At 42.5% G+C, this 399,727-nt stretch carries 308 protein-coding genes, 1 tRNA gene, 3 pseudogenes and 1 riboswitch; of the genes and pseudogenes, 155 read left to right on the top strand and 157 right to left on the bottom strand.

Annotation, left to right across the window (positions count from 1 at the left end; translation table 11 throughout):
• The 4 genes from ACI2JM_RS05385 to ACI2JM_RS05400 form a co-directional block, all read left to right on the top strand.
• Positions 1 to 5,006 (top strand): BapA/Bap/LapF family large adhesin (locus tag ACI2JM_RS05385; protein ID WP_404642661.1); only part of this gene is annotated, 5,006 nt, incomplete at its 5' end.
• 234 nt (positions 5,007 to 5,240) lie between these two features.
• Entirely contained in the window at positions 5,241 to 6,689 is a 1,449-nt protein-coding gene (locus ACI2JM_RS05390; RefSeq protein ID WP_404642663.1) for a TolC family protein, read from the top strand.
• A gap of 46 nt (positions 6,690 to 6,735) precedes the next feature.
• On the top strand, positions 6,736 to 8,979 hold the full coding sequence (locus tag ACI2JM_RS05395) for a type I secretion system permease/ATPase (RefSeq protein ID WP_404642665.1): 2,244 nt from the start codon (positions 6,736 to 6,738) through the stop codon (positions 8,977 to 8,979).
• A gap of 2 nt (positions 8,980 to 8,981) precedes the next feature.
• Positions 8,982 to 10,151 carry an HlyD family efflux transporter periplasmic adaptor subunit gene (locus ACI2JM_RS05400; RefSeq protein ID WP_404642667.1) on the top strand — a complete coding sequence of 390 codons (1,170 nt, stop codon included), beginning with the start codon at positions 8,982 to 8,984 and terminating at the stop codon, positions 10,149 to 10,151.
• 25 nt (positions 10,152 to 10,176) lie between these two features.
• On the opposite strand, the gene ACI2JM_RS05405 is transcribed toward ACI2JM_RS05400, so the two are convergent.
• The 3 genes from ACI2JM_RS05405 to ACI2JM_RS05415 all read right to left on the bottom strand — a co-directional run bounded on the left by ACI2JM_RS05405 (position 10,177) and on the right by ACI2JM_RS05415 (position 14,171).
• Positions 10,177 to 10,866: a hypothetical protein gene (locus tag ACI2JM_RS05405; protein WP_404642669.1), complete on the bottom strand. Its 690-nt coding sequence runs from the start codon at positions 10,864 to 10,866 to the stop codon at positions 10,177 to 10,179.
• 222 nt (positions 10,867 to 11,088) lie between these two features.
• On the bottom strand, positions 11,089 to 11,844 hold the full coding sequence (locus ACI2JM_RS05410) for a siderophore-interacting protein (protein ID WP_404642671.1): 756 nt from the start codon (positions 11,842 to 11,844) through the stop codon (positions 11,089 to 11,091).
• A 98-nt stretch (positions 11,845 to 11,942) separates the two neighbouring features.
• Positions 11,943 to 14,171 carry a TonB-dependent siderophore receptor gene (locus ACI2JM_RS05415; RefSeq protein WP_404642673.1) on the bottom strand — a complete coding sequence of 743 codons (2,229 nt, stop codon included), beginning with the start codon at positions 14,169 to 14,171 and terminating at the stop codon, positions 11,943 to 11,945.
• Between the two features lie 353 nt (positions 14,172 to 14,524).
• On the opposite strand from ACI2JM_RS05415, the gene ACI2JM_RS05420 reads away from it, so the two are divergent.
• Positions 14,525 to 16,027 (top strand): PepSY-associated TM helix domain-containing protein, encoded by a 1,503-nt coding sequence (locus ACI2JM_RS05420; protein WP_404642675.1) that lies wholly within the window; start codon positions 14,525 to 14,527, stop codon positions 16,025 to 16,027.
• 116 nt (positions 16,028 to 16,143) lie between these two features.
• Here the strand turns inward: ACI2JM_RS05420 and ACI2JM_RS05425 are convergent, their stop codons facing one another.
• The 5 genes from ACI2JM_RS05425 to ACI2JM_RS05445 all read right to left on the bottom strand — a co-directional run bounded on the left by ACI2JM_RS05425 (position 16,144) and on the right by ACI2JM_RS05445 (position 25,598).
• Positions 16,144 to 17,856 carry a multidrug ABC transporter permease/ATP-binding protein gene (locus ACI2JM_RS05425; RefSeq protein WP_296240430.1) on the bottom strand — a complete coding sequence of 571 codons (1,713 nt, stop codon included), beginning with the start codon at positions 17,854 to 17,856 and terminating at the stop codon, positions 16,144 to 16,146.
• A gap of 112 nt (positions 17,857 to 17,968) precedes the next feature.
• Complete coding sequence (locus ACI2JM_RS05430) at positions 17,969 to 20,257, bottom strand: TonB-dependent receptor (protein WP_404642677.1); 2,289 nt, start codon at positions 20,255 to 20,257, stop codon at positions 17,969 to 17,971.
• Between the two features lie 306 nt (positions 20,258 to 20,563).
• A complete protein-coding gene (locus ACI2JM_RS05435) occupies positions 20,564 to 21,691 on the bottom strand; it encodes a siderophore-interacting protein (protein ID WP_404642679.1) in 1,128 nt (375 codons plus the stop codon).
• 349 nt (positions 21,692 to 22,040) lie between these two features.
• Positions 22,041 to 23,315, bottom strand: a complete 1,275-nt coding sequence (locus tag ACI2JM_RS05440; protein WP_404642681.1) for an HmuY family protein — start codon at positions 23,313 to 23,315, stop codon at positions 22,041 to 22,043.
• Positions 23,316 to 23,417: 102 nt separating this feature from the next.
• Positions 23,418 to 25,598, bottom strand: a complete 2,181-nt coding sequence (locus ACI2JM_RS05445) for a TonB-dependent receptor plug domain-containing protein (RefSeq protein ID WP_404642683.1) — start codon at positions 25,596 to 25,598, stop codon at positions 23,418 to 23,420.
• 480 nt (positions 25,599 to 26,078) lie between these two features.
• Here ACI2JM_RS05445 and ACI2JM_RS05450 point away from each other — a divergent pair, with 480 nt between their 5' ends.
• The 8 genes from ACI2JM_RS05450 to ACI2JM_RS05485 all read left to right on the top strand — a co-directional run bounded on the left by ACI2JM_RS05450 (position 26,079) and on the right by ACI2JM_RS05485 (position 35,780).
• A complete protein-coding gene (locus ACI2JM_RS05450; RefSeq protein WP_404642685.1) occupies positions 26,079 to 27,212 on the top strand; it encodes a ChuX/HutX family heme-like substrate-binding protein in 1,134 nt (377 codons plus the stop codon).
• 148 nt (positions 27,213 to 27,360) lie between these two features.
• Positions 27,361 to 28,218, top strand: coding sequence for a hemin ABC transporter substrate-binding protein (locus tag ACI2JM_RS05455; protein WP_404642687.1), 858 nt, complete (start codon positions 27,361 to 27,363; stop codon positions 28,216 to 28,218).
• Positions 28,219 to 28,265: 47 nt separating this feature from the next.
• Positions 28,266 to 29,252 carry a FecCD family ABC transporter permease gene (locus tag ACI2JM_RS05460; protein WP_404642689.1) on the top strand — a complete coding sequence of 329 codons (987 nt, stop codon included), beginning with the start codon at positions 28,266 to 28,268 and terminating at the stop codon, positions 29,250 to 29,252.
• 15 nt (positions 29,253 to 29,267) lie between these two features.
• Complete coding sequence (locus tag ACI2JM_RS05465) at positions 29,268 to 30,125, top strand: ABC transporter ATP-binding protein (protein WP_404642691.1); 858 nt, start codon at positions 29,268 to 29,270, stop codon at positions 30,123 to 30,125.
• A gap of 317 nt (positions 30,126 to 30,442) precedes the next feature.
• On the top strand, positions 30,443 to 31,684 hold the full coding sequence (locus ACI2JM_RS05470; RefSeq protein ID WP_404642693.1) for an efflux RND transporter periplasmic adaptor subunit: 1,242 nt from the start codon (positions 30,443 to 30,445) through the stop codon (positions 31,682 to 31,684).
• Entirely contained in the window at positions 31,681 to 32,952 is a 1,272-nt protein-coding gene (locus ACI2JM_RS05475) for an ABC transporter permease (protein ID WP_404642695.1), read from the top strand. Before ACI2JM_RS05470 ends, ACI2JM_RS05475 begins: the two co-directional genes overlap by 4 nt.
• Positions 32,953 to 33,028: 76 nt before the next feature.
• Positions 33,029 to 33,748, top strand: a complete 720-nt coding sequence (locus ACI2JM_RS05480; RefSeq protein ID WP_404642697.1) for an ABC transporter ATP-binding protein — start codon at positions 33,029 to 33,031, stop codon at positions 33,746 to 33,748.
• A 349-nt stretch (positions 33,749 to 34,097) separates the two neighbouring features.
• The gene (locus tag ACI2JM_RS05485) at positions 34,098 to 35,780 is read left to right on the top strand and encodes an NAD-dependent malic enzyme (protein ID WP_045446305.1); all 1,683 of its coding nucleotides are present in this window, start codon (positions 34,098 to 34,100) and stop codon (positions 35,778 to 35,780) included.
• Between the two features lie 1,105 nt (positions 35,781 to 36,885).
• Here ACI2JM_RS05485 and ACI2JM_RS05490 read toward each other — a convergent pair.
• Together ACI2JM_RS05490 and ACI2JM_RS05495 are read right to left on the bottom strand one after the other, a co-directional pair.
• Positions 36,886 to 37,494, bottom strand: a complete 609-nt coding sequence (locus tag ACI2JM_RS05490; protein WP_404642699.1) for a hypothetical protein — start codon at positions 37,492 to 37,494, stop codon at positions 36,886 to 36,888.
• The gene (locus tag ACI2JM_RS05495; RefSeq protein WP_404642701.1) at positions 37,491 to 37,979 is read right to left on the bottom strand and encodes a TIR domain-containing protein; all 489 of its coding nucleotides are present in this window, start codon (positions 37,977 to 37,979) and stop codon (positions 37,491 to 37,493) included. The genes ACI2JM_RS05490 and ACI2JM_RS05495 overlap by 4 nt, the downstream gene beginning before the upstream one ends.
• A gap of 176 nt (positions 37,980 to 38,155) precedes the next feature.
• On the opposite strand from ACI2JM_RS05495, the gene ACI2JM_RS05500 reads away from it, so the two are divergent.
• Positions 38,156 to 38,782 (top strand): dCTP deaminase domain-containing protein, encoded by a 627-nt coding sequence (locus tag ACI2JM_RS05500; protein WP_404642703.1) that lies wholly within the window; start codon positions 38,156 to 38,158, stop codon positions 38,780 to 38,782.
• On the opposite strand, the gene ACI2JM_RS05505 is transcribed toward ACI2JM_RS05500, so the two are convergent.
• Both ACI2JM_RS05505 and ACI2JM_RS05510 read right to left on the bottom strand, forming a co-directional pair.
• Positions 38,779 to 39,783, bottom strand: coding sequence for a nucleotide kinase domain-containing protein (locus tag ACI2JM_RS05505; protein WP_404642705.1), 1,005 nt, complete (start codon positions 39,781 to 39,783; stop codon positions 38,779 to 38,781). The genes ACI2JM_RS05500 and ACI2JM_RS05505 overlap by 4 nt on opposite strands.
• A gap of 52 nt (positions 39,784 to 39,835) precedes the next feature.
• Positions 39,836 to 40,972, bottom strand: a complete 1,137-nt coding sequence (locus ACI2JM_RS05510; protein ID WP_404642707.1) for a hypothetical protein — start codon at positions 40,970 to 40,972, stop codon at positions 39,836 to 39,838.
• 144 nt (positions 40,973 to 41,116) lie between these two features.
• Between ACI2JM_RS05510 and ACI2JM_RS05515 the strand changes: the two genes are divergently transcribed.
• Both ACI2JM_RS05515 and ACI2JM_RS05520 read left to right on the top strand, forming a co-directional pair.
• Positions 41,117 to 41,713: a TIR domain-containing protein gene (locus ACI2JM_RS05515; protein ID WP_404642709.1), complete on the top strand. Its 597-nt coding sequence runs from the start codon at positions 41,117 to 41,119 to the stop codon at positions 41,711 to 41,713.
• A 34-nt stretch (positions 41,714 to 41,747) separates the two neighbouring features.
• Positions 41,748 to 43,802, top strand: a complete 2,055-nt coding sequence (locus ACI2JM_RS05520; protein WP_404642711.1) for a TIR domain-containing protein — start codon at positions 41,748 to 41,750, stop codon at positions 43,800 to 43,802.
• A gap of 191 nt (positions 43,803 to 43,993) precedes the next feature.
• Here the strand turns inward: ACI2JM_RS05520 and ACI2JM_RS05525 are convergent, their stop codons facing one another.
• Positions 43,994 to 44,281: a hypothetical protein gene (locus tag ACI2JM_RS05525; RefSeq protein WP_404642713.1), complete on the bottom strand. Its 288-nt coding sequence runs from the start codon at positions 44,279 to 44,281 to the stop codon at positions 43,994 to 43,996.
• A 744-nt stretch (positions 44,282 to 45,025) separates the two neighbouring features.
• A complete protein-coding gene (locus ACI2JM_RS05530) occupies positions 45,026 to 45,901 on the bottom strand; it encodes a LysR family transcriptional regulator (protein ID WP_404642715.1) in 876 nt (291 codons plus the stop codon).
• Between the two features lie 252 nt (positions 45,902 to 46,153).
• Between ACI2JM_RS05530 and ACI2JM_RS05535 the strand changes: the two genes are divergently transcribed.
• From ACI2JM_RS05535 to ACI2JM_RS05560, 6 genes are all read left to right on the top strand, one after another.
• Complete coding sequence (locus ACI2JM_RS05535; RefSeq protein ID WP_404642717.1) at positions 46,154 to 47,032, top strand: ABC transporter ATP-binding protein; 879 nt, start codon at positions 46,154 to 46,156, stop codon at positions 47,030 to 47,032.
• 56 nt (positions 47,033 to 47,088) lie between these two features.
• Entirely contained in the window at positions 47,089 to 48,771 is a 1,683-nt protein-coding gene (locus ACI2JM_RS05540; protein ID WP_404642719.1) for an iron ABC transporter permease, read from the top strand.
• Positions 48,772 to 48,848: 77 nt separating this feature from the next.
• Positions 48,849 to 49,835 carry an ABC transporter substrate-binding protein gene (locus tag ACI2JM_RS05545; protein WP_404642721.1) on the top strand — a complete coding sequence of 329 codons (987 nt, stop codon included), beginning with the start codon at positions 48,849 to 48,851 and terminating at the stop codon, positions 49,833 to 49,835.
• Between the two features lie 102 nt (positions 49,836 to 49,937).
• Positions 49,938 to 51,080: a TIGR03364 family FAD-dependent oxidoreductase gene (locus ACI2JM_RS05550; RefSeq protein ID WP_404642723.1), complete on the top strand. Its 1,143-nt coding sequence runs from the start codon at positions 49,938 to 49,940 to the stop codon at positions 51,078 to 51,080.
• Complete coding sequence (locus tag ACI2JM_RS05555; RefSeq protein ID WP_404642725.1) at positions 51,080 to 51,853, top strand: phosphonatase-like hydrolase; 774 nt, start codon at positions 51,080 to 51,082, stop codon at positions 51,851 to 51,853. Before ACI2JM_RS05550 ends, ACI2JM_RS05555 begins: the two co-directional genes overlap by 1 nt.
• A 344-nt stretch (positions 51,854 to 52,197) precedes the next feature.
• A complete protein-coding gene (locus tag ACI2JM_RS05560; protein WP_197101098.1) occupies positions 52,198 to 52,509 on the top strand; it encodes a mobilization protein MobS in 312 nt (103 codons plus the stop codon).
• A 459-nt stretch (positions 52,510 to 52,968) separates the two neighbouring features.
• On the opposite strand, the gene ACI2JM_RS05565 is transcribed toward ACI2JM_RS05560, so the two are convergent.
• A complete protein-coding gene (locus tag ACI2JM_RS05565; protein WP_404642727.1) occupies positions 52,969 to 53,505 on the bottom strand; it encodes a gamma carbonic anhydrase family protein in 537 nt (178 codons plus the stop codon).
• Positions 53,506 to 53,699: 194 nt separating this feature from the next.
• Positions 53,700 to 54,293, bottom strand: a complete 594-nt coding sequence (locus ACI2JM_RS05570) for a TetR/AcrR family transcriptional regulator (protein WP_404642729.1) — start codon at positions 54,291 to 54,293, stop codon at positions 53,700 to 53,702.
• Between the two features lie 440 nt (positions 54,294 to 54,733).
• Here ACI2JM_RS05570 and ACI2JM_RS05575 point away from each other — a divergent pair, with 440 nt between their 5' ends.
• Positions 54,734 to 56,317 carry an ATP-binding cassette domain-containing protein gene (locus tag ACI2JM_RS05575; RefSeq protein ID WP_404642731.1) on the top strand — a complete coding sequence of 528 codons (1,584 nt, stop codon included), beginning with the start codon at positions 54,734 to 54,736 and terminating at the stop codon, positions 56,315 to 56,317.
• Positions 56,318 to 56,476: 159 nt separating this feature from the next.
• Here ACI2JM_RS05575 and ACI2JM_RS05580 read toward each other — a convergent pair whose 3' ends face one another.
• From ACI2JM_RS05580 to lipB, 3 genes are all read right to left on the bottom strand, one after another.
• Entirely contained in the window at positions 56,477 to 56,944 is a 468-nt protein-coding gene (locus ACI2JM_RS05580) for a hypothetical protein (RefSeq protein WP_404642733.1), read from the bottom strand.
• 161 nt (positions 56,945 to 57,105) lie between these two features.
• Positions 57,106 to 57,636, bottom strand: a complete 531-nt coding sequence (locus ACI2JM_RS05585; protein ID WP_404642735.1) for an inorganic diphosphatase — start codon at positions 57,634 to 57,636, stop codon at positions 57,106 to 57,108.
• Positions 57,637 to 57,844: 208 nt separating this feature from the next.
• Complete coding sequence (gene lipB / locus ACI2JM_RS05590) at positions 57,845 to 58,627, bottom strand: lipoyl(octanoyl) transferase LipB (RefSeq protein ID WP_404642737.1); 783 nt, start codon at positions 58,625 to 58,627, stop codon at positions 57,845 to 57,847.
• Positions 58,628 to 59,229: 602 nt separating this feature from the next.
• Between lipB and ACI2JM_RS05595 the strand changes: the two genes are divergently transcribed.
• From ACI2JM_RS05595 to pncB, 5 genes are all read left to right on the top strand, one after another.
• Positions 59,230 to 60,714: a coniferyl aldehyde dehydrogenase gene (locus ACI2JM_RS05595; protein ID WP_404642739.1), complete on the top strand. Its 1,485-nt coding sequence runs from the start codon at positions 59,230 to 59,232 to the stop codon at positions 60,712 to 60,714.
• Positions 60,715 to 61,063: 349 nt separating this feature from the next.
• Positions 61,064 to 62,995 (top strand): glycine betaine ABC transporter substrate-binding protein, encoded by a 1,932-nt coding sequence (locus tag ACI2JM_RS05600; RefSeq protein ID WP_404642741.1) that lies wholly within the window; start codon positions 61,064 to 61,066, stop codon positions 62,993 to 62,995.
• A 75-nt stretch (positions 62,996 to 63,070) separates the two neighbouring features.
• Positions 63,071 to 63,979, top strand: a complete 909-nt coding sequence (locus tag ACI2JM_RS05605; protein WP_404642743.1) for an ATP-binding cassette domain-containing protein — start codon at positions 63,071 to 63,073, stop codon at positions 63,977 to 63,979.
• 290 nt (positions 63,980 to 64,269) lie between these two features.
• A complete protein-coding gene (msrAB, locus tag ACI2JM_RS05610) occupies positions 64,270 to 66,084 on the top strand; it encodes a bifunctional peptide-methionine (S)-S-oxide reductase MsrA/peptide-methionine (R)-S-oxide reductase MsrB (RefSeq protein ID WP_404642745.1) in 1,815 nt (604 codons plus the stop codon).
• 282 nt (positions 66,085 to 66,366) lie between these two features.
• Entirely contained in the window at positions 66,367 to 67,608 is a 1,242-nt protein-coding gene (gene pncB / locus ACI2JM_RS05615) for a nicotinate phosphoribosyltransferase (protein WP_404642747.1), read from the top strand.
• A gap of 12 nt (positions 67,609 to 67,620) precedes the next feature.
• Here pncB and xseB read toward each other — a convergent pair whose 3' ends face one another.
• From xseB to ACI2JM_RS05630, 3 genes are all read right to left on the bottom strand, one after another.
• Positions 67,621 to 67,866 (bottom strand): exodeoxyribonuclease VII small subunit, encoded by a 246-nt coding sequence (gene xseB, locus ACI2JM_RS05620; protein WP_404642749.1) that lies wholly within the window; start codon positions 67,864 to 67,866, stop codon positions 67,621 to 67,623.
• Positions 67,867 to 67,928: 62 nt separating this feature from the next.
• Positions 67,929 to 69,443, bottom strand: coding sequence for an exodeoxyribonuclease VII large subunit (gene xseA, locus ACI2JM_RS05625; RefSeq protein ID WP_404642751.1), 1,515 nt, complete (start codon positions 69,441 to 69,443; stop codon positions 67,929 to 67,931).
• Positions 69,444 to 69,676: 233 nt separating this feature from the next.
• On the bottom strand, positions 69,677 to 70,045 hold the full coding sequence (locus ACI2JM_RS05630) for a hypothetical protein (RefSeq protein ID WP_055124199.1): 369 nt from the start codon (positions 70,043 to 70,045) through the stop codon (positions 69,677 to 69,679).
• 314 nt (positions 70,046 to 70,359) lie between these two features.
• Between ACI2JM_RS05630 and ACI2JM_RS05635 the strand changes: the two genes are divergently transcribed.
• From ACI2JM_RS05635 to purF, 12 genes are all read left to right on the top strand, one after another.
• Positions 70,360 to 71,019, top strand: coding sequence for an alpha/beta hydrolase (locus tag ACI2JM_RS05635; RefSeq protein ID WP_198330959.1), 660 nt, complete (start codon positions 70,360 to 70,362; stop codon positions 71,017 to 71,019).
• Positions 71,020 to 71,319: 300 nt separating this feature from the next.
• Positions 71,320 to 72,420, top strand: a complete 1,101-nt coding sequence (zapE, locus tag ACI2JM_RS05640; protein WP_404642754.1) for a cell division protein ZapE — start codon at positions 71,320 to 71,322, stop codon at positions 72,418 to 72,420.
• 249 nt (positions 72,421 to 72,669) lie between these two features.
• Entirely contained in the window at positions 72,670 to 73,254 is a 585-nt protein-coding gene (locus tag ACI2JM_RS05645) for a nitroreductase (protein WP_404643138.1), read from the top strand.
• Positions 73,255 to 73,466: 212 nt separating this feature from the next.
• Complete coding sequence (locus tag ACI2JM_RS05650; protein ID WP_404642756.1) at positions 73,467 to 74,762, top strand: NAD(P)H-dependent glycerol-3-phosphate dehydrogenase; 1,296 nt, start codon at positions 73,467 to 73,469, stop codon at positions 74,760 to 74,762.
• An 84-nt stretch (positions 74,763 to 74,846) separates the two neighbouring features.
• The gene (locus ACI2JM_RS05655) at positions 74,847 to 75,305 is read left to right on the top strand and encodes a SixA phosphatase family protein (RefSeq protein WP_404642757.1); all 459 of its coding nucleotides are present in this window, start codon (positions 74,847 to 74,849) and stop codon (positions 75,303 to 75,305) included.
• A complete protein-coding gene (locus ACI2JM_RS05660; RefSeq protein WP_404642759.1) occupies positions 75,302 to 75,460 on the top strand; it encodes a hypothetical protein in 159 nt (52 codons plus the stop codon). The genes ACI2JM_RS05655 and ACI2JM_RS05660 overlap by 4 nt, the downstream gene beginning before the upstream one ends.
• 140 nt (positions 75,461 to 75,600) lie before the next feature.
• Complete coding sequence (gene gspL / locus ACI2JM_RS05665; protein ID WP_404642761.1) at positions 75,601 to 76,857, top strand: type II secretion system protein GspL; 1,257 nt, start codon at positions 75,601 to 75,603, stop codon at positions 76,855 to 76,857.
• Between the two features lie 48 nt (positions 76,858 to 76,905).
• Entirely contained in the window at positions 76,906 to 77,481 is a 576-nt protein-coding gene (gspM, locus tag ACI2JM_RS05670; RefSeq protein WP_404642763.1) for a type II secretion system protein GspM, read from the top strand.
• A gap of 165 nt (positions 77,482 to 77,646) precedes the next feature.
• Complete coding sequence (locus ACI2JM_RS05675) at positions 77,647 to 78,192, top strand: hypothetical protein (protein ID WP_227676244.1); 546 nt, start codon at positions 77,647 to 77,649, stop codon at positions 78,190 to 78,192.
• A gap of 182 nt (positions 78,193 to 78,374) precedes the next feature.
• Positions 78,375 to 79,409 carry a quinone-dependent dihydroorotate dehydrogenase gene (locus tag ACI2JM_RS05680; RefSeq protein ID WP_198330953.1) on the top strand — a complete coding sequence of 345 codons (1,035 nt, stop codon included), beginning with the start codon at positions 78,375 to 78,377 and terminating at the stop codon, positions 79,407 to 79,409.
• Between the two features lie 136 nt (positions 79,410 to 79,545).
• Positions 79,546 to 80,043 (top strand): CvpA family protein, encoded by a 498-nt coding sequence (locus ACI2JM_RS05685; protein WP_045446136.1) that lies wholly within the window; start codon positions 79,546 to 79,548, stop codon positions 80,041 to 80,043.
• Between the two features lie 317 nt (positions 80,044 to 80,360).
• Positions 80,361 to 81,896 (top strand): amidophosphoribosyltransferase, encoded by a 1,536-nt coding sequence (purF, locus tag ACI2JM_RS05690; protein WP_055124190.1) that lies wholly within the window; start codon positions 80,361 to 80,363, stop codon positions 81,894 to 81,896.
• A 168-nt stretch (positions 81,897 to 82,064) separates the two neighbouring features.
• On the opposite strand, the gene ACI2JM_RS05695 is transcribed toward purF, so the two are convergent.
• From ACI2JM_RS05695 to yajC, 6 genes are all read right to left on the bottom strand, one after another.
• On the bottom strand, positions 82,065 to 82,430 hold the full coding sequence (locus ACI2JM_RS05695; protein ID WP_193011024.1) for an AzlD domain-containing protein: 366 nt from the start codon (positions 82,428 to 82,430) through the stop codon (positions 82,065 to 82,067).
• Entirely contained in the window at positions 82,420 to 83,151 is a 732-nt protein-coding gene (locus ACI2JM_RS05700) for an AzlC family ABC transporter permease (RefSeq protein ID WP_404642767.1), read from the bottom strand. Before ACI2JM_RS05700 ends, ACI2JM_RS05695 begins: the two co-directional genes overlap by 11 nt.
• Positions 83,152 to 83,292: 141 nt before the next feature.
• Entirely contained in the window at positions 83,293 to 84,714 is a 1,422-nt protein-coding gene (locus ACI2JM_RS05705) for an MATE family efflux transporter (RefSeq protein WP_404642769.1), read from the bottom strand.
• 313 nt (positions 84,715 to 85,027) lie between these two features.
• The gene (gene secF, locus ACI2JM_RS05710; RefSeq protein ID WP_404642771.1) at positions 85,028 to 86,299 is read right to left on the bottom strand and encodes a protein translocase subunit SecF; all 1,272 of its coding nucleotides are present in this window, start codon (positions 86,297 to 86,299) and stop codon (positions 85,028 to 85,030) included.
• 9 nt (positions 86,300 to 86,308) lie between these two features.
• Positions 86,309 to 88,186, bottom strand: coding sequence for a protein translocase subunit SecD (gene secD, locus ACI2JM_RS05715; RefSeq protein WP_060490898.1), 1,878 nt, complete (start codon positions 88,184 to 88,186; stop codon positions 86,309 to 86,311).
• Positions 88,187 to 88,770: 584 nt separating this feature from the next.
• Positions 88,771 to 89,100 carry a preprotein translocase subunit YajC gene (yajC, locus tag ACI2JM_RS05720; RefSeq protein WP_045446152.1) on the bottom strand — a complete coding sequence of 110 codons (330 nt, stop codon included), beginning with the start codon at positions 89,098 to 89,100 and terminating at the stop codon, positions 88,771 to 88,773.
• A 552-nt stretch (positions 89,101 to 89,652) separates the two neighbouring features.
• Here yajC and ACI2JM_RS05725 point away from each other — a divergent pair.
• The 3 genes from ACI2JM_RS05725 (at position 89,653) to ACI2JM_RS05735 (ending at position 95,230) form a co-directional block, all read left to right on the top strand.
• Complete coding sequence (locus tag ACI2JM_RS05725; RefSeq protein WP_083475681.1) at positions 89,653 to 90,936, top strand: CNNM domain-containing protein; 1,284 nt, start codon at positions 89,653 to 89,655, stop codon at positions 90,934 to 90,936.
• 445 nt (positions 90,937 to 91,381) lie between these two features.
• A complete protein-coding gene (locus tag ACI2JM_RS05730) occupies positions 91,382 to 91,876 on the top strand; it encodes a nuclear transport factor 2 family protein (RefSeq protein ID WP_060490899.1) in 495 nt (164 codons plus the stop codon).
• A gap of 354 nt (positions 91,877 to 92,230) precedes the next feature.
• On the top strand, positions 92,231 to 95,230 hold the full coding sequence (locus tag ACI2JM_RS05735) for a LysM peptidoglycan-binding domain-containing protein (RefSeq protein WP_404642774.1): 3,000 nt from the start codon (positions 92,231 to 92,233) through the stop codon (positions 95,228 to 95,230).
• 138 nt (positions 95,231 to 95,368) lie between these two features.
• On the opposite strand, the gene ACI2JM_RS05740 is transcribed toward ACI2JM_RS05735, so the two are convergent.
• Both ACI2JM_RS05740 and ACI2JM_RS05745 read right to left on the bottom strand, forming a co-directional pair.
• Entirely contained in the window at positions 95,369 to 96,577 is a 1,209-nt protein-coding gene (locus tag ACI2JM_RS05740) for a transglycosylase SLT domain-containing protein (RefSeq protein ID WP_404642776.1), read from the bottom strand.
• 1,048 nt (positions 96,578 to 97,625) lie between these two features.
• The gene (locus ACI2JM_RS05745; RefSeq protein WP_404642778.1) at positions 97,626 to 98,459 is read right to left on the bottom strand and encodes a Nif3-like dinuclear metal center hexameric protein; all 834 of its coding nucleotides are present in this window, start codon (positions 98,457 to 98,459) and stop codon (positions 97,626 to 97,628) included.
• Between the two features lie 315 nt (positions 98,460 to 98,774).
• Here ACI2JM_RS05745 and ACI2JM_RS05750 point away from each other — a divergent pair, with 315 nt between their 5' ends.
• On the top strand, positions 98,775 to 100,103 hold the full coding sequence (locus ACI2JM_RS05750) for a S1C family serine protease (protein WP_087815625.1): 1,329 nt from the start codon (positions 98,775 to 98,777) through the stop codon (positions 100,101 to 100,103).
• Between the two features lie 141 nt (positions 100,104 to 100,244).
• Here the strand turns inward: ACI2JM_RS05750 and yfaE are convergent, their stop codons facing one another.
• From yfaE to ACI2JM_RS05820, 14 genes are all read right to left on the bottom strand, one after another.
• Positions 100,245 to 100,511, bottom strand: coding sequence for a class I ribonucleotide reductase maintenance protein YfaE (yfaE, locus tag ACI2JM_RS05755; protein WP_404642781.1), 267 nt, complete (start codon positions 100,509 to 100,511; stop codon positions 100,245 to 100,247).
• A 120-nt stretch (positions 100,512 to 100,631) separates the two neighbouring features.
• On the bottom strand, positions 100,632 to 101,765 hold the full coding sequence (nrdB, locus tag ACI2JM_RS05760; protein WP_404642783.1) for a class Ia ribonucleoside-diphosphate reductase subunit beta: 1,134 nt from the start codon (positions 101,763 to 101,765) through the stop codon (positions 100,632 to 100,634).
• Between the two features lie 97 nt (positions 101,766 to 101,862).
• The gene (locus ACI2JM_RS05765) at positions 101,863 to 102,234 is read right to left on the bottom strand and encodes a hypothetical protein (RefSeq protein WP_404642785.1); all 372 of its coding nucleotides are present in this window, start codon (positions 102,232 to 102,234) and stop codon (positions 101,863 to 101,865) included.
• Positions 102,235 to 102,565: 331 nt separating this feature from the next.
• Positions 102,566 to 103,561: a hypothetical protein gene (locus ACI2JM_RS05770; protein WP_404642787.1), complete on the bottom strand. Its 996-nt coding sequence runs from the start codon at positions 103,559 to 103,561 to the stop codon at positions 102,566 to 102,568.
• Positions 103,562 to 103,708: 147 nt separating this feature from the next.
• Positions 103,709 to 105,985, bottom strand: a complete 2,277-nt coding sequence (gene nrdA / locus ACI2JM_RS05775) for a class 1a ribonucleoside-diphosphate reductase subunit alpha (RefSeq protein ID WP_404642789.1) — start codon at positions 105,983 to 105,985, stop codon at positions 103,709 to 103,711.
• Positions 105,986 to 106,496: 511 nt separating this feature from the next.
• Positions 106,497 to 106,817, bottom strand: a complete 321-nt coding sequence (locus ACI2JM_RS05780; protein WP_045446256.1) for a YbeD family protein — start codon at positions 106,815 to 106,817, stop codon at positions 106,497 to 106,499.
• A gap of 256 nt (positions 106,818 to 107,073) precedes the next feature.
• Positions 107,074 to 107,772: a class I SAM-dependent DNA methyltransferase gene (locus ACI2JM_RS05785; protein WP_404642791.1), complete on the bottom strand. Its 699-nt coding sequence runs from the start codon at positions 107,770 to 107,772 to the stop codon at positions 107,074 to 107,076.
• Positions 107,773 to 107,885: 113 nt separating this feature from the next.
• Complete coding sequence (gene tenA, locus ACI2JM_RS05790) at positions 107,886 to 108,533, bottom strand: thiaminase II (protein WP_198330986.1); 648 nt, start codon at positions 108,531 to 108,533, stop codon at positions 107,886 to 107,888.
• 138 nt (positions 108,534 to 108,671) lie between these two features.
• A riboswitch (TPP riboswitch) is annotated at positions 108,672 to 108,790 on the bottom strand.
• A gap of 363 nt (positions 108,791 to 109,153) precedes the next feature.
• Positions 109,154 to 110,080: a bestrophin family protein gene (locus ACI2JM_RS05795; protein WP_087815182.1), complete on the bottom strand. Its 927-nt coding sequence runs from the start codon at positions 110,078 to 110,080 to the stop codon at positions 109,154 to 109,156.
• 186 nt (positions 110,081 to 110,266) lie between these two features.
• Positions 110,267 to 111,040, bottom strand: coding sequence for a type I methionyl aminopeptidase (gene map, locus ACI2JM_RS05800; RefSeq protein WP_404642794.1), 774 nt, complete (start codon positions 111,038 to 111,040; stop codon positions 110,267 to 110,269).
• Complete coding sequence (locus ACI2JM_RS05805) at positions 111,033 to 111,239, bottom strand: ParD-like family protein (RefSeq protein WP_060490914.1); 207 nt, start codon at positions 111,237 to 111,239, stop codon at positions 111,033 to 111,035. The genes map and ACI2JM_RS05805 overlap by 8 nt, the downstream gene beginning before the upstream one ends.
• A gap of 178 nt (positions 111,240 to 111,417) precedes the next feature.
• The gene (gene rpoD / locus ACI2JM_RS05810) at positions 111,418 to 113,334 is read right to left on the bottom strand and encodes an RNA polymerase sigma factor RpoD (protein ID WP_045452235.1); all 1,917 of its coding nucleotides are present in this window, start codon (positions 113,332 to 113,334) and stop codon (positions 111,418 to 111,420) included.
• Between the two features lie 532 nt (positions 113,335 to 113,866).
• Positions 113,867 to 116,029 (bottom strand): DNA primase, encoded by a 2,163-nt coding sequence (locus ACI2JM_RS05815; protein ID WP_404642796.1) that lies wholly within the window; start codon positions 116,027 to 116,029, stop codon positions 113,867 to 113,869.
• Positions 116,030 to 116,237: 208 nt separating this feature from the next.
• On the bottom strand, positions 116,238 to 117,440 hold the full coding sequence (locus ACI2JM_RS05820) for an outer membrane protein assembly factor BamD (protein ID WP_404642798.1): 1,203 nt from the start codon (positions 117,438 to 117,440) through the stop codon (positions 116,238 to 116,240).
• Between the two features lie 781 nt (positions 117,441 to 118,221).
• Here ACI2JM_RS05820 and ACI2JM_RS05825 point away from each other — a divergent pair.
• The 3 genes from ACI2JM_RS05825 (at position 118,222) to ACI2JM_RS05835 (ending at position 121,236) form a co-directional block, all read left to right on the top strand.
• Positions 118,222 to 119,475: an RluA family pseudouridine synthase gene (locus ACI2JM_RS05825; protein ID WP_404642800.1), complete on the top strand. Its 1,254-nt coding sequence runs from the start codon at positions 118,222 to 118,224 to the stop codon at positions 119,473 to 119,475.
• 106 nt (positions 119,476 to 119,581) lie between these two features.
• The gene (locus ACI2JM_RS05830) at positions 119,582 to 120,547 is read left to right on the top strand and encodes a polyphenol oxidase family protein (RefSeq protein WP_404642802.1); all 966 of its coding nucleotides are present in this window, start codon (positions 119,582 to 119,584) and stop codon (positions 120,545 to 120,547) included.
• 86 nt (positions 120,548 to 120,633) lie between these two features.
• Positions 120,634 to 121,236, top strand: a complete 603-nt coding sequence (locus ACI2JM_RS05835) for a flavodoxin family protein (RefSeq protein WP_404642804.1) — start codon at positions 120,634 to 120,636, stop codon at positions 121,234 to 121,236.
• A 110-nt stretch (positions 121,237 to 121,346) separates the two neighbouring features.
• On the opposite strand, the gene ACI2JM_RS05840 is transcribed toward ACI2JM_RS05835, so the two are convergent.
• Complete coding sequence (locus ACI2JM_RS05840; protein ID WP_109591355.1) at positions 121,347 to 121,532, bottom strand: hypothetical protein; 186 nt, start codon at positions 121,530 to 121,532, stop codon at positions 121,347 to 121,349.
• Positions 121,533 to 122,185: 653 nt separating this feature from the next.
• On the opposite strand from ACI2JM_RS05840, the gene ACI2JM_RS05845 reads away from it, so the two are divergent.
• From ACI2JM_RS05845 to ACI2JM_RS05855, 3 genes are all read left to right on the top strand, one after another.
• On the top strand, positions 122,186 to 123,655 hold the full coding sequence (locus tag ACI2JM_RS05845; RefSeq protein WP_404642806.1) for a c-type cytochrome: 1,470 nt from the start codon (positions 122,186 to 122,188) through the stop codon (positions 123,653 to 123,655).
• 165 nt (positions 123,656 to 123,820) lie between these two features.
• Positions 123,821 to 125,422, top strand: coding sequence for a flavin monoamine oxidase family protein (locus ACI2JM_RS05850; RefSeq protein ID WP_045452247.1), 1,602 nt, complete (start codon positions 123,821 to 123,823; stop codon positions 125,420 to 125,422).
• 104 nt (positions 125,423 to 125,526) lie between these two features.
• Positions 125,527 to 126,159, top strand: a complete 633-nt coding sequence (locus tag ACI2JM_RS05855; protein WP_404642808.1) for a c-type cytochrome — start codon at positions 125,527 to 125,529, stop codon at positions 126,157 to 126,159.
• A gap of 143 nt (positions 126,160 to 126,302) precedes the next feature.
• On the opposite strand, the gene ACI2JM_RS05860 is transcribed toward ACI2JM_RS05855, so the two are convergent.
• From ACI2JM_RS05860 to tolQ, 5 genes are all read right to left on the bottom strand, one after another.
• Positions 126,303 to 127,604: a PD40 domain-containing protein gene (locus ACI2JM_RS05860; protein ID WP_109591351.1), complete on the bottom strand. Its 1,302-nt coding sequence runs from the start codon at positions 127,602 to 127,604 to the stop codon at positions 126,303 to 126,305.
• A gap of 91 nt (positions 127,605 to 127,695) precedes the next feature.
• Complete coding sequence (locus tag ACI2JM_RS05865; protein ID WP_404642811.1) at positions 127,696 to 128,139, bottom strand: cell envelope integrity protein TolA; 444 nt, start codon at positions 128,137 to 128,139, stop codon at positions 127,696 to 127,698.
• Positions 128,140 to 128,200: 61 nt separating this feature from the next.
• The gene (locus tag ACI2JM_RS05870; protein WP_404642813.1) at positions 128,201 to 129,163 is read right to left on the bottom strand and encodes a cell envelope integrity protein TolA; all 963 of its coding nucleotides are present in this window, start codon (positions 129,161 to 129,163) and stop codon (positions 128,201 to 128,203) included.
• A 75-nt stretch (positions 129,164 to 129,238) separates the two neighbouring features.
• Positions 129,239 to 129,697 (bottom strand): protein TolR, encoded by a 459-nt coding sequence (gene tolR / locus ACI2JM_RS05875; protein WP_045446195.1) that lies wholly within the window; start codon positions 129,695 to 129,697, stop codon positions 129,239 to 129,241.
• Positions 129,698 to 129,701: 4 nt separating this feature from the next.
• A complete protein-coding gene (gene tolQ / locus ACI2JM_RS05880) occupies positions 129,702 to 130,454 on the bottom strand; it encodes a protein TolQ (protein ID WP_404642815.1) in 753 nt (250 codons plus the stop codon).
• A gap of 445 nt (positions 130,455 to 130,899) precedes the next feature.
• Between tolQ and ACI2JM_RS05885 the strand changes: the two genes are divergently transcribed.
• From ACI2JM_RS05885 to ACI2JM_RS05895, 3 genes are all read left to right on the top strand, one after another.
• Positions 130,900 to 132,195: an NCS2 family permease gene (locus tag ACI2JM_RS05885; protein WP_055124161.1), complete on the top strand. Its 1,296-nt coding sequence runs from the start codon at positions 130,900 to 130,902 to the stop codon at positions 132,193 to 132,195.
• A 744-nt stretch (positions 132,196 to 132,939) separates the two neighbouring features.
• Positions 132,940 to 136,194 (top strand): bifunctional proline dehydrogenase/L-glutamate gamma-semialdehyde dehydrogenase PutA, encoded by a 3,255-nt coding sequence (putA, locus tag ACI2JM_RS05890; protein ID WP_404642817.1) that lies wholly within the window; start codon positions 132,940 to 132,942, stop codon positions 136,192 to 136,194.
• An 11-nt stretch (positions 136,195 to 136,205) separates the two neighbouring features.
• Positions 136,206 to 136,898, top strand: coding sequence for a 1-pyrroline-5-carboxylate dehydrogenase (locus ACI2JM_RS05895; RefSeq protein WP_404642819.1), 693 nt, complete (start codon positions 136,206 to 136,208; stop codon positions 136,896 to 136,898).
• A gap of 173 nt (positions 136,899 to 137,071) precedes the next feature.
• Here ACI2JM_RS05895 and ACI2JM_RS05900 read toward each other — a convergent pair whose 3' ends face one another.
• On the bottom strand, positions 137,072 to 138,244 hold the full coding sequence (locus tag ACI2JM_RS05900) for a JmjC domain-containing protein (RefSeq protein ID WP_404642821.1): 1,173 nt from the start codon (positions 138,242 to 138,244) through the stop codon (positions 137,072 to 137,074).
• A 156-nt stretch (positions 138,245 to 138,400) separates the two neighbouring features.
• Here ACI2JM_RS05900 and ACI2JM_RS05905 point away from each other — a divergent pair, with 156 nt between their 5' ends.
• On the top strand, positions 138,401 to 138,595 hold the full coding sequence (locus ACI2JM_RS05905; protein WP_270894177.1) for an NF038104 family lipoprotein: 195 nt from the start codon (positions 138,401 to 138,403) through the stop codon (positions 138,593 to 138,595).
• Between the two features lie 124 nt (positions 138,596 to 138,719).
• Here the strand turns inward: ACI2JM_RS05905 and purB are convergent, their stop codons facing one another.
• From purB to mnmA, 3 genes are all read right to left on the bottom strand, one after another.
• Positions 138,720 to 140,111, bottom strand: coding sequence for an adenylosuccinate lyase (purB, locus tag ACI2JM_RS05910; RefSeq protein WP_404642824.1), 1,392 nt, complete (start codon positions 140,109 to 140,111; stop codon positions 138,720 to 138,722).
• Between the two features lie 149 nt (positions 140,112 to 140,260).
• Complete coding sequence (locus tag ACI2JM_RS05915; RefSeq protein ID WP_404642826.1) at positions 140,261 to 142,063, bottom strand: hypothetical protein; 1,803 nt, start codon at positions 142,061 to 142,063, stop codon at positions 140,261 to 140,263.
• A 53-nt stretch (positions 142,064 to 142,116) separates the two neighbouring features.
• On the bottom strand, positions 142,117 to 143,343 hold the full coding sequence (gene mnmA / locus ACI2JM_RS05920) for a tRNA 2-thiouridine(34) synthase MnmA (protein ID WP_404642828.1): 1,227 nt from the start codon (positions 143,341 to 143,343) through the stop codon (positions 142,117 to 142,119).
• Between the two features lie 260 nt (positions 143,344 to 143,603).
• Between mnmA and ispF the strand changes: the two genes are divergently transcribed.
• The 6 genes from ispF (at position 143,604) to ACI2JM_RS05950 (ending at position 149,874) form a co-directional block, all read left to right on the top strand.
• Positions 143,604 to 144,107 (top strand): 2-C-methyl-D-erythritol 2,4-cyclodiphosphate synthase, encoded by a 504-nt coding sequence (ispF, locus tag ACI2JM_RS05925; RefSeq protein ID WP_045446213.1) that lies wholly within the window; start codon positions 143,604 to 143,606, stop codon positions 144,105 to 144,107.
• A 201-nt stretch (positions 144,108 to 144,308) separates the two neighbouring features.
• Positions 144,309 to 144,659, top strand: a complete 351-nt coding sequence (gene grxD, locus ACI2JM_RS05930; protein WP_045446215.1) for a Grx4 family monothiol glutaredoxin — start codon at positions 144,309 to 144,311, stop codon at positions 144,657 to 144,659.
• Positions 144,660 to 144,876: 217 nt separating this feature from the next.
• Complete coding sequence (locus tag ACI2JM_RS05935; RefSeq protein ID WP_404642831.1) at positions 144,877 to 145,407, top strand: hypothetical protein; 531 nt, start codon at positions 144,877 to 144,879, stop codon at positions 145,405 to 145,407.
• A gap of 249 nt (positions 145,408 to 145,656) precedes the next feature.
• Complete coding sequence (gene mnmG / locus ACI2JM_RS05940; RefSeq protein ID WP_404642833.1) at positions 145,657 to 147,552, top strand: tRNA uridine-5-carboxymethylaminomethyl(34) synthesis enzyme MnmG; 1,896 nt, start codon at positions 145,657 to 145,659, stop codon at positions 147,550 to 147,552.
• 270 nt (positions 147,553 to 147,822) lie between these two features.
• A complete protein-coding gene (locus tag ACI2JM_RS05945) occupies positions 147,823 to 148,782 on the top strand; it encodes an AEC family transporter (RefSeq protein ID WP_404642835.1) in 960 nt (319 codons plus the stop codon).
• Positions 148,783 to 148,842: 60 nt separating this feature from the next.
• A complete protein-coding gene (locus ACI2JM_RS05950; protein WP_404642837.1) occupies positions 148,843 to 149,874 on the top strand; it encodes an ornithine cyclodeaminase family protein in 1,032 nt (343 codons plus the stop codon).
• 150 nt (positions 149,875 to 150,024) lie between these two features.
• Here ACI2JM_RS05950 and ACI2JM_RS05955 read toward each other — a convergent pair whose 3' ends face one another.
• From ACI2JM_RS05955 to katG, 4 genes and pseudogenes are all read right to left on the bottom strand, one after another.
• Positions 150,025 to 150,195, bottom strand: a complete 171-nt coding sequence (locus ACI2JM_RS05955) for a hypothetical protein (protein WP_404642839.1) — start codon at positions 150,193 to 150,195, stop codon at positions 150,025 to 150,027.
• 48 nt (positions 150,196 to 150,243) lie between these two features.
• Positions 150,244 to 151,245: an LLM class flavin-dependent oxidoreductase gene (locus ACI2JM_RS05960; RefSeq protein WP_404642841.1), complete on the bottom strand. Its 1,002-nt coding sequence runs from the start codon at positions 151,243 to 151,245 to the stop codon at positions 150,244 to 150,246.
• 346 nt (positions 151,246 to 151,591) lie between these two features.
• The gene (locus ACI2JM_RS05965) at positions 151,592 to 152,521 is read right to left on the bottom strand and encodes a LysR substrate-binding domain-containing protein (RefSeq protein WP_045446223.1); all 930 of its coding nucleotides are present in this window, start codon (positions 152,519 to 152,521) and stop codon (positions 151,592 to 151,594) included.
• 249 nt (positions 152,522 to 152,770) lie between these two features.
• A pseudogene (katG, locus tag ACI2JM_RS05970) lies at positions 152,771 to 154,948 on the bottom strand (catalase/peroxidase HPI).
• Positions 154,949 to 155,744: 796 nt separating this feature from the next.
• On the opposite strand from katG, the gene ACI2JM_RS05975 reads away from it, so the two are divergent.
• The 5 genes from ACI2JM_RS05975 (at position 155,745) to ACI2JM_RS05995 (ending at position 162,236) form a co-directional block, all read left to right on the top strand.
• A complete protein-coding gene (locus ACI2JM_RS05975) occupies positions 155,745 to 157,646 on the top strand; it encodes an AmpG family muropeptide MFS transporter (protein ID WP_404642843.1) in 1,902 nt (633 codons plus the stop codon).
• 58 nt (positions 157,647 to 157,704) lie between these two features.
• Positions 157,705 to 158,616, top strand: a complete 912-nt coding sequence (gene prmC, locus ACI2JM_RS05980) for a peptide chain release factor N(5)-glutamine methyltransferase (protein ID WP_404642845.1) — start codon at positions 157,705 to 157,707, stop codon at positions 158,614 to 158,616.
• Positions 158,617 to 158,651: 35 nt separating this feature from the next.
• Complete coding sequence (locus ACI2JM_RS05985; protein ID WP_404642847.1) at positions 158,652 to 159,446, top strand: HesA/MoeB/ThiF family protein; 795 nt, start codon at positions 158,652 to 158,654, stop codon at positions 159,444 to 159,446.
• 86 nt (positions 159,447 to 159,532) lie between these two features.
• A complete protein-coding gene (locus tag ACI2JM_RS05990) occupies positions 159,533 to 160,885 on the top strand; it encodes an ABC1 kinase family protein (RefSeq protein ID WP_404642849.1) in 1,353 nt (450 codons plus the stop codon).
• 94 nt (positions 160,886 to 160,979) lie between these two features.
• Positions 160,980 to 162,236: a YbfB/YjiJ family MFS transporter gene (locus ACI2JM_RS05995; protein WP_404642851.1), complete on the top strand. Its 1,257-nt coding sequence runs from the start codon at positions 160,980 to 160,982 to the stop codon at positions 162,234 to 162,236.
• On the opposite strand, the gene ACI2JM_RS06000 is transcribed toward ACI2JM_RS05995, so the two are convergent.
• Positions 162,233 to 162,721: an Lrp/AsnC family transcriptional regulator gene (locus tag ACI2JM_RS06000; RefSeq protein WP_404642853.1), complete on the bottom strand. Its 489-nt coding sequence runs from the start codon at positions 162,719 to 162,721 to the stop codon at positions 162,233 to 162,235. The two genes, ACI2JM_RS05995 and ACI2JM_RS06000, sit on opposite strands and share 4 nt — an antisense overlap.
• 218 nt (positions 162,722 to 162,939) lie before the next feature.
• Between ACI2JM_RS06000 and leuA the strand changes: the two genes are divergently transcribed.
• Both leuA and ACI2JM_RS06010 read left to right on the top strand, forming a co-directional pair.
• The gene (gene leuA / locus ACI2JM_RS06005) at positions 162,940 to 164,724 is read left to right on the top strand and encodes a 2-isopropylmalate synthase (protein WP_404642855.1); all 1,785 of its coding nucleotides are present in this window, start codon (positions 162,940 to 162,942) and stop codon (positions 164,722 to 164,724) included.
• Between the two features lie 256 nt (positions 164,725 to 164,980).
• A complete protein-coding gene (locus ACI2JM_RS06010; RefSeq protein WP_404642857.1) occupies positions 164,981 to 165,601 on the top strand; it encodes a hypothetical protein in 621 nt (206 codons plus the stop codon).
• Between the two features lie 111 nt (positions 165,602 to 165,712).
• Here the strand turns inward: ACI2JM_RS06010 and accC are convergent, their stop codons facing one another.
• The 5 genes from accC to ACI2JM_RS06035 all read right to left on the bottom strand — a co-directional run bounded on the left by accC (position 165,713) and on the right by ACI2JM_RS06035 (position 171,420).
• A complete protein-coding gene (gene accC, locus ACI2JM_RS06015) occupies positions 165,713 to 167,074 on the bottom strand; it encodes an acetyl-CoA carboxylase biotin carboxylase subunit (protein WP_404642859.1) in 1,362 nt (453 codons plus the stop codon).
• A 154-nt stretch (positions 167,075 to 167,228) separates the two neighbouring features.
• Positions 167,229 to 167,657 carry an acetyl-CoA carboxylase biotin carboxyl carrier protein gene (gene accB / locus ACI2JM_RS06020; protein WP_404642861.1) on the bottom strand — a complete coding sequence of 143 codons (429 nt, stop codon included), beginning with the start codon at positions 167,655 to 167,657 and terminating at the stop codon, positions 167,229 to 167,231.
• Between the two features lie 250 nt (positions 167,658 to 167,907).
• Positions 167,908 to 169,275 carry an MATE family efflux transporter gene (locus tag ACI2JM_RS06025; protein WP_055124142.1) on the bottom strand — a complete coding sequence of 456 codons (1,368 nt, stop codon included), beginning with the start codon at positions 169,273 to 169,275 and terminating at the stop codon, positions 167,908 to 167,910.
• Between the two features lie 461 nt (positions 169,276 to 169,736).
• Positions 169,737 to 170,777, bottom strand: coding sequence for a hypothetical protein (locus tag ACI2JM_RS06030; RefSeq protein WP_404642863.1), 1,041 nt, complete (start codon positions 170,775 to 170,777; stop codon positions 169,737 to 169,739).
• Positions 170,778 to 170,940: 163 nt separating this feature from the next.
• Complete coding sequence (locus tag ACI2JM_RS06035) at positions 170,941 to 171,420, bottom strand: EVE domain-containing protein (protein WP_404642865.1); 480 nt, start codon at positions 171,418 to 171,420, stop codon at positions 170,941 to 170,943.
• Between the two features lie 276 nt (positions 171,421 to 171,696).
• Here ACI2JM_RS06035 and hemW point away from each other — a divergent pair, with 276 nt between their 5' ends.
• A complete protein-coding gene (gene hemW / locus ACI2JM_RS06040; RefSeq protein WP_404642867.1) occupies positions 171,697 to 172,995 on the top strand; it encodes a radical SAM family heme chaperone HemW in 1,299 nt (432 codons plus the stop codon).
• A 113-nt stretch (positions 172,996 to 173,108) separates the two neighbouring features.
• Here the strand turns inward: hemW and ACI2JM_RS06045 are convergent, their stop codons facing one another.
• A complete protein-coding gene (locus ACI2JM_RS06045) occupies positions 173,109 to 173,249 on the bottom strand; it encodes an entericidin A/B family lipoprotein (protein ID WP_045447789.1) in 141 nt (46 codons plus the stop codon).
• Between the two features lie 302 nt (positions 173,250 to 173,551).
• Between ACI2JM_RS06045 and ACI2JM_RS06050 the strand changes: the two genes are divergently transcribed.
• Positions 173,552 to 174,124 carry a tRNA (cytidine(34)-2'-O)-methyltransferase gene (locus ACI2JM_RS06050; protein ID WP_193009162.1) on the top strand — a complete coding sequence of 191 codons (573 nt, stop codon included), beginning with the start codon at positions 173,552 to 173,554 and terminating at the stop codon, positions 174,122 to 174,124.
• A 92-nt stretch (positions 174,125 to 174,216) separates the two neighbouring features.
• Here the strand turns inward: ACI2JM_RS06050 and ACI2JM_RS06055 are convergent, their stop codons facing one another.
• The 4 genes from ACI2JM_RS06055 to tusD form a co-directional block, all read right to left on the bottom strand.
• Positions 174,217 to 174,588: a TusE/DsrC/DsvC family sulfur relay protein gene (locus ACI2JM_RS06055; RefSeq protein WP_404642870.1), complete on the bottom strand. Its 372-nt coding sequence runs from the start codon at positions 174,586 to 174,588 to the stop codon at positions 174,217 to 174,219.
• Complete coding sequence (locus ACI2JM_RS06060; protein WP_404642872.1) at positions 174,585 to 174,944, bottom strand: hypothetical protein; 360 nt, start codon at positions 174,942 to 174,944, stop codon at positions 174,585 to 174,587. The genes ACI2JM_RS06055 and ACI2JM_RS06060 overlap by 4 nt, the downstream gene beginning before the upstream one ends.
• Positions 174,945 to 175,058: 114 nt before the next feature.
• Positions 175,059 to 175,382 carry a hypothetical protein gene (locus ACI2JM_RS06065; RefSeq protein WP_404642874.1) on the bottom strand — a complete coding sequence of 108 codons (324 nt, stop codon included), beginning with the start codon at positions 175,380 to 175,382 and terminating at the stop codon, positions 175,059 to 175,061.
• 71 nt (positions 175,383 to 175,453) lie between these two features.
• The gene (gene tusD, locus ACI2JM_RS06070; RefSeq protein WP_404642876.1) at positions 175,454 to 175,885 is read right to left on the bottom strand and encodes a sulfurtransferase complex subunit TusD; all 432 of its coding nucleotides are present in this window, start codon (positions 175,883 to 175,885) and stop codon (positions 175,454 to 175,456) included.
• Positions 175,886 to 176,101: 216 nt separating this feature from the next.
• Between tusD and glnE the strand changes: the two genes are divergently transcribed.
• Together glnE and ACI2JM_RS06080 are read left to right on the top strand one after the other, a co-directional pair.
• Positions 176,102 to 178,981 (top strand): bifunctional [glutamate--ammonia ligase]-adenylyl-L-tyrosine phosphorylase/[glutamate--ammonia-ligase] adenylyltransferase, encoded by a 2,880-nt coding sequence (gene glnE, locus ACI2JM_RS06075; protein ID WP_404642878.1) that lies wholly within the window; start codon positions 176,102 to 176,104, stop codon positions 178,979 to 178,981.
• 283 nt (positions 178,982 to 179,264) lie between these two features.
• Positions 179,265 to 180,194 (top strand): branched-chain amino acid transaminase, encoded by a 930-nt coding sequence (locus tag ACI2JM_RS06080; protein WP_201501366.1) that lies wholly within the window; start codon positions 179,265 to 179,267, stop codon positions 180,192 to 180,194.
• Between the two features lie 130 nt (positions 180,195 to 180,324).
• Here ACI2JM_RS06080 and ACI2JM_RS06085 read toward each other — a convergent pair whose 3' ends face one another.
• From ACI2JM_RS06085 to aspS, 11 genes are all read right to left on the bottom strand, one after another.
• Positions 180,325 to 180,957 (bottom strand): YrbL family protein, encoded by a 633-nt coding sequence (locus tag ACI2JM_RS06085; RefSeq protein WP_404642880.1) that lies wholly within the window; start codon positions 180,955 to 180,957, stop codon positions 180,325 to 180,327.
• A gap of 104 nt (positions 180,958 to 181,061) precedes the next feature.
• Entirely contained in the window at positions 181,062 to 182,123 is a 1,062-nt protein-coding gene (locus ACI2JM_RS06090; protein ID WP_404642882.1) for a capsular polysaccharide synthesis protein, read from the bottom strand.
• Positions 182,023 to 182,877 carry a glycosyltransferase gene (locus tag ACI2JM_RS06095; RefSeq protein WP_404642884.1) on the bottom strand — a complete coding sequence of 285 codons (855 nt, stop codon included), beginning with the start codon at positions 182,875 to 182,877 and terminating at the stop codon, positions 182,023 to 182,025. Before ACI2JM_RS06095 ends, ACI2JM_RS06090 begins: the two co-directional genes overlap by 101 nt.
• Positions 182,878 to 182,931: 54 nt before the next feature.
• The gene (locus ACI2JM_RS06100) at positions 182,932 to 183,699 is read right to left on the bottom strand and encodes a glycosyltransferase family 25 protein (protein ID WP_404642886.1); all 768 of its coding nucleotides are present in this window, start codon (positions 183,697 to 183,699) and stop codon (positions 182,932 to 182,934) included.
• A 10-nt stretch (positions 183,700 to 183,709) separates the two neighbouring features.
• Positions 183,710 to 184,474, bottom strand: coding sequence for a glycosyltransferase family 25 protein (locus ACI2JM_RS06105; protein ID WP_404642888.1), 765 nt, complete (start codon positions 184,472 to 184,474; stop codon positions 183,710 to 183,712).
• 45 nt (positions 184,475 to 184,519) lie between these two features.
• Positions 184,520 to 185,542: an NAD-dependent epimerase gene (locus tag ACI2JM_RS06110; RefSeq protein ID WP_404642890.1), complete on the bottom strand. Its 1,023-nt coding sequence runs from the start codon at positions 185,540 to 185,542 to the stop codon at positions 184,520 to 184,522.
• Positions 185,542 to 186,708 (bottom strand): nucleotide sugar dehydrogenase, encoded by a 1,167-nt coding sequence (locus ACI2JM_RS06115; protein WP_404642892.1) that lies wholly within the window; start codon positions 186,706 to 186,708, stop codon positions 185,542 to 185,544. The genes ACI2JM_RS06110 and ACI2JM_RS06115 overlap by 1 nt, the downstream gene beginning before the upstream one ends.
• A gap of 41 nt (positions 186,709 to 186,749) precedes the next feature.
• Entirely contained in the window at positions 186,750 to 187,751 is a 1,002-nt protein-coding gene (locus ACI2JM_RS06120; protein WP_404642894.1) for a capsular polysaccharide biosynthesis protein, read from the bottom strand.
• A 16-nt stretch (positions 187,752 to 187,767) separates the two neighbouring features.
• Entirely contained in the window at positions 187,768 to 188,484 is a 717-nt protein-coding gene (locus tag ACI2JM_RS06125; RefSeq protein WP_372860760.1) for a glycosyltransferase, read from the bottom strand.
• Positions 188,485 to 188,868: 384 nt separating this feature from the next.
• Positions 188,869 to 189,828, bottom strand: coding sequence for a lysophospholipid acyltransferase family protein (locus tag ACI2JM_RS06130; RefSeq protein WP_404642896.1), 960 nt, complete (start codon positions 189,826 to 189,828; stop codon positions 188,869 to 188,871).
• 67 nt (positions 189,829 to 189,895) lie between these two features.
• Positions 189,896 to 191,722: an aspartate--tRNA ligase gene (aspS, locus tag ACI2JM_RS06135; protein WP_404643141.1), complete on the bottom strand. Its 1,827-nt coding sequence runs from the start codon at positions 191,720 to 191,722 to the stop codon at positions 189,896 to 189,898.
• Positions 191,723 to 192,090: 368 nt separating this feature from the next.
• Here aspS and sohB point away from each other — a divergent pair, with 368 nt between their 5' ends.
• The 5 genes from sohB (at position 192,091) to ACI2JM_RS06160 (ending at position 197,942) form a co-directional block, all read left to right on the top strand.
• On the top strand, positions 192,091 to 193,089 hold the full coding sequence (sohB, locus tag ACI2JM_RS06140; protein WP_404642898.1) for a protease SohB: 999 nt from the start codon (positions 192,091 to 192,093) through the stop codon (positions 193,087 to 193,089).
• A 245-nt stretch (positions 193,090 to 193,334) separates the two neighbouring features.
• Complete coding sequence (locus ACI2JM_RS06145; RefSeq protein WP_404643143.1) at positions 193,335 to 194,585, top strand: acyl-CoA dehydrogenase family protein; 1,251 nt, start codon at positions 193,335 to 193,337, stop codon at positions 194,583 to 194,585.
• A 152-nt stretch (positions 194,586 to 194,737) separates the two neighbouring features.
• Positions 194,738 to 196,015: a phosphotransferase family protein gene (locus ACI2JM_RS06150; RefSeq protein ID WP_404642900.1), complete on the top strand. Its 1,278-nt coding sequence runs from the start codon at positions 194,738 to 194,740 to the stop codon at positions 196,013 to 196,015.
• Between the two features lie 68 nt (positions 196,016 to 196,083).
• Complete coding sequence (locus ACI2JM_RS06155; protein ID WP_404642902.1) at positions 196,084 to 196,836, top strand: histidine phosphatase family protein; 753 nt, start codon at positions 196,084 to 196,086, stop codon at positions 196,834 to 196,836.
• A gap of 236 nt (positions 196,837 to 197,072) precedes the next feature.
• Positions 197,073 to 197,942, top strand: a complete 870-nt coding sequence (locus tag ACI2JM_RS06160) for an SDR family oxidoreductase (protein ID WP_404642904.1) — start codon at positions 197,073 to 197,075, stop codon at positions 197,940 to 197,942.
• A gap of 126 nt (positions 197,943 to 198,068) precedes the next feature.
• Here ACI2JM_RS06160 and ACI2JM_RS06165 read toward each other — a convergent pair whose 3' ends face one another.
• The 5 genes from ACI2JM_RS06165 to ACI2JM_RS06185 all read right to left on the bottom strand — a co-directional run bounded on the left by ACI2JM_RS06165 (position 198,069) and on the right by ACI2JM_RS06185 (position 205,089).
• Positions 198,069 to 199,769, bottom strand: coding sequence for an AMP-binding protein (locus ACI2JM_RS06165; RefSeq protein WP_060490965.1), 1,701 nt, complete (start codon positions 199,767 to 199,769; stop codon positions 198,069 to 198,071).
• A 637-nt stretch (positions 199,770 to 200,406) separates the two neighbouring features.
• Positions 200,407 to 202,104, bottom strand: coding sequence for an AMP-binding protein (locus ACI2JM_RS06170; RefSeq protein ID WP_404642906.1), 1,698 nt, complete (start codon positions 202,102 to 202,104; stop codon positions 200,407 to 200,409).
• A gap of 548 nt (positions 202,105 to 202,652) precedes the next feature.
• Positions 202,653 to 203,447 (bottom strand): ABC transporter permease, encoded by a 795-nt coding sequence (locus ACI2JM_RS06175; protein WP_404642908.1) that lies wholly within the window; start codon positions 203,445 to 203,447, stop codon positions 202,653 to 202,655.
• A 100-nt stretch (positions 203,448 to 203,547) separates the two neighbouring features.
• Positions 203,548 to 204,426: an ATP-binding cassette domain-containing protein gene (locus tag ACI2JM_RS06180; RefSeq protein ID WP_404642910.1), complete on the bottom strand. Its 879-nt coding sequence runs from the start codon at positions 204,424 to 204,426 to the stop codon at positions 203,548 to 203,550.
• A 72-nt stretch (positions 204,427 to 204,498) separates the two neighbouring features.
• Complete coding sequence (locus ACI2JM_RS06185) at positions 204,499 to 205,089, bottom strand: thioesterase (protein ID WP_404642912.1); 591 nt, start codon at positions 205,087 to 205,089, stop codon at positions 204,499 to 204,501.
• Between the two features lie 221 nt (positions 205,090 to 205,310).
• On the opposite strand from ACI2JM_RS06185, the gene xthA reads away from it, so the two are divergent.
• The 3 genes from xthA to ACI2JM_RS06200 all read left to right on the top strand — a co-directional run bounded on the left by xthA (position 205,311) and on the right by ACI2JM_RS06200 (position 208,366).
• Complete coding sequence (xthA, locus tag ACI2JM_RS06190; RefSeq protein ID WP_045447834.1) at positions 205,311 to 206,135, top strand: exodeoxyribonuclease III; 825 nt, start codon at positions 205,311 to 205,313, stop codon at positions 206,133 to 206,135.
• Positions 206,136 to 206,262: 127 nt separating this feature from the next.
• Positions 206,263 to 207,486 carry a bifunctional glutamate N-acetyltransferase/amino-acid acetyltransferase ArgJ gene (gene argJ, locus ACI2JM_RS06195; RefSeq protein WP_404642914.1) on the top strand — a complete coding sequence of 408 codons (1,224 nt, stop codon included), beginning with the start codon at positions 206,263 to 206,265 and terminating at the stop codon, positions 207,484 to 207,486.
• A gap of 481 nt (positions 207,487 to 207,967) precedes the next feature.
• Positions 207,968 to 208,366, top strand: coding sequence for a DUF4377 domain-containing protein (locus ACI2JM_RS06200; protein WP_087815288.1), 399 nt, complete (start codon positions 207,968 to 207,970; stop codon positions 208,364 to 208,366).
• A 142-nt stretch (positions 208,367 to 208,508) separates the two neighbouring features.
• Here the strand turns inward: ACI2JM_RS06200 and ACI2JM_RS06205 are convergent, their stop codons facing one another.
• A complete protein-coding gene (locus tag ACI2JM_RS06205; RefSeq protein ID WP_404642916.1) occupies positions 208,509 to 209,942 on the bottom strand; it encodes an L-serine ammonia-lyase in 1,434 nt (477 codons plus the stop codon).
• Between the two features lie 540 nt (positions 209,943 to 210,482).
• On the opposite strand from ACI2JM_RS06205, the gene ACI2JM_RS06210 reads away from it, so the two are divergent.
• Positions 210,483 to 211,916 carry a solute carrier family 23 protein gene (locus ACI2JM_RS06210; protein WP_404642918.1) on the top strand — a complete coding sequence of 478 codons (1,434 nt, stop codon included), beginning with the start codon at positions 210,483 to 210,485 and terminating at the stop codon, positions 211,914 to 211,916.
• 133 nt (positions 211,917 to 212,049) lie between these two features.
• On the opposite strand, the gene ACI2JM_RS06215 is transcribed toward ACI2JM_RS06210, so the two are convergent.
• On the bottom strand, positions 212,050 to 212,982 hold the full coding sequence (locus ACI2JM_RS06215) for a DMT family transporter (RefSeq protein WP_404642920.1): 933 nt from the start codon (positions 212,980 to 212,982) through the stop codon (positions 212,050 to 212,052).
• Positions 212,983 to 213,386: 404 nt separating this feature from the next.
• Between ACI2JM_RS06215 and ACI2JM_RS06220 the strand changes: the two genes are divergently transcribed.
• Positions 213,387 to 214,388, top strand: a complete 1,002-nt coding sequence (locus ACI2JM_RS06220) for a WG repeat-containing protein (protein ID WP_404642922.1) — start codon at positions 213,387 to 213,389, stop codon at positions 214,386 to 214,388.
• 125 nt (positions 214,389 to 214,513) lie between these two features.
• Here the strand turns inward: ACI2JM_RS06220 and ACI2JM_RS06225 are convergent, their stop codons facing one another.
• Entirely contained in the window at positions 214,514 to 215,542 is a 1,029-nt protein-coding gene (locus ACI2JM_RS06225) for an alpha/beta fold hydrolase (RefSeq protein ID WP_404642924.1), read from the bottom strand.
• 27 nt (positions 215,543 to 215,569) lie between these two features.
• The gene (locus ACI2JM_RS06230; RefSeq protein WP_011280463.1) at positions 215,570 to 215,734 is read right to left on the bottom strand and encodes a rubredoxin; all 165 of its coding nucleotides are present in this window, start codon (positions 215,732 to 215,734) and stop codon (positions 215,570 to 215,572) included.
• A gap of 355 nt (positions 215,735 to 216,089) precedes the next feature.
• Between ACI2JM_RS06230 and ACI2JM_RS06235 the strand changes: the two genes are divergently transcribed.
• Positions 216,090 to 216,659 (top strand): adenine phosphoribosyltransferase, encoded by a 570-nt coding sequence (locus ACI2JM_RS06235; RefSeq protein ID WP_055124107.1) that lies wholly within the window; start codon positions 216,090 to 216,092, stop codon positions 216,657 to 216,659.
• Between the two features lie 98 nt (positions 216,660 to 216,757).
• Here ACI2JM_RS06235 and ACI2JM_RS06240 read toward each other — a convergent pair whose 3' ends face one another.
• Positions 216,758 to 217,234 carry a hypothetical protein gene (locus tag ACI2JM_RS06240; protein WP_055124106.1) on the bottom strand — a complete coding sequence of 159 codons (477 nt, stop codon included), beginning with the start codon at positions 217,232 to 217,234 and terminating at the stop codon, positions 216,758 to 216,760.
• A 142-nt stretch (positions 217,235 to 217,376) separates the two neighbouring features.
• On the bottom strand, positions 217,377 to 218,318 hold the full coding sequence (locus ACI2JM_RS06245) for a transaldolase (protein ID WP_055124105.1): 942 nt from the start codon (positions 218,316 to 218,318) through the stop codon (positions 217,377 to 217,379).
• A gap of 517 nt (positions 218,319 to 218,835) precedes the next feature.
• Between ACI2JM_RS06245 and pheA the strand changes: the two genes are divergently transcribed.
• The 6 genes from pheA (at position 218,836) to ACI2JM_RS06275 (ending at position 226,103) form a co-directional block, all read left to right on the top strand.
• The gene (pheA, locus tag ACI2JM_RS06250; protein WP_045455471.1) at positions 218,836 to 220,017 is read left to right on the top strand and encodes a prephenate dehydratase; all 1,182 of its coding nucleotides are present in this window, start codon (positions 218,836 to 218,838) and stop codon (positions 220,015 to 220,017) included.
• 163 nt (positions 220,018 to 220,180) lie between these two features.
• Positions 220,181 to 221,323, top strand: a complete 1,143-nt coding sequence (hisC, locus tag ACI2JM_RS06255) for a histidinol-phosphate transaminase (protein WP_404642928.1) — start codon at positions 220,181 to 220,183, stop codon at positions 221,321 to 221,323.
• Positions 221,324 to 221,494: 171 nt separating this feature from the next.
• Entirely contained in the window at positions 221,495 to 223,816 is a 2,322-nt protein-coding gene (locus ACI2JM_RS06260; RefSeq protein WP_404643145.1) for a bifunctional prephenate dehydrogenase/3-phosphoshikimate 1-carboxyvinyltransferase, read from the top strand.
• A gap of 307 nt (positions 223,817 to 224,123) precedes the next feature.
• Positions 224,124 to 225,086 carry an EamA family transporter RarD gene (rarD, locus tag ACI2JM_RS06265; RefSeq protein ID WP_055124102.1) on the top strand — a complete coding sequence of 321 codons (963 nt, stop codon included), beginning with the start codon at positions 224,124 to 224,126 and terminating at the stop codon, positions 225,084 to 225,086.
• A 50-nt stretch (positions 225,087 to 225,136) separates the two neighbouring features.
• Entirely contained in the window at positions 225,137 to 225,547 is a 411-nt protein-coding gene (gene folB, locus ACI2JM_RS06270) for a dihydroneopterin aldolase (protein ID WP_045455477.1), read from the top strand.
• Positions 225,537 to 226,103: a 2-amino-4-hydroxy-6-hydroxymethyldihydropteridine diphosphokinase gene (locus ACI2JM_RS06275; RefSeq protein WP_404642930.1), complete on the top strand. Its 567-nt coding sequence runs from the start codon at positions 225,537 to 225,539 to the stop codon at positions 226,101 to 226,103. Before folB ends, ACI2JM_RS06275 begins: the two co-directional genes overlap by 11 nt.
• Positions 226,104 to 226,241: 138 nt before the next feature.
• On the opposite strand, the gene ACI2JM_RS06280 is transcribed toward ACI2JM_RS06275, so the two are convergent.
• Entirely contained in the window at positions 226,242 to 226,976 is a 735-nt protein-coding gene (locus tag ACI2JM_RS06280; protein ID WP_404642932.1) for a glucose 1-dehydrogenase, read from the bottom strand.
• A gap of 173 nt (positions 226,977 to 227,149) precedes the next feature.
• Between ACI2JM_RS06280 and ACI2JM_RS06285 the strand changes: the two genes are divergently transcribed.
• The gene (locus tag ACI2JM_RS06285; RefSeq protein ID WP_404643147.1) at positions 227,150 to 227,695 is read left to right on the top strand and encodes a DUF924 family protein; all 546 of its coding nucleotides are present in this window, start codon (positions 227,150 to 227,152) and stop codon (positions 227,693 to 227,695) included.
• A 110-nt stretch (positions 227,696 to 227,805) separates the two neighbouring features.
• Here ACI2JM_RS06285 and cysE read toward each other — a convergent pair whose 3' ends face one another.
• From cysE to dnaE, 5 genes are all read right to left on the bottom strand, one after another.
• Complete coding sequence (cysE, locus tag ACI2JM_RS06290; protein ID WP_404643149.1) at positions 227,806 to 228,708, bottom strand: serine O-acetyltransferase; 903 nt, start codon at positions 228,706 to 228,708, stop codon at positions 227,806 to 227,808.
• 188 nt (positions 228,709 to 228,896) lie between these two features.
• A complete protein-coding gene (locus ACI2JM_RS06295) occupies positions 228,897 to 229,340 on the bottom strand; it encodes a YtoQ family protein (RefSeq protein WP_109592688.1) in 444 nt (147 codons plus the stop codon).
• A gap of 115 nt (positions 229,341 to 229,455) precedes the next feature.
• The gene (locus ACI2JM_RS06300) at positions 229,456 to 230,349 is read right to left on the bottom strand and encodes an RNA methyltransferase (protein WP_404642934.1); all 894 of its coding nucleotides are present in this window, start codon (positions 230,347 to 230,349) and stop codon (positions 229,456 to 229,458) included.
• A complete protein-coding gene (locus tag ACI2JM_RS06305; protein WP_045455494.1) occupies positions 230,349 to 230,726 on the bottom strand; it encodes an Hpt domain-containing protein in 378 nt (125 codons plus the stop codon). The genes ACI2JM_RS06300 and ACI2JM_RS06305 overlap by 1 nt, the downstream gene beginning before the upstream one ends.
• Positions 230,727 to 230,969: 243 nt before the next feature.
• Positions 230,970 to 234,680 (bottom strand): DNA polymerase III subunit alpha, encoded by a 3,711-nt coding sequence (gene dnaE, locus ACI2JM_RS06310; protein WP_404642936.1) that lies wholly within the window; start codon positions 234,678 to 234,680, stop codon positions 230,970 to 230,972.
• 353 nt (positions 234,681 to 235,033) lie between these two features.
• Here dnaE and ACI2JM_RS06315 point away from each other — a divergent pair, with 353 nt between their 5' ends.
• On the top strand, positions 235,034 to 236,164 hold the full coding sequence (locus ACI2JM_RS06315) for a restriction endonuclease (RefSeq protein WP_404642938.1): 1,131 nt from the start codon (positions 235,034 to 235,036) through the stop codon (positions 236,162 to 236,164).
• A gap of 131 nt (positions 236,165 to 236,295) precedes the next feature.
• Here the strand turns inward: ACI2JM_RS06315 and ACI2JM_RS06320 are convergent, their stop codons facing one another.
• The 5 genes from ACI2JM_RS06320 to ACI2JM_RS06340 all read right to left on the bottom strand — a co-directional run bounded on the left by ACI2JM_RS06320 (position 236,296) and on the right by ACI2JM_RS06340 (position 242,776).
• Positions 236,296 to 237,744, bottom strand: coding sequence for an alanine/glycine:cation symporter family protein (locus tag ACI2JM_RS06320; RefSeq protein WP_404642940.1), 1,449 nt, complete (start codon positions 237,742 to 237,744; stop codon positions 236,296 to 236,298).
• Positions 237,745 to 237,848: 104 nt separating this feature from the next.
• Positions 237,849 to 239,360 carry an aldehyde dehydrogenase gene (locus ACI2JM_RS06325; RefSeq protein WP_404642942.1) on the bottom strand — a complete coding sequence of 504 codons (1,512 nt, stop codon included), beginning with the start codon at positions 239,358 to 239,360 and terminating at the stop codon, positions 237,849 to 237,851.
• 105 nt (positions 239,361 to 239,465) lie between these two features.
• Entirely contained in the window at positions 239,466 to 240,332 is an 867-nt protein-coding gene (gene dapA, locus ACI2JM_RS06330; RefSeq protein WP_404642944.1) for a 4-hydroxy-tetrahydrodipicolinate synthase, read from the bottom strand.
• Positions 240,333 to 240,432: 100 nt separating this feature from the next.
• The gene (locus tag ACI2JM_RS06335) at positions 240,433 to 241,680 is read right to left on the bottom strand and encodes an NAD(P)/FAD-dependent oxidoreductase (protein ID WP_404642946.1); all 1,248 of its coding nucleotides are present in this window, start codon (positions 241,678 to 241,680) and stop codon (positions 240,433 to 240,435) included.
• A 97-nt stretch (positions 241,681 to 241,777) separates the two neighbouring features.
• Entirely contained in the window at positions 241,778 to 242,776 is a 999-nt protein-coding gene (locus ACI2JM_RS06340; RefSeq protein WP_404642948.1) for a proline racemase family protein, read from the bottom strand.
• 331 nt (positions 242,777 to 243,107) lie between these two features.
• Between ACI2JM_RS06340 and ACI2JM_RS06345 the strand changes: the two genes are divergently transcribed.
• A complete protein-coding gene (locus ACI2JM_RS06345) occupies positions 243,108 to 243,908 on the top strand; it encodes a helix-turn-helix domain-containing protein (protein WP_404642950.1) in 801 nt (266 codons plus the stop codon).
• 10 nt (positions 243,909 to 243,918) lie between these two features.
• Here ACI2JM_RS06345 and ggt read toward each other — a convergent pair whose 3' ends face one another.
• Positions 243,919 to 245,865, bottom strand: coding sequence for a gamma-glutamyltransferase (gene ggt, locus ACI2JM_RS06350; RefSeq protein WP_404642952.1), 1,947 nt, complete (start codon positions 245,863 to 245,865; stop codon positions 243,919 to 243,921).
• Positions 245,866 to 246,045: 180 nt separating this feature from the next.
• Here ggt and ACI2JM_RS06355 point away from each other — a divergent pair, with 180 nt between their 5' ends.
• Genes ACI2JM_RS06355 through ACI2JM_RS06365 form a run of 3 tightly spaced genes read left to right on the top strand, consistent with a single transcriptional unit; the run spans position 246,046 to position 250,738 of the window.
• Positions 246,046 to 248,127 carry a hypothetical protein gene (locus ACI2JM_RS06355; RefSeq protein WP_404642954.1) on the top strand — a complete coding sequence of 694 codons (2,082 nt, stop codon included), beginning with the start codon at positions 246,046 to 246,048 and terminating at the stop codon, positions 248,125 to 248,127.
• Between the two features lie 44 nt (positions 248,128 to 248,171).
• A complete protein-coding gene (locus ACI2JM_RS06360; RefSeq protein WP_404642956.1) occupies positions 248,172 to 249,809 on the top strand; it encodes a hypothetical protein in 1,638 nt (545 codons plus the stop codon).
• Between the two features lie 44 nt (positions 249,810 to 249,853).
• Positions 249,854 to 250,738 (top strand): exonuclease domain-containing protein, encoded by an 885-nt coding sequence (locus ACI2JM_RS06365; protein WP_404642958.1) that lies wholly within the window; start codon positions 249,854 to 249,856, stop codon positions 250,736 to 250,738.
• 119 nt (positions 250,739 to 250,857) lie between these two features.
• Here ACI2JM_RS06365 and ACI2JM_RS06370 read toward each other — a convergent pair whose 3' ends face one another.
• Positions 250,858 to 251,394 (bottom strand): Spy/CpxP family protein refolding chaperone, encoded by a 537-nt coding sequence (locus ACI2JM_RS06370; RefSeq protein ID WP_404642960.1) that lies wholly within the window; start codon positions 251,392 to 251,394, stop codon positions 250,858 to 250,860.
• Between the two features lie 267 nt (positions 251,395 to 251,661).
• Here ACI2JM_RS06370 and ACI2JM_RS06375 point away from each other — a divergent pair, with 267 nt between their 5' ends.
• From ACI2JM_RS06375 to ACI2JM_RS06385, 3 genes are all read left to right on the top strand, one after another.
• Positions 251,662 to 252,360: a response regulator transcription factor gene (locus tag ACI2JM_RS06375; protein ID WP_404642962.1), complete on the top strand. Its 699-nt coding sequence runs from the start codon at positions 251,662 to 251,664 to the stop codon at positions 252,358 to 252,360.
• Between the two features lie 14 nt (positions 252,361 to 252,374).
• The gene (locus tag ACI2JM_RS06380) at positions 252,375 to 254,024 is read left to right on the top strand and encodes a sensor histidine kinase (RefSeq protein ID WP_404642964.1); all 1,650 of its coding nucleotides are present in this window, start codon (positions 252,375 to 252,377) and stop codon (positions 254,022 to 254,024) included.
• 418 nt (positions 254,025 to 254,442) lie between these two features.
• Positions 254,443 to 259,680, top strand: coding sequence for a YadA-like family protein (locus ACI2JM_RS06385; protein ID WP_404642966.1), 5,238 nt, complete (start codon positions 254,443 to 254,445; stop codon positions 259,678 to 259,680).
• A 291-nt stretch (positions 259,681 to 259,971) separates the two neighbouring features.
• Here the strand turns inward: ACI2JM_RS06385 and ACI2JM_RS06390 are convergent, their stop codons facing one another.
• Both ACI2JM_RS06390 and maiA read right to left on the bottom strand, forming a co-directional pair.
• Positions 259,972 to 261,153 (bottom strand): acyl-CoA dehydrogenase family protein, encoded by a 1,182-nt coding sequence (locus ACI2JM_RS06390; protein ID WP_404642968.1) that lies wholly within the window; start codon positions 261,151 to 261,153, stop codon positions 259,972 to 259,974.
• 368 nt (positions 261,154 to 261,521) lie between these two features.
• Positions 261,522 to 262,169, bottom strand: coding sequence for a maleylacetoacetate isomerase (gene maiA / locus ACI2JM_RS06395; protein ID WP_404643151.1), 648 nt, complete (start codon positions 262,167 to 262,169; stop codon positions 261,522 to 261,524).
• 141 nt (positions 262,170 to 262,310) lie between these two features.
• Between maiA and ACI2JM_RS06400 the strand changes: the two genes are divergently transcribed.
• On the top strand, positions 262,311 to 263,198 hold the full coding sequence (locus ACI2JM_RS06400) for an IclR family transcriptional regulator (RefSeq protein WP_404642970.1): 888 nt from the start codon (positions 262,311 to 262,313) through the stop codon (positions 263,196 to 263,198).
• Between the two features lie 95 nt (positions 263,199 to 263,293).
• Here ACI2JM_RS06400 and ACI2JM_RS06405 read toward each other — a convergent pair whose 3' ends face one another.
• The 5 genes from ACI2JM_RS06405 to ACI2JM_RS06425 all read right to left on the bottom strand — a co-directional run bounded on the left by ACI2JM_RS06405 (position 263,294) and on the right by ACI2JM_RS06425 (position 269,028).
• Positions 263,294 to 264,346 carry a TRAP transporter substrate-binding protein gene (locus ACI2JM_RS06405; protein ID WP_404642972.1) on the bottom strand — a complete coding sequence of 351 codons (1,053 nt, stop codon included), beginning with the start codon at positions 264,344 to 264,346 and terminating at the stop codon, positions 263,294 to 263,296.
• A gap of 146 nt (positions 264,347 to 264,492) precedes the next feature.
• Entirely contained in the window at positions 264,493 to 265,068 is a 576-nt protein-coding gene (locus tag ACI2JM_RS06410) for a VOC family protein (protein WP_055124084.1), read from the bottom strand.
• Positions 265,069 to 265,181: 113 nt separating this feature from the next.
• Complete coding sequence (fahA, locus tag ACI2JM_RS06415) at positions 265,182 to 266,483, bottom strand: fumarylacetoacetase (RefSeq protein WP_404642974.1); 1,302 nt, start codon at positions 266,481 to 266,483, stop codon at positions 265,182 to 265,184.
• 253 nt (positions 266,484 to 266,736) lie between these two features.
• Positions 266,737 to 267,933 (bottom strand): amino acid aminotransferase, encoded by a 1,197-nt coding sequence (locus ACI2JM_RS06420; protein ID WP_055124082.1) that lies wholly within the window; start codon positions 267,931 to 267,933, stop codon positions 266,737 to 266,739.
• Between the two features lie 165 nt (positions 267,934 to 268,098).
• Positions 268,099 to 269,028 (bottom strand): LysR family transcriptional regulator, encoded by a 930-nt coding sequence (locus tag ACI2JM_RS06425; protein ID WP_404642976.1) that lies wholly within the window; start codon positions 269,026 to 269,028, stop codon positions 268,099 to 268,101.
• Positions 269,029 to 269,173: 145 nt separating this feature from the next.
• Here ACI2JM_RS06425 and hppD point away from each other — a divergent pair, with 145 nt between their 5' ends.
• The 7 genes from hppD to fhuB all read left to right on the top strand — a co-directional run bounded on the left by hppD (position 269,174) and on the right by fhuB (position 278,093).
• Positions 269,174 to 270,274, top strand: a complete 1,101-nt coding sequence (gene hppD, locus ACI2JM_RS06430; RefSeq protein ID WP_404642978.1) for a 4-hydroxyphenylpyruvate dioxygenase — start codon at positions 269,174 to 269,176, stop codon at positions 270,272 to 270,274.
• Between the two features lie 188 nt (positions 270,275 to 270,462).
• Positions 270,463 to 271,419 (top strand): phenylalanine 4-monooxygenase, encoded by a 957-nt coding sequence (gene phhA, locus ACI2JM_RS06435; protein ID WP_404642980.1) that lies wholly within the window; start codon positions 270,463 to 270,465, stop codon positions 271,417 to 271,419.
• A gap of 125 nt (positions 271,420 to 271,544) precedes the next feature.
• Positions 271,545 to 271,886, top strand: a complete 342-nt coding sequence (locus ACI2JM_RS06440; protein ID WP_404642982.1) for a 4a-hydroxytetrahydrobiopterin dehydratase — start codon at positions 271,545 to 271,547, stop codon at positions 271,884 to 271,886.
• Positions 271,887 to 271,978: 92 nt separating this feature from the next.
• A complete protein-coding gene (nhaC, locus tag ACI2JM_RS06445; protein ID WP_404642984.1) occupies positions 271,979 to 273,367 on the top strand; it encodes a Na+/H+ antiporter NhaC in 1,389 nt (462 codons plus the stop codon).
• 625 nt (positions 273,368 to 273,992) lie between these two features.
• The gene (locus ACI2JM_RS06450) at positions 273,993 to 274,757 is read left to right on the top strand and encodes an ABC transporter ATP-binding protein (protein WP_404642986.1); all 765 of its coding nucleotides are present in this window, start codon (positions 273,993 to 273,995) and stop codon (positions 274,755 to 274,757) included.
• 259 nt (positions 274,758 to 275,016) lie between these two features.
• Positions 275,017 to 275,928, top strand: coding sequence for an ABC transporter substrate-binding protein (locus tag ACI2JM_RS06455; RefSeq protein ID WP_404642988.1), 912 nt, complete (start codon positions 275,017 to 275,019; stop codon positions 275,926 to 275,928).
• Positions 275,925 to 278,093, top strand: coding sequence for a Fe(3+)-hydroxamate ABC transporter permease FhuB (fhuB, locus tag ACI2JM_RS06460; protein WP_404642990.1), 2,169 nt, complete (start codon positions 275,925 to 275,927; stop codon positions 278,091 to 278,093). The genes ACI2JM_RS06455 and fhuB overlap by 4 nt, the downstream gene beginning before the upstream one ends.
• Before the next feature lie 154 nt (positions 278,094 to 278,247).
• Here the strand turns inward: fhuB and ACI2JM_RS06465 are convergent, their stop codons facing one another.
• A complete protein-coding gene (locus tag ACI2JM_RS06465) occupies positions 278,248 to 278,598 on the bottom strand; it encodes a DUF3817 domain-containing protein (RefSeq protein ID WP_060491008.1) in 351 nt (116 codons plus the stop codon).
• Positions 278,599 to 278,784: 186 nt separating this feature from the next.
• Between ACI2JM_RS06465 and ACI2JM_RS06470 the strand changes: the two genes are divergently transcribed.
• The 5 genes from ACI2JM_RS06470 to ACI2JM_RS06490 all read left to right on the top strand — a co-directional run bounded on the left by ACI2JM_RS06470 (position 278,785) and on the right by ACI2JM_RS06490 (position 286,670).
• The gene (locus tag ACI2JM_RS06470) at positions 278,785 to 279,435 is read left to right on the top strand and encodes a glutathione S-transferase (protein ID WP_404642992.1); all 651 of its coding nucleotides are present in this window, start codon (positions 278,785 to 278,787) and stop codon (positions 279,433 to 279,435) included.
• A gap of 467 nt (positions 279,436 to 279,902) precedes the next feature.
• Complete coding sequence (locus tag ACI2JM_RS06475) at positions 279,903 to 280,328, top strand: hypothetical protein (protein WP_404642994.1); 426 nt, start codon at positions 279,903 to 279,905, stop codon at positions 280,326 to 280,328.
• Positions 280,329 to 280,895: 567 nt separating this feature from the next.
• On the top strand, positions 280,896 to 282,431 hold the full coding sequence (locus ACI2JM_RS06480; protein WP_404642996.1) for a phospholipase D family protein: 1,536 nt from the start codon (positions 280,896 to 280,898) through the stop codon (positions 282,429 to 282,431).
• A 321-nt stretch (positions 282,432 to 282,752) separates the two neighbouring features.
• Positions 282,753 to 283,895 carry a M14-type cytosolic carboxypeptidase gene (locus ACI2JM_RS06485; protein WP_404642998.1) on the top strand — a complete coding sequence of 381 codons (1,143 nt, stop codon included), beginning with the start codon at positions 282,753 to 282,755 and terminating at the stop codon, positions 283,893 to 283,895.
• Between the two features lie 456 nt (positions 283,896 to 284,351).
• A complete protein-coding gene (locus ACI2JM_RS06490) occupies positions 284,352 to 286,670 on the top strand; it encodes an ESPR-type extended signal peptide-containing protein (protein WP_404643000.1) in 2,319 nt (772 codons plus the stop codon).
• Between the two features lie 292 nt (positions 286,671 to 286,962).
• Here the strand turns inward: ACI2JM_RS06490 and ACI2JM_RS06495 are convergent, their stop codons facing one another.
• The 12 genes from ACI2JM_RS06495 to urtA form a co-directional block, all read right to left on the bottom strand.
• Positions 286,963 to 287,640: a HupE/UreJ family protein gene (locus ACI2JM_RS06495; protein ID WP_404643002.1), complete on the bottom strand. Its 678-nt coding sequence runs from the start codon at positions 287,638 to 287,640 to the stop codon at positions 286,963 to 286,965.
• A gap of 105 nt (positions 287,641 to 287,745) precedes the next feature.
• On the bottom strand, positions 287,746 to 288,399 hold the full coding sequence (gene ureG / locus ACI2JM_RS06500) for an urease accessory protein UreG (protein WP_045454649.1): 654 nt from the start codon (positions 288,397 to 288,399) through the stop codon (positions 287,746 to 287,748).
• Positions 288,400 to 288,437: 38 nt separating this feature from the next.
• The gene (locus ACI2JM_RS06505; RefSeq protein WP_404643004.1) at positions 288,438 to 289,253 is read right to left on the bottom strand and encodes an urease accessory protein UreF; all 816 of its coding nucleotides are present in this window, start codon (positions 289,251 to 289,253) and stop codon (positions 288,438 to 288,440) included.
• Entirely contained in the window at positions 289,246 to 289,839 is a 594-nt protein-coding gene (gene ureE / locus ACI2JM_RS06510) for an urease accessory protein UreE (protein ID WP_404643006.1), read from the bottom strand. Before ureE ends, ACI2JM_RS06505 begins: the two co-directional genes overlap by 8 nt.
• 74 nt (positions 289,840 to 289,913) lie before the next feature.
• Positions 289,914 to 292,040, bottom strand: a complete 2,127-nt coding sequence (ureC, locus tag ACI2JM_RS06515; protein WP_404643008.1) for an urease subunit alpha — start codon at positions 292,038 to 292,040, stop codon at positions 289,914 to 289,916.
• 74 nt (positions 292,041 to 292,114) lie between these two features.
• Positions 292,115 to 292,417 carry an urease subunit gamma gene (gene ureA, locus ACI2JM_RS06520; protein WP_010200554.1) on the bottom strand — a complete coding sequence of 101 codons (303 nt, stop codon included), beginning with the start codon at positions 292,415 to 292,417 and terminating at the stop codon, positions 292,115 to 292,117.
• A gap of 150 nt (positions 292,418 to 292,567) precedes the next feature.
• On the bottom strand, positions 292,568 to 293,557 hold the full coding sequence (locus ACI2JM_RS06525; RefSeq protein ID WP_404643010.1) for an urease accessory protein UreD: 990 nt from the start codon (positions 293,555 to 293,557) through the stop codon (positions 292,568 to 292,570).
• Positions 293,558 to 293,601: 44 nt separating this feature from the next.
• Entirely contained in the window at positions 293,602 to 294,300 is a 699-nt protein-coding gene (gene urtE / locus ACI2JM_RS06530) for an urea ABC transporter ATP-binding subunit UrtE (RefSeq protein ID WP_404643012.1), read from the bottom strand.
• 46 nt (positions 294,301 to 294,346) lie between these two features.
• A complete protein-coding gene (gene urtD / locus ACI2JM_RS06535) occupies positions 294,347 to 295,312 on the bottom strand; it encodes an urea ABC transporter ATP-binding protein UrtD (protein ID WP_404643014.1) in 966 nt (321 codons plus the stop codon).
• Positions 295,312 to 296,382: an urea ABC transporter permease subunit UrtC gene (urtC, locus tag ACI2JM_RS06540; protein ID WP_055124061.1), complete on the bottom strand. Its 1,071-nt coding sequence runs from the start codon at positions 296,380 to 296,382 to the stop codon at positions 295,312 to 295,314. The genes urtD and urtC overlap by 1 nt, the downstream gene beginning before the upstream one ends.
• Before the next feature lie 10 nt (positions 296,383 to 296,392).
• Positions 296,393 to 298,021, bottom strand: coding sequence for an urea ABC transporter permease subunit UrtB (urtB, locus tag ACI2JM_RS06545; protein WP_404643153.1), 1,629 nt, complete (start codon positions 298,019 to 298,021; stop codon positions 296,393 to 296,395).
• Between the two features lie 309 nt (positions 298,022 to 298,330).
• Positions 298,331 to 299,632 carry an urea ABC transporter substrate-binding protein gene (urtA, locus tag ACI2JM_RS06550; RefSeq protein WP_404643155.1) on the bottom strand — a complete coding sequence of 434 codons (1,302 nt, stop codon included), beginning with the start codon at positions 299,630 to 299,632 and terminating at the stop codon, positions 298,331 to 298,333.
• Between the two features lie 582 nt (positions 299,633 to 300,214).
• On the opposite strand from urtA, the gene ACI2JM_RS06555 reads away from it, so the two are divergent.
• From ACI2JM_RS06555 to ACI2JM_RS06615, 13 genes and pseudogenes are all read left to right on the top strand, one after another.
• Positions 300,215 to 301,831, top strand: coding sequence for an NAD(P)/FAD-dependent oxidoreductase (locus ACI2JM_RS06555; RefSeq protein ID WP_404643017.1), 1,617 nt, complete (start codon positions 300,215 to 300,217; stop codon positions 301,829 to 301,831).
• A gap of 217 nt (positions 301,832 to 302,048) precedes the next feature.
• Complete coding sequence (locus ACI2JM_RS06560) at positions 302,049 to 303,566, top strand: hypothetical protein (RefSeq protein WP_404643019.1); 1,518 nt, start codon at positions 302,049 to 302,051, stop codon at positions 303,564 to 303,566.
• A gap of 20 nt (positions 303,567 to 303,586) precedes the next feature.
• Positions 303,587 to 304,180 (top strand): hypothetical protein, encoded by a 594-nt coding sequence (locus ACI2JM_RS06565; RefSeq protein WP_404643021.1) that lies wholly within the window; start codon positions 303,587 to 303,589, stop codon positions 304,178 to 304,180.
• A gap of 3 nt (positions 304,181 to 304,183) precedes the next feature.
• Positions 304,184 to 304,417, top strand: coding sequence for a hypothetical protein (locus ACI2JM_RS06570; RefSeq protein WP_404643023.1), 234 nt, complete (start codon positions 304,184 to 304,186; stop codon positions 304,415 to 304,417).
• A gap of 63 nt (positions 304,418 to 304,480) precedes the next feature.
• Entirely contained in the window at positions 304,481 to 304,762 is a 282-nt protein-coding gene (locus tag ACI2JM_RS06575) for a hypothetical protein (protein ID WP_404643025.1), read from the top strand.
• Positions 304,763 to 304,920: 158 nt separating this feature from the next.
• The gene (locus ACI2JM_RS06580) at positions 304,921 to 305,343 is read left to right on the top strand and encodes a hypothetical protein (RefSeq protein WP_404643027.1); all 423 of its coding nucleotides are present in this window, start codon (positions 304,921 to 304,923) and stop codon (positions 305,341 to 305,343) included.
• A gap of 2 nt (positions 305,344 to 305,345) precedes the next feature.
• The gene (locus ACI2JM_RS06585; RefSeq protein WP_318260515.1) at positions 305,346 to 305,480 is read left to right on the top strand and encodes a hypothetical protein; all 135 of its coding nucleotides are present in this window, start codon (positions 305,346 to 305,348) and stop codon (positions 305,478 to 305,480) included.
• A 54-nt stretch (positions 305,481 to 305,534) separates the two neighbouring features.
• Positions 305,535 to 306,110: a hypothetical protein gene (locus tag ACI2JM_RS06590; RefSeq protein WP_404643028.1), complete on the top strand. Its 576-nt coding sequence runs from the start codon at positions 305,535 to 305,537 to the stop codon at positions 306,108 to 306,110.
• A 12-nt stretch (positions 306,111 to 306,122) separates the two neighbouring features.
• Positions 306,123 to 306,359: an LITAF-like zinc ribbon domain-containing protein gene (locus ACI2JM_RS06595; protein WP_404643029.1), complete on the top strand. Its 237-nt coding sequence runs from the start codon at positions 306,123 to 306,125 to the stop codon at positions 306,357 to 306,359.
• Between the two features lie 19 nt (positions 306,360 to 306,378).
• Positions 306,379 to 306,696, top strand: a complete 318-nt coding sequence (locus ACI2JM_RS06600; RefSeq protein WP_404643031.1) for a hypothetical protein — start codon at positions 306,379 to 306,381, stop codon at positions 306,694 to 306,696.
• Between the two features lie 71 nt (positions 306,697 to 306,767).
• On the top strand, positions 306,768 to 312,278 hold the full coding sequence (locus ACI2JM_RS06605; RefSeq protein WP_404643033.1) for a tape measure protein: 5,511 nt from the start codon (positions 306,768 to 306,770) through the stop codon (positions 312,276 to 312,278).
• Between the two features lie 50 nt (positions 312,279 to 312,328).
• Complete coding sequence (locus tag ACI2JM_RS06610; protein ID WP_404643035.1) at positions 312,329 to 312,721, top strand: hypothetical protein; 393 nt, start codon at positions 312,329 to 312,331, stop codon at positions 312,719 to 312,721.
• A gap of 251 nt (positions 312,722 to 312,972) precedes the next feature.
• Positions 312,973 to 313,410: pseudogene (locus ACI2JM_RS06615) on the top strand (lysozyme).
• Between the two features lie 144 nt (positions 313,411 to 313,554).
• Here ACI2JM_RS06615 and ACI2JM_RS06620 read toward each other — a convergent pair.
• From ACI2JM_RS06620 to ACI2JM_RS06640, 5 genes are all read right to left on the bottom strand, one after another.
• The gene (locus ACI2JM_RS06620; RefSeq protein ID WP_404643037.1) at positions 313,555 to 314,052 is read right to left on the bottom strand and encodes a tyrosine-type recombinase/integrase; all 498 of its coding nucleotides are present in this window, start codon (positions 314,050 to 314,052) and stop codon (positions 313,555 to 313,557) included.
• On the bottom strand, positions 313,959 to 314,759 hold the full coding sequence (locus tag ACI2JM_RS06625) for a tyrosine-type recombinase/integrase (protein ID WP_404643039.1): 801 nt from the start codon (positions 314,757 to 314,759) through the stop codon (positions 313,959 to 313,961). Before ACI2JM_RS06625 ends, ACI2JM_RS06620 begins: the two co-directional genes overlap by 94 nt.
• 162 nt (positions 314,760 to 314,921) lie before the next feature.
• A tRNA-Arg gene (locus ACI2JM_RS06630) sits at positions 314,922 to 314,997 on the bottom strand.
• A gap of 67 nt (positions 314,998 to 315,064) precedes the next feature.
• Positions 315,065 to 315,850: a hypothetical protein gene (locus tag ACI2JM_RS06635; protein WP_404643041.1), complete on the bottom strand. Its 786-nt coding sequence runs from the start codon at positions 315,848 to 315,850 to the stop codon at positions 315,065 to 315,067.
• 69 nt (positions 315,851 to 315,919) lie between these two features.
• Entirely contained in the window at positions 315,920 to 316,441 is a 522-nt protein-coding gene (locus tag ACI2JM_RS06640) for a hypothetical protein (RefSeq protein ID WP_404643043.1), read from the bottom strand.
• A 457-nt stretch (positions 316,442 to 316,898) separates the two neighbouring features.
• On the opposite strand from ACI2JM_RS06640, the gene ACI2JM_RS06645 reads away from it, so the two are divergent.
• From ACI2JM_RS06645 to ACI2JM_RS06660, 4 genes are all read left to right on the top strand, one after another.
• Positions 316,899 to 321,416 carry an exodeoxyribonuclease V subunit gamma gene (locus ACI2JM_RS06645; protein WP_404643045.1) on the top strand — a complete coding sequence of 1,506 codons (4,518 nt, stop codon included), beginning with the start codon at positions 316,899 to 316,901 and terminating at the stop codon, positions 321,414 to 321,416.
• Between the two features lie 69 nt (positions 321,417 to 321,485).
• Complete coding sequence (locus ACI2JM_RS06650; protein ID WP_404643047.1) at positions 321,486 to 326,015, top strand: UvrD-helicase domain-containing protein; 4,530 nt, start codon at positions 321,486 to 321,488, stop codon at positions 326,013 to 326,015.
• Between the two features lie 74 nt (positions 326,016 to 326,089).
• Positions 326,090 to 328,303 carry an exodeoxyribonuclease V subunit alpha gene (gene recD / locus ACI2JM_RS06655; protein ID WP_404643049.1) on the top strand — a complete coding sequence of 738 codons (2,214 nt, stop codon included), beginning with the start codon at positions 326,090 to 326,092 and terminating at the stop codon, positions 328,301 to 328,303.
• A 37-nt stretch (positions 328,304 to 328,340) separates the two neighbouring features.
• Entirely contained in the window at positions 328,341 to 328,859 is a 519-nt protein-coding gene (locus ACI2JM_RS06660) for a MepB family protein (RefSeq protein WP_201560948.1), read from the top strand.
• Positions 328,860 to 328,939: 80 nt separating this feature from the next.
• Here ACI2JM_RS06660 and ACI2JM_RS06665 read toward each other — a convergent pair whose 3' ends face one another.
• On the bottom strand, positions 328,940 to 329,503 hold the full coding sequence (locus tag ACI2JM_RS06665; RefSeq protein WP_045447249.1) for a hypoxanthine-guanine phosphoribosyltransferase: 564 nt from the start codon (positions 329,501 to 329,503) through the stop codon (positions 328,940 to 328,942).
• Positions 329,504 to 329,605: 102 nt separating this feature from the next.
• Positions 329,606 to 330,274, bottom strand: coding sequence for a hypothetical protein (locus ACI2JM_RS06670; protein ID WP_404643051.1), 669 nt, complete (start codon positions 330,272 to 330,274; stop codon positions 329,606 to 329,608).
• A gap of 296 nt (positions 330,275 to 330,570) precedes the next feature.
• Here ACI2JM_RS06670 and ACI2JM_RS06675 point away from each other — a divergent pair, with 296 nt between their 5' ends.
• The 3 genes from ACI2JM_RS06675 to ACI2JM_RS06685 all read left to right on the top strand — a co-directional run bounded on the left by ACI2JM_RS06675 (position 330,571) and on the right by ACI2JM_RS06685 (position 333,717).
• The gene (locus tag ACI2JM_RS06675) at positions 330,571 to 332,250 is read left to right on the top strand and encodes a carbon starvation protein A (RefSeq protein WP_404643053.1); all 1,680 of its coding nucleotides are present in this window, start codon (positions 330,571 to 330,573) and stop codon (positions 332,248 to 332,250) included.
• A gap of 123 nt (positions 332,251 to 332,373) precedes the next feature.
• Positions 332,374 to 332,667 (top strand): cory-CC-star protein, encoded by a 294-nt coding sequence (locus ACI2JM_RS06680; protein ID WP_201581316.1) that lies wholly within the window; start codon positions 332,374 to 332,376, stop codon positions 332,665 to 332,667.
• Between the two features lie 33 nt (positions 332,668 to 332,700).
• Complete coding sequence (locus ACI2JM_RS06685; RefSeq protein ID WP_404643055.1) at positions 332,701 to 333,717, top strand: ArsA family ATPase; 1,017 nt, start codon at positions 332,701 to 332,703, stop codon at positions 333,715 to 333,717.
• A 38-nt stretch (positions 333,718 to 333,755) separates the two neighbouring features.
• Here ACI2JM_RS06685 and ACI2JM_RS06690 read toward each other — a convergent pair whose 3' ends face one another.
• Positions 333,756 to 335,396, bottom strand: coding sequence for a DUF3482 domain-containing protein (locus tag ACI2JM_RS06690; RefSeq protein WP_404643057.1), 1,641 nt, complete (start codon positions 335,394 to 335,396; stop codon positions 333,756 to 333,758).
• 129 nt (positions 335,397 to 335,525) lie between these two features.
• On the bottom strand, positions 335,526 to 336,893 hold the full coding sequence (locus tag ACI2JM_RS06695) for a DUF2868 domain-containing protein (RefSeq protein WP_404643059.1): 1,368 nt from the start codon (positions 336,891 to 336,893) through the stop codon (positions 335,526 to 335,528).
• A 224-nt stretch (positions 336,894 to 337,117) separates the two neighbouring features.
• Between ACI2JM_RS06695 and ACI2JM_RS06700 the strand changes: the two genes are divergently transcribed.
• Complete coding sequence (locus ACI2JM_RS06700) at positions 337,118 to 337,909, top strand: SDR family oxidoreductase (protein ID WP_404643061.1); 792 nt, start codon at positions 337,118 to 337,120, stop codon at positions 337,907 to 337,909.
• 123 nt (positions 337,910 to 338,032) lie between these two features.
• Here the strand turns inward: ACI2JM_RS06700 and ACI2JM_RS06705 are convergent, their stop codons facing one another.
• The 12 genes from ACI2JM_RS06705 to ACI2JM_RS06760 form a co-directional block, all read right to left on the bottom strand.
• Entirely contained in the window at positions 338,033 to 339,577 is a 1,545-nt protein-coding gene (locus tag ACI2JM_RS06705) for a bifunctional 2-methylcitrate dehydratase/aconitate hydratase (protein WP_404643063.1), read from the bottom strand.
• Between the two features lie 144 nt (positions 339,578 to 339,721).
• Positions 339,722 to 340,348 (bottom strand): GNAT family N-acetyltransferase, encoded by a 627-nt coding sequence (locus tag ACI2JM_RS06710; protein WP_087815402.1) that lies wholly within the window; start codon positions 340,346 to 340,348, stop codon positions 339,722 to 339,724.
• Between the two features lie 71 nt (positions 340,349 to 340,419).
• Positions 340,420 to 342,273 (bottom strand): ABC transporter ATP-binding protein, encoded by a 1,854-nt coding sequence (locus tag ACI2JM_RS06715; protein WP_404643065.1) that lies wholly within the window; start codon positions 342,271 to 342,273, stop codon positions 340,420 to 340,422.
• Positions 342,274 to 342,317: 44 nt separating this feature from the next.
• Positions 342,318 to 343,082: a DUF4145 domain-containing protein gene (locus ACI2JM_RS06720; RefSeq protein ID WP_404643067.1), complete on the bottom strand. Its 765-nt coding sequence runs from the start codon at positions 343,080 to 343,082 to the stop codon at positions 342,318 to 342,320.
• 22 nt (positions 343,083 to 343,104) lie between these two features.
• Positions 343,105 to 344,346 carry a 2-methylaconitate cis-trans isomerase PrpF gene (gene prpF, locus ACI2JM_RS06725; protein ID WP_404643069.1) on the bottom strand — a complete coding sequence of 414 codons (1,242 nt, stop codon included), beginning with the start codon at positions 344,344 to 344,346 and terminating at the stop codon, positions 343,105 to 343,107.
• A gap of 13 nt (positions 344,347 to 344,359) precedes the next feature.
• Complete coding sequence (locus tag ACI2JM_RS06730) at positions 344,360 to 345,037, bottom strand: tetratricopeptide repeat protein (protein ID WP_404643071.1); 678 nt, start codon at positions 345,035 to 345,037, stop codon at positions 344,360 to 344,362.
• 238 nt (positions 345,038 to 345,275) lie between these two features.
• A complete protein-coding gene (gene acnD, locus ACI2JM_RS06735) occupies positions 345,276 to 347,909 on the bottom strand; it encodes a Fe/S-dependent 2-methylisocitrate dehydratase AcnD (protein WP_404643157.1) in 2,634 nt (877 codons plus the stop codon).
• Between the two features lie 203 nt (positions 347,910 to 348,112).
• Entirely contained in the window at positions 348,113 to 349,252 is a 1,140-nt protein-coding gene (gene prpC, locus ACI2JM_RS06740) for a 2-methylcitrate synthase (RefSeq protein WP_404643073.1), read from the bottom strand.
• A gap of 104 nt (positions 349,253 to 349,356) precedes the next feature.
• The gene (locus ACI2JM_RS06745) at positions 349,357 to 350,010 is read right to left on the bottom strand and encodes a DUF2059 domain-containing protein (protein WP_404643075.1); all 654 of its coding nucleotides are present in this window, start codon (positions 350,008 to 350,010) and stop codon (positions 349,357 to 349,359) included.
• A 93-nt stretch (positions 350,011 to 350,103) separates the two neighbouring features.
• On the bottom strand, positions 350,104 to 350,994 hold the full coding sequence (gene prpB, locus ACI2JM_RS06750; RefSeq protein WP_404643077.1) for a methylisocitrate lyase: 891 nt from the start codon (positions 350,992 to 350,994) through the stop codon (positions 350,104 to 350,106).
• A gap of 354 nt (positions 350,995 to 351,348) precedes the next feature.
• Complete coding sequence (locus ACI2JM_RS06755) at positions 351,349 to 352,647, bottom strand: NRAMP family divalent metal transporter (RefSeq protein WP_404643079.1); 1,299 nt, start codon at positions 352,645 to 352,647, stop codon at positions 351,349 to 351,351.
• A gap of 286 nt (positions 352,648 to 352,933) precedes the next feature.
• Positions 352,934 to 353,947: a LysR family transcriptional regulator gene (locus tag ACI2JM_RS06760; RefSeq protein ID WP_404643081.1), complete on the bottom strand. Its 1,014-nt coding sequence runs from the start codon at positions 353,945 to 353,947 to the stop codon at positions 352,934 to 352,936.
• 238 nt (positions 353,948 to 354,185) lie between these two features.
• On the opposite strand from ACI2JM_RS06760, the gene ACI2JM_RS06765 reads away from it, so the two are divergent.
• Both ACI2JM_RS06765 and ACI2JM_RS06770 read left to right on the top strand, forming a co-directional pair.
• Entirely contained in the window at positions 354,186 to 355,142 is a 957-nt protein-coding gene (locus ACI2JM_RS06765; protein ID WP_404643083.1) for a hypothetical protein, read from the top strand.
• A gap of 310 nt (positions 355,143 to 355,452) precedes the next feature.
• Positions 355,453 to 355,968, top strand: coding sequence for a hypothetical protein (locus tag ACI2JM_RS06770; RefSeq protein ID WP_404643085.1), 516 nt, complete (start codon positions 355,453 to 355,455; stop codon positions 355,966 to 355,968).
• A gap of 542 nt (positions 355,969 to 356,510) precedes the next feature.
• Here the strand turns inward: ACI2JM_RS06770 and ACI2JM_RS06775 are convergent.
• The gene (locus ACI2JM_RS06775) at positions 356,511 to 356,816 is read right to left on the bottom strand and encodes a cupin domain-containing protein (protein WP_404643087.1); all 306 of its coding nucleotides are present in this window, start codon (positions 356,814 to 356,816) and stop codon (positions 356,511 to 356,513) included.
• 209 nt (positions 356,817 to 357,025) lie between these two features.
• Between ACI2JM_RS06775 and ACI2JM_RS06780 the strand changes: the two genes are divergently transcribed.
• The 6 genes from ACI2JM_RS06780 to ACI2JM_RS06805 all read left to right on the top strand — a co-directional run bounded on the left by ACI2JM_RS06780 (position 357,026) and on the right by ACI2JM_RS06805 (position 364,433).
• On the top strand, positions 357,026 to 357,982 hold the full coding sequence (locus ACI2JM_RS06780) for a helix-turn-helix domain-containing protein (protein ID WP_404643089.1): 957 nt from the start codon (positions 357,026 to 357,028) through the stop codon (positions 357,980 to 357,982).
• Positions 357,983 to 358,319: 337 nt separating this feature from the next.
• Positions 358,320 to 359,258: an ABC transporter permease gene (locus tag ACI2JM_RS06785; protein ID WP_404643091.1), complete on the top strand. Its 939-nt coding sequence runs from the start codon at positions 358,320 to 358,322 to the stop codon at positions 359,256 to 359,258.
• Complete coding sequence (locus ACI2JM_RS06790) at positions 359,255 to 360,205, top strand: iron chelate uptake ABC transporter family permease subunit (protein ID WP_404643093.1); 951 nt, start codon at positions 359,255 to 359,257, stop codon at positions 360,203 to 360,205. Before ACI2JM_RS06785 ends, ACI2JM_RS06790 begins: the two co-directional genes overlap by 4 nt.
• Complete coding sequence (locus ACI2JM_RS06795) at positions 360,202 to 360,978, top strand: ABC transporter ATP-binding protein (protein ID WP_060491126.1); 777 nt, start codon at positions 360,202 to 360,204, stop codon at positions 360,976 to 360,978. Before ACI2JM_RS06790 ends, ACI2JM_RS06795 begins: the two co-directional genes overlap by 4 nt.
• Positions 360,975 to 361,961 (top strand): siderophore ABC transporter substrate-binding protein, encoded by a 987-nt coding sequence (locus ACI2JM_RS06800; protein WP_404643095.1) that lies wholly within the window; start codon positions 360,975 to 360,977, stop codon positions 361,959 to 361,961. Before ACI2JM_RS06795 ends, ACI2JM_RS06800 begins: the two co-directional genes overlap by 4 nt.
• A 174-nt stretch (positions 361,962 to 362,135) precedes the next feature.
• Positions 362,136 to 364,433: a TonB-dependent receptor gene (locus ACI2JM_RS06805; protein WP_404643097.1), complete on the top strand. Its 2,298-nt coding sequence runs from the start codon at positions 362,136 to 362,138 to the stop codon at positions 364,431 to 364,433.
• Between the two features lie 334 nt (positions 364,434 to 364,767).
• On the opposite strand, the gene ACI2JM_RS06810 is transcribed toward ACI2JM_RS06805, so the two are convergent.
• Positions 364,768 to 364,956 carry a DMT family transporter gene (locus ACI2JM_RS06810; protein WP_157292374.1) on the bottom strand — a complete coding sequence of 63 codons (189 nt, stop codon included), beginning with the start codon at positions 364,954 to 364,956 and terminating at the stop codon, positions 364,768 to 364,770.
• Positions 364,957 to 365,462: 506 nt separating this feature from the next.
• Between ACI2JM_RS06810 and ACI2JM_RS06815 the strand changes: the two genes are divergently transcribed.
• The 5 genes from ACI2JM_RS06815 to ACI2JM_RS06835 all read left to right on the top strand — a co-directional run bounded on the left by ACI2JM_RS06815 (position 365,463) and on the right by ACI2JM_RS06835 (position 374,209).
• Entirely contained in the window at positions 365,463 to 367,853 is a 2,391-nt protein-coding gene (locus ACI2JM_RS06815; RefSeq protein WP_404643099.1) for a TonB-dependent receptor, read from the top strand.
• A gap of 469 nt (positions 367,854 to 368,322) precedes the next feature.
• Positions 368,323 to 369,135 (top strand): hypothetical protein, encoded by an 813-nt coding sequence (locus ACI2JM_RS06820; protein ID WP_060491122.1) that lies wholly within the window; start codon positions 368,323 to 368,325, stop codon positions 369,133 to 369,135.
• Positions 369,125 to 372,184, top strand: a complete 3,060-nt coding sequence (locus ACI2JM_RS06825; protein WP_404643101.1) for a hypothetical protein — start codon at positions 369,125 to 369,127, stop codon at positions 372,182 to 372,184. The genes ACI2JM_RS06820 and ACI2JM_RS06825 overlap by 11 nt, the downstream gene beginning before the upstream one ends.
• The gene (locus ACI2JM_RS06830; RefSeq protein ID WP_404643103.1) at positions 372,174 to 373,541 is read left to right on the top strand and encodes a hypothetical protein; all 1,368 of its coding nucleotides are present in this window, start codon (positions 372,174 to 372,176) and stop codon (positions 373,539 to 373,541) included. Before ACI2JM_RS06825 ends, ACI2JM_RS06830 begins: the two co-directional genes overlap by 11 nt.
• Positions 373,542 to 373,582: 41 nt before the next feature.
• On the top strand, positions 373,583 to 374,209 hold the full coding sequence (locus ACI2JM_RS06835; protein WP_157292372.1) for a condensin complex protein MksE: 627 nt from the start codon (positions 373,583 to 373,585) through the stop codon (positions 374,207 to 374,209).
• Between the two features lie 272 nt (positions 374,210 to 374,481).
• On the opposite strand, the gene ACI2JM_RS06840 is transcribed toward ACI2JM_RS06835, so the two are convergent.
• The gene (locus ACI2JM_RS06840; RefSeq protein ID WP_205628039.1) at positions 374,482 to 375,387 is read right to left on the bottom strand and encodes a LysR family transcriptional regulator; all 906 of its coding nucleotides are present in this window, start codon (positions 375,385 to 375,387) and stop codon (positions 374,482 to 374,484) included.
• Positions 375,388 to 375,681: 294 nt separating this feature from the next.
• On the opposite strand from ACI2JM_RS06840, the gene ACI2JM_RS06845 reads away from it, so the two are divergent.
• The 3 genes from ACI2JM_RS06845 to lldD all read left to right on the top strand — a co-directional run bounded on the left by ACI2JM_RS06845 (position 375,682) and on the right by lldD (position 380,427).
• A complete protein-coding gene (locus tag ACI2JM_RS06845; protein WP_060491118.1) occupies positions 375,682 to 377,385 on the top strand; it encodes an L-lactate permease in 1,704 nt (567 codons plus the stop codon).
• A 65-nt stretch (positions 377,386 to 377,450) separates the two neighbouring features.
• Positions 377,451 to 379,157 (top strand): D-lactate dehydrogenase, encoded by a 1,707-nt coding sequence (gene dld, locus ACI2JM_RS06850; protein WP_404643159.1) that lies wholly within the window; start codon positions 377,451 to 377,453, stop codon positions 379,155 to 379,157.
• Between the two features lie 127 nt (positions 379,158 to 379,284).
• The gene (gene lldD / locus ACI2JM_RS06855; RefSeq protein ID WP_404643106.1) at positions 379,285 to 380,427 is read left to right on the top strand and encodes an FMN-dependent L-lactate dehydrogenase LldD; all 1,143 of its coding nucleotides are present in this window, start codon (positions 379,285 to 379,287) and stop codon (positions 380,425 to 380,427) included.
• A gap of 262 nt (positions 380,428 to 380,689) precedes the next feature.
• Here lldD and ACI2JM_RS06860 read toward each other — a convergent pair whose 3' ends face one another.
• A complete protein-coding gene (locus tag ACI2JM_RS06860; RefSeq protein ID WP_404643107.1) occupies positions 380,690 to 381,958 on the bottom strand; it encodes a tyrosine-type recombinase/integrase in 1,269 nt (422 codons plus the stop codon).
• A 1,391-nt stretch (positions 381,959 to 383,349) separates the two neighbouring features.
• Here ACI2JM_RS06860 and ACI2JM_RS06865 point away from each other — a divergent pair.
• Both ACI2JM_RS06865 and ACI2JM_RS06870 read left to right on the top strand, forming a co-directional pair.
• Positions 383,350 to 388,200 (top strand): NACHT domain-containing protein, encoded by a 4,851-nt coding sequence (locus tag ACI2JM_RS06865; RefSeq protein WP_404643109.1) that lies wholly within the window; start codon positions 383,350 to 383,352, stop codon positions 388,198 to 388,200.
• Between the two features lie 142 nt (positions 388,201 to 388,342).
• Positions 388,343 to 388,548 (top strand): annotated as a pseudogene (locus ACI2JM_RS06870) (hypothetical protein).
• Positions 388,549 to 388,602: 54 nt separating this feature from the next.
• Here ACI2JM_RS06870 and ACI2JM_RS06875 read toward each other — a convergent pair.
• The 3 genes from ACI2JM_RS06875 to ACI2JM_RS06885 form a co-directional block, all read right to left on the bottom strand.
• On the bottom strand, positions 388,603 to 388,851 hold the full coding sequence (locus tag ACI2JM_RS06875; protein WP_404643111.1) for an antitoxin VbhA family protein: 249 nt from the start codon (positions 388,849 to 388,851) through the stop codon (positions 388,603 to 388,605).
• 171 nt (positions 388,852 to 389,022) lie between these two features.
• Positions 389,023 to 389,613, bottom strand: coding sequence for a recombinase family protein (locus ACI2JM_RS06880; protein WP_404643113.1), 591 nt, complete (start codon positions 389,611 to 389,613; stop codon positions 389,023 to 389,025).
• 314 nt (positions 389,614 to 389,927) lie between these two features.
• Entirely contained in the window at positions 389,928 to 390,446 is a 519-nt protein-coding gene (locus tag ACI2JM_RS06885) for an HPP family protein (protein WP_404643115.1), read from the bottom strand.
• A 138-nt stretch (positions 390,447 to 390,584) separates the two neighbouring features.
• Between ACI2JM_RS06885 and ACI2JM_RS06890 the strand changes: the two genes are divergently transcribed.
• Together ACI2JM_RS06890 and ACI2JM_RS06895 are read left to right on the top strand one after the other, a co-directional pair.
• On the top strand, positions 390,585 to 391,121 hold the full coding sequence (locus ACI2JM_RS06890) for a TetR/AcrR family transcriptional regulator (protein WP_404643117.1): 537 nt from the start codon (positions 390,585 to 390,587) through the stop codon (positions 391,119 to 391,121).
• A complete protein-coding gene (locus tag ACI2JM_RS06895; protein WP_404643119.1) occupies positions 391,122 to 392,132 on the top strand; it encodes an AbrB family transcriptional regulator in 1,011 nt (336 codons plus the stop codon).
• 98 nt (positions 392,133 to 392,230) lie between these two features.
• Here the strand turns inward: ACI2JM_RS06895 and ACI2JM_RS06900 are convergent, their stop codons facing one another.
• A complete protein-coding gene (locus ACI2JM_RS06900; protein ID WP_404643121.1) occupies positions 392,231 to 392,728 on the bottom strand; it encodes a GNAT family N-acetyltransferase in 498 nt (165 codons plus the stop codon).
• A gap of 20 nt (positions 392,729 to 392,748) precedes the next feature.
• Positions 392,749 to 392,988, bottom strand: coding sequence for a hypothetical protein (locus tag ACI2JM_RS06905; protein ID WP_404643123.1), 240 nt, complete (start codon positions 392,986 to 392,988; stop codon positions 392,749 to 392,751).
• 239 nt (positions 392,989 to 393,227) lie between these two features.
• Here ACI2JM_RS06905 and ACI2JM_RS06910 point away from each other — a divergent pair, with 239 nt between their 5' ends.
• Complete coding sequence (locus ACI2JM_RS06910; RefSeq protein WP_404643125.1) at positions 393,228 to 394,136, top strand: hypothetical protein; 909 nt, start codon at positions 393,228 to 393,230, stop codon at positions 394,134 to 394,136.
• 1,033 nt (positions 394,137 to 395,169) lie between these two features.
• Here the strand turns inward: ACI2JM_RS06910 and ACI2JM_RS06915 are convergent.
• From ACI2JM_RS06915 to ACI2JM_RS06925, 3 genes are all read right to left on the bottom strand, one after another.
• Positions 395,170 to 395,370, bottom strand: a complete 201-nt coding sequence (locus tag ACI2JM_RS06915; protein ID WP_404643126.1) for a hypothetical protein — start codon at positions 395,368 to 395,370, stop codon at positions 395,170 to 395,172.
• 295 nt (positions 395,371 to 395,665) lie between these two features.
• The gene (locus ACI2JM_RS06920; protein ID WP_404643128.1) at positions 395,666 to 396,643 is read right to left on the bottom strand and encodes an EamA family transporter; all 978 of its coding nucleotides are present in this window, start codon (positions 396,641 to 396,643) and stop codon (positions 395,666 to 395,668) included.
• 155 nt (positions 396,644 to 396,798) lie between these two features.
• Positions 396,799 to 397,335: a GNAT family N-acetyltransferase gene (locus ACI2JM_RS06925; protein ID WP_404643130.1), complete on the bottom strand. Its 537-nt coding sequence runs from the start codon at positions 397,333 to 397,335 to the stop codon at positions 396,799 to 396,801.
• Between the two features lie 197 nt (positions 397,336 to 397,532).
• Between ACI2JM_RS06925 and ACI2JM_RS06930 the strand changes: the two genes are divergently transcribed.
• The 3 genes from ACI2JM_RS06930 (at position 397,533) to ACI2JM_RS06940 (ending at position 399,341) form a co-directional block, all read left to right on the top strand.
• Positions 397,533 to 398,117, top strand: coding sequence for an O-methyltransferase (locus ACI2JM_RS06930; protein WP_404643132.1), 585 nt, complete (start codon positions 397,533 to 397,535; stop codon positions 398,115 to 398,117).
• A 58-nt stretch (positions 398,118 to 398,175) separates the two neighbouring features.
• On the top strand, positions 398,176 to 398,679 hold the full coding sequence (locus ACI2JM_RS06935; protein WP_404643134.1) for a GNAT family N-acetyltransferase: 504 nt from the start codon (positions 398,176 to 398,178) through the stop codon (positions 398,677 to 398,679).
• Positions 398,680 to 398,831: 152 nt separating this feature from the next.
• Positions 398,832 to 399,341 carry a hypothetical protein gene (locus ACI2JM_RS06940; RefSeq protein WP_404643136.1) on the top strand — a complete coding sequence of 170 codons (510 nt, stop codon included), beginning with the start codon at positions 398,832 to 398,834 and terminating at the stop codon, positions 399,339 to 399,341.
• The last annotated feature ends 386 nt before the right edge of the window (positions 399,342 to 399,727 follow it).

Below are 399,727 nucleotides of genomic sequence, written 5' to 3' on the forward strand. Positions count from 1 at the left end.
TGACCGAAACCATCGGTGTGGTAGACACCGCCGCGCCTGATAACACCAGCACCACAATCACCATCGACAGCCTAACCGATGACAACATCATCAACGGCCAAGAAGCCGCCGCTCAGGTCACGATTACAGGTCAAGTGGCAGGGGACTTCACCATAGGCGATGCCGTTACAGTAACCGTTAATGGCATCAAGAGCATCGGTACAGTTGGTGCTAATGGCCTATTCAGTGTTGAGGTTGCTGGTAGCGACCTTGCTGCTGATACCAACGTGCGCGTGAGCATTGAAGCCACGGACGCAGCAGGGAACACAGGGACAGTGACTCAGGATAAAGCCTATACTGTAGACACCGCCGCGCCCGATGCGCCAATAGCATCCTTTATTGTTACTGATAACGTTGCCAATGATGGCAGTGGAGATATCTTAGATATTCCAGAAATCATCCAAGCAGGTGAGGTTACCAATGACAACACCCCAAGTATCACCATTCCTGCTGGCACCTTAGGCGTTGATGAAATTGCTCAACTAGTTGTTGATGGTAAAGTGGTTGAGGCAACCATCGTAGAAAATGCTGATGGTACCATCACCTTGACTCCAAATACTGCCTTAGCAGAAGGTACGCATGATATTAGCTACAACCTTAAAGACAGTGCTGGAAACGAAAGTGGCAATGGCCCGGTAGTGAATATCACCGTCGACACTACTGCACCTGGCGGTCAAGACGGCGCCACCCAGGTTGCCCCAGTCATAGCCATACCAGAAGCTGAGGAGGGCATCAACGCTGACGAGATTGCCGATGGCATTCAAACTCAAATTACCCTGCCGACAGGTACTCTAGCAGGTGATAGCATCACTCTAACCGTGACGCCAACGGGTGGTGGTACTCCAATAGAAGTAACGCACACTGTCACAGCTACTGAAGCCACATCTGGCATCTCAGATGTCATCATACCTAGTGACCCTAACGGTATTATCGAAGATGGCGATTATAGTATTGTTGCCACGGTAACAGACAAAGCGGGTAACAGCAGTGCGCCAAGCACAGCACTAGATATCACCATTGATACGGTTGCAGTATTAACTGTTGACAAACCTATTGCAGGCGATAACGTCGTTAATGCTGACGAAGTCCTCGATGGTTTTAATGTGACGGGTACTGGTACGGCAGGCGATACGATTACGTTAACTTATGGGATAAATGGTGAGATTGGTACAGCCGTTGTAGGAGCTAATGGCAAATGGTCTATTACTGTCACTGAGCAAAACATTGCCAACATGAATCAAGGGCTAGAAAACCTGACGATCACTGCTAACGATCCAGCAGGTAACGTTAGTTCTGAGACTGCTGATATTACTATTGTTCCAGCTACGGCCTTGACTATTACCTCTCCAATTGCTGGTGACAATATTGTCAATGCTGATGAAGCCGTTAATGGCTTTAATGTGACAGGTACTGGTGCGGAAGGCGATACCATCACTTTAACCAACCAAGCAGGCGATATTATTGGCACTGCAGTTGTGGGAGTCAATAACAAATGGAGCATTGCTATTGACTCGGCACAAGTTGCTGCCATGGGAGAAGGCGCTGAGATTCTGACAGCGACATCTACAGTTGGCTCTGATGTTACTAAAGCGACGATTAATATCGATACCATTGCTCCTAATGATACTACTACTGAGATTATCATTGATGATGTGACTGGCGATAACGTTATCAATGCAATAGAGGCAGAAGGTAATATCGCTGTTACTGGCACCGTTTCTGGTGATTATCGTGAAGGCGACGCTTTGACGATGACGGTTAATGGCGTGATCTATTCAGGTGTGGTAGACCTTGCTGGTAATTTTAGTATTGAAGTGCTAGGTGCAGCTCTGGTGGCCGATGCTGATAAGCGTATTGAAGTGAGTATTACCGCAACCGATAAAGCAGGTAATACAAGTATTGTAAATACCACCAAAGACTATGTAGTTAATACTACTGAAGTCATCGCCGCCGCTGATAATTTTGTGGATTTACAATTAGTTGCTAACCCGCTAGAAATACCGAATGAGAAACCATCAGATTTGAATAAGACAGGCTTTACCGTGGTTGGTGCCAGTTTAGGGCCGGTACTAGGAGCAGGCGTTGTCGCTGATGTCATCAAAAACTCAGTGGTACTTGAGGTAGGTGAAAATCAAGTGCGCGAAGTGACTGTCAAAGGTAATGCTGGCGGTGTACAGGTTGTTGGCACTATGGACTTGAGCTTATATAAATTGAACGAGTCTACAAATGAATGGGAGCTACAGGAAGTAAAAGAAAACTGGGTGGTGTCCTATTTATTAGGTGGGGTGTCCAAAGATACTGATTTTAGCTTAGATGAAGGTCAATGGCTCTTTGTGATGTCTGGTGGTGAAGGTGTCTCGGCACTGACAGGTTATACTTTACAGTTTGAAAAAGATGTGGTTTTAGACTATTCCCAAGCAACTGAAGTCAGTGGCTCAGTTACAGGAAATATTTTAGATGATGAAGACTCCAGCTTTAGTTATGACGAATTGCCAAGTGGTACCACAGTTATTTCAATAACTTCTGTGAATGGTGTAGAAGAACTTGAAACAGGTAGTAACACCATTCAAGGACAATATGGAACACTGACAATATCGCCTGATGGTACTTATGATTATAAGGTTAATGAAGACTTCCGTGGACCTTATGGCAGTGAGGAGAGTTTCACTTATACGATTGCATCACCAGACGGTAATACCGCGTCTGCAGATCTCACTATTCAGTTGAATATAATCCCTGCTGACAAACAAGTTAAGATAGATGAAAGCTTAGTGGTCGATATTGAACCCACCGTAACCTTAGATACAGCGGATTCTGACATTAAAGATGCTGTTGGTTTTGGGGTTCTTGACTTAAGTCTTGGATCGTCGTCAGTGTTGGATCTTGAGCTATTAGGAGGCAAGCCGCCACTTGAGTTTACGGTCGGTGATAACCAAGTGCGTGAGCTCACCTTACATGGTAGCGGTGGTGGAGTAGATATTGCAAAAACTTACAGCATGGCCGTTTATAAGCTAGATGAAAGTACGGGGCAATATGTACAAGTGCACTTTGAGAAAAACTGGTTCAATGTTCCATTGCTTGGTGGAAGATCAGATCCATTGACTCTAAAGTTTGGCGAAGGTGACTATAAAGCCGTTTTATTAACCGCAGGCGGTGTCGGAGTACTTAGTGGCAATGGCTTATATGTAGATTACGATAAAATCTATGACTACAACTCACCATCTAGTTTTATGGGTCAGATAGCAGGGGATGCAACCCCAGATGCTAGTACCGTGATACTCAAAGTTGGCGAAACGTTGGTCACTTCAGGCTCGCCTATGACTTATCAAGGTAAGTACGGACAGCTCACCATCGATGCAAATGGCGAGTACACCTATAGCGTAAATAATAATGCTAGTGATCCTAATTGGCAGCCGCCGTATGGTGAGGTTGACTCATTCAGGTTAGTGACTAAAGACGCCAATGGTAAAGCTACGGTTGAAACTCTAAATATCAAGATCAGCACTCATACTGCGGTTGATGATTTTAATAAAGTGGTAGTACAAACACAAAATAAGGTAACCAATATCAGTATTAATGAACCAGACAAAATAGGTGATTATGGCAAATCTTATTCAAAAGAATTTGAGATCGCTGAACATGATGCCGCTGCCCCAATTGTTATAGGAGCTACCGCTAGTTCTCTTAATATTCTTGGTGGTTCTAATATAACTATTACCTATACATTATTAAATACCACAACTGGTGAGAGCTTTACTGGATCAGTGGAAGGGACAAAAGCCAGTGCATCATTGAGCGCTTCATTACCTGATTTACCTGCAGGTAATTATGAGCTGACGATTACTACTAACAAAGGCAACTTACAGAGTATATCTTTTGATACCACAGTCATCCATTCAGCAGATTATACAGCCGATGATGTGATTGCTGTTACTGGCTCCTTGATTGCTGGTAATGATAATGATCAAGGGCTGAGTAATATCACTGAAATCAAAGTTGGGAGTAAGTCTGTCTTTATCAGTGACCCAAATCAAGGCGCAAAATCGATTGATATCGAAGGCTTGTATGGCACTTTGACTGTTTCTAAAGATGGTAGCTATAGCTATCTACCAAATGGTGAGAGCTTTGGGATTGAAAGTTTTACTTATCAAACCACTTCTGTGACAGGTGTCAAAGAAACTGCTTCATTAGAAATAAATGTTGGCAAAAACATAACAGCTTCTATTTATGATGATATCGCAGTTGGCTCTGCTGCCGATGATAGTTTCACTATGGGGGCAGGTGCTGACACCTTAATCTTTAATAATTTAAATGGCACAGAAGGTGGTAATGGCAATAACGGTGTTGATATCTGGACCGATTTTAGCGAAGCGCAAGGTGATAAGATCGACCTTACTGGATTACTTGATGGTAACCAAACGTCAGGTAATATCGGCGACTACCTTGCTTATGAAAATGGCGTTCTTATGGTAGATCGTAATGGTAATACCGAATATGAAGCGTTGTTGCAAGTGACAGCGACGGATCTCAACGAGTTATTAGGCAGTATTGATTGGCAAGTCGGTGTCACAGGCAGAGCAATTGGTGAGGACGGTATCGAAACTGCCAATAACAATGCTGACGTATCATTTATGAGCTTGAATGAAGACACTGATGTTTTCAATTTGACGGGATCTGAGCAGACCATCAGTTTCTCAGATATCTTTGAAACCGAAATGATTGATATCAGTGGAACTGGTGCCAATACTTTAAATATTCGAGAGGAAGATATCGTCAACGCCAAAGTGTCAAATCCTATCTATGTTAAAGGTGACAGTGACGATACTGTTGACTTGCAAGGTAGCGATTGGGCAAATACAGGTCAAACAGTGACTGATAATGCAGGACAGACATATAACGTATGGCAGGTAGAAAACAACCTTTCTTCTCAAGTTTATATTGATACTGAAATTGCCAACGTCATCTAATTTAATTGCGATTTTAAAAGCGCTTCCAGTAAGGAAGCGTTTTTTACACTTGTCTTTTGCTACTAGCATTAGGAAGTGTTTAGTTTATCAAAATCACATAATCACACAGAAAAATATTTATAGAATCACTCACTGAATCCTAATATGAAAAACCTGTTCAGCCCGAAAAAATTATCTCCTGTGCGAATGTTATGCCGTCATGTTGCGCTTTTGGCAGTTGGTATATGTTTTGCCATGAGCACACATGCAGCCGTAAACGATTTACGAGTCGACAGTTTAATTACTCAAGCCATTCAGACGCATCCTTTAGTCTGGTCAGCCAGAGCGAACCAGCAATCGACGATAGAAGGTATTAATGCTGCCAAATTAAGTCTGTTGCCGACGCCAAGTGTAAGCTCAGGCTACGATAGAGACAATGATTTTGTCTCACAGGTAACTGTCCGCCAGCCGTTATGGACAGGTGGTAAGCTGACAGCTGATGTCAATCAAGCGATATTCGATGACAAGGCCGCGGTAGAATATATTTATGAGCAACAAAACCTAGTGGCCAAAACGACGATCGATGCTTGGCAGAGTTATATTCAGGCCATCGCACAACAAGAGATTCATGCTAATGGCTTAAAGGCGCTTAACGATTTTGAAGCCATGATGCAGCGCCGTGTCAGTCAGGGTGTGTCTGCTCGGATTGAGCTTGATTTAGTGACTAACCGTATATTGCAGGAGCAAACTGCCTATCAAGCGGCCGTTGAACAGCAACGTATCGCCGCCGCCAGACTTGAGCAGATTATTGGTCAGCCACTGTCTAACGCCAGTGCAATGAGTCTACCGAATATCAAGGTGTTGGTGGATCAAGCCAAACAGCAGTCAGCGGATTTTGAAAAGATGGCTTTTGATCAAATCAGTTTTTATAACCCCATCATCGTAAAAGAGCACTTTCAAATTGAATCCGCCAAGCAAGGCGTTGAGGCACAGCAGGCAGCACGATATCCTACTATTTATGCACAATACGAACATGCTTACTATCATGAAGACAGTGAAAATGATGGAAAATTCTCATTAGGCATGAGTTATACACCAGGGGCTGGCTTTTCTAACCTTTCGTTAGCACGAGCATCACAAGCACAAGTTGATAGCCTAGTGCAAACCCAAGAAGCATCGCGCCGTGGCGTAATAGAGAATATTCAGGTGCAATATCAGCAGTTTGTGAGTGCCAAAGACAGAGAGACCTCATTAGTCGCTGCCGTGGCAGGTGCACAAATTGTGGTGAGCTCTTATCGTAGGCAATTTATTGCTGGCCGTAAATCGTGGCTTGAAGTGTTAAATGCCGTGCGTGAACACAATGATTATCAAGTACAGCTGGCGCAAACACGTGCAGATATACTGGGTGCTTTCCATAGATTACAAGTAGATTTTGGCATTATGCAATGGCAGAAATTTGGACACAACCGTAAGCCTGTGACACTGTTTAGACCGACAGATCCCGTAAAAGAATGGCTCAACAAGCAAGATAAAAAAAATTCGAGTCCTACCATGGGTTATCGACCAGAGATGAATGAAGAGTATATAGAAATCAGGTTGCCTGCTGCTATGGAAGAGAGTCTTAATAAAGGCGACCTTATTATGCTGAATGAAGATTACAGCATTACACCTATAGTTGACCAAAATGATGTCAGAAATAATTAAGGCTTCTACGCATGTGTCTGCCCCAAATATTAAATAAGCGATGAATATGAGTCCAAATTTGCAACCGACAGAGGCTGTCTCTATCCATCATGACGATCAGCCGTCCAATCTCGATCAAACTTCGACTTTAATAGAAGCGATTAGACATCTACTCAGTCAACAAGGCTATCCGGTAGATAATATACGTCTAAACGATATTGTAAAACAGCATAGTGAGTTGCCTGAAAATAAAGGCCAAACCATTCACCAACTAAGCGGTATCATTGCGATTTTGCAAGGTATCGGCATAAAAGATATGCCGGAGATATTAGAGCAGCCAGATGCTGCCTTTTTGCCTCTATTGGCATATCGAGCAGATATAGGGTGGGGCATTATCGACAGTCAAACCCCGCAAAAGAGCTGGAATTTCAGGCAAGAACACAACCACGTGCATACACCTGCCAATCAGTTGTCATTGATTCTAAGAATTCGTTTGAAAGACGACCCTATTAAGCAGCGCAAAGTTTCTTTTTCTGAATTATTGAAATCTGATTTAGGCAATTACAAAGGTATTTTATTCGAAGCTATTATCGCCACTTTTTTAATCAATATGCTGGCATTAGCTGTGTCGTTATTCTCAATGCAAGTATATGACCGAGTTATCCCAACACGTAGTGAATATACGCTTATTATCTTAGCAAGTGGTGTGTTTATAGTCATTATTTTTGAAGCATTCATGAAGTTTTCACGGTCAAGAATCATGGACAAGGTAGTCGTGGGACTCGATCAATACTTGTCCCGCGAAGTTTTTCAGCGACTGCTCAAAGTTCGTATTGATCAGATGCCAGGATCGGTCGGTTCTATGGCAGCACAGCTGCGTGGTTATGAGCAAGTACGCAGTTTTTTCACAGCCAGCACTTTGTTTGGCTTGGTCGACTTACCAATGACCATTATTTTTATCAGTTTAGTGGCTTTTATAGGATCGCCACTTGTTGCTGTTGTTCCTGTTATTGCTGCAGTGATAGCTATTTTGATGGGATTATCGGCACGCAAGCGTATTGATGCGATTGCTGCTGAAGGGGCCACTGCTTCTTATTATAAAACAGGCTTGTTAGTTGAGGCTGTGGAAGGCGTTGAGACGATCAAAGCAGGCGCTGGAAACTGGAAATTTTTGTCTCGCTGGCTCGATGTGATGAATACCACCATCAAAAACGACTTAGACATGAAGCACGCGAATGATAATTTAACGTACTTTACTCAACTGCTACAACAGGTCAGCTATGTCGGTATCGTGATTGTAGGCTCATTTGTGGTGATGCAAGGTGGTATGACCATGGGTGGACTGATTGCCTGCTCGATATTAGGCGGAAGGGTGTTGGCGCCTGTTATGATGCTGCCCAATTTACTGGTTCAATACTCACATGCCAAAGCCGCTAAGCTCAACATTGAAACTTTGTTTGAGTTAGAGCAGGACAACCATGGCGTCGCTTATCCTTTGTCGCCCAGTCGTATTAATGGTTTTTATCAATGTGATCATTTGGTATTTAACTATAAAGACAACGATAGACCCGCGATCAATATCAATAAACTAACGATTCGTCCTGGTGAACGCATAGCCATACTTGGGCCTATAGGATCAGGGAAGTCTACCTTGCTCAAAGTGCTGGCAGGTCTGTATGCACCTACTAAAGGACAAGTTTTGTTAGATGGTTTAGACATACATCAAATAAGTCGTGAAACCTTAAGTGAACGTTTGGGGTACTTGCAACAAGACCATCGATTGTTTCAAGGTACCTTAAGAGAGAACTTGCTCATAGGTATGGCGGCACCTGATGATGATGTGCTCCAAGAAGCATTGATAAAAACAGGACTGATAAACTTGGTTGCCAGTCATTCAAGCGGTCTTGATTTGCCCATTAGTGAAGGCGGGCGTGGACTATCAGGTGGACAAAAGCAGCTTGTGGCTTTTACCCGCTTATTATTGACGAAACCCAATGTATTCCTACTCGATGAGCCTACCGCTTCTATGGATAATCGTCAGGAACAGCGCTGCTTGCAAGTGCTCAAGCAAGCATTAATAGACGGGCAAACCTTTATTGTGTCCACTCATAAAACAGCGTTATTAGAATTGGCAGATCGGCTTATTATTATGGACAATCAACGCATCATTATAGATGGTCCAAAACAAGCTGTGCTTGATGAATTAAGAAAAAATGAGCAAATGAAAAGTCAGACAAGCCAATCGGATAATAAGCCAATGAAGATTAAGTCTATGACGACCAAAACTTCAATAAATGCTCAAGGTAAGTAGATATGGCAGACTACAAATATACACCCACTAAGCTTAAAGTTGGTCGTTCGAGACTGAGTATCTGGATTGCGTTAGTTGGTGTAACTGTTTTAATTATATGGGCTTCTTTTGCCAAAATCGATCAAGTGACTCGTGCCAAAGCAACAGTGATTGCCAGTGCCCGAACTCAAGAAATTCAGGCATCAGAAGGTGGTGTATTAACAGAGCTTGCAGTTGTGGAAGGTCAAGAAGTTAAAGCAGGGCAGTTACTTGTGGTGTTAGAAGAGGAGCGAGCCAAAGCGGCAGTAGATAACTCTGCCTCTAAAACAGCTGCATTGAAAGCCAAATTAGCACGACTAAATGCGGAGATTTTTGAAAAACCTTTGGTTTTTACGCAGGATGTTAAAGATTACCCAGAGTACGTACAAAACCAAACGGCACTTTATAATCGGCGTCGCCAAGCCATCAATGAAGATGTCTCGTCTTTGGAAAAAATGTTGGTCTTGGCTAAGAGAGAGCTTAGCATGAATGAGCCGCTACTGACGTATGGTGATGTCAGTCAAGCAGATGTGATAAAACTGCGTCGCCAAGTCGCAGATATTGAGGCGCAGATTAATAATAAGCGCAATAAGTATTTTGAAGAAGCTCAAGCAGAGATGACCAAAGCCCAAGAAGAGTTAGATACGGAGCTTGAGCAGTTAAGAGACCGTCTGCAAGTCTTAGATGAAAAACGTCTATTGTCACCCACAGAAGGTAAGATTAACAATATCAATGTGACAACTATTGGCGGTGTAGTCAAGCCAGGCGAGGTCATTATGCAGATTTTACCAACCAGCAGTGACCTTATTATAGATGCAAAAGTTAGCCCTGCAGACATTGCTTATATAAAAGAAGGGCAAGATGCAACCGTCAAGCTTGATGCCTATGATTATTCAATATTTGGAGCAATGACTGGTACTGTAAATTATATCAGCCCAGATACTTTAATGGAGAAAACACCCAAAGGAGAAGAGCCATACTATCGAGTATTAATCGTTATCACGGGTGCTGAATTTAAAGGTCGAGAAGATAAAATAGTCATCAAACCAGGCATGACAGCTTCTGTCGATATAAAGGCGATGGAGCGCACAGTATTGTCTTACCTAACAAAGCCTATTACCAAAACGTTATCGGAAGGTTTGGGTGAAAGGTAGTAATGTATAATAAAATCGCAATTAATCACTGAGTAATGGCTTGATGGTCCTTATTGTCAAAGTCATTTTTTAGTTGCTCCATCTCATCAATTTTTTGCTGATTACGCTTTTTCACTTCATTGATGGCTGAGCTTAATTGATGGTTAATTTCTTCTGCTTCAGACTTTACCGAAAGATAGTTTTTATCTGTATTAATCGCATTTTTCTCTGTTGGAATGTCTATATTTAATAAACCTGCCCTGTTTCTCATATCCTCGATAGACTCGATATTATTTGCCGCTAGAGACACAGTTGTTTCGTTTGCTTGATATTTTAGCGTGTCACTTTTTTGAATTCTCTCTTTCGGTAGGATTGCAGGAGTTTTAGAAGGAGTAGGACTGTTTTTTTTAGAATCTAAAGAAGAGATTGTTTTTGCTTCATTGGATGGTGCCATTGTGTTTTTGTGGGTTATTGGCTTCGTGTCTTTAGGGTCATTATCAAGGTTGTTAGGAGTTGTAGTCTCACTGAGGGTAGGCAGATGGGCTTTGTTGGTTATGGGTGGAGAGTCATTGTTTAGCGCTTTAGCCGCTGATGGTTTAACGGTATGTGCACTGCTACTGGTCAGCTGCGTCGATGTCTCTTTATTTATATTGAGATAAAAAAAGTAGAAAACTCCTATGTGCACCAATATTGCAAGACATAATGCCCATAGCCATTTCTCACGGAGTTTTAGCATGATTTGGCTTTACCTCTTCGATAGTAGAGCATGTGGCAGATATATCGAGATTATCAAATAATGAGGCTCATTACTATTGATAGGAATAATAATCAATGTTGAGTTTGGTCATGATTTGAGGCATGTTGCACGTAAAGAAAGATTTTTAGTTTGAGAAAAGCGATAAATTTAAATGGTTCATCGCTTTCAAAACAGTTCAAAAATACAAAACGTCATTGCTTATCATTCTATGCTTTGGGCATCCTCTCGTTTGACAATTTTATGCTGGTCTTCTGTGCTATCGACTTTCCAATAGCTAGATATGTACAAATGCGTTTTGGGTATTGGGCGATCTACCTTAAAATAATGGCGTAGGGCGCGCATACTATGGAACTCGCAAGCTGCCCAAACAGCAGGTTGTCCTGCTAGCCACGTAAGCGTTTTAACGCGATCAAGTAATGGGCTGCTTTGTTCATTTGGATGTTCATTTGGATGCGCGTTTATCACCCAATGAATGTCAAGGTTGTCTGGCTTCTTGAGTAGTTGCTTATCTGCTTCAGTGGTAATCTCAAGGACTGCATAGCCGTGTGCGTCAGCAGGTAGCTGGGCAAGATTGACGGTAATCGCCGGCAGCGCTGTCATATCACCGATCAATAAAAACCAATCTGCCTCATTATTAATCAGCTTCTTTGGTCCAGGGCCGCCTACTAATATTTGCTCACCCACTTGAGCGTTACGCGCCCATGTTGAAGCAGGGCCTTCTGTCTCATGCAACGCAAAATCGACATCTATTTCGTCATCTCGTTGAACGCTGACGGTATAGGTGCGCATCACTGGTCGAGCCTCATCGCCTTGAGGGAATATCAGCTTAATGTACGCGCTTTCTTGATCTGCCGGAAAATCAGTCAATCCAGCCCCGCCAAGCGTGACGCGGCACATATGTGGCGTGAGGTATTTACTGCCAATTACATCTAGCATTCTTGGGGTAGGTTTTGCCATATTAATACTTTCCTTCATTTAACTGTTTCATATTTTTAGCTCATTTATTAGATTTGGTTCAGATTGATATTCTCTGGTAATGGTAAGTTCTACATTGCCTAAAAATTGGCTTTTAGGCTGACGGACATTTGGCGCTCAGGTCCCATCCAGCAATTGTTAATATCGTAACAAGCACCAACATAGGTCTTATCGAACAGGTTGTTGATACTGGCACCGACAGTGAGCATAGGATTAATTTGATAATTACCGCCAATGTCTACCAAAGTCACGCTTGGTAATTCGTCTGAGTTTTGCTTATCAAGTTGCATACCGCCTTCATAGCGTATGCCAGCATTGAGACTGAGCTTGTCAGTAGCATAATAATCTGTCCACAATGTTGCCTTGTGCTTAGCCGTTTGCGCAGGGGTATTGCCAACCACATCAAGGTTGAATTCATCTTCTGTAATTTCAGCATCGGTATAGCTATAACTGGCGGCAATATCTACCCAGTCGTTAAGCATGTGGCTGCCTGAGACTTCAAAGCCTTTGGAGGTAATTTCACCCGTTTGTGTTTGACTTCTATAGTTAATTTCGTCAGCCACCACGACGTTTTTTTGAGTGATATCAAATACTGCTAATGTTCCTTGTGTGGCGCGATTGGCAGAGAGATATTTGACACCAGCCTCTAGCTGATCGGCAGTCGTTGGCTTAAATGGCGCATTGGTAATAAGGTTACTACCGACCACTGGCTGAAACGACTGCGAGTAGCTTGCATAAGGCGATATTCCATTATCAAAGTCGTAAATGGCTGCGAGACGACCACTGGTTTCTGACGCATCGTTATCAATGGTTCTATCACTATAAATGGTACCTTTAGAAGCCTTGGTTTGCTTAGTGATACTGTCAAAATTGTCGTGACGTAAGCCTGCTACTACTATCAAATCTTGCCATTTCATCTCATCTTGTATATAAAAACCAAGCTGGCTTTGTTTAATATCCTCTTCTTGACGATAAGCCTCTAAAGGCAACGTATCGGCATTTATTTGTGAGTAATCTGGGTTGGATAAGTCAAGATTTGGCGTGCCATTTGCGCCAGCATCATAATAAGTGGCGCTACTGTCTGTCTCTTGATACTCAATACCAAATAATAAATTGTGCGAGGTATTGGTAGTATCTAACTGATAAGCAAGCTGATTGTCCGTGGTCCAGTTGCTCATGCTCTCATCGGTGGTGTAGGCCACCCGATTTAGTATCTTATCACTACCGCTTACAAACCCACTGTTGTACATATTACGCTGCTGCGCCTCGGCGTCGGTATAGCGCAGTATGTGTTTAAAGGTGAGCGTATCATTGATGTCCCAGTTCACCGTGACACTCGGCATGAGTACTTCTTTGCTGAAGTGATTCCACTCATCGCCGGCATAGGCGTCACTGCCCAGTTTGCCATAGCTGGCATGGTAGACAGTGCCAACGGCAGGCAGTGGGGTGGAAGGCACCATTTCTGGATCATCCTGATAAAACAGATTGGCAAGAACGGACACATCTTTTGTCGGTCGCCATTGCAGTGACGGATTGATCAGTGTGCGCTCTTCTTCTGTGGTCTGCATCTGCCCATCTTTTTGTCGTTTTAACGCCACCAAACGATAATTGAGCGTATCTGTGATAGGTCCTGTCGTATCGACCGCCACTTCTTTTAGGTTTTGATTACCCACTCGCAACTGTACCTCAGATGCTTGAGTGCTTTTTGGGGTTTTGGCGACTTGATTGACCATGCCACCTGGAGATGCATAGCCATAGAGTGAGGATGCTGGCCCTTTGACCACTTCGACTGCTTCTGTTGCGTAGATATCGACTTGCGGCATCAGATTCCAAGCCCCATCGTAGGGCAGTCTTAATCCATCGTAAAAATTGGAGTAAGTTTTAAAACCGCGAATATTGTATTCATCAAAGATGGATACCGTACCGCGACTCTCAGTACTCACCCCTGGCTCATAACGTAACGCTGCATTGACACTGTCTGCTTGACGTTTTTGCAATAGCGCTTGATCGATTCTCGTATAGCTCATGGGCGCATCATTAGGATCTAACGCTGTTTTGGTGCCCGTACTACGGTAGTTGTCGGCATAGACAGTAATGGTATCCAAGGTGGTCGATGGTGTCACGGTCTCATCATTATTAACATCATTACCAACATCATTATCAACGTCGTTCTCAACACTGTTTTCGATGTTATTCGGCATTGTCTCAGCATAAGCTGCATGGCTCAAACCCATTACCAATCCCAGTTGCACCGCGAGAGTTAAACGTTTTTGACGAATGGATGTAGACGTTGAGATAAAACGCATCATTATTTCCTTGTAAGTTATCAAATGCCGAAAGCGAAAGAAAAGGAATAATAACATTAATGATTATCGTTATCATTAAAAATTTACAAACAAAGCGTTCTTAGTAAGATGTCGAGTGAAGTAGCCTCATTTTTAGCCATTAAGATGACTATGATGCAAACATGAAAATTGAAGAAACGCCCTAATATGACGATAATTTTTGGCTATAAACGATGGTGTTTAAATCGGTTTCCTCGTATGATGCAGCCGTCTATTTGGAATCAACTTTTAGATCAACCAGCAGACAGGATTTATTACTACTATTAATAGGTCTAGGTCGTTCATTGAGCAACCAAAGATTGTTAAAGGTCATATTTATGAACAGACATACAAGTCAATCAACCAATACTCAACGCTATTTTACGGTATGGCGTTGGCATTTTTATGCGGGAATGTTTATAGCACCTTTTTTAATTATCCTAGCTTGCAGCGCACTTGGCATGCTGTTGATGTCTAACATAGCAGGTCGTGATGATGATCGCCTCACCATTACCACCCCAGATTCAGCGGTGACGGCCCCTATTTCTACGCAAGCTAAAAACGCGTTGAACACTTTACCTAACAGCACGCTGGTGAAATATATCGCGCCTCGTGATACGGGCACCGTTGCCTTGTTTCAAGTTAAGTCAGCCAGTCATGAGAATATGGTGGCGGTGAATCCTTATACGGCTGATATCGTTAAAAGCACGCCGACTAATAGTGGTCTGTACTATACCTTTAATGATATTCATGCTGATTTACTATTGGGCAAAGTCGGTGATTATATACAAGAAACCACTGCTTCATTAACCATCTTAATGATTCTAACGGGTTGGTATTTGTGGTGGCAAAAACGCAAATCACTCAAAGCCATGCTTATCCCCAATGATGCTGTAAATAATAAGAAAAAACGCTCATTCATACGTACCATCCATGCGACATTGGGCAGTTGGATATCTGTGTTGCTACTGTTTTTCTGTATTTCAGGAATGGCATGGGCAGGCATCTGGGGCGAGCGTATGGTACAGGCATGGAGTCAGTTTCCTGCGGGCAAATGGGGCGTTGCGCCAATGCCGCTTTCTATTGATCACAGTCAACATCATGCTGGTATGGATATGAATAACGCTGAAGCCACGCCGCATGTTCATGGAGCAACACCAGCCACAGCACCCACGCATGGTGATGCACTAAATACGGGTAGTACCAAAGATGTGCCTTGGGTGCTTGAATTGACACCAATGCCAGCATCTGGCACTGTCGCTGGCAAGGATGGTATCGCGTCCAATATACCCATTATGATCGATACCGTAGATCGATTTGCCCGTGAGATTGGTTTTGTCGGACGTTACCAATTAAATCTGCCACAGGGTAGTACGGGCGTCTGGACGATTAGCCAAGACTCAATGAGCTATGATATGAAAAATCCAATGGCTGATCGTACGGTACATATCGATCGTTATTCGGGCAATATTTTGGCAGATATCCGATTTGATGATTACAATGCTTTTGGTAAATTTATGGCGGCAGGCATTGCTATTCATATGGGGACGCTTGGATGGTGGAGCGTACTGGTCAATGTCCTATTTTGCTTATCGGTTATTGCTATTTGTGTGAGCGGTTACATCATGTGGTGGCAACGCCGTCCACGTCATACCAGTGAAAAGCTTGGACTGAATCCACCAGCGCGTGGTCTCAGTTTTTCTATATGGTGGCCGTTTGCCATTCCTTTGTTAGTAGTGGCAATCATATTCCCGACCGCCATCATCGCGATTGTCGCTATCGGATTACTAGATTTCTTAGTCATTTCACGGGTTGGGTTTTTACAGAAACTATTATTTTAAAATTAAATAAAAGAGCCATTCAAAAAGTTATTCTTATCTAAATAAAATCGGGGCAGCTTTCTAAAAGATGCCCCGATTTTTTATTGTTCGCCATTAACTTTTTACTAAGCCAGTATTTACGCCAACATAGCAATGGCATCGGCACTAGCACGTTGCCGTTCTTCAGCATTTAACTCAATGAGTCTGCCTTCTTTCATCAGTAATAATCGATCTGCATGTTCAAAATAGCCGTCATCATGACTGATGATAAACAGCGTTTTACCCAAGGCTTTGAGTTCAGGTATCAGTGTTTGATAAAACACGCGGCGAAAGGCAGGATCTTGGTCAGCCGCCCATTCATCGAGTAGCAGTATGTCTTTTTGTTCAGCCACGGCAATGAGCATGGCCAAGCGCTTGCGTTGTCCTTGTGATAGCTTGTCTGTCGATAATTGGTTGTCAGTCACGCTGACTTTATCTTGCAAATTGAGCTTGTGTAGCCATGTATTTACGAGCGCTTCATCGGGTTGCTGTCCCTCTCTACCAATCAGCTGTTTAAAAAGATGCTGATCGCTAAAAATAGCAGAAAAAAGCTGTCGATAATCAGCATTATTCTGTGAATCAACGAGCTGACTGTCTATTTTTACAGCACCGATGCTAGGGGTGAAAATGCCTGTAATAATCTTGGCAAGCGTAGACTTGCCGCTACCATTTGCCCCGATTAAAAACACCACATCGCCACGTTTCAAAGTCAGATTAACCGATTTTAGGATATCGCTAGCATGCTCGTTTTCTTTAACTGCCAGCTCATTTGCATCGGTATCAACACTTGCATAACGATAGCCAATATCATTGAATGATATGGACTGCCAGTTGTTGACCACAATATCCGTCGTAAAGGTTGATTGGTACTCCGCCAATTCCAACGATTGTATTTTATCCAGTGCCACTTGTGCGGTTTGTAAGGTTGGGTACGCGCCGACGGCATGGAGGATGGGTGATTGCATGAATAGAATGGTTAAAGAGAAAGTGGTGGCAATACCCATCGGTATAGCAAGATAATTTGACACGGCAAACACCACACCAATGGCTGCGAACATCATAATATTCGACCAATTCACGGCGGATAAATGATATGTATCCGATTTAATCACTCGATTTTGATAAGATTTGGCATGATTTAAGAAATCATTTTTATAGAGTTTTTCAGCGCGGTGTTGATTAAGCGCCAGCTCTTTGCGACCATCTATAATGGATTGATAGTCCTCATATAAAAGGTCATTAATCTCTCTAAGCTCTCTTAAATGAGTATAGACATGCTTCACTAAAATGGTGCTTATCCAAATCGTCATCACAATCCAAAACATGACAATCAATAATAATGGCAGCGACAACCAGCCTAAATAAAGGGCGACACCAACCGATAAAATAACGCCTTGCACCAGCTCTGGCATACGCACAAAGGCGACGGTAATTGATTGAATATCTGAGGATAAGCTGGCGAGTAACCGTGCGCTACCCAAATGGTCTATTTGTGGAACTTTGGTGTCGATGATTTGTTTGACCAGCTTGGTTCTGAGCTCATAGACAAACTTGTGACCGAGACGGGTTAAGGCATATTGTGATAAAAAAGTAGTGACCAATAGCAGGACAACCAAGGCTGAAAATTGACCCAAACTTGCCCACGATAAGGTATTAAAAACAGGCTGACTGATAAAGGTGTGATTGATATAGGCAATGATGCCCACACTGACCGCCGCATTCACCAAATTAAGGAAAATAACTTTAACAAAGGGCAGGCGATAGTGTGTCCAAATCATCTGATATAAAGAAACGGTGGCGTGAGAGGACATAATGGCTCAATAATAGAATGGTTTTTTGCGTATTTTTGATGGCATAAAAGGGAGTAGGTTGTGCCTAATCCCTTTTATCTAAGTCTTATAAACGTGGTTTAATCTGCATGTCTTAAAAGTCGAAAGTCGCTGATACTTTTAGGGCAGTAGGCTCACCGGCATTTAAGTATCCAGCACCCACATAACCACCCACTGATTGCCAATAGTCTTCACCAGTAATATTAGTAACTACTCCTTTTAGCGTCACGTCTTGGCCAGCGAGCATGGTTTTATAGCGAGCACCTAGATCTAGCGTGGTATAACCGTCAACTTTTAAGCTGTTGGCAGCATCGGCATAACGTGCGCCTGTGTGAATGATATCACCGGTCACCGTCAATCCTTCAACTGCTGCTAAATCATATTCTAGGTTGACGTTACTTTGTAGCGTGGGCAGTCCGATGACTCGGTTGCCGTCGAACGTCACATCGCCCGTGTTTTTTTGCTTAGCATTTAAGTAAGTAACACCAGCATTGAAGCGCATGTTTTCGCTCGGGCTACCAAATACAGTCAATTCCACCCCTTGATGTCGATTTTCGCCTGCAGCCACAAAGGTGTTGGCGTCATTGATATAAGCGCGCGGCTCATTAGTGCGGAATATCGCCAAACTACTGCCAATCAAACCATTGTCATACTTAACACCAACCTCAGTTTGCTCACTCACATAAGGGTCTAAATTTTGACCACCATTGGCGACAGCACCACTATTATTAGTCAGAGGTGCCCTTGCGCCTGGCGCTAGGCTTTCGATATAGTTACCATAAACAGACCAGTCCATGCTTGGTTGATAGACAATTCCAACGCTTGGTGTCCATTCACTTTTATCGTAATCAGCCGTTTTAGCCTGAGTGTTAGGATCATAGCTGGTGGTTTTTAAATTCTGATGACGCACGCCTAAAGTGGTTTTTAGTTTGTCATCGAACAATGATATGGTATCGGCTAGCGCAAAGCTTTGGAATTGCTTCTCGTTGGTTAGTTTTGGATCATCTAAGTTACCACCGAAGATTGCTGTGCTTGTAAAAGGTACCTCAGCGTAGTCAATAGGGCGATATAAATTGGTTGCGGGTTGATTACCAAAATCATAGGCGAACGCCCCTTTTTCTTCTTGGTCATAGAGATCCGCTGCTAGTACCCAATTATGAGCCACTTCACCTGTTTGCCATTTACCACGCAGACCGAGCTCAGCACTTTGTACCAAATCTTTTCTAGAGTTATCAAAGCGATAAAACGTACCTGCACCATCAACATTGTTGACGGTTAGATTGGCCAGTGAGTTTTCCTCCTCACCACTTCGCACACCGTAAGCGCCGTAAGCTGTGACGTTATCATTAAAATCGTACTCGCCTCTAATCGTACCGAATACATCTTCTTCATCTGAATACGTCCAAGGCTGCGCCCAATTCTTTGAGCCGTCTGGTGCTTTTGGTACTCTAGAAACACCAGCAAGTGTGACACTAGGACGGGTCTCTTTGAGTTTGTTGTCTTGCCAGCCCAAATCAGCTGATAGTCGATACTGATCGCCTCTATAATCTAATCCTAACGCTGCCAGACCCAGTGTTGAAGATTCATCATCAATCGCGCTGTCGCCATCTTGATAAGCGGCATTAAAGCGAACGCCAAACGCATCATCAGTACCAAAGCGATCACTAACATCTACGGCAACTTTGCCTTGATCGCCCTGACCATAACCGAGTGTCACCTTACGTAGCGGGTCATTGCCAGCTCGTTTGGGTAGCAGGTTAATCGTACCACCGGCGTTACCACCACTGGGTGCTGCGCCATTGAGCATCGCGGATGCCCCGCGCTGAACCTCAACACGCTCGAACAATTCCGTTGCGATATACTGCCTTGGCAATATGCCGTATAGACCGTTATACATGGTGTCATCAGAGGTTGTGACAAAGCCGCGCATAAAGTACGCTTCTTGAAAGTTGCCAAAGCCTCTAGCGACACGAACAGTCGGGTCTTTTTTGAGCAGGTCGCCCACACTTTGGGCTTGTTGATTGCCGATATACTCATTGGTATATGAGGTAGTGGAGAACGGTGTGTCCATGATGTCTTGATTGCCCAAGATTCCGACACGGCTTCCTGTCGCTACTTGACCACCTTCATAGGCATCTGGCAACCCATCGGCTGATGCATCAGCACTACTGGTCACGACAATCTCATCGAGTACCACGCTTGGGGTATCAGATTGAGCGTCAGCATTTAAATCTGTTTGTGCCCACGCGGCTTGGCTTGCACCCAGTAGTATTACCGATGTAGACAGACAAGATGAGCACAGTGATTTTAATGACAAGGGATGGCGAGACATATTCAATAGAGTAGGGCGAAATAAAGCAGAGTATAAACGAGACAGTTGCATGAATATTTCCAGCACATAGATTAAATGCTTATTATAATGATAATCATTTTCATTACAATATATTACTGGATTAAATCTCAATATATTTTTATCGTATTAAGTGTACGTTTTCGTTAGGCAAAGTAGTAAGTCGTCTAAAGTTGATCAGTCGCGTTATACCAGCAGCAACGATTGTTATTAGCTCAATTTAGCAGTCAGCACAAGTGGTTGGTAAGTGTCTAAATGCTTTCTGTTTATGACTAAATGTTTGCTACTTATTGAATGTTTGCTGTTTACAAAAAATGCCACTTATGAAAAACATAATGATTATTGCGCACGCCAGTAGACTTTAATGACCATATCCTGACGTGATAATCCAAGATTTGCCTTTAGTTGCTGTCGCAATGATTTGATATCTGCTGCTTCCAGCGCGCCCCATACTTTGTCAATATTGACAGGCAGTCGCGCAAATTGTGTATTTAATAATGCCATTATTTGTTCAGTAATATCAGTTGTTGGGGTATTAACCAGCTGGCACACATTATCTTGCAAAAAATGCGCATTATGGCGTAGTTGATTACTGAGCGTTAGGGTATGTAGATAACGGATATCGTCTGGATCATTAGTGATGGCAATGACGAGGGGCGGCAATGGATTCTGCCAGTTTTCCAATAGATTGGCCACCGTAGGTAAGGAGGTTTCATCACAGATGAGTAAGCACTGACCAGTGCTGAGATGTTCTATTTTCTCTGGATATTCACGTACTGTTTTGATTTGACTGCCACAGTTAAGCGCGCGCGCCCAATTGCCTCCTGCCGTATCGCCATGAGTATAAACGTCTATCCACGCTTGGACAGACGAGCTGCTCGAATCTCGCCATGCTTTTCGCAAGGTATAGTAGCGCTGCAAAGGTTTGTCGCTATCTTTGGGCTGATGTTTTGTAGCAGATAGACCGTCCGCATCTAGCTCAAACAAATACGCGTAGCCCGGATGAGAGAGTGGCGTACTATCGGGTGCGGTTACTAGCAGTCGATACATATTGGGGCTGGCATAATAGCCATTAATGACCGTAAAACGCTGTTCTTGAAGCTTGATCGTGCGCTTGCCAAGCTTATTGGCAGAGGTTTGCAATAGCGTTATATATTGCTCCTGTAGCGTCATAGAGTCACTAATAGGAACTATAAAATCGATAAAATATTGACGGCTGAGCTTGCTGCTGTTTGTCAAGGTATCGTTGTCATGATGGGCGGTTGTGACATCCATTAATATCCCATCAGTATACAGCTCTGCTATCGAGGCGATCTCGTGCTCACTCACTGCCGTGTTAGTAAAGGCATTGATAAACATCGCGAGTTCATCTTGATGCTCTTCATTGACATGACTCATAAACTGGGCTTTGTCAGCCATGTCGAGCGGTGTTTTATCGAAATCGTACTGAGTAAGTGGTTGAGCCATAAAATGTCGTCCAAGCCAAAATTCAAATAATTATTCAGCAAAATTTTTATTAATAAATGATTGGCTGCTGATTAAGGGCAAGATGGAAATATAATAGTTAATAAGCATAAAACATTCAAATGTTAATGATTATTAATGTCATCTAGATTTTTATTACGATAATATACCATAGGTTAATTTATTTACAATCATAAAAGGACTGGTATCAGCGAATGACTAATAGCTTTCTTGTAATGCTTGGCAGTGGTGACTCTTAAAATGTGTATAAACGTGATCGCCCAACCCGTTTTTGCAAGGTTTTATAGCTTACAAAAACGGGTTGGGCGAGCTAAAGTCGAACAGTAGAGTGTTAAGGAGCAGGCTGAATGTCTATTTTAAATTCCCATGAGGTTGCAGTCGTCGCTGAGCTATCAGGGTAATTGATTTTATCCAAACGCACACGGGCATAGCTATTACCTTCAGCGGATCTAATGAGCGCGCCTTGAGCGCTGTCAACCGCTTTGGCATTTAGTTGATGGGTCATGCCATTGTAGGTATACCAGCCAAAGTCTAGGTTCGGGAAATTACCCGTATAAGCAGGATTGAGATCCGAGCCTTTACTATCAATGACCCAGCTTCTGGCACTCATCGGTTTATCGTACACAGCGGTGTTGGTAAGGTCGGTTAAAGTCGCCGCACTACCATCGGTTATAAACTTGCTGACAATGGGCTCACCTTTATCATCATAATACCCTATTGGTGTTTTTGATAAGAAGCCACCAACTTTGCCTTTATTAGTGCCAATCGCAGAATCGCCACCATTTAAAATGACGCTATTACGCTTAAAGCCAATCTGCCAAGTACTGTTTTTATCGGTGCTACTTTGTCCTGTGGTTAGATCAAAATAGACCCAGTTATCATTGTTTGAGGCATCGATGGTTTTCGTCTGTACCTTGTTCGGTAGCGCCGTATCAATCCAGCGCAGAGTAGGGTAGCCGGAGGTTCCAGCATTATTATAGTAGTTGGTAATCTGCATGGCATAAATAGGCTGCTGGACGCTGCTGTCTGTCATGGCACTGCTATTATCTGTGGTGACAAGGTAGACACGATTGTTCGGGTAGAGCTGATGGTTGTCTTTTAAATTGTATTCAAACCAAGGCTGTGCATCAAAAATACCACCACTACGGTCTTCATTGTAGTGCATGGTAATATCACGACTGGTATCAGGATCTTGAGTTGCATTGCTATAACGGCTCAAATCTGACCAATCGATTAAACCAAAAACGCCGCCTTTACCTGCGCCAGAATCACCGCTATTTGACCAAAGCTTGACCGAACGCGCTTGGTTATCAAACTTGATATCCCACTTATCCTCAGCACACGAGCTTTCAGCTTTGGCATCAAAGTCATAACAGGTTGCAGTATCAGGCGCTAGATTGGTGACTTGCCAAGTAGCCGTTTCGCTAAAGCTGGCAGTGCTAACAGGCGGCGTGTTACCACCATTATCGCCATTTCCGGTATTGCCACTACTCGAGCCATCACTGCCGCCTCCGCAACCGGTCATGCTGAGTGCTAAAATACTGCCACTAAACAGTAATGCCAATTTGGTCGGCTTGGTGTGAACTGCTGGGAGAATGAGGGTCATATCAGCTTCCTTGATGGTTGTGGTTTCAGATAGAGGGTACAAAATAAGGGTAAAAATAGCGCTACAAATACACTTGCTTTAGAATGATTGTGAAGTAAAAGCTTACCAATGGTAGCTGGCGCCAAGTAACCACTCGCGATTATCAATGGGACGGTAGTCACTGGTATCGGTAACATCACGCTGCACATCAAAGATATTATTAATCGCTGCATACAAGCTCAAGTTTGCAGTTGCGTCATAATTGAGCTTGCTATCGAGTGTCCACCAAGAGGGTGAATACGCTTGCTCGCTGGTACTAATCAGCTGTTTGGATTCATAATTGAGGCGCGGGATCAGCTGTAATTTGTCATTGATTTGATAATCTAGTGCCAGCATCGCTTTGTGATTGGGCTTATAGGTCAGCTCGGTATCGGTGACATTGTTATGCGTCTTGAGGTAAGCGTAGCTGGCTTGTAGTTTGGCGCGCTCGTCCACTTGCCAGTCAAGGCCAATATCGCCGCCATAGGTTTTGGCACTATCGACGTTCATATATTTATAAATGGCGATATTTCCCTCAAAGCTCGCATTGTCTTCATCGGTCTGAATCAGGTCATCTATCTCGTTATAAAAACCATTGACCGTCAAATTCATGGTGTCGCTCAGCTGACCTTGATAGCCGATCTGGTAACTGGTTGAAGTCTCAGGCTGCAAGTCAGGATTGCCCATGACTTTATAACCCAAATTGCTATGGTCAAAGACGTAGTATCGTTCTTTTAGATTGGGCACGCGATAACCACCGCCAATACTGCTACGAAAAACATGGTCGCGCCCGCTTGCATCCAAATGGTTGTATTTGAGTGATACTTTCGGCGCCGTATGACCACCAAAGTCTTCATCGTTTTGATAGCGAATACCGCTCAACACTTCCCAGTTATCGCCAATCAGCCAGTCATCCTGTAGATATAGCTCACCGACATCACGGCTGACGTCATAGCTGATAAGCTCGCTGACTTGGTTTTTCGTTTGGCTTAACTTGTCTTGCTGAACCTGACCGCCGACTTGGATAAGATGAAGGTGCTTATCGGACAGCAATAGCTCAGGTAAGTCGAGCTGAGCTTGCGCCAACGTCGTACTAATCTCTGTATCACGGGCACTAGTGATGGCTTGCTGTGTTTTAGTATTGGATTCGCTTTGATATTCCTCATGCAGCGCTTGAGCGGACAATCGATAAGTCTTGCTGCGATCATCGACATGCGGCGCGATATCAGCGCGTGCACCGACACTAAAGCGCTGCTTGCTGATGTGCTCATCTCTTTGCTGTGCTAAATAGCGCGGCGCGACATAATAATTAAAGCGACTGATATCGTCTTCTTTATAGTGGCTGGCTTCTAGCCAGTATTGAGAATTTTTGACCAGTCGGCTATCGTTGCGGTCATTGTTATTACCTGATGTGTCGTTACCGTCAGGGCGGTAGCTGAGGCGGGCGCTGACTTGTGATTGCTCGCTGGCATCTTTTAATCTGGGCCACGCTTCATGATCTAAGCTTAAGCCATCATTGTCCAGATACGAGCCTGATAGACGCGCGTGAAAGCGTTGGTTTTTATCCAATGCCCCTTCGACGCTGGCTTCTAAATAGCGCTTATTGGCATCTAACTTTTTACCAGATGGATTTTGCTGCCCATTGCTGGCAATCTCGGTGGTGATATGTCCTGTTGCCGCGCCAATGGGTTTGGTGATGATATTAATGACGCCGCCCATCGCCGCGCTACCAAACTGCGCTGATGCCGCTCCTTGCACCACTTCTATTTGCTCAATATCCATATTCATATACTGATTCAAGTTTACTGTCGAGCCAGTGCTTGCCGTAATCGGCAAACCGTCAATCAACACCAATACTTGATCACCTGTGAAGCCTTGCATGCTGACTTCGTAACCTGTCTTGCCGTGGACTTCACGTAAGTAGACATTGGGCAACAAGGCCAGCGCTTCTTTTAAAGTATGAGCATGGTTGTCATCGAGCTGCTGGCGGCTAAGTACTTGCAGGGCAACTGGCGAATCACTTAAAGCGCGCTCAGAGCGAGTCGCCGTTACCACGATAGGGTCTAAACGTGTGCTCGGCATGGCTGCATCGTCGGTCATATCACCATTCGTCTCTGCGAAAATAGGCGCTGCTTGGGCTAAAACTGACGTGAATGCAAACAATGCTAATGCCACACTTATGGCTAATGGGCTACGACGCAGCAGTGAGGGATGGGTGTCTAGTCCCGTATGAGTCAACGATAAATCAAACGCTAAAATTGACATAAGTAAAACAGCCATCGTAAAAAGAGAAAGTAAGAAAGTCGCGCTGCTTAAAGACCTTTTGCTACAAAAAGAGCGATCTAAAGCGACCGTTTCATAGTATTAATTATTAAAGGTTTGGTTACTTGATTCACTAGATTAAGTAACAAAGCCCAGACATAGTATTTCAAACGATAATAATTATCAAGATGTAAATGATAATTATTATTATTTACAAAGTGAAAAAATGTTGCCATAATGATTTCGTCCGAAGCCTAGAGACAAAATTATAAATGATGAATTGGAAGTGATAATTGATAAAAGTCTGCTTGATAAATACACCCTTGCTGCATCATTGCGAGCACTGTAGTACAGCAGGCATTGGTTTTATCAAATATCAATCATAGTCATCGTCTCTGCTATTTTCTGAAGATATTCATATCTCAATACTATATAGCCAAGATCATTGGCTTTTTTACTGCTATTCATTTTATGGAGCGCACTATGAGTCACCCGTTATCGTTAAGCAAAAAAAATACTGAGCTGTGGCAACAGTACCAAGCATTAAAAGCAAAAACGCCGATGCTATTTCCCACAGAAGGCGCGGCTGCATTAGGTATCAGCGAGTTTGAGCTGATGTTGGCATCACCCTATAGTCAGTATATTGGTGATCAGTGCAAAACTGTATTAAAGCAATTTGAGAACTTTGGTGACATGGAAAGCATTGTCAGAAACGAGCTAGCCGTGCATGAAAAAACCGCGCCATATCATAATCTTAAGCTTGGCGAAAAGATGGGATTGGCACTCAATGTTGGTGGTCTAGATTTGCGATTCTTTATGTGGCAATGGCGGCATATGCTGGCGGTAACGGATACCAGCCGCGCCGATAAGCCCTCTTATAGTATTCAGTTTTATAACGCCCAAGGTGCTGCTATCGATAAAGTATATCTACGAGAGTTAAGTGCTGAAACTATCGCGCGTTGGCAAGCGATGATACAGGAGCAGCAGCAAACGGTGAATAATGTGACGCTGACGTTAGAGGCACAAGAACCGCTGAATGACTGGCGTTACAAGGCATTAAGTGAAGAGGAGCGTACGCAGTTACAACAAGGCTGGCAGGCGATGACAGATGTGCATCAGTTTCATTCATTATTAAAAAATCTCGATATCGATCGTGCTAGTAGCTACCGTCAAGCACCAGAGCAGATGACGCAGCAGCTTGATATTAGCGCGGTCGAAGCGGTATTTGAGCAAGCGCGTGATGCGAAATGTCCGATTATGATTTTTGTCGGCAATAGCGGCATGGTACAAATCCAAACTGGCACCGTAAAAACTCTCAAGCGTATGGGTGATTGGTTCAATATTTTAGATAAAGACCATAATGACTTTACGCTGCATTTAAAAGACAAAGCATTGGCGCAAGTGTGGAGTGTCAAGCGCCCAACCAAAGACGGCATCGTGACTTGTATAGAAGGTTTTGATGGTCACGGCGTCAGTATCTTTAGTGTATTTGGTCAGCGAATTGAAGGCACGCCTGAGCTTGAAGCCTGGCAGCAAATTGTATCAAAGGTCATCGAAGCGCATCCATATGCAGAAGCCTTAGCGCCAGTGGTTATGACTGAAGAAGAGAGCGTGTAAACCCGTCATAAAAATCAGCAAATTTGCGATATTGACACTCACATAACGGATAAATCATAGCTGTTGTGTGAGTTATTTGGGATGCTTAATACACGTTAATGGTTCTGTTAATAGTGTCATTTTTTACGTTAGCAAATTAGGAATGCTTATGTCTTCTGCATTATCAAAAACAGTAATCACTCATGCGGTTATAAATAAAAAATTGATGAATCGTGCTATCAGCACTGCTGCCATTATTGGCGCATTTGTCGTGCCCTCACTTTCTGCCCAAGCTTATGAGCGTATTGTCGCGATGAGCCCCGACGTTGCAGACGTCGTGGTGGCACTAGGAGCGACCGATAAATTGGTTGGTAAAGATGCAACCAATCATAATCCAGCGTTAAAGAATGTACCAGCCGTGGGTATGCATCGTAATATCACTGCCGAGTCAGTGTTGGCGGTCAAGCCTGATTTGGTGCTCGGTAGTTATATGGTGCAGCCTGCGAGTATTTATCAGCGCTTAAATGGTCTAAAAGTTAAAGCCGTCAATGTCGCGCCCAAAGAAGAGGTAAGCACCTTTGCCAACAGTATTAAATCTATCGGCAGTTATGTTGATAAAAAATCCGAAGGATCGCAGCTTGCGAAGCGTTGGAATGCAGGGATGAGTCCAATGGCAAAGACGGGTAAGCGTTATTTATTAAGTTACGATGGTCGTATCGTTGCAGGTAAGGGTACGGTAGGGGATGAGTTGATTCGCCGAGCTGGTGGGATTAACGCTGCAAACGTATCAGGGCTAAAACCTATGTCACGTGAAGGCTGGCTGGCCGCCAAGCCCGATGTAATAATTATTGCCGATCATAATCAGGCAGTGGTTGGCGGGGTCAGTAAATTTAGCAAACGTCCAGAGATTGCAGCAAGTGTTGCAGGCAAGAAGGGCGGCGTACACTTTTGGCCAGCAGATGACTTTCTGCGTTACGGCTTGCATTCGCCTGACGTCTTAAAAAAGCTGAACGCTGTAGCAAAATAGCCTAAGCAAAAATATTTTATCTCATATTCAACAAAATGACATCTCACATGGCAAATACGATTTCTGCTTCTATCTCTACACAAACTGGAAAACATAAACATAGCCTCTACTATATTGCTGCCGCTGTCGTATCTTTACTGCTAATTTGGTTGGCGCTTGGTATTGGCTTTGGCGAATGGTCAAGCCCTAGCCATCTTGACGATACTATTTGGCAGCTGCGTTATCCGCGTGTGGTGACGGCATTACTGGTTGGTATGGCGTTGTCAGTGAGTGGCGCAGCATTACAGGCTTTATTTGAAAATCCTTTAGCGGACCCAAGTTTAATCGGTACATCAGGTGGCGCGGCGCTTGGTGTTGTTTTGGTTCTGGCGTTGGGGTTTGGTGGCATTGGGATACCGCTTGCGGCGTTTACTGGAAGCGTATTGGTGTGCTTGTTTATTCTCGCTTGTCATCGGTTTTTGGGTGGTGGGCAGATGGGCTTGCTGATATTGGGATTTGTCATTAGTGCTTTTTGTGCGGCAGTGGTCAGCCTGATTTTATTCATGTCTGATGACATGGTGCTGCGTTCCGCGACCAATTGGCTGTCAGGCAGTATGGCGGAAGCGGGCTTTGTACCGCTGCGTTATTCGATTGTCTCTATGTTATTGGGGTTAGCAATTTTATTGCCATTAGGTCGTCAGTTGGATGGACTGATGCTTGGTGAAGCCGCTGCTAAATCTTTGGGTATCAAAGTGGGTGTGGTTCGTTGTTTGGTCGTGATTGCCTCGGCATTACTGACAGGGGCAGCGGTGTCTTTAGCAGGCGTCATTGGTTTTATTGGCATGATGGTACCAAACCTGCTGGCTATTTTGTTTGGTGGTGGACGTATGCGTCTCATGATTTGGTCTGGCTGGCTTGGGGCGATATTATTACTCGTCATTGATGGCGCGGCGCGGCATGTTGCTTATCCAGTGGATGTGCCTGTTGGCATCGTTTTAGCGTTGCTTGGCGGTCCATTCTTTATTTGGCTGTTTGTGCGTAGTAGCCGCCGTTAATTGGAGAGAGTGTTTATGTTTCATTCGTATTTTACGGCTACATCAAAGACATCATTAGCGAGTCGAGACAGTCGTATAAATAGTAGTGATATCAAGAGTAGTGATGCAGGCGAGTTGTTGTCGATGCAAGATATTCATATCTCGCATGGTCATAAAACATTGTTAAAGATAGACAAGCTAACCGTGCCAAGCCAAAAGCTGGTCGCCTTTATCGGACCAAATGGCGCGGGTAAAAGCACGTTGCTGCATACGGTTTTAGGTCAGCATACGGGAGCCGCGCTTAAAACAGATGGTCACATTACGATTTACGGTCAGCCGATCAACGAGGTCATGAATGATGGTCATATCGCTTGGGTTGGACAACATGAGCGTTTTGAGCTGCCGTTAACGGTATTGGATTATGCGCTGTTAGGAGTCTCGCCAAATCTTGCATGGTATCAGCGCCCAAATAGCCATCATGTTGAGCGCGCGCAACGTTTACTACAGGATTTTGAGTTATCAAGTTTGGTCAGTGCCCGCGTGCAAACCTTATCAGGCGGTGAAAAGCAGCGCTTGGCTATCGTGCGTGCACTGATGCAAGACACTAAAATCATGATATTTGATGAACCGACCAATCATCTTGATATTCGCCATCAGCGTTTTTTACTTCATTATTTGCATAATTTGGTGCGACATCAACGCAAAAGTATCTTGGTTGTGTTGCATGATTTGACCCATGCGCATCGCTATACTGATGAAGTGGTGCTATTAAACGGTGGACAAATTGTTGCGCAAGGAACGCCTAGTGAAGTGATGACACGCTCGCAATTAAGCGATGTTTATGATGTCGATATTAAGGTGCATCAGACTGAAGATGGCTTGGTGTTTGTATGATTCTGAGCACTTGAGCCATTATTTTGACTTTACGATAGGCATTTGATGATCAACTTGGCTTTTTAATCTGTATATATCGCACTGATTTATTCGGCAGTAAAAAACCCTTCATGCTATATAAATAATAGCATGAAGGGTTTTTTTACATCTTAACTATTGTAGTGAATCAAATATGCTTAATATAACCATACCAACAGGATGATTTTCAGTTAATAAATAATTTTAAACCTAAAAAATTTTGCAGTAAACTCGCATAACGATCGGATTTAGTAGAAACTGTGAAGTACTAGGTATTTGTTCTGAACGGGAGAAACTCATTGCGCGCTATTCCTTATAAACTGATTGTTAGCGCACTACTGCTCATCATTGTTGCGGGCTTTTTTGCCTTTCGCTGGTGGCAAGGACCACTATTACCAAGCTATAGAATATCTTCGATGCCTTTGGTGCAGACGGTCGTAGCGACTGGACGGGTCGTTGCCGTATCAAATACTGACATTGGTAGCGAGATATCAGGTGTCGTATTAGAGCGACGGGTAGCAGAAGGCGAACAAGTCGCTGCAGGAGATTTATTATTAGTACTAAGCTCCGATGACGTTGCAGCCCAAGTGCGGCAAGCAGAAGCCGAGTTGGCGGAATTGATTAGTAGCACTCGTCCACAAGCAGTGGTGGACTTGACCAATGCCGAAGTAGCGTTGGCGCAAGCTGACCGTAATGTCGAGCGCAGGCGCGAATTGGCTGCTATCTCGGCCATCTCTGATGAGGAAATGGAGCAAGCGATTCAAGCCCAAGCCCAAGCACGCAATGACCTTGAAAATGCACGCCTGAGAGCGAATGCACTCTCCTCTGGTGGTGTTGAAGAAGATTTATTACGTGCTCGTATCGCCGCATTGCAGGCTCAGCTCAATAAAGCGCAAGTACGTAGCAAAGTATCAGGCACTATTCTGACTCGTAATGTCGAGGTAGGCGATTTGGTACAGCCAGGTCAGAGCTTGTTTACTATTGCCCTCGATGGTAAGACTGAAATAAGAGTACCGCTTGATGAACGTAATTTATCTCGATTGGCTTTGCAGCAACCATCAGTCGCTATTGCCGATGCCTATCCAGATAAACCGTTCCCCGTACGTATTAGTTTCATTGCACCAAGTATAGATCCGCAACGCGGTACAGTAGAGGTGAGATTGTCCGTCGATCCTGTACCTGATTTTTTGCGTCAAGATATGACGGTATCAGTGAATATCGAAACGGATCAACGCGCAAAAGCCTTAGTCATTCCTAATGATGCACTAGCCAATGTTAAAGAAGACAGCGCCGAAGTATTATTATTGCGTGATGGTAAAACACAACGTCGAGTAGTGAAATTAGGGTTACGCGGGCTATCAGCATCAGAGGTGCTCTCAGGACTGAGCGCAGGTGATGAGATATTGGTTGATGCCACAGTCTCACTGGCTGATGGAAAAAGAGTAAGAACCGCGCTTCAAGCAGCACCTTTTACCGCTCCTAATGCTGATAAGATGAGGGCGGTAAAGGATAAGAGCCAAGCAGCGGAGACAGTCAATTGACGGCTTTTTTCGGTAGACTATGGATTGATGTCACTATTGCCATCAGTTTTTTACGCGAGGGACGAGTACAGTCGTTGATGATTACTCTGGGAGTGGCGATAGGTGTTGCCGTTATTATATTTATCACCGCACTCATCCAAGGATTACAGACCAACCTTATTGACAGCACCCTTGGCAGTCAGGCACATATTCGCTTAGTAGCGCCAGACGAAGTAAACCTAATAGCGCCGTCTGCTGATACGCTGCAACTGATACAAGAGGACAAGCGTCCACAGCGGCTACGTTCTATTAATAATTGGCAGCAAATCACTGACACGCTAGATCAACTGCCCTTGTTAACTGCCGTATCGCCAAACGTGTCTGGGCCTGGGTTTGTCCGGCGTGGCGAAGCATTAGAGTCGGTGATACTAGTAGGTACTGATTTAGAGCGCTATCAGAATATAATCCCACTTGATGAGTACTTAATCAGTGGTGAGCTGCGAGTGGGCGCAGATAATGTATTGATTGGTAGTGAACTGGCTAAAGATTTGGGTGTAGAGGTCGGCAGCAAATTACGTTTGGATACGGGTCAAGACAGCAGTAGCAGCAATAATCTGAGTAACAGCCTTGGTAGCAACCTTAGTAACAACAGCGCTGTAGTCAATATCGCTGGTATATTTGAGCTCGGCGTACGAGAGCTTGATGCGCGCTACGTGTATCTAGACCTAAAACAAGCGCAGTCATTACTCAACCTACCGGGCGGTATCACAGTCATTGATTTGACGGTTGAAGATATCTTTGAGGCGGAGGAAATCGCTGCACAAGTGGGTCGTTTGTCCTCATTGCAAGCAGAAAGCTGGATTGAAACCAACGCCCAACTGCTGAGTGGTCTCACGGCTCAAAGTTTATCTAGCAATATGATTGTCGTTTTTGTGGCGATCTCGGTGGCTTTTGGTATTGCCAGTGTGCTGTCGGTCAGTGTGGTTCAGCGTACGCGCGAGATTGGTATCTTACGAGCCATGGGTGCAACTCGTCAGCAGATTTTACGCATATTCTTAATTCAAGGGGCTATATTTGGCTTGTTAGGCTCTATTGTCGGTAGTGGTGTCAGCTATGTATTGGTCTGGTCTTTTAATACTTTTGGGCCCGACATATTTACAATTCCCATATCGATAAACCTGATCTTAGTGACTATGTCGTTAGCCACGCTAACTGGTGTGATAGCAGCCGCTATTCCAGCGCGGCGCGCAGCAGCACTTGATCCAGTGGTGGCTATTCGTTATGTCTAATCATGATTCTAGCGACACTTTTAATAATGACTTTAACAATGTTTCTGTCAATCCTTTTAATAAGACGTCAACTCCTATGTCCAGTCAATCTCACGAAGTTCTGCGTTTAGAGGCACTAAAAAAGTCTTATAACATCGGTAAACCTAATGAGATTGAGGTGCTGCACGGTATTGACTTAACCATCAGCACTAACGACTTTGCCGCCCTGATTGGTCCTTCTGGTTCAGGTAAAAGCACTTTGCTAAATGTACTAGGGTTACTAGATCAGCCAACCAGCGGTGAGCTATATCTGTTGGGTCAAGCAACCAGCGCTATGAATGATGCTGGTCGCACCGCTTTACGTGGCAGTAGTATTGGCTTTGTCTTTCAATTTCATCATCTGATTCAAGCGTTTAGTGCATTAGACAATATCTTAATGCCGCTAACATTGACAAGGGGTCGTCCAAATAAGCTTGCTATCCAAAAAGCGCGCGAGCTACTGGCAGCGGTTGGGTTAGAGCGCTTCGCTGACAGTAAACCTAACGAGCTATCAGGTGGCCAGCAACAGCGTGTTGCCATTGCACGCGCCTTGATAACCGAACCAGCATTGCTATTGGCTGATGAACCTACAGGTAATCTGGATACCGTGACGGCTGGAGAAGTGTTTGAGCTGTTCCGCAAAGTGAATCAGGAACGTGATTGCGCGGTATTGCTGGTCACCCATGATCCACGCTTGTCAGCATCTTGCGATCGAACGATTAATTTGGTTGATGGTCGTATTGATAGTGATAGTTTAAACAATCAAAAAATATCGTAGTGATAATAAAAGTCATATTGATGGATTACTTATCTGCTTAACAAGGATTCCTATAAATACCACCGTCAATACTGACATCAATAAAGATAGCAGCTTCTATTGTATGAAATCTCATAGAAAACAACCGATAATAAAACACCCTTTTTTATAAAAATTTAAGGTAAAAGCTAAATATATCTATATTTCTAGGTCAATGTATCCGTGTCATCACCTTTAGAGCCATGCTCATTCAAAATGATTTTGTTATCTATTGTTAAATACCAGTCGATGCTATGTATAATGCAGCACTAGCATAGCTTTCACTCAGTATGGCTTTCACTCATATGCCTTTAAATAAGAAGATTACATTATGTCAAACAAGCGTCCTTTATATATTCCCGTTGCAGGCCCCGCTCTTTTAGAGACTCCTTTACTAAATAAAGGCAGTGCTTTTTCATCAGAAGAACGTGATAGCTTTAATTTAACTGGGCTATTACCGCATAACATTGAGACGATTGAAGAGCAGTCATTACGCGCTTATCACCAACTGCGCTCATTCACTAATGATATGGATAAGCATATTTACTTGCGTAACATCCAAGATACCAATGAAACCTTATTTCACCATCTAATTGAACAGCATATTGAAGAGGTCATGCCGCTCATATATACCCCAACCGTGGGTCAAGCATGTGAAAAATTCTCGCAAATTTATCGCCGTAAACGCGGTTTATTTATCTCATATCCTGAGCGCCATAAAATCGATGACATGCTGCAAAATGCCACCAAGCAAAACGTGAAGGTAATCGTTGTCACTGACGGCGAACGTATATTAGGATTAGGGGATCAAGGCATTGGTGGTATGGGTATTCCTATTGGTAAATTGGCTTTGTATACCGCTTGTGGTGGTATTAGCCCTGCTTATTGCTTACCAATTTTGTTGGATGTTGGTACCAATAATCAACAGCTACTTGACGATCCTATGTACATGGGCTGGAGAAACCCACGCATTTCTGGTGACGAGTACAATGAGTTTGTCGACTTATTCATTCAAGCCGTTAAACGTCGTTGGCCAGAGGCATTATTACAATTTGAAGATTTTGCCCAAGAGAATGCGACACCATTATTGAATAAATATCGTGACCAATTATGCTGCTTCAATGATGACATTCAGGGTACTGCTGCGGTTTCAGTCGGTACCTTGATTGCCGCGTGCTTAAATAAAGGTCAGAAGCTTAGTCAACAAAAAATAGCATTTTTAGGCGCAGGGTCTGCTGGTTGTGGTATTGCTGAGCATATTATTCGCCAAATGCAGCGTGAAGGGTTAACGGAGGCGCAGGCTCGCAGCCAAGTATTTATGGTTGACCGCTATGGCCTGCTTACTGATAACATGACGGAGCTACAAAAATTCCAAGAACCGTTAGTACAAAAAGAATCCGCTATTGAAAGCTGGGATAAAAGTAAGAAACTCGGTTTAGCGCAAGTGGTTAAACAAGCAAAAATAACCGTATTATTCGGCGTCAGTGGACAAAAAGGTCTGTTCACCCAAGAGGTGATCGAATCCTTGTGTGTTAATACTGAGCATCCTATTGTATTACCACTTTCAAACCCCACGTCTCGTGTGGAAGCAACACCGCAAGAAGTGACTAATTGGAGCAAGGGTAAGGCAATTGTTGCAACAGGTAGCCCTTTCCCTCATACCACTTTTGAAGGTCAGTCTTTCGAGGTTTCTCAGTGTAATAACAGCTATATTTTCCCCGGTATTGGTCTGGGTGTTTTAGCAGCACGGGCGACGGGTATCAGCGATAATATGCTCATGGCGGCAAGCCAAGCCCTTGCAGATATATCAATGGAATACGAAAAAGCACCTGGTGCCATCCTACCGCCGATTAAAGTTATCAGAGAGATCAGTGAAAAAATAGCGTATGCGGTGGCATTGCAAGCGGCTCAAGATAAGCTAGCACTACCTATCACAGCGGAGAATTTACAACGTCGATTAAAAGCGAATTTTTGGTTACCTGAATATCGTAATTATCGCCGTACTTCTTTCTAATGTTAGAAATTAGATATAACAAATTCTAATATTAGGCACATTATCTAAGTAAAATATTAAATGAAAAAAGGTTGCTAACGCTATATTACATATAGTGTTGGCAACCTTTTTTACTGCTATCCAATCTATTAGTTTAGCAAGTTTACTTTTACCGGTTTTTCAGCATAGTTCAATGATTGTTTTTTATTAAATTCTAGACAACAAAAAACCCTTACAAGCAAATGCCTGTAAGGGTTTGAATTTGGTGGGCCCAGTATCAACCATACTTTACTTTTAAGTAATTGATATTAAAATTTATTATGTAAAAATAAATCCCTTATACCAACCAATATACCAACAATATACTTGAGTAATCACCTAATGGAATAACCATATTTATAGATCAATAATCTGTAAAAAATATTGTTACTTATTGTACGATCAGTGTTTTTTGTACTTGTTAAGCAGTTTAATGAAATACATTATAATGATATACCAATATTAAAGCATGATTAAAAACAGAGGAATAGTCACATGAAGTGGAGTGAATTACTTGATAGTTGGAGTCTCAGCTCATTAAGCCTTACATCAGGCTTTCTAAGTATGGAGTGGCAACCCAATTAAAAGGATAAACAGTGTGCTTGGGAATTATATTTAGAATTACTAACAAGTATTGCTACCCAGTCATTAGAAAAAAATCATGGAGACGAATTAACTGATCTGAAGAATATCTACTCTTTATTTCAAACGACACGAGACATTCTAAAAACTGATGGAAGGCAATGTAAAGAATTCACTAAAATCTCTATAGTAGTACTGAACCAAGTTGTACGACCATTCACTGCGAAATGGCACAAGTACACTATTTCTTGTGAACTGTCTTCAGAGCTTCGCCAAGAGTTCCGAGTGGACTTGGTTGAACTGCAAAAAATATTAATCAATTATACGAGTTTATTAGCTGCTATGGCTGGCGTGAAAAACTCAACTAGAATGGAAGAAAACTAATTTACAATGTCCTAGTCATACTACTTTAGCTTGATATGTGCGTATTAATGATAATTTTTAGAGTCATAACTTGATGAAATTTTATCATTCAACGCACACACCTATATTGTTGAACTATACATTAAGAGTGATCTTTCCAGTTAATGGGGTCTCCATGTACACCCATCTCGAAACTATCTTCTAACCATTTTATAAATGCTTCCTCTACATCAGATGATCTATTTAAATACTCCATGTTTCGATTTTTGGAACAAATTTCTCTGAGATTTTCTGGTATCTCAGGAGCACTATCACCAAAATAATAAAAATTTTGAGATATAAGAACGAAATCTCCACCTGTATCAACTTCTAAGTGATCTTGATTTATTTGTGCATCAATTAAAGAGTGAGCTGAGTCTTCCTGTAACCATTCTTCTGTTACAGAATCTTTGTGATAAATATTGTCTCCATAAATCATTTTAAGACTACCTTTGAGTAAAGGTTTTTTATTTTGGAACTTAGGATCTTTCCAATAATCATCAAAAGTTAACTTATCTGTGACCTTCATTGCATAAATTAGAAGATTAATATCACCTATACTTTTACTGCCTGTACCTATAACCCAATCACCTTTAGCTAGATTTTTATTACTCCTAATATCTGGTTTGCATACAGCAAGAGTACAATAATTATGGAATGGGTTTGGTGCTAAACCGTAGTCATGTGTGATTTTATAAGAAAATATATTCATCTTTTACATATTATCCTTTTGACTGTAAATAAAGATTCATTTTGAGTTCCATCAGGTTTCTCCAGAGGTGTTGTTTTGCCTGATATGACATCACTTAACTTATCTAAGGAGTTAGAACCTAGTGTTGAACCACCATACCTTTTGAAATTATCAGGTAACTCTACGCTATTTGTACAACCATGCTTATATATACCAATAATCTGTTTACCTTTTAAATGAGCTTGTTTGATTTCATAGTCCACCCAGGGTCGAGTATGTGTCTTCTCACCAATGAGGCAAATAAAAGTCCCCGCCCAATGAATTCTTGCTCTTAATAATCTTTCTACTACAGCGTCACTAGGTCGCTCTTGATTATGATGCTTTGTGCTATCGATAGAGCTATTTCGAATGTCATGCCCAGCTTTTTTTAAACGTTGTCTTAAACTTTGTAAGCTACTATCATCTTCACCATAGTGGCTTATAAATACATTACTTTGACTTCCCATATTAGTTCCTTAAAACGCAATATCTATGACTTACTATAATAGTATTATCTTTTCGACTCAACATTAAACGAATAAAAGTTCGTTATTACTGTATGATATTGATTTTTCTAATCTAAAATTATTACAATTCAATTAAAGATAGGAAATTATAAAATTTTCAAAAAGTAGGAGAAAATATGAGCTTTTTAGGTGAAAAAGAACTGAAAGAGCAAATAAAATCAATTATTCCTCAGTATACGCCCAAGTTTATAGACAGTAATAAATACGAGCTATGCTTAGGCGCTTCTTACTGTGCTTCTGATAGCAAGTTTCGAGTCCTACAAGCTGAAAATAAACAAATAGTAGTTAATCCTGGTGAGTTTTATTTTTTAGAAACCTATGAAACAGTCGAAATGCCCGATGATATTATGGGTTTTATTTCTATAAAGGCCAGTATAAAATTTAAAGGTCTAGTAAATATATCAGGGTTTCACGTAGACCCTCACTTCAAGGGAAAAATTGTATTTTCCGTACTCAATGCTGGTCCTAGTCCAATAAACCTGACGATAGAGGAGCCATTATTTCAGATATGGTTTGCCAAATTGACTAGTGCTTCTGAAAGTTATAACGGTAAGCATCAAGGTCAAACTGGTGTTACTGGAAAGCTACTTAATGATCATATGAGTGGAAGTGACAATGCCTCTCTTGGCGACTTGCAAAGACAAATTAAAGATCTTGATAATAAATATGAGATTATAAAAGCATTAGCAACTTTAATAGTAGCTGCTATAGTTGCCATAATGTTCAAAGTTTATTTTAATTAGAATAATGTTAATTCTCTTGTTGTAGCTGCTAAACAAGGCTTATCTATTTTCTGATTGATATTCCATTTAGGAGGGAAGAAAAGTTCTAATGGTTTAGGCATCTCTTTGTATTTTTGCTTGATACGCTTATTTTGCACTTGTAACTCAGGCATCTTTACTCTCAAAATCTTATCTGTTTCGCAAAAGCAGTTTTGTATATCTATGAGGGTAGGCGCTCTCCCAAAAAGAGGCTTGAATTCATTGAAATCAAACTTTGTCTGATAATATTCGAAGTTTTCTTGCGTGAATTTAATAATGTCTTCATTACTATAACTCGCTGACGAAGCATTACCAAAGCACTTTTTAATACCTCTTATAGCACCAATACCTGCCTTTACAAATGAATCCTCACTAAAGTTAATTACATTTGAATAATTCATATCAATAGCATATTGGTACGCTAAAAAATCACCGATAAAAGAGCAGCCTCTGAGGTGGTCAAAAGTATCTGATAAAGAAGTAGCATCGATAATTTTATCGATGACAGACTGCTCAATTAACTCATCTTTAACCATTTGGAGCCACTTTTCATGCTTATAATTAAGATGGTTATATAAAGAATGTGTGCCTGTCATCATATAAGCATTATTGAATATAGGATTACTTACTTTACGCGCTAGTAAAGCGTTATTGATGTGCTTCAAATTAAAGTTTTCTAAAGAAATTTCACCAATTTCACTCTCAAGATACTCCCATGTTTCAGGCTTATTGAATATTTTGAATACGATAATTCGAAATAAAACATCTTTATCAGAAAATTTTTCGTCTGAATAAATAACGTTTTTAATTAGGTATTGACTGACTCTATCCATTGCTCTATAAACATTCGTAAATTTATAAGACTGTAGGGTAGGGTCTCGGGTTAGAGGATAGTTTTCTTCATACTTGTTCCAAAATATATTCATTCTTTCTTGGATAAAGTAAAAATAATACTTAAAAACTTCTTCATTCGGTTGAATCATAATTATTACAACTATTTATTTGGTTTAGATATTGTAGATTGGCTACTTCTTATTATGTATCAAGCTTTCTAAATTTAAGGGTTCTTTCTCTACGATTTCCTATTATGATACCACCTTTGTTTTCGACAACCTGATTGAATACCGTATATCCTTGGATAATAGCTTTTACCCATAACTGTAACGGACATTTTTCAACCTCATATCCTCTGATGAAAATTTGAATAGTCTTTAATAGATCATATGAAATACTACTTTCCTTAGTAAAATCAATACCCCTTTGCTTTGATATGGAAAACAACCAGGCACTCAAGCCCTCTTCAATCACAATCGGTCTGCCACTATCCTGTGTTTCATCAAGAGAAGGGTCACTTTTTCTCTTATGTTTAATTAAGGCTCTAAAAGTAGGTGACCAGTGTAGTATGGCTGCAAATGCCAAATGAAATACATCATGATATTTGTAATTATCATTCTCTTGATGATTATCATTTAGAGCACTCCCGATAAATACATCGTTCCATTTCAGATAAGCCCTACCATTCGGTTTTTCAACAATATGGACCTCGAATTCTATTGGCAACTGTTCATCTTTACTAAAAGTGCTATCAAACGATAATAAAGGTAAATGAAGTTCTTCAATTGGTATAAATCTATTTCTAATTTTAAAAGTATTATTTTCAACAATGCTTAACAAATCAAGATTTAAAAATTCCATCATTTTCAAGTAAGTATTTAAAAATCTTTCAATTTTTTCTGAAGTGGTATCTTTACTGATAGATGTTGTATGAATTATCAGATCATTGAATAGTAACTGAGTGTCACTAACACTTTCTTTAGACTTAACTGTAATAAACGGTCGGGTTTTAATTCCTGTTATGAAAATTGCACTTTCATGTTTATCATAGAGGTCGATATCGTTATCGTTAATTAATTCATATAGATCAATACTCTCAACAATGGTGATAAGCGTAAAATACCAGAAGATGTCTCCCATCTCTTCGATGACTAACTCGTTCGAATGATCGTTTGAATCGTTGTTGAGCAGCTTCTTTTTTAGTAAAGACACCAAACTACCTACTTCACTAAATAAGCCCATTTGAGCACCGAAAAGAGCTTTATCAGAAGTAAACTTATTAGTCTCTTTAACAAGTTTAATATAGCTAGTCAAAGAAATGCTATTAGCTTTAGTCATTTTAATACTACCTTGTTTAGAGAATATCTAGTATCCCGATTTTCAATAAATGTATGCTATCCTAATTATCATATTCGTACTTAAAGGTACGTTTTACATGATAACTTATAGAGCAATCATATCACGAAGGAAATTAAGAACCATATGCTAAGTAATATACCAAAGCACAAAGTATTTATCAGCTTCCATCATGCTGATGACGATGATCGGAAAAAGTTCGAAAATACTTTCTCAAGTGATGTTGAAACTTTTGTTTCTCGATCAGTTCAAGATGGTGATATTGACCCTAATAATAAAACTGAAACCACTCGTCAGGCGATTAGAGACAGATTCATATCTCAAAGTTCAGTTACTATTGTATTGATTGGTCAAAATACTTGGAAAAGAAAACATGTTGATTGGGAGATAGGATATAGCATCAAAAAAACCAGTCAGAATACACGTTCAGGACTTATTGGCATATTATTACCAAGCTATCAATCGTGTACGCTAGGGTCTTGCTCTTATTCAATATCTGAAAATGGAACTGTATACACGCCGTGTAATATTCCACCTAGGCTTTATGACAACGTACAAGCTGGCTATGCGAAAATTTATTCCTATCCTACGAGCCATCATGAGTTGATGACATGGATTCATGAGGCTTTCCAGAAGAGAAATAGCATTCTTTCTTTACCTAGTAATACCCGTCTTTATTTTGGGGAAAATCGCAGAGAATATCAAAATCACTGGCAAGATTAGAAATATAATTAAAGTTATCTAGGGATTTTATACAATGACTACTTCCACTCAGAACTTACCACCACTCGCTGTTCATTTTGTTTGGCACCCTTCGGATAACGAAGATATTTTTGACGTGATTAGTGAGTTTCGTAGGTACATTACTCGCGATACAGATAGACCATTTTCCCGTGAAATTAATATACCTACCTTTCTCTACAGCTCTAGAACACTAACAGATACGCCTGATAAGCTCCCGCTAAAGCTAGCACAAAGAGACATTGTTTTTGTCTTTACTAGTAAGCATACTTTAACAATTGATTCTTGGTCCAATTATGTTGATAAAATCACAAGTTGCGAGGGATATAGCATTGTACCCGTTGCTATAGATAAAGCTGGAACCAGTCACAGTCAAGATAATGGTTTAAAAGACCTGAACTTTATACGCGCTTATGATTGGCCGCAGAGTACACGTATAGATAGCGGTATTCTAGCACTATCTCATGAACTATACCGCTATGGCTTTAATGATATTAACCCTAAAGAACAGAGTAGTTTATCATCAATTAAACTCTTTTTAAGTCACGCGAAAATGGGCAGTACGGGCGTGAACCATGCTTTAGCTATTAAAAACTTCATTGACAATAGTAATATGCGTCAATTCTTCGATGCAACAGAGATTTCTCCTGGTTTTAAGTTTAACCAGGATATTGAAGTAAACTTAAAAGATTCAACAATGATTGCTATTGTGAGTGATGCCTATTCTTCACGCTATTGGTGTCAACGTGAAGTGCTAATGGCAAAGCAAAATAGAATACCTATCATTGTTGTTAATAGTCTGGAAGAATATGAGGATAGAATTTTTCCATCTGCGGGCAATGTACCCTGTGTTCATGTTACTGCCAAACCGCTTAAAACAAAAAAGATACTACGCATTTTAATTGCATCTTTATTAGAAACAATACGTTTTAAGTATGCAACTGCTCTACTTGAGTATTATCAAAATCAAGGTTGGATAAGTAAAAAAGCAGAAATATTGGCACGACCGCCTGAAGCAGAGCAAGTCATATTTATTAAAAAGGAAAAAGGACTTAAATGTGATGATAGCTTAATAGTTTGTTATCCAGAACCACCTGTTTATGAAGAAGAAACTGCTTGGGCTGGCGCTCTCAATATCACCTTATCCACACCTCTACTGTCAAGTGATGCTACGGCTACTAAAAAATATAAAGTTGGATTATCTATTTCAGACTATATGGACAAGGGTTTTGAGGTGCATCATCAGCACACAGATGAGTTAAAGCGGTTATCGCAAGACTTGGCTCGGCATCTATTATATCGTCAGCATACGCTAATATATGGCGGTGATTTGCGAGCTGACGGATTTACTCAATTTATATTAGATGAAGCCAATATTCTGAGTGCACGTATTGGCGAGCAAAAAATACATGTGGAAAACCACTTGGCATGGCCATTATATCTAACAACTGATCACATAGATTTTAAAGCGAAATATAGTCAAGTTCTTAAAACTGAATGTTATAAACCACCTAGTGATGTCAAAGCGCTACTTAATAATACGACTGATGTTTTCCTTCCACCAAATAATCCTGAAAATATCTATATTTGGTCGCGTAGCTTAACTAATATGCGAGATATATCAATTGCACAGTCGGATGTCCGGGTGTTAGCAGGTGGTAAATTTGAAGGATATAAAGGTAAGATGCCTGGAGTACTAGAAGAGTTTTTGATAGCTATTGACCTAAATAAACCAATATATTTGGCTGGAGGTCTCGGCGGACTTTGCCAAAAACTATGTGACAGTATTTTAAATAATGAAATATGCGAAGAATTTACTGAAGGGTGGCAGATAAGCCATAATGCGGGGTATATAGAAATTCAACAGATTGCAAAAGCTAATTCCTTTGAAGCTAATTACGAACAGGTAGAAACATCATTGTTAAATTTATCGGTTGAAAAATTGTCTTCAGAGTCTGGTCTGAGTAAAGATGATTATATTCGATTAATGAAAACACATTTCGTTGATGAAATTGTCCATTTGATACTTAAAGGTTTGAAGCAGCGAGAAAGAAACCTTGGTGAATCCTGATATTACTCATATCATTTAAGAAAAGGAGGTTTCTATAAGTTCGCTGAAAATTATCTAAGATTTATATATTAGTAAATAAATCTTAGATGGTTAAGTTCTCAAAAATGTTAAAATATAGGTTTTTGACACTTTCAGAAATACCTATCCAATAAACTAACCTAGCATTTAACTTGAGATGACCATTCAAGAATTTAATAATACTCTTTAATATAAGCATAGGCCCGATCGAATAGCTCTTGGTCTTTGTGTAGTTTATATTTCAAAAGTGCTTTGCGTAATGATTTTTGTACTTCACGCTCGCCAGCGCTGGTGGTTTGCCATCCAGGAAAGCGAACGATTCTCACAATGGCATCGATATCACCAACAATGCGCTCGACCACCGCCGGTGTTTGATCAGTCTTTAGCTCTAAAAACAGCTCAGACAATGCCGCTGTCGGTAATTTTTCTTGAACATCAAGCCCCAATATTAAGCACATCATCTAAGCAAAATACCAATTAAAGAAAAGTTGCTAACACTATGCACAATATAGTTTTGGCAACCTTTCTTACTTCTATAAAAATCAGTCATATCGTATATGAATTTATGATATTGATATTCTTATAACCGCACTAATGAGGTGGTTGGCATCTGACAAATCTCAAGCCAGCCTATGAAGTGATTTTTATATAGCGTTAAACTTAGTGAAAGAAAGTACGAATTTTGAATAGTACTAAAGAGCCATAAATATTTTCATTCATATACGGACATCACTTATCTAGCTTAAAAGTAGCGAATCTATATATCTGATCAGACAATAAGATACTACTCTCGCTGTTGCCAGCCATTTTGACCTACAGGCAACCGATCAAGTAAGTCACATCTTGATCTCCAGTCAGATATGTGTATCTAATAAAGCTTTAAACCTATCGTTGTGCTATCGTTCTTTAAAGTGTAATAACTCATGCACGATAATATACTCTAAACAAGGAAGGGTTTTTTAGCCAATTCAAGATTAAGCAATATTCGTCATTCCTCGATATCGCAGATACCCTATTTAGTTTTCACCTTTTGTACTTGCCAGCCACAGACAGTCCCATCGATCTGACCAGACCATCTACTGATTAAAATCTCTCAATTTAATGTCTACGGATTTGATAGCAAGGGTCACTAACTGATAATTAGAGTTATCAATAACATATAATGCGTATACAACGAAAGCATTAGGATACTCTTTTGACACGGTCTAACCAGAAGCATCTAAAGAGTTCATCAAAGCAGTCACTACTAAGTTGTTTACATTTTTGAGTGAAAAAACCACCTCATCATAGTCTGAAGGCAACTCCGCAATAGGCACCTTCACGAAACCACCTTTTCTTATTGCGCTTTCGCTCCATGCAAATCCGACACCTAAGTTTTGCTGTACCGCATCGTAAACACTTTCTTGAGTGTTGACGATATAGGTAGGGGTTATCTCTAAATTAATTTTTGCTAATGCCTCATTTATAAGTTTTTGAGTGGTAGAGCCGTGCGTGCGGAATATGACGGTTTCCGACGCCAGCTCAGTTAAGCTTATAGACTCTCTTGATGCAAAAGGATGGTTCGGTGAGCATAAGGCAACAAGCCTTTGTGTAGCACATTTCTTAAACTGTAACCTGTCATCCTTTGGCACATTTGCAAGAATGCCAACATCTACTTGACCGTTAACTACTCTACTGAACGTTTCATAGAAATTACCAAAATAGATCTCAGTCTGTAGCTTGGGATAGCGCTTACTAAACTGCCTGATAATTTCAGTACCGGGCATTGAGCTGCATAGAGCTACCTTTAATATAGCCGATTCAAAGATTTTACTTCTTTGTATCAGCTGCTCTAGATCATCTTCAACTGCTTGTATTTTACTCGTCAACGATCCAAGCTCTAAGCAGTAATCTGTTGGCACAAGATGCCTGCCACGTTGCATAAACAGCTTAAACCCAAGATTGTTTTCAAGCGTAGATATTGCTTGGCTAATGGCAGATTGAGACACGCCTAAACGTTTAGCTGCCTGTGTGTAATTACCTTCCTCAAGCACAAAATTTAATATGTTTAGCTGATTATAAGTATAGGGCTTTTTTGTCATATGACCGCCGTCTTTCGTATCGGTTTCAGAGATTGTCAGGCATATCTCTGGGAAGTACGGGAAGTTATACACGATGAATAAGACTGAATGATTAAATATATAAGCTAACCTTATATATGACACCAAACTGTCATACTCATCTCTTATATTAGGCACATGTAAACGATTAAAGCGTTGAGCAATTTACCTAAGTGTATTTGCTTGAGCTATCACTCACTGCCAATACCAGAATATAAGTTTGGGCTTAAAATTATGTTAGAACTAAGCAATGTGACTAAGAAGTATGATGGCAAAGTTATTTTTGAGGATATCTCCCTAAAGGTAAATAAGGGTGAGATTGTTTCAATATTAGGCCCATCTGGCTGTGGGAAAACCACGTTGCTGCATATTATTTTAGGTCTAACCGATATTAGTTCTGGTCGGCTTGCTTATGATAATGAAGACATCACACGTGTGCCTATGAAGCACAGAGGTTTCAATATTGTATTCCAAGACTATGCTTTGTTTCCTAACTTGAATGTAAAGCAGAATATTGAATATGGGCTGCGCAATAGACCTAACGTCAGCACACAAGCGGAGGTTGATGAGCTGGTTGACCTTTTGGAGATTAAGGCTCATTTGAACAAGCGAATCAGCCAGCTCTCTGGTGGGCAAAAGCAGCGTGTTGCATTAGCGCGTACTTTAGTGATGAAGCCTAAGATTTTATTATTAGATGAGCCTTTATCTGCCTTAGACGGGGTTGTTAAAGAGACCATTAAGGCACGTATTCGTGAGATTGCAGAGCGTTATGAGCTAACCACTTTGATTGTGACACATGATCCTGAAGAAGCGATGACACTCTCTGATCGCATTTTGTTGTTATCAGACGGCAAAGTAGCTCAATATGCCAAACCATCAGAAATCATCAAAAACCCTGCCAATGATTTTGTTAAGAGCTTTATCTTAGATCAGCTCAATATCAAACGTCGTAATATCTTGAGCCTATTTGAAACGGACGATGCGCCAGCTGATCCATTAGAAAAATACACTCAAATGAGACCTGTGCTAGATGGCAGTTCAGTCACTGAAGATATCAATTCCATAATCCAGCGCACAGCTGCTAAATCCATTAAAGATACCTCCAAAGGTTAATCGCACTAGGCCAACGCTGGTCTTTCAAAACTTACTTATTTTGCGCGTAGGTCATTATGAAACTTAATAACTCACCGCTAATGAAAGCTTCGTGGCTTTTCATTGGTGCGCTATTTCTCGTCTTTATGTTTGTGCCTTTGGGTAAAATGTTGGTGCTGTCATTTAATGTGGCTGATGGATTAGGTATAAGCCACTACGTCGATATCATCAGCAGTAATGACTTCAGACAAGTGATGTTAAATAGTTTTTTTGTCGCCATTGTTAGTGCGATGAGTGCCACCTTTTTGGCATTTATTCTTGCCTATACGGTGCACTGGACTAACTTACCAAAGGGCTTTAAACAAACCATTAAGCTTGCATCACTCTTTCCCATGCTATTGCCAACAGTGACTTATGGATTTGCCATTATTTACACCTTTGGTAAGCAAGGTCTGCTTACCAAGATAATTGGCTTTCAGTTTTTTGAAGACATATATGGTTTCTATGGTATGTGGCTTGGCTACACCATCTATACCTTACCAATAGCCTTTTTACTGCTTAACAATACCTTTCAATATTTGGATAAGAAGTTCGTGATCGTATCAGAACTGATGGGCGATTCACGCTTACGCCAGATAGATATGACGGTCATTCGTCCCTTAATTGGTACTTTTGCAGCCGCTATCATTCAATGCTTCTTTTTGGCCTTTACTGACTTTGGTGTTCCAGCCTCTATTGGTGGTCAGTACAAGGTTATCGCCACTGAGCTTTATACCCAAATACTGGGTGCATCTCCCTCGTTTGAAAAGGGCTCTGTGGTTGCTTTGTTTATGCTAATCCCCTCTGTTTTGAGCATTCTACTGCTTTGGTATGTGGCTCGATTTAATGTCAGATATGACTCAGTAGAGCATTTTGACTTGCCTACCTCTAAAGTCAAAGACAGGATTCTGGGTATGTTATCCAGTGGCATTTTGATTTCGCTGTTATTCGTATTTGCTGTGATATTCATCATTCCATGGATTAAGACATGGCCTTACGAGATGGCGTTTAGTACAGACACATTTACTAAGGTGATTGAGTCCTCGAATCTAATGCGAGTGTATAAAAACTCACTTATTGTCGCGACCTTAACGGCTGTTTTTGGCACTATTATTACCTATGTTGCCGCGTTGATATACGAGCGTTCAGGGCTATTCAAGATAGGTAAGTTGACGATCGAAAGCTCAGCTTTAGTGACCAATACAGTGCCAGGTATGGTTATTGGTATTGCCTATCTAATGGTTTTCTCAGGCTCATCGATATCTAACACCATCTTCATTATTGTGATTAGTAATATCATTCATTACTTCTCCACACCTTATCTCATGAGCAAAAACGCACTATCAAAAATGAACTTAGGCTGGGAGACCACAGCTTCTTTGCTTGGAGACTCATGGCTACAGTCTTTACGCCGAATTGTTGTACCCAACTCAATATTTACACTGATCGAAGTAGCCTCGTACTTCTTTATCAGTGCGATGGTTAGCATCAGTGCAGTGATATTCATTTCAGGTGCAAAGACGATGGTGCTAACTACAAAGATTGTTGAACTACAGCACTTCGCCCGCTTTGATGAAATCTTTATCTTGTCACTGATGGTGCTACTCACAAATATCACAGCATTAATATTCTTCGCAGCGGTGCGATACCTTTATACCAGAAGCATATATGGAACAAAAAAAATAAAAGTGATAAAGACGACAGTGACGACAGTCGCTTAGATATTTCAACACAGTTTAGGCCTTAATGTGACGAAAACCAATTGAACCGTTAACCACTCACATAATTAGGAACAACAATGAACTTATTCAAAACGATAGTAATGGGATTAACTTGTGGAGTTTTAGTAGCAGGTTGTGGGTCGCAAAGCTCGGACGATACAGCTGGCGAGGAGGTGATTATTTATAGTAATGCTGATGAAGAGGCAGTTGAGGTTATTCAAGAGGTGCTTGATGAGGCAGGCTTTGAAGGTCAATACATATTTCAATCATTCGGAACAGGTGAGCTTGGGGGGCGACTATTAGCAGAAGGAAAAAATATTGAAGCTGATATGGTGACAATGAGCTCGTTTTATATCGAAAGTGCTCAAGCAAAGAACCCAATGTTTAAAGCGTTAGCATTTACAGCAAACCCACAGATTGCGACGCCTAATTACTATGCACCGATTCTCAGCTTTACGGGTGCTATCTTACTCAATACCAAAGAGATGGAAGCTAATAATCTTCCAGTACCTACTAGTGCCAAAGACTTAGCGAATCCTATTTATAAAAATCAAATTTCTATGGTTGATCCAAATGGTTCATCAACTGGTTGGTTGTTTGTACAAGACATTGCTGCTGAATATGGCACCGATACTGAAGGTCAACAAATCATGAATGCTATTCGTGAAAATGCAGGACCTAATTTAGAGCTATCTGGCTCTGGTCCTCTTAAAAAGGTAATGGCAGGTGAGGTGCCTATCGGTTTCGGTCTACGTCATCAGGCAGTCGCTAATAAGGCAAAAGGTTTACCAATTGATTTTGTTGATCCTAATGAAGGTAATTACACATTGACTGAATCGGTTGCTGTTATTGATAAAGGAGAGAAAACCAATCCTAAAGCAATGAAAATGGCTGAGCTAATTGTCACTAAAGCTCGCCCAGGTTTATTAGAGATTTATCCAAATATTGTGTATGACGGCGAGACAGTAGCTGCTGAGAATCAGATTGATAACTCTAAGACCTATTCAGAGCCATTAACTGCCGAGCTGTTAGATAAGCACCGTGCTTTTTTCCATGGTGAGTAATTTTAGTTCAATCAAAATAATGCCTATTCATGCTTAGCTATATTAGTTCATAGGTTAAGCAAGTAGAGGGCTAATCAATAAAGATGTATGGGAAGAGCAGATATGACAATGAGAAAAATACTTTCTGATAAAACATACGATGTCATCGTCGTAGGTGGGGGCATCGTTGGGCTGGCAAGCGCCTACGCCGCCGTTAAAAAGGGGCTGAGAGTTGCAGTTGTAGAACGCCAGTCTCAGAACAAAGATGCTTCTGTTCGTAATTTTGGATTTGTGACTGTTAGTGGTCAGCGTCGAGGTGAGCATTGGCAACGCGCCATGCACTCGCGTAATGTTTGGGCCGAGATTGCGCCAAAAGCAGGTATTCAGATAGAGCATATCGGTCTGCATATGTTAATGCAGAGACCTGAAGCGGTAGAAGCGGCACGAGCCTTTTTAAAGACGGAAATGGGTGAGGGGTGCCGACTACTAACACAGTCTGAAATTAATGAAGCCGCGCCTTATCTGAAAAAGGGTGAAGGGGTGTTATATAGTCCACATGAGCTCAGAGTAGAATCTAATACTGCAATCGCTAAGCTGGCTCATTGGTTACAAGAGACGCAGAGTGTGGATTTTTACAACCATACTACGGTGACTTCAGTGGAATTACCAAAAGTGCATACCAGCCGTGGTGTCCTTAACGCTGAGCACTGTGTGGTCTGTCCAGGAGCTGACTTTACTGGCTTATATCCAGAAGTACTCGCTAAGACCAAAGCCAAAATGTGCACACTAAATATGATGCGAGTCATGCCTAAACAAGCATTTAGATTAAATGCCGCTGTCATGTCAGATTTGAGCTTTGCCCGTTATGATGGATTTGCTCAGTTACCTGAAGCTACGGTACTAAAAACCTTACTTGACGATATTCAAAGTGTAGAACGTCAAGCAGGTGTCCACCTAATTGTGGTTCAGTCTGAAGATGGATCACTAATCATTGGCGATAGTCATGATTATAGTGATAGAGAACTACCGTTTAGAGACACTCAAATTGATGATCTAATCATTAATGAATTTAAGCAGGTGATGGATATTGGTGAGATAGATATTACTCAGCACTGGTTGGGTGTATATCCAAGTGCAGATGACGTGGTATTTAAGGCATCACCTGAAAAAGGCGTAGTGGTCGGTGCAGTCACCAGTGGTACAGGGGCATCAACAGGTTTCGCATTTGGCGAAGAGTTAATTGAATTGGTATTGGAATCAAAGTAATGAATACAGCAAATAATAATATAATAAGCAGCAGCTCACATGGTGATAGTTTAAACAGTATTAAAAACAAATTTTTTGATATTAGGCTCTGTGTGTTTGATATGGCTGGCACAACAGTAAATGAAGGTAACCTGGTCTATAAGACCGTATGTAATGCTATCAATGAAGCATTGAAGAGCGCTGGCAAGTCAGATAAACAAGTGAGTCTTGAGTTATGTTTAGAATATGGTGCAGGGAAAGAAAAACGCAACGCCATCCGCGATATTTTGAACAGGTTAGATTTATCTGATGCTTGTATTAAATCATTAACGGATACGGCATTTGCAGCCTTTAAAGTCAATCTTGCAACTGCTTATAACAAGGACACCTTATCTGAGTTTGAAGGCATGTCAGAGTTGTTCGAGCAGTTAAAGGCAAGCGGTCGTAAAGTGGTATTAAATACAGGATATGATGCTAAGACTGCTAATAAAATTTTGACTATCTTAGAGTGGTCTGTGGGGGATCAAGTAGATGCACTAGTAACAGCCGATGACGTAGAAAATGGCCGCCCAGGCCCGGATATGATTACTCTTGCGATGAAGCAGTTTAATATCGAGAATTCACAGCAAGTATTAAAAGCAGGGGATAGTGGTATCGATATTGAGGAAGGTAATAATGCAGGGTGTGGGCTGGTTTTAGGTGTGTTATCTGGCGCACAAAATGAGCAGCAGCTAGTGAAATATTCACCTGATACGATTTTAGACAAGCTGACTGACTTAAAAGAGCTTATTTAGCTTAAAGCTTCAATATATAAAAAATAGTAAAGCCATAAGAGCAATGACTTTTATGGCTTTTTTAATTTGAAGGGTCTATCCTAGATTCTGTGTAACTGCCGTTTAGATTAAAGGCTTACTGATATAGGAATCAAACATAAAGCGCTCTAAAACAGACGTTCAGTCACGGATCGACGCTTGCTAGGCTGCTAAGTACACAACCTTAAATACAGCCTGTTCAAACGGGGGCAGCTTAGGTTGAATTGCCCCGACTATATCGGAGGGTGATTTACTTCTTTTATCCAAGTTATTTGTCATAAAATTCGTTATAAGAATAAATAGATTTGCTAATTTAAGGAAAAAATATGACCTTACTTGATAGTAATGATTTAAAAAAGGAACAGAAGATTAATGAGCTGGAGCTTAAAATAAACAGAGAGAAACAGAAGTTAGATAAGAAGCTGATACGGCAAAAAATACTACTGGGTGCTTTTCTTGTGGACGCTTTAGAGAAGGATATGGTAGATGGTTTGAAAGAATACACAGCTGATAATCTATTGGATTTTTTGAGCAGACAGACGGATAAAGAATTGATGGCAGACTTAGTAAGGGAGCTTGGTAGTACGGTCAAGAATAAAGCAGATTCTGATAGCAGTCAGGGCAATCAATCGGGGTAAGGACATAACAGCGAGTAAGACAATCACAATCACCTTACCTAGAAATAAAGTAAGAGGCAAATAGAGGAAGGATTGAAGTGAAAAACACTAGAAAGCAAAGGATTATAAAAGACAAAGTTAATATTTGAGTTAAATTCATATAAAGTTAAACCTCATGGATTACATAGAGTGTTGGAAGCAGGTCTTAATGTGAAACCGCTTTTATTGGTTCGGTACCCTAGTGAGGACTTGAATCTTCATTTGTGTGCTATATAAGTGGAGTAAGTTACTGAAATAATGACGATGTGCTCGCCATGTACATGTAGTAAACCGCCCTAAGTAAATCTGCCTCCGATATACTTAGTGAGGTTCAAAGAGCTACCTCCCTACAGCCTGCTAGTTTAATAGTTATCGTGTGAAATCATTTAAACTATCAGTAATTTTTAGCTATATATATTTAATATACCTTTAACTCCTATATTATTCAGGTGTGACTACTTCTTGTAAACCTTTTTTGAACGTCTGACAAAGTGCAGCGTATTCTATAGCAGATCCTTTTAACATGGCTGCTTGTTCATCATTTAAAGTTTTAACTACTTTACCAGGAGCACCCATCACAAGTGAATTATCTGGAATTTCTTTACCCTCAGTAATTAGTGTCTTAGCACCAATAATACAATTCTTACCGATTTTGACATTATTGAGTATGACAGCACCGATCCCAATTAAACTATTATCGCCAATCTCGCAACCATGCAACATAGCCAAATGACCAATAGTCACATGATTGCCAATTTTCACTCCAATACCTTTATCAGTATGAATCACACTATTTTCTTGAACATTACTATAATTGCCAATATGGATGTGCTCAATGTCTCCACGAACTACTGCACCGAACCAAACACTAGCTTGATGACCTAAATAAACATCACCAATGACACTTGCAGAATTGGCTACCCAACCGTTAAAAGGGTTAGCAAATTTAGGGCTTTTATCTAAATATTTATAAATCATATTCTATCCTTAGTTTTTTGATAAATGGTTGTTAATACTTAATAAATGAGGAACCCTATTCTGATAATCAAAGAATTACTAATAGCTCAAAGTAAGTGTTAGATGAGCAATACACATTAGAGTTCTAGTTAGTTCTCCGATTTTTAAAACGTTAGCTGAATCAAACATTTATTTTAGGTAAATCTTTATAAGAATTAGATAGCTTTTAGCCCTAGCAGCATATCTTTAATCATACTGTCTAAATCTTTCGTGGTTTGCTTGACGTTTGGTTGCGTGCTTAGTGTCATAACCGCTCCTACTAATAAGCCATAAATCAAACTAACTGCAACGTTAGTAGAATAAGGCTTCATCTGACCACTGTTTTGTAGTTGTGAGACGATATTTTCAATGTGTCTGATGGTATGGCTACTATCGATTTTTTGCCATTGCTCCCATCCTAATACCGTAATAACCTCTTGTAGAGGAATCGTATTTGATCCATGAGCAAGAATAAAATTTAAAAAAGCATGACACTGATTGAATGCGGTCTGCCAGTCATTATCACCATTAGGAGCTGTTGCGATTGTTTCAGAAACCTGACGCGCCTGTCGCTCGAAGCAAGCTTCAAACACCGCTCGCTTATCTTTAAAATGATGATAAATCGCTCCTTTTGTCACTTGTGCTTGTGCTGCTATAGTATCGATTGACGTTCCAGCAAAGCTATCACGGCAAAATAACGCCTGTGCTGAATTGAGAATAGCTTCACGAGTGTCTTCTGCATAAAGTTGTCGTCTAGAAACACCTTTCATAGTAAATCCAATAGATTATTAATTTTGCTATTACACTAACATACTAATAGTATGTTAGATACTATTAGTATTCATTACTTGATATACGAGGTTGAAAGTTAGAATTTAAACAATTAAGGATGAGGTTCCCTAGTGAGGACTCGAATACTAGGCTGTAGGCTAATGATGATAAATATTTAGATAACTGAAATCTACTTCGGTGTGTACATGCAGTGGGTATTTCAAGTTACTTTTGATTTATCATAACGTCTGTTAAGCGAGGCTTATTTGTTTGTCAGATCACTGTATCCCATCAATAGCTTGTAGTGCTCAGCTGTTAGGATTTAACGCTAATGTGGTGCGCTTGGACAGTAGTTAATTGTTAAAAAGCATGTTAGGCGTTGATTATGATAGGTATATTGTCAGTCACAAATCCTATAATTCTAAAAAATAGAGTAAAAATGCAAAATTTGATCGAAGCAAAACAGTTAAGCTTAAATTTCTCTGATTCGCCTTTGCCATTGTTTTCAAGAATTGATCTATTCTTGACTGATGAACTACAAGCACTTATTGGCAGAAATGGAGTAGGAAAATCTTATTTAGCAGCAATACTAGCGGATAAATTAAAACCTAGTGAAGGAAGCGTACATCGCTTTTGCAATATAGGTTATATGGCTCAAGGCGAGACAGTATTAACAGGAACAGCAGGTGATGTTTTAGGTACAAGTCAGATACAGCAAATCAGCAACCGAGTCCTAGATGGTGAAGGCACACCAGAAGACTTTAGCTTTATGGATGATAAATGGAATTGGGAAATTGAAACAGAAGCGCTTTTAGCAGAAGGAGAGCTAACACTAGATATACTTGCTCGTCCGTTTAAGACGCTAAGCGGTGGCGAACAAACACGTCTAAAACTACTGGCACTCAAAAAGCAAGGTTGTGATTTTTTAATACTTGATGAGCCCAGCAATCATTTAGATCGTGATGGACGTATGTGGCTTGCACAATGGCTAAAAAACTTTAGCGGTGGGGTTTTACTAGTAACGCATGACACTATCTTGCTAGAGCAAGTACAGATTGTTTATGAGCTAACTTCTACAGGGCTATCAGTTAGTCATGGTGGTTGGCATGATTGGTTACAAAGTCAGGAGCAATTGCTTTTGGGCGCTCAAAGAGAGGCAGCTCAAACAAAGAAAGAATTACAGCAAGCTAAACGTGATCAGCAAATTACTCAAGAAAAGACAGAACAGCGTCAAAGTCGTGGCAAAAATCAGCGCAAAGATAGCAATCAAAGTAAAATTATTTTAGACCGTGAGTTAGGACGATCTGAAGCTACACAATCACGCAAAGCTAAGCTTCATGATGATCGAACAAAAAATGCAGCTGATCAAGCAGCCAGTGCAAAGGCTCAGCTAGAGATCGTAGATCCGCTAGCAATCGTCACCGCGCCACCTGAAGCTACTAGCAATCCTCTTTTGCATTTATCTAACATCGTTCTACCGTTTGGTGCGACAGCGCCTATTAGCTTAATTGTGAATAAAGGTGAACGTATTGCTATCACTGGTAAAAATGGCAGCGGAAAATCTACACTACTAAAAGTAATATCAGGTCAGCTTGAGGCAGAGCAAGGTGAAATAGCAGTGACTGAGTCCTATCGTTTAATGGATCAGCATTTCTCTTTTCTTGATAAGGAGTTATCAGCACTAGATAATTTTCGTCAGCAATCATCTGGCTGGACAGAAGACTTATATCGAACCCGATTAGCACAGCTTAGAATCAAAGGTGACGCTGCAATAAAACCAGTTTATACACTAAGCGGTGGTGAGCAACTCAAAGTCGCTTTGGCGTGCTTATTTTGCGGCGCTACTGCGCCAGCATTATTACTATTAGATGAGCCAGACAATCACTTAGACATAGAATCAAAAAATTTGCTCCAGCAAGCATTACACGATTACACAGGTGCTCTCATTTTAGTTTCTCACGACGAAAAATTTATAGAAGCTATTAGTAATATGGATTATATAAGATTAGAGAATACAGTTTAGAATGGCATACCCCAAGGGAACCAGTTATTTCACCATTTAAATCCATTAATAGACCACTTAAAACAGACTCCTATAATGGAACCACTTAAAACAGACTCCTATAATGGAACCACTTATAACAGACTATAAAAAAATTAACACGACAACATCCTGTCCTATTTAACCAAATACCCGCCATAATATCCAAAATAATCCAGCCATAATGATGGCAATCACCAATAGCCGTTTCAGCCAATAGGGCATCAGCGGTTTTTTATAGCCTAAATCATTAAGCTGGCTGTCCACACCATTTTGTAGACTCTTGAATCCTCGACTTTGCTTAGTCGTTTTGACGCGATTTTTTGTCAGCTGTCCAGCTTCATCCTCAGCACCTTGCTCTCTATCAAAGCTAATAGCATAGTTAGGAATGCCTTGCTTGCTGGCGATAGTGTTGAGTTTTTGCTGCTGCTTTACCTTTAGTTGTGTCTCATAGGCATCAATCCTATTCTTGGCATCATCCATACTAATGTCTTCATCTGCCGCCAAAGTTTTGATCGCCATCACTAAATTGTTTTTTTCGATCATCATGATGACGTCTCTTGGCAGCTTTGGATTGACTGGTTTTGAGCTAGGGTCGGGGTTAAACATGACTGTCCTTATGGCGATATGAAAAATAGGCATCGATAGTGTTGATTATTATAACCATTTTACAGCAGTAATATTCAATCAAAAAAATACCGCAATCACGATAATGACTGCGGCATTTTAAGAGTTATCATTTATTAGCATTTCTACCAATTTTTGATGGCCTATAGGTCTTTCCAGCGTTGGATAGACTCTTTGATGACTTCTTTTGCTTCTGCAACGTCGCCCCAAGATTCAACGACCGTAGTGCCTGGTTTTTTCAGATCTTTATAGTGGCTGAAATGGAACTCTAACTGGTTGATTAGCTGCTTTGGTAGATCCGCTAGGCTGTTATGAGCATTGCCTGTATCACGGTCGTCAGCAGGTACGACGACGATCTTGTCATCGACTTCGCCATCATCAACGAACTTCATCACACCAATGACTTTGGCTTTTAGGAAAATACCAGTTGGTAGCGGCTGCTCAGTCAGCAATAATACATCAAGCTCATCACCATCTTCGTCAAGCGTTTGCGGGATAAAACCATAGTTACAAGGCTTGGCAAAAATCTGTGGATCAATACGATCAAGCTCAAATACCGCCAGTTCGCGATTCCACTCAATTTTATGGCTGCTACCAGCTGGGATTTCTACTACTACGTTGATAATGCCGCCGTCTACATCGCCTGCGTCCAAAATTTTGTTAAAATCTGCCATAAAGTACTCCAATTTGCTTTTGTTTTAAGTGCTTGAATAATAAGTGATGATAAAAGAATAACGTCGCGGCACTGCGATATTATCACTGTGCCCAATATGTGCCGCCTGCGATTATAACAAGTTTGACTCAAATTTTCTCACAATGCTTAAGTCTAAGCGTGCACGATATTATGCAAAAAAAGATTATGCAAAAACGGACCTAAAGACCTCACTTGGGTGCGAGTGCGCGTAGCTCAATGAGTCCAGCATGACGCTTAGCAATGTTATCAATAAGTTTTTGGGTCACTTGCTCATAGCTTAAGGCTTCACCAGTTTGTTCATCTGACTCTTTTTGCATAGCCACAAAGTCGGATAACCGTAACATTTGCATCCCCGCATAGCCGCACGGATTAATCGCATTAAATGCGGACAAGTCACAATTTAAATTAAGCGCGATACCGTGATAGCTAAATCCATGTTTAATTTTGAAGCCTAACGATGCCATTTTTCCAAGCATAATTTTATCATCCGCTACAGATGTATCAGCATATAGATAAACACCGGGTGCGTCACGGCGCGCATGGGCGCTGATGGCTGTTGTGTCTGATGAAGCAGGATTTTGCAAACAGTCATTGATGACGTCTTCGATTGCTTGCTCGGCATGCGAGACTAAGTTGCGCACACTCCAGCCCAAGCTATTCAAATCGAACAACCAATAAATAACCAGCTGGCCGTGACCATGCCATGTCACTTGACCGCCGCGATCCGTTTTTATAATAGGCGTATTGGTACGTTGCAAGATGTGCTCTTCTTTACCTGCTTGCCCTAAAGTATAGACATCATTGTGATCGACAATCCATAATTCGTCAGGTGTGCACAGTCCTTGCTGTTTTTTTAAGTCAATACGTGCAAGCGTACGTGCTAGCATCGCATCGAGAGTGGTGACGTAATCGGCTGTTGTTAGAGATTTGCTGATCAGTGTGTCATTAAGCTGTTGCGTGGTGTTTTGCATGAGAGTCGCAGTCTTATTGTGGTCTGGTTCAAAGAGGTGTATCACTGATATTCAGTCGTGATATCGATAGTGAGTGTAGCAGTTTTTGCGATTGGCACCCAAGATTATCTCTTGTCACGCTGTAAAACTCAACAATCAAAACACTGATAAATGCCCTAACGGAGTAGCCATAATAAGCAAAAGTTCTCAGTGCTTAATATGAAATTTCTAGCATTGTGATGCGTGTTTCTAGACAGTTATTTCATACAGACGCAGTAGTCAACTTAATGTGCTGTTCATTGATTCGTTGATGCGCTACATTAAAGTGCAATGAATGGAATCGCATTACTTATGTTCAGGGGTTGCCATCAATGTAACCCGCTGATTAGGGCGTGTCCTCAATTCAATCGATTGCTTTCTAAATGGGCTAAAAATGGCTAAATTTTGCCAAACATCGTCAAATAGCTTCTTAATATCTCGATATTATTTGCGCTACTTTCCTTGTTTGACGGCAATTTATCTCATGTTTATCACCATTTTTAAAATGAGGACAAGCCCTAGAAATACAGAGTCTCTAACCCAATAGAGTATATTGACTCCAACGCAGATGACAAGGAAGATAAATGACAGATAATAATCAAAACATGAATGAGCAGACCTCAATCGACACGGATATGTTGCAGCAACCAGTGCCAAAATCGCCTAGTATTGCTAATACGGTTGATGAGATGCGAGCGCAATTTTCACGCTTACAAACACTCAGTCGCACGCAGCCAATCAATGACTGGGCCACTCGTGAAACCCAACTAGACAGTCTGGAAGTCATGCTTAGCGATAACCAAGCCAGTTTCGCCAAAGCGATCAGTGCCGACTTTGGTTATCGTAGCGAATCAGAGACCCAGTTCGCTGAATTGTTTCCTAGCTTTACTGGTATCAGTCATGCCAAAAAGCACGGTAAAAAATGGATGAAAGTTCAGCGGGCTTCTATTTCAGCGCTGTATATGCCAGCTCATAATGAAATCCAGCCTCAGCCATTGGGCGTGGTTGGTATCATGGTGCCTTGGAACTATCCGTTATTTTTAGCAGTAGGACCGATGATTGATGCGCTCACTGCTGGCAACAGAGTTATGATCAAGATGAGTGAAGCGGCACCGCAGTTCGCCCAAGCATTTGCCAGTGCGATTGCTCGTTATTTTTCACCAGACATGATTTGTGTCGTACTGGGTGAGGTAGACATTGCGGTTGCTTTTAGTGAGCTGCCTTTTGATCATCTGCTTTATACGGGCTCTACGGCTGTGGGCAAAAAAGTCATGGCGGCGGCAGCTCCTAACTTAACACCCGTCACGCTCGAGCTGGGCGGTAAATCACCGGTTGTCGTGTTAGAGGGCGCAAACTTAGAAAACGCCGTCAATCGTGTGATGATGGGCAAAACCCTAAATGCGGGTCAGACCTGTATTGCCCCTGATTATGTACTGATTCAGCGCCAATATCATGAAGAGTTTATCCGTTTAGCAAAAGAGTGGATGGAAAAGCACTATCCAAATATTGAGAGCAATCCAGATTACTCACGTATTATCAATGGCGAGCAATTTAAGCGTGTCAAAGGCTATCTAGATGCATTATCGAGCGATGGGATCCATAAGCTCACTGATGCTGAGTCTAATATCGAAACGCGTCTAATGCCGCCTGTCATCGTGAGTGAGCCTGCCCCTGATAGTGATGTGATGCAGGACGAGATTTTTGCGCCGATTTTGCCATTGATGCATTACGATACGCTTGATGATGCCATTCATTTTGTCAACGAGCGACCACGCCCACTGGCGTTATACGTTTTTGGTGATAACTACAACGCTCTAGAGAAAGTACGTAACAATACGGTCTCTGGTGGCCTATGTATTAATGAAGTGCTGATACATGTTGCCCAGCATGACTTACCGTTTGGTGGGGTTGGCGACTCAGGAACGGGTGCTTACCATGGTAAAGCGGGATTCGAGCGTCTTAGCCATATGAAACCAGTATTTGTACAATCCAAGTTGAATGGGTTAAATTTGTTGTTGCCACCTTATGGCGGGTTGTTTAAAAAAGCCATGGCAATGTTTTTAAAATAACAAATGCTAAAGCGAGCAAAGTTGACATAGCTTTCTTTCAAGCAAACAAAAATACTTAATCATTGTGAGCAATCATATAAGCAACGTCAAAAAATAGCATCTACTGAGGTAGGTGCTATTTTTTTGTATAAAAGTAAACGATAAAAAATTAATGAGCATTTGTCATCTTGTCTATAAATCGCTACACTTTGTAGTGAGTCTAAACGATTGCAATATTAGTTTTAGATGAAGACGTTGCCTAGTCTTCAACGACTGAATGAGTCATAAGCAGTACACGCTTGGCGTAAAGCAATAATATTATTGACTTGGGCGTTAATTTCCATAATAAAAATTATAAATAGGACACCTTATGCGCCAATGGATTGCGTTAAGTTTACTATGCATAAGCGTATTGTTACTGCCAGTATCGGCATCAGCAGCTTGTGATGCACCAATCAAATTTGGCGCACTGACATGGGAGAGTGGTCAATTTATCTCTGGGGTGCTCAAGTATATCGCTGAAGATGGCTACGATTGTGCGATCGAAGAGGTGCCGGGTGCTGGTCCTGCTCTCGAAACGGCATTGTCACAAAACGATATTCAAGTGATTGGGGAGCAGTGGGTTGGACGCTCGCCAATTATGGAACAAGCTATCGAACAGAATAAAGTAGCAGTCATCGGTGATACGCTCAAAGGCGGTGCAACTCAAGGCTGGTACGTACCCAAATATGTATTAGAAGAAAACCCAGGTCTACGCCGCTATCAAGATTTGCCTAAATATGCTGAGCTGTTTAAAGATCCCGAAGACCCTAGCAAATCACGCTTTATGAATTGTCCGTCTGGTTGGACGTGTGAGATTTTCAATACTCGCTTGCTGAAAAATACTGGTTTAGATAGTATATTTAACAATGCCCATCCCGGTACTGGGGCGGCGCTCGACGCCGAGATTGCCTCTGCTTTTGAGCAACATAAGCCACTACTATTTTATTACTGGCAGCCTACGGGCTTGATGGCAAAATATGACTTTGCGCCATTAGAGTTCCCTGCTCATAAAGATGCCTGTTGGCAAGACTTGTTACGAGCGGATGGCACCGCCGATTGTGTGTCTGGCTTCCCTGTCTCACCTTTAGGTATCGCAGTATCTACCCCCTTTATTGAATCCAATCCAGAGCTTGCTGATGTTTTTAAAAAAGTTCAGTTTAGCTCCGATGAGCTCAATGGCGCTATCTTGGAGATGAGTGAAAATAAACGCAGTGGCGATGAGCAAGCACTAGCATTTTTGCGTAAATATCCGAGCGTCTGGCAAGCATGGTTGTCTGATGAAGCAGCCAGTAACCTTGCGGCTAAGCTAGGCATCAGCTTAACGGGCGAGGCTATCACTGCGGATGCAACCGCCTCTAGCACTAATCGAGCGACCTCATTATCGAGCTTTCCTTCATGGTCGCTTGAAACCCCGCTTAATAACACATTGGCAAGCGTTGTCCAAAATTATGGCGATGTGTTTCGTACCGTCAGTACCATGGCGTTAACCTATCTATTGCTACCGATTGAGCGTCTATTAACCACTATGCCGCCTTGGCTTATCATTGCGCTTGTGAGCGTATTGGCATGGTTTGGTGTCCGTAAAATCTGGTTTGCACTGGCATGCGCCGTAGGACTGTTTCTCATTGGTGCATTTGGACTATGGGGCGCATTGATTGATACCTTGGCACTGCTCATCGTATCAGTGTTGGTGACCGTCGTGATTGGTATTCCTATTGGCATTGCTATGTCGGGCAGTAAAATTCTTCGCAAGGTTGTGACGCCGATATTGGATGTGATGCAGACCATGCCAAGTTTTGTCTATTTGATACCCGTATTGATGCTATTTGGGATTGGCAAAGTGCCTGCGCTATTTGCCACTATTATTTATGCCTTGCCGCCACTGATTCGGCTGACGACATTGGGGATTACCCAAGTCAATCACGAGATGGTCGAAGCAGGGCGCTCGTTCGGTAGCACACACTTGCAGCTGCTCATTTGGATTAAATTGCCGCAAGCATTACCCAGTATTATGGCGGGCGTGAATCAAGCGGTGATGATGTCGCTCTCTATGGTGGTGCTCGCGTCTATGATTGGCGCACCGGGGCTTGGCGAAGATGTGTTGCAATCGATTCAAACGCTTAATATCGGTCAGGGCTTGCAAGCAGGCACGGCGATTGTCATCGTTGCCATTATCATTGACCGTATCACCCAAGCGTTCGGTCAAGGTAAGCGTGCTCGGCAAAAAACCATCGATGCTGGCAGGCATCCCATTGGTTAATTATCAGTGCCATGGTCGAATGTTCAACACGCCCTAATCATAATGATAACTAGAAAAATAAAAATGAGAGCCATCATGAATCATATTCAATTGGAAAATATCAGCAAGATTTATAATGCCAATAGCTCGCAAGCAAAGTCTGCATTGGCATTATTAGCAGAAGGTATGGATAGTATTCAGGTAAAGGAACAAACAGGCTATTCGGTCGGGCTTTATGACATCAATTTAAGCGTTAAAGCAGGTGAGCTGCATTGTATCATGGGCTTGTCAGGTTCAGGAAAATCAACCTTGATACGCCATATCAATCGTTTGATTGACCCAACCAGCGGTAAAATATGGGTTGATACTTCTATTAATACTAAGCCGTCTACTAGTACTAAGCCCTCCACTAATGCTAAATCCTCTGCTGATTTATTAGAAAATGGAAGATCATCGTCTGCTATTAATATTTTAGAGCTAAATGATAAAGTGCTACAGCATTATCGCCAGCAGACAATCAGTATGGTTTTTCAGCATTTTGGTTTGGTGCCACATATGACGGTGTTGCAAAACGTCGCTTACGGTTTGCGAGTGCGAAAAATGAGTATCAAAGAACGCCACGAGGTTGCTCGGCACTGGCTAAATGAAGTTGGGCTATCAAATTTGGAGAAAAGTTACCCTGATGAGCTGTCAGGAGGGATGCAGCAGCGTGTCGGGCTGGCGCGTGCCTTAGCAACCGATAATCCGATATTGCTGATGGACGAGGCTTTCTCTGCCCTTGACCCCCTCATTCGTGCCCAATTACAAGACCAACTACTTGAGCTACAAGCACGGCTAAACAAAACCATCGTCTTTATCACTCATGATATCGATGAAGCGATTAAGGTCGGTCAGCGGATTAGTATTTTAAATGGCGGGCGTTTGGTACAAACGGATACACCCAGTGAATTGCGCCATAACCCAGCTGATGAGTATGTGGCTCAGTTTATGGGTGCTAAAATTTAATTTAAAAATAACACGACGTTTTTTTTAAATGCTGTTTTATAAGTTACACCTGCAAAATGATAGATTTCCGTCTATATCATTATTCTTACACTGTTGTTAAAAAAGTGTAGCAACCCCTTAGTTACTATTAAAGTAAACTCCATCATCGATGTATACTATTAAGATACTCTAATAGCATATTAGCTTTGCTAAAATCTTGATTTATCCACTCTCATTGATCACGTAAGAAGACCATGAGCGAGCATAAAAACTCAGTTTATGATCGTAAGACTTCGTAAAAAGGACCTCGCATGCCGCATAAGAAAATTCGCCATAATGATCGTAGTCATACTAATAAGTTAGCGACAGACTCACCACGTGATTCATCACGTTGGCTAAAGAATGTCAGTGCCGTTGGTGTCACGACAGTACTGAGTGCTGGCATATTGGTCGCTTGTGGACAAATGAGTAGTGCGGAGAGCAATGCAAGTAGCACGACTAAATCAGCCAAGCAAAACAGTGGAGTGACTAGCTCACGTGATATGTTGCCCTCCGATATGCTTGGGCAAATGCAAGCACTGCCGCAATTGACAAAAGGCTTAGGTGACACGGGCACAGCAGTCATTGATCCTAATAAACCAACCTTGATTAAATTTTGGGCAAGCTGGTGCCCATTATGCTTGGGCAAGTTGGCAGAAACCGAAGAATGGCGTACCGATCCCAAGTTCGCTGATTTAAATGTCGTGACTGTTGTCAGTCCTGGTCATCTAAACGAAAAAGCCGATGGCGACTTTAGCACTTGGTATGCAGGCGTCCAAGCAGACTATCCAAAGCTACCAGTATTGTCTGACGCTTCAGGCGAGCTGATTAATAAACTTGGTGTGCAAGTTTATCCAAGCTGGGCGATACTCGATAAAAGCGGCAACTTGGTACATTTGGTGAAAGGCAATATATCGGCAGAGCAAGCCTATGCCCTTGCTGAAAATGCCAATAATGATTTTGCTGAGCTTAAAGCAGGGAGTGCTAAACCAGCAAACGCGCAAACCTTAGATAACAACAGCAAGATTGAAACCATCAAACAAAAAGAGGGCGTTTATTATAACGATAAAGGCAAAGCGATTAATACGCGCTCAATCTACTTGGCAGGTGGCTGTTTTTGGGGCGTAGAAGCTTATATGGAGCGCGTCGAAGGCGTCGTCGATGCTGTATCAGGTTATGCCAATGGCGAGACGGCTAATCCAAGCTACGAGCAAGTGATTCGTGGCTCAGGTCATGCCGAAGCCGTCAAAGTCACTTACGATGCGGATAAAACAGACCTTGATACTATCTTAAAATACTACTTTCGCGTAATTGATCCAACCAGCCTCAACAAACAAGGCAATGATCGCGGTGTGCAGTACCGCTCAGGCGTTTATTACACCGATAAAGAAGATAAAGCAGTGATTGATGCTACCCTCAAACGTGTGCAAAGCCAGTATAAACAAAAAATTGTAGTAGAAAATGAGCCGCTAGACAATTTCTACTTAGCTGAAATGTACCATCAGGATTATCTGGCAAAAAATCCAAACGGCTATTGTCATGTTGATTTAAGCCTTGCCGATGATAAACTAGAAGGCACTGCGCGTACCAAGCTTGCACCTGTAAGTACCGTTGCTGAGACTTTAGACCCTAAGCGTTATGCAGGATTTGATAAAGGCGCATTGAAAAATACGTTGACCAAAGCACAATACAATATCACGCAAGATGCCGGTACTGAGCGCGCCTTTAGCCATGAATATGATGACTTGTTTGCGCCGGGTATCTATGTCGATGTGGTGAGCGGTGAGCCTTTATTTTTATCAACCGATAAGTACCAGTCTGGCTGTGGTTGGCCAAGCTTTACCAAGCCGATTGATATGCAAGTCATTACTCAGCATGAAGACACCGCTTTTAATATGGTACGCACTGAAGTTCGCTCGCGAGTAGCAGACTCACATCTGGGTCATGTATTCCCTGATGGGCCAAAAGATCGTGGCGGGCTGCGCTATTGTATCAATGGCGGGGCGCTACAGTTTATTCCAGTCGATGTGATGCCGCAGTCAGGCTATGCGCCATTAGTGAAGTTGGTTAAGCCTGCAAAACCTTAATTATTAATACTGATAATCGACTTTATAAAAAGACGTTAAGATAATTTTTAGCGTCTTTTTTATGATTGATACCTTGAGCATAATTACTATCACAGCATAATGGTTCGTTTTATTATCGTTGTATTTTTGCTGTTATAGCCGTTGAATTATGAAAAACCAATCAAACTTCGTTATACTCAAAAGCTGAGCGTTTTCTATTATTAATACTTTTATAATTATGTATACCTATTTCGTCGCTGGATTTGTTTGGCGGCTTTTCATTTTTGTATTTAAGGCTGTAACATGACCGTTACTCATACCTCTAAACCTTTTGAACCTATTATTACCTCTTTACTCGATAATGATTTATATAAATTTACGATGCTGCAAGCCATGCTGCATCAGTTTCCACAGACACATGGTGTTTATCGCTTTCGCTGCCGTAATAACAAAGACACGCTGTATCCATTGGCTGATATTAAAGATGATCTAGAGCAGCAGTTAGACAATTTATGTGAATTACGATTTTTAGAGGATGAACTAGAGTATTTACGTGGTTTGCGCTTTATGCGCTCAGACTTTGTTGACTATCTAGAATTGTTTAAGTTGAAACGTCGTTTTATTACTGTCAGTACGGATGATAAAGGTCGCTTATTTATCGATATCGAAGGGCCGATGATTCAAGCGATGTTCTTTGAAGTATTTGTACTCGCCATCGTTAATGAGCTGTATTTTGATGCGCTATCGAATGCCAGTGTGATTGAAGAAGGTCAGCGCAGATTGGATGAAAAAGTCACATTGTTGCATCAATATGCGAGAGAGCAGGAAAAATGTGATGCTAATACGCCGCCATTAATCATCGCTGATTTTGGTACTCGCAGACGTTTTAGCAAAGCTTGGCAAGCCCATGTGGTTGAGACTTTGCATAAAGCGGAACCAAAAATAGTGAGCGGTACTTCCAACGTGTATTTAGCAAAAAAGCTGGGAATGACGCCAATCGGTACGATGGCACATGAGTTTATGCAGGCATTTCAGGCTTTGGATGTGCGTTTACGTGATTCACAAAAAGCGGCGCTTGAAGCATGGGTACATGAGTATCGCGGCGATTTGGGTATTGCGCTGACCGATGTCGTTGGCATGGATGCGTTTTTACGCGATTTTGATTTGTATTTCGCTAAGCTGTTTGATGGTTTACGTCACGATAGCGGCGACCCGTATATCTGGGGTGATAAGGCGATTGCTCATTATAAAAACCTTAAAATAGACCCAAGAACCAAGATTTTAACCTTTAGTGATGGCTTAGATTTGGATAAAGCTTGGGATTTACATCAGTATTTTAAAGGTCAAATAAAGACCAGCTTTGGTATTGGTACCAACCTCACCAATGATATGGGTATCACCCCGATAAATATCGTCTTAAAATTGGTGGAATGCAATGGGCAGCCAGTCGCTAAACTGTCAGACAGTCCAGGCAAGACCATGATTAATAACGACACGTATCTTGCCTATTTGCGCCAAGTATTTGAAGTCGACGAGCCTGAATAGAATTGACTTAACTTAACTGTCGCTATTCTCTGTTTTATCTTCTTCAGCAAAAGCGGCATCTAGTGCTTGCTGTACGGCATTGATACGGGTTTCGCAAACGCGATAAGCAGCAATTGACTCTTCCACTGTGGTCATCAGATTATCAATATCTGGCTCATCTTGTTGCTGTAATTCAGCGGCATTGGTTTTTAGAATATCATAAGCCGCTTTAAAGGTTTTTGGGGCGGCTTTTTTGCGTCGGCGAGTAGGGGTTGTCATAAGGTTTCCTAATTTTAAAATAAAGTCTTTGATTAAGTTGAATCAACGGTAGGTGGTATTTCTTATTTATTAATATTTACGTCAATAATCTGTGCTTTTGCTTTACCGTCCTTTAAGAGGATGTACACCGTTTGTTCTGGATGGAGCTGCGTACCGCTGGTCAGTATCTGCTGGTCTTTTTCATCAGTAAGCATGGTATAACCTTGCTTGAGCACCCGAGAAGGGCGATGCAGGAGCACAATATCACGCAGATGTTCGCTATCACGCTGTGCTTGTATTAACTGTTGCTGTGCCGAATGCATAATCGTTTTTTGGTTATTTTGACTGGCACTAGCAGCCACTGTTAACTGCTGATAGGCCGCTGCTTGAGTCTGTGTGCGTAGCTCGCTGGTGAGTCTGGCGGCTTGCTTGACTTGGCGCTGAGCGCTTTGCTGAATACTACGCCACGCATAATCACTGTCTTTTTGCAGAGCGGTTAATTGACCAATCGTCTGTGATTGTATCTGGCTCAACTGGCGTGTCGTTTGTTGTTCAGCGATGTTTAATTGACGCTGAGCAGCTTGTTTGATTTGCGCTTGGTATTGCAGTGTGTGAGTGACGAGCTGGGCTAAATGCGTCATGATAGCGGCAATCACCTTTGATGGGGTATCAAAACTAGTATGCGCCACTTCATCTAAGATAACTTTATCACGCTCGTGACCAATGCCAACCCAGACTGGGATGGGCTGCTCGGCAACCAATGCTGCCAATTCATAATCATTTAGATAGGCTAAATCACCGACCGCACCGCCGCCACGAATAATGACTAATAAGTCTGGCAGGTGCTCATAAGTATCAAAAAACTGCTGTTGGGCGTTAACGATGGCTTGGCGGATTTCGCTTGGCGCATGATTACCCTGAAAGGTCGCGTTATGATAATGGAAATGACAGGCACCTGTGCGCGCTAAGCGATCAGCGTCGGCTTGAAAATCGCCTAATCCGGCAGCTTTTTCAGGGGCAATGACCAGCACATGCTCAATATCAAACGGAACAGGCAGCTGTTGATTCAGGTTTAATAAGCCTTCTCCCGTCAAGCGATCGACCATCTCCGCATATTGCCGTGCCAAGTCGCCTAACGTGTAGCTTGGGTCGATATCTTCAATAGTGAGAGAGAAGCCATATTGCGCATGGAAGCCTGCGGATACTTTGAGCAATACTGTCAAATCACGATCAAGGGGCATGCCAGTTGCGCGTTCAAATTTTGCTAAGACGCGTGCTGCTTTAAAGCGCCAAAGATTGCCGCGGCAGCTAGCAATGACCTTACCGTCGTCATCTTTTTCTGCCAGCTCAAAGTAATAATGCCCGCCTTTGCTAGATAGATTGCGAATCTCTGCTTTCACCCATACACGGTGGTTAAAGGTCTGTTTGATAACCATATCAACAGCTGATAAATAGTCACTTAACCGCAGAACGGTATCTTCTAAATTGACTTCAATATTGTTTTCTTGCTCAGCTAACTCGGCCTCCAAGGTCGCTAAGTCTTTAGCAGGCGCTAATACCTTAGCTGGTTTCATATTTGACAGGTTGGGTTTGCGCATAATAATAGACCAAAAGTGAGGGAGCTTAAAAATGGGCTGTTTATAGAGTAAGAGTCATAAAAAATCAGAAAGGGTAGTTTACCCCAAAAGCGAGCACACAAAAAGAGAAGCCAACCCGTCAGCGACTAATATATTCTTATCGCTGATTGGTTGGCTACATACTTTATTAAATAACAAGATACTTTATTAAATAACGAGCCGCTAAATAAGTGCTTTATGAAATAATAATTATTTTATTGGCAACGAAAGTTGATTTTATACTCGTAATCGTCGTCACGTGATAAGTTCGGCGAGCCCGTACCAAGGATCGTACCGAGGACGGCACTGGCTTGCCCAATCATCCGACCTGTATTTTCATCTAAAATACCGTTATAAGTGACTTTGTCATCGACGATAATAACTTGCTTACCTCTGCAAGTCTTTTGTGCGCTGTCTATCGCATTTTGCTGTGCTTTTACTTTGCTATCGGCGATGCCAGTCGTCTCATAAATAGAGTTGGCACGCTGGATAACTGGTGATGAAGGCGTAGTTTGGCAAGCACTTAGGGCGAGTGCTGTCGCCAAAGTAGCAGTCAGTGCAGCGGTTTTATTAATAGTATTCATAAACGATTCCTAATGTCTGTCAGTCATACATAAAGTTGAATATCACAGCAAAGTTGAGGATGCGCCATGCACGCATCAGTCCATAGGTGGCTCAACAACTATGATGAATCTACCCTATTCAGCTCTGGGGTGTCTAGTCGGTTATTGTGTGCGGTATTGCAGAGACCGCACATATTCATCATATATTCATAGGCGACGTTTACTTATGATGAGCGAAAATGAAAATAAGCGGTACTATGACACAGCAAATCACTTGAAATATAAACCATATCTAGGATAATTGACCTATTCATTCTTAATCAATAAGTAATTTTATGCCATTAATTCCTGCTCCTGCTGGCGTGCTCGAAGTCGACGCGCTTTGGCAACAAGACAATCCTAACAATCCAAATACCGATACAGTGGCGTTACTGTGTCATCCCAATCCGTTATTCGACGGCACGATGAATAATAAAGTGGTGACGACGATGTATCGCTTTGCTCGTGATAATGGTATGCACGTGGTACGCTTTAACTTTCGCGGTGTCGGGCAGTCGACTGGCGAGCACGATTATGCGGATGGTGAAGTTGTAGATGCAATGACCGTGCTACAATGGATTGCAGAGCAAACCAATGCGCGCAAGTTATGGTTGGGTGGCTTCTCTTTTGGCGGTTATGTGACAGCACGGGTGGCTGAGCAGGTGCTTGAAGCCCCTCATATTTGGGGGCTAGGCGATTTCGAGATTACTAAAATCGCCCTTATTGCTCCATCCGTTGAAAAAAATGACAGCAGTGATATAAGCTTGCCAGCCGATAAAACGTTTGAGATTTATGGCAATGCTGATGAAGTGATTGACCCTGATAATATGCAAGCATTTGCGGAGCGATTAGGAATTGCTGTTAGCGTTGTAGATGGCGCAGGGCACTTTTTTCATGGGCGTCTGTCAGAATTGAAAGGCTTATTAGAAAAGCATACCTTTGGTAGCGACTCTTAGTTATTACCTAGGGCGTGTCATCAATTAGCACATGAATACATTTAGTGGTCTTAAAATGGCTAAATTTTGCTAAACATCGTCAGAAATTTTGTCAATATGTTCATATTAACGGCAATTTCTTCCTTGTTTATCTACAATTTTTCTCATTTTAAGCCTCACAATCTAATTGATGACACACCCTAGTAATATTAGAATAGAGAACCGCTATCAAGTCATGAGCTCTGATCGCTTCACTCTGACGAGTTCATGCAGAATCAACCATTACCCTACTATTTATTTTGTCTAATGATGAGTCGTATTATGAGTTTATCTCCATTGCAACGTTACGAGCAAGCCGTCAGTACGGACGAATTTACTCGAGATGAGCAGCAATTTAAGGCCATGAGCTATCTTGATGAGATACATCATCAGCTCATCAATAGTGCGCCACAGAAGAAAGGCTTTTTTAGCTTTTTAAGGTCCAAGCCGACAGCACCAACGGGTTTGTATATGTGGGGCGGGGTAGGTCGTGGTAAAACATGGATGATGGACATGTTTTATGATTCATTGACCATTGATCGCAAGATGCGTCTGCATTTTCATCATTTCATGCAGCGTGTTCATCAAGAGCTAAATAAGCTGCAAGGTGAGAGTGACCCATTAGAAAAAGTCGCCGACATCATTTATGCAGAAGCGGTTATTATCTGTTTCGATGAGTTCTTTGTTTCTAACGTTTCTGATGCCATGATTTTGGGTGATTTATTTACCATGCTATTCAATCGTGGTATTACATTGGTCGCCACCTCAAATATTGAGCCATCAGGATTGTATAAAGACGGCTTACATCGTGACCGTTTTATGCCCGCTATCGCTGAAGTGGAGCGTCATACTACGGTGATGAATATCGATTCTGGTATCGACTATCGTTTGCGCGTATTGCAGCAGGCAGAGCTATATGAATCGCCTATGACGAAAGCGAATCATCATTGGTTAGCCAACCGTTTTGCCAGTTTATCCAATAACCAAAAAATCAGTAATGAGCCGATTACGATTAATGGTCGCGAAATTAGAATTAATGCTCGCACTGAGGATATTTTATTTTGTGATTTCCGTCATTTATGTATGGAGCCACGATCAGCATCTGATTTCATCGAAATTGCCAAGCAGTTCAGCACAGTATTGGTCAATGCCGTGCCTGCCTTAGACGATGACTTACGTGATCCGACCCGTCGGTTTATTTATCTGGTTGATGAGTTTTATGATCGCCGTGTTAAGTTGCTGGTTAGAGCGCAGCAGTCGATTTTGGACCTATATCAAGGAGAGAAGTTGGCGTTTGAGATTGAACGGACACGCTCGCGCTTGCTTGAGATGCAGTCAGAGGATTATCTGCGCATGGAGCATCGGGTCGATGATGCGGCATAATTAAATACTCTTCATATCTGATGATAATCTACAAGTTGTCGATTAAAGCACTCATGGTTTTTCATTCAAGTCACTCACACTCAATATTGATATATATTCGTTTGATATAACGTGTTTTTTGACAGTATTTAGAGCAAACCAAAGCATTGGTTTTTTGCATAAAAAGATAATAATAAATAAGGAGCGGTAATGACTATATCCGACGAAAATGATAAAAAACTGTCGACCAAAGACATCACCACAGACAGTATGCCGATTAGCAGTGAAGAAATGATTGGTTGGATCAACTCAAGGCGCAGTATGGGTAATTTGGATTTGCCCGCACCGACACATGCCCAAATCGAAACAGCGATTGAGTGTGCGGCGACAGCGCCAGATCATAAAAAACTGCGTCCATGGCGTTTTATAGTGACACAGGGGGACGCCCGTCATGAATTGGGCAATGCCTTGGTCGCAGCGGCTCAAGCTAAAGCGGTGCAAGAGGGCGAAACGCTGTCCGAAAAGGACATCGTAAAAACTCAGGCCATGCCATTAAGAGCGCCCGTCATCATCACCGTTGTCACAAAAATACAAGCGCACAAAAAAGTTCCCCCTTTTGAACAAATGCTAAGTGCGGGAGCGGCTGTACAAAGCCTGATTTTGGCGCTAAAAGCCCAAGGTTTTAGTACAGTATGGCGTACGGGACTACTATGTAATGAAGCTGCTGTTAAAACATATTTTGACGTTGGTCCAGATGATTATGTGACGGCTTTTGTTTATACTGGCACCAGCCCCAAAAATGAACCCGCCCGTAAACCGATTGATATCGAGTCTTTAGTGCGATTTGAGTCATAATATATCTAAGCGCTGTTTAGTGGCGCTTTTCTCTTGACGAATACCACTCTCTAAAAAGACAGTCGGTCGTGTAGCAAAAAGATAGATAGCCTCAATACTCAATACTCAATACTCAATACTCAATACTCAATACTCTAAAGCGTCATAAGTCATGATAAATAAATTATGATAAATTCTATTAATAATAAATCAGCCAATACGGATAACAGCAAATGACCAGCCCTAATGATAGCAATAAAGACATCAGTAGCGATAATACTGAGGTGAATACGAATGCCCCTGAAAAGCAAAACAGTCTGCTGGCAGGTATCATCGAACGTGCTACCAAATCGGGTATTGGTCGTAAAAAACTCAATCCTAGCGCGGTAGAATCAGCAGTGGCAAAAAACATGGCGGATATTCACAGCAATCCTACCAAGCTACGTTTGGCGTTTTTAGGCGGTGGTAGTTTTGGTACAGCAATGGCAAACTTGGCTGCACGCAATGGCTGTGATACCACGCTGTGGGTACGTAACAAGCGTACGGTAAAGGCGATGGTAAAAACGCAGACCAATAAAAAATATTTACCAGGTTATAAGCTTGATGACAGCCTTAAATACAGCCATGACTTGGCAGCAGCCGTCAAAGACAAAGATATCGTTTTTATTGCGGTGCCTGGTTTGGCTTTTCGTGAGACCCTAAAGAATATTGCGCCATTTATCAGTGGTCAGTCTATTGTGTCATTGACCAAAGGTATGGAGAAAGATACTTTTGCCATGATGAGCGATATTATTAAAGATGAGCTACCTGAAGTGAATTTTGGTGTCATGTCAGGGCCAAACCTTGCGATAGAGATCATGAAAAACATGCCATCGGCGACCGTTATCGCCAGTGAGTCTGAGCCATTGCGCCATGCCGTACAAGCCGCGCTACATAGTGCGTTTTTTCGAGTGTTTGCCAGTGATGATGTCAAAGGTGTGGGGCTTGGCGGCGCGCTAAAGAATATCTATGCGATTGCAATGGGAATGGCGGCGGCCTATGATGTTGGCGAAAATACCAAAGCGATGATATTGACTCGTGCTTTGGCAGAGATGAGCCGCTTTGGGGTTGAGGCGGGTGCGAATCCGCTTACCTTCTTAGGATTGTCTGGTGTGGGTGATTTATACGCCACTTGTAGCTCAGAGCTCAGTCGTAACTATCGTATCGGCAACATGCTCGGTCGCGGTATGAGTATTGAGGCCGCGGTGAAAAAACTCGGTCAAACGGCTGAAGGGGTTAATACTATTCAGCAAGTGCATGAGAAAGCCACCAAAGAAGGCATCTACATGCCTATTACCCATGCATTGTATGCGGTCATTTATGAAGATAAAGCAGCACTAGGTGTGGCGTTACATCTCATGGAAGCGGGCTTCCGTAGTGATGTTGAATTTGTAATGGCACATGATCATAGTAATGCGGCGCTAACTGCGCAGATGAAGACGTCAAGCGATAGCACTGATGATGAAAGCGGCGATACTGACAGTAAGTAAAAACCCCAATGTTAAATGATGACGTTGTTCTAAGAATGATTATTCTGCAAACAACGTCATCATGACAATGCATAAAGGAAGGTTATGAAAATTATACTAGTACGTCATGGTCAAGCAGAAGATGAGTCGCGCCCAGACAGCGCGCGCCAGTTAACTGACTTTGGTCAACAGCAAGCAATGCAGACGGCAGAGTATGTGATGACTCACTATCATCCTGATTATTTTGTCGTCAGTCCCTATGATAGAGCGCAGCAGACGCTAGCAGCATTTCAAACGCGCGCGCCCAAGGTTCCAGCAATCGTACAGGAAAATATCACGCCTTCTGATGATGTGCGTCAAGCTTTAATAGATATTGCGAATATTGACGCTGAGTGTCTGGTAGTGGTGTGTCATATGTCTATCGTTGCTTATATCGCTGGTCTATTAACCGGTGATTATCCTGAATCATTTTCTCTTGCAGAAGCAAGGGTGTTTGAGATGGACTTTGTAATGGCAGGTATGGCAAAAGAGATTGATCGTTTTGTGCCTGAGCAGCCGTATTGAGATTAGGTCGAATCGTCAGTTATATCGCTGGTCTATTAACTGGCGATTATCCTGAATCATTTTCTCTTGCAGAAGCAAGGGTGTTTGAGATGGACTTTGTAATGGCAGGTATGGCAAAAGAGATTGATCGTTTTGTGCCCGAGCAGCCGTATTGAGATTAGGTCGAATCGTCAGTGATACTGTTGGCACTTAGTCTATTGATGCTTAGTGGTGTTAAACTGGTTAAAGAATGAAATTGTCTGAATCCTACCTTATCCTATCTTTAAAACAGCTTTAATAATTAAGGACACGCTTAGTGTTACATGTTTGGTTACGAGCGCAGCATAGCCCGCTAGCTGTCTGGCATGAAGATATTCAGCAATGGCAAACGGTTGATGGTTGGCAACAGCTGCAAACAATCTATGGCAATTATAAAACCAATGCGCAGAAGGCTTTGTGTGTATATTTTCCATCAAGCCATATATTGCAGGTAGATACTGAGCTGAATGCGACTCAGCTTAAACAGCTGGGCAATAGCGGCAAGCAATACTTGTTTGAAGAGACATCCTTGACCCCTGTCGAGCAATTGGCGATTCGGCAAATCAGTGAAGCCGATAATCACCAACTGTATGCACTGGCGCAAAGCGATATCGAGTCATGGCAGCAGAGTGCTAAGCTTGCTGGCATGAGCATAACGGCGTTACTGCCTGATTTTTTATTGCTGCCAACGCCATATGAAGGGGCAGGTCAGCAAGTAACACTGTATCAAGATGAGCAAACCATGCTACTGCGTCAGTCATTGCGACAAGGTATGGCTGTCAGTTATTTACCCTTAATTTTTGAACGTTTTCCGCATTTAAGTGAAGTGAATATATTGCCGCCCATAACGGCTTTAGATGATTTTTCAAAGCCAACAAATTCGGCAATGCCCACAAGCTTTATGGCACAAACGGCCGCGCTTGTTGCAGATCATCAGTTATTATTAACCACCTTGACCACGACGCCCAAGCCTGTTGACAGCCCTGATCGTCACGCGCTTAACTTCTTTATTAAATCAACGGACTCAAAGCTCTCACCGTATCTGCGTGTGGCAGCGATGGTCGCGTTATCGGCACTGGTATTACAGATGGCGACCGATGGCCTGCAGTGGTATCAGTATAATAAGGCGGCGGTAGCGACCAAAGCTGAGATTGCAGCGCAGTATCAAGCTTGGTTTCCAAATGAGCCATTAAGTTCGCGTACCAAACTGCAAGTACAATTGCAACCAAAGCTGCGCAGTGACAGCCAAGCACCAGCCTCTCATATGGCAGCATTGACTCGCATATCCCCGTTAATCAAGCAGTCTTCACTGCGGGCGCAAGCGTTAGTGATGCAGCCATCATCACTCAGCTTTACCTTGATTGCCCCTGATCGTAATAGTCTTGATAAGTTTACAAGCACACTTGTTGCGCAGGGTTTAAATGCCAAGCTTGCACAGGTAAACAGTAATGAGCAAGGGCAGTTTAGTGGTCAAGTTACGGTGAATGTCGTAGAAAATAATGACGCGACACAAACCAATGTAGCGGCATCATAATTTATTTGCCAACTAGGCAGTGGTAATGAAAGTCAAAAAGGTTGGAAAATGAAACGATTGCAGCGCCGCACCAAACGTAACAACATCACGCCAGAGACCAGTAACAGTATTGGAACCAATGTGCTGTCAACGCGTGTAAATAATTTTCAACAGATGCTATCGTTACGCTGGCAGGTACTTTCGCCGCGTGATCAGTTGGCATTGGCCGTATTGTCTATGTTCTTATTATTGTTCATTGGGGGCTATGGTGGTTATAGTATTCATCAAGCAGCAAACGATAGTAAGCGCGACTATCAAGAGCAAGTGGCTGATTACTTTTGGTTGCGTGCCCAAGCTGGCAATATCGATAGTAATGCGATCAATGCGGCAAACACGGCGGATGATGAAGCCACTATGCCACCTGCCAATAGTATCAGTGCATTGTTAAACAACTCAGGTATTGCCAACGCCCAAGTCGTTGCGACGGGTGATGCCGTGCAACTGAGCTTCAATCATGCCAGTCAAGCGGTGGTCAGCACCGCACTTGGAAAGCTGGAACAGCAAGGTTGGCAGTTCAGTCAGCTATCGATACAGCAAGACGTGGTTACTAAGGCCATTCAAGTACAAGCGACTGTCACCTCATAAATCGATATGCTGTGGAAACTGGAGGTATTTTACTCCTTATCTACTATTGCCCCAAATTAACTGATCATCAGTTTCTAAAATAACCATTTGTCATTAGTGTCATTGAAAAATTGCACGTTTGACACAATTAATTAACTATCACACAGCCAGAGATGGATATTTAAGATGAATCAATCTTCTGATCGCAAACCTGACACGCATAGCCATCAGCAGACCAGAACTGCTGAACACCAGAGTAATGCGTCAGTTGAAGCTGCATTTGATCATGAAATGACTCAGCAGAGGCAGAGCTATGGGGCGAGTGACAATATGAGCACTGGTAAGCGCCGTTCTTTAATCACTTATAATCACATTACTTATTTTTTATACGTAATCAGCTATTTTACCGCTGGATTACTGTGGGTTGTACCAATTGTGATGAACTATGCGAAGCGCCATGATGCAGAGGGTTCGTGGTTGTCCACGCATTTTGATTGGCAGATTAAGACCTTTTGGTATAGCATCGTATTTTTCTTCTTAGGCATTATTATCATTACCTTTGCATTAGGGGGTTTTGGCATTAGTATGCTGGCTGATAGCAATAATATTGCCATTGGTTCGGTATTATTAGCGGTATTTGGCCTGCTAATCATGATTTTTACCTTCATATGGCATCTTTATCGTATCGTCCGTGGTTGGATAGCCCTGACGGATGGTCGTCCTGTACCTTAGGGACTGTAGAATACATCTGTCAGTTCCTTAGCCAATATGTAGGTATAGCTATTAGCACTCTAATACAGAAATTTAGCGCATGAAACTTTGCTCTTATTTCTGTTAAGCTGATATAATCGCAGCGCTTGATTTTATTCGCACTATTCACTCACTATTTCTTTCGAGCAGGGTCTGCCATTACTATGTCTTATGCCTTACTTCGCCCTTTTTTGTTTAAGATGGATCCAGAGCACGCCCACGAGATGACCTTATCTTTATTAGATAAAGCTCATAAAGCACGTGTTTTAGGTTTGGTATACGGTCAGTCAATGCAGCCAACAGACTGTATGGGCTTACAATTCGCCAATCCGGTCGGCCTAGCGGCAGGACTGGATAAAAATGGTGATTATATCGATGCGTTGGCTGAGCTGGGCTTTGGTTTTATAGAAGTGGGCACGGTCACGCCAAGACCGCAAATAGGCAATGATAAGCCAAGGTTGTTTAGAATCAAGCAAGCGGATGCTATCATCAATCGAATGGGTTTCAATAACCAAGGTATCGATTATCTGATTGAAAACGTCAAGCGTTGTCAATACAAAGGCAATATTGGGATTAATATTGGTAAAAACGCCGATACGCCAGTAGAGCAAGCCGCCGATGATTATGTCTATTGTTTAGAGCGTGCTTATCCGCATGCCTCCTATATCACCGTTAATATCTCCTCACCAAATACGAAGAATCTGCGTGATTTACAAAGTGGCGAGGCCTTGACTCAGCTTTTGGATACGATTAAAAATCGTCACAGCCAATTAGCCACTGAATATGGTTTTTATGTGCCACTGGTATTGAAAGTTGCGCCTGATCTAGAGCCGCTACAAGTGGATTATATCTCGCAGCAATTGCTCGATTTTGAGATAGATGGGTTGATTGCGACCAATACAACGTTGAGCCGTGTTGGTGTTGAAGACCTACCTGATGGTGAGCAAGCAGGTGGTCTATCCGGTCGCCCAGTCAGCCACATTAGTACCCAAATTTTACAACAGTTCTCCGATCAGCTAGATGGTAAAGTCGCTTTAATAGGCGTCGGCGGTATTGACAGTGGTGCAAAAGCCGTCAAAAAAATTGAAGCGGGTGCAGATATGGTGCAGCTCTATACGGGGCTCATTTATCGTGGTCCTGGGTTGGTACAGTCTTGTATTCAAGCAATCGGTGGCTATTACGACGCGATGGAGCTATAGCGGATTAATGTCCCTAGCTCATTACCTATCAGATGCACAAGATGACTGTATTTTGAGCTGAGTCATCAAAGATTAATGTGTCACAAAAACGAAAGTAAACATCCGATAAAAATCAATAAGGTATGAGGCGTAGAACATGAGTGGTCTGGATATCGTGATTGCTATTGTTGTTTTGATCGGCTTATGGCGCGGCTTTCAAGTCGGATTGATTAAAACAGCCGTTGGTTTAGTCGGTTGGTTTATTGCCCTGATCGCTGCCACGCGTTTGGCAGGAGTGGTTTCGCCGCAACTATCAGGCATGGTACAAAACCCTGTTTTACAAATGGCAATGGCATTTTTATTGGTGGTGATAATCATATTGGCCATCATGCACTTAGTGGCATTTGTATTCTCAGGCGTACTTAAAACCTTACGCTTGGGTGTCGTTGACAAAATGGCAGGTGGTGTACTGGGTGCTGCTAAAAATGTACTGATGGTCTTAGTTGTGCTTAGCGTCAGTGCGCCGTTACTGGTACAAATGCCACAATGGCAAACGTCAGTGCTCGCGCCTGAGCTATTGCCTTATGCCCCGATGGGTAAAGCGTTGGTCTCAGATGTATTAGGTATGGCTTGGGATCAAGTCAATCAATCGTAAGTATTTTTACGGTTAACCTTTAATGTCTCAATGCTTCGATGCTGATAGCTTGGGTTTGTGGTGCTAGAGGTTATCGCTTCTATCATATCCTCTTTGTAAGTTATCCTTGATAAAAAATTACTTAATCGCATTTAGAGACCACAAATGCCAATAAATAGTGCATTTTGTTAATAGTCAAAAGATAAATATTCGTTAAATTCTGAACAACAATCATCAGGTCGTCGGTGAGTAACAGTACGCATTTTTGATAATCTACTGTTAGCAGTCTTGCCACTATTGTAGTACTAATTAATGAGTCAAAATAGGATATAGCTATTATGTGTGGAGTCATTGGAGTTGCAGCTCACGAACCAGTCAATCAGATTCTTTATGACGGTTTGACGATGCTACAGCATCGTGGGCAAGATGCAGCGGGTATTGTCACTTTGCAAGATGGACGACTCTATCTACGTAAAGAAAATGGCATGGTACGTGACGTATTTATGAATCGTCATATGATGAAATTGGTTGGTAAGTTTGGTATTGGTCATGTGCGTTATCCAACAGCAGGCACGTCAAGCAGTGCCGAAGCTCAACCATTTTATGTCAACTCACCTTATGGTATTACCCTTGCACACAATGGTAACTTGACCAATGCTGAGAGTTTAGCCAAGTCTTTATACATCGAAGATCGCCGACATCTTAATACCGATTCAGATTCAGAAGTATTGCTAAACGTACTTGCCCATGAAATGCAAAACTTGGGTAAAACCAAAGCAACGCCTGCTGATATTTTTGAAGCAGTCACGGCTGTATATGGTCGCGTCGAAGGCGCTTATGGTGTGGTCGCTTTGATTACTGGTCATGGTTTGCTCGCATTTCGTGATCCAAACGGTATTCGTCCGCTTATTTTTGGTAAGCGCATGGCACCGAATGGCGGCACCGAGTATATGGTTGCCTCAGAGTCAGTTGCACTGACAGGATCAGGATTTAGTATTATCCGTGATGTAAAACCTGGCGAAGCCATATTCATTGATTTAGATCATAAATTACACACTCATCAGTGTGTTGAGCAGCAAGAATACACGCCTTGTATCTTTGAATATGTGTATTTTGCTCGTCCAGATTCTATCATGGATAACATCTCAGTTTACAAAGCACGCTTACGTATGGGTGAAAAGCTGGCTGATAAAATCCTTGCTGAATGGGGTGAAGATCACGATATCGATGTGGTGATTCCTATTCCAGATACCTCGCGTACGTCAGCGATGGAGCTGGCACTAAAAATGAATATTAAGTACCGTGAAGGGTTTATGAAAAACCGCTACATCGGTCGTACCTTTATCATGCCAGGTCAACAACAACGTAAAAAATCAGTTCGTCAAAAACTCAGCGCCGTACCACTTGAGTTCAAAGGTAAAAACGTCCTGTTGGTTGATGATTCTATCGTTCGTGGTACCACTTGCCATGAAATCATCCAAATGGCACGCGATGCTGGTGCGAATAAAGTATTTTTTGCTAGCGCCGCGCCACCGGTTAAATATCCAAACGTCTATGGTATCGATATGCCAGTACGCAGTGAGCTTATTGCCTCAGGTCATACGGTAGAAGAAGTACGTGATATCATCGGTGCTGATAGATTGATTTTCCAAGATTTGGATGACTTGATTGATGCGGTAAAAGATACCAAGTACAGCAAAGTTGAAGGTTTTGATTGTGCCGTATTTAATGGTTGCTACATCACTGGGCAGATCAATGAAGCGTATCTTGAGCATTTACAAGAGCAGCGCAATGACACTGCCAAAACAGGTAAAAAAGGCGTACAGATAGTGGCTGATACCCCAGTTGATATGATGGGCGTCGAAGAGCTTTAAGCTATCAATTTCTTCAAAGTGCCTGTTTTTTGCAGCACTGTTAGAAAGTAAAAGGCTGGATTCTCATAAGAATTCAGCCTTTTCTATTTTAAATATAGTTCAATTACAGGGTTTAAAATTATTCATATGAACTATAAGCTGTTATCCATTCACGTATTTATCAATTTTCTAGTATCCACTTAAAAAATTAGTAAATACCCATAGTAAGCCATTAATGGCGGCGATGCCAACGACCATACTGACCAATAACTGACGGCTGATATGATAAACGAACAACACCAAAATAAGGGCACCAATTTGTGCCATCAATAAATGTAGTTCAGCACTATTTAGCCCAGTCGTTGCCGATAAATTTTGATAAGAAAGGCTGGTTAAAATAAGCAATACCATGACTGATAGCGGCAAGCTCTCATTGAGCCGATGCAGCCAAGGTGTGTCTAACAACTTTCTGGGTATTAAGGCGGGTAGCGCACGGGTAATAAAGGTCACGGCGGCCATCGCAAAGGTTGCGAAAATAAGGTAACTACTGGTCATTGTTGGCTCCTGTCATATTACGCTGCGTCCAAAACCCACGAGCTAAAATCAATAGCATACAGATGGTGATTGCCACCAATAACAACCAATTACTAGTAAATAAAGATGCCACCGCTAAAGAAATGACAGCAATAGCAATGGGGAAATAACGTTTGATACTTTGGAACTGCTCATAAGCTAAGATTGCAAACAGACAGACTAAGGCAAAATCCAAATGTGGTACCAAATCACTCAGAGTACTGCCGATCATGACACCAACCGTGCTCGCTAGCACCCACCAGCTTTGATTAAATAAGCTCAATGGTAGTATCAACGCTTGTCTTGACTCATTAGGTAAACTGGTCATAACAGAGAAAGTTTCATCAGTCAGGGCAAATAGGCAATAGGTTTTGGCAAGCTTATGTTCTGGTAGGTATTGCAATAATGGCATACCATAAAATACATGACGTAAATTAATAGCGGCAATATTGGTTGCGATGCTACCAATCGGTAAACCAGCGCTCAGCATTGGCAAACAAGCATATTGAGCGGCGCCCGCATACAGTACAACACTCAACATAATCGTTGCCCACACAGGGATGCCTGCAACTTGTGCCAGCACACCAAAGGCGATACCCGCAGGTAAATAGCCCATCGCCACAGGTAGGCTTTTTTTAAACCCCGCCACCCAGTCGTAGCTGGTCTCATGGTGTTGATGTAATTCTTTTGAATGAGTAGTCACATGACATCCTAATTTTTGCTGTTTTTTGGTTATTATTAATATTTTACTGAAAAATTAATGTTAGAAAACTGGTTTTAAAATGAAGACAAGCCCGAGCAATGGCAAAAACACCCCAGAAAAAATGCACTTAATCGAAGAACATTACACAGTTGGTTGGAGTTTTTCATAGCTGGCTGTTTGATGAGCTCGGTACAAGAAGCCACCCAAAATAACCAGCCGAAGTAATAATAAACACCACACGCTTAGCCAAATACCAGTCATATCCCACTGTTGGTAGAGCACCCAGCTAAGTGGAAAAAAGATAGCGGCGAGTATCAAAGCTGCGTTACGAATCACATTGCCGGCAGTTAAGCCAAAAAATATACCATCTAGCCAATATGCACCAACGCCAACGAGAGGTAGTAATACCGCATAAAGGTGGTAATCATATGCCAACGTAAAAACGGACTCGATATTGGTCATAAATTGCAAATATGTTGGCATTGCAAGCCACCATATCGCACTTAACATGATGGCTAGACCATAACTGACGATACCAGTGCGCTTGACGATAGTACGAAAACGTGGCCAATCCCGTCGTCCTGCTGCTTGACCGCTTAATGTCTCAGCCGATACCGCCACGCCATCAAGAGCAAAGGCTGAGATACTTAATACTTGAAGCAAAATAGCGTTGGCGGCTAGGATGACGTCACCACTTTGAGCCGACAAGCGGGTAATCCAAGCGAAACTCAACGTCAAGATTAGAGTACGGATAAAAATATCTTTATTTAATGAAAATAGCCTAAGCATTTTTTCTTTAGAAAAATGTTGCTTGTCGGCAGTGAATAAGGCTTGCCAAGATATTTGCAAATGCTGACGGCTGAGCCACAATGCTAGTATCACGCCTAGCCAAAAGGCAATAGTGGTTCCTAACGCCACCCCAACCAATCCCATCTGCATACCGTAGACAAAAAACAAGGTCAGAACGATATTCAGCATGGCGATAAAGCCTTGCTGGTAAAGCATGTAGCGAGTCTTACCTTGACCAGCAAACCAACCAATAAAGGCAAAGTTCATTAGCTCAGCGATGACGCCCCAAAAGCGTACATCTAAATAAATCTTTGCCGCTTGCCCACTTTCGGGGTTGGCCGATAGGGCTTGCAAGCCAAAATCTATCAACCAAGGCTTTGCCAATAACAGAATGCTACCGATAGCAAGCGCTAATAACAAGGCACGTTGCAAGATTGATAGTAGGGGTGATGGGGTTGGGCTTGATGATTTTGTGATATGAGTAGAATTATCAACATGATTGACCGATTGTCCTAGCGCTTGAGCCGATAGCCCAGATGAGGCATATTGCAAAAAGTTAAAACTCACGAGTAATAAAGACAGTAACTGTATCGCCAAGCCCATCCCGGCAAGTTTAGCCGTGTCATTCATGTTACCCACGATCGCGGTATCGATAACGCTTTGTAGTGGCATGGCTAGGTTGGCCAATAACACGGGCAACGCAATAGCAATGATACGTGTATAGCGAGTATCAATCGGTGGCATAGCACTAGGTGACGAGGTGGTCATTGGCATTTTTGGCTCGTTTATCGCTGAAAAACAAGAAGGGCAGAGTTAATGTCATTAACGCTATGACATTACCGTATAGTCAATTCATTATAAAGGCGTTACGGCGTTAACCTTACTTGAAGTATGACTTATATATTTGTACTGTGTTGCCTTGACTCTGTTTTAAATGGAGTTAGCTCTAGTAGGTGTGATATTCAAGGCAAAAATAGCTACAAAGACAAAAGCACCTAGACTCATTACTCACGAGTCAGGTGCTTTTTTTGATGCTTGCTTAAATACTATCTTAGCTAGCGATTAGCTTGAGAAAGTATAAAATTTATTAAACATTGTCTTGTTCAAACATTTTTGGATCATTGAAAGTGACAATTTCTTCTTCAAACTCAGGCTTTACTTTCACAATAAAGTCATCGCGTGATAGACCCATACGTAATGGAATCGAGCTTGCAATATACGTTGATGAGTAAGTACCAGCAAGCAGACCAATGAAGAGCGCTACTGAGAACCAATATAGTCCATCACCGCCTAAGAATAGCATGGCAAGTACGACCAGTAAAACAGTGGAAATGGTCATAATGGTACGGCGCAGCGTCTCTGTTAAAGACAAATCGATTGTCTGGCGAGGTGTGATACCACGAACGCGGCGGAAGTTTTCACGGATACGGTCATAAACAACAATCGTATCGTTCAATGAGTAACCAATCAATGCCAAAATAGCAGCCAATACGGTTAAGTCAAACGGAAAACCAAATAATGCAAAGACCCCGATGGTGACAATCGCGTCATGGAACAGCGATAGTACCGCGCCCAGTGCCAGCTTAAATTGGAAACGTAAAGCGACATAACCAAGCATACAGAGCAATGCTAATACCAGCGACATGACTGAGTTTAAGTAGACTTCGTTACCAACTTGGCTACCAATAATATTAACGTTACTGATTTCAACATTATTATTAGGCAGGGTTAATGCTTTAGTGAGGCTACTGTTAAGGCCATCTACGTTATCAGACTGTGGTGGCAGGCGTACGAGGAGTTCTTCTCGTGTACCAAGATACTGTACCACGGCATCATCAAAGCCATTGTCGGCCAATGCTTGTACAACTTCAACTTGCTCGACAGGCTGCTCGTAACGCACATCTGCGGACACACCACCCGTAAAATCAAGTCCTAAGTTTAGACCGTTTACTGCAATCGCAATGATACTACCAATAACCATTAATAGAGATAAAAGTGCCATTGGCTTTTCTATCTTCATAAACGGAATAATACGCTGGTTGCCAACGGCTTTGATACCGCCTTCAGCGATTGCAGCCGCATCATCAGCGGCATCACCTGATTCTACATCAGGATTGGCTGCTTGGGTGGCCAGTGCTTGACTGTCTTTACCCGCATCTTTACCACTGCTCAGAGCTTTGTCTTTTTTTGATTTAGCGGTAGTTGGGTTGTTGGCTTTGGTATTACTACCTTTACCATCACGGCGTGGTTTTTTACGGCGGCGTGTGCTGTCGTTATTTACCTCACTGTTTGAGCCACCTGAACCATTTCGATCTGGATTGTTCTGCTGTTCTAAAGGGTTATTCTTATCGATCGCCATAATGTTCTCCTAACCGATGCTCAAACGTTTGATAGATTTACGCTTACCATAAGCAATTTGTACCAACGCACGTGTGACCAAAATCGCGGTAAACAGTGAGCTGACAATACCAATAGCGAGCGTAATCGCAAAGCCTTTAATCGGACCAGTACCAATCGCAAATAGGATAAATGCGACCAATAAGGTTGTAATGTTGGCATCGAAAATACTACTAAAGGCGCGATCAAAACCTGCCACGATGGCGGATTTTGGCCGTACCCCGTTTGCTAGCTCCTCACGTATTCGCTCAAAGATTAGTACGTTGGCATCGACGGCCATACCGATAGTCAAAACGATACCGGCAATACCAGGCAAGGTAAGTGAAGAGCCTAAGATTGACATAATAGCGATGATGATAATAACGTTCACGGCCAGCGCCACGTTGGCGATCACACCAAACAGACGATAGAAGATAATCATAAACGCAAAGACTAATAGATAACCGACCTGCGTAGAGAATAGACCTTTATCAATATTTTCTTGACCTAATGATGGGCCAATAGTGCGTTCTTCTACAAAGTACATCGGTGCGGCAAGTGCGCCTGAGCGTAGCAGTAGTGCAAGCTCGGCAGCTTCCGCGCTACTATCTAGCCCAGTAATACGGAAAGAGGAGCCAAGGACCGCTTGAATATTGGCACGGTTAATGACTTTAGTCTCAGCATAAGGTGTTCTAACTTCGACAGTTTCGCCAGTCTCTGGATCTTCTTCGTAAGTGATTCTTTGCTTGTTTTCGATGAACAATACTGCCATCTGTTTGCCAACGGCGGTACGAGTGGCATTTTGCATGAGCTTACCACCAGCACTATCTAAAGTAATGCTTACTTCAGGAGAGCCGCTTTCATCCACACCAGTTTGAGCATTAGTGACTTTATCACCCGTGACAATCGCTTGACGTTCAAGCAGTACCGGCGGACCATCAAGTGTCTCAAACGGGAAAGCTTCGGTACCCGCTGGAGGGATGCCGCCCGTATAGTTTTCGCTGTCTTCAGCAACCATACGGAACTCAAGGTTTGCGGTGCGCCCTAAGACACGTTTTGCCTCAGCAGTATCTTGTACGCCAGGAAGCTCGACGACGATACGGCTAGCACCTTGAGACTGTACTAAAGCTTCAGTCACACCAAGCTCAGCAATACGATTGCGAAGGGTGGTCAAGTTCTGATTGACCGCGTAGCTATTGATTTCATCAAGCGTTGCATCATTGTACGCTAAAATCAGTGCAGGACCTTGCTCATCAATAGAGGATTGCAAGCTAAAGGTATTGCCCATTGAGCCTTGCAAAACATTCTGTGCACGGTTACGAGTATCTGTATCAGCGAAATGTAATACCACACTTCGATCTTCGGTCTTAATGCCTTTGATCGCAATTCGCTCAGCACGTAGTTCGCGACGCATGTCACGACTGGCACTGGTCAAACGCTGTTCGAGCGCCTTATCCATATCGACTTCTAGTACAAAACGCACACCGCCACGTAAATCAAGGCCGAGCTTCATCGGTTTTGCACCGATATCACGTAGCCACTGCGGCGTCGTTTGCGCCAAGTTAAGCGCGACGACATAGTCTTCGCCCAAGTTTTGACGCAGTACTTCCTGAGCTTTGAGCTGATCGACTGGATTGTCAAGACGTACCAGTGCACTGTTGCCCTCAAAGGTTCCATCGTGGTTATTGATGCCAGCCTCTTCAAGCAAGCTTTGAGACTCAGTCAAGATACCTTCAGACAGCTGTGTACCTGCAGCGGCGCTTGTAATCTGCACGGCAGGTTCATCAGGATAGAGGTTAGGAGCAGCATATAGACCGGCAATGATTAGCACGACGGCAATAAGTAAGTATTTCCAAGCGGGATATTGCATAATCACTTCTTTAGGTTGATAAACGACTGGCGACGTAGGCCACAAGTTAGCAGATGGGAAGTTAGCGATAGCAATGGTTGAGTGCTGTATCTAGCAGTCGTCATCATGCACCATTGCGATCATCCGCGATGATAGTAAAACAGTAGAGCAAATAATACAGACGTATCTTTATATAGTCATCAAAAATATATAGTCAGCAAAATATCACTGATAAAATCAATAAAGACAGCATGGTCAAAAGCATAAACATAAATTGTCTATACTCTATGAGACTGTTTTTACATCATTGCTCTATAGCGAAAAATGACCGTAAATAAGGTACGGTCATTCTTAGGCACTGTATTAATCACTATATTTATTAATGACAGATGAGGGCGTGTCCTCAATTCAATTGATTATCCTCTAAATGGGCTAAAAATGGCTAAATTTTGCCAAACATCGTCAAATAGTTTATTAATATCTCGATATTATTTACGCTACTTTCCTTGTTTAACAGCAATTTATTTCATTTTTACCACCATTTTTAAAATGAGGACATGCCCTAGTAATCATCAATAAAACGCGACTAATATTTCAATCAATCATTAAACGCTTTCGATTGTGCCAGCAGGTAACACTGAAATAACAGAAGCACGTTGTACTTTGACATCAGTATTATTGTTCAGGCTGACCACCGCATAGTCACCTTCAATGGCTTTGATACGGCCCATCAAACCACCAGCAAAAATGATTTCGCTACCGACAGTCAATGCATTGACCATGGCACGATGTTCTTTGGTACGCTTAGACTGTGGACGAATCACTAAGAAGTAAAAAATCGCAAAAAAAGCAACAGGCAATAGTATTTGACTAAATAGTGACATCGCACCAGCAGCTTCTGGTGCAGCATGGGCAGCTTGGATAAATAACAACATAATTTCTCTCAGTAAGTCATAGATAATAATAAAATTAAACGCATAGTAACAAAAAATCCCAGACTTGGTAACTGTTAATCATAGGCTGAGTATGTTTTTCTTAAGGTAATGGCATGCTAGCGGTCATTACTTTTTGCGGCAATATTTTTGCCACCTCATATAAGTGACGCCAAAGCGCTGAGAGTATAACAAAATTCAAGCAGCGAATGGATGCTAGGGAGCAGTAGTGTAGCAAAAGGTATGGTCAAGGATACCAAAAAACAAAGACTTAACAATAGCGTCTTATTGTGAAATGGCATCATCAATGCTACTATCAAATGGCAATAATTCCCTGCATTTAGCACACGGTTTGTTAGTATATAATAGATCCTATTATCTGCTGCTAAATCAGTTTTGAGCAGCGAGTTACCATCGTTTTAGCAGATAACTAATAGCTAATTAATCATGTCTGTTTTGTTGTTTGCCTTTAACGATTTAGTATCGTTTGCTCATTATATTATTATCCCTTTTACTTTTTTTCTGTTTAGGTTACCTAACTTGTTTACCACTTTTATGTTTGTACCTCGTCTATGTCGTCCGCGCGCTTGTAAAGAAGCGTCTGCTAAACCTCCTCCGACATCACGCTATTCAAAGCGTCTTAGTCGTACCAATTCAATTGCTGGGTTATCAGCGCTGACGGCGATGCTGCTATTGCCATATCCAGCTTTTGCCGCTGATGCTTTAGCAGAGCCGACCGCGATCAGTGTGCTATTACTCATACTTTTTGTGGTTGTCGCCATCGGTATCTCGTTTGTCTGTTCATTGGCTGAGTCTGCATTACTGAGCATGACGCCGTCTTATATCGCTGATGTTCAAGAGACTAACCCCAAAAAAGCCAACATGCTAAGACGCTTAAAGGTTGATAACATCGATCAGTCATTAGCAGCTATTTTGACTTTGAATACAGTGGCTCATACATTAGGTTCTATCGGTGCTGGTGCCCAAGCCACGATTGTGTTCGGTAGTGCATGGTTTGGACTGTTTTCTGCCATTATGACCTTGGCGATTTTATTTTTATCTGAGATTATTCCAAAAACGTTGGGCACGGTATATTGGCGTCAGTTAAGTGGCATGGTCGCGTATTTTGTGCGGGGTATTATTTTACTACTATACCCATTAATCTGGATATCAGAAAAACTGACCAAATTATTGGTACGAGGCAAAGAGCCTGTAGCCTTTAGTCGCAGAGAGTTTGCGGCACTTGCCAGCATCGGTGAAGAGTCAGGACAGATTGACCCATTAGAATCGCGCATTATTCGCAATTTGCTGGCATTTGGTGCGATTAAAGTCGAAGATATCATGACCCCACGTTCGGTGATGCTGGCGTTTGAAGAAAACAAAACAGTCGCTGAATTATTGGTTGATCGCCCAAAATTGACGTTTTCACGACTGCCAATTTATGATGGTGACTTAGATAACATCACAGGTTTTGTATTAAAAACAGACATGTTATTAGCCAAAGTAAATCATGCGATGCACAAGCCATTGACTCAGTTTAAACGTGACATTACTTTTGTTTTTTCAAAAATGAAACTGTTTGATTTGTTAGAGCTGATGCTAAAAAACCGTATTCATATTGCGATTACAGTCGGTGAGTATGGCGAAGTCAAAGGTTTGGTTACTTTAGAAGATGTGTTTGAGACGCTATTGGGACTTGAGATTGTGGATGAAATAGACCGCGTCGAAGATATGCAAGCATTGGCTCGACAAATGATGGACAGACGAGTAGAGCGATTGGGCATGAAGCTTAGTGATGATGAACAACAATACGAAGATAATAGTACGGACGCTAAGTAAGCTTCAGTTTGGCTTATTAAATTGAGATTGGATTGACAGAAAGCGAATCAAAACTGGAGCAAAAACTGAGTCGTGTACTGCGTAAGCGGCTCAGTTAATATATCTTGTATTTATTACAGCGATGGGCAGTGACTCATATTTTCAGAAATAATTGTGCCATATGGTTGGTATTTTAGTATTCGCAATAATTACACAGGGTGTCACATAGCTGTGAGAATTGAATGATAGTCTCACTCTATGGTAAAAGTACGCTGTCATCATTAATAAGTAGGTGATGATTAAACAGATATTTTTTACAAGTAAAATGAAGAGGGCACATGCTAACCAGTGCTCGCTTCATTTATTATGATGTTAATGAGTAATAAGCGACTACTATATTTAATCAATAAAAAACGTTAGTCATCAAAAGATGGCAACAACGATAACAGCATTGCTAAGGATTATGATGAAACGATTATGGGGAAAAGGGCTTTTGGCATTATTGCTAAAAAGTGCCAGCGTGGCGGCGGTAGTGACCGTTGTAAGTACTGTGAGTATCAGTGCGCAAGCGGCAGCCATGACCGAAGCTTTGGTGCAGAACTATATAGCAGCAATGAAGTCATCAGCGAATAGCCAAAATGTCAATCAGGTCGCCCGTCTTGTCTCTGACGATGCACTGATTTCATTATCTAGAAAAGGTAAGTCTACCAGTTTAGATAAAGATGCTTATTTGAAGTTGTTGCAAAATAGTTGGAATAACACCTCTAATTACCGTTATGATATTTCTGTGGATAATATCGTTATTACGGGCGATCAGGCCAAAGCCAATGTAACGACCAATGAGAGCTGGGTGAAAGATGGTAAAAATGTCTCATTTGTCACCACTTCAAGAGTGACGCTGACGTTATCGACTGGTAATGCGGTGCTGCTACGTGCCGTATCACAAGTAACGATTAATTAATTCATCGTTACTCGACCAATAACTCAGTACTAGCTAGTCAGCAATTAGGCATTATCAACAATTAGGTATTAATTGATAAGCATTGATTAAGAAACGTCTTGATCAGTGGATAATCAAAAAACATAGTGCATTAATTAGGCTCTTCGAAAGCAAAGCATTCCATCATTAATAACTATGCAGATTCACAATGTTGAATAACTAAATGATTGATTGCATTTCGTGAATGGTCTGAAAATTGACTCAACTTATGATGATTATCTTTTTATATTAGACTGGTCTTTGCTTCACATTGCATACTATACTAGCAAGCAACTTTATCTTATCACTTTCTGTCGTTAGGAAACTTCCAATATCATGTCTACTGTGCTATCAAAATCTCGCTCATTTATTGCGTTGCCATTGACGCTTGCGGTATCAACTCTACTTATCAGTGCTTGTAGCAATACCTCAGCGGTAAAAAAGGGTGCGACCAATAGCTCATCTGTTATTACTAAACGCCCAGCTACTAAAGCGCCTGCAGCAAGCAGCAGTACGGACTATTCAACGGCATATTTAGATGCAGATAGCTTGGATGAGTTAGCCGATTTACTCGAAGCCACTGACATGACTATGGTGGAAGGCAATAAACTTGCTATTCAGCAGTATGGTGATTTATGGAGTCGATTACGTGCTGGCTATCGTATGAATGGCGGTCAGCCGACTTATAATCAGCGTATTGAAGGGCAAAAAAGCTGGTTTACCAGTCGACAAGACTATTTAAACCGTTTAACTGCACGTGCCAGTCGCTATATCTATCACACTGTACGAGAAGCTGAGCGTCGTAATATCCCGACAGAGCTGGCTTTGTTACCTGTCATTGAGAGCTCTTACGATCCAAGCGGTACCAGTAGTGCGGCAGCAGCAGGCTTATGGCAGTTCATTCCAAGTACGGGTCGTATTTATGGTTTGAATCAAAGCAGTACCTATGATGGTCGCCGTGATGTCATCGAATCAACTCGCGCCGCTTATGACTTCTTGACCGCACTACATAACCAGTTTGGCAGTTGGGAGTTAGCATTGGCCGCTTATAATGCGGGTCCTGGTCGCGTGCAAAAGGCCATTGATGCTAATAGAGCTCAGGGTTTACCGACAGATTATTGGTCTCTGAGATTGCCTACTGAAACGATGAACTACGTGCCGCGTTTCTTGGCGGTAGCGGAAATTGTTGCTAAGCCTGAGCAGTATGGTGTCTACTTGCCTGCTATTGCCAACCGTCAGCATTTCCGTAGTGTGCCAGTGAATTATGGCGTGAGCTTAGCTGAAGTCGCACAAATGACAGGCGTTAGTTACGACGAATTAGAAAGGTTAAATACGGCCTTAACGTCAGGGCGTGTAGATTCTTCTGGTCCCCAGCGTATTATTATTCCTAATGATGTGAGTCTTAATACCGATGCTAAATTGAGCTCATTGAGAGGCAATGGTACGGGCAATATACTGGCATCGAGTAATACAAGCACACCAAGTAGCACGACCACGACGCCAAGCTATAACAACAAACCCTATACTGGCTCCTCATTACCATCGACAGGTAGCGCCTTGGCTGATTATGCTGCAAGTGCTAGTGTGCCGCAGCAAACGACCAGTTATATATCACCGTCAGCCACGCCTACTAGCAGCTCTGTCTACAGTAATAACGCCTCGGTGCGTACTGAGCCACCATTGAGCACGGCAGAAACCAACAAGATCAATGCTGAGCTAAAAAGCAGCAACAGTCTACCGACCACCTCTGCTCAGATTACACAGAATAATACGATTGTCCAAGAACCACCACTGAGCAAAGAAGAGCGTGATTTTATTGCCAATCAAATTCGCAGTAACACGCCTGAAACCAATGTAATCAATGCTGATGGTAATATTAATTTATCCGCAGTACAGACACAGCAGTCTATTCTAGAAGCCAGTGGCGAAGAGAAAAAGCTTAGCTTTGCAAAAACATCAGTAAGCAAGCCAAAACCGCAAGGTACACGTACCACTTATACCGTCAAGCGTGGTGATACCTTGTCTAATATCGCCAGCCGTGCGGGTGTCAGTTGGCGCGATATCGCTGAATGGAATCAAATAGATGCCAGCTCTAAGCTGCTATCAGGCAGTACCTTATACTTATATAATGCAAAAACCATCGAACCGTTGAGCACAGCTAACAATACCGCGGCAAGCCAACCAGAGAGCTATGTAGTACAAAGTGGCGATACGCTGATTGGTACTGCTAACCGCTTTGGTCTATCGGTGACTCAGTTGGCAACATACAATAATTTGAGTAGTAGAGCGGATTTACTACGCGGTCAAAAGCTATGGCTGATACCAGGTAAGGTGACTGCGCCAGTGACCACACCTGCCGCTCCCTCGACCAAGCCAAGTAAATCAAGCACCGCTACTAAGAACTATAAAGTAAAAGCGGGCGATGGATTGATTGCTCTCGCACGTCAGTTTAGTGTTTCAACTGATGCACTTGCCAGCCTCAATAATATGAGCACTACAAGCTCACTATATGTTGGTCAAACGCTAAAAGTACCTGCAAGTGTCGATTTCGATGCAGCAAACACCTCAAGCGCTAGTAGCCGTAACAGTAGCTCAAGTTCGGTGGCAACCACCAATTACAAAGTAAAATCTGGCGATACTTTGATCGGCATTGCCAATAGCGTGGGTATCAGTCCAGCTGAGCTTGCGGCGGTGAATAGCAACTTTGATGCAAAAGCACGCTTACAACGTGGTCAAACCATCAAAGTACCCGTGTCTAAAGGATTGGTTGATCGTCAGCTAAATGATAAAACTGTCAGTTATAAAGTAAAATCAGGCGATACGTTAACAGGCGTGGCTCAACGTTATAATATCGGTCTTAGTGACTTGGCAACAGCGAACAACCTGAAAACCAACTCTAATTTGATACTCGGTCGTACGATTACGATTCCTGCCAGTGGCAGCGTTGTAGCGACCTCTAGTAGCAATAACCAAAGCAGTAGTTCGGCTAGTAGCACTGCCGCGACTAGCACAGCGAGCAGTGGCAAAAAATTGGGCAACACCGAGAGCTATAAAGTTAAATCTGGTGATGGTTTGATTGCTTTGGCACGTCAATTTGGTGTTTCGATAGACGACTTGGCTGCGACCAACGATCTCGCGACCAATGCCCAGTTGCAGCGTGGACAAACGCTTAAAGTACCAAAGCTCACAGTGAGCTACACTGTTGGGTCAGGAGACAGTTTGATTGGCTTAGCACGTAAATATGGAGTCTCTACGCAAGAGTTGGCTGAGATGAATAATATCGCGGCGGATACGATGCTACAGCGCGGTCAGCGCCTGACCGTACCTAATCGTTAAGAGTAAGTGGCTTAGTAGAATAATAGCTAAGTAAATACGATTAAGACAGATCATTCTGCACAAAAAAGCTGCTCTTTATAAGAGCAGCTTTTTTATTCATAAAATTCAATTCTCAAAATATCTAATAGCACTTATTAACTAGACGGTTTGAGTTTTGATAGTCTCAAGATAACTTCTAATATTGCTAACATAATGCATTGCTTGGCCATAACGACTATTGGCAGCTTTATTGTCAGCTAAGTACGCATAAACGTTCGCCCAGCTTTTATCATCAATACCTTGATCTCGCAGTTTACGCTGAATACTCTTTACTGCATTTGGTCCCATGTTGTAGCCGGCAAGCGCAAACCAAATACGATCTGTCTTTGGCACATCAGCAAAGTCATCTTTCATTTGCTCTAAATAACGCGCGCCGCCGCCGATACTTTGGTAGGGATCGACGCGATCTGAGACGCCCATTGCTTTGGCTGTATTATTGGTCAACATCATAAGCCCACGCACGCCCGTTGGCGATACGGCATTGGCATCAAGGTGTGATTCTTGGTAACCCATGGCCACCAATAATTCCCAATCATGATTATAATTGCGTGCTTGCTCTTCAAAAGACGATTGATAATCAGGCAGTTTTTCGGTCAACGTTTTTTGGAAATGATCTTGGCTATAGGCGTCTTTTAGCAAGTTTTGATTGTAAAAGGCAGCAAGTTTTTGTGTGTTTTTCAGCTTAATGCTGTCACATAAAAAGTAACTGGCTTTTTGTGATAACGGGTCATTGGATGAATTGAACGTCCAGCTGACTTTTGGATGTAAACCATTCTTTGTTAAGCTGGCGTCATAGCCGCAACTGATGTTGATAGACGATAAGTTAAACTTGCTCTTTAACTGTGTACTGGCCGTTGTTAATGCCATATCTACCTCGCCCGATCTCAGCGCCTTTAGAGCAGTTTCTTCATTGGCATACGCTTTTAGATCGATATCAACGCCAAGCTTGTCAGCATAAGTACGTACCAAATCAAAACCAAAGCCATGTTGAAAACCGTCAGTCGCAAAATAAGTGCTGTCACCGGGGACGGCAGCGATGGTTAACGTGCTTTCTAGCATGACGTTATCATAGGCTGGCACTGGCGCACGCATCGTCGTCAGACTCTCAGCAGGTAAAGAGAGAAGGGCGATACTAGAAACTTGCGCAAGCTTTTTGGTTCTAGAAAAACGACTCGATGTCGTCGGGGTAACGGATGAAACGATGTTACTTTTAGTGTTCGGTAGGCGTTTAGATGGACGCAGTAAATAAGAAATACGGCGTCTAGCCCCTTGCGCAGATACTTTCACACGATAAGTAATACGCTGCATGGATGTCTCCTGATTTTAGCCATCCTACTTACCGTAAAATGCTTGTGAATGTATGCTTATAAAATAGTCATACATCGGTATTACATTTTAGATAACAGCGCACTTCCTCATAGGATAAGTGCGTCGTCACCCTGCTCAATAATAGTGCCGCTAATGAATGTTTTATCAAATGTAGCCGTGCAGTTTTTTAATTAGCTATTTATCTATTGGCGTATCACGTATGAGGACTAACAGATCTCTCAAAATATCGATATAAAGTATCAATATAAAAATTATGAACGCACAACACCGCGAAGGATATAAATCGGATGATTCCTTCATCGATGCATAGATAGGGCTAAGAATAAAACAACTATATATTAAACATAGGTAAGGTCATGAACTAAGTTATTGAGACAAAAACGTAGAGTGAACGGGGCGCTCATGCACTCAGTTTTTCCACGCTCATATTAATGACCAGTGACGCTTTAAATTATTGGTAATAGAGTCAATAGTGATTAATATTTTTGTCCAGCAATAAAGGCAAGCAAGTCGCTATTTTCATTATTAATAAAAAAACTAATAGAAAATTTACGCTAATATTCTATTAGTTAGCGGTTACTCATCAAGTATCGCGATACTCAAATTAAGACATACCGTGCTGCTGAAAATATATCATGCACAGTGTATCTACTGGTAAACCACCTAAAGCCTCACTATCTATACAACGTCGATAGCTATATAACATAGTGAAATTTTAAAGGGTTATACTCATTTAAGTACCATAACCGGAAGCTGTAATAAATGGGAAGCCTCATGACAAGACATTCTTTCTTCGGGTAGTAATATGCGGATATTCCTTGGATTATTCAAGTGTGGTTAAGAAATTAGCGATAAAACTTAACAATTGGGCTATAGACGGTTAAAAATAGCTTTGTTACTGATAGACCGATGAAAATTAAAACAGCAAAAAACATCGATTTTGGGTAATAAGGCTGATTGTTATTAGCCTTATTTTCTGACATTCATTCACAAGTTAGATAGTGGTCATCAGAGTTGAGGGTATTGTTTAAGCAGGGTTATCAATATCTACGAAAGTTACTGGTATGCCAAATGTTTGAGAGACTATGTTGCCGAGTGCTTGAATACCGCCACGTTCTGTCGCGTGATGTCCGCAAGCGAAATAGTCAATGCCCAGCTCACGAGCAATATGTGTGGTACGTTCTGATATTTCGCCAGAGATAAAGGCGTCACAGCCCATCAATGCGGCTTGTTCAATCATATCTTGTGCGCCACCTGTACAAATGCCCACGTGTTCGATAAGTCTGTTATTATCGATATTAGCGTTTGTACTATTCGGTGCGCTATAATTGGCAGAAATATGTAATGGTAATCGTCCTAGTGCCTGAGTAATATGAGTGATAAGGCTTTGAGCACTCTGCGGGGTACAAGTGGCGATATTACCAACGGGATGCGATTCACTAGGATATAAAGCGCCGATAATGGTCATATTTAATGCGTCAGCCAGTTTGGCATTGTTACCAATGATAGGATGGGCATCGAGTGGCAGGTGATAGCCAATCAAAGAGATACCATGCTGCATAAGTTTACGGATACGTTGACCTTTCATACCAGTGATGGGGGCAGGTTCGCCTTTCCAAAAATAACCATGATGCACCATAATGGCGTCTGCATTGTCAGCAATCGCCGCATCAATCAACGCCTCGCAAGCCGTTACACCAGTGATGATGCGCTTGATAGGTCGACCCCCATCTACTTGTAAACCATTAGGGGCATAATCTTTAAAAGCATCTGCTGATAAATAGTCATCACAGAATGTGGTCAGCGCTTGAATGGTAATGGCGGTGTTTGAGGGCTCGGTTGAGATATTGTGTGTGGTCATGGTATTCCCTTATAATTGATTCAGTGGCGCAAGCATTTATAGCTAAGATGTGGCTTTTGATAATGAGTATTTTAACATGTGGCTACAGTAGGATAGACAATCCTACTCACTGAAATGGTACACGATACGTTACAACTGGGTAGTATTGGCGGTTATAATTTATACATGTAAGCTTGCCGTATAGATAGTGCAAAAAAATAACCATCTAGTGGGCTGTGAACGTTTGATAACTGCCGCTCAATGCATCCTAATATATACCATGCTTCTCACCTTATTTATCTTCGTCTGTTTGTATCAAATTTATAGAGGTTTTATATGTCGTCATCTCGGAACACCAGCAGCAAGGCGTCTGTATTAAAATGGTTACCTTGGGTTTTATTGCTAGTCGTGATTGCCGCATTTATTTGGTTGTTTGCGAGTATGAAGACCGCATCAGAGCAGGCATGGGAGCCGCCCAGAACCACACCTGCTGAGCAGCAAGCGTCAGCACCTGTTTCTGATACACCTGCAGCGATTTCTTCTTATCATAATGCGGTTGCTCGCGCCTCACAATCAGTCGTGAATATCTACACCACGCAAACGATGGCAGAGCATCCTTATATGAATGATCCTGTGTTGCGCCGCTTTTTTGAGTTCCATGGTGCACCGTCAGAAGAGCAGGGCAATACCAATTTAGGCTCTGGGGTGATTGTCTCAGAAGATGGCTATATCGTGACCAATGCCCATGTGATCGAAAAAGCCGATGAAATTACGGTCGCCTTTAATGATGGTCGTAAGAGCCGCGCTAGAATCGTTGGCACAGATCCAGACAGTGATTTGGCAGTGATTAAAGTAGATATGACCGGTTTGGCACCACTTGGTTTCCGTAAAGAACCTATCCGAGTTGGCGATGTCGCATTAGCGATTGGTAATCCGTTCGGTGTCGGTCAAACGGTAACGCAAGGGATTATCTCAGCGACAGGACGTACTGGGCTTGGGGTCAACAAGTTTGAAGACTTTATCCAGACCGATGCAGCGATTAACCCAGGTAATTCGGGCGGCGCACTCGTTGATGCTTTTGGTGAATTAATTGGTATTAATACGGCTATTTATTCACGCTCTGGCGGCTCTATGGGTATCGGTTTTGCTATTCCTACCGCCATCGTTGAGCAAGTGATGAATGCCATTATCAAAGATGGTAAGGTGAGCCGTGGTTGGTTGGGGATTGAGATACAGTCACAGTTACGTGACCCAACGCAGCTTGAAACCTCGACTGGGGTAGAAGTGCTTAATGTCGTTCCTAAGAGTCCTGCTGCTAAGAGTGGTCTGCGTATCGGCGACATTATTTTGACGATTGACGGTGTCGAGATGACGGATGCCAATACCTTGATTCAGTATGTCGCTCGTAAAGCACCGAATACCACGCTGAATGCGCAAATATTACGCCGTGGCAAAAATGCGCAAGTCAAAATACTGTTAGAAGAGCGTCCAGCGCAAGAGCCGATGGAACGTCCAGTCGTGATTCTTGATGAAAATGTTGGTGGTATAGAAGATCCAAACTTACAAGGTGAGAGACAAGACGTGCCGATGATGTCAGAAGCCGAGCGTGACCGTATGCGTGAAGAGCTGTTGCAGCTGTTTGAAAGAGATGGTGCACCCTTATAAGGTCATTCTTCATCACCTAAAACTTAAGCAAAATAAGCTTAATCAAAATAGCTTGAACGATTTATAGATATTAAAAAAGCGCGTTATCTTCAAGATAACGCGCTTTTTGTTTCGAATTTTTTAGAATTATCTTTGTTAATATTACTCTATAGTAGGCTCGTGATTGATATAAATCACACCCTGTACACGACAACAGCACGGCAGGATTTCATCCTCTTCAATCATCGCAAGCGGATCAAATGGATAATCGACCGTATGCGAGCTGGCAATACGCTTGACTCGGCAGCTGCCACAGTAACCCTCGCGGCATTGATAATTGACCTCATGTCCAGTGCGCAGCAGACCATCAAGCAGACTTTCATCATCATGCAAGTAGAACTGCTGCTTACTGGTCATTACCCACGTCATAACTCATCCTATTTGGATTTGACTATCCTACCGCCATTGAAACGTAAAACACTATTAACGCGTAAAGTACTATTAAAGCCTAAAACTATTACAACTCAAAGTCTTTATAGCTCAAAGCTCTTACAACTCAAAGTCGTCAAAATCACTGTCTGATAAATCAGAGTCAATCTGACCAACCAAGTACGAGCTAATCTCAGTCTCTTGCGGTGCTACTTGCACATTGTCAGACGACAACCACGTATTGATCCACGGGATTGGGTTTGATTTTGATTTAGGGAACGCGGCTGGCAAGCCGACGGCTTCCATACGCAAGTTGGTGATGTATTCGATATATTGGCAAAGGATGTCTTTGTTCAGACCAATCATCGAGCCATCTTTGAACAGATAGCCTGCCCATTCTTTTTCTTGCTCAGCAGCCTTACGGAAGATTTCAATACTTTCTTCATAGCACTCTTTGGCAATGTCGACCATCTCTGGATCATCACGACCGTTGCGCATGAGGTTCAGCATGTGCTGCGTACCAGTCAAATGCAGCGCTTCATCACGAGCGATCAGCTTGATAATTTTGGCATTACCTTCCATTAATTTGCGCTCAGCAAAGGCAAACGAGCAAGCAAACGACACATAAAAACGAATGGCTTCTAAGACGTTGACCGCCATAATGCACAGATACATCTGCTTTTTCAGTGATCTTAAATCAACAGTCACTTGCTCGCCATTGATGTTGTGCATACCTGGACCATACAAGCTATATAGCTGTGAGTTGCGATACAGTTCATCATAGTACTGGGCGATATCAGAGGCACGGCCTAAGATGTGCTCGTTTTGCATAATGTCATCAAAGATAATGTTTGGGTCATTGACGATATTGCGAATGATATGCGTATAGCTGCGCGAATGAATGGTCTCAGAGAACGACCATGTCTCAATCCACGTCTCAAGCTCAGGGATAGACACCAGCGGCAGTAGTACCACGTTTGGACTACGACCTTGGATCGAGTCGAGTAGGGTCTGGTACTTGAGGTTGCTCAAAAATATGTGCTGCTCATGTGAGGATAGATTGCTAAAGTCGATACGATCGCGTGATACATCGACTTCTTCTGGACGCCAAAAGAATGACAGCTGCTTTTCAATCAATTGCTCAAAGATAGGGTGCTTTTGTTGGTCATAGCGCGCCACGTTGACGGGCTGACCAAAGAACATCGGCTCTTTTAGCGCATTGTTTGGCGTTTGAGAAAAAATCGAGTAAGTCATGGGACTGCCTTTATAATTGATACGGTTATTAATTTATATGGGTCTGACTGGTTTTGATTTGATGTTATGACACGTTTTTGGATTATAGCGTTTTAGCTTAGAGGTTCTCTAGTGATATCTGCGACGACTCTTGCCCATCGTTCATATAGGCTTTGAATATTTCGCTCAGCTCACTATCATCGAGTGCTTCTAATTCATCAAGCGCGCTTTTGCGTAGGGTACTCACATCAGACTCTTCTGCTGCTATTTTTAAGTCTTTTTTAGCCGCTCTCAATGCTGGTTTTTTGACTGCTTTTGCCACGCTTTTTTTGGCGACAGTTGTCTTTGGTGCTTCATCCACACCTAACTGCTGACGCACCTCTGCAATATCAACCTCGACTTGTACGATATGCGAGCCACCATCGTTTAGGTCTGAAAATACGTTTGGGATAAACAAACCACCGTCTTTGATGATTGCGGTATATTGCACATGACCTCCGTCGTTTTAGTTCTATCTGTATGTTTTAATTATAACAGTAGCCAATCCCGCCTACCGCTTGTATCTGCCTTGCCGCTGGCGTGCAGTCTATTGTGTCTGACCGCATTCCTGTTGTCTCGATACTACGTTCAGCCAGAGACCGCATCGCCATCGTCGTCAGCAGGATACCGCTATAGTCGGGGCTAAAAAGCCTAATTTGGGCGTCTTTCTTTGTCCTTAACGACTCTTTCGTTTGGGCATAATTTGTAGGTTGCGCCTCGCGCACCTTTAAACACAGTTTCTATATCATCGGTGCGCTAGGCGCACCCTACGACTAAATTTGTTAGAAAAGTAGAGATAATCTAGAACTAATTATACCTAATACAACAGTTAACAAAAGCTGGAATATTATTTTCATATAGGTGGTTTTTTTTCTAGAAGAGAAATCCTGAATTAGTTTCTTATCTCCATTATTTAAATTTAAGTATGAATCTTGCCGAAAACTATCTATATATAGTTCAATTTTCTCTCCAACTATATGAGCTATTTTCATTAAAATAAAAAATGATACCAATGAATATAAAAAGAATCTCCCCCAATCATGATTAAAGCTCTCTGATAAAGTGGAAATATAAATATTATAATAATATAGACAAGACGTAATTATAATTAACTGAATCACTCTTGGCATATAGTGTGAAACTGTTTGCAACCATGAAGTTAACTTACTCTCAGGTTGACAAGGACAACCTTTTATCCATTCGTCAAATGTCTGAAAATAATGTTTGGTAACTAAAAAATCTACATATTCAATACTAATTTCCGCAGTATTAGATACAAGCATATTTACTAATTGTGGAGGAAATAATCTATTTTTCTTTTCTTCAAAAGCATGAATGGCAGCAAATCTTGAGACTAATTTTATTGTTACGACATATTCTTGAGGCGTTGCGGTTTCTGGTAATAAAAGAGAAAAATTATATTTTAATTGCAAACTTTTTGTAGGCTTTACATTACTAGAATTGTACTTTTCAAATCTTTCGAAAGATGTAAAAACTTCTTTTCTTTCACCTGAAAAAAATAGTGAAATAGTTTCATTTTGAGCTAATACTTTATGGATATCCTTAATTTGTAATATTTTCACATGAAGTTGTTTTAATTCATCAAATCCAACCAGAATGTTATCATCATAAGTCTGAGAGGTTTTCTCAGTTCTACCAGTAATTTGATTGTATATAGATTGATAAACTTTTGGTGATATTAAATTTCCTCTGCCACCAATTTCAAGTGTTGGCTGGTTATCTGCACTGTTATCTATACGCTCAACATTACCACTCATAAAAAATCCTTTTTCTAATTCTTATAAAGCTCTGTCAATATTTATTAAAGTTTTTAAAAGTGTACTCTAGTTTAAACAGCGAGCTTAACCAAAAAGCCAAACCCGCCATCCATCAGAAATTCTATTTAAAGAGCTTCTCTTACAGTCCTAAATCTTACACGCACCGCCAGCACAATCATCTTCCATATCCGCTTGGGCATCGTTCGCACCATCACGAGTGTTATGGTAGTACAACGTCTTCACACCCATCTTATAAGCGTTTAGCAAATCTTTTAGCAATATCTTCATCGGTACACGGCCACCTGCATAACGGACTGGATCGTAGTTGGTATTGGCAGAGATACTTTGATCGACGAACTTCTGCATGACAGCGACCAGCTTTAGGTAACCGTCATTGTTTGGCATTTGCCATAGTAGCTCGTACTGATCTTTTAGCTTATCAATCTCAGGCACGACTTGCTTTAAGATGCCATCTTTTGACGCTTTGATAGAGACCAGACCACGTGGTGGCTCGATACCATTGGTCGCGTTGGCGATCTGACTAGAGGTCTCAGACGGCATCAAGGCGGTTAGGGTAGAGTTGCGTAGACCGTGCTCAGTGATCTCGCCACGTAGCGTTTCCCAATCTAGATGTAGCGGCTCTTGGCAGATTTTGTCCAAGTCGGCTTTATACGTATCAATCGGCAAGATGCCTTGTGAGTACGTAGTCTCATTGAACGCAGGGCAAGCGCCTTGCTCTTTTGCCAATTTGTTTGAGGCTTTCAAGAGATAGAATTGCAACGCTTCAAACGTTTGATGCGTGAGACCCAATGCTGAGTCATCTGAATAGCGTACGCCATTCTTAGCAAGGTAATAAGCATAGTTAATCACGCCCACACCGAGCGTACGGCGACGCATGCTGCCATTTTGAGCCGCTTTGACTGGATAGTCTTGATAATCGAGCAGGGCATCAAGCGCACGGACGATTAGCTCGGCTGGCTCTTCGATGTCGCTGACGTTTTCGACTTTACCCAAGTTGACCGCTGATAGCGTACAAAGGGCGATTTCGCCCTCTTCGTCATTGATGTTATCAAGTGGCTTGGTCGGTAGGGCGATTTCCATACATAGGTTTGACTGGCGAATCGGTGCAACCGTCGCGTCAAATGGGCTATGCGTGTTGCAATGATCGACGTTTTGGATATAGATACGACCAGTACTGGCGCGCTCTTGCATCATTAGGCTGAACAAGTCTGCTGCTGGGATTTGACGGCTACGAATAGCAGGGTCATTTTCGTACTTGGTGTATAGCTCTTCGAACTTGTCTTGATCTTCAAAGAATGCATCATACAAGCCAGGAGTATCGCCTGGTGAGAATAGCGAGATGTCTTGACCTTTGATTAGGCGCGTGTACATTGTTTTGTTCAACTGTACACCGTAATCCATATGACGGACACGGTTGTCTTCGACACCGCGGTTGTTTTTGAGTACCAGTAATGACTCAACTTCTAAATGCCATAGTGGGTAAAATAGGGTCGCAGCACCGCCACGTACGCCGCCTTGTGAGCAGCATTTCACCGCAGTTTGGAACAGTTTGTAGAATGGGATACAACCAGTGTGCTGTGCTTCGCCGCCACGGATAGGGCTACCAAGGGCACGGATACGACCTGCATTGATGCCGATACCAGCACGCTGTGATACGTAGCGTACGATGGCGCTAGTGGTCGCGTTAATAGAGTCTAGGCTATCACCACACTCGATCAGTACACACGAGCTAAACTGACGCGATGGCGTACGCACACCAGACATGATTGGCGTCGGTAGTGAGATTTTGAATTGTGAAGTCGCATCATAGAAGCGTTTGACGAAATCAAGGCGATCTGACTTGTCATATTGGCTAAATAAGCACATACCGACCAACATGTACAAGAACTGCGGGCTCTCATAGACAGTCTTGCTCACGCGATCTTGGACAAGGTATTTGCCCGCCATTTGCTCAACAGCCGCATAAGCCAAGTTCATATCGCGCCAGTGATCAAGATATTCTTCTAGCTCATCAAATTCAGCACGGCTATAGTCCGCTAGGATATGCTGATCGTATTTTCCAGCATCAGTAAGGGTTTTGACATGGTCATATAGGTGCGGCGGGGTGAATCTGTTGTAAGCAATCTTACGCAGATGGAAGATGGCCAAACGCGCGGCTAGATATTGATAGTCAGGCGTGGTCTCAGAGATAAGGTCGGCAGCAGATTTGATGATGGTTTCGTGAATATCACGAGTCTTGATACCTTCATAAAACTGGATGTGCGACTTTAGCTCTACTTGCGACACAGACACGTTGTCCAAGCCGTGAGCGGCCCATTCGATTACCTTATGGATTTTATCTAAATCAATAAGTTCTAAACGTCCATCACGTTTGGTTACTTGGATTTTGTCGATATGTGTCATGCTGGCCTCTATTTTGATTGCTTATTGTGATGCTGCGCGCTGAATCAGCGGTAGACATTCTTTATAACGCTATGATGATGGGTTGTACTAGCTGTTTTTTAGGCAAAAAGCTACCACTACTCGTAGTGATGGTTAAAATCACTGAGTACTACATATAGCGTGTTTGTTAATTGGTAGGCACAATATAGCGGGAAAATTTTGAAAATACTATATTGATTTTAGAATAAAACTATGTTGCTGTGAGGTTGTGCTGTGTCCGAATTTTAGCAAAGGACGATGGGGTAAGGGTTAGACGCGATTGACTCAAATAATAAGTTTTTTGTAAAAATCGTACGATCATTTGCTTTTCATTCGCGAGTAAATGACCCACCAATAAGGGGACATAGAACAATAATAATGAGGGCGCAGATTGTACAGCAAACCACAAAAAATCGCCACCCGTATGTGATTAATAGCGAGTGACGATTTCGACGGAAAAGCGGCTGGCTTTTTTTAAACGACAATTATCTGTTTATACGACCAAACGAACTGTTTTGGCAGCGTCGAGTGAGGCATACAGCACATTGACCTGATCGGCTGCTGTAAGATATAGATTAACCCGTGCTGAATGGAAGCGACCCGTTTTAGACGGTTTCACTTCTATCGAGGCCAAATCAAAATCAGGGAACTGACTGCCCAAGATAAGCTTCACTTCGTTGAGTAAGTTCTCACGCTCGCCTTCATGACCAATGATGCTAAGTGGATAGTTCATTGGAAAGTCCCAAAGCTCAGGATTTTGAATATCCGTTCTTTTGCCTGTGATCACACCTTGATTGGGCGTTAGGTTGGTCATTTTTACTGATTTTTCATTTGCTGGTGCTTGGTTGTTGTTTTGATTGGTGCTGTCTTTTGGATCGTCAGTCATGATGTGTGCCTCGCTTTATTAAATGTTAGCTATTAGCATAAGAGCTTTATTCACCATTTATAGTGGCACTAAACTTATAATTCAAGTGCTAAAATGGCAATGACAGTATGCTATGGATCACTGTGATCTGTCATAAATTTTGCTCAGTCATCCATGATAATCAAATGTTAATGCACATATCAGCTCATTTTTTATAAGCACAAACAGCAACATAATCCCCACGGTCATAGCCTTCGATGACTTCTTGCACTTTGTCATTGGCATACATAGGATGGGTCAGTAAGGTTTGTGCATACTCAAAATCGACAAAACCATTGGCTTGCATCAGTGCGATTTTTTCATCAGAGGTGCGCCAATTTGCTGATTTAACCAGCTCAATAGGATAGGGATCAGCAGGAGAGATATGCGCAAGTAGCGGATGCTCCCAAGTATTTAATGAGCTGGCCAAATTATATAAGCTGGCAAAACCGCTTTCTTTTGGCACATCGATAACAATCAATTTGCCGCCCGTTTTTAAGGCATCAAATGCCTTTTTAATACAGGCATCCAAATCGTTGATGTAGCTGACACTACCGTTAAACATGATGATATCAAACTTATTTGGCTCAATATCGCAAGTCTCGGCAGCACTAATATCCACTTGTAAGCCGCGCTTTTTAGCGATTTCAGCCATGTCTTTAGAAGGCTCGATACCATATTTGATATGGATATCATAATCTTTTGCCAATAGTGACTCAAACAGTCCGCTACCGCAGCCGATAGACAATATCTCACTGTCCTTATCTAAGAAATGAGCGACCAGTTTTAGCTCACTGGTCAGTAAGTTTTGGTTGTCAAAAAACCAGCTGTCATACGCGCTTGCATGTTCATCGAATGCTGCCATGGTGTCTCTCCTTAAGTGTGTCCATTATTATGTTTAGGGTTAAGTTAAATTTTATTTATAATAAATATGGTATATAAAAGTATTTGCCATAAAGCTAGCACTTTGCATAGGGGCTAGGACAGATCAAGCGCTTGCTGCCAAAAATTCACTTCCATACGTGAAGCAGTATTAAATAACTGTTGGAATTTGTCTGCCTGAGTAGGATTAGCCTGTGCTAGTAGCGTATTAATCTGCGCTTCATTCTGCGCGGTAATCGCTTGAAATTCGTCACTGGCAAAGACATCAATCCATGGCTGGTAAGGATTGTCCGCGACAAAACCTTGTTCTTTAATGCGTTTGCCAATTTCGCCATAGCCCATCAAACAAGGAGCAATTGCCGCATAAAGCTCAGCCAATGAGCCTGACATCGCAGCGTCCAATAGGTAGCGGCTATAGGCGATGGTCACGGCAGATTCAGGGGCGCTTTCTACTTCTTTAAGTGGGATGTCCCACTCATGACATAAATCGAGATACATGCCAATTTCCATATCGAGCATGGCATTGATGCCTGCTTGACCGACACGCATTTGTGCCAGCGTATCACTCTTATACACGCTCAACGCCATCACACGGGTATAGTGAATAAGATATAAATAGTCTTGCACAAGATAGTGACGAAAGCTGTCAGGGGCGAGCGTACCTGCCGTTAGCTGTTTGACAAAATCATGCTGAATGTAGTCATCCCATGTTGGGCAATGGTGGCGTAACGTTTGGTAGTTCATAGTATTCACTTACTGTTATAAAATGCGAGTAAGCAAAGAGTAGGAGGTGATCAGTGAGCAGACACAAAAAAACCTTACCAGATTATGTGAATAAACTGGCAAGGCTTGCTTAGCAATAGATGCTTAAGAGGTGTGCTATAAAATGTCACGCTTGTTTCCTACGTCAGTGCTAACTGCATCAGGTTCGCGGGTAACTCTCAGCCATGATTTTGAATTGTAGTTAAAGCATCAAAATCAAAGCACCCCGACAAGGTTTATTTTTCAGAAATAAATATAAAGTTTAAACTGCTCGTACTTAAGCAATCGGCTCTATGGTAGACGAATTCAGTTATCATTAGCAAGTGATGTGCAAAAAACCATGAATAAAGGTTGTCTTACAAGCGTAAATAGGCAAGTTTTTACCTTTTATTAAGCTAGTCAAGTACCACGAGAATGGTGAAAGAAATCACTATTTTCAAATGTATTTTTTATTCATAAAAGCTCTACTATTGCCTATATTATTTAGCTACCCAACGGTAGGATATATAAAAAATATCTGATAAATTAAGGCAATGCTTTCATGGGACACACTCTCATTTAGCATTGATTGCTTTATGATTTATAGGTGTTCAGCTAAGAGGCTATGGTAAATAGCCATTGATAGGAGTGATCTCAGGCGGAATATCTGCCTCTTCTAGTGCTTCTCGCAGATTAATCTCGATAGTACGCGATAATGCAGTCAGGGGTAGTTTGTTGGCGGCTAAGCCGAAAGGCTCTTCTAGCTCTTCACTGAGGGCATCCAAACCAAAAAAGGTATAAGCGATCACGGCACAAATCAGTGGGGTCACCCAACCGAGCGAGGCCACCAAGCCAAAAGGCAACATGATGCAATACAGATAGGTCGTGCGATGGACCAGCAGCATATAAGCAAACGGCAGCGGTGTATTATGAATGCGTTCGCAGGCCGCCAATACAATGGTCATAGACGTCAGGCGCTCGTCCATGTTCTGTATGACTTGCTCTGATACCAGTCCTTGACGCCGAATGTCGCCGAGCTGCTTACCCATGAGGCGCATGATGTAATCAGGTAGGTTGCGCGCTTGGCGCATACTATCATGGTGTTTCGATGCGACAAAAGGCTCGACATCATGCCAAGGTGACGAGCCGCGCAGGCGATGGCGCACAGCATGCGCAAAAGCAATGGTCAGGTAAACCATCGTTCGCCCAGTCTCGTGCCCATTCTCGGTATCAGTATCTATAAAAGAAAGCACTTGACGGGTTAAGCTACGCGCATCATATACCAACTGACCCCAAAGCCCTCGAGCTTCCCACCAGCGTTGATAACTGGCATTGTTGCGAAATCCAAGAAATAGCGACAACGCGATTCCTAGCAAGGTAAAAGGAGCCATACCATAATAAGGAAAAGAGTCAGGAAGCCAGTGCTGAATAATTGTTATAAGTGTGCTGAGAAGCGCGATCAGCAAAATTTGCGGATAAATTTTTGGAATGACAGAGCCGTGCAGGGTAAAAAGTATCTTGAGGGCGTTTGGGGTTTGCCGGACAATCATGTCGGTTTCCTATCGATGGCATGTATAAAAAAGCGATGACAGAGGTATCAATCAGCGTATACTCAAATCATCGCGACCTATCATATCAGTAGTTACCAATATGGCAATAATAAGATGATACTTAAATACTTAAATACTTAAATCACTCTTGTATTACGCAGCAGCAAGGAAAACTGTAAGCACGCTCTAAAGGGTCTCTTCTTCACGTAGCGTCAGCACTTCATAACCATCGGCAGTCACCGCGATGGTATGCTCCCATTGGGCAGAAAGCTTTTTGTCTGCAGTCACCACCGTCCAGCCGTCTTTTTTCATTTTTACTTTGGCTTTGCCTTGATTAATCATTGGCTCAATAGTAAAGGTCATGCCTTGTTCTAAAATTAAGCCTGCACCTGCGCGACCATAATGTAAAACTTCAGGCTGTTCGTGCATTTCGCGACCGATACCATGCCCGCAGTATTCTCTAACGACAGAGTAACCGTGCTGTTCAGCATGGCTTTGAATGGCATGCCCGACATCACCGAGCGTTGCGCCCGGTTTGACCACACAGATACCTGCCCACATGGCCTCATAAGTGTCATCGACGAGGCGTTTTGTTAAGGGCATCACATCGCCAATCGTATACATTTTGCTAGAGTCGGCAATAAAGCCGCCTTTTTCTAAAGTAATGTCCACATTGATGATGTCGCCTGATTTTAGGACTTGGTTGCTTGAGGGTACACCATGACAAACCACTTGATTGACAGAAGTATTGAGCACGTATTGGTAGCCGTATTGACCTTTGCTGGCAGGTCGTGAGTGTAAAACATCCACAATATAGCGCTCAACTAAATCATTGACAGTCATTGTGGAGATGCCAGCGACCATGTGCGTATCTAGGTAAGCAAAAACCGATGCCAATAAGCGTCCAGACTCACGCATGATGGCCAATTCTTCAGGTGTTTTTAGCGCGATTTTAGCCATCGATAAGATTTCCTATATTAACATCTGCTCGTTTTAACTGCTCGCTGATGATATCGGTATAAGATGCGTGAGGATTGGCCTCGGCCAACATACCTATCTTTATCCAATACTCTGCCTGCGCGTTAATCGAACGTACCATTACCGCACTGGCTTTACGAAGCTCTTCGTGTAGTGTGTCATCAATTTTAACAATACCCATTGTTTTACCTAGTATATGAAATGTATACTAATCATATATACCATATAGTGCCATTGCAAGCTCGTTCTTGTATTCCTTGATGCAGATATGTAGTTATAGCACTCGAGCCATCAAATCGATGACACAAAAAAGCCGAGATAAACTCGGTTTTTTTATTGGTGCTTAGTTTGCTTTATGATTAATCATTCTCTAAGAACGAACGCAGATGCTCAGAGCGTGACGGATGACGCAGTTTACGCAGTGCTTTTGCCTCAATCTGGCGAATACGCTCACGTGTTACGTCAAACTGCTTGCCGACTTCTTCCAAGGTATGATCCGTTGGCATGTCGATACCAAAGCGCATTTTTAGCACGCGTGCTTCACGCTCAGTCAGATTGCCCAATACATCACGAGTCGCTTCACGCAGACCAGCTGCGGTCGCATCATCAACAGGGCTTGAGATGGTACCATCTTCGATGAAATCACCGAGATGCGAGTCTTCATCATCACCGATAGGGGTTTCCATCGAAATAGGCTCTTTGGCGATTTTCAGTACTTTACGGACTTTAACTTCGTCCATCTCTAAGCGTTCACCTAATTCCTCAGGTGTTGGCTCGCGTCCCATTTCTTGTAGCAATTGACGTGAGACACGGTTTATTTTATTAATCGTCTCGATCATATGTACAGGAATACGAATGGTACGCGCTTGGTCAGCGATAGAGCGGGTAATCGCCTGACGAATCCACCAAGTGGCATAGGTCGAGAACTTATAACCACGGCGATATTCAAATTTATCTACGGCTTTCATCAGACCGATGTTACCTTCTTGGATTAAATCCAAGAATTGTAGACCACGGTTGGTATATTTCTTCGCGATAGAAATAACCAGACGCAGGTTAGCTTCGACCATTTCTTTTTTGGCGCGGCGAGCTTTTGCTTCACCGACTGCCATACGGCGCGCCACGTCTTTCATATCGTGGATTTTCATGTCGAGCTGTTGCTCGTAGTCACGAATGCGACGTTGCAATAAAATAACGTCATCAGTGACTTTTTCTAGCGTACCAGCAAATGCAGGTTTGCCTTTGATGCGCTCAATCAGCCAATCGACGTTGGTTTCGTTGCTAGGGAAAGTCTTACGGAACTCTTCACGCGGCATACGACCACGGCGAATGACCAAACGCATGATTTGACGCTCTTGCTTACGCACGTCGTCATAGACATCATGCATGATAGCCATGACTTGATCTGACAAGCGATTGTTCAACTTTAGCATCATAAAGCGTTCGGCAAGTAGGGCATAAGCAGTATCTGCTTCTGTGCTACCACGGCCATAATCTAGCAAGGCTTGCTTGGCTTTAATAAATAAGTGTTCGATTTCTTCTAGACGCAGGCGCACTTCTTCAGGATCGATACCGCTGGTTTCTTCTTCAGCTTCCTCTTCAACGTCGTCTTCATCCTCGTCCTCATCATCAAGCGCCGCTGCTTTGGCTTTTGCTTTGATCACAGGTGGATTTTCTTTTTCTTCTTTGATGCGTTCACGTTCTTCTTTTGCTGCCTCTTTTGCTTCTTGGGCAGCGATTTTGTCTGCTTCGGTCTCAGGATCTAAAAAGCCAGTAATGACGTCAGAAAGCTTTTTTTCGCCATCTTGTACTTTTTGATACTCATCAAGGACGAACTGTACGGTGCCCGGCCAGTAAGACATGGCATGCTGTACGTCACGAATGCCTTCTTCGATACGCTTGGCAATAGCAATCTCACCTTCACGGGTTAATAGATCAACCGTACCCATTTCACGCATATACATACGTACAGGGTCAGTGGTGCGACCCGGCTCAGTCTCAACAGAGGCCAATACCGCCGCTGCCTCATCCGCTGCCATGTCATCATCGCTTGAATCGTCGTTCATCAAGATGTCATCGGCATCAGGCGCAGATTCAAAGATTTTGATACCAACGTCGGTCAGCATTTGCACAATATCTTCGATCTGATCGCTTTCGGTAATAGAGTCGGGCAGTTGGTCATTCACCTCAGCATAGGTGAGATAGCCTTGCTCTTTACCCATTTGGATTAAGGTGGCCAGTTGAGATGTGGACTTAGAAACTGACTTATCGTTCATAAATACTCGCTTACTTGCATCGGACATTTTTATATTGTGACGCGCTATCGCTCGTTCAGTGCGTTGATGTAATCAATCGATTCATCAAAATATGGCGTAGAGGTTGTCAATAATATCAAAAATGAGTTGATATGAATAAAGGCTCAAAATACTACAATTACAATGCTAAAAAACTGCTAGAAATTGGTCGCGCTAAAAAGTCTTCAAGATAACATTATCTAAAAAATAATATATAAAGATAACGGTACCTAAAAACGGATACTTCAAAATAATATCTAAAATTTGTGCTTAATGAGGCGGATTTATCGCCATCTATTAAATCGGGCTATAAATAGTTAGCGACACAGTTTAACACACACCAGCGTAATCAAGCACGAGGTAGTGATATCTACCGACCGTTTTTTGCTGATTATTTTATATCAGCCAAATGATTAAATGGCAATACATGCTATTGGGCATAATCATTAGTAGTGGGGGCAGCCGCTATACTTTTAAAGGGTTAGAGATTTTTTAGCAAAAATAATGGCAAACGTTAAGATTTCACCGTCGCCATCTGCGCTGACTGCTCAGCTTGCTGCGCGCGTAACCAGTCATTTAATAACTGCGACTGCTTACGGACAATCGCCAGCTTGATATGATCAGGATTTTTGATGAGCTCTTGCATCTTTTTTTGCAGATGTAACTTGAGCAACTGCATCACCAAGTTTTCGATCAACTCATCCAAGCTCAAAATATTTCTGCCAATTAATGTCTTATAAAATCCGCCCCAGCTACGGCTAAGTGTCTCTTGGGTGATTGGTTTGACATTAGACAATATAAAGTGTGCGGCAGCGTTGGCATCTTTGGGTAAATGATTCAGGCAGCGTTTGATGGTGCTAACGATATCCAGCAAGGCGATATCTTGCAAATCTTCCCAAGCAAGCGGACGCAAGATGTCAGGCGCGGCTTTTTGCTTGATATGTGCTGGCAGCTGTAAATCATTAATACCTGCCTGCTGCCAAATCGCTTCAATAGGGTCTTCAATTAAGGCACGTGGCTGAAATAAAAAACAAAGTTGCAATTGCTGACTGATGGTCATGTCACCATCAAAATCTAGCAGCGCATCTTTGGCTTCGATATTTTGACTACGTTTACCACCCAGTTTTTGATAGACGTCATTGTTCAGCAAATAGCGAAAGCTACTGCCTTTAGGTAATGCAGTGGTCAAGGCACGTACTTGTGACATGAGCTTGGCTTTGCCTTCTGCCAAGGTTAAATCGTAACGCTCGCTTAAATAGGCAAAAATATACTGTGACAATGGCATGGCATTCGCGATTTGCTCACGCATGGCATCGCCGCCCTGACTCTTAATAAACGTATCAGGATCATGATTATTTGGTAGGGTCAAAAACCGCAACTCTTTGTCATCGGCAAGTACTGGCAAAGCCACTTCAAGGGTACGCCAAGCTGCTTTTTGTCCCGCGTTATCGCCATCAAAGCTCAAGGTTAGGGTAGGGTTCAGCGTTAGTAATCGTGATATTTGACTCTCGTTGATCGCCGTGCCCATAGAGGCAACTGCACCATAGATACCCGCTTGGTAAAGGGCAATGACATCCATATAGCCTTCGACCACTAGCCAGTCGTTGGCACGTTGCTGGCGAGACTCATAGTAGCCGTATAGTACATGCTGCTTATGAAAAACAGGCGAGTCGGACGAGTTGATGTATTTAGGCTTTACTTCGTCGTCTAGTGCACGACCACCGAAGCCAATCGTACGGCCTTGATTGTCTCGAATCGGGAATATTACACGATCGCGCAGTAGATCATAATCACGTCCAGACTCGGACTGGCGCACTAAGCCTAACGCTTTGAGCCCTTCAATATCCTGCGGAAACTGATGCTCAAGATGCTGCCAACCAAATGGCGCATAGCCCAACCCAAACGTTTCAAAGATATCTTCAGTGATACCGCGTGATAAAAAGTAATGTTTGGCATGTGGATGAAGGGTGAGATTGTGCTGATAAAACTGCTGGATTTGCTCTAACAGCTCATACAGATTACCGTCTTTATCGGAAACGCTATGATCATCGTACAATGCCGCAGCGTCAGTATCGCCACCTGTCAACCATGCTGGTGGATAGCTATTATCATCTTGGTAGTCTGTGCCATAAGAATCTTCTGGATAAGACGCTGAGTCGTAAGCATCTAGCGGTGGATACTCATCGTAGCCGTTGCTACTATCGTGATAAACGGGTTGATCGGTATCGCCGTACTGGTTTTGTTGCTGAATAGCCGAAGTAGCGTTAATAGAAGGTACATCAATTGTTTGAGCAGGACTTTTAGCGTCGATAGTCGGACTAGGTATTGACGGTGGTGCAATCGGTTTTGGTGCACGGCGCTGGTAGCTGACGTTTTGTTGCTCTTCTTTTGGGACTTCGATGCCCGTCTGCTTTGATAGCTCATTGACCGCTTCAATGAACGTTAAATTTTCATAATCGCGTAAAAAACTGATGGCATTACCGCCGACGCTACAGCCAAAGCAGTGATAGATGTTTTTTTGTGGATTGACATAAAAAGAGGGCGATTTTTCGCCATGAAATGGACAGCAGCCTTTAAACTCACTACCAGCACGTTTAAGCGTCGTATGACGCCCAATGATGCTGATTAAGTCAGCTTGGCTATTTAATTGGTCGAGAATGTGATTTGGAATACTCATGCAAAAAACAGTTTACCATAGGTGTATTATCTTAAGCATAGGCAATATCGGGCACAAACAATATTGGGCATAGATAATGAAACAGAAACAGAAAAAATAAGGCCAACTCTGTCGTTGACCTTATTTTTTTCATGATGTGCGTTGATGTACTAAAAACAAGAGACGTTCTCTTAATTAAAGAAGAGACATTACCTCAAATCTAGCGCATTTATTCATCATTCATATCGACATCTGCTGGCATGATATCAATCCCTTGAACAGGCAATGTCGTACGGCGTACAGGATTGGTGTTTTGCGGATCGACATTGGCTTCTCTTGCCGTAGAGCCAGTGCTCGATTGGCTAGTAATGCGCTCAGCGGAAGCTTCAGGCAGACCTAAGCCGACATTGATGCCAGTATTGGCGCGCACAGGTGAAGTACCTTGCGCTGCACTGGCTGCTGTTGCATTATCGCTTGGCAGCCTCAATTGACTGGCGTTACGAATAACCTGAGTTTTGGTCGCGCCGTTATAGTCGCCTGTCGCAACTGATGAAGTATCTTTGTTAAAACGACTTAACTGTCCAAAAGTCAATTTGTTGATGAAAGAACGCTCACGTTTGGTGTCGAGTTTAACGCGTCCATCAGCACTTAACATATTGGGATAATTAATCTGTAATAGAGTTTTGTATTCTGCTGCCAAATCAGACATACCCAATTTATCATAGCTATAAGCTAAGACCGCGATTGCGTCAGGGATGGATTCACTAAGTGGATAGTATTGAAACACCCATTTGGCACGGTTAACAGCAGCGACATAAGCTTCGCGCTCGATATACCAGTTGGCGGCACTCATCTCACTTTCAGCAAACTGATTGTAAATGAAAGTCATACGCTGAGCGGCATCTGGCGCGTAAGGGCTGTTAGGGTACTTATTAATAAGCTCTTGAAAGTTAGCGAAGGCAATACGTAAATAGGCGGTATCACGCTCAGCTTGATTGAGCTTAAACAGTTTTAGACCTTCTGATGAGCCTTGCATATTGGCGACGCCGCGTACGTAGTAAGCATAGCTGACTTGCGGATTAGAAGGATATAGGTTAATAAATTGCTCAGCGCTGGCAGCTGCCATTTCATACTTACCACTGGCATATTGTGCGTACATCATGTCGAGTAATGCTTGCTCAGCGTACTGTCCAGTAGGATAAAAAGTGCGCAGATTGGTCAAATCTTCGATGGCTTGTGTATAGCGGCCTTTATCAATCTGGGTAATGGCGTCGTTATAATAGTTCTGCTCTGATTTTTCGGCAGTTTCTACCGCATCGACGTCTTTACCGCCAGTCAGATTTTTGAAAGTCTGACAGCCCACTAAATTTACGCTTAGCGCAAGTAGGGTTATTGAGGACAGTTTGATAAACGTATTGCCAACAGCTTGCATACTTTTTCTCCGACACAAGACGTATAATAGCAGCGACGCTATCATACTAGATATTAGGTTAATGATAAAAAACGATGCGTAGGCATCAATAGTGGTCTGTCATCTACTATGTCAATCATCGGACATACCAGTTATCGTTATTAAAAAACGCTTGATGGCATAGGGTTTATATCAAACCAAATGCTTTTAATAAAAATTCGATAAGCATACAGTGGCATAGCATACAGCAAAATATGGCTATACTTTATAGAATAACGTTTGCTTCGTCTATTTTTTCGCCATCTATATTGTACTTAATCCAATCGTGCTCATCGAATTTGAGTCAGTATCGTACAGTTATTAGTCTACTGCAACGCATATACGATATGCTGCTGCTCGCAATGAGCTGTACACCAGCGCATGTCAGTTTGGCATTTTAACATGAGCTGCTGTCACGAGCGATATCGAATGTCGCTGACACTGACAAATATACAGTAAATTACAGCAATGTCATATTTTAGAGAGTTAAGTACGGCGCTAACGCTCGCTGCAGGATAATCAAAAAATGACAGATAACACACAGCTTCTATAGGGCTTAGGCGCTTGGCGTGATACACTAGCACGGTATTGCCTCCGCTTTTTTCGACGACGATCGTTTTTATGATAAGTGATTGATAGCGAATGGCCTTTTGTTTTTTATAGCGTTACGCTTAACACTTTATTAAAAATTTTCTCAAAAGCTACCTTTCAAAACCATGTCAGGCGCTTTGCTATATATAAATCTGCTATGAATAATAATGCTATGACTACCCATTTACCACCGAATCAATCAAGACAGACTGATTCATCAGCACAAGAGTCACCGATGCCAAATGACGTTTTAAATAATAGTGAATTACCTGACGATAATCAGTCGATGCTTGATGAGCAAAGCCATGGCGATCATGTTTTAGAAGACGCTGTGTCAGAAGAAGCTATGCTAAAAGACAGTGATGAGCTTGACGACGATATAATAGATAGCAGCGATGAAGATGTTGACGACATTGATGATAGCGACGATGATGAAGCGTCAGCCGCCGGTCAAGTGGTGCCAGTAATTATTAATATGACGCATACGGTTATAGAAGACGAAGCTGGTTTACGTATTGATAAATTGGCTTCAAAAATATTTACCGATTTTTCACGTGTTCAATTACAAGGTTGGATCAGTGATGGCAGCCTGCTGTATAACGGTGGTGTGCAAAAACCGAAAATTCGTGTCAGAGCGGGTGATGTGCTGCAGTTAACGACCACATTAGAGCAGCATAGTGAAGATCAACCAGAAAATATAGACATCGATGTGGTCTATGAAGATGATGACGTATTGGTCATCAATAAACCTGTTGGCATGGTAGTGCATCCTGGCGCAGGCAATCAAACCGGCACCTTGGTCAATGCACTGCTGTATCATTATCCGCAGCAGCACCATCTGCCGCGTGCAGGTCTGGTGCACCGTATTGATAAAGATACCTCAGGGCTATTGTTGATTGGTAAAACCAAGCCAGCACAGCTTGCGCTAATGGAGCAACTAAAGGACAAGTCGGTCTATCGTCATTATCAATGTGTGGTAGCAGGGGATGCAGCGAGTCTATCGCGCCATCGCCGTATTGACGCGCCAATCGGTCGTCACCGTAATCAGCGTACTAAAATGACGGTAATGACGGCAGGACGCGAAGCTGTGACTCATTTACTGAATGTGACCGCGCTTAATGGCAATTATTGCCTGTTGGATGTAGGTCTTGAAACGGGACGCACTCACCAAATTCGTGTGCATTTAAGTCATGTTACTTATCCGATAGTGGGTGATCGTGTCTATGGTGGTCGTCGTCAATTGCGGGCAGGACTGACAGAAGCACAACGTCAAGCGATTAATAATTTTCCACGTCAAGCCTTGCATGCCTATACACTGGGTTTCGTGCATCCAACGACTGGTGAAGATATTGAAGTCACCACACCACTACCTGAAGATATGCAGCAGTTAATGGCTGTGCTAAGTGATGGCTATGATGACGAGTAGACCGCTCCTTGTAGGCGAGAGCGTAAAGTCGCTTGTAAAAAACAGAGCATAGTAGTAAATAGCGATCCGTGACATAAAAATGACTCATTAAGACGGTAAATCAGCCATGACTCATCAGTTTCCTATGACATTGCTTGCACAGATTGATGATGTGGCTGTTTTTCAAACGGCTGCCTTTTCAAGCGATGATGTTGACTCACAAGACCAGCCCACAGAACAGCTGGTACGACAGCAACGTCAAGTGAATTACGGTGAGCTAAATTTAGGTTTGCATGTCAATGACGATGCTGCAAAAGTACTGAGCAATCGCATGCGTTTATTATCTGCCATCAATGAGCAGCTTGCACCCTTATCGTTGACTGCCTGCCAACAGGTACCCATCAAACGCTTACACTGGGTTAACCAAGTTCACGGTAAGCAAATTCATGATATTGATGGCACAGCGCTAGGTATGACGCCAATGTCTGCTGACGCGATGGTCAGTCGGCAACAAGGGCTTGGGCTTGCGATAATGACGGCTGACTGCGTGCCGATAGTTTTATATCAGCCAGCTAGTGGTCAAATAGCAGCGATTCACGCGGGTTGGCAAGGTCTGGCTTGCGGGGTTATTCAAGCGACTGTGCAATGTTTTACGCAATCGGGACAAATCAAAGCTTGGATTGGTGTTTGTATCAGTCAAGACAGCTATGAAGTTGGCGCTCAGGTTCGCAATCAATTATTGAAAGGTTGCACAGAAAATAAGTTATTGAACACAGCCAGTATTGAACATTTTGATTCGTTATATGTCATAGATTCTGTGGTTACTATTGAAGGCGATAGCAATACTCAACATGTACAGGATACGGTTGATAAGCTGTCAAGCTGTAACACAGTTGACACGAGAAAAATCAAGCTAAACTTACCAAAGTTGGCAGCGGATCAGCTTAGTGCGGCCGGCGTTATAGTAGATGACACATTATCTAGCAGCTGTAGTTATACTGATGACCACTATTATTCTTATCGGCGTCAAACGCATCTGCAGCAGCCTGCTACAGGTCGAATGGCGCTGGTCATTGTACGTGGCGCTGCGTAGGATTACGCTATTTGCTGTTGCGTGCGATTAACTGTTGAACTTATATTGTTTTTATTTAACCATTTATAGCCATTATTAGAGTTTGTATGAATACACCTGACAAATCGTCCACTACTGATAGCATACCGACTGTATCTATTGCCGTTATTTATCATAGCAACTACGGTCATACCAAGCGCGTCGCTGAAGCGATCGTCGAAGGGGCGCGCCAGCAATTGCCAGCAGCACAGGCAAAAACTGTTGATGTCCACAAGGTTGACTGGGATTATTTGGATCAGGCGGATTTGCTGGTTTTCGGTAGTGCCGTATATATGGGTAGTGTCACTGCTGAATTTAAGACTTTTATGGATGAAACCTCAAAGCGCTGGTATCATCGTAAATGGGAAGGTAAGTGGGCAGCCGCTTTTGCCAACTCTGGTGGGCTGAGCGGTGATAAGCTGGCGGTATTGCAGCAGATTTCTTTATATGCGATGCAGCATGGCATGAACTGGATTGGATTACCGCTGATGCCGACAGGTCATGAGGCTCATGATTTAAACCGTTTATCTAGCTTTTTGGGCTTGATGACCCAGTCGCTTGATGGTCCCCCTGAGGAAACGCCAGGACAGGGAGATATTGATACGGCTATTTGGTTTGGCGATCATTTGGCCAAGACAATTATCAAGCATCAGCCAGCGGCGCGCCCTTGAAATGAATGGCTATTGAGTCATTCAAGGTAATTTATAATTTATTAAACATTAAAGGCAGATATCAAACCGATATCTGCCTTTTTTTTTCTTATTTTATGAGTGTGATGGCACTATTTTTGATTTTTTGTACTGGTATTATTTTGAACCTGCACAGTAGTGGCAGGCGTATTTTTGACCAAGATACTATTGGTAGGGGTGGTATTCACAGGGATAGGGCTGTCGACAAATTGAAATGATTGGCAGCCTGTCAGTAGCAGGGCTGATGTCAGTATATAAGCAAGAATCGGTAACTTCATAGTGGTGTCTCAGGCGGCGATCGGCAACGTGGAAATAGCGCCTATCATAAACAAAATATGGTGCGGTGCAATAGCTTGTTTCGTAGCATTATAAAAATATGACTGGTAAAAAAAGCGAGTGCTAACTTAAGTCTATGTATCTATTATGTACAACTAAAATCGATGATGACAAAAAATGAAGTAAATTTGTGACAATTATCTACAATGATAGGTTTTTCATAGAAGATATGCACCCAAAAAATAGGGCTTTAGTTGCTGATTTTAATGATATTATTCAAATATCTTATTATTATAATATAAAAAAATATATTACTTTATCAAAAACTGATAATGATAACGCGGTTCTTTACGTTTTGTAAAAATTTGAGACCAATACGTTACTCACTAAGTAATAGTAGCGAAATAGTCTTACATTAGTAGAGCGAGTAGACATCATTTAGTAACTATGCTTAGTAACTACGCTTATGAAATTACTTTTGTCACGCTATTTTATTAAGCATTTACTGGATGATTTGCTACTTCATTTAATGGACTATCAATTGAGTATAACAAGTCGTCACTCATTAAGGCTTGCTCAATACTAAATGTTTCATCTCAATCATTCATCCTAATAATAATTACAACACCCTAGGTGCCAGCTATATGAGGATATTATGAAGCCACTTTCTGTGATGTTATCGATGCTCGTCATTGGTATGACCTCCAGCGCTGCGATGGCTAAAGGCGCAAGCGTCGTCAATACCAGCCTAGCGAATGCTAGCCTGCCTAATGCCAGTTTACCTAATATTAGTCCAGCCAACAGCGAGTTTGTCAATCGCGGTGCTTACATTGCCCGTGCAGCCGATTGCATGGCATGTCATGGCGAAGATTATACTGGCGGTACAGCGATCGAAACGCCGATGGGAGACATCTATTCAACCAATATCACCCCATCTAAACGTTATGGTATCGGCGATTATACCGAAACGGACCTAAAGAACGCGTTGCAAAAAGGTCGTACGCCAAGCCATATGCTTTACCCTGCCATGCCATATCCTTCTTATAGTGGCATGAAAGAAGAAGATATCAGTGCGTTGTTTGCTTATCTGCAAACCGTACCTGCTATCGATGAAGCACCGAAATATAAAACTGACCTGCCATTTCCCTTTAACATTCGCAGCTTAATGATTGGCTGGAATTTTCTTAATGTCCCGTCTACTGAAAACCGTGATGGTCTCACCGAGACGCAGCAACGTGGTGAATATATTGTCAATAACTTAGAGCACTGCGGCACTTGCCATACCCCGCGTAATAGCACCATGGGTTTCGATAAAAAAATGTATCTATCAGGTGCTCAGCTTGGTCATTGGCATGCACCAAATATCACGCCTGACGAGTCGAGCGGTATCGGTAGTTGGAGTGAACAAGATATCGTCACTTATCTGCGTACTGGTGAGCTTGACCAGCGTGCCTATGCAGGTGGTCCTATGGGTGAGGCGGTTGCACATAGTACGCGCTACTTAAAAAATGAAGATTTGAATGCCATTGCTGCTTATCTAAAAGCGGTGCCTGCTATCCAAACAGATGATAAGGTCGCAGCCGTTGATGTCTCGCGTTTACCAACACCCATTAGCGAATCTATCACTCACGATTTACTGGCGCAAAAAGATTATTTAGCCCAAGCCAAAGCACAGGTGAGTAATGGCAGCAATTCACCAGAATCGCTATATTTGGCAGCCTGTGGTAGCTGTCACGGCGTTGACGGTTATGGTCAGCCTGATGCGCGTTACGCTCCTATCGTTGGACTCAGCAGTATTCGCCGTGAGAAACCTGATGCGCTGGTCAATATGATCCTTCATGGGGTAGAAGGCGCGACTAACACATCACCTATCATGCCAGGGTTCTCAGATGAGCTAAATAGCGAGCAAATCGCTGGTATTACCAATTATGTGCGTGTGAATTTTGGTGGTCTCAACAGTAGTGAGGTGAGTGCTAGTGATGTTGACCGTATCGCAACGACAGGTACTGACAAGCCCTTCTTAATCAAATATGCGCGCTTACTGGCAGTAATCGGTATCATCGTGGCTATTATTATCATTGTGTTTATTATACGAGCCATCTTGCGGTCTAGGCGCCGTCGTTAATTCATTGATTCTATAAAGACGATTTACATATTTATTATAGGACAAGATCTACAGGCAACATGGTAAGGCACAACAGCTCGAAAAACAGACGTAGAACTAAGTCGAGCTGATTAATAATATATATGCCTACCGTCTTGCAGGAACGTCTACTTTAAGGACATTATTATGAAAGACATGCTTCAATCACCAACGCGGCGCCAACTGCTCTCGATGATTGGTAAAACCGCAGGCGCAACAGCGATGTATCAGGCGATGACGACATTAGGATTTGCGTCAGAGTCGAGTTTTAAAGAGACCATGGATCTTAAAGGTGCACCTCCGGGCGCTAGTATCGTCATTCTTGGTGCGGGTCTTGGCGGGCTGACCGCGGCTTATGAGTTACGTAAAGCAGGCTACGATGTCAAAGTACTTGAATATCAAAATCGTGGCGGCGGTCGTAGCTGGACATTGAACAGTGGGGACAAATATACCGAGCTTGGCGGCGAAGAAGTCACTTGTGATTTTGAAGAGGGCAATTACTTTAATGGTGGACCGTGGCGTCTGCCAAGCCATCATTATGCCGTCTTCCATTATTGCAAACAGTTTGGCGTTGAAATGCAGCCCTTTATTCAAACCAATGATCGTGCTTATTTGCATCGCAGTACTCATTTCGACGGCGTGCCGCAGCGTTTGGGTGATGTAAAAAACGACATCCAAGGTCATGTCGCCGAGCTGCTATCGAAATCAGTTAACGTCGGTGGTCTTGATCGCTCGGTCAATACTGAGGACAAAGAAAAGCTATTAGAAGGCTTAAAAGGCTGGGGGGTGCTGGATAAAGATTATCGTTATCGCGCCAGTAATGAAACCAGTAAACATCGCGGCTTTAGTGTGTTTCCGGGTGGTGGCTTGATGCCTGATGCGACGCCATCAAAACCTTTGCCGATCAGTGAGATACTAGATTCAGGTATGTGGGCAGATATTTATGGCAACCATATGACTTATGGTCATCAACCGACTATGTTTCAGCCCGTAGGTGGTATGGGGAAAATTGGTGATGCTTTCACCCGTGAATGCCGCGATATGATTGAGTTTAATGCAAAGGTCACTAAAATTCATCAAGATGACAGTGGCGTCACTGTCGATTATGTCGACAGCAACAGCCCAGATGGTGCCACCAAGACCATTCGTGCAGATTGGTGTGTGTGCAATATTCCATTAACTGTATTGACGCAGATGGATATCAATGTCTCAAAACCAATGAAGCAGGCGATGGCCGCCGTGCCTTATGAAACCTCTTATAAAGTCGGCTTAGAGTTCAACCGCCGCTTTTGGGAAGAGGATGAATGGATATTTGGTGGTCTGACTTATACCGACATGCCCATTGCGCAAATTGCTTATCCTTCACAAAATATGTTTAAAGATGGTACGGGCGTGCTACTCGGTGCGTATGGTTATGGTCCGACGTCTTATAAGTTTAATACCTTAACGCCGCAAGAACGTATTAATGTTGCCCTTGCTTATGGTAAATATATCCATCCTCAGTATCCAAAAGAATTCCGCGCAGGGACATCAGTTGTCTGGCACCGCATCCCATGGACGCTCGGCTGTTACGGTATTTGGAATGAGTCGACCCGTCGTCAGCATTACGATACCTTGTGCAGTATTGATAATCGTATTGTGCTGGCGGGCGAGCATTGCTCACACATTCCGGCATGGCAAGAAGGCGCTATTTTATCTGGTATGGATGCCGCAAAGCGCCTACATAAAAAAGCAAAAATGCTGGTTTAATAACGCTTGGGTTATATAAATAACAATAAGATTCAGAGGCTATCATGGACAATGCAATTGTGAAGAAGGCAATCGTGGAGAAAGCAATCTTGAAGAAAAAAGTCATGAAAAACATGACACTCAAACTGCTGACGGTGGTGCTTCTGAGTGGGATCAGCAGTACAGCACTGTTGGGCTGTAGTCAACAGTCAGATGATGAAGTGACGGTTTCCAGTGTACAAGATCAGGATTCCTTAACAACCAATGACTATCAAGCAAGCCGAAATACGGGTGCATGGGGCGGCGTTTATATGAGCCGTGAAGAGCTTACTGCACCTGCTATCAATATTGTCGATGACAGCTCATTGCCCAATATGGAAGACGACCCAAGTATTACTGAATGGGACGCAAAGTTTGAAGGCACAAATGGCTTTGTGACGACAGATGGCAAAAAGCTGTATCACGACTCTTGTGCGGCTTGTCACATGCACAAAGGCGAGGGTGCTTACGGTGCAGGCTATTATCCGCCACTGGCGAATAACAGTAAGATGCAATCAAAGTATTACATCATCGATATCTTGATTAATGGCTTTCGTGGCATGCCCTCATTCCATAACATGATGAACGATGCGCAGATGGCGGCGGTTACTCAATATGTGGTCAGTGACCTAAATGGTTTTACCGATACCGTGACTGCTGAAGATGTGGCAAAACTGCGGCATCCCAATCCATCAGAGGGTGATCCGAGTGATGATTAATGGTGTTTGCTCTTTTGATCGATAATTGTCCAATACATGCTAGTCGCAAAATGATTTAACCGTGCTTCGCAATATAAAAAAGCGCCTAATTATTTATTAGGCGCTTTTTTATGAGCAAGACTTTATGAATTAAGAAAGAGGATTTATTTAGGACTAGATGACCAGACTGGTGAGCGAATAGTGCCTTGACCAGACTTACCAAACGACTCACCACCATTCAATGATTTGATGGTTAATACGCCTTTGCCACCTTGCTTTGAGGCGTAAACGACACGCTTACCATTAGGCGAAAAGCTTGGCGCTTCATCGATACCCGTATTGCCCAAGTTAGTAGTGACAGCGCCGCCGCTATTCATGATCGCTGCTGAGCGACCACTTAAAAAGGCAATTTGTGAGCCATCGTTACTAAATTGCGGGCTAGTGGCATAACCGCTACTTGATACCTTAGTCGTACGTCCTGAACCAAACTCATAACGATAAATCTGTGGTTTGTTAAATCCAGTTTTGTCTGATACAAAAACAAAGGATTTGCCATCAGGCGCATAACTTGGTTGCACTTCGCTACTTGGCCAATTGATAAGTCTTCTAGGTTGACCACCACTGGCACTCATCTCATAAATATCGGCACTGCCTTCAAAGCTGCTAGAGAATAATATCTTGCTGCCATCAGGAGAGAATGATGGACTGAGATTGCTGCCAGGGAAGGGGGTTAACGGAGTTGCACCGCCACCGCTCACACTTTGTACATAAATAACGGGATAAGATTTATCACGTTGTACGGAATAAGCAATGCGATTGCCATCTGGCGACCATGTTGGTGAAAAGATAGAACCGGTTACTTCAGTAATGGTTTTGGCATTTTCGCCATCGGCATCCATTACTTTTAAACGTGAGACTTTTTCTTTACCAGTACCAGTCTCTTCAATATAAGCAATACGCCCTGAAAAGTCACCTGGCGTACCAGTAATTAGCTCATATACTTTATCAGCGATGACGTGACCAGCATAGCGCATGCTTTCTTTATTATTGTCAGCCGTTAAGCTTTGTTTGCCTTCGATTACTCTACCAGATTTAACGTCAATTACTTCGTAATCGGTTACTATTTTACCGCGATTGCTGCGGGTGCTGCCGACCACTAGATAAGGAATCCCCATGCTTTGCCATACTGGCAATGTGCCTGCCAGCTCGCTGCTACTGCGCGGCTGCTGTGGTAGATCTTTGCTAGTCACTTTTAGCTCTGTTTTGCTTAAATCATTTAGAATAATCGGCGATAATACAGAATCACCAGCAAAGGGTACAAACGCGACTTGGTTTTGTTGTCTTGGCGCGGTAACAGTCATATCAAGCACCATTGATTCAGCAGCATAAGCAGGCACTGATAACAAGGGAGTGATTAACAACAGGCTTGAAGTGGCACGAAGGATAGAATGTGTAGATAGCTTCATGAAGTAATATCCTAAAATAGAAATAATTGGTTCATCATACAGGCTTAATTATTATTTATAGTGAGATTAACTGTACAACGTTAGGTATTTTTTATTGAACGTTAATTTTAATTATCAAGTCTTTAAAGTTTTCAGGTTTATTTAAGCCAATGGGTAATGGACTAGCAGATAGAGCAGCTTTTTCCACTGCCTGATTTACAGCAGGATTTGCACCTTGAGCCTTAACAGATAACACATTACCTTTTTCATCCAACTTAAAGTATAAAGTAGTTGTTGATTCTGGGGTAGCAGTGGGTAGAGTAATATTACGTTTAATTTTTTCTAATATAGCTGTTGTTACATGACTCTCATTACTTAAATCATTTTTTCTAGTAGTAATAGCGGCAAACAAGGCTTTTTGATCCATAAACTCATTTTTGACATTATGGCTTTCTGGTAATGTGCCAGCGACAGAGTAGCTAGATAGTAGAGAGAAAGATAGCAATAGCAGCAAAGTTGAGGTATTACGTAATATATGACACTTGCTTAAACTCATAAACCAGAACCTTAAGATAGTAGAAAATCATTAACGATATAGAATTAGAGGCTATGCAAAATCAATTAATAGTAACGTTGATTGTCAAATTTGTAAAACTTTCAGGATTGTCTAAATCAATTGGCAATGGGCTAGCAGCGCGTGCAGCTTGTTCAACTGCTTGGTTGACGACAGCATTTGGACCACTAGCCTTTGCAGATTTCACGTTGCCTCTGGTATCTAATTTGAGCGACAATGACGTGGTTAGACCCTGTGTTTCGATTGGGGTATCAAGTTTGCTTTGTATTTTACTTAATATAGCACTTTTGAACTCACCAGTAGAACGAGAGGTACTGCTACTACCACCATTAGATGTTGTTGAGTTGCCGTCTGCTTCTAGATCGTATCTCTGACCTGCGCTACCAGAATCACCTGTATTAATCTTTAAATTTTTATCAGTCGCAGTCGGGCGTGTAATCTTTGGCGGGTTATTTTGTTTATTACGGAAATCGCCCAGCTGTTTTTGTTCTTCTATTAGCTGCTCTTTTTTGTTTTGCTCCACCTGACCATGCTCTTCTGTCACCGACTCATCTAATTGTGCTGCCCACTCTGCCATTCGACGTTCGTAGTCTTGGTTTTGCTCAAGTAAGCGTTGATGCTGCTCTTCACTCATCAGCATTGGTTGACTGGCAGAATCGTTAGAGCGCGTAAAGACAGGCACACGCTGCGAGTTTGGCTGACTGGCGCTATCGCTAAAACTTTCTGATGATGAGGTGCTCGATGCACTGCTTGTGCTAGTTTCAGCTTGCATCGCGCTAGCTGCCGCTGCACGATTGGCAAGGATTTGACCTTGCATTTCAGCCAATTGCTCAGGGGAGACCATGACCGTCTCAATACTTTCCACAGTGTCGGTTTTAGTATGTTGATAAGTATAAACGAGTATCCCAATCACGAGACCATGTGCCAGCACGCTAAGTAGCGTAGGCAATGTTAGCCCATTGCCTTCAGGTTGGGTCGGTACATAAACGACAGGAGTATTATGCATGGTAAAGATACTCAAGGACGAGGTTCATCAAATTATCTACTTTATTATAGCAAGCTGAGCGAGGAATAGGATTTATTACAATGATGGTGTGGGCAAGGGTGCGCCTGTTAATAATCCCACCTTTTGAATGCCTGCTTGTTGTAAGGTGGCCATGAGTGTCATGATAGCGCCATATTGATTGTTTTGATCGGCATTAATCATCACTTGTACGGGCTGAGCGCCTACATTGCTGCTTTGGCTTTGCAGATTGGCGAGCGTATCAATCAATTCTGGCTCACTGATAGGCAAGTCAACATTGTCTTCATAACTGATAAAAATATCGCCACTATCGGTCAAGGACACAATGACGGGTAGTTGGCTTTGGCTCATGGTATTGGTTTGCTCTTTTGGCAAGTCAACATCGACGCCCGTAATCAGCATGGGCGCTGTGACCATAAATATGACGAGCAGCACCAACATCACGTCGATATAAGGAACGACATTCATCTCCGCATTTAGCGCTTTTTTTTCACGGCGATAGGGACTCTGTTTCATGATTTCATAGTCCTTGTGCCTGATTGGCCGTAGTTGTCGTTTCTCTCGTAGCGACATTGTCTCTACCAACGTCTCTACCAACAGTGCTTTCTGCACTGGTCTCGCGCTGGAGCATGCCCGTCATTTCATCGCAAAATAAAGCACGTGAGTCATAAAGGCGGCTTGATTTGGCGGTAAAGTGGTTATACGCCAGTACGGCAGGAATCGCTGCAAACAAGCCCATAGCGGTTGCGATTAGTGCTTCAGCAATACCAGGTGCAACAGAGGCGAGGGTCGCTTGTTCCGTTTGTGACAACCCTAAAAAGGCGTTCATGATGCCCCAAACTGTACCGAACAATCCAACATAAGGCGCGACTGAGCCAATGCTCGCTAGCGTGGTCAGTCCTGATTCTAATAGTTGCTGTTGACGTCCTAAACCGACTCGTAGCTTGCGCTCAACACCATCGATGATGTCATCTTTGGGTTGGCGCTTTTTATGCATTCTTAAGTATTCAGAAAATCCCACATAAAATATTTGCTCAAGTCCTTGGCGTTCAGGAGAACCTTGTACGCCTTGGTAAAGCTTGGCTAAGTCTTCACCTGACCAAAACCAAGTTTCAAACTGTTGATCGAAATTTTTGGCCGTACCAAGCCGCGCGCTCATACGAAAGATAATTACCCAGCTGAGTAAAGACGCCAATAACAATAATGCCATCACAATCTGCACCAAGAGACTGGCTTGGGTAATAAGGTCGATAATATTTAATGATTCAGGCATGTATGGGACTCATGGGTAATTAATAATAGCTGGCATGGCGCGACACGCAGACCAGATAGGATCTTTAATAACGAAAATATAATATGACAGTCATGATGCATATTGCTATCAGCCGCCTAGTGTACTGCTAAATGTTGAAAAGGTCATTTGTTAAAGTGTTAAATACCAAATAATTAACAGCTGTTTGTACAATTCATAGTATAAGGTTAATTTATATGCGGATGTCTGAAATATTGTCTGGCTGTTATGTCTCAATTGACTGAAAAGGTGGGTTTGTACCCATAAGGCACTGGTAATGATTGAATTTGTACCGCAACTTCTCTAAAATGTTGCACCTTGTTACCGCTGTCTTTTGATAATGACGTCGCCATCCATTGGCTGACGTCATATTTATTTTAGGCATCAATAAATTTGTTCTTTCACTAGCAAGCTGGGCGCGACACTTATGAATGCAATTGAACGCTATTTTGGGATTAATGGTGAAAACACCACAGTCAAAACGGAAATCCTTGCCGGTATAACCACCTTTTTGACCATGGCTTATATCATCTTTGTCAACCCCAACGTATTGGCGGAAGCTGGTATGGATAAAGGGGCGGTATTTGTTGCCACCTGTTTAGCAGCGGCAATAGGCTGCTTTATTATGGGTATCTATGCCAGACTGCCGGTGGCACTCGCACCAGGTATGGGTTTGAACGCCTTTTTTACCTACGGCGTTGTATTGGGTATGGGCTACGCTTGGCAAACTGCGCTAGGTGCTGTTTTCTTATCGGGTTGCTTGTTTATCATTTTGAGTTTGTTTAAGATTCGCGAATGGGTTATCAATGCCATTCCAAACAGCCTTAAGCAGGGTATTGTGGCAGGTATTGGTGCTTTCTTAGCATTTATTGCGCTACAGAGCTCAGGTATCATTGTCGGTCGTGATGCGACATTGGTGATGCTTGGTGACATGACCTCATTTGCGCCTATGATGGCTGCCTTGGGTTTCTTTATTATTATTGGTTTGGTCTATAAAAAAGTCCCAGGTGCCGTGACGATTGGTATCTTGGTTATCACCGTGATTAGCTTGTTGACAGGCCATACACAGTTTGCTGGCATCATGTCTGCGCCGCCATCTATCACACCAACATTGATGGAGCTTGATATTGCGGGTGCGTTTGACGTTGGTATGATCAGCGTTATTTTTGCCTTCTTATTCGTCGATTTATTTGATACGACAGGTAGTTTGGTTGGTATTGCCAATAAAGCGGGTTTGATTGATAAAGACGGCAATATTCCTAATATGGACAAAGCGTTACTGGCGGATTCTACTGCTACGGTCGCTGGTGCAATGTTGGGTACGTCATCGACCACCAGTTATATTGAGAGTGCTTCTGGAGTGGCATCAGGTGGTCGTACAGGTCTGATGGCAGTGACGGTTGGCGTATTGTTTGTGCTGAGTATTTTCTTTGCACCATTGGCTGGTATGATTCCTGCTTACGCCACAGCTGGCGCGATTTTCTATGTGTCGGTACTGATGTTATTTACCCTAAAAGAAATCAATTGGGAAGATTTGACAGAAGCGGCTCCTGTAGCGGTTGTTCTGTTATTGACCCCGCTGACGTACTCTATCGCTGATGGTATTGCGCTTGGTTTTATCACCTTTACCGCGGTAAAACTGATGACCGGTAAATTCTCTGAAATCACGATCCCAGTTTGGGTATTGACCGTTATTTTGCTGACCAAGTTGGTGGTTTTATAAGTTTTACTAGGATGCGGTGAGCGTTCGATACTACTTTACTGCTTTCGATATTATTTTACTGCTTTTGAGTTTTGTTACGTTAAATTCCTCTTTATTCGGAAACGATAAAGGGGTTTTTTTTGATTTAAAATGGCTCAAATTTCCCTAAATTTATTCAAGTGTTTGATTTAATAAAACAATTAATCACCAATAGTAAATAGAAAAGTATAACCAGTGCGTCATAAGGGATAAAGTGCTGTTAACTGATTGTTTTTTAGAAATATATTAATTTGTGAAAATAAGCAATATCGTTAGTTTGAAAATTTTTTTCATGATATTATAGCCGAGTTAAGCGCATCACCTCAATCAACGCCGTAGAGGTTTTTCTTACAGTGAATTAGCAGCACCCAAGATGGCAGATTTTTTTGCTAAAGCGATTTTTTCGTTTTAATGTAGCGATATCTGATCATCACACTCCTTTCACTACAAACAAGAAGAAGGCACTAATGCCGCTTAGCTGTTCGTTGTTGCCTTTGTATTGTTAACGTAGCCCGTTTAACAGTCGAACGACCTACTTAACCGCTTCCAGCCTACGCTGGATTTTCTCGTTTTGTGATGGCGCCGTTTGGACTTTTGATTATTGTTATAAGTATCTATCGATAGCCATCATCTAAATGAATGATGGTGATGGCTAGTTATACCAGACGATCAGACTTCCTAAAGCACTATTTATGATGGTTTTTAAACGATAGTTATGGAGTTGTTATGAACCCAGTAGACCAGTTTACCCCGCAAGAGCCGATTTTGTTTAATCCTGTCGATTTACTATCGCCAGATTATATTGCCCAGTCGGCAGAAACGCTGCACGCCCGTATTTCGCCGTTGTATAGCGTTGATGAAGAGCGCTGGTTGTCCAAATTATTGCCACTTGCTAAACCTAGTACAGAAGAACGTGACGCCGCTGCTGAGCAAACGCGCCAGCTGGTTGAGCATGTACGTAATGATGGCAAAGCGGTCAAGATGGTCGACTCGTTACTGCTTGAGTATAGTCTTGATACCCAAGAAGGTATCTTGCTGATGAGCTTGGCAGAAGCCTTGATTCGAGTGCCAGACAATTATACTGCTGATGCCTTGATTCATGACAAAATGAGTGTGGCTGATTGGAAAAAGCACATCAAAAATGACAACGGTTTTATGGTCAATGCCTCGACATGGGGCATGATGATGACAGGTCGTGTCGTCAGTATTGATAGTAGTACCACAGCATCAGGCTTTTTGGATCGCATGACCAAAAAGATGGGTGAGCCTGTTATTCGTAGTGCCATGCAAAAAGCCATGCGTATCATGGGTCATCAGTTTGTATTGGGCGAGACCATCGAGGACGCCAATAAAAACAGCCAACCTTATCGTAATAAAGGCTATACCTATTCGTTTGATATGCTCGGTGAAGCGGCTATTGCGCATAAAGATGCTGAAAAATACTTCAATGACTACCTGCATGCGATCAGAGCCACTGCCAGTATCAAAGTCAAAGAAGGCATGCCTAAGCCATCAGTATCTATTAAGCTGTCAGCATTGCACCCTCGCTATGAAGCCACGCAAGAAGCCCAAGTCATGGGTTTATTGCGTCAACGCTGCTTACTGCTCATCGAAGCGGCACGTGAAGTCAATGTGGATCTTAGTATCGATGCCGAAGAAGCCGACCGCCTTGAAATTTCTTTAAAACTGTTTGAGTCTTTGTACCGTGACAATTTGACGGCTGACTGGGATGGTCTTGGCTTGGTCGTGCAAGGTTACTCTAAGCGCGCCATCGCTATTTTGGTGTGGCTGGCTCGTCTATCGACTGAGGTGGGAGATCGTATTCCAGTACGTCTGGTAAAGGGTGCCTACTGGGATACCGAGATCAAGCTTGCCCAGCAAAAAGGTCTGTCAGGCTATCCTGTTTGGACACGCAAAGAAGGCACGGATACTGCTTACCTTGCCTGTGCGCGTTTCTTATTATCAGATCATCTGCGCGGCTTGATTTGGCCACAGTTTGCGACACACAATGCGCACACCCTAGCGTCAATTATGACCATGAGTAAGCATAGAGACTTTGAGTTTCAGCGTTTGCACGGTATGGGCGATGCGCTTTATGATCATATCTTACAAGCGTATCAAATTCCGGTACGTATCTATGCCCCAGTTGGCGCGCATAAAGATTTGCTGCCGTACTTGGTACGTCGCTTGCTCGAAAACGGTGCCAACAGCTCGTTTGTCCATCAGCTGCTAGACAAGTCTTATCCGATTGAGAAGCTAACAGTACATCCTTATGACAAGCTGCTGGCCAATGCGACGTTGCACAATCCAGAGATTCCGTTGCCGTTAGAGATTTATGGTGCGCGCCGTGCCAGTTTTGGCCCTAATATATTCGTAGAGTCACAATGGCTGCCCTTTAAATCTGCTATCGATAGCCATTTGCATAAAACTTGGTCAGCGACGTCCATCGTCAATGGCAAAGCAGTTGATGTATATGAAATAGAGGGCGTAACGCATAAGCTTGAGACTCAAACCGTACATGCACCTTGGAACCACGAAGTAAGTGCTGGTGAAGTCACTTATGCCAATGCTGAAATAGCTGGTCAAGCAATCGATGTTGCAGTGGCAGGGCAAAGTGTCTGGCAAGCAGTATCAGCTGCTAAGCGTGCTGAAATATTGCGTAAGATAGCGGATCTCTATGAAGAAAACTACGCTGAGCTAATGACGCTATGCCAAATCGAAGCGGGAAAAACCCTTCAAGACGGTATTGATGAAATCAAAGAAGCGGTTGATTTCTGCCGTTTTTATGCCGATGAAGCAGAGCGTTTAGACGATGTCGTGCATGAATTTACCGATTTGGCTGGCAAGCAATCTCGTCAAGTTTATAAAGCACGTGGCACCTTTGTCTGTATTAGCCCATGGAACTTCCCATTGGCTATCTATACTGGTCAAATCGTAGCGGCGCTAGCAGCAGGCAATACGGTTGTGGCGAAACCTGCCGAACAAACTAGCTTGATTGCCCATTTTGGTGCTCAGCTAATGTACCAAGCAGGCGTACCAACACAAGCCTTACAGTTAGTGATCGGTGCTGGCGATGTTGGTGGTGCATTGACAGCGGCTGACAATATAGCAGGTGTGATATTTACGGGTTCAACCCAAACGGCTCAACGTATTAACCAAAGCCTAAATGATCATGCCCAAGCCAGTGGTGAGCTACCTGTCTTTATCGCCGAAACTGGTGGTCAGAATGCTATGATTGTTGATTCAACGGCATTGCCAGAACAAGTGGTTAGAGACGCTGTTTTATCTGCATTTGGTTCAGCAGGTCAGCGTTGCTCAGCTTGTCGTATATTATGCGTGCAAGAAGAAATGGCTGATAATTTAATTGAGCTATTACAAGGTAATATGGCTGAGCTATCGGTCGGCAATCCTTTATATGCTGCTACAGATGTGGGTCCAGTGATTGATGCGGATGCCAAACGTAGTCTTGAAGCGCATATCGAGCGTATGGACGCTGAGCCAACGGCGACTATCTTGGCACAGACGCCAATGAGCTCAAGCTCAGTTGTCAGTCAAGAACAGTCTACCTTTGTATTGCCAACAGCGATCGAAGTGAAAAGTATCGACGTGATCGGTGGTGAGCATTTTGGCCCAATTTTGCACGTACTGCGTTATCAAGCACGTGATCTGAATAAGCTGATTGATGCCATCAACGCGACAGGCTTTGGTTTGACCCTAGGTATTCATAGCCGTATCGAAAATACCGTTGAGTACATCGAGCGCCGTGCGTTTGTAGGTAATACTTATATCAACCGCAACCAAATCGGTGCCGTCGTAAACGTACAACCATTCGGTGGTTGTGGTCTGTCTGGTACGGGTCCTAAAGCTGGTGGCCCGCATTATGTCGCACGTTTGATGCAGCTTAGCTCAGAGTCAAATAGCGGAAACCAGACAACTGCTAATACCACTACCCAAACCACCACTCAAACAGAACTCGCATAAGGAGTAGCAACATGGCGACTGAATTCAAAAAAAATCATGCCCAGGTTTGTGAATCTTGGCGATTACTTGGTGCAGTGAATCGCGCAACATATCTGCAAGCGGCTATTCCAAAGTTGGCATTGCTGACTGGTGATGCCAATAAAGCAAAGCGTTTGTTCAATCGTCTATTGAGCGCCGCGCCTAGCTTGGATGAGGTGCATCGCATGACTGGTGCAACTGGTGAGTCCAACGATCTATATGTCACTGGTCGTGGTAAGACGATGGTTGTTGGTGGTGAATCTGCTAGAGCTATGGCGGTATTGGGACAGCTGGTAGCCGCACTATTGACAGGTAATGAAGTCATATTGCATTGCCCAAGCCAAGATGAGATGTGCAATGAAGCTGCCAAGATATTATATGATACAGGTATCAGCGAAGATGTATTGAGTGTGGCGAATGACTCGCAAACCGTCACGCTTTTATATATCGATCGTCTGGCACAGGTTGCAGTCTCTGGCAATCGAAGCGAAGTGCAGACTATCAGTCAAGAGCTTGCCAATACAGACGGTATCTTAACGCAAGTCATCAGCGTCACCGATATGAAAGGCTTGTCAGAGATGCTAACGCCTGATTATTTACATCGTTTTGTCACTGAGCGTGTCAAAACAATCAATACCACAGCGATCGGTGGTAATGCAAGTTTGCTTGAACTTGGTACAGAATAACCGTATTAATTACAAATCCGCTCCGCTCTTATATCTGTTTTGATAAGTGCTAAGCAGTGTTTGGTGTAGCTATAAATACCAAATACGATTTATAAGAAAAAACCGCTATCTGAGTAATTGTCAGATAGCGGTTTTTTATTTGCGTTATTTGATTAATGTCTGATTAATAGATGTTATTCAGCAATATCAATCCACACCCAGCCGTTCTCTAGCCATTCGCTCAAATCATCTGCATCAACATCGATGACATCTTGACTATTTAGGTGTTCGCCATTAGCCAAACGCACCAATACCGCTACTGCTGTATCATCAAGCCCGTCAATGCGCTGACCATTGGCATATAGCACAATGCCATCATTAGTCTGACTATAGAGCAAACGATTGCTATAATCCGCTTGCAAGGTGGCACCTTCTGCAAGAGCTTGCATGAGCTCATCGGTATCCAGCGTTTCTTCTGGCATCAGCGCATCATACTGGCGTTTGCTGACGACTTCAGAAACTGCTTGACTAATGATATCATCACCACGCTCAGACTGTAGCATTTGTAATAGCTGATCTTTGATCGCATTGATGCTGCTCGCTTGCAATTCACCTGATGCTTGCAGCGCTTGTGGCAACAGCATTGGGATAAATAAATCGCTGTCGTTGGTGGCAATATCAGCCAAGCTATCGATGATTTGCATCAAGTTGGGACGACGGCAGCCAAATGAAAAGGTTAAGCAATCGTCTTGTGCCACACCAAAATGTGACAGCTTCGGTGGTACGTAAAGCACGTCACCCGCTTCTAGTATTTCGTCAAAGATAATCTCACCCATATCATCAAATAGGCGTATCGGCTCATCAGCGACGAACTCAGTATTTTTATCACAGAATTTGCCCAGTTGCCAACGTCTAGACCCAAACCCTTGCGCTAAAAACACATCATAATCATCATAGTGTTTGCCGACTGAACCACCTTTTGGCGCATAAGAAACCATGATGTCATCACGTTGCCATTGTGGAATAAAGTCAAAGGCTTGCCACAATTGACCAAGCTCAGGTGACCACTGTTCCATATTCTGCACCAGTACCGTCCACTGTTCTGGCAGGTTCTCAAAATCAGTTTCGCTCAGCGGGCTTTTCTTAAGTTGCCACTGCGCCTGACCTTCTTTTTTACTTGCTGCTTGAGTTAGTAAGCGCGCCGCAGCATCTTCTTCTAGGGCTAGACCGAGTATGTCGTCAGGTTCAAACATGCCAATTAGCTGTGGTAAGCCTTGTTTAATTAAGAGTGGCTTTTTTTGCCAGTATTCGCTTAAAAATTGTTCAGGCGTGATAGAGTCGGGTAAACAAAGCGGTATAGAAGTCATGGGTAGATCCGTGTGTTTAAGTAGAAAGGATATCAAGATAGACAGAATATAAAACTAGAACAGTGCTTTATAGCTGACGTGTATTGGTTTATGATTAGCGTCTAGCTGATGGTCAAAATATAGCCATCAGTGCCTCTCATTATCCGTAGGAAATTTATGAAAAAATTACAGTTTATCGTCATCATCGCCAGTATGTTTATGCTGCAAGCTTGTGTGCATAAAATCGTTACCGTACCTGTAAAAGTCGCCTACAAAACCACTAAAGGTGTCGTTAAAGGCACTGTTGCTGTTACCAAAGCGATCATACCGGGTGATAGCAGTGATAAAAAAGATAAAGAGGATAAAGAATAAAACCTCACCCATTAACTATGTATTTTAAAAAATCATAGTGTTTAGAGTAAGGTTTTTTGAAAAGATATAAATGAATGCTCGTTTATATCTTTTTTACATTTTATAAAGATAAGATTGTTACCAGTTAAATCTTGGCAATCCACTCTTTAATCGTGCGCGCTTGCTCCGCCGCATTACCGATATAAGTGGCTGGTGTCATCTCACGTAGGCGCGCTTTATCCGCATCGCTCACCGCAGATAGCTCATCACTTTCAACGAATGTCAGCATGGCTTCGCGAGTCATAGCATTACCACGAGTCAGAGCTTTAAGCTTCTCATATGGGTTCTCAACACGATAGCGGCGCATGACGGTTTGAATCGGCTCTGCCAATACTTCTTGTGCATTATCCAAATCGTCGTTTAAGCGCTGGGCATTCAATTCAAGTTTGCTGACACCTTTTAAACAAGCATCAAAAGCAATCATGCTTTGTGCCAGACCAACACCGATATTACGAAGTACGGTAGAGTCTGATAAATCACGCTGCATACGTGAAATTGGCAGTTTTTCACCCAAATGAGCCAGCATGGCATTAGCAACGCCCAAGTTACCTTCAGAGTTTTCAAAATCAATCGGGTTCACTTTATGCGGCATGGTAGAAGAACCAACTTCGCCATCTTTTAGGCGCTGTTTAAAATAGCCTAAGCTAATGTATTGCCAAATATCACGGTTAAAATCGATTAGGATGGTATTAAAACGTTTGACGGCATCAAATAGCTCAGCGATATAATCATGTGGCTCAATTTGCGTGGTATAAGGGTTAAAAGTCAGCTCAAGGCTTTCATCAATGAAGCGTTCTGCATGTGCTTGCCAATCAACGTCAGGGTATGAGGCGTAATGAGCGTTATAGTTACCAACCGCGCCATTGATTTTACCTAATAGCTCTACTTGACCGACTTGCTTGATTTGACGGGCTAAGCGATAAGCGACGTTTGCCATTTCTTTGCCTAGCGTCGTTGGGCTAGCGGTTTGACCATGGGTGCGTGATAGCATGGGTTGGTCAGCATGAGCAATCGCCAAATCAACGATGCTATCAGTCAATTGCTGCATCTTCGCAACCACAATCTCGCGGCTGTCTTTTAGCATTAACGCATAAGACAAGTTGTTGATATCTTCACTGGTACACGCAAAATGAATAAATTCTAATGAATCCTCAAGCGCTGCCTGACCACGGAACTTGTCTTTGATGAAGTACTCGACTGCTTTTACATCATGATTGGTCGTCGCTTCGATGTCTTTGATGGCTTGGGCATCTGCTTCACTAAAGTGGTCAACGATACTGTTTAAAAAGGCATTGGTATCGGTATCAAATGCTGCCAATTCACCAATAGCTCTGTTATCAGCCAATGACTGTAACCAGCGAATCTCAACGGTAACGCGAGCTTTAATGAGACCAAATTCAGATAAATAAGGACGCAAGCTGTCAGCTTTGGAGGCGTAACGACCATCGATTGGGGAGAGTGCGGTAAGTAAGTTCATAATGATGCCTTTAAATTAAAAAAGTAAAAGTGATGAAAACTGTGAAATCACACAAATGAACACATCATATAAGACTGTGGTCGAAAAAATACGGGTAGTGTAGCAAATGTAGCCGTTGATAGAATCAAAATATGCATATAACGCTATTATTAAGGGGTATCGGGTGTATTAGAGTGTGTGGTGCCATACTTAGTATTAAAGTAAAAACTACGTTTTGTCCTTGGATCTAAAATTGAGGTTACCGTTTTAACAGTACCGTTATTGCCGATAGCGACGCTGTCTGCGGCATATTCGCTTGCTTGATGGATTGGATTCGCAAGTTTTGACGTCACTATTGCGCCATTCACATTTTTTTCTTGCAAGACATCTTGTAGAACAAAGTTATTGATACTAAGGTTGGCTCGATTGGTCGCAGTAATTTTGTAGGCAATACATTGTCCTGGAATTACTTCAGATAGGGCGGCTTTACTATAGGCAAGCTTGTTTTCTAGATTTGGTAACAATGAGGCGATTTTGCAATCGTTAAGTGCTTGTTCTTTTTCAAGGACTAAAGCTGCATTTTTATCAATCACTCTGCCAAAGTAATTATTTTCATAGTTATACTGGTTAGTAGTCAAGGAAATAACAGTCTTTTCATTAGTAGTATGAATGGGATAAGTGCTACCACTATTTTCTTCAATCAGGCAGACAGTACTTTTGCCAGTTAGAGAAGCGATAGGTATTTTAATCTCATATTTACCGACAATATTAGTAGGAATATTGATAGTTTCAAGAGGCGCATTAGTTGTACAGTCAACCAGCTTGACTGTGCTACCTGCAATACCACTTTCAGCAGAGTCAAAAGTACCATTGAAGAAGTTGGTATTGTTATATATACCGCCATTATCATTGAATACAGTGCCTGAAAAGACATAATTCAACGGTTCACTTTCTACCCCAAAGCTGATCCATTCGTTAAAAGTTTCACCGACTACGTTACGCGCAATGCCGATATTACCATTCATAATACCTTCATAGGTCAAAGTCACGGCGTTCGCATTTCTTACCGCGACCACGTAATTGCTTTGACTGTTTTCGATGCCATAACTGACATAAGTACCACCATTGGAAATAGCGGTATTAGGTGAGAGTGCAGAATAAGTACTGTCATTATTGATACTTTTAATAATATTTTCAAAAGTTGGCGTCGGTGGTAAAACTCCGTTATTTGAATTGAGGCTTACTTGTTTATTCGTATTCAAGGTAGGGGTATATGGGTTTTGGCTACCAGTAGCACCCGCTAGATTAGTAATATTATAATAATATAAACCACTACCATTCACATTTGAGCTATCGGTACGCAGCTGCGGGTTGAACACAGCATTTTGTGAATTCAATTGAGTCGCATTAAGTTTGGTACCCATAAAATAATCACCCATTGCATTATAGTAATAGGGGACATTTGGGTTGTTTTTGATAGTGGCTTGCGCAGGTAGACTAATTTGACTATTTTGGGTAAAACTTAACGTTTGACGTGCAATTTCTGAGTTACCACCCATTGAATAGCTGGCTTGACCAATCTTTATGGTATGTATAGAGGCGTTATCATTAGGCGTAATAGTAAAAGTGTACTCAAATTGATCTCTATCAATACTAGTATTAGAATCATTCCTGATCTCAATGCCGTTGGTGCGCGTACCACTAGATGGTGTTATCTCAGCATTACTGTTATAACCAATATTTTCATTGCGCACCAAAGTAAAACGACCAGTAGCACCAGAACCTGCTGCGATATAGATGCCAGAAGCAGTACCAGTCGAAGCATTAGAGCTGGTCACCGTGATACTACCCATCTCTGCTGGTGCTGACTGTGCACTAAATGACGCAGCAATAAGCGTAAGCGTAAGACCTCGCTTCAGCCATATCGAACAAGAAAATGAGATATTCAGCAAGGCGAAAAGGCGAGCGGTCATTCAGTATCCTAAAAAAAGACAAATCATTGTATTAATTAATGTTAACTGAGATGTCAAATCCCGCAAGGCGCATCAATAGAGGCAATGACACCGCCGCCCAAACAAACCTCATCGACATAAAACACCGCTGACTGACCTGGCGTCACTGCACGTTGCGGCGCATCAAATATCACTCGTACTTCTAAACCTTTATCATCAACAGCAAACACTCGGCACGCTTGGTCTGGCTGACGGTAGCGCGATTTTGCCATACAACGTAAGCCGTCTTCGCTAAATATATCTGCAGGCGGTAAACCATCGACCCAATCGAGCTTATAAGCTTGCAGCTCATTACTCAGCATCATGGGATGCTCATGACCTTGTCCAACGATCAAACGGTTGTTGTCCAAGTCTTTTGCCAATACAAACCAAGGCTCTTCTGGGCGATCTTTGACACCGCCGATACCGATACCGCCACGCTGTCCTAAGGTGTAATACATTAAACCATCGTGTTGACCGATAATGTGACCATCATCCGTGACGATGTCGCCTTTTTGTGCCGGCAAGTACTGTTGTAAAAAGTCTTTAAAACGGCGCTCACCAATAAAGCAAATACCCGTTGAATCCTTTTTATTGGCGGTAATAAGATCATGTTCTTCAGCGATTTGACGTACCACTGGTTTTTCAAGCTCACCCACTGGGAACAGCGTCTTAGCGATTTTATCGCCGCCAACCGCATGTAAAAAGTAACTTTGGTCTTTATTGTTATCAAGCCCGCGTAACAGCTGCGCAACCTCAGTGCCATTAGCATTCGTATAGTTCATACTACGGCGCGTGTAGTGACCGGTGGCGATATAATCTGCACCCAGCGTCAAAGCATAGTCTAAAAACGCTTTAAACTTGATTTCTTTGTTGCACAAAATATCGGGATTGGGCGTACGACCCGCTTTGTATTCTGCTAAAAAATGCTCAAAAACCCGATCCCAATATTCCATGGCAAAATTGGCTGTGTGTAGCTTCATACCGATTTTGTCACATACCGCTTGTGCGTCCGCTAGATCGTCCATTGCCGTACAGTATTCGGTGCCGTCATCTTCTTCCCAGTTCTTCATAAACAGACCTTCGACTTTAAAGCCTGCTTGTTGAAGTAAAACGGCTGATACAGAAGAATCAACGCCACCTGACATACCGACAATCACGTGCTTGGCGCTAGGATTCTCGATATCGGCAAGTGTTAATGGACGATGAGGCGTAAAAGATTCAGAAACGGCTATGCTTGAGGTATCTTGTATGGCTGACATAAAGCGGCTCAACTATTTGTACGTTCTCCAAAATAGATATTGACGCTAAAAATTATGCCATTGCTACAATAGGTAGTCTTAGCAGAACGACGTCAGCTTATCTTTTGGATCTGGTATTATGATAAAATAAACGTCATATTATACCAGTTAATTGAAACTGGTGGCGACCGATGGTGTCTAGACATTGGTAAAATCGCTTTAGAAATTTAGATAGTGGTTTTGAATTATTTTAATCACGTTTCACTCATCTTGGAATAATAATGATAAAAATTGGTCAAGGTATCGACGTTCACGCTTTTCACAATAATGGTCAGCAGCAGCAATATGTGGTGCTAGCAGGTGTGCCTATTGAACACACGCACAGTTTGCTAGCACACTCTGATGGAGATGTGGTGCTGCATGCGCTTGCTGATGCACTGCTCGGCGCATTGGCGCTTGGCGATATCGGTCAGCATTTTCCTGATACAGATGCTGCCCATGCAGGGTTGGACTCGCGGGTGCTGCTACGTTATGTCTACAGTAAAGTGCAAGAGGCTGGTTATAGTCTAGGCAACGCTGATATCACTGTGATGTGTGAGCGTCCAAAGCTGGCACCGCACAGTCAAGCCATGCGTGATAATATTGCCAGTGATTTGCAGACGGCGGTCAATAATATCAGCGTTAAAGCCACTACCACTGAAAAGTTAGGCTTTACCGGTCGGCAAGAGGGCATTATGGCCAATGCCGTGGTATTATTAGTCCCTAATGTTGTCGAATCTAGATAGCTTGGATCGGGTGCCATCGCTGCTTGAGCACTCCGAGTCATATTGACTTGGGGAGTTGAGCGTAGATTTTATATATAGAGTCTATAGAGTTGTACTTGTAATACCGTGGCGCTTGCCCCATGTATCAGCCATCTCTTTTCTCAATCATTTTGTAATATCAATCACTGTTTTCAATGAACCGCTTTATCAATAGGAGCTTTTATGAGTGAGCAAACCCCAAATACTGCTGCAAACGACGTTGAACAATTGATCCGTGATCAAATCCGTGACAATAAAGTTATTATTTACATGAAAGGAACGCCGCAATTCCCGCAGTGTGGCTTTTCTGCTAAATCGATTGAAGTTCTTACTCAAATTGGTCGCCCATTTGCGTTTGTAAATATTTTAGAAAACCCAGAAATCCGTGCTACTTTGCCAAAAGTCGCCAATTGGCCGACTTTTCCACAGTTGTGGATTGATGGCGAATTGATGGGCGGATCAGACATCATTTTACAAATGTATCAATCAGGCGAGCTTAAGCCATTGGTTGAAGCAAACAGCCCTGCTGCTTAATACTTGAGAGTATGCTTTGGATGTCTTTGATATTCAAATAAACTTGATAAGATAAAGCACAGTAAACCCAAATGGTCAGTTAATGGCTATTTGGGTTTTTTATTGTCTTTACGCTTTAGTATCTTTATGCTTCGTTGTTTTTATCGAATTTACCCCCATATAGTGTGCAAGATATCAGCGATATAAATAATAATTATCATACGAGTAAGAGATTTTTATGAATAATCAAGCAACGGAACAGCCGGACGTGCAAAAAGAAGCTGCTGAGCAAGCGGTAATCGAAAAACGCCGTGAGCATTTAAAAAATGAATCCACGCGTATCATTGAAATTGCTGGCAATGAGCCACATTCAGCGCTGAAATGTATTCATCAGCTTAGCGTGGCAGGCGGCGCAACAGAAGCCACTTATATTGCGATTGAGCAGCGTATCGTTGCGGATCAAGATTCTGCGGGCGCTTATCATTTGGCATTATTGGCACAGAATACGCCAGATTTGCCCATTGATGCGCGTCAACTTATCGAGATGGTCGTTAATAAAGGCGATAACCAGCAGCGTTTGGCATTGCTAAAAAACTTGCTGCTACCGCCAGTGGACATGATTAAAGAGCAAATTTTGGCCAGTAATGATGGCGATGCCATTGGCTTGATGAATGCTTATTTACAGATCAATCCAGAAGGTTATGGCAGTCAGCATATGCTGAGCAGTGGTCAATCAGATCAAATCGTACCGCTGAGCCCTGGTAACTAGGCGCTAGTTACTAAGTTTAAAAATGATGCTTAACACTTAATGTAAATAGTTTCTACTGCGGCGTTTTTTAAGTATCAAAAAATTGTTATAATGATGGGTTAACAATCCAATATCTAGCGGCTTTTCCAAGTCGTTAACTTTTTAAATCCGACTGACGTTTATTTGCTGATGACCATGCTATTTAGCCATAAAATTCTGGTAATAATAGTTTTTGGCTAAAAGCGGCGTTATGAGTCAAGTGAGGCGTATATGCAATACCCAAAAAATTACGACGTGGTAGTGATCGGTGGTGGTCATGCTGGCACAGAAGCTGCTTTGGCAGCCGCACGTATGGGCGCGCAGACCTTGCTGTTGACACATAATATTGAGACGCTTGGGCAAATGAGCTGTAATCCAGCAATTGGTGGTATCGGCAAATCCCATCTGGTGCGTGAGATTGATGCGCTTGGCGGGGCAATGGCACTGGCAACGGATAAATCGGGTATCCAGTTTCGAGTGCTTAATAGTCGTAAAGGGGCAGCAGTACGTGCCACACGCGCGCAAGCGGATCGTATTCTTTATAAAGCCGCCATTCGCCATACGCTTGAGAATCAGCCAAATCTTGATATATTTCAACAAGCGGCTGATGATATCTTAGTTGAAAATGGTCGTGCGACGGCAGTGGTTACTGCAACGGGTATTATCTTTAATACGCAAACGGTGGTACTGACATCAGGAACGTTCTTGGGCGGTGTTATTCATATTGGTCTCGAAAGCTCAAAAGGTGGTCGCGCAGGCGATCAACCTTCTATCAAGTTGGCAGATCGTTTGCGTGAGCTTAAGCTGCCAGTCGGTCGTCTAAAGACAGGTACGCCTGCGCGTATCGATGCGCGTAGCGTTGATTTTAGTGTGATGACCGTACAGCCGGGCGACACGCCGCTACCTGTTATGAGTTATATGGGTGATGTGTCTATGCATCCTGAGCAGGTCAATTGCTACATCACGCATACCAATGCGCGCACGCATGACATCATCCGTGAAAACCTCGATCGTTCACCGATGTTCTCTGGCAAAATCGAAGGGGTAGGTCCGCGTTATTGTCCATCTATCGAAGACAAGATTCATCGTTTTGCGGATAAAGACAGCCATCAGATATTTATCGAGCCAGAAGGTTTGACGACACATGAGCTATATCCAAATGGTATCTCAACGAGTTTGCCGTTTGATGTGCAGTTAGAGTTTATTCATAGTATGAAAGGCTTAGAAAACGCGCATATCACCCGTCCAGGCTACGCGATTGAGTATGATTATTTTGATCCGCAAAACCTAAAGCCAACGCTCGAGACCAAATCTATCGATCGTCTTTACTTCGCTGGACAGATTAATGGTACAACTGGTTATGAAGAGGCTGGCGTACAGGGTTTGCTAGCAGGTACTAATGCGGCATTGGTTACGACTAATAATAGTGAGTTTGAAACGTGGACACCGCGCCGTGATGAAGCCTATCTTGGCGTGCTCGTTGATGATTTGATTACCCATGGTACGACTGAGCCATATCGTATGTTTACGAGTCGTGCAGAATATCGTCTATTATTACGTGAAGACAATGCAGATCAACGCCTAACTGAAACAGGTCGCAAGCTTGGTCTAGTAGATGATGTGCGCTGGCAGGCTTACCAACAAAAAATGGAAGCCATTGCCACGGAGACCTCACGTCTCAAAGATATGTGGGCAACCCCTGCTAATACGTTGGGCAAAAAAGTCACAGAGCAAACGGGCGAGGTGCTGTCAAAAGAATCAACTGCTTTTGATTTGCTCAAGCGTCCGCAGATTCATTTTGCTGATATCGCTGCCATCACTGATTCGCAAGTCGATGCGCAAGTGGGTGAGCAGATAGAGATTTCTGTCAAATACGCAGGCTATATTGACCGTCAGCAAGAAGACATTGATCAGATGAAGCGCCTAGAAAATACAGCGCTGCCACTGGACTTTGATTATAGTGTGGTATCAGGCTTATCAAATGAGATTGTACAGAAATTGACACAAGTACGTCCTGCGACGCTTGCCCAAGCTGGACGTGTTAGCGGTGTGACGCCTGCTGCCATTCAATTATTAGCTATGACGGTGAAAAAACATAAAAAAGCAAAAGCTGCGCTAGATTCATAATAGTAGTATAACTAGTATAACTAGTATAACTAGTATAACTAGTATAACTAGTATAACTAGTATAACTAGTATAACAAAAGCCCATAATGATATATCATTATGGGCTTTTGTTTGTTAAAAATACAGCCGCTGTTAAAAGAAAATAGAGCAGGCGCTTGTCTTACTTGCTATTTTGTCTCTATACTAGGTTAGAAAACTTAATGATTACTTGTCAATTTATCTCGCTGATGTCCATATTATGATGGGCTTGTCAACGAATTGAGCCTATTTATGATTGATGCTATTGTCTTTGCTATTACCATTGTCTTGCCCAACCTTGCCTTAATGTGGTTGGGTTTTTTTATGCAGAGACGCGGTGAGGCGAGCCAGACTTTTATTGATCAAGCATCGAGCTTTGTCTTTAATTACTGTTTACCCTGTTTGCTTTTTTTTAGCGTCGTTGATAGTGATGTCGATTACAGCAAACAAATCACGCTGATAGTGGCTGGTATTCTGGTGACATTCATCTTGTTTATAGGTGCAGAGATTTATGCCAAATATTTTGTGAGCAAACCGGCTGATCAAGGGGTGTTTGTACAAGGAATATTTCGGAGTAATATGGCTATTATTGGACTGGCAACGGTTGCTAATGCCTACGGAGAACGTGGCTTAAGCATCGGCGCTGTCTATATGGGTGTGGTGACGATACTGTTTAATATCTTAGCGGTTATCACTCTCAGCCGTGTGTCCAAAAGTGTGGATGATACTTGGCTCAGTCGCAGTACCATGATTATCAAAAAGCTATTTACCAACCCACTGATTATCGCATTGGTAGCAGCATTTGCTTATAAGGCATCACCACTGCCGCCTATTACAGGTGTGATTCATACGACTGGCGATCTACTGGCCGCAGTGGCATTGCCCTTAGCATTGATTTGCGCCGGTGCCAGTATTGATTTGAAGTCGATGTTGCACCCTTCAGGGCTATCCATGCAGGCGAGTATCGGACGTATTATCGTTGCGCCATTGATTGCCATCGCTATTGGATTGGGATTTGGTCTATCAGGTGTGCATATGGGTGTGTTGTTTTTGATGGCAGCCTCACCAACAGCCGCCGCCAGCTATGTAATGGCAAAGGCCATGGGTGGCAATGATGTGTTAGCTGCTAATATTTTGGCTTTTACCACCGTCGTAGGTATGTTTGGAATGGCGATTGGTGCGGCAACATTACGCGGGTTAGGATTAATGTAGTAGCCGTTTGGCGTGATAAAACATGTTCTAATAATAAATCTATAAATAGGAGTACTCAAATTGCAATTACTAAACCAAGCAATCGTGACCGAACATCTCAATATGCAATCTGCCATTGGGGCGATAGAAGCATTGTTACATCAACAGGCAGCGCATCCCAATTGGATCAAAGCGCCTGAACGTTTGGTCATTGAAACTTTTAGTGAAGATGACACTCATCGCTCAGGTTCGCATTTATCAATGCCTGCGACGATTTATGATGGTAAGAACGAGTATACCGCCGTAAAATTGGTCACCATTTGTCCTGATAATCCGAGCCGAAATTTACCAACCACAACGGCGATTATTACCGTGTCAAACAATGATACTGGTGAGATATTGGCAATTATGGATGGGGTTTATATTACCCAAGTACGTACGGCGGCATTGTCAGGCATTGCGACCAAATATATGGCAAACGCTGACTGTCAAAGTGTGGCGGTGGTCGGTTGTGGCGGCATGGCTTATGAGCAATTACATGCGGTAATGACAGTACGTCCTGAGATTAAAACAGTATATTTATGGAATAGAAGCAGGGAAGGCGCTGAGATTTTTAAAGTAAAATTTACTCGTGATTATCCGCAATGGGACGTTACTATAACGGTTTGCGAAAATATCAATGATGCTATCCGTGATGCAGATGTTATTAATGTCGCAACCCGCGCAACAGAAGGTTTGTTTGATCTCGACCATATTAAATCTGATGTACACATCAACGCAGTCGGCGCCTATCAGCCTTCAATGAAAGAGATAAGCAATGATGTCATTGCAAACAGTCGCATGGTCGTTGTCGATGATTTGGTTGGCAGTCGTCATGAAGCGGGTGATTTAATCCAAGCTCACGATAATGTCGATTGTGCATGGACATGGGACGATCTGAGTGGTGACTTACAAGCGCTAGTCACAGGGGCGCTACAAGAAAAAACCGCTAAGTCTAATAATGGTGTTACGTTATTTAAATCGGTTGGTGCAGCCAGTTTTGATGCAGCAGTCGCTCTATATGTCGCACAACAAGCCGCCCAAAAAAATCTTGGCTCATCAGTTGAATGGTAATGCCATTCACAGTGACCGTACGTAAAGATTGCTGTATTTTTATTATGTAGCAAGCCAAAAAAAGCCCTCTTTCTAAATAAGAAAAGAGGGCTTTTTACATTGCTTTAAACGTTCAACTAATACGCCCCTAGCATGTTTTTAGAGCGGTTATTAACTTAGATTGTCTTTATTGCGTTGGTCTTCGCGCCGCTGCTTACGTTTTGGGCTGGTGCGGTAGGTCAAATAACCACCGACAGCCATCACCGCCAGAAAGGCAACAATGTACATAAATATTGATGAGCCAATAAGCAGTGAGGCACCGATAATAGGAGTTGCATCCATGTCAAACATCCAGCTAAGGTTTATCAATAATTATGCAAGTGTCTGATTTCATTGTAAAGTAAATAAATTTAACTCAGGTGTAAGTTCCAGTGAACGCATGCGCGCTGCCTGATCGTAAACGTTAGCCGTCACAATCAGCTCGTCTGACTGATACTGGGCAAGGAATGCCGCCAGTCTCGGTTTGACAGTTTCTACAGAACCGATGAATGACACTGACAATGCGCTATCCACCATCATTTTTTCAGCAGGGCTCCAGATACTGTCCATATCGTGAGTAGGTTTCGGCATTTGACCTGTTTCACCACGGCGCAAGCGTACGAAACTTTGCTGCGCAGAGGTAAAATGATACTGTGCAGTAGCATCGTCATCGGCGAGTAATAAATTGGCTGCCAGCATGACATAAGGCTTATCTAAATAGGCTGATGGTCTGAACTGTTCACGATAAGCTGTAATCGCTTGCCCAAGCATTTGCGGTGCAAAGTGTGAGGCAAACACATAAGGAAGTCCTAGATGCGCCGCTAACGTAGCCCCAAAAAGAGAAGAGCCTAATATCCAGATAGGAACGTTTGACTTTGCCCCAGGAAATGCCTGTACTGGGCTATTATCTGTACCGTTCCCTAAAAAGTACATCAATTCTTGGACGTCTTGCGGAAAGCGATCAGCATCTTGCATCTGACGGCGTAGTGCCTGAAAGGTTGCGCTATCAGTACCCGGCGCACGACCCAGCCCTAAATCTACGCGATCACCATATAATGCCTGCAAAGTGCCAAATTGCTCAGCGATGACGAGAGGTGCATGGTTCGGAAGCATCACACCACCAGCACCAATACGTATATGCTTGGTTTGGCTGCCGATATGCGCTAGTAGTACTGACGTCGCTGCGCTGGCGATGCCCGGCATATTGTGATGCTCTGCCATCCAATAACGGTTTAAGCCGACTTTTTCTGCTTGCTGTGCTGTCTCAACCGTTTGGGCAATGCCTTCAGCGATGGTTTTACCTTCAGGCACGGGTGCTAGATCTAAAAAGGATAAGGGAATAGCGTTACTCATAAATCACCTGTTTTTATGATGCCGCCTTTCAACGACATGGTTATATTGGTATTTGATTCTAGTTATAAAAGAGACTAGCGACAGCAATGATGAACTAGCACCTCAAGAATCTAGTGCTAATTCAATATTGCTGTAACTAGTCGTTCAATAGTTCATATAATGGGGCGGTTCTATTGAATATAAAGGTCAGAAATTAAGACGATAACAAATCTTAATAATGGGGTAGCGTTATAAGAATCACATGCGCGCCAGTCGATTTTGAGTAGAAATAAGAATAGAAAATGGCATCATTATCTGTTGATAATGATGCCATTGATGTTTAGTGAAAATATGAATGAATGGTTCTTTACTGGCTAAATTGTTTTTGACACAGTTCCATAAATGCTCGACCATACTGACGAATTTCTGCATCATCACGTACCGCCATCCAACTGGTAAAGCGCCCAAAGTGATCCACTGGTATCGCGGTTAAATTTTGATAGTGACTTGGTTCAAACGCCATCTCTGCGATAATGCCGATACCCAAGCCCAAACCTACATAAGTACTAATTACATCAGCATCGAGTGCTGCTAGCACGATATCTGGTTCCAATCCTGCTTCTTCAAAAGTTTTGTCAATCGCACCGCGCCCCGTAAAGCCACCGTGATAGGTCACAATCGGATAGCTGGCGAGGGTCGGCAAATCCACAGACTCGTGATTGGCCAGTTCGTGATCGCTTGGCACAATGACGCGATGCGTCCAGTCATAATAGCGATAGCAGCGTAAATAATTGTTATGAAGTAAAGACTCGGTTGCAATGCCAATATCCGCCTGCCCGCGAATGACCATCTGCGCGATGGTCTCTGGATCTGCTTGTTGTAGTATTAGGTTGACTTTGGGGAAACGCTCTTTAAACTCTTTGACGACTTGCGGCAATACATATCGCGCTTGCGTGTGAGTGGTGGCAATCGTCAGCGTGCCAATATTCGGATTATTAAAATCGAGACTTAGGTTTTCAATCGTACGGATTTCGGCGAAGATAGATTCGATATGCGGCATTAGTGCTGTGCCCATGGTCGTAAGACCCGTTAGGCGTTTGCCTTGACGGACGAATACTTCCGTTTTGAGCTGATTTTCAAGTGCCGCAATATGTTTTGATAGGCTAGATTGACTGGTGTGCAGTACGGTCGCCGCCTGACTTAAGTTATAGCCATTAATCACCGTATGCCATACTGTCTCCAACTGCTTGAGCTGAATCTGTAAATGCCGCTGATTGACCACTACGTCGATTGCCATAACTAAATCCTATTGTATAAATATACAAACCCTGTCTGTATACAAAAGTGAAAATGTACAAATATGCAGTAAGAAGGTAGTGTAAAACAAAGTGTTTATTCTTGTATATACTTAATGGTTATCTATTTATATTTATTTGGAATATAGAATAAGTCGTTTGTCCGTTGCTAGAAGCAAACCATTACAATAAAAAAGCCCTCGATTAAAGAGGGCTTTTTTAAGATAAAGGCGTATCTATTTCAGTGGGTTTTAGCGAAAAAGATCCGCATTCATCACTTTATTCCAAGCATTTACAAAGTCATGAACGAATTTTTCTAGGTTATCGTCTTGTGCGTAAAGCTCAGCGTAAGCGCGTAGTATGGAGTTTGAGCCAAACACTAGGTCTACGCGGCTGGCTTGCCATTTTACATTGCCAGTAGCACGCTCACGCACTTCATAGAGAGCAGGGGCGTCATTATTGTCTGTCTTAACGGGATGCCAAGAATAGCTCATGTCTGTCAAGTTCACAAAGAAGTCATTGCTAAGTGTCCCAGCACGCTCAGTAAAGATCCCTTGTTGGCTCTGAGCGTAGTTGGTATCCAAGACACGCATACCACCGATTAAAACGACCATTTCGGGTGCAGTCAAGCCCATCAGCTGAGTACGATCTAATAGCATCTCTTCAGGTGATATGGCATAGCTGCCTTTGATCCAGTTACGGTAGCCATCATGTCGTGGCTCTAAATCAGAGAAGCTTTCTGTGTCAGTCATCTCATCGCTCGCATCGCCACGACCCGCATCGAATGGCACTTCAATTTGAATGCCTGCATTAGCTGCTGCTTTTTCAATGGCGGTGTTACCAGCGAGTACCACTAAATCTGCGATGCTGACGTCTTTATCAAAGTTCGTTTGAATGTCAGTGAGCGCCTCAAGTACGCGAGCCAATTGCTCAGGCTCATTACCTAGCCAGTCTTTTTGCGGGGCTAAACGAATGCGTGCACCATTGGCGCCGCCGCGATAGTCTGAGGCGCGGAATGTACGAGCGCTATCCCAAGCGGTAATAATAAATTCGCGATGGTCGATACCACTGCCTAGTATCTGTGCTTTTAAGATTGCAATATCATCAGCGCTCAGATTAACATTGCCTTGTGGAATTGGATCCTGCCAAGTGAAGTCCTCGCTTGGCACATCCGCCCCTAAATAGCGAGATTTTGGCCCCAAATCACGATGGGTAAGCTTAAACCAAGCTTTTGCAAATACTTCATCGAAATATTCTGGATTTTGAAGAAAGTTCTCTGAAATTTTACGGTAAGCAGGGTCTTTAATCATTGCCATATCAGCGTCGGTCATGATTGGGTTGCGGCGTACACTTGGATCATGTGCATCCAAAGGACGATCTTCTTCCTTGATATCGATAGGCTCCCACTGCCAAGCACCAGCAGGACTCTTAGTCAGTGCCCACTCATGATTTAACAGTAATTCAAAATACTCATGATCCCATTGGGTTGGATGCGTGGTCCATGCGCCCTCGATACCACTTGAGACGGTATCGCCAGCATTGCCTGTGCCTTTAGGGTTGCGCCAACCTAGACCTTGCTCTTTGATGTCAGCCGCTTCTGGCTCATCTTCTAATAAGGTAGCGTCACCATTACCATGACATTTACCAACCGTGTGACCACCAGCCGTCAAGGCGACCGTTTCTTCATCATTCATTGACATGCGAGCAAAAGTGGTGCAGATGTCTTGTGCTGTTTTGATTGGATCAGGGTTGCCATCGACACCTTCTGGGTTGACGTAGATCAAGCCCATTTGCACAGCGGCTAAAGGATTCTCTAGCGATTCACGCTTATCATCATCTTCATAACGATTTTTAGTAGCAGCAAGCCATTCACGCTCAGAACCCCAATAGATATCTTTTTCTGGATGCCAAATATCAGCGCGTCCACCAGCAAAACCTAACGTCTTAAAGCCCATAGATTCATAAGCCATATTACCCGCTAGGATCATCAAATCTGCCCAAGAAAGTTTATTACCATACTTTTTCTTGATCGGCCATAATAGACGACGTGCTTTGTCCAAGTTGACATTGTCCGGCCAACTGTTTAATGGCGCAAAGCGTTGATTACCAGTGTTAGAACCACCGCGCCCGTCAGAGCGTCGATAAGTACCAGCAGAATGCCAAGCCATACGAATCATCAACCCACCATAATGACCCCAATCTGCTGGCCACCATGCCTGTGACTCAGTCATTAGATCTTTTAAATCTTGCTTGACGCCTTCTAAATCTAATTGCTTAAAGGCTTCTGCATAATCAAAGTCAGGACCCATTGGATTGGTTTTGTGATCCTGCTAATGCAAGGTATCTAAGTTTAAGCTATTCGGCCACCAGTCGGTTGCTGCCGAGGCGTTCGTAGTATGTGCTTGGTGCATGACAGGACAGCCGCCCATACTATGGCGCTGCGGTGCGTGCGTCTGATCAACGTTTTCACTGTGAATCGTCGGGCCTTGGTCGTCACCTTGATCATACGTTGTGTTGGTTGGTACATCATTGTTGCTACCTTCGTGATTTACGGGGCAACCAGCGGTATCTTGCGCTGTATTTTTGTCAGTTGGGGTGTTGGTTGAATCAGACATAGTAAAACTCCTAGGCTATGATAATAAAAAGAACGAATAGTTAATCGAGATAATCATTGTCTATACAAAGAGCATAACGAAGCACTGTATATTTATAAAACTAATATATAAGAATTATAAGTTTTAAATTATTAATCATGGAATCTTTGTGTGGTAACTCATTCAGCTTGCTATTAACGCCACTGCTCGTATTACTGGGTAGGATGGTGATAAGCCAATCAAGCTTGTGCTGATTCTACCTCTATCTATATATTACCTATAAATAAAAGCATTGTCAGACATCTTTAATGAGAGAAATTGGTAAGAAAACTTATGGATAACCTAACATTAGGGAAAGATTGATATAACCTGTGTTACTACTTCGAAATATAAGCCACCGTGCAAGCGCCACAATCAGTCAGTTAGTGCAAAAACATCTAGTCAACGTAGAGGTTCTCAAGTACCATAATTCAATTTTGTTGTAATGGCTGTATTTGTGCAACGTTAAGCAATTTTTATCGATCCCGTTTGTCAGTGCTATTTATCAGTGTCAGTTACCGATAGATGATGCTAATGATTGATAAAAATTGTGCGCAGTTGTGTTCTTTATCTTAAGTGTTGGTGAGTTATTATGTCTGCTGTCAAATCTGTGCCGCCCAATCAACCAATTGCCAAAAAATCATGGGGAGAGGCTGCAAAGGCCTATTTAGACCCTCGTGTCATTATCATGTTGTTTTTGGGCTTTTCAGCGGGTATTCCTATACTGCTTATCTTTTCAAGCTTGTCATTATGGCTCAGAGAGGCAGGCATTGATCGTAGCGTTGTGACCATGTTCAGTTGGGCAGCGTTGGGTTATTCATTTAAATTTATTTGGGCACCATTAATCGATGCGCTTCCTGTGCCATTTTTGACTAAATGGTTGGGTCGTCGACGCAGTTGGATGGTGGTATCACAGCTGCTTATCATATTGGCTATTTTTTCGATGGCAAATGTTAATCCAGTTAGTGAAGATGTTTTAGTCTACATGGCAGGTGCTGCAGTGCTGCTTGGCTTTTCTTCTGCCACCCAAGATATCGTTATTGATGCTTACCGCATCGAGCTTGCACCGCCATCGATGCAATCTATTTTATCCTCTATTTATGTATCAGGTTATCGCATCGGCATGATCGTCGCGGGGGCAGGTGCTTTATATTTGGCAGATTTTTTTGGCTCGAATGAGACTTTTTATAGTTATGAGGCATGGCGAAATACTTACTACATCATGGCAGGTGTCATGACTTTAGGGGTATTAACGACGTTTGCTAGCTATGAGCCAACGGCCGAAACGTTGCAAAGTAAAAAGCAGAAGGGTAATTTAAAAGTATTTCTTATTTATTCTGCTTTATTACTCATACCAGGTTTACTTTTTGGCGTTATCTATCTGATCAATATTTTAATTAATACAGTATTTGATAGCACATTGGCATTTATACCTTTAATGGTAATGCCAGCGATTAAGTTTTACTTTTTGGCATTGGTCGCTTGTGCCCCTTTGTTACTGTTGTATTTCATCATTAATCAACCAAAAATTATTAATAAAGCCCCATTGGTTGCTGAGACTCGCGAAGATTATGTGAGATTGGTGTCGCTATTTGTATTTTCTGTGATCGCTTTTATCGCCGCTTATATATTGATGGGACAAGTACTGCCAGAGTTTGAAGGTGCGTTTTCCAGCTTCTTTGTTGAAACATTGCATCTGCTGATAAGCTTGGGTGTAGCGATGGCGGCAGGTTATGCATTGGTACAAGTTGGGTTGGTGAAAAAAGAAGTAGCCATGGCAACTTGGGTCGAGCCGATCTTGGACTTTTTTAGACGCTATGGCAAAAAGGCGTTATTACTATTGGCGCTCATCGGGCTATACCGTATCTCAGATATCGTAGCAGGCGTTATTTCCAACGTCTTCTATCAGGACATGGGCTTTAGTAAAACTGACATTGCCAATGCGGTAAAGTTGGTTGGTGTGATCATGGCAATTGCGGGTGGGTTTTTAGGAGGGCTACTGGCACAGCGTTTCCGCATTATGCATGCCATGATGATTGGCGCTATTCTCGCTTGTGCGACCAACTTACTATTTGTGGTATTGACGTATAATCCAGGCAGTCTGCCAATCATGTATATGGCAGTGATATTTGATAACTTGGCGGCTGGTCTTGCTAGTGCTGTCTTTATTGCTTTTTTATCAGCGCTGACTTCTATCCGCTTTACGGCAGTGCAGTACGCTATTTTCTCTTCACTAATGACGCTCATTCCTAAAGTCATGGGTGGATATTCTGGTGCTATCGTCGACAATATGGGCTACCCATTTTTCTTTATCTTTACCTTTGCCATTGGTATTCCAATTTTGGCGTTGATTTACTTTGTTGATAAACATATCGTCATCGGCGATAACGATGATATTTATGACGATGACAATAATAATGGAAGCAGTGATAAGTTAGTCAAGGCAAATCCAAACCTGACTGATACCAAAGAACCACCACGTGCGTCAGAGTAGGCTAAACAGTATTTTTATTTTTATTTTCATTGATTTATAATATTTTTAAGAGTTACTTATGACAGCATCGACCATTCGTCAAATCAAGCAGGACATTCAGCAGTTGACAAATGAGACTGCAAATAGCAATTTGCCGCCATTTTGGCTCACCGATTGGCTATTATATGTCATCGATAAGCCTGCGATATCCTTAATGACGGATGAAGATTATCAATTAACGGACAGCGAAATTGAGCAATTCAATGCAGGTGTAACGAAGATGCAGCAAGGAATGCCACTTGCGTATTTGACGGGTCAGCAAGAGTTCTGGTCGCTGATATTTACTGTCAATGAGCACACTTTAATTCCGCGACCTGATACTGAGATACTGATTGAGCAAGTATTAACTTGGATAAAATCTCAGCCAAACAGTGTCAGCAGCCCAGAACGGTTATTGGATTTAGGGACAGGTTCAGGTTGTATTGCGATTAGTCTCGCTCACGAGTTAAATACGCAGCGTTCAGACAGTGAGGCAGAAAGCTGGCAAGTCGTTGCGGTGGATATGTCGCCAGAAGCGCTCAAGGTTGCTCAGCACAATGCAGTTATCAATGATGTTGCTGATATTGAGTTTATACAAAGCAGTTGGTATGACGAGCTGCCCAGTCATGGCGAGCTATTATTTGATGTGATTGTGTCCAATCCTCCTTATATCGATGAGGAAGATGAGCATTTAGCACGCCTTGTAGCCGAACCTATTAGTGCCTTAAGTGCTCCCAATCATGGGCTTGCCGATATAGAGCATATCGTAGGACAGGCACCGAAATACTTGCGTGTCGGTGGGCTACTGGCTATCGAACATGGTTTTGACCAAGGTGATGCCGTTCGCAAGTTGTTTGTAGACAGTGACTTCGAATCTGTGCGTACAGTACAAGATTATGGTGGTAATGATCGTGTTACGCTGGGTCAAATTAAGTCATCAGGTTTTTGTTAGTAGACTTCTTTAATAATAGGTTATTGGTAATAAATATGGCGCACACATCATATGAAGGGCAGTTGTTGGATGAAGAGCTGCTGCGTTATGCAAGGCAAATATTATTAGACGGTTGGGATATTGATGCTCAACTACGCTTAAAGTCAGCTCGTGTGGTTATGATAGGGGCAGGCGGGCTTGGTTGTCCTGCTTCTGAGATGCTGGTGCGTGCAGGACTTGGGCAAATTCATCTGATAGATGATGACATCATTGAAGCCAGCAACTTGCAGCGCCAAACGCTGTTTTTACCTGAGGATATCGGTCAAACTAAGGCGCTAACAGCGGCGCACATGTTAGAGCGTATTAATCCTTTAATTACCGCTCGCGGTACAGTTGCAAGACTAAGCGAAGACAATGCTTATGAATTGCTCGATATGGCGACAGGCAAGCCTGATTTGCTTTTAGATTGCACCGATAATTTTGCGACGCGTGATGTCATCAATCGTATTAGCGTGCGCTATAAAATCCCGCTATTATCTGCCTCAGCCATTGCGATGCAAGGTCAGTTGGCGCTATTTGAGCCGCAACTAAACACTGGTTGTTATCACTGCGTGTTTGGTTCGGTAGTACTTGATGCAGCGGCTGATGAGCGTACGTGTGCTAACTCAGGTGTGCTAGCGAGTACCACTGCTATCATGGGTAATTTGCAAGCGAATGCTGCCCTGCAGTATTTGGGATTAACCAAAAATCCACTGACAAATAAGCTATTAATATGGGATGGTAGCCAGATGCAGCAACGGCTGATGGGCTATCGCCAAGATGCTGCTTGTCCTGTCTGTAGTAGTCATTAGTGATTGTTCATTAGTAGCTGTGTAACTTGTCATTATTTATAATCGCCTATTCTCAAAACCCTTTCTTATGACCATAGTTGTTTTTTATGAAAATTCATCGTCCGCATTTATTAAAGCATACCTTCAATGTCATGAACCGTGTTCGCCAAACAGCCAGCGTGGCAGGTTTATCTGCGCTGAGAGTGGCAAAAGGTGAAAAGCCTGATGCCACATTATTAAAAGAAACGTTTGAGCAGTTGGGCACGACTTATATCAAGATTGGTCAGTTTATCGCCAGTACGCCGTCACTGTTTCCACGCGAATATGTAAAAGCTTTTCAGAGCTGTTTGGATCAGACCACGCCATTGTCCTATGCTTATATCGAGCAGGTATTGAAAGAAGAGTTGGCGGTTGATGGCATGACGCTTGTTGATAAGTTCGCCCATATCGACTCAGAGCCATTGGCATCAGCTTCTATTGCGCAAGTTCATGCGGCACGGTTGCATAATGGCGATGAAGTCGTATTAAAGGTGCAAAAGCCTGACGTCGAGACCATTATGCAGACCGATTTGGGCGTATTGCATGGGGTGACTAAGTTACTTGAGATTCTGATGCCGTCGATGAAGTTTGCCAGTATTGCGCCGATTATCGATGAGATTCGCCTGCGCATGCTTGCCGAGACGGACTTTATCGCTGAGGCACAAAACATCCGCGATTTTCAGCAGTTCTTAGCCATATCAGGTAATACACGCGTGGTAGCACCCAAAGTATATGAAGAGCTGACGACCAAGCGTGTACTAACCATGAGCCGCTTGTACGGCGTATCTATGGTCGATGAGTCGCTCATGCGTCAGTATTGTGCTGATCCTGCGCAAGTCATGGCGGATACCTTGAATACGTGGTTTGCCAGTCTCATGCTGTGCAACAGTTTTCATGCTGACTTGCATGCGGGCAATTTGATGCTATTAACCGATGGTCGTATTGGCTTCTTGGATTTTGGTATTGTCGGTAAGCTAAAAGCTGAGAGTTGGCGTGCGTGCATGGGTATGATGCAGGCCATGCAGGACAGTGACTATCAAGCGATGGCGCGCCATATGATTGATATGGAAATGACCCATGGTGGCAATAAAGTCGATGTAGTGGCGTTGGGTAATGATTTGCAGCGTATGATGAAGACTATTATGGCGGAGGACAAATCCTTTACCAGTGGTGTGCCTTTTAATAGTAAAGAGCAAGCCGATGAGCTAAATAAAATGATGCTTGAGATTGTAGAAGTCGGTAAGCGCCATGGCATACATTTCCCACGTGACTTTGCTTTATTGACCAAGCAGATGCTATATTTTGATCGCTTTATGCGTACGCTGGCACCTGATATGGATATGTTTAGTGATCAACGCGTACAAATGCTAGGACACACAGAAACAGATGTGACCATGCCGCCAACAGTAAACGTATCGTAGTTTTCGCTTGTATGTTTGATTATTAATCCGCCGCTGCTCTTGAATGCTCTAACACAAAGGATTGTGTGCTAATGGCCGCAAAAATGGCTCTGTCATGATGACTGCTCTCAAAAGCCGTGCTTTTCCTCATATTACCAATGAAGCTGCCATTGCCTGTATCGGTATGTACTGCATGGCAGTCGTCATGGGCTATGGACGTTTTTTGTTTACTGCCACCTTACCCGATATTATGGTGCAAGTGTCGATTTCAACGACGATTGCAGGCTGGCTTGCCTCTATCAATTACATCGGTTATTTTATCGGTGCCCTCATTGCCATGTTTGTGCCTCAGCGCTCGACGTGGCAAGCGCTGACACTGTGGGCGATTATAAGTGTCGTCACAACGATGCTACTTGTCGTACCTGATATGTCATTAACTCTATGGTATCTCATTCGTCTAATCGCAGGTATTGCAAGCGGTGTAGCGATGATTTTAAGCTCATCGTTTGTGATTCAAAGCTTAAGTCCTGAACGCCGCTCTGTACTGTCGGCAGTACACTACGCAGGTATTGGTGTGGGCATCAGTGCCTCTGCCATACTGACGTGGTGGTTGTTGATATTGGGCTATCATTTTGATGTCATTTGGTTGGTAGCAGGCTTTACAAGCTTACCTCTGGTATGGCTACTCTATGCGGTAAAACCAAGACAAGCAAATGGTTCCGACTTGCTGCAGACTGATCCTACACAGCACGTGTCAGTGCATCAAACCTATTTGAGCTTTAAGCGCGCTTTGTATGAGGCCATTGCTGGCCATCGTAAGGCTATTGCTTTGCTGTCAGCGAGCTATGTACTGGCAGGCTTTGGTTATATTACCTCTGCGACATTTTTGCCAGTAATGGCAGCACAGCGCCTCACGACGCAGACGTATGCTGGATTGCTCATTTGGCTAGTCGTTGGTGTGTTTGCGATGTTATCAAATCCACTGTGGGGCGCACTTGCCAAGCGAATTGGTGAAATTAAAACGTTAATAGGCTTAACGATATTACAAGCATTTGGGATGTGCCTGCCCATATGGTTCGACGGCGCTATTGGTTTGTACGGCAATGCTGCTATTTTAGGTTTGACCTTTGTGGGTATGGTATCGATGACGCTCACTTTGATTAAAAATATCAATCCTGCTTACTCAAATTTGCTGATAGGATTGGCAACTTTGGCTTATGCATTGGGTCAGTTCTTGGGACCATTGGTGACGGTAGCATTGGCAGGGCAGGACGACAATTTCAATGCAGGGTTACTCGTTGCCGCCGCTGGATTGATGGTTGGATTGGTGCTGTTGCTATTGTTTCGTCGACAGCCACCGACTACCATTTAAACCACACTACGATTAAATATTTCTCGCAGCTCAAAACTGGTATGCACTTGAGCGACACCTTCGATACGATTGAGCCTATGTAATAAAAACTCCTCATAATGTGCCATATCGCGTACTCTTACCTTGATAAGGTAGTCTTCTGTACGACCCGTGACAATGCTACAGCTAATGACTTCATCAAAGCTCTGAATCTTACGCTCAAATTGCTCAAAGCGCTCAGCCGTATGGCGGTCCATACTAATCGCGATAAAGACGGCGAGCGGGTAGCCAAGTTTTTGCGCATCTGTTTTGGTGTGATAACCTGTGATAATACCAGCATCTTCTAAGCGTTTAATACGGCGTGCACAAGGCGTGGCTGACAGGTTGACGTGTTCGGCAAGCTCGGTGATACTCATACGTGCCTGAGTTTGCAATACGCGCAAGAGCTGTCGATCGATCTCATCAATATCGGCTAAATGTGGACTATTCAGATGACTGTTTGACATGATCTGTTGCTTTATTAGTGAATTCAGCTAATTATACTGAGTAAATTGTATTTTTTCACTAAAATAGCGCGATATATTATCAAAGAAAGCGGATTTCTATTGCGTAAACTCTGATATTATTATGGTATAAACATTGGTTATCTCGTATGATAAACATTGATCTAATCACCAGCCGTCCAGCTAAAAACATAAATTCCCATATCATCTAAGGATTGATTATGTCTGACCAAGCCAAACGCACTGTAGCCTCAACGACTGCAAAGATTACACCCAAAAATGCTGCTTTTGATTATAAAAAGTATCGTCCATTTGCTTTTGCGCCCTCGCTGTCAGAGCGTACTTGGCCGAGCAAAACGATTGAAAAGTCACCAATCTGGGCAAGTGTGGATCTGCGTGATGGCAACCAAGCACTGATTGATCCGATGACAATCGAACAAAAAATGCGTTTTTTTAAAACGTTGGTTGAGGTTGGTTTTAAAGAGATTGAAATTGGCTTTCCATCAGCGGCGCAGGTTGAATTTGATTTTGCTCGTAAACTTATCGAAGAAAATCACGTCCCAGACGATGTGACTTTGCAGGTATTGGTGCAGGCTCGTGAGCATTTGATCGCCCGTACGTTTGAGTCATTAAAAGGCGCGAAGCGTGCGATTGTTCATGTCTATAATTCAACCTGCCGTGTACAACGTGAAAAGGTCTACGGTAAAGACAAAGCTGAGATTAAAGAAATTGCTGTTACTGGTGCTAAATTATTGGTTGAATATGCGGCTAAATATCCAGAAACAGAATGGGTGTTCCAGTATTCACCAGAGAGCTTTAGTCAAACAGAAACTGAATATGCTGTAGAAGTCTGTGATGCGGTCTGTGAAGTATGGCAACCACAACAAGGGCAGGAAGTGATTTTAAACTTGCCAGCGACGGTTGAAGCGTCTATGCCCAATGTTTTTGCCGATCAAGTCGAGTATTTCTGCCGTCATCTTGCCCAGCGCGAGCATGTCATTATCAGCTTGCATACACATAATGACCGTGGCTGTGCGGTTGCAGCAGCAGAGCTTGGGGTGTTAGCGGGTGCCGATCGTATCGAAGGTACGCTATTGGGTAACGGTGAGCGCACGGGTAATATGGATATCATGGTCATGGCGATGAATCTGTTTAGCCAAGGTATCGATCCAGAGCTTGATTTTAGTAACATGAGCGAAATTGTACAAGTGGTCAGCGAATGTAACAATTTGCCCTTACATCCGCGTCATCCATACGTCGGCGAATTGGTCTTTACGGCCTTTAGTGGCTCACATCAAGATGCCATCAAAAAATCTCTCGATTATAACGAAAAGCATCAAAACGAGACGGATAACGTTTGGGATGTGGCTTACTTGCCAATTGATCCGGCGCATATTGGTCGTAGTTATCAGGATGTGGTACGTATCAATAGCCAGTCTGGTAAAGGCGGTGTGGCTTATATCTTGCAGCGCAACTATGGCTTTAATTTGCCGCGCTGGATGCAAATTGACTTCAGCGGCGTGGTACAGAAGCAAGCTGAATCAGCTGCTCGTGAATTGCAGAATGATGAAATCTTACAAACCTTTGAAGATACGTATCTACAGCAAGGCAGTTTTGAGCTGTTAGATTATACGGTCAATAATAAAGGCGGTGAAGTCTACTTTACTGGTCAAGTACAAATGAATGGGGACATTATTAATATTGATGGCACTGGTAATGGTCCATTATCATCGTTTATTGACGGCCTTGCCCAGCACACTGGTAAATCGATACATGTCATCAACTACGCTGAGCATGCGATTAATCCGCAGCACAATAGCGGTGATGGCATCGATGATGATACCAATAATGACAACAAAACTAATGCGAATGCGGCGGCTTATATCCAACTAAATGTAGATGGTGAAGTTTATTCTGGTATTGGCACTTGCAGTAGTACTGTATCAGCAATGCTTAAAGGCGCATTATCAGCGTTTGCTCAAGCAGTGAGTACTGCCACTGCTTAATGTTTTTATGATCGTCTTAATAACTTGTCGCTATAACGCTGTCGCTTCTTGTCTTTGGCAAGTAAAGCGATGGCGTTATTTTTTGCATGAAAAACGACAGTCTATATGCAGAAAGTAGACATTTATAACTATCACCTATCTTGCAGTTGGTTAAAGCATCGCGACTAATAGCATAATGTTACTTGTGTTTTTGATGTCTAAGACTTACGCTAATGTACATAACTCATATTATATTATTATAAACAAAAGGTTAATTATGGAACCTATCTCACTTGCTTCATTTTCATTGGCTGCTATTTTGGCGTCATTGCCAGTAAATGGCGAGGTGGTCACTAAACCGACTATTACCACTCATATCAGCCCAGCTATCGCAGGACAATGGGAAATCGACTTAGACAGTAGTATCACGATGACCAAAGAAGCAAAAGCCAGACAAGCTGCAGCAAAAGAGCTGAAACAGACAAAAAGTGATGAGCCAGAAGTGACTGCGGGCACAGAAGGCGGTCTCCTTGTGCAAAGTGAAAAGCGCGTCCTTAATATTAAGCCAAATACTAACAACCAGTTAACGGCCTCCGCCAAAAAAGCAAATCAGTGCCGCGAGCTATATAATTTTGCGGCCGATAATGAGATGTGGGCAGTGAGTGGCAAAGAGTGGACATATGGTCGTTACCTAATCACGCACCGAGAAAAAGGGCTGCCCATTATTGCGCTAAAAACAGTCTATGACAATAACGAGGTAGATTGTTCAGGTAACCAAATCGACCAAACTGACGAAGCGTTGATTGCGTTTTTAAATCACGATGGCAACCAAATGCAATGGTGTGCGGATCCTGATGGTAATGAATGCTTTATGAATTTTAATAGAGTGTTACCGTAGCATTTTCTTTATTTATAAAACTTAAAACCATTTTTTCTAAAATAGAAACATAAAAAACCGCTATCTAAATAGGTAGCGGTTTTTTTTATGTTTGACAAAAATCAAAGCAGGTTATACATCCGCCTTCTTTTTATTGCCAGTTAGAAGCTCTCTTTCAAGATAATGAATATTTTGTGCTTCGTGAATAAAATTGTCATCTGCCAAAATGACATCGCGATGCAGCGGGATATTGGTTTTAATACCCTCAATTACCAATTCATCGAGTGCATGTAGCGTTTTAGAGACGGCTTGCTGGCGCGTTTGACCATGGCAGATAAGCTTGCCAATCAATGAGTCATAATAGCTTGGGATCTCATAGCCCGGGTAGAGATGCGAGTCAAAGCGTACACCAGCACCACTGGGGGCAAATAACTGAGTGACTGTACCAGGACAAGGCATAAAGGTGGCTGGATCTTCAGCATTGATACGACATTCAATGGCATGGCCTTGAATCTCAATCTCGCTTTGACGATAAGACAAACCGTAGCCTGCTGCGATTTTTAGCTGCTCGACGACCACGTCGATGCCAGTAATCATCTCAGTTACCGGGTGTTCAACTTGCACACGAGTATTCATCTCAATAAAAAAGTATTCATTATTTTCAAATAAAAACTCAAAAGTACCCGCACCGCGATATTTCACCAACTCACATGCTTTGATGCAAGCGTCTAAGATAGGCTGACGTACATCGTCAGGGATATCAGGCGCAGGGGCTTCCTCTAATACTTTTTGGTGGCGACGTTGCAATGAACAATCTCGATCATATAAGTGAATGGCATTACCATTACCATCGCCAAGCACTTGTATCTCTACGTGGCGCGGATTTTGTAGGTAGCGTTCCATATACACGGTATCATCACCAAACCACAGCTCAGCTTCTTGCTTAGCAGCCTGTACTTGCCCAATGACTTCTTCGAAGCGCTCAACCACGCGCATACCGCGACCGCCGCCGCCAGAAGCTGCTTTAATCAATAACGGGAAGCCGATATGACGTGCTTGCTCTTCAGCATTATGCAACGTTACCGCGCCCACTGAACCAGGGACGGTCGGTACGCCAGCTTTTTTCATCGCATTAATAGCAGAGACTTTATTGCCCATTAATCGAATATGGTCAGCATTAGGACCAACGAAAGTGAGACCTGCTTCTTCGACGCGTTCAGCGAATTCAGCATTTTCAGCCAAAAAACCATAACCCGGATGGATAGCATCGGCACCAGTGATTTCAGCTGCGGTTAAAATAGTATTGATATCAAGATAGCTTTGATTGGCATTGGGTTTGCCAATACAGATTGCCTCATCAACAAAGCGCAGGTGCATCAAGTTTGCATCAGCTGTAGAGTAGACACCGACGGTCTCTATGCCAAGGGCTTTGCAGGCTCGAACGATACGTAGGGCAATCTCACCTCTATTGGCGATGAGCAGTTTTTTTATCATGGGGTCATCCTTGTCGAAGCGGCGGTCATTGATAGAGTCGTTATTTTAGGCACTATTAAATTGAGCTACGATAAAGATAAAATAACTCAAGCTAAAATGCCAAATGATAACGAAATCTCTATCATAATGAGGTAAAGGTTGGTAAATAGTGTCGTTAAGCTTTATAGCGTATGACGGGTTGACCAAACTGTACCACTTCGGAGTTATCGACTAAGATTTCGTCAACGACACCACTTTGCGTTGCCTCAAGAGGATTCATAATTTTCATGGCTTCGATGATGCCCAATGTGTCACCAGCTTGCACCTTTTGTCCGACCTTTACGAATGGCGGATCATTAGGGCTAGGGGCTGAGTAATAAACACCAACCATCGGCGATGTCTCAACGCTACCCGCTTTTACCGCTGGCTTTGCTTCAGCAGTGATAGGGTCAATGCCAGCAGCAGGTGCGGCCATCATGGTCGGTGCAGGCGCATCATAGTGACGAGTTAAGCTGATGTGTTCATCATCTGAGCTGATTTCTAAATTAACCAGTTCACTTTCTTCCATGAGGGCGATTAGGGTGCGTATTTTTTCAATATCCATAGTTTTAATTTTGCCTTCTACTAATTTCAAGAAATAGTGTAACTAAATATTGTGTAGGTAATTGCTAATGATACCTATATTCATGGCAATGAGCAATCGATGTACAGTTGTTAACTGAGTTTTTTTACATATTATGACGTAAGCATTTCTTACGAGTAAGAAATGCTTAATGATTTATCATAGTCTATGTGACCATGTAGCGCTAGTCATGGTTAGTAGATACTGCATTTACATCAGTATCGCTGATGCATTAACCCCACATCGCCGTCAGACGCTTTTGTTGGTAGCGCAGGCGTAGGGTGAGTAGAATAGACGATAAGAATAAACCCGTGATTAATGCCATCCAAAACCCTTGTGCGCCTATATCGGTGAAGCGCACCAAATAAACACCGAGCGGCAATGCCACCAGCCAGTAACAAAACAACGTGACCCACATTGGTATCGTGGTGTCTTGCATGCCGCGCAATATACCAGCGACGTTGACTTGCCAACCATCGAACAGCTGATAACCAAGAGCAAAAATAAGTAAATGCATAGATTGCGTGATAACGGCTGGGTTATCAGAGAATGCGGCTGCCAATTGCGGCCTAAATAGCCAAATACCAATCATACAAGTGAGCGCAATCAATACTGTCCAGATAAGACCAGTGGCTTGCACTTGACGTAACGCCATGAGGTTTTTTTCGCCAAAACGATTGGATACCATGATTGTCAGTGCCATCGCGACCGATATCGGAATCATAAACAGCTGGGAGGTCACCGCTAATGCCACCTGATGCGATGCGGTTGCGAGCTCACCTAATGGACTGATAACAAGAGCGCCCAAGCTGAACAAACTGGCTTCAAAAAAGATAGAGATACCAATCGGAATACCAAGTTTAAGGAGCTTTTTAATCTGTGCACGATTAGGACTGGCAAAGGCATAAAAGAAGCGCGTGCTGGCAAACTGCTGTCGCTTAGTAAAGCTGGTATAAGCCGCCAGTAATAAAACATTTATCCATAACACAATGGCCGTTGCGACCCCGCAGCCTGCGCCGCCCATTTCGGGCATGCCAAACAGACCGTGGATAAAAATATAGTTAAGGGGAATATCGGCAAGTAGCCCGATAATACTAATCACTGTCACCGGCTCAGGTCGCCCAAGTGCTTCGCAATAACTGCGTAGCACCGCATAGACAGCCAGAGCGGGAAAACCAAACGACACGCCATGCAAATACTGTGTTGCTATCGGTTGGATATTTTCAGGCACACCCATGACCCCAAGTACATTGGGTGCTAAATTAACGATGATAAAGCCCATAATACCAATGACACTGGCGGTCCATAAAGACTGCTGCGTGATATGTGGTACTTGATGGTGCTTATTTTGACCAATCGCCTCACCAATAAGAGGGGTGGTGGCGATTAAAATACCAGTGGCTAATAAAAACAGCGGCAGCCAAATACCAGAGCCAACGGCGACGGCAGCCAAATCAAGCGCGGAGACTTGACCTGCCATGATAGCATCGACCACACCAAGTGCTGCTTGGCAAAACTGAGTAATTAAAATAGGAAGCGCGAGCACGCCTAAGCGTAAGCTGTAGCTTTTAAAATCTCTAAAAGATAATGGGAAAACCATAGTAAGCAACTTTTTATTCTTTGCGGTAATTATGATAGATGAGCAAGTATTGCCATCAACAAAACAATAGCGAGACGGTCATACCATGACCAAAAATTTGAGCAGAAAAGCAAATGAGAATGAGGACACGCCCTAAGCACGTTTAACCAAGCCAATCCAGTTTTTTGGATGGATGTAAAAGGGGGAGTCGTGCCGACGATAATACTCCGATAAATAATATGAGCAAGCCCATATAGACAGAGTATGCAAAAAAAGGCAGGCACAAAAATAAAAATAACCCGTCAATCCAAGCAGTGGATTGACAGGTCATAAATAAATAGAATGGTAAAGAAGCCACGCTATGATGTCAACGCTTTAAAAGCGTTGTATCGATCTTAAAAACTGACTGTGAAAGATGATCGATTCCATAGAGTGTGCACTGGACGATAACCATTCTAACTTATAGGCACATCAGCAGGCATTTATAGCGACTCAGGCAAGTCTTGCACCACTGCTTCATAGCCAATCAAGGTATTATTGGCATCAAATGCTTGCACGACAATCACGTAATTGGTGGACATGGCTGGAATGACAGGGGCAAACTGTGTTTCAAGATTACTTAATATCACATTCTGCACATAGCCGTTGGCACCAGACTCGGCTTTGTTGACATCAATTTGGCTGACCAGTAAATACTTGGTATTGGCAGGATTTTGCCAAGAGACGGTCTTTTGATTGCCATTACCGATGACATCAAGAGTCATTTTGCCCAGACTATAATCAAGTGGGTACGTCTTAAAGTTAGAGCGATCGCTGATGGTGTAGGTGACGTTGCAATTTTTTTCGCTACTGGTCAGTTTTTTACCGCCAAGGCCATCCTGATACTCAAAGCTACCTCTCCAAGGTGATCCTGCTTCTTTTTCCTCAAAGCTCCCCGCAAAGGTGGTTAATAAGTTTGGTGTTTCTATGCCCAAACCATTGACATATTTAATGTCTAAAAACGCTAACGTATCGAGACTGCCTGTTATTTTACCCGCGATATAGTTGTCAACCTTGATGGCTGAGTTGATACCCAAAGTGTTATTTTCTTGGCAGGCTTGCTGCTGATAACTAACGCTACCATCGACGCTACCAGCGCCATCTTTACTGATATCAAAGTAGACGGCACCAATATCGATATCGTCGCTGTCACCATCGTCAATCTCAATGAAGTGTCCGACATATAAACCGCCGCGACCGCCTTCTGGGGTTATTTTATCCAAGAAATTATCGAGTGATTCTTCTGGTAAAAATACCGACTCCAAAATCTCAGCCATGGATTTTTCATCATCGCTCAGCCTATCTTCGACTTCTTTATACTTCTCTTTGACCTTGTCTTCCACACGATCATATTCATCTTTCACCTGATCTTCTATTCGGTCATATTCCTCTTTGACCTTGTCCCCGTCACTGCCACAGGCGCTAAGGGTCAGACTGAATATACTGACGGTTAATACAGATAATAGTAGTTTGGGTGCGCTCATAAGCGGGTCCTGATAATGGGAATGAAGGTGTGATAAAAAAGGTCGAGAAATGAATTGTTGAGCATAAATCGCAAATATAGCAAATTTTTTGCAGGCAGCGCATCAATAAGTGTTCGTTGATAACACTAAAAACCTTACGCAATCGTTACGATTTAACCATCAGTTACTCAGATAGCAGATGAAGGGTTTCTGCCATACCCATAATGGCGTACCAGTGTTTGGCGTCTAGTGGAATCACGGTAAGTTGCTCACAGCCTTTTCTCATTAATAATGAATCCTCAAGTGCGGGTAAAAATTTAAGGGCTGATAGTGGTAGAATATCAATGAACGCTTGCTCAAAAGTGACGTCTACCATATACCAGCGTGGCTCATCTTCGGTGGCAATAGGATCGTAATGACGGTGCTCAGGATGGAACTGGCAAGGGTCAGGATAGCCTGCTTTGCTTACCGTCATGATGCCAGCGACGCCAGACGGCTTAGCGCTAGAGTGATAAAAGAATACCTTATCGCTGACCTGCATCTCGTCACGCATGAAGTTACGAGCGCGGTAATTGCGTACACCATCCCAACTGTCGGTCTCTAGGCGTTGCAAATCATCAATACCAAAAAACTTGGGGTTGGACTTCATTAACCAATAAGCCATATCTTTATCCTATTTATCATTATCAGCCATTCATTATTTACAATATCACTGTATGCAATGTCATTTAATACAATGCCATTTTATGCCATCATTCTTCACTATTTTGCCTATAAAAATACAGGGTTAACATGCATATTTGTGACTGGTTTTGTTATTGATCGGCTTTTCTTTAAGATAGCCTTTTTTTTAATTACATTAGCCGTTATCCTAGCGCTACTTTCTGCTAGTAACAGCAGTCATCCATTTATGTAACCTTTTTTATAGATACCTTCGTTTATGTCAAATATTACACCTGCTCATTTTTCTGATAATCTCAGCATCTCTAATAATACTGCGAGTGGGATACAGGTAAGCGCCATTCCACTGGCGCTTTATATTCATATCCCGTGGTGTGTCAAAAAATGCCCTTATTGTGATTTTAATTCGCATGAGCTGCCGATGGATATGCAACTATCTATGTATGACGAATATGTGGATGCGCTGCTGTCAGATGCCGCCATGCAGCAGTCGTTAACCCAAGCGCGTGAAATCAGTTCGATTTTTATCGGTGGTGGTACGCCTTCACTGCTACCCATTGCGCAATACCAGCGATTGTTTACTGGCTTACGCAACATTTTTAAGTTTGCTGATGGCATTGAAGTGACGATGGAAGCCAATCCGGGCACGCTTGAGCATGCGCCTTTTTCCCAATATTTAGAGGTGGGTATCAATCGTTTGTCGATAGGTGTACAAAGTTTTGCTGCTGATAAGCTCAAAACCCTTGGTCGCATACATGACCCTGCACAAGCATTGTCAGCGATTCGTGCGGCGCGCGAGGCTGGGTTTGAGCGAGTCAATGTCGATTTGATGCATGGGCTGCCGCAGCAAACGATGAATGAGGCGCTGAACGATATCCAGATGGCACACGATGCTGGGGCGACGCATATCTCTTGGTATCAATTAACGATTGAGCCCAATACCGTATTTTACCGTAGCCAGCCGATTTTGCCAGATGAGGATAACTTGGCAGATATTGAGCAGGCAGGTCAAGCGTTGTTGCAGCAATTGGGCTACCACAATTACGAAGTATCCGCGTGGGCAGGCGCGTCAGATAAGGCATGCCGTCACAATGTGAATTACTGGCAATTTGGTGACTACCTAGCGATTGGTGCGGGCGCGCATGGCAAAGTAACGATTGCTCATGAAGCATCAGCATTAACAGAGAATGGCTTGAAGAATGACTTGCTAGCAGATTCTGGTATTTATCGTTTTAGTAAGTCACGACTGCCTAAAGATTATGTGGATTATCAAGATAACACTGACTCTTCTGTTAAACGAAATGCACCAAAAATGGTGGGTTGGCAGGAAATTGACAGTGATGAATTGGTCAGTGAGTTTATGCTGAATGCGCTACGTCTACATGATGGCGTCGCTTGGTCTATGTTTACTGCAAGGACAGGGCTGAGTTACGATGATATTGCTGTACAAGTGGCGCAATTGATTACTCAGGGATTGCTAGTAGACAATACCGAGCGGCTACAGCCAACGCTATTGGGTCAACGTTATCTCAATCAGATATTGCGAGCTTTCTTATAATTAGAGATATTTACTGTTCTTTAATGTCAGTCTTTACTATCGAAAAATAAAGTCATAAAAAAAGGCTTATCACATAAATGATAAGCCTTTCAAATACGCAAAAAAATCAATACTTAGATTTTATTTTGTACGTCTTGTGCGCCGCCAGTAACAGCTTCGCCAGCGCTTGATACGTCTTGGCCCAAACCTTTAAAAGTGTTGCAACCAGTTAGAACAAACATAGCAGTTAAAGATGCGATGATTAATTTTTTCATAATAGAATCCTCAAAAATGGGTCGTTATAAATAATAACAGTGATGCTAAGCATTAGGCTTGAGCCTCACTGAGGGGTTATTGGATAAGATAATAATTGATAAATACTATCTCGATATCCGTTAGAGACATCATAGTGAAAGTTAAAAACTGTGCAAAGTATCAAAATGTAATTATTGGCAGTAAACTGTAACTTTTAATTACCTTTTGCTCAGAAATTCAAATAACCATCATTTTAGTAGAGTCTGTCTACGTTATCTCGGATCGACGATAATATGCAGATTTGACGACTTAAGGAGTCGATATGACCACTCATATTGTGTTGGTAGCGCCAAAAATGCCTAGTAACACGGGCAATATTATCCGCTTATGTGCCAACACGGGCGCGCAGCTACATTTGGTAAGGCCATTAGGGTTTGAGCTTGATGATAAAAAGCTGCGGCGTGCAGGTTTGGATTATCATGAATACGCGCACCTACAAGTACATGATGATTGGGCGACAGCAAAACTGGCGCTACAGGCAGCGGATTGTCATATTGTCACAGCATTGACCACCAAACTGAGCAAGCCTTTTTATGACTATGACTTTGGTGGGCAACAGATGGCTGCCGAATCTGATCGTGCTCTGATGCCTGAGCAGATACCTAATGTCGCCTTAGTATTTGGCTCTGAAACAGCAGGTCTGGCAGATGATATACGTGAAGATATCGGCGCTGATCACTGGTTGCGCTTGCCTATGCTGGCTGATTCACGCAGTTTGAACTTATCGAATAGTGTGGCGATATGTCTGTATGAGGTATGGCGTCAGCAAGGCTTCACTGGTGACGAAGGTCGTAGTATAGGGTATGAGACGTTGACAGTGTACGATCCAAAATAGCCATGCATTTTTTACTGATTGCAGGCGATGATCCAACATTCAGGTATTCATCGCCATTCATAACACCTTATCAATCATATATGCCATATATCTTATAAGCAGTTGGGTGGTTTGGGCAGACCGGCAAGGCGATTGACATGGCGGGCAACCAAGCCAGTGTTGAATAACTGCTGTAGTTTCTGATTGCTGATATCATGCTCTGGCAAGGTTTTCTGTAACCATTTAATCAGTGGGCGCGTAGCTGGTGCGTGATTAAACTGAGTAAAAAATGCCCGTACCTGTTGTAAAATTTGTAAATGCTCAGTTTCTAGATGCACCTCTAGAGTGTTGGCCAATTGCTGAGCGATATCAAGGGTCCAGATATTATGGTCACATAAATGACCGTCTTGATCCAATTCAACGTTGATTGCCGCAGTTATAGCATGATTGGTTATATCATGATTGATCGTATTGTCGTTATTCATAGGGCGATGGTCACTACTTTATCAAACCCCGCATTATTAGCACTGGTATTACTAAAATTGGCACTTTGAGTCAGATTGACCCATTCTTCGTCCGTTAACAGCCCACTCAACTTGGTCTCTAGATTGAGCTTCGCACTGGTATTGGTACTCAGCTGCGCCACATCATCGGCTAAGGCATAAATATTTGCGATGCCTTGTATTTCACTGTCACTCAAATACGCATCAAGCCAACTGATAAAAGCCACGGTGCTACCGAGCAAGAGAATGCTGTCACCGGTGCGCCATGTCCGTGACATCTCATCGACACTGCGCCTGAGCATATCCATTGTGCTGTGTATTTGATATAAAGTTGCCATAACAGTGTCCGATTCGTTGCTAGATTTAGGATAAGGCGTGTCCTCATTTTCATCTCTATTTTTAAAATGAGGACACGTCCTAGTATTTAAAGTATTACAAATAAAATGGCGAGGCTAAAAGCGTAGTATTTGCTCAAAGTCTGAAGCGTTCACCACTTCAGGTATCAATGTCAATTGTGAAGCCAAATCAATAGGCAGCATACCCGTGACCCACCCGCTAAAGACATCGTCAGGTAGCCAAGCGGCTGGCATGTCATATAGCTCAAGCGACTGAATCATGCCGTGCAAACGCGACGCAGGCTGCATCAACAAGCCAAAAACAGGCGCATCCAAATACAGCTGTACTTCATGATCAAAGGTCGCTAGCGTTAATGCAAGCGCACAGCCTTCATAACTCGCCATTTCAGTCGGCGTGAGCAGCTGAATTAATAATTTCATGGTTAATTCCTAATCTAATTGGTCGCTGACAATTATTATCATAAAATGTAATCTGTCTGCACGGCAAGCCATCAAAACTGCATCAAACGACAGTCGCCTTGCATCATCATCGCCAGCTCACTTAGTCCGACCAGTGAAAAGCCAGTGGCAAGGTTGTCACCATTAAGTTGATGGCGCTTGCTGTTATCTGTATCGCTAATGCCGCGACTGAGTGCGGTACTGACACAGACGGGCAGCGCTAACTGGAACTGCTCAGCGAGCGTTTGCCACTCTTTGGTCAAATTAATTTGATCCGCTGACTGCCAGCGTAAACCATTGGCCGTATGCGCCGCATCGCCATAAAAAAACACGTTTAAGGTGACATTATCTAAGGTGACATTATCATTGGTATCTTTATTATTGGCGGCATTTTTGAGATAAGCGCGTGCATAACGTAGCGCTAAATGGGCAAGTGGGTGGCTAGGATCAGCAGTAATCAGAAGCAATGGGGTCATGGTTGTCATAAGAGCTCTTTTCAATCATCTGCGCTAAAGTTGTTTATGCTACCATAAAGCGCTCAAAAGCAAATAGGGTCACTGTCATTAAACGTAGTTTTATATTAAATACTGACATATTGCGTATCGTTAGTTGATGCTGTGACTGCTTCGTAAGAAAAAACGATAAACTTATGCGCTAAGTTCACGTAGTCTTATCACTCTATGCAAGGAGTTATGTTCCCTATGTCACCCGCTATGCCTTCACGTGCGACCCATGGTACAGATTGTCAGTATACAACCGAACAGCTGCAAATATTGCAGACGGCAAGCGAGTTCGCTTATCAGATTTGGGAGAGTCGAACGGTTTCATGCCAAACGTTTTTACGTAGCTACCCGTTAGATCAAACCTTAACTCGGCAGCAAATCGATGATTTGATTCAAGATTATACGTTAGATGATAATTACCAACTTGCTGATGAAGTGAAGGTGATGAGTGGCCTGCGTCATCTACGTACACTGCTGATGATGCGCTGGATTTGGCAAGATGCCTTACAACTGATAGCGCTTGAGCAATTGACCGACGAGCTGTCTGAGTTTGCAGATGGTTGTATCTCATTTGCCAAAGATTATACCTACCAGCATTTGATTAAACAGTACGGCGAACCGACTTTTATCAATGCTAAAGGTAACGTGCAAATTGATGACATGGCGATTATGGCGATGGGTAAGCTTGGCGCTCATGAGCTGAACCTATCGAGTGATATAGACCTTATCTTTGTCCATCAGGCTCGCGGTGTAACCAACGGTGATAAATCAAAAGGCACGCGCAGCATAGATAATAAGCGGTTTATGACAAGGCTCGGTCAAGGTATTATTAAATTACTGGATCAAAAGACGGCTGATGGCTTTGTCTTTCGGGTCGATATGCGTCTGCGACCGTGGGGTGATGGTAGTGATTTGGCCATTCATCTGTCCGCATTACAGAAGTACTTCTCTCAACATGGACGTGCATGGGAGCGTTTTGCATGGCTGAAAGCACGAGTAGTCGGGCAGATAGAACAGCCGTTTTATGATGAGATACAAGCGCTCATCAAACCCTTTGTTTTCCGTTATTACGTGGATTATAGTGCTTTTTCAGCGCTCAGGGAGATGAAATCCCTTATCCAAAACCAAGTCGCTCAGCGGGAGGATTTGGATAACATCAAGCTGGGTGCTGGTGGTATTAGAGACATTGAGTTTATTGTGCAGGCCTTTCAGTTGATTTATGGTGGCAGGCATCCTCAATTACAGGTGAAATCTTGTTTACAAGCGATGCAGGTATTACATAAGCTTGAGTATCTAGAGAGGAGTACTTATCAAAAGCTTCAAGCCGCGTATCGTTTTTTACGTCGGCTTGAACACGCCATTCAAGCGATTAATGATCAACAGACTCAGCGCCTGCCACATGATCCGCAGTGGCAGCATAACTTGGCAGTTACCCTTGGGTTTGACGATTGGAACGCCCTGTTAGATACCCTTAACCACCACCGAGACAATGTCAATGTTCCCTTTGAGCGTATGGTGACCGAACGTCAAGTACCGGATCATGAAGACACAGATCTTGAGCCCGAACATCTTGATGAACAGATTTCACGATTGAATGACGTGCTGACGGCAGAAAATCGAATGCTATTACAAGATTTTTGGCAGTCAAAGATGGTCGCTAACTTAAGTGATGAGGCTCGCGAGCGGTTGGATGACGCTTATCCTGTGATTATCCATGCGTTACTCGCTCATCAAGAGCAGCAGCAATTGGCCAATACCGCTTTGCCGCGTCTCATTACATTGCTCGAAGCGATTTGTCGTCGTTCTATCTATTTGGTGATGATTGCAGAAAATCCCAATGCAACGATTGAGCTGATACCCATGCTGTCGGCGAGTCCTTGGATTGCCAAAGAGTTGGCACATTATCCTGTGCTCTTAGATACTTTTTTACAGCAGCGCTATCGCCACTTGCCGGACAAGCCAGAGTTGCGTGATATTTTGCGTCAACAGCTATTGCGCGTAGAGCCTAATGACGAAGAAGAGCTGCTGAGCGTATTAAGACTGTTTAAAAAGAACCAAGTGTTGGCGGTCGCCGCTAGTGATGTATTGGCTGAGCGTCCGATTATGAAGGTGTCGGATTCTCTTACGTATATCGCAGCGGTGGTACTAGAAGCCGCATTAGAACGGGCTTTTGCAGAAATTGTCAAACGCTACGGCTATCCTATTGGTCAAGATGGCGATCCAGTGACCGAGGCAGACTGCGGTTTTGCCATCATTGGTTATGGCAAGCTTGGCGGGCTAGAGCTGTCGTATTCTTCAGATTTGGATTTGGTGTTTTTGCATAAGATAAAAGAGCAGGGCATGACTACGGGTGAAAAATCAGTCAGCGGTATGAAGTTTGCTGCCCGTTTGGTACAAAAGCTGATGAACTATCTCAACACCCAAACTCGAGATGGCCGCGCTTATGAGATTGATATGCGTCTGCGTCCTTCAGGTAATGCTGGCATGATGGTGGTGTCTTGTCATGCTTTTGAAACCTATCAGCTAGAAAAGGCATGGTCGTGGGAGCATCAAGCCTTGGTAAGGGCGCGAGCGATTTGCGGTGACAAGCGAGTGACGGCACGCTTTTGTGATATTCGCCGAGACGTATTATCATTACCGCGCACGATAGAGCAGGTGCGTACAGAAGTCACCAGTATGCGTATTAAGATGCAAAAACATCTGGGCACCAGTCAATGGCAACAACAAGCAGGTAAGTTTCATCTTAAACAAGATGCAGGCGGGATCATCGACATCGAGTTCTTAGCGCAATTTGCAGTATTGGCTTATTCGCATGAGCATCCGAGCCTGACCAAATGGAGCGACAACGTTCGTATTTTCGAAGAAGTGGCATCACTGGGTATTTGGGAGGAGCAAGTCTGCCAAGATTTAACGGATGCCTACCTCAGAATTCGTGCTGCTACTCATCAATTGGCACTATCAGAGCAATCGCTATTGGTGGATGAGTCACTGTGGAAAGAAACACGAGCATTAGTACAAGCGCAATGGCAACATTTGATGGGTGTTAATTTGTCCGATGGCGATTCGCCCAATTCTTAAGAAGGTTTTTGCTTATAAATAATAGCCTGTGATACTCAAACTAAAAGATTTCATTTGCTAGCACCGCCAGTGATATAATCGGCGACACATTACGATAAAGCTGTCAGTTGTTGGTTATTTCTTAGTAAGGATAACACTATATTTTAGCAATAAAATTTGACGCTGCGGTGTTATCATATGATGTTGATAAATACGATTAAACAAAACCTCTAGTCGAAGCATTTATACGTGCGTCGACTATACCTAAAAAAATAGCCGTTAGTGCTAACATAAGGATTATAAAATGAACATGGCAACACAAGATGGTAAGCTTTGGATGAATGGCACAATGATTGAACAGCCAGATGCCAAAGTCCATGTGCTCACACATAGCTTGCATTATGGCATGGCGGTGTTTGAAGGTGTGCGTGCTTACCAAACCGCTGATAATCGCACGGCTATTTTTCGCTTAAAAGAGCATACCGAACGTCTGTTAGGCTCTGCAAAAATCTTTCAAATGAATGTACCGTTTGATGCAGCGACTCTGGAGCAGGCGCACAAAGATGTGGTCAAGCAAAACAACTTGGCAGAAGCCTATATTCGTCCGCTCATTTGGGTCGGTGCAGAAAAACTAGGTTTATCGTCACGTGACAATAGTATCAATGCGATGGTTGCTGCTTGGCATTGGGGCGCTTATCTTGGTGAAGAGGGTATCAAAAACGGTATCCGTGTAAAAACATCTTCATTTACTCATCATATGACCAATGTGACCATGTGTAAGGCAAAAGCCTCAAGCAACTATCCAGTTTCTATCATGGCAAACCAAGAAGTCACTCGTAATGGCTATGACGAAGCTATCTTGATGGATCCGCAGGGTTACGTCTGCCAAGGTGCTGGCGAAAACTTATTCTTAGTCAAAGACGGTGTATTGCATACGCCAGATCTAGCGGGCGGTGCACTTGATGGAATCACGCGTCGTACCATCATTCAATTTGCAGATGATCTAGGCATCAAGGTCGTTGAGCGCCGTATCACTCGTGATGAGTTTTATTTGGCGGATGAGATATTCATGACGGGTACGGCGGCTGAAGTGACGCCTATTCGTGAATATGATGATCGTACTATCGGCAATGGTGGACGTGGACCTTTGACTGAAAAGCTACAAACCTTGTACTTTGATGTAGTACATGGTCGCAATGAGCAATATATGGATTGGTTAAGTTTTATTGATTAAGACTCATTCATGAGATAGTAGAATTTAATAAAAGACCCAAAACAACGTAGTTGTCTTGGGTCTTTTGCTGTATTTATAAATTGGTTGCGAATAAATAAAGGTCACATTGATAACTATCATGGTTATAATTCTAATGCTTAGTAGAATAATAGCTAATTTTGGATTTTATTTTTTTTTCAATCTTTCGAACATTATGGCCATTAATCGTTTTGCTCATTGCCCTAAAAGGAATGAATAATTTTTCACCAATGCCATCAACCAATACAAACTCAGGAATACCTTGTCTGTGCTCGGTATACATAATGCCAGCAATATTAACTTCACCCAATACCACATGCAATTCACAACACTCATCAAAAAATTTATCTAACGCCTTTGCGTGTGTGTCATTAAAAATATTGGTATTAGAAAGCTCATAAAGTGTCATGGTTGAGCCGCTAGGGTCTATGACCTTTTCCGTCACTAGACCCAACCCTTTATCCGTTGCGATAAAGCCATATACGGTTTCCATTGGAAACGTAAATCGTTGCTGACCATAGTTGTTCTTACAAAGCTGTAGATATTGCAATATCTCTCTGCGAAACTGTTTGTATATGCCCTGAGAATGGTGACCGCGCAAGTAATGCTGCCCCTTTCTACCACCATTATATGTCGCATGCTCAGGCTTCATTATTTTGATAATCTTATCAGTATCAGATGGGTGCTCATATATATACTTCTGAGTGCCTGCATCTATTCTTTTTAGATTTTGAATTAAAATCATAATAAATCTCAGTTAGTCATATAAAAAATTTAATGAATAGTCTAAGCAAAAGAAAAAGGTGATTTATATTATAGGGACAGTCCGCATTAGTAATAAAGCTGTATTTAAGTGTTTTTTAATAAGTATTCATAGTACGAATCAGGTCTGACTTGTTTAACATAAGACATTTTATGGATGCCAGCTTGTGAGACTATATTTTGATAATCAGCTTCAGCATAAGGGTTATGCAAAGTAGCAACTAATAAATGAGGTTTAGTATCATCGATGATAGGGCATTGATACTGTGCAAGTTTGCCCTTAATGAGCGTGTCAAATAAGATTTGGAAGAAAAAATAATGAGGAATATATTCTTGCGTTTTCCAAAAGTTTAACATTAAATCCAAACACGTATGAATGACCGGATTTTTTTTGTGAGCAAAGATAACGCTGTTCAGCAAGTTTACCTTGTGCTTACTATCCCAGTTAAAATAGTAGCTATTAAATTTATGCCATTGTTGTTTATTATGTGCGTCTGTGACGCGCTGGTACATAAAAAAACCATTATCCTGTAACATATTAGGCAAAGGTTCGGTGAGATAGATAGTTGCATCCAACCAAACGCCGCCATAAACATCAAGTAATGCTAAGCGTAATAAATCTGCAAAAAATGCCGGTTTAAATCCTGAGAGTGTTTTTTTATCCCAAACAAATCTAGGTAGATCCAGATATTCATGAATATTACTGTCATCTAGCCGAATTATTTTATAGTCTGGACAGTGTTTGTCTATCGATTTGAAATATAATTTAACTGATTCAGGCAACTGATTTTCATTAATGCCTTGACCCCAATACTGCCAAATTATTTTTTCATCATAAAATTCTTTTTTTGGCTGTAATGAAAAATATTCTAGCTTGTCACTGTAATATAGCTCAATAAAAGATGCCCAACACGTGGCTACTTGGTTTTGTTGCTCAAGATTGGCCTCTTTTTCGAACGCTTTGCGTTTGCTGTGTGGGGTGGTTAAGTTATATAGATAACGATAAGGCTTTTTCTTTTTCTTTTTGAGCTGTTTATGGCTCTCACTATCAGAAAAAAAGTGAGGCGATATATTGCTTGAATCGAGTGTTGAGCTTTCTTCGACGTTTGCCATTCTTCTGTTCCCAGTCAGATTTTGTGATTTTGTCATTTGTTTCGGCTCTTAGATAAGCATGTCCGCCAAATCGGTAATGTGTCTTATCCGAAAACATTATTTTTGAGCTTTTTTTCCAGTATTCGTGCTCTCCACGTGTGAAATAGGGTGGTAGAACTTTAATGTCTGTACGATCTAATGCAAATTTGTTCAATTGACTTTCATCATGCCATAGTGCAATAACGTTATTTTTTAAATCTAATTCTGTGTTTTGGTTGAGATTTTCGCACATCTGTAAATATGCATGAGATTTCCCACCATTCAAGGCACCTGTGAAATAATATTTTCCTTTATGATAGGGAATATATGCTTGTGATTGAGGGTTACGATCATAAGTGTAGGCACGTTTATTAAGATGAAACATATGAGGCTGGACGCCGAGACTCAGCTCCTCATGGTGATCGAGAGGCAACAACTCATCTTCAGTGATATCAGAAAGAAACTCTGTATTGGCATTAAAGTAGAATATGAAGTCATACTTTTCAATAATAGACTTTGCCCCTAAAAAGAATTTAAAGCGCATCAATGTGCTATAAGGCCATCCTAAAGCCTCCTGTTTTATCATTGTGACATTAGGATAGTCAGTCTGCCTGCTGATTAATGCTAGGTCATCCGTAAATAAAACATAGTGTTTGTTACTATTGGGAAGTAAGTGTTTTTCAGCAGAGCAATAAAAGTAATCCCAAAAAACGGTATATCGACCAGTGGCAATATATAATATGGCTACAGATGGTTTGTTATCTTCCGTCATTACTTTCCCATTCCAAAATTATTATCATAATAAATTATTTGACGATAAAATATTCTATTTAAAAACCACTTCTGCTGCAAATATGGATTTCTTAATCTTCATTCCAATCCTGTTAATTTCGCGCTTCGCTTTAAACATAGCAGGTTTTTTCTCTGACTTCATACGGCCTTGACGATCTTTGATTAGCGCACTTGGGAGCGAGGGATTGCCTTTATTTAAAAGCATTTCTTGAATACATAGGGCAGGGGTCATTTGATATACGGGTTCAGCACCATGTTTGATAAAATCGTCAAACATTAACTCATCAAGCGGTAGCAGTTTGTTTTTTGAGATATAGTCCAAATATACTTGCGCACCGCGCAACGACAAAATATAACCTGCGGTACCTAAATTCTTCCCTTTTAATTGGGCAATGCGCCGCCTATTTAAGACAATCTCAGAGGAATTGGAAGACAAAAATACTTTTTCAGAAAAGGCTTCTGTTTTAATAATATGCCATTCAGGTTGTATCCAACTCGTGGTGGTTAATAGCGCTTCTGCATCTTCACCTAAGTATACATCGTCTTCAAAAATGGCTAAATAAGGTATGTTTTGATCAATCATTTGTTGCCAAACAGAAGCATGGCTCATAAAACATGCCAATTCGCCACCAGTCAAATCGATGTTTTCTAAATCAATGGGCAAAGTTTGAGCATAAGTATGAGCCAAGTCTGGTGTTAAGGCATTGAAGAATTCAAAGTCGACGTTGTTTTTTTGAAATTCATTAGTGATATGTTTTCTGCGCTCTACCGCAGATTCTAAACTGATAACGATGTTTTTCATAAAATATAAACTACTTGTTTAGGTATAAGTTGGCAACAGCCTTGGTTTTATTTTGCCACATTCTTTTCTGTTTTTTTATATTATAGGACAAGTCTCGATTTTCTTTGTCTTTGCGTTTTATATTTTGCGATGCTTCCGTCCCTAAGATATCGCTGTCAAGGCCTAAAGGCTGTACCAATGCAGGCCAAATACCCAACCCTTTTCCATTGTTACTCAGCCATTGTTGGAAAAATATATCAACGGGCATAGAGATGGGTTTTGCGGCTGCAATAAATGCTTCAGCGCCCTTACGTGACCAAATGAGGCCAAGACCACGAATAGGGAAATAATAGGCGTGCCATAATGTATGTTTATCAAAACTGGCGATGTCCCGAGCAAGCTTTTTCTTTTTTGCTGCAAGATTTACCAAGTACCAATCCAACGTTGGATGAGCATGTAAAAACGCTAGGGTTTCATTTATTATCGTCTTGAAGTTGGTGGACAAGGTCATATCATCTTCTAGTACTACCAAGAAGTCAGCATCCGTCTGCAAGAATTGTTCAGCGCATTTGTAATGACTTAGATAACAGCCGATTTCGGAGCTTAATAAGCTACGTCCTAGATTTTTTCTGGCTTGAGAGTCATCATAATCTGCAAAATCAGACAAATTTTTACCGCGGCCATCATAGGCTGGTATTCTTTCAAATGGCCACTCTATTTGCTCTAACTGCTGAGTTGCGCTTTCTAGGCGCGCATCGCTTCCATCTAAATTAACCAAATATGTCAATGTCTTCATAGGTTGACTCTTCCTTGCTATATCTATTCTATGACTTATCGAATTTTATGCTTGATGTGATTCTCTTGGTTCTTCTAGATAATAGGCTCTGTACCAATTTACAAATTTTAAGATGCCATCTTCGATACTGGTTTCAGGTCTAAAGCCAATGTCGGCTGTTAGCTCGTCTATGTCGGCGTAAGTCGCTGGGACGTCACCTGGCTGCATGGGCAACAAGTTTTCTTTTGCTTTTTTACCGCACGCACTTTCAATAGCAGTAATAAAGCGGCGAAGCGTTACTGGTTGGTTATTACCGATATTGTAGATTTGGTAAGGTGCGATTGCCGTGGTCGCAAAAGATTGTTGTGGTTCTGGGATTTTATCGATAATACGAGTGATGCCTTCGACAATATCATCAATGTAGGTAAAATCACGTTGCATCTCACCATTGTTATAGACATCTATCTGCTCGCCTGCCAGTATTTTTTTGGTGAATGAAAAGTAGGCCATATCAGGGCGACCATAAGGGCCATAGACCGTAAAAAAGCGTAACCCTGTCGTGGGGATATTGTATAAATGACTATAAGTATGTGCCATTAATTCGTTAGATTTTTTGGTCGCAGCATACAAGCTAATAGGATAATCTACACGATCTCCAGTGCTAAAAGGCTGCTTGATATTCATACCGTATACAGAGCTAGAGCTGGCGTATACCAAATGTTTTACCCTAGTCTGTCGACAACCTTCAAGCACATTCAGAAATCCAACCACATTGGAATCAATGTATTCATGTGGCTTTTCGATAGAATAGCGCACGCCCGCTTGTGCGCCGAGATTAATCACGATATCAAAGCCATGTTCAGCGAATAAACTGGCCATTGCTTCTCGGTCAGCCAGATCTAAGGTGATAAATCTAAAAGTATCTTCGTTTGATTGCTCGCTTAGAATTTTGAGACGGTCTTTTTTTAACGCAACCTCATAATACGAGTTTAGGTTGTCAATACCGACAATAAAGCAATCATTGCCCAGCAATGCTTTAATTAAATGAAAGCCAATAAAACCTGCAGCACCAGTCACTAAAATTTTCATTAATCGCTCCCAAATAAATCTCTAGTAAACACTTTATGCGACACGTCTTGGATGTCTGCAGATAAGCGGTTTGCCACGATAATATCGCTCATGGCTTTGAATGCGTCCAAATCCTTAATGACTTTTGAGTTAAAAAACTCTTCTTCTTTTAACACGGGTTCATAGACAACCACTTCGATACCTTTTGCTTTAATACGCTTCATAATGCCTTGAATAGCAGACGCTCTGAAATTGTCCGAGCCACTTTTCATGACTAGTCGATGAATACCAACAATTTTTGGTTGCTTTTCAATAATTTTATCGGCAATAAAATCTTTACGAGTGCTATTAGAATCAACAATAGCTCGGATAAGGTTGCTCGGGACGTCATCATAATTTGCCAATAGCTGTTTGGTGTCTTTAGGCAAGCAATAGCCACCATAGCCAAACGATGGATTATTGTAATGATTGCCGATACGCGGGTCTAATCCTACGCCTTCAATAATTTGCTTGGTATCTAACCCAAAAGTCTGGGCATACGTATCTAGCTCATTAAAATAAGCAACACGCATTGCTAGATAGGTATTGGAAAACAATTTAATGGCCTCAGCTTCAGTAGATTCAGTAAATAGCTGAGGAACGTCTTTCTTTATTGCACCTTCCAAGAGCAAATCTGCAAATTGTCTCGCACGTTCCGACTGCTCACCGACGATAATTCTCGAAGGATAAAGATTGTCATATAGCGCTTTGCCTTCGCGTAAAAATTCAGGCGAAAAAATGATGTTATCTGTCAAAAATCGTTTTCTAATGTCATTGGTATAGCCGACGGGCACTGTTGATTTTATAACGATTAGCGCATTTTTATTAACACTCAGCACCTCTTCAATGACGCTTTCAACACTTTTGGTATTAAAATAGTTGGTCTTTGAGTCGTAATCCGTAGGGGTAGCAACAATAATAAAATCTGCGTCTTTGTAAGCTGCTTTGGCATCTAAAGTGGCTGTGAAATCGATGGGTTTGTTGAGTAAAAAATCTTCAATATCTGGATCTTCAATAGGAGATTGCTTGGCATTCAACATCTCGACTCTTTCTGCTATGACATCGACAGCGATTACTTTATTGTGCTGGGCAAGTAACATAGCATTGGATAAGCCGACATAGCCTGTACCTACTACTGTTATTTTCATAAAAATTCCAAGGTTATATTTTTATTATTATAAGATTAATTTTATTTAGTGAGATTGAGCAATAACGATGATGGCAGATGCTGGGAAAACTTCTGAATCATCGCCTCGGTAATATTGTTACGGGAGTCAGAGTCCAGCAAGTCTAAGCTTTGTATGCAGCCATATTTGACAGATTGTTCTTGCAAACCTGCTAAAAAATCCTCAACACCATTTTCATTTTTTAGATAGTTGATTGCTACGGGCGGCTTTAAACAAGCTTGTCCTTGTTGAATCTTTAGGTGATTCATTAAGGTAATGGGATTTACCTGAGCCACATCTCTAAACTTATATTGAATTTGCTCAATCAATAGCTGAGGGTTATGCAAAAGATAGTTTTTTAAAATATTCTTATCGATAATATGGGGGTAGTGGTGCACTTCAAAAAACTGATTCATCCCCAAGATTTTAGCGCTGAGCATTTGAGCAATCGTATGTTTGGGTTGAACTTTTTTGCCTGATAGTTTTTGTAGAGATTTTCGATATTGGAGTTTGGCTTGTAGAAGGGTGTTTTTTCGCCAATGACCATGAATGATAATCGTGTCGTCATCTAAAAAATCTGTGATAACAGCAGGTTGGTTGAAGAAAAAATCATCATTCATGTATATAAAATAATCAGACAGATCTGAGATATTCCATAGCATGCTTTCAATAGACCGCGTGTTAAAAGTAGGCAAAAACTGCTCATAGCCCGCAAAGATGTCTTTATGATCGATGATACGTATCTTGTCTTTTGCACAAATGTTTTGTTCAGCAAACGCTTCAATCAGAGCCGGTTGCTGTTGGTCGGTGACGATATAGATATGTCGACAGAAAGGTACGTATTTTATGATGGAGGCAATATTGTAATATATTTCATCGTTACTGGCGAAACGTGTTGAGCTGATAGCATCAGATGCCGCGCTGGTTGTTTTTTGATAACGCGCTCTTTTTTGTTTAAGCAGTGGCTCATCACCATCTACCCAAGCAATCACAATATCTATTTGCTTTTCATCATCTGCTTTCATGGTATTTCCTATGGGTTTATCGCCAATAATCTTTTAGCCAAGGGCTTGGCTTAACATGACGATACCACTTGCCGCCGCTACCATTGATGGCATCTGGCGGATTAATCTCACCATGAAAGATGACAATCTTTGCGCCATCTGGCAGAGTAGGTGCGCGCACAAAGTTAAAGGGAATAGGGGCGATGCATTGGTACTTGAAGCTGACACACCATGTTTTATCCCAATACTCTAAATGATGATGCTCACGTAAATAGTTAGACAGATAAGCCTGCTCATGGCGCACTTGGGTACGAATGGTGGCAAAGTTACGCTCAAAGTTTGCGAGCAAATCAGGATAGGTGTTCATGCCAATATTGAAACGATAAACAGAGCTATTACCAATCATTCGCCACGGTTTTTTCCAATCACGGATAATCACCACGCTGTCTTTGTGCTGAGCTTGATAGGTAAAAAAGGCGTCTATGTTATCAACAATAACAATGTCGATATCTAAAAATAAAGCCACACCTTTAAGACCATATAGTTCAGGTTTGAAAGTCGTGAGTTTTTTCCAACCACGCTCAGGCCCAGCAGGCAAATCCATCTCTGGAATAGGATGGCAAGTAACAGCAGGGTCGATACCGCTGCTATCATCAGTGAGGCAGATCATTTGGAAGTCTAAGGTCAAATGGCGACTGACCATATTATAAAGACGGTTGACGTACTCAGCGCCGTATTTGTCACCCCATTTCATACAGATAACATAACGCTGCTCAGCAGTGCTGCGTGCGTGCGTGTGGTCTGTCGATGAGGTATTGGTTACGTCAGTTGCCATAATGCACTCATATTAATATAAATAAAAAATATTTAGGGCGTGTTCTCATTTTTAACATGATGATGAAAATGAGATAAATTGTCGCTAAACAAGAAAGTAGCGCAGACAATATTGAGCTATTGACTGACTATTTGACGCTATTTGGCAAAATTTAGCCATCTTCAATCCATTTATAAGACGATCGATTGAACTGAGGACACGCCTTAGTAACGTTCAAAGGTACAAAAGTCAGCCAATATTATCACAGCTATGATTCACGATCTCTCTAAACGTTTGGCTAATTGTAAGGTCATTGTTCATTGTTCATTGTTCATTGCCAGCGCGTGTGGTTGTATCATGAACGTTTTGATCAGCCCGCTTATTGTCAAGAATGAATTTGGCCAAAGTTTCTTCATCAACGTTGTAAGGATTTCCTAATGTGGGAATGTGTTTGAAACGTCGATAGCCCCACATATAGTGACTACATTTTTCTTCAATCATCTGTTGCATGGCTTGGTTAAGTGCATAAGCGGCGGTCTCGGCATGACGATCATAAAGTGCTGGATCATCAAGCTTATAACAATAGATGTCAAATCCACGACCATCGTCACGGCGAATACAAGATAAGCCGACCAAGGCACATCTGGTTTTACTAGCAAGTTTAGAAGCAAGCGTACTGGTTAGTGTTTTAATACCAAAAAAGGGCACAACCACGCCGCCCGAAGGATCAGGAACATGATCGGGTAAGACGATACTAAAGCCCCCTTGTTTGAGGGTTTTAAATATGGCTTTGACACCGCTACCATCGGTTGGTACTAAGGTTGCATTAAGTCTTGAACGCCCTTGTAACACAAAGTTGTTGGTAATGTCACCTTTAACAGGTTTGTACATAATGGTTGGGGAACCAAATTGATTGAGCCAAGCGTTCATCATCTCCCACGTACCAAGATGCGGCACGATAGCGAGCATGCCGTTGGAACTAGCAAGTCCTTCTAATAAAATGTCTTTATTATGAACGTCGCGAATCTGAGCGATACTCCACTCAGGTGGCATGGCCCAGCTTTTGATCGATTCAATACTGGTCAAACACTGGTGATAAATAATCTCTTTGGTTAACACTTGTTTTTGCACATCAGTCAGCTTAGGAGCAATTAACGCCATATTGATACTGACTGTACGCATGATACTCAAATTGGGTATCTTGATAATCACCCACGCAACAAAACGTGCCAGTATCTGCAAGACAGACAATGGCACGATTTTAAAAATATGATACGGATTCATAACCATTCACACAGTGATGAATCACGTAATAAGTACTGAGAAAAATATCCGGACATCGTTAGACCATTTATTGCGCAGGTTTGTTGGTGTCAGCCTGTGCTTTTTCGCGCACACGGATACCAAGATCACGTAGCTGTTTGCTATCGACTTCAGCAGGTGCTTGAGTTAGTGGGCACTCAGCAGTTTTGGTTTTTGGGAAAGCGATAACATCACGGATAGAGTCAGCGCCTACCATAAGCATAATCAGACGATCCAAACCAAAGGCCAAGCCACCATGCGGAGGCGCACCGAATTTTAGGGCGTCAAGTAAGAAACCAAACTTGTCTTCAGCTTCTTGCTCGCCGATACCTAACGCTTCAAGTACCGCTTGCTGCATATCAAAGGTATTGATACGTAAGCTACCACCGCCAACTTCTGTACCGTTCAATACCATATCATAAGCGATAGAGAGAGCAGATTCTGGGTTGTTTTTCAATTCATCAACAGAACCTTTAGGTTTAGTAAACGGGTGATGCATTGACGTCCAACGACCATCGTCCGTTTGCTCAAACATTGGGAAATCGGTGACCCAAAGTGGCGCCCACTGACAAGTAGTCATTTCAAGGTCTAGACCAATTTTTTGACGTAGTGCGCCGATTGCGTCATTGACGACACTGGCTTTATCCGCACCAAAGAAAATAATATCGTTGCTTTCTGCACCAGTACGCTCAATCAAGCTGACCAATACGTCATCGGTCATATTTTTGATGATAGGAGACTGAAGACCAGATTCTTGGTCAACGCCGTTGTTGATATTGCTCGCATCGTTAACTTTGATATACGCCAAACCACGTGCACCATAGATGCTAACGAATTTGGTATAAGCATCGATTTGCTTACGGCTTAATGACGCGCCACCAGGAATTCGTAGGGCAGCAACGCGACCTTTAGGATCGTTAGCAGGACCGGCAAATACTTTAAAATCAACGTCTTTCATTAAATCAGCAACGTCGATGAGTTTTAATGGAATACGTAAGTCAGGCTTGTCTGAGGCATAGTCACGCATAGCTTCTGCGTAAGTCATGCGTGGGAATTGCTCAAACTCAACATCCATCATGGTTTTGAATAAATGCTTAATCAAACCTTCGTTGATGTTCATGATTTCTTCTTCGTTTAAGAAAGAAGTCTCAATATCCACTTGGGTAAATTCAGGCTGACGGTCAGCACGTAAGTCTTCGTCACGGAAACATTTAGCGATTTGATAATAGCGATCAAAACCTGACACCATCAGCAACTGTTTGAATAACTGTGGTGATTGTGGCAATGCGAAAAAGTTACCTGGGCGTGTGCGTGATGGCACAAGATAATCACGCGCGCCTTCTGGCGTTGCACGAGTCAAGATAGGGGTCTCAACGTCTAAGAAACCATGGTCATCTAAGTAACGACGAATGGCTGACGTGGCTTTAGCACGGAAAACCATACGCTCTTGCATTTGCGGACGACGCATATCAAGATAGCGGTATTTCAAACGCAAGTCTTCTGATACCGTGGTTTTCTCATCATTTAATGGGAAAGGCGGTGTTTCAGATTTTGCCAATACTTCAATTTCTTTGCCCAACAGCTCAATCTGACCACTGGTCATATTATTGTTTTCAGTACCCGCGTAGCGTTGACGTACGCGACCAGTGATTTTTAACACATATTCAGGACGTACCGCATCAGCCATTGCAAAGGCTTCTGGTGTATCAGGGTCAACGACGACCTGCAAGATACCAGCGCGGTCACGCATGTCTAAAAAAATCACGCCACCGTGATCGCGACGACGATGTACCCAGCCTACGATACTAATGGTTTGATCGATGAAGCTTTCGGTTACGGCTCCGCAATATTCGTCTCGATATTCGCTATGCGTCATAGTGCTTTGCGTCATAATATAATTATCCAGTTGTCAGCCCAATTCGAAATACAATAATGCAGCCATTGCTGTACGATTCAAGCTATCCGCTAAAAACGCACAAATAACGCGATTAAGACAAATGGTCATCACGTTGGCTACAGAAAATTTGGTGTAAACGCATATTATGCCTAATCTGCCCTTGTTATACAACCAGTGGCGTCCAATCAAAGCGTAGGAAAGTATCAGTAATGGGCGTATTTATTCAGTAACATTTGCATTGGGTTAAATATTGTCATACTGCTTGAAAATATCAGCCACTGTGCACATATCAGGCTCACTTATAAAATCTTATTCAAATTATTCTAATCATGTAAGGAATGCTACTCATGCTTTTTCACCCTGCTAAGAACCCTGTTGAGCTACAAGTTGTTCATCTAAATAAAAGCCAAGAACAACGCCGTGAAGACTTAATGGAGGCAACTCAAGGTAAAGCCGCGCTTAAGCAATTCAAAAAAGTAATGGCTAAAAAAGCCAAGCAAGCATTGAAGGCAAAAAGCAAAAATAAGAAAAAAAACAAAAATAAGAAAAAAAACAGTGATAATAAATCACAAGTTTTCGTTCTCGACTTTGACGGTGATATCAAAGCCACGGCAGTTAAACATTTACGCGAAGAAATCAGCACATTGATCAGCAGCGCAAATAAAGGCGATGAAGTCGTGGTACGTCTTGAATCAGGCGGCGGCTTGGTTCATGGTTATGGTTTGGCAGCAGCGCAATTGGCACGTCTAAAAGAGGCTGGTTTAAAATTGACAGTTTGTGTCGATAAAGTCGCGGCCAGTGGCGGTTATATGATGGCGTGTGTGGCGGATAACGTAGTGGCTGCGCCCTTTGCCATTATTGGCTCAATCGGTGTGGTATCACAGTTACCAAACTTTCATAAATGGCTAAAAAATCATGACGTCGATTATGAGATGTTTACCGCTGGTGACTATAAACGTACTGTCACTATGTTTGGTGAAAATGATGCTGACGACCGTGCCAAATACCAAGAAGAGCTTGAGCAAACGCATGAGTTATTCAAACATTTCGTGAACACCTATCGTCCAGCATTGGATGTCGCAAAAGTAGCAACAGGCGAGCATTGGTATGGCGAAGATGCGCTAAAATTGAATTTAATTGACAGTCTGCAAACCTCAGACAGCTATATTTTAGAGCGTATGGAAGACAATGAAGTCTATGCGCTGCATTCACGTCAAAAGCCAACGCTCGCCGAGAAGTTGGGATTGTCACAAGCTGCCGAAGCAACGGTGAATATGGCGATTGATAAGCTGCCAGATGCGCTAGCACGTTTCAATTTTAATAGTCGTTTAAATATCCTAAAGTAGTTTTCAATTTTCCACTTTAGATAGAGACATTGTTTGTATTTTGTAAAAGGCGTGTCCTAGCGGGTCGCGCCTTTTTGCTGTTTATTCATAAATGCTGTGTTATAAATGTGGCATACAGAACAGAGTATACGCACGTACACTATAAAATTAGCATTGGGCTTTTTATAAAAGCTTTATGTGAACGTGATGAAAATAATTAACCATCAGCAAGGAAAAGGATGCCAGCTATGTCTGAGAATACATTGATGTTTACCGCCACCGAACATGGTCAAGCCATGCACGCCAAAGTCAAAGCATTTATCGAAACCCATATTGAGCCAATAGAAGCGCAGTTTTGGGCGGATTGTCATGCGCAAAACCCAGACGGCAATTGGAGAAATTGGCAATGGCCAGAAAAGTATGAGAGTTTGCGTAAGCAAGCACGCGAAGCCGGTCTATGGAATTTATTTTTGCCAGATGACACGCTAGGGGCAGGGCTGTCGGTGACCGATTATGCACCGATTGCCGAGCTGACTGGACGCAGTTTATTAGCGCCTTATGTGTTTAACTGTAATGCCCCTGATAGCGGCAATATGGAGCTTTTATGGCGCTATGGTTCTGAGGAGCAGCAAGACAAATGGCTAACGCCAATCTTAGAAGGTAAGACGCGTTCGGTATTTTGTATGACTGAGCCTGATGTCGCCTCCAGTGATGCGACCAATATGCAAGCGACAGCTGTGGTTGATGGCGATGAGATTATTATCAATGGCAGTAAATGGTGGTCATCAGGTCTTGGTGATCCTGCGGTCGATATTTTGATTGTCATGGCGTATACCCCTGATGAGAATAAAGACCGTCATCACCAGCATTCGATGGTTTTGGTGCCGGCAAAGACAGCAGGCGTTAACATCGAGCGCATGCTCAAAGTCTTTGGCGATTATGATGCGCCGCACGGCCATGGTGAAGTCAGCTTTGATAATGTACGTGTGCCCGTCAGTCACTTTATCGGTGGTGCAGGTATGGGCTTTGAGATTGCGCAAGGGCGCTTAGGGCCTGGTCGTATTCATCATTGCATGCGTTGTATTGGCGCTGCCGAAAAGTCGCTAGAGCTAGCGGTAAAACGCGGCATGGAGCGTACCGCTTTTGGTAAGCCATTATTGCAACTGGGTGGTAACTTTGAACGTATCGCTGAGGCGCGTATTAAGATTGACCAAGCGCGTTTATTGACACTATATGCAGCGCAAAAAATGGATGCGCAAGGCACAAAAGCAGCATTGACTGAAATCTCTGCTATTAAAGTGGTTGCGCCAACCGTGCTACAAGAAGTGGTCGATATGGCGATTCAGATTCATGGTGGCATGGGCGTTTGCCAAGATACGATGCTACCTACATTCTTTGCCCAAGCTCGAGCATTGCGCTTAGCCGATGGTCCTGATGAAGTGCATAAAACCATGATTGCTAAGTTAGAATTAAAGCGTCAGGGTTTTAGTCGCCCTTCTAAATCTGGTAAATCCTAAGTTTAGTTATTCATAAACTTATAGAAATTGATTTAAATGAGCATTTGCTTGAATTAATTTCTCATTGAAATTCACTATTACACCGTTAATAGTGAATTTTCAGCCCTATACTCACTGATAAACATAATTGACCGCACGATAAGGAATGTCATATGGCAACTGCTAATCAAAGCAACACTACCGTCAAAGAAGTAGCTAATAAAATCTTAGATAAAGGCGGCGAGGTTCGTGAGGGCGAAGAGCTTGATGCCAAAGCGGTCAGCTCATGGCTACGTGCTCAAAGCGTCGATATAGAAGGCGAGCCTACCGTTACTCAATTTTCAGGTGGTGCATCAAACTGGACCTATCGTTTGCAATATGAAGGCGAAGGTAAAAGCCAAGATTTAATTTTACGCCGTCCACCAAAAGGCACCAAAGCAAAATCAGCACATGACATGGTGCGTGAATATACTGTCCAAAAATCCTTAAAAGATGCTTATCCTTATGTACCTAAAATGGTCGCGCTATGTACGGATGAGTCCGTCATCGGTGCAGATTTTTATGTCATGGAGCGTATGGAAGGTATTATTCCTCGTGCCAATTTGCCAAAAGGCATCGATTTAAACGAAGAGCAAACGCGTGCATTATGTACCAATGTCATCGACGCTTTGATTGAATTGCATCAAGTCGATTATAAAGCGCATCCTGATTTGGTCAATCTTGGACGCGGCGAAGGGTACTGTGAGCGCCAAGTGGCAGGTTGGGACAAGCGTTATGTCAAAGCCAAAACTCCTAACGTCCCAAATTTTGCCTTAGTACGCCAATGGCTTAGCAAGCATACGCCTGCTGATAGTAAGACTTGCCTCATTCATAACGATTGGCGCTTTGATAATGTGATTTTGGATGCAGCAGATCCGACCAAGGTGATCGGCGTACTCGACTGGGAAATGGCGACCTTGGGCGATCCTTTAATGGATTTGGGCAGCGCATTGGCGTATTGGATTGAAGAAGATGACAACATCATTATGCAGCAGTCACGCCGTCAGCCCACCCATTTAAAAGGCATGATGACTCGCGATGAGGTGGTTGCTTATTATCTTGAGCAGACAGGTCTAGAGATAGACAACTGGACGTTTTATGAAGTGTTTGGTCTGTTCCGTCTAGCGGGTATTGTTCAGCAAATTTATTATCGCTACTATCATAAACAAACGACCAATCCAGCCTTTAAAAATTTCTGGATTATTGTGCACGTATTACATGCCAAATGTCTTAAACTGATTGCTCAATATGAAGGTGAGATTTTGTTTACTAGCCGAGTACAGCCTCATCTACAGGATATGGGTGTTGATGCTGTGATGATTGAGCAGTTGCCAAGTCCTATACAGGCTGTTATTAAAGGTATTTTGCCAAAGAGCTATTTTGAACAAAGCGCACCTAAAGCTGAAGAGTAAGCAAATTAAAAATTAAAAATCTAGAGCTTTTAAAAATTATAAGAGTGCGATTAATAAGGCAATATTTTATGACAACCATACTTTTGGCCCGTCATGGTCAAGCGTCATTTGGACAAGAGAATTACGATCAACTCTCAGAGCTGGGTGGCAAGCAAGCGCAGATGCTAGGTCAGCATTACGCGACGACTCAGCGTCGAATCGATGCGATTTTTACTGGTAGTTTGGTTAGACAGCAAGACTCTGCACATCATTTTTGGCAGCGTTATCAGTCATTTGTTGATAGCGATATCTCTAGTAAGCCTGCGATCGATATAAGTGCGCCGGATAGCTATGTACTGCCACAATTTGATGAATTTAATCATAAAGACGTGTTTATAAAGTCTAATCCTGCTTTCATGAGTAAAGGTGCTATTGCGGCTGAGATTGCGCAAGCAGAAGTGCCATCTATGCGTTTGGCGGAGTTATTTGATGCTGCGATGCAGCGCTGGCATGCAAGTGACAATGACATTGATTATATTGAGAGCTGGTCACAATTTAATGAGCGGGCAAAACAAGCGCTTGAGCAAGTGCGTTTGCAAGTGGCTAATCTGAATTTAGAGCGTGATAGTACGGTGCTGGTGTTTACTTCGGGCGGCATTATTTCGGCTATTACCGCGCAGTTATTGCAGCAGGGCAGCTCAACAGCCTATCAAATTAATAAAAGCTTGGTTAATACAGGTGTAACGTCTATTACTTTAAAAGCGCAGAGTACACGGCTATTGTCTTTAAATGAATACAGTCACTTATTTGCTGATGGCAAACGCTTCGTGACGTGGCGATAACATAGCATGTGATGGCGGTAAGACATCAAGGTCATAATTCAGCAATGATTAAGCCATGATTAACATCAGGATAAAATGGCTACTCTAAATACGTAGCCATTTTTATGTTATTAAAATCGGTTATGATAACTGTTGAGTAATTTTTGTGTATTTTTATGACAGACAAGCCGCACTTATCAATTTGCGATATTATAGACTGTCAACTTCATATAATATGGATGTAAACAGGACGTTCTATGCAAAATAAATTGATCAATTTAGTCACCAAAAGCGCTAAACAAAGTAAAAATCAGCTATTTAGCGCGATTGTGCCCGCACGATACCTAAAAGGTTTAAATAAGCAGCAGATTGGTCGTGGTAAAACAGTATTAATCACGGGTGCCAGCTCAGGACTGGGCGAAGGCATGGCAAGATTATTTGCTAAGCTTGGCTATAATTTGGCGATTTGCGCGCGTCGTACCGATCGTCTAGAAAGTCTACAAGCAGAGCTGATGGCAGAATATCCTGATATTCGTGTTGAATATCGAGCATTAGATGTCAGTGACTATGATGCCATATTCGATGTATTTGATGCGTTCGCAACTGACTTTGGTCATATCGATCGTGTGGTGGTCAATGCGGGCATCGGGGATAGTCGCCGTATTGGTAAAGGGCGCTTCGATACCAACCGCCGCACCGTTGAGATTAATTTTGTCTCTGCGCTCGCGCAATGTGAAGCGGCGATGAATATATTCCGCGCACAAAACAGCGGTCATCTGGTGGTGATATCAAGCATGTCAGCAATGCGTGGACTGCCTAAGCATTTGACCGCTTATGGTGCAAGCAAGGCGGGTCTGGCTCATCTGGCAGAAGGCATTCGTGCTGATATGTTATTAACCAAATTGCCCATTAAAGTCTCGACCATCTATCCGGGTTATATCCGTACTGAAATTAATGAAAATGCCAAACCACTACCGTTTGAAGTGGATGCAGATACGGGTACCAAATCCATCGTTGCAGCGATTGAAGCTAGAGTCGATGAAGCTTGTGTACCAAGTCTACCGTGGTCTATTGTCGGTCAAGCAATGAAGCATCTGCCATTACAGGTGGTCAATAAAGTCAATTAGTAACTATTTGACTTCATTGCTTTGGTATCAACAGCAATGAAGTCAAAAAGAAGACAATAAAAAACCCTCAGCGTTAAGGTTGAGGGTTTTTTATTGTCTTCTTTTTAAAAATCTAAAATCTATGCACTACAGGGTTTGAGGGTTGTCGGACATATGCTTTTCACGTAGCTTTTGACGCAATATTTTACCCACATTACTCTTTGGCAACTCGCTTACGAATTCGATATGACGTGGGCATTTATAACCAGTCAAATTGTCCAAAGCAAATTCTTTAATATCACTCTTGGTAACATTATTATCAGCAGGGACGATATAAATTTTGACTGCTTCGCCTTGGTGGTCATCAGGAATACCGATCACTGCGCAATCAATGATGCCTTTATAATCTAGCATGACTGACTCGATTTCATTTGGGAAGACGTTAAAGCCTGAAACCAAAATCATATCTTTTTTGCGATCAAGTAAAGTGATATAGCCCTGTTCATCCATACTGATGATATCGCCAGTACGGAAGTAACCATCGCTAGTAAAGTCATTGCTATTGTCTTTATTAAAATAGCCTGAGGTAATGTTTGGACCTTTAATGCACATCTCGCCAGCTTGATGTAAGCCGACACGATTACCTTCATCATCAACAACAATAATATCTACGCTAGGGACTGGTATACCAATCGTACCGTTAAATTTGCGATCAGTGATGACGTTAGCCGTACCAGCTGCAACCCCTTCAGTCATCCCCCAACCTTCGACCATCGGGCAACCAGTGACTTCTAACCAGCGAGCAGCTGTTTGTTCAGTTGCTGCCATGCCACCTGCTTGTGAGATGCGTAGTGAGCTAAAGTCCAAGTCTTTAAAGGTTGGTTGGTCAAGCAAGCCTTTAAACAAAGTATTCACTGCTGGCAATATATGGAACGGCTGTTTTGACAGCGTTTTAACAAAGCCTGGCATATCGCGTGGATTGGGGATTAAGATAAAGGTGTAACCTGAGCGCATGCCTAACAGGGTCAGCATAAAGGCAAAAATATGATACAGCGGTAACGCCATGACCATATTGATATAGACTTCATTAATATCTGAGGTGATAGGGCGGTACCAAGCTTCTGACTGCATCGCAGCGGCGACAACGTTACGCTGAGTCAAAACAGCGCCTTTCGACAAACCAGTCGTTCCACCGGTATATTGCAAAATTGCTTTTTGTTGCAGTGTGGTTTTTGGTGCTTGGATAGGCAAATTTTTGCCTTTCTTCAGCACATCAGGAAACTTGGTCACATCGTATTTAGGGTCATTCAGGTTATATTTAGGCACTAAGCGTTTGACCTGACGGATAACCGTATTGACCAAAATACCCTTTAGCCCCATCATATCGCCCATTTTCGAGAGGACAATACGTTTGATGTCGGTTTCTTCAATGACTTGTTCGAGTGCTTGAGCAAAGTTATCAACCACAAAAATAACCTGAGCGCCAGAATCATTTAATTGATGGCGCAGCTCACGACCAGTGTAAAGTGGGTTAACTGGAGTGCAAACGTAGCCCGCTCGCAAAATACCAATCATCGTTGGCAGATATTGCGGCACGTTTGGCATCATGAGTGCGACCACACTGCCTTTAGGAATGCCTTGCGCTTGTAACCATGCGGCAACGGCCAGTGAGGCTTTATCCACATCACCATAAGTATGAGTGACACCCATACAAATAGTCATAGGATGCATACGAAAACGATTGAAACATTCCTCATACAGCTCTATGAGGCTCTCATATTGATCAGGATTAATGGTCTTGGGTACGTTTTCTGGATATTGCGCCAGCCAAGGCTTATCTACTGTCATACTTAGCGTCCTTAAATGTTGTGATACGTTAAGGTTCTATAAAAGAGTAGTCACATCCTTGTCAACAATATAAATCATCGCCTTAAGAGCAATGGATTGTCGCGTGCTATCCTATCGATTCACAGACTGCTAAAATACGGTGACCTCTATATAAATTATTTAACTACAAGCTCATTTCACTATAAAAAGCAGTGGTCTAAATACAGTAAACAGCTGGTTACTATTATCCTTACTAAGAAAAGCACCACTTGCTCATAAACTGATCTGAATTGAACGACTATCGACTCACACTAATAAAAAATAGCGTGACTTATTTTGGCAACACATTAACATAACTACAATTGATATTGTTATTTTTATACAAGAACTTGATAGTTTATAATTAAGTTTGATAAAGCAAAAAATATATGTTGTAACAGCATAGAGGATAAGCGGTTAGCAACAAGGTGCGAACGGTATTTCTCTTGGAAATTTGTGAAATATTATAAGAATCATCTATTTTGTAAGAAAAGTTGTTACGTAAAAGCATTAACATTATAGTTACAAAGGAATAATTTTCTGTATAAGAATGATAGATTCACATAAAAAAAGCGCTCTACATATGATGTAAAACGCTTTTTGATAATGATTTATTTATTTACAATTGTGGGTTGTCCGACATATGCTTTTCACGCAGTTTTTGACGTAATACTTTACCCACATTACTCTTTGGCAACTCACTGACAAATTCGATATGACGTGGGCATTTATAGCCAGTCATATTGTCCAATGCAAATTCTTTAATGACGTCCTTGGTGACATTGTTATCGGCAGGGACGATATAAATTTTGACCGCTTCACCCTGATGCTCATCGGGAATGCCGATCACCGCACAATCAATAATACCATCACAATCTAGCATCACTGATTCAACCTCATTTGGGAAGACATTAAAGCCTGAAACCAAAATCATGTCTTTTTTACGGTCTAATAATCTAAAGTATCCTTTTTCATCCATGCTGACGATATCGCCAGTGCGAAAGTAGCCATCTGCCGTAAAGTCATCACTACTGTCTCTGTTAAGATAACCTGAGGTTACGTTAGGACCTTTTACACACATCTCACCAGCTTCGTTGACACCAACGCGATTGCCTTCATCATCGATGACAATGACATCGACACTAGAGACAGGCACACCAATCGTACCGTTGAACTTGCGATCAGTGATGACGTTAGCGGTACCTACAGCGACACCTTCTGTCATACCCCAACCCTCAATCATAGCGCAACCAGTGACTTCTAACCAGCGAGCAGCTGTCTGCTCAGTTGCTGCCATACCACCTGCTTGCGAGATACGTAATGAGCTAAAATCTAACTCTTTAAAGTTTGGATGATCAAGTAAGCCTTTAAACAAGGTATTCACCGCTGGCAATATATGGAACGGCTGTTTTGACAGCGTTTTAATAAATCCTGGTATATCACGTGGGTTAGGTATCAAGATAAAGGTGTAGCCTGAGCGCATGCCGAGTAAACTGAGCATAAAGGCAAAAATATGATAGAGCGGTAACGCCATGACCATATTGATATAGACCTCATTAATCTCTGACGTAATCGGTTTGGTCCATGCTTCTGATTGCATCGCAGCCGCGACGATATTGCGCTGCGTTAAGATAGCCCCTTTAGATAGTCCTGTTGTGCCACCTGTATACTGTAAAAATGCTTTTTGATCTAATTGCATTTTTGGTTTATGGAAAGGAAGGCTTTTGCCTTTCTTCAGCACATCAGGAAACTTGGTCACTTCGTGCTTAGGGTCATTCAGCTTGTACTTAGGCACTAAGCGTTTGACCTGACGAATGATAGTATTCACTAAGATACCTTTTAAGCCCATCATGTCGCCCATTTTCGAGAGGACAATACGCTTAATATTGGTCTCATCAATGACTTGTTCGAGCGCTTGAGCAAAGTTATCAACTACAAAAATAACCTGAGCGCCAGAATCATTTAATTGATGGCGTAATTCACGACCAGTATACAGTGGGTTAACTGGGGTACAAACGTAGCCCGCTCGCAAAATACCAATCATCGTTGGCAGATATTGCGGCACGTTTGGCATCATGAGTGCAACCACACTGCCTTGAGGCAGCCCCTGCTCCTGCAACCATGCAGCAACGGCAATCGAAGCTTTATCAACATCATCGTAGGTATGGGTCACGCCCATACAGATACTCATAGGGTGCAGACGAAAGCGCTCAAAGCATTCTTCGTACAGCTCCATGATGCTGCTATATCTATCGGGGTTGATAGTTTTTGGTACACCATTAGGATAATGGGCAAGCCAAGGTTTATTCGGCGTCATAGTCAGCGTCCTTGAAGTTTAAAATAGGGTGAATTCTCTCGTAAAGCAGTCATATCCGTGTCAATAAAACACATCAGCGCTGACGTAAACCGTTTGCCGCTGAGCGTGATAATATCCTTATCTATTGACTGGCTGCTAGGTTTTATTACTATCGTACAAAACGACTTAATCATTATTAAAGGATAATGACGTCAATTGAACGAACAGATCGCTTAATCATAAGAGCCTTTTTACTCTTAAATAAGCTCTACCTGTTATCTAACACTAAGGTATCAGAAAATAACGATACATTTAAGCAATACAGTAGCATGAATATCATCAAATACTATACTAGTATGAAATACTGAGCAGTGCATAAATAAAGCTGAAAAATATGATTTTTATTGAATTTCACGTGATTAGATAGATGCGCTGTTTGTCACTTAAGATACGCTATTCGCCGCTTAATAAGTATAGAAGGATGAGTGAAGCAAAAAAGTTATCATAGCCAACATTAATATATCAACTAGAGATTTGTCAGCACTCCAACTGAATGTAGTTATGCTCAATTATTGAGGTAATATCAGCTGCTTGTTTTGATTAAAAAAGCGTCGATAAATGAGTAAAGCGCTGATTGTACAGCCGAGCGTACTGCTCACACATATCAAAAACATAGTGACTATCTGATAGCGAATCGCTTGAGTGGGGTCAGCGCCAGCCAATATTTGACCCGTCATCATTCCGGGCAAGCTAACGATACCGACGACTAGCATAGAGTTCAGCGTTGGAGTCATGCCATTGACAATGGCGGCGCGTATTGGCTCATGCACTGCTTCAAATGGGCGAGCAGATAGGCTGAGCATCATCTCTATACGTCCTTGCTGCTCATGAAAGGATTCAATTAACTGGTTGCTGGTCAATGAGATAGCGGTGAGCGAGTTGCCCAATATTAGCCCCAATATAGGAATAACGAATTGCGGTGTGTACCAAGGCTGTACCTTTAAAATAATCATGATGGCTATGGCAGTGACTAATATAGCCGAAGCGCTTACTGCCAGCAAAGTGTCAGTTAACAAACCTTTATAGCTACGTTTGACGCGATTTTTGGCAGCAGCGCCTGCAATCAAGGTCATGATGGTCAAAATTAACAGGACTTCATACCATTGTTCACGAGCGAAAATCCATGCCAATATCAAACCGATAAAACTAAGCTGGAGCACCGTGCGGATAGCTGCGATCAACAGCGTTTTGGTCAGCTGTAAGCGTAGCCGCCAAGAGATAATAAGAACGATGATAATTAAGCTGCTCGCAAGGGCAATATCACCGTAAGTTAAAAATACTTGTATGTCATCTGTACCGCTCATAGTGGCTCATTATATAAACTGACGAATATAAGATAGACGTTAATGCGAATTTGTTAAGAAAAGTCATTTTAAAGAGTGACATGACAGGCTTAGCTCAACGTTAGAATATCTCAGTTAATACCCCTGCTTGCATCTGCCAATGCTGATCGGCTAATGGCATGATGTCTTTTGTATCGTGAGTTACCCACAGTAATGTACGCTGACTATCTGCCTCTAACCAGTTCATGAGTAGATTGACGAGCTGGGCTGATGTGTCACTATCTAGAGCAGCGGTAGGCTCATCTAGTAATAACACCCGTGGGTTCAATTGTAAGAGGCGTAACGTGTTGACCAGTTGCCGCTCGCCGCCCGATAGATGATAGATTGCTTGCTGCAAAAAGTCAGCGCTGCGTTGCAATTTCTCAAGCTGTGTGATATGCCAGTCGATATCAAACCTGCGATGTTGATGCGCTTGTAACTGATAAGGCATGTGCAAGTTTTCAAGCACACTGCCTTCTAATAATTGTGGGTGCTGGGCGAGTAGGGCAACATGCGTGCGCCACTGTATCGGTGCAGTATCATGGACACTACAATAAGCACTACTGGTTGATTGGTCATCGGAGCGCAAACGCACATTGCCGCCGCTCATGGGCAATAGTCCAGCCAATACCCGTAATAATACCGATTTACCACTGCCAGAAGCGCCTGTCAACACGGTTACTTGACCTGCTAACAGCTTGCCTGTGGCACCATCGATTAATAATCGTTGATGTACAGGTATGATTGGCTGAGAGACAGTGTTTGGTCTTAGTTTGCTGATCCATCTTTGATAAATGGTAGATAGCGCAGATGTTGTGGCTTCTATGGCTTCCATATTTTTGTTATTAATACTTTTATCGCCAACCTTGTTATCATTACAGGCAGGTATGCTGGCTGCGCGTTTACTGTGCACCTGAATATTCTCGAATATCAGTATCGGTTTGTTATTATGGAGATGCATAAGTCATTATCGCTAATTATTCAGCCACTAAGTATCCAATCATTAAGTATCTAACTACTAACTATCCAACCACTAAGCATTCAGCTGCTCGTAAATCGCTTGCTCAATGGCATCGCGTAAATGCTTTGGAACACGAATAGGGCGCATGGGCGTGGTACTAGCAACCGCAGTATCTGCCTTACTATTGGATAGCGGTTTGGTTTTGACTTGGTTTTGCACACAAGCAATGACGATTTTGCCACTACTTAATAAGCTGCTAGCATTGTCATTGCTATTAGCATGATCAGGAGAAAGGCTGTCTGGGCTGTGACGATGAATGCTCTGGTAAAAGATAATGCTGGCAGGTTTTAACTCGACTTTATCGATGCGCACACTGATGACTTCATCTAACAAAATAGCTTTTTTATATTGCAAGTCTGCTTGACTGACGACAAAATGCTGGATTTCACCATCGTCAGTCTGCAAAAAATACCCATTTAAATTCAGTTCCCCAAACCAATCACGGCGGCAGTTTTCAAAAAACACCAAATGATTGGCATGGTAGACTATACCGCCTGCATCAGTATGGTTAATATAGACATTATAATTTTTGGTAAACAATGGCGTATATTCGCCGTCTACACTTGCCACTGTGTTTGTATTTTTGCTGTTATTTTTTATCATAAAGATGCTCGGTCATTGTTTTAATAAATATTGTTCGATGTTCATGATTCGATGGCCAAAATTTGATAGCAGTCATATTAACCACAACTACTCTAGCTTAAGATATCAGGGCGCGCAACAGTTAGGTCGGTCGACGTCTGTTATGATAGTGGATTATGCACTTTCATAGCCCATTTCTTTATATTAGCACCGTATTTTCATCAATTAGTATAGGATAATTTATGACCCGTTTTGTCAGTTTTAATATCAATGGTATTCGCGCTCGTCAACATCAGCTTGAGGCCGTGCGAGAAGTGATCGATCCTGATGTGATGGGTCTACAGGAAACCAAAGTACATGATGAACAGTTTCCTCTGGAAAACATAGAGAGTCTGGGCTATCACGTAGAGTACTTTGGACAAAAAGCCCATTATGGTGTGGCGCTACTATCCAAGGTTGCACCTATATTTGTGCAAAAGGGTTTTCCTGGTGAAGATGTCGAGGCACAGAAGCGTTTTATTCATGCACGATATGAGTTTGAGGGTCGTGAAATTGATGTGCTCAATGGTTACTTTCCACAAGGCGAAAGCCAAGATCATCCGACCAAATTCCCGATGAAGCGCGCTTATTATGCAGATTTAATGGCGTATATCGATACCCTAAAAGCAGAAGGTCGCTCGCTCATAATCATGGGTGATATGAATATTGCCCCAGAAGATACTGATATTGGCATTGGCGACGTCAATGCTAAGCGCTGGTTGAAAAATAGAAAGACCTCGTTTTTACCAGAAGAACGCGAGTGGTATGCGGCGCTGATGTCACGCGAGCTGACAGATACCTATCGCTTACATTATCCAGAGAGCACAGAGCTATATAGCTGGTTTGATTATCGAAGCCGTGGGTTCAATGATGAGCCGAAACGTGGCTTGCGTATCGATCATATTTTGTGCAGCTCGGATCTTGTTGAGGCCTGTGTTGATGCTGGGATTAGTTATGAGCTACGGGCGATGGAAAAACCGTCTGATCATGCGCCAATTTGGTCGGCATTTGATTTAAAAAAACGGTAATATTTACATAGGTCGCGTTTAGCATTTCACTAGCAGTAGCGTCATGGTTGAACGCTCAACGCATCTTAGTATTTACCGCATCATCTGTTATAAATAATGATAAAAATTTTACAATAAGGATTGAACCATGGCAGTCGGAAATGTTGCAGTACCTGATATTATTTATCCTATCGAAGGAATCAAGCTAAGCGCCACTGCCGCAGGTGTACGCTATAAAGACCGAGATGATCTAGTAGTGATTGAGATCGCTGATACCGCGACCACTGCGGTTGTGACCACCAAAAACACCTTTTGTGCAGCACCTGTACGGGTATTGCGCGAGCATTTTGCCAAGGCCAGTCCGCGCTATTTGGTCACTAACACGGGTAATGCTAATGCTGGGACGGGCGCTGATGGCAAACGTCGCGCCGTTGATATCTGTGCCGCTCTGGCGAGTAAGGCTGGCGTGGATAGTAATGCAATATTGCCATTCTCGACCGGTGTCATTGGCGAGCCATTAAATAGCGATGCGGTCATCGCGGGCTTAGATAATGCACTTGCCAATTTGGGGGCTGATAATTGGCTTGCCGCGGCGAATGGTATTCGCACCACAGATACGATTCCCAAACTCGCTAGCCAAAAAATCGACGTGGCGGGTGTCAGCTATCATGCGACAGGTATGTCGAAAGGCTCAGGCATGATACGCCCTAATATGGCAACCATGCTGGGTTATGTGGCAACTGACGCCAATATCGCCGCTGACTTATTACAAGAAATGCTAAGTGCCATTAATGAGCAGTCTTTTAACCGCATCACTGTCGATGGCGACACTTCAACCAATGATTGCTGTGTGTTGATCGCCACGGGTGCTGCCAGCTCAGATATCATTGATAGTCCAGAACATCCGCATTATCAGGCTATATTTTCGGCTTTGACCGAGGTGTTTGTCCGTCTGGCGCAATTAATCGTACGTGATGGCGAGGGTGCTACCAAGTTTATGACTGTCAACGTCACTGGTGGCAAGACAACGCAAGAGTGCTGCGATGTGGCATATGCGGTCGCGCATTCACCGTTGGTCAAAACCGCATTCTTCGCTAGCGATGCCAACTGGGGTCGTATCTTAGCGGCAGTGGGTTATGCTGGTATCGAAGACTTGGATACGGAACAAGTGGATGTCTATTTAGATGAAGTCATGATTTGCCAGAATGGTGGCGTCGCTCCTAGTTATACGGAAGCGGCAGGTAAGACCGTCATGAGTCGCCCTGAGATTACCATTCATATCGATCTTGCTCGCGGCGATGCCAGCGATACGGTATACACCTGCGATTTATCATATGACTACGTCAAGATTAATGCCGATTACCGTAGCTAAGGTAGCTAAGGTAGCTAAGGTAGCTAAGGTAGCTAAGGTAGCTAAGGTAGCTAAGGGTTATCAATGTCAGCTAAGTAAAATACTGTTTAATGAATAACTGGGCCAGAATGACTATCACTCTGGCTTTTTGATGTGTAAATTTTGCTCAGTATCAATTTACTCTACTATTCAATACGCGTGATTAACATCAGTTGCAAAAGCTGACGTTACTTTACAAAGCAGTTATAGAGCAGAAGACGAGTTGCGCTCTATACTGACCTCAGTAAACAAACAATAGACGACATTATTGAGACGTAATAGGTTTATCCGGTAAAGCTAAATCAGGTGAATACTCTTGTTTGGCTCCATATCGACAGTAGTATTACACCCGTCGAAAAAATTGACTGATATTTTTAAAATATATTTATTAGCATGATGTGTTCAAAACAATAATCTCAAACCATCAATAATGTATTTATAACACTTAACTGAGGATTTAATAATGAAAAAATTAGTACTTGCAGCAGTAATGACCGCCTTTGCCCTGTCAGGTTGTTCTACCATGGGTATGGATAACGAACGTACGATGGTCGTCGATGGGCAACCTATGAATGTTAAAGTGGTTAACATTCCAAGTTTTGAGATAGAAGTAGCACCACTGAAAGCCGTCTGTGAGCTGTCAACAGCTGAGGGTACTAAGGTTGAAGCAGAATGCTTACAGTATCGCCAGACTTATCAGAAAAACTACACACCTTTAAACGGCAATATTCAGGGCTTCACTTATGAGCCAAACTATCGTTATATCCTAGATGTTCGCCAAGAAGTCATGATGGATGAAAATACTAACATGGCTAAGCCAGTTTGGATTCTAAACGAAGTGGTTTCAAAAACAGCTGAGTAATGAATCATTGAGTATGTCTAGTTAACTAGCATATTTAACCAGAATAAAAAAGACCCCTAATTCTATATTAGGGGTCTTTTTTTATTTCAGAAAATACTTGGGAGTGTGATGTCAGGATAAGCTATATTAAACAATCGTTATGTTAGCACTGACTATATTTTACACTGACGCCATGAGTGGCAGTAGGGATGCGATTGTCTGCATAAACGGCAAGACCGCCTCGTGAGGTTTCTTTGTATTTATCTAGCATATCCGCACCAGTGACTTTCATGGTTTCAATCACTTTATCTAAAGAGACAAAGTGCTGTCCGTTACCACGGCAAGCAAGTCGCGCCGCATTGACAGCTTTGACGGCGCCCATGGCATTGCGCTCGATACAAGGCACTTGCACTAGACCGCCAACAGGGTCGCATGTCAGACCTAAGTTATGCTCAATACCAATTTCAGCCGCATTAAGGCATTTAGCTGGATCACCGCCTAAGATTTCTGCCAATGCAGAAGCTGCCATGGCACAAGCAGAACCAACTTCACCTTGGCAACCAACTTCAGCGCCAGAGATGGAGGCATTTTGTTTGATTAAGCTGCCAATAGCGGTCGCATTTAACAAAAACTTGCGTGCACCATCTTGGCTATAGCTTGATAAAAAGTCGCGATAGTAATGCATCACCGCAGGAATAATACCTGCTGCACCGTTGGTGGGGGCAGTGACGACATTTCCGCCATTGGCATTTTCTTCATTGACCGCTAAGGCATATAAATCAATCCAATCCATGGCAGCGAGTTTGTCATTTCTGGTAATGGGTTGGTTTTTCTCGGCGCACAGCTGTAGATGTAATGCTTGGGCACGGCGCTTTACATCCAAGCCTCCAGGCAATATGCCACTGTTTTGACAGCCTCGCGTCACGCAGTCCTGCATTGACTCCCAAATAGAGTCTAAGTAAGCAAAAACTTCTGATTGATTGCGGTAATGACATTCATTCGCCAGCACCAATTCACTCACGCTTAAGTGGTGTTGACGACATTGCTCCAGCAATTCTGCGGCGCTATTAAAGGGGTAAGGAATGGCGTCAATGGTCGGCGTGGCGCTATCTTCATCCGGATTGGTGGCATCTTCTTCATTGATAACAAAGCCGCCACCTACCGAATAATAGGTCTGTTGATAATGACTGCCGTCGGTCAATAATGCACGAATAGTCAAGGCATTAGGATGGTAGGGCAAAACGGTTTCGTCATACCAATGAATATCACGCTCTGTCTCAAAGGCAATAACATGCGTGCCTGCTATATTGAGCTGTTTGTCCGAAAAAATCGGTGACAAATATTGACTGGTCAAACGGGTATCGATCGTACTAGGAGCATGCCCAAGCAGCCCTAACAATATAGCAGTATCGGTTGCATGCCCTTTGCCTGTGGCTGCCAAAGAGCCATAAAGCTCAATTTCAACGCCTTTAATAGCCGTCAGCTCTGTTTGCTTGGTTAATGAGCCCAAAAAAAGGTTGGCGGCGACCATGGGTCCTACCGTGTGTGAGCTTGATGGGCCAATACCAATTTTAAATAAATCAAAAACACTAATCATAATAACTTACCAAGTTTTTTAAGTGCACTAACATGTTGTATAGCTGCTTTAGGCACTTTCATTGAGAATATAACAGGCAGCTCTCGCTTATAGCACCGACAAAGGTGTAGAGGAAGCACCGCCCATGGAAGTATTAACGCAAAAGAGGAAAAATGGTGATTGAATAATAACTTTTATTTGTTTTGAAACTCCGCTATCATGCTCGGAGCTAATGGCTATGTAACATCCTGTAAGTTGATTGTCGCTGCAGAGTACACTGAGTCATAAGCGACCATAACCATTTTTTTAGTTAAACATATCCGACCACATACATCTACCAAAACATGGTCATCATACCAAATAATACTTTTGGTTTGCCATATTGCAACATAAATGAATGAGTCAGAGCGACATATTATAAATGAAAAGATGCGGATTTTACTCGTTATCGTAATTTCTAGCCACATATTCTTGCCGATTGATGCTCTGATTTAACTCAATTTTTATTTTTCATTTACTGTTGTCTATTATTTTAGCCCAGTTTACATAGGACAAGCGTGTATGCCCTCTCAAAAAGACCCTTCCTCGCCTTTAGAAAACAGCACTCAAGCACCATCTGCTGAACATGGATTAGAGGCTGCGGCGATCAGTCCTCCGTACAATCCAGACTTTGAAAATGGACGCTGGTTTCCGACATGGCGTCCTTATCAAGGCGACTTAGATCGTGATCCGGTCGGTATCAATGAATATTTGCCACCGTCAAAAAGCGTGCTATTAGGTGTACAGCATACTTTTGCGATGTTTGGTGCGACCGTGCTTGCGCCGCTGTTAATGGGCTTTGATCCCAACTTAGCCATTTTGATGTCAGGTATCTGTACGGTGATGTTCTTTATGATCACTGGTGGGCGCATGCCGAGCTATTTGGGCTCAAGTTTTGCTTTCATTGGTCCTGTTATCGCTGTGACAGCTTATGCAGGCGCAGGGTTCAATGGTAATTTGAATGTCGCTTTGGGCGGCATCATGGCTTGCGGTATCATTTATGCGTTAATTGGGCTGCTGGTGATGAAAACGGGTACTGGTTGGATTGAGCGTTTGATGCCGCCTATCGTTACTGGTGCTATCGTGATGATTATTGGTCTCAACTTAGCGCCAGTGACCATTCAAGGGGTGTCTGCCAATCAGTTTGATGCTTGGATGGCTACCTTGACCGTATTACTCATCAGTGGTGTGGCTGTTTTTACACGCGGTATGCTGCGTCGTCTGTTATTACTGGTTGGTTTAATATTATCCTATTTTGCCTATTTTATCATGACCAACGTCATGGGTTTTGGTACGGCGATTGACTTTAGTAGTGTGGCAGCTGCTTCGTGGTTTGGCTTACCTAGTATCCATACGCCTCGCTTTGAGATGAGTGCTATTATTCTGATTGCGCCTGTGGCCTTTATTTTGGTGGCTGAAAACTTAGGGCATTTTAAGGCTGTCGAAGGTATGACCAAAGCTCGTGTAACGCCTTATATGGGTCGAGCATTTTTTGCTGATGGTTTGGCAACCACTTTTTCGGCAGGATTTGGCGGTACTGGTGTGACGACTTATGCTGAAAACATCGGTGTGATGGCGGTGACTAAGGTATATAGCACAACAATATTTGTCGTGGCAGGCGTGGTAGCTATTTTATTGGGGCTATCACCAAAATTTGGTGCCATCATTCAGACGATACCAGCCGCTTTATTGGGCGGTGCGTCCATTGTGGTGTTCGGTTTGATTGCTATTGCAGGCGTCAAAATTTGGATAGACAGTCGTATCGACTTTAGCAAAAACAGTAACCTAATTATCGCGGCTGTGACCGTTATTATGGGTACCGGTAACTTTAGTTTGCATTTAGGCGGCTTTGATTTGGGCGGTATCGGTACGGCGACTTTAGCAGCGATTGTCTTAAATGCGTTATTTAACCAAGGATCTGAAGCAAAGGCCGCTCATCAATCATTGGCTAAATAATCAGCTTGTATGATGCTGAGGTTTTAAACCTATCAGTTAATGATGGTAACAGCATATTCATTCCATAAAAAGCACCCATGCTACCGATAGCATGGGTGCTTTTTATGGAGTGGCAACAAATGCAGAATAAAAGCTACTTGTAGTCTCGCTTGTAAAATTTTGAGAAAAACCGATAACGTCGTAGGGCGCGCGGCTTAGGTTTCAGTGAACCCAAATAGATTGCAAACATAGTCAGCAGAGCACCGCTCCACTGTAAGCTATTAATCGGTTTGTCCAGCCAGCTATAATCAATGACCAGTGCGGCAATCGGTTCGGTCAATAATAATAACCCAGTTAACGCCAAAGACAGCTTAGGAATGGAATAGGCAATTAGCCCCCACGCCAAGCACTGCATCACTGTGCCGTAGATGAGCACCCAGCCAATCTCAGACCAAGTATTTGGCAAAATATGACCCATATCAAACACAAACATAGGAATAATCATCGCCAATACACCACCGATACTAATCAGCTGCATCAGCATAAATATGGGCGTGGGTTCAGTATCATGGGTCTTACGGATAAAGGTCATCGATGCCGCTAGCATTGCCCCTGAGACGATACCAGTGATGAACCCCCAAGTGGCAGCGCTGTTATGCGCAAACTCAGGACTGCCTATCATGGCCACACCAAACATGGCTAAAAACAAACTGATAAGCTGCAATATAGATTGGCGTTCGTTAAAATATAAAAACCCAATGGCGGCTAAAAAGAAAATCTGTAGGCTATTCAATAAAGTTGAGATGCCAGGGCCGACCGCATAAATACTCTCGTGCCAGAGCGCCAGATCTAAGCCTAAAAAGACACCTGATAATAAACCATAAAAAATAGCGCGCCTTGAGCGGGGTAGACGCTGTCCCATGATTTTGGCCAATATAGCGAATACGACACCTGAAATAGCCAAGCGCCAAAATGCCATTGCCCAACCGCCAATATCAACGTGAGCAACAATCAAACTACCTAAACCAAAGATAATACAACCAATGACCAACCCAGTAGAGGCAGAGCGTGAAGAAGCAATCGCCATACAATGTCCTTATATCCGTATTATTATTTTATCTTACTGTATCAACGATGACGCCAATGAATACTGACGCTAATACAAGCCGTATTGTCTAGGTTTTGACGCTAAAATGAAATGGTCAAACCATCATTTATGCTTATTGTTTGATTTATTATCACGATATCAGGTTTTATCTCTGTATATGCTAGGTATAAAATCAATGATGACCTTAAGCTTCTCTCATATAAGAAAAGCTCTCTAACAATACGAATATATGGTGGAGACATCCTTACAGGAACGATGTTGGCGTAGATACCACTATTTGTTAATCTAGTGGTTTATAATCACTGTAGTGGCACAATAAAACAGGATAGTTTCTTATTAGTCTGTACCTCAAGTACTTAAATACCATTAGCCTAGGTTCATCTATGTTGCGACATTCATTATCCCTACAACAACGACCATTGATATCTGGTTTTGCTATCGCCATCTTTGCTATTACGCTATTTATGGCGCCAAGCGTACAAGCGGCCAGTTGCAAAATTCCAAAAAGTTATTATAAAAACGTGGCTTGTACAGCAAATAGCGGCTATTTTTTGGCGACAAAAGATTTCGGCGCGCCAGTTGCTCTGATTAATAGTAAGGGCAAAAGCGTCGTTGATTTATCACGTTATCAAAAAGTCGATGCCAGTAAGATATCGGCAGGTTTACTTCCTGTACTGCGCAATGGTCATGTCGGTTATCTTAATATGCAAGGTCGTGAAGTAGTACCTGCGATATATGATGTGCTTAAAGAAGGACAGGGTTGGGCGCGTCCCGTCTCTAACGGGCGTATCGTGGTAAAGCAGGATGGTAAATATGGGGTCATTACTACTAGTAATAAAACCATCGTGCCGTTTTCGTCCGCGATTAGTGATATTGATGATTACCAAAATGGTATCGCCCGTGTACGTAAAAATCAAGCGATCAGTTGGATTAATGAAAACGGCAAAACGACCAGTGACCCAAATGGTAGTAACAACGAGCAATCCACGACGTCACGAGCACCTGCCAGCGCTAATGGCAATGCATCCTCATCCAACCAGACACTTCCCAATCGCTTTACGATGCTACAACCGCGTCAGCAAGATGGCAAATGGGGATTTATCGATGACAATAATGTGACCATGATTACCTATTCTTTTGACGAGGTGCGTCCCTTTGCCGAAGGCTTGGCTGGCGTGCGCATCGATGAGAACTGGGGCTTTGTTAATCTTGGTGGCGAGTTGGTGATTCCTTTTCGCTTTGCCAATAGCGGTGTGTCAGCTGGTGATCTTTATCAAGGCAAACCCGCCTTTACCTTTACTGGTAGTAAAGCGTGGATTGGCAATCTAAAAAACGGCAATAAAATGTGTATCGATAAAGAGGGAACAGGAGTAGGCTGTGATTAAGCGGCGCGTCCAAATCTAAAGACCTACATGACCTAGGTAAAATATCCAGCATAAAAAAGAGCGTAAACCCTATGAGTCAGTAGTAGGATTTACGCTCTTTTTTATGAATTGTGTGACAACTAAAACTATTCGTCTAATAAATGATTACTGATTAAATCAACCATATAAGGTTGATAGTATTCAGGAATATCATGTGCCATGCCTTCGATTAAATGAAACTTGGCATTCGGAATGGTCTTGGCAACCACGCGACCTTGTGAGGCGGGCAGTAGTCCATCTGCGCTACCATGCAGTACGATAGTCGGTGCTTTGACTTGCTTGCTAAACCGGCTAATAGAGCCTGACGCCAAGATAGCATTGAGCTGTTGTACCGTGCCGAGCGGATGAAAGTTGCGCTGATAACGCAATTTGGCAATTTCACGCACCATACGTACGTTGACATGCCCAGGCGTACCGACTGTCTTCATAAACCACACGCTATGGCGCACGATATCGCGCTCAGAATGACTTTCAGGGCGGTTGATCAGGGTATATAGCTGCTTAGGTTTCGGTGGTTTTAAAAATGCACGGTTGGTCGTGGTAAACATCAACGCCATACGCTGCACTAAACTTGGATAACGTGCCGCTACGATTTGCGCAATCATGCCGCCCATCGAAGCGCCAATCAGATGGGTTTTGCCCAACTGCAACGCCTTAATCAAACGAACGGTATCTTCTGCCATATCCGTTAAATTATAAGCAACTTGCGTACCTTTATTGGACAACCCCGTTTGCAGGCGCATCATCATTTTTAGCTGACTGATACGCGGTAGTCCATCAATCTGCACTTTAGAAGACAGACCAATATCACGATTATCAAAACGAATGACAAAAAACCCGGCATCAATAAGGCGCTTGATAAAATTATCTGGCCAAAATATCATCTGTGAGCCAAGTCCCATAATCATGAGCAGTGGTGGATTATTAGGATTACCACCTGTCTCAACACACAGCTCAATGCCATCGCCGATATCAATCATTGATTGATACAGATGCTTGCTAAGGTCAGAGTCTCGCCATTGGTGCGCGCCAAACTTTTGCCACTCAGGAGTAGGGTAGCCACCTAAGTCTTCTGGTAGGGTTGCCGATGGTTTGATGTCATTCGATGTTGTCATGAAGTGTCCTAATTAGAGGGTCGTCTATTACAGCTCAAGCATCTCAAAATCAAGCTTGCCCACACCGCACTCTGGGCAGGTCCAATCATCAGGGATGTCATCCCATTTGGTGCCTGGGGCAATCCCTTCTTCGGGACAGCCGAGTGCTTCATCATATATCCAGCCGCAGACGATACATTCATAACGTTTCATAAATAGTCCTATCGAGCATTATCAGTGTTTATAATCCGTGTTACAGGGTGTTTTTGACGTTCATATTTACAATCACAGCCGTTAAATGAGACTGTAAAAGCGCACATAGTTTAGCATATAACCGTGATTTTCGTCGTTAAGTTTACACTTGTATATTGAGATTGATTGGTTTTTATCAAGGGGTTTAGACCTTCTGTCTGTCAGTAAGCACCTGTACGCTTATGTGCTCAACTGCGATATTTCTATCAATTATGTTATAATAAGCGCCGCTAAATTCACAGTATTAGCCATCATTTATCGTTGATATATTATTATCTAAATTACATTATCTAAGTCATATACGCTAAGGGTTACCATGAGCATTAATGCTGCCGCTACATCTAAAAATGTCGAAAATGAGTCGTCTAATAAGCTCAATACGGATCATCCCTTCTGGCAAGTGATTCGCACAGTACCAGACTTCCCGAAAGTCGGCATTGATTTTTATGATATTACGCCGTTACTGCGCAGTCATATTAATGAGGTGATAGATGCATTGCTCGCTGCACTGCCTGAAGGCGTGATGGACGAGGTAGATTGTCTAGGTGCAGTCGAAGCGCGTGGTTTTGTCTTTGCAAGCTTGCTCGCAGGTCGATTGGGCAAAGGGATGATTTTGCTACGTAAACCCGGTAAGCTGCCACCGCCCGTTGCCAATAAAGCGTATGCTCTAGAATATGGTAAAGACACGCTTGAGATGCAAAACAATCTACCGCCTGAGCGCGTGCTATTGGTCGATGATATTTTAGCCACAGGCGGCACTTTAACCACCGCTTATGAGCTGTGTAAATCGGCAGATCATACTGTGGTGGGGGCGTTAGTATTGCTAGATTTGGTTGATTTGCATGGCGAATTTCCAGTGCCTGTGTATACGGTTTTAAAGGCTTAAAACTGGCAACGCTTAGTGAATAGTGTGAAATGAAGCAATCAAAAAAGCGCGCTGAATGAGTTTAGCGCGCTTTTTTAATTGCCTGTATTTGCTTTGTTTTAACGTACGTTACTTGTCTTGCTGGTAAGGTAAGTTTTACACGCCTGTTCTATTAGCATACGACTGATCGTTTTTGGCTTGGTTATCTTAAAGTCTTTTGTGGTTAATATGGGTTTTTCTGATTGCCAAGATTCTAGTACCTTGTTATTGGCATCATAGTTAACGTAAGCGCGTCTATAGTAACTGGCGTCTTTACAAGAGATGAGCAATTGCTGATCGCTATGATGAATCGCTTTTTCTTTACCTTCCTTATCTACTTTTGTTTCATCTTTTTGTGCAGGGTATGTTCTGCGGATAGATACGGTGATGTTTTCGACACTTTTTTCGTCTATGATATTGATGTCGGAGCTTTCAATAGAGTCCAAGTCTAAGCTAAAAATTGATCCAGTAGGACTTTCTGATATTTTTGACCAGTTCACTGCATGCGTGCTGACTGCTAGAACACCACCCACTAATAACACTGATAGCCGTTTCATAATCAAGCCTTGCTTCTTGTTGTGAGAAGTGAGCCATGATAGCCAACTTACTATTAGCAGGCAAATTTCTTTTATAACCTGCGACTGAGGTTTGTAAAGTGTTGATCATATTCATCACCGTTTATAACGCTCGACGCTCATATCAATGACGCATCGCTGCTAACATCTGAGCAAGCTCATCACGAGCACCAATAAAGCCATCGATACCTTTTGGTAATAAATCTTGTGTAACCGTGTCTTGCTGATAGGCGCTACTATATTCCTCTCGCGTTAGACTCACGCGTTTCATGTCAGCCACATCTAATGACATGCTAGGTGACAGTTGCTGTATCACCTCAGTATCCATCGCTGCCAGCGCGTCGATAAGGTCAGGCGCGATGGTCAATAGATCACACCCTGCTAGCGCCAATATCTGTTCAGTCGAGCGGAAGCTTGCGCCCATCACTTGCGTATTATAGTTATGCTGCTTGTAGTATTGATAAATGCGCTTCACAGACTGCACGCCCATATCATCAGAAGCGGGCACGTTTTGACGATTTTGTTGGCGTTTTTGCCAGTCTAAAATACGACCAACGAAAGGCGATATCAATGTCACACCTGCATCCGCACAGGCAATTGCTTGATGCTGTCCAAATAACAACGTTAAATTGCAGTGAATATTTTGGGTTTCAAGATAGCGTGCTGCCTCAATACCTTGCCATGTCGCGGCCATCTTAATTAATACGCGCTCTGAGTTAACCCCTGCTTTTTGGTAAGCTTCCATAAATGCTAAGGCTTTATCAATCGTCGCCTGAGTGTCATAAGACAAACGAGCATCCACTTCGGTAGAGACGCGGCCTTGGATAAGCTCTAAAATATCACAGCCAACCTGAATGGTTAGCGCGTCAATCACTGCATCTATATTGCCATTATGACGACTCATGGTTTCTGACAGCATGCCTTGGTTGTCAGGATGGAGGAGTGCTTTGGTAATGAGGCTTGGATTGGTGGTCGCATCGATAGGTTTTAAGCGCGCAATGGCGGCAAGGTCACCAGTATCAGCGACAATGGTGGTCATGGTACGAAGCTGTTGTAATGCGCTCATCATATATCCTTTTTGATCAAAAACAGATTGTGTTCAGTTACGTGGCGATTTTCTACTTTATAGTGCTATTTGCTATCAGTTTTAGACTGTAACATAGTTTTGAGTGGATGTTCCTTCATAGTTTTGCCGTACATCGCTGCCATATTGCCTCTGTTTGCCAATATTGACGAATTTACGCGCATTTACACATGGGCACTGTCGATAGTTTTTGTTATAGTAGAGCGGGTCAGCGATCTGGCTGCTACATTTGCATGCTGGTGTGTGACTAACATGCGACAATAGTAGACGACAACGCTAGCAGTGCAGGGTGTTTTGAGAAACTATCTGCTATTTAGTGTGATTTCTATCGAATATCATTGCTAGTATGCTTGACACCTTTGACCGTCATTGAGTGCTGATTCAATAATGAAATGATTGGTTGTCGATAATTAGAAATACTTGAAGCCTTCAAAGTTAAAAAAGCAGTACCTAACTAGTAAAAAACTCAGTAATAATTTTAGAAAAAGGATAGGCGGTAATGAGTGAGCAGTCATCAGAGCAAAACATGGATAAGCTAAATCAAGCCATCGCAGGGGCTAACGATACTGCAACTGAAAAAGCATTTTTGGACGATATTCGCCAAAGTATTGATACAGTAGACTGCGAAATCCAGACACTGATTAATAACCGTGCCAAGTTGGCTCAGCAAGTGGCCGCAGTAAAGAAACAGCACATTGTCAATAACCCGACTGCCGACAATAGCAATCCTATTTTTTATCGCCCTGAGCGTGAAGCGCAAGTGCTAAAAGCGGTGATGGAACGCAATACAGGTCCGATCGCTGATGACAAAATGGCGCGGTTGTTCCGTGAAATCATGTCGGTCTGTCTCGACTTAGAAGCACCGCAGCGCATTGCGTTTTTAGGACCAGTAGGCACTTTTACTCATGCTGCTGCGCTCAAGCATTTCGGTAAAGCCGCTGATACTGTGCCAATGACCACCATCACTGATGTATTCCGTGAAGTTGAAGCAGGCACAGCGATGTATGGTGTGGTGCCAGTCGAAAACTCGTCTGAGGGTGTGGTCAACCATACGTTAGATGGCTTTTTGTCTTCTACCTTAAAGATAATTGGAGAAGTTGAGCTGCCGATTCATCAGAATTTCTTGGTCGCTGAGCATACCAAACTTGATGGTTTAAGCCGTATTTACTCGCATCAGCAGTCACTAGCGCAGTGTCGTCATTGGCTCGATGTCAATTACCCGAATGTCGAGCGCGTGGCGGTATCGAGCAACGGCGAAGCTGCCCGCCGCTTGAAAAATGAATGGCATTCAGCGGCAATCGCAGGTGATGTGGCTGCTGCAGAATATGGCTTGCATAAGCTATATTCAAATATCGAAGACAACCCGAGCAATACCACGCGATTCCTTATCATTGGTCACGAAGCGATTGCGCCATCAGGTCAGGATAAAACGTCTATCGTCGTATCAGCACATGACAAAGCGGGCGCATTGATCGAGATTTTGAAGCCTTTGTCTTATCATGGCGTGTCGATGACCAGTATCGAAACCCGTCCTGAGCGGCCGAATAAGTGGGCATACGTGTTCTTCATCGACATGAATGGTCATATTGACGAGCCAAACGTCAGCGCTGCTATCGCTGATATCCGTCCGTTGGTAAAAGATGTGCGTGTTCTAGGTTCTTATCCAAAAGCAGTGCTATAGTCCTTCTACTGTAAAAGAGTCATGGCGTTTACCTCGCGTGAAGTATCACATAATCATCTGCACTTGGTTGCCTTGGTTACCCTTGACTCGCTTTGAAATTGAACCAACGATATAACGCCGAATGGGTCACATCACTTGCCAAAATCATATCTAAGGATAAATCATGCCGTCATCTCATTCAGTAGAGTCAAATTTATCACCGCTTGTACCTGCCTACGATAGCATTTTAGAGCTGGTGCCTTATCAAACGGGCAAGCCGATTGAAGAGTTGACGCGTGAGTATGGCGTCTCAGATGTGGTAAAACTTGCCAGTAATGAAAACCCAAGAGGCTGCTCACCGCACGTCACGCTAGCGATTACTGAGCAATTGGGTCAGTTGGCACGTTATCCTGATGGCAACGGTTACTATCTAAAACAAGCGCTGGCTGACTTCAATGATGTCAGTGTGGAGCAGATTACTTTGGGTAATGGCTCTGACGATTTGCTTGATATTTTAGCGCGTAGTTTTGCTGGTGCTGACGATGCTATCGTTTACAGTCAATATGCCTTTATCGTTTATCCGATGTTGGCTAAAATACAAGGGGCGACAGGTATAGAAGTGCTTACACATCGCTTTGGTCATGATCTAAAAGCGATGAGTCAAGCGGTTCAAGACAACCCCAATACTAAAATAGTCTTTATCGCCAATCCTAATAATCCAACTGGCACGCAGCTTGAACCTCAAGAGTTACGAGCATTTATGGCTAGTATACCAAGCTCGGTATTGGTGGTATTAGATGAAGCGTATATCGAATATAGCCCTGAAAGTAATAATCGGGCGTTGTTAGATGAATTTGATAATGTCGTCATCGTGCGCACTTTTTCCAAAGCTTATGGACTGGCGGGTTTACGTGTCGGTTATGCGCTTAGCTCAGTGGCTGTCGCGGACTTACTCAACCGAATCCGTCAACCATTTAACGTGAGTAGAGTGGCTTTAGCTGCTGCGGCTGCTGCACTTGCTGACTCAGACTTTATTGAAAAAACTCGTTTGATGAATGATGAGCAAATGCGCTGGTTAGAAAAGCAGTTTGACGCATTAGGATTGGGTTTTATTAAGTCGCATGCCAACTTTATTATGGTAGAAATAGCCGTTGAGATGGAAGACATCACCGCTGCTTCTATTCATCAAGCATTGCTAGAGCAGGGTGTTATCGTCCGTCCATTAGAGGGCTATGGCTTACCTCATTGGCTACGTATCACAGTAGGGGTAGCAGAAGAAAATATGCGCCTGATTGATACACTGCGCTCAATCTTGACTGATAATTGATCAGAAGTATGTTAGGTCGTTTTGGATAAGTAAATAATTTATTAATCATTTTCATGACACTAGCGTCGGCTTGTTTTAGTCATTCTGACGCTAGTTTGTTTAACGAGAAAAGCCGTGAGTCGCCAGCAAAACAATATAAGCAATCAAAACATAAGTAATCAAAATAATAATATGCAGTCTATGAATACTCAGCCGCCGTTATTTAAACAGATTTGTGTGATTGGTCTAGGGCTTATCGGTGCGAGCCTTGCCCAAGCCATTAAAGACAATGGTTTAAGTGAGCGTTTGGTGGCGGTTGATAGACATACACCAAGCATCGACGAAGCCATTCAGCACGGCTTATTAGACGCTGGTAGTGCTGTCTTAAGTGAAGTAGTCTTTGGTAGTGATTTGATTGTTATCGCCGTACCAGTACAAGCGGTGCAAGCCGTATTTATTGATATCAAAGCAGCGATGGATAATGGACAACTTGCCACTGATTGCATCATTACTGATGTTTGTAGCACCAAGGTCAATATCATTGACGCTGCCAAAGCCGTCTTTGGCTCATTGCCTATAGGTCTTGTTCCAGCGCATCCGATTGCGGGTGCTGAGAATTCAGGATATCATGCCAGACGTGCGACATTGTTTGTTAATCATAGTGTCATTATCTGCGAGCTACCAACGACCCATAATAGCGCCATTGCTAAGCTGCGGCAGTTATGGGAAGCAGTGGGTGCAAACGTTATGTCAATGGATGCAGAACACCACGATCGCATATTGGCGCACACCAGTCATCTGCCACATCTGCTTGCCTTCAATTTGGTTGAGCAGCTGGCAAGCCATGATGATAATTTAGATATGTTTCGCTATGCAGCGGGCGGCTTTCGTGACTTTAGCCGTATCGCTGCCAGTGACCCTAAAATGTGGCATGATATATTTTTTGCCAACGAAAGCGCGATTGTTAGCGCCCTTGATGAGTATGGCGTTTACCTACAGACCATGCGTCAGCTTATCATCGATAAAGATTCAACTGCCCTGATGGGACTTTTGGGCCGCGCGCAAGCCGCACGGCGACATTTTGGCCATATGTTAGCCAGCACCCCTTATACGGATACTTCTGCCATGTCAGCTTCTTATAATATTACTCCTAGCAATACTGTATTGGGCACTATTGCCATTCCTGGTGACAAGTCTATCTCGCATCGCAGCATTATGCTGGGCAGCCTTGCGACAGGCGTGACCAATGTCACTGGATTTTTGGAAGGGGAAGATGCGCTTGCCACCTTGCAAGCCTTCCGTGATATGGGTGTGACCATTGAAGGGCCTGATAACGGAAAATTGACCATTCATGGCGTGGGTATGAACGGTCTGAAACCGAGTAAAACACCATTGTATATGGGCAACTCAGGTACTAGCATGCGCCTGCTGGCTGGTATTTTAGCGGCGCAATCATTTGACAGCGTGTTGACAGGTGATACCAGCCTGAACAAGCGCCCAATGGAGCGTGTGGCCGCACCTTTACGCGAGATGGGTGCAGTCATTCAAAGCACGGGTCATAGTGGTACGGCGCCACTTAGTATTACTGGTCGAGCGACTGTCGGTAAGCCATTACAAGGTATCGATTATGAGATGCCTGTGGCTTCTGCGCAGATTAAATCTTGCTTATTGCTGGCTGGACTTTGGGCGGAAGGCACCACAACCGTTACCCAACCGGAAGTCAGTCGTGACCATACCGAGCGTATGCTTTCAGCTTTTGGTTATCCAGTAACGGTTGATGGCAACCGCATCAGTGTAGCAGGTGGCGGGCAACTCACAGGTGGTGATATCGCGGTCCCTGCTGATATATCCTCTGCGGCATTTTTTATGGTAGCTGCTGCGATCAGCCAAAATAGCGAGCTGACTTTGACGCAAGTAGGTATTAATCCGACACGCACGGGCATTATCGATATCTTAAAATTAATGCAAGCAAATATTAGCCTAAGTAATGAGACACATGTGGGCGGCGAACCAGTCGCAGATATCACTATTCGTAGCTCAAACTTAGTCGGTATTGAAATCCCAGAGCATTTAGTGCCATTAGCGATTGACGAATTTCCAGTATTGTTCATTGCTGCCAGCTGTGCGCAAGGTCGTACGGTGTTAACTGGTGCTAAAGAGCTGCGCGTAAAAGAGTCTGATCGTATTGCAGTTATGGCAGAAGGATTACAAACACTGGGTATTGACTGTACAGTGACGGAAGATGGTTTGATTATTGAAGGTAAGGGCATTGAAGGCGAAGGTATTGAGGGTCAAAATAGCAAGGTCAATAATAGCCAGCCTGTCTTTGGTGGCGGTCATATTACCTCGCACCATGATCATCGCATTGCTATGAGTTTTGCCATTGCCAGCTTACGTGCATCCAAGCAAATTACTATTGAAGGCGTTGAGACCGTAAATACCAGTTTCCCAGGATTTGCAGAGCTTGCCAATCACATTGGAATGTCTATTAAAGTTGATAATGCTGCGGTTTAATACCAAAAACTATATTAACTTGCTGAATAGTATTATTGGCTTTTGCAAGGTTGAGCTTTAAAGTACTGAATTGTAAAATGCTGGCTACAGCATTCCATAAAGTCTAAAAAGTTGCTCATTAGCCTTGATGTAAATGTTGTTTTTAAAGTTGTTATCGTTAGCAATGTGTTGATGCCTATATTGGCATGAGCACATTGCTTTTTAACTTGCATCCTATCTGTAGTGACCCTGCGCTTTTGCCATTGAATTGATATAAAAATTAATATGGGGCAAGAGTGCGCTTTGCTCTAAAAAGTTGTACTGTACTATGACCACCCAAAACGTCATCAAAAAACCAGTTACGCCCATTAAAACAACCAGACGTGGCATCATCACCGCACTCATTGCCTTTTTTATCTGGGGTGGGTTTCCATTATATTTTAAACAATTGGCCGCCTACGATGCGACCGAAATTATCGGTCACCGTATTATTTGGACGTTTGCTTGCTTGCTTATCGTGTTGGTAGTCACCAAGCGCTGGCAGTGGATTGATACCTTAAAGAAAAATCCGAGATGGATCGCGTTCTCATTTATATCGGGTTTGATTATTGCCACCAACTGGCTCACTTATGTATGGGCCGTCAATCACGACCGCATTCTCGAAGCCAGTTTGGGGTATTTTATCGGACCATTGGTGGGCGTTGCGCTATCGATGATTTTATTCAAAGAGCGCTTACGTACGCTGCAATGGGTTGCCATCGGTTTCGCCTTATTATCCGTGGTCATTCAAGTAGTTATGATTGGTAGCTTGCCATGGATATCACTGATTTTAGCCTTTAGTTTTAGTACTTATGGCACCATTCAACGGCAGACGCCTTTGACGGCAGTCGATGCCATGTTTGTCGAAACAACGATGTTGGTGCCGATTTGCTTATGGTGGTTCTGGCAAGCGGATGTGGTCAGCAGTCAATTGAGTTTTTGGTTTAGTCCCAATATTTGGCTACTAATGATCGCAGGGCCGATTACCTTGATACCGCTGTTATTGTTCAATAAATCTACCAAGCTCGTTGCTTATAGTATTTTAAGTTTTATGAATTATCTGACGCCGACCTTTATTTTCTTTTTAGCGGTGTTCTATTATAACGAGCCGTTTGATTTACAACGTCTTGCAGTGTTTGGTCTGATTTGGTTTGGTCTGTTATTATTCAGCATTGACTTATGGCGTCATCGCCCTAGTAAAGCGCTAAAAGCTGCGCGTTTGCGTGAAGAGGCGTTGCAGAAAACCAATTAAAAAACCTGAGTTCAAAATCTAATTAAAATTTAGCAAACAAGGATGAAAGCATGTTTCATACCGAATCTGATGTAGTATTCGTTAAAGGCTTGACAGTGGAAGCCGTCATCGGTGTTTACGCGTGGGAGCGCGCAATCACGCAGCCGCTGCTGATTGATATAGCACTTGAAACAGACATCAGCCGTGCGGCTATCTCAGATGATGTCAATGATGCGCTGAATTATAAAGCGGTTTGCGATGATGTGAGCGCGTGGTGCCAAGCGATTAAAGCGCAGTTGCTAGAGCATTTAGCGGGGCAAATCGCTGATAAGTTGCTTGCCAAATATAGCTGTCATAAAATCACTTTAAGCATTGCTAAGCCTACTGCTATAAAGCAAGCCGATGCGGTTGGGGTACAGATCACGCGTTATGCAACGGTCATCGAAGATAAGCCAGTTGTAAGCAAAGACGATGATGCATAATATGCATAAAAATTTGGCTGATTTGAGTCTTGAAACGCTAAAAAAGCAGACGCCTGAACAGTTGCAAACGCAGTCTGTGACGGCAGTGTTATTGGCTTTAGGCAGTAATTATCAAGCTGAGCATTATCTGCCGCTTGTCCGAAAAGATCTAGCGGCGCTAGGGGAAATACAGTTATCTACTGCGTTTGAAAATCCTGACTTTACATCGACCGAAGCGCAACCAAAGCCCGATTATACTAATCAGTGCGTTTATTTGTGCTTGGTAGAACCAATGACACTGCAACAGTTACAGCAGGTTTTTAAAGATCTTGAGGGTGACTGTCATAGGCAGCGTCTAACAGAAGCTCAGACGCCAATAAAAAAAGTTACGATGGATATCGATATTCTATTGATAGAAACGCTATTAATAGAAGTTGTTTCTGATAAAAATAGCCTAAGCAGCAATAAGGAATTGGAAGAGTCTAATTGGATTGTAATGGCAGATCGTTACCCATTCAAAGCGCATGAAAGAGCAGGGATAGAGGAGTTGATTAAAGGTCATTTCTTAAAAGGTTAAATGAAGCAGCCCAAATGCTATTCTAAATAAGTAAAAGTTATTGAGGACACGCCCTAGTATTTTTCTTAAAACCTTCCAAAATGAAAGCTGAGCAAAATGCCCAGCCTATATCACATTTAAAAAGTTTAACTATTACGCCTACTGTGCGGTCAAACCACCATCAACGACAAACTCTGACCCCGTCGAGTAGCTTGAGTCATCAGAGGCTAAAAATAACACCATGCCGCTGACTTCTTCTGGCTGAGCAACACGTCTCATCGGAATAGTTTTGGCAAATGCTTCAACCGCATCTTTGGTATCGCCTTGCATAATCATCGGTGTGGCGATGACGCCTGGATGAATGGAGTTCACGCGAATGCCATGAGGGGCACACTCTAATGCTGCTGCTTTGGTCATACCGCGTACCGCAAACTTAGAATCGGTATAACCGATAGCGCCGCCAACCAAGCCATTAATTGATGAGATATTGATGATAGAACCTTGTTTGGCGGCTTTCATCGCTGGAATGACTGCTTTCATGCCTAAAAAGACCGACACCTGATTAATCTCTAGAATCTTGCGATAGTCATCTAAAGAGGTATCCAAAATAGATTTATGAGTGGTGATACCTGCATTATTAACCAGTACATCAATTCGACCAAATTTTTCCTGTGTTTCTTTAACGACTTGCGCCCAATCATCTTCATTGGTGACATCATGTTTGATAAATAACGCATCAGCGCCAAGCTCTTTTGCTAATGCGTCGCCTTTATCAGAATTAATATCGGTCAAGACGACTTTAGCGCCTTCCTGCATACACAAACGCGCATGAGTCTCGCCCATGCCTTGGGCGGCACCCGTAATAATGATAACTTTATCTTGTAAACGCGCCATGAGTTTTCCTATTTTTTTAGTTATGAATAATGAAAGAGTATAGGACAGAATTGTTGAATACTCCTTAGTGATTATGAAACCAAAAGTGAATACTTTATGTTTTTAAATGATAGCTTTAAACATAGCTTTGAATAATGCTTTCGGCTGACTGTTTTAAATAATGTAATGAGGAAATAATGTACAACGACATATTAAATTTCTGTTTTAATGAGGCAGGTAGTGAGAAGTTTTTTGAGAAAGACATAGCGTTTGATAAATTACTAATAGAGCGATACAGCGATATACTTGAGCAAGCGAAGGCTGCAGAGTTTTATACATGGCGAAGCAGCATAAAGGGGCGTTTAGCAGAAATTATTATATTGGATCAATTTTCACGCAATATTTACCGTGATACGCTAGCGGCTTTTGCCCAAGATGCGATGAGTCTCGCGCTCGCGCAAGAGGCGGTGGCCACTGGTGCATTAGAGGCACTTGAAACGATGGATGAACGTAAGTTTTTATTGATGCCTTATATGCACAGCGAATCAAAACTGATTCATCAGCAAGCAGAAAAGCTATTTAAGCAATATACCAATGCAGACACCGTGGATGCTGAGCTTAAACATAAAGTGATTATCGATCGTTTTGGTCGTTATCCGCATCGTAATGACATTTTAGGACGGGTTTCAAGTAGTGAAGAAGTAGAGTTTTTGACCCAGCCTGACTCGTCTTTTGTATAAAAATTGTCTGTTAACTAGCTAGTTCATAAAGCGCTGCTTATCAATTGGTTAAAATAGAAAAAGAGGCTGTTTAGCCTCTTTTTCATTCAGTATCGACGACAGCTAGAAGATTACTTCTGCTCAGCGCCTATCTCATCTATATCGGCACGACCAATCACATCGATATCCTCTAAGCATAATTTGTCATATTCTTTTTTACAAAAGTCAGGATCGATTTTGCACATCGCTGCTTGTAATTGATCTAAGCGATTTTCTGATTGCTGAATATGTTCGAGCATTTTAGCAAACGCTTCTGCAACAGGATCTTGTGAGGTTGGATCGATACCATAAGCTTGAAACGCGGTTTCGCGTGCTGAATGATTGGTAGCTTTTTCATCTATTGATTTTTCATCTACTGCCTTTTTAACTATGCCCTTATCTGTAGAAGCAGCTTGCGCTAATTTTTCTTGCTGGTTGGCATCATCGACTTTTTTGACAAGTGGATTGCCCTTTTCATCATGATGGTCTGATATCATTCGCGCAGAACTCCCGACCATCGTAGCGCCTGCTGGTACGGGTTTTACTACGACGGCATTTGAGCCAATTTTAGCACCTTTACCGACAGTAAATGGCCCCAATACTTTAGCACCAGCCCCAACGATAACCCCATCTTCCAAAGTAGGATGACGTTTGCCATTATTCCAAGAGACGCCGCCAAGCGTGACCCCGTGATAAAGCGTCACATCATTGCCAATCTCTGCCGTTTCGCCAATCACGATACCCATACCATGATCAATAAAAAACCGTCGACCGATTTTGGCAGCAGGGTGTATCTCAATACCCGTAATGATGCGTGAACCATATGAGATAACGCGCGCCGCCAGTTTTTGTTCATGATTCCAAAGATAATGGGCACCGCGATGTAGGACGAGCGCGTGGATGCCAGGATAAGTCAAGATGACTTCCAGACTATTACGCGCAGCAGGATCACGGTTAAATACCGCATCGATATCTTCTGTTAGGTCTTTTTTGATGCGTGAAAGTGATTTGAATAAGGCAGTTGGCAATGACATAAATTGTCCTATCGTATTTTTGATTACAATCAATTTAGTTATAGCAGCTTTGCAGCACAAAATATAGCGATGAGCGATAAATAAAAACAGACGACTGACAGATAAAATGCCAGTCATTGACAATTTATCTACAGGCAATTATTTATGATTTAGCTATCACTGACAACATATTTTAGCAGCTCAACAACTTGCTCTGGCGTTTGTGCCCATGCCATTGCCGCCGCATCGACTTCTTTTAGCGGATGGATAATATCTTCAGCATGTAGGGTAATGTACGGCTTGCCTAAAGCCGCGCAGTAGCCAGCATCGAATGCAGCGTTCCACTGCTTATATTTATCACCAAAACGAATAATAGCAATGTCGCACTTTTGAATCATGTTTTTGGTGCGAATCGCATTAACTTTTGATGACTGATGGTCGCGCCAGAACCCATTGTCATTTTTACCGAGTACGTCACCGGCGGCATCGCTAGCTTCATGTTCAGTCACTGCTGAGGTAAAGGTAATATCTAAACCTTGGTCTTTCGCGCCTTGCATGATTTTTTGTCGCCAGTCGGTGTGTATTTCTCCAGACAAATAAACGTTCCAATTCATCATCAATTCCTTTTTATTATTGAATCCTATCACTTTTAAAATCATAGCATTTGTAAATGCTACTGCTGTTATTGCAATAGCAACTCAACGCCAGAAACCTGGCATATTAAAATCTTTAGTCTTTTGCAAGTTTGGCAATTAATGCGCTTAATAGCTGATACTCTTTTTGATCAAGCTGTAGGCGTGAGCCCAGTCGTGACAGTCGCGATGGTAAAGACTTCAAGTTTTCGCTATCGGCTAAACCTCGTTGAACCATCAGTTCAGTGGTGCGATGAGTCAGCTGTTGCAATTGCTGCTGGGTAATGGCAGGTTCATCCCATTGCTGACGTAAATGTACATCGAGTATTGGCTGAGTAGTGGTGCTCAAAGCAGTATCTACACTATCCGCTGTCTGAGTGTGTGATTGCGCGTAAGCAAAAATAAAGCTAGCGATTACTTGCACGGCTGACGCGACATTGAGTACAGGATAAGCAGGGTTGGCATCGATTTGGATATGATAATCGGCATAAGCCAATTCTTCATTGGTCAATCCACGATCTTCACGCCCAAATAGGATAGCGATATTTGGTTTACTAGCAGTAACAGCCGATAGGGTATCAGCATTGCTATCGTCTTTGCTCGACACCGACTGTTTATCGATAAAATCAAACATAATCTTAGCAGCTTGCGTGGGTGTCACGACAGGGCGGGGCAAATGACGACTGCGACTGCTGGCAGCAAATACCAGCTGGCAATCCGCAATAGCAGATTCTAAAGTAGGTGCAATCAAAGCTGATGATAGCAGCTCGCTGCCACCTGCTGCATGAGACATACTGGTTTCATCAATTGGTAGCTTGGGATCGACAACTGTCAAACGAGACAAACCCATTGTGTGCATCGCGCGCGCTGCTGAGCCAATATTGGCAGGCAAAGTGGTATTAACCATGACAACTTGTACACAAGCCAAATAGTCGCTCACTGTATGATGGACAGTAGATGCTGCTAATATAGGGGTAGAATCATTACTCATTACAACCCCAATCTTAGATTGATTTCTTGTTCTGCGCGTTGCAATGCGACGGCGATATTTTCAATCAGTGCCGCTTGCTCGCTGATAAGACGCTCGCGGCAGCGCTCTTGTAACTGGCTGCTCAAGTTCATTAATTGGGTCGTGCCCAAGTTGGCGCTGGCCCCTTTTAGCGCATGAGCAACCTCAAAACCATTGGCATTGTCATTTTCTTGCTGAGCGACTCGCAGCGCACTTACTCGCTGCTGACTGTCAGTGATATACACTTGTATCAAATCAGCAAAGTCTTCTTCTAACAAATCACGCATGTCTTCAAATTGCTCATGATTAATGATTTCTTCAGCTTGGTGAGCCATATTTTTATTTGGGGTTTCATCCATGGTTTTATGTCCAATTCTAAAAGTTAAAACGGTAAAGGGTTTGTAATAAATACGTCAATGTTCTTTAAGTATTAGGGCGTGTCCTCAATTCAATCAATTACTCTCTAAATGGGCTAAAAATGGCTAAATTTTGTTAAACATCGTCAAATAGCTTATCAATATCTCGATATTAACGGCGCTATCTTCCTTGTTTGACAGCAATTTATCTCATGTTTATCACCATTTTTAAAATGAGGATACGCCCTAGCTATAATGGAAATGTAAATTGTCTTCACTAACCATATTCTTTAATTGCTGTAAGTTGTCATCGTTGGGGTAGATGCGCCAGTGCTCAGATAGCCCGACGTTAGCGATGCCAAATTCCTCATAAATGCTCAGTCCCAGTGGCAGACAATTATCATTAATGGAGGCGTCGGTATTGCTCAAAGCATTATTGGCATAACTTTGACTAGCACTATTTTGATTCATGTCATTTTCTAGTGCCAATAAATCATTGCCATTTTCATCATATAAACTTCCGCCCATCGCAGCATCGTAGCCACCATTACCATTAAAGTTGCCACTTTGCTCGTCTTGCTCGTTGTCATGAGACAGTTTTGGTGCTGGAATAATGCTGGCTTGTGCAGACTTGAGTAACGGTTGCAGTCGTGTCAGCAGATTGATATCGCTGCCATGAATTTTAATACTGATTTTTTTCAGCCAACGCAAGCGCGCATCGACCATGCTCATGGCACTATCAAGACGGGCAAATAAACGCCCGTCACGCTCACGAATGCTGCCTTTGATGATGACGACTTCATCAATTTTCAACTGTTCTTTAACGCGATTGAAACGCTCGGCATAGCAGCTTACTTCCAGCCTTGAAGTGCCATCGTCTAAGATAATGACATTGCGATTACCAAAGTTGGCAATATCAATAATCAATCCAGCGAAATAACAGCTACCGTTATAGCCCGTGTCAGTCAGTTTATCGAGACGAGTGCCTGAGGTATAGCGTTTTAACTCATCCAAGTATTCATTGATTGGATGACCTGTTAAGTACAGTCCTAAGGTATTCTTTTCTGCTTTTAAACGATGCTTATCACCCCAAATCAACTCTGGCGTCATGACCAGTGGCGGCGCGGCGACGACACCATCCATTTCACCAAACAAATCCATCATGCCGATTTCACGGTTTTGACGGTCTTGCTCAGCGGCTTGTACGGCACTTGGCAGCTGACTCATTAATGCGCCGCGAATCTCGTACGCTTCATCGGCTGGTAAATCTGGTCGCAGGGTAGCTGCAAAGTCATCAAAACATCCCGCGTTTATCAGTCCCTCTAAAGTGCGTTTATTGACCTTTTTAATATCAACGCGGCGACAAAAATCATAGAGATCTTTAAACGGACCTTCACGGCGGCGTGCATCAACGATAGACTCAACCGCACCTTCACCAACGCCTTTAATCGCACCCAAGCCATAAATGATATTGGTCGGGGTATCGGCAACAAAATGCCACTCACTGCGATTTACCGATGGATTAACGACGGTTAAATCAAAGTTTTCACGGCAATCGTTGATAAAGAACACCACGTTATCGGTATTGTTCATATCGGAAGTTAATACCGCCGCCATAAATTCAGCAGGGTAATACTGTTTTAGATACGCGGTCTGATAAGCGAGTACACCATAAGCAGCCGAATGCGAGCGGTTAAAACCGTAACCGGCAAATTTTTCCATCAAGTCAAAGACACCACCTGAGGTGACTTCATCAATACCTTGCTCGGTTGCACCAGTAATAAAGATATCGCGCTGCTTAGCCATTTCCTCAGGTTTCTTTTTACCCATCGCACGGCGAAGCATATCTGCGCCGCCTAAGCTATAGCCTGCCATCACCTGCGAGATTTGCATGACCTGTTCTTGATAAACAATAACGCCATTGGTATTTTCTAAAATCGGCTCAAGATTGGGATGGTCATAAATGACTTCCTCACGACCATGTTTGCGGTCGATATACATCTCTACCATGCCAGCGTCCAGTGGGCCTGGGCGATAAAGCGCACACATGGCGATCACATCTTCGATGTTGGTCGGTTGCAATTTCGCCAGATACTTTTTCATGCCCATACTTTCTAGCTGAAAGACGGCAGTGGTCTTGGCATCTTGTAAGAGCTTGTAGGCTTTTTTATCGTCTAACGGTAGGTCTTCTAATACCAACGCATCTTTGCCTTCTTTGGCACGGCGCAGATTGATATTTCTGACAGCGGCATCAATCACGGTCAAGTTACGTAGACCCAAAAAGTCAAATTTTACTAGCCCAACGGCTTCAACGTCATCTTTATCAAACTGGCTGACACGGTGACCTTCATCATCACAATAAATTGCGCTAAAATCTGTGATTCTGTGCGGCGCAATCAATACGCCACCAGCATGTTTACCCACGTTCCGGCAAATGCCTTCAAGCTTAATCGCCATCTCCCACACTTCAGTGGCATCTTCATAATCCATGTTATCAGGATTGGAGATTAAGTCTTTGAGCTGCGGCTCTTGCTCGAGTGCTTGACTGAGGGTGATACCCGGTGTTTTGGGAATAAGTTTCGACATTTTGCTGGCAAGGAAATAGGATTTACTTTGTGCTCGCGCGACATCTCGAACTACCGCTTTTGCTGCCATCGTACCAAAGGTAATGATTTGCGAGACCGCTTCACGACCATAGGTTTGCGCCACATAATCAATAACGCGGTCGCGACCTTCGATACAGAAGTCAATATCGAAATCGGGCATGGACACACGCTCAGGATTTAAGAAGCGCTCAAATAATAAGTCGTAATGAATAGGGTCGAGGTCGGTAATATTGAGCGAATAAGCAACGAGCGAGCCTGCACCAGAACCACGACCAGGACCGACTGGTACGCCATTGGCTTTTGCCCAGCGGATAAAGTCCATGACGATGAGGAAGTAACCAGGAAAGCCCATTGAAAGAATAACCTTTAGTTCATACTCTAAGCGGTCATCATATCTTTGTCGAAAGTCGTTCCAATTATCGCTACGTTTCTCGATGGGGAATAGTTTATCTAGTCGATTATTAAGCCCACGGATTGATTCTGCACGGAAAAACGATTCAATCGTCTCACCTTCGGGCACAGGAAAGTCAGGTAGTACGTTGATACCAAGCGTCAACGTCACATTACAGCGGCTTGCTAAGCGCAAAGTATTATCTATAACCTGCGGAATATCAGCAAATAGCTGCTGCATTTGTGCTTGGGTTTTAAGATATTGCGCATCAGAATAAGTTTGCGGGCGATTTTGGTCGGCAAGTACGTAGGAGCCTGCGATACAAACCCGTGCTTCGTGAGCATCGAAATCATCCTGCTCTAAGAAACGCACGTCATTATGAGCAATGATAGGAATATGATGCTTAGCACCAGAGTGAATAGCCGCTTTAATAAAGGCGTCTTCACCTGAGCGATTGGTACGCTTAATCGCAAAATATAAGCGATCAGCAAATTGCGCTTGCCATTCTATTAGCAGCTCATCGGCTTTTTCTGGCATCGAGCCGACCAGTGCCTGACCGACATCTGATTTTTCAGTAAATAAGACAATCACGCCTGCCGCATGCGCTAGAATATGACTGCGCTTGACCACTGGTACACCATGATTGGCATCGTCGGCGCGCCCTTCGGTAAAGCCGAGCGATACGATACGAGTGATGTTTTGATAGCCCTCGTTGTCCATCGCGAGTAGGGTGAGCCGTGTGTCTTCATTTTCCATGATGACTTCACTGCCGATAATGGGCTTGATACCAGCACCTAGGCAGGCACGATAAAACTTCACCGTGGCATACAGATTGGACAAATCGGTCAATGCCAGCGCGCGCTGATGGTCAGCCGCCGCAGCTTTCACTAGCGGCTTGATACGCACGATAGAATCAGTGATTGAATATTCGCTGTGGATGCCAAGGTGTACAAATGCCATAGAAGACTCTTACTAGTACGATCAAAAGCAATAAGCTATCGATAAAATAAAGGATGTGTATCCGTTATTTATATGGATGTTCAAAGGTAAATAAGACCTAGATAGCCATGTTGATACGTTTTAAATGGGGTCGTCAATAATAGCATTATTTGCCGTAGACAGCCACTGATTCAAAGGGTTTAATCTGAGTGAGAGGATTTGTTTTTCTTATTTATAAAGGTAAAATTTTGCTGTGTTTTGTCTTAATAGTTGGTAGCATAAACATTTGTCCTTAAGTTATTGCGAAACAAAGCCCATTTGACGCCTTATTTCACACAATAATGTTCATGTAATCAAACAAAGACGATAATATTATGAGTAACATTACGAAGCTGCCCGCATTTGGTGACATGTTAAATGCGGGTATACAAACCATAAAAAATTTGAGTACGCGGAATACCGTTGGTCGCACGGTATTTTATAGAGAGTTTGAAAAGTTAGCACAAATTGTCAATGACCATAAAGAAATCAATTACATGAGTAATTATGATATACGCCATGAGTGTCATAACGGCTCACCTTGTTATGATGACATCGTTGATCTAATTTTATTGTGCTTGTCCGCGATGGGGCTGGTCAAAGAAGATAAGTTCAGCTTAGTACCCAATTTAAATCAGAATTTTGCTAATTTTATTACTTTTGATGAAAAAGTAACGCCTAAAAACATCATACGTTTAGACCCGTTTGGCAAAGTCTATTTTTGGTTAGCAGGAAACAATTTTACTCAATACATTAACGAAGGCATTCCAAATAGTGATTATATTGCTAACTTGACCCGTTTTGATAATAAAGCCTTTGCTGATCTGCAAAAAGTCAATATTGCGGCTTATGGTAAAAACGGCGATGCCCTTATTAATCATTTGATAGAAGAAACTCAGCGCCGAACGTCTATGTTTATGAACAATTATGCAGATGCTACTGTGGGCAATGATTTTGTCAAAGTAACGCCTGATATGATTATGGCGCAGCTTGAAAGCTTGTCACCTTTGCAGTTTGAGTGGTTTTGTCTAAAAATGATTGAACGATCTTTAGAGATTGAAAGTCCTGAGAGTAATTTGACCTCGCGTCATACTGGACGCTCGAATGACAATGGCATTGATGGGCTGATTATTCAGGATTTCCCAGATGGTGAGGTGCATAACTATTATATTCAAGCCAAATTATATAGTGCTGGTAATAATATATCTAATGGCGATTTGAGAAACTTCATAGGGGCTTATCCACCACAAAAAACCAATCATCATGGCTTGTTTATTACCACGACAAGCTTTACCAAGCCTGCGCAGGAATATGCCAATGGAACGGATTCGCACAGTCTGATACTCATCGATCAAATGAATCTCATAGAGCTTATGATGCAACATAAGGTGGGTCTAAAAGAGGTCAATGCCAGACCGAAATTATTATTAGACAATGATTTTTTTAACAAGATCAAGTTGTATTGATTGAATAATGACTCTTAAATAATATTTTAATGTTTATTAATACGATTAAAGCCCTCTAAATCATAGTGGTTTAGAGGACTTTAATCGTCTGGGAAAGAAGGTTGTGTTTAGGGAGATCATATCATTGCTGTTTAGCGCTTATCATATTTATCACTATACTCTATCCAAAAGTCTGCATTTTCAACGCCTGCTTTTCTAGGGTCAAAGATAGGGTCAAGTCCCAGCTTCATTTGCTCATCGTAGTCTTTTAATACTTTGAGAGCTGTTTTACTGAGTAATACGATAGCGATAAAGTTGAGGTAACACATACTACCAAAGCCAATATCACCTAATGCCCACATGACACCGACTGATTGCATACTGCCAGTGAAACAAATGATTAAAAATACCACTTTTAATATCGGCTTTAGCACCGGATAGCGTAACTTACTATCTAAATAGACAAGCGTGGTTTCAGCGATATAGTAATAAGCAATCAAGCAAGTAAAAGCAAATAAGAAGATAGCAATAGCGACAAAACCGCTACCATATTGGCTAAATACTGTCGATACAGCGGCTTGGGTAAATGCGGTTCCAGCTTCAATGCCTGGCATGTTTTCAACTAGCACCAATCCTTCTGCTGGAATTACGTTATACATGCCAGTAGACAAGATCATGAGCGCAGTTGCAGTACAGACGAGAACCGTATCAACATAGATAGAAAAGCTCTGTACCAAGCCTTGTTTGGCAGGATGAGACACTTCTGCGGCAGCCGAGCTGAAAGTGGCTTCGCCTGCACCGGCAACGTTTGAAAAGACTGCGCGGCGTACACCCCAAGAAATCGCTAGACCAACAATACCACCAAATACCGCATCCATGCCGAAGGCACTTTTGAAAATGAGCGTGAACATGGCAGGTAGGTTTGAAGCATTAAAGCCTAAAACAATCACCATGAGCAAGATATAGCCGATTGCCATAAAGGGTACAACTGTGCCCGCAAAGCTGGCAATACGTTTGACACCGCCAAAGATAATAAAGGCTAGTAGAGCAATGATAATGGTCCCAGTTATGGCAGGTGGGATATTAAAGGCCGTATTAAAAGAGTCGGCGATGGTATTGGCTTGTACGCCTGGCACCAAAACACCGTAAGAAAGACAGGTCACCGCTGCTACTACAATAGCGAACGGTTTCATCTTAAGGCCGCGCTCGATATAGAAAGGGGAGCCGCCGCGATATTGACCATCAACGTCATGCTTATATACCTGCGCAAGGGTTGATTCGACAAAGGCACTGGCACCGCCAAGCAAGCCCATAACGATCATCCAAAATACCGCTCCTGGACCACCCGCTGCGATAGCGGTGGCCACACCTGCGATATTACCAACCCCAATACGACCAGACAACGCCATACAAAAGGCTTGGAATGAGCTGATACCTTGGGTTGAGGTTTGCTTATCAAATAAGAGCCTAACCATCTCTTTAAGATAGCGGAACTGTACACCGCGAGTCACAACGGTAAAATAAATGCCGACACCAAGTGCCAAATAAACTAAAGCATCGCTCCATATATAGCCGACGATAGTATTAATAATCGCTTCCATGACCTTACTTCCCTGTAAGTATGTGACTAAAGGCTTAAATCAACTAAGCTGCTGTTTTTATTAGTGAATACGGTTATATAACCTGTGCCTATTGAGTAAGTATGCTAATTGACCACCCAGATGGTTTTAGTCTGTGTGTATTGTTCTAAAGCCTCTAAACCATTATCGCGACCGCCAAATCCTGATTGCTTATAACCGCCAAATGGCGTTGTGATATCACCTTCTGAAAACCCATTGATTGAGACGGTGCCTGCTTTAATAGACGATGCCACACGATAAGCACGCTTGATGTTCTGGGTATAAAAAGAAGCAGCGAGTCCATAGTTGGTCTCATTGGCTAATTTGATGGCTTCTTCTTCCGTCTCAAAGCTCGTCACCGCAAGCAAAGGACCAAATACTTCTTCTTTGAATAAAGTCATATCGGCACTGACATTGTCAAATATAGTCGGCTCGACATACCAGCCACTACCTAAGTCTGTGTGGATATTGCCACCTGCGACAATCGTTGCACCTTCCTCTTTTGCAGTCTGTAAGTAATGACAGACCTTATCGAAGTGTGCTTTTTCAATCATAGGACCAATGGCAGTGTCAGGGTCGTAAGGTGAGCCAACCTTCCAATATTTTAGACCATTTTTTAGCTGCTCAAGTAGCACTTGTTTTTGGCTACTATGTACCAGCAGACGTGAACCACAGCTACAGTTTTCACTCATATTCCAAAATGCGGCTGATAAGATATCGTTAATGGCAGCGTCATCGAGTACAGCGTCGTCAAAGACTATTTGCGGGCTTTTACCGCCGCATTCTAAGACGATTTCTTTTAGATTACTTTGTGCTGAGTATTGTAAAAACAGACGTCCGACCTCAGTTGAGCCAGTGAAAGACACCATGTCAACATCCATATGTTGACCAAGCGCCGCGCCGACATTTTCACCAAGACCGCAGACCATTTGCAGCGCTTCTCTTGGCACGCCAGCCTCATAGGCAAGCTTGGTTAGACGATAGGCAGATAATGAGGTCAGCTCAGCTGGTTTAAAGATGACAGAGTTGCCCATAATCAGAGCAGGGGCGACTTTCCATGCGTACATTTGGGCTGGGAAATTCCAAGGCAATACTGCACCAACGACACCAATAGGCTCTTGGACAATAAGCCCTAAAGCCGCGCTACCAGTTGGAGCAACTTTGCCAAATACCTTATCAGCCGCTTCGGCATACCACTCGAACGTCTCAATAGTCGCCGGTATGTCAGTGTTCAAACATTCAGTAATCGGTTTACCTGCATCCACACAGTCTAGGGCGGCAAGTTCTTCAGCATGCTCATGCATCAGGGCACACCAGCGCTGCATAACAGCCTTACGCTCTGCTGGCGCTAGGCGACGCCATTCGCCATTTTCAAAACTATCGCGGGCGATTTGTACGGCAATATCGACATCACCGCTAGTACCAGAGGCAATCTGACCGATAATGCTATTATCAATAGGCGTGTAATTATCCAAAGTAGCGTCTGATAAATGATCAGCCGCTATTAAATGACCAGCCCACAGCTGCTGCTGTTTTGCTTTCTCAAATACTTGTTCTTTAGAGATTTTTTCTTTAGTAGCTTGCTCTTTAGTGCTCATTTTTCTAATCCTTGTCTGCTAATTTCGATGCCATAGATTCAAAGTTTGAATACGGCATCAAATATAGCGTTGGTTATCCTTAACGTTGTTTTACTAAGCTGAGTGCTATTTAGCCAATAATGCTAAAAACTCTGCTTTTTCGTCTGCTGGCATATCAGTTAATGGCACACGTACTGAGCCAACATCCATGCTGCCTTTTAAGCAGCCCGCTTTAGCTTTCTGGTTGTAGTTGCCAGATTCCATAGAATGGATAGCAGGATAAATCTCGCTCATAATTTGCTTAGCTTTATCCCAGTCACCTTGCTGAGTGGCATTAAATAGTGCAACTTGTTCTTCTGGGAAAACGTTGGCTGCGCCTGCAATCCAGCTCTTTGCACCCCAAAAGAAGAAATCGACCGGTTGATCATCACAGCCACAAACCACCTCAAAGTTGTCAAAATCAGCTTGTAGCATGCGTAGCGCATGACTAAAGTCGCCGCTACTTTCTTTTACGCCAACGATGTTAGGGTGCTTGGCTAGATGAGCGACGGTGTCAAATTCAATGGCAACGCCAACACGAGCAGGGAAGTTATACATGATAATAGGCAGCTCACTTGCATCTGCGACTTTTTCAAAGTGAGCGATGATGCCGTCTTGTTCAGGCAAGCTATAAGGAGTGGCAGACAGCATCAGACCGTCATAGCCTAAGGCTTTGGCTTGGGCAGCAAGTTCAATAGAATGGTCAGTCGATAAGCTATTGATACCAGCGATAAGAGTCACCTTATCTTTTGCCGCTTCAGCGATAGTGGTTAATACGAGCTCACGCTCTGCTGCCGAAAACGTATAGTATTCACCCGTAGTACCGCAAGCAACGATACCGGCTACGCCTTTGTCGATAAATGCTTCGACCAGTACTTTTAGTTTTTGTACATCAACGTTGCCGTTATTGTCAAAAGGGGTAACGATCGGGACTAAAATTCCATTAATGTTCATAAGACTATCCTTAGTGATGTTGATATTGGTGATTTGACGGGTAATGATTCAATGCTGAATCGGTTGGTTTTTCTGGGTTTATAAACGTTTAATAAGATGCTTATTTAAAGCGGGAAAGTTGATACGGTTTTGGATCAATAGTATGGTCTTCATCAAAATAGTAGGTGGCAATCATTTGCGCACTAACGACAGCTTGCGTTAAGCCTAAATGCTGATGTCCAAAGCTTAAAAAGACGCGCTCGATTTTGTCGATGACTGGCAAGGAGTCTGCGGTCGATGGTCGAAACCCCATCCATGGCGTACTATCAGTAGCGTCTAACTCGGCTTTGAGCATAGGCTGCGCTTGTTGTAATAGCATATGCGCGCGCTGCATATTGGCATGGGCATCAAGTCCTGCGTATTCTACTGTGCCTGCCAAGCGTAGCCCCTCTTGCATCGGTGTCATGATAAAACGGCGATCCATGCTTGATACCGGTATCTGCAAGCGCGTACTTTCATGCGGTAGCATTAAGTGATAACCGCGTTCGGTATCTAGCGGCACATTCACGCCTGTCAGTTGCTTGGCCAATGCTTTAGAGTGTGCGCCTGCGGCTAGCATCACTTTGGACGCTGTCATATCACCTTGGCTGGTTGTTAGGTGAATACCGTCTGTATCATTGGTCGCTGCAAGAACATGGCAATTTTCAATGACATGACCGCCTAACTTTCTAAAAGTATGGTGAAGCTGATTAATAACAGCTTTTAAATTGGTTATATGTCCTGTATTTGGAAAAAATAACGCCGCTAATTGGTTATCTCGTAAAGCAGGTTCACGTTCTAATAACGCTTCTTTGGTCAATAGCTCATTATCCACGCCAATATCGTTAAGTCGACTACCATGTGCTATGAGAGGATCGACGCTACTTGTATTCTCGACCGTCAATAATGAACCTTTTACCTGTACCCATTCGTCCAATTGCCACTGATTGGCAAAGCCTTGCCATGCTTGCAGACTGTTTTTATTTAAGTTTAATAATGCTTGATGAATACGCGCAAATGGCTCAGGGCGCATATTCATCAATAGCTTCATTGCCCAAGGCATCAAGCGAGGTAGATAGCGCCAGTCTATACGCAGTGGTCCAGTCGGATCGATTAACATGGCTGGTACATGACGCAGCATGCTGGCATCTGCAATGGGGAATACTTGCTCAGTAGCGATATGACCTGCGTTACCAAATGATGCTCCTTGACCAACTTCGTTGGCGTCTAGCAGTGCGACCTTGACGCCTCGTGCTTGCAACGTCACTGCCGCCGCTAGACCGATAATACCGCCGCCAATAATATGTAAGTCGAAGTCTGAGGTCGTCATGGTTTTTCTCGATTACGTTCTGTCGATTAAGGAGTTTCAAGAGTGTTCACGCGTTTATCAATAAACCTGTCATTTCATAAATAATGCTGCGATTTTATTAAGATGGGATTCCCAATTTAAAGGGATCGTCTTCTTGCACAATGAGCGTGGTTTCAGCACAAACATAAGCATGACCACAAATCGTTGGGATGATGGTTTGTGCCGGATAAGCTGCACCAGCTGGATTTTTGATCGTAGTATTAAGCTCAGATGCATACTGATAACTGCCAGTAAATACGCTGCCGACGACGCCTTGTTGCTGCCATAATTGTTCAGGAGCGAGTTTATTGTCAGCCGCTAGGCAAGCAAGTTTGGCACTTGTGCCGGTACCACAAGGGGAGCGATCGTAGGCTGAACCTGGGCACAAAACAAAGTTTTTACTATCTACTTGTATATCATCGCTATCGGCAAATAACTCAATATGGTCAATCTCGCTACTGTTTTCGCCAGTGATGTTAGCAGCGACCAGTGCTTGTTTGATTTGAATGGTTACTTGAGTAAGCTGTTTAACATTGCTTGCTTGAATGTCTTGTCCATGTTCACTGACCAAAAAGAACCAGTTGCCACCCCAAGCGATATCACCACGGATAAGCCCTAACTCAGGAACGTGAACTTCGACTTGTTTTTTATAACGATAAGAAGGGACATTTTGTACACTGCAGCTGCCATCATCATGTAGGGTTGCTTTAACCAGACCTACGGGAGTCTCAAGCCAATGTACGCCTGCTGATATTTTTTGTTGATAAGCTAAAGAGACGATTACGCCAATCGTACCATGACCGCACATGCCCAGATAACCAGCGTTATTAAAAAATATAACGCCTGCTGTGGCTTTAGGATTGCTGGCAGGAAGAAGTAGCGCGCCAACAAGGACATCATTGCCGCGAGGCTCTAAAATGATACTTTGACGTAGATGATCGAAGTTTTGTTTGAAGGATTGCAGCTTGTCTTGAATAGTATCGCCGACGAGGTCAGGAAAGCCGTCATAGACCATACGAGTAGGCTCACCGCCCGTATGCGAGTCGATAATTTTGAAGTTAAATACAGAAGAAGCCATGACCGACATCCTAATTCATCCGTGAGAAAGTAACATTCCATTGTTGTTTGCTAGACCTTGTCAAAACCATCCTGTTAACGCGGTCTGTATATAGAATGAACTTTTTTAGATACAGCGTCTTGCTGTTTTCTGATGAAAAAATGCGCATTCCTGCACAGTGGCTCGGTGTACACTAGAGGTGGTAATGATGGTGTTTAATGAGAAAAATCCATCGTGAGATAGCTTCTGATTAAGTAGTGTTTTGACAGCGATTTACTATCTTTGTCGAGCGATAAGCGATAAGGCTGCTTGTGAATCACTGAAATTAAAATAATGTAGATGGAATAGAATCATGGATGTCATAGAAAAGACGGGACTTGCGAGCTTTACTGACTCGTTGCGGCAGAGCATGGCTACTTATTATCCAGACAGTAGAGAGGCATTTATTGGTAATGTCTCATTATTACTACCTCTACTTGATACTTTAAAGAATGTAGTGTTTTTTGTGAAAGATGAGCAGGCACGGTATCAGCTGGCAAACAAAACATTATTAAAGCGTTGTAAGTTAAGTCAGCATAGTGAAATAGTGGGATTTACTACCGAGCAGGTTTTTTCTCATCAGCAGAGTAAGGACTATATTTTGCAAGATATGAAGGTATTGCGAGATGGGAAGTCGATCGTCGATAATTTAGAGCTGCATAGTTATGCATCTGGTCAATTAGGTTGGTGTATTACCAATAAACTGCCTATCTATAATAGCAGTCAACAAGTAGTCGCAATGGTTGGGATATCCGTCGATATTGATGAAGATAACGAACGCATTTTACGTAAGCACGCGCGCTTGGCGGAAGTAGCACAGTTTGTACGTGGCAATCTTGATCAGAAAATCAATATAGCAGAATTGGCGGAGCTGGCACATTTGAGCTTATCGCAGTTGGAGCGTACCTTTAAAGCGGTGCTAAATATGTCGCCCTTACAGTTTGTGCAAAAGCTGAGGCTAGAATATGCGGTTAAGCTATTAGCCATGCCTGAGATGTCAGTCACTCAAATATCATTGAACTGCGGCTATAGTGATCATAGTGCCTTTAGCCGCCAGTTCAAACAGTTTACGGGCTTGTCACCCAGCCAATTTCGCCAAACGCATTTATCATAAAAAATTTATATCAATAACCAACGACTGCCGCATCAACGATACGCGGGTCTGATGAGCCGTAGACACCATTTGGCGTGATCATAATCGACTGGGTTGAGCCCATGGCTGATTTTGGACTGACCGTATGACCCATTGACTCAAGCTTTTTAACCGTATCAATATTCAGTGCTTTTTCGACCCGAATCTCATCAGGCAGCCATTGGTCATGGATACGCGGTGCGTGAGTGGCCTCAGCAATATTCATATCATGATCGATGACATTCGAGATTATTTGGGTGACAGTGGTAATGATGCGGCTACCACCAGGGCTACCCGTGACGATATATGGTTTACTGTCTTTAAAGACAAGGGTCGGACTCATAGAAGATAATGGGCGTTTATTGGCTTCAACGGCATTTGCTTCACCGCCCAATAATCCATAACCATTAGGCACACCCGGTTTGGCAGAAAAATCATCCATCTCATTATTGAGCAATATCCCTGTACCTTCAGCGACAAGACCTGTGCCATAAGAAAAGTTCAGCGTATAAGTATTGGCTATCGCATTGCCCTCTTTATCGACAACAGAGAAATGCGTGGTCTGATCACTCTCATAGGGTAGAGGGTTGTTGGCTTTGATAGTAGACGCTGGTGTGGCTTTGTCTGGATTGATTAAGGTGCGTAGTTTATCCGCATAAGCCTGAGAAGCTAAACCGCTGGCAGGCACATCGATAAAGTCAGAATCACCTAAATACTCTGAGCGATCCGCATAAGCCAACTGCATCGCTTCCGCCATTAAATGAATGGTTTGCGCGCTGTTTTGACCGTAGTCTTTTAGCGGATAACCTTCTAAGATATTTAAAATCTGCACGATATGAATGCCACCAGAAGACGGCGGTGGCATCGAGACAATCTCATAACCACGATAATCGCCTTTGACTGGCTCGCGAGCGATGGCTTCATAGTTGGCTAAATCTTGTAAGCTCATGCTACCGCCAGCCTCGTTGACAGCCTTGACTAACTTACTTGCGGTTTCTCCTTTATAGAATCCATCGGCGCCTTTTGCGGCAATGAGTTTTAGCGAGCGGGCAAGCTCAGGCTGTTTTAAACGCTCACCGGGTTGATAGGCGCTACCATCAGGTTTAAAGAATATCTTTTTGGTGCTTGGCCATTTTTGCATGCGATCGCTTAATGCTGTGAGTGACTCAGACAGACCTGCTGTGACTTCTATACCGTCCTCAGCCAGTGCAATCGCTGGTGCCATCACTTGTCCGCGGCTCATGGTGCCATGATCTTCTAATGCTTTAAGTAATCCTGCAACCGTTCCCGGTACGCCAACTGCTAGACCGTGATAACGAGACAAGTCGCTGACCGCATTGCCATCCTCATCGAGATACATATCACGCGAGGCGCTACTCGGCGCTTTTTCACGGTAATCGAGTGCCACCGTTTTGCCTTGCTTGGCATCATAAATCATCATAAATCCACCACCACCGATATTCCCAGCGCGCGGTAAGGTCACTGCTAAGGCAAAGCCAACAGCGACGCCAGCATCAACCGCATTACCACCGTCTTTTAAAATCTTGAGTCCAATATCAGAGGCGAGGGCTTCTTGGGTGGCGACCATGCCGTTCTTTGCCCAAACAGGGTGATGAATCGCATCTTCAGAATAAATGGCTTGATCGGTATTGGCATTGTTGATCGTGGAAGTGAGGGCAGTGGTTTTGGCTCTTGTCACACGCTGAGTTTCAGATATTACAGTAGGATTATCAGCCATAATCGCGAGATTGATGGCGCTAGTGTTAATCGATGTTTGGTTGATAGTAGTTGATTGATTGGTTGTCGGCTCAAGCGCGTGAGCAGATAGTGATACTAAAAATGTGCTACTGATTAACAAAATAGCCGCTTTAATATTTGCTCTACTTTGAGGATTATTGTCAGCAGTGCGTATGTTGTTTTTTGATATCGAGGTTGGCATTGTAAAGTCCTTTTTACTTGAGCGAGAAAGCCATAGTGAGAAAGTTGTTTTGTATAAAAAAATCTAAGTATTTTCTTAATAAATAGGTTCTAATATTACTAAATTGTAACGCATTGTGATATAAATAACGGTACTAATGTACACTAATTATAGACTGGCTATTTATACAAAGAGATTACTATGTCATCAAATCATATTAATAATCATAATCGACAGCGCTACTCTGAGATGACGAGTCATCATTCGTCTATCAATAATAACGATCATATATATCAGGCAGGTAAATTGACGTCTATCGCCTTGTTGGTTGGTAGTACTTCTCTGGCTCTTTTGGGCTGTCAATCAAGCCCAGCGGTATCGTCGACTGCGGCATCAAAAAGTATGATTGATTTTAGTACCGCTGATAGAGCGCAGAGCCAAGCACAAGGACGCGCATTTAATGCTAGCCTTACTGCCAAATCTGAGCGTTATCAACAATTATTCGACCAAGAAAAATACCCCAATACTGACAATCAAGCCAAATCACATTTACTGACGGCTATTCGTCAGCATTTGACAACAGAGCATGTGGCAGTCGCGCAAGCCAATTATCAAGCGGTACCTTTTATTGATCCAGATAGCATTGATGCAGGCTCTAGTAGCTTGCTTAGAACAATTATAGAAGCCTATGCTTATGAGCCTGAGGATTTAGACAATGATTATTTAGACGGCAATTCTTTATATAACGATGATAACGAAAGTGGGTCGAATGATAATGATGGCAGTGATGGCTATGATGACTCCGATCTAGCAGAAGCTAGTGAGGAAACAGCTGTAGACGAGGTTAGTGAATATGGCGATTATGATGTCATCGATGCCGATGAGACTGTTGATGATGAGTATAACTACGATGAAGACGGCTATGATCCAGACGGTTACAATGAATATGGCTACAATCGAGAGGGTTACGACAGCGATGGCTATAATGAATATGACAATGCAGAGGGCGGCATTCTCTCAGGGGTTTCGAAATTAAAGCCCAACACTCTGTTAAAAAACTATGAAGCCGTACAAATGGCAAAACAACAATCAGAGGATGTAGAACAAGGTAGCCAATCAGCAACATCTACGGGCGTCATTGGTCAAATGCTGAGTATGTTCCATCGAACGCCAGAACAGATAGCCGCGTCCAATGCTTATCAATATCAAAATTTAACCTTTAATAGTGTCAGTCAGTACAAACCCAAACAGCGACAACTGCAAAGCGTCTATAGCTATGATTATGTGACACCAACGATTAGCTCATCTATACAGATACCGCTAGCGTTCGATTTTAATCATAGTACAGTTACGGTAGACCCATCAGCAATCATGCCTATCGTAGCATTGGTTAATCCTGAAAACACCCCTTTACCTAACCAAATGACCTCACATACCGTTAGTTTTGGGTTGCCTGAGAGTATTACTGCGCAGCTGCCGCCAGCAGTGCTTTACGATGCCGCCATTGCTGCCATACAGAGCAGCATGGCAGAGCTTGCGCCTGAGCACTTTAGCGCGGTAGATATTCGCAGTGATGCTTTTGCCAAAGAAGTCGGTGCGAGCCAAGCGGTAAAAGTCTATTTTGGCAGCAAGCAAAGCGGTGAGATGATCGGAAAAACTCTAAAATACATGACAAAGTCGCTACAGGATTATGTCGATGCCAATCCACAGAAATATCCTGATGGCGCTATGCTAAAAACTGCGCTTGCGAAAGTGCAGCTATACAATAAAGGCTACCAAAGTGCGGATGTGGGTGCGCTATTGCAGCTTATTGAGGCCATCGGTCCGATCTCTTTTAATCAAATAAATTACTATTATTTAGACCGCTCAGATCGTCTGCTTGCTAAGCAGCAGCGGGTAAATATCGGTGGCGACTTGATGGGTTCTACGACCAGCGTGCTAAACCAAATACGCTATGATAAAAGCAGCTTTAATAAACATGTACTAACGCCTTTATTGAACGAGTCTTTTGGCGCAAATGCTAAAGCCGCTATCGATGGCAATGCATGGATGGCAGAGCAACGCCAACAAAAGAACAGATTGCAAACGGCACGTGATGCCCGCTATGACTATAGTGGGAGCAGTGATGATTACGATGATTACGATGATGATTATAGTAGCGATTATGCAGATGGTGATAGCGGCTATGATGCAGCAGAATATGACAGTGCTGATAGTCAAGATGACACTGATATCGAAGACGATGCCGCAGATGATGCTGACAACAGGGTAGACCGTCAATAACGCTATCTTGTCATGTTCAAGCCCATATTTATTAAGGATAAAAAATGAAAAAAGCACATCAAATCATTGCAAGTCATCTTCCGTCAGCGAGCCTTGCGTCAGTTCTTAATGGCAATCGCCTATTTGCTGGTGCGTTGGTCACAGGCGCATTATTATTAACGGGCTGCCAATCTACCAGTCTTGACCACTCTAATGCTACGACTGCTAAGCAAACGCCAGTAGCAGCAAAGACAGCGTTGGCGACTGCGTTACAGAAACAGCGCCGACAGTCTTTTAGTTACCATAGCAATCTGGAGATTAGTAACGAGCAGCAGTTTAGCGATATAAATATGGAAATAGATGCCAAAGCGCCAGTCGCCTCAGGCTATATCGATGAATACTGCGAAGACACACACGATCAAGCGTATGCCGCCTTAATTACCCAAGCAGAAGCGCAAAATAAAGACATTTTAGCGGCATATTATGATGCTCAGCGAACGGTGCTCAAAGACCGCTATCTTGAGTGTACGGATGCCTATGAGGCATGGGTAGAGAGTAAATATGATAGTGAAATCACTGTGCCAGCGTTTTACCAACAGTTATTTGACCATTACGACGACCGAGCGACAGCGCAAGATATCAAAAAAGCAAAGTTGCTAGATGCTTATGTGCTAAAGCCGCTGTCTATCAATGCACAAGGCGTTTATCAGCCGATGGCTGGCAAGGCGACGATGTTGGCGAGCGTGCAGTATCAAGCACGCAATCATCAAAGCAGTATCAATCAGCCAATTTATCTGGATTTGAAAAACGGTAATATTTATCTATGGGCAGATAATTTTGCGATGTTTAATTCAGAACTGTTAGACGATAAGCTCGGCACAAAGTGGCGCAACAAATGGTTAAAGCTAGCCATTGATGATGGCACCTTACCCAAAGGCTTTGGTAGTGAGTTTATAAAAAGCCACTTTGCTGCGTTAGATGCCACATTTGATGCCGCACCTATTAACCAGTTTGATTATGTCGCCCCTAATACGCTAGCCTTGCTCTCTCCCAAGTTACCCGTGCATCAGCTACCAGCAATGCTAGCAAGCAAGCAAGTCATTCGCCGTGTACAAAGTGCTGAGAGTTATGAGCAGTTTTATCAAGATTATATGCGCATCATTTACGAGCGGATGAGTCAGCGATATCCAGAACTGGTCAAAGAAAGCGCGGCTGACGAGGTAGGCAACACAGATGCTGATAAATTTACCAGTAAAGCGTTAGTGCAGCAAATGTTGGCAATGATAAAAAGTGGCATGGATAGTGGCAGCGAGCCATTAGAGGAAACAATGGCAGAGGCAAAAGAAAAGACGGCAGAAAGTGCAATGCTAGCAAGTGCAGGGACGCAAGAGTTGTATGGATTTGATAAGCGTGGTCAGCTCAAATGGCAGCATTTGCGCAGTGAGCTTCCGAGCGAAACCGCCGATAGTAAGAACATGGTCATAGATGTTTTGCAGCAGTATTCCGCTATCAGCGCTAAAGACATGGCATTTCCCAATTTACCAAGTGATGTACAAGTGCCTAATGCCAGTAATAGTATTGATGTGCGCGAGTATGGCAGCGAGTTGATGCAGTATTATCGTGATGGCAATGGTACTGCGATGGGAAAAATGATGTTTAGTGTCATGCCAATGGCTAAAGAGAAGTTTGGGGCGATTGAATAAACAAAACTAAATCAGACTAAATCTATGACATTGAGGACGAGCTAGTGAATTTTGTGACCATTGACGTTGAAACTGCAAACAGCGACGTAGGGTCTATTTGTCAAATAGGCTTGGCTAAATATTTGAACGGTAAGTTAATTGATACCTACTGTACGTTAGTATGTCCTCAGACGTCTTTTAGTCGTCAAAATATAGGAGTGCATGGTATTACCAGTAGTATGGTAAAAGATGCGCCGTCTATGTATGACATTTACGGGCAAATATTAAAATTTATCGGTGAAAATGTTGTCGTTAGCTATACTGACTTTGATCAAAGGGCGTTGACAAAAAGTCTAGAGCTTCACAAATTACCAATACCAGAGCTACAGTGGGTCGATACCACGGTATTGGTACGTAAGACGTGTCAGCGCTTTTCGGTTAAAGGTTATAATCTGGCGAATGTTTGTAGAGAATGGAATTATCGGTTTGACCATCATGACGCGCTAGAAGATGCTAAAGCATGTGGCTTTATAGCCGTAACCATTCTTAGAGAAAATGGTTTATCAATTCATGATTGGATAGAAGATAGTCAATACAGTCGTAATTATCCTCAGCAACCACGCGCAAACGGTAGAAGTTACCCCAGTCATATCACAAAAGTTGGAGATGAGTCAGGACAATATGCAGGACTCAATATCTGCTTTACAGGCAATCTTAGTATCAGTCGAGCAGATATTGCTGAGATAGCAGCCAAAAATGGTTTTAATGTCAAAGCGGGTGCTTCGAAGACATTAGATTATCTTGTGGTTGGTGTTCAAGATTTAACGTTGCTTGCTGGTCATGAAAAAAGCAGTAAGCATCGCAAAGTAGAAGAGCTGATTCAGAATGGTTTAGATATCAAAATTCTTGAAGAGCGCGCCTTTTTACAGTTAATTAAAATATCAAAGTAATGTAAATCTCAACATTAAAACTAAAAAGCGCACCGTTTATACGATGCGCTTTTTTATGTGTTCATAATCAGTCTTATAGGACATTCAGTATGAATGCAAAATAGCCTATTAATGACGAATTACATGCCTTGATGTGGTTTGCCATGCATTTTACCGTGCTCTGAGCCTTTATGACCTTTCGCCATTTTTTCAGCTTTTAATGTAGCAAGTTTTGCGCGTTGCTCAGCAGTCAATACTTGAGAGATAGCATGTTGAGTCTGTACTCGCTCAATGAAGCGCTGCTTGGTTTTAGCCGCTTGCTGATCAGCTAAGCGATTAACTGCGGCTGTATTTAGAGTGCTACTATTAGTCAATGCTTGCATCTGTTGCTGCATTTGCGCCCGTTCCAATTTGTTTTTTGTACGGTCAGCTTTACGATCGCCGTGTTGTGCTTGCATGATGGCTTTGATTTGCGCTTGTTGCGTGGCTGTTAGATCTAGTTGCGACATTGGACCTCTCATGCCGCCTTTTTTCATACCACCTTTTTTCATGCCATCTTTATGCTGCATTTTACTGGTCGTTGGTGTGGTATCAGTGGTTGCATTAACACTGGTACAAGCCGTGACGGTGAAAATGCTAGACATTGCTAATACTGAGCCCATTAATAATTTTTTCATCATCATTACCTTAATTTATGGTGCATACGTTATTGGTTGCGAAAAAGTCAGTTTTTATCTGATCAGCTTATGAATGCTAAGTGTCCCGGATAGCCACTATCCATCACAGCTTGTTATCAGTATTTGTCGCTGATAGACGCTATATTACGACAGTTAAAGGTTACGAACATTTATGAAGTATTAAGAAAGGTAACGTTTATAGCGAATCGATAAGCAATTGACTGATAATATGGCTCATAAAGCGATTTAACGCTTAAGGAGAAAGATGTGCCACACATACTACTAGGCGATGATGACGAAGAGTTGACCCAGTTATTACAAGAATACTTGCACAATCATGGGGTGACATGTGACTGCGTTCACGATGGTGAGGCTGTCATACAGAAACTCAAAACCGTGAGTAATAATGTGCTTAATGGCGCTGCTGCTTATGATTTGCTGGTGCTAGATATTATGATGCCAAAAATCGATGGATTGAGTGTCTTGCGTCAATTGCCCAATATCAGTGATATCCCTGTCATTATGCTGACCGCAAAAGGGGAGGAGATTGATCGTATCATTGGGCTTGAACTTGGTGCTGATGATTATATTACCAAACCCTGCAATCCTAGAGAGCTGCTGGCACGTATCAATGCCGTCATCAAACGCACCAGCGCAGCGACATCAGAGCATACGCCGCTACCAGAGAGCCGTTTGCATCTGGATCAAAACCAGCGGCTTTGTCAGATAGATGGCATAGAGCTACAAGTGACGGGAACAGAGTTTGATTTGTTGGTTGCGCTACTGAAACAAAAAGGTGAGGTGGTGAGCAAAGCGTGGCTGTCAGAGCATGTTTTACAACGTGAATTACAACCCTTCGACCGTAGCCTTGATGTGCATGTCTCGCGACTCCGCAAAAAACTCCAACCTTTTCATGATGAGCCGATCAAAGCGGTTCGTGGTAAAGGTTATCAGCTGGTATTGTAATGATGGACTCATCGATGAACGCTTCCAAGAAAGCTATTAACCATAAAACGCTTAAGCAAACACCAACGTTTAAAGTACGAATCACACTATTTTGGCGTTTGTTTCTAAGTCTGCTATTGACGATTATCATCACCTCCATCTTATCTGTTTTGGTTGAGCGCTGGCTGGTCGAAAAAGCACTAACGGCTCGCATGAACGTACAAATTGATAGTTTATTGATTAAGCGTCAAGAAATGGTTGAGGCATTAAGAGCGGGTGATTTAAGTACAGTTAAGCAGATGTATCGTCAGGACCGTCAACTCATGAATCAGATAAGCGTTTACGATGAAGAAGGGGCGATTATATTTCCGCGTTATCGCAATAGAGATGAGCGTAGGCAAAAAGGTATGCAGGGTAGTCGGCGTGAAGTAGATCAACTATCAATACAATCCTCAATGCAATCAATGGCAGCTCAGCCCAGTGTTGATAATAATAGGACTAACAGTCACGATAATAAAATGTCGAATGATAATTCGTCATTTTTAAACCATATTCTGCAACCGATGATGCCAAATAGCGCTAGGATAGCTGATTTCGACAGTCGCCCTGAGCTGGCTGATGTGACGGTCGTCTTACCAGATGAGCAGTCTGTCATTATACAGTTACGTCCGCATTTGCGTTTTGCTGATGTTATGGCGCTGCAACGTGGCAATTTCCCCATACGTTTGCTATTTATTCTCGTGTTTAGCGTCTTGGTTTGTATTTGGCTGAGCCGTACAATGACTCAACGCATTCGCCGTGTACAAAATACCGTACACCGTATGATTGATGGCGATTATCAGACCCACCCAGACCTATCAAAAATGGGAGATGATGAGCTTGGTTTACTCGCAAAAGACGTGGCTAAGCTATCAAAGCGGTTGGCTGAGAGTGAGCTGGCACGCAAACAGATGCTCAGTGATATCTCGCACGAGCTACGATCGCCACTTGCGCGTCTAGACGTTGCGACTGAGCTGACTCGCGACTTTGCACCGAATGCCAGTCGTTATCTCGACCGTATCGATAAAGAGTCGGCGCGGATGAATGAGTTGATTGAGCAAATCATTCATATTCAATCTCTACAAATGCAGCAATATACCATCGACAATATAGAAAACGAAGCGGTTGATATTTCTGACATCATTAGTGAAATTGGACAAGACGTTTGTTTTGAGTTTCAGCATAAAAACGTGCATTGGCAATGGCAGCCGAGTTATGCATTGGTGGCAGACGCTTCATCTACCACTGATTCAACAACGCCTTGGACAGTGCTTGGCAATCAAGAACAGCTGCATAGCGCGCTTGAAAATGTCATCCGTAATGCTTTTATGCATACTGCCTCTGATTCGACAGTCATTGCTGACATTAAGGAAGTGGAGATGGAGGGCAATAAGCCAGCACTTCAAATCAGCATCACAGACGAGGGTGGTGGCATCGCGGATAAGGATTTGGCGCGTATTTTTCAGCCCTTTGTACGGCTTGACTCGGCTCGCCATCGTGAAAAGGGGGGTTATGGTTTGGGGCTGGCAATCGTTCATGCCGTGGTAATGGCACACAAGGGTCAGATTCATGTCTATAATCGCCAAGATCATATCCAAGGGCTGGTGATGCAAATAACATTGCCTGTTAACTCTGAAGGGGACTAAGAGCAGCATAAAGTGGCGAACACGCGCTTAAAACATCTCTAAAGTGTGTGTATAAGCGTGTGTTTTATTAAGTTTCAAAGCGGATTATTTCAAAAAAAGTGGGAGCATTTAATATAAGCAAGGAGCAAAAAACATCTATATATTCATTTTTTGTTATATAACTGGATGAACGGTAATAAATGCCCGATGAGCGGCATTGTCTCTCTCTCTATATTCGGTAATACTAATATATAGAGAGAGCGATTAGGGCTTTTCAAGATAAAAAGTGTTAATTGTTGGTTAACAAGATAAATGATGAACAAAAAGCATTTACTCATTGTCAGCCGATAACGTGTTTTATTTTGTGATATCGACTCTCTGCAAGATGGATATTATCTCTGATTTTTAAATCTGACCAGTCTGTAAGGGAGTACACACTATGAACCGCATCTATAAAGTAATATGGAATGAAGCCTTGAGCTGTTTTACCGCAGTTGGTGAATATGCAAAGGGGCGCGGCAAATCTTCCAAATCTAGCGTGAGCGCAAACGCGACCATCAATACGACTTCTAATCTTTCTTCTACCCAATTTTTCCGACTATCCACGATCGCCATAGGGATGCTGGCGGCTGGATTTACAATGTCACCGCAAGCTTTTGCGCAAGTGAATGTCGGCGGTGGTACGGGATCTGGTACGGCAATTTCTTCTTGTAATACAAACAGTACTGAAGCAAATGCTGAAGGCAGCTATTCGGTTGCCATTGGCTGTGAAGCGGACGCTGGGCAAAACTTCAATCTGGTCGATAGAGGCAGTCCGTCATTTACTTGGACGGGTGGTTCACAAAACAATTCTGGTAGTACCGCCATTGGCACTGGGACAGAAGCCGGTGACGTCGCTACTGCTCTAGGCACTCAAGCAAAAGCTATTGGTCGGTCATCTGTGGCAATTGGGGCGGCAGCGTATTCTAATGGAAATACCTCGTTAGCGCTTGGACGTCAATCGGCAGCGACTGCTGACTTTGCTCAGGCTATTGGTAATGTCTCATCAGCAACGGGTCAAGGCTCTTTAGCTGTTGGTCATTCAGCATTTGCCTCAGGCAAACGTGGCATTGCGATTGGTTCAACTGATTTTGAAAATGCAGGTACAGTGGCTGATCAAGCAAATGTAGGTTATAGAGCGAATGGACAGACTCAAGCAGTTGGCAGTGATACGATTGCCTTTGGTAGTAATGCAAAAGCGACTGCTGATAACAGTCTTGCTTTTGGTGTCGGCTCTCGATCTAACGCAGTAAATGGCATCGCATTAGGTTCAAACTCTATTGCAAATCGTGCTGGTGGTGCCAGTGGTTTTGTGCCAGTAGGAGCAGATAGCTCAGTCATCCAAGCGACGGACAGCGTTACGCTTGGCGCAGTCTCTGTAGGAACAGGAGCAGCGGGTGGCAACCGTCAGATTGTAAACGTTGCAGCAGGTAGTAGTGACAGTGACGCTGTCAATGTGGCTCAGCTAACGGGGCTGTCGAATACTGTCGCTAATAATAAAACCAAGTATTATAGCGTGAACTCAACCGCTATCGGTAATGCTGATAACGACGGAGCGACAGGTTATAACGCCATGGCGCTGGGCGGAAATGCAAAAGCCACAGGCAGCCAAACTATTGCGATTGGCAGCTCAGAATTTGGGCAACAGACGATGGCAAGTGGTGAGCAATCGATTGCTATCGGTGCTAACGTCGTGTCTAGAGGGGCATCCTCGATCGCGATAGGCGGTGATGATCTAGATTTTGCATCGAGAACCAATATCGATGGTAGTCCATTGTCACCACTAAATAGTGGCACAGTTAACGATGTTTTCAAATCCTACGTAGGTAAAGATTTGGTAGAAACCAATCAGTACGATGTCAATACCGAAGCTGGAGGTGCTGCGTCGATAGCTATTGGTGCAAAATCGCTGTCTAAAGGTGATCTGTCTACAGCCATTGGTGTTCATTCCAATACCTCAGGAACTGCTTCTTCAGCGTTCGGTGTTGGTGCATCAGCGAGCAAAGATGGTTCAGTCTCTTTAGGTGCAGGCTCAACAACAGCAACAAATGCAAGCTCTGAAAAGACGATGACTGTTGGTGGCGTGGTATATGATATCGCCGGTAATGTCATTGATGATAAGGGTATGTTACGAGAGGGTGCGCAAGTATCCGTGGGCGTAGTAGGATCTGAGCGTCAGATCAAAAACGTCGCTGGTGGAGCTGTCACTGCGGCTAGTACAGATGCCGTGAATGGTAGTCAATTATATGCGACCAATGAAGCGGTCGGAAACAATACCACGACTATTAACAAGGGCTTTGCGCTAAAAGCCGCTGATGGTAATACAGTACAGAAACCATTGGGACAAGCCGTTGAGGTGGTTGGTTCTAACAGCAACATCGACACCCGAGTAAAAAATGGCAAAATCGAAGTTGAGCTCAATGACAATTTAAACTTAGGTACAACAGGCAGCGTTAGCACTGGCAACTTATTAAACGGCACAACGGTCAATGGTCTAGGTATTGTCACTGGCGGCGTTCTTACTGGCGTCACTACCGTTAGTGGCGCAGGTGTTACAGTAACGGGTGGAAGCATATTTAACCCTACCAATGCCACGTTAACCAGCAATGGTCTGACCATTTTAAATGGTCCAAGCATCACCAAAAGCGGGGTCAATGCGGGTAATAAGAGAGTTATTAACGTTGATGATGGGGTTAACGCAAAAGATGCGGTGAATTTTAGTCAACTAGAAACGACTAATACTAATGTCACGACCAATACTAACAACATCTCAACCAATACCACCAATATTGGCACCAACACTGACAATATTGCTAAAGGCATCAATTTTAATGTGAATGATGCAAGCAGCGGCGGCACTCTTAAAAAAACCTTCGCCTTGGGTGAAGAAATTAAGTTTGATACGGACAGCAATTTAACCACTACTGGCTTATCAACGGGCGATGGAATCAAACTTGGTTTAGCCAACAACTTAACAGGTCTGGATAGCGCAAGCTTTAATAGCGGCGTTAGTATCTCATCTACTGGTATCAACGCAGGTGATAAAGTCATCTCAGGCGTGGCTAGCGGTGGCACAACGGAAACCAATGCGGCGAATATTGGTGATGTACAGATGGCAGCCGCAGGAGCGAGAACCAAAGTAGTTAAAGGTACGAATGTTGCCAGTGTTGACTTTTCAACCGATAGCGATACTGGACAGGATGTCTATACTGTCAATGCCAATGGCGCCAGTGTTTCTACTGCAGATGCTAATGCACTAACAGTTAGCACTAGTGTCAAAGATCCTGATACCAATATCACCGACTATCAAGTTGATCTAAGCGAAGGTAGTAAGGCAAGCTTGGCAAAAGCTGATAGTGCGATGCAAACGGTAGTGACACAAATCAACGGTAATGATGTCAAGACTTTGGATAAAGACAATAATACAGCCAACTTTATCACTGGTGACAATATTGTCTTGACCGCTGATAATGGCGGTATCAAAGTTGCTACTGCTGCCGACTTAGTCTCAACCAGCTTGACCACAGGAACTACAGTCGTCAACGCTGATGGTGTCACATTTATGGGTGGGACTAATCAAACGGTCAGACTCAGTAATAGTGGGCTAGACAATGGTGGCAATCAAATTACCAATGTCGCTAACGGTACAATAGCCAGCGATGCCGTAAACTTTGGTCAACTACAAGCCACGACCACGACCATCGATAAAGGTTTTGATTTCGATGGTGATACAGGTACTACCGTTAATCGTCAGCTTGGTGACAAGCTGACAGTCAAAGGTGGCGCGACCGTGGAAAGTGACTTGTCAAATGGCAACAACATTGGCGTCGTTGCTGACGGTACCAGCACATTGACCGTGAAACTTGCGAAAGATTTAACTGGTCTTAACAGCGCAAACTTTGGTAGCGGTGTCAGCATCTCAGCCAATGGTCTGAACAATGGTGGCAATAAAATTACTAACGTTGCAGAAGCGACCACAGGTAAGGATGCGGTAAACTTCGACCAATTGTCAGCAACCAATAGTCTCGTGGCTAAAGGCATCAAAATCGGTGATGGCAATAGTGCCAACGATCAGCAGTTTGCTTTAGGTGATACCATCAACGTCACTGGTGATAGCAACATTACGACGACAGCCTCGGCAACGGGTGTTCAGGTGAAACTGAATAACCAGTTAAATTTAGGCAATGAGGGTAGCATGCAGATTGGTAATAGCATTATGAATAGTAATGGCTTTACCTTTACCGATAATGGTCCCGGTAGAACGGTTAGACTGAGCAGTAGCGGTCTTGACAATGGTTTTAACAGAATCACCAATGTAGCTGCTGGTATTGCAGATACAGATGCGGCGACTGTCGGACAGTTGAACGCCACGACGTTTGCCCTTGATCAAGGTTGGGGACTAACGGCTCAGGGTGATGTTGCCACTATGATCAAACAAGGCAGCGCCATCGATTTGAACAGTACAGATGGTAATATTAAAGTGTCTAGATCAGCGGACAATAATGTTAGCCCTGACCTACGTGCTGCTGCACCATTGGCGGGCGTCAATGACATTAGCTTCGATTTAAATCCAGACCTGAATTTAGATAGCGTAACGACGGGTGATACTATTATGAATAATAATGGGCTGACTATTACAGGTGGACCTAGTGTCACCAAAGCGGGTATCAATGCTGCTGACACTAAGATTACAAACATTGTGAACGGCGATGTCTCTGAAGGTAGCAAAGATGCTATCAATGGTGGTCAGCTCTATGCACAAGGTAGTGGCATCAGTAGTATCATTGGCGGTGAGACAGTCTACAATCCTGTAGATGGCACCTTTACCAATAGTAATATTGGTGGTACTGGTCAAAATAGTATCGATGGTGCGATTGCTTCTATTAAGCAAGGAGAAGTCGTTATCAATGAAAACATCCAAGCCAACACTACCAATATCCAAACCAATACCACGAATATTGCCACGAATAAAACAAACATCAACACCAATACGACCAATATCAAAGTGAACAAGGATAAAATAGATGCGGGTCTCAATTTTGGTGCTGATAGCGGTGCTACCATCAACAAACCAGTAGGCGATGGCAGTGTCCTCACCTTCACAGGTGGTAATAACATCACCACAACAGCAGCAGGCAGTAGTATTAAGTTTGATCTAAACGGTGATATTAATATCGATAGCGTCAAAACTGGCAATACGACAATTAATAATAATGGCGTCAGCATTGTCGGTGGTCCTAGTATGACTGCAAGCGGTATCAACGCCGCTGGCAACAAGATCACTGATGTGGCTGATGGCATGGCACCCAGAGACGCTGTAAATATGGGTCAATTGGATGCTGTTAGTCAAAGACTTGGCAACAACATGAATGAGCTAGGTTATAAGATTGGTGAAGTCGAAGACGATGCAAATGCTGGTATCTCAGCCGCCATGGCAATGTCTTCACTACCGCAAGCTTACATCGCTGGTAAATCCTTAATCGGTGGCGGTATAGGAACGTACAATGGGGAAAGTGCAGTTGCTATTGGCTTCTCGAAGTTATCCAATGATGGTCGTTGGGTCATGAAGGTAAACGGCACCGCTGATACCCAAGGTAATGCTGGTGGCTCGATTGGTGCAGGCTTCCATTTTGATTAAAGTAATCAAGCCTACTATCAAGTAAAGTGATTTGTTAGTTATAAAAATTAGTCATAAAAAAGCAAGGCATTGGATGCCTTGCTTTTTTGTAACATGAGCATGAAGACGTTTTCAGCGTGATGATTTGGTAGTCACTATTTGGCGGTCACTATTTGATAATCACTATTTGATAATCACTATTTGGTAATCACTATATGATTTTTACCAATGATTTGTGTTTCTTTAGCCCAATAGCCAATCGATAAAAAGCCCTCATTCTATGAGGGCTTACTTATTTTTATAAAAGCAATTCTATACTCTGAACATGGCTGCATTTGGGGTCAATCCGACATAAGCCATGCCAGCTTGCTCCATCCAATGTGGCTGCACGATACCATGTTGTAAAATAGCATGAATGTCTCGATGCGCTCTTTCTATTCTATGTTTTTTATATAGCGAGACCGTACCAGCGACCGCATAAATCTCCGATACCATGGCTCTGGCTTCTCTCGCTGCCTCACAGGCTGCTGCCCACACATCAGCCAGCTGTATATCGGTAAAGGCATTCTGTTGCTGTGCTTCGTTCCATAATACCTCGACACTATTGTGTAATTGTGCGCGCCTAGACGCTAATAGCGTTTTGCTTTTAGCGATAGTCGCTTGTACTGCTGCACGATCACGCAAATCTGGGCTTTTACCGGGCGTTACTTTCTCAAGGCAAATTTGGATTAACTCATCTGTCGCTGCTTTTAAGACACCCAGTGCCATCGCTGCACAGCCAGCGGCATTAATACAACCGATTGGTAGGCGACTATACACATTATCGATGGCGACAGGGCTATCAAAATCGACCGCATAACGTTCCTGCACAAACGCGTCTTTGATGACGATGTCATGACTGCCTGTACCATTTAGTCCACCAACATGCCAAGTATCAATCACTTCCACATCTTCTTTTGGAATAAAGAACAGCTTTAAATTTGCACCCGGTCCAAGGGTCGTAGGCGAGCCTTCGGATATTACCAAGCAGCGCAGCACAAACCAGTCTGCCAATTCACAACCTGATACTAATGTCCATTGACCTGAGACCGTATATCCTTCAGCGGTTTGTTTAGCAATCCCTTCAGGGCGTGCTGAGTTGGCATAGACATGAGAGGGATCACTATATATCTCCTGCATGCTAGGCTCGTCTAGAAACCGTCCAAATGTGCAAGCCAAATGATTGTTCCAAACGATCCAAGCAACTGAGGCTTCAGCACTGGCTAGCGTCTCATAAACTTTTAATGTTTCTACAGGGTTGCCTTGCCATCCTCCCAACGATTTTGGCAGTCCCATCCTAAATAGCGATAATTCTGACAGTTTTTTGACCACTGTCGGTGCAATTTTTCTACAGGTTTCTGTTTCTTCTCTAGCCGATAGGGCTAAATCATAAATATCTTGAGCAGCATGGGACGGTAGAGCGTCTTTGTTATTTGATAAAGGTGTATAACTCATAATATCCAACCTTGTTTTAATGAATAAAACAGTATGTTTATCTAAAATCAATTCTAAATTTGAGATATAACAACGCCTATACCAAGAATAGCCAACAGTTGACTGCTATACAACCAATAATTTGAATATATGGAATATTATATTGAGATGAAAAGTAGAGGTGATGATGCGATGAAATATTGAATACTATATTTGGCTTAAGAGTATCGATGCTTTGACTGTTTTTAGGTAGTCATTCGTTTTGATTGCTTTGTCTGAGCGCAGAGCCCAGAAATTATAAGGGCGTTTTGTTATTAAATTCTCTAATCATTTAATTTTCTAGTCATTCAATAGCAAAACACCCTTACTGAAAGCACCCTTTTGATTATTTATTGAGACTTGGGCGCATCAGGTTGCATACTAGGATCAGCGTCAGCAAAGGCTTTGAGCGTACGGCAATGCGTGTCAATTTCGACGATATTAGGATAAGCACTTAAATCCACGTTAAAACGTCGAGCCGAAGAGACCTGAGGAATCAAATAGCAATCTGCAAAAGTAGGGCTGTCACCGTAGCAAAATTTTCCACGGCTTTTGTCTTTTGCTAGTATTTTTTCTAACGCCGCAAAGCCCTCACTCATCCAACGGTTGCACCACGCCATGACTTTTGCTTCGTCTACCGCCAGCTCATTGCGTAGGTATTGTAAGATACGGCGGTTATTAATAGGATGAATATCACAACCAATCATAGCGCTAATGGCACGTACTTGCATACGTCCAGCCGCGTCTTTAGGTAATAGCGGGTTTTTAGGATGAACCTCTTCTAACCATTCTAAAATGGCTGGGCTTTGATATAGTAATAAATCATCGGTCTGTAAAACAGGCACCAATCCTTGTGGATTGAGTGATTTAAACGCATCTACTAACTGCTCATCTTTTGCTAAATTGACCGAAATATAGTCATAATCTAAGCCTTTGAGATTCATCGCGATACGAGTACGATACGAGGTGCTGCTGCGAAAGTAGCCATAAAGTGTCATCATTGTGAATTCCTTTTATTATGGTAGGTTGTGAATGAGATAAGCGGTTATAATTAGTGATACCAAAGGTATCTTATACAATTAAAAAACTCTTATGACGTTACCTCTCCATTTCAGTTTTTATGAATATATTGGATTAATATGCCAAGTAAATTACTCATTGAGCAAAACATGCCAGCAGCTGAAAACCCTTTAGAAAATCCTGTGACAACCAATAAAAGTCAAAGTGGCGTCCAGTCACTGGAGATTGGATTGTCGGTACTAGACGTTCTTATTGATCATAACGAGCCGATGATGCTAAAAGATATTGCGCAAGTGATGCAAATGCATCCAGCAAAGTGTCACCGCTATTTGGTCAGTCTCATTCGTAAAAACTATGCGCGTAAGCTTGATGATGGTCGCTACGGGCTAGGCGATAGGGTTAACACATTGGCAGCATTGTGGCACTCTGGATTTAGTCAAAACAATATTTTAGAGCGGCTGACGCACATCGCTAATGAAATCAAAGACACCCTGAATTGCGGTGTGCAGATTGCCAAATGGTTTAGCGAAGGTCCTATTATTATTCAGTCCGTTGAACCAGATAGCCCGATTAGTATTATCACTCGTATCGGTTCACGTATGCCGCTGACGACATCGGCGACGGGGCAATTATTTGCCAGTTATCAGCCAGATGCCGTCATTCAGCCATTGGTCACAGCTGAATGGCAGACAGACAATGAAGCAATAATCACAGAAAAATGGCAGAATTTCAGTCACTTGCAAGCCAAGATTCGTACCCAAGGCTATGCGACAGTGACGGGTGATATGCTCATGGGTATTAATGCCATCACAATTCCTGTCATAGTGCCATCGTTTGCTAATAGCGCTGTTGATCTATCTGCTGTTAGTGGCAAAACTGCTAGCAAAGGACTACCACTAGAATACGCCATCACTATCATTGGAACGACAGAGCAATTGCCCATGAGTGAGCAACACAACGTGGTTGAGCAAATTCTAGCAATCGCGCAGCGTTATCAAATTGCGTAGCTGGTGTTTTTACTATATAAGTTTTAATCATATAAATTGACCGGCTATCGCGTAAATGGGGTTTTGTCCGAATATCGTTTAATGATATTCACCCTTTAGACCACACAGGCGCTACTGGCTGCTTTTGCTTTTTCGTATACATTATTAGCATCTAGACCAGTGGCATTCACTTCATCTAGATAGTGCTGCGAGCCTTCCATTAATGGACCTTTCCAGTCTGGGTCATTGAGTGGGTCAGGGATATCGATCATGATATCGCCTTTTTCTTTGGCTGCGGCCATTGCTTTGGCGTTACTGACGTCAAATACTTTGGAGACACGTGCTGCCATCTCCGCCCCTGAATTGTCATCAATTACTTTCTTGAGATCATCAGGTAAGTTGTTGTATTTCTCTTTATTCATACTGATAACAAAAGTAGAGTTATAAAAAGGAATGTTGGTGTGCGTATTGATTAACTCATCAAGACGAAATGCTTGAATGGGCTGCCAAGTAAAGCTAAGTCCGTCAATGACACCGCGTTGAAGGGAAGTATAAGTATCACTGGCAGGCATGCCAACGGGTGCAGCGCCAGTCGCTTCGATAATGTGACTGGCAACGGCAGAAGGTTGACGAATACGCAAACCTTTCATATCAGCTGGCGTGCGAATAGGCTTATCTACGGTATGCAGCGCACCTTGTCCAGTGCCTATCAGCGCTAGCAGGTGAGTATCTTCGTACTCATTTTTAATGACACCATCATCATACAGTTTATGAAGTATGCAGCTCTGCTGCTGTGCAGTATTTGTGATACCTGGCAGCTCTACAATTTGAGTTAAAGGAAATCGCCCTGCTGTATATCCTTGCGCTTGCATACCAATATCAACGATACCTTTTGCGGTAGCATCATAGGTAGCACCCGGTTTGCTAAGAGTAGCAGAAGGGTAGATCTCAATCTTTAAGCGGCCTTTTGATTCTTCTTCGATTTTCTTTGCCCATGGCTGCAATGCTTCGGTGTTTATGTTGTCATTGGCAGTCATAAAGTGTGAGAATCTCAGCGTAGTCACATCGCCTGTATCTACATCAGCGTTTACTGCTGGGTTATTATTAGAGCAACCAGTCATCGCGATCGAAGTCGCTAAGAGTATTCCTAAAGGGGGTTTTATTTTCATCATTGAATCCTTTCATGATGGTTAGATATTGTTCGCTACCTAGGACGTGTCATCAATTAGTATATTGATACATTTAATGGTCTTAAAATGATGGCACGCCCTAATTAATCATATAAAAAGAGATAGCAAACAGAATAACAGGTCAATTACTCACCGACAGGCGCGACTTCTCTTGCTTCAGCCAGTTCCTCTGCATGTAAAAACTGAGTATGAGCTGGTGCGCGTTTGGTACGTGACCATTCTTCTAACATCTCATACTTCATGGCTTCAGTAATCATCGAGACTTTTTCTTCTGAGGTAATATCATCGTAGGTGAGTTCCATACGATGGCCGTTAGGATCAAAGAAATAGATAGAGTGGAAAATACCGTGATTGGTCACGCCGACCACATCAATACCATTTTCTTCTAAATGCTTTTTTGCTGCCATTAAGGCATCACGGTCTTTTACCTTCATGGCTAAGTGTTGCACCCAATTTGGGGTATTCGGATCAAAACCCATTTCAGGCTGATTGGGTACTTCAAAAAACGCCAATACGTTGCCATTACCGGCGTCTAAAAACACATGCATATAAGGATCAAAGGCTTTGGTCGAAGGCACGTGGTCTTCAGCGAATGCAAGGATGAAATCCATGTTTAGGTATTTTTGATACCATTCAACGGTTTCTTTAGCGTCTTTGCAGCGATAGGCCACATGATGGATTTTTTCAATTTTAAAGCTCATATCAAACTCCTTTTGATAGGGAATGCAGTGAGTAATAGGCTGCCAGTACCAATTGACTATAGGTCGATGGTTGCTTGGCAGCTCAAAACAATAGTGCTCACATTTTTTCTAGACTATTTGTCAAAATCAAAGTTAAGCGCGGGCAGTACTTTGCCGCGTACTTCACCAAACCCGACACGAATGCCGTCTTTTTCGCTATAGCCTTTCATGATTACCGTGTCGCCATCTTCAATAAAACTGCGGGTCTCGCCGCCTTTTAAAGTGACAGGTTTAGTCGCATTCCAAGCAATCTCTAACATTGAGCCATAAGAATCTGGCGTTGGTCCTGAAATCGTACCTGAGCCCATCATATCGCCAACTTCCACTTTACAGCCAGTGATGGTGTGGTGGGTTAGCTGCTGCGCCATTGACCAATACATATGCTTGAAGTTGGTCTCACAAACCACAGTGGCGCTATCTGAGTTTTCAGGCAATAACTCAACTGATAGATGGATGTCATAGCTATTATTGCTGTCTTTTTCGTTTAGATATGCCAATGGTTTTGGCTCTTGAATCGGGCATGCTGTTTTAAAAGGTGCCAACGCATCCATAGTCACAATCCAAGGCGAGACTTCAGAAGCAAAGGTTTTGGCATTAAATGGCCCTAAAGGCACGTATTCCCATTTTTGAATGTCACGGGCTGACCAGTCGTTGAGTAAAACCATGCCAAAAATATGCTCAAAGGCACTGTCTACTGCAATTGGTTGACCAATGCTATTACCTTTACCAACCACAAAAGCAGTCTCAAGCTCAAAATCTAAACGCTTACAGGCTGAGAAAATAGGGCGGTCGTCAGCGTTTGGCTTTAATTGACCAGACGGGCGTATCACATCAGTGCCACTGACGATGACGGTGCTGGCGCGTCCGTTATAGCCGACTGGCATTTCAGTCCAGTTAGGTAGTAGGGCGTTGTTTGGATCACGGAACATAGTGCCGACGTTGGTGGCGTGTTCTTTAGACGAATAGAAATCGGTAAAACCTGGGACGTGAACAGGCAGATGCATGGTGACGTCTGCTTGCTTCAACAATACCTTTTTCTGCAAGTCTTGATTATCACGCAAGGCGTAGCTGGCACTAGATAGGAGGGTTTGGATGGTTGTGCGTGCTTGAGTCCAATTGTCTCGACCTGAGTCAATAAAAGCGTTTAGCGTTGGTTGATCAAAATATGGACCGCCCTCTAAGCTCAATAAACCTTCTGCTTCGAGCACGGCCAAATCCAATACGTACTCACCGATAGCCACACCAGCTCGGCGTTTGTTATTATCAGCAGCGTCTTTGGCATCACTAAAAATACCATAAGGCAGGTTATGAATGGAGAAGTCAGAATCAGCGGCGATATCGATAAAGGATGTGAGGCTGTTGTCAATCTTTGACATAGGGTGCTCCTTGCTAAAGCATATAATGAATTACGTTATAATTAACTACTTATGCATAATGTAATTTATCAAAGTGGAGATTGCAAGGGTTTTTGTGCAGTGTTTTTTTAAAAGAGATGTGATACTAGGGACGTTGATGTTCTTTGGTAAAACAAATAGGAAAAATGCAGGACATAAAAAAAGGCTGAGCACTCGCTCAACCTTTTTATGAATCGCTATTACTGACTACCGCACCGCTTTAATGCGTGCTCACTCAGTCTTTCAAGACGTCTGCCATGGCATTGGCCACATAGTCGATGTTGCTGGTGTTCAGTCCAGCCACACACATACGTGAGTTGGAAACCATGTAAATGCCAAACTCGCTTTGTAAGCGTTCGACTTGCTCAGGCGTTAGACCAGTAAAGCTAAACATGCCGTTTTGACGGGTAATATAGTCAAAGTTGCGGTTCGGAATTTTGGCTTCTAATACTGATTTTAGCTGTAAACGCATGGCTTTGATACGGTCGCGCATCGCATAAACTTCGCCAACCCATTGCTTGTGCAGTGCTTCGTCGTTCATAACGATATCGACCACACGACCACCATGTGATGGCGGGCTTGAGTAAATACGGCGTACGGTAGCATTTAGCTGACCGAAGACGCGCTCTGTCTCGTCAACCGTTGGACAAACAACTGATAGACCGCCAACACGCTCACCATATAGCGATAAGTTTTTAGAGAATGAGTTGCTGACAAACAATGGCAAGCCCATATCGACAGCTTTACGGATAGCATAAGCATCGCTGTCCATGTCTTCGCCAAAGCCTTGGTAGGCAATATCCATGAATGGAATCAGTTCGCGCGCTTGAATGACGTTCAGCACGGTATCCCATTGCTCACGGGTCAAATCTAGACCTGTTGGATTGTGGCAACAAGGATGCAGCAAGATCACATCATTTTTGTTCAACGTCTCAAAAAACGCAATCATTTCATCGAACTTGATGCTGCTGTTGGCTTTGTCGTAGTACGGGTATTTACCCACTTCGACATCAGAGCCTTCAAAAATGGCAATGTGGTTGCCCCATGTTGGATCACTCACATAGCATTTAGATTGTGGGAACCATTCATGGATGAACTCAGCGCCGACTTTTAACGCACCAGAACCGCCGATCGTAGCGATAGTAGCGACCAAACCGTCTTTTAAAATCTGCGCGTCTTTACCGAACAGTAATTCCTGACAGCCTTTACGATGTCCTGGCAAGCCTGCCATCGGCAGATAAGGACGCGGCGCAATAGGATCGGCAATGCGTTCTTCGGCTGTTTTTACACAGTCAAGTACGGGCAATACACCATTTTCATCATAATAAATACCAATGCCTAAATTGACCTTTTTAGGATTGTTATCTGCTGTATATTTTTCCATCAGCCCTAAAATTGGATCACCAGCGTAATAGTCGATACGTTCAAACATGTTGTTTCCTTATGAAATATAAATCAAGCCGCCAAAAATCATAGAGCAAATTGACGGTTAACTCAATATGAGATTCAATTATCTTGCATAATTAATAAAATAGTTGGTTGAAACCATCGTGTTTCAAAGCTTTTTAAGCATCAACCATGCCTGTGTCAGCGATACTTAAGTATGCTGTAAGTCATTAAAATGACTGGAAAAATAGCTCTGCAAGAAGTCTTTGAAAGCAATGGTAGCAGGCGATAACGCACGAGAAGAACGCTGATAGATAAAAAACTGCCGCATTTTAACGGGTTGTGCCAGCGGCCTCATTTGTAAGCCATTGGCGCTAACCCAGTCGATGACTTCGGGCATATAGGGTAAACATAAGGTAATGCCGAAGCCTTGACGGGTCATCTCAAGCGCGGTGGACATAAAATTGACCTTGTAACGCGCCTGTTGAATATGGCTGGCGATCCGGTCGTCCAATTCGGCTGTCACTTGTTCAATGAAAGGGCCTTGCAGCGTGATGAGCGGAATGTCTAATAAATCCTGCCACGTTATTTCATGTTCTTGTGCCAGCGCATGGTTGTCAGGCATCACCACACAAAATGGTAGCTGATATAACAAATCAGCATTGATATCGTCCTCAGTCTCCATAAATCCAAGCTCAGTACCGACACCCAAATCTACTTCAATGTCCTGAATATGTCTGAGTAAGTTTTCTGCCGAACAATCTAATAGCGACACGCCAATCTCGGGGTATTGTTTGGAGAACTGGGCGATGACTGCTGGCATAGAGGAGGCGGCAAACTGCGAAACAGCGAGTCGGACTTGACCTTGCGCCAAGCTTGTTAAGCTGCTCGCCTCATTTTCAAACAGCTGCATCTCATTTAAGATACGCCGTGCTTGCGGCAATAAATGCCGTCCTACTACCGACAACGACAGCTGGCGGGTAGTACGGTCGAACAGCACAATACCGAGGCTGGACTCTAGCTCTTTAATCAAGCCGCTAACGGCAGATTGGGTCAAATGCATCTGATCGCTGGCACGGGTAAAACTGCCATTGTCAGCGACTTGGATAAAAGCGGTTAATTGGCGAATGCTGATATTCATAAGTAAACCTGATAAATAAATCATAAAAAACAATTAGTCTTATAAATAAACCTAATCTAATATAAATACACCGTCAATAAGAATTATTGATTGAAGACATTTTTTATCGCATTTTTACCACCAATTGAAATTAAGGATGATTACAATGGCAGATTTATTTGACAACCCAATGAGCCTGAATGGGTTTGATTTTGTTGAATTCGCCTCACCTCAACCGGATGCGGTCGACGCATTGTTCAAACAGCTTGGCTTTGCCCATGTCGCCAACCATCGCTCAAAAGATGTGGCGCTATACCGTCAAGGTGACATCAATCTTATTCTAAATCGTGAACCAAAAAGCGAAGCCAGCTATTTCGTTGAAGAGCATGGTGCTGGCGCTTGTAGCATGGGTTTTCGTGTGCAGAATTCCAAAAAAGCTTATGAGCGTGCCATCGAAATGGGCGCGCAGCCAGTAGACGTACCCACTGGTGTGATGGAGCTGCGCCTGCCTGCTATCAAGGGTATCGGTGGCTCACTGATTTATCTCATCGATCGTTATAAAGATGGTGAGTCTATTTATGACGTCGATTTCGAGTTTTTTGCTGATGTAGACCGTCGTCCTGTCGGGCATGGTTTCAAAGTTATCGACCATTTAACCCATAACGTTTACCGTGGTCGTATGGCTTATTGGGCAAACTTTTATGAGCGCATTTTTAACTTCCGCGAAATCCGCTTTTTTGACATCAAAGGTGAATATACGGGTTTGACCAGTAAAGCCATGACAGCGCCTGATGGAAAAATCCGTATTCCATTGAACGAAGAGTCAAAGCAGGGCGGCGGTCAAATCGAAGAATACTTGATGCATTTCAACGGTGAAGGTATTCAGCATATTGCTTTGGCCAGCGATGATTTGTTTGCCAGCATCGATAAATTAAAAGTAGCGGGTATCCCGCTAATGACTGCCCCAACCGCGACTTACTATGAAATGCTGAGTGAGCGTCTACCAAATCATGGCGAAAATGTCTCTGAGCTACAGATGCGCGGTATCTTGCTAGATGGCACCACTGAAGGCGGCACACCGCGTCTGCTGCTACAGATTTTCTCTGAAACTATCTTAGGTAGCCCTGTCTTCTTCGAGTTTATCCAGCGTAAAGGTGATTACGAAGATGGCTTTGGCGAAGGTAATTTCAAAGCCCTATTTGAATCCATCGAGCGCGATCAAGTCCGTCGTGGCACGGTTGGTCAGCCAGAAACTGAAACACCGTAAGCGCCTCTACCTTTAGGGGAAAATCCATAAAATAAACGGGCAGGGCAAAAGGAGTTTGTCTTGTCCCTAATAACCACTGCGCTCTGTAATGCCATGTGTTCAATGCGATGACTGAGCTATGGTTCAGTCATGATTGAAAACGAATAGCAAAAATTCAGAGCGCTAATGGCAATAAAAGGAATACAGGCATGGAACGCCTACCACATACGAATTCTGTTAATAAAGCTATCGGTGCCAACAGCGTTGCTTGCAAAACGCTAGGCACCGATGCTGCCAGTCACGATAATTCTGCTCATAAAAAGCAGGATTCTATGCCTAAAAAACAACCTTACGTGTCGCATCAGCCAGATAGCCATGGTCATATTCACTATAGTGATGATGAAAATGGTATGTGGCAGGCATTGCTTGAGCGTCAAGCCGAGCAAATACCTAACCGTGCCTGCCCAGCCTATCTAGACGGTTTAAAAAAGCTGAATTTGCCCGCTACGCGTATTCCGCAATTGCATGATATCGATGAGGTATTGCAAGCCACGACTGGTTGGCAAACTGCCGCTGTCCCTGCATTAATCAGTTTTGGTAAGTTTTTTAAATTGCTTGCCAATAAATCCTTTCCAGTGGCAACTTTTATCCGTCGATTTGATGATATGGACTATATCGAAGAGCCTGATATTTTTCATGAAATTGTTGGACATTGTCCGCTTTTGACCCATCCTGCCTTTGCGACTTTCAATGAAACTTATGGCAAGTTGGGTCTTAATGCCACTAAAGAAGAATGGTGGTTTTTGGCACGGCTCTATTGGTTTACCATCGAGTTTGGTTTGGTGGGAAAAAATAAAGGCAGCCGCCGAATCTATGGCGGAGGCATCTTAAGCTCACCGTCTGAGACGGTTTATGCGCTCAATGCTGGTTCTGAGCAGCAAGCAGAACCTCAGCATCAACCGCAAAATCAACCAGAGCACCGAGCGTTTGACTTGCTTGATGTGTTGCGTACCCCTTATCGTATCGATCATATCCAGCCGATTTATTATGTCATTGATGATTTGGATACATTATTTGATATCGTCAATAGCGATATCATGGGAATGGTCAAACAAGCCATGTCACTAGGATTGTTCGAGCCTAGTTATGCAGTAAAAAACGCCTAATGCATGGTTAAGAAAAACGGCGTCATTTGAATGATGAGCCGTAAATGACAGCGTCAACATGGACGTAACGGTATTAAACATAACAGTATTAAAAAAATGAATAGTTAACATAAAAGGACATTATAATGACGACATTATCACAAGCCAGCTGTGAGGCCTGCCGCATTGGCACGCCAACGGTCAGCGACATCGAAACACAAGAGCTATTACAGCAAATTCCAGATTGGTCATTGATCGAGGTTGATGGCATCAAGCAATTACAACGTCAATATAAATTCAAAAACTTCGTCAAGGCGATGGAGTTTGCCAACCAATTAGCAGACATCGCCGAAGCAGAAGGGCATCATCCTGGCATATTGGTAGAGTGGGGCAAGGTGACGGTTACGTGGTGGTCACACAGCATTAAAGGTCTGCATCGCAATGATTTTGTCATGGCAGCTAAGACCGATAGTCTGCTGGATCAATAATGAGGGTAGCAATCGCTATTGCAACTCATTAAACTTGTCCGACTCAAAGCCAACCCTAACGCCAGATTTGACTGGCAAGCTAAGGATGTGTGATGCCTCCAAAAATATTAACCCAAATTTCACCTCAACTGGCATTTATGATTTCTGCCATTGTCATCGCTATTATGGGCGTTACCATGATAGGTTTTGGCTGGGTACCGCATTTATCATTGATACTCGCTATTTGTGTCTTGCTGGGCATTGGTCTGTTTAAAGGCTTGACCTTTGATGACATGCAAGCGCAAATGGCATCGGGTGTCATGCGTGGTATCGGTGCGATCTATCTATTCTTCTTTATTGGTTTGATGGTCGCCGCTTTAATGATGTCTGGTGCTATTCCAACGCTGATGTATTTTGGTTTTCAGTTGATATCGCCAGAGTATTATTACATTTCAGCCTTTGTATTGACCTCCATTATTGGTATTGCATTGGGCAGTAGTTTGACCACCGCGGCGACATTGGGCGTGGCTTTTATTGGTATGAGTAATGCCTTTGATGCCAATGTGGCGATTGCGGCTGGTGCGGTGGTTTCAGGGGCGTTTTTCGGTGATAAAATGTCGCCGTTATCAGACACCTGTACCATTGCTTCATCGGTGGTGGGTATTGATTTGTTTGAGCATATTCGCAATATGATGTATACCACGGTACCAGCGTGGATACTCACGGTCATTATTTTTTGGTTTTTTTCTGGGCAGACCGCAGGCTCTGACTTGAGTCAAGTAACCGTATTGCAAGGTCAGTTGATTGAAAGTGGTTTGGTACATGGTTATGCGGTATTGCCATTTGTGGTACTGGTTGGGTTGGCGGTTTTTCGTGTTAATGCCATTTATACGATTATCTGTACCATTGTGGTAGCATTGATTATTACTTATTTGCACAGCTCGCCGAGCTTTGGACAATTAGGCGGCTATTTATTTGCAGGCTATGCGCCCGCTGAATCTTTAGAGCTGGGTGAAGTCGGTGGTATGCTATCGCGCGGCGGTGTGCAGAGTATGTTCTTCACTCAAGCGATTGTGATATTGGCACTCAGTCTTGGTGGCTTGCTCACAGCATTGGGTATTTTGCCAGCACTGTTATCAGGGATTAAAGACACATTAACCACATCAGGACGCGCCATATTTGCCGCTGCCATGTCTGCTCTGAGTATTAACGTGCTTATTGGCGAGCAGTATTTGAGTATTTTATTATCTGGTACTGCCTTTCGTCCGACGTTTGAGCGTTTGAATTTACATCCTAAAAATCTTTCTCGTACCATTGAAGATGCAGGTACGGTCATCAATCCTCTAGTGCCTTGGAGTGTGTGCGGTGTGTTTATCAGCCAAGCATTAGGCGTGCCTGTGCTTGATTATCTGCCTTATGCGTTCTTTTGTTATTTATCGCTGTTACTAACGATATTGTTTGGTTTTACGGGAATTACCATCAGCCGACTCAAGAGTCAGTAACCTAAAAAACTTTTGTCTCTAAACTCTGCATTAAAAGGCTAGGGCTTGTTGTGTCTTCTAAGACAACACAACAAGCCCTAGTTTTTATTTATACCTTTGCAATTATCTAAGACAAGCTGATGGATGTGGAGCATGATATACCAGATTTGCAGCTCGCTAAGTTGAGTAGTAGGTGCTGTACAGGGGAGTAAAAACGTTTGTTCAAGAGAGTGAACAGACGTTTTTTGTGTCTTTCAATGATACTTGTACAGCCATCGCTTCGGCATAGATAGCCGTTACTGACGTTGGTACTAGATAGCTCTTTGGTGGTTAAAGAAAAAAAGCGACTAAAAAACCAATTAGCTTATCTCAACTCATCGAAGTGTTCTTCATTGATATGAGTAATGGTTTGTGCGAGTTCAAAAATGATTAAGGTGATAAAGAATTAGGCTTGTATTTGAGGGTTGCGTGTCACAGATAAAAGAAAATCGGTCGTATATATACTTACAAGCAACAGCGAGCGGGAACAAAAAGAATAATATTTTAAGTTAATGATAATTGTTTTTATTATCGTTTACGAGTAAAATCGGTTTTTATTGGTTGTCCAATATAAATACAACGATTTAAATTAATGATGAGTACCGATATGTTACGTGCAAACCAATTGACCATCAGTCGCCAAGGAAATACCTTGCTAGACAATGTAAGCTGTGAGATTGATAGCAACCAATTGGTCGCTTTGGTTGGACATAATGGTTCAGGAAAATCTACTTTAATTAAAGCGTTGGCAGGCGAGATGATGAGTAATGGCGGTAGCATCAGCTTGGATGATCGCCGTATCAGTGATTACAGTAGCAAAGCGCTGGCGCGACAAATGGCATATTTGCCACAGCAACTACCAGAAGCCGCTGGGTTTTCAGTACGTGAGCTGGTCATGCTAGGACGTTATCCGCACCAAAAATGGCTGCAAAAGCCCAACCAAATGGACAAAGATAAAGTAATAGAAGCCATGCGCATCACCCAAACAGAGGCGTTCGCTGACCGCATTACGGCCACGCTTTCAGGTGGCGAGCGCGCTCGCGTTTGGCTTGCTATGTGTCTGGCACAAGACACCAGATATTTATTACTTGATGAGCCATTAGCCGCGCTTGATATGCACTATCAGCTTGAAGTTATCCAGCTTATCCGTCGTTTGGTGGATGAGCAGGGCTTGAGTGTGGTTATTATTTTGCATGATATTAATTTGGCCGCGCAGTATGCCGATCGAGTTATCGCCTTAAAAAACGGCCGTATTTGCCATAATGGTGATATCGGCAGCACCATGCAACCGACAGTATTGCACAAGATTTTTAACGTCGATATGCAGCTGCTTAGTCATCCTATAACGGGGCAGCCAGTCGCCGTTGCCTAATAGGGCATATCATCAATCTAAACGAAAATGAATAAGTAGGCTAAAAATGGTTAAATTTTTATGACCGTTTTTAAAATGAGGGCATGCCCTAGTATTTGCCTCATCTTTTTCATTTCTTATTTTCTCTTATTCGCGCAAAAGATAGGCCGCCATGTTTCCTGCTCTTTATAAATCTCTGTTCTCTTTAATAGCCGTAAAATCTTTCATAAAACATTTTACAAAAGCTGGCTCAAATCTCACTATCAGTAAATATAAGTGTTTGCCGCTCATAGCAAGCTTAACACTGACCACCGTGCTGACGGCCTGTCACCAACCAATAACGGCGCAAAAAGACGCTCAAGTGGGCAATGCAGATAACGCTAACATCAATATAGTCTCACCTGATTGGGGCAATGCGGCAACCTTGACCGCTATGGGTTACCCCCCGATAGCGACGGGTGATGTGAGGGTGTGGGACAGATGGGTAGGTACGCCTGAATTGCCAACCTCAATCATTGATTTGGGCATTCGCTATCAGCCTAATGCGGAATTGGTTGCCCAATTGCCTGTCGATTTGGTCGTCGATAACTTTTTTTATGAGCATGCCCGCAATCTCTATGGAGATGTGCCCTCTGAGTCGGTCATGTTCGCCGCTAAAGGCGATACCGCAACTTGGGCAGATTATACTGAGCCAACTCGTCAGTTGGGACAGCTAATTGATGAACCAGCCTTGGCTGAAAGCTATATTACAAAAAGTCAGACAGATATCAAACTGGCAAGTGAGCGTCTGCAGCAGCGCTATCCAAAAGTAAAGAGATTTGCCGTTGTACAGTTTGCTGATGCCAATAACATGCGCATGTATGTCAAAAATAGTTTGTTTCAACCCGTGCTAAAAGATATGGGCAAAGGGCTGGATGTATTAGGCAAAGGCAATCAATGGGGGTTTGTCCCCATTCGAATGGGCGACTTGGCACAGCTGGACAGTGAGACATGCCTATTAATCATCGATCCTTTAAGCCCGATAACCCGAGCTGAGATTAAAGACAGTTTGGTTTGGCAGCGTCTAGGCTATGGCGACGAGCGCTGCGTGGGTGAGCTGCCACCCATATGGATTTATGGTGGCATGTCATCACTGGTCGGCTTGGCAAATAATTTATCAATAGTGACATTAAAAGGTGGGGCAGCATCATGACTATTAATACTGCCGCACAGACTCATCACTCTCATACCAATAATACTACTGATTATATCAAACCTATGACTTCACTTGCAGCGGCTCAGTCGCCCACATTGAAAACACCATCAGAGCAATCCTCCAAGCTCATGCAAAAACCTCCTAATCCAGCACCAAAACCACCTCGGCAACCACCTTCGGTATTTGCAGATACATGGCGCATCTGGGCAGTAATGGTTATCCTTGTGGTGATGTCAGTATGGAGCACGTGGGCATTAATCGCTCAGGAGTGGACACGCCCACTCAGTGACTTGTTTATTCCAAGCTCGCAATTGGATATTATCAGTCTTGCGACGCAGCTGCATATAGTGGCGACCAGCATAGTGGCGCTATTGGCAGGTGGTCTGCTTGGGGTTGTCAGTATTTTGCTACAGCAATTGGTCAAAAACCCATTGGCGTCAGATACCACATTGGGCGTCGGTGTTGGTGCACAATTGGCCATGCTCATTGTGACCTTGTTTTTGCCAAGCTTAGCGATTTATGGCGGACTTTATGTGGCCTTTGTCGGCGCGCTTATTAGTATGGGACTGGTCTTTGTATTGTCAGCACCCAGTCGTTTTAATCCGCTCATTTTAATATTGGCGGGCTTGGTGGTAAACATTCTACTTGCCGCCGTTGCCAATGTTTTGGTGTTGTTTTTTGCTGAACGTAGTAATGGTATGCTGTCGTGGGCGGCGGGATTTTTGGCACAGAATAGCTGGCATACCAGTACGATGCTAGCGATAACGGCCGTCGTGATGGCGGTTGTCTGTCTACCCTTGTTAAAACCATTAACCTTGATGAGTCTCGATGACTCACAAGCCAAGCGCTTGGGCGTGCCGATTAACGGTATCCGTGCATTGGTGGTGCTTATTGTGGCAGTTGTTACCGCTTTGGTGGTTAGCGAAGTTGGTCTAATCGGTTTTATCGGTCTTGGCGCTGCCAGTCTGGTCAATGCGCTGGGAGTTGCTTCTATTAGCAAACGTCTGCTTGCAGCCTTTGTCTTAGGGGCGCTGCTTTTATGGCTGACTAGCAATGTTGCTTTATTACTCGAACCCATACTAAATATGCAAATTCCAGCAGGGGCGATGACGGGTATTCTTGGTGCACCACTGATTATTTGGCTGATTTTGCGTCAGCGCCGTGAGCGGATAGAAACAGTAACCCCGATGCTAACCGGCAAGCATGCACCTGTGGCATGGTGGCGCTGGGGTATTGGCGTGGTAATGATAATCATACTTGCCTGTGTTTTTGTCCAAGACGTCAGTGGCTGGGGACTAAGTACCGATTGGGCAGTTACTCAGCAGTATCGTCTCCCTCGTAGCCTAAGCGCTGCTGCAACGGGTCTGATGTTGGCCATCGCTGGTGTGTTATTGCAAACGCTCACCCGCAACCCGATGGCAAGTCCAGAAGTATTGGGTGTGAGCTCGGGCGCGGCGCTTGGGGTTATCTTAGGGTTTTTACTGCTACCAAGCTTAGGGCTATCTGCCGGAGCTGGTACTTTATTAATCTCAGGATTATCAGGAGCGATGGCTGTGTTATTGCTGGTTATTTGGCTGGCACGTAAGGTAAGCTCTGGCTATCTATTACTGGTCGGTATTGGTATTGCTGCGATGATGGATGGGGTGATGCACATGGTCAAGCTGTCTGGCGATCCACGCCTAGAAGCGATGCTTAGCTGGTTGTCTGGAACCACTTATAGCGCTCAGCCTAGCACGGTGTGGTATCTTATCGGCATTGCCCTCATTTTATTTGCCCTCAGCTTACTGCTTATCAAACCCTTAAGAGTGCTTGGTTTGGGTACAGGGGTCGCTCGTAATTTGGGGGTGGCAGTGACACCAGTGACACTCGCGTTATTGGTGTTGGTAGCGGCGCTAAGTACGGCCAGTACGCTTGCGGTTGGGCCATTGAGTTTCATTGGTCTAATGGTGCCACATTTGGCGACGTCACTCGGTGCGGTAAGGCTTGAGCGCCAGTTGCCATTAGCGGCTTTGTTAGGTGCAGGGGTGATGGTAATAGCAGACTGGATTGGGCGTTATATCATTTTCCCTTATGAGCTGCCTGCGGGTACGATTGCGGCTATCATTGGCGGGGCGTACTTTTTATGGCTGATTCGTAAAGTGCCAGTCGCAGTAAGTGGATAGTTTTTATGGGAAATTAATGACTGACGAATAACTATAATCAGCCATCATGATCAGTCATTAATACATACCGTCCAGCGCTTAAATAGCGCTATATCTTAAAATCACCAATGTTCGTCATATTCAGTAAGTCATTTGACATTACTTTGAAGGGGTTTTAAGCTTTTTTATTCAAGCTCTTTTTTAATAAATGATCGAATATAAACGGACCAAGGGGTAAAAAAGATCCGAGTACCCCTGCTGGCATCGCCCAAAGCGGCATTTTGATTTTGGTGGTGGCTATCAACAGCATTAAAATATACGCGATGAACAATCCGCCATGAGCCATCCCTATGTAGGTGACCGCTTCTGCAATACCCATCATATATTTTAGTGGCATGGCGATGCAAAGTAGTAATAAAAAGGACGTACCTTCCAAGTAACCCATGATCGTAAGAATCTTTAATACAGAGTTCTGATCTTTTGTGAGATTAGGTGTTTCTGTGATAGTTGTCTGAGCCTGCGACACTATATCTTCCTTTTGTTTAGAATAAATAAGGTAAGGGTTTTTCAATGCCGCTATGATACTGGCTTTGTTCAATGCTTTGAAGTATTAATTTCACCAACCCTTAATAGAGATCAGTAACGAAACTAAATGACTCTTGATGTCAGTGACTCTAAGGCTGCTGATCTCGTTTTAACTGTGAAAAAATATATGACTGCTTACTCCCTTTCTTGTCTTTACTCTTTTCGTCGCTGTCCTTATGCCATGCGCGCGCGTCTTGGTCTGTTGTTTGCCGAGTTGCCAGTAGAGCTACGGGAGATCACCTTAAAAAACAAACCTGCCAAAATGCTAGCGATTAGCCCAAAAGGCACCGTGCCAGTTTTACAGCTCGCTGATGGTGTTGTGATTGAAGAGAGTCGGGACATAATGGAGTGGGCGCTTGAACAGCAAGATCCACAAGAGCTGTTGAACATTAAGACTTTGCATCAAGGTAATACGTTAATTGAGCAAAACGATCAGGAGTTTAAGCATTGGCTAGATCGCTATAAATATGCTGACCGTCATCTTGAAATGACCCAAACAGAATATCGGCAAAAAGGAGAAGCGTTTCTACAGATTTTAGAAGCACTGCTTACTAAAAATACTTATTTGCTAGGAGACAGTGTGACCATTGCCGATATCGGTATTATGCCATTTGTCCGCCAATTTGCTCATGTAGATCGCGACATTTTTTACAGTTTACCTTATCCGAAGCTGCAAATATGGCTAAAAAACTGGCTAGCGCATCCATTATTTATACAAGCCATGACCAAGTTTCAACCTTGGCAAGATGGCGATGAGCCATTGATTTTCCCTTCTTAGTAAAAGTAGCTCACTCATTTCTTTGTAAATATTTCATCAATCTATTTTAGATATGTCCAGCAACCACCCACACGTCATTAAACAATTCCTAATAATGAGGGAGCTGTTTACCCTCACTATCTTGATAGACCTCAACAGTACTATTCTCAAAATAAATATCAATCTATGGCGGTTTGATAGCCGCTTTTCATAACCTCTGTATCAAAAGGGTTGAATGCCTATTGTGTACACTTGTACTCTTAGGTTAGAATGAACATAAGTGTATCATTATATAAATATTCTTGAGTGACCTCTATTACGAATTGATTGGCATGGTTGTTAAAGTAACTTTTATACGAGTATGAATATAAGAGTGCGCAAACAACGAATCCACGTGCTAATTATAGTGACGCCGATGGCTTTGCTTTTTATATGCGATAACCACTTAATTCACCCCTAATCCCAACATTTACGAAGGACTGTTTGAAATGTTAAAAAGTGCCATTAAAGAGACTGACTTAGAAAAAATCGATATCATATTAGTAAAAAATATTTTAGAGATGGGTATTCAAGATGATTATGCTGACAAGATAGCGGCTGATTATATCGAGACGTTAGCCCGCGCAAAAAGTGATAAAAACAGTCTCTTATATAAATCATCTAAGGTAAAAGAGTGCTATAGACAGTCGGATCTGCATAAATCTATCAACCGTATTATTTATAAGATCGAGCCTTTAAGGGTTGCTATTATGCGTGAAGGCCTAGCATTGCAGCAGGCAGTGGCTGAAGGCAATAAAGAGATAGCTGATGAGATTATTAAGGTTGTCGTTAGAATGAAGCTAGAAAAAAGTAAGCTTGAGAAAAATCTTAGCGCACTTATGGGTAACGTAAAAAAGCTTCAGCTCGCTAGCTAATAAATTAGGGCGTGTTGAACATTGGCAACGTCATCTAAGAAAGCTAAAAACCCTTTATACTATTTTTCGCATAGTATAAAGGGTTTTTAGCTTTCTAACTTGCGACTTATTCATATGAAATAGCTGTATTGTAAGTATTACAAGAATTAGGTGTTTTCTACCTAATGAGTCATAGAGCACATTAATATTAAAATAACGCTTGGTGCTGTAGCCAAATATTCGGCGCGATCAACATGCGTGACCAGCATTGAACCTATTGAATTTGTGATAGGGATACAATGATTAGCAATTAATATATGATTTGTTGAAAAACCAATGCAAGTCAAGATACTACTTGAGCGTAGTCAAGCTAACGAAGATGTAGTATTGATAGCCCATGCTAAAACCAACTAAAAATACCTTAATATTTAATATTATGGATATGCTTTTCTACAATAGCTGGCTATAGGGTGACATCAAGCCAGCAACAGCGCAGACTAAGATAAATACATTGATGTTTTTAGAGGCGGCTTACGTGATTCAAGCTCATGTGTGGCATCACTCTAATATGGAATAGGGAATTTCAACATGTTCATGAAAACGTTAGTCTCCATGGTTGCTCTTTCTGGGATTACCATTCTTATGGCGCGATTTGCTTTTACACTTCCGGAAATTGAAGGGCGAATCGATACAACAGTGTTGCCAAAAGCGATGAATGGCCCGTTGGCTGACGCCTTGATTGAGCTTGAAGCTGTACATAAGGGGCGCACTGGAATTGCGCAGCTACAAAATGGCGCCGACGCGTTTGCTGCACGAATACTTCTCACAGACGTGGCTATATCGAGCATAGATGCTCAATACTATATTTGGCGCGCTGATTTGACGGGTACGCTGTTGCTCGATGCTTTGGTTAGAGCTGCTGATCGAGGTGTGCGGGTGCGTCTTTTGCTCGATGACAATGGTACAACTGGGCTTGATAACGAGATAGCGGCGCTTGTCGCACATCCGAATGTTGAGGTAAGGCTATATAATCCATTCAACCTTAGAACATTTAAGATGTTGTCTTACGCGTTTGATTTCTTCCGATTGAATCGACGCATGCACAATAAATCTTTTACTGTGGATGGTCGTGCCACAATACTTGGTGGTCGAAATGTAGGCGATGAGTATTTCGGAACGGGTTCAACGCCGCTGTTTGTTGATCTTGATGTGCTGGCAGTCGGCGCGATCGTTTCGACCGTCGCCGCTGATTTCGATCGTTACTGGGCAGCCCCATCGGTGCATCCAGCAGGTTCAATCGTTGGGCTACACAAAGACACCGACCCGATTTCTAAACGATTGGCTGGTTTTAAGAATGACCTGCAAATGTGTGAGTATAGAAGCATTCTGGATCACTCAAAAATCGTAGCAGCTCTTGCTGCAGGAGAGCTGAACTTAGAATGGACCACAGCCATTTTGGTGAGTGACGACCCAATAAAAGGTCAGGGAGCCGTTCCGCGTGAAGAGTTATTAGCGACACGCTTGACGGAAGCTGTAGGCGAAATCCAGACACGGTTCGACGGAGTTTCGGCTTATTTTGTCCCCGGTGCTGCTGGTGTCAAAGCTTTTGCAACGCTTGCGGCGCGTGGTGTCAAAGTACAAATATTGACTAATTCGATGGAAGCAACGGATGTGCTGCTGGCTCATGCAGGGTATGCTAAACGCCGCAAGACCATGCTTGAAAGTGGCGTCAGCCTTTTTGAGCTACATAGCCAAGCTGCGTCTGGTGCACCCGCTGACCATCTAGGAGCGTTCAGATCGCCAAAAGCCAGTCTTCACGCAAAAACCTTTGCGGTAGATGGAAAGCGCATTTTTATTGGCTCGTTCAATTTTGACCCCCGTTCGACTGCGCTCAATACCGAAATGGGTTTAATGATCAACAGTGAACAGATGGCACAGAAACTGCACAAAGCATTTGACGAGGGCATGGTTGGCCTTACTTGGCGAGTAGAGCAGCGTAATGGAAGGCTTGTCTGGATCGATTCCTATACTGGATCGATGAGCGTCTCGGAGCCTGGACAAAGTGCCTTGCGTAATATTATCTTGACGATAGTAGGATGGCTACCAGTTGAGTGGCTTTTGTAGCTATAGAAAATAGTACTATATATGATGAACAGTGGTATATAGGATTATGAGCTATAATATCCAACATCTGACACATTCATTCAGTAATGTGATAAATATAAGAAATTGGCTAATGCTATATTATTTGACATAGTGCTTGGAATGTTTTTACGTTCTTTTAATTAAAAAAAGTAGTAGTACTACAATTATTAATCATTAATTATTTTTACTATTTTTTAAGATGATTTGTTAGCGTCTCTATCCTGCTTGTTTTTAATCGTTTATGCTCAGGTACTTTACAAATACTCACTAAGATATCTAAAAAACAATTAAGGAAAATTTATGCATATCACTGCTAATTTCGATGCTGGTAATATTGAGGTTATTAATTTAGAAGATAAAAAAAATATCCAATTGGCTATTCGTCCGGACGTTGGTGGCGAGTTTTTTCAGTGGTTTAATTTTCGCCTGACAGGTCAGGTTGGCGAGCAATATGTGCTCAATATCATGAATGCAGGGGATGCGGCATTCCCTGCAGGGTGGGAGAATTACCAAGCGGTGGCGTCGTACGATCGTGACTATTGGTTCCGTCTGCCCACCTCTTATAAAGACGGCAAACTAACCATAACGGCAGAGTTGGAATGTGAAACCATTCAAATTGCTTTTTTTGCCCCTTACAGTGATGAGCGTCATCAAGATTTATTAGCAGCGGTACAAATGCATCCATTAGTGACGTTAGAGCATTTGGGAGAAACCCTTGATAAGCGCGATTTAACCTTAGTCAAAATTAGTGATGGCGCTAGCAATAACGATGCGCCTAAACGCAATATTTGGATTACGGCACGTCAACATCCCGGTGAAACGATGGCTGAATGGTTGGTCGATGGTCTACTGCATAGCCTATTAGATGGTGATAATGCCACGGGTAAATTATTATTAGATAAAGCTAATTTCTATATTGTGCCCAATATGAACCCAGATGGCAGCGTGCGAGGTCATTTGCGTACCAACGCAGTTGGGACTAACCTAAACCGTGCTTGGTCAAATCCAAGTTTAGAGACCAGCCCTGAAGTCTTTCATGTTATTAATAAAATGGAAGAAACGGGCGTTGACTTATTTTATGATGTACACGGTGATGAAGAAATACCTTTTGTGTTCCTTGCTGGCTCGCAGGGTACGCCAAATTATAGCGACCGTCTCGCGCGTCTACGCGATAGATTTTCAGAAGTGTTAAAGCTCGCCAGTGCTGACTTTCAGACGGAAGAGGGCTATGATGTAGATGCACCGGGTACAGCGAACATGACGCTTGCGACTCACTGGGTTGCCGAACGTTTTGACTGCCTTGCCAATACCTTGGAGATGCCATTTATAGACAACAATAATGTCCCTGATGCGGATACAGGTTGGTCACCAGAGCGCTCTATGAAATTAGGGGAAGCCTCATTAGTGGCTATGTTGGCAGTCGTAGATAATTTACGTGAGTGAATTATTTAGGTAGATTGTTTGGGTTATGAAATCAGTCCATCCACTTAAGGGTTACTTGTTCAACATTCTCTTTGCCATGCCAAATTTCCTTAGATACGCCATCAGGTTGATCTGCTGCCAGACCTTGCGAGTGCCATAACGGCACTTGCAATCCTACCAGATGCGCTCACTCTTACCGATATAACAATCGTTATACTCACTGTGTAGTGAGCGTTTGGGTGGGCGAATTTTGCTCATAACGCTCTTTTCCCATAAAACTATCCCAGATTATTTTACTTATCTAAGACAGCCATGAATACTAAATATCCTTTAATATAAATATACAGGTATGTTAGCTTTGTGCTTTAATAAATGACAGTTGTCATTTATAAGCATTGCTAATGTAAGTGGCATAGTAAGTGACATAGATAGCCTTGATTTTATCAACGAGTAGTTTTTGGACTTATGGAGCGAGCTATGAATAAAGTATTTAAAAAGATTTGGAGTCAATCACTAGGTTGTATAGTGGTGGTATCTGAAAATGCTAAGAGCGCTGGTAAGACCAGCGGCACGACTGGTACTATCGCCCAAATAGCTCGCTCAAATGACTATAAGATGTTGACCCTAAAAGGGCTTGCCTTCAGTATCGCAGCGATCAGTGGCTCTACAGTGTGGGCAGGCGTGGTATGCGTATCGGATCCTGTTTCTGGAGGAAGTACGGCAAGAGGTGCAATTGCACTAGCCTGTGGAATAAATAATGCAGCAGACGGTCTCAATAGCAGTGCTTTAGGTATTGATAATGAAGCATTGAGTGAAGCTACTGCGCTAGGCTATGCAAATAAAGCAAAGGGCAGTTATAGCAGCGCAACAGGTATTTCTAATGAGTCTTCGGGTATTTATAGCAGTGCGGTTGGTTATACTAATGCAGCATCAGGTGATTATAGTAGTGCGTTAGGTGCTAATAATGAAGCATCAGTTAAGTACAGTAGTGCCGTTGGTTATAACAATACCGCATCGCGTATCAATAGCAGTGCGGTAGGCTCTAATAATATCGCCTCAGAGGGTTATAGTAGTGCATTTGGTTATAACAACACGGCATCGAACATAAATAGCAGTGCAATTGGCTATAAAAATACCGCCTCGAATGTAAATAGCAGTGCCGTCGGTTATAATAATAAAGCATCAGGTGAAGACAGTAGTGCCATTGGTTTTGAAAATACATCAGAGGGTGACTACAGTGTTGCAGTTGGTTATCAGAATACCGCATCAGGTACAGACAGCAGCGTGTTTGGCAGTAATAGCCAAGCAACTGCGACAGGCGCAACCGCCATCGGTAGTTTCTCCATTGCAGATGAAAGAGATACGATTTCAGTTGGTAGCAAAGGTTTCGAAAAACGTATCACTAATGTGGCAGATGCAATAAATGATACAGATGCGGTAAATAAACGATATACCGATGGCAAAGCGACTGAAACCTTAACTGCCTCAAAAGGTTACACCGATGGCAAAGCGACTGCAACCTTAACTGCCTCAAAAGGTTACACCGATGGCAAAGCGACTGCAACCTTAACTGCCTCAAAAGGTTACACCGATGGCAAAGCGACTGAAACCTTAACTGCCTCAAAAGGTTACACCGATGGCAAAGCGACTGAAACCTTAACTGCCTCAAAAGGTTACACCGATGGCAAAGCGACTGAAACTTTAACCGCATCAAAAGGCTATACCGACGATAAAGCAACCGAAACTTTAACCGCATCGAAAGGCTATACCGACGGCAAAGCAACTGAGACTTTAACCGCATCGAAAGGCTATACCGACGGCAAAGCAACTGAGACTTTAACCGCCTCAAAAGGTTATACCGACGACAAAGCAACCGAGACTTTGACCGCCTCAAAAGGCTATACCGATGGCAAAGCAACAGAGACTCTGGCATTGTCACAAAGTTATACGAATGATCAGGTATTGAGCGTTAAACAGGACATTGCTGCACAGCATAAATACCTAAGCATCAATGGTGGTACGTCTGCAGAAGCGATTGCTAGTGGAGACAACGCAATGGCTTTAGGCACTAATGCGGCGGCGCAGGGCAAGCAATCTATTGCAATGGGAGATGGAGCCCAAGCAATCGGTGAGCAAGCTATCAGCATTGGCACTGGTAATAAAGTGACTGGAAATCATTCAGGTGCGATTGGCGATCCAAGTACGGTCAGTGGCAATAACAGCTATAGTATGGGCAATAATAATACCGTGTCTGGCGACAATACTTTTGTGCTCGGCAATAATATCAATACTACGGCAAAAAACGCCGTGGTACTCGGTAATGACTCTAGCTCTAGCCGTGAAAACACAGTGTCGGTTGGTTCGGATATTAACCAGCGTCAGATTATCAATGTTGCTAATGGTACCGCTAATAATGACGCAGTCAATGTCAGTCAGTTACAAGACGCAAAAACAAGCGCTATCGAAACCTCGAACACCTATACTGATACTAAATTTAATGCTCTAAATGACTCTATTCACAATTATCTGCAAGACAATGGACAGCGCTTTAAGGAAATTGATGATCGTTTTGATCGTCAAGGTGCGATGAGTGCTGCGATGTTAAACATGGCAACCAGCACGTCAGGTCTACAAGGTAAGAACCGTATAGGCGTGGGCGCAGGTTTTCAGGGCTCCGAGCAAGCGGTCTCATTGGGGTATCAGCGTGTCATTAATCCCAATACCAGCTTTAGTCTCGGTGGTGCTTTCACGAAAGATGAGAACTCTGGTGGCATGGGTATGGGCTTTAGCTGGTAAGCATTAAGTAAACCAAACGCCAGAAAAAGGACATTAATTTGTCCTTTTTCTCTGATGACCATTTTTACTTATTATCTCAAGCTTCTTATAGCGCAAACCTTTTTGAATGCTAATCCCAATGCGAGCGAGGCGGTCGCTTGAGCGGCCTTATTTCTTTAAGAGTTTCTTTAAGAGCTGTCATAAGCTTAGGGTCATAAGGCAATGTCACAAGGTAATTTATATAATGTCACCTGCGTGCATTACACTTCAACTTACTACCGTGTTAAACAACTCTGTGTATAAATTAACAAAGTTACCCTAACAGCACACCGCATAAACCGACAACAGCTATAACACGTTGAATAATCAAAATGTCTTGTAGGTGAGTGTTTAGATAAGTGGCAAATCCTTTGCCGATAGTATATAGACCTAGCATGGCAACAATCATACCCGTAAAGAAGCCAGCGGTATTACTGTTTGCAGGCACTTCGATTGCATGAGCAGCACCGTGGAACATAGCAAGCGCACCAAAGCCAATGACTAAGAATTTATACACGGTTTTGACGGACATCTCGTGGTTTTGATTCAATGCCGCATTAAAGTAGCGGCTCATAAGTGCCATGGTCAGGAGTAAGATAGAGAGTAGAATACCGTATTCAATAAACAGGCTATTCAAGCTCACACTTAAACTCAGTACAAATCCTGTTACTAGACCAATTAACAGTGCTACAAAGCCTTTTTTAAAGCTGTGCATTTGAGTAAATAGCATGCCCATGCCCAGCGCTAACATCAGATGGTCGAACCCAGTCAAAGGGTGCAATATACCAGACAATATTGAAAGGCTAAATGAGCTATCTGCTGCCATCAACTCATGCCCAGGGTGAGAAAATGCGAATGTTGGTAGCAACGATAACAGTGCTAAGCCACTGATTATGTTGGTTTTTTGGAAGAGGTTTTTGCGTGTCATCGTTTTGGCTGTGTCTGTTGTCATGATAAATCCTTAATAAATAAACAAATCGATATAAAAACTGACTGATAATCCACTGATCCATCAGCGGTTTGTAGAGCACTTATTAATGCCATTACCTAAGGCATTCTACGCCACACTTAACATGCCTTTATCTAAGATAAAAGCAACAATGTCATCAAGACCTTCGCCTGTTTTCATGTTACTAAATACCACAGGCTTATCACCGCGCATTTTTTTGGCATCATGTGCCATCACCTCAAGTGACGCGCCTACGAAAGGGGCAAGGTCAGTTTTATTGATAATGAGCAAGTCCGATTTCATGATACCAGGGCCGCCTTTACGAGGAATTTTATCGCCTGCAGACACGTCAATGACATATAGTGTCAAGTCGGACAATTCAGGGCTAAAAGTTGCTGCCAAATTATCACCACCAGACTCGATGATAATAAGCTCAAGACCTGCAAATTGCTGCTGTAATTCGGCGATGGCAGATAAGTTAATTGAGGCATCTTCACGAATGGCAGTATGCGGGCAGCCACCGGTTTCAACACCGCGAATGCGCTCAGCTGGCATCGCCTCATTGCGGGTTAAAAACTCAGAGTCTTCTTTGGTATAAATATCATTAGTCACCACTGCCATATTGATGTCATCCCGCAGGCGTTGACATAGTCTCAGCGTCAATGCGGTTTTTCCTGAGCCTACAGGGCCGCCAATGCCTAAACGTAGCGGAGAGAGCGTCGTTTCTAAATTTTTGTTTTCTACTTTGGGTGTTAGTGCCATAAATAAAGTTCCTTGATGAGAGTTGTGTATATTAGCGATTAAGAGCGAAATAGGCGGCTGTACTGCCTTTCATGCTGACAAGACAGTATGGCTAAATTTGGTAGGTTGGCGGACATATGTAGCTGTTGATAGAGAAGATTTAGCTTAAATGTTGTTATATCAGAGCAATCCGTCATTAACGCCATATGTTGAACGTGCGAAAATTTTTGCTGGACGTTGGCAGCCAGTGGCTGTATTTGCTGACTTAATAACTGTTGCAGCTGCCAAATTATGCGCTGTCCTGCCATTTGTCCAAGCGGTACGGTTTTGACCGCAGCCAGCACCATGTTTTCAATTTGACCAAAGGCATAGGTGGTCATGGCTTGTACAGGCTTAAGTTGCCAGTGCGAGCTGATATGGGCAAACAGTGGCAAAAATCCATGAGTGAGTAAGCTATCAGGCACGTTGAGCTCAAGAACATTATCTAACCATGCGGATAAAGACAGTGCCAATTGACTTGACTCATAGACAAACTCTTTGGTTTCGCGGCTAGCGTGGTAATCTGCACCTAAAGCATCAGCAAGTGCGACGTCATCAATCATAAGTGCCTCCATCATCAGCGCTAGTAGCGGCAGCTCATAACGACATAGTGCCAGCTCCAGATAATCACTCATAAATGCTAAGCAACTGCTTTCATCATGAATAAGCCCTGACTCGATAGCAGGCTCTATGCCTTGCGAGTAGGTATAACTGCCAATAGGTAGGTTGCTTGACGCCAGCATTAACAGACGTCCAGTTACCTCTGTATTATTCAGATCATTTATACCTTGTGCGGTACGGGTAGTCTGCTGTGAGTGTGTGGCGTGATTAGTCATGAGTATGCTTATTATTATGGCTGTGAGCGTCAGAGTGATTATGCTGATGGTTATCGCTATGTGCATGGCTATGACTATGACTATGATCACGATTGTGGCTATGAGAGTGAGAATGTCCGCCGTGCTCACCTTTATACGCACCCGTTTCTGGCTCAAATGGCGCTTGTACGGCTTGGGTATGTAGGCCAAGTTGATTTAACATCGCTTCTAAAACATGGTCAGGCTCAAAGTAGAGTGCATTAGGTGTCAGCATTAAAGGAACATGGCGGTTGCCTAAATGGTAAGCGCCTTTCATAAGGTCAAAGCCATTATCAGCGGTTACTTCTATCAAAGCTTGCTTAGCAGCTATTATTTGTATCAAGTTGCCTTGATGGTCTGCCAGCACACTGCCATTCTTAATGGTTTCCGTACGTGGCAAATCGACACCAATGGTTTCTTGATGCTGAGTGTCTGCTTTAAAACGGCTACGCTGACGGGTATCGAAATCTAAATATAAAAAGTTTTCTGCCTGTTTTTGCCTATCAATAATCGCTTGTTGTTCAGCGCTAAGGGTTGATAGATCAAGACGTTGCGTATAAATGTTCATAATTATGTTTATAGTCCGTTAAAGTAGATGGTTGACAGCTGATGGTAGATTATCAGCACGACAATAAAAAGCAGCTAGAATAAAAAATAGCGCTGTGCCATCGGTAGATAGTCGGCAGGCTCACAGGTCAGCAGCTCACCATCGGCGTACACTTCATAGGTCTCAGGATTGACCTCCATCTGAGGACAGTAGCTGTTGAATTTCATGTCTTGTTTGCGTACCTTGCGAATGTTATGTACTGCTTTGATGACCTTTTCTAGTCCTAATTGCCTATCAACACCCTTATCAATAGCCGCACTTGACATAAAGGTGATGCAAGTCTGCGCCACTGTTTTGGGGAAGCTACCAAACATGCTGCGATAGTGCACAGGCTGCGGGGTTGAAATGGAAGCATTGAGGTCGCCCATGGACGCTGCCGCAATCAAGCCGCCTTTAATGATAAGGTCGGGCTTTACGCCAAAAAATGCCGGCGACCATAAAATTAAATCCGCCCATTTATCTACTTCAATGGATCCCACTTCGTCACTAATGCCATGAGTGATGGCAGGATTGATGGTGTATTTTGCGAGGTAGCGTTTGATACGAAAATTATCATTACTGCTATCAGAATCCGTAGGACTTAGCATGATATTTTCTAAGGACTGCTCCGTTTTAGCTGATTGATCAGGAGCCAGATGACCACGTTGGGTTTTCATTTTATCAGCCGTTTGCCACGTGCGAATAATGACTTCTCCCACGCGTCCCATCGCTTGCGAATCACTACTCATCATGGAGATGGCACCCATATCTTGTAAAATATCTTCGGCGGCAATGGTTTCTTTACGAATACGGCTTTCGGCAAAAGCGACATCTTCAGCAATGGCTGGGCTTAGATGGTGACAAACCATGAGCATGTCGAGATGCTCGTCAATGGTATTAATAGTAAAAGGGCGCGTTGGATTGGTTGATGAGGGTAAAACGTTGGTTTCGCCAATAGCTTTTAAAATATCTGGTGCATGACCACCGCCAGCGCCTTCGGTATGAAAGGTGTGAATACAGCGGTCTTTAAATGCGCCTAGAGTGCTATCCAAATAGCCGCTTTCATTTAACGTATCAGTATGAATCGCCACTTGCACATCGTATTCTTCAGCCACGCTAAGGCAGTTATCAATGGCTTTGGGCGTGGAGCCCCAGTCTTCATGAAGCTTAAGCCCGATAGCACCCGCTTCAATCTGCTCTACAATGGGGGCAGGTAGACTAACATTGCCTTTACCCAAGAATCCGATATTCATCGGAATAGCATCAGTGGCTTTTAGCATGCTGTGAATATGATAAGCACCAGGCGTACAAGTGGTGGCAAGAGTACCTTCAGCAGGTCCCGTACCACCGCCTAACATCGTGGTTACACCAGACATCAATGCCGTCTCACACTGCTGCGGTGCAATGAAGTGAATATGGCTATCGATCCCGCCAGCAGTTAATATTTTACCTTCTCCTGCGATAATTTCAGTAGCCGTGCCAATAGGTAACGTCACGTTAGGCTGAATGTCAGGGTTACCGGCTTTACCGATACCGCTAATGCGACCACCCTTAATAGCGACATCTGCCTTGTAGATACCGCTGTAGTCCACAATCAGAGCATTGGTAATAATAGTGTCGGCAACTTGGTCACCCAGCAGCTGTGATTGACCCATCCCATCGCGGATTACCTTGCCGCCACCAAATTTGACCTCTTCACCAATGCTGATGCTATCAGTATGTTGGCCACTGTGACTGGTCAAGTCATATTCAACCTCAAGCCATAAATTTGTATCGGCTAAGCGTACCTTATCTCCTGTGGTAGGGCCAAAATGCTCGGCATAGATACGTCGGTCAATGCGTTTTTTCGAGGTATTTTGAGAGATTTTAGGGTCTACAACGCCCATAACCTCGCCTGAAAAACCATAAATGTGTTGCTTACCGGCGATCGCGACTAGCTCAACTTCTCGTGATTGTCCTGGCTCAAAGCGTACAGCAGTACCAGATAAGATATTAAGTCGATAGCCAAGCGTCGACTCTCGAACAAAGCTCAGTGCTGCATTGACTTCATAGAAGTGATAGTGAGAACCGATTTGAATAGGGCGGTCGCCAGTATTGATTACCGTTATGGTTTGAACATATCGACCAGCATTCAAAGCCATATCGCCTGCTTTAATATTATATTCGCCTGCTTTTATCGTCATTTTTATTATCCTTAATCGTCTTATGGCAATGGCTCTCGTTCAATATCGTTTTATACAGCTTCATAGCAAACAAGCTATACGATGGGGTTATGCACTGTCACCAGCTTAGTGCCATCAGGAAAAGTGGCTTCAACTTGGACATCGTGTATCATCTCTGCGATGCCTTCCATGACGTCATCGGCAGAAAGATAAGTGGCTCCTTCACTCATCAGTTGCGCCACGGTTTTGCCATCACGCGCGCCTTCCATCAGTAGCATGCTGATATAAGCGATAGACTCAGGATAATTAAGCTTGACGCCACGATTTTTACGACGTTCCGCTACCATGCCTGCGGTAAATAGTAAGAGTTTATCTTTTTCGGTAGGATTTAATTGCATAAAGCTTCCTTAATAATTATTGTCTTTTGAAGGTTATGATTCGTCTTTAATCTTTATAAAGTAAATAGGCTAAGTTAAATGTACTAAGTAGAGTCATTCTGATTTTATTAAGCATTGTTCAGGGATGAGAGTATGCAGGAGCACATGATATTAAGTGTCCCAAATCCTTGGTCGATGAGGCTCAAGCGCGTACCATTTAGACCTGACAAGCTCGCGAATTTGGTAAAAAGCCTCAAAGCAGGCGCGCACATCTGCCCCTAAATAACGGCAATTGATACCTTGAAAATTGTGAGTACAGTGAATAGGTAGTGACTGCTGATCAATGAGATGGCGTAGCTCGGTAATAGTGGCATCTAAATATTGGCCGAGCTTGAGCGGATTATTCTGTAACTCAGGCGCAATGACCTCTGTGCTAGGTATTGCCCAAAAAGAGCCATGCACATGTTGATTATTCAGTCCTAATGGTGAGATAAACCAGCGCGCATTTGCTTGCTGGGAGGTACATTCACTAACCAATAAACTGCCCTCACGCCATATCTCTAAGCGGTTGGCATAATGACCATTAGCAAACGTCTCTTGATACGCTTGACGTCCAAATACCGCAATATCCCAAGTCAACAAACTTGCTGTCTTAGCTAAATAAAATCGGTTATTGGCATTAGAGTTGGAATAATCGTAGTAGATGCTTTCTTGTGGTAGCCATTCTAGGACAGCGTGGTCATCGAGGCGGGCGTCGATATGCTGTTCTGCGCTGACAACATCATTAAAACAGTCGTTAGAAGTATTGTTGTTTGCCGATTGAGTACCGTTGTTAACTTTTGATGAGTCGCTGGGTCTAGAGGATCGTAATGATTTGCGTTGCCCGTACCATTTTCCGGCTCCAGGAGTAGTAATCACCGCATGGCTATTAGAGTGTAGGTTAAACTCCAATGTTAAGCGGTCATCATCAGCAATACCAGCAGGAGGATACAACACATAAATATGGCAAATCCCTGCTTGGCTGTTATCAGTACTATCAGGCTCAGGATACAGCGCGCGCTGCACCATGAGTGCGCCAGTATGGGCACGATGACACAGCCGAGTTTTTGCAGCAGTAGAGGCGCAGTCGAAATGGAGCTGTAGTGAGGATTGCCAAGTCAAAATTGTATTCCCTTTTATAAAGTGTCTTTTTATAAAGTGTCCTTTTAGATTGCCACCAACTCTTGAATATTGTTTTTTGCCATGTTAATTCCTGCCCCTTGAGCTACCACTTGTCCTCTAGAGAGCACGGTATAGTTATCGGCAAGCTCTTCTGCAAATTCATAAAACTGCTCGACTAAAACAATTGCCATATCGCCTTTATTAGCAAGACTACGAATGACTCTGCCAATGTCTTTAATAATGGACGGTTGGATACCTTCAGTCGGCTCATCAAGTACTAGTACTCGAGGCTCTGATGCAAGCGCACGAGCAATAGCGAGTTGCTGCTGCTGACCGCCTGATAGATCGCCGCCGCGCCGATGCTTCATCTCGTCCAGCACTGGAAATATATCATATAAGTGTTTGGGTACTTTACTTGCTTTACGTTGAGAGAATTTCGCCATGCCAATCAGAATGTTTTCTTCAACGGTCAAAGTAGAAAATATATCGCGTCCTTGCGGCACATAAGCGAGTCCTGCGCGCACACGTTGCTCAGGCGTCATCTGACTAATATCCTTACCGTCTAATAAGATTTCACCTGATTTTATTGGTAGGATGCCCATCAAGCATTTAAGCAAGGTGGTTTTACCGACGCCATTACGACCCAGCACCACGCTACATTCTCCTACTGGGGCGGCGAGGGTGACATCACGTAAAATGTGACTGCCACCATAATATTGATTTATGGCATTGATTTCTAACATATAAGCACCTCTGTTTTTTAGGTCTATGTCTAAGTACTACTATTAATTATCGACCTAGATAGGTCTCAATGACGGCTTCGTTATTCTGTACTTCACTCAACGTGCCTTCAGCCAAAATAGCGCCACTTGCTAAGACCGTTACTTTTTCACTTATGGCATCAATGAAAGTCATGTCATGCTCAACCACGATTAAGGTGTGATTCTTTTTAAGACGCAGACATAACTCAGCGGTATGTTCCGTTTCGGCATCTGTCATGCCTGCTACTGGCTCGTCAAGTAAGATAAGTTTTGGTCTTTGCATCAGTAACATTCCAATCTCTAGCCACTGCTTTTGACCATGAGACAATAATCCTGCTGGCTTGTTAATCAGCTCTTTTAGGCGTATTTGATCAAGCGTTGAGTCAAGGGTATCTTGGATTTCTGCGTCAATTTTAGTAAACCAGCTTTTTGATACCCGTTTGTCCTTTGGCGCAGCCAGCATTAAGTTATCAAGTACGGTAAATTTCTCAAATACGGTAGGTTTTTGAAACTTACGGCCAATGCCTGCTTCCGCTATTTCTTCGGTAGATAGTTTGGCTAAATTATGTACTTGACCAAAAAATGCGCTGCCTGTGGTCGGGCGCGTTTTACCAGTGATGACATCCATTAAAGTCGTCTTACCTGCGCCATTAGGACCAATGATGCAGCGTAGCTCGCCCGCCTCAATGTATAAAGACAAATCATTGAGTGCACGAAACGAGTCAAACCACACGCTAACGCCTTCTAAATATAGCGCAATCCCATGTCTCATATCTGGACCTGATTTGGGAACAGGATGCGCTAAGCCACCGCTATCTCCATAATCTTCAGCCAAACTAGTGACTGGTCGGGTAGGCGTGGTTTCTGCAATCGTTATGTTATTTGTATTGTCAAAACTTCCCATTGGCTTATGTATACTAGGATCATTTTTATTTTTAATAAGCGCATCGTTAGCCGTTTTTTGGGAAGCAGCATTATTACATATTATTGACATTATTCTTTTTCCTTCTTAAAACGATCGAGTACACCAATAATGCCGTTAGGGAGAAATATAGTAACCACCACAAATAATCCACCTAGAATAAGCAACCAGAACTCTGGGTAGGCGACGGTAAAATAGGTTTTAATCACATTGACTGTACCAGCGCCTACAATGGCACCGATTAATGAACCTCTGCCTCCAGCAGCCACCCAGACTGCCATCTCGATAGAGTTGACGGGGTTCATCTCGCCTGGGTTAATGATACCAACTTGCGGTACATATAGAGCACCAGCGATACCAGCAATGACTGCAGACAATACCCAAGCAGAAAGCTTGTACCAAAGCGTGCGATAGCCTAAATACTGCAAGCGATTTTCACTATCACGAATGGCACCGAGCACGCGCCCATAAGGCTGGCTCATCAGATAGCGTAGTCCAAGATATGACAGTAGCAGCGCCAAAGCAGTCGTAAAACACAGTACAGCCCTCGTTGAAGAGGCAGTGATGTCATAACCTAGTAGCGTGGTAAAACCTGTGAAGCCATTGTTACCACCAAAGCCTGTTTCGTTACGGAAGAATAATAAGGCGGCAGCGTAGGTCATGGCCTGAGTAATAATCGAAAAATAAACCCCTTTAATCTTTGAGCGAAAAGCAAAATAGCCAAAGATAAAAGCGACCAGACCGGGAACTAGCACCACTAAAGCCATTGCCCACCAGAAATGTTGAGTGCCTGCCCAATACCATGGCAATTCAGTCCAACTCAAAAAACGCATAAAATCTGGCAAGCCCGTGCCAGCAGTTTCACGCGTCAAGTACATACCAAAAGCATAACCTCCTAGCGCAAAATAAAGACCATGACCTAAGCTTAGAATGCCGGCATAGCCCCAGACCAAGTCTAAAGCCAGGGCTACCATGGCGAGCGCCATTATTTTACCAATCAAAGTTATCCAATAAGCAGACAGGTGAAAACTAGAGGTTTCAGGTAATAAATGGAGCCAAGGCAATATCAGTAGCACTAAAAAACACAAACCAATCAGAATAGCATTACGTGGGGAATCAGATAATAATTGAGTCAAACGCATGAGGTTCTCCTTAATCCACAAAACGGCCTTTGAGGGCGAATAAACCTTGTGGACGTTTTTGAATAAACAAAATCACAAGAACCAACAACACAATCTTAGCCATCACAGCACCAATGCCAATCTCAAGCACCGTACCACTGACACCAAGACCTAGAGATGCCAATACCGCGCCCCATACTTGCCCAACACCGCCAACCACGACGACTAAGAACGCATCAATAATATAAGTCTGACCTAAGTCGGGTCCGACGTTGCCTACTTGCGCCAAAGCACAGCCAGCGAGACCTGCGAGACCCGAGCCAAGTCCAAAAGCCAACATATCGATGCGAGCAGATGAGATACCCACTGCACGTGCCATTTGCCGATTTTGAGTCACAGCGCGCACAAATAGCCCAAAGCGAGTCTTGTTAAGTAAGTACACCAGTAGCATAAGAATAATGATGGTAAAGCCGATAATAGCGATACGATTGAAGGGAAGTACAAGGCTAGAAGACACTTGATAGGCACCGCTCAACCAATCTACATTGCTGACTTCGACATTTTGCGCGCCAAATATCATCCGAACCAACTGCATGAGAATCAGACTGACACCGAAGGTTGCCAGTAAGGTTTCAAGCTCACGACCATAAAGCGGGCGAATAATGATTCGTTCGATAACCATGCCAATAATGGCACTAACTAAAAAAGCGACGGGTATAGCAGCAACCAAATACCACCCAGTCATACTAGGAAAATACGCTTGAAAGAGATTTTGCACCATATAAGTGGCGTAAGCACCAATCATAATGAGCTCACCGTGAGCCATATTAATGACACCCAGTAGCCCAAAGGTAATGGCAAGCCCTAAAGCGGCGAGAAGCAAGATACTTGCCGTACTAAGACCCGTGAACAGATGACCTATCCAAGTACTAATAGTGATACGTCGCTCAATACTTTCTTCAGTATTTAACAGCGTAGATTTGAGCACAGGATCGATATCATCTGCCGCCAATGCTTTTTTGACATCCACTAAGACTTGCGGGCTATCACTATCAGCAAGCACGGTAAGCGCGGCAATTTGGGTAGTAACGTCGCCATCTCTAAAATCAATCCTCGCTTGTAAAGTACTCAACGCCGTTTTGACGTCGTCGTCTTGCTCATTAGTGGCAGCAGTACTTATGAGTGCTGGATCTAGCTGTTCGATATTGTCCGCTAAGATGGCAACTGCCTGCATACGTTGCGTAGGATCGTTTGACTCAAGCTTAACCTTGGCTTGTCCAAACACTAGGGCTGAGCGTAGCGTATTGGTCAAAGTCACTTGCGCCAAGTCACTCGGCCACTCGGTGGTCAGCTGCTTAGCAGGATACGTAAATAGCTCATCTTCGCTGTTAAGTAGGTAGGTTTGCCCACCATTGCCTTGATATAACTCATCTTTCTTTATCAGCTCAACTAAAGTATCCAAACTCTCAACTGACCCCGGCCACTGGTTGAGCATGGTTTGGCGCTTGGTGAAGTCAGCAGCAACGAACTGTTCGATAGCATCCCCTTTACTTATCGCAAGATCAGCTGATGTCGTTACAGACTGCTTGTTTTGAGCAAGTAAGGTGTCGTCTTGAGCAAGTAAGGTCTCTTCACTTACAGCAGTGGATGTCACTGCCACAGTATTAGTCGATAGTTTCTCGCCATGGCTGTGTACTACTGGCGTCTCGTGAGCATGAGCAGCTGATGAGATAGTAATGAGGAGGAGTAAAGATAGTAAGGCGATGATAAAAGTCTTATTAGAATAATTGGCTGGCGCGTCACTTTTATAATAGGAAGGGTAATGTGACATGATGGTTCCTTTTTTGCAGTCAACACTCCTTTAACCTCTACTAAAAACTGTTTTATCAGTAGAGGAGCTAAAGGGTTGCTGGTTTTGATACCATTAAGGGGCTAAGGACTAGGGACTAAGGCTTGGGTGACCACAATCTTATTTAGGAATGTACTGACTCCATGGCTCAGCACGAATGACTTTTGGCGTTTTGCTAATTACATCGAACTGACCATCGGCACGGATTTGACCGATCATGACAGGCTTCCATAAATGATGGTTTTCCTCATCCATTTTCAATGTATACCCTGATGGCGCGTCAAAAGTCTGACCCCCCATACTAATACGCACTTTATCTACATTAGTAGTACCAGCTTTTTCGACTGCTTGTTTCCACATATTGATACCCACGTAGGTGGCTTCCATAGGATCATTTGTTACGACTTTGTCAGCATTGGGTAGCTTATGATCCAGCGCATATTTCTTATATTTTTTAGTGAAGTCGCTGTTGACAGGATTTTTAACCGACATAAAGTAGTTCCATGATGCTAAATGCCCTTGCAATAAGCTGGTATCGATACCGCGAAGCTCTTCTTCTCCTACTGAGAATGCCATGACTGGAATATCAGACGCTTTAATACCTTGGTTGGCAAGCTCGCGATAAAAGGGTACGTTTGAATCCCCATTAATAGTAGAGATAACCGCCGTCTTTTTACCAGTAGAGAAGCTTTTAATATTGCCAACGATGGTCTGATAGTTGCTAAAACCGAAAGGGGTGTACTCTTCCATGATATCTGTTTCAGCGACGCCTTTAGATTTTAAGAAAGCCCGCAGTATCTGGTTAGTAGTCCGAGGATAAACATAGTCTGTCCCAAGTAAAACGAAGCGTTCTGCACTACCACCCTCTGGACTCATTAAGTATTCAACAGCAGGAATAGCTTGTTGGTTTGGTGCAGCACCAGTGTAGAAAATGTTTTCTGACTGCTCTTGACCTTCGTACTGCACAGGGTAGAACATTAAACCATTTAGTTCTTCAACGACAGGCAGCACTGACTTACGTGACACCGATGTCCAACCCCCAAATATCACATCCACTTTATCTTGGGTTAACAGCTGACGCGCTTTTTCAGCGAATAACGGCCAATCAGAAGCGGGATCTACGACGATTGGCTCTAGCTGCTTACCCAACACACCGCCATTGGCATTAATTTCATCAATGGTCATGAGCGCAGTATCTTTTAATGATGTTTCAGAGATGGCCATCGTTCCAGATAAAGAATGCAAGATACCAACTTTGATGGTGTCACCATCTGCTGCAGTCGTCGCAGAGGTGTCCGTTTTTGTGGCGGTAGAATTGCTTTCTGCACTGGTTTCTGCAGGTTTTTGACAACCCATGAGACTTAAGCTGCCGACAACGGCTACTGCTAGTAGAGACAAACGTGATGTCAATTTTGAGTCGATACGATAATTTGTACTTATAGGAGTAGCAGTGATAAGCGTTGGCAATAAAGACATATATTTCTCCAAAAAGATAAAGTAGCAGCCTGGTAGGCCGAGTGAACGAGCCATTCCTAACTATGATTAATACTTCAATATCTATGCCAATATAAAATACGAGACAAATGCACCAATATTGGTCTTTATCAGGAGCTAGGGCACTTCTTTGCACCATAATTGGTTTTTATGATTTTCTATGCACCATTTATGTCTGGTTAAGAAATGCTAAAGCGGTATAAAAAATGACGACATCAGAAGCGATGTTTTTTTGAGTTCAGGAAGTGTGAACAGAAGGAAGTTAAGAAGCAAACGTACTAAATGATGTTAACTCAACTAAAGATAAGTTTTTTTTGGCTAAAGCACGTTAGTCATTACGCTTGGTAGCTAGCTTGGGGTGAAGTCTGACATTTATTTTTTATCATAGGGTGCTGAGCTATGCTGAAGAAACCGTAAATTTACCCTGCGTAAGTAAAATATTTATTCGCTTATTTGTACCAGTACCAGTAAAATGCGCGAATGTTTTCTACACGAGTTTATGAGTAACCAATGATACGTTTAACTGAAATTAAATTGCCGTTAAATCATGCGCCTGAAGATCTAACGACTGCTATAACCACAAAACTTAAAATTTCTGCTGAGCAAATGGCGTCATTTGTGATGTTTAAACGTGGTTATGATGCTCGTAATAAAAGAAATATCCAATTAATTTATACGCTAGACATCACTCTGACCGACTCGGATTTGACCAATGATTTACTGGTTCAGTTTGAGTCAGACAACCATGTCAAAGCAACGCCAGATACCAGCTACAAATATGTAGGTGAAGCGCCAAAAGATTTAACTGAGCGTCCTGTTGTTATTGGTTTTGGACCTTGTGGTTTGTTAGCAGCACTGACCCTTGCTCAAATGGGTTTTAAACCTATTATCATTGAACGTGGTAATGAAGTCAGACAACGCACCAAAGACACTTTTGGCTTTTGGCGTCAGCGTAAATTAAACACAGAATCTAACGTACAATTTGGTGAAGGTGGAGCAGGTACCTTTTCCGACGGTAAATTATATAGCCAAGTGAAAGATCCAAATCATTATGGCCGTAAAGTAATGACCGAGTTTGTTAAAGCCGGCGCACCAGATGAGATTTTATTTGTCAGTAAGCCGCACATAGGTACTTATAAGTTAGTCACCATGGTAGAAAAAATGCGCGCTGAGATCATAGCGCTTGGCGGGGAAGTTCGTTTTGCTACTCGCGTAGACGACTTGCACATTACTGACTCAAAAGTAACTGGCGTGACCCTTAATACTGGCGAAACCTTAAAAACTAGCCATGTTGTTCTTGCTGTTGGTCATAGCGCCCGAGACACTTTTGAGATGATCCATGATAAAGGCGTGTATATTGAAGCAAAACCTTTCTCAATTGGCTTTAGGATTGAACATAAACAGTCAACCATAGACCAAGCACGCTTTGGTGACAATGCCGGAAACGAAGTACTTGGCGCTGCGGATTATAAACTGGTTCATCATTGCAAAAATGGTCGTTCTGTCTATAGCTTCTGTATGTGTCCAGGCGGAACTGTGGTTGCCGCAGCATCAGAAGAAGGCCGTGTTGTCACTAACGGCATGAGCCAATATTCAAGGAACGAGCGCAACGCCAATAGTGCTATTGTGGTAGGTATCGACCCAGAGCGAGATTACCCAAACCATCCTCTTGCTGGTATCGAATTACAAAGACAACTAGAAACCTTAGCGTTTGAATTAGGGGGCAAAGACTACAGTGCCCCAGCGCAAACCATTGGTGATTTCTTAAAAGGCAAACCAGACTCAGAATTGGGCGATGTAAAACCCTCTTACACACCGGGCATTACCTTAACCGACTTAAGCAAAGCATTACCTGACTTTGCCGTGGATGCCATACGTGAAGCCATTCCAGCGTTTAATAAGAAAATCCAAGGATTTTCATCTGATGATGGGTTACTCACTGGTGTAGAAACCAGAACATCGTCACCAATCAGTATTAAACGTAATAAAGAATTCCAAAGCATTAACACCGAAGGCTTATTCCCTGCAGGCGAAGGCGCTGGCTACGCAGGTGGCATATTATCAGCAGGGATTGATGGCATAAAAGTGGCAGAAGCCGTGGCAAAATCGATGTTGAAGATAGATTAAGAGCGGCTTTAGGTGAACTCTAATATTAAAACGCTCACTTAGATAAAAGCATGTGATCGGTAAAGCCTTTCAAGCTATAAAATATAAAGCTTGAAAGGCTTTTTTGTGTGTTGAAGGTATGCTGTATGAAAATACATCGTCAGTTATGCAATGTTATGATGCGATAAGACATTAAAAGACCCCACAACTGATAGGCTGTGAGGTCTTTTGATTACTTTTGACAATGTTTGTTGGTGCGCCAGTTACGCCGCCTAATGTTAATGACGATGTGACGATTGCTATCACTGCGATAGCCGATATAACGCCCACAGCGTCAGCTACATTGATGGTTGATGAATCCGAAAGCAGCGTAAATATCAGTATTATCGCTTACAGTGATTTAAACCCAACAGCAAGCGCTACCATCAGTTATGACTCAAACGTAGATAGGTCGTCTTTTTTTGAGACAGGCATCAAGTTTGAGCAGTCAAAAATAACAAGTATTGATAAGCGATCAGGCTTTGAGGCTAGCGATCATTTAACGCAGCAAGTTAATGTTGATTGGCAGCAATCAAGACTGATAGGAGACGACAACCAAAATCAATTTGAGGCTAACAAGCAGTTAACATCAAGCAGTCAAGTATCATTCGAGCAATCAAGGCTGATAGGCGATAGTAGCGAGCATGGAGGCGAATATCAGTCATTTATTGCTAATAAGTCAAACTTGGAATTTGAGCAATCAAGGTTAGTCGGTCATGATAGATGGTTTGGCTTTGAGGCAATGGCTAAGCGTCAAATTGAGCGAGCCATACAAGGCGAAAACGCCAAGTTACTCACTGACAAACTAAGCACGTTTAGCGACTATAATCTATTTGTAGCACAGCAAAAACGATTGCTAATTGAAACTGCTAGATTGCCGTTTAGTAAACTGCGTTATGTAGCGCCCGATTTATCACAGACCGTCATACTCAAAGAGCAGATCATTGATGGGTGGGTATGTGGCTCAGGTGCATTACGCCACTATGTTTACAATGACGAATTAGCGTTACCGATGAAAAGGCGCATTGCTGATAGGGGTGCATCTAGTAGCTTAGCCATGCCGTTATCTATGCCACGTGGCATACTGATGTTATCTGCTGCTGATGCTGATGCCGATGCAATGGAAACAAGACCATGCAAGCGCAAAACATTGGCGGTTAATCCAACGCTTGATGTTGTGATGTGCAGGCCAAAAGTGTTTGGTCAGTCATCGGGCATGGCGGTAAACGCAAATACTACGTTTGACGCAATCGCATGGCTTGAGCTATTGATTGGCGAAAAAGGCGAGGCATACAACAAGGGAGTTATATTTGTGACAAACAGTGTGTCATTAACGCGCTCCGACGATGGGCGTGAGATTAAGTTGCTAGGCTTTAGCGTGGGCATTGATAGCAATAGTTATACATGGTCATTTAGTGCCACTGTACCGCTGTCAGAGCTATCTAAAGTCAATACGGCATATGAGCAACAGATAGGCGTGGACTTTACTTGTAACGGCAATCTGTGGAGATTCATCTTAGATGGTTGTGATGACAGCGCCTCGTTTGGTGAAAGCTCATTAACAATCAAAGGTAAGTCACGCTCAATGCTATTGGCGCACCCATACGCGACACATCGCGGCTTTAAGTACGACACACCCATGAGCGCAAGGCAGATTGCAGATGACGAGTTAAACCGCTTTGGTGTGCCGTCAGCTTTACACTTGACTGGCAGTTAGCAGGTGTAAATGGTTGGGATGTGCCAGCCAATACTTACAGCTATACAGGTCGAACACCGATCAATTCACTACAATGGATAGCGGAGGCAGCAGGTGGATTTATCAATGCTCACATGAGCGAAGATATTATTCATGTGCTGGCTAATTATCCGATACCATCTTGGGAATGGGCAGCGCAAGAGCCTAGCATTAGCTTGCCAATATCGCTTATCACCAGTCGTAGCCGCGGTCGTATCAATAAGCCTAGCTACAATGGTGTGACGGTATATGGTGAGCGCGAGGGTAGCATAGGCGCGTTGGTTAAGCGCACAGGTACTAGCGGAGGTTATCAGCCGCCAATGATTGCTAGCGACTTAATAACCGAGCAAGCAGTCGCAATTAGCCGAGGCATATCGATATTGAGTGACACTGGTGATATCGGTAACATCGGTATATCAATGCCATTGCATCAAGATATCGGTGTGCTAAAACCATCGACTTTGATTGAGGTCAACGATGGTGAGCAATGGGTAGGAATGGTCAGAGGCACGACTATCACAGGTCGTCTATCGAGCAATCGAGCGCTAGAGATTGATCAGAGCATCGATGTTGAGCGTCATTTTGATAAAGGGTAGATTATGGCTAGTGGCAACTTATGGGCGTTATTTAAAGGCGTGACAGAGCAGGGGGCTAAGCAGCTTGCGACCGTCACTGCTCGCACTGGCTCAACTTATACCGTCACCATGCAAGGTGGCGGTGTTGCGGTGGTACAATCAAGCGCCGCTTACGAGCTGCAATCAAAGGTTTTTATCCGTGATGGGCAGATTGTAAGCGATGCGCCCAATCTACCCTATGTAGAGATTGATGTTTGATATTGTTGCTCAAATTTAGCTAATCGGTTAAAGTTAGTTAAAATCAACTGATCGGTATTCGTAATGAAAAATCAGAAACTAATGATTGCAGTATTATTAGGCGTATTATCTCTATCAGGTTGCTCAGACCCTATGAATATTGAGTTGCCGCAAAATTCAAAAGAAATTAACGACTTTCAAGCACAGATGGAAAGTAAGCTTGAAGGCGAAGATGAGCGCCTAATATTAGAGTTTGTTGGAGAAAATCTTTTTGCGTTAACAGTTGGGATGCTTCCAGAAGGTATGACAGTTGGGGATGCTATTGCTGTACAAAAAGAGCAAGAGGCCAAAGCTGAAGAGAAATAAAACAGGAAGCGAAGTGCATTAATAGTGCCTGAGAATATACTTTTTGAGCCAAAAGTTATAATTTTGGCCAACAAAAAAAACGCTATTATTATGAAATAAATAAACCAATTAACCCTCTTAATCGAGGGTTTTTTATTAACTAAAATAAAAGGATTCCTATGACAGACAAGACAGATAAAGTGATCCGTGTCGCTGATACTGATATTACTATTAAGCGCGTCAAAGTTAAAAACTTAAACGAAGTGACACGGGCTTTTACGCCGTTTGTCGCTGAGTTTGAGCGTATCGTAAAAGCCAATAAGGGCATGCCTGAGAGTGAGCTATTGGCACTCATTGGCAGCTATACAGATGAAACGGTTGTCTTAGCCTCAACACTGACAGACCAACCTCCCACATTTTACCGAGAGCTTGAGCCGCTTGAAATGCTGACAGTTATGCAGGAGGTCGTCGCCCATAGTGGCGATTTTTTTATGCGTCAGATTTTCATGCCCCTAAAACAGTTGGGAGCACAACTGGCGCTACTTGGTTCGACAGCTTACTACCATTCTACAAAATCGGATTTAGAGAAGCCGACGTCCTAGATATGGCGTTCGGTGAATGGTGGGGCTTGTCCAAGGCATTTGCTAAAGATCATCAGCAGAAAATCAAAGATATGGCAGTCGCTATGCGAGTATCGCAAGCTGATGTAAAAGGCTGGAAAGAGTTTATGAAAGACTAGCGCAACAAAGCACAATCAACTAAGATTGAGTAAATAACATTTTAGGGGTTGGCTGTGAAAAATCTATTGGCTGTATGTCTGGCATTGACGCTAAGTGGTTGCGGTGGTGGGTATGACACTATTGATGCTGCTAGACCTGGCGGCGGCATTGGGAATACAGTTACTCAGCCCAATAATCCAGATGCGGGCGAAAAAACACGGTGGCAGTATTCATCTACAGGTAATAGTGGTGGCATATTTTCATTGAGAGCAAATAATTATGCGCTTAATTTCTTTTACGATCCCCAGTTTAGCAATGTAAAACATACACCTTGGATTGAGCTCGAAAAGCGCAAAAGCAGTAGTGGAGCTGTAACTAGCTCAGTAGTGATTTTTGTGAATTCAAACTTATCGTGCACACCATCATGCAGAGTAAGTATGAATTTTGACGGTAATCAAGCGAGCTATGAGATGCGTAATAGTATTGATGGTGTTATCGTACCGGTTAATGATTTCACAGCAAGTCAGTTGTTCAATAAATTTACGACATCAAATAGAGCTATCGTAAGACTACCTGTTATTGGCCTGTCTGAGCCGTTCAATGCCAACTTTGATTTGCGCGGTTATGATGTTAATCAAATGAAGTTTTAAGCGAGTGATGGCATGGCCAATAAAGTAGATCAGCAACTCATATTTTGCCCGCGCGAGCAAAAGACGACATTATTTTATCGCAATGTTAAAAGTCGAAACTGGATAATGCATATTATCTTAGTGTTAGTGACAGGGGGGTTATGGTTACTTGTTATGTTGTTTATGAAAAGTGGCGGTAGCAGTGTTTGGACTTGCAGCCAGTGCGGAAAAGAAATGATAGAAGATAAAAAGGCTGGTAACTGGCTTTAAAACAAGGGAGGGATGGGTAATGAAGGTCGCAAAAGAGCAGATGTTATTAGATATGAATTACATGACGCCCGAACAATGGCCAAAAGCTCATGAAGTTTGGGGCGATGATGGGTTCGATCGCATTAACCAATTATTAGATAAAGCTGTGCACTTGGTTGGCAGAAAAGCACAAAATGAAATTATGATCTACGCTGGATTGTCGGAAAACAAAAGCACAGCAGGTAAAAAGCCAGTCGTCTTTATTGATTGTGATAGCCTGAATCGCTACCACATTGATGAGCGGTACATTAAAAACAGTAAGCTACCAAAACCAGATAGGGCAAGTGTCTTTAAATAAACAACGAATAAATTAACAAGCTCACTTTAATTAGTGGGCTTTTTTTTATGCCCAAAATTTGAGGTAAGACTATGGCTGGTGATTTGGATTTTAGCGTACAGCTTAGACTGTTAAACGAGAAGTTTAATCAAGGTGTCAATCAAGCGCGCGACAAGTTTACTGATTACGCTCAGTCTGTAAAGCGCAATGTTGATCAGATGAATACTGATACTCAGCGAGCATCAACCATGCTATCAGGGCTTAATAATTTTAGTGCGGACAGACTGACAGCCGAGATACGCGCAACAGCTGACCAATTACGCCAGATGGGTGCAGGCGCAAATCTATCAGGTGAGCAAGTTGAGACGGCAATGCAAGCGTCAGCATTGCAAGTTACTCGCTTGGCTCGACAACTTGAGGTTGCACGGTCAGAAGCGCAAAGACTTGGTAATACACCTGCTACTTCAGCACAATTGGCAGAAGCGGCAGCTAAGGTAAATACGCTTGGCGATAGTGTTGCAGCAGCAAGATTAAAGGTTGAGCCGTTATCGCAAACTAATGGTACACCGGCACAGATTGAAGCAGCGAAAGCCAAAGTTGATACATTAGGCGCTAGTCTTGATGAAGCTAGACAAAAAGTGACGCAGATGTCACAGACCAGAGGCACGCCTAGCGATATAGACAGCGCTAAAGGCAAGGTCGACAATCTAGATAGCAGCTTAGCAGAAGCTCGCGCTAAGGTGCTTGCTCTATCGCAAACCAATGGTACACCTGAGCAAATCGAGCAAGCTAAAGTTAAGATCGATAGCTTATCGAGCGCGGTTGATGAGGCTCGATTAAATGTTGAGCGTCTAGCACGGACTAACGGTACTCCTGCTGATATCATTGACGCTAAGGGGCGTATTGATAGCGTCAGTAGCAGTCTGGATGCAGCACGACTAAATGTCGAGCAGTTAAGCCGTACCAATGGCACGCCCAGCGATATCGCACAAGCCAAAGCAAAAGTCGATCTACTGGGCTCAAGCATTGATGATGCTAAGCTAAAAGTAACCGAGTTATCACGTACTGTTGGCACACCTGCGGATATCGCCGAGGCGAAAAACCGTGTCAATGATTTAGGTTTAAGTGTTGACGCTGCTAAGCAAAAAGTAAAGGAGCTGTCTCAAACTAAGGGCACACCCGAGGATATCGAGAACGCTAAGATTAAGATTACAAGCCTAAAAGACGAGCTTGGCTTGGCTAAAGATAGCGTTAAGCTGCTACGTGATAGCAAAGCAAGCCCCGAAGATATAGAGGAGGCACAAAATAAAGTTAAGGCGCTAACAGCCTATATCTCAGGTACACAAGACGAAGTTAAGCGTCTGCGCGAAACCAAAGGTACGCCTGAAGACATAGCGCAAGCTAAGACTGATTTCAACAACCTAAAATCTAGCATCACAGAGGCAAAGGAGCAGGTCAAGCTGCTATCACAAACACGCGGTACGCCAGAAGATATAGCTTCCGCTAAAGCTAAGGTAAATGAGCTTGGCGATAGCTTAGTAAATGCTAAAAACGAGGTTAAGTTACTCGGTCAATCAAATGCCAGTCCAGAGGATATTGCTGAGGCAAAAGCCAAGGTTGAGGCACTTAAAGCTACATTAGGCGCTACTCGTGACGAAGTGCGACAGCTAAGCCAGACAAGTGCGTCACCAGCTGAGATTGCTGAAGCACGCGCTAAAGTTGCAGCACTCAGTCAAGACTTATCAGGTGCTCGAACAGAGGCAAGACAGCTTAACCAGACCAGCGGCTCACCCGCTGAATTGATTGAGGCAAAAGCTAAAGTTAATGAGCTTAAAGGTGGGCTGTCTGCTGCACGCGATGAGGTTAAGCGATTATCAGAAACTAATGCCAGTCCTGCTGAAATTGCAGAAGCTAAGGCTAAAGTCGCAGCACTTAAAAACGAGTTAGGCGAGGCTCGAACAGAGGCAAGAACCCTAGGTCAGACAAACGCGTCACCTGCTGATATAGCACAAGCTCAAGCAGAGGCGCAGCGATTAGGCATTGAGCTTGACGAAGCAAGATTGGCGGCTGAGCGCTTAAATAACACTGGTGCCAGTCCTCAAGAAATTGCCGAGGCAGCAGCTAGCATCAATCGTCTAGAACAAGAGCTGAATGATGCGCGCAGCGCCAGTGTAAGCCTTGCGAATGAGCTGTCAGGCGCTATGAACAGAGCGTCTAGCACTGCTGATAATGCACGTAATGCTATCTATCGCATGACAAACATCAGAGTGCCTGAAACGATACGCGGTGAAATTGATCAGATCAGTCGATCATTGGTTGAGTTTCAAAACAACAGTGGTCGTCCTGCTGCTGAGATTGACCGTGTGACCCGTCAAGCAGAGGAGCAAATCAGATGGCTTGAGCGCGAACTAAACGGACTTGATGACACGCAAGAAAGGGTTAGTCAAGGTGCTGGTGGTCTAGGCAACAACGTTAATAGATTAAGAGGTGCTTTTGGTGGTCTACAAGGGTTACTTGCGGCGGCTGGGCTAGGTATCGGCGTTTCTGAGATTATCGAAACGGCGGATGCTTTTAAAACCCTTGAGGCGCGTATCAAGTTAGCGACTGGTGCTGGTGCAGCGTTCGTTACTGGTTTTGATGGCGTTAAAGAGCTTGCTAACGAGACGTTTAGTAGCGTTGAGTCAACAGGTGAGTTGTTTGCCAAAATATCAGCCTCAGCTGAGTCTATGAACCTATCGCAGAACCAAATACTAAGCGTCACACGTACAATCAACGAGGCTATTAAATTATCAGGCGGTAGCGCTGCCAGTGCTGATGCCGCAATCATTCAGTTGATTCAAGGACTCCAATCAGGCGTCGTACGAGGTGAAGAATTTAACTCAATCATGGAGCAAGCACCACGATTAGCTAAAGCTATGGCAGATGGTCTTGGTGTGACTCGTGGCGAATTGCGAGCGATGGCTGGTGATGGCAAGTTAACATCTGAAGTCGTCATTGGTGCGGTTCGAGATCAAGGACAGGCTATTAGCGATGAGTTTGGCACGTTATCAACCACGGTTGGCAACTCTTTGCAGGTGGTTAAAAACCAAATATTTAACTTCGTTGGTGAGATTGACGGTTCTCTCAATCAAACATCCAAGCTTGCGGAGGCGATAAGCTATATTGGCGATAACCTTGAAGATTTAGACCCTAGTTTTATCGCTGCATTAACAGGTGCGTTTGAGAACACGATTGAGGCAGTTGTAACCGTTGGAAAGCGCATAAAAGAAACTTACGATAGTATCACTGAGGTGATTAACTTAATCGCTGGCGGGTCGGAAGATGCTGCTGAGCAAATCGGGCTTATCACAGCAAGTCTTCACGGGGTCAACGTCTTTGTCGGCGCCATCAGCGATGGCATTAAGGGCTTGGTGATTACAGGAGACCTCTTTACAGGGGTTATTCTTGAATGGGCTGCTGCTGCAACGCGCTTCTATGCGTCGCTCACGTTTGGTGAAGGTAAGAAAGCAATCCTTGATCTTGCCGAGGCTTTAGACAAAGGAGCTTCTGAGGCATTAGATAGGGCGCATCAAAAAGCAATGGAGTTCGAGTCTGGTACAGAGAAAGCCTTGCTCAACGCCGCTGAGGGCGCAAAAGAGCGGTTTACAGAAATGGCAGCAGATTCGGAAGCAGCCTATAACGTGATGATTGCAAAAGGTGAAGCCACAGCCGAAGCGATTGAAGGTCAGCTTGTTAAGATGGTGACCGACAGGATTCGCGCTAATGACATGATTGTTAGTGACGAGGATAGACTGCTTCTTGCCAGCAAGGGCTTGCAAGCCGCCATCAGTGAGACAGGCGATATATCTATTGAGTCTGCAAAGCAGGTGCAAGCGGCTTATTTGGGCGTAGGCGAGAGTTTTGCGGAGGTTGCGCTAAAGGCTAAGGAGTCAGGTAAAAGCATCGAGCTATCGCTAACAGATGCCATACACAAGGCAAACACCAAAGAAGCTGTTGATGACATCTTATTGTCGCTACAAGCGATGGCTAATCAGGGGTTGATCACCGGTCAGCAAATGGAGTTCGGCGCTAACATCGCTAAGACCAGGTACGAAAATCTTGATAAGCAGCTACAGCAAAATATTGAAAGGTTTGCTGAATATGCTAACGCGGAACTACAGAAAACCAATGGCGCTACCTTAGCTGACATACAGCGTGCCGCAGCTCTATCGGTACAAGCGACTGAAACAGGCGGCATATTAGTAATGCAGGCTGATAAGTCGACGCTAGCCAGCAAGCGAACCAAAGAGCAGATTGACGAATTAGCGGGCGCGGTAGGTATTGGCTTATCAAAAGAGTTTGTTAAATCCAGTGAAGGGCTTGATGAGCTTATTAGTGGTTTTGATGACCTGAAGGAAGCGGGTTATGACGCTGGCGGCGCTGTGGTTGGAACGCTTACTGAAATGACCAATAAGGCGAGCAATACGACTGAACTAGATTACGTTATTGAGCAATGGAAGGTATTAGGCAAGGAGGGCAAGATAACCGGTCAAGAGCTGGCAGACGGTCTTGATTTGTCACGTACCAAGCTTGATGAGCTGACGGACGGTATCAACTCGGTGGCAGAGGCTTATGGCGTATTAGGATTAAAAACGCGTGAGGAGCTGGCTAAGCAGGCAGGTGCGTTCACTGAGTCTTACGACATCATCAAGAAAGACGGCAAAGCTACAGCTCAGCAGTTAGAAGAATCGTTTGAAAAAACAGCAAAGGCTAATATTGCGTCAAATAATGGTGTCGTTGATGCGGTCACTAAGCGCATGGCAGCCGAACGCGGTGTCACTGTCGCAGTTGATGAACAGGGTCGTGTCACATTTGAAAAAATGGGTCAGACTAAGACGGCAAACGACAAAGTAACAACGTCAGTCAACAACATCCGCACAGCTTACGATGGCATATCTAGCAGCTCAGGCAGTGCTGGTAATGCCATGGTACGCGCTGCAAACGAGGCATCATCCGCTTACGATAAGTTGCAAGCAAAGATTAAAGCGGTTAAAGAAGCACAAGCGGTAGCTGGTGGTGATGAGGCGCTTAAAAATTTACGGATTTATGGCACCGAGAAAGCGCCAGCAGAGGGCAATCAGTTTGGATCAAAAACAGGCGTTGAAAACTTTTTAAAATCGGCGGGACTGAGTGCAGAGCGAGCAGCCGAGGAAGCTCGTAAGCTATACGTAAAATCAGGTAAGGATAGCGGCGCTCTCAACTTTGGTGAGCTACGGGGCTATAAAGATGGGCAAATATTAACTAATGCTGACTTAGGTAAATTTAAAACAGCATCAATGTATTTGCTTGAGATTGCAGAGAAAGCAAGGACTGATGAGTCAAGGCGCAGTAAGTACGAGGCAAGTCTTAACCAGCTGCCTGATTCAGTACTACAAGCTGTTAGCAATCTAAACAGACCGCAAAATTATGATACGGGTAACAATACTATTGGCGCTAAGAATTACAAGGTGGAATTCATACTAGGAAGTAAGTCAGTAGATGTAGGTGTATCTGAGTCGCAAGCAGGTATGTTTGAGCGCATGATGCAAGAATTACAAGACAGTAAAGCAATCGCAGGTTACTAACAGCCACTCACTCGAGTGGTTTTTTATTATCTAAAATTTGAGGAAGGCTTATGCCAAACAACACGCCATTTATAGATCTAATTATATTAAAACTGTTGGCGTTTATGCCAAAAATACTGATCGCTGTGGTAGGCGCGGTGTTTGGCTTGATGCTATCAGGTGACATTGGTAGAGATGGGAAAATACAAGTCAGCGTAGCAGCGATGATTAAGTTTGTCATTGCTGTAACTATCTCGCTCGTCGGCGGTAGTGCTCATATCGAGATCATGCAGTGGCAAGATTACAGCGTCACAGTTCATGGATTAATCATGCTGATGTGGGCAGTATTCGGAATGCTTGCAATCGGAATCATTTATCAATCGGTTGCGCTCATGCAAGGTAAGTCGATAGCAGAAATCATCAAAGAAGTTAAAGACGCAGCGTTTGCAATTTTTGGAAAATAATCATCGGTATTAAATATAGCCCCTTAATTGGGGCTTTTTTTGGAGCTAAATAAATGAAAGACAGTGAATTTTTCGATTGGGTGCGAGAGAATCAAGAACCTAAGCAATTATCACAAATTCAAGTTGATGGTGCCAAGAAAGTTTTGAGCGTGGTTAAGGCTGACGAGCTGCCATCTTCTGTAGCAGCATTAACAGGTTGGTCGATTAATGGCCATGATATCGATGACGAGGCAGATACACTAGATCGCGCTATGTCAGAAAAAGGTATTGAGCATCTAAAGCTCAGCGAAGGCTTGCGATTAAAAGCATATCAAGACACTGGCAAGGTATGGACGATTGGCTATGGTCACACGTCAGCTGCTGGTGGTATGAAAGTATATCAAGGTCTGACTATCACAAACGCTCAGGCTGAATAGCTACTCAAAGCCGACTTGGTGCGTATGACTTACCCTGTTATCAAGCGTTTGGTTAAAGTGGATCTGACGCAAGGTCAGTTTGATGCCCTATGCTCTTTTATTTATAATCTTGGCGAAGGGCAAGTAAGTCAATCAACATTATTAAAGCTGCTTAATGCAAAAGACTATAAAGGTGCATCTGGTCAGTTCGGGCGCTGGGTTTACGACAACGGCAAAAAACTTGACGGCTTAGTGACTCGCAGAGAAAACGAGCAAGAATTGTTTGATAGTTAGCCGCATCTAGCTACGTTTAGCTGCTATAATAGCTAAGTAGGCTTTGCTGCCATGTGTGAACATTCGCGATAAGTAGCGCAGAAAAAGCTGATAAAGCCCATTCGTTAATTCGGATGGGCTGTTTTTTTGTGTCTAGGTTTTGAACTATCCGGAAATTCCGGATAGCTGAGTATGCGAGGATTCCTCGGTAACTGGTCTAATTTGGTCTAAATAGTCAGCCCATTTTTGCATCATATTCCGTCGTTCATCTAAAAATATGGTCCTATTATAAGCACGTCCATGCATATCCCTAACATTGTGGCCCAACTGCATTTCAACCAAATTTTCAGGGTATTTCAATTTCTCAACAATTAGTGTTCTAGCAGTAGTCCTAAATCCGTGGACCGTTTGCTTGGTCCCATCATAGCCAAGGCGTTTCAATGCCTGATTCATCGTGTTCTCAGACATTGGCTGTACGGTGGTATGGATAGCAGGAAATAGATATTTGCTGCGAGCATGTAGTGATAGCTCACGGATCAGCGCAATAGCTTGTGTTGGCAATGGTACGATTAATGATAGTCCAGTCCGTCTTTGAGTCTTACGAGGCGTAAAGGTCCAAGTACCAGCATCAAGGTCGAGGTCATCCCATAGCGCATAACGCAATTCACCAGAGCGCAGCTACCTTCATAACTATCAATCGCATTCAGCAGCACACCCAACTCTTTTGGGTCCGTAATTGTTGGATGGTGAGTGGTCACTGGTGCTTGTAACGCGCCTATCAAGTCTTGGGTTACATCACGCTCGCATCTGGCTGTTTGGACCCCATATCTAAATACTTGGCCCGCAATGGTCCGCATCTTAATCGCTGTCTCATAGTAACCTTGCGCCTCAGCGGTCCGACACGCATTTAATACGTCAATCGGTTTAATATCAGTAATGATCATATCGCCAATGTGTTTGTTCAGCCGTTTAAGCTGCCTATTGTTATTTGTGATAGTAGCAGGGCTTACGTTGCGCTTGCGGCTCATATAGTCATCTGCAATCGCTGCGAACGTATTGTTAGATAGTAGCTCTTGCTCGCGTTCATCATCAATTTTCTGCTGCTGTGGATCAACGCCTTCAGCTAACATGGTCCGTATCTGTTTGCGCTGCTCACGGGCTTGGGCTAGTGAAACGTCAGGATAAAGGCCCAATGTGATAGTGGCTCTTTTTTTACCTATGGGCCGGACATAATTTATGCGCCATGACTTGGTGCCCAACTTACTGACATACAAATAAAGGCGACCGCCGTCAGCTAGCTTATAAGGCTTGTCTTGTGGTTTAGCTTGTTTTACCTGCGAATCTGTTAGCGGCTTGATGATTTTAGCCATTTTGACGGTATCCTATTTGGCGGTATCGGCGAATACCGTCAATAATACCGTCATTTAACGTAGAGATAAAGACAACTAAAGACAGCTAAAAACGTCTAAGCAAGAAAAAACCCCATAACCAAAGGGCTAAGGGGCTTTAAAGTAAACTAAAAACATATTTGTTGGTGCGCCCACCAAGACTCGAACTCGGATCGATCGCTTAGGAGGCAACTGCTCTATCCTGTTGAGCTATAGGCGCATTATAGAGGAACATTGTAGGAAAAATCGCTCATAAAAGCAATCAACAAAATATAAAGATTTTATCATTACTTGCCATTACTTAAGGCATCAGCGACATTCACAGTGTTGGCATTTGCTGCTTCTTGTGCACGTGATGTTGGATTAAACAAGTCATTCACACTGTTTTTATAACCTTCGATATTATAATAATCGTACTTTTCTAATATATCTTGTCCCGTGCTTGAAAGTAAAAAATTACGGAAGTTAATAGCAGCAGTATTCTCTGTCAAAATAACCCCTTCAAGCGCTTGCTTGTCTCTCAATGCATAGCTGAAAGAATTTAGGGTACGTGCCTCTGCATTGTCAGTCTCAATGGCATCAGTCCCAGCAGTATCTACTTTTTTATCATCAGTATTGCTGATATTTGCTTTGTCTTGGTTTATCTTATCTTGAGCCGCTTTTAGCTCTGCTTGTAACGGTGTCAGACGGTCTACAGATAGACTGTCGTTAGCGATGATCATGTCTAATTCTGAGCGTTCATCATGGCTAGGATTGGCGTTTGATAATGTTAAGAGGTCGCTGGCGGGTACATAACTTGGCACAACCTGCACATGAGGATAACGAGATTCGAAGCTAACGATGATATCGTCCAAGGGTGCTTGTAAATCCTCTTCAGCCTTTATATACAGCGTACTGTCGGTGAGGGTATTTACCTCGTCTTGAGTGGTGGCTGACGACTCATTTGCATTTGCCATGATCGGTAGGGGATCTATATTTTTACGGTTACTGCTCCATAACCACGTAAAGATTGCAATAAAGATTATCAGCAGCAGTAAAATTAGCCCAGCCAGTAGCAGCTTGTAGTCTCTCATATGTTACTGCTCTTCTCTTAATGGGTTTGTGTCAAGTTTACATAAAATGCGGTGAGTGACGTATTATTTTTAAAGCTGTTGGTGTAACACTTCATCTGCTAAGTCCGCCAGCATATCTGCAAAAACATCGGTTTCTGAATCAGGTAAAAGTTTTTTCTCGCTAGTATTCTTATGACACATTGTACTATTTTGATTGGGTAGCACAGGTTGATCGTTTGAAGGGGAGGTAACATCGTTGTCAATGGCTTTTATTTGGTGTGCAGCCAATGGCGATTCGCCCATCGTAAGTTTGTCTTTAAGCCATTCAAAACCATGGGCTTCCCACCATGCTTCAAAGCGTGGCAACGTGCTCCCACGCACCGCGACAGGCAGATTCAATGTTCGCAGTTTTTGTGCAAGTATGGGGTCGTTAATGGCTTGATGGATGCTCAAATAAAGCGAGCGACTGTCATCAGTATAGGGCTGTCTGTTTTGCCACGATCTGTCGTCAATTTTCATACGTGGCAATTGCCACAATTCACCGCGATAGTATACAACATATAAACGTCGTTTAGGATGAACGAAAATGGCATCAATGGGACGCAAAGGCATAGTATTAAGTTATTCCGTTAAAAAAGGGTTATGGACATAAAAATTACAGCGATTAATCTGACAACAGCACTGACTTCTCTATTCATAAATATGAGACTTATCAATGCGACACTATCTGTCGTAAGATATTATAATAGTGGCACATATACTAGTAAACGATAGCTATCGATGGCACACTAATCAGCAGCCTATTTTATGATTGTTATAAGTAATCACTGATGATGCAATGATAGTTAATCATTGTTGTCATTTGCATTGTGTTTATGACAGCCATGCTAGCAGAAATACATTTTAGTAACGACCGCGAAACATAGATTGGTGAGTATTCTTCGTGGTATTCCTTAGCAGCCACCAATATGTATTAGAAAGCTAACGCAAATGTTATTCCATTTCAGGCATTCACGACCGTCTACATCACACTGTCACTCATATTATAACTTCAATCAGACTATCCTCTATGTTTACCATTATTCAATCGCACCGCACCGAAAACCTTGTTGATCAACTGCTTGTGCAATATCAGTCTAAGGATCAGCCTGTTTTTGAGCCTTTTATTGTCATTGTGCCCTCAATGGTACTAGGCGATTGGCTGGATAAAACCATTGCTAGTCGTGCTGGTATTAGTACTTTGGTGCGCACTAAATTCTGGGGTCAGTATCAATGGACGCTGATGCAAGATGTATTGACTCGCCATAATGCGTACTTACTGGTGCAAAACCCTGAAGCGACAACTCTAAATGTGCCAGAAGTGGCGGTGTTGTCACCAACGGTCATGCAGTGGCGATTGTTTGGGTATTTGACTTACTATCAAGAGTCGATTGTTGCAGATGAGAAACACCCAGTCAATCCGCTATTGGCATCTTTGATTGATGACCCACAGGCAAGTGCTCAACAAGACAGCTTACAACAGGATAAGGCGCAACAAGATGCCCGTATTTGGCAGCTGGCAAGCGATTTGGCAAGAGTGTTTAACCGCTATTTGACTCACCGTGAGGATTGGTTGGCGTTATGGTCGTATAACAAACCGCTAAATGTAGATGAGTTGATAGCAGATAAAGATGCACTGTCACTGCGTTTTGATAAATATGCGCGCGGCACGCCTGAATGGCTGGTGGAGCATTATGTTGAGTTAGAGGCGGCGCAACGATTTTTGTGGTCGCATTTGTTTGCTGACGTTCATCTACACCGTGTGGCACTTGAAGATGTCTTCTGGTCGGCTTTGAAAGATAATAAGGCGAATGAGCGTGCTCAGTTGCCCAAAGTACTGCGCATTTTTACCATTCAGCAGTTGCCACAGACCGAGCTAGATTTTTTACAGCGCTTGTCAAAATACATGAATATCACGCTATTGCATTACAACCCATCAAAGCTGTTTTGGGCAGATATCGTCGATAAATCTTGGTTACAACGTCAGCAGATTATTAACCCTGAAAGTGTATTTTTACGTGATTATGGTCACAGTTTACTGTCTCGTTTGGGTAAGCAATCGCGTGATGCGTTTGCCATGCTTGCTAACTTGTCGGGTAATGAGCAATACGACGATGCGCTGGTGGAATGGCAAGATAATTTTGAAAGTGGTTTAAATGATGAGCTTAGTAATGGTATGGATGAAAGCATTTATACTGATGATGCCAGTGCTCAAGATAGGCAAAGTAGCCTAAGCTTATTAAAACGTTTGCAGAACGATGTGTTGATGCTTGATGAACAATCTACCCAGCAAGCAACAGCTGCTACAGTCTCGCAAGCAGTTAGCAAGCAAATAGAGCCAAGCTTCAATGAAGAGAAGCAAGGAGCGGCCTGGTATGAAGATGAAGCGTTAGAGAATAAACGCTTTGAGAAAGACCGTTTTTGGGCAATCTCTTCTCAAGATAATAGCCTAAGCATTCATTCGTGTCATAGTTTGCAGCGCCAGCTTGAAGTGTTGCGTATTATGATTGGTCGCTGGTTAAATGAACCTATCAAACTTGGTGAAAAGAAACGTCATATATCTGACATTGTTGTGCTGCTACCCGATGTCGAGCGTCATCATGCGCTGATTGGTTCTATCTTTGTTAATGGTAAAGGTCAAGATGGTTTGACCTTGCCCGCTAAAGTGACAGGTGTTGTTGATGCGGACATTCGCCAGTTATGGGAAGCTATTATTGGTTTTTATAAGCTATTGGGTAGCCATAGCGCCCGTTTTGAAGCGGCTGAAGTCTTAGACTGGTTGATGTTGCCGCCCTTGTTTGAAAGCTTTGGACTGACTCATGAGCAAATGAGCCGTGGCTGTGATTTATTGGTAGAGGCAGGCTTTATTCGCGGTTTTGATGAGCTGCATCTTAAGCAAACTTTGGATAGTAATGACTATGACTATCGCTTTAGTTTTGCGCAAGCGTTAGACAGATTGACCCTAGGTCTGGTCATGCCAGAAGCTGAGTTGAGTGATTGCTTATATGCTCTAAATGAAGATGAATGGCCAAGCACTGCCTTACCAGAAATGACTTTACCGCTACCACAAGTCAGCTTAAATGATGCGTTGATTGTTGAAGCGCTTTGCCGCATTTATACCGGTTTGGTCGCACGACGGGATGATCATATACAAAAAATGAAAGCGGAAGATTGGCTCGATCAGATTGAGAGGCAAGTGATTCATCGTTACTTTGGTGATGTGGATCAAACACGTACCATGCGAGCCATCTACAATGCGATGAATGGCTTTAAATCAAGTCTACGAGCCAATCGTCACTATAGGCAGTACGCTAGTGGCGATAGCGCCAACAGAGAAGTAGAGCAGAGGCTGGCAGGTGTGGAGCAATTGCCGCTCAAGCTGAGCTTTATGCTAGACAGTATTGAAAACGAGCTTGAAAGTCAGCAGGTCAGTGCGGAGCCAACTGGGGTAATTACCTTTGGTCGATTCGGTGCATTAAGAAACGTGCCGTTTGAGTTAGTAGTTATGCTCAATATGGATCTCTCCGAGTTTCCTGGGCGTGATCGTGACAACCGCTATGATTTGATGAAAGCGACTAATGCTCGCCGCGGTGATAGAGTCAGTGAAGATGATGATAACGGGGCTTTTTTAGATGCGCTGTTATGCGCGCGCAGTGCTTGTTGGATGTTCTACAACGGTCAAAGCCTGACGGATACCCACGAGCACCTGCCAGCCAACCCAGTAAGCGAATTGCTACAGTTTTTGCAAGGTGAGGTGCAGTGGCAGGTGAACTCGCTGGCGACATTACCTGAGAATATTGATCCCACCACCGAAAATCTCAAGCGCTACTTACCAAAATTGATTAAGCAGTGGCTAGTGACTGAGCATCCTGCACTACCTTTTCATGAGAGTCTGTTTGAGACAGAAATTGAAGGCACTGATGTTTTTGAGCAAGCGTCTCCTAATATTGATGACAATGCTAATGCCAACGTTAATATCGATGCTCAGGATACCAGCCCTGTCGATATGATTGATGAGCTGGATGCTTTATTAAATACAGCCATGCGCAAAACCAAACTGGCTCAGAAAAAACAGTTTCCGCCTGCGCCGCTTTGGCAAGCGGTGTTTGATACATTGAAAGGGCGAGTGGCTAGCGAGCAGGTGCAACTGGTTGGCTTGCCCACAAAGACACAGTACGAAGCAATGGCTCAAATAGTTGGTAAAGGCTTGGGTCAGCTAGGTCAAGTGGATAATCAAATCTTGTCTGCATTGATTGAGATGTTGGCTCTAGATGCCGTTGTTGATGCTAGCGATGTTAGTAGCATGACAGAGGCGATCATCCAAACTTTATCCGATACTGTGTTTGATATTGGAGAGATTGACGTTGAAGGGGTGTTGGCTTACCAAGTACGCCATCCTGCCAAAGCGTTCTTACGGTCTCAAAAAGTACATGTGGTGCAAGGTGAAGAAGCGCTGTCGCAGCAAGAGCCGCTGTTTTTAGACAGCTTGACTACCTATCAAATAAAAGACTATTTGATTAAACAGTTGGTTACTGATGAGGGTAAGAGTAATAGTAATGCAGCGGCTGAAACTACTACTCCAATCCTGATGTATCAAAAAATCATGCCAGCTGGTGTTGCTCGCCAAACCACGCTACCCAATCAACAACAAAAACTGCAACAGCAATGTTTGGAATTTAAAGAGCAGTTAATAGCTAATGGTTTTGGCGAAAATATTGTACCCAATGAAGATGGGATAGAGGGTACGACAGGTTTGCAGCTACTAACGCCAACCGCCGAGCACTCTGTTCAGATAGAGCTAAAAAATATACTGAATAACACTGATAACGGGTCAAACAGCCAGACAGATATTAAAGAGATAGAAGCACTGCTTAAGCTGTTGCCGAAAATCATTAAGATCAAAGGCTCAGTACCTGTATTAGTACCGACAGATTCACATAGCAGCCATTCTCACCTTCAGGCGGGCATGCCTTATGCTCAGCAATCACCCACGCAGTGGTTAAATATATTGCCCAATTCTGCAAGTCCTAGGCATTTACTTAAGTTTTGGTTATCACATTTATATTGGCAAGTGGCCAGAAGTACCACCGCTCAGCAAGTGGCATTAAATGATGGCGTGAGTATTTGGCGTTTTAATAAGCCTAGCTCACAAGTCAAAAAGTACGAGAAAGTAATCGCATTTAAACTAAGCCCCATTGTCTATGAAGACGCTGTGATTGAGCTGATAAAATGGGCGATTTTTTCCAAGCTATCTGGGCAAGTGCCTATTACATTACTCCCAGAATATGCACTCAATTACCTTGATCAGTGCTCAAAATCTGAAGATAGTGAAGGCGGCAGTTATTGGCCAAAACGAGCAGACTTTTCAGACTGGTTAAGATCTAGTTATCACTCAGATACAGTCTACGATACTTGCTCGCAGCATGCCATTTGGCAGTACGTACTGCGTGATCAAGACACGTTCAAAGCATTATCAGAAGCGTTGACTACCTTGGCGCGACCATTGTACGAGCCGATGTTTACTGCGTTAATTGACTTAGATGGCTAGCTAGCCATTTAGAATAATCAATTTTTGCTCTCTTGCTCTAATAGATAATAATTAAAAGTATGCGCCCATATGACAGACTTGACTGATCCAACCAATATCATTGAACTTTCTACACAGCCACATTTATTTGATGAGTACTCAGATGCGCCTCACTCAGATCCTATGAGTGAGCGTAAGGCTGATGTCATACCAGCAGTTGATGTTGACCTAACGGGCAAGCACCTGATTGAAGCATCTGCTGGTACTGGTAAAACTTGGACGCTAACAGGCATTGTATTGCGCCTGCTAATTGAAGCACGACGTGCGCCAGAGCAAATTATTGCCACGACCTTTACGCGAGCCGCTGCCGCTGAGATGCGTCAGCGTATTCATGATCGTTTGGTGGATTTTTATCAATTATTGCAGTGGGTCAACAGTTTAAGTGCTGACATCAGTAATAAGGAGGCTTTGTATCCCAATATATTGCAGGTGATGCCTGAAAGCGATAAGGATAAACAAGAGGGCAAAAAATCAAGTACGGATTTAAATACTGAGATAGGCGCTGATGAGTTAAACCAAGACCTTGCTACTGATAAGCAAGCTGCTGCCACAAAGCGTGTACAAGCAAAAAAAGACCGTGAAGATTGGTTGGTAGCACAGGCTAAATATGTGCGCTTGGATGGCATCATGCAAGATCCCATTAACCTGCATCTCGTCGGTTATTTGCTGGATCACGTGTACAGCTATCCAATGACGGAAGCTATCAGGCGTACCGCACTGGTTTTAACGACGTTGGATAAACTGTTTGTGGGTACGCTCGATAGCTTGGCGCAAAAATGGCTGAAGGAGTACAGTAGCGAGACAGGTCATCATCAAGGTATGGCTATTATCGAAGAGAGCAGTATCGAGCAGGTGACCGATAGTATTATTCATGATGAGCTGCGTCAGTTTCAAAGCCGCTTGCATCATGAGCAGCCTAAACTGTATGCGCTTATGGATCAGCAAGGCAAGCTGACTGCCGTGAGTGATCATAAAAAATATGTGACTCGCTCGCTTAACTTTATTTCAGCACCGATTGATGAGATTGTAGTAAATGACTTTTCGTTTGAGGGCTATGAGCGACTTATAAATACTATCACTGAGCGCAGCGATGAGCTTGATATCTTTTTTAAACCTGACGGCGAGTACTATGACGTTCCCAAAGGACAGCTACAAAATAATAGAGACTCTTGGCCGAAAATTATTCAAGCATTAAAAGATTTTGGTCCAGCCGCTTACAAATTTATATCAGACGCAAAAACTTATACAGGAAAGTTAATACAAGCTTTTCAGAAAACTGATGACGTAGGTAAGCAATTCTATAAACCAAAAGATGGTGAAAGAGTTAATCTGATATTTAATGAGTTGCAGGTCGTTCGTGACTTTAAACGCTATGTCGAAGAAAGTAAAAAGCTAGACGAATACATAGTGACTGTTTTAGCCAATCTTAACCGTCATATCGTGCTTGCGGTACGTGATAGGCTACCCATTATTTTGGAAGAGCGTGGTGAGACGACCTTTAGCCTGCAAATGGTACGTCTAAACCAAGCATTAACTGGTCGGCAAGGAGAGAAACTGGCACGTTATATTCGTCACCATTATCCAGTCGCCCTCATTGATGAATCACAAGATATCAATGGCGCGCAAGCCATTATGATTGAAAGTATCTATTTGCCAAAGAAAAAGGGCAAGGTTGCTGATAATGATAAACAGTCAGCTACTAAAAAAGCCAGCCATGAATTTTTATTATTGGTTGGTGACCCCAAGCAGGCTATTTATGGGTTTCGTGGTGGCGATGTGGCCAACTATAACTACATGAAAGCCCAATTTGATAAAAGCACGCTTTGGACGCTCGATATTAACCGACGCTCAAATGCTGGCGTGATTAATGCCCTAAACTGTTGGTTCGGCATGGCTGATGTAACCACTGGTGAGAATAAGTTAGCTCAATTAGGCGCAGGTATTTATTACCAGCATATCAAAGCGGCAAAACCAGAATATGAGCTGTCTTGGTTTAATGAACCAGACGCTCACAGCACTACTTTAGTGACTGAGGTGCTCTCTGCCCAGCCAGTGAGCGTATTACACTTACCATATGATAAAGACAAAGAGCTTGAGTACGATGAGCATGAAATCACGGCGCGTCATATTGCGACTTTGCTTAGTAGTGGTCAGACTTTAAAAGGCAAGCCTATTCAGCCTAGTGATATCGGTGTGCTGGCACGTACTAAGAAAGACTTAAAACGGGTTGAGGATGAGTTGGTTAAGCTTAATGTACCGACCTTGACCACCAGTGATGTCAGTATCTTTGAAACGATTATGGCAGAAGATGTGGCGGCGCTGCTGAGTGCCATGCTATATCCGTATCGTCATGACATGATTAATCGGGTGTTGACCAGTCATCTATATGGACTGAGTATTAAAAACATCAAAGCCATGATGACGGATCATGAGTCAGGCATTACTGAGGGCAGTAGTACAACAAGCTCCCATTCAAATAATTCTAATTCGAAGGATACCTCAGTTAATGAGGCTACTGATAATAAAAAGAGCTATCAAGATTTTATTACTTATCTAAAAGAAGGTGCACAGCGTTGGCAGCACTTTGGCATCTTGTCGGCATTGCATTACTTGTTAGATAAAAATCCCATACAGCCGCAAGGTGTTTGGCAAGCGCTAGCGGCTCATCCAGAAGGCGATCGTCATATCATGGATTTGCGTCATGTGATGGATGTTTTGGCGCAATATGGCTTAGGTATGGGCGAGCATGAGCTATTGGCTTGGTTTAGACAAAATATAGATGCAGCGCCCAATAGTGATTGGGCTAAGCAATATCCGCTACCGACAGAGTCTGGCGTACAGTTGATGACCATTCATAAGTCCAAAGGACTTGAGTTCCCCATTGTCTATGTATTGGGAATGGGTGATGCTAGTAGGAAGTCTGGGAATAAGGAAGACTATGGGTTGTACTTGTACAATGCCCAACAAGCGCCTTCAGCGCTAGTGCGGCAGTCGATAGATAGTGAATCAACGGGAAACCAGCGCCGCTTCTCATCCTTGAAAGGCTCAGCGACTACAGACGACTATTACACCAATATCGAAACTCAAGAAGACTTTGATGAGCTGAGACGGCTTGGTTATGTGGCCTTTACCCGTGCCAGTGAGCAGCTTTATGTCGTGCTGCGAGATCCTAACAATAAGACAGGATTTGAGTTAAAGCCGGTGTTTTATTGGTTTGAATCGCCAGAACCAAAGTTTGAGCTGCCTAATAGGCTTAAAGATACCATAGGCATGCTCAGAGGGCATAAGGTCAATGAGTTCTACGACAAGAATTACGCAAGCAACGATGCTAAATCAGCAGGCGTAAATGACAATGTTCAGCTCGCTGTTACCAAGTCAAGTGCTCATAAGCCTGCCACAGAGACTATTGAGTATGCGCCTTTTGCAGAGGTTATGAAAACCAATTATTTTTATGGTTGGGCTAAGACCAGCTTTACCGCTTTGGCACGTCAGCTCGATGAATCTACACAAACAATGGCGATAGTGGATGAGCGTATTGATGATGCGATAGACATTGATATGGCAGACACTTCAGTGTCGGTTGAGCCTTTGCTTAATAGTAACGCGTTTCTTGAAAAAGTCGATGGGTTAAATCTTAAATCAGAGGATGATATCCGCTTTACCTTTGTGAAAGGTGCTAATGCGGGTACGTTCTTGCATGAGATATTTGAAAAAATTGATTTCAACAATAAAGCGCAGTGGTCTCAGGTGATTGATCGAGCCATCAGCAGCTATCAACTGCCTCTAGTTTATAGTAGCGCTGAGCAGCAAGGCCGTCGATCACAAGCGAAGAAGCAAGAGCAAGGCGATGACGATTCATTTAATACTAGTTCACTTGATCTTGCTTCAATAGATGCTACCAAGCATGAGGCATTAATCAATTGGATTGAAGAGGTACTACATGCGCCGCTATTGGCCTCCAATCAATCTTTATTTTCCCTTAATGCAGGTCAGCGATTTTCTGAGTTAGAGTTCAATATGGGGTTGTCAGAGAACTTTAAAGCACAGGATATCAGTAAACTCTTCCAACAGTATCTTCCTAATGAGGTGGACAAACACGTCACTCTTATTCCGCAAAATAAAGCACATTTGTATCGTTATCTGCGCGGCGAAATTGACTTAGTGTACGAACATGCTGGCAAGTATTACGTTGTCGATTATAAAAGTAACTTTCTAGGAAATAGCCTAAGCGATTATAATGAAAATACACTTAAGCAAGCAATGTCCAAAGCAGGGTATTGGCTACAAGCAGCGATTTATCAAGTAGCGTTACACCGATTCCTTTCAATGAGAATACCTGATTATGCAGGCAATGAAGATAAGTATTTAGGCGCTGTGGAGTATGTTTTTTTACGAGGTGTGTATGATCCCAATTCTCAAGCAGCTGTTGCCGTGGCACAAGATACTTATAAGCCTAACAGTAGTGAATCGATGCACAACGACCGCTATGGATTAGTCACGTGGGATATTCCAATCGATTTTATTAAAGGTTTGGATGCGTTGTTTGGCATGCCCGATTAGTAGGCTATAAGTAATGATTAAATGCTAAAAAACATGATATCGATTAACTATTTTAATATAGAGATAAGCATACTATGAGTAATAATAAAAAAGAGAGTAAGGCAGTAATTGGGCTACAACAAAGCTGGGCTAGTAACATCAGTGATTATATATTGCTACGCCGCGAGCAAACGTATTTAGCCTATAACGCAACAGAGGCAAAAGCTAATACTGATAGCAAGCAAGTCGCTAAAACAGAGGAAAGTAATTTATTCACCGCTCTATTCGTTATGTTAGCGACTCATTTGGAAGAGGGGCATACCGTATTAACCATTGAGTCCTCTGAGCATGAAGAAGCATTGCAAGGTCAAATCAATGATGAGGCAGTTACGCTATATGCTTGGCAGCAACAGTTATTAGAGATGCTAGCAATGCCAATCTTTGCGCTGATAGATACCAAACTAAATACGCAATCAGAAGATGACTCTATAACTGAAAGGTCGCTATTCGTATTGCTAGACACGCTATTTGATAAGAGAGATCAGCTGTGGATGCAATTGGCGCTTAGCAACCACGAAAAAGAGGTACTAACCAAGCGTTTTGACATGATTGCTACACTATATCACTTATTGAAAAATACGGACTTAAGTTTTTTTATGCGCCTAGTTAACGAACACAATTTGTTCGCTGAGGTTAATAGTAGCATTAATAATAACGATAAATTAAATAGCCTAAGCAAAAAAAATCAACCTATTATTTACAAACAAGTTGACAGTCGAAAAACAGAAGGTTCAGCAGTATTAATAACTTTTTGGCTACATCGTGCATGGCAAGCAGAATTTAACTTAGCACAGCACATTAATACTATTTTAAATCAACAGATAATCCCTCTAAATATATCAATACCCAAAAATTTAAACGATCAGCAGATAGCAGCTATTAATGTGACTAATAATAATGCATTTAGTATTATTACTGGTGGTCCAGGTACAGGTAAAACCTATACCGTGGCTCAGTTAGTCATTGCGCTGCAACAAGCGACAGAGAGTGGGGGATACAGGGCTGGAAATATTAGATTCAGTACAGATAGTGCCAGTCTGGCATTGGCAGCACCAACTGGTAAGGCCGCCCAGCGCATGCAGGAATCTTTACAAGCTGCTCTCGATGCAGCAGATATTGATCTACAGTTACAAGAAGCTAAGACAATCCATCGTTTGTTAGGTATTGGTCGGACGGGTAGACCGCGCTACGATACTAACAATCCACTTGGCGAAGATATTATCATCGTTGATGAGGCGTCGATGCTCGGGGTCGAGTTGGCTAATTATCTCGTAAGTGCAGTGAAACCAGGTGCAAGGCTTATATTGCTAGGCGATGCGAACCAACTAGCAGCAGTCGATGCAGGAGCAGTATTGGCTGACTTGTGCCATATCCCACTGTTACAACCCATTCATGCAGAATTAACCGAAAGCCGCAGGTTTAGTGCAGAATCAGGTATTGGCAAACTTGCCTCCCAAATTAATCAGGCAGAGGTAGATACGCAAGCCATCTGGCAGCTGTTAAGGCAAGATGAAGCCTTGAATTTTCAATATGTAAATACGCTGCAAACAAATGAGTTTAAAGATAATAAGACAAGAAATAGCCTAAGCAACAAGGAAATTATTTCAAAAATGTCGCTAAAATATATCAAATATATAAGTAAAGTAAAAGAACTCCTAAAAGATCCAATCGAAAAATCCATGCCAGAATCAGTAAAAAATACGATTACATCATTAATGGAGACATTTAATGAGTTTAGAATTCTAAGTGCTGGTCATAATGGTGAATGGGGCGATCACTACATTAATAACTATCTCACTCAATGGCACCTAACTGAACTAAAGCTACCACTGGGTCAAAACACATGGTTCCATGGCCGTCCTGTGATGGTTTTACAAAACAACTACGAGTTAGGATTATTTAATGGTGACATTGGTTTTTGCTTACAAACATCAGATGAAAGAAGTCGATTAGAAGTTTTTTTCGAGAATAAAACACAGGGGATTCCCGTCAACCTGCTAAATGAAGAGGTGATTGCCACCGCATATGCGATGACCATTCATAAATCGCAAGGATCTGAGTTTGAGCACGTTGCCATTACTTTTGATAATAGTCATGCTAGATTGCTAAGCAAAGAGCTTATTTATACGGCGGGGACCCGTGCTAAGAAACAGGTAACCATATATAGTACAAAATCTGCTTTTGAAAAGGCTGTTCAAACACCTACTGAGCGCCATACAGGTTTGGCATTACAGTTTTCTCAGCGTTAATAGAAAAATGCTCAGAAATATAAAAAGAGGACTAGAGTTGCATACCTTTGATACGGTGCTAGAGTATATTAATGAAATTATTTATAAACCCAACCAATTCATTATTGCTTCAACTAAAGAAGAGCAACAAAATCTAGAATATGCTGCTGGTACATTTGAATTAATGAACAGACTGACTGTCAAAACAGTTAGATTCAGAGTAGCTAAACAAACACCTACTAAAGTAGGGCAGTTCGTTACCTTTTGGGAAAAGGATTCCAAAGGTATTAATCAACCTTTTCAATATGATTCGTCACCAGACTTGTTAGTAATCACGACATTTAAAGACAACCATACATTGGGGCAGTTTGTTTTTCCAAAAAATGTCTTGCTTAGACATCATATTCTTCAGTCTCACTTTACAAAAGGTAAGATGGGTATCAGGGTGTATCCTAGCTGGGATAAGCCAACCAGTAATACCGCTAAGAAAACACAGAATTGGCAACTCGATTATTTCTTCGTGGTGACTGGTACAAACATACTGCCTACAGAAAACATACGGGCTTTGTATGAGTAGCAAAATTAACAGTAAGTGCAAAATCTAAGCAATAAAAAAGCATCCAAATCGGATGCTTTTTTTGAACTCAAATGTAGAACTTAAACTTTGTCTTCTTTGATGGCATAGATGCCAGGCAGATGACGCAAGTAACCATGGAAATCCATACCACAGCCATAGACATAACGATCTGCAACATTGATACCGACAAAATCAACATCAAAATCTTCAACTTTACGATCATGCTCTTTATTAAGCAACACACAACATTCAAGTGATAAAGGTTTTTCTTTGCTTAATTCTTCGACAACTGTTTTTAGCGTGATACCTTCATCAAAAATATCGTCAATCAGCAATACATGCTCACCTTCGATACTAACATCAGGTTTGAATTTCCAATCTAGCTCATTGGTGCCTGCATTATCACGATAGCGTGATGCATGAATATAATGCATGCGATGATAGAACGTCAAATGAGTCAATAATTGACCAGCTGGAATAAGTCCACCATTCATAACAACCATAACGATTGGGTTTAAACCAGCATAATGTAGGTTGAGTTGGGCGGCAAGGCGCTCATAAGCAGCGGCTACTTCGATGCTACTGATAAGGCACTCTGAGTTGCGTAATGTTTTTTCAATTTCTTGGTTGCTGATTTGGGTCATCGGGTGCGCCTTCGGTAAAAAGTGCCGCTTATTTTAGCAAATTTTAGTGAATTTGCCCAATGCCATCTGTCTTTTGAGACAAAATTAATCAAATACTGGCATTTATTCCGGCTTTTCTACGATGAAAGGGCGGTAATAGTTTGCTAAACGATTTAAAGAGCGATCAGGTAGGTCAGGTAGAAACTTATTTAAGGCCATACTCATGCCTTTATCAATGGCGGCTTTGGTAACTGGGACAGCTTTGCGTTTAATCATGCCAAGTTTCAGCGTTTCAGCATAGCGGCTGATAAAATGAGTCAATGTCTCTTCATTCATGGTTTCAAGCGCTGTTTTAAATGCTTTCATATCTACTTGCTCAGGTGTGATAGCAGCAAAGCCTTTTTCGATGGTTTGTGCATCTGCATCAGATAATTTGAAACCCACTCGTTTTACACCTTCATTATCAATAAACGTCGCCCGATCTCGCAAGAAATGAAAGCTTGGCATCACTTCTTCGTTATTCTCTTTACCGAGTAAGATGTTAAGCAGCGTATCTGTTGCTTTTTCAACTGTGCCAACAATTTTGCGCATCGAGGCTTGACGTTCAGGGTTTGGAATAATATCTACCAATCCAATCAACAAATTGTCGATTAGATCACGTGCTGTTTGATGCGTCAGGGCATCACGATATGGGTAGTATTCGACCTCCTCATTTGAGGCAATCACTTGCTCAGCGTCAATGATTAATGCTTTCAATTTATCTGAAGGTACAAACCCAAAATAATGCGCCATGATGCTTCCTTTATTTGTTGTTTTTCATGTTTAACCAGCGTTACATTTGTCGTTAAATCAGTTAGTATCTAGATGGGTTGCAGTCAAAGACTCACCATATGCTGACTAGTGACATGTGCTAACGATAGAATGCAAAGCCTTATTAATGGATGATGATACCACAGTACTTCTATAAACAGCCTTTGGACAGGTACGCTAAGTCACTAGTCGCCGACTAATTTAACATATTTTTTATATTCTAAATTAAAAAGCTTGAACTTATAAGGCTACCTATTACTTGTCTAAGGAGAGATAAGATGAATAGTGCAATCGTGCTAGTGTTTGCTGTTGCCGCGATGCTTTGCGGTTATCTGTTTTACTCAAAATTTATCGCTACTAAAATCTTGGCATTGGATAACAGTATCCCCACGCCAGCGCATACCATGAAAGATGGGGTAGATTATATCCCCACCAATAAATACGTGCTATGGGGACATCATTTTACTTCAGTCGCAGGAGCGGCGCCGATTATTGGTCCTGCCATTGCCGTTATTTGGGGCTGGGTACCTGCTATCATTTGGGTAGTATTGGGCACGATTTTTATGGCAGGTGTTCACGATATGTCAGCCATTTGGGCTAGTATGCGCAATCGAGGTCAGTCGATTGGCTCGATTGCCGGTACCGTCATGGGTACACGTGTACGTAGCTTGATGATGATCGTTATCTTCTTATTATTACTCATGGTAAATGCGGTATTTGGCGTCGCTATTGCTAATATGATGATAAAAACCCCGTCTGCTGTGCTACCTGTTTGGGGGGCTTTGATAGTCGCCTTTATCATCGGTCAGTGTATTTATCGCTATAAGATGAATCTGGTCTGGGTTTCCATTATCGGGGTAACGGCCCTGTACGGGCTTATTTATCTTGGCCCTATGTTCCCGATTGTGTTACCTGAGACCGTTATGGGTTTGCCTGATAACGCAGTATGGATCTTGATTCTGTTCGCCTATGCGGCGATTGCTTCGTTGTTGCCTGTATGGATGCTACTTCAACCTCGTGATTATATTAATGGCTTACAGTTATTTGTCGGTTTGATTCTACTATATGCTGCTATTTTTATTGGCACGCCTAATATTGTCGCGCCAGCAGTTAACACTGCATTACCAGCCGATACACCGTCACTTCTGCCATTATTGTTTGTGACAATTGCTTGTGGTGCCATATCAGGATTCCATGGTTTGGTCGCCACAGGGACTACTTCTAAGCAGATTGATAAAGAAGAAGATGTTCGTTTCGTTGGTTACTTCGGTGCATTGGGCGAGGGTATGCTAGCACTTGGGGCAATCCTTGCAGCAACCGCAGGTTTTGCAACTCTTGGTGATTGGCAAGCAGTGTATCAAAAATTTGGCGACGGCTCTATTGGTGCCTTTATTGATGGCGGTGCAACTATACTGAATGCAGGCGTCGGCATTGATATGGTTTTATCACAGACGATGCTGACGGTAATGGCAGCATTGTTCGCTGGTACTACGATGGATACTGGGGTACGTCTGCAACGTTATATTTTCCAAGAGTTTGGTGAAATTTATAAACTGCCTGTTCTAAATAAAAGTGTGGTGGCAACATTGCTTGCCGTTGGTAGCTGTTTGTTATTAGCCTTTGGTGCTGGTGGCATCGATGGTGCTGGCGGTATGATTATTTGGCCGTTATTTGGTACGACGAATCAGCTAATGGCTGCATTAACCTTGATGATTGTCACTGTTATCTTGTTACGTAAAGGCAGACCTGTGTGGTATACCTTGGGGCCATTGTCATTCTTACTGGTCATGACAGTTTTTGCATTATTGATTCAGCTAAAAACTTTTTTCAATGATGGTAATTGGCTGCTTATTATTATGGATATCATTATTTTGATAGCTACGATTTTAGTGACGTTTGAGAGTCTTTCGGTATTACGCAAAGAGTGGTCGATACACAGAGGCAAAAGCAACCTCTAAGCCATGTTGAATGCCTAGTTAAATATTTACTAAAATGTATAAAAAACGCTAGCAGCAATGGCTGGCGTTTTTTGTCTCATATAGGCATGATAGATAATAAGCATCCGCAAAAGAAGAGTGATTATGGAAAACACGGATATAACAAAACCCATAAAAAATATTGAGCCATGGTGGCAAAGGTTTGTGGCTGGGTTAAATGAGTTTTATCATGCGCCTTATCGTCAGACAATGGCACGCGCCGCACGTGATGAAGAAGATTTTTTCATGCTGCTCATGTTTGCGGAAAGCTTAGGTATCGATAATCCTGCCAGCTTTTATACATTAGAGTTGCAGCCATTGTTTTTAGAAAACTTCCATGAATGGCATACACGTATGGGCATGGATAGATGCCCTTTTGACCATGTAGGTTGCTGCTAGTTTCCTTTGAATTTATCAAAATGAGATATAAGTATGGCATTACACCCTTTACCCGCATTGGTAGAGCAACTGGCAAAGCAGCCGATTATATTTATCGGTGGCAAGGGCGGTGTCGGTAAAACCACCACTGCCGCCGCACTGGCCAGCTATTATGCCAATCAAGGCAAAAAGACACTGATTGTCTCGACGGATCCAGCACACAGCTTGGGCGATGTGTTAAACGTCCCGCTCAAAAATCAAAAAACAGTCGTAACTTCTTGTCTAGATGCTATTGAACTAAACCCTGATATCATCGTTGATGAGCATTTTGCCCAAGTTGAACGCACCATCACCTCTTATGCCAATCCAGACATGATGCCAAAAATTCGCGAACATCTACGGCTATCAAAATCAGCACCTGGCGCACAAGAAGCCGCGATGCTCGAATCTATGTGTCAGCACTTGGTTGCAGCAGCAGATGCCGGCTATGAGCATATTATTTTTGATACCGCACCGACGGGACATACACTGCGTTTATTAGTGCTGCCTGAAATGATGGGGGCATGGACGGATGGATTGCTAGCGCAGCAGCGAAGGCAAGCAAAACTTCGCTCAGTGGCAAATCATTTAGGCAGTCATGAACAACACAATAACAAAAATGACTTAGCCAATCCATTTGCCGCAAAAAAAACTGACCGCTGGGAGCAAGCAGTATCTGTACTAGAAAAACGCAAGCAGCTGTTTCGTCAGGCAGGGTTGCTACTGCATGACCGTACACAAACCGCCATTGTATTGGTTATGACGGCTGACGTATTGCCACTGGCTGAAACAAAGCGAGCGATAGAGCAGTTAGAAGACAGTAAGCTTATGCCAGCTGCGATTGTTATCAATCAGTTGATAGCACCGACCCAGTCTGATGCGTTTTGGCGTCGTCGTGCTGAACGCCAGCAACAGCTAATGCAGGATATTGAAAAGAATTTTTCCAAGTATCCGCTATACCCAATATATCTGCAACAAACGGACGTACGCGGTACTGTTGCACTAGGTGCTCTATTACACCCATCTCCTTAAACAATCACATCTATCACTTTAGTCAAACTTGGCGATCATTACTCAGGTTTATATGACTGTAGCTTACTTGCCAGCGACCATGCCATATCTGCTCGTAATAGCTGTGCTTGTTCAGATTTACCACTACTGAGCGATGACCATTGCGGTTTGCCACGAGCTTTTTTTAGCTCACTGGGTAATTTATGTGTCGGCCATGGTGTGACAGTGGCGCTTTCGTCATCTAACGACTGTTCGATACTGGATTTCTCACCTTTATACAGCAATTGCGTGGCATCAGTTGCTGCATGACCACGATGTCGTAGGGCGGTGAGTAAATCTATGGCTCGCGTTGCCAACAAGGTCAATGCTGCAGGGTCGATATACAAACGTTTTACCCCAGTGATTCTATCGGCAATACTACTGGTATTAGATAACAGCCCACCTGCGATACCGCCTATCGCGGCACCCAATCCCAAGGTTGTACCAAGAGCGGCCGCATCAATCCCTAAGCCTAATAACGCGCCAGCTGCCGCGCCAGAAGTGGTGCGAATACCGTAACTTTTTAGCAGCTCAGGGTCGAACGGATCTTGTTGATAGGCTTTTAGCTCAAGTGGCGTTGCCGCTACGTCATTGTCATAAAATTTATATAAATTGAGCAAGTTGTTCTGCATCGCCCGTTCGCTCTGTCTGACCGCCTCTTGCATTTGCTGTAATACCGGCATGGGATCATCATCTTCGCCAATCTCTCGTACGAAAGCGGCGACATTGATTAAAAAATCAGCAATGATAATATTTGCCTCATCATAAAGCTGTGCCCAGTCTTCAGTACGACGTGCCATCAACTGCTCAAGCATCTCAGAGTGGGTAAGCATGGTGGCTAAATTCTGCCATAAGCGCATTTCATCTGCAAACTCAAAAGCCACGGAGTCAAAGCGTGTAGAAATATGCAAATTACGACGCGCTAGCATCGTCTGCCACTCATCTATATTGGCATCTTGAGCGTCAGTGAAATTAAATACTGGCATGACAGGAATCGCTGCCCAAGATAAAATAGCTAACTCGTCTTTATATTTACCGAGTACTGGCTCACGTGCATCGACGACATAAATAGCCATATCACTTGCCAACAGCTGCCGAATTACTTTGGCCTCTTGGCTATAGTCCTCATTGCTATTTAGTGCCTCACCACCTTGGGCAATGTCTGCTGCCAAAAACTGTTGCAAACGCTCAATGCCATCACGCCGACTGGCGGTATTGTCCTCTAACCAATCCATCAATCCTGACGCATCTTCTAAACCCGGTGTGTCATACAATACCACCAACACTTCGCCCGTTTGGCTGTCTGTTAATTTGGCTTGCTCTACATGACGGGTAGTTGCGGCTTCGTTTTTGACTTCACCAAAATAGACGTCACGCAATAGTGTACGTAGTATGGATGTCTTGCCCGTATTGGTATGACCAACGACGGCCAATTTTAGCGGTTCACCACTGGCGATGGTTTTCCTTGTCATACTTGTCGTTGTTGTTAATGGTTCAGTTGATAAAGGTTGATTGTCTTGAGTTTCCACTGACTCAGTTACAGCTGATTTTAAAGTGCTGTTTGCGGTGTTAGGGTTAGGGGTTGCCTCATAAGCCTTATCTGCAAAGAGACCAGCAGGCTTATTGTGTTCATAATTCTCTTTTTTATTATCATTATTCATAATATCGTCTTATATTTATTAATGACCAAACATACAGTGGCTTTTATTGTAGAACAAATTATGCGCTATTTCGGTATTAATACTAACCATTTGTCTTAAGTAACTGATAATCCCATTTTGGCTAGTCAATCAATTATTCACTAGACCAATTTTCCGAGCGGCAAGGGCGGTTTGCCACTGCTGATAACGAACATCTTGATTGTCTGCAACCTGCTTGGTTAACTCTAAAGCGCTTGAATCACTCAGCAACTGCACAATGAGCCCATCTTTTGCATGGCGGGCGATTTGATCAAGTTTGCGTAGCGTACCACGGTCAGGTAAGGCCTTGCTATGAATACCTAATAGTACTTGAACGGGATGATTGTCTAAATACGTCTTCAAACGTGCCATATCGTCACGATCATCAACGATACCGAAATTTTCAATATCGCTATTAATGTCACTATCTGCATTAAGCCCCGACTGCCACCAGTTATCCTGCTCTGCTGGATACTCCAGTAAAGCCACCAGCTTCTTGCCAGCGCTAACAGCTGCTTTTGGCGCAATAGGAACGGGCACTTCATTAAAGTCATCAGCATCTACCACCTGACGTTGCCAAAAGTTTAAAATCTTTTGATAATAGGGCTGCTTGATGTCCAACCGCATTTTTTTACGACGAAACATCAATGCACAAAACGCCCAAGCAATTGCTCTTGGTACAATACCGTACATCAGCAAACTACCAACCAATAAGCCTGCCCATTGCCGCGCAACAGTCAATGGCATCGCATCAGTCACCAAGCGACTCTGTACGATAGCGGTGCTGTCTGGCACATTGAATCCCACCATACTTGGTAACCAGCCAAGTACCTGTGTCAAAGTAATTAGCGCTTGATCGGATAGTAAAGTCGACTCCCAGCTAAAGCTATACTGACGCACAATCAACAGGAAAATAATCGCCAGCAGCATGCCTGTCAACGTTGCCAGCCATAACTGATGACTAAAGCGCCCCAAATACCAGCGCATCCCACTATGCTGTAATTGGCGCTCGTACAAGTCGACTGCTGCCTTGGTAACATCATCCTTGCCACGTATCAGATAACTGGGACTGACAAAATTGGCAAACCAATTTGACGACTGCTTACCTTGATTAATCAAAGTCATGACTAGCCAGCCTAACAGCATAATGGTATGAAAACCCAGCAAACAAACCAAGACATAAAAGAAATTCACCACATTGGTCTGTAGTAAGGTGAATAATCCCAAAAATCCCGAGAGACACCACACCACGCTCATGACCACCATGATGCCTTTAATACGCCCGTCAATTTTGCCTAATACTCGTGCCAACGCACCGTTACTATCGATACGTAAGGCTCGGCGGTGCAATTTTTGAATGGGTTTGCCATCCTCACCTTGTAGTTTTTCCGTGATAAGTAGCGGGTCAGTGGCAAAGACATGTTGCTGCGTCTCAAGCGTGCGTACCAACTCAGTCAATTGATCTTGGGGTGATAGCATAATGCGATAACATCCATATAAAGGCGTTTATGTAGGAGATAATTCCTGATTATTGTAGCGTATATATGAGGACACGCCTTCGCCAAATGTTAAAAAATGAACATTTATTAAGCATTTTTATCATGGTAAAGACAATAAAAATCAGCCAAAATGATAATGACAATAGTGTAAAAAAACAGAGGGTGAAAAAACGCTGTTAAAGAGAATCCAAAAAAGGAATCATCATGAATAATAGAACATATCTAATCGTTGGTGGTACAGGCGGCATTGGTAGAGCGATGATTGAGCAATTAGTAGATAACACTGCCAGTGGCAATACGGATGAAAATGCGAATACCGATAATGGTGGAAAACAGGGTATCCATGTCTTTGCGACTTATCATCGCAATGTACCTGATTTTGAGGCTGACAATCTGCATTGGATATCCATGAACCTCTGCGACGAACAGAGTATTCAACAAGCAGCCGAGGTTATTCAGCAGCAAACCACTCATATTGATTGGATTATCAATTGTGCAGGGTTATTACATACGGCGACGCAGCAGCCAGAAAAAGCGCTGCGTCAGGTTGAGACTGATTTCTTTTTACAAAACATGCAAGTGAATGCCTTAGCCAGCTTACTCATTGCCAAGCATTTTAGACCACTATTAGCCAAATCTGCGCGTAGTAATGACAAGCCCGCAATCTTTGCGACGATATCTGCACGCGTTGGTAGTATCAGTGACAACCAGCTGGGCGGCTGGTATAGCTATCGCATGAGTAAGGCGGCGCTCAATATGGGCATGAAAAATCTGAGTATTGAATGGAGTCGCTCGCTTAAAGACGTGTGCGTGGTTGTCATGCAACCAGGAACGGTAAATACGCAACTATCAGCCCCTTTTCAAGGTAATGTGGCCGAAGGTCAGTTGTTCTCGCCAGCCTATAGTGTGGAATGCTTATTAGAAGTGCTTAACCGTATGACAGCGTTGCAATCAGGAAGCTTTGTTGACTGGGCAGGGGAATCCATACCTTGGTAGCTCTAAATGGTTGAAACGTTCACAAAGCCAATTCAAGAGATAAAAATATAGGGCGTGTCGTTAATATGAGAACACGCCCTATTTTATTGATAAGATAAGGGTTGTTTTTAGATAGGCAAATACTTAATTCGCCATAAACAAGTCCATAAACTCATGTACAGGTGTGTGCTCTAAGCGGGTTTGATCGCTACAAAGCGCAAAAATATCCTGACAGCGACTGTCGATAAATCGCGTTGCTAAACTGGCACGAAACTTAGCTTCTAATACAGGAATACCCTCTTTGCGACGGCGCTTATGTCCGATAGGGTATTCGACCACAACCTTGTCGGTACTGCTACCGTCTTTAAAAAATATCTGAATGGCATTGGCAATCGAGCGCTTGCTTGGGTCATGGTAATCTTTTGAATAACCCACATCTTCTTCTACGATCATTTTGCGGCGTAGACCATCGATCAAAACATGGTGCTGTGCATGATAATCGTCTTCATAATTTTCTGCCATTAAATCACCAGTTAGCAGAGGCACCGCGACCATATATTGCAAACAATGATCGCGATCAGCAGGGTTGGCCAATGTGCCTTCTTTAGAGATGATTCTAATCGCAGATTCATGAGTGGTCAGGACAATTTTTTCAATATCGTCGATTCTATCGTCGATACGTGGATGTAAAATAACAGCAGCCTCGCAAGCAGTCTGCGCATGAAACTCGGCAGGAAAGCTTAACTTAAATAAGATATTTTCCATCACGTAACTGCCAAACTCACGCTGGAAAGTAAAACGGCGCTCGTTTGCAGGTTTAAGGGCTAAGTCTTTATTGGTATGGCTAAACAATACATCATAAAACCCCCATTGCGGTGCAGAGAGTGCCCCAGGGATACCCATTTCACCGCGACGAGTAATGTCAACCAAGCGTACCGCACGACTGGTAGCGTCGCCTGCCGCCCAAGATTTACGGCTACCAGCATTGGGTGCATGACGATAGGTACGCAACGCCTGACCATCCACGATCGCCTGCGAGATGGCAGCCATGATACGCTCACGTGGCAATTTATAGAGCTTGACGACCACAGCGGTAGAGGCCAATTTAACTAAAAACACATGGTCAAGACCCACACGGTTGAATGAGTTTTCCAGTGCAATTACCCCCTGAATCTCATGCGCCATAATCATAGCCTCAAGCACCTCACGCATGGTTAATGGCGGATGATTGCGACTGACACTTTGTTGGCTGATATAATCGGCGACTGCTAGGATACCGCCTAAATTGTCCGAAGGGTGTCCCCATTCAGCAGCCAGCCACGTGTCATTATAATCGAGCCAGCGCACCATACAGCCGATATCAAAGGCGGCTTTGATAGGATCTAGTCTGTGGGATGTACCCGGAACGCGCGCGCCATTAGGTGTGAGCTGATCGGCACAATCTGGTCCCAAATGCTTGGTGCATTCAGGGAAACGTAGCGCAAGCAGACCACAGCCAAGCGTATCCATCAGACAGTGGCGGGCAGTATTCCAAGCATCTGCGCTATTGGGGGAGTCGTTATCTATCGAATAATTAAGTACATAATCAGCAATCTTTTGAATCTCAATGTCATATTCTGGACGGACATTGCTTTCTACCGTGGCATCATTTTTATTTGAATTTGTTGTATCTGAATTATCATTTGACATGGTTGTCTCCTCTTCCTTGAGTGTGCTACTTCCTTGACCCATTATCTCGGTCATCTTTTTAAATTAGCCATCATTTAAAAGTAGCATATTCAATATGAAACAACCAAACTGAATTATGTTAAAAATTAAAACCTTGCGGCGCGCTTAAATCATCAAATATAGCAGACCTAACACAAATAAAGCCGCCATGATAAACAGCAAAAAACTTAATACTTTGTTCGTTGTGGATGCAGACTCAGTACGCTCTTTTTGTACTTTGTTTTTCTTGGCAACGTATAGAACCATTTTTACATGCTCTATGTTATCTTCGAGATAATGATCGCCTTCAGGTACAAACCCTAAGGACTCATAGAAGCTGAGTAAGTAGGCTTGTGCAGAGAGTATAATCGGGCGCTTTTTACCATATTTTTTACGGCAGTGCGCAATGGCATGAATCATCATCTGCCGCGCTATACCGTCACCTCTGTGCTCTGATAATACCAGCACTCTACCGATGGCAGGCATAGCAGTATGATTGGTCTTAATCGTAGGGTCGGCGACCGATAGATTGGATTTTAATTTATTAAATTCAGGCGGAATGATACGGCAGTAGCCTACCAACGCCTCGTTTTGATGCGCGATCAGATGTAGGCAATCAAAGTCCACCTCATCCATATCTTGATAGGCGCAGTTTTGCTCAACCACAAACACTTGTGATCGGGCTTTTAAAATATGATAGAGATCAACTGAGGTCAGCTCATCAAAGGTTTTGATAGAAAATTCACAAGTCATAGTGGGCTAGCTTCTGGATATAGGCGGTAAAAGATTGGCATTATAACGATTTAGGCACACATTAACCATTCCTAACCCTTTAGAGTCTGGCTGATTTTATCCAAATTTAAGCTATCCGACATGGCATTGAATATCTCAAAATACTTACCATGTTTCTCATATAGCGCTTCATGCGTACCGGTTTCAACCACGCGACCATCTTCTATCACGACCAAGTCATCCGCATCGATAATTTGGGCAATATTATGCGAGACCATAATCACGGTACGATCTTTTTTGATGAGATCTAGGCTCTTCTTCACTTGTTGGCTGGCGATGGCATCGAGGCTAGCGGTTGGCTCATCCAAAAACACAATGGGTGGATCTTTTAAAAACATCCGTGCCAGCGCGATACGTTGCTGTTGACCACCAGACAATGACTTTGCTGTACTCTCATAGCCTTTTGCTAAATTAATAATTTGCTCATGAATGGAAGCTTTTTTTGCTGCAATGATAATATCTTCATCTGTCGCATTCATATCGCCATAGCGGATATTTTCGCTAATCGTCCCCGAAAATATATGATTGCTTTGTAGCACTAAACCGATATTTTGACGCAATTCATGAGTATCGCAGTCGGCTAAATTATGTCCGTCTAGCCATATAGTGCCGCTATCTGGCGCATAAAACTTTACCAATAAACTGATAATCGTACTCTTGCCAGCACCACTTAAACCCACCAGCGCAGTAATACGATTGGGCTTGATAGTAAAGCTGACATCTTTTAGCGCTTGCGTGCCATTAGGATATGTGAAATCGACGTTTTTCAGCTCAATATGACCTTTTAAATTTTTACTACTTCTGCCCGTGATATCTTCAACTTGGCCTTCATCTTCTAATATATCAAAGAAGCCTTCAGCGTAAGTCAGGGCATTATTAATCTGATCATAGATACGATGCAATTGACGAATAGGGGCGGCGACATTTTGAAACAGCATGACATGGAATAAAATCATACCGATGGTCATCTCGCCTTTTAAAACAAAGTAGGACGTCAGCAAAATGATAACTACCACGCCAATCTGCTCGATAAAGGTTTTTATTGCATCATAAATAAAACCAATACTACGAATACGCAGCTGATTATCAGTCATGTCTTTTTGAATGGTTAAGTGCTTCTCCGCTTCAATAGATTCACGGACAAAGGACTTTACCACGCTGATAGAGTTAATCAGCGAGATAACCAAACCGCTTTTGGCTTCTCTATAACCACGCATCTGCCGACGAAATCCTTGCAGACGCCGTGCTTGTTTTTGACTGATAAAGAAGTAAATTGGGATGATAATAAGACCAACCAAGCCTATCCAAAAATTGGTCGAAAACATGATAATGAGTGAGACGATGGCACTGGCAAACAGCGGCAACATGTCAATAAAGAAATTCTGCACTAGGCTGGTCAGGCTACTAACGCCATAATCAATACGGGTTTGTAATTTACCACTGTCATTTTCGCTACTGGTATAAAACGCCATGCGATAGGTCAAGATACGCTCAATGATTTTTTGTGATAAATCACGCGACAGATTGATACGAATCTTTTCACCATAAAAGCGCTGACCAAAAGAGATAAATATTGATAATATCTCTTTGGTCAAAAGCACCGCACTGATGATGACGAGCATACGCAGACCTGCTTCCCAAGGCTCGGCAAGGGTTGCAATCTCGGTCAAAGTATCTACGGCATAACGCAGCACAAAGGCATTGACCTGAGCGGTAAAGGAGCCAAGTACCGTTAAGATAAGCGTCGCAACAATCAATAGCTTATAAGGCGCAGCAAAGACGGCAAGCTTTTTTAGGATGTCCCATAGCAATGCCCGCCGCTCTTTTTTCTTAACGGATGGCTTTTTATTAAGTGGAGACTTTTTTAGAGTAGAAGTGGTTGGCATGTATTAAGTTCATAAATCTTAGTATTTAGGTTTTAAATTATACCTTATTTTTTTGGGCCCTTAGATTCGTTTATCTCTTTGGCTAATCTAGCTAAATCAGCATCTTTAGAGCTGTATATTTTTGAAAGAACTTCTTCGATTAATTCATAAGCATCCATAGCGTCGTCTAAACTTATTGTGCTGCCTGAATGACTTCCATCATTACCTAGCCACTTTAGCGCAAAAACCTTATCCTTTAGACCATCATATTTTTCAGGCAGTTTATCAATTCTTCCATGCAGAGTTAATATGACATGCTTGCCTTTTTTACTTATAAAATAATCAGGTATGTTTTGATCATTAAGGATTTCTTCTATAGAAGCTCTTACTAAATTTGCTGCTGATGAAGGAGAAGAGAAAAACAATTCAAATGATTGATTCAGTAACTTCTTAATATCAGCAGGCGTATTTTTTGGGATGGTAATTAATTCAAGGTTTGGATGAAAGTATAAAGGTCGATAGTAATCATTATATTCTTGATACTGTTGACCGTTATCATCAACCTCAATATCAACATCTACACTTCCTCGACCTGTACATAATACTTTGCCGTCACACCTATCATTATTACATTCAAAAACACAATTAAATATATATTCAATCCATTCTGGCTCGAACTCAGGATTCTTCATAGCTTTTTGTAAATCGAAAGTTGTATAGTTCTTAAAATTATCCTTTGCGATCCGCAGAAGTCCGATATCACACTTAGGGCAATTATAATTAGGTGAATCCTTTAAGGTGAACGCATGCTTATATAGACTTCTATTCATTTAACTAACCCCTTATTTAGATTCAGAACGCATCCGCTGGTACAAAGACTTCACCAACCATGATACGCCTTGCCGAGCGGCTCATTGATACTTTTTTAGCCTGCCAGCGTCCATCAACCAGTTCAGTCTTACCGCCAACGAGTAATGTACCTGATGGATGACCAAAACGCACTTCGTTCAGTTCATGTCCACCTGCCGCTTCATTGACCAATGTACCCTGTGTCGTTGCTGCCGCTGCTATTGCAACCGCTGCTGTGCCCATCATCGCATGATGTAATTGACCCATACTCATAGCACGAACGACTAAATCAATATCTGCCGCCTCGACAAATTTACCGCTCGACGCAGTATAACTTTGCGTAGAAGCAACCCAAGCGATTTTAGGAATATGTTGACTGGTTTGCGCTTCACTGACGTCTTTAAACAGCCCCATCGCAACGCCGCCTTTGGCACGGATTTTCTCAAGCTTGGCAAGTAGCTCGCTATTACTATTGATGTCGCCTTGTAGCTCAGTACCGGTAAAGCCCAAATCTTCTGCTTTCATAAAGATGGTTGGGATACCAGCACTAATAAAAGTTGCCTTGACGCTATCAGTATTTAGACCACAGCCAGAGACATCAAAATCATCGACCAAGTTACCAGTAGGGAACATATCGCTGGTAGCATCAACGGGATCGATAAATTCGATTTTGACTTCAGCCGCTGGGAAGGTTACACCGTCTAATTCAAAATCGCCGGTTTCTTGTACTTGCACTTTGCCTTGTGCGTCCATGTAAACAGGCACATGAGCAATGATGGTTTTACTGATATTCTGTTGCCAAATACGCACCTCACAAATACCGCTTTCAGCATCTTCTTCGATACTATTAGTAATTTTGTCGGCATCGACCAGACCCATATTAATGGCACAGGCACCGACTGCTGCGGTCAAATTGCCACAGTTACCAGCCCAATCAATCATTGGTTTGGCGATATTGACTTGTCCAAACAAGTAGTTCACATCGTGGCTATCATGATCTGCTGGAGATAGAATGACTGTCTTTGAGGTGCTAGAGCTACCATTACCCAAACCATCGATTTGCTTACCATAAGGATCAGGGCTACCGATAACCCGCAATAGGAAATTATCACGCGACTCGCCAGCGACTTGGCAACGCTGTGGTAAATCAGATAGTTTAAAGAATGTACCTTTTGAGGTACCGCCACGCATATAAGTGGCTGGGACAGAGGTTTGTGGAGCAAAAGCAGGGTTTGGTCGGGTCATTTTTTTATTCCTATTATTTTAGTACGATATATTCATCACCGTTTTGAATGACCATTGTTAATGATTCAATAGATTGCGGCGACAACATATTTATAGACTCACTGGTTTCTTCAGAGCTTTGTGCAGCTGCTTGTTGCAGCCAATAACGTGCTTTTTCTTCATTTTTTCGAACACCCCATCCGTTTAAATAAGCTGCTGCTAAAAAGTTCTGTGCCTGCAGATCGCCTTCTTCTGAGGCAATAGACAAAAGCTTAGCAGCTTTAGTCAAATCTTGCTTGGTACCCCATCCTTTTATATACATAAGGGCTAAAGTTGTCACGGCATGAATAAATCCACTTTCAGCGGACAAACTGTACCAGTAACACGCTGCTACTAAGTCTTGACCGACACCATCACCAGTATGAAATTTAAGCGCCAAGAGATACTGCGAAACTGGGTCGCCTTCATCAATGCCAGGTCTCAAATCGGACTTAGCCACTTCAAGTTGTTCCCGTCGAATTTGTATAATACTATCAACGGACTCTTGTATATCGCGGCCGGTACGTACATTAGAAACCCAACAACCAATAATAATAGCAATAACGACAATGGAAATAGAGACGTCTACCATTGATAAATCAGTGAGACTACTACAACCGCTAAGATTCAATACAGAAATTAAAATAATAAAAGTTCTATGGATGTTTTTCATGCCACTTCTTATGATAAAAAATGACAATTATACTAAATAGAAAAACAAATGTTTATTTTTTTAAGAAAATTCATTTAAATAAAATACTATAAGTAATGTATTTAATGGATAGAAGCCTAATAAGACTAAAGAGTATCAGAATCTATTGTGAGACTACTAAAAAAGCCAATGCCATATAAATATAACATTGGCTTTTGTCACGTGTACGGCAGCTATCGTTGTTGTTTATTCGTTTCTATTAAACGATATCTAGCGTGCCATCGATAAACTCTTTGGCAAAGCGCTGGAGCATACCGCCTGCGTTGTACATTTTGACCTCATCAGCAGTATCTAAACGACATTTCACTGAGGCTTTATCGACAGTACCATCTGTGCGGTTAATGACCAATGTCATCTCACCGCCAGCAGACACTTCGCCTTCGATATCAAATACTTCGGTGCCACCGATATTTAGAGTATTACGATTGACACCTTCTTTAAACTGCAAAGGTAGTGCGCCCATACCGACCAAGTTTTGGCGGTGAATACGCTCAAAATCTTCAGCAACCACCACTTCTACACCTGCTAAACGGACGCCTTTAGCAGCCCAGTCACGGCTTGAGCCTTGACCATAGCCGTCACCGGCGATGATGATCAGCGGCTGCTCGCGGTTCATATAGGTCTCGATTGCTTCCCACATACGCATGACTTGACCTTCAGGCTCTACTCTAGCAAGCGAACCTTGTATTACTTCACCTTTCTCGTCACGTACCATCTCATTCAATAGCTTAGGATTGGCAAAGGTCGCACGCTGCGCCGTTAAGTGGTCGCCGCGATGGGTTGCATAAGAATTATAATCTTCCGCCGGTAGACCCATGGTATCAAGGTACTCGCCAGCTGCCGAGTCACCCAAAATCGCATTAGATGGTGATAAATGATCAGTAGTAATATTGTCACCTAGTACCGCTAATGGACGCATGCCTTTTAGCTTATTCATCGCTGCCATTTTGCCTTCCCAATACGGCGGACGGCGGATATAAGTCGTCTGTTCACGCCAGTTATAGAGTGGGCTTAATGCTTTACCCGTGTCTTTTTTGGCTTCGTCAAACATCGGAATATAAACAGCGTTAAATTGCTCAGGTTTTACCGCTTTAGCCACGATGGCATCAACTTCATCATCATCGAACCAGATGTCTTTTAGATAAACGTCATTGCCGTCTTGGTCTTTTCCTAACGAGTCTTTTTCGATATCAAAACGGATATTACCGGCAATAGCATAGGCAATCACCAATGGTGGTGATGCTAAAAATGCTTGCTTGGCATACGGATGGATACGACCATCAAAGTTACGGTTACCTGATAACACTGCGGTAGTGAATAAATCATTATCAATGATTTCTTTCTCGATGTCAGGATCAAGCGCGCCACTCATACCGTTACATGTGGTACAAGCAAAACCGACCACGTCAAAGCCGATTTCTTGGAGCTCAGGCATCAAGCCGGCTTCTTCTAGGTACATTTTTACCGTTTTTGAGCCAGGTGCTAATGAAGACTTCACCCAAGGCTTACGTAATAAGCCTTTTGCATTGGCGTTACGGGCAACAAGGCCGGCTGCTACCATATTGCGTGGGTTTGAGGTATTGGTACAACTGGTGATGGCTGCAATAATAACCGCACCATCTGGCATGAGACCATCTTTTGGTTCTGGTAGCTTCTCATCAGCGCCATGAGCGATACCTTTTGCAACCAAATCAGTTGTCGATACACGTGCATGCGGGCGAGATGGGCCTGCTAAATTGCGCACGACCGCAGATAAATCAAATTCAAGCACACGTGCGTATTCGGCTTTTTCCATGCCGTCAGCCCATAAACCCACTTGCTTGGCATACTGCTCAACCAGTTTAATCTGATCTTCACTACGACCAGTTAGGCGTAAGTAATCGATGGTTTGCTCATCGATATAGAACATGGCAGCAGTTGCGCCATACTCAGGCGTCATGTTGGAGATAGATGCACGGTCGCCTACAGTAAGCTGGCGCGCACCGTCACCGAAGAATTCAATATAAGTAGAGACCACACCTGCATCACGCAAGAATTCAGTCATCGCCAGTACGAGATCCGTACCCGTAATGCCTTTTTGTAGTTTGCCAGTGAGCTTGACGCCAACGTAATCGGGCAAGCGCATATACGATGGATTGCCGAGCATAACGCTTTCAGCTTCAAGGCCGCCAACACCGATAGAAATAACACCCAAGGCATCGACCATAGGAGTGTGACTGTCAGTACCGACTAAAGTGTCAGCAAACGCGACCTTTTCACCGGCCTTGTTTTGTACTACTTGCACTACAGGCGACATTTTTTCTAAGTTGATTTGATGCATGATGCCATTACCCGGCGGCACCACGTTCACGTTGTCAAAGGCGTATTCGCACCAGTTGATAAAGTGAAAACGGTCATCATTACGGCGCTCTTCAATCGCGCGGTTTTTCTCAAATGCATCTACTTCAAAGCCTGCATGCTCAACAGCCAGTGAGTGATCAACAATAAGCTGAGTCGGTACGATTGGGTTTACTTTAGACGGGTCACCACCTTGTTCAGCGATGGCATCACGTAGGCCTGCTAAGTCAACAAAGGCGGTTTGACCCAAAATATCATGACAAACGACGCGGGCAGGGTACCAAGGAAAATCAAGGTCTTGTTTGCCCTCAATATGTTGTTTTAAAGCAGCTGTTAGCTCTTCTGGTGGGCAACGACGTACCAAGTTTTCACATAGTACTTTTGAGCAAAACGGTAGCTTGTCATACGCGCCAGCTTCGATATCCTCAATTGCCGCACGGGTGTCAAAGTAATACAAGTCGGTATCAGGAAGTGGCTTTTTAAATTGGTCGTTCATCGGCTGTACTAGAGCGTTGTCCATGGGTCACCTTTGGCAGTTAGCTGGTTGGAATGAGGTTTATAGAAAAAGGATAATTCTTTTAGCAAAGTCGTTATCGAAAATAAGATTCAGTTTTGCTAAAGAAACTTCATGAAAAACTGACAGAAAATATAGGGCATGCAAGGCACACCCTACACATATAAATTCTATTTAATACTCAATTAACGCGCACTCATATCTGGTACTGGACGCAACTCTTCACCGGTATATTCTGCACTTGGGCGAATGATACGGTTGTTAGCACGTTGCTCAAACACGTGTGATGCCCAGCCCGTTAAGCGTGAACAGACAAATATAGGTGTGAACAGTTTGGTCGGAATACCCATGAAGTGATAAGCAGAGGCATGGAAAAAGTCAGCATTACAGAATAATTTCTTCTCGCGCCACATGACTTCTTCACAGCGTACCGACACTGGATATAGCACTTCATCACCAACGTCAGCCGCTAGCTTTTCAGCCCAACCTTTAATCACAACATTACGTGGATCTGACTCGCTATAAATAGCATGACCAAAGCCCATGATTTTGTCTTTACGCGCCAGCATGCCCATCATTTCTTCTTCGGCTTCATCAGGTGAACTAAAGCCTTCAATCATATCCATTGCCGCCTCATTAGCGCCACCATGCAGAGGACCGCGTAGTGAACCGATTGCGCCAGTGATACAAGAATGGATATCAGATAGCGTAGAGGCACATACACGTGCGGTAAAGGTTGAAGCGTTAAACTCATGCTCTGCGTACAAGATAAGAGACACGTTCATCACTTTTGTGTGTAGCTCGTTTGGTTTTTCACCTTTAAGCAAATGTAAGAAATGACCGCCAATCGTCGCATCATCCGTTTCAGTTTCGATACGCACGTTGTCATGAGTGAAGCGGTACCAGTAGTTGATGATAGAAGGGAATACCGCAAGCATGCGATCTGCTTGGTCGTTTTCTTCCTCAAAACTCATTTCGGTTTCTAAGTTACCCAGCATAGAGCAACCTGTACGTAATACATCCATCGGATGCGATTCGGCAGGGATACGCTCAAGCACGTCTTTTAATGACTGTGGTAGACCGCGAAGGGTCTTTAGCTTGGCTTGATAAGCATCAAGCTCGGTTTGGTTTGGCAAGTTGCCGTATAGCAGCAAATAAGCCACTTCTTCAAAGATGCATTTGTCTGCCAGCTCTGACACGTCATAACCGCGATACGTCAGACCAGAGCCTGATTTGCCGACGGTAGATAGCGCGGTTTTGCCTGCGACTTGTCCGCGTAGACCTGCGCCTGACAATACTTTTTTTGATGGGTTTTGTGCTGCCATGATGAAATTCCTTTTGTGGGTAGCTTTTTGGGTAAAAAACGGTGTTTCTAAGTTTAGAATAATAAATTTTTCAGTTAATGACTGATAATAGCGCCAGTTGAGCGTTACGCAGGCTGTTCAAGCTGTGGACCATCTAAATCGACATTGCAACGCTTGAATTCGGCTTCAATAGGGCCATTCAAGACTTCCATTGCGCTGCCTTCGCCTTCTGCATTATTGATTTTCATGTACTTGACACCCAGTGGTGATTCCATGAACGTCTGAATCTCAGTCATCTCTTCTGGGGTAGGGTCAGCCATTGGCGTTGCAATCTCTTCACCATTCATGACACGCAGTTGCTCATTACCAAACGTAATCAGCTTTTTCCCTACCTCTGACGTATAAAAGTCATCTAACTCTTGTAACTCTGCATCGGTAAACTGACTCTTATAGAAACGATCGACTTCGGCTTTACCCAAGTCTTTGTCGCGTGATTCGAGACAGCTGACTTGCTCTGCACTGAGCGCACCACTATTGATAACTGGGGCAAATAGTAGGCTGTTGACGGTATCTAGCGTAATCGTTGTCATGACCAAGTCATCTTGAGTGGCAGGTGCAGGAGCATCTTTGGTAGTATCAACTTCAGCAGTGCTTGCACCATTGGTCGTATCATCAGCGGTTTCTAGTGTTTTATCACAGCCCGTCACGAATAACAGTGCGGCAAGCGTACTGTTCAGTAGTGACGTTTTAAGAGCAGTATTAGCAGTAAAAAATGGCATAAATAACCTAAAAGTAAATGAAGACGGATTTCGAAAAGATAACACACTCAAAGGTGAGCTATCTTTTCAGTGTTGCCAATAACTAACTCTTAACTACTTATTAGCAAATAATTTGTCTAGCGTCTGCTCAAACTCATGATAATTTAAGAAATCATACAGCTCCATGCGGGTTTGCATGGTATCTACAACTTTTTCTTGGGTGCCATCAGTCAGTAGATGCTGATAAACGTTTAATGCCGCTTTGTTCATCGCACGGAATGCTGATAGCGGGTACAACACCATCTCGACACCCACGCTATACAGTTGATCAGTGGTGTAAAGGTCTGTCTGACCAAACTCTGTCATGTTGGCGAGTACTGGGATATCCAATATGTCAGTGAACTTACGATACATTTCGATATCGGTTAAGGCTTCAGCAAAAATCATGTCTGCGCCAGCTTCTTGGAACGCGACTGCACGCTCTACAGCAGCATCAAGACCTTCTACAGATAGCGCATCCGTACGTGCCATGACCACAAAATCAGGGTCAGTTTTGGCATCCAATGCCGCTTTTAAGCGATCAACCATTTCTGAAATACTGACGATTTCTTTATTTGGGCGATGACCACAACGTTTTTGCGCCACTTGGTCTTCGATATGTACGGCTGCAACACCTGCTTTTTCCATTTTTCTGATGGTTTGGGCAATGTTAAATGCACCGCCAAAACCAGTGTCGATATCTACTAATAACGGCGTATCAACTGCGTCAGTGATACGGCGTGCATCTTCTAGCACATTATCAAGGCTAGTCATACCCAAATCAGGAAGACCAAATGAGGCATTTGCCACACCAGCACCAGAGAGATATAACGCTTGGTGACCGACTTGAGTCGCCATCATTGCAGTATAGGCATTGATAGCACCTACAATTTGTAGTGGCTGGTTATTATCGTTTTTTTGGGCCAAAGCACTGCGAAAGCGTGTGCCTGCTGAAGATAAAGTCATGTGAGTGTCCTTGCATAGAGAGATAGTATTATCGTTATTGTGTTCGATTATACTCAATAATCAGTGAGTGAAAAGCATTGTTTAAGCATTATTATTTAATTAATTTAAATAAATAATTTATTAGAATTAATATTATTCACCATATGAATACCATTATCTATAAAGTAATGGTTTACTCAAACTCTTATTCATATTGCTGAATTTGCAAAGACACGTATAGCCCATTATTTACATTTATTTACAATAGCAGTTGCGCTTATTTTTATCGCTTCATGATTTTAGCTTACCAAAAAGCCCTAATAGCTAAGCTAAAAGGGCTTTTATGATATAAATAGATATTTTTAAAACCGATATCTAGCCAAATAGTCCAGCAAGATTGGCTAAAAATAACAGTGCAAAACCCGTTAAGAAGATGAGTCCTGCGATAGAGAGTGCATTCATACCAAAAGACAGTTTTTTATGGTTTTTAACCAGTGAGTAATTTAACCAGCCAAAGATAGGCGCTGAGACAAACGCCGATATCATGGCAAACTTAAGCATAGTCCCTAGTTGTCCAGTAAAGAAAGTGATAATCATCAACCCACCACCGATAGCATAGGTCGTCCAAAAAGCGATTTGCTTTTTGTTGATTTCGCTTTCACCTTTTATTAGACGCCAGCACTCAGCGTTGGCACGGCCATAACCGTCTGCACAGGTGATCGTCGTACCAAACATACACATAAAGGCGACGAAAGCGACCAATAGACGTGACCATTCACCGATAGTTGCGGTATACATGTTGATCAACTGATTGATATAAGCGCCACCAACCAGCTCAATTTCTTGTCCTGAGCCATACTGTACAAACACACCTAATGACAAGAAAAATAATGCCAAAATCGCTGAGACGGCGTAGCCTACGTTAAAATCAAGCAAACCTTGGCGATGGGTGGTGTGATCGGCTTTGACTTTGGCAGATGTCCACATCGAGGTAATGGCGGCAAACTCAAGCGGTGCTGGCATCCAGCCCATGAGTGCTACGATGAAACCTAAAGTTGCTAAATTCCAAGGAGAGGCGGCGATAAAGTCAGCAGCCATGACTGTCGGCTTGCCAGCGGCAATGATGACCGCAGCAACAGTAGCCGTGGTCAGAGCAATCATAATCCATTTGGTCACACCATCGAGCAGCTTATAGTGACCTGCAATTAAAAAGAACCAAGAAACCGCCACGATGATGAGAGACAGTGCCATCGTCGATAGCCCAAGAGAAGCGGGTAGCATAAAACCTAAGATAACCGCTGCTATTAATGAGACCGCGCCCGTACTAATGACGGCTGATAGGATAGAGAGTATAAAATATACCCACAGATATACTTTTGAGCGTTTGGCATAGCCTGCAATCAAACTCTCGCCAGTGTCATAGACATAGTCGGTTGCAAAGCGAAAAAATGGATACTTAAAAACGTTGGCTAAAATAATCATAATGGCCAGTTGCCAGCCATATATAGCGCCAGCCTGCGTCGATGAAATCAAATGCGAGCCACCGATAGCAGCGGTTGCCATCAAAATACCGGGACCAAAGATGCGCCAGCTAAAGTCTTCTTGCGGCGAGGTCGCAGTATCGTCAGTGGCATTTGGGTTGGTGCGTGGGTTATTGAGTGGTTGTGTGGTCATGAATACCTCTAAATGGTTAAAACGGCAAATTATCACTTACCTGTGTCAGCTTGCCAATGATCATGAGAGAAGCGCTTTATAAACTGCTTAAATATAAAACGATTCATCTTGTATCGACTTTAGCACACCGAAGCCAGTCAGGAGAATGATTATTCTAGTTGTTATTACTATTTGTTTGCATTGCCATTCTTTTTAGTTAGCATAATCAGTTGATAATATCAAGTATTAAGGCTGATTATTTTTTGGCGGTTCTTTATAACACAATATCCATTCAATATCTGATAATTTAAGGCTTTGACACAAATTTTTGCTGTCGATAAGTGATGCCGCGCTGCTCATATACCTGATAGGTGGCGCTCAGTAAATCAGAAATGCTGGGATGAACGAAATCTTTGAGTGTATGTAGATAAATAGGGGAGGTGACGTTTTCGTGTATCAAACGTTGATAACTGATTTGGTCGGTACGCACGGTCTTTAGGCTAGCAGGCACAAGGGTAATGCCTTCGCCAGCCGCCACCAAGCCTAGCGCTACTTGCAAGTCACTCACCGTCGTAGTCATAAAAGGCGAAATACCGTATTGTGCGAATAAGTGTAGCAACGGCTCCGTAATAGGCGCGCTAAGTGTGGATTGCTCAGCGCTTGTGCGTCTGGATTTTGTATTATTATCCAGCTTTGCGCTGGTTGATCTTACGCTCGTCGCTATCGGTAAATGAGTTTGATGGTAGAGAATCAGTCGATTGTTTGCTAAGTCTATCAACCGCTGCTCCTTTACATGCGCCAAAGGATGCGCTTTTGGTAAGGCGACGACATAACGCTCATGACGCAGTAGTATTTGTTGAATCCATGGATCTTGATGGGGGAAACGCCCAAAACCGATGTCTATCTCACCAGATTTGAGCGCCTCTATTTGTTGATATGAGCTGATGTCTTTGAGATTGACGTCGATATCGGGGCTGGATTGCTTCAGCATGGCAATAATTTCAGGAAGCAATCCATAAAGCACGGATGGGACAAAGCCAATATTTAGCATGCTACTGGGCGTGGATAGCCGCTGCGTCATGCTGGTGACGGTATCAATCTCTGTCAATATGGCGCTGATTTTGTCGTAAAAGAATGTACCAGCTTCAGTCAGATGTAGCGGTCTATGGTAGCGATCGACCAATTCCACACCCATATCTGTTTCAAGCTGTTTAAGCAGACGACTCAAGCTTGGTTGTGACAATCCAGTTTTAGTCGCTGCGGCACTAAAGCTCCGTGAATCTGCGATAGCAATAAAAGCGTTGAGCTGTTTTAAATCCATATCTTTATGCTCACTTGTTTATGATGTCACCGTTGCTTGTGGCTTATTTTTTTTGGCTATTTTGATTATTTTATCCGAATAAGAGCAATAAGCGACAAATTATGCTTGAAGCGAACGAGGCGAGCTACTATATTGTTTGTTAACGTTAGTGTTACACTTTAGCAAACAATAAAAACTTTATTCTTAATTCTAGCTGTTATCTACTTTTTCGCGGTAAAAACTGGTTTGGTATTATTTCATGAGCGACAAAAAAAATAGCCCTAATGCGCAGTTAGAGGCAAATTTAGCCAAAATTGCTAATACTAAGCCACGTAAGCGTATGCGTAAAGATAATATCTACGAGCGTTTCATCACGCGTGTCGAAAATGTTGATAGTAATGAGGATAACGCTACTTTCAAAGAAAATGCATTAAAACCACTAAAAAATACCAATCATCTTTCATCGTATGAGCCATTAAGCGCCACAGAGCTAGAATTATTTGCTAATTTAGAGCAAGAAAGCGTGAGCACAGGTATTAATGTAGATTTTTCTGATGACGATAAAGACGAGGGTTTTTCGACAAATCATGCACCGATAGCTAATACTGACAACTCTTTAGATTCTGATGCAAATAACGATAAATCTTCTTTATATATCGCTGACAGCGCAAATGCTGATGATTTAAAACGTCAAGATTCAGAAAGATTAGCAGCGGAAAAAGTTAGAAATGAACAACTATCTAATAATAACGACGCTGTAAATGACAATGCTATTGCTAAACAATTAGCAAAATCAAAGGAAAAGCAAGTAAGTAGCAAAAAACCACTTATTATTGGCATGATCTTTGGCTCATTATTGATTGCTATTATTGTAGCAACACTAATTTTTACCGGCGTTCTATCGACCTCAACGAAAACGATTGTACCTGATAGTGCAGAGACGAAAACAACAACGACAGATGCAGCACTAGCTGTTAGCTCTGGCAAAGCAGTAGCAACCGATGATAACCAACCTTCTGCTGATACAGGCGCGGTAGATAAATCGACAGTGATATCGCAACCAGAGGAACCCCCCACTGAGAATCCAGACACCAATCCTAATGGGGTAGAGACTACTGAAGCCCCATCGACCATGCCAGCAGCTGAGGCAGCCATCACTTATGATGACTTTAGAGAAGAATCCCAAAGTACCTTGTATCGCGAGACCAATGATTAGTCACTCAATCTAAGGCATATTCTCAATTCAAATGGACTGAGTTATGCCAAGCAGCGTTAAATATCTGCTTAATACCTCGAGATAACCTGTGCTATTTTGCTTATTAGACTGCAATTCATCTCATTTTTATTACCATTTTTCAAATTGCTCATCAGCAACTAGCCATACAATAATAGTACTTTCAAGCCGCTTATCAGTCAATTCTATCGCTCATACCAAAAATCATTGCAACATACCCGAGAGCCCGTATCCTGAGATCAAGGATACGGTGATAGGCCGTTCATAACATGGATTGACTCGGTATTGAATTATGACTATCTCAGACAATAAAAGTGATATCAATAAAAGTGTTGGCTTATCCAGTAATTCTAATAACGAGCCACTATTAGCAACCGACACAGCAAAGCTAGCAAAAGGCAGTTTGCTGAGTCATGTAAAATGGTTTGCCATAGTGGGTGTCTTGTTATTAACGACTATATTTGTGTCGGCTCGTTTTTTTTCAACAATCCCTCAAGCATCCATGGTAAGTGTTCATCTACCTGTTACGGTAGCTACTCATCAAATCAACGAGTCGGCAGCAGATAGTTCACCTCTAGCAAAAGTTAAAAATAATCACAATCAGGCTAATGTTGAAGCTAAGCACGCTCAAGTCGAGACTGCTATTAGTTATGGTGATTTTAGACAGGAAGCACAGAATATCTTATATCGTGAGCCAGAAGCGTCTGTCTCACATGTGAACCTAAATACAGCTAGCATTGAGCCTGCCATTAGTCATGAAGATTTTAGAGTAGAAGCAAAAAACACCTTATACCGTGAGGAAAAATAATCAATTTTATATGATAATACAATAGAATTGAAACGCAGATGACGACTTATTTAAAACCAGCTATTTGACATATGCATATCTCCAGATAGCTTTGTAAGCAGGCAGCGAAGCTCCTACTCATTGGAGGGATTTGAATAACTTAGCCTCGTTATATCCTGATATTGAAATAATATAAACGCGAGTAATGAGAGTGCTAATATTCACACCTTCATTAGGAGAAAAATCTGCAAGAGTGATTGGCTGACCACTCTTTGAAAAGCAAAGTGGGTATTCAAAGAGTGGTTGATAAGTTTATTATGCATATTGCATTTTCGACATTTAATTTACAAAGGCGGCAGTATTTTTAACGGCTTTACAAGTTATTAATACTGAGTGCTCAGATGCATTTCAATCAAATAGCTGTAATAGAAACATTGTTATAGATTTAATTCTATAGTCAATCCTATATAAATCAGATACTGTGTCAGGCTCGCTTAGTCTACTATTTGTAGTACTTTCGCTCGCCTTCCTTGTATCTGAATTATATTGTACCGGCTATATATTCATAAAGGTTCAAAAAACATTACACTCGTTTCAGTAGGTGCGTAAGGCTTATTGTCAACATTCTTAGGAATAACGACCACTTCTCCAGAATTCACTTCTATAGTCTTGTCTTTTAATATAATAAATAACTGTCCTGACAGTACATAAAATAACTTGTCTTCATGTTCGTGACGATGCCACTCGTATTCGCCTTTCAGTTTGGCCAGCTTTACGGTTAATTGATTGAACTGAGCAATATCAGTAGGCTTCCAAAGTTCTTTAATATCATCAAGCTCGTTTTTAATATTCGCTATATGCAGACTCATTATTACTCCTTTTTGGTATGTTAATACCATTAAATTATTTTTGATTGATAATCATTTGTATTAAAATGATTGTTCGTTACTAATAATGCTATTATTATTTCAATATTTGATAACTGGCTATTTATGTAGGTAAAGCTATTTCTAGTTGAATACAACATAGAATCTCTGTTATTTAATCATTCAAACTAAAATATCGCGATTGTATTTATATGACAAACTTAAGCACATTTTATGATCACTATCAGACCGAATACTGGTCTTTCGATCATCCTGATTCTGACTATTTGATTAAACGTCCAACTTATGATGGCAGCTCTGGTTATGGTGACTTACTGAGCTTGCATAATGGTATCGTGCTCGGTCGAAACAGCATTGCTAGCAGCCAATCTTTGGTGGAACCCGCCGCACCATTTGCTTGTGATGTAGGGATGCACTTAATTGTAGATGCGAACTATACCTTACATGCTAGTAATTTACGGACTGATACAAGTATTCATTCGCAGCAAATTTGGCGACGATCAGGAGATTTTGGTGATATTAACTCTACAGTTGATACTGAATATTTGCAGAATTCTCCTATAAATAGCCATATCGTAACAATCGATTTTAATCAAACATTGTTGTCGCGCTGGGCAGAAAGCTTCGCTGTTCCAACATGGCTATTACCTTTTAATAATCAAGATCCTGAAATGGTTCAAGTCAGCTTATCCAACCAGCCGCGTCTACTTGCTCGTGCAGCTTATATCCTCTCTTTACCTTGCTGTACTTTGAGTGATCGATTAGCTTTAGAGAGTCAAGCATTGCTGCTTTGCCAAGATATTTTAGGCATTCAAGATATATCAGGCCGATTAGCAAACCAAAAAAGCCAAATTGATCAGGCCGTTGATATTATTCGCCAAGAGTACAGTAATAAATTAACAATTTCCTTGTTGGCTCAACGAGTGGGTATAAACGAATGCTATCTCAAGCAACAGTTCAAACAACAAACGGGTAAAACAATCGGCAGCTTTATCCGTGAACTGCGTATGCAGGAAGCAATGCGTTTGTTGCTAGATGAATATAAAAGCGTCCAAGAGACTGCATGGTATGTTGGCTATCGTGATCCTAGCAATTTCAGTAAAGCTTTTGCCAAATTTTATGGCGTTACACCCACACAACTTATCTAGCCAACCAATAGATGTCAAGCTGCCACAATCTTCTAAAATCAGCTAAATAAGCATTGCTGATATACGACTTATTTATGCCAAACCTATGTTGCGCCTGAGTTAATTCAATCTTCAAACCTTGGTAAATGCTGAGGTATCGTTCCGAATAAGTTCCCTTATTCACGGTATAACTTCCCAATTTCACCTTATATTCAACTTACCTATTCAAACAAGCATAGTATGATTGATTCTCATTTATGCTTTAATGAAAAGTCCTAGCAATGAGTTTTATAGACTGTTGGTGGTATGTTTCAGCGTAGTAAAAAGTCATTCGTAATAAGTAAGAAGAACTTCAATAATGCGCTCACTATCTTTGTTACTCATTTTACTCTGTGCCGTTTCTCTTATGCTGGGCTCAAAACAGACCTCACTTATCGCTCTCTTTAATTTCTCCAACGATGCATGGTTGACCCTAACGGCGAGCCGTATACCACGGCTGATTGCGCTGGTACTGACAGGAGTGGGTTTGTCTGTTAGCGGCGTGATTTTACAGCACATCGTCCGTAACAAGTTTGTTGAGCCTGCAACTTCAGGGGGGTTGGATGCTGCCAAACTTGGCATTTTGGTCTCGCTCACCATGCTTCCTAATGCCAGTACGAGTAGTAAAATGATCTTTGCACTGGTTTTTTGCTTTGCCGCAAGCTTACTTTTTATTCTCATTATTAGCCGTATTAAGTTTAAGAGCGCTGTGCTTATTCCTGTCCTTGGGTTGATGTATGGCAGTGTGCTGAGCTCAATTGCGGAGTTTTATGCGTATCGCCATAATATTTTACAAAGTATGCAAGGGTGGTTATTGGGAGATTTTTCAAGGGTTGTACAAGGTCATTACGAGCTGATTTATATTATTTTGCCCATCATTGTATTAGCCTATATTTATGCCCATCGCTTTACGGTACTGGGTATGGGCGAGGACATGGCCGCCAGTCTAGGACTCGGCTATGCGGCGACAGCTGCCTTAGGGCTTATGCTAGTCTCAGTAACGGTGGCCGCTTCAGTCATCACCATCGGCGCCATACCTTTTGTGGGGCTGGTTATTCCAAATCTAGTCGCTCTAAAGTACGGGGAAAACCTGTCGCGGACACTGCCAGTAGTCGCCTTAGGCGGTGCTTGTTTGCTGCTGATTTGTGATATTTTTGGGCGGCTCGTCATTTATCCTTTTGAGGTTCCCATTGGCCTTACCGCAGGCGGGGTAGGCGGTGTAATATTCCTTGTGTTAATCATGAAGGGGGTGAGATGAGTGCTGCGGCAAAGGTTTGGGCGACCGTGATACTGATTATATTGCTGGCGCTTATCTTCTTATTGATAGGCTCTGATTTAGATTTTGATTACTTAATTCCTAAGCGTTTGATGCGTCTAGCGACTATTGTTCTCGGTAGTATATGCTTAGCTTTTTCATCTATAATCTTTCAAACTATTGTTGGCAATCGTATTTTGGCGCCTTCTATCATGGGCTATGAGGCTGTTTATTTATTGTGGCAAGTGCTGCTGCTGTTTGTGATGGGTACAAATGGACTGATGCTGCTAGGTGTCAGTGGTAATTTTATCGTATCAATCGTATTGATGCTGGCATATTCTTGGGCACTTCATCACTGGCTTTTCCCTCGATGTAAAAATGATGTCTATACCTTGTTGTTATTTGGCTTGGTGTTAACGATGGTCATCGGTACGGTTACGCAGTTTATTCAGCTGCGTATTAGCCCTGGCGAGTTTTCGGTTTTTCAGGGGTTAAGCTATACCTCGTTTAATCGATCTCAGCCAGAGACTCTGTTTTATGGAGCGCTTGCGGTAGCCACCGTACTATGGGTTAGTCGTAAGACACTGCCTGTCTTAGATGTGATGGCGCTTGGCCGTGAGCAGTCGCTGTCTCTTGGTGTAAACCATCCTAGATACGTTAAGTTATATCTGGCTTTAATTGCCATTTTGGTGGCTGTGTCAACGAGCTTGATCGGTCCTACGGTATTTATGGGTGTGTTCATTGCCAACATCGCTTATGCGCTTGCAGGGAGTAACCAACACAAAGTCACCTTACCCATCGCTTGTGCCATTACTATCGCCATATTTTTAGTCGCTCAAATATTTGTTGAGCATGTCTTTAATCATAAAACCAGTGTCAGTATTCTCGTCAACCTTGTGGGTGGCATCTATTTTCTTGCGCTGACCGTCCGTACTAGAGGGTTCACATGATTACCATCAACCATGTCCATAAAAACTATGGCAAAAAATCTGTGCTATCAGATATCAGCCTAGAATTTCAGGCTGGCAGTGTTACCTCTTTAATTGGTCCTAATGGTGCTGGAAAATCCACCTTGTTGATGATGATGGCAAGGCTATTGGAGCCAAGTAGCGGTGAGATATCATTCAATGATCGCAACATCCGTGAGATTGGTACTTCTGAATACGCGCATCATGTTGCGACACTGCGGCAGTCTCCAGGGTTTAATCTACGATTAACCGTGGAGGAGCTGATCTCCTTTGGACGCTTTCCGTATAGCCGTGGTGCGCTAACCACAGAAGATCGACGCATCATTGATGAGGCCATTGATTTTTTGGCATTAGAGCCTCTACGTCATTCTTATCTGGATGAATTAAGTGGTGGACAGCGGCAAATGGCTTTTTTGGCGATGACCATCGCGCAACAGACAGATGTGTTGTTATTGGATGAGCCACTAAACAATCTTGACATGAAGCATGCAGTGCAAATCATGCAAGCCTTACGCCGTCTATGTGATGAGCGGGGGCGCACGGTGATTTTGGTGATTCATGATATCAATTTTGCAGCCAACTATTCTGACCATATTGTGGCTTTAAAAAATGGCACGCTTAGCTTTAGCGGACTGTCCGAGCAGGTCGTGACAGAAACCAATTTAAGTGAGTTATACGATCTTGATTTTGAGATCATTCGTAGTGAACGTGGTTGCCTGTGCAACTACTTCAATTTATCAGGGGATGCAGTATGAATTTGAGTAAGAGAGATTGGGTTTGGGTACTGGTCATGTCGGCCGCCGTATCATTACAAGGATGCGAAAAAAAATCTACTGAGCTGACAAATGAGCCAGCACACGCGTCACAAAAACTTGAGACGCCCATCACGATCAAGCATGAGCTTGGTACTACTGTCATCAATACTCGACCGCAACGCGTCGCGGTACTGGATATGAATGAAGCTGATTTTTTGGATCAGCTCGATGTTCCGATTGCAGGAATGGTCAAAGACTATATTCCGCACTTTCTTTCGCAGTACAAAGCGGATGCCGCAGTAGAGGACTTGGGCGCTATTGTTCAGCCAAATATGGAACGTATCCATGCGCTACATCCTGATCTGATTTTAATGACCCCGCTTCACGCCGCTAACTATCAAGAGCTGTCAGGGATTGCACCGACTCTACATTTCGATGTGAATTTTAATAACAGTCAGCAGCATATAGCCAGTGTTAAAAGCCACTTATTAACTTTAGGTCGTATTTTTGATAAGGAGGCATTGGCAGAGCAAAAAGCCACGCAGTTAGATGCAAGAGTCAAAGAGGTTCAGGACTTCACAAAAAACCGCCCAGAGAAAGCACTGGTTGTCTTACATAATAATGGGGCTTTTAGCAATTTTGGGCTGCAATCACGCTATGGTTTTATCTTCAATGACTTGGGTGTCAAGCCTGCGAGTACGATTGTAGAGACCAGCCTACATGGACAGCCGATTTCTAGCGAGTTTATACAGCAGGCAGATCCAGATATTCTTTATATTGTAGACCGTACCGCTGTCATGGAGCATCGCGCTATTATCAATCCTGATGATGTGAGCAACCCTTTACTTCGTCAAACAACAGCATGGAAAAATGGTCGTGTTGTTTTTGTTGATGCAGATGCGTGGTATATAGCAGCCGCTAGCCCAACCTCATTAAACATCATAATGGACGATGTCCTCAAAGGCTATCAGCCAACGTCCTAGAGACACTCTAGGAACCTTCTAAGACGAACGATGTTTTTTAACGTAGGACTAGGACACGCCCTAGTGAATGATTAAGTGAGAAAGAGAGGGTTCTTCTTATCCTAAATTGTTAATGATTATCATTTTTATTTTTATTCGCATTATTATTTTCCATCAAAACAAGAGGACGTTTCCATGCACCAACTTCAACACCTAGATCATAAAAATAGGGTCAAACAGCGGGCGACACTGACCAAACCTTCTTTCGCGCTCAATTATATCGTATCAGCAAGACTTGCCATGTCTTTGAGCCTAGTCGCTGGGACGATATTCATCAGTATGCCATCAGCGTATGCACAGACAAATAGTAATGTGATACATAGTGAGCAAACCACTGAGTCTGGCAATGGAGCGCAAAACCCACCGTTAGAGGAGGATAACAACGTTCCCACAGTGACCTTGCCTGCGATAACAGTAGTGGCAGAACGCAATGACAATCCTATCTACTCAGGTGGGCAGGTGACCTATACCAATCACGCTGGATTCTTGGGAAATAAGGATTTTTTAGAGACGCCGTTTAGTGCCATCAGCTATACCGATAAATTTATTGAAGATCAGCAAGCCACCGATATTACGGCTGTCATCGCTGCTACTGATCCTGCCGTCTTTAGCAGTGGGGTTGGTGGCCAGAATCTTGAAAGTTATTCTATCCGTGGATTCCCTTCAGACATTGGTGATGTTACGGTAGACGGGCTATTCGGTATGGCACCTTATTATCGTAGCTCACCTGAGATGTTTGAGCGTATCGAAGTACTCAAAGGGCCCTCAGCTTTATTGAATGGTATGCCGCCCAAAGGCTCAGTAGGCGGTGCAGTCAACCTAGTGCCTAAACGAGCAGGCGATGAGCCGTTGACGCGAGTGACGGCAAGATATTTATCAGACTCACAACTTGGTGGGCATGTGGATGTAGGACGGCGTTTTGGTGAAGACAAGCAGTTTGGTGTTCGGATTAATGGTGCTTATAGAGAGGGTGATAGTGCAGTAAATGATCAAGAAAAACAAGCGCAACTGGCTTCTGTTGCACTGGACTGGAAAGGAGAGCGTGCTCGATTATCGACAGATCTTTATCATAGTAAAGATCGTGTCGATGGACCGACTCGCGGTCTCACCCTAGCACCAGGATTGTCAATTCCTAAGCCGCCCAAACCAGCGACTCTATTGAACCCAAGCTGGGCATTTAATGATAGTGAAGATAAGGGGCTAATGATACGTGGTGAATATGATGTGACTGATGATTTAATGATTTATGGTGCGGGCGGAAATAGTAAAACAAAATTTAAGTCGCAGAGTGCCTCTGTCGCGCAGATTATCAATGCCGCAGGAGACTATCGGACTAACCTTGGAGAAGTTGATGATGACATCGAAAGACAGTCTGCTGAGATAGGGTTAAAAAGTAAATTCCAAACAGGACGAGTTAATCATCAATTGGCATTTAACATCGTTGACTATCAGGAAGATTATGATTTAAGTGCTAGAAGGGGTTTATTAGCTGAAGATTGGGTCACGAACATATATAAACCAGTATGGGAGTCGCGTAATATTCCCTTCAATTCTCCTGCGCTACTGAACACAAAAACGAATTTGACCAGCTATGGTCTTGCAGACACACTGTCTTTTGCTGAGGATAAATATCAGCTGACTTTAGGACTACGCCATCAACAGGTAGAAAGTAAACAAGCAGGTATGCTGGCATCAGCAAAGGATTACAACGAAAGTGCGACTACGCCATCAATAGCGCTACTAAGTAAAGTAAACGATCAAGTTTCTTTATATGCTAACTATATAGAAGGTTTGAGCCAAGGTTCTACTGCACCGATAGATGCAGAAAATGCTGGTGAAATGTTTGCCCCTTATAAGACGCAACAAAAAGAAGTTGGCGTAAAGCTTGATCTTGGTGAATTCTCACACACCCTAAGTGTTTATGAAATAGAGAAACCTAATAGTTATTTGGACCCTGTTAGTAATATCTTTTCTTATGCTGGCGAACAGCGTAACCGAGGTGTTGAATGGGGATTTTTTGGCTCACCCATTGAAGATATACGCCTAATGGGTGGGGTTTCATATATTGATGCGAAGCTAACCAAGACGCTTGGTGGCGTTAATGAGGGCAATAGAGCTACAGGTGTCCCAAAATGGCAGTCTAAGCTTGGCGTTGAATGGGACCTACCTTTTATTCAAGATTTGACATTGACAGCTAATGCAAACTCGATATCTAAGCAATATCTTGATGCAGGCAACTCACTGTCATTACCAGGTCGCACTGTATATGATTTAGGTGCACGTTATGCCACCTCTATTGATAAAAAGCCGCTGACATTGAGAACAAGTGTTGCTAACGTAACCAATAAAGCCTATTGGGCAAAGCCGCATTATACCAGTCTTGGCTTGGGCGAGCCGCGTACCTTTATGCTGTCAGCCACAATGGATTTTTGATTTGAGTTAAGGCGTGTTTGTAATATCATTATAGATTAGTGAATTATAGTGCTAAAGATTTGCCGCACCAAAATAGGAAGTTTATTAGCATATAATTCACTCTTCTGTGAGTTCAAGGCTCAAAAAGTAGATGAGACGTAGACTTAGCGATATCAATAATTACTCGTTATTCTACTGGCAAGTTGTTACCTAAAGCATAAATAGAATGGTGCTCATTGAAAGCTTATTATAGGCTTACTGAATTATATTCAAACACATCATATTAACGCACCCGATTAATTCTTAAGATGAAAAGTAGATTTAGCGGTGCCTATTGGAGTGCTTTTTATGGCACTTAAAATGAAGGAGTGAGCCACAGCTCCATAATCATGCCTAGCAGAACGAAAGTGACACCTACTGAACACCCAGTATTTATCTCTCTTGCCGGCAAATTCATAAGACCGTATTGGTCTAATATTAATGAAATGAGCAGTAGCGTACTACCACGGCGAGCCACTTCTGGTAATTGTTGTTCTAAATCCATAGTACATCGACGTCGCCAGCAGCTTCCACCGCTCGTCCCAAGATCACAATCACCTTAGCTTGAGCATCCAGCTCATGACTGCTACGCCAATCGTTGTCAAAATTAAGCAAACTAACAAAGCCACTGAAATAAAAATAGCAATGAGTTTGCCTTTTGAGAGGACGGCAATATAGTCAGTTCAATCTCATTTGGCATCTTCTATCGTACCAAGGACATCATACGATCTAAGAAGCCTTGTTCAGGCGCTTGGGTGATATGAATAATATATCAGTGTTAAGCCATATAGAAAGCTATTAATTGAATTATGGATACCGCTTAGATATCAAATCTTGAGTGACGCTGGAGCAGTATTTTTTGGGAGTAATAGGGGTTTTTAATATTGTAAATAATTATAGAAACAAAAATGATTATCATTTACAATATTGTTCACAAAGTTAGTACACACAGCATTATTAGCTAAATATAACTTTTACCACTCTTTGATCCTCCAATTAAGTGAAGTGAATATGAAACGCCACCATCAAGTTGCTCTATCCTTTCTTACCCTTTGTATCAGCCAGCAACTATATGCACAAAACAATGTCAGTGCTATGGACATCGCTTCAAATACGATGCTTTCAGAAGACTTAGCTGTCAACGCCGCCTCAAGTGAGTTACCAAACGTGACTTTAGATACCATTACGGTCACTGCTAAAGCAAGGACAGGAACGGCTTTGGCACAAAAAATTAGTGAGATGCCCGCCGTCACACAGGTAATTACCGAAAATGAGCTACAAATGCAGGCGACAGGCAATCGCACTACTGGAGATATATTGGCTCAGCTGATTCCAAGTTTGGGGGCAAGTAGTGGCTCAACCAGTAACTATGGCACGACCATGCATGGCCGTCCCGTGCAGTTTTTGCTGAATGGTGTGCCATTGAGTGGCTCACGCAGCCTTTCACGCGAGCTAAACAGTATCGACCCTGCGCAGCTTGAGCGGGTAGAGGTGCTCTCTGGTGCGACCAGTATTTATGGGGCTGGCGCGGCTGGTGGTCTGATTAATCTCGTCACAAAATCTATGGCGGGTTATGGCTCTATCAGGCAAACCAGAATCGGCGTCAGTAGCAGTCGTAATTTTGACTCAGATTCATTGGGTTATCATGTGGGGCAAACATTGGGTTATGGCGGTGAGCGAGTCTATGGTCGCCTAGATGTGGATTATGATCGTAAGGGCGGCAAATTCGATAGCCACGATAATCGCATCAGCCCAGACGTTAACCAAACTGACCAACAAGATACCGAGTCGCTAAGTGTTAACGGTAGCTTGGGTATAGAGCTCACTGACAGCCAACGTCTTGATTTGGCAGTGACTTACTATAATGATGAGCAGGATACTGACTATGGTCCAGATTATGGTAAAAATTTACAAGTATTATTAAAACCGAAAAAATTACCACCATCTTTAAAAGCGATTGACGGTGCTGACGTAGAAAACGAGCCTTATACCACCAAAACATCAGTGAACCTAAATTATAATAATGATGATATTGCAGGCTCAAATTTGAGCGTGACTGGCTACTATCGAGACGAAAAAGGCCGTTTTTATCCTTCTGGGAAAAGTGCAGCAGACCAAGCAGCTGAAGTTTGGGCTACCAATGGCCTTACTGATAAAGACACGCTAGGTAAGCTTTTGGGCGCGGCAACATTCGTCACTCAATCAGAAGCAGATATTGAAGTGATGGGTCTACGCGCAGCCATGCAAACGGATAGCGAAATCGCAGGTAAAAAGACGCTATTTAGCTATGGTGCTGACTTTGAACGCGAAAAAAGTGAGCAAACCTATGAAGGTCAAGACTTAAACATGTTTATTGCTAGTAATGGTTTGAGCGCTCAAACTAATGGTCTTACTTATAATGGCGGACCAGATACCACCATCGATAAATGGGGCGCTTTTGTCAATGCGGATATAGATATCACTGATAAATGGCATACCAGTGCTGGCGTGCGCTATCAAAAATTGAAAGCAGAAACGGCTACTTTCACGCCCATTTATGAGCAATTGCTCGAAGAGTATTTTAATGACCCTCTCATCAACGGTGTCAGTAATGCTTATGGCATTGACTATCAGGCCGGTCAAGTGGAAAAGGGCCATACAGACCACGATAAAACCCTATTTAATATCGGTACCAGCTATCAATTAACCCCAAATGACCAAGTATTTGCCAATTTTTCACAAGGCTTTACCACTGCTGACATTCAGCGTGCGCTACGTGATGTACGGGCAGGCTTTGTCGTCAACTCAGACAATGTACAACCTATCGCAATCGACAATTACGAGTTGGGCTGGCATGGCAAGCATGGCAGTACTGTTGCAGGCTTGAGCGGTTTTTATAATAAGTCAGATAAAACGGTACGCTTTACCAATGACTATACGGTAGAAGTGGTCGATACTGATGAGCGCGTCTACGGAATAGAAGGTTCGCTCAGCCATGATATTGATGATCAATGGCAATTGGGTGGCAGTGTTGCCTATACTCGTGGCCAGTATGATAAAGATGGTGATTGGTTGGAGCTTGATGCCGTACGCTTGACACCTCTTAAAGGCACTGCATTTGCGCAATACAACTTCGATGAAGGCAGTAATATACGTCTACAAGCATTGGCAATTGGCGGTGATGATAAAGCCTTTAAGGATCAACAAAAAGACCCTGATTCTAGCGCATTGCCAGTCACAGGTTATATGACACTTGATGTATTAGGACAAGTCAAAATGCCGGTAGGTCGAGTAGACTATGGAATTTATAACTTACTTAATAAAGATTATCTAACGGTCTATCATCAAACTACCTATGGCGATTTGAATCGTTTGCCTGCCTCGGGTACAACTTACGGGTTGAGCTACACTGTGGATTATTAAAAATAATATCAGAAAACCTTTTACGCTAATTATTGAATAGCGTGAAAGGTTTTTACATTTTTTTTCAAAACCTAAAATACGATTAAAAATATAATTTATCTATATCTTGATTCATAATAACTATCAGTTATGTTAGTTAACATTCTCCTAGCCGTTATTCGGTATCAACTTTGTCTTTAGGTCTTTAGAAGACCTTTCAGTTAGTACGCTGTTTATGAGTAAGGGAGTAGCAAAATACTGCTTCACTTTTTAATTCCTTTTTTAGTCTGTCTCGATTCTTCATAAACTTTTTATTTACTTCGTGAAGTCATTGTATTTCTCGCTTTTATTCTATTAATGTCTGAGACTGTGCTGATATGATATAGTCAGCGAACTACTAAACTGTTAGGTATGATGCTCCCTTCGTTGTACTACTTGCATGCTCTGCGGTTGCCGGTTTTTAATATGACTATTAAAAAAGATTTGATATATGGCTGCGAAAACCTTAAAAAACTATTTGGAAAAAATAGACGCTGGTGAAGCTATTAATCTTAGAGCTTTTCAGAAATTAATAGCGTCTATTTCATCCTTTGATGGATTTGCTGAGTCTGACCTACAATCGGTTAAAAAGGGTGCACATACTTACATCCTAAGTTATATCGACCCTGAAAAGTTGGCTTTTTTACACTATTATGCTGAGAGTCAAGGCGAAGATAGAGTCTCAGGAGCAATGCAAAATAATAGCCATGCATTTAAAGTGAATGGCTCACTACTTCTTATCCAAAAATACCAAAACCATCCTGACGTTCTGATATTCAAAGACGACGGTAGGATTCCTAAATATAAAACCAATAAGTCTGCGTTAATATTAGAAAACAGAGAGCTGTTTATTCATAGCGATAAAACATTTAAGTTTTTGAGCGAACACTACCAAATTACTGAGGATATGCGTAAAGACATTGATGTCATCTTTGGTGCAGGGACAGAGATTACTAATAGCTTACACCTTCCATTTTTAAGTCTTTATAACACCTTGTATTTATGTCTAGATCTTGACTTGGGCGGCATTAAAACGGCAACCTCACTGATTAATAACTTGCCATCAAGCATGGAGATTCACTTTGTCATTCCAAATGATGTCGAGTCTCGCCTTAAGCAAGTTATTGATAAATGTTCGCCCGAATATATGCAAAAGGTATACAACCTTGATGAGAATATGCCTCAAGCACTGCTCCCCTGCATACGCATTATCAAAAAACACAATACTATCTTAGAACAAGAGGCATATTTGTATGGCTACTGATTTTAATACTCATCACCTGTCTGTTAATGAGCTTACGGCTCACAATATAAATGCCCCTACTATGAATCATAACGATAACAAATCGTTAGATAGTCCATTGATCGACAATGACTTAAATGACTTAGAAAGGGGTGTTGATGACTATTTGAATGATGACTTTAGACTCAACTATTGTCTTAATAAGATTGTTTTGGTTAACTCTGCGAGTCATGCTTACTCAGAGATACCCATCGATGAGCCTTTAGTACTGCTCGGTAAAAATAACCGCGGCAAAACCTCTAGTCTTGCCGCGACTAAGCTTATTTTATATCCTGAAGTTAATTTTAATAACTGTGAAAGCAAATTTAACTTTACGAACAAAGCAAATGATCCCTACAGCAAGGAAGAGTCTTACAAACATTATTTTCCAATCAGTGAATCTTTTATCGCCGTAGAAGTAAAGAACCACGCTGGTTTATTTACGATGCTGCTATACCGTGTTGGAGATTATAAATACCATCGTTTGTTCTTCCCTGTGCCTTATGAAGAGATAAAGCCGTTCATATGGAATGAGCAGACCAATTACTTTGCTGATGAGTTAGGTATTAAAAGCCTGATAGAGGTACAGAAAAAACTGGGTGGATTACACCTCACCACCAAGCAAGAATTACAAAATGTGATGTACGGTAATAGAGGGTCTAAAACCAGCCATTTTTGTGTGGTGCCGATTAAAGACCAAAAAGAGGCGTCTATTCGCTCTTTTGTCAAAATTTATGAATTAGCGTTTGATGCTGGTAAGGATGAGAAAAAGAAACTGCCCAATGCTATTGCGACTATTATCGAGATGCAGCGGGGACGAGACAAAGAGAAGCTGAACGAAAATGTACATGACCTTAAGATAGAGCGCGCGCAGCTATTTGAAGAAAGTTTAAAGATTAAAAGCTTAACGGAGAATAAAGACGACTATGAATTTATTCAAAAGCAGTTTGATGCTCTACATCTGGATGCAAAACATGCGGTCTTAGAGTACACGGCATTTTTACGAGAATTTAAATTAAAGCAACAGCAGTATGCTAAAGATAAAATCGCTATTGGTGCTAGAAAGGAAGACATTGAGAGAGAACGCAATCATGCCATAGAAGAAGTAAAGCAAGTTGCAAATGAGATTACTAGATTGGGCATACTGCACAAAGCATTAAAAGAGGAAGTAGCACAGCTGCAGCAACAGAAAATCAAAGCTGAGAAAATATTAGGTCAATTTTCTCACGAAAGCCCACAAGATATTATTGCTGAAATGACTATCCAACGTCATAGGTATGACGAAACTTTTAAAGCCATGCAAGCTAAAGAAAATACGGTTATTTTAATTCAGCAAAAAAATAAGCAGAAACAGGACTTAGAGGCAAAAATAAAAGCCGCTCAAAACGGACTTGATAATCATGACTTGTTACTTGCCAATCAGTTACCCTCCCATAGCGCGCATATATTAGGCAGTATTAATGAGGATTTTTTAAATATTACCGCTAATAGCCCATTGACGGAGGAAGCTCTACGTCAAATTAGTGATTTTACGGCGCTGTTTACGGTTGATGATGCTAATAATTTGTCCTTTTTATCGTTCACTTTACCTAATACATTTTATCACCCTTATGATGCTGATAAACAGCGCTCCCAGTTTGAAAAAACTATTACACAAGATAAGAAAGAAGCGTCTACATTGAGCCAAGAGATTGGAGAGTTAAACAGCGCACTGTCTCAGTTTGATACAGACATAGGTAAAAAGATTGCTGAGGGGAAAAAACAAGCCCTTAAGGAGCAGATAGGAGAGCTTGATGCCAATATTACGCTACTTGAAGGGTTATCCTTGATCAAAAGTCAGATAGAGAATAAAACACAGCAAATAAGCCAAAAAGACAAGGCGCTGGCAGAGGCTCAAGAACTGCGAGCCATTAAAGATCAATCTAAAGCATCAACAGACAGTAAGTACAATCAAATCGTAGAGCAGTTCGATGACATTATTAGCTTTGGTAAAGAGGCTGAAAGCATTACAAGTCTGCTGGCAGGTGTGAGAAAATCGCAGGGATTGCCTTATTTAGCAGAAGACGATCCTGAGATAGCATCATATTTAGAAAATAATGATATTGAGATTAATTTAAGTGCGGCATCTACAATCGCCAATAGCATAGGCGGGCTAAGTGAGCGTATTAATAGGCTTGTCAGTAAAGTGTCAGATTTTACAGAAGTGGTTTTGGTAGAGGGTATTAATCCGCACCAGCGTATTGAAGGTATCAATAGTCTGGGAGAGGTGATTCAGCAATACAAAAACTCCTTTGATACGCTTGAATTTCAAAAAAGCAATTATCATGACAAAATAAAAACCCATAATAGTGTGATTGATAACTTATTAAAAGAAATTACAGATTCGGCTGGATTACTACGTACAACGATTAGCTCCCTCAATAAAAAATTGAATGAGCATAAGATATCTAACTTACATCAAGTCTCTCTTAAGCTTAACTTAGCACCTGATTTTGCCAATTTGGAACGTACCTATGCTAAGCACAATGCCAATCAAACTAGTCTTTTAGATGAGCGCTTTTATGAATCACTTATTAACTATGTTGAAAAGACTAGCCATTCAAACAGTCAACGTTTAAAAATGCGTAATTTAATTGATAGTATTGACTACGAGTATACGCAGGCGACGGGTGAAATCGAACAAAAGTCACAATCAGGTGGTACGACCAGTACCATTACCGCCTTAATTGCCACATTGCTGTTTAGTGAAGCTTTTCAAAAAGGCAGTAGCTTACGTATGCCTATTATTGTGGATGAAGTGGGCACGATTGATAAAGATAATATCAAGACCATTGTTGAACAGGTAAGCAATGCTGGATTCACTATTATATGCGCCAATCCGGGCTTGCATGCAGACACCCTACGCTATATCCCTAATTACATTCGCGTTGATAAAAGCTTGCTCGATGGCAAGCCCAAATCTCGTGATTGTATCTTCCATATTATGCCAAGCCAAATCAACCGTCAGGGGAGGGTTGTGCATGGTCATTAATCGAGAAGCGATACTAGAGGGCATTTTAAAGCATAAATCTCATTTTTTTAGATTCGTTGATGTGATTAATGCCAACGAGACAGCGTTACAGTTTCCTATGACAGCGTATCTGAAGTTTTACGAACAAGTTATTTATCAAGATGATGACTATGCCTTAAAAGATATCTTAAGTGTCGAGGCATTATTGCAGGCGAATGTATTCGTTAATATTGATGGTTTAACCAATATGGTAACGCTATCAAAAGACATTTATAACATTTTAGTATGGCTGGATATTTCTCGCAAAAAACAATTAGATTCTCAACCTTTTGAATCGCATCGACAAGACGTTGTTCGACTGGCAAATGAGTTGACGACTTTGCCCATTGAGGGTATTAACTTTAAAGAGACTTATGCTTTTTTCTATGAAAAACTTAGCGACATTCAAGTAGATATCTCTGAAAATATGCGAGTTCTAGATTACCGTGTCGATGAAATTGCAGATATGTATAAAAGCCGTGAAATGGGCTCATTAGAGACGGGTTTAGATGAGTTATTTCATAGAGCGCAGCATGTATATCATCGTAACATCACGCCTTGCCTTGAGTTTATTAACCCAAGCCTTGAATTAAAAGGGACTAAAAATCTATCAGAAACCCTAAAAGATCTGGAGCATTATTTTGAAGAAATAGGGGAAGTAGACAAGGCGAGAACATTACAGTTTCGCGTTGGCGCTATCTTCTGTTATTACAAAGACATCAGAGCCATTGCCAGTCGTTTAAACGCTTATTTGGTGAATTTAGCACAAGAAAGAGAGTTTTTTTTGAGTATGGAGCGAGCTTTTGGGGTGTTGCTTGAATCGCTAGTGCCTTTAAGGCATGGACGCCATCAGAATAAATACTTAAATGCGGACAGCGAGGTATTCAAGCTTGCCACAACCTTTGATGGTTTAGAAGATCATAAAAAAAAGTACGAGAAACGCTTTAACTATTCACCAAGTAGGGGACTGGATCATTTTAATAATTATTATGAGATGATGCTCAGACGTCCGTTAAAGCAAAAGCTGGATAATCCCTTACGTGCGTTACCATCAGAGATTGACATTGAAGAGGAACGCTGCGAACAAATATTGAGTATAACGTTATATGAGATAGCAGTGGATAATATGATTGAGAATGTACAACGCTATGTGTGGCAGAAGCTACAGGAGTTATTGCCTAATGCGGGCATAATAGATTTTTTGTATGCGCTCGAATACTTTTTAAGTGCACTGGATGACGCATGTGTGTCTCAGCGCCGCAACGATCGTGATAGGATTGATGATGGTGTTTATTATCTTGATTATATCATTTGGGATTATGCAGAAGCCTCACTTTAAACATCCTAACGTTACTTCAAATAGACAGGTAGCACGCTATTATGGCAAATTACACATTAAGCAAAGAGATATATAGCCATTTAATGAATGGAAAGATGCTCAATAAACATCTCCTTGATAATGCAGGTGATGACACCGTTAATCCATTATTTATTGAGATAATAGACAATAAAGATGAATACGTTAAACAGTATAAAATGAGCGGTTATCATCTGGTTATTGCACCAATAAATGATCCTGAGTATATTTGCATCGTTGCTACAGGCACGCTAGATGGCACAAAAACTGAACTAGCAATGAAAGCGATGACTATGTTGCTTGTTATTGGTCAATATATTAATCACCATAAATTTAAACTCAGTAAATTAACCAATGCGAAAAGTGGTGGCTTGACTGAAGATGATTTTTTGAAAATGGCAGATATGCCTCATGTTAAAGAGATATTGGAGAAATCCAAACTCATCACAAAAGGTGAGCGGACGTTGCAAGATGTGGTTATTAAACTATTGGTTCATCGAGATATTATGATTGAAGTACCTAGCAAAAAAGCTTATATATTAACCAACGCAGGCCATTCTTTTTATCAGGAGATTCAGCGTAAGTTTGACACTGAGTCTGAGCTAGCAAATGAAGAAGATAATACGACAATAGATATGCGGGCAAGTTAATATTCAGAACAGCAATGTGTTATGACTTGATTGCCGAACTTGCCAATGTAGCTAATATGAGAATTATATTTGGCTCATCAATCATTTTTATTGCTCATAAAAAACTCTTCACTATCTTTTTAATTTTAAGACCGCTAAATTATTGAATGTTCTAATTAATGATATGCTATATATACAAAAAAGTAAGTTCTATGGCTCATAGTCATAACAACCTCTTATTAGCTCTTGTATTTCATTAGTCTTTTTATATACATCAAAAACAGGCTTATTACTTAGTAGTAGTAAGCCTGTTTTTGATGTAATGAGTCTCGTAAATGTGCAACGAGCAGTTTTAACTTTTGATCCGGTTGTCTGGCCTTAGGATAAACCGCATATAGCCCCAGCTTCTTGCTGGTAAAACATTGTAAAATCTGCGTGAGTGTATTTTTCTGTATTTCCTCATAGATCAACACTTGTGGTAAAAAAGCGATACCTAAATCGCTAAGCGCGGCTTGCTTAATTGCACTCAGATGATTGCTATGAAACCGACCATTGACAGATATTAATTGCTCTTTGCTGTCTATATATAGCGGCCATGTACTGTTAGCCGTATTATCAAACTTATAAACCAAGCACTCATGATTCTGTAACTGTTCAGGAGTTTGAGGCGTACCATATTGCTTTAAATAGGCTGGAGTCGCGCATATAATCCATTGGCTATCTATAAGGCGCCTTGCAATGAGTGAGGAATCTTCAAGCACAGCGGTCCTTAGTGCCAAATCAAATCCTTCCTCTATCAAGTCAACCAATCGATTGGTAATTTGTAACTCTACTGATACTTCAGGGTGTTGTTTACAGAATTCGGCAATAGATTCGCTAAATATGAAATTCGCAGAGACCACAGGCATGGTTATACGTATATGGCCTTTCATATCTTCGCCGTAACCCGTGACAGCATTTTCAGCTTCTTGAAAGGCGGATTTAGCAATTTTAGCTTTGTTATAAAGCGCCCTGCCTGCATCGGTTAAGCTCAACTTTCTAGTGGTTCTATAAAGCAGTTGTGTATTTAAGTTCTCTTCTAATCTCGCAATGCGCTTGCTCACTACTGAGTTCGTCAATGATAATTTTTCAGCGACTCTAGAAAATGACCCTTCTTCAACAACTTGAACGAATAAAATCATGTCGTCAGCTTTGGTCACACTTGTTCTCCAATTGCAGTAATGTGTTTCTGATTATATCAAAAAAGGAAAATAACATTGTCCATTGATGCAATATATCAATGAATTAACAAGGCGTAGACTATTCCAGGGCGTTTTTGACATTGGGACATAAACTGTCGCAAGTCGTGCTCGGCTTTTTCTGCAAGACAGATTTAGTAAATAAGCAGTCCCTATTTGTGAATATTTAATACAACTTAGTCATCATGGGTTCGTCAAAATAAAGGCTTCGATGACTTGGTTCAGGGAAGATCACACAATCAAAAGGATGTAATTTTGAATCAAACAATATATGGGCTTTTGGCATTACTGCCAATCGTTCTCTGTGGTATTTTTCTGATAGGTTTGCAATGGTCAGCTAAAAAAACAATGCCAATCATTTTAGTGGTTACCGCAGCGCTTGCCATTTTTATATGGGATATGACGCTTAACCGAGTGTCATCATCTATTATTCAGGGTTTGGTGATTACGGTTTCGGTATTGTGGATAGTCTTTGGTGCTATTTTTTTGTTGAATACATTAAAACATACTGGTGCAATCGCCGTTATCCGTGCTGGGTTTACTAATGTATCGCCAGATAGGCGTGTGCAAGCCATTATTATTGCATGGTGCTTTGGCTGCTTTCTTGAGGGTGCCTCTGGTTTTGGTACAGCTGCCGCTATTGCAGCGCCTTTGCTGGTGGCAGTAGGATTTCCGGCGCTGGGTGCAGTGCTGATGGGAATGATGATACAAAGTACACCTGTATCATTTGGTGCGGTCGGTACGCCTATTGTGATAGGGGTAAATGATGGGTTAGATAAAGCTGCCATTAGCGCTCAACTGGCACAAGAAGGAGTACAGTGGGGCGAATTTTTACAACTGATTACCAGTCAAGTCGCCATTATTCACGGTGTCATTGGTACGTTTATGCCACTTTTTATGGTGATGATGCTCACTCGCTTCTTTGGTAAAAACAAAAGCTGGCGGGAAGGCTTTGCGATTTGGCCGTTTGCAATTTTTGCAGGCTTGGCATTTACAATCCCTTATATGATAACCGGTGTTTTTTTAGGGCCAGAGTTTCCGTCACTGGTCGGTGGCTTGGTCAGTATTCCTGTCGTTGTTAATGCTGCTAAAAGAGGGTTTTTGGTACCAAAAACCACATGGGATTTTGAACCGCAAAAAAACTGGCCGAGTGAATGGCTTGGTAAGTTAGTGGTCAGTAAAGAAGATACTACGCTGACCTTGAGTGATAAGAAGATGTCCACCCTTATGGCGTGGTTCCCTTATTTACTGGTTGCCCTTTTACTGGTGTTTTCAAGAGTATTTACAGGCTTTCAGTCTTTACTTAACAGTGTGGCAGTAGACCTAACCTCGATTTTAGGTGAGACAGATATCAGTGCCAGTTTTAGTCCTTTATACTTACCAGGTGGCTTGTTACTAATTAGTGCTTTGGTTGCCGCCGCTTTTCAAACTAGAAAGCCCGTCAGCGCCCTAAACAGTGCCTTTAAAGAATCAGGCAAGACTGTACTAGGGGCTGGATTTGTACTTATTTTTACGATTCCAATGGTTAGAATTTTTATCAATTCAGGCATAAACTTATCAGATGTGGCGAGTATGCCAGTCGCCAGTGCAGAGTTGTTTTCAGGTACTTTTGGCAATGTTTTTCCATTGATTAGTGCAACCATTGGTGCTTTAGGTGCATTTATCGCAGGCTCTAATACCGTATCTAATATGATGTTCAGTCAATTCCAATATGAAGCCGCCATGAGCTTACATATTTCACCTTCTCTAATCATCGCGGCGCAAGCGGTTGGTGCCGCAGCCGGTAATATGGTTGCCATACATAACGTGGTGGCTGCATCAGCAACGGTGGGTTTACTTGGTATGGAGGGCGCCACACTTAGGCGTACTATTTTACCCACCATATACTATGTGTTGTTCTGTGGCATCATCGTCATGGCCGCCATTTACATTTTTGGTTTTCAAGGGCCCTTAGCATGATGAATGACACACAATCACAAGATAAGGAGCATCATATATCTTCGTCAAATCGCGCTTCTCAAGGCATGCTTAGTCCTGATCAGGTGTTAGATAAACTAACCAACTTGCTAGGCGCGAGTAATGTACAGGCTGATCCAGAGAAAAATGAGCACTATAGAATGGGGTGGCGCTCTGGTGGCGGCAGTGCCTTAGCGGTTTTGTTTCCGCAAACATTGCTGGAGATTTGGCGTAGCCTAGAGGTTTGCGTTGAAGGCGACTGTATTGTCATTATGCAAGCGGCAAAAACAGGCCTGACTGAAGGATCAACACCGAGCGGTAATGACTACGATAGACCCGTTGTGGTGATTAATACGCTTGCCATAAACCAGTTGTATTTAGTGAATGATGGCAAGCAAGTAATTAGCTTGCCTGGGGCGACATTGCATCAGTTGCAAAGTCAGCTTAATGCTGTCAATAGAGCGCCTCACTCTGTCATCGGTTCCTCGACATTGGGAGCATCTATTATTGGTGGTATATCTAATAACTCTGGTGGAGCGCTGGTTAAAAGAGGGCCTGCTTACACCGAGCTTGCTGTGTTTGCCCAAATAAATGAACACGGTCAACTGGTTCTAGTCAATCATCTAGATGTAGAGTTAGGAAATGCTCCGGAAGAAATATTAACGAATTTGCAAAACGGTCATTTTGATAAAAAAGAATTACCTGACAGTGGTAAGCTCGCATCTGACAGAGAGTACATCGCCAGAGTAAAAGACGTTGATGCAAGCACGCCCAGTCGCTTTAATGCGGACAAGCGCAGACTGTATGAAGCAAGCGGCTGTGCTGGCAAGCTTGCGGTGTTTGCAGTACGTCTTGACACTTATCCAATAGCGGCAAAAGAGCAAACTTTCTACATAGGCACCAACAGTGTGAGTGAGCTTGCACAGCTCAGAAGACAGATACTATCCCGCTTCGACAATATCCCTGAAGTGGGCGAGTATATGCACCGTGATATATTTGATGTCTCCGCTAAATACGGTAAAGACACGTTCTTGAGTATCAAGCATCTCGGTACAAATGCTTTACCTAGATTGTTTTCTATCAAAGGCGCTATGGATGCAAAGTTCCATAAATGGTCATGGATGCCAAAGCATTTTACTGACAAAGTCATGCAGTTTATCGCTACTCTATTTCCAAAGCATTTGCCCAAGCGCATGATGGAGTACCGCAATCAGTATGAGCATCACTTAATCATAAAAATGAGTGATGAAGGTATAGCAGAGGCTCAAGATTTTCTGAAGACGTTTTTTGATGCGTCGGATACGGGTAACTATTTTGAATGTAGTCAGGAAGAGTCAGAAAGCGCACTTTTAAATCGTTTTGCCGCAGCTGGTGCCGCATTACGCTATGAAATCATACATGAAAAAGAAGTCGGCGAGATATTAGCGCTGGATATTGCCATACCACGTAACGAGCTAGAGTGGCTTGAAAGCTTGCCTGAAGACATTGAAAAACACTTAGAAAAGAAGCTGTATTACGGACATTTCTTTTGTTATGTGTTTCATCAAGACTATATCTTGAAGAAGGGCAGTGATGCCAAGTTTGTTAAAAAGATGATGTTAGAGCTATTGAGCGCACGCGGAGCCAAATATCCTGCTGAGCATAATGTCGGTCATCTATACGAAGCAGAGCCTGATTTGCAGAATTTCTATAAAAGTCTAGACCCAACCAATAGCTTTAATCCGGGTATTGGTAAAATGTCGAAAACCAAACGTAATTGCTCGTGCTGTGTGTAATAGTGAGTGTGGGTTGAGCTTGCCGCTTCAAAAATAAGCCAATTGCATCCATCGTTTAGCACTAATCAATAAATAATTAGAGATTCAAAAATATTACATAGATATCTAACAGAATAAGGGCAAGCGTATGATTATTTCATCTCCAAACGACTACAGGGCTGCTGCCAAGCGCCGACTGCCACCATTTCTATTTCATTATATAGATGGCGGTGCTTATGAGGAATACACCTTAAAACATAATGTTGAAGATTTATCGAAAGTTGCCCTTAGACAACGTGTACTGAATGATATGTCACAGCTTAGTCTCGAAACGCAGTTATTCAATGAAACTCTGTCTATGCCTGTAGCGTTGTCACCCGTGGGTCTGACAGGCATGTATGCCCGCCGCGGAGAAGTGCAGGCCGCTATGGCAGCCGATCAAAAAGGCATTCCGTTTACCATGTCGACAGTTTCGGTTTGTCCGATTGAAGAAGTGGCGCCTAAAATCAACCGTCCAATGTGGTTTCAGCTTTACGTATTAAAGGACCGAGGTTTTATGAAAAATGCCTTAGAGCGTGCCAAAGCGGCGGGGTGTTCGACCCTAGTCTTTACGGTGGATATGCCGGTACCAGGGGCACGCTACCGAGATATGCACTCTGGCATGAGCGGTAAAAATGCTGCTATGCGCCGTTACTTACAGTCTATGACGCATCCGCAATGGGCATGGGATGTAGGACTAAATGGCCGCCCGCACGATCTGGGTAATATCTCTACTTATTTAGGTAAGCCAACAGGATTGGAAGACTATATAGGCTGGCTAGGTAATAACTTTGACCCCTCTATTTCTTGGAAAGATTTAGATTGGATTCGGGAATACTGGGATGGACCTATGGTCATCAAAGGTGTTTTGGACCCAGAAGACGCCAAAGATGCGGTGCGTTTTGGGGCAGACGGCATAGTCGTATCCAATCATGGTGGGCGACAACTGGACGGTGTTTTATCCAGTGCACGGGCGCTGCCTCCTATTGCCGATGCGGTTAAAGGAGAGATTAAAATCTTAGCAGACTCTGGTATACGCAATGGCTTAGATATTGTGCGCATGTTGGCTTTGGGCGCTGATATTTGCATGCTAGGGCGCGCCTTTATTTATGCGTTAGCAGCGGATGGCGGTGCAGGGGTAAGCAATTTGTTAGAACTGCTAGATAAAGAAATACGCGTCGCAATGACCTTGACTGGTGCTAAAAAGATTGCTGATATTAATTCTGACTGTTTGGTAAAACTGGATAATTAAACCGAGGCTATAGATTTTGTCAGTACATGAAGTGAGCTCATGCAGATAAGATACCGGAGATTAGAAGCCGTCAGCTTGGTCGTTGATCATAAGCGCGAGGTTGCAGAAATTCCAATATCTAGGCTACCAACAATCGAATGTTAGGGTGTTTTGGTTGTTATGTGATGATTAGGAATGAGACGCTATGCAAAGGGCTTATTATGCACTGTGAATGCTAATAGGCATATTATTGTTGAGTGATATGATCAACGTAAAGTAACTATTACGTTGAACCCCTGAGCTTATCTATATAATCAGCCCAAGCTTGCATCATCAGTATTCGAGTATCAATTTCATCTAATCGGTTATAAGCGCCGCCATGCGTATCCTTTATTTGATGTCCTAATTGCAGCTCAGTCACGATATCTGAATAACGCAGCTCAGGTTGTTCCATTAGTAGAGTTTTCGCTGATGCTCGAAATCCATGAGCGCATTGAACATCCTTATATCCAAGCCTATGAAATATTTGCACTAGCGTTGCTTTACTAATATAAGGATTACTTGAGGCTCGCATCGATGCAAATACATATTCTTTATGTCCTGTGACTGATTGTATTTTTCTTAAGCGCGCAACTACTTGCGTGGCTAAAGGAACAACTAAGTGCGAGACCATGTCATCACGACCTTCGCCTTTAGTAGGAGAAAACTCCCATAGCTTGTTATCCCAATCTATATCTTGCCAACGCATAGACCGCAAATCGATACTACGCACAAAGACATACGGTAGTAAATTCATCGCTTCTAATGTGGTTTTACTTGCACCTTTGAAATTGGACATATCGTTCAGGAGGGTGGCAAACTGATCAGGCTTGGTAATGGCTGGTAAGTGGTTACCTGAGCTAGCAGGTGCGAGCTCGCCACGTGTATCAATAGCTACGTTTCTATCGCATAATCCTCTTGCGACAGCAAATGAGAAGACCTTTTCAGTATAAAGCCGAGTGCTGGCACCAACGAAGGTTGCTTGATTTTCATTGTTTTGAATCGCCTCACATACACTCAATATCATCTCGCTTGTGATATCGTTCATTCTTAAGTCGCCAATTTCTTGGCACATGTATCCTAGACACAAATCCCAAAATTTAAGGGTTGAGTCACTAAACGCGCGCTTTCTAGATTTACTATGGTGACGACTTGACGTTTTGTGATCTCGCCACGCTTGTGTGATTTCAGAAAATGTGGCGTTCTTTAGATGAGCATACTTATTGACTTGCTCTTTTTTATGAATGGCTTTAGGGTCGGAGCCTTGTGCGACCATGCTAAGTATAGTTTCTGCTTTATACTTAGCTTCATATAGACTGATATCTTCGACCTTACCTAGCATCATTCTAGGGCGCTTACCATCGATATGGGGATGAGCGTACCGTAAGTAGTATTCCTTTTTACCATTTGGATAAATACGAATACTTAAACCCGCGATACCTGAAACACTGATCGAGTAATCTTTATCTCGGCATTCAAGTTTATTGATATCATTTAAATTATCGACAGCCATGATGTACATCCGTCAGCTTTATAAGCTAGGTAAATTGTGAATGTTAATCTATTATCTCTATACTTAGAGTTAGAGCAATCTTTGCGCACGTTTTATGAGTCCTGAAAAGCGTCTTCTGGGAAACGTAGATAGCTATTGGACACTAATATGGACACTGTTATTCATTAGTGAGTTTATAAAACCCTTTAAATATAAGGTTATAAAGTATATTCATTCCCAAGTGAAGGTTGGGGATGATTGTAGTATAACGACTGAAGGAGGAGTAGGCTATGCGTTTATTGAGCTGTAGGTTATTATTACTGGTTATTTTGGTCAAATAATTGGAGTTAATATAAGATGAATGCTTTTCCTAGCATTTGATTGAGCATATTTTCGACAAAAACCATGCTCCTGTACGTGCACAGAATATAAAAATTAGGGGCGTAGTACTGTTCTGTGCAAATTTGACGGTTGTTAACTCAGTGCTTTAGATGGAATTATATTACGAATAGTGAGGGGGTTTTTGATAACTTAAAACAAAAAGTATTACAGCTTAGTTGGCAATGATACTCGCCACTATAAGGTATATCTAAACCAGACTTGCAGACAGGTCAAGTAAGAGTATTGTAATATCATACCTGCGCTATTAGAACTGATATGAAGTAACAGATATCAAAAAGAGTTATGATTTTTGAGCTAAGCTAATAATCTATAGGTAGTGATATCTTTATATGCCTAACGTATTGCAAAAGCATTCGTACCAAAGAGCCAGATGATTAAGATGCTAACAATTGAAAAATGATAGCGAAATTGGCTATTGGGTGATGATTAGTAATTAGGAATTGGATAAAGTACTGATTAGACATTCTGGCAGATGTAGCCAATATGATGGTGACACATAGAACGAACTCATCAAACAGTTTAGCTTTAAAGCTTCGATGAGCGATAAAGAAGATTTAGTTAAGGTTTACCATAGTGATGAGTGCAATACATGTGAAACGGTTATTAACTAAACTAACTAGTTGTTTATGATACATAACATAACCCCATGAATTTGCTATCAGGTACTACTTATTGGATTTATGTTTATATAGAATTTACTTCATATAAGATATTTAAAATAAATCTATATTAATCATATATTTATATAATTATTTAGGTTAATGTATTTTTTATATATTCATGAATCTTCTAGATTTACCTTAATTTTAGCAACAATATTGGCTTTATTGGTCTTTAGTTCATGAACCTGTATAAACTATTAATGAAGATGGTTTAAAGTGAGGAAAGGCGCATTGAAGTTAACTAAGACGAATATATGTGATATATAAAAGGTTATAATACTAATATCTGATTCAACCCGACATATATTGATTATATTGAATTCTCAAATTACTTAGATGGAATTAAGCATGACATTCAACTCTTCATATCTATACACTCCCTCAAGTTCTGAAATAATGCTACCTATTGAAAGTAAAAGAGATATTTTACCCATTGATCAACTGAAATGGGAAGACTTTGAAAGATTATGTTTGAGGTTAGCTCAAGCACATTATGGAAAAAGCAACTGTGAAGTTTATGGTACTAAGGGACAAAAGCAAGAAGGAATTGATATTTTTGCTCATAAAAGTGTTAAGTATGCATCGTATCAATGTAAACGATACCAAACTGTTACTGAGAATGACCTTGAAGAAGCTGTAAATACTTTTAAAAAAGGCGAGTGGTTTGGTAAAAGTGATGAATTTTTCTTCTGTACAAGTTGCACACTTGAAAAGACCCAGATACAAGAAAAATTCTTGGAATTAAAGAATAAACTCATTGCACATGATATTGATTTCATCAAATGGGATAAGATACAGATATCTTTAATGTTAAAAGAGTATCCGCAAATTGTGTATGATTTCTTCGGCAGAGAATGGGTTAAGGCGTTCAACGGAGAAGAATTCTTAAATAATATTAGTAGGGAGATGAAGCTAGACGCAGTTCAAATCGCTGAGTATAGAAAAAAGCTATTCAACGTATACGCTACAATTTTCCAAAAGTATGACCCTAGTATTCCTGCGATTAAATTTGGCAATCATACTATAAATATTCAAGACAGATTTATAGTACCTGATTTTATTGAAAAACGAACAACTCACCAATATCACCGAATTGAAGACATCGAACAATCGGAGTACGAGGGTAGAGAATTTCGTGACAAAGATAGCCAACAAATAAAGCCAGAAAGCTTATCCTTTGTAGATTACGAAAGTGAAGTTAGATTAAACCTAGATGATAATCTGGCCACGTCTGATAGGTTAATGATATTGGGAGAGCCAGGTTCAGGGAAAAGTACATTACTGCGTTATTTAGTTCTAGATCTACTATCGGAAGAACCACAATTATTAAATACTGCAAAGCAGTGGGGAAGATTATTACCTGTTTGGCTACCATTCGCCTTCATTACAAAAAAATTATACGAAAATGAAAACCTAAACTTAGCTGAGTTACTAAGACTGTGGCTTAACAGTATTGGGGAGGAGACTCTTTTTGCGTTAATGAATGATGCATTAAATGATGAAAGGCTCCTGCTTATTGTAGATGGTGTTGATGAGTGGACAAATTCTGAGGTAGCAAAACTAGCTATATCAAAGATTGAAATTCAATCTTCTATGAAAAAGACAAAGATAATCTATTCCAGTAGACCTTATGGCTATCGACTACAAAAGGATTACTTTCAAGAACTTAAAATTTATACCATAGCAGAATTTTCAATTAATCAACAAAAACAGTTTATAAGTTATTGGTATAAAAAATGGATGGAACACCAAAGTCGAGATGAAATAAATTTTGTAAGAACTGAAACAAACCAGTTTTTATCTGAGTTACAGCAATCTAAGGACTTATTGAAGTTAGCAAGTAATCCATTATTACTTAGCATACTAATTTCACACAGGTTCGAGAATGCCACCTTACCAAAAAATAAAGTAAGACTTTTAAGCAGCATTACTGAATATCTAATAAAAAAACATCCTATCAAAAGAAGAACTTCAGCTAACATCTCTGATGAGAGCGAACAAGACTTTGATATTGCTGATATTTATACTGTTTTAGCGAAAAATATTCACCAAAAGTATCATGATGGCATCATCTTAAAAGATGATGCTTGTAAAGTTATTCAAGACTATCTACAAGAGGAAATGGGTTACGAAAAACCTAGAGCAAAAAAGGTTAGTCAAGATATTTTAAATATTGCTGCTAACAATATTGGTATTATCATTGAAAAATCGCCTGATGAGATTGCATTTATACATCGGCAGTTTCAAGAGTTTATGACTGCTAAATTCTTAATAGACTCTGATGCGACTGTTATCAAACAAATGCTTAGGGAATACGCTCATGACCCTCAATGGAATCCAGTTATTCTATTCTTTTTCGGTTTGATACCGCCGCGAAGAAAACAAGATTTCATAGAGTATATTTCTATATTAGAAGAAAAAAGTGTAGAGCTTGGCTATACTAAGTTATTAACCTATTCACTAGGGTTAACTCTCAATAATGCACCTATAACAATTACAAATCGCTATTTAATAGAACTAATTGAAGAGTTTGAATATGAAACACACCCCAGCAAAAAAGAAGCCTTGTGGAACGTATTGCTAAGCGCACTTTATAATCCTAAAATCAATGAAGACGTTTTTACTTATTTATTCAAGTATTTTCCAAATAGGTACAAATATACTGATAAACGACTTGAAACATTAGAGTATTTATCTATTGATAAGCTTACTAGTAGTATAAAACAGTTCATTATTAAGTCTATTATTAATGGTAATCGTCATCAAAAACTCGAAGCGTCTAAACAGGCTAGACAATTTATTACCGACCCATGGGTTTTTGATAAAATTGTTAAAACTCTAAATGTTTGTTACAACCCTGAAATCATCGGCTATCTAATAAATACTCTTATTTCTGATAAGGTAGAGAAAACAATTAAAGAAGATATAATTAGAAAATATGAATTTTCAGAGCATTCTGAAATATCTTTATTTGTTATAAAATTAAAAGTCCACATGTGTACCCATAGTAGTGATGACTTAGATGAATTGATAGCTAAGCAAAAAGATATCACTTACACCCTTTATGATGAAGTGGAGCAGACCTTGATCTCAGGTTGGAGTAATAGCGAAGAGCTTTATCAGTACTTAATGGAATCACTTGAAAAAAGTGTAACTAATACAACCATTAGCCATGAACATGCTTGGTCTATCTTATTTAAATGCTTTAATCAAAGAGAGAAAGTTGTTGATAGAGTTGTTCATCAAATAGAGAATGAAGAATATCCATTTTTAAATATCCATAGAAATGACCAATGGGAACTTATTGCTGATAATTTTAGAGACAACACTAGACTTATTCCTGTTATTGAGAATTGGTTGAAGAGAGCAGACAAACATGATGTTATAGAAACAGCCTATGCTTGCTTAATAGGGCGAACCGAAGAAAATAAAAACTATCTTCTTGAACAGTTAACCGAATCAAGCTTCTCGCATTGGCAGCTAATGGCATTAACATCTGGTTGGCCAGATAACAAGAATGTGAAAGATAAGCTCAAAATATACTTTCGAAGTAATAATAAACGTAGAGACTATTCTGCTGGTTATATTAGCAGTATATTTGCAGACGATAAAGATGAAGGTATCAGAATATTAGAGGATATTTTATTCAACCGAGAATTACGTGAGCGTAATAGAGCGTTGCCAGCACTTATTGAGCTCGATCGAGAATATTTTGAAAAAAATGTTCTCGATCAATTTATAGAAAATGAGTTGCCACTACTTAATAAAGACTGGGGTAACTATTATCAGGCCTTACAAACCTTAATAAATAATTTTAATGATCATACGATAATTAAGCGACTCGCAAAACATAATTTTTTCAAGCTTCCTGCTGTTGTCCTACAAAACTACCCAAATATGATGCAAGATTTTGAGATAATGCTCTCTACATCTATGCCTGTAGCAGATAGGTTTAGATTGAATTTAATCGAAGTGTTAAGTCATAGGTACTTCTTAAACAATCTTCAAGTGACTGATAAGTTAAGTCTTTTTATGGAGGAGCAAAATTTAGAAATCAGAATGGCTTCAGCTTTTATATATTTTGAAAACCTAAAAGATATTTCACCTGATGTGGTTTTAGAAAATAGTAACAATCTAGTTTTTTATTCAGGAGAAAGCCATGAAGTGCAGAGGCAAATTGCTTTCGGGGGTTATTTGAAATTAGGAAAGCTAGAGGAGTATTTTACTTTGGAAGATACTATTACACGTTATACTGGGGAATCTAAAGAAAGAAAACTAGCTAGTCCTAAAATTAACTTATCTGATCATCAAAGAAATGGTCATATTATTATTCATTTGCTAATTGAACATTTTGACTATATTTTCAATGTTATAGATAGAGACTTAAGTAGAATTTCAATGTTCGGAAAGACAGACGGATATAGCCAAAGCCAATGGGGATTTATAGCAAAGCATTCAGATAAAGATTCACCCAGCACACCTTATATTATTGATTATATTAATAAAGAAAAGGATATTAACAATTTTGACCTGATTGATTTTTTAATTAGAACATCATCTGATACTACTGATTTAAAACAAATACTTATTACAAATGTTGATAATAAAGACGAAATAACCGCTATTAAATGTGGTAAGTTGCTTGGAGATATATTTAGCGATGATGAAGAGGTTTATAGTCTAGTAAACGATATAAAAAGTGTTCATGAAAGTCCAGGTAGGTTGATGGCATTATGTCGTGGCTGGCCTAATGATCAATTTTTAAAAGATATCGTTAACGACTTATATGAAAATAAGACAAGATTCACAGCCGATCTGGCGTATACTATTAAATTTAAGTTTGGAGATATAGACAATATTATAAATTTTTTACAAAATCTATTCGATAATTATAATGAAGCTCTCTACATGCACAAGTTCTTTTACCCACTTCTTTTACAAAGATTTCAGAACGATGAAGAATTGAGAACGACAATGAAAAATTTATTGTTATCCACCAATTCTATCTCTGAAAAGGTTTCATCATATGCGTTACTTGAAAAATCGGATGGTATTGACCAAGAAGTCGTCGAATGGAAACAGAAAGAGTTATTATCAAAAGAAGCATATCGATTCGGCTATAATATTACTGAGAACAAACTAACATCACTTATTGAGGTTCTAGACGAAAATAGTTATGGCTTAACATTATTTAATTAAATCTAGATAATGTTCTAAACAGAGATGCTGAGCATTGCGGACCAATAATATGAGATTCACCTCTCGACTTCAGAGGTACAGTCTAATGACTAAAACTTTGCGAGAATTATGAACTAATAGTTCTCCACAGAGCCAAGCACGTATTCAAGAAATGACTGATAACCTGCTTTTAGAAGGCCAGCTTTACTATATTTTTGAGGAATTAAGCAACCGTCTGTTCTAGCAATAAAGAAATGTAGTAATGGTCCTAAGATTTCAATTACAAAAAAGCAGGTTGAAGCGATGAGCAGTAAACTCCGTATTGATATTGAGATTCCAACCGGAAAACATATAGGTTTCAATGTCTGAACTGCCCTAGAGGGTATTCTGAATTTTTGTAAATGATAACAGTAGCTATAAAAGCTAATTATCTTTGAGTACCAGTTCGGTATAATGAGCATGTAATAATTCGTACACTTCTTCAATGGTGGCAATTCGCCCTTCCACAAAATCTTCAAAGATATGCTGCGTGTCTGGGTTGACAGAAAAGTTGCCTACAGAGAAACTTCCAGCCGTTATTGCATTTGCATGACGACGCTTGGCTATTTCATCTTGACTCACTAAGACAGCGCGATCATAAATTATTGGCTTTTCACTTTTATTGTCTTTCATACTACCTTCTATTAGTTGCAATGAGCGAATATAGTCATTTTTGACTTAAGATTTAAATATATTGTTTTTCATCGATATTCACAGATAATATTATTATATGTATAAGTATGTAAGCTGTTTACAACTAAGTGCGGTAAAAAGATAGAGTATTAAACTGAAACATCCAAGCTATTACCTCTCTTTTAACACTCGATAGACAGTAGCAACTCCAACACTGCATGCCTTAGCTATTTCGTCTTTTGTCATACTATTCTGACCTGCTAACTCTCTAATACGTTTATGCTTTTCTTTATTCGCTTTCTTACCTGATGGCTTATAGCCACTATTGGCCAATCCCTGTTTAATACGTTCTCTGCGCTTGTCATTATCTAATTTAGCCATTGTCGCTAGTAAATCGATCAGCATGTTATTTACTACAGCTAAGATGTCACCAGTCATGCCGCCATTAATTTCATGCGTAGTAGGTAGATCTGCTACTACCAGTCTGAGACCTTTATCTTTAATTCTTTGTTTTAAGACAGCGAAGTCATCTTGTGATAGTCGGCTAAGTCTATCTACGCTCTCTACCAATAGAATATCATCTTGCTTGGCATCATCAAGTAACTTGTTTAATACCGGTCTATCTAACTTAGTGCCACTGTAATTCTCGATATATTCAACATAGCTATCATCATAACTTTTGCTAAAGCTAATCAAGTCAGCTAATGCTCTTTTAGCATCTTGGTCTTTGGTGCTGGCTCTTACATAAATTCTGACCGTCATAGTATCAACCTATCATTTAGACTTGTATTTTGATATTTAGTGATAATACTATCATTTAATAAATAAAAAAACTCTAATGATAGACTGATTATCATTTAATTATTTTACTGTTTAAGAATAGGCTAATGATAGTACGCTTGAAGTGGTTTTACTGCATTAGTCTAATTTAAGTGGTCTATTAATGGGTTGGAGGGGTGAAATAGCTGGTTCCCTTGGAGTATACCTTCACTTGTTCGGTTCGCTATACAGGCATTGAACTATAGCCTAACTCTCAGAATGTTAAGTCCCAGGCAATCTGGGGGCGGTTCAGATATTCACCACCAATAAGTCGGATACTGCTTATCCTTACCTAGATTATTATAAATCAGCGCTACCATGACTAAAACGATTGAACCAATTAAGGTGGGTGTTATCAAAAAACCCCAATTTACTGCACCCAGCATGACTATTAAAGGGTTAGACCCAGCAGGTGGATGAGGCATTCTAAATATCAGCATTAGCGCAATGGCAGTACCAACAGCAGTTGCCATACTCCACCAGTGAATACCAAATAATGCCATAAATACTAGCCCCGTAAAAGTCGCAATAACATGCCCACCTATAACATTTCTCGGCTGGGCAAAAGGGCTGGTAGGATAGGCAAATATTAGTAAACAACTTGCGCCAAACGATCCTAAAATCATAATAAGTTCTATTGAGCTTCCTAATATAGCAAGTGTTGCCGTAGCAATGGTGCCACCTAGCCAAGCCACTATTATCATCGATAATGGCAATCTCTTTGGGCATTGGTTTACTTGACCACTTAACTTATGCCAATTAAAGAATGAATGCATACTTATTCCTATTATAAATAAAAAAACAAAAAAGCATTGTTTCAAGTATACTGATTGGTATACGCACCAAGTATACCGAACGGTATACATAAATGCTATCATTATTATTACTGAACAAAGATAACAGGAGTAGAACCAATGGAATTGCGAGATACTATTCTACGAAAAAGCTATGAGCTCTTTTATAAGCAAGGCTTTCACGACAGTGGAATAGAGCTGTTAGCAAAGCGAGCAGGGACTACCAAGCGGACTTTGTATGCCCATTTTGGTAGTAAAGAAGGATTGATTGAGGAGGCGCTTAAGTATCGTCATCAAATGTTTATGACTCAATTAAAAGATGATTTTGATAATTTTGAGATTGAAAAAGTAGCAGATGTTGCCACTTGCTACTTAACATTCCTCAAGAACTGGACTTCATCAGAGGACTTTTATGGTTGTATGTTTATCAATGCTTGCGCAGAGTATTCAGATAAGCAATCTTCACCGCATTTAATTGCCAATCAGCATAAAACTGAGGTTAGGCAAGGGCTACTTGATAAGTTTGAACAGATAAATGCGGAAAATGCTAAGCAGAAATCTGACACTTTGTTTGTATTTGGTGAAGGTATTATCGTTGCCGCGCAAACAGGTCAGGAGTCATTAGAGTTAAATGCTGAGTTTTTCAGGGCTTATTGAATGTATTTGTTTATCTGTATAGTGGCAACTACTCTACTCGGGATTTTTCTTAATCTCATCGGAGTAACGTATGGTTTTCTATTATCGGGAATATTAGTTTCACTTTTTTTTGTGACTTATACTAAAAGGGCAGTCACACATGCATTTTATTTGCCATATATTCAAATAGTTCTCGGTATCTCAACAGGATTATACTTTGAAGACTGGTCTATGGAGGTACTGTACATAACTGCTGGAAGCATTATTGTCATGATATTCTGTCTTATCCTTCAATCCTTCCTATCTTTTATTTGGCTTCATAAAAAAGCAAAATGGTCCAAATTGGATTCAGTCCTTGCAGTATATCCTGGCTCTCTAGCGGTAGTTATTGATATGTTTAATATCACTAAAGTGAGTCCAAAGGTGATGATTACTCATATAGTGAGGTTGTTCTTATTGACTATAATTTTGACTCTATTTGGACCAGTGCAGTATGTTGCTGTAGGTACAGTGAGCGATACTTTTACTATAGAAACGTCAATAGTATTGATGACGTTATTAATCTCATTTGCATTCTTAGGTAGATTATTAGTAAGTTACCGAATACCTGCTCCATACTTATTGGTTTCAATGTTAATGACCATAGTTCTAGTCAAGTTTGGATTATTGGCTGGTTTTACAGTTCCTTCCTTAATGATTGATAGTGCCACTATTGTATTAAGTATCCTGATAGGGTCTTTATTCGCTGGTATCTCATTTCAAGAGTTTAAAAGTAGCGTCAAAGACAGTGTCGTTGTTTTTTGTGTAGGTATGATCTGTACTGTGATCTTCTCTATTATAGTATCAAAAACTCTAGGTATAGAGTTCTCACAACTTTTTCTTTCATACGCTCCTGGTGGAGTTGAGACAGTCACGGTTATCTCAGTGGCTTCAGGACTAAATGTTATGTTTATTCTTTCACATCATTTGATAAGAATACTTATTCTACAGTTGGCGCCAGTGTTGTTTGCCTCCAAATTGCGCAAGCCGTGAAATGAGATTAGGAGCTGGCTATTCAGTAAATTAAGTATCAAAATACCAAGAAAAAATCCGATACTCTATTTGTATAGGTATACTCAAAATAACAGATGTTAGAGTGATTTTACCATTCTAATATCTGTTATTTTGGTGTCCTCGTATAGCTCTTCATTACATTGACCATCAGACTCAAAATAAAATTTTTCATAGAAACTAATTGCAGATAGATTTGTCTTTAAAACCCATAAAGATAGACTAGAACAGCTATTACATTGAGAAGCATCGATTAGGGCTGAATTCATTAACTTTGCACCTATCCCTAAATTTTGGTATTGCGGCAGAAGATACAGAGTAGTTATTTCACACTCGTGATCTTTCTTAAAGTAAGAAATAAATCCTACAGCAGTATTCTCAGCATCATATGCTATCCATGTATTTACACCAAAGCTAGGTAATACCTTCTCCCACATGTTCATTTTCTGAGATAAATTGTTTTCTTTGTCTCTATACGTTTCGGGTAAAAGGTTCGAATACGTAGCATTCCAACTTTCAAAGTGTATATGAGCAATATCAGATACATCGTTCTGGTCTGCCTTCCGTATAAAAAACATATAACACTCCATAGCTAATATTAAGGTAATACTACAGCGTAGCAAAATGCATCATCTGAGTTCTCATCTGATTGGTACGTAGATAAGGAAATATCTTGGCTATCAGGATAATGTTTTAAAATTAATTCAATTTTATCAATAATACAATCTTCCGAATCTGTCATCTTCCCGTTGTACACAGCTTGTTTAAAGCTCTCACCTTCGTGTAGTTTAATTTCATACTTACTTTCTATTTCTAGTAGTTTTGAAAAAATACTCATATTTGATCCACTTTTTTAATATTATTTAGATAATCATTGTATAGGCTTTTTCATGTTTCAGTAAGCCTACATTTCGATGCCTGACTGGTTCGCCATAGGTATGGTCTAAAAGAGCCTGAAAAGTTAATCAGCAGATTATACGTCAGTAAGAAGCCATTATTTGCTAGACTCATATGCTTCGGTTTTAAGGGATGTTAGAAGCTTTGATCTATAAAATTATCTCAAACAAGCATCTGCGTATGGCACTAATATTTTTGCTGATTCAGCAAATTGTTGTTGCTTCATCAACGTTTTTTATTGCTCGCCTTGCACAAAGTCTGACCGAGGACACTATTTCAATTTTGTATATGGTGCTATTTGCCCTCTCTTTAGTAGCGGTTTATGTGCCTGCGTATTTTTGTGTCACCAATACAGAGCGAGCCAAGTACGACGCTCATAAGCTATACAACGATAATTTTCATACCGTCTTCTTAGGCAAGACCTGTCTGTTATCCAGCGACGAGTTACAGAGTACGGCAACAACAACCCTCGCCCAAGAAAGTAATTACACCCTTGAGACAGTCATTGATAGTATTTTTGATATTTTAGCGTTGGTACTCAATGTCTTATTCAATGTATTGGTCATTGCTTGGTTTTTAGATGGCACCTTACTGCTTGGTTATGCAGTAGGTATTATTTTCGCCTCCCTGTTTGTGCATTTTAGACGACACGCCCTAAAATCGGCTGCCAAAACAGACCAGCAATCACGGCTGAATTTAACCACTAAACTTTTTGACAGTTGGGATAATGTCGTTATTTTCAATAAGCATAATTACACGCTCTATAACAATATGGTTCAAAAAAGCTTCGAGACAGCAAAGAATAATAGCGTTAAATCTACATCGATTCAGCACATAAATTCAAGCTTAGGCATGATCATACGTATGCTGCCTGTCTTTGTGGTCACTGCTTTTATTTTTAATAAAAATTGGCAGGATGCTTCGACAATGGCAGTACTAATTGCCACGCTGCCAAGACAAATTCAGCTATTACAAATGTGCTATGCCTTGATTGGCTACCATACGAGTATTGGCGTTATCAAAACGATGCTAGATGGCATTTTGGAGGTTTTACAACCTACCACTGTGGATTTAGATACCTACATTTAGGCAAACCAAATACGGGTGAAGCAAACAGGGAAAATTTTTGATTCAGCACAACTGCCAAGCAAGGTAGAGTAACGTTGGTTGGTAATAATGGTGTTGGTAAATCTTGTGTGTTGCTCAAGATCAAAGACCACTACCAAGAACAGGCTTACTATTTACCCGCTAAGCATAATTTATATTTCAATTACAAAACAGACAAAGCCCATAGAGGTTCAACAGGACAATAACTCATCAAGCAAATTCAAGAAATTAGAGAGGACGACCAGAGTACGATTGTCATGCTTGATGAATGGGATGCACACTTGGATAGAGAAAATACTCAAATCATAGATCAATATCTTGATGAGCTTGCCCAAACAAGACTTGTAATGGATGTTAGGCATTGATTAAAAAGTGCTTAATCTGCTCAGTAAGTACATTGTGAAGTACACCGCTGTTATCTCAATAACTAAAACCATTGACACTCTTAGCCTATAGTTCAAGTCCTCAATAGGGGTACCGTATCTTCAGTATGCTATGAATATCTTTATTGACAATGGGTATCACCAACATTAATATTCAATCTTTTAAATAAACATACGTTCATTTATTAGGATTTTTGATGCGGAAGTTTGTCCTAGATTACCCAAAGGGGAGTTACCGCAAGTTTTTTATTGTGGCTTTAATCCTAAGTTTTGGTTTTTTCATAAACTCTTCTATAAATAAAGACATACCAAACATCTTAATATGGCTAGGAATATTTTTAGCAGTATTGAAGCAAGTTGTCATACCTATAGATCTAGATCAAAAACTATCTTTATCGAAAAAAAGGTACTCTATAAGTGATGATGATTTCATAAGTCATTACAACAGTAGTTCTATTACTCATAATAACAACAAGGGTAAAACTTGGCATAAATTAATAATACTGGGTGATGATATTTCGTCCCTTTTGCTTATTGCTGTCATAATCTATAGCATATTTGGTTAACTGAATTATATTAGTAAGCCATAACAAAACTGTTATGACTTACTAATATAATGAAAAGCTTGCTACTCAAATCTGTTCAGCTTCTAACTTGGCTACTATATCCTTAAAAACCGCTTCAAAATGCTGGCTGTCAGTACATCGCTTGAATGCGTTACCATTCCAAAACCCTAAATGAAATGTGATTATAAGTCGCTTTTTATCCGCAGTTATCTTTTTAATTTCAGTTAGGTTAACAATTCCATTATCTACAACTATAAAACTTGGCATATCAATCTCTTTCTATGGTTTTTATTAATAATAGGTAGCTATAAACTTTACTTGGTCTATTTGGTTTCAGTGTCAGAGCCGGGGGACTTTATCACTAAACTGTCTCAAGATAGTTTGAGACTCAACACTCTGAGAGAGTATAAAAAAGCTTATTCATTGAATCGTATGTAGGTACATTATGGTAAATGAAATTAGACCGGTTTTAGCCGGCTAATTTAACAGAGAAAAAGCCCCTCCTTGAGAGGCTCTTCTAAGATGATATTCTCGAATAGATGAATATATGTATTTTATTCTTCTAGCTTTCTAGCTTTCTAGCTTTATATTTAGCGACCATGAACTGTGCTAATAGTATGCCTGTAAGCATTATTATGGCACCTATCACTTGAATGGCAGATAAGTTCTCGCTTAAAAGTAAAGCTGCGAAAAGAGTAGCAAAAATAACCTCTAAGGTCGCAATTTGACTTACAACTGCTGGCGCTAGGTACTGCTGCGCAGTTATGCCTGCTAGATAGGCAAAAACAGTAGATACTACAGACAGCCAGATTAGTAATACCCATAATGGTACATATAGGTTACCAATCATAGCAACATCATGTACAACAGATCGCCAAGGAAAGCTGGTTATAGGACTCAAAATGTTGAGAGCAATGGAGCCTATGGATGTACCTAAAGCTATTAGCACAAGAGGTTTATGAGTTTTTAGACCATGTTCCGATAATAAGAACCTTGCAGCTAAAGCAATTGCTGTGCCTAATCCTGCTACGACACCAATAACGTCTAAATGAAACCCAGACCAAGCTTCACCTACCATGAATAAGCCTATCAAAACAGACGCCACGCCTATCCATATAGCTGGTGGAAAAGATATGTTTCGAACAAATCTTATCCATAAAATGATTAGTACTGGAGCAAGGTATTCTAATAATAGGGCAATACCTACGGGTACTCTTGAAACTGCGACTGTATAAAGAAATTGGTTAATACAAAAGGCAAGTAGACCGAAGCTTATTAGCATAAGCCATTCTGAACGAGCTACTAGTAATTGTTTAGGGTATTTAAATAGGACTAGTAATAGTAATAATAATGCAGCTACTGTCATTCTAGCTTGCGTAATCTGTAATGCAGTCATATCAGCAGAAGCTAGGGCTTTCGTGACTGGAGCACCAATGCCAAAAAATAATGCTGAGCTTGCTGCTAGTAAGATACCAAAAATTGTAGGATTGATAACTTTCGGCGATGTAGATTTCTGTATATCAGGTGCTTTACTTTGCATATCTACGCTACGTCTTTTTAAAAGTTATTTATAAAAATAAGGGTGGCATCCTAGTGAAGACCTGAAATTTTGGCTGTAGGCTAATAATATCAGCTGTCTCTCAGGATGTTGAGTCTCCGATAATTCCAAGGTGGTTCGATTAAAACTAATAACACTTATTCAGAGATAATAGACTGCCACCTAACTTTATCAATAGACATATTAATAGTCGTCCATTGCTTACCATCAACCATTATATGTTGATTTATCAGCGGGTTTTTGACAAAGCCAACTTGCTCATAGCATTTGATAGCCCCCACATTCCAATCATATACATTTAAATGCACGTATTCACACGCCATATCATTGAAAGCTTTGTCCAATAATAGCTGTATGATTTTTTTACCTAAACCTTGACCTCGCATATCAGGATGACCAATCAGCACTCTACATAGCTTAGAAGTCTTATTATCTTCACAGTAAATCTCTGCCATCCCTATAATTTGGGGGTTCAGTAATCCATTATCATGACTTTCTGTGAAAGTAACTTTAAATGAATACCTTCGGCTGTCGTTTAAATATTCTTTTATTTGCTCTTTATCAATAGGATGTTGAAAAATGCCACCGCTAAATTGAATCAATTCATGTTCATTACTAATCCAACTATTTAAAAAATCATAGTCATCAGCTATAAATAGTTCTAAAGATATCATCACCAATCCTTATTTAAATTAACCGCTCATTATATTAGCAGAACGCTAAAGTAAGGGTATACAATTAATAGTTTATTAGGCTTTTTGACCAGACAGGGGGATAAAGATTTAATAGTAGAATTAGTAAAAGGACTTGGGGTAAGATTGAGGCTAAAACGGATTTTGAATTGACTTAATAAGTGAGGAGTTTTACTTAAATGAATGACATAGATATTGAAAGTTTTTTAAGTGAACTATATATGAAAGGTCAGATTAACGACTCAAAATCTATCAACAAAATTGATAAGTACCTTAATATAACGCCAGAGACAGGTAAGTTCCTAGGTCTGCTAGCTCAAATCACGTCAGCAGAAAGAATATTAGAAGTAGGTACTTCAAATGGGTATTCTGCTGCTTGGTTAGCATTATGTACTGACGAAGACGTTCAAATCACCACAATAGAAAACGATTCTAAGAAGGTTAGCGCTGCAAGGGAGAATTTTTTAAGTACAGGCTTAGTGGATAGGATTAAGATTATTGAGGGTGACGCACCCATGATCTTATCAGAAATGAGTAAAAGCTTTGACTTAGTTTTTGTTGATATGGATAGAAAATTGTATTTAGATATCTTGGAGGATGTAATACGGTTAACTAGGACAAAAGGCGTCATTGTATTTGATAATGCAGTCTCTCATAAGGAGGAAATGACAGACGTTTTTAATTATTTCAATGGTAATTCACAGTTTCACACCTACTTAGCTCCCATTGGTAAGGGTGAGTTCGTGGCGCTAAAAAAATGGTAGGTCGCTGCCAAAGTCGACATATAAATCAAATAACGATTCGTATTTAAGGATAAATATAATGAAAATCGGAATACGTCATGCTGAGCCAGAAGATGCAGAGGCATTGCAAGCCATTTATACCGATGAGGCCTTATATGCTAATACTTTGCAATTGCCTATGCCGTCAAAGACCCTATGGCGCACGCGACTAGCGGAGATACCTGACAATATGTATGTATTAGTGGCTGAAATTGAGGGCGAGGTGGTGGGGAATCTAGGGCTTGAGACCATGATATCAAAACGTCGACGTCATGTAGCAAGCTTTGGGGTCAGCGTAAAAGCCGCGTCACAAGGAAAGGGGGTGGGGCGAGCGCTTATAACCGCTGCGCTGGATTTAGCCGATAATTGGCTGGATATAAGGCGTATCGAGATTACTACTTACACTGATAATACTGGAGGCATTGGTTTATATAAAAGCTTGGGCTTTGTAATAGAAGGTGAGATGGTGGATTATGCTTATCGCAACGGCGAGTATATCAATGCCTATCAGATGGCAAGAATTCGAGAAGCTAAAAATGGATGATGCTGAGTCTAACTATGGCGAACCAACCAGGGACTTTTACTGGTTCGGTTCCCTAGTGAGGGCTCGAACCCTAAGCTGTAGGCTAATGGCATCAACGATTTTTCTCACTGAAGTATTATCAATGTACTCCGTTGTGTACATACAGTGAGCTTTTGGATTTTTATTTAGTAGAAGCGCTATTGCTCTTAATAGAGTTACAGAAACCGTCTAAGTTACTGGAGATTAAAATGGAAAGGTATAAATTATCACGTCTTCTACCACACAATAAAATTATAGATTACATTACGGCATTGGATGAGGATCAGGATCAGGATGGTTTAACAACATTCATGATATACAATGCCGATGATTATGGGGTTTATCTGATAACCCTTTTAGATGAGATTGCAAAGAAAAAACACACTTCTTTTTGGTATGTACAATTAGGAATATTATGTACGGCTTTCTTACCTCATTTAGACGGTGCTAATTTATCCGCCTTATATTATTACATTCAAGCTCATGAGTTAGATCCGAAGGATGCTTCCTTACTAGATGGCATATTATGTTTTGGGCAAGCACCTGATTTTATATTGACTGAAGAGCAAAAGAAGTATTATGCAGCTAAGCTTCTAGCATTAGAACCTGAAAATGAAAAAGCTTTGGCTATTATTAATTCGTGATTGGTGCGCTATACAGGCATCGAATTGATATTTTTAATACTGGCTGTATTTATAATACCTAACTAGTTTCTAGAAGTTTCAGTATAGTTTCAAGGTTGGGTGACTTCTCAAATTTTTCAGAATCTTCGTTAGTTTTTTGCCAGCTGGACTTTGCGCTCAAGCAAAAATCACCGGCTACTTCCACGAAATCCTTATCATTATTTAATTCGAGTAAGCCTACAGGTATCCAATAGTATTTTTTGGCGAATAGATTAGGGACAGGACTTCCGCAGTTACCACAAAAGTGGGAGTTATAGTTAAGTCTTTATAAAATCGATACAGCCCATATCATGAAACAGTTTAGGTAGATTATTCTCCATCCATCCTTGGCGTAGAAACTTAGCCTG

Origin of the sequence: Psychrobacter sp. NPDC064578 (genome assembly GCF_044901245.1) — a bacterium.
GTDB lineage: Bacteria > Pseudomonadota > Gammaproteobacteria > Pseudomonadales > Moraxellaceae > Psychrobacter > Psychrobacter cibarius_C.

Coding starts and splice junctions, on each gene's coding strand:
- ACI2JM_RS05390 (WP_404642663.1), top strand. CDS start 5,241: ATGAGCACACATGCAGCCGTAAACGATTTACGAGTCGACAGTTTAATT.
- ACI2JM_RS05395 (WP_404642665.1), top strand. CDS start 6,736: ATGAGTCCAAATTTGCAACCGACAGAGGCTGTCTCTATCCATCATGAC.
- ACI2JM_RS05400 (WP_404642667.1), top strand. CDS start 8,982: ATGGCAGACTACAAATATACACCCACTAAGCTTAAAGTTGGTCGTTCG.
- ACI2JM_RS05405 (WP_404642669.1), bottom strand. CDS start 10,866: ATGCTAAAACTCCGTGAGAAATGGCTATGGGCATTATGTCTTGCAATA.
- ACI2JM_RS05410 (WP_404642671.1), bottom strand. CDS start 11,844: ATGGCAAAACCTACCCCAAGAATGCTAGATGTAATTGGCAGTAAATAC.
- ACI2JM_RS05415 (WP_404642673.1), bottom strand. CDS start 14,171: ATGATGCGTTTTATCTCAACGTCTACATCCATTCGTCAAAAACGTTTA.
- ACI2JM_RS05420 (WP_404642675.1), top strand. CDS start 14,525: ATGAACAGACATACAAGTCAATCAACCAATACTCAACGCTATTTTACG.
- ACI2JM_RS05425 (WP_296240430.1), bottom strand. CDS start 17,856: ATGTCCTCTCACGCCACCGTTTCTTTATATCAGATGATTTGGACACAC.
- ACI2JM_RS05430 (WP_404642677.1), bottom strand. CDS start 20,257: ATGCAACTGTCTCGTTTATACTCTGCTTTATTTCGCCCTACTCTATTG.
- ACI2JM_RS05435 (WP_404642679.1), bottom strand. CDS start 21,691: ATGGCTCAACCACTTACTCAGTACGATTTCGATAAAACACCGCTCGAC.
- ACI2JM_RS05440 (WP_404642681.1), bottom strand. CDS start 23,315: ATGACCCTCATTCTCCCAGCAGTTCACACCAAGCCGACCAAATTGGCA.
- ACI2JM_RS05445 (WP_404642683.1), bottom strand. CDS start 25,598: ATGTCAATTTTAGCGTTTGATTTATCGTTGACTCATACGGGACTAGAC.
- ACI2JM_RS05450 (WP_404642685.1), top strand. CDS start 26,079: ATGAGTCACCCGTTATCGTTAAGCAAAAAAAATACTGAGCTGTGGCAA.
- ACI2JM_RS05455 (WP_404642687.1), top strand. CDS start 27,361: ATGTCTTCTGCATTATCAAAAACAGTAATCACTCATGCGGTTATAAAT.
- ACI2JM_RS05460 (WP_404642689.1), top strand. CDS start 28,266: ATGGCAAATACGATTTCTGCTTCTATCTCTACACAAACTGGAAAACAT.
- ACI2JM_RS05465 (WP_404642691.1), top strand. CDS start 29,268: ATGTTTCATTCGTATTTTACGGCTACATCAAAGACATCATTAGCGAGT.
- ACI2JM_RS05480 (WP_404642697.1), top strand. CDS start 33,029: ATGTCCAGTCAATCTCACGAAGTTCTGCGTTTAGAGGCACTAAAAAAG.
- ACI2JM_RS05485 (WP_045446305.1), top strand. CDS start 34,098: ATGTCAAACAAGCGTCCTTTATATATTCCCGTTGCAGGCCCCGCTCTT.
- ACI2JM_RS05490 (WP_404642699.1), bottom strand. CDS start 37,494: ATGAATATATTTTCTTATAAAATCACACATGACTACGGTTTAGCACCA.
- ACI2JM_RS05495 (WP_404642701.1), bottom strand. CDS start 37,979: ATGGGAAGTCAAAGTAATGTATTTATAAGCCACTATGGTGAAGATGAT.
- ACI2JM_RS05500 (WP_404642703.1), top strand. CDS start 38,156: ATGAGCTTTTTAGGTGAAAAAGAACTGAAAGAGCAAATAAAATCAATT.
- ACI2JM_RS05505 (WP_404642705.1), bottom strand. CDS start 39,783: ATGATTCAACCGAATGAAGAAGTTTTTAAGTATTATTTTTACTTTATC.
- ACI2JM_RS05510 (WP_404642707.1), bottom strand. CDS start 40,972: ATGACTAAAGCTAATAGCATTTCTTTGACTAGCTATATTAAACTTGTT.
- ACI2JM_RS05515 (WP_404642709.1), top strand. CDS start 41,117: ATGCTAAGTAATATACCAAAGCACAAAGTATTTATCAGCTTCCATCAT.
- ACI2JM_RS05520 (WP_404642711.1), top strand. CDS start 41,748: ATGACTACTTCCACTCAGAACTTACCACCACTCGCTGTTCATTTTGTT.
- ACI2JM_RS05525 (WP_404642713.1), bottom strand. CDS start 44,281: ATGATGTGCTTAATATTGGGGCTTGATGTTCAAGAAAAATTACCGACA.
- ACI2JM_RS05530 (WP_404642715.1), bottom strand. CDS start 45,901: ATGACAAAAAAGCCCTATACTTATAATCAGCTAAACATATTAAATTTT.
- ACI2JM_RS05535 (WP_404642717.1), top strand. CDS start 46,154: ATGTTAGAACTAAGCAATGTGACTAAGAAGTATGATGGCAAAGTTATT.
- ACI2JM_RS05540 (WP_404642719.1), top strand. CDS start 47,089: ATGAAACTTAATAACTCACCGCTAATGAAAGCTTCGTGGCTTTTCATT.
- ACI2JM_RS05545 (WP_404642721.1), top strand. CDS start 48,849: ATGAACTTATTCAAAACGATAGTAATGGGATTAACTTGTGGAGTTTTA.
- ACI2JM_RS05550 (WP_404642723.1), top strand. CDS start 49,938: ATGACAATGAGAAAAATACTTTCTGATAAAACATACGATGTCATCGTC.
- ACI2JM_RS05555 (WP_404642725.1), top strand. CDS start 51,080: ATGAATACAGCAAATAATAATATAATAAGCAGCAGCTCACATGGTGAT.
- ACI2JM_RS05560 (WP_197101098.1), top strand. CDS start 52,198: ATGACCTTACTTGATAGTAATGATTTAAAAAAGGAACAGAAGATTAAT.
- ACI2JM_RS05565 (WP_404642727.1), bottom strand. CDS start 53,505: ATGATTTATAAATATTTAGATAAAAGCCCTAAATTTGCTAACCCTTTT.
- ACI2JM_RS05570 (WP_404642729.1), bottom strand. CDS start 54,293: ATGAAAGGTGTTTCTAGACGACAACTTTATGCAGAAGACACTCGTGAA.
- ACI2JM_RS05575 (WP_404642731.1), top strand. CDS start 54,734: ATGCAAAATTTGATCGAAGCAAAACAGTTAAGCTTAAATTTCTCTGAT.
- ACI2JM_RS05580 (WP_404642733.1), bottom strand. CDS start 56,944: ATGTTTAACCCCGACCCTAGCTCAAAACCAGTCAATCCAAAGCTGCCA.
- ACI2JM_RS05585 (WP_404642735.1), bottom strand. CDS start 57,636: ATGGCAGATTTTAACAAAATTTTGGACGCAGGCGATGTAGACGGCGGC.
- lipB (WP_404642737.1), bottom strand. CDS start 58,627: ATGCAAAACACCACGCAACAGCTTAATGACACACTGATCAGCAAATCT.
- ACI2JM_RS05595 (WP_404642739.1), top strand. CDS start 59,230: ATGACAGATAATAATCAAAACATGAATGAGCAGACCTCAATCGACACG.
- ACI2JM_RS05600 (WP_404642741.1), top strand. CDS start 61,064: ATGCGCCAATGGATTGCGTTAAGTTTACTATGCATAAGCGTATTGTTA.
- ACI2JM_RS05605 (WP_404642743.1), top strand. CDS start 63,071: ATGAATCATATTCAATTGGAAAATATCAGCAAGATTTATAATGCCAAT.
- msrAB (WP_404642745.1), top strand. CDS start 64,270: ATGCCGCATAAGAAAATTCGCCATAATGATCGTAGTCATACTAATAAG.
- pncB (WP_404642747.1), top strand. CDS start 66,367: ATGACCGTTACTCATACCTCTAAACCTTTTGAACCTATTATTACCTCT.
- xseB (WP_404642749.1), bottom strand. CDS start 67,866: ATGACAACCCCTACTCGCCGACGCAAAAAAGCCGCCCCAAAAACCTTT.
- xseA (WP_404642751.1), bottom strand. CDS start 69,443: ATGCGCAAACCCAACCTGTCAAATATGAAACCAGCTAAGGTATTAGCG.
- ACI2JM_RS05630 (WP_055124199.1), bottom strand. CDS start 70,045: ATGAATACTATTAATAAAACCGCTGCACTGACTGCTACTTTGGCGACA.
- ACI2JM_RS05635 (WP_198330959.1), top strand. CDS start 70,360: ATGCCATTAATTCCTGCTCCTGCTGGCGTGCTCGAAGTCGACGCGCTT.
- zapE (WP_404642754.1), top strand. CDS start 71,320: ATGAGTTTATCTCCATTGCAACGTTACGAGCAAGCCGTCAGTACGGAC.
- ACI2JM_RS05645 (WP_404643138.1), top strand. CDS start 72,670: ATGCCGATTAGCAGTGAAGAAATGATTGGTTGGATCAACTCAAGGCGC.
- ACI2JM_RS05650 (WP_404642756.1), top strand. CDS start 73,467: ATGACCAGCCCTAATGATAGCAATAAAGACATCAGTAGCGATAATACT.
- ACI2JM_RS05655 (WP_404642757.1), top strand. CDS start 74,847: ATGAAAATTATACTAGTACGTCATGGTCAAGCAGAAGATGAGTCGCGC.
- gspM (WP_404642763.1), top strand. CDS start 76,906: ATGAAACGATTGCAGCGCCGCACCAAACGTAACAACATCACGCCAGAG.
- ACI2JM_RS05675 (WP_227676244.1), top strand. CDS start 77,647: ATGAATCAATCTTCTGATCGCAAACCTGACACGCATAGCCATCAGCAG.
- ACI2JM_RS05680 (WP_198330953.1), top strand. CDS start 78,375: ATGTCTTATGCCTTACTTCGCCCTTTTTTGTTTAAGATGGATCCAGAG.
- ACI2JM_RS05685 (WP_045446136.1), top strand. CDS start 79,546: ATGAGTGGTCTGGATATCGTGATTGCTATTGTTGTTTTGATCGGCTTA.
- purF (WP_055124190.1), top strand. CDS start 80,361: ATGTGTGGAGTCATTGGAGTTGCAGCTCACGAACCAGTCAATCAGATT.
- ACI2JM_RS05695 (WP_193011024.1), bottom strand. CDS start 82,430: ATGACCAGTAGTTACCTTATTTTCGCAACCTTTGCGATGGCCGCCGTG.
- ACI2JM_RS05705 (WP_404642769.1), bottom strand. CDS start 84,714: ATGCCAATGACCACCTCGTCACCTAGTGCTATGCCACCGATTGATACT.
- secF (WP_404642771.1), bottom strand. CDS start 86,299: ATGGCGATCGATAAGAATAACCCTTTAGAACAGCAGAACAATCCAGAT.
- secD (WP_060490898.1), bottom strand. CDS start 88,186: ATGCAATATCCCGCTTGGAAATACTTACTTATTGCCGTCGTGCTAATC.
- yajC (WP_045446152.1), bottom strand. CDS start 89,100: ATGTTGTTATTTATCCAAGCTGCCCATGCTGCACCAGAAGCTGCTGGT.
- ACI2JM_RS05725 (WP_083475681.1), top strand. CDS start 89,653: ATGTTTGTACCTCGTCTATGTCGTCCGCGCGCTTGTAAAGAAGCGTCT.
- ACI2JM_RS05730 (WP_060490899.1), top strand. CDS start 91,382: ATGAAACGATTATGGGGAAAAGGGCTTTTGGCATTATTGCTAAAAAGT.
- ACI2JM_RS05735 (WP_404642774.1), top strand. CDS start 92,231: ATGTCTACTGTGCTATCAAAATCTCGCTCATTTATTGCGTTGCCATTG.
- ACI2JM_RS05740 (WP_404642776.1), bottom strand. CDS start 96,577: ATGCAGCGTATTACTTATCGTGTGAAAGTATCTGCGCAAGGGGCTAGA.
- ACI2JM_RS05745 (WP_404642778.1), bottom strand. CDS start 98,459: ATGACCACACACAATATCTCAACCGAGCCCTCAAACACCGCCATTACC.
- ACI2JM_RS05750 (WP_087815625.1), top strand. CDS start 98,775: ATGTCGTCATCTCGGAACACCAGCAGCAAGGCGTCTGTATTAAAATGG.
- yfaE (WP_404642781.1), bottom strand. CDS start 100,511: ATGACGTGGGTAATGACCAGTAAGCAGCAGTTCTACTTGCATGATGAT.
- nrdB (WP_404642783.1), bottom strand. CDS start 101,765: ATGACTTACTCGATTTTTTCTCAAACGCCAAACAATGCGCTAAAAGAG.
- ACI2JM_RS05770 (WP_404642787.1), bottom strand. CDS start 103,561: ATGAGTGGTAATGTTGAGCGTATAGATAACAGTGCAGATAACCAGCCA.
- nrdA (WP_404642789.1), bottom strand. CDS start 105,985: ATGACACATATCGACAAAATCCAAGTAACCAAACGTGATGGACGTTTA.
- ACI2JM_RS05780 (WP_045446256.1), bottom strand. CDS start 106,817: ATGACCAACCTAACGCCCAATCAAGGTGTGATCACAGGCAAAAGAACG.
- ACI2JM_RS05785 (WP_404642791.1), bottom strand. CDS start 107,772: ATGGCAGCATTCGATGAACATGCAAGCGCGTATGACAGCTGGTTTTTT.
- tenA (WP_198330986.1), bottom strand. CDS start 108,533: ATGAACTACCAAACGTTACGCCACCATTGCCCAACATGGGATGACTAC.
- ACI2JM_RS05795 (WP_087815182.1), bottom strand. CDS start 110,080: ATGATTGTCCGGCAAACCCCAAACGCCCTCAAGATACTTTTTACCCTG.
- map (WP_404642794.1), bottom strand. CDS start 111,040: ATGGCTAAAATCGCGCTAAAAACACCTGAAGAATTGGCCATCATGCGT.
- ACI2JM_RS05805 (WP_060490914.1), bottom strand. CDS start 111,239: ATGGGTATTGTTAAAATTGATGACACACTACACGAAGAGCTTCGTAAA.
- rpoD (WP_045452235.1), bottom strand. CDS start 113,334: ATGAACGATAAGTCAGTTTCTAAGTCCACATCTCAACTGGCCACCTTA.
- ACI2JM_RS05815 (WP_404642796.1), bottom strand. CDS start 116,029: ATGAGTATTCCAAATCACATTCTCGACCAATTAAATAGCCAAGCTGAC.
- ACI2JM_RS05820 (WP_404642798.1), bottom strand. CDS start 117,440: ATGCAAGCTGTTGGCAATACGTTTATCAAACTGTCCTCAATAACCCTA.
- ACI2JM_RS05825 (WP_404642800.1), top strand. CDS start 118,222: ATGACTACCCATTTACCACCGAATCAATCAAGACAGACTGATTCATCA.
- ACI2JM_RS05830 (WP_404642802.1), top strand. CDS start 119,582: ATGACTCATCAGTTTCCTATGACATTGCTTGCACAGATTGATGATGTG.
- ACI2JM_RS05835 (WP_404642804.1), top strand. CDS start 120,634: ATGAATACACCTGACAAATCGTCCACTACTGATAGCATACCGACTGTA.
- ACI2JM_RS05840 (WP_109591355.1), bottom strand. CDS start 121,532: ATGAAGTTACCGATTCTTGCTTATATACTGACATCAGCCCTGCTACTG.
- ACI2JM_RS05845 (WP_404642806.1), top strand. CDS start 122,186: ATGAAGCCACTTTCTGTGATGTTATCGATGCTCGTCATTGGTATGACC.
- ACI2JM_RS05850 (WP_045452247.1), top strand. CDS start 123,821: ATGAAAGACATGCTTCAATCACCAACGCGGCGCCAACTGCTCTCGATG.
- ACI2JM_RS05855 (WP_404642808.1), top strand. CDS start 125,527: ATGAAAAACATGACACTCAAACTGCTGACGGTGGTGCTTCTGAGTGGG.
- ACI2JM_RS05860 (WP_109591351.1), bottom strand. CDS start 127,604: ATGAAGCTATCTACACATTCTATCCTTCGTGCCACTTCAAGCCTGTTG.
- ACI2JM_RS05865 (WP_404642811.1), bottom strand. CDS start 128,139: ATGAGTTTAAGCAAGTGTCATATATTACGTAATACCTCAACTTTGCTG.
- ACI2JM_RS05870 (WP_404642813.1), bottom strand. CDS start 129,163: ATGCATAATACTCCTGTCGTTTATGTACCGACCCAACCTGAAGGCAAT.
- tolR (WP_045446195.1), bottom strand. CDS start 129,697: ATGAAACAGAGTCCCTATCGCCGTGAAAAAAAAGCGCTAAATGCGGAG.
- tolQ (WP_404642815.1), bottom strand. CDS start 130,454: ATGCCTGAATCATTAAATATTATCGACCTTATTACCCAAGCCAGTCTC.
- ACI2JM_RS05885 (WP_055124161.1), top strand. CDS start 130,900: ATGAATGCAATTGAACGCTATTTTGGGATTAATGGTGAAAACACCACA.
- putA (WP_404642817.1), top strand. CDS start 132,940: ATGAACCCAGTAGACCAGTTTACCCCGCAAGAGCCGATTTTGTTTAAT.
- ACI2JM_RS05895 (WP_404642819.1), top strand. CDS start 136,206: ATGGCGACTGAATTCAAAAAAAATCATGCCCAGGTTTGTGAATCTTGG.
- ACI2JM_RS05900 (WP_404642821.1), bottom strand. CDS start 138,244: ATGACTTCTATACCGCTTTGTTTACCCGACTCTATCACGCCTGAACAA.
- ACI2JM_RS05905 (WP_270894177.1), top strand. CDS start 138,401: ATGAAAAAATTACAGTTTATCGTCATCATCGCCAGTATGTTTATGCTG.
- purB (WP_404642824.1), bottom strand. CDS start 140,111: ATGAACTTACTTACCGCACTCTCCCCAATCGATGGTCGTTACGCCTCC.
- ACI2JM_RS05915 (WP_404642826.1), bottom strand. CDS start 142,063: ATGACCGCTCGCCTTTTCGCCTTGCTGAATATCTCATTTTCTTGTTCG.
- mnmA (WP_404642828.1), bottom strand. CDS start 143,343: ATGTCAGCCATACAAGATACCTCAAGCATAGCCGTTTCTGAATCTTTT.
- ispF (WP_045446213.1), top strand. CDS start 143,604: ATGATAAAAATTGGTCAAGGTATCGACGTTCACGCTTTTCACAATAAT.
- grxD (WP_045446215.1), top strand. CDS start 144,309: ATGAGTGAGCAAACCCCAAATACTGCTGCAAACGACGTTGAACAATTG.
- ACI2JM_RS05935 (WP_404642831.1), top strand. CDS start 144,877: ATGAATAATCAAGCAACGGAACAGCCGGACGTGCAAAAAGAAGCTGCT.
- mnmG (WP_404642833.1), top strand. CDS start 145,657: ATGCAATACCCAAAAAATTACGACGTGGTAGTGATCGGTGGTGGTCAT.
- ACI2JM_RS05945 (WP_404642835.1), top strand. CDS start 147,823: ATGATTGATGCTATTGTCTTTGCTATTACCATTGTCTTGCCCAACCTT.
- ACI2JM_RS05955 (WP_404642839.1), bottom strand. CDS start 150,195: ATGGATGCAACTCCTATTATCGGTGCCTCACTGCTTATTGGCTCATCA.
- ACI2JM_RS05960 (WP_404642841.1), bottom strand. CDS start 151,245: ATGAGTAACGCTATTCCCTTATCCTTTTTAGATCTAGCACCCGTGCCT.
- ACI2JM_RS05965 (WP_045446223.1), bottom strand. CDS start 152,521: ATGGCAATCGACGTAGTGGTCAATCAGCGGCATTTACAGATTCAGCTC.
- ACI2JM_RS05975 (WP_404642843.1), top strand. CDS start 155,745: ATGTCTGCTGTCAAATCTGTGCCGCCCAATCAACCAATTGCCAAAAAA.
- prmC (WP_404642845.1), top strand. CDS start 157,705: ATGACAGCATCGACCATTCGTCAAATCAAGCAGGACATTCAGCAGTTG.
- ACI2JM_RS05985 (WP_404642847.1), top strand. CDS start 158,652: ATGGCGCACACATCATATGAAGGGCAGTTGTTGGATGAAGAGCTGCTG.
- ACI2JM_RS05990 (WP_404642849.1), top strand. CDS start 159,533: ATGAAAATTCATCGTCCGCATTTATTAAAGCATACCTTCAATGTCATG.
- ACI2JM_RS05995 (WP_404642851.1), top strand. CDS start 160,980: ATGATGACTGCTCTCAAAAGCCGTGCTTTTCCTCATATTACCAATGAA.
- ACI2JM_RS06000 (WP_404642853.1), bottom strand. CDS start 162,721: ATGTCAAACAGTCATCTGAATAGTCCACATTTAGCCGATATTGATGAG.
- leuA (WP_404642855.1), top strand. CDS start 162,940: ATGTCTGACCAAGCCAAACGCACTGTAGCCTCAACGACTGCAAAGATT.
- ACI2JM_RS06010 (WP_404642857.1), top strand. CDS start 164,981: ATGGAACCTATCTCACTTGCTTCATTTTCATTGGCTGCTATTTTGGCG.
- accC (WP_404642859.1), bottom strand. CDS start 167,074: ATGATAAAAAAACTGCTCATCGCCAATAGAGGTGAGATTGCCCTACGT.
- accB (WP_404642861.1), bottom strand. CDS start 167,657: ATGGATATTGAAAAAATACGCACCCTAATCGCCCTCATGGAAGAAAGT.
- ACI2JM_RS06025 (WP_055124142.1), bottom strand. CDS start 169,275: ATGGTTTTCCCATTATCTTTTAGAGATTTTAAAAGCTACAGCTTACGC.
- ACI2JM_RS06030 (WP_404642863.1), bottom strand. CDS start 170,777: ATGAGCGCACCCAAACTACTATTATCTGTATTAACCGTCAGTATATTC.
- ACI2JM_RS06035 (WP_404642865.1), bottom strand. CDS start 171,420: ATGGCTTATTGGTTAATGAAGTCCAACCCCAAGTTTTTTGGTATTGAT.
- hemW (WP_404642867.1), top strand. CDS start 171,697: ATGTCAAATATTACACCTGCTCATTTTTCTGATAATCTCAGCATCTCT.
- ACI2JM_RS06045 (WP_045447789.1), bottom strand. CDS start 173,249: ATGAAAAAATTAATCATCGCATCTTTAACTGCTATGTTTGTTCTAACT.
- ACI2JM_RS06050 (WP_193009162.1), top strand. CDS start 173,552: ATGACCACTCATATTGTGTTGGTAGCGCCAAAAATGCCTAGTAACACG.
- ACI2JM_RS06055 (WP_404642870.1), bottom strand. CDS start 174,588: ATGAATAACGACAATACGATCAATCATGATATAACCAATCATGCTATA.
- ACI2JM_RS06060 (WP_404642872.1), bottom strand. CDS start 174,944: ATGGCAACTTTATATCAAATACACAGCACAATGGATATGCTCAGGCGC.
- ACI2JM_RS06065 (WP_404642874.1), bottom strand. CDS start 175,382: ATGAAATTATTAATTCAGCTGCTCACGCCGACTGAAATGGCGAGTTAT.
- tusD (WP_404642876.1), bottom strand. CDS start 175,885: ATGACAACCATGACCCCATTGCTTCTGATTACTGCTGATCCTAGCCAC.
- glnE (WP_404642878.1), top strand. CDS start 176,102: ATGTCACCCGCTATGCCTTCACGTGCGACCCATGGTACAGATTGTCAG.
- ACI2JM_RS06080 (WP_201501366.1), top strand. CDS start 179,265: ATGAACATGGCAACACAAGATGGTAAGCTTTGGATGAATGGCACAATG.
- ACI2JM_RS06085 (WP_404642880.1), bottom strand. CDS start 180,957: ATGATTTTAATTCAAAATCTAAAAAGAATAGATGCAGGCACTCAGAAG.
- ACI2JM_RS06090 (WP_404642882.1), bottom strand. CDS start 182,123: ATGACAAAATCACAAAATCTGACTGGGAACAGAAGAATGGCAAACGTC.
- ACI2JM_RS06095 (WP_404642884.1), bottom strand. CDS start 182,877: ATGACGGAAGATAACAAACCATCTGTAGCCATATTATATATTGCCACT.
- ACI2JM_RS06100 (WP_404642886.1), bottom strand. CDS start 183,699: ATGAAAAACATCGTTATCAGTTTAGAATCTGCGGTAGAGCGCAGAAAA.
- ACI2JM_RS06105 (WP_404642888.1), bottom strand. CDS start 184,474: ATGAAGACATTGACATATTTGGTTAATTTAGATGGAAGCGATGCGCGC.
- ACI2JM_RS06110 (WP_404642890.1), bottom strand. CDS start 185,542: ATGAAAATTTTAGTGACTGGTGCTGCAGGTTTTATTGGCTTTCATTTA.
- ACI2JM_RS06115 (WP_404642892.1), bottom strand. CDS start 186,708: ATGAAAATAACAGTAGTAGGTACAGGCTATGTCGGCTTATCCAATGCT.
- ACI2JM_RS06120 (WP_404642894.1), bottom strand. CDS start 187,751: ATGAAAGCAGATGATGAAAAGCAAATAGATATTGTGATTGCTTGGGTA.
- ACI2JM_RS06125 (WP_372860760.1), bottom strand. CDS start 188,484: ATGAAATGGGGTGACAAATACGGCGCTGAGTACGTCAACCGTCTTTAT.
- ACI2JM_RS06130 (WP_404642896.1), bottom strand. CDS start 189,828: ATGAATCCGTATCATATTTTTAAAATCGTGCCATTGTCTGTCTTGCAG.
- aspS (WP_404643141.1), bottom strand. CDS start 191,722: ATGACGCATAGCGAATATCGAGACGAATATTGCGGAGCCGTAACCGAA.
- sohB (WP_404642898.1), top strand. CDS start 192,091: ATGCTTTTTCACCCTGCTAAGAACCCTGTTGAGCTACAAGTTGTTCAT.
- ACI2JM_RS06145 (WP_404643143.1), top strand. CDS start 193,335: ATGTTTACCGCCACCGAACATGGTCAAGCCATGCACGCCAAAGTCAAA.
- ACI2JM_RS06150 (WP_404642900.1), top strand. CDS start 194,738: ATGGCAACTGCTAATCAAAGCAACACTACCGTCAAAGAAGTAGCTAAT.
- ACI2JM_RS06155 (WP_404642902.1), top strand. CDS start 196,084: ATGACAACCATACTTTTGGCCCGTCATGGTCAAGCGTCATTTGGACAA.
- ACI2JM_RS06160 (WP_404642904.1), top strand. CDS start 197,073: ATGCAAAATAAATTGATCAATTTAGTCACCAAAAGCGCTAAACAAAGT.
- ACI2JM_RS06165 (WP_060490965.1), bottom strand. CDS start 199,769: ATGACAGTAGATAAGCCTTGGCTGGCGCAATATCCAGAAAACGTACCC.
- ACI2JM_RS06170 (WP_404642906.1), bottom strand. CDS start 202,104: ATGACGCCGAATAAACCTTGGCTTGCCCATTATCCTAATGGTGTACCA.
- ACI2JM_RS06175 (WP_404642908.1), bottom strand. CDS start 203,447: ATGAGCGGTACAGATGACATACAAGTATTTTTAACTTACGGTGATATT.
- ACI2JM_RS06180 (WP_404642910.1), bottom strand. CDS start 204,426: ATGCATCTCCATAATAACAAACCGATACTGATATTCGAGAATATTCAG.
- ACI2JM_RS06185 (WP_404642912.1), bottom strand. CDS start 205,089: ATGATAAAAAATAACAGCAAAAATACAAACACAGTGGCAAGTGTAGAC.
- xthA (WP_045447834.1), top strand. CDS start 205,311: ATGACCCGTTTTGTCAGTTTTAATATCAATGGTATTCGCGCTCGTCAA.
- argJ (WP_404642914.1), top strand. CDS start 206,263: ATGGCAGTCGGAAATGTTGCAGTACCTGATATTATTTATCCTATCGAA.
- ACI2JM_RS06200 (WP_087815288.1), top strand. CDS start 207,968: ATGAAAAAATTAGTACTTGCAGCAGTAATGACCGCCTTTGCCCTGTCA.
- ACI2JM_RS06205 (WP_404642916.1), bottom strand. CDS start 209,942: ATGATTAGTGTTTTTGATTTATTTAAAATTGGTATTGGCCCATCAAGC.
- ACI2JM_RS06210 (WP_404642918.1), top strand. CDS start 210,483: ATGCCCTCTCAAAAAGACCCTTCCTCGCCTTTAGAAAACAGCACTCAA.
- ACI2JM_RS06215 (WP_404642920.1), bottom strand. CDS start 212,982: ATGGCGATTGCTTCTTCACGCTCTGCCTCTACTGGGTTGGTCATTGGT.
- ACI2JM_RS06220 (WP_404642922.1), top strand. CDS start 213,387: ATGTTGCGACATTCATTATCCCTACAACAACGACCATTGATATCTGGT.
- ACI2JM_RS06225 (WP_404642924.1), bottom strand. CDS start 215,542: ATGACAACATCGAATGACATCAAACCATCGGCAACCCTACCAGAAGAC.
- ACI2JM_RS06230 (WP_011280463.1), bottom strand. CDS start 215,734: ATGAAACGTTATGAATGTATCGTCTGCGGCTGGATATATGATGAAGCA.
- ACI2JM_RS06235 (WP_055124107.1), top strand. CDS start 216,090: ATGAGCATTAATGCTGCCGCTACATCTAAAAATGTCGAAAATGAGTCG.
- ACI2JM_RS06240 (WP_055124106.1), bottom strand. CDS start 217,234: ATGAAACGGCTATCAGTGTTATTAGTGGGTGGTGTTCTAGCAGTCAGC.
- ACI2JM_RS06245 (WP_055124105.1), bottom strand. CDS start 218,318: ATGAGCGCATTACAACAGCTTCGTACCATGACCACCATTGTCGCTGAT.
- pheA (WP_045455471.1), top strand. CDS start 218,836: ATGAGTGAGCAGTCATCAGAGCAAAACATGGATAAGCTAAATCAAGCC.
- hisC (WP_404642928.1), top strand. CDS start 220,181: ATGCCGTCATCTCATTCAGTAGAGTCAAATTTATCACCGCTTGTACCT.
- ACI2JM_RS06260 (WP_404643145.1), top strand. CDS start 221,495: ATGCAGTCTATGAATACTCAGCCGCCGTTATTTAAACAGATTTGTGTG.
- rarD (WP_055124102.1), top strand. CDS start 224,124: ATGACCACCCAAAACGTCATCAAAAAACCAGTTACGCCCATTAAAACA.
- folB (WP_045455477.1), top strand. CDS start 225,137: ATGTTTCATACCGAATCTGATGTAGTATTCGTTAAAGGCTTGACAGTG.
- ACI2JM_RS06275 (WP_404642930.1), top strand. CDS start 225,537: ATGATGCATAATATGCATAAAAATTTGGCTGATTTGAGTCTTGAAACG.
- ACI2JM_RS06280 (WP_404642932.1), bottom strand. CDS start 226,976: ATGGCGCGTTTACAAGATAAAGTTATCATTATTACGGGTGCCGCCCAA.
- ACI2JM_RS06295 (WP_109592688.1), bottom strand. CDS start 229,340: ATGAATTGGAACGTTTATTTGTCTGGAGAAATACACACCGACTGGCGA.
- ACI2JM_RS06300 (WP_404642934.1), bottom strand. CDS start 230,349: ATGAGTAATGATTCTACCCCTATATTAGCAGCATCTACTGTCCATCAT.
- ACI2JM_RS06305 (WP_045455494.1), bottom strand. CDS start 230,726: ATGGATGAAACCCCAAATAAAAATATGGCTCACCAAGCTGAAGAAATC.
- dnaE (WP_404642936.1), bottom strand. CDS start 234,680: ATGGCATTTGTACACCTTGGCATCCACAGCGAATATTCAATCACTGAT.
- ACI2JM_RS06315 (WP_404642938.1), top strand. CDS start 235,034: ATGAGTAACATTACGAAGCTGCCCGCATTTGGTGACATGTTAAATGCG.
- ACI2JM_RS06320 (WP_404642940.1), bottom strand. CDS start 237,744: ATGGAAGCGATTATTAATACTATCGTCGGCTATATATGGAGCGATGCT.
- ACI2JM_RS06325 (WP_404642942.1), bottom strand. CDS start 239,360: ATGAGCACTAAAGAGCAAGCTACTAAAGAAAAAATCTCTAAAGAACAA.
- dapA (WP_404642944.1), bottom strand. CDS start 240,332: ATGAACATTAATGGAATTTTAGTCCCGATCGTTACCCCTTTTGACAAT.
- ACI2JM_RS06335 (WP_404642946.1), bottom strand. CDS start 241,680: ATGACGACCTCAGACTTCGACTTACATATTATTGGCGGCGGTATTATC.
- ACI2JM_RS06340 (WP_404642948.1), bottom strand. CDS start 242,776: ATGGCTTCTTCTGTATTTAACTTCAAAATTATCGACTCGCATACGGGC.
- ACI2JM_RS06345 (WP_404642950.1), top strand. CDS start 243,108: ATGGATGTCATAGAAAAGACGGGACTTGCGAGCTTTACTGACTCGTTG.
- ggt (WP_404642952.1), bottom strand. CDS start 245,865: ATGCCAACCTCGATATCAAAAAACAACATACGCACTGCTGACAATAAT.
- ACI2JM_RS06355 (WP_404642954.1), top strand. CDS start 246,046: ATGTCATCAAATCATATTAATAATCATAATCGACAGCGCTACTCTGAG.
- ACI2JM_RS06360 (WP_404642956.1), top strand. CDS start 248,172: ATGAAAAAAGCACATCAAATCATTGCAAGTCATCTTCCGTCAGCGAGC.
- ACI2JM_RS06370 (WP_404642960.1), bottom strand. CDS start 251,394: ATGAAAAAATTATTAATGGGCTCAGTATTAGCAATGTCTAGCATTTTC.
- ACI2JM_RS06380 (WP_404642964.1), top strand. CDS start 252,375: ATGAACGCTTCCAAGAAAGCTATTAACCATAAAACGCTTAAGCAAACA.
- ACI2JM_RS06385 (WP_404642966.1), top strand. CDS start 254,443: ATGAACCGCATCTATAAAGTAATATGGAATGAAGCCTTGAGCTGTTTT.
- ACI2JM_RS06390 (WP_404642968.1), bottom strand. CDS start 261,153: ATGAGTTATACACCTTTATCAAATAACAAAGACGCTCTACCGTCCCAT.
- maiA (WP_404643151.1), bottom strand. CDS start 262,169: ATGACACTTTATGGCTACTTTCGCAGCAGCACCTCGTATCGTACTCGT.
- ACI2JM_RS06400 (WP_404642970.1), top strand. CDS start 262,311: ATGCCAAGTAAATTACTCATTGAGCAAAACATGCCAGCAGCTGAAAAC.
- ACI2JM_RS06405 (WP_404642972.1), bottom strand. CDS start 264,346: ATGAAAATAAAACCCCCTTTAGGAATACTCTTAGCGACTTCGATCGCG.
- ACI2JM_RS06410 (WP_055124084.1), bottom strand. CDS start 265,068: ATGAGCTTTAAAATTGAAAAAATCCATCATGTGGCCTATCGCTGCAAA.
- fahA (WP_404642974.1), bottom strand. CDS start 266,483: ATGTCAAAGATTGACAACAGCCTCACATCCTTTATCGATATCGCCGCT.
- ACI2JM_RS06420 (WP_055124082.1), bottom strand. CDS start 267,933: ATGTTTGAACGTATCGACTATTACGCTGGTGATCCAATTTTAGGGCTG.
- ACI2JM_RS06425 (WP_404642976.1), bottom strand. CDS start 269,028: ATGAATATCAGCATTCGCCAATTAACCGCTTTTATCCAAGTCGCTGAC.
- hppD (WP_404642978.1), top strand. CDS start 269,174: ATGGCAGATTTATTTGACAACCCAATGAGCCTGAATGGGTTTGATTTT.
- phhA (WP_404642980.1), top strand. CDS start 270,463: ATGGAACGCCTACCACATACGAATTCTGTTAATAAAGCTATCGGTGCC.
- ACI2JM_RS06440 (WP_404642982.1), top strand. CDS start 271,545: ATGACGACATTATCACAAGCCAGCTGTGAGGCCTGCCGCATTGGCACG.
- nhaC (WP_404642984.1), top strand. CDS start 271,979: ATGCCTCCAAAAATATTAACCCAAATTTCACCTCAACTGGCATTTATG.
- ACI2JM_RS06450 (WP_404642986.1), top strand. CDS start 273,993: ATGTTACGTGCAAACCAATTGACCATCAGTCGCCAAGGAAATACCTTG.
- fhuB (WP_404642990.1), top strand. CDS start 275,925: ATGACTATTAATACTGCCGCACAGACTCATCACTCTCATACCAATAAT.
- ACI2JM_RS06470 (WP_404642992.1), top strand. CDS start 278,785: ATGACTGCTTACTCCCTTTCTTGTCTTTACTCTTTTCGTCGCTGTCCT.
- ACI2JM_RS06475 (WP_404642994.1), top strand. CDS start 279,903: ATGTTAAAAAGTGCCATTAAAGAGACTGACTTAGAAAAAATCGATATC.
- ACI2JM_RS06480 (WP_404642996.1), top strand. CDS start 280,896: ATGTTCATGAAAACGTTAGTCTCCATGGTTGCTCTTTCTGGGATTACC.
- ACI2JM_RS06485 (WP_404642998.1), top strand. CDS start 282,753: ATGCATATCACTGCTAATTTCGATGCTGGTAATATTGAGGTTATTAAT.
- ACI2JM_RS06490 (WP_404643000.1), top strand. CDS start 284,352: ATGAATAAAGTATTTAAAAAGATTTGGAGTCAATCACTAGGTTGTATA.
- ACI2JM_RS06495 (WP_404643002.1), bottom strand. CDS start 287,640: ATGACAACAGACACAGCCAAAACGATGACACGCAAAAACCTCTTCCAA.
- ureG (WP_045454649.1), bottom strand. CDS start 288,399: ATGGCACTAACACCCAAAGTAGAAAACAAAAATTTAGAAACGACGCTC.
- ACI2JM_RS06505 (WP_404643004.1), bottom strand. CDS start 289,253: ATGACTAATCACGCCACACACTCACAGCAGACTACCCGTACCGCACAA.
- ureE (WP_404643006.1), bottom strand. CDS start 289,839: ATGAACATTTATACGCAACGTCTTGATCTATCAACCCTTAGCGCTGAA.
- ureC (WP_404643008.1), bottom strand. CDS start 292,040: ATGACGATAAAAGCAGGCGAATATAATATTAAAGCAGGCGATATGGCT.
- ureA (WP_010200554.1), bottom strand. CDS start 292,417: ATGCAATTAAATCCTACCGAAAAAGATAAACTCTTACTATTTACCGCA.
- urtE (WP_404643012.1), bottom strand. CDS start 294,300: ATGTTAGAAATCAATGCCATAAATCAATATTATGGTGGCAGTCACATT.
- urtD (WP_404643014.1), bottom strand. CDS start 295,312: ATGTCAATAATATGTAATAATGCTGCTTCCCAAAAAACGGCTAACGAT.
- urtC (WP_055124061.1), bottom strand. CDS start 296,382: ATGCGTTTGACTCAATTATTATCTGATTCCCCACGTAATGCTATTCTG.
- ACI2JM_RS06555 (WP_404643017.1), top strand. CDS start 300,215: ATGATACGTTTAACTGAAATTAAATTGCCGTTAAATCATGCGCCTGAA.
- ACI2JM_RS06570 (WP_404643023.1), top strand. CDS start 304,184: ATGGCTAGTGGCAACTTATGGGCGTTATTTAAAGGCGTGACAGAGCAG.
- ACI2JM_RS06575 (WP_404643025.1), top strand. CDS start 304,481: ATGAAAAATCAGAAACTAATGATTGCAGTATTATTAGGCGTATTATCT.
- ACI2JM_RS06580 (WP_404643027.1), top strand. CDS start 304,921: ATGACAGACAAGACAGATAAAGTGATCCGTGTCGCTGATACTGATATT.
- ACI2JM_RS06585 (WP_318260515.1), top strand. CDS start 305,346: ATGGCGTTCGGTGAATGGTGGGGCTTGTCCAAGGCATTTGCTAAAGAT.
- ACI2JM_RS06595 (WP_404643029.1), top strand. CDS start 306,123: ATGGCCAATAAAGTAGATCAGCAACTCATATTTTGCCCGCGCGAGCAA.
- ACI2JM_RS06600 (WP_404643031.1), top strand. CDS start 306,379: ATGAAGGTCGCAAAAGAGCAGATGTTATTAGATATGAATTACATGACG.
- ACI2JM_RS06605 (WP_404643033.1), top strand. CDS start 306,768: ATGGCTGGTGATTTGGATTTTAGCGTACAGCTTAGACTGTTAAACGAG.
- ACI2JM_RS06610 (WP_404643035.1), top strand. CDS start 312,329: ATGCCAAACAACACGCCATTTATAGATCTAATTATATTAAAACTGTTG.
- ACI2JM_RS06625 (WP_404643039.1), bottom strand. CDS start 314,759: ATGGCTAAAATCATCAAGCCGCTAACAGATTCGCAGGTAAAACAAGCT.
- ACI2JM_RS06635 (WP_404643041.1), bottom strand. CDS start 315,850: ATGAGAGACTACAAGCTGCTACTGGCTGGGCTAATTTTACTGCTGCTG.
- ACI2JM_RS06640 (WP_404643043.1), bottom strand. CDS start 316,441: ATGCCTTTGCGTCCCATTGATGCCATTTTCGTTCATCCTAAACGACGT.
- ACI2JM_RS06645 (WP_404643045.1), top strand. CDS start 316,899: ATGTTTACCATTATTCAATCGCACCGCACCGAAAACCTTGTTGATCAA.
- ACI2JM_RS06650 (WP_404643047.1), top strand. CDS start 321,486: ATGACAGACTTGACTGATCCAACCAATATCATTGAACTTTCTACACAG.
- recD (WP_404643049.1), top strand. CDS start 326,090: ATGAGTAATAATAAAAAAGAGAGTAAGGCAGTAATTGGGCTACAACAA.
- ACI2JM_RS06665 (WP_045447249.1), bottom strand. CDS start 329,503: ATGACCCAAATCAGCAACCAAGAAATTGAAAAAACATTACGCAACTCA.
- ACI2JM_RS06670 (WP_404643051.1), bottom strand. CDS start 330,274: ATGGCGCATTATTTTGGGTTTGTACCTTCAGATAAATTGAAAGCATTA.
- ACI2JM_RS06675 (WP_404643053.1), top strand. CDS start 330,571: ATGAATAGTGCAATCGTGCTAGTGTTTGCTGTTGCCGCGATGCTTTGC.
- ACI2JM_RS06680 (WP_201581316.1), top strand. CDS start 332,374: ATGGAAAACACGGATATAACAAAACCCATAAAAAATATTGAGCCATGG.
- ACI2JM_RS06685 (WP_404643055.1), top strand. CDS start 332,701: ATGGCATTACACCCTTTACCCGCATTGGTAGAGCAACTGGCAAAGCAG.
- ACI2JM_RS06690 (WP_404643057.1), bottom strand. CDS start 335,396: ATGAATAATGATAATAAAAAAGAGAATTATGAACACAATAAGCCTGCT.
- ACI2JM_RS06695 (WP_404643059.1), bottom strand. CDS start 336,893: ATGCTATCACCCCAAGATCAATTGACTGAGTTGGTACGCACGCTTGAG.
- ACI2JM_RS06700 (WP_404643061.1), top strand. CDS start 337,118: ATGAATAATAGAACATATCTAATCGTTGGTGGTACAGGCGGCATTGGT.
- ACI2JM_RS06705 (WP_404643063.1), bottom strand. CDS start 339,577: ATGTCAAATGATAATTCAGATACAACAAATTCAAATAAAAATGATGCC.
- ACI2JM_RS06710 (WP_087815402.1), bottom strand. CDS start 340,348: ATGACTTGTGAATTTTCTATCAAAACCTTTGATGAGCTGACCTCAGTT.
- ACI2JM_RS06715 (WP_404643065.1), bottom strand. CDS start 342,273: ATGCCAACCACTTCTACTCTAAAAAAGTCTCCACTTAATAAAAAGCCA.
- ACI2JM_RS06720 (WP_404643067.1), bottom strand. CDS start 343,082: ATGAATAGAAGTCTATATAAGCATGCGTTCACCTTAAAGGATTCACCT.
- prpF (WP_404643069.1), bottom strand. CDS start 344,346: ATGACCCGACCAAACCCTGCTTTTGCTCCACAAACCTCTGTCCCAGCC.
- ACI2JM_RS06730 (WP_404643071.1), bottom strand. CDS start 345,037: ATGAAAAACATCCATAGAACTTTTATTATTTTAATTTCTGTATTGAAT.
- acnD (WP_404643157.1), bottom strand. CDS start 347,909: ATGAACGACCAATTTAAAAAGCCACTTCCTGATACCGACTTGTATTAC.
- prpC (WP_404643073.1), bottom strand. CDS start 349,252: ATGGCAGCACAAAACCCATCAAAAAAAGTATTGTCAGGCGCAGGTCTA.
- ACI2JM_RS06745 (WP_404643075.1), bottom strand. CDS start 350,010: ATGCCATTTTTTACTGCTAATACTGCTCTTAAAACGTCACTACTGAAC.
- prpB (WP_404643077.1), bottom strand. CDS start 350,994: ATGACTTTATCTTCAGCAGGCACACGCTTTCGCAGTGCTTTGGCCCAA.
- ACI2JM_RS06755 (WP_404643079.1), bottom strand. CDS start 352,647: ATGACCACACAACCACTCAATAACCCACGCACCAACCCAAATGCCACT.
- ACI2JM_RS06760 (WP_404643081.1), bottom strand. CDS start 353,947: ATGGATTTAAAACAGCTCAACGCTTTTATTGCTATCGCAGATTCACGG.
- ACI2JM_RS06765 (WP_404643083.1), top strand. CDS start 354,186: ATGAGCGACAAAAAAAATAGCCCTAATGCGCAGTTAGAGGCAAATTTA.
- ACI2JM_RS06770 (WP_404643085.1), top strand. CDS start 355,453: ATGACTATCTCAGACAATAAAAGTGATATCAATAAAAGTGTTGGCTTA.
- ACI2JM_RS06775 (WP_404643087.1), bottom strand. CDS start 356,816: ATGAGTCTGCATATAGCGAATATTAAAAACGAGCTTGATGATATTAAA.
- ACI2JM_RS06780 (WP_404643089.1), top strand. CDS start 357,026: ATGACAAACTTAAGCACATTTTATGATCACTATCAGACCGAATACTGG.
- ACI2JM_RS06785 (WP_404643091.1), top strand. CDS start 358,320: ATGCGCTCACTATCTTTGTTACTCATTTTACTCTGTGCCGTTTCTCTT.
- ACI2JM_RS06790 (WP_404643093.1), top strand. CDS start 359,255: ATGAGTGCTGCGGCAAAGGTTTGGGCGACCGTGATACTGATTATATTG.
- ACI2JM_RS06795 (WP_060491126.1), top strand. CDS start 360,202: ATGATTACCATCAACCATGTCCATAAAAACTATGGCAAAAAATCTGTG.
- ACI2JM_RS06800 (WP_404643095.1), top strand. CDS start 360,975: ATGAATTTGAGTAAGAGAGATTGGGTTTGGGTACTGGTCATGTCGGCC.
- ACI2JM_RS06805 (WP_404643097.1), top strand. CDS start 362,136: ATGCACCAACTTCAACACCTAGATCATAAAAATAGGGTCAAACAGCGG.
- ACI2JM_RS06810 (WP_157292374.1), bottom strand. CDS start 364,956: ATGGATTTAGAACAACAATTACCAGAAGTGGCTCGCCGTGGTAGTACG.
- ACI2JM_RS06815 (WP_404643099.1), top strand. CDS start 365,463: ATGAAACGCCACCATCAAGTTGCTCTATCCTTTCTTACCCTTTGTATC.
- ACI2JM_RS06820 (WP_060491122.1), top strand. CDS start 368,323: ATGGCTGCGAAAACCTTAAAAAACTATTTGGAAAAAATAGACGCTGGT.
- ACI2JM_RS06825 (WP_404643101.1), top strand. CDS start 369,125: ATGGCTACTGATTTTAATACTCATCACCTGTCTGTTAATGAGCTTACG.
- ACI2JM_RS06830 (WP_404643103.1), top strand. CDS start 372,174: ATGGTCATTAATCGAGAAGCGATACTAGAGGGCATTTTAAAGCATAAA.
- ACI2JM_RS06835 (WP_157292372.1), top strand. CDS start 373,583: ATGGCAAATTACACATTAAGCAAAGAGATATATAGCCATTTAATGAAT.
- dld (WP_404643159.1), top strand. CDS start 377,451: ATGCTTAGTCCTGATCAGGTGTTAGATAAACTAACCAACTTGCTAGGC.
- lldD (WP_404643106.1), top strand. CDS start 379,285: ATGATTATTTCATCTCCAAACGACTACAGGGCTGCTGCCAAGCGCCGA.
- ACI2JM_RS06860 (WP_404643107.1), bottom strand. CDS start 381,958: ATGGCTGTCGATAATTTAAATGATATCAATAAACTTGAATGCCGAGAT.
- ACI2JM_RS06865 (WP_404643109.1), top strand. CDS start 383,350: ATGACATTCAACTCTTCATATCTATACACTCCCTCAAGTTCTGAAATA.
- ACI2JM_RS06875 (WP_404643111.1), bottom strand. CDS start 388,851: ATGAAAGACAATAAAAGTGAAAAGCCAATAATTTATGATCGCGCTGTC.
- ACI2JM_RS06880 (WP_404643113.1), bottom strand. CDS start 389,613: ATGACGGTCAGAATTTATGTAAGAGCCAGCACCAAAGACCAAGATGCT.
- ACI2JM_RS06885 (WP_404643115.1), bottom strand. CDS start 390,446: ATGCATTCATTCTTTAATTGGCATAAGTTAAGTGGTCAAGTAAACCAA.
- ACI2JM_RS06890 (WP_404643117.1), top strand. CDS start 390,585: ATGGAATTGCGAGATACTATTCTACGAAAAAGCTATGAGCTCTTTTAT.
- ACI2JM_RS06895 (WP_404643119.1), top strand. CDS start 391,122: ATGTATTTGTTTATCTGTATAGTGGCAACTACTCTACTCGGGATTTTT.
- ACI2JM_RS06900 (WP_404643121.1), bottom strand. CDS start 392,728: ATGTTTTTTATACGGAAGGCAGACCAGAACGATGTATCTGATATTGCT.
- ACI2JM_RS06905 (WP_404643123.1), bottom strand. CDS start 392,988: ATGAGTATTTTTTCAAAACTACTAGAAATAGAAAGTAAGTATGAAATT.
- ACI2JM_RS06910 (WP_404643125.1), top strand. CDS start 393,228: ATGGCACTAATATTTTTGCTGATTCAGCAAATTGTTGTTGCTTCATCA.
- ACI2JM_RS06915 (WP_404643126.1), bottom strand. CDS start 395,370: ATGCCAAGTTTTATAGTTGTAGATAATGGAATTGTTAACCTAACTGAA.
- ACI2JM_RS06920 (WP_404643128.1), bottom strand. CDS start 396,643: ATGCAAAGTAAAGCACCTGATATACAGAAATCTACATCGCCGAAAGTT.
- ACI2JM_RS06925 (WP_404643130.1), bottom strand. CDS start 397,335: ATGATATCTTTAGAACTATTTATAGCTGATGACTATGATTTTTTAAAT.
- ACI2JM_RS06930 (WP_404643132.1), top strand. CDS start 397,533: ATGAATGACATAGATATTGAAAGTTTTTTAAGTGAACTATATATGAAA.
- ACI2JM_RS06935 (WP_404643134.1), top strand. CDS start 398,176: ATGAAAATCGGAATACGTCATGCTGAGCCAGAAGATGCAGAGGCATTG.